We start from the raw sequence: 461,373 nt of genomic DNA, 5'->3' as shown, positions 1-461,373 counted from the left end.
CATCATCACCTACCACCGCGTCCGCAATTAGCAGACAGGACCTAGTCGGGTGTTGTCGATCGCCGCGGCGCCGACGAGGAATGCCTCGGCGTCCGCGCCGAGGGCGCAGAACTGCTTCTCCACGCTGGTCTTGGGCCGCGGGCCCCGACTCGGTGCCAGCCTTGGCCCGTCGTAGTGCTCATCGAGGATCGACGCTGAGTCTGGGGCGACCAGTTCGTGTTCGGCCACGATCATCCCGGTAGCCGGTTCGACCAGGCAGACCGCGCCGTGATCGACCACCACTGCCACGGTGGTGCCGATCAGCCGGGTGGGTACCGAGTAGCGGGCCGAGCCGTAGCGCACACAGGAGAGTCGGTCGACCTTGCGCAGCACCGTGGGCGCCCCGATCTGTAAGCGCAACGATGGAAGTGGTTGCAGTACTTGGCGTTCGGAGACCAACCGTTCGTCGGGAATCGCCTGAATCTCCGAGTGCGCCAGGGCATTGACCTCGTCGCACCACGCCGCCGCAGCGGCGTTGGCGGCCCGGATGTCGATCGGCACGCCGTCGACAGCGGACTGGGTCAGCAGCGGCACCGCCAGGTCGCGTTGGGCATAGCCGCACAGGTTCTCCACGATGCCCTTGGATTGTGGGTCGTTGGCGTGACAGAAGTCCGGGGCGAACCCGTAATGGGTGGCCAGTCGGATGTAATCCGGGGTCGGGACGACCACATTGGCGACTACCCGCCTTTGAGGCAGGCCATCCGATCAGCCAGCACCCACGCCGGGACCCCGCCGATCGCCGACAGGGTTTCGGCGATCAACGCCAGCGTGGTCGAGGCCTTCTGGTCGGCGGCGAAACGCACGAATCGCCACCGGGAGAATGCCAGCACCGCGCAGAACAGGAACAATCCCGGTGCCGCTTGGGCCCAGTCGATCACCAGGTACTGCCCTGGTGACCATACCGCTGGACGGCGCCCGCAGTGATTGGCGCTGCGCCACAACGTCTTCGCCTCGGCAACAAGACGCCGGAAGTTGCGATCCGAGCCTTGGTAGCCTGCGGTGCGGGCGATCGGCAGCAGCCGCTTGGCCGAGATCCGGCCTCCAGATTTCTCGACACGTTCGGCGACCAGCTCGGCCACCGAATCGTAGTTGTGCCCTCGTTCGGCCCGCCGTGCCGGCGGTATGCCGGCCTGGTCGGCCTCGAATTTGTCGATGATCTTCTTGACGGTGCGATGCGTGGTGCCGCACGCGTCGGCGGCGGCCCGGTACGACCCGAGCTGTTGATCGGCAGAAATGATGTCCATGCGGTCCTTCACAGACTTCAATGGAACTCCCCGGTGGTGATGGCCATTGGTTGGCGCCTTCACCGTCACCATCGGGGACCACAGTTCCTGATCGACACGACGAACACGGGGTGGATACTTTTATCTGGCCAAAACTGGATACCTCGACTTGGCCACCAGTGGCTACTTTTTCATGGCCACGGACACTAGGTCATCGCAACCAATGTCCGAGTTTGCTGCACATTTCGGATACAACAATGGCTGTGCACTGAAGTCGTCAATACGCAGTGGTAGAAGTTTACACGCGCAACCACTTCATCAGTATTCGCTGGCGCGCGGGATTTGCAGGGGGGCGATGTCGTCTCGGCGCCGGAACAGCGCGGCCGTAGTCGCGCCGCTGGCCGTGTCCCCCGATCTGGGGACACGACTTCCCCCGTACAGGGGGCGAGCATTCCGGTGCAATTGACACCCGTTCGGGGGATGTTGTGCTACCCAAAAACCGGAAAGCTTTGCATCAAAGTTGGCGAGCGCATCCGGCGATTCGTCTGTATCCACCAGAGGAGGCCAGTCGAATGGCGCACGAAATTCTGTTCTGCGAGGTTGAGGTTGCTCACAGCGCTCCTGCTTTCCACGTCGAGGGCATCACCGACTAAGACTCTCGGTAGCGTCGCCAATCACTTCGTGTGGTGAACTAGGCGACCGTCAGGTCACCAGCAGCCCCGGGGCTTGCCATCCGCCGAATATCGCCTCGAGGTGGCTCGCTACCGCCAGTGCCGTGCCGTCGTGCCATGGCCGGGCCGCGACTTGAACGCCGATGGGCAAGCCGCCTGGCGATGTTCCGCACCGGACCACCGCAGCGGGCCATCCGGTGAGGTTATGCACCATCAAATGCGAAAAATCGCTGATCTCGACCAGGCCGTGGTGGTGCGGCTTTGCCGGGGTGGGCATGGCCGGGCCGATGATTACGTCGTAGTCGGCCATAAATGCCAGCATCTGGATGCGGTAGTGGTCGATATCGACCAGGCGGCGTCGGGCTTCGGTGAGCGAGAAGTCGACTTGGCGGGCCTGCGCCGTGAACTCGGCCAGCTCTTCGGACGGCGCTGTGGTGCCGATGGCCCCCAGGTCCTCTTCAAATCCCCGGCCCCGGTCGCCCCCTAGGAATATCGACGTCCACAGCAGGTCTGTGGTGCGATTCAGGCAGGGCGGCACGGCGTGATCGATGACGGCGACCACCTCCCGTAACGCTTCGACCGCCACCGTGACGACCGCCGCAACCTCTTCGGAGGGTGGCGAAATGCCGTCATCGAGATAGGCGGCCACTCGCAGAGTGCCCAGTTCGACATCGTCCGGGCTGCCCAGCGGAGCCGGCGCCGTATACGGGTCCGCGAGATCTGGGCCATTCATGATCGACAGGCCCAGAAACAGATCTCTAACCGATCGGGCCAGCGGCCCGTAGCACACGAACGGGCTGAAAACTCCTAGAGCATCGCCGAATACGCTCCCGGTGCGTGGGATCCGGCCGTGCGTGGGCTTCAGCCCGGCTATGCCGGTGTTGTGGTATGGCTGCCGGATGCTGCCACCGCCATCGGACCCCACGCTCAACGCGGCCCCGCCGGCGGCGACGAGCGCGGCCGAACCTCCACTGCTGCCGCCGGGAGTCCTGGTGAGGTCGTAGGGATTGTTGGTCCGCCCATACAGGTTGTTGTTCGATTCCCGGCCACGGCTCATCTCCGGGACGTTGGTCATCCCCAACACGATCGCCCCTTGGGCCCGCAGCCGCGACACCACGGTAGCGTCGGTGTCCGCCACGGCGCGCAAGCCTGGACTGCCACCGGAGCACGCCAGCCCGGCCACTTGCATGACGTCCTTGATCACCACCGGCAGACCGTGGGCCGCGCCCAGCGGGGCGCCTCGCGCGGCGCACTCGTCGGCGTGGTCGGCTTGCCGCAAGCTGCGCTCCGGATGGTCGGCTTCAACCAGCGCGTTGAGTGCCGGATTGACGGCCCGAATCCGTGCCAGATGCTGCTGGATGACTTCTCGACACGATACCGAGCCGGTGCTCATCAGGCCGACCAACTCGTGGGCGCTCAGGTTGCACAACTCGGTCATGAATTCTCGCTCATCGTTTGATTGGCCTTCTGGTCAAGTCGGTATATGCGGGCCGCATTGCCGCGCCCTATGAGGTCGACGACGCGGATCGCGTCGGCTTCGGCCCAGTCGCCGCTTTGCACAAAGCCGTGTAGAACGCGGTGAATGCCTCTGCGCCACAAAGCCGCTCCCAGGTAGTGGAGTTCGGCGGGGCCGAAACCGTCCGAGGAGTACACGATTTTTCGCAACGGCGCCAATTCCATTAGCCGGCCGATGAACTCCGGCGCTCGCGCCCCAAGGTAGTTGACGGTCAGGCCGCCATCAACGAAGACGTTGTTGAAAGCCTGTGCAAGATATCCGGCTTCGCGCTCGTAAGGGTAGCAATGCAGCAGCACGATCTGGGTTTCGCCGGACTGGCGCAGGAAATCAAGCAGATACAGCGGATTGGTGTTGTGCAGATCGCAGTCCCGGTCGCCGAAGCCGACGTGCAGCTGCAGCGGTTTACCCAGTCGCAGCGCCTGATGGAGCCCGAATCGCAACAGAACACGGTCACTCAACCGGGTTCCACCGCAGTCCCGCCACCGCCTGGCGGCTTGGGCAACCTGGGCCGGTGAGGGCTCGGCCAAGTCGCCGACGAATCCGCCCCGGTACGCCAGGATTGACTTGGTGCCAACGGCCGTTGCCATACGTTGGTGTAAGAGTTCTTGGAATGCCAAGGCATAGTCGCCCGGCGCCTGCGCGGCCTGTTCGGCCACCTGCTCGAGTCGGACCACCTCGTGAGCACGGCCCCGTGACAGCGCACTCAACTCCGCCGGACCGGCTACATCGCCGTTGATGCCGGTATCTACCAGCCAGTCGGTTACCCCGGCGGCCGCCAAGAACCGCTCAGCGAGTTCGGCTTCGCTGAACTGGCTGCGATGTTCCCAATATGTTTGCGGGTCAACGTGTTCAGGCAGGCCCAGGATGGGGCCGCAGTGCTTGCGCAGCGCAAACCCCAGCTGCGAGTCGAACGCCGAGTCAAAGTGGGCAAGTGGTTGTGTGTTCGCCTCGTTGAGGGCGTTTTCGAACCGCGATCTCTCCCCCGCGGTCAACCAGCAGCCGTGCACATGTTGATCGATCAACGCCACATCGCGGATATGTCGGGCCAGCTCCGAAGTAGCGGACTCCGTCACTTGTCACAGGCTCCAGGCCATGCGGAACTTGTTGGCCAGCTGTTCGGGGTTCAGGTCGGTGTAGCGTTCCTGCATCAGTTTGCGGACCGCAACGACAGCGTCGATTGAGGCATCCCCGAGCACGCGCCGCATCGTCTCCGAATTGTCCAGCGCGGTAATAACCTCGCGCGGATCGTCGGGCAGCCGCAAGATGCCGGCGCGGTCGCGATCGGCATCGGAGAGTTTTGCTGGATCAACCACCGTCTCTTGCGGCAGGCTCACTTTCCGCTGGATGCCGTCGAGGGCCAGTCCAAGAATCGCGGCCGATGCGAGGTACGGGTTGGCAGAGGGATCGACGATTTTCACTTCAACGTTGCCGCCATAGGCGGCGCCGGGGACGTGTTTGACGAATCGAACTGCCGCCTCCCGGTTTTCGGTGCCCCAACAGGCATAGGCGCCAGCCCAGTTACCGGGGCGCATGCGCAAGCCGGAGACGATCGATCCGCACAGAATCCCCTGGGCCTCCCGCAGGCCGCGCAGTACACCGGCGACCGCGCCTTCGCCCGCCGTCGTCATAGCGGCCGCGCCGGCGCCCTCTGAGAACATCGGGCCCTCGGCGGTGCTTAGCGAAAAGTGCTGATGCGCGCCGCAACCAACATTGTCGGCAAAGGGTGTTGGGGACAGGCTGACGCGTAGTCCGTGCCGACGGGCGGCGCGGCCGATGATGATCCGTGCCAACACCAGCTGGTCGGCGGCGGTAACCGGGGAATGCGGTGTTAGGGAGATTTCGAATTGGTTGGCGTAGTACTCCGGGTGAAACTGCTCGATCCCGACACCGGCGGCAGTTGCCGAAGCGTTGACGTCCCGCACGAAATGCTCATACTCGAGCACCCCGGCAAGACCATACTGCGCCCACATTGTCGACGGCCGCTGAGTACCGTCCGGGTTGACCACGAGGAATTCGATTTCGTGGCCCACCATCGCCTCGATGCCCGCTTCCTCGAGCGCGGTCTCGATCCGCGCGAGCGTGCCGCGGGTGCACGCGGCAACGGGGGCGCCATCTTGCTCGAAGAAAGCGGCAGGCGCCCAAGCTAATCCGTCTACTATTGCCCGTAGGGCGGACAGGTCGATACGCAGGCGCTGGTCGCCGATGACGCCCACTTCATCACTGAACGCGATACCGCTTTGGTCCACGGCGAAGCCGTGCCACGTCGGACTGGCACCGAGGCCGGGATAGGCGAATGTGTTGGTCCGACGCACCGGCACGGTCTTGGCCAGCGCGAGGCCGGCGGGGTTGATCACGGTGCCGATGACCGTGTCGACGCCCTCGGCCTCCAGCTGAGCGATCGCCGCGGCGGCAAGCGCTGTTGCTGTCATGGCAGTCATTGTGCAGCGCCTTGCCGCCCGGACCGCGTGGACGCGCGGCTAGGGCGTGTCTGCTTAATGTGAATGGTGTTTTTGCTGATGCTGTTTGGGTGATGCGGACGCATGCGATTTCTGATGATTTGTGGTCGCTGATCGTGGCGGTGTTGCCTGCGGGGCGGCGGCGTGGCCGGCCGTGGAACGATCATCGACGTACTCTGGAGGGCATTATCTGGCGTTACCGTACGTGATCTCCGTGGCGTGACCTGCCCGAGCACTTCGGTCCCTGGCAATCGGTGGCCGAGAGGCATCTACGCTGGTCGGTCGATGGCATCTACGCGCGGATCTTCGCGGCGATCGCCTCTGACCTCGACGCCGAGGACGCCGACCTGGGCGCACTGTTGTCGGTCGATTCGACCAGTGTGCGCGCCCACCAACACGCAGCCGGAGCGCGCCCCGGGCGCCGCACAGGGGGATCTGTCGAATTACAAGAAATATCTCCATGAGCCCGATGACCACGCCATTGGGCATTCCCGCGGCGGGCTGACTACCAAGATCCACGCCTTGACCGACCAGCTGTGCAGTCCGGTCACCCTGGCACTGTCGGCCGGTCAAGCCGGTGATAATCCGATGCTTTGGCCATTGCTGGCCGCCCGGTGCAGCAACTCATACGCCCCGTTTCGCCTGCTGGCGGACAAGGCGTACTCCCATGACTCGACGCGGGCACAGCTGCGCCGGCTCAAGATCGCCCATACCATCCCCGAGCGCAGCGACCAGATCACCCGCCGCAAAGCCAAAGGCCGCAACAGAGGACGGCCTCCGGGGTTCTCAGGCCGAATCTACAAGCACCGCAACACCGTCGAGCGAAGCTTCAACCGGCTCAAACACTGGCGCGCGGTCGCCACCTGCTACGACAAATACGCCCTGACCTACCTCGGCGGTGTCACCCTGGCCGCCATCATCACCTACCACCGCGTCCGCAATTAGCAGACAGGACCTAGGCGCGGCTGGGGAGGGTGAGCATGCACGCCTGGCCGATGTCCAAGGTGCGTAGGACCCGCCCCATGCCCACCCACAGCGCACACGACAAGGCCAGGTCGGCAAGCAGTTCTTCGGAGAAATGTTCGGTGGCGCGGCTCCAGAAGTCTTCGTCATCGCGCAATACCGTGTGCTCGGTGGCAAACCGGTAAGCGAATTCGGCTGCCAGCCGCTCCTGTTCGCTGTAGCCGGGCCAGGTACGCCATTCGGCGACATGATCATAGAGTTCCTCGTCGACTCCGGCCGCCGGGCCGTCGGCATCGCGGGTATTGGCGCATACGACGCATTCGTTGTTGTCGGCAATCACAGCACGCGCGAGTTCCCGAGTTCGCAGTGGCAATCGGTTGCTGGTGTACACGGCGCGGCTGAAGGCAGCAAGCGCACCACCGAGCTCGGGTGATTTCTGAATCCAGCCGGCGACGTCATCGTCGGCGAATGTTCCGATGCGGCTCATGGCGCGATGCTACGCCCGCGCTGGCCGGTTTGGTCAGTGCGTTCCGGGCTCAGGGTCCCGTCTTTAGAGATGGCCGTCGATGGCGCAGCCGTTGCCTAAACGCGCTGATCCAGAACTCGACAAGCCCCACGTACGCCGGTGGCCTCGCCGTTCAGACGTATTACCCACCGGGATGCCATCGGCGGTGCGCGCAGTATCCTGGCGCGGCAGCGCCCAACTGCGGCTGCGACGAAATCGCCTCGGCCAAAGGGCTTTCGCATTCACGTCGGGCGGTGGCCGGGCGCACCGGTACGGGGCGATGAACAGGCGAATCGCCGCGACCCGGTTCCGGCAGATGAGGCGGTCAAGCTGGCCGAGAGGTCAGCCAGCCGCACGGGCATGTCATCGGATGGATGTTCGACTAGCCCCGAGCTGCGCCTGGGGACGGACCCACGGCCGGGATCAACTCGGCGGGCGCGAGACGCACTGTGCGGAGTACAGCTCCTCGCCGAGCTTGTTCATCAGCTCCAGCTGGGTCTCCAGGTAGTCGATGTGCTTTTCCTCGTCGGCCACGATGCTCTCGAAAAGCACCGCGCTGGTGCTGTCCTGCTTTTCGCGGCACATGATGATTCCGGGCTTGAGCCGGTTCACCACTTCGTATTCAATCGCAAGATCGGCTTCGAACTGCTCGCGCAGCGTTTGGCCGACTCGCAAGGAGCCGATGCGCTGGTAGTTGGGCAATCCGTCCAGCAACAAGATTCGATCGGTGATCGCCTCGGCGTGGCGCATCTCGTCGAAGGACTCGTCGCGGGTGTGGGCCGCCAACTCGGTAAACCCCCAGTTCTCCTGCATCTTCGAGTGCAAGAAGTACTGGTTGATAGCGGTGAGCTCGCTGGTCAATTGCTCATTGAGCAGGCGCAAAACATCGGGATCACCTTGCATGATCACTCCTAGGGGGTAGCAGGCTGTCATGTCTTACCGCAGCAGGTGAGCTGGGCTGGAGCGTCACCATGCTGTGTTCTGGCTGTGCCTTTCGGGTGCCAAACTCAAATCTAGTTCAGCAGGCGAGGCTAGCAGCGGATTTTTTGGACGCGGTCGGCGCGTCGTCCGCCTTGAGCTTCAGAACTCTTAGGTCGTGATGCATCAAGTCAAGATGCCTGCGAAACCTGGTTCATGCATCAGGTAAGGAATGCCCGCGAAATCGGGGTCAGGTGGTGGTCTTGCTTTTGATGCGGATGCCGGCTTTGAGGGCGGGTAGAGCGGCGGGTATGGCGGCGAGGTAGAGCTGTTCGGTCTTGTCTTTGGCGAGTCTGAGCAGGGCGGCTTGCAGGTCGGCGTTCTGGTGGGCGATCGCGGCGGGGTTGAGGCTGTTGCGGTAGGTGAGCAGCTCTGTTTGTTGGGCCGCTGAGAGGACTCCGGCGGCCAGCAGCCGGTCCAGGGGGGTCTGGGGCTTGTCGTAGAGCCGGCGGCGGTGACCGTCGCGGCTGCAGCCGTAGCTGATGGGTTTGATGGTGGGGGTCAGGTAGTTGAGCCGGTCGTTGACCAGGTGCCACAGCCGGTTGAGCACGGCGCGTTCTTCGTCGGTGTCGTAGCGGTAGTAGAACCCGTAGCGACGCACGAGGTGGTTGTTTTTGGACTCGATGGTGGCCTGGTCGTTCTTCTTGTAGGGTCGTGAGCGGGTGAAGAAGATCTCCATGTCCGCGGCCCACTTGATGACCGCCTTATTGAGGAATTCGGTGCCGTTGTCGAAGTCCAAACCCGTTACCTTATAGGGATTTTAGTAATTCCGGTTTTGAGGGCGCCCAGGATGTGGGGGTGGGCGTTGTTGCGCACCGTGCGGGTGAACACCCAGCCGATGTGCATGTCGGTGAGGTTGACCGTGCGGGCGAACTCACCTTTCAGTGTCGGGCCGCAGTGCGCCACGGTGTCGCCTTCGAAGAACCCCGGAGATTCTTCGGCCTCATCGCCTGCTTTGCAGATGGTGATCGAGGACCGCAGCAGCGGGAGGGTTTCGTCGTCGACACACCCGAGATCTGGTCGCGGGCCTTGGCGCCGCGCAGGTAGCGGTCGATCGTGGCGCTGCTCATCGCCAACAGCTCGGCACGCACCGCCGGGCCGTAACGGTCACGGCCGTCCACCAGTTCGCCGTGGCGTTCTAGAGCATCCAACTGAAGTGCCATGGAAGCGGCCAGATACCGGCCGCACTGCCCGCCTGAGGCCGCCCACACCTTCTGCAACACCTTGAGCGCATCCTAGGAGTACTTCGGATTGCGTTGCCGGCGAGTCCGTTTGGCGACCTGCCGACCCGCTCCCGGCGGCGCGGCCGCCGCCCTCAACCGCCGCCTGGCGTTGTCACGCGACCAGCCGGTGACCGCCACCACCTGATCCAGAATCTGCCCCTTGCCCGCCTTCGGCGCCCCCACATACCCCCTGGCGAACTTCGCGGTGATCTCGGCCCGAGACGACATCGACAGCCCACTTCCCATGCCTGCCAAGGATCGACCGTTTCGCGGGCATTTTTACGTGATCCACCGAGGACGCTTCACGGGCATTTCTCGTGATGCTTGCCGTAGGTTAGACTCCACTAACCTAGTTAGGTTAGACTCCACTAATATGCGGTGCGTTCGTCGGGCAGCTTGTGCAGACACGTCATTCGGTGGCGTGAGCGAGCATCTGATGGGGGTTTACTGATGTACGTGTGCCTTTGCGTCGGCGCCACCAATCAGACCGTCTGTGATGCCGTCGCCCGCGGTGCGGCAACCTCCAAGGAGATCGCCGCCGCATGCGGTGCCGGCAGTGACTGCGGGCGTTGCCGCCGCACGCTGCGGGCCATTATCGCGGCCGCAGCCCAACCCGCGGCAGTCTGAGCGTGCCCCGATAGTGGGTTTTTCGTCGGTTTACGGTCGCCGGCGATCGGTGAAATCGGCAAGGGCAGCGGCGTTGGCTTAAGCGCCCATCAGCTCCGCGAAGTGCGCGTTCTCTCGTGCGCTGGCCGCCGCGATCTGGGCACGGGTGGGTTCGACCATCGTGTGCTTGACCGCCATCAAGCTGGAAATCGGCTTGGCAGCAAGTATTTCGGCATGACGACGCGCCTCTGGTAGCAGTTCCTCAGGACTGCAGATTCGCCAGACTAGGCCCATCCGCAGTGCCTCTTCGGCGTCAATCCATTCCGAGGACATCAGCAACCAAGCCGCGTTCTGGCGGCCCACCAGTTGCGGCAGAAGATAGGACGAGGCCGCTTCGGGAGCCACGCCGAGGCTGGTGAATGGGCACTTCAGGCGAGCTGTCGAGGACATGAAAGCCAGATCGGCATAGCCCAGAATGGTGGCGCCGATCCCGACGCCAAGCCCGTTGATGGCGCAAATCAGGGGCTTTGGGAACCCGGCGAGTGCTTCGATGAGACCGCGGAAGCCAAATTTCCCCTCGGAGAAATTTAGATCGGTGATGCGAGCCTGCATTTCGGCAAGATCGGTGCCAGCGCTGAAGCCGCGACCCGAGCCGGTCAGCAAGACCACGGCAACCTGCGGATCGTCGGCCGCGTCCAAGAGGGCCTGGGCGGTCGCGTCGTAGACGGCTTCGTTAAATGCGTTGAGCGCCTCGGGACGGTTCAGCGTGAGCGTGCGTACGCGGTTGTCATCATCGATCTGCAGCGTCACGGCTGCAGCTTAGCCGTTGCCGTAAATGCGGGTCGGCTCGATGAGCACCACGGTTCGTCGTTCCTCGGCCATCACCCGGTCGTATTCGTCCCAGTTGTCGTGGGTGCCACCGGCCGAAATGAAGACATCGCGAAGCAGCAGTCGCAGCTGTTCGCGGTCGGCCAGCCATGGCTAGGAGTCGTCCGGACCGGCCAGCTCCGCGCCGCCCTCCACCGTCGCCCACCGCCATCCGTTGCGAAATGTGACGGCCAATTGAGGTCGAGCCCGCAGGTTGGCGAGTTTGACCTTGCCGTAGGTGGCAAAGCCCAGGGCCGGTCTGCCGTGGTCGGGGTGCATCAGCAGCCCGACATTGACCAACGAAGCCTGAACGGTGCCGTCAGCGCGAACGGTGGTGACAACGGCGAGGCCGCGATCCGCGGGCGCCAGGCCGACTGCGTCGTTGAGTGTTGTCATTGACGCTCCTCGCATGTAAACGGTGTCTTGAACACATAGCGGCTGGTGGGAACGGTGTCGATATTCTCGTTGGCGCCGAATGCGGCTGTGCTGGCCACCATCCTGCCGAGCCGGTGCTGCAGGTCGCCGTCATCGCTGGCGCCGAAGAATGCCTTCAGATCGGTGATTGCCGCCATCGGGAACAGTTCCTCGACGATGGCCGTGACCTCTGGTGCCCCTGGGGTGAGGGTCCGTACCACCCAGTTCTGCGTGTAGCCAAAGGTCGACTGGGTCTCAATCGCCACCGGCGTGTGGTCATGCTGCCAGCGGGCCAGCCAGGTTGGTTCATCTAGCGCGGCGGGCCGACGCAGCAACGCGATGTTGGCTAATCCAGGTGTGCGACTGTCGGGTTGGACTCTCGGCGCGACCAGTGGCACCGACTCGGTCACCAGGTAGGCACCCAGCGATTGGCATTCGGCACCGAGCAATCGCAGCGCTTCGGCTACCTGGTCGCCGTAGCACTGCTGGGTCCACACGCTCACTACCGCGGCGACCGGTGGGTCCAGTGTGGTCAGAGTCATCAGCGACTCGCATACCGCGCCGTCGCGGACATTGACCGACAGTCCGGGCAGGCCCAGCGCCAACAACGACTCGGCAACGGGACCGCGTTGGCGAGCGCACCACTGCTCGCTGGGGTCCGTGTGCATGAGGACGGCGATTATCTTCTCCATAGGTCCTCCATAGGCCGAACCTACCCCCGCAGGCTCAGTTGACCAGGCGCACCTGCTGTTCGTTGCCGATCGATTCGCCCATGATTGCCGCAAGCTGCCGATAGGCCTCGTCGCGACCGCTGGACGCGCGGTAGACCAGACCTATGCGTCGCCCCGGAGTGGGCGCGGCAAAGTGCGCGAGGCCGACGCGGCTACGCGCAGCCTCGACGGACACCGCGCTCTGTGGGATCAGTGTTACGCCCAGGCCGCCGTTTACGCATTGGACGGCGGTCGCCAGCGAAGCTGCCCGGGTATCGGCAAGCTCAGCCCGGACGCCGGCGTTCTGGCAGACATCCAGAGCCTGGTCGCGCAGGCAGTGCCCCTCATCGAGCAACAGCAGCGGCAACTCGGACAGTGCCGCGACAGGGACTCCGTGCCGGTCCGCCATCGGATGCCCAGGCGGTAGCGCCAGCACGAAATCCTCTTCATAGATCGGCATTTCCGTGAGACCGCGATAGTCGGCGGGCAGCGCGATCAGGGCCGTATCGAGTGAACCTTCGCGCAGGGCGGTCAGCAGACGCTCGGTCTGGTCTTCAATCACTCGTACAGTCAGGGTGGGCATACGCCGGGTCAGCCCGGCTAGCACCGTGGGCAGCACATACGGAGCAACGGTGGGGATGATGCCGAACCGGATGCTGCCGTTGAGCCGATCCGCCTCTCCCGCAGCGGCTGTGGTGAAGGCTTCCACGGCTTCCACCGCGGCCTGGGCGTGAGGTAGCAGCGATCTGCCCTCGGTCGTCAAGAAAACCCGCCTGGTCGATCGTTCGACGAGGTGAAGGTCGAGTCCGGCCTCCAGTGCCGCCAACGCCTGCGACAACGTCGACTGACTGACGCCGAGAGCATTTGCCGCGCTACCGAAATGCTGCTTTTCCGCTACCGCGACGAACGCGCGCAACCCGGCCAAGGTGGGCTGATAGCTCGTATCGGTCATACCGATCAATATAGTGGCAATCATCATCTTTACCTAACAGTCTTCTGCAGGCAACATGGTGTGGGCTCCAAAAGCCATGTGCGGAATACCGAAAAGCGGAAAATCGAAAATGAGGAGAGTTATGTCCCTGCTGACCATCGGCCAACAGTTTCCCTCCTACAGCCTGACTGCGTTGATCGGTGGCGATCTGTCCAAGGTCGACGCCAAGCAGCCCGGTGACTACTTCAAGACCGTGACCAGTGACGACCACGCGGGTAAGTGGCGGGTCGTGTTCTTCTGGCCCAAGGACTTCACCTTCGTGTGCCCGACCGAGATTGCCGCCTTCGGCAAGCTCAACGACGAGTTCGAGGACCGCGACGCGCAGGTCCTGGGTGTCTCGATCGACAGCGAGTTCGTGCACTTCCAGTGGCGTGCGCAGCACGACGACCTCAAGAACCTGCCCTCCCCGATGCTTGCCGACATCAAGCGGGAGCTGGTGGCGGCGACTGGTGTGCTCAACGCCGATGGTGTCGCGGACCGGGTGACCTTCATCGTCGACCCCAACAACGAGATTCAGTTCGTCTCGGCCACCGCTGGATCTGTCGGCCGCAACGTCGACGAGGTGCTCCGTGTGCTCGACGCCCTGCAGTCCGACGAGCTGTGTGCCTGCAACTGGCGCAAGGGTGACCCGACGCTGGACGCCGGCGAGCTGCTGAAGGCTTCGGCGTAGTCGGGGCTTGGTCAGAGACTGAGGACCGGACGGAGAAGACATGAGTATCGAAAACCTCAAGGCAGCGTTGCCTGAGTACGCCAAAGATCTCAAGCTGAACCTGGGCTCGATCAGCCGCACTACGGTGCTGGACGAAGAGCAGCTCTGGGGCACGCTTTTGGCGAGCGCCGCAGCGACTCGCAATGCGCAGGTGCTGGCCGAGATCGGTGCGGAGGCGGCTGACAATCTGTCTGCGCAGGCGTACCAGGCGGCGCTGGGAGCCGTGTCGATCATGGGCATGAACAACGTGTTCTATCGGGGGCGCGACTTCCTCGAGGGCCAGTACGACGATCTGCGTGCCGGATTGCGGATGAACATCATCGCCAATCCGGGCGTGGACAAGGCGAATTTCGAGCTCTGGTCCTTTGCCGTGTCGTCGGTCAATGGGTGCTCCCATTGCGTCGTGGCCCACGAGCACACGCTGCGTGAGGCGGGTGTGGGCCGCGAGGCGGTGTTGGAGGCGCTGAAGGCGGCGGCTATCGTCTGCGGTGTGGCACAAGCGCTCACCGCTGCACAGACGCTGGCGGCCGTCGGCTGATCGTTGCGCCGTGAGTAAGCCCACCTGGGTGCAGCACGCGATCTGGTGGCAGGTCTATCCCCTGGGCTTCGTCGGTGCTTTTCCCGCCCATCAGCCACCTGATCCGAGAGAGCACCGACTACGGCGCTTCGTTGGCTGGTTTGATCACGCCGTCGAGTTGGGCGCATCCGGGGTTGCCCTGGGGCCGATTTTCGACTCGCGTACCCATGGTTACGACACCACCGACCATTTCCGCATCGATCCTCGCCTCGGCGACGAGGGTGATTTCGACCACCTCGTCGCCGAGGCGCATCGGCGTGGACTGCGGGTGCTGCTCGACGGCGTTTTCAACCACGTCGGTGTGGATTTCCAACGCTATCGCCACGTCGCTGACGACCCGTCCTCCGCAGGCTGGTTTCGTGGCCGAGCAGGCAATTTCCGTACCTTCGAGGGACATTCGGAGCTCATCACACTCAACCATGCCAACCCGGAGGTGGCCGACTACGTCGTCGATGTCATGGCGCACTGGCTGCAACGCGGTGCCGATGGCTGGCGCCTGGATGCGGCCTACGCGGTGCCGCAACAGTTCTGGGCGAAGGTCCTGCCCCGAGTGCGGGACCGATATCCGCAGGCCTGGTTTGTCGGCGAGATAATTCACGGAGACTATGCCGCCGCGGTGCAGGGCGCCGGTTTCGACTCGGTGACTCAGTACGAACTTTGGAAGGCGATCTGGAGCGGTCTCAACGACGGCAACTTCTTCGAGCTGGACTGGGCGCTACAGCGGCACAACGAGTTTGTCGCCAGCTTTGCCCCGCTGACCTTCATCGGCAATCACGACGTCACCCGGATCGCCAGCCGCCTCGAACGTCCCGAGCACCTAGGGCGTGTCTGCTTAATGTGAATGGTGTTTTGGCTGATGCTGTTTGGGTGATGCGGACGCATGCGATTTCTGATGATTTGTGGTCGCTGATCGTGGCGGTGTTGCCTGCGGGGCGGCGGCGTGGCCGGCCGTGGAACGATCATCGACGTACTCTGGAGGGCATTATCTGGCGTTACCGTACGGGATCTCCGTGGTGTGACCTGCCCGAGCACTTCGGTCCCTGGCAATCGGTGGCCGAGAGGCATCTACGCTGGTCGGTCGATGGCATCTACGCGCGGATCTTCGCGGCGATCGCCTCTGACCTCGACGCCGAGGACGCCGACCTGGGCGCACTGTTGTCGGTCGATTCGACCAGTGTGCGCGCCCACCAACACGCAGCCGGAGCGCCCCGGGCGCCGCACAGGGGGATCTGTCGAATTACAAGAAATATCTCGATGAGCCCGATGACCACGCCATTGGGCGTTCCCGCGGCGGGCTGACTACCAAGATCCACGCCTTGACCGACCAGCTGTGCAGTCCGGTCACCCTGGCACTGTCGGCCGGTCAAGCCGGTGATAATCCGATGCTTTGGCCATTGCTGGCCGCCCGGTGCAGCAACTCATACGCCCCGTTTCGCCTGCTGGCGGACAAGGCGTACTCCCATGACTCGACGCGGGCACAGCTGCGCCGGCTCAAGATCGCCCATACCATCCCCGAGCGCAGCGACCAGATCACCCGCCGCAAAGCCAAAGGCCGCAACAGAGGACGGCCTCCGGGGTTCTCAGGCCGAATCTACAAGCACCGCAACACCGTCGAGCGAAGCTTCAACCGGCTCAAACACTGGCGCGCGGTCGCCACCTGCTACGACAAATACGCCCTGACCTACCTCGGCGGTGTCACCCTGGCCGCCATCATCACCTACCACCGCGTCCGCAATTAGCAGACAGGACCTAGCCCATGCGCTGGTGATTCTGATGACTGTCGGTGGAATTCCGAGCATCTACGCCGGTGACGAATTCGGCTGGCGTGCCGTCAAGGAAGAGCGCTACGGCGGTGACGACGCGATATGCCCGGAATTCGGCTCTCCCCCAATCTAATTGACTCACGACCAGGCGTCGGTCTGGGCGTTGCACCAGTACCTGGTCGGGCTACGCCGCCGCTATCCAATCCGTGATGCATCAAGTCAAGATGCCTGCGAAACCTGGTTCATGCATCAGGTAAGGAATGCCCGCGAAATCGGGGTCAGGTGGTGGTCTTGCTTTTGATGCGGATGCCGGCTTTGAGGGCGGGTAGAGCGGCGGGTATGGCGGCGAGGTAGAGCTGTTCGGTCTTGTCTTTGGCGAGTCTGAGCAGGGCGGCTTGCAGGTCGGCGATCTGGTGGGCGATCGCGGCGGGGTTGAGGCTGTTGCGGTAGGTGAGCAGCTCTGTTTGTTGGGCCGCTGAGAGGACTCCGGCGGCCAGCAGCCGGTCCAGGGGGGTCTGGGGCTTGTCGTAGAGCCGGCGGCGGTGACCGTCGCGGCTGCAGCCGTAGCTGATGGGTTTGATGGTGGGGGTCAGGTAGTTGAGCCGGTCGTTGACCAGGTGCCACAGCCGGTTGAGCACGGCGCGTTCTTCGTCGGTGTCGTAGCGGTAGTAGAACCCGTAGCGACGCACGAGGTGGTTGTTTTTGGACTCGATGGTGGCCTGGTCGTTCTTCTTGTAGGGTCGTGAGCGGGTGAAGAAGATCTCCATGTCCGCGGCCCACTTGATGACCGCCTTATTGAGGAATTCGGTGCCGTTGTCGAAGTCCAAACCCATTACCTTATAGGGATTTTAGTAATTCCGGTTTTGAGGGCGCCCAGGATGTGGGGGTGGGCGTTGTTGCGCACCGTGCGGGTGAACACCCAGCCGATGTGCATGTCGGTGAGGTTGACCGTGCGGGCGAACTCACCTTTCAGTGTCGGGCCGCAGTGCGCCACGGTGTCGCCTTCGAAGAACCCCGGAGATTCTTCGGCCTCATCGCCTGCTTTGCAGATGGTGATCGAGGACCGCAGCAGCGGGAGGGTTTCGTCGTCGACACACCCGAGATCTGGTCGCGGGCCTTGGCGCCGCGCAGGTAGCGGTCGATCGTGGCGCTGCTCATCGCCAACAGCTCGGCACGCACCGCCGGGCCGTAACGGTCACGGCCGTCCACCAGTTCGCCGTGGCGTTCTAGAGCATCCAACTGAAGTGCCATGGAAGCGGCCAGATACCGGCCGCACTGCCCGCCTGAGGCCGCCCACACCTTCTGCAACACCTTGAGCGCATCCTAGGAGTACTTCGGATTGCGTTGCCGGCGAGTCCGTTTGGCGACCTGCCGACCCGCTCCCGCCGGCGCGGCCGCCGCCCTCAACCGCCGCCTGGCGTTGTCACGCGACCAGCCGGTGACCGCCACCACCTGATCCAGAATCTGCCCCTTGTCCGCCTTCGGCGCCCCCACATACCCCCTGGCGAACTTCGCGGTGATCTCGGCCCGAGACGACATCGACAGCCCACTTCCCATGCCTGCCGAGGATCGACCGTTTCGCGGGCATTTTTACGTGATCCACCGAGGACGCTTCACGGGCATTTCTCGTGATGCTTGCCGATGGCTACACACGGCCTCCACCAGCGCACTACGATTGCGCAACCGCCAGTACGTCTACCAGACCCGCAGCGCCGACAACGCACTAGTGGTCATACTCAACGCAGACGATGAGCCGCTTCGGATGAGTCTGCCGGAACTTGGCATCCCTCGCGCTGAGCTGCTTGCCGGATCTGCCGCGCCGCCCCAGGCGGTCACCGACGAGGTGCTCGTCGAGGGGCACGGCTGGCGGATCCTGCAACCCGCCTAGCGATTCAGCTGCGCCAGCGTCAGCGGGTCGAGCCGGCGGGCGTAGCAGCGAGAGCCTCGACGAATCGCTTCAGGTCAAAGGGATGTCTTGTCGAGTCCATCCGACCACGTTGACACACTGGTTAGATGACGCGAATGAGCACGGATGAGCGCAGGCGCTGATGGCTGTTGATCGCAGGCTTCCGAGGGTGGGTGACCTGGCACCCCTGATGCAGTTCAAGAGGCCCCAGTTCAACCGCACCAAGCGCCGTCTGGAAGCCGCCCTAACCATCGAGGACCTGCGCCGTGTCGCGAAACGGCGTACCCCCAGAGCGGCGTTCGACTACACCGACGGTGCAGCCGAGGACGAACTGTCGATCGAGCGTGCCCGGCAGGCTTTCCGCGATATCGAATTTCACCCGACGATCCTGCGCGATGTCACGAGTGTGCGTACCGGCTGGGACGTCTTTGGCAAGCCGGTCGCGTTGCCCTTCGGTATCGCGCCGACCGGGTTCACTCGATTGATGCACACCGAGGGCGAGATCGCCGGTGCGAGGGCGGCCGCCGAGGCCGGGATCCCGTTTTCCATGTCGACTCTGGCCACCTGCGCAATAGAGGATCTGCAGGCGGCTGTTCCCCAGGGTCGCAAATGGTTTCAGCTGTACATGTGGCGGGACCGGGACCGTTCGATGGCGTTGGTCAAACGCGCAGCGGACGCGGGATTCGACACCATGCTGGTCACCGTGGACGTTCCGGTTGCGGGTGCGCGGCTACGCGATGTCCGCAACGGCATGTCGATACCGCCGGCCTTGACGCTACGAACGGTGCTTGACGCACTGCCGCACCCACATTGGTGGTTCGACCTGCTGACCACCGAGCCGCTGGCCTTCGCATCGCTGGATCGCTGGTCGGGCACCGTCGGCGAGTATCTGAACACCATGTTCGATCCCAGCGTCACCTTCGACGACCTGGAGTGGATGAAGGCCCAATGGCCAGGCAAGCTGGTCGTCAAGGGGATCCAGACCCTCGACGATGCCCGCGGGGTGGTGGAACGCGGGGCCGACGGCATCGTGTTGTCCAATCATGGCGGTCGCCAACTCGATCGTGCGCCGGTGCCGTTCCACCTGTTGCCCCTGGTTGCCCGTGAGCTGGGCAAGGACACCGAGATCGTGGTGGACACCGGCATCATGTCCGGTGCCGATATCGTCGCCGCGATCGCGCTCGGTGCGCGGTGCACGCTGATTGGGCGGGCGTACCTGTATGGGCTGATGGCTGGTGGCGAAGCGGGGGTCAAACGCGCGATCGAGATCCTGTCCGCCGGCGTCTCCCGGACCATGCGGCTGCTGGGGGTGACCTGCCTGGAAGAACTCTCGGCCAAGCATGTGACGCAGTTGCAGCGACTGGGTCCCATACCTCTGCCGACGTGAGGTTGTGCGCTCGAGTTCGGCGGAATCAGCCATCGGCCTGCACCGGGGAACAAAACGCCCGACAGCTGGGTTAAGCGCAATAGACCTAGCCATTGGAGGATTAATGCCCCAAGCCATATCAGTGCCGGTGCTGTTCGTCAGTGACACCATCGTGCTACCCGGAATGGTCGCGCCGATCACGCTCGAGGATGCCGCACAAGCGGCGATCGACGCCGCGCGGGCCAGCGAGTCTGGGCAGTTGCTGATCGCTCCTCGGCTCGATGACCGATACCCCACCTACGGCGTCTTGGCAAAGATTCTGCAGGTTGGGCGGATCGCTGGCGGTGGCGCCGCCGCTGTCGTCCGAGGTGAGCGCAGGGCCCAGATCGGTGCTGGAGCCAGCGGGCCAGGCGCGGCGCTGTGGGTCGAGGTGACAGAAGTCCCGGAGCCGGAGGCGACCGAGGAAGCCAAGACGCTTGCCGCCGAGTACAAGAAGCTGTTAGGGCGTGTCTGCTTAATGTGAATGGTGTTTTGGCTGATGCTGTTTGGGTGATGCGGACGCATGCGATTTCTGATGATTTGTGGTCGCTGATCGTGGCGGTGTTGCCTGCGGGGCGGCGGCGTGGCCGGCCGTGGAACGATCATCGACATACTCTGGAGGGCATTATCTGGCGTTACCGTACGGGATCTCCGTGGTGTGACCTGCCCGAGCACTTCGGTCCCTGGCAATCGGTGGCCGAGAGGCATCTACGCTGGTCGGTCGATGGCATCTACGCGCGGATCTTCGCGGCGATCGCCTCTGACCTCGACGCCGAGGACGCCGACCTGGGCGCACTGTTGTCGGTCGATTCGACCAGTGTGCGCGCCCACCAACACGCAGCCGGAGCGCGCCCCGGGCGCCGCACAGGGGGATCTGTCGAATTACAAGAAATATCTCGATGAGCCCGATGACCACGCCATTGGGCGTTCCCGCGGCGGGCTGACTACCAAGATCCACGCCTTGACCGACCAGCTGTGCAGTCCGGTCACCCTGGCACTGTCGGCCGGTCAAGCCGGTGATAATCCGATGCTTTGGCCACTGCTGGCCGCCCGGTGCAGCAACTCATACGCCCCGTATCGCCTGCTGGCGGACAAGGCGTACTCCCATGACTCGACGCGGGCACAGCTGCGCCGGCTCAAGATCGCCCATACCATCCCCGAGCGCAGCGACCAGATCACCCGCCGCAAAGCCAAAGGCCGCAACAGAGGACGGCCTCCGGGGTTCTCAGGCCGAATCTACAAGCACCGCAACACCGTCGAGCGAAGCTTCAACCGGCTCAAACACTGGCGCGCGGTCGCCACCTGCTACGACAAATACGCCCTGACCTACCTCGGCGGTGTCACCCTGGCCGCCATCATCACCTACCACCGCGTCCGCAATTAGCAGACAGGACCTAGTGGCCATGCTGCAACGACGCGAGGCCTGGCAGATCATCGACCACGTCAATAGCCTCACCGATCCGTCTGCGCTCGCGGACACCGCCGGGTACGCGTCGTATCTGACGGATATGCAGAAGCGCCAGTTGCTCGAGACGGCCGACGTTTCCCAGCGTCTGCGGTTGCTGATCGATTGGACCGGCGACCATCTCGCCGAAGTCGAGGTCAACGACAAGATCGCCGACGATGTGCGGGCCGGCATGGAAAAGACGCAGAAGGAGTTCCTGCTGCGCCAACAGCTGGCTGCGATTCGTAAGGAACTGGGTGAGGGTGATCCCGACGGCGCCGGAGATCCAGACGACTACCGGGCCCGTATCGAGGCCGCTGAACTGCCCGACAAGGTGCGCGAAGCGGCGCTGCGTGAGGTTGGCAAGCTGGAACGGGCCAGCGACCAAAGCCCGGACAGCGGCTGGATTCGCACCTGGCTGGACACCGTGCTCGAGCTGCCGTGGAATATCACGACCGAGGACTCGGCCGACTTGAGCGCGGCCCGCGAGACCCTCGATGCCGATCACCACGGCCTCGACGATGTCAAAGACCGCATCATCGAGTATCTGGCGGTGCGTGCCCGACGCGCGCAGCGTGGACTGCAGGTCGTCGGCGGGCGTGGTTCGGGCGCGGTGATGGTGCTGGCTGGTCCTCCCGGGGTCGGCAAGACGTCCTTGGGCGAAAGCGTGGCCCGAGCCCTGGGGCGCCGCTTCGTGCGCGTCGCCCTGGGTGGTGTCCGCGACGAGGCCGAGATCCGCGGCCACCGGCGTACCTATGTGGGCGCGCTGCCGGGCCGGATCGTCCGTGCGATCAGCGAGGCGGGATCGATGAATCCCGTTGTGCTGCTGGATGAAATCGACAAGGTCGGTTCCGACTATCGGGGCGACCCAAGCGCTGCCCTGCTGGAGGTGCTTGACCCTGCCCAGAACCACACCTTCCGCGATCACTACCTGGATCTGGACTTGGACCTGTCCGATGTGGTGTTTCTGGCTACGGCCAACGTGATCGAGAACATTCCCTCGGCCCTGCTGGACCGGATGGAGCTGGTCGAGATCGACGGCTAAACCGAGGACGACAAGGTTGCCATCGCCCGCGACTACCTGCTGCCCCGGCAGCGAGACCGGGCAGCGCTGAGCGACGACGAGGTCATGATCACCGAGGCCGCGTTGCGCAAGATCGCTGCCGACTACACCCGTGAACCGGGTGTGCGGCAGTTCGAAAGGCTGCTGGCCAAAGTGCTGCGCAAGGTGACCACAAAGTTGGCCGCAGATCCCGGACCCGCGACGATTGACGAGCCCGATCTGGTTGGCTACCTGGGCCGCCCGCGGTTTACCCCCGAGGCCGCTGAACGTACCGCGGTGCCGGGTGTGGCCACCGGACTGGCTGTTACGGGCCTGGGCGGTGACGTGCTCTACATCGAGGCCGGTGCCGCTGGACCGCCACGGCCGGGCGAAGGTTCGCTGCAACTGACCGGGCAGTTGGGTGATGTGATGAAGGAGTCGGCGCAGATCGCTCTGTCCTACGTGCGCTCTCACGCTGGGCAGTTCGGTGTGGATCCCACGACGCTGGATCGGAGCATCCACGTGCATGTGCCCGCAGGCGCGGTACCCAAAGACGGCCCGTCCGCCGGTGTCACCATGGTGACCGCGCTGGTCTAGATGGCCACCGGGCGTCAGGTCCGCGCCGATGTCGGCATGACCGGGGAAGTCACGCTCAACGGCCGAGTGCTGCCGATCGGCGGCGTCAAACAGAAGCTGCTCGCAGCGCAACGTGACCGGCTATCAACGGTTTTCATTCCGGCTCGCAATGAACCCGACCTCGACGACGTTCCTGCCGAGGAGCTGGGCGCACTAGTGGTCAAACCGATGACCGATGTCGCCGAGATCGTTGCGCAAGCGCTGGAACCGGCGGCTGAGACCGCTGGGGTCGCCGCCTGACACCGTCGCCAATGCCACGCTGGGGTGACCGTCGACACTGAGCGTCACCCCAGCGCGGCGCTCGGTGCCGTGATGCATCAAGTCAAGATGCCTGCGAAACCTGGTTCATGCATCACGTAAGGAATGCCCGCGAAATCGGGGTCAGGTGGTGGTCTTGCTTTTGATGCGGATGCCGGCTTTGAGGGCGGGTAGAGCGGCGGGTATGGCGGCGAGGTAGAGCTGTTCGGTCTTGTCTTTGGCGAGTCTGAGCAGGGCGGCTTGCAGGTCGGCGATCTGGCGGGCGATCGCGGCGGGGTTGAGGCTGTTGCGGTAGGTGAGCAGCTCTGTTTGTTGGGCCGCTGAGAGGACTCCGGCGGCCAGCAGCCGGTCCAGGGGGGTCTGGGGCTTGTCGTAGAGCCGGCGGCGGTGACCGTCGCGGCTGCAGCCGTAGCTGATGGGTTTGATGGTGGGGTCAGGTAGTTGAGCCGGTCGTTGACCAGGTGCCACAGCCGGTTGAGCACGGCGCGTTCTTCGTCGGTGTCGTAGCGGTAGTAGAACCCGTAGCGACGCACGAGGTGGTTGTTTTTGGACTCGATGGTGGCCTGGTCGTTCTTCTTGTAGGGCCGTGAGCGGGTGAAGAAGATCTCCATGTCCGCGGCCCACTTGATGACCGCCTTATTGAGGAATTCGGTGCCGTTGTCGAAGTCCAAACCCGTTACCTTATAGGGATTTTAGTAATTCCGGTTTTGAGGGCGCCCAGGATGTGGGGGTGGGCGTTGTTGCGCACCGTGCGGGTGAACACCCAGCCGATGTGCATGTCGGTGAGGTTGACCGTGCGGGCGAACTCACCTTTCAGTGTCGGGCCGCAGTGCGCCACGGTGTCGCCTTCGAAGAACCCCGGAGATTCTTCGGCCTCATCGCCTGCTTTGCAGATGGTGATCGAGGACCGCAGCAGCGGGGAGGGTTTCGTCGTCGACACACCCGAGATCTGGTCGCGGGCCTTGGCGCCGCGCAGGTAGCGGTCGATCGTGGCGCTGCTCATCGCCAACAGCTCGGCACGCACCGCCGGGCCGTAACGGTCACGGCCGTCCACCAGTTCGCCGTGGCGTTCTAGAGCATCCAACTGAAGTGCCATGGAAGCGGCCAGATACCGGCCGCACTGCCCGCCTGAGGCCGCCCACACCTTCTGCAACACCTTGAGCGCATCCTAGGAGTACTTCGGATTGCGTTGCCGGCGAGTCCGTTTGGCGACCTGCCGACCCGCTCCCGGCGGCGCGGCCGCCGCCCTCAACCGCCGCCGGGCGTTGTCACGCGACCAGCCGGTGACCGCCACCACCTGATCCAGAATCTGCCCCTTGCCCGCCTTCGGCGCCCCCACATACCCCCTGGCGAACTTCGCGGTGATCTCGGCCCGAGACGACATCGACAGCCCACTTCCCATGCCTGCTGAGGATCGACCGTTTCGCGGGCATTTTTACGTGATCCACCGAGGACGCTTCACGGGCATTTCTCGTGATGCTTGCCGGGTGCTAGCGGTGCCGTGCGGTCTCCTGCACAATCAGGGACATGGCCGAGCTTCGGGATCTCAAACGCCGAGTAGTCCATCGCATGCAAAAACTTGTGGTCAATCCGATCGGCAGACAATTGCCGGTGACCATGCTGGAAACCATCGGTCGCAAGAGCGGACAACCCCGCCACACCGCGGTGGGCGGCAAGTTGGTGGACAACCAGTTCTGGATGGTCTCCGAACACGGCGAGCATTCGGATTACGTTCGCAATATCAAGGCCAACCCAGCGGTTCGGGTGCGCCTTGACGGCGAGTGGCGAAGCGGAACCGCTCACCTATTGCCCGACGACGACCCGCTACGGCGGCTGGCCAACCTGCCCCGGCTCAACACCGCGGTCGTTCGGGCGATCGGTAGCGAGTTGCTGAGCATCCGGGTGGATTTGGACTGACCATGGCCTATGACACCGGCCTGGCCGACCGGATCCGTGAGTTGCTGGCTCGACAGCCCGGCGTGGATGAAATGCGCATGTTCGGCGGGCTTGCATTTCTCATCAGCGGGCACATGGCCGTTGCCGTCAGCGGGCAGGGCGGACTATTGGTCAGAGTGCCGCCGGAAGACGCCGACAAGCTGCTCGAGCGCGATCACGTCAGCCCCATGGTCATGGCCGGACGCGAAACCCGCCGCTGGCTGCAAGTGGCCAGCCAAGGCGTCAAAACCAAACGTCAGCTTCAGAGTTGGGTGGACCGCGCCGTGGGCTACGTGTTCACGATGCCGCCCAAGTAACGAGCGCGGAACCCACGCCCTGGCCTCCGTTGCCGCGAAGCGCCGCCGGCGGTGAGCCCCTAGTGTTGCCGTGAGGAATCATACGACCGAGGGCAGCCGAGTAGTGCAGTGGTTAGGAGAGTTATGAGTGCAGGCTGGATTATCCCGTTCATCATCCTGGGCGGAGCTCTACAGACATGTGGAGCTGCGATGAATGGGCAACTGTACAAACACATGATCAACCCATGGCTGGCATCAGCGATTTCGTTTGCGCTGATCACGATATTTTTCGTGGGCGCATTCCTCATCATGCCCAACCCGCTACCCACCACCAAGGACATCGCCTCGATGCCGTGGTGGGCCGTGGTCGGCGGCCTCGTCGGAGCGGTGCAGGTGTATGCGGGCCTGACATTGGTCAACAAGGTGGGCGCGGGCACGTTCATTGGGGTCAGAGTCACAGCAGCACTCATCATGTCGTTACTGATCGATCATTTCGGCTGGCTCCGGGTGGACGCTCATCCGCTCACCCTGTGGCGGGCCCTCGGCGGTGCGTTCCTGGTTTGCGGGGTGGTATTGGTTGCCAAGTTCTAGCGGGCGACCGTCCTGGTGGCCGTGGGCGCGCCAAGGGCCCACCGTTGCGATCGCCGGATTGATGGATCACCCGGGCGGTGTCTGGAATGTCCGCGACGATGTCAAAGCGCGGGATTCCAGTTGCCGTCAATCACTTCGGGTGGGTGCTGAGCCTGTAACCGTTCCCGCTCGGTGCGTCGGCGCTTGATTCGTAGCCGCGCATCGGCCGGCATGGTTACCAACTCGTCGGCGGTCAAGTAGTAGACATCATCGATGGTGTCCATCAGATCGGCTGTTACCCGACGAGATGCCAGTTCGCGCAAAGTCATCCGGAGGTCGTGGGTGAACCGGATGGTGGTGTCATGGGCGAGTTCGCGCGAACCGCGGGCACTGGCGGCCAAGCGCTGGGACAAGGTCGGCGCCGCCGCCGGTGTCGCGGGTGCTGCTGCGGCTTTGGCCGCCGCTGTCAGCAGCAGCGCCGGATCGTCACCGAAAGACGGGTTGGCCAGCTCCGCTTCGCCGCAACCCCGATGCGCGAGCCGGGCAACCGTAGCGTCAAGTGCGGCGGCCGCTGATGCCGATAGGGCTCGGATGCTGTCGACGTTGCCGTCGCGGGCCAGCGCACACAACGGAGCATCGGCGCGCAGGATTTCGGTCAGCGCCGCGGTCTCCGCGGCGATACGGCCGCTTTCCATGATCACGCCGACACCGGAGACGCTGGTTCCGGCCCGGGTGTGCTCGAGCGTTGCGGCGGTAACACCTGTATCGATGACCCATAGCGCCGTGAGGATCCAGCCTTGGTGAATCCGGTCCCTTAACAATCTAATCCGAACTTCCAGGCTGGCGTCGGGCAGCGTAGAGAGCTGCTCTGCGCCAACGTGTTCGTTAGCCGCCGCGGTCACGTAAGCCTGCGTATCAGCACGGATATGACGTAACAGGGAAAGCGACCGCGCCGTCACCAGCACCTTGGCCGCCGACCGCAGGGGTCCATCGGTCAGCTGGGGCCGGCCGAACGGCAGCAGCTCGGTGACCTGGGTGTTGCCCCCCAATGCTTCCTGGGTGACTGCTCGCTCATTCCAGCCGGGCAATTGGGTCGCGGCGACGAGATTGGCCGACACCCCAACATAGGGGCGATGTCCGAACACCGCGATAGCCCGGCTCCCCGACTCCTCGGCGACGACGTGGCCAAGGGCGAGCACTTGGCCCATCGCTCGCCCCGCCGCGCGCAACCCGCTCATCTGGACGTCCAGGGTCATCGGGGTCAGCGGCCCGGGCAGCGCCTCGGCGAGACTGGCCGCGCTGAAGACTGGGAACCGCGGGTCGATCCGGTCGTCGAACTCGCCCTCCAGCCCGTCTGGTGCCGCGGAATCCAGGGCGGTCCCGTCGGCGGGCGTCAGTCGCGGTGTCGGCTCCACCGGTAGCGCCAACTGGGCCGAACCGATGGTCGCACCGGCGGGATCTAGTCTGCGCCCGACCAGGCCACGGCCGGTATCGACGATCGCATCGGTGGCCTGCCACCCGTACTGAAAGTTCCAATCTTCCTGTGCTGCAGCGATATCCATCTCAGGGATCAACTGTGACCAGCCTTGAACCCGGTGTGGCCGCAACCGCGGGTCGACTGATCCGAGCAGCCGCCACGCGGTGACCACATTTGTGGTGTCGGGCGTGGCCAGGTCGACGACACCATTGCGGTCGGTGTCCAGCGCCAGAACCAGGAACCGGACCAGATCGTCGAGGTGCAGTACCCGCATCGGCCGGGCGGAGACCTTGGAGCGCATCAGGGTCGCGACCGTGCGACACACCATCCAGTCGAGCTGGCGGCCGACCGGCGGTGCAATGCGGATGACCAAACTCGGTGCCCAACCGGTCGACACCAGTGTCTCGGCTTGTTGATAAAGCTCCGGCGAGCCCGCGGCCTGGGACACGAACAGCAACCGCGCGCCGGCGCGGGCCGCAGCGTTGCTCACGTGTGCCAAGCCAGTGATGCCCGCGGCACCCGGCGCGCCCTTCTCGACAGGGGCGAGGTGAATCACCGCGTCCGCTTCGCTGGCTAACTCCAATAACACTGGGTTGCGTAGCGATGCGCAAACAAAATCGACGTTGGGATCCAGGTAGTCGTGTGGGTGGGAAGATATACCGCTTACGGTGTGTCCCGCAGCGATCAGCTGACGTGTGACCAGCCGCCCGATCGCTCCCGCGGCGTCGGTAACCAGGACGTGCACCCTACTCACCTCCCCCAACGCTTTCCATGACAATAGGCATGTTGGCCCCATTTGCGCGACACTTGAGTCTCGACCGTGACACTTCGGTGCTCGATGCACCCGCTATTACCGGTGCGGCCGGTTACCGCAATGTCGCGTTGCCATCGGCAGCGATGGCAACCTTTGCCCCGGCGATGTCCTCATGCACGGTGGCATTGGCCGATGTGGGATCGGTGATCACGCCTAAGGTACGCGCCCCGGTGGGTGTGCGCACGGCGACGAAGGCCTTCTCGGGCTGCCCGTCTCTGGTGAAGGGCGTTGTCCAGGCCTCGACGGCGCCGACGCCGTACCATCCGACCAGGGCGGCCCGGGTGGGCTCGCGGTCCACCAGCGGTTGCACGTCTTCCCAGCGGAACTCCGCGGGTGGCTCGGTGCCGTACACGCCGATGCTGTGCTTGGTCAGGTAGCCGCCGTTGGCGGTGATGAGCCCGCGCCGGCCGGGGTTGGCCGCCAATAACTCGGCCATGGTGGCAATCGAATGTGTGACGTAGTTGTTCCACGGGCCCCCGGCAAAGGTCAGTCCGCCGGTGACGGTCAACGGCCGGTCGGCATCGTCGACGGGCAGCCCGAGTTCGTGTGCGGCAACCTGCACCGCGGACGGGAAACACGAGTACAGGTCGACGTAGTCGGCATCGTCGATGCCCAGACCGGCGAGTTCCAACGCGCGTGCCCCGGCAATTCGGATGGCCGGCGACTGGTGCAGCTCGGCGCGCTCGGCAATCGAGAAGGTGTCGTGCGCCTCGGTCCCGGTCTGCGGGTAGACCCAGCGTTCGGTGGGCACCCGCAGTCGTGTCGCCTGTTTGACCGACGTGAGGATCAGGGCGGCGCCCTGGTCAACCATGTTGTTGGAGTTCATCAGCTTGGTGTAGGGCCAGCTGATCATCCGGTTCTGCGGGCCGGGCCGACAAATCTGTTCGGCGGTCATCGGGGTGCGGATCCAGGCGTGCGGGTTATCCACCGCGACCGCGTTGAACCCCGCCCACAGTCGGCCGACTCTGCTGCGGTGGTCCTCGATTGACTCGCCGTTGGCGATGCGTAGCGCCTGCTCGAACATCGGATAGACGTAGGCAGGCCGATCCAGCTTGATTCTGATTTCGCTCTCGCCGGCCATCGGCACATCCTGGCCGGCGACCCGTGGCAGCGGAACGGATTCGTCCTGAAGCGTCCAGGTCAGTCGGGCGCCCTTGGACTTCAGACCGGTCCTGGTCCGCCACGTCTCGGCGCCGGCGATCAACACCACCCCGGCTCGACCCCGCTGTACGTCCAGGCACGCCTGGCTGACCAGAGACTGCGGTGTGTTGCCGCCGACGCTGCTGTAGCTGGTGGTGAAACCACTGGCCTGCAGCCGCTCGCCGAGCAACTGGCCGGGATTGCGGTAGTGCGCCGAGAGCACGCGGACCACGCGAATGGAGTCAACGGCCGCGAGCACCCGGGAATCGGCCGCCTGCTGCGCCGCGGCGAGCATCAGATCGACAGGCTCGACCGACGGCATGGTGGGGTCGATTTCATCGCGGTAGTTGACCTGGCCGTAGCCGATCAGCACCGGCGTGCGGGGGTCTACGGCCATGAATCGAACCTAGCGCCGACCCTCGCCGGCCACCGCACGTCGCGCTCGACCTCGGGCCGGCGGCGCAATCGAGCGGGCGAAGGCGTCACCGGCTTTCCCCGGAGCGCTGCTGTTCGGTGGCCAGCTGCTCGGAGTTAGCCGACGGGGCGAACAGCACGCCTTCGGTGATCAGGAACTCGATTTCTTCCGGGCTCATGTCCAGCAGCTCAGCGCAGATCTCTCGGGTGTCCTGACCCGGGTGCGGCGCGGGGCGTTGTGGTGACTGCGGGATATGGCGAAACGGCGCCGGGCCGGTCTCCGCGGGCAGCGGGCGCGCGATGAGCGGATGGGTCATGTCGCGGAACAGGTTTCGCGCGATTAGTTGCGGGTCTTCCAGAAGGTCCGGCGGGCGGTTCATCGGGCCCGCTGCAATCCCTGCCGCCTGCAGCGCCTGGGCCGCCTCGAATGGGGTGTGGTCGGCGGTCCAGGCCGACACGACTGCGACCAATTCGGCGCGATTGGCCATGCGCGACTCGGCCGAGGCGAAGCGCGGGTCATCGGCCAGTTCGGGTTGGTCGATCAGCTTCGCCGCACAGCGCCATTCGTTGTCCGAGCAGATGGTGACGACGCACCACTCGTCGTCACCGCCGCAGGGGCATACCGCGTGCACACTGAGGTCATTGCGGACTTCGGCGATGCCGGCGGCCAGTGCGGCCTCGGTGACGAACAGGGTGTCGAGCTGATTGACCACAACTTCGGCTTGCGAGATGTGTACGTGGGCTCCGGCACCGGTGCGGTGACGGTGGATCAGCGCGGCCAGCGCCAGGACGGCGACGATTCGCCCGACAACGTGGTCGGGGAAAATTGTCGTGGCGTCGTAGAAGGCATGCCGGGAACCGTCGGTAGCGGCGTCTTCGGATGTCCACACCCGGGTCACGCCGGTGGTGGCTCGCACCAACGGGCCGTATCCCAGCCGGGTACTCCAGGGGCCGCGATTACCGAACGCGCTGCTGCCGGCGAGCACGATGTGCGGGTTGAGGGCATGGAGGTTGGCGTAATTGAAGCCCAGCGAGGTCAGGGTGCCCGGCTTGAAGTTGGCGAACACGGCGTCGGCCGCGGCGACCAGGCGACCGAAAATTTGCTTGCCCTCGGGGCTGCGCAGGTCGAGGCCGAGCGCACGATGATTACGGTGCGTCCAGGCAAACGACTCACTCATCGCGTCACCGGCACGGGCCTGTCGTAGCCCGTCGGGGTAGTCGGCGCTTTCGACCTTGATGGCCTCGGCGCCCAGGTCTCCGAACAGCCGGCTCAGCTCGCCCCCCGCGACGATGATGCCCAGATCGAGAATCCGCAGCCCTTCGAGCGGGTAGCCCCCCACGCTGGCCGTGCTCGCAAGCTCAGGAGCTGGGTCGGCCAGCCAGCGCGGCTGGTCTTGGCCCACGGCGGGTGCGGGAGTGTGAAACCCCGCCCGCTGCTCGTTGACCACGAAGTATCCGGTGGGGACCTTGGTATGCACCCCGGGGACCAGTTCGGCCTCGGTGATGGCTCCCACCGCCTGGAAGTGTTCGGAGGCCAGAATCCGCGACGGTGTGAGGACGGCCGCAATCGGGACCCCGTGGGCTTGGCCGGCAGCCACCAGCTCCTTCATCGTGTGGGGGGCAAACAGCGCCGCAACCAACTCACTGATCTGCGGCCAGGCCGCGAAACGAGCACCGATCACGTCGTACTTGGGATCCTGAAACTCTGGTGGTTCCCCCAGCCAGCGGCGTAGGCCGCGCCACTGGCGCGGCGCCATCACGCACAATCGCACGTACCCGTCCTGGCACGGGTAGGTCGGGTAGGCGTCCTGGTTTTTCGGGCGTCCCCGCCACCGCGCACTGCTTCGGATGCCGGCCGCGACCTGCCTGTGTGCCCCGAATGCCGGGTCAAGAGCCATCACCACCGCATCGAAGCGCGAGAAGTCGATGTAATCGCCGGTACCGCAACGCAATTTGTTGTAGTAGGCGGCGAGCACCGACCAGGTCGCCTGGACCGCGGCTGTCGCCGAAGCGATGCCATCTGGCGGCAATACCGGGGTGCCGGTGGTGGGCCCTGACCGTGATAGCGATCCCGACATCGCGTAGAGCACCGCGTCGGTTGCCCGCCACGACGATCGCGGACCCGATGCACCGAAGTCGGTGAACGACAGCGCCACCAGATGGGGGCAGCGATCGGCTAGCTCCACACACGATGTGCCGTAGCTGCCGGCCTGCCCCGGCAGACCGCTGTCGACGAGGATGTCGGCGCCGGCGGCCAGCTCGAGCAGCCGTGCCCGGTCGGCTGCGTCGTTGGGGTCCAGCACCACGCTGCGCTTGTTGGCGTTGTGCACGGCGAACGGAATGCTGGCGCCCGCCAGCGTGGGCGCCTGGTTACGTCCGGGGCTCCCGCCGGGCGGCTCCACCTTGAGGACGTCGGCGCCGAGGGCGGCGAGCAGGCGCGTGACCGTGTCGGCGGTACCGCCGGACAAGTCCAGGACGCGCACCGCGGCGAGCAGCTGGTCGGCCATTTGCATACCGTAGCCGCCCGGTGGCAGCGGGCTCCGCACCAAACGGACCGCCGACCGGCCAAGCGCATCGGTGCGGCCTCGGCCAGTCGATGATCCCGCGCCGGGCGGCTAGGTCAGTGAGCAGCGGTAGCGCATTTGATCGACCGGGGTGTCGCCGATGATCTCGGTGCGACGCGTGCCGTCGAAATTCCATCCATCGCGTTCATAGAAGCGCCGAGCGCGGGCATTGCCATCCAGGCCCCATAACACGGCTGCGGTGACGCCAACCCGCCGCAGCCGTTCTCGGGCGGCAGTCATGAGCAACCGTCCGACGCCGGTGCAGACATGCTCGGGATCGACATAGATCGCCCGGAGCTCACCGAAGTTCGACAGCTCCGTGTCGCGGGATAGACCGTTGGTGGCCAGGCCGCGGATCGCCGAACCGTCGAACGCCACCTGGGTGGAGGGTAGCCGCAACCCCATCCGGCCAACGGTGTAGCGGTCGACCCAGTCTTGCGGGCTGAGATTGTCGAGGTAATCCTGGGAAATCAGTCCCCGGAATGCCCACTGCCACGAACGCACATGCACCCGGGCCACGTCATAGGCACCCTCCGGGGTGGCTGCGCGGACCTCGATCATGGTTGCAGTATCGAGACTGTCTGCCGCTATGGCCATTCAATCGGCGTGCGCGCCCATCACCAGGGCCATTTGCGCAGCGGAGCCGTCAGTGCTGTGCTTGGCGGGTCGACTAGTTGACACCCGTCAAAGTCGGGGAGGGCGAAATGGCATATTCGACAACTATCGGCGTCAGGGTCCGGGACAAAGTCATCGTGATCACCGGCGGTGCACGGGGAATCGGGCTGGCAACCGCGACCGCGCTGCACAAGCTGGGTGCCAAAGTCGCGATCGGCGACGTTGACGAACCCGCTGTGAAGGAAGCCGGCGCCGACCTCGGCCTCGAGGTGTACGGCAAACTCGATGTCACCGACCCAAATTCCTCCTCGGACTTCCTCGATCAAGTCGAGCGCCAACTCGGCCCACTCGACGTGCTGGTGAACAATGCCGGCATCATGCCGGTCGGGCGGATTGTCGACGAGCCGGATTCGGTGACCCGGCGCATTCTGGACATCAATGTCTACGGCGTCATGGTGGGCAGCAAGCTTGCGGCTCAGCGAATGGTTCCCCGCGGGCGGGGCCACGTCATCAACGTTGCATCGCTGGCCGGCGAGATCTACGTGGTGGGCCTGGCCACCTATTGCGCAAGCAAGCACGCGGTGATCGCATTCACCGATGCCGCCAGGATCGAATACCGCACCACCGGGGTGAAGTTCTCCATGGTGTTGCCGACCTTCGTCAACACCGAACTCGCGTCGGGGACGCCGGGGATGAAAGGGTTCAAAAACGCTGAGCCCTCTGACATCGCCGACGCAATCGTCGCGCTGGTGGCCAATCCCAAGCCTCGCGTGCGGGTCACCAAAGCGGCCGGCGCCATGATCGCCTCGCAGAAGTACCTTCCCCGCTGGCTGTCCGAAGGTCTCAACCGACTCCTCGGGGGTGAGCATGTCTTCACCGACGACGTCGACGCCGCCAAGCGCGAGGCCTACGAGGCCCGGGCCCGCGGCGAAACCGGAGAAAGCTGAGCGCCGTCAACGGGTTGTTCATCGACGGCACGCACAATCGATGAGATGAGCCCAGAAAATCGTGCCACCAGCGAACCCGCTCCCCTGTCCGACGACGACCTGGCCCTCATTGACGCCTATTGGCGCGCCGCCAACTACCTGTCGGTCGGCCAGATCTATCTGCTGGACAATCCACTGTTGGCCGAACCGCTGGTGCCCGCGCACGTCAAACCCCGGCTGCTGGGTCACTGGGGCACCACCCCCGGCCTCAATCTGATTTACGCGCACCTGAACCGGATAATTCGCGAGCGCGACGCCAACGTCATCTACGTCACCGGGCCCGGCCACGGGGGGCCCGGACAGGTGGCCAATGCGTACTTGGAAGGCACCTACAGCGAGGTGTACAGCGCCATCGCGGAGAACACCGACGGAATGCGGCGGCTGTTTCGCCAGTTTTCCTTTCCGGGCGGGATTCCCAGCCATGTCGCGGCGCAGACGCCCGGGTCCATTCATGAGGGCGGCGAGCTCGGCTACGCGCTGGTGCATGCCTACGGCGCGGCCTTCGACAACCCCGACCTGATGGTCGCCTGCGTGGTCGGTGACGGTGAAGCCGAGACCGGTCCACTGGCGACAAGCTGGCATTCGAACAAGTTCCTCAACCCCGCCATCGACGGGGCGGTGCTGCTGATCTTGCATCTCAACGGCTACAAGATAGCCAATCCGACCGTGCTGGCCCGCATTCCGCATGACGAGCTCGAATCGCTGTTGCGCGGCTACGGCTACCGGCCCATAACGGTGGCCGGCGATGATCCGCCCCGCGTGCACCAGCAGCTGGCCGGCGCGCTCGACGAGGCGTTCGACGAGATCGCCGCGATTCAGCTCGCCGCCCGCACCGGCGGCGATATCAAGCGCCCGGTATGGCCAATGATCGTGCTACGCACCCCCAAGGGCTGGACGGGGCCAAAAGTCGTCGACGGCAAGAAGGTCGAGGGCACCTGGCGATCCCATCAGGTTCCGCTAGCTGACACCCACGACAACGCGCAGCACCGTGACCAACTTGAAGAATGGCTGCGCAGTTACCGGCCCCACGAGCTGTTCGAGGATCACGGCAAGTTGCGAGCGCAGCTGCGGGCGATGGCTCCCAGCGGCAATCGACGGATGAGCCCCAACCCGCACGCCAACGGCGGGCTCTTGTTGCGTGACCTCGATCTGCCCGACTTCCGCGACTACGCGGTGCAGGTCAATAGCCCGGGCACCGAAATCCACGAAGCCACTCGGGTACTCGGGACATTTCTGCGCGATGTGATCAGGCGAAATCCGGATCGATTCCGTCTGGTGGGTCCGGATGAGACGGCGTCGAATCGCCTCAGCGCCGTATTCGAGGCAACCGGCCGAACCTGGCTGTCGGAGACCACGGGCGATGACGACCACCTCTCGGCCGAAGGCCGCGTGATGGAGGTGCTGTCAGAACATCTGTGCCAGGGCTGGCTGGAAGGTTATCTACTGACCGGCCGCCACGGCATGTTCGATTGCTACGAGGCCTTCGTGCATATCGTCGACTCGATGTTCAATCAGCACACGAAATGGCTTTCCACCAGCCGGGAGCTGCCGTGGCGGCGGCCGATCGCATCGCTGAACTACCTGCTGAGTTCCCACGTGTGGCGGCAGGACCACAACGGCGCTTCCCATCAGGATCCCGGGTTCATCGACCTGGTCGCCAACAAGCGTCCGGAGGTGGTCCGGGTCTACTTGCCGCCGGACGGGAACACCTTGCTTTCGGTTGCCGACCACTGCCTGCGTAGCCGCAACTACGTCAACGTCATCGTCGCCGGCAAGCAGCCCGCGCTGGCTTATCTGGATATGGACGAGGCCATCGCGCACTGCACCCGGGGACTGGGCATCTGGCAGTGGGCGAGTACGGCCAGCGGCGAGCCCGACGTGGTGCTGGCCTGCGCGGGAGACATTCCGACGTTAGAGACACTGGCGGCCGCCGATATCCTGCGTCGCGAACTGCCCGACCTGGGTGTCCGGGTGGTCAACGTCGTCGACATCATGCGTTTGCAGCCGGAGTCCGAGCACCCCCACGGCTTGCCGGACCGCGAGTTCGATGCGCTGTTCACCCGCGACAAGGCGGTCATTTTCGCCTACCACGGCTATCCATGGCTGATCCACCGCCTTGCTTACCGTCGTGCCAACCATGCCCGCATCCATGTGCGCGGGTTCAAGGAGCGAGGCACCACGACTACGCCGTTCGACATGGTGATGCTCAATAACCTGGATCGCTTCCACCTGGTGATCGACGTCATCGACCGGGTGGAGGGCCTGTCCAGCCGGGCTGCGGTGCTGCGGCAGCGGATGGCCGATGCGCGCCTGGCAGCGCGCCAGTACACGCGTGAGCATGGTGAGGACGACCCGCGAATTGCGGGTTGGGCCTGGGAGCCGAGCGAGCAGAATGAGCTTGGCGAGTGATGGGAGCGAGGCGACCCATGCTTCGGCGCTAGCCTGTGTGGGTGGCGCATGTGTTGACAGTCAACTTGGCTCGTACCCGGGCGAATCCCGACGTGCGTTCGACGTCGGAAATGACGGGTATCGACAAAGTGGCGGCGGATGAGGCGGTAATGGTCCGTGCCCCCGGGCCCATGCAGGGGGGCCTGGGGAGCGGTCTGGTCGGGGACACCATCGGCAATCACAACTTCCATGGGGGTGACGATCAGGCGGTGTACGCCCACTCGCGAGAAGACCTTGACGCGTGGGAGGCGCAACTGCAGCGCACCCTCACCAACGGAATCTTCGGCGAAAATCTGACGACCTCGGGTCTCGACGTCACTGGCGCGCGGATCGGGGAACACTGGCGTATCGGCGCCGACGGCTTGGTGCTGGAAGTCTCCGCGCCGCGGGTCCCGTGCCGCACGTTCGCGGCGTTCTTGAATCTGAAGCAATGGATCAAGACCTTCACCCAGGCCGGCAAGCCCGGCGCCTACCTACGGGTGATCTCGCCCGGAACGGTGCGCGCCGGCGACACGATCACCGTCGACCACCGGCCTGATCACGACGTGACCATTGGGCTGGTATTTCGTGCTCGGATGGCTGAACCCGACCTGCTTCCCAAGCTGCTGGCGGCAGATGCGCTGCCGGCCGAAATCAAGGCGGATGTGCGCCGTCGGCTGGCATCCAACACTGGCTGAGCGCGTCGGCCTCGGCGACTGTGAGCAAGTAGACACTCGACGTGCGTCGGTGCGCATACGACAGCAAGGAATCACCGGTGAGCACGGCGCCACGGGGCGGCCCGATCCTTTCGAGCTACTGTTGGCCCCGCCGAGTTTGTAAGGGTTGTCTGCCCTTTCGGTGATGTGGGCCGAGGAGACGAGCGGGCGGCCGCATCTCGCGGCCGCCCCGGTTGCCCTTGCCTGCAGTTGGCCGGTACCGCTGGCACCGACGAAAAACGGAGGTGGACGACCGCCCCGCAGGTAGAATCGGTCGGCATGCGTGACCATGCGACGACGGCCCCTCACCCGGATGCGCTAATGACGCAGCTTTCCGCGCTGCACAGGTTGCGTATCCACCTTGATGTCGCGGTTGTTGTGGTGGTGTTGGTGCTGACAAATCTTATTGCGCACTTCACCACGCCGTGGGCGAGCATCGCGACCGTCCCGGCGGCCGCGGTCGGGCTGGTCATCCTGGTGCGTAGCAGAGGTCTGGGCTGGGCCGAGTTGGGGTTGGGGCGGGAGCACTGGAGATCTGGGATGTTCTACGCGCTGGCCGCGGTTGGCCTGGTGGTCCTGGTGATCTCGGTAGGTGTGCTGTTGCCGATGACTCGGCCGATGTTCATGAACAACCACTACGCGACGGTTTCTGGCGCCGTGATTTCCTCTATGGTGATCATCCCGCTGCAAACGGTCATCCCCGAGGAGCTCGCCTTCCGCGGGGTGCTGCATGGGGCGCTGAATCGGGCTTGGGGATTTCGCGGGGTGGCGCTGGCGGGATCATTGTTGTTCGGACTTTGGCACGTCGCGACGTCGCTGGGACTGACCAGTAGCAACGTCGGTTTCACCCGGTTGTTCGGTGGCGGGATAGTCGGGATGGTCGCCGGCGTCGTCTTGGCGGTCCTGGCCACCGGGGCCGCCGGCTTCGTCTTCAGCTGGTTGCGCCGCCGCAGCGGAAGCTTGATCGCGCCGATCGCCCTGCATTGGTCGCTGAACGGCGTGGGTGCCCTGGCGGCCGCTGTGGTCTGGCACCTGTCGAGCTGAACCTCGTTACACGATCAACACCGCGGCGCCGGCGATGCGGCCCGCGCTGAGGTCGCTGAGCGCGCGGTCAGCCTGCCCGAGCGGGTATTCGGGCGTGGTGACCTCGATATGATACTGGCCCGCAAAGTTGAGTAAAGCCCGGGCATCACCGCGGGTGTTGGACGTCACCGACCTGATCTGACGTTCCTGGAACAAGTGACGCTGATAGTTCAGCGGCGGGATGTCGCTGAGATGAATCCCGGCGACCGCCAGGGTGCCACCACGGTCGAGGCCCGCCAGAGCCGGCAACACCAGCTCCCCTACCGGGGCGAACAGGATCGCGGCATCCAACGGTACCGGTGGTGGGTCGGCCGCCCCCTGAGCCGATGCGGCGCCAAGCTCGAGTGCCAACTCACGCGCCTCGGCTCCACGGGTCATCACATGCACCTCGGCTCCCTGGGCCAGCGCGACCTGTGCGGTGATGTGCGCGCTGCCGCCGAACCCATACAGGCCCAACCTGCCGCCGGGTGGTAGTTCGGCCCGCAGCAGGGAGCGGTAACCGATGATGCCGGCGCACAGCAGTGGGGCCAGCTCGCTATCGCTGTAGCCGCTGGGCAGATGGTGGGCAAACGCCGCGGGAACGGTGGTGAATTCTGCGTATCCCCCGTCAGCGTCCCATCCGGTGTAGAGGGACTTCGGGCACAGGTTCTCATCGCCACGGCGGCAGTACTTGCACACCCCGCAGGTGTGGCGCAGCCAGGCGATGCCCACCCGGTCGCCGACGGCGAACTCGTCGCCGGCCTCGGCCCCTACTTCTACGACCTCTCCGACCACCTCATGTCCCGGCGTCACCCGCTCCCGGTGCACCGCCAGATCGCCCTCGGTGACGTGGAGGTCGGTGCGGCACACGCCGCATGCTCGCACCGCCACGAGCAGTTCGGAGGCCGCCGGTCTTGGTACTTCGACGTTCACCCGCTCCAGCGGGCCGGTGTCGATGGGACCGGGCCGGCGCACCTGCCATGCGCTCATCGTCGGGGTACTCGCGGGTGCGGCCATCAGTCCATGATGACGCTGCCGCTAGGGAAGGCTCGACCCGCCACCGTCACCAGGGATCCAACGCGCTAGTGGCGGGCCTTGCCCACGATCCAGAGCAGGATCACCGAGCCCAGGATCGCGGTGAACAAGGTGAACCACCAGCCGCCGGCGGCGGTGTCGACAAAGAAGCTCAGCAAGAAGCCACCGATCAGCGCGCCGACGACGCCGATCACGATATTCATCACAATGCCGGATCCGCCGCCTTTGACGATCTTGCCGGCAATCCAACCGGCGAGCGCTCCGATGATGATGTAGCCGAGCCAGCCGACACTGGTCAAGGTGGTGGAGCGAGCCAGGAATTCGGTAGCTGCCATAACGTCCATCGGGATCTCCTTGCAATCACTGGCAAGGTCCAACTGCGGTGTCGGACCGTGACCTCGGTATACCCCGTTCGGGTAACGATGGGGATGCGATTCTGCGAAGCCAAGAATATCCCCGCCTAGGGCGTGTCTGCTTAATGTGAATGGTGTTTTGGCTGATGCTGTTTGGGTGATGCGGACGCATGCGATTTCTGATGATTTGTGGTCGCTGATCGTGGCGGTGTTGCCTGCGGGGCGGCGGCGTGGCCGGCCGTGGAACGATCATCGACGTACTCTGGAGGGCATTATCTGGCGTTACCGTACGGGATCTCCGTGGCGTGACCTGCCCGAGCACTTCGGTCCCTGGCAATCGGTGGCCGAGAGGCATCTACGCTGGTCGGTCGATGGCATCTACGCGCGGATCTTCGCGGCGATCGCCTCTGACCTCGACGCCGAGGACGCCGACCTGGGCGCACTGTTGTCGGTCGATTCGACCAGTGTGCGCGCCCACCAACACGCAGCCGGAGCGCCCCGGGCGCCGCACAGGGGGATCTGTCGAATTACAAGAAATATCTCGATGAGCCCGATGACCACGCCATTGGGCGTTCCCGCGGCGGGCTGACTACCAAGATCCACGCCTTGACCGACCAGCTGTGCAGTCCGGTCACCCTGGCACTGTCGGCCGGTCAAGCCGGTGATAATCCGATGCTTTGGCCACTGCTGGCCGCCCGGTGCAGCAACTCATACGCCCCGTTTCACCTGCTGGCGGACAAGGCGTACTCCCATGACTCGACGCGGGCACAGCTGCGCCGGCTCAAGATCGCCCATACCATCCCCGAGCGCAGCGACCAGATCACCCGCCGCAAAGCCAAAGGCCGCAACAGAGGACGGCCTCCGGGGTTCTCAGGCCGAATCTACAAGCACCGCAACACCGTCGAGCGAAGCTTCAACCGGCTCAAACACTGGCGCGCGGTCGCCACCTGCTACGACAAATACGCCCTGACCTACCTCGGCGGTGTCACCCTGGCCGCCATCATCACCTACCACCGCGTCCGCAATTAGCAGACAGGACCTAGTTGGCGGGGACATTCTTGTCAGGGGCAGTACGGCCTCAGGTCGGTTGTGTTCGCGGTGCTGGGGCGACGGTCGGAGCCACCCCAGCGGCCGGCGCGGGAGCCGGTGCGGGGACGGGTTCCGGCGCGCCCGGTTGGGGCGCGGGCTCACCCGGCGCAGGTGCCGGTGCCGGTGGTGGCATCCACGGCCGGATCGACTCCGCCAGTACCTTCGCCGCACCCTTGTCGACGGGGTCATTCGAGGTTCCCAGCCAGACCACAAACCAGCGCTGCGGCGGTCCTTCGTTGGGCGTGCTGCCCGCGGGAGTGCCGACTACGCCCGTCCAGATCTGTCCGTTGGGCTTGGACTCATCGCTGAACTTCACTTCGTAGTACGACGCGCTTCCGGTTATCCCGTTGGCGTTGAGCGGAATGGTTTCCTGATTGATCCGGGTGCCGGGATAAGGCATGAAGAACTCACCCATATCCGATCCCAGCCGGACGGCGGCCTTGGGATTGGTGGCCTCAGCGCTGGCGTAGAGCTTCTGGTCCAACCGCCCCAACACGACTCGCGTGTCGTTGGCAATTGGCGGGGCCTGTCCTGGCATGGGTGGCTCGCCCGTCATCTTGCTCAGCAGCGCCGACCCGTAGTCCAGGTGCGAAGCGTCGGATTCGACCCAGCCCGCCGGAACGACGAAGCTGAAACCACCGACCGCATTGTTGACCCGCCCGGGCTCCGGTGCATTCGGGTCAACCACCGGTGGCGGTGGGGCGTTGGGGTCAGCTGGTGGTGGGGGTGGCGCGTTGGGGTCTGCAGGTGGTGGGGGTGGCGCGTTGGGGTCTGCCGGTGGAGGCGGCGAAGCGTTGGGGTCCGCTGGTGGCGGTGCGGCATTGGGATCCGCCGGTGGCGCCGCGGTGGTCGACGGTGCCGGCGCAGGCGCCGGGTCGGCGCTGGCGGTCGCCGGAAGGGCAATGGAGACAACGCTGGCACTGCTCACCGCTGCGAGCGCTAGCGTTGTCCAGAGTCCGTGGCGACGTCGCTTGTTGGGGTCCACCTCATGCATGGCGACGAACCTACCGTGTTATGGCCGCGAAGCAAGGATGGCCTGCCCATGTCTTCGCTGATCGTGGCGGACCCGGTGGCAATCGCCTAGGTCCTGTCTGCTAATTGCGGACGCGGTGGTAGGTGATGATGGCGGCCAGGGTGGCACCGCTGAGGTAGGTCAGGGCGTATTTGTCGTAGCAGGTGGCGACCGCGCGCCAGTGTTTGAGCCGGTTGAAGCTTCGCTCGACGGTGTTGCGGTGCTTGTAGATTCGGCCTGAGAACCCCGGAGGCCGTCCTCTGTTGCGGCCTTTGGCTTTGCGGCGGGTGATCTGGTCGCTGCGCTCGGGGATGGTATGGGCGATCTTGAGCCGGCGCAGCTGTGCCCGCGTCGAGTCATGGGAGTACGCCTTGTCCGCCAGCAGGTGAAACGGGGCGTATGAGTTGCTGCACCGGGCGGCCAGCAGTGGCCAAAGCATCGGATTATCACCGGCTTGACCGGCCGACAGTGCCAGGGTGACCGGACTGCACAGCTGGTCGGTCAAGGCGTGGATCTTGGTAGTCAGCCCGCCGCGGGAACGCCCAATGGCGTGGTCATCGGGCTCATCGAGATATTTCTTGTAATTCGACAGATCCCCCCTGTGCGGCGCCCGGGGCGCGCTCCGGCTGCGTGTCGGTGGGCGCGCACACTGGTCGAATCGACCGACAACAGTGCGCCCAGGTCGGCGTCCTCGGCGTCGAGGTCAGAGGCGATCGCCGCGAAGATCCGCGCGTAGATGCCATCGACCGACCAGCGTAGATGCCTCTCGGCCACCGATTGCCAGGGACCGAAGTGCTCGGGCAGGTCACGCCACGGAGATCCCGTACGGTAACGCCAGATAATGCCCTCCAGAGTACGTCGATGATCGTTCCACGGCCGGCCACGCCGCCGCCCCGCAGGCAACACCGCCACGATCAGCGACCACAAATCATCAGAAATCGCATGCGTCCGCATCACCCAAACAGCATCAGCCAAAACACCATTCACATTAAGCAGACACGCCCTAGGTCCTGTCTGCTAATTGCGGACGCGGTGGTAGGTGATGATGGCGGCCAGGGTGACACCGCCGAGGTAGGTCAGGGCGTATTTGTCGTAGCAGGTGGCGACCGCGCGCCAGTGTTTGAGCCGGTTGAAGCTTCGCTCGACGGTGTTGCGGTGCTTGTAGATTCGGCCTGAGAACCCCGGAGGCCGTCCTCTGTTGCGGCCTTTGGCTTTGCGGCGGGTGATCTGGTCGCTGCGCTCGGGGATGGTATGGGCGATCTTGAGCCGGCGCAGCTGTGCCCGCGTCGAGTCATGGGAGTACGCCTTGTCCGCCAGCAGGTGAAACGGGGCGTATGAGTTGCTGCACCGGGCGGCCAGCAGTGGCCAAAGCATCGGATTATCACCGGCTTGACCGGCCGACAGTGCCAGGGTGACCGGACTGCACAGCTGGTCGGTCAAGGCGTGGATCTTGGTAGTCAGCCCGCCGCGGGAACGCCCAATGGCGTGGTCATCGGGCTCATCGAGATATTTCTTGTAATTCGACAGATCCCCCTGTGCGGCGCCCGGGGCGCGCTCCGGCTGCGTGTCGGTGGGCGCGCACACTGGTCGAATCGACCGACAACAGTGCGCCCAGGTCGGCGTCCTCGGCGTCGAGGTCAGAGGCGATCGCCGCGAAGATCCGCGCGTAGATGCCATCGACCGACCAGCGTAGATGCCTCTCGGCCACCGATTGCCAGGGACCGAAGTGCTCGGGCAGGTCACGCCACGGAGATCCCGTACGGTAACGCCAGATAATGCCCTCCAGAGTACGTCGATGATCGTTCCACGGCCGGCCACGCCGCCGCCCCGCAGGCAACACCGCCACGATCAGCGACCACAAATCATCAGAAATCGCATGCGTCCGCATCACCCAAACAGCATCAGCCAAAACACCATTCACATTAAGCAGACACGCCCTAGCGGGCTACCTGGCGGCGCAATGCTTGATGTAACGCCACCTCATGAGCCTTGACGCTGAACCACACTCGCGCCCCGGGCGTCAGCTTCAACTCGGCGGCAGCGTCGACGGTGATGCTCGCGGCCAGGCCGGGCAAGCCGTCGGGCTGGTCCTCACTGCGCACCAACACGGCCGGCCCACGAGTCTGTAGGTCTGCCACGGTCACCTCGGCTGTATTGCGTGGGCTGCCGTGCGGCGGTTCGAGGTGCACTGCCACCGCGGTCGGCGGGAACACGGCGATGGCGTCTTGCCCAAAGTCGAGCGCTTCATTGAGGTCTCGGGCCGGTGTTCCCCTCCATTGGCTACCGAAGCGGGTGTGCAGGGACCCGTCACGGCCGATGGTGCCGCTGACTAGGTTGACCCCCGCGATGCGAGCTCCGAAATTGCTGCGCGGCGCGGCCAGTACGTCGGCGGCCGCGCCGATTTCGGAGATCCGGCCGGCCTCGAGAATCAGCACCCGATCGGCCAGTGTGCATACATCGAGCAGGTCATGAGATATCAGAATTACGGCGCATCCGCTGTCGACCACCACGGCGCGCAGCACCGCCCGGATGGCCGCGGCCGCGGCGACATCGAGTCCGGTCAGCGGCTCATCGAGCAGCAGCACATCTGGTTCGGCCGCCAGCGCCCGGGCGATGGCGACGCGCTGGACTTGGCCGCCGGACAGCTGTCGCGGCCGGCGATCTACCAACTGCTCGGCGCCCACCTTGGCTAGCCACCGCAGTGCCGGTTCGCGTTGTTGGCGGCGACCGGAGCGCAACGTGCCGCGACGGTGATGTGGACCGAACGCCACGTTGGCGCCCACGCTCATGTGCGGGAACAGCAGCGGGTCCTGCAGCAGCAAACCGACTTTGCGGTCGTGGGTTGCCACGTCGATGCCCGCGGCGGTATCGGTCAGCACCCGCTCGCCTAGACGAACCACTCCGTTGTCAGGGCGAACCAGCCCGGCGATGACGTGTAAGACGGAAGACTTTCCGGCGCCGTTGGGCCCCAGGATCGCCAGCACCTCGCCCGCCGCCACCGAGAACTCGACGTCTAGACGACGGTCCGCAACGACCGCGCGAAGCTCGAGCGCGCTCACACCGCGCCGTCCCGCGTCGGCGGCACCGTGCACGCCTGAATTCTGCGAATTGCGCCTGACGTCACGACCCGCGAAATCCGCGCCATACCGTCGGCACTGGGCACCCGATTTGCCCACCACTACGACGCATGCTCACACCCTAAGTGACGGCGAGCATGACCGATGGCCGGTCGCCGCGAGCGGCTAGTGGTGTCCGCTGAAGATGATTAGCATCATCTTCAGATTGATGCGGACGAATCGCCATATCTGGACCGGAAGATTCTGCCGCATGCGCAGTTTGGCTCCGGTGGGTAGTGAGGCGTCGGCAATGCGTTCGGCGGTCCGGACATCCACGTCTGAGCCGCTTTTGTCCGCGTCCGTAAGGTCCATGGAAGCGCCTTTCATTCAGGGATCAACCACCAGAACGGCCTGGCCTTGGCCTTGTAGATGAACAGGTAGTGCAGCAGCACCTTGATCCAGTGCCCCGCCAGGCCAAGCTCACCGGATGTGCCGCTGATGTCGCGGCCGGTCTGCGGGTAGCGCACCGGGTCGGGCACGACCGGAAACATGGTCATCGCGGCCGCCGAACCCTCACGCAGTCCGGTTCCGGCCGAGGCGATGCATGCGGCGCCCATGGTCGCCATCGAGGCTTGGTGGGCCGGACTCGCGGCGTTGTTGGTGATGCGATCGCGAATGGTCTCGGCCACGGTCTTGGCCATGATGCCCGACGGCATGCCGGTTCGGGGTGGGCTGGGGGTGATCACCGTCCCGGTAACGCTCTTGCGCGGTTTGGAGATTGGGTGCGGCGGCGCGAACGCGATGCCGGGCGCGAAGATGTTCGGATAGGCCACGGATTCGTAGGTGTGTGGCCAGTCCTCGGCGGTCCACTCGTCGTAGGGCTTGCCCGAATAGTCGGCGTCGACCTTGAGGAAGCCCGATGGCGCGAACAACGTGGACGTGATGTCGTTGCCGTCCCGGTCGTAGGCGGCCAGGCTGGCGCCCCTAAATGGTGGCAGCAGCATCGCAAAGTCAAAGTCCAGATCGTGTTCTTTGCCGTCGAGCTGTTCGTAGCGCAGCTTGCCGTCCATCACCTCGTGCACGTGGGCCTGCGTGATCGCCTTGACGCCACGTTCGCGGAATAGCGATTCGGTCCACAGCCGGCTGGACTGCATGAATCCCTTGTCGACGAATCTCCTGCCGTCGACCCCGAAATCACCCAGCTCGTACTCATTGGTCAGATAGATGACCTCGGCCAAGTCGCGCACACCGGCGGCGCGCAGTCGATGTTCGACGTTGAAGGTGTACTCGAACGCTGCCCCTTCGCAGGTGCAGGTGCCATGCCCGACACCGATAACGAGGCGCTGCCGCTGGCCGGCCCGCAACTTGGCGATGACCCCGTCGAGCGCCTTGGCGGCCTCGGTGGCGTGGTCGGCAGTACACACCGAATACGAGTGCCCCTCGGGACCGAGGCCCGGCGTCGCCGCGAAATTCAGCTGAGGGCCCGTCGCATTGATCAAATAGTCGTAGCTAAGGCTGCCGGTCTCGCCGCGTCGCCCTTCCTCGGTGTACGTGAAGTCCACCGACGGTGTCTGCTGTTCACCGGTGCCCTCGGGCCGGATAGCGGTTGCCAGCGCCTGGTGAAAGACGATGCCTTTGCGCCGGTAGATCGGTTTGAGGGGAATCAACACCTTCGCCGGTTCCATCCGCCCCACGCCGACCCAGATATTGGATGGAATCCAGTTCCAGTCGGCGTTCGGAGAGATAACGACGATCTCGTGTGCGCGGGGAAGCCATCGGCGCAGGTGCAACGCGGCGGTATGGCCCGCGATGCCCGCGCCGAGGATAACGACTCGTGCCATTGGTCGCTCCTTGATCGAACTCAACTACAGCTGAGGTAGCTAGCCGATCATCATTCTATACCCCCTAGGGTATTTTGTTAAGTGGCATCGACGATCGGATGTCCAGTGCGGCCACCGACGCAATCTGGGGCCACCCGCATTGCGCGCGCGGCATGGAGTCCTCCGGCGCGGCTTGGATAAGTTGTGTAGGTGGGTCACTCAGATAACAACGTGAACGCCGGAATGCTGGGCGGTGTCTCTGAAACCGCATTGCTGACCCTCAACGGCAGGGCTCACCAAGCCGCCAAGCCGAACCCGATCATCGATGACCCGATGGCGATTAAACTTGTTGAATCCATCGATTTCGACTTCGAGAAGTTTGGACGCCGCGGCCAAGAGATGGCGTTGCGATCGCTGGCCGTTGATCGGTGTGAGATCGCATACCTCACCAAGCATCCGGGGGCTACCGTGGTGGCGCTCGCGGAGGGCTTTCAGACCGGGTTCTGGCGGGTGAGCAATGCGCTACCAGATACGCAATTTCGTTGGGTATCGCTGGATCTGGAGCCCGTAATGGAACTGCGGCGGCGCCTGCTGCCGGATTCTGCGCGCGTCACCAACCTCGCACAGTCCGCCTTGGACTACACGTGGATGGACAAGGTCGACTCGCGCGCCGGCGTCTTCATCACCGCCGAAGGTCTACTGATGTACCTGCAGCCCAATCAGGCAATGGAGCTGATCAGTCAGTGCGCCAAGCGCTTTGCCGGTGGACAGATGTTCTTCGACCTGCCACCCACCATCGTCAAGCGGGTTGCCCCCAAGGGTATGCGCGCCTCCAGGCGCTACCGCGTTCCGCCGATGCCATTCAGCCTGTCGGTGAACCAGCTCGCGAGGCTGGTCGACACCGTGCCCGGAATCCGCGCGGTGCACGATATGCCGATGCCCGAAGGCCGCGGGCTGTTCTTCAAGACCCTCTACCCCGCCCTGTGGCGTTTCCCGCCGATCAAGCCATTCCGCGGCGCCAACGTCCTGCTCGAGTTCGGCTGACCCACCCCGAAGCTACCCCGCCTGGCCGCCGGTCAATCGGCGCGCCCCCAGGCTCAGAACCACCAGCGTGGCCACCGCGACCAGCAGCAGTGACAATGCGATCGCCGCGTCGGGATCATTCACCCGCTGCAGGTAGATCTCGAGCGGCAGCGTGCGGGTGACACCTTGGCGGGATCCGGCGAAAGTCAAGGTTGCGCCGAACTCCCCCAGCGACCGGGCGAAGGCGAGCACAGCACCGGACACCAGACCCGGCATCAGTAGCGGCAGCGTGACCTTCCACCAGACCACGCTGGGCCGCGCTCCCAGCGTCGCCGCGACAACTTCATAGTCCGCGCCCGCGGTGCGCGCCGCTCCCTCGAGCGATACCACCAGGAATGGCAGCGAGACGAACGTCTGCGCCAGCACCACGGCCGTCGTGCTGAACGCGATCGTGATACCGCCCGCCTCTAGGTAACGCCCGATCAGGCCATGTCGGCCGAATGCGTAGAGCAGCGCGATACCCCCCACTACCGGTGGCAGCACCAGCGGCAGCAGGATCAGCGGCCGCATCAGCCGCATGAGCCGCGCCCGGCTACGGGCCAGGACCAGCGCCATCGGCACGCCCAGGAGTACGCATAGCGCGGTGCTCGCCGAGGCGGTCTTCAAGCTCAGCACGAGTGCCGTCCGAGACGACGTGCTGGTGATCAGGGACCAGAAATTCGGCCAATCGACCTTGGCCGCCATCGCGACCAGCGGCAGAATCACCAAACCCATCCCCGCGGTAGCGGGCAGGTAAACCCAGCGGGGCAGCTCCGTTGGTCCGTGCATGTCGGCTCGTCAGGGCTTGGCGAAACCAGACCGATCCAGGATGCGGCGTCCTGTCTCGGCCGTGACCATGTCGACGAATTTACGTGCCAGCCCCGGTTGGGGGGCGTTGCTGAGCACCGCGATGGGATAGACGTTCACCGCGGGTGCGGCCTGGGGAAACTTGATAGTGCTCACCGTGCTTCCCGCGCTCATCGCATCGGTGAGGTAGACCAGCGCGGCGTCGGACTGTCCGGTCGTGACCTTGTTGAGGACATCGGTAACGCTGAGTTCTTCACTAACCGGGTTGAGGTGGACCCCGGTGCCGTCTTCGATGCGCTGCGTGGCCGCGCCACAGGGCACCTGCTGCTGGCAGACCACAACGGTTAGATCCGATCGAGAGAGGTCGGCGAACGATCCGACGTGCTTCGGATTGCCCGGCGCGGTGGCGATGACCAGTGTGTTGGAGGCGAAGTTCGTCGGATCCGCGGCGAGCAGACCGGCTTTGGCGACCGTGTCCATCTGAGCGGTGTCCGCTGAGGCGAAGACGTCCGCGGTGGCGCCCTGGGTGAGTTGGGTGGCCAACTCGGAGGAACCGGCGAAATCGAGCTCGACACCGACGCCCGGGTTGGCGGTCTTGAACCGTTCACCTATCTGGGTGAAGGCGGTCTTCAGCGATGCCGCGGCAAAAATCGTGATTGAGCGAGCACCTTCGGCCGGCCGTGACGGCGAACCGCAGCCCACCACCCAGACCAGCAGCGCCGACACCATACCGGCCAGCATCCCGACCCGAGTCACCGGTCAAACCTAGCAGCGACCTCGGAGGTTTATGCCAGCGAGAACGGGCGGGTCCGTTGCTGACGAATCGTTACCCAAATCATCTGCTCGGCGCGACCGCGCGGAGTTTCGTCAAATTGCTACTGTCCAGTAACATGGGTGCGGATTGATGCCATAACATGCTGAGATCCCAGGCAACAATCCTGTGGTGTGTGACCATCGGGACGATGTTTTCAACGCGCCGAGTGAAAAAATAAACGCTGGTGAAGTGCCAGGGTCTGGGTTCAACGGTGAACACGAGGAGGTCATGGCAGTGGAGGTGCTGGTCACCGGCGGCGACACCGATCTGGGACGCACAGTAGCCGAGGGCTTTCGCGACGACGGTCACAAAGTGACTCTTGTCGGCGCCCGGCGCGACGATCTCGAGGTGGTCGCCAAGGAACTCGACGCAGATGCGATCGCCTGCGACATCACCAATCCGGCCAGCCTGGCAGAGGTGCGCGGGTTGTTCCCCCACCATCTGGACACCATCGTCAACGTGCCGGCGCCGACCTGGGATGCCGGCGATCCGCGCACCTACTCGCTGGCGGACACCGCCACGGCGTGGCGCAATGCACTGGACACCACCGTGCTCTCGGCGGTGTTGACCGTGCAGACTGGACACCACCGTGCTCTCGGCGGTGTTGACCGTGTATTGTGTCGGCGACCATCTGTGATCTGGCGGTTCGATCATCAGCGTGGTGGCGGAGAACCCACCAGCGGGCAGCGTCGACGCGGCGATCAAGGGTGCCCTGTCGAATTGGGTCGCCGGGCAAGCCGAGATCTAGGCACCGCGGCATCACGGTCAACGCCGTGGCTTGCGGACGCAGTGTGCAGGCGGGTTATGAAGGGTTGTCGCGCACGCCGGCTCCGGTGGCCGCGGAGATCGCCCGGCTGGCGCTGTTTCTCACCACCCCGGCGGCTCGGCACATCACCGGCCAGACGCTTCATGTGAGCCACGGCGCGCTCGCTCACTTCGCCTGAGGCAATTCGGTTCTCTTGGCTTTTCGGAGCCGGTCGCTACGGTAGAGCCCGTGGCTATCCGGCTTGGTTTCCAGATCCCGAGTTTCTCCTACGGTACCGGCGTCGACAAGCTCTTTCCGTCAGTCATCGCGCAGGCGCGCGAGGCCGAGGCGGCCGGCTTCGACTCGCTTTTCTTGATGGACCATTTCTATCGACTGCCGATGTTGGGGACACCGGACCAGCCCATGCTGGAGGCCTACACCGCCCTGGGCGCGCTGGCCACCGCTACCGAGCGGCTGCAACTGGGCACCCTGGTGACCGGCAATACGTACCGTAACACCGCGTTGTTGGCAAAGATCATCACGACGCTGGATGTGGTCAGTGCCGGACGTGCGGTCCTCGGCATCGGCGCTGGATGGTTTGAACTCGAACACCGCCAGCTCGGCTACGAGTTCGGCACCTTCACCGACCGATTCAATCGGCTCGAGGAGGCGTTGCAGATTCTTGATCCGATGATCAAGGGTGAGCGTCCGACCTTCTCCGGGAGTTGGTACCAAGCCGAATCGGCGATGGCCTAATCCCGTTACCGTGACCGCATCCCGATCTTGATCGGCAGCGGGGGTGAGAAGAAGATCTTCCGCATCGCCGCCCACTGGGCCGATCATCTCAACATCGTCGCGGCGCTGGGTGAATTGCCTCGCAAGATGGATGCCGTCGCCGCCCGATGCGAGGAAGCGGGGCGGGATCCATCAACACTGGAAACCAGTGTGATGCTCACGGTGGTGGTCGACGAGAAGGCCAAGGTGGAGCGCCCTCCCGCGGAGACGAGCAGGCGCATGGTGACCGGCAGCCCGGCACAGATCGCCGATCAGGTGCAAACCAAAGTGCTCGACACCGGCATTGACGGCGTGATCATGAACCTCTCCGCGCACGGCCACTCCCCCGGCCTGATCACCACCGTTGCCGAGGCACTGCGCCCGCTATTGACCGGGTAGGCCGCTCAGGGTTTGTGCGATGAGCCGCCGGTGGGAGGGCGGATCCGGTTGCGCCGGTGTGGCTAATTACACATGCTCACGAGTTGGGCTCGCGGGCCTGGTTTGACTAGCGTGTAGCTAACTGCAGTGCGCCCGTCAGGAGATCCGTCAGGAGCAGCGTCACATGAGCCCCCAGCCAGAAACCACAGCACAAGCACGTCCGCGCCATCGTGTTGTCATCATCGGATCTGGCTTCGGCGGACTCAACGCGGCAAAGAAGCTCAAGCGTGCCGACGTCGATATCAAGCTGATTGCTCGCACCACCCACCACCTGTTCCAGCCGCTGCTCTACCAAGTGGCTACCGGAATCATCTCCGAAGGTGACATCGCGCCGCCGACACGCGTGGTCCTGCGCCGGCAACGCAACGCGCAGGTGCTGCTGGGCAACGTGACCCACATCGACCTGGCCAAGCAATCCGTCGTGTCGGACTTGCTCGGTCACACCTACGAAACCCCATACGACACCCTGATCGTCGCCGCGGGCGCGGGCCAGTCCTACTTCGGCAACGACCACTTCGCCGAGTTCGCACCTGGCATGAAGTCGATCGATGACGCGCTGGAACTACGCGGACGGATCCTGAGCGCCTTCGAACAGGCCGAACGGTCGCGTGATGCGGAACGACGGGCCAAACTGCTGACGTTCACAGTCGTGGGGGCCGGACCCACCGGTGTCGAAATGGCCGGGCAGATCGCCGAATTGGCCGAGCACACGTTGAAGGGCGCGTTCCGCCACATCGACTCCACCCGGGCGCGGGTGATTCTGCTCGATGCCGCTCCGGCGGTGCTGCCGCCGTTTGGCGACAAGTTGGGTGAGCGGGCGGCAGCACGGCTGCAGAAGCTGGGGGTAGAAATCCAGCTCGGCGCGATGGTCACCGACGTCGACCGCAACGGCATTACCGTGAAGGATTCCGACGGCACCATCCGGCGCATCGAATCCGCGTGCAAAGTGTGGTCCGCCGGTGTCCAGGCCAGCCGGTTGGGCCGGGACCTTGCCGAGCAGTTCGAGGTTGAGCTCGATCGAGCCGGCCGGGTCCAGGTGCTGCCCGACTTGTCGGTCCCGGGACACCCCAACGTGTTCGTCATCGGCGACATGGCTGCGGTCGAGGGCGTGCCCGGGGTAGCCCAGGGCGCCATCCAGGGCGCGAAGTACGTCGCCACCACGATAAAGTCCGAGCTGGCCGGTGCCAACGCTGCGGAACGCGAGCCGTTCCAGTACTTCGACAAGGGCTCCATGGCCACGGTGTCGCGTTTTTCCGCGGTGGCCAAGATCGGTCCAGTGGAGATCAGCGGCTTCATCGCTTGGCTGGCCTGGCTGGTCCTGCACCTGGTGTACCTGGTCGGGTTCAAGACCAAGGTCAGCACGCTGTTGTCGTGGACGGTGACCTTCCTGAGCACCCGGCGTGGTCAACTGACCATCACCGAACAGCAGGCTTTCGCGCGGACGCGGCTGGAGCAGCTGGCCGAGTTGGCTTCCGAGGCGCAGAGCACCGAGGCGCGACAAGCCAGCTAGGCCGGTATGGTCGCGGCCGACTCGCAGCGTGACTATCCGACTCCGCGGCGCCCGGTGACCGCAATGACCGCAATGACCGCTAGCCGATCAACCGTTCCGCTTGCCACGTACTAAGAGTTCCGCCCTCGGCGAGCTGCAGCACTGTCGAACCGGCCTCGATTGCATCAGTGAACTCCCCTGTCGGGTAGCGTAATTCGCTGACCGTCGCGCGGGGAGCGCAAATCACGTCATCGGCCAGTGATCCAGCGCCCAGTTCCATCCGGTGTCGCAGAATCGGACGACCGTCCAGGTCCGCATGCAGCGATCCCGACCAGAATCCTTCCCGCTCACCGCATCTGCCGATCTGGATGCGTTCGCGCAGACGGACCCGGCTAGCGCCATCCAACTGCACCGTGACAGACGACAGATGCCGGGCGGCAGCGGCGACGATTGTCGGCTCGAGGTCCACATCCAGCTCCCCGGCGACCTCGATTTTCCAGCGGGCTCGGGAAGTCATGGTCTGTGCGCCGGGCAACACCACGGCCGCGGCCGCACTTCGCAATCGCAGCGACGCCCCCTCCTCAACGATGATCTGGAGGTCGAAGCTGTCGCCCCCTAGCGGCGTTGCCGCAGCCGACACCAGAAACACGGTGTCGGCCGCGGTGGAACGGGCCGCAATGCCGCCCCGGCATCGGATGCGCGGCAGCCGGTTTCGCGATGCAACCAGCAGAACCTCGGAGTGCATCAGCCTGCGGCGGCCAACTGACTACGCACCCAGTCCAGTACCTTCGTCGCGGCGGGGTCCTCGGTCAACGACTGCAACACGGTCGGACGTCCGTCGCGTACCGCTTCGGCGTCGCGAGCCATCACCTTCAGATCGGCGCCCACCAACGGGGCCAGATCGGTCTTGTTGACCACCAACAAGTCTGAAAAGGTCACACCGGGCCCGCCCTTGCGGGGAACCTTGTCGCCGCCGGCTACATCGATGACGAAGATCTGCACATCCACCAGGCCCGACGAGAAGGTGGCGGTGAGGTTGTCACCACCGGATTCGACCAAGATCAAGTCCAGCGCGTCGTGTGCGGCGATCAAGTCGTCGATCGCATCCAGGTTGGCGGTGATGTCGTCGCGGATCGCGGTGTGCGGACAGCCACCGGTTTGCACCGCGGTTATCCGGCTGTCCGCCAATACCGCATGCTTGCGCAGAAAGTCGGCGTCCTCGGTGGTGTAGATGTCATTGGTCAGCACCGCGAGGGACAGCTCGTCTCGCAACTGCCGACATATCGCCGCCACCAGTGCGGTCTTGCCGGATCCAACTGGGCCCCCGACCCCGATCCGCAACGGCTCCCCCGGCTTTCGAACCCGCCGTGGCCGGTCGTGATGGTTGTGGGTGTGATCATGGGAATGCTTGGCCATGCAATACCTTTCATGAGGCGAACAAGGGCCGCTCGCGTTCGGCGTGATGTTGCGCCAGCGTATCGAGCAGTGGGTCGGACAAATCGGCCAGTCCGATTGCCGCTTCAGCGGCGGTAGTCGTGCACAGCTCAGAGAGCTGGAACGTGAGCACGGCCACGTCGGTGGGATCCAGCGCGAGCAGCCGCTGGGCGGCGGTAGCCGAGCCGGTCATCGTGGTGTAGACAAGTTGCAGGGCAAGGTGTTCGGGGGTTAGCCCCGCCAGCGCTCCCACTGGGCCTGCAGCCACCGCCAGATGGGGTTTTGCGCCGAGGGCGTCCCAGTCCGCTTCCGGCCAGATCGCCCGAGCCAGACGCACGAGCCCTCGTCCCTGGCTACGTGAGGCATCCCGCGCCGCGGGCGAAGGTGTGCGGGCGTCGGTTTCCCGATCTGCGCCATCGGGGGCCAGATCGCCTCGCTGCACAGCGGCAGCGATGGACGCGGTGACCAGGCCGTGGCTGCGGATGCGTCGCTTGAGAAACGCCTCCAGGCTTGACAGGTTGGTCACTAAGCGGGCGGTGATGGCCTCCTCGACGCCGCCGGAGTGCACGTGGGCACCGGTGGGTAGCCGAGAATCGGCCAGGGTGAGGAGCATCGCGAGCGTGGTCACTAGAACAAGAAATACCGTTGCGCCATGGGGAGTTCGGTGGCCGGCTGCTGCTCCCATACCTCGCCATCGATACGCACGGTGAACGTATCGGGGTCGACCTCGATGCGCGGCTGTGCGTCGTTGAGTGGCATGTCGGCCTTACCGACGGCCCGGACATCGGCCACCGGAACTAGTCGGCGGTCGACGGCGATCTGATCTGCCAGACCGGCCTCGATGGACTGTGCTGCGACGAAATGCACGGAGGTCGCCGCTGCCACGGCCGGCGACGCGCCGAACATCGGGCGCGGAAGCACCGGCTGAGGCGTGGGTATCGAGGCGTTCGCATCGCCCATCGCGGCCCAGGCGATGGCGCCACCCTTGACCACCGCGTGCGGGCGTACCCCGAAAAAGGCCGGCTCCCACAACACCAGATCCGCGAGCTTTCCCACCTCCACCGAGCCGACCTCGTGGTCGAGACCGTGCGCGACGGCCGGGCAGATGGTGTATTTGGCGACATAGCGCCGTGCTCGATTGTTATCGGCCGAATAGCGGCCCGACGGGTCGCCCTCCAAGGCGCCGCGGCGCTGCTTCATGACGTGCGCGGTCTGCCAGGTCCGCATCACCACCTCGCCGACCCGGCCCATCGCCTGGGAGTCACTGCCGATCATCGAGATCGCTCCGATGTCGTGCAGCAGGTCTTCGGCGGCGATGGTGGATGGCCGAATCCGACTCTCCGCAAATGCCAGATCTTCAGGAATCCGTGGGTTGAGGTGATGGCACACCATCAACATGTCGAGGTGCTCGTCGAGGGTGTTGACGGTGTGCGGGCGAGTCGGATTGGTGGAGCTGGGCAGCACGTTGGGATGTGCCGCAACGGTGATGATGTCGGGTGCGTGCCCGCCTCCGGCTCCCTCGGTGTGGTAGGTGTGAATGGATCGCCCGGCGATCGCGGCCAGCGTGTCCTCGACGAAGCCCATCTCGTTGAGAGTGTCGGAGTGTAACGCGACTTGAACACCGGCGGCATCGGCGACGGTCAGGCACGCATCGATCGCCGCCGGTGACGAACCCCAGTCTTCGTGAAGCTTGAAACCTGATGCCCCACCACGCAATTGCTCCCACAACGCGTCGGGATTGACGGTGTTGCCCTTGCCCAGCAACGCGATGTTGACCGGCCAGGAATCGAGGGCTTCCAGCATCCTGGCCAGATGCCATCCCCCGGGCGTGACGGTGGTGGCCTTGCTGCCTTCCGCTGGGCCGGTGCCGCCGCCGATGATGGTCGTGATACCCGAACCGAGGGCCTCGGCGATGACCTGAGGACAGATCAAGTGCACATGGCAGTCGATCGCACCCGCGGTGACGATGCGCCCGTTTCCGCCAATGATCTCGGTGGACGGTCCGACCACTAAGTCGGGATGAATACCCGACATGATGTTGGGGTTGCCGGCCTTGCCGATTGCGACGATGCGCCCGTCACGAATGCCGATATCCGCCTTGATGATTCCCCAGTAGTCAATGATTACCGCGCCGGTGATCACGGTGTCGGGCGCGCCCTCGGCCCGCGTGACCCGCCCCTGGCCCATGGACTCGCGCAGCACCTTGCCGCCGCCGAACACCGCCTCGTCCCCCGCCAGTCCGGGCCCCCCGCAACGGTCTTCGGTGATTTCGACCAGCAGATCGGTATCTGCGAGCCGGATCCTATCGCCAGTGGTCGGACCGTACAGCTGTGCGTAGCGCTCCCTGGACAGCCGCGCCATCAGTCGTCCAACCTTCCGGGTGGATTCAGCGTCAGCCCGTACACCGCGCGTCTGCCCTCCAGCGGCACCAGGCTGACGGTGTGGGCAACGCCCGGCTCGAAGCGGACCGCGGTGGCGGCCGGAATGTCGAGACGGTAGCCGTGGGCGGCAGCGCGGTCGAACGACAGCGCCGCATTGGCCTGCGGAAAATGGACGTGACTTCCGACCTGTACCGGGCGGTCGCCGGTGTTGACGACATGCATCTCGATGCGCTGAGCGGCCGTGTTGATTTCGATATCGACTCTGCCGTAGTGGATTTCACCGGGGATCATCGGATCGGATGATGGACGGTGACCAATTTGGTGCCGTCCGGGAAGGTCGCCTCAACCTGTACGTCCGCGATCATCTCGGGCACTCCTTCCATCACATCGTCTCGACCCAGGACCTCACAACCGCTGGCCATCAGCTCGGCCACCGTGCGGCCGTCGCGTGCACCTTCAAGGACGTGGTCGGTGATGAGCGCTACGGCCTCGGGGTGATTGAGACGCAAGCCGCGAGCCTGTCGGCGGCGGGCCACCTCGGCGGCGTAAGACAGCAGCAATCGCTCCTGTTCGTGCGGCGTCAAGCGCATGCTTTGGGATCCTGCCACGCCGTGACGGTTCTGGCCTTTCGAGGCGAGAGTGACCGAGGTCACCCGTCGATGGGCGGCGCCTCGAGATTCTGCAGCCGCACTTGCCCGCGAGCGATCACATGATCGGCGTCGTCGGTGATCACGACCAGCCACAGCTGCTGGCGTCGGCCGCGGTGTAGTGGCTCGGCGGTGCCGTAGACGGTTCCCGAGCTGATCGCACGCAAAAAGTCGGTGTTGTTGTTGACGCCCACCACACCGCCGCCGCCGCGGGTGCTCAGCCAGGTGAACGCGGCCATGCTGGCCATGCTTTCGACCATCGAGCAGTAGACACCCCCGTGGACTAGGCCCATTGGCTGCAGGTGCTTGGGCTTGACCTCGAGCTGCGCACGAGCGCCATCGGCGGTGAGTTCGGTGAACTCCAGGCCCAGTTCAACATCGAAAGGTGCAGAAACTGTGGGCGGGATGGCTACGGCGGGGTCCGCCTCCGGCGACGATGGCACGTTCTTGTGTCTACACCATCGGCGTCTGACCAGCGTTGCGGATCAGCCAGACGCCTGCGGACCGATCCGGGCGCGGCTATTCCGGCCGCAAAACGGGCGAGCCCCGTGCACTAGGCACAGGGCTCGCCGATCGAGTAGACCGGGGGTCACTGCAGCCCTCAGGACTCCGGCACGGTCATTGTTGCTCGACCAGAACTACAATAGGCAAGGCTGCCCTAATTTTGCAAGCATCCGGCAAGCATCACGAAAAATGCCCGTGAAGCGTCCTCGGTGCATCACGTAAAAATGCCCGCGAAACGGTCGATCCTTGGCAGGCATGGGAAGTGGGCTGTCGATGTCGTCTCGGGCCGAGATCACCGCGAAGTTCGCCAGGGCGTATGTGGGGGCGCCGAAGGCGGACAAGGGGCAGATTCTGGATCAGGTGGTGGCGGTCACCGGCTGGTCGCGTGACAACGCCCGGCGGCGGTTGAGGGCGGCGGCCGCGCCGCCGGGAGCGGGTCGGCAGGTCGCCAAACGGACTCGCCGGCAACGCAATCCGAAGTACTCCTAGGATGCGCTCAAGGTGTTGCAGAAGGTGTGGGCGGCCTCAGGCGGGCAGTGCGGCCGGTACCTGGCCGCTTCCATGGCACTTCAGTTGGATGCTCTAGGTCCTGTCTGCTAATTGCGGACGCGGTGGTAGGTGATGATGGCGGCCAGGGTGACACCGCCGAGGTAGGTCAGGGCGTATTTGTCGTAGCAGGTGGCGACCGCGCGCCAGTGTTTGAGCCGGTTGAAGCTTCGCTCGACGGTGTTACGGTGCTTGTAAATTCGGCCTGAGAACCCCGGAGGCCGTCCTCTGTTGCGGCCTTTGGCTTTGCGGCGGGTGATCTGGTCGCTGCGCTCGGGGATGGTATGGGCGATCTTGAGCCGGCGCAGCTGTGCCCGCGTCGAGTCATGGGAGTACGCCTTGTCCGCCAGCAGGCGAAACGGGGCGTATGAGTTGCTGCACCGGGCGGCCAGCAATGGCCAAAGCATCGGATTATCACCGGCTTGACCGGCCGACAGTGCCAGGGTGACCGGACTGCACAGCTGGTCGGTCAAGGCGTGGATCTTGGTAGTCAGCCCGCCGCGGGAACGCCCAATGGCGTGGTCATCGGGCTCATCGAGATATTTCTTGTAATTCGACAGATCCCCTGTGCGGCGCCCGGGCGCGCTCCGGCTGCGTGTCGGTGGGCGCGCACACTGGTCGAATCGACCGACAACAGTGCGCCCAGGTCGGCGTCCTCGGCGTCGAGGTCAGAGGCGATCGCCGCGAAGATCCGCGCGTAGATGCCATCGACCGACCAGCGTAGATGCCTCTCGGCCACCGATTGCCAGGGACCGAAGTGCTCGGGCAGGTCACACCACGGAGATCCCGTACGGTAACGCCAGATAATGCCCTCCAGAGTACGTCGATGATCGTTCCACGGCCGGCCACGCCGCCGCCCCGCAGGCAACACCGCCACGATCAGCGACCACAAATCATCAGAAATCGCATGCGTCCGCATCACCCAAACAGCATCAGCCAAAACACCATTCACATTAAGCAGACACGCCCTAGAACGCCACGGCGAACTGGTGGACGGCCGTGACCGTTACGGCCCGGCGGTGCGTGCCGAGCTGTTGGCGATGAGCAGCGCCACGATCGACCGCTACCTGCGCGGCGCCAAGGCCCGCGACCAGATCTCGGGTGTGTCGACGACGAAACCCTCCCGCTGCTGCGGTCCTCGATCACCATCTGCAAAGCAGGCGATGAGGCCGAAGAATCTCCGGGGTTCTTCGAAGGCGACACCGTGGCGCACTGCGGCCCGACACTGAAAGGTGAGTTCGCCCGCACGGTCAACCTCACCGACATGCACATCGGCTGGGTGTTCACCCGCACGGTGCGCAACAACGCCCACCCCACATCCTGGGCGCCCTCAAAACCGGAATTACTAAAATCCCTATAAGGTAACGGGTTTGGACTTCGACAACGGCACCGAATTCCTCAATAAGGCGGTCATCAAGTGGGCCGCGGACATGGAGATCTTCTTCACCCGCTCACGACCCTACAAGAAGAACGACCAGGCCACCATCGAGTCCAAAAACAACCACCTCGTGCGTCGCTACGGGTTCTACTACCGCTACGACACCGACGAAGAACGCGCCGTGCTCAACCGGCTGTGGCACCTGGTCAACGACCGGCTCAACTACCTGACCCCCACCATCAAACCCATCAGCTACGGCTGCAGCCGCGACGGTCACCGCCGCCGGCTCTACGACAAGCCCCAGACCCCCCTGGACCGGCTGCTGGCCGCCGGAGTCCTCTCAGCGGCCCAACAAACAGAGCTGCTCACCTACCGCAACAGCCTCAACCCCGCCGCGATCGCCCACCAGATCGCCGACCTGCAAGCCGCCCTGCTCAGACTCGCCAAAGACAAGACCGAACAGCTCTACCCCGCCGCCATACCCGCCGCTCTACCCGCCCTCAAAGCCGGCATCCGCATCAAAAGCAAGACCACCACCTGACCCCGATTTCGCGGGCATTCCTTACGTGATGCATGAACCAGGTTTCGCGGGCATCTTGACTTGATGCATCACGGCATCGACTGCGTAACATTGTCGACGTGTCGTCCCTACGCATCCCGGGTACCTGTCCTGGGTCGGCTGTCTCCCGATTGCTCGGACCGCGGATGTCTCCGGATTTGCCCGGAACTAATCGCCGTTGGTTACGACAGCCGGTAGTAAGCCGGAGTACTCTGGATTCAAAGCTGATGGAGCCGATGGAGCTAAACGAACTATGGCCAAGCTGACGCGCCTGGGGGATCTGGAACGCGCGGTCATGGATCACCTGTGGTCCACCCCCGAACCCCAGACAGTTCGACAGGTCCACCAAGCGCTCTCGGCGCGGCGAGACCTCGCCTACACAACCGTGATGACGGTGCTGCAGCGGTTGGCCAAAAAGAACCTGGTTTCTCAGATCCGCGACGACCGGGCGCATCGGTATGCACCGGTGCACGGGCGTGACGAGCTGGTCGCCGGGCTGATGGTGGATGCGCTGGCCCAAGCCGAGGACTCGGGTGGCCGGCAGGCCGCGCTGGTGCACTTCGTCGAGCGTGTCGGAGCCGACGAGGCGGACGCGCTTCGCCGAGCGCTCGCCGAATTGGAAGCAAGTCATCGCATTTCGCCATCTGCTGGCGCTCCGGTGGACAGCTGAGGGAGACTAGCAGCGTGTCCGCGCTGGCCTTCACCATCCTCGCGGTGCTGCTGGCCGGCCCGACACCGGCCTTGCTGGCACGCGCCACGTGGCCGTTGCGCGCACCTCGCGCCGCAATGGTGCTCTGGCAAGCGATCTCCCTGGCCGCCGTACTTTCCGCCTTCAGCGCCGGAATCGCGATTGCGACCCGATTGCTCATGCCCGGTCCCGACGGGCGGCCCACGGCCGGCATCATCGACGCCGAAGGCCGGCTCGGTTGGCCGCTGTGGGCGGCCTACGTTTCCGTCTTCGCGCTCACCGTCCTCGTGGGGGTACGGCTGGTGGTCGCGGTGGTGCGTGGTGCCATCGCCACCCGGCGACGGCGGGCCCGTCACCGCATGGTCGTCGACCTGGTCGGAGTGGGGCACGAAGCGACCTTGGCCCAGCCTTGCGCGCGGACTCGCGATCTGCGCGTCTTACACGTCGCGCAACCACTCGCCTACTGCCTGCCCGGGGTACGTAGCCGGGTGGTGGTCAGCGAGGGGGCGCTCACCACGCTCAGCGACAAAGAAGTCGCGGCAATACTTACCCACGAACGGGCTCATCTACGGGCCCGCCATGACCTTGTTCTGGAGGCGTTCACCGCCTTCCACGAGGCCTTTCCGCGGCTGGTTCGCAGCGCCAACGCATTGCGCGCGGCGCAGCTACTGGTTGAACTGTTGGCCGACGACGCGGCAGTGCGCGCCGCGGGACGAACCCCACTGGCTCGGGCCCTGGTCGCCTGCGCGTCCGGGCGGGCACCGTTGGGCGCCCTAGCCGCGGGCGGTCCCAGCACGCTGGTGCGGGTGCAGCGGTTGTCGGGGCGAGGCAACAGCTTGGCGCTGGCCGCGGCCGCCTACGCGGCCGCTGCGGTGGTGCTGGTGGTCCCCACCGTGGCGCTGGCCGTACCGTGGCTCACGGAATTGCAGCGGTTGTTCGACCTCTGACGCGCCGCGACACGCCTCGGAGTTTCTATGCCACAGTGGGTCGGACTAGCGTTCGGAAAAGCTTTGGCATGAGTTCTCTAATCTGAGTGGCCTCACCGAAAGGCAAGATATGAGTTCGTCGGAATCGAGCACCGCTACCGCCCAGATCGGTGTTACCGGCCTGGCCGTGATGGGTTCGAACATCGCCCGCAACTTTGCCCGACATGGCTACACCGTGGCCTTGCACAACCGCTCGATCGCCAAGACCGACGCGTTGCTCAAAGAGCATGGAGCTGAAGGCAAGTTCGTCCGCAGCGAGACGATCAGCGAGTTCCTCGCCGCGCTCGAGACGCCGCGCCGGGTGCTGATCATGGTCAAGGCGGGCGAGCCCACCGATGCCGTGATCAACGAACTCGCAGATGCCATGGAGCCCGGCGACATCATCATCGATGGCGGCAATGCGCTCTACACCGACACCATTCGCCGTGAGAAGGCGGTGCGTGAGCGCGGACTGCATTTCGTCGGCGCGGGGATCTCCGGCGGCGAGGAGGGCGCGCTCAACGGGCCATCGATCATGCCCGGCGGCCCCGCCGAGTCGTACACCTCGCTAGGCCCGCTGCTGGAGGAGATCTCGGCACACGTCGACGGCGTTCCGTGCTGCACTCACATCGGGCCGGACGGGTCGGGGCATTTCGTGAAGATGGTGCACAACGGCATCGAGTACTCCGACATGCAGCTCATCGGCGAGGCTTACCAGCTGCTCCGTGACGGGCTGGGGATGAGCGCCCCGCAGATCGCCGACGTGTTCAGCGAGTGGAACAAGGGCGATCTGGACAGCTATCTGGTGGAAATCACTGCCGAGGTGCTGCGCCAAACCGATGCGAAGACCGGAAAACCCCTCGTCGACGTCATTCTGGACCAGGCCGAGCAGAAGGGCACCGGTCGCTGGACCGTGAAATCCGCCCTCGACCTCGGGGTGCCGGTGACCGGCATCGCCGAAGCCGTCTTCGCGCGAGCGCTGTCGGGGTCGGTGCAGCAGCGCGCGGCCGCGGTTGGGCTGCCTTCGGGGCGGCTGGGCGACAAGCCCGCCGATCCGGACACCTTCACCGAGAACGTCCGGCGGGCCCTGTATGCCTCGAAGATCGTGGCCTACGCGCAGGGGTTCAACCAGATCCAGGCCGGCAGTGCCGAATTTGGCTGGGACATCACTCCGGGCGACTTGGCCACCATTTGGCGTGGCGGCTGCATCATTCGGGCCAAGTTCCTCAACCGGATCAAAGAGGCGTTCGACGCGGAGCCGGCCCTAGCCAGCTTGCTGGTCGCGCCCTATTTCCGCAGCGCCATCGAATCGGCCGTCGACAGCTGGCGCCGCGTGGTGTCCACGGCGGCTCAATTGGGTATACCGACCCCCGGGTTCTCGTCGGCCCTCGCCTACTATGACGCGCTGCGCACCGAACGGTTACCCGCCGCACTCACCCAGGCCCAGCGCGACTTCTTCGGCGCGCACACCTACGGCCGGATCGACGCGGCGGGCAAGTTTCACACGCTGTGGAGCGCAGATCGCAGCGAGGTGCCGGCCTAGCCCGGCGAGAACGGCTCAGCGAAGGGCAACCATGAGGTTCTTGGACGGGCATCGGCCCGGGTACGACCTGACGTACAACGACGTATTCATCATGCCGAATCGCTCCCTGGTGGCGTCCCGGTTCGACGTGGATCTGTCGACCGCCGACGGTTCGGGTACCACCATTCCCGTGGTGGTGGCCAACATGACCGCGGTGGCCGGGCGGCGGATGGCCGAGACCGTGGCCCGCCGCGGTGGCATCGTGGTTCTGCCGCAGGATCTGCCCATCCCGGCGGTGCACCAAACCGTGGAGTTCATCAAGAGCCGCGACCTGGTGCTAGACACACCGGTGACGCTGGCGCCCGAGGATTCGGTATCCGATGCGATCGCGTTGATCCACAAACGTGCCCATGGGGTCGCCGTTGTGGTCTCCGAGGGCCGCCCAATCGGCTTGGTGACCGAAGCGTCCTGCGTGGGCGTGGACCGCTTCTCCAGGGTGCGCGATATCGCGGCCCTGGACTTTGTCAGCGCTCCGGTGGGCACCGAGCCGCGAAAGGTCTTCGAGCTGCTAGAGCACTCGCCCATCGAGGTCGCGGTGCTGACCCGGCCCGATGGCACGCTAGCCGGCGTGCTGAGCCTGACCGGGGCGATCCGCGCCGGGATCTACACGCCGGCCACCGACGCGGCCGGCCGGCTGCGCATCGCGGCGGCCGTCGGTATCAATGGCGACGTGGCCGCCAAAGCGGGCGCCCTGGCCGAGTCAGGGGTGGACCTGCTGGTCATCGACACCGCCCACGGGCACCAGGTCAAGACACTGGACGCGATCAGTGCGGTCGCATCGCTCGATCTGGGCCTTCCGTTGGCGGCGGGCAACGTGGTGTCGGCCGAGGGCACGCGGGACCTTCTGGGCGCCGGTGCCGACATCGTCAAGGTGGGCGTTGGTCCCGGCGCCATGTGCACGACCCGGATGATGACCGGTGTCGGACGGCCGCAGTTTTCCGCCGTGCTCGAATGCTCCGCTGCGGCAAGGGAGCTTGGCGGGCACGTATGGGCCGACGGCGGGATCCGTCATCCTCGCGATGTCGCACTGGCGCTGGCAGCAGGCGCGTCCAACGTGATGATCGGATCCTGGTTCGCGGGCACCTATGAGTCCCCCGGCGACCTGATGCGCGACCGCGAAGACCAGCCCTACAAGGAGAGCTACGGCATGGCTTCCAAGCGTGCGGTAGTCGCTCGGACCACCACCGACAGCGCGTTCGATCGGGCCCGAAAGTCGCTGTTCGAGGAAGGCATTTCGACGTCGCGGATGGGGCTCGACCCCGATCGCGGCGGAGTGGAGGACTTGATCGACCACATCACATCCGGCGTGCGCAGCACTTGCACCTACGTTGGCACGTCGAATCTGGCCGAACTTCATGAACAGGTGGTCATCGGCGTGCAGTCAGCGGCCGGCTTTGCCGAGGGGCATCCCCTACCCGCCGGCTGGTGAGCAGCGCCACACGGCGAGGGCTGATCTGTGCGGGATGGTTTCGTTACCATATGGACTTCAATCCTGCGATGCCCTACCGCGGGGTCTAGCGAAAGGGATGACGTGCCGCAGGCACCCGCCGAGGCCGCTGGCTTCCAGGGCGGGCGGTCCCCCGCATCCGCGCGGGGCGCTGCGGCCGCGCCACTGAGCCGCACATGATGTTCACCGCCACCACCGTGAGCATCGTGGCCATCCTGGTGCTCACCCTAGGTACCGCGGTTTTCGTCGGCGCCGAATTCTCGCTGACCGCGCTGGACCGCAGCACCGTCGAAGGCAACGCCCGCGGCGGAGACAGCCGTGACCGCTTCATCCGGCGCGCCCAGCACCGGCTGTCGTTCCACCTCTCGGGTGCGCAACTGGGCATCTCCATCACCACCCTGGCCACTGGGTATCTGACCGAACCCCTGGTCGACGCGTTGCCGCATCCGGCGCTGACCGCAATCGGAATATCCGACCAAATGTCGGACGCCATCACGGTGTTCTTGGCGCTGGTGGTCGTGACGTCGGTATCGATGGTGTTTGGCGAGCTGGTCCCCAAATATCTTGCGGTGGCCCGTCCCCTGCCGACCGCTCGAGCGGTGGTCCTTCCCCAGTGGCTGTTTTCGGTGCTCCTCACCCCGGCGATCCGACTGACCAACGGCGCCGCGAACTGGATCGTGCGCCAGCTCGGCATCGAGCCGGCCGAGGAGCTGCGCTCCGCCCGTACCCCGCAGGAGCTGGTGTCGTTGGTGCGCAGCTCCGCCCGAAGCGGCTCACTCGATGATGTCACCGCGTCGCTGATGCGCAGGTCGCTGCAGTTCGGGACCCTGACCGCCGAGGAGCTGATGACGCCGCGCTCAAAAGTCGTGGCGTTGCAGACCGATGACACTATCGCCGACCTGGTCGCCGCGGTGGCTGCGTCGGGATACTCGCGATTCCCGGTTGTCCAGGGAGATCTGGACGAGACCTTCGGCATCGTCCACGTCAAACAGGTGTTCCAGGTTCCGGCCGCCAACCGCGCGCACACGTTGCTGAGCAGCATCGCCAAGCCGGTTCCGGTGGTGCCCTCGACGTTGGACGGCGATGCGCTGATGGCCCAGATCAGGGCCAATTCGCTGCAGACCGCCATGGTGGTGGATGAATACGGTGGCACCGCGGGCATGGTCACCGTCGAGGACCTGGTCGAAGAGATCGTGGGCGATGTCCGAGATGAACACGATGACGCGACGCCGGACGTGGTGGCGGCCGGCAACGGATGGCGGGTATCGGGGCTGCTTCGCATCGACGAGGTGGCCATCGCCATCGGCTATCAGGCCCCGGAGGGACCCTACGAAACGATCGGCGGCCTGGTGCTGCGCCAGCTCGGACATATTCCGGTGGCCGGCGAAACGGTCGAACTTCCGGCGCTGGACGAAGACCGGGTGCCCGATCAATCGGTACGCTGGCGCGCCACCGTCGTACAGATGGATGGTCGCCGGATCGACCTGCTGGAGCTCACCGAGCTGGCCGCTGCCGAGGACGGTCAGGATGATTCCGACCCGGAGCGGGGCGGCCGATGAACCCGGTGCTGGCTGTGGCCCTTGCGGTGTTGCTGATTGCCGCCAACGCGTTCTTCGTCGGCGCGGAGTTCGCCCTGATCTCGGCCCGGCGCGATCGCCTCGAAGCGCTGGCCGAACAGGGCAGGAACAGTGCGGTCACCGTGATCCGGGCGGCCGAGCAACTTCCGTCGATGTTGGCGGGGGCGCAGTTTGGGGTCACGGTGTCTTCGATCCTTCTCGGACGGATCGCGGAGCCGGCAGCGGCCCAGACCCTGCAGAGATGGTTCGGCTTGGCCGGTTTGGATCCGAGGTTGCTGCACACGTTGTCGTTCGTGGTCGCGCTGGCCATCGTGGTGACGCTGCACGTGCTGCTCGGCGAGATGGTGCCGAAGAACATCGCACTTGCTGGTCCGGAACGCACCGCGATGCTGCTGGTCCCGGCATACCTGCCGTATGTGCGCGCCGCCCGCCCGATCATCTTCTTGTACAACAAGTGCGCCAACGCGATCCTGCGCATCTTTGGGGTGCAGCCCAAAGACGAACTCGACATCACCGTCTCCACGGTGGAGCTCTCCGAGATGATCGCCGAATCGGTATCGGAGGGTCTGCTCGATCCTGAGGAACACACCCGATTGACGCGGGCACTACGGATTCGTACCCGGGTGGTGGACGATGTCGCGGTCCCCTTGCCCAATATTCGAGCGGTGCCCGTTGCTGCCGCGGGGTCCGGACCCACGATCGGTGCGGTGGAGCAAGCCTTGGCCGAGACCGGGTATTCGCGCTTCCCGGTGCTCGGTCTCGACCAGCATTTCATCGGGTACCTGCACATCAAGGACGTGTTGGCACTTGGTGACGACCCAGCAACGGTTATCGACCTGGCCTTGGTCCGCCCGCTGCCCCAGCTGGCGAAGTCACTGCCGCTACCCGATGCGCTGTCCCGGATGCGTCGCAGCAACAGCCATCTGGCACTGGTCACCTCCGACGACGGCGCTGTGGCCGGCATGGTCGCGCTAGAGGACCTGGTGGAAGACCTGGTCGGCACCCTCAGCGATGCGAAACACCGGAACTGACGGGCGGGACGCCCTATGGCTGCGGCTGTCCCTGATCACCATTTCTGAACCAGTTGGCCAAACGGCGCAAGCCGCAGTCGGATGACGATACGTTGTGGCTGCGAGGACATTGTCACTTTTCGCGATGGTGTGGCGCGCACATCGGGTCGTCCGGGAGAAGTGGGTCGTTAGCGGTGGTGTGAGGAGCACGTGATGTCGTTTGTGGTGGCGGCCCCGGACGCGGTGACCGTGGCGGTGCAGGACTTGGCCAGCATCGGCTCGGCGATCACCGTGGCCAACGCGGCGGCCGCGACGCCCACGACGGGGGCGCTGGCCGCGGCCGCTGATGAGGTGTCGGCGGCGGTTGCGGCATTGTTCGACGGACACGCCCAGGCCTATCAGCTGCTCGGTGCGCAGGCGGCGGAATTTCATGAGCGGTTTGTGCGGGCCATGGCTGCGGGTGCGGCGTCCTACGCCACCGCGGAGGCCGCGAATGCTTCGCCGCTGCAGGCCGCGCTCGACGCGGTGAATGCGCCCGCCCAGGCGCTATTGGGACGCCCCCTGATCGGCGACGGTGCCGACGGAGCCCCGGGGCAGCCCGGCGGCGCCGGCGGATTGCTCTACGGCAACGGTGGTAGCGGCGGCAACGGTGGGATCGGCCAGGCCGGCGCGGTCGGCGGGGACGCGGGTTTGATCGGTAACGGCGGTAGCGGCGGCATCGGCGGGCCCGATTCCACCGGTCTGCCCGGTGGCGCCGGTGGGGCCGGCGGATGGCTGTTGGGTGACGGTGGCAACGGCGGCATCGGCGGGGCTGGGACTGGCGTCGGCGGCGCGGGTGGCTCCGGCGGTCAGGGCGGCGCCGCCGGGCTGTTCGGCAGCGGTGGCACCGGTGGGGCAGGTGGGTTCGGCAATTCCGGGACCGGCGGGCCTGGCGGTGCCGGCGGCACCGGTGGGCTGCTGATCGGCAACGGCGGAAACGGCGGCTACGACATCCAGGGCGGTGCTTTCGGCGGAGACGGGGGCAACGCTCGGCTGATCGGCAACGGCGGGGACGGCGGCGTGGAAGCCGGTGGCCCCGGAACTACCGGCGGCGATGGCGGCAATGGCGGGTGGTTGCTGGGCAATGGCGGCAACGGTGCCGCTGACGGTGGCGGCGCCGGAAGCGCTGCCGGGGCCGGAGGCAACGCCGGGCTGATTGGCAACGGCGGTCACGGCGGCCTGGAACACATTGACGGCAACGGCGGCGCCGGCGGCAATGGTGGGCTGCTGTTCGGCAACGGCGGACACGGCGGCGCCGTCGCATTCGGCGGCGCCGGCAGTATCGCCGGGGCCGGTGGTGATGCCGGACTGTTCGGCAGCGGCGGCAACGGCGGCTTCAACGGGTACCAGGGCGTCGGCGGCGCCGGCGGCGCAGGCGGGAAGCTGTTCGGCGACGGCGACGGCGGCGACGGTGGCGACTGCGCCGAGAGCAACGGCGGCATCGGCAGTGCCGGTCGCGGCGGCAGCGCCGTCGGGCTGATCGGCAACGGTGGCGCCGGCGGCGTCGGCGGGGTGGGCGGCAATGCCAATGCCGGGGGCAGCGGCGGGAGCGGCGGCAACGCCGCCTGGCTGTTCGGTGATGGTGGGGCGGGCGGTTCGGGTGGATCCAGCGATACCGCTGCCAGCGGCGCCGGCGGCAACGGCGGCACGGCCGCTCTGATCGGCAACGGCGGCGACGGCGGGGACGCCGGCGTCAGCTTTGCCGGTATGGCGGGACCAGGTGGAAACGGCGGTGACGCCAGGTTGATCGGCGACGGCGGCGACGGCGGGCGCGGCGCCCCGGGCGGCGCCGGCGGGATGAGTGGGTCGCTATTCGGGCAGGACGGATCCAACGGGGCTTAGTCGGAAGCGCGGCCCGGCCCGTATGATCTCAGCGGCTACGGCAACACACACGGATCGCCAATTGAGCTCAACGAGTTGCCAGAGCGCGATCGTGCAGCGCCATGCGCCGCGGTGGGCAACTTGGCTAGGCCATTGTGACCTGGTGCTGCGCGCCGCCGGATGCGGCAGTCGCGCTGTCGGCCGGTAGTCTGACCTAATTGCCAGTAAGGGAGGAAGCAATGACGGATCGCGTGTCGGCGGGGAATTTGCGCGTCGCTCGGGTGCTCTACGACTTCGTAAACAACGAGGCCCTGCCCGGCACCGACATCGACCAGGACAGCTTCTGGGCGGGCGTGGACAAGGTGGTCACCGACCTCACCCCGCAGAACCAGGATTTGCTGAAAACTCGCGATGATCTGCAGGCCCAGATCGACAAGTGGCATCGCCACCGGGTGATCGAGCCGTTGGACCCGCAGGCCTACCGCGAGTTCCTCACCGAGATCGGGTACCTGCTGCCGGCACCCGAGGACTTCACCATCACCACCTCCGGGGTTGACGACGAGATCACCACGACCGCCGGCCCGCAGCTGGTGGTGCCGATCCTCAACGCGCGGTTCGCCCTCAACGCTGCCAACGCCCGCTGGGGCTCGCTCTACGACGCCTTGTACGGCACCGACGTCATCTCCGAAAGCGACGGCGCCGAAAAGGGCCGGGGCTACAACAAGGTCCGTGGTGACAAGGTAATCGCCTACGCGCGCCAGTTCCTCGACGACAGCGTGCCGCTGGCGGGGGCCTCCTACACCGATGCCACCGGCTTCAAGGTGGAAGACGGACAGCTGGTGGTGTCGCTGGCGGACACGTCCGCAGCGCTGGCCGATCCCGGCCAGTTCGCCGGCTACACCGGCGCCGCCGAGAACCCAAAGTCGATCCTGCTGGCCAATCACGGGCTGCACATCGAGATCCTGATCGACCCCGAGTCGCAGATCGGTGCCACCGACGGCGCCGGCGTCAAGGACGTGATCCTGGAGTCCGCGATCACCACCATCATGGACTTCGAGGACTCGGTGGCCGCGGTCGACGCTGACGACAAGGTGCTGGGCTATCGGAACTGGCTCGGACTGAACCGGGGCGATCTGTCCGAGGACGTCACCAAGGACGACAAGACCTTCACCCGCGTGCTCAACACCGACCGCACCTACACCGCCCCGCACGGTGGTGAGCTGACCTTGCCCGGCCGCAGCCTGTTGTTCGTTCGCAACGTGGGCCATCTGATGACCAACGACGCCATCGTTTCGGACGCTGAAGGCGCCGAGGGCGCCCCGGTGTTCGAGGGCATCATGGATGCGCTGTTCACCGGCCTGATCGCCATCCACGGTCTGCGAAGCACCGATGCCAACGGGCTGCTGACCAACAGCCGCACGGGCTCCATCTACATCGTCAAGCCCAAGATGCACGGTCCCGCCGAGGTGGCGTTCACCTGTGAATTGTTCAGCCGCGTCGAGGACGTGCTGGGGTTGCCGCAGGGGACCATGAAGGTCGGCATCATGGACGAAGAGCGACGTACCACGCTCAACTTGAAGGCATGCATCAAGGCGGCCGCCGACCGGGTGGTGTTTATCAACACCGGCTTCCTGGACCGCACCGGTGATGAGATCCACACCTCGATGGAAGCCGGCCCGATGATCCGCAAGGGCGCGATGAAGAACACGGCGTGGATCAAGGCCTACGAGGACGCCAACGTCGACACCGGGCTCGCCGCCGGCTTCTCCGGTAAGGCGCAGATCGGCAAGGGCATGTGGGCGATGACCGAACTGATGGCCGACATGGTGGAGCAGAAGATCGCCCAGCCGAAGGCCGGCGCGACCACCGCGTGGGTGCCATCACCCACCGCGGCCACCCTGCACGCGATGCACTATCACAAGGCGGATGTGTTTGCGGTGCAGAAGGAGCTGCAGGGCAAGACCCGCACCAGCGTTGACGAATTGCTGACCATTCCGCTGGCCAAGGAACTGGCCTGGGCGCCCGAGGAGATCCGCGAAGAGGTCGACAACAACTGCCAGTCCATCCTCGGTTACGTGGTGCGCTGGATCGACCAGGGCGTCGGCTGTTCGAAGGTTCCCGACATCCACAACGTGGCCCTCATGGAGGACCGCGCCACCCTGCGGATTTCCAGCCAGTTGCTGGCCAACTGGCTACGGCATGGCGTGATCACCAGCGAGGATGTGCGGGCTAGCCTCGAGCGCATGGCACCGCTGGTGGACAAGCAGAACGCCGGAGATCCCGAATACCACGCGATGGCACCCAATTTCGACGACAGCATCGCATTCCTGGCGGCCCAGGATCTGATCTTGTCGGGGGCACAGCAGCCCAACGGATACACGGAGCCGATCCTGCACCGCCGTCGTCGTGAATTGAAGGCACGCGCTGGTGCCTGATTCTCGCTGGCCATCGGTCAATCTTCGACGGGGAGGACGCTGATACCGGTATGGGTAGGCACAGTTTGCCCGACCCCGAGGACTCCGCCGACGAACCGTCCGATGATCACGATGCGGAGAATCAGGATTGGGACGATGAGCTAACCGGCCAGCCTGGTGGGGGTGCGGGCTCGGCGGCCGCTGATCCGGGTGCCTTCGCGCATCCCCAGGCTGCCGATTCGGCCGGCGGCTACCCCTACCCCGGGTGGGAGCAGTCGGGTGACACCGCTGGCCATTTCGGTGATCAGGAGGCTGACGAAGACTCCGCAGACGAGGACGGCTACTGGGCCGACGAACAGGTCTTCGACGAGAGCCAGTACCTCGAACAGGACCCCTACGGCGCCGACGATCGGCATCTGGAGCTGGGGGCCGAGGAATACCCGGACTTCGGGACGCACCCGGATGGCCCCGAGCCCAGTGACCCCAAACCGGCGGCAACTCCCCCGCCGCCGCTATTTCGTGTTGCCGGCCATCGTGGATTGCGCGGCTGGCAGGGCGGCCACCGCAGCGCCGACGGGCGGCGCGGAGTCAGCGTCGGCGTGATCGTGGCCTTGGTGGCCGTCGTGGTGGTGGTCGTCGGAGTGATCGGGTGGCGCTTCTTCGGTGACGTGTTGTCCAACCGCTCGCAGACCGCCGCGGCTCGTTGTGTGGGTGGAAACGACACCGTCGCCGTCATCGCCGACCCGTCGATCGCCGATCAGGTCAACGATTTCGCCGACAGCTACAACGCATCGTCGGGACCCATTGGTGACCGGTGCGTGTCGGTGGCTGTCAAGGCCGCCGACGCCGACGCCGTCATCACCGGCTTCATTGGGAAGTGGCCATCCGAGCTGGGTACTCAGCCCGGATTATGGATTCCTGGCAGCTCCGTCTCGGCGGCGCGGCTGCTCCAAGCCGCGGGTAAGGAAGCCATCAGCGACAGTCGATCGTTGGTGACCTCGCCGGTGTTGTTGGCGATCCGGCCCGAGCTGCAGCAGGCGCTAGGCAACCAGAACTGGGCCGCGTTGCCCGGTCTGCAGTCGGATCCCAACTCTATGGCCGGCCTGAAATTGCCGTCTTGGGGTTCGCTGCGCCTGGCGCTGCCGGTCGGGGGTAACGGGGACGCCACCTTCCTGGCCGGTGAAGCCGTGGCGGCGGCGGCGGCCCCCGTTGATGCGCCGCCGACCGCCGGCATCGGTGCGATGCGCACGCTGATGGCCACCCAACCCAAGTTGGCGGACGGGTCGCTCAGCGAAGCGATGGACGCCCTGCTCAAGGCAGACGACGTGGCCGCGGCGCCGGTGCACGCGGTGATCACCACCGAGCAACAGCTGTTCTTGCGCGCACAATCGTTGTCCGACGCGAAGAAGAAGTTGAGTTCATGGTTGCCGCCCGGCCCGGTCGCGGTCGCCGACTACCCGGCGGTCCTGCTCAATGGGTCGTGGTTGTCGCAGGAGCAGACCACGGCGGCCAGCGCCTTTGCCCGGTACGTGCACAAGCCGGAACAACTCGCGAAGTTGGCGAAAGCGGGATTTCGGGTCGACGATGTCAAGCCGCCCAGCAGCCCCGTCACGAGCTTTCCGGCCTTGCCCGCTCCCCTTTCCGTTGGTGACGAGGGAATTCGCGCCACACTGGCCGATGCCGTGGCCGCACCGTCGATGGGAGTTGCCGCGACCATCATGCTTGACCAGTCGTTGTCCACCGACGACGGCGGCAAGACTCGCCTAGCCAATATCGTTGCGGCGCTGCAGAACCGAATCAAGACGCTGCCGCCCACCTCGGCTTTTGGGTTGTGGACGTTTGACGGGCGCGAGGGCCGAACCGAGGTGCCCACCGGGACACTCGCCGACCCGGTAAACGGGCAGCCCCGCTCGGCGGCGCTCAACGCCGCGCTGGACAAGCAATATTCGTCAAACGGTGGCGCGGTGTCGTTCACCACGCTGCGGATGATCTATGAGGACGTGCAGGCGCATTTCCGTGCCGACCAGGCCAACTCGATCTTGGTGATCACCGGGGGACCCCACACCGACCAAAGCCTCGATAGCCCTGGCCTGGAGAATTTCATCCGGACCAGCGCGGACCCGGCCAAGCCAATCGCGGTCAACGTCATCGACTTTGGTGCCGATCCGGACCGCAAGACGTGGGAAGCCGTTGCTCAGCTCAGCGGTGGTAGCTACCAGAACCTGGCGACCTCGACGGGCCCGAACCTGGCCGCCGCGGTCGACACCTTCTTGAGCTGACCCGGCTACCCGCGCGGATCGATACGGGCCTAGCCGACCAGCAGATCGAGTGCGGCTTGCGTATACGCTTTGGGATCCTCCACCTGCGGGTAGTGGCCCAGACCGGGTAATTCGATGACCCCGGCGTTCGGGCGCAGTTCACGCAACCCATTGAGCACGTTCGTTGTGGCCACCGGGTCATCGAGGCCCCAGACGAACCCCAGCGGTTTGGGCCAGTCCCGTACCGCGTTGTGCCAGCGCTGCGCGTACCGCTCCCGCTCTTCGAGGTAGCTGATCAGAAGATGCGCGATGCGATGACCGTTGTGGTGCGTCAACAGTTCCCACTGCGCCTCAGCTTCTTGGGCAGACAACGGGTGCTGCGCCGAAAACAGTTTGCCGAAACCCCGCGTGAACCCACCCCGGTTGACCAGACGAGCCGCGATCGGCCCCAGCGGACCACGCAACACCTTCTGAATGGGACGTAGGCTGGCGCGTTCGAGGATCACGCTGCCGTTGCTGAGGACCACGCGTTGCAGCTCGAATGGGAGCCGGCGCTCGAGGTCGCGGGCAAGCAACTCGGTCGTCACCTAGGTACCCATGTCATGAGCCAGCACCACCACCGGTCCGGTGACGTTCTGGGCTACTACGTTTTGCACCAAATCGGCCTGTTCCAGCAGGTTGTAGCGGTGCGGACGGGGCTTGGACGTGTCTGCTTAATGTGAATGGTGTTTTGGCTGATGCTGTTTGGGTGATGCGGATGCATGCGATTTCTGATGATTTGTGGTCGCTGATCGTGGCGGTGTTGCCTGCGGGGCGGCGGCGTGGCCGGCCGTGGAACGATCATCGACGTACTCTGGAGGGCATTATCTGGCGTTACCGTGCGGGATCTCCGTGGTGTGACCTGCCCGAGCACTTCGGTCCCTGGCAATCGGTGGCCGAGAGGCATCTACGCTGGTCGGTCGATGGCATCTACGCGCGGATCTTCGCGGCGATCGCCTCTGACCTCGACGCCGAGGACGCTGACCTGGGCGTACTGTTGTCGGTCGATTCGACCAGTGTGCGCGCCCACCGACACGCAGCCGGAGCGCGCTCCGGGCGCCGCACAGGGGGATCTGTCGAATTACAAGAAATATCTCGATGAGCCCGATGACCACGCTATTGGGCGTTCCCGCGGCGGGCTGACTACCAAGATCCACGCCTTGACCGACCAGCTGTGCAGTCTGGTCACCCTGGCACTGTCGGCCGGTCAAGCCGGTGATAATCCGATGCTTTGGCCATTGCTGGCCGCCCGGTGCAGCAACTCATACGCCCCGTTTCGCCTGCTGGCGGACAAGGCGTACTCCTATGACTCGACGCGGGCACAGCTGCGCCGGCTCAAGATCGCCCATACCATCCCCGAGCGCAGCGACCAGATCACCCGCCGCAAAGCTAAAGGCCGCAACGGAGGACGGCCTCCGGGGTTCTCAGGCCGAATCTACAAGCACCGTAACACCGTCGAGCGAAGCTTCAACCGGCTCAAACACTGGCGCGCGGTCGCCACCTGCTACGACGAATACGCCCTGACCTACCTCGGCGGTGTCACCCTGGCCGCCATCATCACCTACCACCGCGTCCGCAATTAGCAGACAGGACCTTGTCCGACAGAAAGTCCATGGTCAGCCAGGCCTGACCCGCCAGGTACGGAATCACCGACCGGAAGTCGAACGAACTGGATGGGAATCCGTGCAGGAGCAGGACCGTGGGCGCAATGCCCTCACCAGATCGCACGAACACTTTCCCCGCAGCCGTGTTTATCCAGCCGCCACCCGCACGCCAGTCGCTAACACTCGGTGATGTCACCCTTCGGGCATACCATCGTGAGCACCACGACAGGAGGGTAACGAGGGTAATGGGCCGGCAATTCACTCCGGATTTCACTCCGGATCCGAAGTTGTACCCATTCGCATCGCGCTGGTTCGACAGCTCCCGGGGGCGCCTGCATTACATCGACGAGGGCGACGGCCCGCCAATCCTGCTATGTCACGGCAACCCGACCTGGAGTTTCCTGTACCGCCACATCATCGTGGCGCTGCGGGATCACTTCCGCTGTATCGCTCCGGACTACCTCGGTTTCGGCCTGTCCGAGCATCCCGGCACGTTCGGGTACAAGGTCGACGAGCATGCGCAGGTGGTTGGCGAGTTCGTCGACCACCTGGGTCTGGACAACTACTTGACCATGGGCCAGGACTGGGGCGGACCGATCAGCATGGCGGTCGCGGTCGAGCGCGCCGAACGGGTGCGCGGAATCGTGTTGGGCAATACCTGGTCCTGGCCGGCCGACACGCTGACGATGAAGGCGTTCAGCACAGTGATGTCCAGCCTTCCCATGCAGTACGCGATCTTGCACCACAATTTCTTCGTGGAACGGCTGATTCCGGCCGGAACGACCCATCGCCCGAGTAGCGCGGTCATGGAGCACTACCGTGGCGTGCAACCAACCGCGTCAGCACGTGTGGGTGTCGCGGAGATGCCCAAGCAGATCCTGGCCGCGCGTCCATTGCTGGCCAGGCTTGCCAGCGAGGTGCCGGCACAGCTGGGCACCAAACCCGCCCTGCTGGTGTGGGGTATGAAGGACTTCGCATTCCGGCCCGAGCCGATGCTTGCGCGGATGCGCGCGGTGTTCGCCGATCATGTCCTGGTCGAACTGCCCCAGGCCAAGCATTTCATCCAGGAGGATGCCCCCGACGAGATCGCCGCGGCAATCATCGCGCGGTTCGGCTGACCTGTGGGCCCAAACCCCGGCGGTGCGCCGGGGCTGCCCCGAGGCGTGCCTCCAATTGTTCCGGACATGATGAATTCCACCTGCAATTTTATGGCTATTGTGGTGAATTAAATGTGTCAAGTGTAAATGTTCTCTAATATCGTCAATTCATCACAGCGCGAATTGCTAATGTTGCGATAAGTCGAATCAGTTACGGTGAATTGCGCACCCTGAACAGGGTGTTTGCCCTACTGAAATGCGACATTGTTCCGTCGAATCGATGTTTGAGAGGAAAGCATAATGTCGTTTGTGGTGGCCGCTCCCGAAATGGTGCAAGCGGCGGCGTCAGATATAGCAAGCATCGGCTCGACGATCAACATGGCGAATGTGGCGGCAACCGCGCCCACCACTGCGGTGTTAGCGGCCGGTGCGGATGAGGTGTCCGCGGTCATCGCCGCCTTGTTCGCCGCGCACGGCCAGGCCTACCAAATCTTGAGCGCTCAGGCGGCCCAATTTCATGACCAGTTCGTTGCGGCGATGACCTCGGCCGCGGGGGCCTACTCGGGCGCCGAAGCCGCCAACGTCTCGCCGCTGCAATCGCTGCTTGACGCGGCCAACGGGGAGACGATGGCGATGTTGGGGCGCCCGCTGATCGGCAATGGAGCCGACGGGGCACCGGGCCAGGCCGGTGCGGACGGTGGCTTGTTGTTTGGTAACGGCGGCAACGGCGGCAGCGGGCTGGCCGGCCAGGCGGGTGGGGTCGGTGGGGCCGCCGGCCTGATCGGCAACGGCGGCAATGGCGGCGCCGGCGGTTCGGGGTCGAACGGATTGGCCGGCGGCACCGGTGGGTGGCTGATCGGCAACGGCGGCAATGGCGGCGTCGGTGGGATCGGCTCGGCGGCCGTCGGTAACGGCGGGTCCGGGGGTGCCGGCGGGGCGGCCGTCGGGCTGTTCGGAAACGGGGGCATCGGCGGGGCCGGCGGGGGCGCCGAAGGACTCAACGGCGGCGCCGGCGGCGTGGGCGGCATCGGTGGAAAACTATGCGGCGACGGCGGGGCCGGCGGGATCGGCGGGATGGGCGCCGCCGACCCGAGCGCGGCAGGCGGCGCCGGCGGCGCCGGTTGATCCGCTGTCGGGTGGTTCGGCGATGGCGGGGCGGGCGGCGCCGGCGGCCCTGTGGTGCCCACGGCGGCCCTGGGCGGATTGGGCGGGGCCGGTGGTGCCGGCGGTAATGGCGGACAACTGTGGGGCGACGGCGGGGCCGGCGGGCTCGGTGCGTTCGGTCAGCACGGCGGCGGGGCCGGCGGTGCCGGGGGCAATGCCGGAATGGTCGGCAACGGTGGCGACGGCGGCACCGCTCTCGGTCTCGCCCACGGCGGCGACGGGGGCACCGGCGGGACGCTGATCGGTAACGGCGGTGCAGGCGGCGGCGCGACGATGTCAGACGCCGGGGACGGCGGTGATGCGGTCGGCCTGATCGGCAGCGGCGGGGCCGGTGGCATCGGTGGGGCCGCCCTGGCTGGCGGCACCGGTGGGACTGGCGGGGATGGCGGCCATGGCGCCAAGCTGCTGAACAACGGCGGGGCCGGCGGAGCGGCCGGGGGCGGACTCGGCAACAGCGGCAACGGTGGAAACGGCGGCGAGGCCGCGCTCATCGGCAACGGTGGTGCTGGTGGTGACGCGGGCACGTCCGGGAGCAGTCGCAACTTCGGGGACGGCGGCAACGGCGGCGATGCACAGTTGATCGGCAACGGCGGCAACGGCGGGCGCGGCGGTGTCAATGGAACCGGGGGCACCGGCGGCACCGGCGGGACGGTGGCCGGAGCAAACGGGACCGACGGGCCCTAGCCGGAAACCCGCGGCCGACCGGGTCGGCCCTAGGCGAAAGCCTCCACCGGCGGGCAGGAGCAGACCAGGTTGCGGTCGCCATAGGCGCCGTCGATACGGCGCGCCGCCGGCCAGACTTTCGGCCGAAACGCGGTGCCGAGCGGGTAGGCCGCTTCCTCGCGGGTGTACGGGTGGTCCCACTCGCCCACCAGCAAACACTGCGCCGTGTGTGGCGCGCCCCGTAGCGGATTATCGTCAACGGGCCACTGTCCGGACCCGACCCGGTCGATTTCGGCGCGGATGCTGATCATCGCGTCGCAGAACGCGTCGACCTCGGCCAGGCTCTCGCTTTCGGTCGGCTCCACCATGAGCGTGCCGGCCACCGGGAAGCTCATGGTAGGTGCGTGAAATCCATAGTCTGCCAACCGCTTTGCGACATCGTCGACAGTCACTCCGGTTGCCTTGGTGATGCCGCGCAGGTCCAGGATGCACTCGTGGGCGACCATGCCGTTCTCGCCGGTGTAGAGCACCGGGAAATACTCGTCCAGACGCCGCGCGATGTAGTTGGCCGAGGCGATCGCGGTCAGCGACGCCGCGCGCAGACCGTCGGCGCCTATCATGCGGATGTAGGCCCAGGTGATGGGCAGGATCGAGGCAGACCCGTAGGGCGCCGCCGACACCGGATCCCCTTGGGGTAGTTCCGGCGCGAACGGATGGCCCGGCAGAAACGGAGCCAGATGCGACCGCACCGCCACCGGACCCACTCCCGGACCACCGCCCCCGTGCGGGATGCAGAAGGTCTTGTGCAGGTTCAGGTGGCTGACATCGCCGCCGAATTTGCCCGGTCGGGCCAGGCCCACCAGCGCGTTGAGGTTGGCGCCGTCGACGTACACCTGGCCGCCGGCGTCGTGCACCGCCGCACAGATGTCGGCAATGTCGTGCTCGTAAACGCCGTGCGTGGAGGGGTAGGTGATCATCAGCGCCGCCAACCGGTCGGCGTGGTCGCCGACCTTGGCACGCAGATCGTCGAGGTCGACATCGCCGTTGTCGTGGCAACCCACCACGACAACCCGCATCCCGGCCAGGGCGGCCGAAGCCGCATTGGTGCCGTGTGCGCTGGACGGGATCAGGCAGATATCGCGGTGCGGCTCCCCCCGGCTGGCGTGGTATTCGTGGATGGCCAATAGGCCGGAGTACTCCCCCTGTGAGCCCGCGTTGGGCTGCAAGGAGACCTCGTCGTAGCCGGTGATGGCCGCCAACCAGCCCTGCAGCTCAGTGATGAGCCGACGCAGGCCCGGGGTATCCGAGGCCGGGGCAAACGGATGCTGACGTCCGAGCTCAGGCCAGGTAATCGACTCCATCTCGGTTGCGGCATTGAGCTTCATCGTGCATGAGCCGAGCGGAATCATGCTGCGGTCCAGCGCAATATCTTTGTCCGCGAGTTCGCGCAGGTAGCGCATCATCGAAGTCTCGGTGCGGTAATTGGTGAATGCGGGATGAGTCAAGAACTCTGAGGTGCGCGTCGCGATCTCGGCGCGCGCTGCCTTGGCGGCCGACACCCCGAACGCGTCCAGGACCGCGGTCACGTGCGCGGCGGTGGTTACCTCGTCGCAGGCCACCGACACGTGGTCAGCGTCGACGCGCCATAGGTTGACTCCGCTCGCCTTGGCCGCGGCCACCACCTCATCGGCACGGTCGGGTACCCGCGCCAGCACGGTGTCGAAGAACGTGTCGTGCACCAGCGCGTCGCCCAGCGCACCGGCGATGGTCTCGGCATGCCCGTGCACCCGCCGGGCGATGCCGGTCAGCCCATCGGCGCCGTGATAGCTCGCATACATTGCGGCCATCACCGCCAGCAGCACCTGAGCGGTACAGATATTGCTGGTCGCCTTGTCGCGGCGAATGTGCTGCTCGCGGGTCTGCAGCGCGAGACGATAGGCCGGGTTGCCGTCACTATCGACCGATACGCCGACCAACCGGCCGGGCAACTGCCGGGCGTGCTTGGCGTGCACCGACAGATATCCGGCGTGCGGGCCGCCGAATCCCATTGGAACCCCGAAACGTTGGGTGGTGCCGAACGCGATGTCAGCACCGATCTCGCCGGGCGGCGTGAGAAGTGTCAGCGCCAACAGATCGGCGCCGATGGACACCAGCGCGCCGCGGTCATGGGCCTGCTGGATCAGGGCGGTCCAGTCGGTGATGCGCCCACTCGCCCCGGGCAGCTGGGCGATCACCCCGAAGAATTCGCCGTCGGGCAACCCGTCGCGCAGGTCGGTGGTGACGATCTCGATACCCAACGGCTTGGCGCGCGTGGCCAGCACTGCGGCGGTTTGGGTGAACAGGTCGGCGTCCACCGCGAGACGCTTGGTGGAACTGCGCGTTGCACGGTGCATGAGCGTCATGGCTTCCGCCGCCGCGGTGCCCTCGTCGAGCATCGAAGCATTCGCGATCTCGAGGCCGGTGAGATCGGTGACCATCGTCTGAAAGTTGAGCAACGCCTCGAGCCGCCCCTGGCTGATCTCGGGCTGGTACGGCGTGTAGGCGGTGTACCAGGCCGGGTTCTCCATGATGTTGCGCAACAGAACCTGCGGCGTGAATGTGTCGTAGTAGCCCTGTCCGATCATCGACACGGCCGTGGTGTTGGTGTCAGCCAGCGCACGTAGCTCGGCCAGGGCCTCGGCCTCGCTGGCGGCCGGCGGCAGCTGATCTAGGCCCGGCGCGCGGCCGCTGGCGGTGGGCGTATCGAAAATCCGCGTCGGCACCGCCTTGGCGGCCAAGTCGTCGAGCGAGTCGACGCCGATCACCGCAAGCATGGTCGCGATGGCCTGGTTGTCCAGCCCGATGTGGCGGTCTGCGAAGGTCGACTCGAACATGGAGTGGTCGGACACGGTGACTCCTGACTGGGCAGCGGACGGGCCTTACCCAAGGCCACGTGCGGGCAGAGGACTAGCGGGCCCTCTCCCTCTGTCTTCACCCGTGCACCAGGCGCCTGAGAGATTCAGCGCCCAGCCCAAGCGGGCGCCTTTCCCCATCGGCGGGTGAGGACCGCTACGGGTCACCACCGCTTTCCAGAGGCATCGTCATCCAGCGCGGTCCGGGGGCCTGAGAGATTGACGGAGAGGTGTTGCTCCTTCGGCGTCCGTAGCTGGCGGCCACAGAACTCTCCCGCACGAGAACGATGCGCCGCCCAGTTTACTCGGCCAGCCGCAGCGACGGCGCGGTGCACGCCGATGCGTGGTGCCGAAGGCGGTCAGCCGATCTTGCGGTCTCGATGCTTGCGGCGGGACGCCAACTCGTCTTCAGGGGCGGCAATGGATTCTCCGCCGTCGGCCCGCTCGCCGTGGAAGTCGGCGATGACTCCGGTCAGCTCCCGCATCGCGCCCGAAACCGCGATGCCGAACACACCCTGGCCGCCTTGCAGCAGGTCTACGACCTCCTCGGCCGACGTGCACTCATAGACGGTTGTCCCGTCGGAGAACAGGGTGATGTTGGCCAGATCCTGGACCCCGCGCTGACGCAGGTGATCGACCGCAACCCGGATGTTGTGCAGCGAGATGCCGGTGTCGAGCAATCGCTTGACGATCTTGAGCACCAGAATGTCTTTGAAGGAGTACAGGCGCTGACTGCCCGATCCTGCCGCGCCGCGGATCGAGGGCACAACCAACGAGGTGCGTGCCCAGTAGTCGAGTTGGCGGTAGGTGATACCCGCAATCTGACAAGCGCTTGGTCCGCGGTAGCCGACCAGCTCGTCGGGTACCGAATCGTCGGGGAACAGTCCCTGCTGCACGGGTTTGCCTGCTGCAGAGCCATCGTAAGAACCGTTGGTCCCAGCGGTTGGGTTGGCTGCAAGATCCAGCTGTTCTTGACGTGGCTGGTCGCTCACGGTGTTTCCTCTCGCCGATCGCGCTGTTGTGTCACTAGCTGCGTCACTGGCTGCCTCGGCAACCACGTTTGCTCAGGGCCGAGTGCTGAAGAGCATACGCTGTTGGACCGTTACGGTCCGCGGGTTGATCATCAAGTCGCCTTCAAAGTATGGACGCTGCGTGGGCCCGTGAGCGCCATCCCCTAGGCGTGTCGAGATGGCATGTTGCGAGATGAGACGGATCCGTGACGTTGTTGATCCTCCCTCACGATTGCTTTTTTCCTGCACCTTTGTTGGGTCAGGTGGCCTTGAAGTCGTCGGGCGAAACGCTGTCGAGAAACTCTTTGAATTTCTCGACCTCGTCCTCTCGAACGGCGCTTCCGGCCTCCTCGTCACCCTCGTCGGGTATCAACAGGCCGGCCTGGGCCAGCACCGCCTCCTCGACATAAATCGGAACACCGACGCGCAGCGCAATCGCCACCGAGTCGGAGGGGCGAGCCGAGACCGTGATGTTGCGGTCGAAGATCAAATCCGCATAGAACGTGCCCTCTTGCAGATCGACGATGCGCACTTCCTTGAGGGAATGCCCGAGCGCGGCAATGAGATCCCTGATCAAGTGGTGCGTCAACGGCCGGGGCGGCTCCACGCCTTGTTGCTCAAGCGCGATGGCAGCGGCCTCGGACTGGCCGATCCAAATCGGTAGGTACCGGTCACCGTCGGCTTCGCGCAGCAACAGCACCGGCTGGTTCTGCGGTTGCTCGACGCGAATACCGACAACACGAACTTCACCCATCTGTGTCTGCCCTCCACACTTCCCGCCGTGACCGACCATTGCTCAGCGTGACGACACGGTGAACACCCATCCCATTGCCACTGTCTGCCATTGTCGGGCCTTTGTCGCCGAACACCGAGCTGTCGAGGAAAGTCTAATCCTCAGCGGTGCAGAACGTCGCGTACAGCGGATTTGATTAACGAGGTGTGCAAGGTGATCGCCAGTGCGGCCACCTCACGCGCCAAGTCGTCGGCACGGTCGCGCGCGCCGGCCTTGTCTGCCTTGACCAACGGCCCGGCGATCTGTGCGATCAGGTCCGACTGCCGGTCGGCCGCCGAGCGGAAAGCGCGCAGGTGCCGTGGCTCCACGCCGTATTCCGACAGCGCGCGGGCGCACTGCAGGATTACCACGGCGTGTTCGTCGAAGAACCCACCCGGCCCGGTTGTGATCACGCCGGCCTTCAACACCGCACTGAGCAGTTCGTCGTCGACGCCCGAGCGCTCGATCAGGTCTTCGCGACTGAGCCGAACTCGCGCCGGCGCCACTGCCCCGGTGTCAGATCCCCCGTCAGGTCCGGCGGTGCCGGCACTGTTACCCGCCACCGACACCAATCTCGGTACCCCGTAAGGGGATCCAATCGCCGGCAACTGGCCGTCGGGCTGGGCGTCCAGCTCCGACCTGATTACTTTGAGCGGTAGGTAATGATCACGCTGAGCGGTGAGTATGAAGCGCAGCCGCGCACAGTCGTAAGCGGTGAACCTCCGATACCCCGATGCCGCGCGCTGCGGCGTCACCAGCCCTTCGGCCTCCAGGAAACGGAGCTTGGAGATGGTGACATCTGGGAAGTCCGGTCGGAGCAGTTCCAACACCGCCCCGATGGACATCCCGGCGAGCGCGGGGCTATCGGGCGCGCTCACTGGCCTCCGGTGCCCCCGTCGTCGTCACCTTGCTTGGGGCCGGTCAGGAAGACCAGGCGGAACTTGCCGATTTGAACCTCGTCGCCGTTTGCCAACACGGCCGAATCAACCGGCTCCCGGTTGACGTAGGTGCCGTTGAGGCTCCCGACGTCCACGACGCTGAACTCGTTGCCTTCCAAGCGGAATTCGGCGTGACGACGGCTCACCGTTACGTCATCGAGGAAGATGTCGCTGTCGGGATGCCGACCAGCCGAGGTGATGGGTTGATCGAGCAGGAATCGCGACCCGGCGTTGGGCCCCCGCTTCACGACCAGCAACGCCGAGCCGGCCGGCAGTCCCTCTACCCCTGAAACTGAGCTTTCGGTGCCCGACTGGGTGGGGGCGTCCAGTTCGTTGAGGAAGTCAGCGCGGAAGACCGATGTCGTCTCCACGGTAACTTCGTCAGAAGTCTGGTCGCTATCTCTTGCTGCGTCCATGTCCGTCACCCGCTGCTCCTCACTGGCCGCTATCGCCTTGACCGCCGAGCCGGTCGACCGGCTTCTCCCTCGGATATACCGCTTGAACTACCTTTTACTGCCTTCAAACGCTTCCAACGCTGATCTATCGACCGTACCGCGCGAGGGTCCGCCCCGCGGCGGCGACGTGCCCGCCACTGCGGATCGTATGCCCGAAAGGCTGGTTCCTCATAGGTCAGTCACGGGTCCAACGCACCCCCAACGCTGGCAGGGACCTTAGCAACCGATCATTCGGTCACCGTGTCGCGGTAGGTCTGGGCGTCAAGCAAAGCCGCCAACGCCGATTCCAGCGCGGCGACGTCGGAACCCTCGACCTGCACGTCCAGCAACCAGCCGGCGCCATACGGATCGGTGTTCACCAGCTGTGGCGTCGCTTCCAGATCAGCGTTCACCGCGGCCACCTTGCCCGAGATCGGGGCAAACAGATCAGACACCGACTTGGTCGATTCGACCTCGCCGAAGGTCTCCCCGGCGGTCACTTCGGCACCCACGTCGGGCAGCTGCACGAAGACCACATCACCGAGCGCAGACTGCGCGAAGTCGGTGATCCCGACCCGCACGGTGTCCTCCGCGGTCCGGCGAATCCACTCGTGCTCGGCGGTGTAGTGCAGGTCGGCGGGGATATCGCTCACGGTAATCCTGTTCTGGTCGGTTTTCGGTGTTAGTTCATTTGACGGGCTGAGCGTATTGGTGAGGTTTTGGTTGCCGCAAGGCGGCGGCAAGCATCACGAGAAATGCCCGTGAAGCGTCCTCGGTGCATCACGTAAAAATGCCCGCGAAACGGTCGATCCTCGGCAGGCATGGGAAGTGGGCTGTCGATGTCGTCTCGGGCCGAGATCACCGCGAAGTTCGCCAGGGCGTATGTGGGGGCGCCGAAGGCGGACAAGGGGCAGATTCTGGATCAGGTGGTGGCGGTCACCGGCTGGTCGCGTGACAACGCCCGGCGGCGGTTGAGGGCGGCGGCCGCGCCGCCGGGAGCGGGTCGGCAGGTCGCCAAACGGACTCGCCGGCAACGCAATCCGAAGTACTCCTAGGATGCGCTCAAGGTGTTGCAGAAGGTGTGGGCGGCCTCAGGCGGGCAGTGCGGCCGGTACCTGGCCGCTTCCATGGCACTTCAGTTGGATGCTCTAGGTCCTGTCTGCTAATTGCGGACGCGGTGGTAGGTGATGATGGCGGCCAGGGTGACACCGCCGAGGTAGGTCAGGGCGTATTTGTCGTAGCGGGTGGCGACCGCGCGCCAGTGTTTGAGCCGGTTGAAGCTTCGCTCGACGGTGTTACGGTGCTTGTAAATTCGGCCTGAGAACCCCGGAGGCCGTCCTCTGTTGCGGCCTTTGGCTTTGCGGCGGGTGATCTGGTCGCTGCGCTCGGGGATGGTATGGGCGATCTTGAGCCGGCGCAGCTGTGCCCGCGTCGAGTCATGGGAGTACGCCTTGTCCGCCAGCAGGCGAAACGGGGCGTATGAGTTGCTGCACCGGGCGGCCAGCAATGGCCAAAGCATCGGATTATCACCGGCTTGACCGGCCGACAGTGCCAGGGTGACCGGACTGCACAGCTGGTCGGTCAAGGCGTGGATCTTGGTAGTCAGCCCGCCGCGGGAACGCCCAATGGCGTGGTCATCGGGCTCATCGAGATATTTCTTGTAATTCGACAGATCCCCCTGTGCGGCGCCCGGAGCGCGCTCCGGCTGCGTGTCGGTGGGCGCGCACACTGGTCGAATCGACCGACAACAGTGCGCCCAGGTCGGCGTCCTCGGCGTCGAGGTCAGAGGCGATCGCCGCGAAGATCCGCGCGTAGATGCCATCGACCGACCAGCGTAGATGCCTCTCGGCCACCGATTGCCAGGGACCGAAGTGCTCGGGCAGGTCACACCACGGAGATCCCGTACGGTAACGCCAGATAATGCCCTCCAGAGTACGTCGATGATCGTTCCACGGCCGGCCACGCCGCCGCCCCGCAGGCAACACCGCCACGATCAGCGACCACAAATCATCAGAAATCGCATGCGTCCGCATCACCCAAACAGCATCAGCCAAAACACCATTCACATTAAGCAGACACGCCCTAGAACGCCACGGCGAACTGGTGGACGGCCGTGACCGTTACGGCCCGGCGGTGCGTGCCGAGCTGTTGGCGATGAGCAGCGCCACGATCGACCGCTACCTGCGCGGCGCCAAGGCCCGCGACCAGATCTCGGGTGTGTCGACGACGAAACCCTCCCGCTGCTGCGGTCCTCGATCACCATCTGCAAAGCAGGCGATGAGGCCGAAGAATCTCCGGGGTTCTTCGAAGGCGACACCGTGGCGCACTGCGGCCCGACACTGAAAGGTGAGTTCGCCCGCACGGTCAACCTCACCGACATGCACATCGGCTGGGTGTTCACCCGCACGGTGCGCAACAACGCCCACCCCACATCCTGGGCGCCCTCAAAACCGGAATTACTAAAATCCCTATAAGGTAACGGGTTTGGACTTCGACAACGGCACCGAATTCCTCAATAAGGCGGTCATCAAGTGGGCCGCGGACATGGAGATCTTCTTCACCCGCTCACGACCCTACAAGAAGAACGACCAGGCCACCATCGAGTCCAAAAACAACCACCTCGTGCGTCGCTACGGGTTCTACTACCGCTACGACACCGACGAAGAACGCGCCGTGCTCAACCGGCTGTGGCACCTGGTCAACGACCGGCTCAACTACCTGACCCCCACCATCAAACCCATCAGCTACGGCTGCAGCCGCGACGGTCACCGCCGCCGGCTCTACGACAAGCCCCAGACCCCCCTGGACCGGCTGCTGGCCGCCGGAGTCCTCTCAGCGGCCCAACAAACAGAGCTGCTCACCTACCGCAACAGCCTCAACCCCGCCGCGATCGCCCACCAGATCGCCGACCTGCAAGCCGCCCTGCTCAGACTCGCCAAAGACAAGACCGAACAGCTCTACCCCGCCGCCATACCCGCCGCTCTACCCGCCCTCAAAGCCGGCATCCGCATCAAAAGCAAGACCACCACCTGACCCCGATTTCGCGGGCATTCCTTACCTGATGCATGAACCAGGTTTCGCGGGCATCTTGACTTGATGCATCACGGGCGGTCACGTCTACGCGGTCGGACTGCTGTACCGACATCCGCCCGCCGACACGTTTGATGCTGTCCTCTGCGGCACCCGGAATATTCATCGCCGCGGCCAGTGTAGGTGGATCACCAATCGCCAGAATCGAATACGGCGGTGAGAGGTTCTTGTTGTCGATTGTCAACGCACCGGGAGCACCAACGACCCAGGTATCCACACCGACCCGAACCGACTGCTGAGCGTCACTGACTTGGATCGCCTCGGCTCCGGCGGCACGCAATTCGTTGATCACATCGAGCATCGCTTCCGGCGCCACCCCCGGCCCCGGATCGTCGATTCGCACCGTGACCCCGGGCCCGGTGGCGCCCACCGCACCGACCAGGATGGACAACGCGGCCAGCCTGGCCTGAGCGCTCTCGATCGCGGTCTGGTCGTTGTTACCGGAAGCCTCCAGCGCGTTGAGAGTGTTCTGCAGGTCGGTCACTTCGGCATTGAGCGTTCCCTCGCGTTGCCGCAGCGAGTCCAGCAACACCAATAGGTCCGCGGGCCGGGCCGTTTCCAGCGAGTCGCCGGACTCGGTCTGGCGCACCTGGGTCACGATGGCCACCCCCAAAACCAGGCACAACAGGATCGCCAGCGCCCCAAACAACAACCGGGAACGGCCGCGGCGCGCGCCGGTGGAATCTTGAGTCTCGCGCGGTCCACGGTCGGGCCGGGAACGGTCGGCAGGCATCTCGTGACGACCGTGCTTGGCGGTTGCGTGACTTTTCGGGTTCGTCTTGGAGTGACCGTGTTGGGTTGCCGTGCCACGGTTTTCGTCACGGCTTTCTTCGCCGCCGGCGGCGCAACGATCCTGACTCACAGTGACCTCATCTCCGTATCTCCGTCATGCTCCGAACAGCCGGCGCCGCAGCGCCGCCGCGTTGCCGAAGATGCGAATTCCCAGCACGACGATGATCGCGGTGGACAACTGCGTCCCAACGCCCAATTGATGGCCCACATAGACGATCAGGGCGGCTACCAAGACGTTGAACACGAACGACACCACGAAGACCTTTGGGTCGAAGATTCGCTCGAGATAGGCGCGAAGTCCGCCGAACACCGCGTCGAGCGCGGCCACCACCGCGATCGGCAGATACGGCTGGATGGCCTCGGGCACGCTGGGGTGGAAAACCAGGCCCAGCACGATGCCCACGGCAAGTGCCTCAATTCCGATCATGCTGGCTGATTTCCCGTCGGCTTCTCTCCCCCCGCAAACCACTAATACCAGAGCTTCTCTCACTAGGGCCCAATCTGCCTGGCGAACTTGACATCTCGAATGGATCCGGCGGGCAGTGCCAGACCGTCGCCGACGTTGACGCTAACGCCGACACCGTAGGAGATCTCCAGCAGCTTAAGACGGCGCATGCCGGGACTTCGGTCGAAGGCGTCTCGCATCGCGTGAGGCGGTCCGACAGCGAGGATGGTGTACGGGCTACTGGTGGGATTGTTGTCGACCAGAATCGCTCCACCGGCCTGGCGGATGGTGACATTCGGTCCGATCCGGACACCGTCGACCGAGACAGCCTCGGCCCCACTTGCCCACAGCGAGTTGAGCACGAGCTGCAGATCGCGGTCCAAGATGATTTGCTGGCTGCCGCTGACGCGCTGCTTGGATGCGTCGGAAAGATTGGGCCCGACACCGGGGTCGGTCACCGTCACCGTCAAGCCAGGGCCGATGACCGGTGTGCTGGCAGCCGCCAGATTGAGGGCGTCGAGCTGGGTCAGCAGCCGTTGTCCTTCGACGTCGTCGGCCAAGGCCAGCCGCTGCACGTCGTCGACCTTCGCCGAGAGTGCGCTGCGCCGCTGGGCCAGTTCGGCGGCAGCGGCCTGAGTGGAACGCACACTGGTCACCAGCAGCTGCTGTGCCGCGTGCACGCCGGGGGCAACCAGGCGCGCTTGCGCGACCGCGGCAGCGAAAACCGCGGCGACCAACGTGGCCGCCAGGGCCTGCCACAGCCAGCCGAAAGCGCGGGCTCGAACAGTTCGCTGGGCGCCGGAACTCTCGCGTTTGGCGGCTGCCGCGGCGTAACCGGGATCGAGGTGGTCGGACAGCAGGGCACGAAGCAGCGACGGCACCGGGTTCCGTTTAGGCCGCGCGGCGTGGGCACTGTAGCCGGCGTTGGGGTCATAGCCACCGAGCAGCCGGCCCGCCTCAGCCATCCTCGCCCGCATTTCGGCCGACCGGCTGGAAAGTCCGGTGCTTGATCTTGGGAATCCGGCGCACCACCATCGTCATCTGCACGATGTAGAGCACAAATGCCCAGAGGTATGCATACAGACCCCAGATCAGAAACGCCCAGCCGCATGCCTTGAGCGCTCGGCTCCACAACGCATCCCACTGGCCCAGCAACAGCACCGGAAACCCGGCCATCAAAGCAAACGTGGCGGCCTTGCCGACGTAGGTGACCGGCAGCGCCGACACCCCCCGGCTCCACAGCGCCGGCAGAGTCAGGGCCAGCGCCGCGTCGCGGGCCAGCAGTGCCGCGATGAACCACCACGGCACGATCCCGCTCAGCCCCAGCACGATGGGCACCGTGATCATATAGAGCCGATCAACGGCGGGGTCCAGCAGCACGCCCAGCCGGGACGACTGGTTGAGGAGCCGGGCGATCTTGCCGTCGGCCCAATCCGAGGCCCCGCTGAACATCAGAATCGCCACCGCCCAGCCATGGGCGGGCGCGATCAGCATTACGTAGACGAACACTGGGATCAGGGCCAGGCGGATGGCGCTCAGCAAGTTCGGTACCGTCAGCACCCGATTCTGTGCGAGCACTGGCTTCATGAGCGGTGACCTTAGCTGGGTGACGAGGGAGCCCGCATCACGGGCGCCGAACGCCCGAACGGGAACCTGGCCCCACGGTAGGGCACGAACATGAATCCGGCTGCACGGTTGCGGCCCCGGCTCACCGGAAGACGCCGGGCAGGCTCAGCGTAGAGAGAGTGTCGTCGGACAGTGGGTTGTCGTTGACCATGTAGGTCCATGTCGACGTGGGCCTGGCCAATTTGGACAGATCCAGCCCGGGCTCGTCTTCGAGAACGTTGGCGGTTTCGAAGGTCTGCTGTGCCGCCTCGATCGCGTCCGCGGCCAGCGAGGCAAACGCGTCCACCGCCATCCGGTGAAACTCGTCAAGCGGATTCTGCCGGCCGAGCGCCCGCAGGTGAATGCTTTCCCGGATGTCGGCCAGGTATGCCAGGTGATCTGCCCAGCCCCGGTCGAGGTGATAGAGCATGATCATCCGACAGATCTTCTCGAGGCGGTCCTCGGACACTGTCTCGGATAGCTCCTGGTACCGCTTGGGCGCCAAGTCCGCGAGTTCCTCACGTGCGGTTGCGGTGCGCAGCAACGTGTTGCGCCGGTCGACGATGATGGTGCGCTGCTGGGCGATCAGTTGGTTGTAGCGCCAGGTGTTTGCGTGCACGTCGAGCATGCGGCCCTCCGCAACTCGCTGGGCGTGGTCGAGCAGCCCGGCCGCTTTGGCGCTGACGATCTGGCCGTCTTCGTCGGTTTCCATCGGAAGCTTGTTGCCGTCCAGGTTGGCCGCGACAACGTCGTCTTCCCAGCTCGAGAAGAACACCGATGATCCGGGATCGCCCTGGCGCCCGGCGCGGCCGCGCAGCTGGTTGTCCAGCCGTTGGGTGTGGTGGCGGCCGGTGCCCACCACGTGCAGCCCGCCCAGTTCGGCGACCTGGTCGTGGTCGGCTTCATCGGATCCGCCCAACCGGATATCGGTGCCACGCCCGGCCACCTGGGTCGAGACGGTGACCCTGCTCAGGGTGCCGGCCTCGGCGATGACCGCAGCCTCTTCGGCATCGTTTTTGGCGTTGAGCACCACCGCGGGAATGTCGCGGCGCAACAGCCGCTCGTGCAGATCTTCGGACTCGGCAACGTCGCGGGTGCCGACCAGGACCGGCTGTCCCGTGTCATGTACCTCGGCGATGTGTTCAACGATCGCGTCGTTCTTGGCCGCCGCGGTGATGTACACCCGGTCGGATTCGTCCTCACGAATGTTGGGGGTGTTCGGCGGTGTCGGCGACACGCCCAACTTGTAGAACTGGCGCAGCTGCTCACCGGCCGCCAACGCGGTTCCGGTCATGCCGCACACGGTCACGTACCGATTGATCAGTGCCTGCACCGTGATGGTGTCGAGCACCTCTCCGGTCTCGGTGGTTTCGATACCTTCCTTCGCCTCCACCGCCGCCTGCAGCCCGTCGGGCCAGCGCTGCAGTTGTGCGATGCGACCGCGCGACGCGTTGATCAGGTGAACCGCGTCGTCTCGCACGATGTAGTGCACGTCGCGCTGCAGCAGCACATGGGCGTGCAGGGCCACATTGACTTCGGTCAGCGTGGTCCCGACATGCTCTTCGGAGTACAGATCGATGCCGCCCAGCGCCTTTTCGACCTTGCGCGCTCCGGCCTCGGTCAGGTGGACGTTGCGGCTGTCGGCGTCGGTGGCGAAGTACTCGTCGGCGTCCTTGTCTTTGACGAGTTGGCCCACCAGCTTGATGATCTCCAGCCGCGGTGTCTCGCGGTGAGTCGTCCCGGCCAGCACCAGCGGGACCAGTGCCTCGTCGACCAGCACCGAGTCGGCCTCGTCAATGAGCGCAACATCCGGATTGGGTGAGACCAGGTCGGCGACATCGGTGACCAACTGGTCGCGCAACACATCGAAGCCGATCTCGTTGACCGAGGCATATGTCACGTCGCATTCGTATGCGGCTCTGCGGTCTGCTCCGGTTGATTCGGCGGTGATCCAGCCGACCGTCAGGTCCATCGCTTCCAGCAGTGGCGCCATCCACTCCGCGTCGCGGCGGGCCAGGTAGTCGTTGATGGTCACGACGTGGACATGGCGACCGCCCAACGCGTAGCCAGCGGCCGCGATCGCGCCGGCCAAAGTCTTGCCCTCACCGGTAGCCATCTCGATCACGTCGCCGGCGAGCATGCGCAGGGCGCCAAGCAACTGCACGTCGAACGGTCGCAGCCCGGTCGCCCGCTCGCCCGCTTCCCGCGCGATCGCGAGGAACTGGGGAATGTCGGCGGAGTCGGCGAGGTCTTCCAGATTGAGCAGCCCGGCCGCCTTGCGCAGCTTTTCGTCGTTGAGGTCGGCGGCTTCTTTGTCGAAGTCAGCTGAAGCGGTCACCTGGGCGAGCGACCGGTTTTGATTCTTTTCCGTTGTGGCGCCGAGCAACCGCCAGAATCGGCTGCTCAGGCGGCCCGACTGGGCGCGCGTGGTCTTGGACACAGCCCAACGGTACGCGACGCCCAAACCGCGGCGAGCGTGCGTGTTAGTGCGCGACACGCCGGGCGCCGCTGTACAACTGCGCACGCTCGCTGCCCGCGACGCGCGGCGAGCCGCCTAGGTCCTGTCTGCTAATTGCGGACGCGGTGGTAGGTGATGATGGCGGCCAGGGTGACACCGCCGAGGTAGGTCAGGGCGTATTTGTCGTAGCAGGTGGCGACCGCGCGCCAGTGTTTGAGCCGGTTGAAGCTTCGCTCGACGGTGTTGCGGTGCTTGTAGATTCGGCCTGAGAACCCCGGAGGCCGTCCTCTGTTGCGGCCTTTGGCTTTGCGGCGGGTGATCTGGTCGCTGCGCTCGGGGATGGTATGGGCGATCTTGAGCCGGCGCAGCTGTGCCCGCGTCGAGTCATGGGAGTACGCCTTGTCCGCCAGCAGGCGAAACGGGGCGTATGAGTTGCTGCACCGGGCGGCCAGCAGTGGCCAAAGCATCGGATTATCACCGGCTTGACCGGCCGACAGTGCCAGGGTGACCGGACTGCACAGCTGGTCGGTCAAGGCGTGGATCTTGGTAGTCAGCCCGCCGCGGGAACGCCCAATGGCGTGGTCATCGGGCTCATCGAGATATTTCTTGTAATTCGACAGATCCCCTGTGCGGCGCCCGGGCGCGCTCCGGCTGCGTGTTGGTGGGCGCGCACACTGGTCGAATCGACCGACAACAGTGCGCCCAGGTCGGCGTCCTCGGCGTCGAGGTCAGAGGCGATCGCCGCGAAGATCCGCGCGTAGATGCCATCGACCGACCAGCGTAGATGCCTCTCGGCCACCGATTGCCAGGGACCGAAGTGCTCGGGCAGGTCACACCACGGAGATCCCGTACGGTAACGCCAGATAATGCCCTCCAGAGTACGTCGATGATCGTTCCACGGCCGGCCACGCCGCCGCCCCGCAGGCAACACCGCCACGATCAGCGACCACAAATCATCAGAAATCGCATGCGTCCGCATCACCCAAACAGCATCAGCCAAAACACCATTCACATTAAGCAGACACGCCCTAGGCCAGGTTTGATCGGCGCGGGTAGGCGACGCTCGGGTCGGTGAGAACGTTGACGACGGCCGGAAGCCCGCTGGCGAAGGCGCGTTCCAGCGCGGGACGAAGTTCAGCGGGCGCGGCCACCAGCTCTCCGTGGCCGCCTAGGGCGCGTACCACTTCGTCGTAGCGGGTTCCCGGGCGCAGCTCGGCCACCACCGAATAGCCATAGAGCGCTTCCATCGGGTGCTTCTCCAGACCCCAGATGCCGTTGTTGCCGACCACCGACACGACCGGCACGTTGTGGCGGACCAACGTGTCCCATTCCATTCCGCTGAACCCGAATGCGCCATCGCCTTGCAGCAGCACCACCTGACGCTCCGGCCGGGCCAGCTTGGCGGCCAGGGCGTAGCCGGGCCCCGATCCCAGGCAGCCGAACGGGCCGCTGTCGAGCCAGCAGCCCGGCTGGTAGCTGTCGATGACACGCCCGGCATAGGACCCGAAATCGCCCGCGTCGATGACCACGATCGCATCGCGATCCAGCAGCGGCGCCAATTCCGCGTACACCCGCATGGGGTGCAGCGGGATCCGAGCTTCAGCGAGTTCGGTCTTCTCCCGTTCGCGTGCCTCGGTCTCGGTGTCGCGCAGTTCGCGGATCCAGCTCTGATGGTCGCCAGCATCAGGTCCGGTCAGCGCCGCCAGGATCTGACTCAAGTCCCCGTAGAGGCCGGCGGCAATGGGTCGTGGATGCTGGCGTTCGGGCTCGGCGCGGTCCACCACGATGAGCTGGGTCTGCGGCCCGAAGACTCCGCCGAAGCCCAGACGAAAGTCCATCGGCACGCCGACAATCAGCGCGACGTCGGCCTCGCCCAGCGCTTTTGATCGGGCCCGCGAAAAGGCAAGTGGATGGTCGGCGGGCACGACGCCACGCGCCATCCCGTTCATCAGCACCGGAATCTGCCGTTCTTCGGCAAGGCGCAGCAGCGCGCGCTCCCCGTGGCCCCACCAGACATTCGTTCCGGCCATGATGACCGGGCGCTGGGCCCGCGAGAGCAACTCGGCGGCCCGATCGATTTCCCGGCCGTTCGGGGCCGGGTGTTGTGCGGCTGCCGGTTGCTCGGTCAGAACGCCCGGCCGACCGTCATCTTCTGCCATGGAAAACACGTGGTCCATCGGGAAATCGACGAAGGCGACCCCGGAGTGGGAGCCCACCGCGGCCCGCAGCGCTTGGTCGACCAGGAGACCGGCATCCTCGGCGGACTGGGCGGTGGCGGCAAAGCGGGTCAACGGCGCCACAAACGGCACGTGGTCGATTTCCTGCAGCGAGCCCATCCCCCATCGCCCTGCCGGTGCCCGGCCCCCCAGGACCACCAGTGGCGACTGGTTCTGTTGGGCGGCGGCCATTGCGCTCATGCCATTGGTGACCCCGGGGCCGGCCGTCAGCGCCGCCACGCCCGGCACCCTGGTGACCTTCGACCAGCCTTCGGCGGCGAACGCCGCGGTCTGTTCGTGGCGGGTATCGACCAACCGGACGCCCTCGTCGCGGCAGCCGTCATAGAGCGAAAACAGATGGCCGCCCGATAGGGTGAACACGGTGTCGACACCGCTGGCGCGCAGCCTGCGGGCGACAAGCCGGCCGGCATGAACGGTTTGGACTGGGGCGGCGGCGGTGCTCATGTCCGTCATATTTGGGAAGCCTAGCCACCTCCTTCGGGTACCTTCGCCGAAGGATTTGTATTGAGCAATCACCTCAACACCTCGACCGTGAGGAGTACCGATCTTGGGCCCGAAGCCGTTTACGCCCTCCATCGACTGGTCCAGCGCATTCGTAGATTCGGTGTTTTGGGTGGCTAAAGCGTGGGCGATCAGCGCCGTCTGCGTGATCGCCGCGTTGGCCCTCTTCGAGTTCTTCACGCCGTGGGGCCGGCAGTTCTGGCGAATCACCTCCGAGTACTTCATCGGCCCCAAAAGCATTCGCGTGTGGTTGATGCTCGGTGTGCTGTTGTTTTCGGTAGTGCTGGCGGTGCGACTGAATGTGCTGTTCAGCTACCAGGGCAATGACATGTACACCGCATTGCAGAAGGCCTTCCAGGGCACCGCCGCCAGTGACGAAGCGGTGAAACGCTCAGGCGTACGAGGATTCTGGATGTCCATCGGGGTCTTCAGCGTCATGGCAGTAATACACGTGGCCCGCGTCATGGCCGACATATACCTGACCCAGCGCTTCATCATCGCGTGGCGGGTGTGGCTCACCGACCATCTCACCAAGGACTGGCTCAAAGGTCGGGCTTACTACCGGGATCTGTTCATCGACGAAACGATCGACAACCCCGACCAGCGTATTCAGCAAGACATTGACGTCTTCACCGCGGGCGCCGGGGGAACACCTAATCAGCCGTCCAATGGGACCGCCAGCACGCTGCTGTTCGGGGCCGTGCAGTCGATCATCTCGGTGATTTCCTTTACCGCGATTCTGTGGAACCTGTCCGGCACGCTGAATATCTTCGGCTTGTCATTCCCGCGGGCGATGTTCTGGACCGTGCTGATTTACGTCTTGGTGGCAACGATCATCTCGTTCGTCATCGGGCGGCCGCTGATCTGGCTCAGCTTCCGTAACGAAAAGCTCAATGCCGCTTTCCGTTACGCGCTGGTGCGATTGCGGGATGCGGCCGAGGCCGTGGGCTTCTACCGCGGCGAGCGGGTGGAAGGCGCACAGTTGGAGCGCCGCTTTCTACCGGTCATCCGCAACTATCGCCGATATGTCCGCCGCAGCATCGCGTTCAACGGCTGGAACTTGTCCGTGAGCCAGACCATCGTGCCGTTGCCCTGGGTGATCCAGGCGCCGCGATTGTTTGCCGGGCAGATCGACTTCGGCGACGTCGGCCAGACGGCCACGGCCTTCGGCAACATTCACGACTCGCTGTCGTTCTTCCGTAACAACTATGACGCATTTGCCTCTTTCCGGGCGGCGATCATCCGTCTGCACGGCTTGGTCGATGCCAACGAGATGGGGCGCGCACTGCCTGCGGTATTGACCAAGCCAAGCAGCGACGAGTCCGTCGAACTCACCGATGTTGAGGTTCGCACCCCCGCTGGAGATCGATTGATCGACCCGTTGGATGTCCGGCTCGACCGCGGCGACTCACTGGTGATCACCGGCCGGTCGGGCTCTGGCAAAACGACGTTGCTGCGCAGCCTGGCCGAGCTGTGGCCGTTCGCCTCGGGAACTCTGAGCCGCCCAGACGGTGCCAACGACACGATGTTCTTGTCGCAGCTGCCCTATGTGCCGTTGGGCTCGCTGCGAGTCGTGGTGTGCTACCCGAATTCCCCTTACGACATCCCGGACGAGGCGGTGCGCGACACGCTGACCAAGGTCGCCCTGGCTCCGCTGTGCGACCGCCTCGACGAAGAACGCGACTGGGCGAAAGTCCTCTCTCCCGGTGAGCAACAGCGGGTGGCGTTTGCCCGGATTCTGCTGACCAAACCCAAAGCCGTCTTCCTTGACGAAAGCACGTCGGCGCTGGACACCGGTCTCGAGTTCGCGCTCTACGAGTTACTGCGCAACGAGCTACCGGACTGCATTGTGGTCAGCGTCAGCCATCGACCCGCCCTGGAGCGACTGCATAACCAGCAGCTCGAACTGCTCGGCGGCGGCCCTTGGCGGCTGGGTCCGGTGAACCAGGAGCCGGCACCGGCCTAACGACGCCCCGCTCCCGGCGGAAGCGGCAGCCTTTTCGCCAGAGCCGACGAGCGGTCCCGTTCATCAGAGCTATTGCATGGCGAATTCATGGCCCGCCACCCACCTCGGCGTCAATTGCGGATACCAGCCAGCAATAAATCTACGGCTCACCATCCGGTGAATTAATCGACATCTTCGGGATGCTAATTCAACCGGTCAGGAATTGTTTATCTTCTCGTCATCGCCCACCATGGCAGGCCGCCGCGATACTACTGGAACCCACTCTCCCGCAGTCTGACTGGACCACCCGCGGCTGGGCACATGGCGCACCGACACTGACCTGGGCGATATTCCGAGTGTGATGAATATTCGGGCATCAACTTGCTTCGATCGATCCGCCTATTGCGCTATCTCGCTGAAAGTCATTCGTGTCTCAACAATTCATCGAACCCGGAATTAAAATGGTTTCTAATTAGGACATTTTTGGCATGCCGTCGCGTAATGTCCCGACCCAACCTCGTTAGCGGCAGGTTTTTCTGGCCGATCCAGCGAGATTCGTTGGTATTTGGTTCTGGGAGGAGAACGTGATGGCGTTTGTGCTGGCGGTGCCGGACATGGTGGCGGAGGCTGCGGCCGATCTGGCTGGTGTCGGGTCGGTGATCGATGCCGCGAATACGGCCGCGGCCGGGTCGACGACGGGGATCGTGGCTGCCGCTGAGGATGAGGTTTCGGCGGCGATCGCGGCGTTGTTTTCCGGCCACGGTCAGGCGTATCAACAGATCAGCGCTCGAGTCGCGGAGTTTCACGCCCAGTTCGAGCGGGTCTTGGCCGCCGGTGCGCAAGCCTATTCCGGCGCCGAAGCGGCCAACGCATCGTTCCTGCAAGACCCGCTGCAAACTGCGCTCAACGCCATCAACACACCAGTGCAGGACTTGACCGGGCGGCCGTTGGTTGGCAACGGCGCCAACGGTGTGCCCGGGACCGGCGCAAACGGGGCGGCCGGCGGCTGGTTACTCGGCAACGGTGGTGCGGGCGGCTCGGGTGCGGCCGGCCAGGCCGGCGGCGACGGCGGGGCGGCCGGGCTGATTGGCGCTGGGGGCGCTGGCGGAGCCGGCGGAAACTCGCCGTTAGGCAATACCGCAAACGGCGGGAACGGCGGCACCGGCGGGGCCGGTGGGCTGTTGTTCGGCCCCGGCGGGGTGGGCGGAGCCGGTGGGGCGAGCTTCCTGACCGGTGGAACCGGTGGTGACGGTGGGGCCGGCGGCCTATTCGGGGCCGGCGGACTCGGCGGGGTCGGCGGGTCCGGCAACGGTGGGGCCGGCGGAGATGGTGGCAACGGCGGAAGGGCCGGCCTGTTTGGCGGCGCGGGTGGTGCCGGCGGCATGGGCGCAACCGTCGGTCACTCGGGTGGTGACGGCGGCGCCGGCGGTGACGAGGGCCTACTTTTCGGCACCGGGGGCGCCGGTGGGGCAGGCGGTCACGCCTTTGACGGTGACGGGGGCGCCGGAGGGGCCGGGGACAACGCGGGGCTGATGTTCTCCAGCGGCGGGTCCGGCGGGGTCGGTGGTGCTGGCTCGATCGACGGCGGAGCGGGCGGCGCCGGCGGGGACGCGGGCTGGCTGGTCGGCGGCGGGGCCGGCGGCGCCGGTGGCTTCGGCACGATCAGCGATGGAGGCGCCGGCGGCCGGGGCGGCGTCGGTGGACAGCTATTGGGTAACGGCGGAGCAGGCGGTGCCGGCGGGCAGGGCGGCAACGATGGTAGCGCCGGTGGCCTCGGGGGCAATGGCGTCCTGATCGGCAATGGCGGCAACGGCGGAGTCGGCGGAGTAGGAGAAACGCCGGGTGGTGATGGCGGCGGCGGAATCAGCGGGCTACTGCTGGGCGCAGACGGATTCAACGCCCCGGCGAGTAGTTCCCCCGTGCACGCCCTGCAACAGCAGGCGCTGGCTGCAATCAACGCACCCGTGCAGGAGCTGACCGGGCGCCCGCTGATCGGCAACGGCCTGCCCGGTTCCGCGGGTAGCGGGGCGGCTGGCGCGCCGGGCGGTTGGCTGCTCGGCGACGGCGGAGCTGGGGGTCTGCCGCTGCGACCCCGGGAGCCGCCGGCGGTGCCGACGGTGCGGCCGGGCTGGTGGGTGCCGGCGGTGCGGGCGGTGCCGGCGCGAATACGGGGATCAGCAACCCCGGATTCGGCGGGGCCGGGGGTGCCGGCGGGGCGGGCGGGAATGCCGGCCTGCTGGGCGGCCCGGGCGGATCGGGCGGCAGCGGCGGCGACGGGATTGCGAAACTGGGACTCAACGCCGACGGAGGCGCGGGCGGTGCCGGCGGCAACGGCGGGTTCTTGTTCGGCAGCGGCGGGACCGGCGGGTTCGGCGGGGTGGGCGGAGTCGGCACCAGCACGGGTATTGGTGGTGCCGGCGGACGCGGCGGCAATGCCGGTTTGCTGTTCTCCGACGCCGGGTTCGGCGGCTTCGGCGGCACCGGCGGCGGAACCGGCGGCACCGGTGGGAATGCCGGGTGGCTCGGGTCGGGCGGGTCCGGTGGCGCCGGCGGCGGTTCCAACGGCGATGGTGGCGCCGGCGGAACCGGTGGCTCCGGCGGACAAATAGTCGGTGATGGCGGCGCGGGCGGCGCCGGCGGGCAGGGCGACCTTCTTGAGGCCGGCGGCAGCGGCGGAGACGGCGGCCAGGGGGGCGACGCCGTGTTGATCGGCACCGGCGGCAACGGCGGCAACGGCGCTTCCGGAGTGCTCGCGGGTATCGGCGGTGACGCGGGCAGCCGTGGATTGCTGCTCGGCGAAGACGGCATCAACGGCGAAGCCGCCCCTCCGATGACGCACATCGTGTTGCTCGGCGGGGATTTCCCGGCGGCGGCTAGCTAGCGGTGCCGGACGGCCGCGGCGATCGACACGACGTGCCGTGATAACTCAGGGGGCCACGCGGGCGCCCGCGTGCGCCGCGGCATGGGCTCCGGCACGGCACCCGAAGAATGATCCCTCCCCCAGCTGCGTACCGCTCGCGTAGCCCTTGCTATCCTGGTCGATGTTGGAGGCGCACGCGCCGGCCGCATATAGGCCCGCCACCACCGACCCGTCGCTTCGCAGCACCTCGCCGTCGACCGATGTGGCCAGTCCACCGAGGGTGAAGCCGGCATACATCGCCTTGCCCAGCGACATGTCGAATGCTCCCCATGGCCCCTTGTCCTGGGGTGCAAGGAATTCCGGCTGTTTGTGAAAGTCGGGATCCTCGCCGCGCGCGGCACAGGTGTTGTAGCGATCCAGCGTCGCAACCAAATTGCCGTCCGGAATGCCAAGTGCGGCTTCCATTTCGGCGACGCTCTCCCACCCGTCGATCAACGGAACCAGCGGCATCTTGGGATGCTGCAGGTGTGCCTCGTCGACGATCAGATAGGCCGCGCTGTCGGGTTGATCCATGATGAACCCCGCCGTGCGGGAATGATATGAGTCCTCGGCGACGAAACGCCGTCCGAGCTTGTTGACGATGACGCCGGTCAGCAGGATCGATGGCGGGTACGGCGGAGCGGTAACGAAGATCTGATCCATGTGTTCGGTGGCGCCGCCGGCCGACACTCCCATCCGAATGCCCAGCCCGTCGTCGTAGGTGTTGCCGAGCACGAACGGCTTCTCGGCCAGTTTCGGGGTGTACTTGGCGACCATCTCGGGGTTCATCACAAATCCCCCGGCAGCAATAATCACCGACTTCGCCTTGATCGCGCCGGTTTCGGTGAACCGCTTCCACATCACTCCGGCTACCCGGGCCGCCGTTCCCGAGCCGTCCACGATGAGTTCGGTGGCGCCCGTCTCGTAGCGGATCTGCACCCCCAGGCTCGCGGCTCGTTTGAGCAGCAGGTCGATCACCATCGACGCGACGCCGGTGTCACCCGGAACCGGCACCTTGTGGCCGCGTGGCGCCGGCACCGCCTTTTCGAAGAAGGGCCAAACCTTCTCATTGCCGGTGAACATCAATCCCTCGGTGTTGGGCTGGATCACTGCCTTCCCGGGAAAGTAACTACGCTCGAACTGAAAGCCGAGGTCTTCGAGCCAGTTGAAGTGCTCGACGCTACCGTCGCAGTAAGCGCGAATCTTGGCGTGATCGGGCTGGCGCGACACCGCAGCCAAGTACTTGTATATCTCATCGGGTGTGTCCGAGTGACCGGTCGCCTGCTGGACCGCCGTTCCGCCGCCCAGATAGAAATGCCCTCCGGCCAGCGATGTGGTTCCGCCCGCCGCGGCTGCACGTTCGAGCACCAGCACCCGGGCGCCGGCGGTGGCCGCCGCGACTGCTGCGCATCCCCCGGCGATACCGAAGCCGATTACCACCACATCGACGTCATCCGTCCATGAGGTCACCGTGTCTGAGCTAACCGTCGCTGGTATCTCGGTGTTCAACGCTGCTCCCGTTTGATGTAGTCATAAAAAGCCTTGATTTCCGGCGAGAAGTACGCAATTTCCACAAACGGCACCCCCGCCTGTGGTGCCGCGACGTAGGCGAACTGAATTCCCCCCGGCATCGAGCCGCGCTGGACCACGCTGGCGCCGTGGTCAGCGGCCTCGGCCAGTGCGATCTCAAGCTGCTCGGGGCCCTCGACCTCCAGACAGATGTGATGCAGGCCCGGCCCGCAATCGCGCAGAAAGTCACTATAGATATTCTCTCCGCAGACCGGAGAGATCAGCTCCAGCTGCATGTCGCCGAGATAGCTCAGGGAGATACTCGCGACAAAGTCGGCGGGCTTGCCTCGATAGCTGCAGCTGTCCGGAGCAAAGTGCACATCGGGTATCCGCACCCACTTGCAAGCGCCCAATAAGCCTGTGAGCGCTGCTTCTGTAGCATCCAGATCCGGGGTGACCCACGCAATCTGTGTCGGCGACCGGACAGAAAGGTTCATCGTCTCGCAGGATAGCTCAGCCCGCTGAGCCCAGAAAGAGCGCAGAGGAACTTTGCCATCGTCACTAGTGGCGGTAACGCCGGGCCCAGGTGAACACGTTCTAATTCGGCGAGCGGCGCGGGTAGGTGGTCGGTCGGACGCAGCGGTGTCAGCGACTCTGGGATTCCGGCCGAATCGCGACCGCGGGCGTTTTAGCCGGCAAACGGCACTCCGAGATCCTGGCGCATCTCGTCAGAGGTGCGCTGCCAGGAGACCGCGGCGGGAAAATCGCCCCAGATGCTGTTGAAGATCCCCACCAGCTGCCCTGGCCCTGCGCCGGCAAGGTAGACGGGTCCGCCGGAGTCACCCCGCTGACTTTCGACGCCACCGGTCATGGTGAACCACCCATTGTTGACGCTCTCGACGGTCCCGCACGTTTCCCCGGTGGTGATGCCGAAATGGCAGACCGCTTGGCCAGGCTGCAGCGCGAGACCCGGGTTTGAGGTCAAGGGGCGTCCCCCCGGCATGATGTTGCTGATCCGCACCCCATCAACCAGCATGATCGCTTCGTAGTCTTCGATCGTCTGATCGGTGGCCACCGTGGTACCGCTGGGTGTGTTGTCGCGGAAGGCCCGCAGCTGCCCGATGATGGCGTTGCCCCGGTCGGTGACCGGTCCGTCGCCTCGGCAGTGCCCCGCGGTAAAGGCCATGTGCATCGCGGGATCGACCCAGGCCAGGGTGCAGACGTGGTTGTCCTGGTGGATCTCCATGCCGGGGAACACCAGCGGCGGTTCGGCACGTGCGGCCGGCGCCCACGCGAACGCGAGGGCCGCGGTCGTGGCTGATACGGCGAAAGCACGCAATGCCAGGCGGCGAACCATGGAATCTACCCTTCGGGGCCGGCGCAATGCCGACCACAGTTAGACGTTACGGCGTATCTCGACTTGACGAATAATTTTTCGTCAACGGCCCCCCGGCCGTTACATCGGCTAAGTAGGACGCTAGCCAGACGTGGTCACGGCGGCTGCATCCTCGGCCCGAGGTGTTGCCGTCGTCGACGGTTGCCACCCCGGCGGCCCAAACGCGTAGCCTAGCCGGTCACGCAGCCTTGTCGCCGATCGCCAATCGCGAGCAATCGCCACATACTCACGCGTCTGCAGCTTCCAGATGTTGAACGTGTCGACCGGTTTGGTCAGTCCGTAGTGCGGCCGAGCGGTCTCCGCCTGGAAGCTGCGGAACAGCCGGTCCCAGATGATCAGGATGCCCCCGTAGTTCTTGTCCAGGTACATCTGGTCCATCCCATGGTGCACCCGGTGATGCGACGGAGTGTTGAAAATGAACTCGAACCAGCGTGGCAGCTTGTTGATTCGCTCGGTGTGCACCCAGAACTGGTAGATCAAGCTCACCGAAAACCCGAAGAACACCATCCAGGGCGGTAACCCCAACAGCGGCAACGGAACCCACATGAGCACCTCGCCGCTGTTGTTCCATTTCTGCCGCAACGCGGTGGCAAAGTTGAAATATTCGCTGGAGTGATGTGCCTGGTGAGTGGCCCAGATCAACCGGACTCGGTGAGCGATGCGGTGATAGGTATAATACAGCAGGTCGACGCCCACGATCGCAATGACCCAGGTGTACCAGCGCCCCGGCGAAAGATGCCACGGGGCGACATCGGTGTAGATGGCCGCGTAACCCAGCAAGGCCAGCGTCTTCCAGAAAGCGATGGTGACCAGTGATACCAGGCCCATCGAGATGCTCGCGACGGAATCGCGGGTGTGGTAGGAGCCCGATACCGGCCGCGGTGTTTCGGTGGCGCCTGCCTCGAGTTTTTCCAGCTTGCGAGCGGCCTCCCATTCGACCGTCAACAGGAACAGAAAAAATGGGATGGCGAACAACACCGGATCGCGCATTTCGCCGGGCAAGACGGCGAGGAAGCCGGGTAGAGCACTCACGTTAGACAGACTACTGATATCCGGTTTGCCGTCCCAGGGCCAAAAGGCCCGGAAATCGTGGAGGTAGCGCCATGGACCGCCCGCCGCGCAAGCCCAGCATGCCCTACCGGCTGTTACGCGCCTCCGGTCGGCGCTACCGACTGTTTCCCGTTGCCAAGCTGGACCGCTGGGCCGCCCACCCACGGTCTATGAGGTCAGCCCGCGACTGTCCGGGGACACGGGATTGAACCTCACCTGCTATGCCTGCACGGCGGCGGGTACGTGCTGGATCTGTTGCCGCATTTCCACTGGCCCGCGATTGCAAGACTCGCCAACCCCCTGCGCCGCACCATGACGGTGCCGATCTACCCCATCGCCCCCGAACACACCTACCGCGAGGTGTTCCCGTTCCTCTTGCGGCTCTATCGCCGGATTTTGCAGACCCGCAACCCGAATTATGTTGCTTTCACAGGTGATTCGGCCGGGGGCGGGATCGCGTTCGCGCTGTGCCATGCGCTGCGCGACGCGGGACTGCGGTACGCGGGCGGAGATCCGCTGGGCGCTCCCCTGCTGAGCCCGAGCGTCGCCCCGGCTGACGATATTCACTGGGACTCATGACGTGCTCAATCCCGATGCGCGCGCGTTGCGGGAGCGCGCCGCTGACGAAGGGCTCGGCATCGGATGGTATGAACGCGACAGAGGTTTACAAGTGTGGCTGCTGATGCCGGGCCGCGATGCGGCCGCGGCGCTAGCCCGGATGAGCGAGGGGCTGAGCGGTTGAGCCGGGTACTGGTGATTGGTTCTGGTTTCGCGGGACTGTGGGCGGCCCTGGGCGCCGCGCGGCGAGTCGAGGAGCTCGCCGTACCGCCCGGGTCCGTCGACATTACGGTGTTGAGTACCAAACCGTTTCACGATATCCAGGTTCGCAACTACGAAACCGATCTGAGTACCTGCCGGATCCCGCTCGCCGACCTCCTCGATCCAGCCGGGGTCTCACATATTCCCGCGGTGGTGGTCGGGATCGACGCCGCGGCACGCCGAGTGCGCACCGCCGACGGCCAGACGTACGAATACGACCGCTTGGTGCTCGCCTCGGGCAGTCAGGTGGCCAAGCCCGACCTTCCTGGCCTGCAGGAGTTCGGATTCGATGTCGACACCTACGAGGGTGCCGTCCGGCTGCAATGTCACCTGCAACAACTTGCCGATGGGCCGCCAGCGGCCGCCGCGGCCACGGTCGTGGTGGTGGGAGCCGGGTTGACCGGCATCGAAACCGCTTGCGAGCTGCCCGCTCGGCTCGCAAAGCTGTTCGCCCACAGTGCCGTCGTCCCCCGAGTGGTACTGGTGGACCACAACCCCGTGGTCGGCTCGGATATGGGTGCCTCAGCACGGCCGGTGATCGAGGAAGCGTTGTCCGAGGTCCGTGTTGAGACCAGGACCGCGGTCGGTGTTACCGCGGTCACCGAGGCTGGCGTGGCGCTGTCATCGGGTGAGCTGCTCGAGGCGGCCACCGTGGTGTGGTGCGCCGGCATGCGCGCAAATTCGCTGGCCGAACAATTGCCGGTACACCGTGATCGGCTGGGGCGTGTCGAGGTGGACGACTACCTGCGGGTGGTTGGGGTTCCCGAGATATTCGCTGCGGGCGATGTGGCCGCCGCCCAGATGGACGACGACCACGTGTCGGTGATGTCGTGTCAGCACGGGTGGCCGATGGGACGGTATGCGGGCTACAACGTGATCAGCGACCTGTTCGGCGAGCCGCTGCTGGCCCTGCGGATTCCTTGGTACGTAACGGTTCTCGATCTGGGACCGGCCGGCGCTGTCTACACCGAGGGGTGGGACCGGATGGTGGTGTCGCGTGGCGCGAAGGCCAAGGCCACTAAGCAGACCATCAACACTGAGCGGATCTACCCGCCGCTGACCCGAGATCGCGCGGATCTGTTGGCAGCCGCCGCTCCGGACCTGCAGGACCGGCCGTAGGTCAGTCCGGCTCGGTGCCGGGCAGCACGGGATTGGACTGCTCACCTGCGTACCAATGCACTGCGTAGATGCCTGGCTGCAGGGACAGCTCGGCCACCAGCCGCTCTAGCTTGGCGGGCGTGTGACCGTCCAACAGGATGTGGGCGGTCAACGCGATGTTGTCGTCGTTGGCCTGGCGAGTGTGAATGCCACGCAGAATGATGTCGTTTCTGGCGATGTGTTGGACGATCTGGGCGCGCGCGTACTTCGCCGTCTTGGGGCGGCAGAGAACCTGTAGGCGATAGGGCTGCAGGCCTTCATCCTCCTCGACCCCGTTGTCGTGGTCGATCAGTCGGCCCAGTGGGCGTCCCAGCAAGTGAACGCTGACGATGGTGCCGGTAGCGATCAGCGCAAAGATCAAGTGTCCGGAGGCCGCCAGCACACCCACCGCTGCCGAGCACCACAGGGTGGCGGCGGTGTTGAGGCCGCGGACGTTGGATCCCTCCCGCAGGATTACTCCACCGCCGAGAAACCCGATACCGGACACGACGTAGGACGCGACCCTGGTGGGGCTGCTGTCCTCGGTCGCGACCGCGTACAAGACGAATAGAGTGGCTCCGGTTGCCACCAGGGCATTGGTGCGCAACCCGGCCATGCGCGCGCGCCATTGCCGCTCGATGCCGATGAGGGCGCCACAGCCGAGTCCGACCGCCAGTCGAAGTGTGAACTCAGCAACGCTCAGGTTCTGCACTGGCGTCGCACTCCCTTCCTGACCGGCACGATGGCGACGGCAGCTAAGCACGCCTGGGTTAACGACAGGTGGAGTCAAGGCGAACCGGCCGCATCGTGGTGGTACTCAGCGACGGCCTACCGGCGGCTCAGGGGCGATCCATTCGGTGCGATTTGGGCAATGTCGTTTCGGCCGCATGGTTGAGCCGAAAGCCGCGGCCTGCTAGATCAGGCGTGGCTGAGGTGATGCGGACAGTAGTAGGTCGCCGCCAGCACAGCGAACTGCGATGCCGCCTCCATATTGAATCCGGGATTGTGGGTCTTCACATCATGAACCAGTTCCAGGCCGGACTCGCCGCGGTCCAGACACCAGCACACCGCCTTGGCCGATCCGATGGCTTGGTCCGGGTTGGAATAAGTGATACCGGCATTTTGCAGTGCGGCAAGAAAGCCGACACCCCCCCCGCCTTCGTCAGGGTGTGCGTGCGCGGGCGCGGCCAGCCAAATCATGGCAGACAGCCCGAGGAGAGCAAATAGCGCTTTCATTGTTAGCCATTCTCCGATCCCACAGCAGTTGCCTATTTCCAATTATTCCAGCTCGAGCTGGGGCATAGCTGTTAAATGTGTGTGGTCTAGCCACTGCCGCAGCGGAATGCGGCACTGGCATCGATGATGCCCACCGTTGCGAGTCGAAATTCCCCGAATGCTGTTCCAATCTTCTTGGCGCGCAGGTTATTTGGCGCTCTAGTGACGCGATTGTGGCAGCGCAGCGCGGGTAAGACGCTTCGAGATCCCGGCATCGGGGCCCATCATCGGGTAGCTCCAACATTGAACTGCACTTCCCCTCTAGCCTGGCTGCGCATCGGTGGGAACGACTTTCGCTTTGTCGCCTTTGGACAGGTGCACAGCATGGATACCGGGTTTCTTCGCCAGCTGCTCCAAGAGGCTGTCAAGACCTTCCTGATCGACAGTATGGTGCTGGACACTTTCGGGCTTCTCCGATATTTACGCGACCAGACGTTTCAAATTTTCCGGTGAAGTGGCGTCTTTGAGGTCTTTGAGCGGAGTGAGGCGACTGCGGACGCCGGCGCGTTTGTACGCGTCCGGGGCCCCGGCACCAAAGGCACTTCCGAGCATGCCCGCCACTGCCATGGAGCTGAGCAGCCCTCCCTCGCCGAGTGCCGCTGCCGGGACGGCCTCGGGTCCGGCGGCCGCCAGCGCGGCGGCTACGGTCCTGATGGTCGGCGTGGCCGCGGCCCAGCTCGGTGGAACCGTCAATTTTCCGATCAGGGTGCCGCGCCCCCAGTGCGGCGTCATCGCCTCCGGCTGTATCGCGCTGAACAGCGTGCCCTGGTTCCAGTGCGGAGCCAGCCCGAGGCCGCCTCCCAACGCGTCCTTGGGAAGCGGGCCGAGCCCGGGGTGCGGGGCGAACTTGAGGAACTGCGAGGCGGGGAAGTTGATCAGCAGGCCGATGTCGTTAAACCCGGTGGTGAAGTTCAGCGGAGTCTTGATGGCGTTGTACAGCGTTAAATAGGTCGTCGCGCCGGATGGCCCGAAAAGGCCGTTCAGCAGCGCGGTGACCGCTGCGGTATAGCCGGTGCTGAGGTCGGCACCCAACTGCAGTAACCAGGAGATGGGGCCAGTTGCCAGCAGGTCCTGCACGGTGGCGGCCGGGGAGGCAGCGGCAGCTTGGCCCACCACTGCGGCTTGACTGGCCAACCCGGCAGCATTGACGACTTGCGGTGGTTCGGCAAATGGCGTGACTTCGCTGGCGGCCGCCGACGAGCTGGCGTAGCCGTCCATCGCGGTGGCGTCTTGTGCCCACATTTCAGCGTATTGCGACTCGGCCGCGGCGATGGCCGCCGTGTTCTGGCCGAACAGGTTGGTGGCCACCAGCATTGCCAATTGCGCGCGATTGGCCGCGATCTCGACCGGCGGCACGTGTGCGGCAAACGCGGTCTCGTAGGCGGTCGCCGCGGCGGTGGCCTGTGTCGCCGCCTGCGCGGCTTGTGCGGCTGTGGCGCCCATCCACGTCACGTAGGGTGCAACCGCGGCCGCCATCGCCAGCGAGGACGGACCTATCCATGGCCCGCTGGTCAGGCTTGCGATCACCGAGGAAAACGCGGCGGCCTTGGACTGCAATTCCGCGGCAACCGCGTCCCAGGCTGCCGCGGCGGCCAGCAACGGCCCCGATCCAGGACCGGTGTACATCCGGCCCGAGTTGATCTCCGGCGGAAACGCTGCATAGAACATGCGGTACCCCTTACCTGGACTTCTGTGCCTGGATCGCCCGGGCCGGGCTGCTGTAGGAGTTCTCGTGATTCATGGCAGTCGGCGTCCTATTCGTCGAGCGCCGGGATCACGATGATGGTGGCGGCGGCTGGGTCGGCCTCGGCAACAACCCCGCCGAGCGAGTTCGCCACGGCACCCCCACTGGACGAACCAAACGTGCTGGCCCCCATGGCGCGTCCGGCGAGGCTGGACAACGCCATCTGGCCGAAGACCCCCGCCTCGCCCGGTAGCCCAGCGGTCGGCGCGGCCGCCAGGTTGGTGGATAGCACTGATGAGACCAGTCGCATCGCGGGTGCGGCCTGAGTCCAGCCTTGCGGCACCGACATGCTGCCCACCAGGGCGGCGCGCCCCATCGTGCCCGATACCGAGTTCGATACCGACGCCGAAGTCAATCCGACGCCGCCGGGACAGATCTCCAGAACCAGCGGCGCCAGCGTCCCGGTGATCGCTTTCGGACTGTAGAAGGCGTTGAGCCCCTGAGCGTTTTGCACGTAGGCGTAGACCTGCCCGAAAGACAGGAACGGGCCACCCGGTATCGAACTGATCCCCTGCAGTGAGAATGGCCCGGTCAGGGTTGCCATGATGGTATTCCAGTTCGCCAGGTTGGTGGCGAGCCATGGAGGCAGGGACACCTCGGGCAGGATGGACGCCGCGGTCGGTGCGGCGCTCGTTGTCGCGAGGGTTTGCAGCGCATTCGGTACCGAGGTGATCAGTCCGGCCAGCTGGGACACTACGTCTGAGCTGGCGGCGGTGCTGCTGGCCTGGGCCACGGCGGCGGATTGAGCGGCCCCCGCCACCGGATTCGTGGTTTGCGGCGGCTCGGTAAATGGCGTCAGCGCCGAGGCCGCGGCCGCAGTGCCGGCATAGGCGTACATTGCCGCCGCGTCTTGGGCCCACATCTTCAGGTATTGGGCTTCGGCGGCCACGATAGCGGGAGTGTTTTGTCCGAAAATGTTGGTCGCGATCAGCGCCATCAGTAACGCGCGATTGGCCGCGATCACCGGCGGTGGCACCGTGGCCGCAAATGCCGTCTCATACGCGCCGGCGGCCAGCTTCGCCTGGGTGGCGGCCTGCTCGGCTTGAACGCCCGTGGTATTGATCCAGGTCACGTAGGGCGCGGCCGCTGCCGCCATCGTGATCGACGACGCACCGGTCCACGGTGCCACGGTCAAGCCTTGGACCGTTGAGCCATACGAAGCTGCCATGGATTGCAGCTCGGCGGCCAGCTCGTCCCACGCCGCGGCCGCAGCTATCAGCGGCGCCGCGCCTGGCCCCGCATACATCCGCCCCGAGTTGATCTCCGGCGGAAGCGCCCCAAAGTCAATCATCTGCTACCTCCGGTTCTTAGCTGAACGCCAGGGTAATCACGAAGCTGTAGTCCCGCACGATGCTGGCCTCGGCTCTTATCGAACTCATTAACCACCCCCTGAACTCTCCAATGATTGATCCACCGAGCCACAACAAAAACTATCTCATATCCCCGCGAAAAAAATCCCAAATCGTCCTTTGTCTAGCCACTATTCGTACCCCCATTGCTGCATATGACGTTGATCTTGGATGAGGCATATTTGCACCGCTTTCCCGCCGCGTGATCTCGATGTTAAAAATCGATCTCACCGCCCCAGCGGCGCTTGTGAAGCTTCTGCTCAGCGATGCACAGCAGCCACTATATATACACGTAGACACGATTATATCCCAACTCAAGGCAAACCACCGCCCAGGCGGAGCCGCGTTCACCATCAACGCAGAGGACAAACACGATCGATGGGCGATTATTGACGCACAAGTCCATATTTGCATTTTGCAGGCGAAATCACGCGGCGCGATTCTCGAACGAGCGGAAATGTCCCACTAAGACCAACATTACGGTTTCACTAATATGAATTCATATAGTAACTTCACGCTACCCACCGTAATGACCGACGGTGTGACGCTACCAACGGATAAGGCTGCCGCATGGCCTCCCGGATTTGATGCGTGATGGCGAGCAGTTTGGTTGCTGAACACGTGGGTGCGAACGTCGCCAACGGCCAGGGGGAACGATGTCCACTCCCGTGGCGCAGGCAGTTACCGGCGCCGTACCGGATCAGCCGGAGCCGGGGCTCCAGACGACCGGGTAAGCATCGACTTCACCGAACTGACGGCTGCTCGTCATGGGGCGTTCTCCTTGCGTTGGAGGAAGGTTACGCACCTCACCGGGCAACCAGGTTCACAATCGGCTGTTACTCGGCTAGCTGGTTGCTGCAGGTTTGCTGGCAGGCCATCGTTCGGCATGCCATGACGGTCCCGCGGCCGGGCGTGAAGCTTGTGCGCTGCAAATACCGCAGCCCACGGAGCAACATGACTACCGGACGTGGTCGACGATGTCCTTTGCGTGATCCGACTTCGCCTCGGCCGCAGATTTTCCCCGCAGCTATCCCGCCGCGGGAGGGCGGGCGACAAAGGTGGGGCGGAAGCCGTATTGGGGTAAAGCCCGCCCAAACGGCTGCCCAGCCATATTCCCGAACGGCATGCCGGGCATGCCGGCCGCCGCCGTCGGCGGAGGCGCGACCATCGGTGTGCCGCCCAGGGCTGAACCCAGCGGGCTGGCCAGTGGAGCTGCCCCCGTCCAACTCGGCGGCACCGACAACTTGCCGACGATGGCGGCGTTGCCCGCAGCCGCCAGCCCGGCCTGGCCACCGACGGACCCGAGCGGCGCGGAAAGCGCACCGCCGAGCGCGCCAGAACCCGTGGTTCCGAGCGCGTCCTCGGCCGCATCCGCCACCGCTGCGGTGCCCAGCATGCCGAGAAAGGGGGTGACCATATTGCTCGGCAGCAGAAAGCCGGTCGAGGCGATGGTGTTCCAGATATTGGCGTTGGGCCCGAACTCCGACCACAGCGTGGCTAGCCAGGACTGGCCATTGCCGGACAGCAACGTGCTCAGCAGCCCGGACGGCGCGGATGCCGAAGTGTTGGAAGACGCCAGTCCCTGCAACACGTTGGGAACTGCCGACATCAGCTGGGCCAGCGTTGACTGCTGTGCCAGCAGCCCAGCCGGATTGGTGTTGTGCTGCGGCTCGAGGAACTGGCTTAGCCGCGTGGCGGCGGCCGACGAGCCGGCATAGCCGTACATGGCCATGGCGTCCTGGGCCCACATCTCGCAGTATTGGGCCTCTACGGCTGCGATTGCCGGAGTATTCTGCCCCAGCACATTGGTCGCGACCAGCACCATCAATTGAGCCCGATTAGCTGTAATCACCGCGGGCGCCACGGTGGCCGAGAAGGCAGCTTCGTAGGCTGCCGCAGCGGCTGCCGCCTGTACCGCACTCTCCTCAGCCTGCGCGGCGGTGGTGCTCATCCATGCCAGGTACGGCGCTGCCGCAGCCGCCATCGAGGCCGACGCCGGGCCGTACCATTCCTCGCCGGTCAACGCCCTGAGCACTGAGTCGTAGGACAACACGGTGACGCGAAGCTCCGCAGCCAGGCCCTTCCAGGCTGAGGCAGCGGCAAGCATCGGGGCGGAGCCTGGCCCCGAATACATACGTGCGGAATTGATTTCGGGTGGCAGTGTGGCGAAATCCAGACTGACAGTCATCGCTGGCTTCTTTCTCTACCTGGCCGTGATGGCATTGGCGGCCGTTACGGCCGAGTGGGACGCGGGGCGGGCATGGGTTGCGTAGCCCTAGCGCCCGATTGCGCTCCAGTGCACGCTCGGTGCCCTATACATGGGCGCTATCCACCGAATTATGTTGTGGCCCAGCTTTATATCGGTTCAGGGGCGACATGGTATCGGGCTTCTCCTGACGCACAACGACACAGCGCCGATACCGCAACTTCGCGCGCTTCAGCTGCACGTCCGCAGCACAGGCTAAGGCGTGCCGATCAAACAAACGTGGATGAAACCGTGTCAGATAACGAAAAGGGCGCCGGGATCGGATCGAAACGAAATGGCCGTTGGTCTCGAATACGGTCTATCACCGGGACTCACTTCGCACTCACCTCCTCGGGGCCGGGGCACGCGGGGGTGCCAGTCACACAGCACATAGAGGCGAGTGCCCAGCACGACGACTGAGCGCGGCACCCCTCTCGTCAGAGCTTTGGCACCACACGGCGTATCCGACGCTTTCAAGCCGGAAGCCACTTGGGCTCAACCCTTAAGCCGGGAAGAGCTGTCCTGACCCGGGGCGTCTTTCGACGTTCGAGGTCAGTGGCCTGTATCCGTGCAGACGCCTCACCTAGCGAAGTGCTTGCAAAGGTCATAGTTTCACTCGAAGCGGTGACCGTCAACCCAACGGCAAGCATCACGAAAAATGCCCGTGAAGCGTCCTCGGTGCATCACGTAAAAATGCCCGCGAAACGGTCGATCCTCGGCAGGCATGGGAAGTGGGCTGTCGATGTCGTCTCGGGCCGAGATCACCGCGAAGTTCGCCAGGGCGTATGTGGGGGCACCGAAGGCGGACAAGGGGCAGATTCTGGATCAGGTGGTGGCGGTCACCGGCTGGTCGCGTGACAACGCCCGGCGGCGGTTGAGGGCGGCGGCCGCGCCGCCGGGAGCGGGTCGGCAGGTCGCCAAACGGACTCGCCGGCAACGCAATCCGAAGTACTCCTAGGATGCGCTCAAGGTGTTGCAGAAGGTGTGGGCGGCCTCAGGCGGGCAGTGCGGCCGGTATCTGGCCGCTTCCATGGCACTTCAGTTGGATGCTCTAGAACGCCACGGCGAACTGGTGGACGGCCGTGACCGTTACGGCCCGGCGGTGCGTGCCGAGCTGTTGGCGATGAGCAGCGCCACGATCGACCGCTACCTGCGCGGCGCCAAGGCCCGCGACCAGATCTCGGGTGTGTCGACGACGAAACCCTCCCGCTGCTGCGGTCCTCGATCACCATCTGCAAAGCAGGCGATGAGGCCGAAGAATCTCCGGGGTTCTTCGAAGGCGACACCGTGGCGCACTGCGGCCCGACACTGAAAGGTGAGTTCGCCCGCACGGTCAACCTCACCGACATGCACATCGGCTGGGTGTTCACCCGCACGGTGCGCAACAACGCCCACCCCCACATCCTGGGCGCCCTCAAAACCGGAATTACTAAAATCCCTATAAGGTAACGGGTTTGGACTTCGACAACGGCACCGAATTCCTCAATAAGGCGGTCATCAAGTGGGCCGCGGACATGGAGATCTTCTTCACCCGCTCACGACCCTACAAGAAGAACGACCAGGCCACCATCGAGTCCAAAAACAACCACCTCGTGCGTCGCTACGGGTTCTACTACCGCTACGACACCGACGAAGAACGCGCCGTGCTCAACCGGCTGTGGCACCTGGTCAACGACCGGCTCAACTACCTGACCCCCACCATCAAACCCATCAGCTACGGCTGCAGCCGCGACGGTCACCGCCGCCGGCTCTACGACAAGCCCCAGACCCCCCTGGACCGGCTGCTGGCCGCCGGAGTCCTCTCAGCGGCCCAACAAACAGAGCTGCTCACCTACCGCAACAGCCTCAACCCCGCCGCGATCGCCCACCAGATCGCCGACCTGCAAGCCGCCCTGCTCAGACTCGCCAAAGACAAGACCGAACAGCTCTACCTCACCGCCATACCCGCCGCTCTACCCGCCCTCAAAGCCGGCATCCGCATCAAAAGCAAGACCACCACCTGACCCCGATTTCGCGGGCATTCCTTACCTGATGCATGAACCAGGTTTCGCAGGCATCTTGACTTGATGCATCACGCCCAACGCGCCCGTGGCTGCCCGATCATGCCGGTAAAGCGATGGGCCATCGTGTGCCGGGTTTTGTTTCATCGCAGCGCTTTTCGCTGTCTTCAGGTCACTGACGCGGAGCGGCGCAACTCCACCGGCTTCGGTGCAAGCGCGTTGTTCAGCCGCCCGAGAGCGGGCGCGGCATTATCGTCAGCCGGAATCCGTACCGAGGTCCGGTGCCGTAGCTGCGCGCGTAGGCGCCCGGAGCAGGTACCCCGGGTACGCCAGGCATCGCCGCACTCGCCTCCGGGGCGGTAGCGGTGCCAGCGCCCGGGAGCGCGGTGGCGACATGATCTATTACTTCGGTGGTCCCCGCCCAGCTCGGCGGGACCGACAGTCGACCCACCATAGTCGCCTGGTTGGTTCCCGCGGCGACTCCCCCCAGGCCCGATTGCGGAACTGTCATTCTTGTCCAAACGGCATCGCCGGAATCGGATCCCGTAATTGGCAACGCAATCCCTGGTAAGCCGTCTAGGGCCAACGCATTGACGTCGGCCATTGCCGATGTCACGGCGGGCACGACGATCCCCGGAGCCGTGTATCCGGCCGAGATGACTCCATTTGCCAATCAGGAGTTCAAGAAGATCCCGAAGGCGTTTCCATCGTTGCCGTCCAGAAAGTTCAGGATGTCAGCAAGCAGACCCGACCCTGCAATGGTGTCCAGCGGTGCCGCCGCGGGTGCGGCGAGTCCTTGCAGACTTGCCGGTACCGTGGACATGAGTTGGGGCACTTCGGTCTGCGTGAGGCCGCCCATAGCGGTACTCGCCGCGGTCTGACCCGCCAGCCCGGAGCGGCTGGCGGTGTGTGCTGGTTCCGAAAATGGTTCCAACGTGGACGCCACCGCGGAACCGGCCGCATACCCGTACATGGCTGTCGCATCCTGCGCCCACATCGCGGCGTATTCGGCCTCGGTAGCCGCGATCGCCGGTGTGTTGATGCCCAGAAAATTGGTAGCCACCAGCGTCAGCAACTGCACCCGGTTCGCCGCAACCACACTCGGCGGCACCGTCATGGCGAACGCGGCCTCGAACGCCGCCGCGGCCGCCGCCGCCTGACCGGCCGTCTGCGCGGCCTGTAGCCCGGTGGCGCTCAGCCACGTCACATACGGGGCCGCCGCTGCCGCCATAGCCGCCGAAGCTGGCCCTAGCCAGCCGTCGCTGAGCAAAGCCGAGAGCACCGACTCGTATGCCGCTGCCGTCAAAAGCATTTCCGCGGAAACGTCATCCCACGCCGCCATAGCGGCAAGCATGGGCGCTGACCCTGGGCCCGAATACATGCGCAGGGAGTTGACTTCCGGTGGCAGGGCCCCGAAATCCATTGCCGGCAACGCCATTACCCGAGCCTCAACCCGAGGGAGTCATGCTGGCAGATTCGGTAGCCGCGGCAGTCCCGGAACCGATCGTCGATGTCACGGTGACTTCCGTCTCGTCATCCAGCAGCTGGCGGGCGCCCCATGATCGTTGGGCGTAATCCGTACCGGGGGGATTGCCGAGGTTGTGCCCGTAAATGCCCGCGGGCATACCTGGAATGCCGGGCATCCCGACTGCCGCTTCGGGGACAACGGCCGTACTGGTCCAGCCGCCGCCCGGGGCTGCCGCACCGGCGTGATTGGCCACCGCTGTTGCTACGCCCCAGCTTTGGGGAACAGACATTCGCCCGACCAGCTCAGCCTGGTTCATACCCGCCGAGATTCCTCCAGTCCCCAGCGTGGCTGCCGTCTCCTCACACAGAACCGGCAAACTTTCCGGGCTTGCCGGTGATGCCGCGGGTATCCACGACGGATTTCCTTCGCCGGACCCCATGGGCGGTACCGCGGCCGATTCCTGGGCACCCAGTGCCACCGCATTGATATCGGCCATTGCGGCCCAGATTGCGGGTCCGACGACGGCAGGGCTGACGTATCCGGCTGAGACGAACCCGTTCACCAATGACGAGTTCAAAAAGACCCCGTGCGGGTTCCCGTCGTTGCCATCCAGGAAGTTCAGCAGCGCGGCTAGCAGCCCGGATCCGGGAATGGCGTCGATCGGCGATGCGGCCGCTGGTGAGGCCAGCCCCTGCAGGCTCGCCGGCACCGCGGACATCAGTTGTGGCAGCTCCGTCTGAGTGAGGTTGCCGACTGTGCTGCCTACTGCCTGAGTGACCGCCGCCGACTGACTGGCCAGCCCGCTTGGATCGGTGGTCTGCGCCGGCTGGGTGAACTGTGTCAGCGTCGATGCGGCTGCAGAGCCGACCGCGTAGCCATACATCGCCGCCGCGTCCTGAGCCCACATCTCGCCGTACGCGGCTTCGGTAGCGGCGATGGCGGGTGTGTTCTGCCCCAGAAGATTGGTGGCAACCAGCGTCTGCAGCTGAGTGCGGTTGGCGGCCACCTGCGCCGGGGGCACCGTCATCGCGAACGCGGCCTCAAACGCGCCCGCCGCCGCTGCCGCTTGGCGGGCGGTTTGCTCAGCCTGCATTCCGGTGATGTTCATCCACGCCAGGTACGGAAACACGGCGGCTTCCATCGACTCCGAGGCCGGTCCCAGCCAGCCGTCACCGGTTAGCACGGCGATCACCGTCTCGTATGCGGCGGCCGTCGAGCGCAGCTCGGCAGCGAGCCCATCCCAGGCTGTTACCGCAGCGAGCATCGGAGCTGAGCCCGGCCCCGAATACATGCGTATCGAATTGATCTCTGGTGGCAGTGCTGCGAAATCCATCTCCAACGCCCCCTACCCGGCCGCACTCGACGCGGCCATCATGGGCGCAAGCGATCCAAGCCCGCGCGCCGAGAGGGTGTCGGTACGCCGTCGATGATCAGGTTCGGGCTGCCGCCGCGCGCTTCCAAAACCCGGCGCGGGAAGGGCTACTTCTATTGCAGCCAAAGACAATTCGCCCCGGACAGGGGCAGGGCCTTGGTTGGCTAGCCCGCCGGCCGGCAGTGCCGGGGCTGGCGGTCTCGTCATGACAAGAGACATCGGACTTTCTCCTCTTTGGGAAGCCCGACCCGGCTATTGGCTCGGCCGCTGTGGTGGTGTCGGGATGTTGCCGATGGCACGTGCGCAATCAGTTCGCGCGTGCCTTCGGGCACTCGGCGCCAGTCGATTCCGACGGCGGAATTTCTGCCCGGACCGGATCGGATGGAAACGGTCACCAACTTCGCACAACCACTGTCAACTGGTTCAGTCCCGCCCACCTCCCGTCGCAATCCGGCGCCCACGGGAGTGCGCGGTGGTTGCGCAACTCGGGTTCAAGCCGCCAGCAGTGTTTGCTGGACCGGGCGGCCGGTGTTGCGCAAGCTTTGGCATGACATAGCGTATCCGCCCAACGGTGCGCAATGAGCCGAGTTGATCTCAATCCATCCACGGGGCGAACCAGCGCGCCCCGGAGCATCCCCCGACCATTGATGCCAATTCCGATTTCGAGGCCCCGTTTTCGTGCAAAGACTTCGGCTGGTGAGGCAGAACCAGCGTCATGGTGTCACCGGGGTCATCCCAGCGTCAACGCGACTCGCGGTGGTTGCGCCGGGCGAATACGGCGCCCCGCGTCTGGACCCGTGCAGGTTCGTCCTCCCGGGCGACTGCGAGTTAGCTGGGCTTGGTGCTTGCCGCGCCGAGGCCTAGTTCGTCTTCTTCTCTGCCACCGCGGCACTGAGACCTTCGGCCAGGTCTTCTTTGGTCAGCTCTCTGAACCTACGCATCTGCAGCTCGCTGAATTCCGTCAGATCACTGTTGAGCACCGCATCGAGATCTTCATCGTCGAGGCGGAAACTGCGGTGGTCACGGGCCTTCTCCACGACATTGCGCACGAAGCCGGCGTTGCCGAGCATGTCGATGCCGCGGATCAGGTCGCCGTCCTCGGAGTAGTTCTGGTCGTTGTAGAACCTGGTGTACGACGGCAACAACACCTGAGCTTCTTCCTCAGTGATGACGTCTTCGTTCTCCTGGCCCATCAGTTTGGTGAGCGCAATCAGCTCTTCGGGCGTGTAGCTGAAAAACTCGATCACGGTCGAAAAGCGCCGTCGCAGACCCTGGTTCACCTCGAGCATCTTTTCCATGGCCTTGGCATAGCCCGCACCGAATACGACCAACTCGTCGCGGTGGTTCTCCATGTACAGCAGCAGGGTGTTGATGATCGCGTTGCCGTAGGGGTCGCCCTGCGAGTAGCCCTTCTCATGAAGGGTATGCATCTCGTCGAAGAAGACTGCGCCGCCCAGTGAACCCTCGAGCATCTCCTCGGTGTTCTTCTCCGCGTCGGCCATGTAGCGACCCAACAGCTTGGTGCGGCTGGTCTCTACCACCAGCGGCTTGCGCAGCACCGTCAACCCGCACAGCTGTTTGGTGAATGCCCTTGCCACCGAGGTCTTTCCAGTACCAGGAGGACCGAGTAACAGGGTGTGGCGTGAGGTCACCGGGACGGGAAGCCCCATCTTGGCGCGCGCCAGATTCACCTTGGTGGTCGACTTGATGAGCTTGATTTCTTTCTTGGCCTGCTCCATGCCGAGCATCGCGTTGAGCTCGGCGTTCCCCTCAGCGAGATACTTGGCAGCCATCTCGGCATGCCGGGCGGCTTCGGTTTGGGCACGGGTAGGCGCACTGTCCGGATCCCATGGATCCTTGCGCGCCTCAATCGTTTCGGGGTCGGTCAATACCAGTCGGTAGTTGGGGTTATCCAAGGCCTCGCGGGCAGGGCTGAACTTTGCGTCGCGCGAATACACGCGACGCAACAGCTCGACGGCTTCCTCCTCGCGCCCCACGTGGCGCAGGCACATGCCCTGGGTGTAGAGGGCGATATTGGCCGCGCCGGGAACCCGGTCCCCTTCGATGGCCTCCTGCGCACGCCGGAAGGCCTCCTCGAAGACCCCCAGTGATGCCAAGGCCGTTGTCGCCATCGCCGCACCGGCCGCCTTCAGCTCCGGGTGCCGCCAGGGCGTTGCCTCGGGGAACTGGGCCAGCACGTCGGGCCAGCGTTTGGTGCGAAAGTACAAGACACCTCGCACATAGCTCACCAACTCGGCATCGAAGGGATGCTTGGGGTCGGTGGTGTCGAGCAGGTCCGAGGCCTCCTGGTAAAGCTTGTTCTCGGCCAGAACGGCAGCGTAGGCGCAGGCCAACGAATCGACACTGGTAACAGCCAGCCGCAGGAACAGCCCGTCGGACACCTCGGGGCGGAACTGCAAGTCGGTGACGCCGAGACGGCGGGTTTCCCAACCGAAGGTTCTTACCGCCGCCCATGCGCCGGCGAGAACGTCCATGGTCTGGTCGCCGGCGAGCAACCGTGCCAGCCAGGCGTCACACATCGCTGGATCGAGCTTGGTTGCGGTGGTGAACATCTGAGCCGCGACCTGCGGGTTATGGCTTGGCTGTAGCCCGTTGACCGAGATGCCCGACGCCAGAAGACCGGCGACCATGGCGTTGCGGGCATCGTCTGCAGCTGATTGTGGGCGGGTCATTGCCCTGTGGTCGCGCTTGTCGCGTGCTCCTGTGTTTGCCCCACAGGCAGTTCCAGCTCGTCGTGGTCTAGCAACTCGCGACTGGAAACAACCAGCTGAGCCCGGGTGGACGGCACCGGCAGGCTCGCTCGCACTGCCGCCAGTTGGCGGCCGGTCAACCGGTTGAGGCCCACCGATAGCTCCTTGGGCAGGCGTTCATCGCTGTGGTAGCGGACCCACGCCGACAACTGAGGTTCTCCCGCGCGCATCACCAGACGAAGCGTGAGCACCGTGGCGCCTACCTCGGGGGCATCCGAGAGCCAGACCTCATCGAGGGTCTCGGCGTTGATGTCGGCCGGCGTTACCCAGAAACTAGTCGTATAGCCGTTGAAGTGCTTGAGATGACGCCAGCCCGGACGGCTCCAGGTCGGCTCCAGCTCGGCCAATATCGCGCTGTCAACCTCGGCCAGCTCGTCGGCCGCCAATGGGCGCGCGGCACAACTCTGGCCATCGAGCACCTGGGCAAGCCGCTCGGTGGCTGTCACCAACGTCGAGGCCAGCGAATCACGACTCGCTATCGCGGCAACGTTGCGCTGGGGATTCATCCGCAAGATCAACCACGTACGGCGACGGTTCGCGGCGGGACTCTCCCCCACCATTCCCCACTCTTCCGGGCCCCACTCATCCAATGAAGCCGACGCCCGGGCCGCCTCGGCACCACCGCGGACCTCAACGGTCACGATGTCGACGCCATCGAGCTGAACATCGAACTGTCGCAAGTTCTCGGCTACGGTCGCCACCGGTACCACCGCCGACTGCGTGGTGCGATGCCGATGCCGACCCGCGGCATCTCCCTCGCCATCGTCGACGGTGATCACGGTGACCAATCGGCCATGATGCTCGCGCACTCCGACCGTGTCGCGCCCGAAACGACGCTGGTGATCCACGGCAGGTGTGCAGCCGGCACCCAGTGCCGTGCCCGGGTCAGCGGACCAATCCCAAAGCCAGGCAGTGATACCCGAGGTGACCGTGATCCCGCGATAGGTGACGACCGACAACAAGGTGACCAGCACGGCAATGCCGACGCCAACCCACCACGCGATGCGGTTCTCGCCCTGCCACGAGTCTGGGCAATGGCTGGCCACGATTAGAATGAGCAGGTCGATCACGAACACTGTCGTCAACCGCGCCCACGACAAAGCTAAACCGAACCTGCGCTGAGCCTTCATCGCCGCTTCCGTGATCGCCGCATTAACGTCGCCGTACCGAACACCGCACCGCCTATCAGTAATGCACCGGTCAATCCGCCGGCAGCCACCCATACTGGCACCATATTGCGCTCTGCGGGCGGCTTCGGCAGCTCCAGCGGTGCCGATAGTTGCTTAGGCGGCTTGACCGGCCCTTCGGGCACGTCCCAGGTGAGGGCAGCCACCGGATCCACCACACCGTAGCCGACCTGGTTGTCCACTCCACGAGCGGGCGGGCGGGCGGTGTGAATGAGCCGATTCCTGATTTGGTACGCCGACAGCTCCGGATACTTCGCCCGGACCAGGGCAACCACGCCAGACACGATCGCCGTCGCAAAACTCGTGCCAGCCGGAACCAGCAACGAGTTGTCCGGACCGTCGATCGCGTTGATCAAGCCGTCGTCACGGGGCGAGAGTCCGATGACATCGGTCCCGGGCGCCGCGATCGACACCCATGGTCCGGCGATGCTCATCTTTGTCATCGGCTGACCGTTGGTGTCGACTGCGCCAACCGTCAAGACATAGTCACTGAACCACGAGGGCGTCACCACCGTGGTGACCGCGTTCCAGTCACGTGGGTCGTCTGGCTGCAACGGATCAAAGATCGGGTTCTGCTTGCAGTCCTTCTTGCTGCCGTCGCCGGCCGCGGCCACTATGACCACGTTCTTGTCGACGGCCGCGTAGTGGACCGCGGCCCCCAGCGCGTTCTGATCGATGACGTTGCGGGCGCTCATGCAGGTCACATCGGAGATGTTGATCACCGACGCTCCCATGTTGGCGGCATGGACGATCGCTCGCGCCATTGTCTCAACGTCGTCAATCTTCTGTTGCGTCTGCGGATCCTCATCCCCGGTGTAGGGGTCCTTGAGGCCGAACGCCTGGCTCGATTGGCGGATCGAGATCAGCTCGACCTCCGGCGCAATCCCGCTGAATGCATCCGGTGCCGGCGGCGGCGGGTCGGGCGGACGCGGGCCGCCCGCGTGGTCGACCCCCGTCACCCGCGCACCACCTGAGTAGCTGGGGATCGTCACCGTTCCGCCACCATGGTTGCTTGCCGGCGGTTGGCCGGGAGCTGGCGGGGGCACCGGCCCGGGTCCGGGCTCGCCCTGGGGAGCCCCTTCCTCCGGCGGCGGCCCCGGAATCACTGTCACCGTTTGCGGAGGCACAGGTGACAACGTCACGGTCTGCGGCGGTGGCGGCTTCTCGGTGGTGGGGATAGTGACCGGCCGGCGTGGGACGGCCGGAGGCGGTAGCGCCCCGTTGGCCGGCGCCGCACCGATCATCGACGCCACGATGATGCCGTGCGCGTCGCAATCCTGCAGCCCGTCACCGCCCATCACGTAGTCCCCGCCCGGGATCAAGTGGGGAAACCGCGGGTGCGGTGTCACACCGGTGTCGATGACAGCGACCTTTACCCCGGCGCCACGGCCGAATTGCCATGCCTCGTTGATGTTCAGCATCTCCATGTACTTCGGCTGCAACTTGAAGTCGGTGCCAGGCAGCACCCCAACCTCAGTGCAGTAGGAGTTCTGTTTCATCGGGGCCGGCGGTCCCGGCGTACCGTCGGGCGGCAAAGCTCCCAGATCAATTGTCGGAGGATTGATTGCGTACGCCGGCGGCAGGCCGGCCAACGCACCCGAGGCAAGCAGAAGTGCGGCGATGGTCGCGGTCGATCCGCGACCAGGCCGCAACCTGCCGCTAACGGTACCGAATCGCTGCATAGACATTCATCAACCAGAATGCCAGCGGGAAGATTGGCATCAGGCAGAGGTACTCCGTCCATTCCACGAACTTGCGGAACAACGGACTGTAGATGGTGTTGGGGACAACGGCCGCGGCCGTCATTCCGGCTGCGGGCAGCAACACCAACAGCGACGCCACGATCGACACAGACAACGGCGAAGACAAGACCAGCGCGTATCGGACCGACACCGCAGCAACCACGATCACGGCGGTGACGGCCAGGGTGATCGACTGCCAGCGGTCGACGTAGGAGCGCCCGCGCAGCATCAGGAAGCCCGAGGTGAATCCGGCGAGCATCAGTGGCAGCCAACGCTCCGAGGTGTGCGGATTGCACAGCGAGGTCAGCGACACCACCATCAGCACGCCCAACCCGACCAGCAGACCGCTCAGGAACGACCGGGCCCGTTCGGCCTGCAACACCACGTCGCGCACCGAGGCGGGGCCCTCCAACACGGGGGGACCGCCAGCGGCGACCGCCACGGTGGTGGGCAGATCGGGACGTGCCTCAAATACCCATCGGCTGGTTGCGGACGGGAAGACCGGCAGCCGGATCCCCGACAGTCTCCGCGACAGCGCGGGCGAGGCGTGGTACATCACCACGCAGATCAACAACATGGTCGCGAACAGCGTCACCGCGCTGGTCGCGGCGACCATCCGCGACAAGCTCGCCAATGTCGTCAGGCCACAGATCGTGACGATGGCGGTATAGATCGCCAGTCGTCGACCAGTGAATCGCAGGGCCAGCGCCGCGGCGATGGACAGGACTCCGAAGCCGAGCACGGCCTGCGGAGAACCGACGGAACCAGGCGGTGCCGAAGCCGCCGCCACGGTCAGCGGCGCAAGACCGCTGACCAGCATGATGTCTGCAACGCGCCGATCCGCATCAGTGGTGGCACGCATCAGCAGCATCATGGCGACCATCAGCACAAGCACGGCAATCACCGAGGCGAAGATTGTGGTCAGCCAGGTGTTGTGGTGCCAGCGCCACCAGCCCAAGACGCCCGAGGCAAGGATCACACCGGTCCCCAACATCCCCGCGCCGACCTGCACCGCGACAACTGGGTCGATCGAGGCGAATCGCTTGCTGAGATTCGACGCAACTGCAGTGGAGATGTGCTCGATGACCTGCGACCGGTGATCGGTGTCCGGGATGAACCGGATCCACAGCCGGTCGCCGTCATAGACGTCTTGTTCGGTCAGCGACTGGGTAGCACGCAACGGCGAGCCGTCGATCAGGCACAACGCCCATCTACCGCGCCCAGCGGCCTCCAACGTCGACTCGCCTAGCTCCCGCAGCCGACTGTTGACCACCTTCAGCAACGGGTCGGTCATCACCGAAACGGGAGCATTGGCGTCGAGCAGAACCCCGATCTGGACGCCCTCGCCGGCCATGATGCCAACTACGACCGCCCGCGGCGAAGATACGCCCTCAAGTTCGGCCTGTGGAGCATCAGCTACTGCGGTCATCGTTCTGTACCCCCTGCTGTGGCGAACGTGTTACTCCGTGACTTCAGCCGCGCCCGGGGCTCTGTCGGTAAATACACCGTCGGTACATACACCGTCGGTACATACACCGTCGGTACATACACCGAAGCGCCGTAGCCCTCTTTCATTTGCGGCTCGACTAACTCCAATTTCATTTGCCTCGCCTTGCGACTAATAGTTGTTATTGCCGTTGCTTTTCAGTTTTACTGCGGATTCTAGAGCAGTATGCCGTGTTGCCGTCTCAATCGCATTTTATTCTCAAAAAGCTTGCCGCACGCGCAATTTCGTCGCTTCCTATCAAACTCTGCTATGCGTTTTCCACTCGCTGTATGGCAGCGTGTCGAGCACCGTCTTCACGCCGACTTGCACCAGCTGAGGGGTGGCGGGACAGATAGCCAACCAGGCCTCACCGGAACCGGCGGTCCGCGCTTGCTGATACAGCGCGATACGCCCACCGGATCCGTCTTTGAGAGACAGCACCGAGGCACTCGGGCCTTTGGCGTCATCCCGGTACTGCCGCGCGTAGACCGCCACTTCGGCCGCGGGGTCCGATAGCGCTTGCCCCAATGCCGCAACCGTGGACGCGCTGATGCCCATCCGGCGCAGATCCCCCCCGGAAAAGACGTTGAAGCCGGACTCCTGCCAGGATTTGGTGGCTTCCAGCATTTCCTCTAGCGGCACGTTAACCGCGTTGATCGCGGCCGGGTCCGCGTGGTGGATGGACTCCAGGCCGTCAATCACCAACGCGGCGATCGACGCGCTGTCGGAAACGGATACGTCGTCGACGGTGATGTCGTTGCCAACGCGAACGGCCGACACCCAGTGCTGGCCACGACGGGCCAATACCACCCGAAACTCGTTGTCGGGAATGTCGCGCGAACCGGGCGGCTGGTCCTCGTTGTCCACGACTCCATACAGCAGTTTGCCCCGCGAAAGCAGGGCGACAACTTCGAGGTCAGGTGCGGCTAGCACCCTCATCCGGGCGGCTACCTGTTCGTTCACCGTGTCCCCGACGACGATGCCCTGCTCGCGCATGACCGCCATGCCCGGGTGTTCGTTGAGCCAATCGTTCGAGTCGGTGGATACGTACGGCCGGCACCGTAGTTCAGGCGCAACGTGCCGGATATCCAGCAACGCCTGAAGCATCCAGAAGCCGTCCACGTTGACGGTGATATCGGTGCGCGTACTTTGTTGATCCATCCCTACCTCAGATATCGACGTGGCTGTTGACTACAGGACACGGCAGCACACCGGTTGGTTGGTGTGCTGCCGCGCCTGAAGTTAGGTTTTAGGCCCAGCTAGAGCTGACGGCGCTGTCGGTCTGCGCCATGTTGTTGCCGGCGGCCTGAACCTTCTGGCCGTGCGAGTTGGCCTGCTCGTAGATCACCTGGAAGTTGCGACCCAACTGGGTGATGAACTCCTGGCAAGCCACCGAACCGGCGCCACCCCAGAAGTCACCGGCAGCCAGCACATCGCGAACGATGGCCTGGTGCTCGGCCTCCAACGAGGCGGCCTGCGCGCGGATGAGGGCGCCGTGGGCGTCAACATCCCCGAACTGGTAATTAATGGTCATATTGGTGTTCTCCTAACCTGAGAAAAGCGTACGCAGCTGTGGCTTTGCGCGCTAGCCGCGGAGGACCTGCTGGGAAGCCTGCTCTTGCTGCTCGTAGTTGTTCGCGTCGCGAACGAGACCGTCGCGCACGCCGTGCAGCATGTTGACGATGTTGCGGAAAGCGGTGTTCATCTGGCCCATGGTGTCCAGCGAGGTTGCCGAGGCCATACCGCTCCAGCCCGCGCCGGCGATGTTCTGCGAGGACGCCCACATTTTGCGGGCCTCGTCCTCGACGGTCTGGGCGTGCATTTCGAAACGGCCCGCCATGTCCCGCATAGCGTGCGGGTCGGTCATAAAGCGTGCAGTCACCTGAATTTCTCCTTGTGTATTGGCTGGTTGGTTGTCAGTTAGATCGTGTATTCGGTTGTGGTGAGCGCGATGGCCGATCAGCTACGCGCTCACGCAACCGCCGGCCCAAAAGTTACGGATGCCCCCCCTCCTTTCGGTCAGCCAGCGGTCACCGAGCATTTCAGCGCGGTGCGACATACATCGCCCCCGAACCTCGATGTCCGATTCGACGAAGCACTTCACAATTGCCGGGAGCGTCGTCGCAGCCGAGCGATCAGAACCAGAGTTCACCCACCGATGGGAGGTTTGTGTTGCGCTCACCGCAGCGCCTGATCCCTCCCCCCGGTCTGAGACCGACAGTGCGGTCAGCCGGCAGCGGCCGCGTTGGCGGCTTCGGTGGCCGCATACGAACCGGAGCTTGTTGCAAGCGTGTTAACGAACATTTCGTGAATGGCCGCGGCTTGGGCGCTAACGGCTTGGTACATCTGCGCGTGGGCGGCGAATTGAGCGGCGGTCAGCGCTGACACCTCGTCGGCGGCCGCGGGTACCACTCCGGTCGTCGGCGCCGCCGCTGCCGCGTTCTGCGCGCTCATCGTGGTGCCTATACCCTGCAGGTTTGCGGCTGCAGCAGCCAGCGCCTCCGGCTGTGTGGTCACAAATGACATGCTGAATTCCTCCCTCGATTATCCCCGGCGCCCATCTAGTGCAGAGACTAGATGACAGTGTGACGCCAGGTTGCCTTCTACGGGGCCTGTTTGCATTTGTTCACGCGATAGCACCGTGAATTCACCTGTAGTAACGACACAGTAACAGCGCTCGATGCACCTAGCTTCCCACTCAGCAAACTCACAGTCAAGAATGTGCGGCTGCTGGCCGAAGAGCGCGCGACGGGGCATTTTGCGGCTTCTAGCTGCCAGCGCGACAGCCATCCGGTCGGCCGCGAGGCCCGTTCCGCGCTGCCGTGACAGTGCTACAGCAATACGGTGGGGCAGTTTCGGTGGGTCGGCTCGATGAGCGCCGGCCGTCTTGATCCACCGCGTGTGCGCGCAACTAGTTAACGACTCTGGGTCCGAAAGTCGCGACCACGGTCGGTCATGGGCGCTCGGGGCCCGGACAGCCCCGTACGAAGACGTTGTCGTCATACTCACTTCCCCCCTCATCACCTGGCATATCCAATCAGTCCCGCCGCCCTATTACTAGGTTCGCCATCCGGCGGGTGCACCGTGGCCCTAGAGCGATCCCTCCTCGGGCCGATACTGCGGGCAATACGCGTCAATAGCCGCGCCGACAAAGTAGCCGGAGTGATATCCGGGCATGGAACTGCTGTTGAGCACGTCGTAAGCGACCTCTGTTGGCGTCATGCCGCTGTCAAGCTTCTGGCACACAATGTGGGCGGCCAAGATCGCGTGTGAGGGCGAAATGTGGTCTGTGATGCCCTCGGACTGCAATTCTGAGAGAAATCTGTCGTCATTATTGTCCGCGTGAGCGGTTGCCACAGTTCCCAATGGTCCAAGTAACGCGATTGCGACAACTAGAAGGCGTTTTAACATTTTCGGTGCTCCCTTTGAGCTGAGGCTCCTTGCTGACGATGTGGTCCGGCAGGCGGCGATCTGCGTTACCTGGCTAGCCAGCGGGAAGTGGGCGCGCCATGACCGTCGGTTTGAACCCGTATCGGGGACCTGAACCGACCCCACGTCCGGCACCCGTGGCGCCTACGGGCATGCCGCCGATCACGTTCGCCGCCTCGGGCGAGGTGATTGGCTCACTGACCGCCTGGACCGTTGGGCGCACAGCCTCTGCAACCGATGCACCCGGCCAGGATGCCGGGACCGCCAAGTGTCCGACGTGGGCGCCGCTGCCCAATCCGGCCGCCACCTGGCTGCCTGCACTGCCGATCGCGCCGAGCGCGCCACCCAGCCCCGGGACCTTCGGCAGGGCTGCTGCCGCGGCGGCAGCCGGCTGAGTTATCAACCCCAGCGTCTTGGCCATCTGAACACCGAAGTTGCCCATACCAACGCTGAAGTACGGAAGACCTTCGGTGTTGTAGAAGAAGCTGGCGTAGTTGGAGTAGCCCTGCATGAACGTTCCCAGGTTGTTGGGCAGCACGGTCTGCCCGGTCAACAGGAACCAAATCTCGGTCAGGATCGGATTACTCGCCCCCAGCTGCGACACGAAGCTCTGCGTTCCGCTCGGCGAGGCGAGCTGTCCAAGCTGGCTGGTGATCTGGCTGAGGAAACTCTGGACCGTGCTTTGGGTGGAGGCCGCGGACGTCGCTTGCGCGGCACTGACCGCGGCACCCTGAGTGGTACTGGCCGCCGGATTGGCTATCGTCGGAGCCTCGGTAAACGACTCGATCTTCGTGGCAAGTGCAGATGAGGCGGCATAATTGTACATCGCCGACGCATCTTGAGCCCACATTTCCGCATACTGGGCTTCCAATTGGGCGATCACACCGTTGTTCAAGCCGAACATGTTGGTCTGCAGCGCCTGAGTCAGTTCGGCACGGTTGGTGGCGATCAATGGCGGAGGCACCACGGCGGCGAACGCCGTCTCGAAGGCCGCCGCGGCCGATTGAGCCTGCGTGGCCGCGTGCTCGGCCTGGCCGGCGGTGACCGACATCCAGGTCATGTAGGGCTCGACGGCCTGTGCCATCGTTGCGGAGGCGGGCCCCATCCACTCTTCGCTGGACAGCTGGGTGATCACCGTGAGGTAGCCCTGGGCTGTCGAATTCAGTTCGGCAGCCAGCGCGTTCCAGGCTGAGGCCGCCGCAACCATAGATGATGATCCCGGCCCCGCATACATCAGCGCCGAGGTGACCTCGGGCGGAAGCATCCCATAATCCATCGCCATTTCCGGACCCCCTAGCCGGCCGCGGCCGCGTTGGCCGCTTCGGTCGCCGCGTACGACCCTGAGCTGATGCCCAGGGTATTGACGAACATTTCGTGAATCGCCGAGGCTTGAGCGCTCACGGCTTGATACATCTGGGCATGTGCGGCGAACTGAGCCGCGGTCAGCGCCGAAACCTCATCGGCTGCCGCGGGCACCACACCCGTAGTGGGTGCTGCCGCTGCGGCATTCTGGGAGCTCAGCGTCGAGCCGATGCCCTGCAAGGTGCTGGCTGCCGCCGCCAGGGCCTCCAGCTGTGTGGTCACGTATGACATAGGAGTTCCTCCTCATCACCCGCGGGCCCGAAGACCGTCGGGATTTGATTGCTATCAACGCTAATTGGAACCGGCTTCGCGGCGCCCCTTCGCTGCGAAATACTCATCGTCGAACAGTCACTCTTCATCCGCTCTTCATTTACTGGCAACCCTTGAATCCGATGACGGTCACACGCAGTGGTTGTTGAGGCCATGACATCAACCTGCCGACGGCGGTCTGGTCAGGACGGGGTAGCGGAATCCGTAGCGCACGCCCAGGTTGCCGGTGCGCTGGGCGCCGCGCGATTCAACCGGGAATCCGCGCAGCGCGGCGTTCAATCCGTTCGCAGGGTTCGCTTCGCCCGGTGAGGTAGTGAAATTGGTGCTCACGAGCTTCGTGGATGCTTGTTCCACCGAACCGGGGGCGGTGCCCCAGCTGGCCGGAACCGATAGGCCGCCGACCTTGCTGGACGACGCAAAGCTCGCCATCGGGTGCCAATGCCAGGTATCAGCGCCCAAGGCGGCGAATTCGGGTGTCGGGTACCAGGCACCACCGGCACCGGCCGTTGTTCCTCCGGGACCGAAGGTCAACTGCTGGGCTATCGACCAGCCGGAGTTGCCTATTCCCACGCCGAAGTAGGCCTGCAGTGTCTGCCTCAGCGCGTTGTACATGCCGGGATAGAGGCCGGCATAGTTGTTGTCCGGCGTCGGCAGCCCGTAGGTCAGGAAGTTCTGTACTTACGTCTGAATGATCTGCCACACGGTTGGCGATGACGCCGCCGACGGCGACATCGACGACACTGAAGACAATGAAAGCTGCTGCAGTCCGGGCACTCCGGCGGACGACAGCAGCTGCGGGATGGTGGCCGTGATGGTCTGCGCGGAGTCTCCGGCCGGCGTGGCAGCGGCTTGGGCAACGACAGCGGACTGACCCCCGGCTGCGTTCACGGAGGTGGTATCCGGTGGTGGCGCGAACCGCGGCAACTCCGTGGCCAGCGCCGACGAGCCGGCGTAGCTGTACATGGCTGCGGCGTCTTGCGCCCACATCTCCATGTATTGAGCTTCTGTGGCCGCGATAGCCGGGGTGTTCTGGCCAAAGAAATTGGTCGCCACCAATGTCATCAACAAGACCCGGTTGGCCGCAATCACAGGCGGCGGCACCGTCATCACAAATGCGGTCTCGTAGGCCGCCGCCGCCGCGCGGGCCTGGCTGGCCGCGGTCTCGGTCTGGGCGGCCGCCGCGCTGAGCCAAGTCACATAAGGAGCAACGGCCGACATCATCGAGCGCGATGCCGGACCGAGCCATGGTGAGCTAGTCAGCTCTGCAATCACTGAACTGTAACCAGACGCCGCAGAGCTCAATTCGGCCGCCAGAGCATCCCATGCCGACGCAGCAGCCATCATTGGCCCCGATCCAGGGCCGGTATACATTCGGCCTGAATTTATCTCGGGAGGCAACGCCCCGAAATCAAACACCCACCCCTCCTAAAGCCGCCCACGATCGCAATCGTGATCCGGACACAGCAATGCCACCCCTGCATCGGCCAGCGAGGCCGCCACCGTTCGTGTAATCACCACCTTCTGCTCCCCGGCCCAGCTGGTTGAAGCCGTCTCGCCAAACGTCCTCAGCACTGCGAACGGGCGTTACTCGTTGACCCGGCATGGTCTTCGAGACACGTCGCGGTACGAAAGATGCGCGCCAGGAATTTTTCGGGGGAGGCGTTGTCGAGAGCATCTACAGCTACCGCCACGGCCAACTTGTGGTCATCAGCGCATGAACTTTCAGCCTCGAGCAGACCGCATCATAGCACCATCATGCAAAAGCTGCCACGTTGCAGAACTATTGCGTATGGAACACATTAGATGCCCCAACCGGCCTCCGGCGCCGAAGACGCCAACTATTCATTCCCCGTAAACCATAGTTAAACTGCTGTTAACCTAAATACAAATATTCGTTACCGTTTAGTTTAGAAAGACAGCACTCGCCCGAGGTCCGTCAGGCGGCCACTTTTGTCACTCCTCGTCGAGGATGAGCGCCATTTCGGGGCAGCTAGCCACACCATCGCGGGCCACTTGTTCGTCCTCGGGTCGCACCTCGTGCTCTTCTAGAATGGAGTAGCCGGATTCGTCGATCGGAAACAGGTCTGGATCCACCGCGTAGCACTGGGCGTGGCCAACACACTTGGAGCTTTCGAGGCGAATCTTCACCGGACTTCCTCTCTCGAGTCTCAACCCAGCTTGGAGCAGGTCAGCTCGGACCAGACCGATCAATAGGTAGATTAGCTTGTCGATTGATGGTCACGAGTCCCTCGTGGCCTCGGCTCCGCGGCCAATCCGTCGGATATGAACTCGGATGTGATCGATGTCGGATTGTTGGGTGTTTGCCGACCGTGCGATATTGACCGTGTCATCAAGAGTTTGGCGGCCCCGATGACCTCCGACTAGAACGGAAAACGGAAGACTTGAGCGAATGAGTACCCCCGGCGAAGGTTCGGCCAGCTCGTTTTATCTACCGCGCCTTGAATATTCGACATTGCCGCTAGCCGCCGACCGCGCGGTCGGGTGGAATACACTGCGGGACGCCGGGCCCGTGGTCTTCATGAATGGCCACTACTACCTGACCCGGCGCGAGGACGTGCTCGCGGCGCTGCGAAATCCCAAGATCTTCTCGTCTCGGATCCTGCAGCCACCGGGCAATCCGCTGCCCGTAGTGCCCCTGGCGTTCGACCCGCCCGAGCACACCCGCTACCGCAAGGCGCTGCAGCCTTACTTCAGCCCGCATGCCCTGGGCAAGTCGCGGCGGGTACTGGAGCGCCACGCGGCAGAGATGATCGCGGGCTTCGCCAGGCGCGGTGAATGCGATGCGATGGCAGAGTTCGCACGGCTGTACCCATTCCAGGTATTCCTGGACCTCTATGGCCTGCCGCTGCAGGATCGCGACCGAGTGATCGCGTGGAAAGACGCAATTATCGGCGACAAGCTCTATTTCACCCGCGAAGAGCTCGAAGTCGGCCAACTAGAGCTGCTCGAGTACCTCAACAACGCGATCCAACAACGTCGCCAGAACCCAGGCTCAGACATGTTGTCACAGGTGATGACCGGCCCCGGCGAGTTCACTGATCTCGAACTTCTGGGCATGAGCCACCTGTTGATCCTTGCCGGTCTGGATACCGTGACCGCCGCGATCGGATTCTCGTTGCTCGAATTGGCACGCCGGCCGCAGCTACGCACCCAGCTTCGCGATAACCCAAAGGAAATAAGGGTTTTCATCGAGGAGATCGTTCGGCTGGAGCCGTCAGCGCCGGTTGCTCCACGAATCACCACGGATTTTGTCAACGTGGGCGGCATGACGCTACCACCAGGCTCACAAGTGCGGCTGTGCATGGCCGCCGTCAACCGCGACGTTAGCGACGCCATGTCCACCAATGAACTGGTCATGGACGGAAAGGTGCACCGGCACTGGGGATTCGGAGGCGGACCACACCGTTGCCTGGGCTCACACTTGGCGCGGATAGAACTGACCGTGATCGTTGCCGAATGGCTCAAGCAACTGCCCGACTTCGAACTGGCGCCCGACTACAGTCCCGAGATCGCTTTCCCGTCAAAGACGTTCGCGCTCAAGTCGTTGCCGCTGCGCTGGGCCTGACACGGTCAGGCCCAGCGCAGCGGGCCCCATCTTACTTTCGCACCTCGGTCAGGGCAACCTGAACGAATACGCCGGTGTCCTCGGCCATCAGCAGGCCTCGGCCGCGAGGCAGCGGGCCACCCTTCATCTTGCCGCGAATGAAGCCCTCGTCCGGATCGGCATCCATCACCAGCAACGGCGCATTCGCCTGATGCAACGCCCGCAACATCGGGTCGCTACCTGCCGACGACCAACCACCGAAGGACCTCGTCACGATGACGTGCAAACCGACGTCAGCGGCCCGGTTGACCCAGGGAGCGGCCTTGTGCAGCGGTGAATCGAAGCCCGGTGGCAGCTGCTGGATGTCGTCGACGATCAGGAAGATCTCCGGACCACTCCACCACGACCGGGACAGCAACTCCTCGGCTGACAGCCCAGGTGGTGGCTCCCGGCCGGCCAACACGGCGGCCAACTCGCCCATCATCGCCTGGACGCCATCGAGGTTGTAGGCGAACCGCTCCACATAGTTGGAGCCCAGCGCGGTCAGCAGCTGACGACGCGGGTCGATCAGCCAAACCTGCGCCGACGGTTGCCCGGGTGGCGGAGCGGGAACGCTGGTAGCACCCGGTGCATACAACCGCCCGATCTCGGACATGATCGTGGCCAACGTTGTGGTACGCCCACATTCGCGCCGGCCCGTCACCATCAAGTGCGAGTTCTCGGCGAAGTTGAGGTACACCGGCTGCAGATCCAATTCCGATATCGCCCAGGCAATTCCGCCGACACCAACACCTTGACGGGTATCCCGGGCGGCGAGCTGGCGCACCTGATCCACACCGAAACTCGCCGGCAGGCGACGCACCGGCGGCGCCTGGGAGGTCGTGAGCCGACTGACCGCCGCAACGACACTGTCGCACTCGAAGACGTTGGTCGGGGTGCTGCCCATCGCCGGCCTCGCCACCAATGTGTGCAGGCCCGCCTGGGGATCGCTGTCCAGCCGGACGTAGTTGACCGCGACCATGCTGCGACCGGGCTTGACCGGGACATCTTTGGCGAACCGAGAACGCACCAGCTTGGCGTCCTCCACCGCGGCCAAGCGCAGCTCAACGCGGGAACCGAACCCGCTGCGCACCGGGGGCCGCAGCTCAGATTCACGATCGGCAGTGACCACCACGTGCACGCCGAACGAGGGTCCCTGGTTGATGATCAGGTTCACCTGCTCGATCAGCACCTCGTTTTCCTCGGCGAGAGCGCGGTAGTTGTCGATCACCAGGTACACATCGCCGAAGCCATCGTTGGGCACCGGACCGGCTTCCCCACCGAATTTGCGCCGACGGAACATCTCCATCGAGGCAATTCCGTATTCCAGGAAGCTGCGCTTGCGCTCACGCACCAAGGCCAGCAGCTCGGCCACCGTCCGACGCACGCCATACGGGTCCGTCGGGCCAGCCACCTCACCCACGTGAGGCAGCTTGGAAACCGTGGTCAACGCGGTGCTGCTGTACGCCAGGCAGTAGAACTGAACTTGATCGGGCGTGTGAGTCAGCGCCGCCGAGGAAATCAGTGTCTGCAGCGCGGTCGTTTTGCCCGATCCACCCGCGCCCAAAATCAGCACGTTGGACCCGGGACCAGAGGTGTCCACGGTCCACGGCGGCTGGTCATGCTTGAACGGGCGGTCAATGACTCCGATCGGGAACACCAGGTTCCGAGCGGACCCATACTCCTTCTGCCACGGATGCCCGAGGAACCGGTTGACCAGGTCGTCGATCGCGACAGGCTGGGTCAGCGGCGGTTGCCACAGCCGGTAGGGCTCGAAGTTGATCCTGCGCAACTGATCGATGATCACGGTGCCCACCTTGGGCACCCGGATGCCTTCTTCCTCGGCTTCGGCCTCGGCCTCTTCGACCACTTCGCCGTTGGCGTGCGCGACCACCTTGTCGATCTCGGGTCCGCCCACCGTCACCTCGAGTGGGGTGAATGAGTTGGTGAACAACTGCGGGCGAATGTAGTCGATGCTGTGCACCAACACCGGCGCTTCCTCGCCGTCGACGGTGATGCCGGGCTGAAAGTAGTCCCGCCAAAGGAACTCGGCCTGGAACCGGATGATGTCTTCGAGACTCTTCCGGAAGTAGCCCAGACCTGCCTGCGCCGGCAGATTCACCGCGTTGGGCACACCCGCCGCCTGGGCGGCCCCGGCAGTACGTGCCTTCAGCACCAGGCGGTAACCCATGTTCTCCATGAGCTTTTCGGCACGGCTCTCAATGGTCTGCGAGGCCATCATCAAATGGATCCAATAGGCACGACCCTGCCGGCCGATCGAGTCGAGCACGTCGACCGCCGTCGGCATGATGCGGAACCACTCGTAGAACTCGTCGATGACCACCACGAGCATCGGCAGCGGCGCCATGTCCTGGCCGCGTGCACGCATCCTGCCGCGAACCGAGTTGTACTCCTTGGCGTCGTCCACACCCGCGCTGTCACAGATCGCCTTGCGCCGGGCGATCTCACCCCACAAGGCGTCTAGGAAGCGTTCCATCAGCGCCTGGTCTTCTTCCAGGTCGGTGATGATTCGCGAGACGTGTGGCACGCCGGCGAACGGCTTGACCGCGGAACCACCCTTGAGGTCGGCCAGCACGAACTGCAGCTCCTCGGGCGGATGTCCGAGCATCAGCGATTCGATCACGGTTCGCACCAGCGTCGACTTACCGGAACCCGTGGTACCCGACATGACCCCGTGCGGGCCGTCACCACCTTCGTCGAGGGACTTCATGTCCAAGAACAGCAGCTCACCGTTGTCGGATCGGTTGCCGAACGGCGCCCGCAACCGCGACCGGCCCATGCTGTCAGTGCGGCTCCCCCACAAATAGTCGAAGTCGATGTTGCCCGGGTCGTCGATGCCGTAGTAGGCCAAGATGTCCCGAGCGCCAATGTGGGCAACCCGCTGACCGATCTCTTCGTATGCCTCGGCCAGCCGCCACTGGGCCAACTTCTGACCGAACTCCTCCGCCTCCGCGATGCTCACGTGGTCGGTCAGGGCGAAGAACCAGGCGTTGTCGTCGATCACCATCCAGGTGTCGCGGTCGCGGGGCAGCGCCTCGATCACACCAGTCTTGTCGAACTCCAACTTCCGCTCCGGGACGTTCGTCCACATCGGGGAGCCGGTCAGGTCGAAGAACGTCACCCCGTCGACGCCCTCTGCGCTGATCACGTACTCCCACTGCGGGTCATCGAAATCACAGATGATCACGGTGTGCGGGGTCGGCGTCTGTGCCGACGAACTGGCGTGCCGTGGCGTGAAGGACCCGCGTCCGGCGAACAGCTCGGCTTGCTCGGCGGCGAACTCACGCACCGAGCTGTAAACCATCCGCGCGTTGCCCGCTGCGTCGTAGCGCCGTGAGTCACCGAAGTGCGGAAGCCACTTCACCCATTCCCACTCGTCCAGATCGGAACTGACGACGATGAACTGCACGTGGTCAGGCCCGTGCGAAAAGGTGAGCTGGCAGATGATCGCACGCATCAGTCCCAACGCCTGCTCGCGCTCTCCGGCCAGGGCATACCAGGGTTCAACGAGCAGCGAAATCATCTTGGGCAGGTTGTAGACGACGCTTTGATAGCGCCCAAATTCCTGCAACGCCTTACCGGTCACCGGCTCGAGTTCGATGTCGGTCGGCATGTTCTGCGGCTCACCCCAGGTCACCTCGGGGCGGGTCATGCCGACACCGACGCGCACGACCCCGAAGTTGAGGTCTTTGCCGTCGGGTTTGCGTTCCCACATTCGCGGCGAACCGACAGCCGCTGCCAGGGTGCTAGGCGCCGGATGGAACCAGCGATAGTTGGAGTCCATGCTGTCCGCAGACTCCTGAGCCGTCTCGCGCAGCATGTCCAGCATCAGCATGAACTGGGCCCGCATCGCGTCGAGCTTGGGGCGGCTCATCTGCTGCTGTCCGCCTGCGCCGACGCTGCGGAACATCATCATCATGATTCCGACCATCATGAAGATGGGGAAAATCGAGCCGACGCCGCCGAAAACGTGCGAACCGCTGGCAAACACCATGGCCACCATGCCGCCAAGCAGGCCGACCACGACGACACCAACTACGATCAACCACCAGGGCTTCCCCTCTGGCGGGGGGATGCTTAACGGTGTTGGCAGAACGATGTTTTCGGGCTTGATTACCGGCGCCTTCTCGGGCGTCGGCCGGGCGAATCCACGTTTCACTTCGGTACCACCAACTCTGCTGGGCTCATATCCATCGGTAGCGTGTCGTGCTCCACCAACGCATCCGCAAGTGACAACGTCGGGCCTTGCGGCAATAGCCGTAACACCACCCAGGGTGCCGGGCTGGGCGTCAATCCCAATCCCAACGCTTCACGCGCTTCTTTGGTGTCCTCAACCCCGAATCGCGCACCGGCTTCGGTGAGCCACCACAGCGATTCGGTCGTCTGGGCGGCCGGGTTGTTTCCGGTAACGGCGACGAAGTTCGCAAAGTTGGGGCCGAAATAGACCTGGTCAGCCTCGCGGCCGGACATGTCGGCCTTCACCAAGTCGACCACTTTGTTCATCTCGTGTGGCGCGACTGGAATGTTGCGTCCGGAAATCACCTGAACCCGCGACCGGTTCTCGCCGGCGGTCCGTTCCCACCACCAGCAGGTTGAGGGATTGTCCCGAATGTCCATCACATTCAGCGGGTCGTCGGGGTAGGCGGACAGATCCAGCCTGTTGACCACCGGCATCTTGGCCAGCGAGGAGGGCTGCACCGTGACTGGCTTGGTGTTGCCCGGGCGTCCCGCGTTTTGCAGGATCTGGGCCACCAGTGGCGGGAGAGTCTGCACACCGTCGGTCAAGACCAGCGAATACTGCTGCGGTCCACTGATCTGAGGCGTGACGATCACCGTCCCGACGGGCCCGGGCGCACCCGGGAACGTCGCCGCCGCACCGTCATCGGGTACCTCCGGAACCACCAACTCCGGCCCAACCGGCAGCGCGTCGTAGAGCGCATGGCTCATCGGACGTGCCTGAGTGACTTGTTCGGGCGTCAGCCCCAACGGCAGCAGTACCGACCGGTCTGTGGCGTCGATGCGGGAGCGACGTCCTTCGCGGATCACCCAGGCATCACCCCCGTAGCGCAAGACCACCGCGTCGGAGCCCTTCAGGACCCGCCGGTGACCAGTTAGGTCGGGTGTGCCGTCGATGACGGTCACCGTTACGCCGTGCGGCGACTGCGGCATGGTCGACGGACCCACCACGGTGTCGCACACCAGCCAGGAAGACGTGGCAGGACTTGCTGGATCGAAGTCCGACGGCGCGCCGGGGATACCCACCAGCGGCCCATGTGGCATCGAGTCGATCTGGCTTCCCCGAACCAGATGCGGGTTGGAAGCCCGCCCGGTGATCAGTCGTGCCGACGCCAGGTTGAGCGCTGGGTACAGCCGGTCCCCTACCCGAACATATAGAGCGCCGGAATCGCGGTCGGCGATGATCGGGGAATCGTTGATTTGGCCAGAGGGGCTGATGAACGACCAGAGCAGCGCTCCCAGGCAGATCACCAACGCCGCCGACACCGATGCAACGACGGCAAGCGTCTGACGACGGCCTGGCTCGATTTCCATCCGCACGCGCCAGCGGGTTAATGCCATCGCGGTTCGACGGGCCAGGAACTGATAACCCGTTACCTGCGTCCGCGTCGACAACCCGAGGCCGTAGCCTGACCCCCGCTGTCCACGGCCTTGTTCAGCCACGTTAGATCACCTTTCGGTCTGTTTCAGAACGCCTGGATGCTGGCCTGGATACCCGGCGTAACGCTGATCACGTTGACAACCGTAGGGCACCGGGCCAGAAGTCGCCATGCGACGCTGACCGTGCTGGACCCCCCAAGGATTCGCTGTGTCTCGTGTGCATGTTAGCGGCGAATCGCCGGCGTGGCGCGCCAAGTGGCAAACACCCGGCCGCAGGTCGCTGACCTGCGGCGCAGTGCGACGATGCGGTCGATGTCGGGTGGGTGGGCCCGGTCAAGGTCGCCCTGCGCGCGGCGCGTCCTCAGGGTTGGACGCAAGATGGGCGACATGACGGAGCTTGCGCCCTCGCTGGTCGAACTCGCCCGCCGGTACGGCATCGCCACCGAATTCCAGGACTGGAGCGGCCAGTGCATACCCGTCTCTCAGGACACTTTGGTGGCTGTGCTGGCTGCCCTCGGCGTTCGGGCGGACACCGAGCAGCGGCGCAACGCCGCCCTGACCGAGAACCTGCGGTCGTATTGGACGCGCTCGTTGCCGGCGACCATCGTCTCGCGTGCTGGCGCGCAGACACGTTTTTGGGTGCATGTCACTCACGGCGCTCCGGCTGACGTCTGGCTGCAACTCGAGGATGGCACGCTGCGTGGCGAGGTGGCACAGATCGACAACTTCGCTGCGCCGCTCGAGCTGGACGGTCGCTGGATCGGCGAAGCCAGCTTCGTGCTGCCCACCGATCTGCCGATCGGCTACCACCGGGTGTATCTGCGATCCCACGACTACGAGACCAGCACGGCCCTCATCATCACCCCGGATTGGCTGGGGCTGCCGGAAAAGCTCGGATACCGTCGAGCCTGGGGCCTGGCCACGCAGCTCTATAGCGTCCGATCGCGGCGGTCCTGGGGTATCGGTGACCTGACGGACCTGACTGACTTGTCGCTCTGGTCGGCCTACCGCCACGGTGCCGACTATGTATTGGTCAACCCGCTGCATGCGGCGGCGCCGACCGCGCCCATGGAGCCCTCGCCCTATCTGCCGACATCCCGGCGGTTCTTCAATCCGATCTACCTTCGTGTCGAGGCGATTCCGGAATACGCCGAACTACCCAAGCGAGGGCGGGTACGCCAACTACGTGAGAACGTGCAACGGGGGGCGGACCAGGTCGCCGTCATCGACCGCGACGGGATATGGGCGGCCAAGTGCGCAGCCCTCGCCCTGGTCCACCGGGTACCCCGCTCGGCGGGGCGTGAGCTGGCCTATACCGCGTTCTGCGACCGGCAGGGCCGAGCGTTGGACGACTTCGCCACCTGGTGCGCGCTGGCCGAGCGGTACGGCGATGACTGGCACCGTTGGCCGAAGCCGCTGCAGCATCCTGACGCCTCTGGCATCGCGGCTTTCGCGGCCAAGCACGCGGATGCGATCGACTTCCACCGGTGGTTGCAGTGGCAGCTCGACGAGCAGCTCGCCGCGGCGCAGTCGGAGGCGACCGGTGCCGGCATGTCGCTGGGGATCATGCATGACCTCGCTGTGGGCGTTCACCCCAACGGAGCCGACGCGTGGGCCCTACAGGACGTGCTGGCCTTGGGCGTCACCGCGGGCGCACCCCCGGATGAGTTCAATCAGCTCGGGCAGGACTGGTCGCAGCCGCCATGGCGGCCGGACCGACTCGAGCGGCAGGAGTACCAGCCGTTTCGCGCGCTCATCCAGGCTGTGCTGCGGCACTCAGGCGGGGTCCGGATCGACCACATCATCGGGCTGTTCCGGCTCTGGTGGATTCCCGAGGGAGCCGCCCCGACCGAGGGCACTTATGTGCGCTATGACCACGAGGCCATGATTGGCATCGTCGCGCTGGAAGCGCATCGCGCCGGAGCCGTGGTCGTCGGCGAGGATCTCGGCACCGTCGAACCCTGGGTGCGTGACTACCTACTCCTGCGCGGCTTGCTCGGCACCTCGATCTTGTGGTTTGAGCTCGACCGGGACGGAAACGGTGACCCGCTTCCGGCCGAACGCTGGCGGGAGTACTGCTTGTCGTCGGTAACCACGCACGATCTTCCGCCGACAGCCGGGTACCTGGCCGGCGACCACGTGCGATTGCGCGAAACGCTGGGGCTGTTGACCCGACCGGTGGAGGTCGAATTGGAGGCATACCGGGCGGAGCGAGCCGCCTGGCTAGCGGAATTGCGCCGCGTTGGCCTACTCAACCAAGCGGCCGGAGCCGGCGTGACAGCCGAGCCGGAAGACGACCCCGAACAGGTCGTGCTCGCGCTGTATCGCTACCTGGGGAGGACACCGTCACGGCTGCTGGGGGTGGCACTGACCGACGCGGTTGGCGATCGGCAGACCCAAAATCAGCCGGGAACCACAGACGAGTATCCGAACTGGCGAGTTCCCCTGGCCGGCCCCGACGGCCGCCAGGTGCTGCTGGAAGACATCTTCAGCAATGCCAGGGTCGCCAGGCTGGCCAACGCCGTTCGCGATCAGACGACGCCAGAAAGTATCCGGTAGTCCGGTCGGCTTCGGCCGCCACGGGCGTGGCGCCAAGTTGGCCGCTCCCAGCTGTCTCACTAAAACCGTTGCGTGACTGCAGATTCAAGCCAGGCCATCGCTCTGGGCTACCGCAACTGCGCCAGGTTGCGCACCGAGGTGTGCACCTCGGATCGGAGGATTCTGGCTACCAGTCGCCCAATCGGCCCACCTAGCAGACCCCCCATCATATCGGCGGTCAGGTGAAATACCGATCCCGGGTGACCCGCCGCGACGGTCATTGCCACCGCGAGCCGCACTCCGCCCCGCCCACGCCCCCGCAGCTCTATGTACTTGGGCTGGTCGTATTCGGTGACCGTTCAGCCGATGACGTTGCGGAAGCCCTTCAGTCTGATCAGCGACGAGATTCGGACGCCCTTGTCGATCGTCGACGGGACTTCGCTGCGCCAGCCGCCGAAGATCGTCATCCGCTCATCGAACCGGTCTAGATCCGAAGCGATCGTCCAGGCGGTAGCCGGCTCGAGATCCGATGACGTCGAAACCTCCACGCGAGCCATGAGCCAGCCCCACTCCCCCTGTTGCCCCTCTTGCCGGCGACACCCGCTCGTACCCAAACAGGACCGGGGGCGTCGTTCCGGTTCGCATACCCAGCCCCGGCCGGCAGCTAAACGAGAACGACCCCAGCGGGGCGGCGCCCTAAGTAGTTGTCAGCGGTTGCCGCATCAGGCCAGCAGCCCCGCGACGTCCCGAGCTGCCCGGCGATAGCTACTGATCGCACTGTCGGACAACGGAATTGACGACGATCGGCTAGCCGGGCCAAGGGGATCTGGCTAGATTCCGGTCCAGGCGTCGTCCAACTGGGTCGCCACATCGATGACCTGCGCGGCTTGTGAATGCGGTGCGTCGATCTCGTCCGCGACGTACTGGGCGATGAAACGCCGGATCTCACCGTCAACGCCCGCAAGAATGCGCAGGACCTCTCCCCTGATGGATTTCGAGGACACATTGACCGTGATGTCCGACGGACGCGGTTTCGATACGTCGACTATCAGCAATAGCGGCTCGGCGGCGCGCGCGGTCGCGCGCAACGCGATGTCACCGGTCACCGAGAATCGTTGCTTGTCGAGGCGCAGATCCAACAGAAGATCGATCGACAAGGGAATGTGGATGACGAAGGTGATCAGATCACCCACCTTTCGGGTCACCCGCGGATCCTGGATTTTGACTTTCGCACTGACTTTGGCGATGCCTCCGGGGCCCTGAGCGATCGGTTCCATCGCGAACTCGCTGCCCGCGATGTCAGCGAACGCCGCCGCGACGCGGTCCGGGGTGACGGCCACCTCAAAAAACCTGCGGCCGAAGTCCTCGTAGGAGACGTAGTCGTGATTTTGCATAGGTTTATACCGTCTCATGTCGCCTGCTGAAATGGACACTGATCCGCTCGCGTCGCACAAATATGCCACTTGTATGCCACTTGGGCGCAGCGCAGCGAGTGCCTGTGGGGTATCGACCTGTGTGATCTGCAACATGAGCTGGTGACTTGTGAACAACCCCACATGCGGCCGCCTCGATTCGGTGTGTCGGGCGCCGGCCTGCCACCCTTGAACTAATTGGAGGTGTTTGGAGTCTGATGTGCGCCCAGAAATATCCTGAGCAGCGCTCGACCACCTCGCGGATCGAGGGGCTGCTCACCTGGCTTGGTGGCGGGCACTGGCGTGAACTCGGTGAGCGCCATGAGAGGTCCACGCACGCCGTCGCGGGCGCTGTTGTGGCCTTCGGAGCCGTGTTGGCCTGGCTCGTCGCCGGGCTGGCGGTGCGCGAATCGACGAGCTGGCCCGGCTGGGCCGTGGTTGGCGTGACACTGGTGTTCGGCTTGCTGATTGGAGCGGTTACCCGCGGCACCGCTAGTGCTCTCACTCGACGCTGGCCCAGCATCGTGGGACGCGCCGCGGTCGCGGTCGCCGTCGGCGTGGTGGTCGGCGAGCTCGCCGCGCTTGTCGCATTCTCCGGTTCGATTGAGCGATACCTCGACGAACATGCCCTGCGCAACGCACAGACAGCCCCGGCCGTGGCAGCGGCTTCGCAGTCGCTACGGCAGTCGCGCACGGCGCGCCGCTCGCTGGATAACGCGGTGGAAGAAGCTCGTGTCCATCTGGATAGCGCCCTGGTGGTTGCCCGGTGCGAGTACCACCCAACGGCGGACTGCCCACAGACCAGGATCACCGGCATTCCCGGTCGCGGACCCGAAACACGAACGGCCAATCAGCTTCTCGCGGACTCGCAACGCGAGTTGGACAACGCGCTGGCGGCCCGGGATCGCCAAGCATCCGACCTGGATGCCAAGGTGGCTCGCGATGAGCAAGCGCTCGCCGAAGCCCAACGCGCGGTGGTCGCCAATGCTGGTGGCGGGCTGGGCACGCACTGGGTGGCGATGAACGCGCTGACGTTCGCCAGCAAGGGCGCGTTGGCGTTGCGGCTGCTGACGATCGCGTTCTTTGCGCTTGTGTACTTGTTGCCGCTGATCCTGTGGCTCTGGCGGGGCGAGACGACTCACGACCGCCATGCGGCGGCGCGCGCGCAGCGCGACCGTGCCGAGCTCGACGCGGACACCGCTATCGCGGTCAAACGGGCCGAAGTGCGCAAGGCCGCCGAAATCATGCGGGCCGAGCACCAACTCAATCAGACCCGTATGGCAATCGAGGCCCAGGCCGAAATCGACCGTGAGCAACAACGCCGCCGCGTCATCGAAGCACTGGAGCTTCCGGTGCGCGCTTCGTCGCAACGTACCGACGAGCCAGTGGAGGAAGACATGTATCTGCCGATCGCAGCCGAAGCAGAAGCCGCCGCCAGCCGTGCAGTCGCAGAATTGCCGGCCGGGGCAGCGAAAGCCAACACTGACACGAGGCATCACCTTCCGGCGCAGGTCGAGTCGAGCCCGACGGTAGAGCGGCACGAGCAGGACCGCGCGGCGCCGCTGATCCCGTCGATTCCTGACGCCACAAAAGCCGCGGCGCGCTGGATTCGCCCGTTGGTGCCCCCATTCGTCGCGCGTGTCATCGACAACACCACGCAGCCGATCCGCAGCGCGCGTCAGGTGTTCGAAGAAGTTGAGGAGATCGCTTTTTCGTTCAAGCGCACGCGCAAGGTAACGGTCAGCACCGAGAGTTCCGACGACCATCGCGAGCAGCCCGCACCCCAATCCGCCGGTGCCGATGCTCCAGCCCCCGTCAATCGCATCGCTTCGTCACGCGGCGACACCGAATCCGGCAGTTGGGCCGAAGCCGGCGAAGGACTGGAAACCCACGTGGGGCAGCCCTCGCTGGGGCAGGTGCCTGCCGCAGATGCGGTGGGACTGCCGGTCGGGACGACAAAGCAGCACGGCCGGCGCGAATTGGCCGAACGGGAGGGCCCACGCGAGCTGCGGTCGCCCGACGGTCCGCGCCAGCTCCCGCCCGGCAAATAGTCGTGCGGCTTGCGACAGCGGTCGCACCACAGCCGCGGCGTATTATCCTGCCGACGCGTGGAATCGGTGCCGACAGCAGTGACACCCACCGTTGTATCTGGCCGGATTTCATATGGATTGGGAGCAGGACAGAATCTCGTGGATCTCATCACGGCGGTAAACGCAGGGTCCAGCCCAAAGGAGTTCCCCGCACGAGCGGTCGGGATGCGGGTCCGCGCATGAAGGTCAGCGTCTTTCTTGCCGATGCCGCCCATGCCGACGTTCAGTCCGGAAAGATCCACACCCTCGGCCTTGGTTGGCGACAGTGCCAAACACCCACGCCCCCTTTTGCTTTGGTGCTTTTCGTAGACATTGACTGGAATGAGACCAACAAGCAGCACAAGCTGAAGTGCCAGCTGTTGACTACCGATGGTGACTTGGTCGTGGTGCCGGGGCCGAACGGGCCGCAGCGTGTGCTCTTCGAAGCCTCCGCCGAGGCAGGGCGACCGCCCGGCGCTATCCACGGTACGTCGGTTCGTATGCCGCTCACCCTCAACATTCCTGCCGGCATTCCCCTGGAACCGGGCATATATGAGTGGCGGGTGGCGGTCGAAGGCTATGCCAGAGCCACGGCGGTCGAGTCGTTCGTGGTGACCGGCCCCGGTGTCCCACCGGCGCCTTCGGAGTGATGGCTTGCGCCGGAATGCGCACCGCGGAAGACACTTTCATGGTGGCGTTGCAGCGGACGGCGTGATATCGATTGCAGCAGGAGAGCGGTTGAATAAGCACTGAGGATCAAGTCACCGTCGATGCCGACCCGTACATCTGGCCTTTCGACGGCGACATTGCCATCGGGCGGACAGCGCTGGTCAACATCGACTGGCAGGTCGACTTCGCCGGTCAAGGCGGCTATGTCGACACCATGGGCTACGACCTGTCTTTGGTACGTACCCCCCTGGGCCCGGCGCAGACCGTGCTCGAAGCCGCGCGGAAGCTGGGCCTGTTGATTGTGCACACCCGCGAGGGGCAGCGGCCTGACCTCAGTGATCTCCCGGCCAACAAGCGGTGGAGATCTGCGCGAATCGGGGCGGAGATAGGTGTGGCCGGGCCATGCGGACGCATCCTCACCCGAGGTGAGCCGGGATGGGAGATCATCCCGGAGATGGCGCCGTTGCCAGGAGAAATAGTCGTGGACAAGCCTGGCAAGGGAAGCTTCTACGCCACCGATCTGGAGTTGATCCTCACGACCCGCCGCATCACCCATCTGATCTTCACCGGCATCGCCACTGATGTCTGTGTCCATACCACGATGCGCGAGGCCAACGACCGAGGGTACGAGTGCCTACTGCTCTCCGACTGCACCGGCGCCACCGACTACACCAATCACCTTGCCGCCCTGAAGATGATCACCATGCAGGGCGGTGTGTTCGGCGCCCATGCGACCAACGGAGCGCTTCTCGAGGCTTTCAACAAAGTGCGGGACAGGCGCGGCTAGCGGTCCGAAAGAGGTCAGTTGGAGGGGTCGCCGACCGCACCCCCCGCGCCCCCGGCTCCGCCGGAACCGCCTTCCCCGGTTTGGCTGTTGGGCGGATTGCCCCCGAAGCCAGCGTCGCCGATCTTGCCGCCCTCCCCGATACCACCAATGACGCCGCTGCCACCGGTACCGCCCTGACCGCCGGTACCTCCGTAGGCACCCCCGCTACCGAACGGTGCGGGCGCTCCGCTGCCGCCGGCGCCGCCGTCACCACCGGCCCCGCCGGCGCCGTTAAAGCCCTTGCCCCCGTCTCCACCGTCACCGCCCTCGCCACCCGCCGTTGCCTCGCCGGCAAGGCTCGCATCGTATCCGGGGCCGCCCGTGCCGCCGTTCCCGCCGTTCCCGCCGATGGTGCCGTCGCCACCGTTACCGCCATCAGCGCCCTCGTAGCCAGGCGAACTGGAACTTACGCGTTGCTGGTTCGGGGCGTCCCCGCCGTCCCCGCCATCGCCGCCAGGCCCGATCGCACCGTTGCCCCCATTACCACCTCTGCCTTCCCAGATTTCGACGCGACCGTTACCGCCGTCACCACCGTCCCCACCGGTGCCCCCGTCTCCGCCGGAACCGCCTCGACCGCCCTCCCCTGGGTTCCAGAGACCGAAGCCGTCGCCGCCGTCGCCACCCGAGCCGCCGTCGCCGCCGGCTCTCCAGGCGCCGGTGGTGCCGGCGCTGCCCTAAGTGGACCCAGTCCCGCCAGCGCCGCCGGCCCCGCCGGCAAAGGCCTGGCCGCCCCCACCACCGTCCCCGCCGTCGCCTGCGCGATTCGTCAAGGTGGCGTCGAGTCCGTCCATCCCAAGACCGCCGTTACCGGCGAATCCCCCGTTGCCGCCGTCACCACCGTCACCACCGGCTCCTCGAGTGCCACCCCCACCAGCGCCCGCGGCACCGCCGTTTCCTCCAGCCCCGCCGGCGCCGCCAGCCCCGCCGTCGCCACCACCCTGGCCGTCGCCACCGTCCCGGTCGGTCCCGCCGCTCGGAACGCTGCCGTTGTTGCCGTCGTAGCCGTTGCCGCCGTTGCCGCCGTCACCAGCAGCACCGCCATTGCCCCCGGCCCCTTGGCTGCCGTTCTGGCCCACACCGGACACGGCCTTGCCACCGGCACCGCCAGCGCCTCCGGCACCGCCATCACCACCCTTACCGCCGTCACCACCGTCCTTGCCGGCTTCTCCTGACGCCGTACCCGATGAGCCTATGGTGCCGGCGGCGCCGTCGCCGCCCTTACCGCCCACCCCTCCGTCGCCGACTATGCCGCCGTTGCCGCCCGCACCACCGGCGGCTCCGTCTTGTCCGGGAGCAGTCGCGTTCGCCCCAGCACCGCCGGTGCCGCCGTCGCCGCCGTCACCCAAGTGGCCGGTACTGCCGTGGTTGCCAATTTGGGAGCCGGTGCCGAAGGACCCTCCGGTCCCGCCGGTGCCGGCGTTTCCGCCATTGCCGCCCTTGCCGCCGATCCCGTTGTTGACTGCCCAGGTGCCGGCGCCGCCCTTGCCGCCGTTGCCGGCCGTACCACCAGTTCCGCCGGCACCGCCGTCGCCGCCGACACCCTGGCTGCCGTCGCTGTAGCCGGCCGCCTGCGCGGTACCGCCGGCGCCACCATTACCGCCGCGCCCGCCGGTACCGCCTTTGCCGCCGTCACCGCCCTCGCCGCCCGCGCCACCTGCCGGACCCGTGGTCCCGACCTTGCCGGCCCCGCCAGTTCCGCCGACGCCGCCGTCGCCACCGTTACCACCATTACCGGCGTTCGCCCCGCCGTTGCCGCCGGCACCGCCCACGCCGCCAGCTCCGGCCTGCCCGCCGGCTTCACCGTTGCTGCCGGCTGAGACACCTGCGGCGCCGGCTTTGCCCGCGCCACCGTTGCCGCCGCTGCCGCCGTCGCCCCCGTCGCCGTAGAGCCCGCCGTCGCCGCCGGCTCCCCCCGCCCCGCCGGCGACACCGATTGCACCGCTGCCGCCGTTGCCGCCGGGCCCACCGACGCCGCCAGCGCCCCTGTCGCCCGCGTCACCACCGTTAAGGCCGGCCTTGGTGGAGCCGTTGAACCCGTTTCCGCCTCGGCCGCCGGTTCCGCCATCGCCACCTGCCCAACCGGAACCACCGGCACCACCGTTGGCACCCATCACATCGCTCGACCCGGCCGTGCCGGTCGATCCGGTACCTCCGGTGCCGCCATTGCCGTAGCGCCCGCCGTCACCACCAGCGCCGCCAGCACCACCTTTGCTACCGGTGGTACCCGTCGTACCGCTGCCGCCGTTACCGCCGTCACCGCCGTTGCCGCCAGTGGTCTGGGTCAGCCCGTCCGTGCCGTGGGCACCGGTAACCGAGCCGGTTCCACCGGCTCCACCAGCCCCACCGACACCGGGATCGCCACCGTGCCCACCGCTGCCCCCAGCTAGCCCCGAGGCGGCGGCCGCGTTTGCGCCATCGCCGCCATGACCGGCGGCTCCACCGGCCCCACCATCACCACCGGCTCCACCGACCCCTCGGATGCCGTCGGAGAATCCCACGGCCTGCGCCAACCCACCGGCACCACCGTCGCCCCCGGCTCCACCAACACCACCCATACCGCCACTGCCACCATCGGTGCCATCCAGACTCAGCTCGGTACCGTCAAAACCACGGCCACCGTCCCCACCGATACCCCCGGTACCACCGGCCCCGCCAGCACTACCGGCCCCGCCAGCACCACCGGCACCACCATCCCCACCGACAGTGCCGTCACCGCCAACCACCGACATCCCGTCGTAGCCGCGGTAACCACCACCACCAGCACCACCAACACCACCGTTGCCGTACCGGCCACCATCATCACCAACCCCACCAGCACCTGCTGTGGTAGCTGGGTCGATCGCGTCCGCGCCGCGACCACCATTTCCGCCGTCACCACCGCTGGTCGGGCTCTGACCGGTGACGCCGTGTGAACCCAGGACCGAGCCGCGACCGCCGGCTCCGCCAGCACCACCCAAACCGGGATCACCGCCTTGCCCGCCGGCACCACCGACGCCAGTTCCGGTCAGGAATGAACCCACGGCCCCATCACCGCCATCCCCCGCGGCGCCGCCGGCCCCGCCCTCACCACCAGACCCGCCGGCACCCCGACCGCCCAAGAATCTGATCGGGCCGCCCTTGCCGCCATCACCGCCAACCCCGCCGGCTCCGCCGCTGCCACCGTTTCCACCACCGTCGCCAGCACTAGCCGCGGCAATCCCGTTGGCGCCTGCACCGCCCGCTCCGCCAAGTCCCCCGACGCCGCCGAAGCCTCCCGCGCCGCCGGCACCGATCAACCTTCCACCCCGCCCGCCGGCACCACCGTTCCCCGCGTTGCCGCCGGACTCACCAATCCCGCCCGATATTCCGTCTGCGCCGTTTCCGCCAGCACCCCCACTGCCCCCGGCACCCCACAACCCGGCAGCGGCGCCACCGGAGCCGCCGTCACCGCCAGTTCCGAGCACGCCGCCGGCTCCGCCAGACCCACCGGCCCCACCGCTGCCAAACAAGCCCCCACCGACGCCGCCGTCACCGCCGGCCCCACCGTTGCCGGAGCCGTCGCTGGCACCGCCCACACCACCCGTGCCGCCGCGCCCCAGCAGCGGGGCATTGCCGCCGTCGCCGCCGGCCCCGCCGTCTTGGCCGCCAACACCACCAGCGCCACCCAGACCGCCGGTGCCGATCAGACCCGCATTTCCACCGGCACCACCGCCACCACCAGCACTAGCGAGGCCCTCACCACCGGATCCACCGGCTCCGCCGGCACCCCACAACCAGGCCCCTCCGCCGGCACCCCCGGCTCCGCCACTCAACGCACCCTGTCCGCCAGCACCGCCGGCGCCGCCGTTGCCGTACACCAACCCGCCACGCCCGCCGACACCGCCACTACCGCCGTTGCCCGCCGCGCTGATTCCACCCGCTCCGCCGGCGCCGCCGTTGCCAAACAACCCGACCGACCCGCCGGCACCACCGGACTGACCAGCCGCTCCAGAGCCGCCGGCACCACCGTTACCCCACAGCAAGCCCCCGGCTCCACCAGCCTGGCCGGACCCTGGCGTTGCATCCACGCCGTTGCCGATCAACGGACGTCTCAACCATGACTGTGTGGGCGCATTAATCGCGTTCAGCGCATTCTGTTCCGCGAGTTGCAAGGCCGATATGAGCGATGCATTAGCCGTCTCCTTGCTGACATAAATTCCGGCGCCGGAAGTCAGCGTCTGCACAAATTGTTCGTGAAACGCCGCCATCCGGGTGCTGAGCGACTGATATTCGGCCGCGTGAGTACCGAACAACGTCGCAATCGCCACCGACACCTCAGCGGCAGCAGCGGACAGCACCGTCGTGGTCGGTCCCGCTGCCGCGGCATTGGCCGCCCCGATCGAAGACCCAATCCGCGCCAAGTCCGACGCGGCTCCGGCAACCAGCTCCGGAGACACAGTGACAAGCGACATTCTCACCCCCAGGTTTGAAAGAAGTGGCCCTCACGATAGGGCCATCCTGAGGCAATATCCGCAGCTCAGATACATCGCGCGAAACTTGAAAGGCGCCCGGCAACCACCGTCGGCGGTGTCGTCTCAATGCTGGACCGCCACCTGCGGTTACCCGGAGATTTATTACTGCGGCCGTCTCAACTCCGCGAATCGCGAGAAGAGCTGAAAAAAGCCGAATATGGTTCTGTTTCAAACCGGGCCGTGGTCCCGCCATGGCCGGAACCGGCACCCCACCCTGCTGACACGTCTCGCCCGCACCCATCAATTGCGAGAAAGCTACCCGCACTGATGAAAGGGCTGAGTCGCGGATGCCTTCTCGCGACGAGAACAAACCTAAAAACCGGTGGTTCGACAGAAAGGACGCCCACTCAAATGCCTGGTAAGAATTGGATTGTCGGAGACCGCAGTGCCGTCGCCGCCGAACTGATCTACGACGCAGCCGCCGAGTTGATCGCAAGCGACGGACTCAGCGCATTCGACATCGACAAGCTAGCCGCCCGAGTGCACTGCTCGCGAGCGACCATCTATCGCTACGCCGGGGGCAAAGCCAAGATCCGCGATGTTGTCATCGCGCGGGCCGCGGCGCGCATCGTCGAATCCGTTCGCGCACAGGCCGAAAGCCTCACTGGCGCTGAGCGAGTGGTCGCCTCGGTCGAGTTTGCGCTTGCCGGTGTCCGTTCCGACCCATTGGGCCGGCATCTTGTCGGATCGTTCCCCAAGAGCGCAGACGGGGCCGAGTGGTTCGTGGGTTCCCAGCTGGTAGCCAACTTCGCGGCTGATCTTGCCGGAATCACCGGCGGTGATCACCAGGCCGGGGGGTGGCTGGTTCGAGTGGTGCTGTCGCTGATCCTTTGGCCCGCCGAGGACGAGGAGACCGAACACCAACTCGTGCACCGGTTTATCGGCCCGGCGTTTGGCCACGAATCGGGACTTGACGCAAACAACTCACGCGTCGCCGAACCCGTCTCATAGCTTTGGCCCAAACCCGTATGGGTTATCAATGGTGTTGCACCGCTGTAGAGCGGCCTTACCTCACGGCCAGTTCGAGATTTTCCAGCCGGCGAACCAGCATGCTGGGCAACCATCGCCCGACATCGGCGGCCTCGATCACTGTGGTTCGTTCCAGCAGCAGCCGCAGCACGATCTGTGCCTCCAGGCGTTCCAGCGCGGCCCCGACGCAGAAGTGAGCCCCTTTGCCGAAACTGATGTGGCCCTTGCCGCCCCGCCGATCGAGGCGGAACTCCTCGGGCGCATCGAACTGGACCGGGTCTCGATTGGCCGCCCCCCACATCAACAGCAGGTGCGAGTCAGCAGGCAGATCCAGGCCGCCCAGCATGGTGTCATTTCGTACGTGCCGGTAGTGGCCCCGGAAGGGGGCTTCGTAACGCAGCGTTTCTTCAACGAACGCGCCGAGCAGCTGCGGATTGTCGCGCTCCTGCTGCTGGATGTCGGGGCGGGTGGCCAGTATCCACGCCGCGCTCCCCAGCAGTGATGCCGTGGACTCACCCCCGGCGGCGAACAGCATCACCATCATCAGGTTGGCGGTCAGGCTGTCCAGCTCCCCGGTCGCACACGCGGTAGCCAGCTCGCCCTAGAGATTCTCCTGCGGGTCGGCTGCGGCCCGGGCGAATTGCTCGGTGATATAGCCACTGAACTGCATCACAGCGATGCCTGCGTCGGCGAGCTGGTCTTGGTCGACGAGCCCCTCTAGCAGCTGGGTTGCGCCGTAGCCCCACTGGACCAACTGGGCGATGTCCGCGTCAGGCAGGCCGATGAGTTCGGCGACGACCATCATCGGCAAACGGTTGGCGATGGCGTCCATCCATTCGATACGCCCGCCCTGCAATTCATCGAACCAAAGCCGTTCCGCAGTCTCGGAGATGAACCGTTCCAAGCTGTGGATGCGCCTGGCCGCCAGATGGCGCACCAACAGCTTGCGGTGTACCGCGTGGGCGGGATCGTCCGCGGTGGCCAACACATGGGTGGGCCCGCCCAGCTGATCCATCTGGAACGCCGCGATTTTTCCGTACGGCGAATACGTCATGGTCGCGGTCAGGTTGGACGAGAAGTCTTCGGGGCGGCTGATGGCGTCGTTGACCGCGTCCCAGCCGCACACGGCGTAGAAATCCGAGTCCGCAATGCGATGCACCGGCCCCTCCGCGCGCATACGCTCGTACAGCGGGTACGGATTCTGCAGAGATTCGGTGCCAAAAAATGTCATGGCATCGCTCGCGACTTTCATTGCTCCAGCCTGGGGGGGCAGAAAACGGCACGTCAACGGCGCGGCAACAAGTCTAGAACGGCCCCCCAGCACCATGACCTCTGTCAATCTCAGCGCGGGCGTCATACCTGCGCATACTGAGGCCAACATGGCGAGGTTTGTCTCACGCTGAGAGATCCAGGCCCACCCGTTCCAACCGGTTCTCACCCGCGCCAGCCGCACACCGACTCGATAGCGCTGGCCGGCGCCCGGCCCCTAGCCTCCGCCACCGAAGCCTCCCTGACCGCCGTTACCGCCAGAGCCGCCATTGATGCCTGAGGGTGCCCCGCCGGTGGCTCCGCCGGAGCCGTTTTGGCCGGGGTAGGCGCTCCCATCGACTACTCCCATCCCACCGGTGCCGCCGGCCCCGCCGTTTCCGCCCGCGCCCCCGGGTTCGGTCACGCTGAAGGGTGGGACTCCCGTATCGGTGCCCAGGCCCCCCGCTCCGCCGGCCCCGCCATGGCCGCCGTCACCGCCTGAACCGTTGAGCCCGATACCGCCGAATCCGCCGGCTCCACCGCTCACTCCATCACCTGCACTGCTTAGCCCGCCCGATGTATCGCCTCCGTCGCCGCCGTCACCGCCCGAGCCACCATCTCCGCCTTGCGAGGTACCAGTGCCGCCGGTGCCGCCGGTGCCGCCATTGGAGCCAAAGTAGGAATCGCCGCCGTCCCCTCCGCTACCCCCGGTGCCGCCAGTCGCGCCGGTGCCGCCCGCGCCTCCCAAGCCGCCCCGACCGCCTTTGCCGCTGTTCGAGTCGCCGCCGTCACCGCCGACGCCGCCCGTACCACCGGTTCCGGCGCTGCCCGATGCCCCCGTTTCGCCGGTGCTCGATCCGTCGCCGCTGAGGCCGCCACCGCCCCCACTGCCGCCCTGGCCGGCCGAACCCCCGGTTCCCCCGGTACCAAACCCCGTGGCATAGCTACCGCTGCCGCCAGCACCGCCGGTTCCGCCGGTACCACCGATTCCGCCTTGGCCACCGGCGCCCCCGGCGCCGTCGGCGCCGTCCTGGAACCCGCCTGCCTGGACCTGGCCACCGAGTCCTCACGTCCCGCCGGTTCCGCCGGTGCCGCCCAAACCACCGGTAGACCCGCCACCACCTGGCACGCCCGAGCCCGTGGGCATCGACAAAGCGGTGGCGCCGGTGCCGCCCTGGCCGCCGACTCCGCCGGTTCCTCCGGCACCGCCAGCGCCACCGTTGCCGGCTTGGGCTCCTCCGAGACCCCCAGCCCCTCCGTCACCACCGGTTCCTCCGGTAGCACCGGTGTCACCGGGGAGACCCAGCGTCGTGCCGCTGGCACCGGTAGCGCCTTTGCCGCCGGCGCCGCCCGTGCCACCATCGCCGCCGTTGCCGTAGAGCCCACCGTCGCCACCGGCCCCACCGGTACCCCCTTTAGCTCCGGTAGCGCCGCTGCCACCGGTCCCCCCGTCGCCGCCGCCACCACCACTGGTGGGACTGGTCCCGGCCTTGCCGGTGCTACCCGTGGTCAAACCGGTCCCGCCTTTGCCGCCAGCCCCTCCAGCACCGGGATCACCGCCGTCCCCGCTATTTCCACCGGTCGCACCGGAACCCGCCACCGCATTAGCGCCGTCGCCGCCATCGCCCGGATTCCCTCCCGCGCCACCGTTGCCGCCGTCACCACCGGAGCCCTGGGTGCCGTCGGCGTATCCAGCCGCCTGAGCCTGACCGGCGTCGCCACCGTTACCGCCGGTGCCGCCCGTCCCACCATCGCCGCCGTCTCCGCCGTCCCCAGCGTTGAGGTTGCCCCCGGCCACTCCGTTGGCACCGTTGCTGGCGGCACCCCCCTTACCTCCGGCGCCGCCGTTGCAGCCATCGCCGCCTTCGCCACCGTGGCCTGCCAAGGATCCTCCGCTGCCGCCGGCTCCGCCGATTCCGCCCGCCCCGCCGTCGCCGCCGTCCCCGCCGTCCTGTCCGGGGGTGAGGCCTCCGAAGCTGTTTGTGCCGGAGGCTCCGTTGCCGCCGTCGCCCCCATCGCCGCCATTGCCGTAGAGCCCACCGTCGCCACCCGATCCGCCGGCACCACCACTGGCGCCGTTGAGGGTGGCATTGGCGCCATCGCCACCGTTGCCGCCGTTGCCGCCGCTGGTTGGGCTGAAGCCGTCGGCGCCTTCGGCACCCATCGTGGAGCCGCTACCGCCGCTACCGCCGGCCCCACCGACTCCGGGGTCGCCGCCGTGACCACCATCGCCGCCGGCCTGACCAGAACCCGCGGCCGCGTTTGCTCCGTCACCGCCGCTACCGGCGCCGCCCCCAGCCCCGCCGGTGCCGCCGTCAACTCCGACACCCTGCGTGCCATCGGCAAAGCCGGCGGCCTGGGCCTGGCCAGCCACTCCGCCATTGCCACCGGAGCCGCCGGCACCGCCGGCACCGCCGTCGCTGCCGTCGCTGCCGTCGAGCGACAAACTGGTGCCGTCGAATCCTCGACCACCGTCTCCGCCCTGGCCACCAGCGCCGCCGATGCCGCCGGCACCACCACTGCCACCGGACCCACCGGTGCCGCCGCCGGTGCCATTACCGCCTACGACCGACGAAATTCCCCCAAAGCCGGTGTATCCGTCCCCACCGGCACCACCGTCACCGCCGTCGCCATATAATCCACCGTCACCGCCGGCGCCGCCGGCGCCGCCGTTGCCGCCAGTCGTGGGCGCGGCCCCGTCGGCCCCGTGTGCGCCCGTCGTGGAACCGCTTCCACCGACTCCACCGATTCCGCCGGCACCGTTATTCCCGCCGTTACCGCCGTCACCCCCGGCCATGCCAGAACCCGCCACCGCGTCAGCGCCATTGCCACCGTCACCGGCAGTCCCGCCCGCGCCGCCACCGCCGCCGGCCCCACCCATTCCCTGGACGCCGTCAGAGAACCCCGCGGCCTGGGCCTGGCCAGCCGCGCCACCCGCACCGCCGGCCCCACCGACACCACCATCGCCACCGTCGGTGCCATCGAGGCTGGCGCCAGTAACACCATCAACCCCACCCGCGCCAAGCCCACCGGCTCCACCGGTAGCCCCAGCCCCACCTACACCGCCGTCACCACCATGGCCTGCCAGCGCACCGCCCATGCCCCCGGCACCACCGCCCATGCCCCCGGCACCACCGGCGCCCCCGGCACCACCGGCTTCACCGACATCACCGGAGGCACCCGACACGGTGGCATCTTGACCGTTAGCACCGACATACTCGTCCCCACCGGCACCGCCGTTGCCATACAACCCGCCATCACCACCGACGCCGCCGATACCACCGTCGCCACCGGCGCTCACGGCGTCGGCTCCACGGCCACCGTTGCCGCCAGACGTGGAAATGGCCCCGTCCGCGCCACGGTCGCCCGTAGTCGATCCGGACCCGCCGGCGCCACCAGCGCCACCCAGGCCCGAGTCGCCGCCGCGCCCACCGGCACCGCCCTGACCACCGGTCCCACCGGCACCCTGGCCGCCCAGGAAGCGGATCAAGCCGCCCTTGCCTCCAGCACCGCCGATGCCACCGGCGCCGCCATTGCCGCCGTTGCCACCCATGCCACCGGCGCTAGCCGGCACGAGCCCGTCAGCTCCGGTACCACCGGCGCCACCGGTGCCCCCGATACCGCCCGAGCCGCCCGCCCCACCGGCACCAATCAACCAGCCACCGCTACCACCGGCGCCGCCGCTACCTGCGTCACCGCCGACTCCACCGGACTCACCGGCGCCGACCGCCAATCCGGTGCCGCCATCCCCGCCGGCACCACCGCGCCCGCCGTTACCCCAAAATCCGGAGTCGCCCCCCACACCGCCGTTGCCACCGGTACCGACAGCTGCACCGCTTCCGCCGACACCACCGACCCCGCCATTGCCATACCACCGGCCGCCATCGCCGCCAGCGCCACCGACCCCGCCGTCGCCCGAACCAGCACCACCACCGGCGCCACCGGTACCACCGCTACCCAGCAACCCGGCGTTTCCGCCAGCACCACCGACCCCGCCGTCGAGGGCGCCGCTGCCCCCGGCCCCACCGGCACCACCGGCGCCCCAGAGCCCGGACCAACCACCGGAGCCTCCCGCACCTCCGACCATTCCCTGTCCACCGGCGCCGCCAATTCCGCTGTTGCCGTAGTGAATCCCGCCGCTGCCACCGGCCCCGCCAGCAGCACCGGTGCCCGACGCGCCGGCAGCGCCGCCCGCGCCCCCGGCACCGCCATTACCGAATAATCCCGCCGCCCCACCAGCGCCGCCGGTCTGGCCGGTGCCTCCCGAGCCGCCATTGCCGCCATTGCCCCACAAAATGCCGCCGGCCCCGCCTGCTTGCCCGGTGCCGGCAGCTCCATCGGCACCGTTGCCGATCAACGAACGCCCGAACCAGGATTGCGTGGGAGCATTGATCAGTTGCAGCGCAGCCGGTTCCACGGCCTGCAGGGGTGCAGCATTGCCCACCTCTGCGGCCGCGTAGGACCCCACTCCCGCGCGCATTGTCTGCACGAAATCGTCGTGAAAGGCCGCCATCCGCGTACTGATGGACTGATACTCGACAGCGTGTGCGCCGAACAGCGCCGCAATCGCCTCCGACACCTCATCGCCAACAGCGGCGAGCACGCTGGTAGTGGCCCCCGCGGCCTGTGCATTGGCGGTGCCGACCAAAGACCCGATCCGCGCTAGGTCTGACGCAGCCGCGGCCACATACTCCGGCAACACATTCACAAACGACATTCCCACCCCTACCCACTCGTTGACGAGAGCTCCGTGGGCCAGCCTTGCCAGCCCAGATTTCGAGGTTGTCCGTGGCCATGAAAAAGTAGCCACTGGTGGCCAAGTCGAGGTATCCAGTTTTGGCCAGATAAAAGTATCCACCCGTGTTCGTCGTGTCGATCAGGAACTGTGGGCCCCGATGGTGACGGTGAAGGCGCCAACCAATGGCCATCACCACCGGGGAGTTCCATTGAAGTCTGTGAAGGACCGCATGGACATCATTTCTGCCGATCAACAGCTCGGGTCGTACCGGGCCGCCGCCGACGCGTGCGGCACCACGCATCGCACCGTCAAGAAGATCATCGACAAATTCGAGGCCGACCAGGCCGGCATACCGCCGGCACGGCGGGCCGAACGAGGGCACAACTACGATTCGGTGGCCGAGCTGGTCGCCGAACGTGTCGAGAAATCTGGAGGCCGGATCTCGGCCAAGCGGCTGCTGCCGATCGCCCGCACCGCAGGCTACCAAGGCTCGGATCGCAACTTCCGGCGTCTTGTTGCCGAGGCGAAGACGTTGTGGCGCAGCGCCAATCACTGCGGGCGCCGTCCAGCGGTATGGTCACCAGGGCAGTACCTGGTGATCGACTGGGCCCAAGCGGCACCGGGATTGTTCCTGTTCTGCGCGGTGCTGGCATTCTCCCGGTGGCGATTCGTGCGTTTCGCCGCCGACCAGAAGGCCTCGACCACGCTGGCGTTGATCGCCGAAACCCTGTCGGCGATCGGCGGGGTCCCGGCGTGGGTGCTGGCTGATCGGATGGCCTGCCTCAAAGGCGGGTAGTCGCCAATGTGGTCGTCCCGACCCCGGATTACATCCGACTGGCCACCCATTACGGGTTCGCCCCGGACTTCTGTCACGCCAACGACCCACAATCCAAGGGCATCGTGGAGAACCTGTGCGGCTATGCCCAACGCGACCTGGCGGTGCCGCTGCTGACCCAGTCCGCTGTCGACGGCGTGCCGATCGACATCCGGGCCGCCAACGCCGCTGCGGCGGCGTGGTGCGACGAGGTCAATGCCCTGGCGCACTCGGAGATTCAGGCGATTCCCGACGAACGGTTGGTCTCCGAACGCCAAGTACTGCAACCACTTCCATCGTTGCGCTTACAGATCGGGGCGCCCACGGTGCTGCACAAGGTCGACCGACTCTCCTGTGTGCGCTACGGCTCGGCCCGCTACTCGGTACCCACCCGGCTGATCGGCACCACCGTGGCAGTGGTGGTCGATCACGGCGCGGTCTGCCTAGGGCGTGTCTGCTTAATGTGAATGGTGTTTTGGCTGATGCTGTTTGGGTGATGCGGACGCATGCGATTTCTGATGATTTGTGGTCGCTGATCGTGGCGGTGTTGCCTGCGGGGCGGCGGCGTGGCCGGCCGTGGAACGATCATCGACATACTCTGGAGGGCATTATCTGGCGTTACCGTACGGGATCTCCGTGGCGTGACCTGCCCGAGCACTTCGGTCCCTGGCAATCAGTGGCCGAGAGGCATCTACGCTGGTCGGTCGATGGCATCTACGCGCGGATCTTCGCGGCGATCGCCTCTGACCTCGACGCCGAGGACGCCGACCTGGGCGCACTGTTGTCGGTCGATTCGACCAGTGTGCGCGCCCACCAACACGCAGCCGGAGCGCCCCGGGCGCCGCACAGGGGGATCTGTCGAATTACAAGAAATATCTCGATGAGCCCGATGACCACGCCATTGGGCGTTCCCGCGGCGGGCTGACTACCAAGATCCACGCCTTGACCGACCAGCTGTGCAGTCCGGTCACCCTGGCACTGTCGGCCGGTCAAGCCGGTGATAATCCGATGCTTTGGCCACTGCTGGCCGCCCGGTGCAGCAACTCATACGCCCCGTATCACCTGCTGGCGGACAAGGCGTACTCCCATGACTCGACGCGGGCACAGCTGCGCCGGCTCAAGATCGCCCATACCATCCCCGAGCGCAGCGACCAGATCACCCGCCGCAAAGCCAAAGGCCGCAACAGAGGACGGCCTCCGGGGTTCTCAGGCCGAATCTACAAGCACCGCAACACCGTCGAGCGAAGCTTCAACCGGCTCAAACACTGGCGCGCGGTCGCCACCTGCTACGACAAATACGCCCTGACCTACCTCGGCGATGTCACCCTGGCCGCCATCATCACCTACCACCGCGTCCGCAATTAGCAGACAGGACCTAGCCGCAGAGCTGGAGATCCTGCTCGCCCTGGGGGCCGCCCACGGCACCGACGCGCTGATCGCGGCGCTGCACCGGGCGGTAGCGTTTCGCCGGTTCCGGGCCGCCGACGTGCGCTCCATCCTGGCCGCCGGCACCGGAACCCCACAACCCCGCCCTGCCAGGGATGCGCTGATTCTGGACCTACCGGTCGCCCCGATGCGTTCCCTGGACGCCTACAAGATCGGACCCGTCGGAGCCGATGACGAGGTGATCTCATGACCACGACATCACCAACGACTGCCGTCGAACCCGTGGCGCCGCCGTCGGTGCCGCCGCTGGCCGCTGATCTGGATGCCGGGCTGCGGCGGTTGAAGTTGGCCGCGGTGCGGCGCAGCGCACCCGAGGTCTTGCTGACCGCCAAGACCCAACGCTGGACTCCTGAGGAAGTGCTGCGCACGCTCGTCGAGACCGAACTGGCCGCCCGGGATGCCTCCAACATCGTCAACCGACTCAAGGCCGCCGCGTTCCCCGTCTCGAAAACGTTGGAGTCCTTCGACGTGGCCGCCTCGTCGATCCCGCCGAAGGTTTTCGACTACCTGTCAAGTCTGGAATGGATACGGGCCCAACAGAACCTGGCGATCATCGGCCCGGCCGGCACCGGCAAATCCCACACCCTGATCGGGTTGGGGACCGCGGCGATCCACGCCGGGCTCAGGGTCCGCTACTTCACCGCCGCTGATCTCGTCGAGACCCTCTACCGCGGCCTGGCCGACAACACCGTCGGCAAGATCATCGAATCGCTGCTGCGGGTCGACCTGATCATCTTGGACGAACTCGGCTTCGCCCCACTCGATGACACCGGTACCCAACTGCTGTTCCGCTTGGTCGCCGGCGCCTACGAACGCCGCAGCCTGGCCATCGGGTCACACTGGCCCTTCGAACAATGGGGCCGGTTCCTGCCCGAGCAGACCACCGCAGTCAGCATCCTCAACCGCCTGCTACACCACGCCAGCCTCGTCATCACCGACGGCGACTCCTACCGCATGAAGGACGCCCAGCACCGGAAGGAGCAACCCACACCAACCTAGGAACTACCGCCCGGGGTGGATACTTCTATCTGGCCACCAGCGGATACTTCAACTTGGCCACGTGATGCATCAAGTCAAGATGCCTGCGAAACCTGGTTCATGCATCACGTAAGGAATGCCCGCGAAATCGGGGTCAGCTGGTGGTCTTGCTTTTGATGCGGATGCCGGCTTTGAGGGCGGGTAGAGCGGCGGGTATGGCGGCGAGGTAGAGCTGTTCGGTCTTGTCTTTGGCGAGTCTGAGCAGGGCGGCTTGCAGGTCGGCGATCTGGCGGGCGATCGCGGCGGGGTTGAGGCTGTTGCGGTAGGTGAGCAGCTCTGTTTGTTGGGCCGCTGAGAGGACTCCGGCGGCCAGCAGCCGGTCCAGGGGGGTCTGGGGCTTGTCGTAGAGCCGGCGGCGGTGACCGTCGCGGCTGCAGCCGTAGCTGATGGGTTTGATGGTGGGGGTCAGGTAGTTGAGCCGGTCGTTGACCAGGTGCCACAGCCGGTTGAGCACGGCGCGTTCTTCGTCGGTGTCGTAGCGGTAGTAGAACCCGTAGCGACGCACGAGGTGGTTGTTTTTGGACTCGATGGTGGCCTGGTCGTTCTTCTTGTAGGGCCGTGAGCGGGTGAAGAAGATCTCCATGTCCGCGGCCCACTTGATGACCGCCTTATTGAGGAATTCGGTGCCGTTGTCGAAGTCCAAACCCGTTACCTTATAGGGATTTTAGTAATTCCGGTTTTGAGGGCGCCCAGGATGTGGGGGTGGGCGTTGTTGCGCACCGTGCGGGTGAACACCCAGCCGATGTGCATGTCGGTGAGGTTGACCGTGCGGGCGAACTCACCTTTCAGTGTCGGGCCGCAGTGCGCCACGGTGTCGCCTTCGAAGAACCCCGGAGATTCTTCGGCCTCATCGCCTGCTTTGCAGATGGTGATCGAGGACCGCAGCAGCGGGGAGGGTTTCGTCGTCGACACACCCGAGATCTGGTCGCGGGCCTTGGCGCCGCGCAGGTAGCGGTCGATCGTGGCGCTGCTCATCGCCAACAGCTCGGCACGCACCGCCGGGCCGTAACGGTCACGGCCGTCCACCAGTTCGCCGTGGCGTTCTAGAGCATCCAACTGAAGTGCCATGGAAGCGGCCAGGTACCGGCCGCACTGCCCGCCTGAGGCCGCCCACACCTTCTGCAACACCTTGAGCGCATCCTAGGAGTACTTCGGATTACGTTGCCGGCAAATCCGTTTGGCGACCTGCCGACCCGCTCCCGGCGGCGCGGCCGCCGCCCTCAACCGCCGCCGGGCGTTGTCACGCGACCAGCCGGTGACCGCCACCACCTGATCCAGAATCTGCCCCTTGCCCGCCTTCGGCGCCCCCACATACCCCCTGTCGAACTTCGCGGTGATCTCGGCCCGAGACGACATCGACAGCCCACTTCCCATGCCTGCCAAGGATCGACCGTTTCGCGGGCATTTTTACGTGATCCACCGAGGACGCTTCACGGGCATTTCTCGTGATGCTTGCCGTCGTCAGGTGTAGGTCACCAACGCCGACACCGTGTTTCTCATGATAAAGGCGTAGTCCACCGGCCACTCCGGCCACGAATGCGTCGTTGAGTGCACCCCCGCATCGGTGGGCGGCCTCGCGCAACTGCAGCCGAGGCACCTCGAGGACGCCGAGATGCCGGATCAAACTGCGTTCCTTGATCAGCGGAGAACCGGTGTGGTTCAGTGGCCGAACGGTTCGGTAAACCGAGGCGGCGTTGGCTGCGGCCGATCGCGCTGTCACTACAGGCCGCCGCAGGCTGTTGTACAGCAACAGCGGCCCCCCTTGATCGCTCCGGTTAACGCTCTGGCCAGCATGGACACACCGTAGCGCCAGGAGTCGCGGTACCCGTCGAGCCACGAATGCCGGGGCAGTTCCGCAACCGCCGGCAGCGACGGGTGTGCACCGACCTCTGCGGACAGGTCAAACAGGTGCATGGCGATCTGGACGCCACCGACACCATCGGTGAGCGCGTGGTGGAACTTGCAGATCACGGCGGCACCACCATCTTAGAGGCCCTCGATCAGCGTCGTCTCCCACAGCGCCCTGGCCCGGTCGAAGTCTTGCATCTCGGCCAACCAGGCCATCTCGAGCACATCCTCGAACGTCCCGGCTCCGGACACCGTCACCCGCCGCATGTGGTAGTCCAACTCGAAGTCGGCGTCGGGCTCCCATCGAGGCGGAGCGGGTGGCGGGGATTCCACCACCCGCTGCCGAAACATCGGCATCTCACGGCTGATCAGGTCGAACCGCTGGCGAACCTCATCCCAATCCGGAGATCGATCCAGAAACAAGACCGTGACGACGGTGGATCGAAGGCGCGGATCGCTTTCCATCGACCAGGTAAACGCGTCAATATTGCGCATGAATTCGGTCATGTTGACTCCACGCACAAAACGTACGCCAGTCCATGACCGGGGTCACTAGCGTGTTGGCCGCCAATGACTTTGGTCCCCATGAATTGGGGCCGTTAGTCGACCCCCGGGTCAGGCGCCCAGCACCCGCCGGGTGTAGTCATTGAGAAAGACGCGGTTGGGATCCAGCCGGTCGCGGACCGCGGTGAAGCGGTCCCAGGCCGGATAGCGCTCCCGCAGGCTGGCAGCCCGTTGATAGTGACGCTTGCCCCAGTGTGGCCGGCCGCCGTACTCATCCATGATCGCTTCGACCGCCCGGAAGTAGGTCTCGAATTCCATCCCGGTGTACTGATGCACCGCGATATAGCAGGTGTCCCGCTCGTAGGCGGTGGACAGAAACGCATCGTCGGGAGCGCTGAAGCGGACCTCGAGGGGGTACATGATCGGCAAGTCGCGACGGCGCACGACCTCGATGACGCGGCGAACCGCCTCCCGCGCATTCTCACGCGGAATCGCGTACTCCATCTCGGTGAATTTGACGTTGCGCGGACTCGGGTAGACCTTCCAACCACGATCTTGCACGCTCGAGGGCGACATCAAACTCGTCAATAGACGATTCAGTTTCGGTGCTGTGCTGGGGAACTGCCGACCGGTCCGGCAGACAAGGCCTAATCCAACGTTTTCGAATTGGTCCCCCACCCGACGCCTCCACTCGGGTACGGGCATGGGGGGCTCTTCGCTGCGGCGCGTGGTCCTTGTCAGCGCCGTCTCGGCATAGGGAAACACGAAAAACTCGAAGTGGTCGTTGTTGTCGACATGCTCATCGAGCCGCTCGAGCGTTTCAGCGAGGGGCTTGAGCTCGTCGTCACGATGCAACGTGAACAGCGGCACTACCTTGAGGGTGAGCTGCGAAATCACCCCGAGAGCGCCGATAGACACCCGTGCTGCCAGATAGTCATCACCCTCGGATAGCTCTAGGACCTCACCGCTGGCGGTGACCAGTCGTAGCGCAACGATTTGCGCCGACACGTTGGCGAAGCGGGCTCCGGTCCCATGCGTCGCGGTCGCGGTCGCACCGGTGATGGACTGCTTGTCGATGTCGCCCTGGTTTTCCAGCGCCAGACCGTGCTCTGCGAGCTGCGAAAAGAGTGGACGCAGTTTGGCCCCGCCCTCGACAGTGGCCAGCCCGGCCTCGGGATCCACGTTGACGATCCGCTGCATCCCGGCCATGTCGACCATCACTCCGTCAGTGCATGCGCAGTCGGTGAACGAGTGCCCGCTGCCGACCGCGCACACTCGCTCGCCGCGCTGGCCGGCTTTTGCGACAAGCTCTGCCAATTCGGCTTCCGAAGCTGGCCGGACAATCTCCGACGGCGCACAGTACTGCTCGCCGGCCCAATTTCTCCACACAGTTTTCACCGCGCCAACTCCCTCACTACCGACTCGGCCACGGTGACCGCGTGTGCCACCGTCTCATAATTGACGTTGTCCGGCGTATCGGACATCTGATGGTAATTCGACAGCGCTTTGTGGCGGTCGATCGACGAGAAGCACGCCGTCGGGTAACCCGCCCGGCTCATGATCACGGCGTCGGTGCTGTTGCGAGAGCGCATGCCGCGCCGCAGCGGCGCCTCGGCCCGGTCGGCGGCACGCGCCACCAGGTCACGGAATGGCCGATGGTAGTAATCCTCCATAACCGTGGTGCCTTCACCTTCGAGCATGATGAGTTCGGGCGAGCCGATGGTGTCGAAATTGAGGAAATACGTGTGGTCCCGGTCCAGTTCGGGCTTGTGGCGGGCGACAAATCCGTAAACGCCACCCTGCAGTTGTTCTTCGGCGCCGAGTGACACCAGTAGCACCCGCACGCCCGGCACCGGTCGCTCGCGTAGCCGCTCGGCGAGTGCAACAAGCAACGCGACGGCCGAGAGGTTGTCGTTGGCCCCGGGCACGATTGGACTGCGAGCGATGTCGGTGAACGCCGCTACTCCGATCGCGCTCATGGCTGCGCCCGCGATCATCGTTTTCCGGCTACCGCGCCAAGCACCGACACCGGCGACGATCGGCGCCAAGATTGACGGCCACCAGTTCGGTAGCGAGGTGTCAATGCGCTCGACAATCCCCGGGAACCGCTCGACAAAGAAGCGTTGATAGCCCGGCTCAAAGAACTTTCCGCTGTGGGCGGCGTCATGGTGGGCGCACACCACAACCGTCTCCTGCCCGTCAAGGTCTCCGGCCTCGGCCACAACATTCCACGTCGTTCGCCGCTGTTGGAGCGACTTGCGTGCGATGCGCACCCCGTTCGAGCAGTCATCGGCGATCGCCAGTCCGGCTCCCACGCCGGCGAGCACGGCAACGCCGCGCAGCCGCCGACTGATCAGCCCGGCGGCGGCCGCGCCGACCCCGACCGCCGACAATCTGGCGTGTAGCTGCGGATAGCCGTCGTAGAACTGCTCCTCTTCGATACGTGCATGTTGCGCCCCAGCCGCATCAAGCCAGTCCACGATCCGCAGTGCCGCCTCGTGCTCACCCAGGTCACCGGCCGATCGCTCGATCGGTGCCAGCGTCTCGATGATCGTGCGCATCGTGGCAAGCTCGGTAGGCAGTACCGTGATCGGACTCATTGCAGCTCCTTATCGCGCAATTCGTAAGCGAGGCAAACCTTTTCCGGCGCCGAAGGCTATTGGCTCGTTAGAGAAATGTGCGTCCCTCACCCCGGTAGGTCGGGACGACGTCGACGACCTGCGCGCCACGAACCAGATACAAGCGATCGAATCGCTCACAGAGTTCGCCGGCCTTGGTGTGGCGGAAGTAGACCTTGTCGCCAACCTTGAGCCGTCGCGCCGCGCGGCCCGACAGCGGTGTCTGCACCTCGCCGGTGCCCTCCATCGGGTCGAGCTTCAACCCGCTGGGCAGATAGGGGCTGGGCATCCGGTCTTTTGCTCCGACTCCGCTGGCCAGGTAGCCGCCGCCGAGCGCGGTGACGGTCTTGGCTCCGGGTCGGCGGCATATCGGCAACGCAAACATCGCCGCTGGCTGCAGGGAGAACGCCGAGTAGGAGTCAAACAATGTCGGCGCGTAGAACCCGGAGCCGGCGGTCGCTTCGGTGACCGCGGACTCGTGGGCGACCAGTTGAAGGTCTCCGGTGCCGCCGGCATTGACGATCTCGAGTTCAGCGACCTCGCTGACCAGTTCAACGGCGCGAGCGCGGCGTTCGCGCAGCTCTGCGAAGGATTCGCGCTGCATCCAGCGCACGATCGCGTTTTGGGCGAATTTGCCTGCCACCTGGTCCCCGAACCCGGCGATGTGGCCTTCGTAGGACATGAGTGCGACCAGTCTCAGCCGTGGCCGCCGGGCGATCTCCAGCGCAAGCTCGCGTGCTTGTTCGGGGGTGTGCAACGGTGAGCGCTTCGGGCCGACCTTGACCCGTCCTCCCGCTCGCCAATAGCCGGCGTCGAGGTCCAGGCACAGCCGAACCGGCCTGTCGGTTGCTCGGTCGATCAGGTCGAGGTGTTCGACGCTATCGACCATGACGATCGGCGCCCGCGCGGGGTTTTCGGCGGTTAGCTCGCCCAGCTCACGCAGCCCGGTGCGATCGGTTGTCGGATAGGCAATCAACAGGTTGTCGAAGCCCTGTCCGGCCAGCCAGAGGGTCTCGGCCAGCGTGAAGGTCATCAGACCTTCGAATCGTGGGTTCGAGTCCAGGATTTCGCGCTGCAGCGGCCTGCATCGCAATGACTTGGACGCCACCCTGATCGGCTTGTCGCCCGCGCGCGAAAGCATTTGGCCGGCATTGCTCCACATCGCGTCGAGGTCCACGAACGCAAACGGTGCATCTTGGTCGGCAAACGCTTCCTCGTACCGCTGTAACCGATTCTGCTCATCTAGCCTGGCCATCTCGTCCGAGCGTTGCTCGCGACCCACCTCGTGCACGCCGCCACCCTACTGAACGTGGCCCACGCAGTGACAGAGGATCGGAAATGTTGCGCCCAGGGATCACCGGATATGCCACATTGTGTGCGGATCGCCTGCGAATTTGCGCAGGGATGTGCAGATTTCCCTTGAACTGCTGCCGGCGGGGTCCGTGCGCGCTAGGGAAGTCCGTTCGACCCGTTCTGGCCGAAGATGAATCCGCCGCTACCGCCGGCGCCACCGGCCGCGCCTCCGGTACCGTCGCCGCCGTCGCCCCCGTTGCCGATGAGCACCGCACTGCCGCCGGTACCACCGACGCCCGTGCCCCCTGGCGCACCGTTGCCCCCGGCACCGCCGTTGCCGAAGAACCGCGCACCCGAGCCGCCGGCACCGCCCGCTCCCTTGCCGCCCGCGCCGCCATCGCCGCCGGCTCCGCCATTGCCGAAGAACGCCGAGGCCGCGCCACCCTGGCCGCCCGCGCCGACGCTGGTGCCCCCGCCCGCGCCACCGTTTCCGCCTGTACCGCCGTTGCCGAAGATCAGGCCGCCGTCACCGCCGTTGCCGCCGGTGGCATACAGCGCCCCGTTGGTGCTGGTGGCCCCACCGTTGCCCCCGGTCCCGCCGACCCCGAAGAACAGCCCGGCTCGCCCACCATTGCCGCCAGTCCCGCCCACCGGCTGGGTTGTCAACGGCACCGCTGCGGTTTCACCGGCACCGATACCGCCACCGCTGCCGCCGGTGCCGCCGAAACCAAGGAACTGGGCGTCACCGCCGGCCCCACCAAAGCCCCCTGAGCCGGCAAAACCGTTGGTGACGACGCCCGTGCCTCCGGAACCACCGAGGCCACCGTTACCGCCGGCCCCGCCCGTGCCGAAGATCCAGCCGCCCGGGCCGCCAACGTCACCGAGGCCACCCACCCCGCCGTTGCCCCCGTCATTGCCACCGCTGGCGCCATCGCCCCCGATACCGCCGTCGCCGCCGGCCGCGCCGTTGCCGAACAAACCAATTGCGCCGGCATCGCCGCCGGAGCCGCCATGTCCACCGGGGCTCGCGAACGTCCCGACGCCGGCACCTCCGGCGCCACCGGCCCCACCCGCACCGGGCGTGCCGAACAGGACCCCGCTCTGACCACCGAGCCCGCCCATGCCGCCATATCCGCCGATGGTCTCGGTCGTCGTGTCGCTGAGCCCACCGGTGCCACCGGTGCCGCCGGCACCACCGAAGCCGATCAGAGCCGCACCACCGCCGCCGGCACCCCCGGTCCCGCCAACGCCGCCCGCCGACAGAATGGTCTGCCCGACGCCGGTGGGCAGCGCCACCCCGCCGGTCCCGCCGGCGCCACCGGCACCTCCGTAGCCGTAGAGCAGTCCTGCCCCTCCACCGTTGCCGCCGTTTCCGCCGCTGGTACCCACAAACCCGGCTAGCGGAGCGCCGCCGCCGTTGCCCCACAGCAGCCCGCCGCTGCCCCCGGCACCCCCGTTGAATCCGTTGCCACCCGCTACGGTGGAGTCTCCCCCGGCTCCGCCGCTGCCGCCGTTACCCCAGAGCCCGACACTGCCGCCGTTGCCCCCACCCTGATTGTTGGCGCCGGACCCGCCGTTGCCGCCGTTGCCGTACAGAAACCCGCCATTACCACCGCTTTGCCCGGTTCCCGGCGCCCCGTCTGCGCCATTGCCGATCAGCGGCCGGCCGAAGAGCGCCTGGGTCGGTGCATTGATCAGGTTCAGCGTGTCCTGCAGGGGTGAGACGCTGGCCGCCTCGGCCAGAGCGTAGGAACCCGCACCCGCGTTGAGCGCCTGCACGAACTGCTCATGAAACAGCGCGGCCTGCGCACTCAGGGACTGATAGGCCTGGGCATGTGCGTCGAACAACGCCGCGACCACAGCCGATACCTCGTCAGCGCCAGCGGCAAGCACCGACATCGTTGGGGCAGCGGCGGCGGCATTGGCCGCGCTTATCGATGAGCCAACGCTCGCCAGATCGGTAGCCGCCGCAGCCACCATCTCTGGCGCTGCGATGAGATACGACATCAGTGACCTCCCACCAAGTCACACAGACCCGGCAGCCGCCCGGTCGCCATCGAACCCTCGGCAAGGGTATCGCTATCAAGTCAGCACACCCCGCATTTGCGGGTGACCTATCAAGCGTTTCGCTCGATAGCGCCGGAACGTTTCAGCCGGCCGCACTTCCGACGCTTCCGGGAACGCCGCGCAGCAGCTGAGACCATCAGGTGGCGTTGGTTTGGGCCTCCGCGAATTCGCAAAACGCGGTGTAGGCCCGCGCACCGTAAATCGTGGCCGGTCCGCCGTGCATCAAGATGGTGACGCCGATGGCCTCAGCGGCTTCCTCCGGAGTGGCCCCCGCACGTGCGGCAGCCTGGGCATGGGAGGCAATGCAGCCGTCACACCCTTCCACGACACCGATCGCCATCGCCATGAGCTCCTTGACCTTGCGGCTGAGGGAGCCGTCGGCGAAGGCGGCACCGCTGAGCGCCGCGAATCCCTTGTAGACCTCCGGGATCTGCTGACGAAGCGCCCGGTGTTGGGGCCGCAATTCCTCGAGAACCTCGTGATGGTGCTGGTCTGACATATCTGACATAGCTGTATTACCCCCCTTGGGTGTTAGGCGGAATGGGTGGACTCGGATCGACGGTCACACTTGCGACGGATTGGCGACGCTGGAATTCTCCAATTCGCCGATGACCGCCTTCAGCTTGCCCGAAACCTCTTCGGCGATCGGCACCAGCATCGGTTCGCCGGTCACGTCCGCCATCATCTGGGGATTCATCGCCTCGATGATGATGGTCCCGTCCCGCTCGGGGTCCGCCCGCACCACGACGTTGCACGGCAACAGCGTGCCGATCTGACGATTGACCCCGATAGCGCGGTGGGCCAGGGGTGGGTTGCAGGCGCCGAGGATCAGGTAGTCCTCCATGTCTTCGCCGAGTTTGGCTTTCAGCGTTTCCTTCACATTGATCTCGGTCAGACACATTGATCTCGGTCAGAACGCCGAAGCCTTGCCCGGCCAGCGCCCCGCGGGTGAGTTTGACTGCCTCGTCAAAGCTCGTGTGCAGCGTGGTCGACAACGCAAGATTCATTACCAGTGCCTCCCTATCCTTCGTTAACGCTGTTCAGGCCAGCGCCAGAAACAGCTTTTCCAATTCGGCTTCAGTCAGTGGCGGTGCGCCGTCGGCCGTGGCGCCCAGCGCACATTCCCGCAGCCCGGTCGCGACGATCTTGAACCCGGCGCGGTCCAGGGCGCGTGATACCGCGGCAAGCTGGGTAACCACGTCTTTGCAGTCGCGGCCCTGTTCGATCATTGAGATCACTCCGGCAAGCTGCCCCTGGGCACGGCGCAACCTGTTCAGCACGGCAGCCATGCTGTCCTGATCACCAATCACGATGAGTCCTCTCTCGTTGAGCGTTACCGCATAGTACCCCGGGGGGTATAAAACGGCCAGTGGCTCGATACAGAGAATATACCCCTATGGGTATCAGTTGTCCGAGTGGGTATCCCCGAAAGAAAGGACACACAATGCCTACCGTCAGCCTCAACCACGACACCTTCGAGTCGACCGTCACCGATAATTCTCTTGTTCTGGTTGACTTTTGGGCTTCCTACTGCCGCCCCTGCCACACTTTCGCGCCAACCTATGAACGATCGGCGCAGGCCCACCCCGACGTCCTGCACGCCAAGGTTGATACACAAGCGGAGCCAGAGCTGGCGGCCGCGGCGGGCGTGCGCTCAATTCCGACGGTAATGGCGTTTCGGGACGGCGTGCTGTTCTACAACCAGCCCGGTGCCATGCCCTCGGCCGTCCTCGAAGACCTGATCGGCCAGATGAAGTCACTGGACATGGACAAGGTGCACGCCACGATCGCCGCCCGCAAAGCCGCCACGGCGGGGTAGCCGATTCTGCCGGGACCATAGACCATGTACGCCCGGGGCGGTCGCGGGCTTGCCGGTCGGCGCGCGTTACGCGCGCGCCAGCAGCCAAGCCCGCCCGTCACCTTCACCCGCGGCGATCGGGTCGAGTTCGGCAAACGCGGCGGACAACTCACCGGCGGCGGCCCGGTACGTTCCCGCAGCGGCGCCGACCTCGCTCAAAGCGACGAGGGCGACCAGCCCGCCCGGCGCCAGCCGCTCGATAATGGCCGCGTCGAGGCGGCGGTCCCGAAAGTTGTGACACACGATCACGTCGACAGGCGGTCCATCCGGCAGGCCGTCGTCGAGGTCGACAACGTCGAAGCGGCATCGCGCGCTAACCCCACTGCGCTCAGCCAAATCTCGCGCCTGGGCGATTGCCACAGGGGAAATGTCGAGCCCCAAGACATCCAGACCCCGGCGGGCCAACCAGACCGCGCCGAGCCCTTGTCCACACCCCAGATCGAGAGCCCTGCCCGCGGGGGGAACCAACTTCAGGTGAGCCTGTAGTAGGGCCGGCGGACGCGCCGCGCTCACCGCTGCGGGCCCTAGGCTCGCGTAGCGCCGGTCCCAGCGACGGCGGTCGGACTCGGCCACACGCGCCACCATACGACGACCGCGACAACACCGGCGAACCTGAGCGGTGGGAGAACACCCCGGGTAACGAATACTCGGGCGGTCCACCCGCTCCACAGTTCTGGACATATGTCTACTTATGGACTGGGCGCTGGCGCCCCTGTCGCCACGGATCAGGACCGGAACGTCCAATTAATCACTTGGCAATAGCCTTAATAGCCGATCCGCTCGAGTTTCGGGGTGACGTTGTCGGGCGAGCCCGGGTATTCCTACACTGGACTCGTGTCTAGCGATAACGCCGATCCACCCGATGTCGACACCGGCGCACCCGTGGCGGCGGGGCGCCGATCGGATCGGCGGCCGGCGCAGAACATCCGCAAGGTGCTTGAAGCCGGATTGGACGAACTCCGCGCAACATCATTCGCCAACCTGACTATGCGCGCGGTTGCGGCTCGCGCCGGGGTATCGCCGGCCAGTGCCTACACCTACTTTCCTTCGAAGAGCGCTCTGGTCGCGGCGGTCTACCTCCGGCTGCTGCGCGACCTGCCACTGCATACGGATGTCAACGACACCACCAAGACCCGGGTGAGCGCGACCATGCGGGATATGGCGATGGTGGTGGCCGACGAACCCGAACTGACCGCCGCCTGCGGCACCGCGTTGATGGCCGACGATCCGGCAGTGCAACCGCTGCGCGCGCAGATCGGCGAGGAAGTAGCGAGGCGGATCGGCGCCGCGCTGGGACCGGGTTGGCCACGCTCGGTCAAGTCGACACTGCAGATGACGTTTTCCGGCGCCCTGATGACCGCGAGATTCCTCAGTTACGAGGAGATAGCCGGACAACTTGACGAGGCGGTGAACCTCATCCTCGGCGCGGCCGTCGCCTGAAAACTAATCGGGCGCAGCGCAATCCGATCGCGGCTTCCGATCACAGATGTGGCAGCGGATCGTGCCGTCGACGGGCATTGGCAACCCGGCCTCCGCGGGCAAGAATGAAAACCTCAGCGGGCGCCGGAGTTCTCCAGATAGGCGACAATGGCGTTGGTCAGCCCGCGGCGCGCCTCATCGAGGTCTGAGTATGTCCCCAGTTGCTTCTCGGAGGTGATCCCACGCATCGCACCCGGGATGAACGCGGCCACTTCTCGTACCCGATTGGGGTCGACCTCCAAGCCGGCGAACGCCTTCTGGCAGGCCAAGGCCCAGCTGCGCTGCCACGATGACAGTTCGGCGGCCGTAAGCGGATAGTTTCGTTCGAGTTCCTCACGATTGTTGGGCAGTGCCCTGCGCAATGTCTCGATGGCCCGGGAGTGAGTGGACGTCAGTCCCTCGTACAAGGTGTCGATGATGGCGGCAACTCGCTCCGGTAGTGGGCCGCCGGAGACGGCATTCGACGGCAACTCCCCACGCCGCTCAGCCGTGCGATGCAGCACCGCTGCCCAGAACCCGTCGATGTCGCCAAACTGGTACTTCACCGCGCCCCACGTGGCTCCGCATTCCTTGGCGATGCGATTCGCCGAAGCCGCGCCCGGGTCACCAGAGGCCAGCGAGCGTAGCGCCGCCTCCAACATGCTCTCGCGCGTCGCATGTCCGCGCCGGTTCGTACGCCGTCCCTGCACGCCCAGATCTGTCATTCCCGGCATGCTAGTGCTCGCATTCCGCCGCCACGCGGGCACCACACAGCAGCCACGAAATCCAGCCAACAGATTCGCTCAGCGGCCTCCGTGTGCCAGGATCCGCACGGATACCCGAAATTCGCCGAACACCGGTTTGCCAATGACTACGACGAAATCCCCACCAAACCGTGCCTAGCCGTATCCGGGCACTAGCAGCACGAACCCGGCTTATTTGCGCTAACGGTTTGATCGATCGGCCGAGTTCGGAGATCCGCTACGAGCTGAGGTTGAGCACCACGCTGATGAGGAGTCGCTATGGTGGGTCTGGCGGAGATTGCGCTGAACACGGCGCCCATATTCGGTGGCGCACTGCTTGCCGTTTCGGCTGGTCAATTCAAGCGACCCGACTATCGGGCGACGATCAAGCAGGACATGGACCTGCTGGATCGGCTTCCACCGGATGCCACCGAGCGGCGCGCGGATCTGCAGCGCACGATCGATTCACGCATCGATGACCTGGTCAGCGCCACCGATAGGAGCCGCGCGCTGCGCCAGGCGGCCGCCTCCTACCAGGGCAACTGGAGAGATGTTGTGCTCCTGTTGTGTGTGGTGCTCTTCACCTTCGTCTGGTGGGGCGTTAGTCATAGTCGAGCCAATTGGCTACCGACATTCATCGCGCTGATCGTGCTTTCTTGTGTAGCGGCGGTCTACGCGGGACGCGGTGTGTTTCGGGCCATAACCTCGCTGACGGCACGTGGGCAAGACCAAACCTGACGTGCGGGCGGATCGCCATCGGTCACCGCGATGGTGCCTTCAGTACCCGCGGCTGCCAAAGGTTTCCAGCATCTCGAGCGCCGCGTCGATCCCGGGCTGGATCGTCGGCCCGTAGTGGCTGACCAGTTGTGCGAGCGCGCGGGCGATGTGCGGACCGACCGCCCCCGCGGCCAGCACCTGCTCGGCCAATACGATGCCGTTGACCAGATGAGATGCGCTCAGCCGGCCATCCGAGGTGACCTCGTAGCGCCAGTCACCGATCAAGATTCGTTCCGGTTCCGATCGAAAGAATCCGCGCCGGGCCGGGGTGAGAACGACCCCCGGAACTGCGCAAAAGACCTTGACCAACATCCCGACTCCCCCCGGGCCGGCCAACGCTGCCCCCACGGCATCGCTGACCCGTTGCTGGTCGTACCCGGTCATCAACCACTCATCGGCAGAACGAATGACGGCGTGATGCTCTGCGGTTCGCCGCTGCGACGCACTGCCGTTCCGGCCACATAGAACTCCACCGTGTGATGTCCCCACGCATAGTTGGAGATGGCGAAGTGCACACCCACGACTCCGGAGGCGCCGTCCCGTTCCGCCTCGGCCTGCATCCGAGACATCGCAAGTTCGCGGGCCTGGTAGCTGCCCTGAGTCCATTGCGGCATCTCGACGTTGCGCCCAACCTGACTCAGCGTCTTCAAGAATCCTTGGACCGCAATGTGGAACACGCAATTGCCCATCACGAATGCCACGGGCGCGAATCCCGAACGCAGCAGGGTCGTCAGGTCCTGGCCGGATAGATGGCTGGTAAACGCTTGTCCGTTGGGACGCCGAAAGGCCCCGGGCTTGGCGGTGTAGCGGACAGCGGTGCCGACGGCGATGAAATCGAGATGTTGTCCTTCACCCTGATGGCGCCAGTCCAGTCGGACCCCGACAATTCCGTCCGCGCCCAACGCATCGGCTTCGGCCTGCATCCGCGACATCGCGTTCCAGCGGGCGCGATAGGTCGCGTCGGTCAGCACCGGCAGCTCCGATTGCTGTCTGATGCCGGTGAACTGGTAGCCAACGTGGTAGACCGAAACGCCCATCACGAGTTCGATCGGTTCAAACCCCGCCCCGTGCAGGAGGGCGAACTCGTTGATCGACAAGTCAGAGGTGAAGACCTTTGCAGCGTGGGACAGCCGCTCCTTGGCGACTGGGTCGAGCTGGTTGGGTTGCATCGTCAAATACCCTCCTGCGGTCCGGGACAGCGTAGCCGCAGCGGCGCATCGCAGACGCGTTATCTGCGACTTGGACGAGGGGGTCGGTGAGTGCTTACCGCCACCGGCCGGATGCAGGCCGGTCAGTTATCGAATCGGCGACCGATCAGACGTCGACAAGGTCGCTGTCTGCGCACCGGACGTCGCGACATTCGAGCAGTTCTTTCAACGCATCCGGGAATCCGTCGGCAAGTCCCCACAGGTCAGGGACCAGGTCCGGGCAGGAGATGAGGCCAATTCCCAGTTCACCGTTGAGCGACATGACGGTGATGTTGAGTCAAGCACCCCCCAGGATCGGGCCGAGCGGACACATCGCGTCAACCCTGCAACCCAAGAAGTACAACTGAGTCTGCGGGCCTGGCACATTCGACAGGATCAAGTTGTAGGCGGGACTGCGGGATATCGGAATGCGAGGCAGGCTCGAGAACATGGTCGGGCCGCCGAACTGAGTCCAATCATGCAAGAGGGTAGGGCCCACCGCTGCGGTGTGATCTTTGGCGGCGGCATTCCCTTTGGCGATGGCACGAATGCGTTCCGCAGGATCGCCAATCTGACTTGCCACCCGGCAGAACATCCAAGTGGTTTGGTTACGTCCGGGCCGGTCGGACTTCTCGTGCACTGATACCGGCACGGTCGCGACCAGTGGCGTATCGGGCAGTTCACCGCGCTCCAGCAGGAACCGGCGCAAGACCCCCGCACATAGCGCCACCACCACGTCGTTGACGGTCACGCCGAAACGCTGCTTTACCCGCTTCACGTCGCGCATGTCGAGCTGAGTGAACGCGACGTTGCGATGCCGAGTGACGTTGCCGTTGAACGGCGTCGGTGGGGCCGAGAACGGTGCGGCCATGGTGCGGCCTTCGCGAGCGCGTAGCACCGTCTGAGCCAGCGTCCGGATCGTTGCCGGCACCACCGTGGCCAGCCGTAGCGGCCGCAGCGCAAACCCCATCAGTCCGCTCGTGGCGATCTGCAATGGATGCCCAGGGCCGGCACCGCGGGCCGGCAGGGGTACCGGCCCATCGGCCTGAAAGCTGCACAAGTGGGCGAGCAGGTTGGCTCCGCCAACCCCATCGACCACTGCGTGGTGAACCTTGAGCATCACCGTCACCGAGTCATTCCGGGCTCCGCCTTCGATCACCCACATCTCCCAAAGGGGACGATCCCGGTCCAGCGCAAGTCCCGCGATATGGCCACACATCTCGGCTAGTTCGTGACGGCCTCCGGGCGCTGGCAGCCCGACCCTGTGTACATGGCGGCGCAGCTCAAAGCCTTCGTCGTCCACCCACACCGGGTGATCGAGGTTGAGCTGGGTATCGGCGAGCTTCATCCGAAACTCCGGCACCGCTTGTAGGTGTCTGGCCAGGGCCGCATGAAACCGCTTGTACCGGTATCCGCCCGGCATGGTCGAAGTGTCCAGCTCCAGCACGCAACACACGTTCATTGGTTGCGCTGGAGTCTCCAGATAAAGGAAAAACGCATCAAGTCCGCTCAATCGTTCCATGGCCGCCCCGCCCGACTAGAGTGATTCACATCTTCCGCCCCGGATATGCTTGTACGCGCAGACGCTGGGAAGCGTGCAACTACGCTCCCGTACAAGACATTTGGAGTTGATTTCGTATCGGTGCGCGCCACATTGCGCGCCCCGTTTGGTGAGCACGACATGACGATCTTGCGCATTTTCCGTGTCTTCGTGGTCCGCCGCGCCGGCGATACCGGTGGCGCTACCGCCCGCGGAGATAACCGCCTCGGTTGCGTCATGTACGGCGTCCGGCTCGCGTCCGCTGATCACCACGCCGGCACCGCGTCGGGCCAGCAGTTCGGCGACGGCGCGTCCGATGCCGCGGCTGCCTCCGACCACGACAACGCCCCGTCCGGCCAGGAGGTCTCGGTCGCTCATCGGTTCCCCGCAATCCGCTCAGTCCAGCGCCGGGCTGTCCATCCTCGAGGTGACGACTCGAGGAGTCGCCTGCTTCGCGTCGTGACTCGCGCTGAACCGGCAACGCCGGTTCTTGGCCACGTAGCAGGAATACTAAGAGCCCGACGGAAGCGCCTTGCCCGGGCTAGCTTGGGCAAGGCGCGGCACGCTGCCGTCGTCTCACACTTGAGCCTGGCGAACGGAGCTTGCCTTGAAGAACACCTCCACGTTGGCCGTCACCTTGACTGCGACGGTGACGCTTGCCGCAACCGCGCTGGTCGGCTGTAGCAGCAATACGGGGTCATCGCCGTCATCGTCGAGCCAGTCGAGCCCCTCGAATGCGAGCAGCGCAAGTTCGGCGGCCACCGCCGCGCCGACGGATCCGGCCGATTATGCCCGGCTGCTGATCCAGGCTTCAGAGATCGACGCGCCCGAGGCATTCACCGCTAGCCCGCCCGTGCGGAACCCGGATGGGCGCCCCGGCGTTTCCACGAGCTTCAGCAACGACGACCGTAGCCACGTCATCAATGACACCATCTGGATCCTGCCGGATCCCGCCGCCGCGACCAGTGCGCTCGATCAGCGCAAGAACGCCCTGGACGGCATCGTCACAGGAACCCCCGATCCGTTCGACGTCGGTGTTGGCGGGATCGCAATCACCGGGCTCTCACCGGACGGGACAAAGGGGGTGACGGTGCTGCTGTTCACCCAAGGTCGGGCGTTGGCCGAGCTGGAATTCGATGGGCCGGCCGAAATCCCGGCGCCACCCGAGTTCGTCACCGACGTGGGCCGCAAGCAAGATGCGGCGATCAAGAAGGGCCTCACCGGCTGAGCGGTCCCGATACCGCTCAGCGCGGGGTGGACACGGACCACCGGGCGCGCCCACCAACACCGCCGCCGTGCTCCCCCGCTCCCGATGGCGCGCTTTCGGCGTCGGCCCGAAAATCGTGAATTGCACTATCAAGGCGGCTATCCCGGGATGAAGATATCCCTATGAGCGCACCGCGCGACGAACGGGACATCCCACACTTTGTCTACGCGGAGCTGCCGATGGCTACCGACCGGGGGCGCGGATGGGCGGCCTTGCGCGACGCAGGCCCGGTGGTGATCGGGGATGGCTTCTATTACCTGACCAGACGCGCCGATGTGCTCGATGCGCTGCGCCATCCCGAGGTCTTCTCCTCCAAGCGTGCCTTCGACATATTGGGCAGTCCATTGCCGCTGGTACCACTTGCGTTCGATCCACCCGAGCACACTCGATTCCGGAAAGTCCTGCAACCGTTCTTCAGTCCACATGCGCTGGCCACCATGCTGCCGTCACTGCAAGCCCAGGCGATCGAGATCATCGACGCGATCGCCGCCGGAAGCCAGTGCGAGGTGATCGCGGAGCTGGCGATCCCGTATCCATCACAGGTGTTCCTGACGCTGTTCGGCCTTTCGCTGGCAGATCGGGACCGCTTGGTCCGCTGGAAAGACGCCATCATCGCCCTGGGCCTGCTCGCCAGCCTGGACGACGCTGACCTGACTCCCGCACTCGAGCTCACGAGCTACCTTGTCGACGCCATTGCCGCCCACCGCCGGCATCCGGGTACCGACATTCTGTCTCAGGTGCTCCTCGGCGATGACCCACTCGATGACAGCGAGGCACTCGGGCTCAGTTACGTCTTCGTCCTTGCCGGCCTGGACACCGTGACCTCCGCGATCGGGCCAGCGCTGCTAGAGCTGGCTCGGCGCCCGCAATTGTGCCGGCTACTTCGCGACAACCCCAGCCAAATAGCAGTTTTCGTTGATGAAATCGTCCGACTCGAACCTCCCGCGCCGGTTGTTCCGCGCGTCACGACCCAAGAAGTCAACATCGCCGGCGCGAAGATTCCGGCGGGTTCGAGGGTGTGGTTGTGCCTGGGTGCGATCAATCGCGATGGCAGCGACGCCACCTCGGTCAATGATGTCGTCATGGACGGCAAGGTGCACAAGCACTGGGGCTTCGGTGGCGGCACCCACCGCTGTCTGGGCTCACACCTGGCGCGGATGGAGCTGAGCCTGGTGATAAGTGAATGGCTGCGCCGGATACCCCAGTTTGAATTGGCGTGCGGGTACACGCCCGAGATCGATTGGCTATCGGCAACTCTCGGCCTGTCGACGCTGCCGCTGCAGTTCACCTCATAGCTGAATCCGCCGATGACGACCCAGCGGGTGGTGTCGAAGAAGGAGAGCATCGATGAGTAGGCTGCTCACTGCCATGGCTGCGATCGCCGCCCTGCTCCTGTCGGCCGGCTGCGGCGGATCCAACTCACCATCGGCTGACGATGCATCCTCGACCGGGTCCGAGAGCCAGGCTGCGACGCCGGCCAGTTCCACCGAAGCCGCCTCAGCGGGCAAGGTGAATACCCGCTACGACGACGCCCAGACACCGGATGCGGAGCAAGGTCGAGGGCTCATGATGGACGCAAAGCTCTTGGAAGCGGTGGCGGCACAGGTCAACGACACCTTGAACCTGCCCTACGACATCACCGTGGTCGGCAAGCAATGCGGTGAACCCAACGACTATTGGGATCCCATTGTCAATGAGATACAACTCTGCTACGAAGACATCCAGCAAAGCGAGCAGCGGTTCGCCGGAAGCGGCAACCCGGACTCGACGACCGCCGCGGTGGACGCGACGACTTCGGGTTTCTATCACGAGCTGGGCCACGCCACGCTCTCAATCTACGAGCTGGCATTCACCGGTCGTGAGGAGGATGTCGCCGACCAGCTCTCGGCTTTCATGTTGCTGGCCCCCGGGGCAGACGGAACGCCCTATCCCAATGGCGTCCGGATCGCGGCCAACACGGCGCAGGACTGGAGGCTGAGCGCAAAAGAGGACGGCGATGCCAACGATCTCCCGTTCTGGGACAGGCATTCGATGGACATCACGCGGATGTACAACTGGGAGTGCTGGATCTACGGCTCGGATACGACAGCCAATGCCGGCATCGTTACTTCCGGCGATTTGCCGGAAGACCGCGCCGGCAATTGCGAGGACGAGTTCCAGAACATGTCGAAAGCGTGGCATCAGATGCTGGGCCCGCACTTGAAGAAGCCCAGCTGATCCGTCGTCCCCGGCACGACCCGAGTAGATTTCACGGACAATTCAGATGGCCGTCGGCTCCGCATCGTTGATCGCACACAAGGGCCGGTTTTTCTCACGGGTATGCGTGTGGTTCAGGTCGCCAACTTCTACGGACCACGTTCGGGTGGCCTGCGAACGGCGGTCGATCGGCTGGGCGCCGAATACTGCGCCAGCGGGCACGAGGTGTTTCTAATCGTGCCGGGGGCGCAGGCCGGGCGACGTCGCTTGGACACCGGTGTCGTACGAATCGGCTTGCCCGCCAGGCTGATTCCGCTCACCGGAGGCTACCGCGCGGTGATGCCGGGACGGGTGCGGGAACTGTTGGGCGCGCTTGATCCCGACGCCGTGGAGGTCTCCGACCGGCTCACGCTGCGATCGCTGGGGTGCTGGGGTCGCGAGTGTGGGATCACGACGGTCATGATTTCCCATGAGCGCCTAGGTCCTGTCTGCTAATTGCGGACGCGGTGGTAGGTGATGATGGCGGCCAGGGTGACACCGCCGAGGTAGGTCAGGGCGTATTTGTCGTAGCAGGTGGCGACCGCGCGCCAGTGTTTGAGCCGGTTGAAGCTTCGCTCGACGGTGTTGCGGTGCTTGTAGATTCGGCCTGAGAACCCCGGAGGCCGTCCTCTGTTGCGGCCTTTGGCTTTGCGGCGGGTGATCTGGTCGCTGCGCTCGGGGATGGTATGGGCGATCTTGAGCCGGCGCAGCTGTGCCCGCGTCGAGTCATGGGAGTACGCCTTGTCCGCCAGCAGGCGAAACGGGCGTATGAGTTGCTGCGCCGGGCGGCCAGCAGTGGCCAAAGCATCGGATTATCACCGGCTTGACCGGCCGACAGTGCCAGGGTGACCGGACTGCACAGCTGGTCGGTCAAGGCGTGGATCTTGGTAGTCAGCCCGCCGCGGGAACGCCCAATGGCGTGGTCATCGGGCTCATCGAGATATTTCTTGTAATTCGACAGATCCCCTGTGCGGCGCGGGGCGCTCCGGCTGCGTGTTGGTGGGCGCGCACACTGGTCGAATCGACCGACAACAGTGCGCCCAGGTCGGCGTCCTCGGCGTCGAGGTCAGAGGCGATCGCCGCGAAGATCCGCGCGTAGATGCCATCGACCGACCAGCGTAGATGCCTCTCGGCCACCGATTGCCAGGGACCGAAGTGCTCGGGCAGGTCACACCACGGAGATCCCGTACGGTAACGCCAGATAATGCCCTCCAGAGTACGTCGATGATCGTTCCACGGCCGGCCACGCCGCCGCCCCGCAGGCAACACCGCCACGATCAGCGACCACAAATCATCAGAAATCGCATGCGTCCGCATCACCCAAACAGCATCAGCCAAAACGCCATTCACATTAAGCAGACACGCCCTAGCCCGTTGCTAGGCGCCCATTTGCGAAATTTGAAGCGTTGGTTGATCAGGTGCAGGGAATGCCGTGCGGTCCCCCAACCCAGTGGCCAGGAGGTGACTGCCACGGGCACACCTTCTTGATCTGGCCGGGCGGTACCTGGTGCCAGTTCGCCCAGTCGTCAACGTGCGGTCCCGGCGGGCCGGGTATCCGCGGTCCCGGGTTGGCCGATGCCATACCCGCGCCCAACCCGAGCGTGGTGGCGCCGAGCGCACCCGCAAGCGCAACTGTTCCAGCAAACTTCTTCACGTTCATTTCATAGCCTCCTTCCGGCCGGAATGTCGTGAATCATCCGATCGATCCACTCACGCGTCTGGTATCCAGCAGCTGCGTGTCTATTGGATCCGGCCTCAGAACCTGCGCAAGTACGAATATACCCGCGGTTTTGGGGCTCAACCCCACCGTTTCACCGGGACCGGGGTTTGTGGGGTCAGTCACAAACCACAGCAGTCCCAGCAATCGCAGATACCACATGACCGGGCGCAAGATCCGTGCTGCGACCGCGCCCCAGGTTCAGCTCGGATTGCGCAGCGGAAGGCCTGCGGCGCGGTAGATGGCATCGATGACCGTCATGTTCTGCACCGCGTCCTGCGGTGTCGTCTTGACCGCTTCGCCGCGCAGTATTGCCCCGGTAAAGGCGTCGAGTTGATACGCATACGAGGCCCGGCGGGGAAAGCGTTCCACCCTCCTGCCAATGGCCGACTGGACGGTGAGCCGATGGAAGAGCTGGGGCACAACGGGGTTCAGCACCCGGAGCTCGCCGCGGTCGCCAACCACCCGCGCGCTCATGTTCAACAGGTGCGACGACCACATCGAGCACTGGATTCGACCGGAATGGCCTGCCGGAAAACGCAACTCGGCTGTCATCGCACGGTCCACTTCCGAGTCGCGCCGTTTTGCTTGCCCTGAAACCACTTCCGGAGTGCCGCCGCCGAAGGTACGAGCCATGTGCACCGCGTAGCAGCCGGCGTCCATCGTCGCGCCTCCGGCCAGGGCGTAGTTGTAACGGATGTCGGAGAACTTTGGCAGCGGAAAACACATCGACGTCTCCACCCGCTGCAGCGTGCCCAGCTCCCCGGAGGCGATGATCTGCTCGATCCGCAGAGTCAGCGGATGGTAGCGGTAGTGGAAAGCCTCCATCACCACGCGATCGGTGGTCGCGGCCAACTGGGCGATCTCGCCGGCCTCGGCGGCATTGGCGGTGAACGGCTTCTCACACAGCACATGCTTTCCGGCGGTCAGCGCGGCTTGGGTCCACCTGCCATGCAGGCCGTTGGGCAGGGGGATGTAGACGGCATCGAGGGTTGGATCGGCGATGAGCGCCTCTTAGCTGCTGTGCACCCGGCTGATGCCGTGTTTGGCGGCACAGGCCTGTGCGCGTACGCCATCACGTGCGGCGACCGCGGCCACCACGGCTTCGACGTTGCCCTGAGCTGGTTTGACGAGCGCCTGCGGCGCTATCCGCGCCGCGCCCACGATGCCGATCCGCAGTGGGCTCCCGTGTCCGGTCACGGACCGACGCTAGCACTTGCGCCGGCACCGCCGGTGTCACCTGATCAGTCGGTGCGGCCGCCCCGGCGAGCAAAGGCGGGTGCATGCTCGGGCCGGACCCCGACCCCGACAAAGTAGGCCGGGATCACCGACAGCCACGGCACCCGCTCGACCAGGCCGAGCAGGGCCGCCGGCGGGGTCGCGTCCTGGCCGCGGAGCAGCGGTCCCAGCAGCCGCCGGTGCAGTAACCGTTGCACGGCCTGGGTTATCACGGTCGGGATGACGCGGCGGCGGTGCACTGCCGCCAGGTCCCGACCGGTGACTCGGTGTACTAGGTCCTGTCTGCTAATTGCGGACGCGGTGGTAGGTGATGATGGCGGCCAGGGTGGCACCGCCGAGGTAGGTCAGGGCGTATTTGTCGTAGCAGGTGGCGACCGCGCGCCAGTGTTTGAGCCGGTTGAAGCTTCGCTCGACGGTGTTACGGTGCTTGTAGATTCGGCCTGAGAACCCCGGAGGCCGTCCTCTGTTGCGGCCTTTGGCTTTGCGGCGGGTGATCTGGTCGCTGCGCTCGGGGATGGTATGGGCGATCTTGAGCCGGCGCAGCTGTGCCCGCGTCGAGTCATGGGAGTACGCCTTGTCCGCCAGCAGGCGAAACGGGGCGTATGAGTTGCTGCACCGGGCGGCCAGCAATGGCCAAAGCATCGGATTATCACCGGCTTGACCGGCCGACAGTGCCAGGGTGACCGGACTGCACAGCTGGTCGGTCAAGGCGTGGATCTTGGTAGTCAGCCCGCCGCGGGAACGCCCAATGGCGTGGTCATCGGGCTCATCGAGATATTTCTTGTAATTCGACAGATCCCCCTGTGCGGCGCCCGGGGCGCGCTCCGGCTGCGTGTTGGTGGGCGCGCACACTGGTCGAATCGACCGACAACAGTGCGCCCAGGTCGGCGTCCTCGGCGTCGAGGTCAGAGGCGATCGCCGCGAAGATCCGCGCGTAGATGCCATCGACCGACCAGCGTAGATGCCTCTCGGCCACCGATTGCCAGGGACCGAAGTGCTCGGGCAGGTCACACCACGGAGATCACGTACGGTAACGCCAGATAATGCCCTCCAGAGTACGTCGATGATCGTTCCACGGCCGGCCACGCCGCCGCCCCGCAGGCAACACCGCCACGATCAGCGACCACAAATCATCAGAAATCGCATGCGTCCGCATCACCCAAACAGCATCAGCCAAAACACCATTCACATTAAGCAGACACGCCCTAGCAGTGGTTCGGCCAAGATGGTCGCTGCCGCGACCGCGTCCTGAACGGCAAGATTGATACCCACCCCACCCAGCGGCGACATCGCATGCGCGGCATCACCAATACACAGCAGCCCATCGATGTGCCAGCGTCGCAGCCTGTTCACCTTCACGTTGAGATGCTTGACATCGTCCATGGAGGCCAGCCCGGCCACGGACTCGGCCGCTTCGGGTAGCAGTGCGCCGATGTCGTGCCGGAATTCCTCGATCCCGCGCTCACGCAGCTTGGCGTCTGTCCCCTTGGGCCCGATGTAGGCGATCTGGAAATAGCCCTCACGTGGGATGACACCCAGCCCCTTGCCCGGCCCGAAACGCGGCAGGAACGAAAAGTCCGCATCACCTTCGCGCGGCAGCTTGAACCACCACACGTCGAAGTTCACCGGGTAGTCGCGCGTCTTGAGCCCGGCCGCCTGGCGGGCAATGGACCACCGCCCATCGCACGCCACGGTCAGCTCCGCCCGCAATTCACCGGGTCCCTCGGCGCCCTGATAGCGCACTCCGGTGACGCGGCCGCCTTCCTGCAGCAAACCGGTCAACTCGGTATTCATCCGAAGTGTGAAGCTCGACTCGGCTTGGGCGGCCTCGGCCAGCAGGTTCAACAGGTCCCACTGCGGCACCATCGCGACGTAGGGGTGCGGTTGGTTCAGCCGCCCGAAGTCGATATAGGTGACCGAACGCCCGTTCGTATCCAGCGTCGCTTTGCGAACTTCGCTGAAGGGCAGCTCAGCAAAGCGTTCCCACAAGCCCAACTCGTCGAACAGCCGCATCGTGGTCGGATGCACCGTGTCACCGCGAAAGTCGCGCAGAAAGTCGCCGTGCTTTTCCAGCAACGTGACTTCTACACCCGCCCGGGCCAGCAGAAGCCCGAGAACCATCCCGGCTGGGCCGCCGCCGATTATCGCGCACGTGGTTTTCTCACCCATTTGCGGACAAGCATAAGGGGCGTCCAATGGCACGCCGGACCGGGCGGAGTTCATCGGCGCACAGCGGCCGAAACAATGCTCGAGTCCAAGACACCGTGCACGCCCGCAGCGGCAACATCCTCGATACCGCGCAACGCGAAATCATCCTGGCAGCAAGCGATCTGGCCGCTGGGCGGCAAAAGGCCGACACGCTGGGAACGCCCGCCACCCCGGCGACACGGTCAAGCCGATCACCGCCGAGCTCGAACACACCTGCCCCACAAGCCAACCGCAACAGACCCGCGCACAGCCCCGCAAGGAGAGGTCGGCGCCCACGATCACCAACAGCACCCGCACCCAATTCCGGTGCTGGGCCGGCGCTGGGGAGCAAGCACCTGACCAGGCCCCAGGTTCGCCGCAGGTGAAGTCCTAGTTGTTGTGACCTGACACGTTGTTGTCAGACAGCGAGTCGGCTGATTGGTGGTCGTCCGCCGAGGGCGGAGTGGCCTCGTCGAGTGTTGTAGCGGCGAAGGAATTGGTCAAGGGCGCGGCTACGTAGGGTGTTGTTGGTCCAGGGGCGGGCGTAGGCCCATTCGTTGATCAAGGTCCGGTTGAAACGTTCTGCTTTGCCGTTGGTCCAGGGACAGCCGGGCTTACTGAATCGGCGTTTAAGCTGCCAGGCCGAACAAACCCAGCCCCAGTCGGTGCCGTGTCGGTAGACCAACGCGTTGTCGGTCAGTAGCCGACGCACACGCACACTGTGGGCGGCGAACCAGGCCAGTGCCCGGTGAAGAAACCCAGCGCACGTCGGGTCCTTCTCGTCGGGGAGCACTTCGCTGTAGGCCAGCCGAGTGTAGTCATCGATGGCGGTGTGCACGTAGTCGTAGCCGATCTTGGTCTTCTTGTGCCGGTGGGCAACTGAGACTGCGGCGTCGCGGCCGTGCAGGCGCCATCCACCGCCTGGGGGAATGGCGCCAAGCTTCTTGACGTCGACATGAACCCCGGCTCCCGGGGTGGGGTATTCGTAGCGGTTGGGGCTGCGCCGCGATGAGCGCACCACCTCGCCGGTGATCGGGTCGATTGCACTCAGATGTGGCACCTGGTGGCGTGCCAGGATCCGTCCGACTGTCGAGGGATTCAGTTCGAGTTCGGCGGCGAGCACAACAGCGCCGCGCTTACGGCGTTGGCGGGCGGCGAGTACCTTCTGTTCGACCCGATGGCTCGTACGGTTGGGCATCCGGATCGGCCGCGACGAGCGGTCGGCCAGCGCGGCATCACCGCCCTCGGCATACCGGCGCAGCCACTTGTACACCGTTGCCCGCGAAATCCCCAGTTGCTCAGCCACATGCGCGGCCGGCCACCCGGCGGCGACGCGCTCAACGATCAACTGACGAGCGAACACATTGGTACGGGCGTTAGCGTGAGACACAAGGACCTCCTACGGGTGAATGCCAGACACATCCACTCCGTCAGGAGGTCCTCCCACTTTCAAGCAGGCACGCCGTTAACAACCTCCCAGGTCACGACACCTAGTCGGCGGGTAGCTCAAGGCCGGCAGGCGGTAACCTGCCCGAGACGAAGAAATCGTTGACGATTGTGCCTAGTGGCTCACCGGCGCGGCCGTAGGCGACGTGGCCGGCGCCAGCCCATTGCAAATATTGGCCGTGTTCGAGCGTCGCAGCCAGATCGCGGCCCCAATGCGGCGGTGTCGCTGGGTCACCAGCGACACCGATCACCAGCGTCGGCCCGGAGCCCGCAGCCGTCATCCGGTGCGGCGGCGCGGCGGCCCGCGTAGGCCAGACGGTGCAGGGCAGCACGGACCACGCGCGGCTGGCCCCGGTCAATGGGGCTTCACGTGACCAGGCGCGGGCTAACGCCGCAACGTCACCAACCTGGGTGGGCGTGGACAGGTCATGACACGCTACCGAGAGATAGGGCAGATCAGCGGGGTTAACCAGAAGTGCCGGTCCGTGCACGGCGGCGATGACCGGAGCCCAGTTCCCCCGACTGGCCTCGGCGAGCACTTCTCGCAGTACCGGCACCGACGTCTCCGGTTCGTAGGCCGCTGATTCGACGTAGTTGAGCAACCGCAAACCCGACAGCACACGTCCGTCTTCGCCCACGACGGGGCTTTCATCCAGTCTCTCGATCAACGCCTGGATGCGTTGAATTTCTGGGGCGTCGAACTGAGCCCGGATAGCGTGGTCAAAAGCAACAGCCTGATCGTGGCGCAGTGTGGCGTAGTCGTTGGCGGGATTCATGGCCGAATCGAGCACGATGCGGTGAGTGCGGCCGGGGAACATGTCGGCATACACCACCCCCAGGTAGGTGCCGTAGGAAAATCCGAAGTAGTCGATGCTCTCCACGTTCATCGCGACCCGCAGCGCCTCAAGGTCGCGTGCAACCTCTCGGGTCCCAACTAAACCCAGAACGCCTCCCCGCTGCGCGGCATCCACCAGCCGAGTTGTCCCCTCCAGACGACTCCGGCGCTGAGCCTCGGTGCGCGGAATGCTGGGTTGATTGCGGACGGCGGCGACGAGCTCATCGCCGGCCAACGCGATGGCCGGCCGGCTCGCGCCTACCCCGCGCGGATCGAAGGTGACGATGTCGAAATCTTGTCGTAGCCGGTCCCAAAAATTGCCGCTGTAAGCCATATCGTCGATGCCCGATATGCCGGGACCGCCCGGGTTGGTGACGATTACCCCCAGCTTGTGCGCTCCGGTTGCGGGCAGCCGAGCCACGGCGACCTGTGCCGTGGCAGATTCAGCAAGGTTCCAATCCAGCGGCACGTTGAGGATGGCGCATTGCATTCCGGCAGCGCCGTTGGCAGCGGCGCATGGAGACCATTCCGACAGTGCGGACGACTGGTCAGATCCGCCCGCCCAAGCGGCGGCCCAGCAGGTGCCCGCGGCAACAGACAGAACCGTCGCCGCCAGACCAAACCAGCGGTGCCATGTTGCTCTGCGTGGGCCAGCTTGGAGGCGGCACCAGAAAACCCATCGCGGCCGGGAACTGCCGGGGACTGCCGTCCCCGCGGCCTGCGGCTGGCCGGTGCCCTGCTCGCTAGCGCAATCGATGCCAGCGCCTTCGATACCGCCGCTCATCGCGATCGACGCGCCCCCCGCACCGCGCCCTCCATCGTTCTTGTTACCGCCGCCGGTGGCAGCAATTGCGTAGGTCCCTGCGGTGCCCTGCACGGTCGAGCCGCACCCGCCGGCCACGCCCTGATCACGGTCGCCGCACATCGCTTGAGCTGTGCGACCGCCGTTGCCACAATATAGGCCTCGGTCCACGCGTGTCCGGCATCCAAGACGCCGTTGCCGACCAACAGGTCAGGGCTTGCTCGATTGGCCGCCGGCACCTCGGTACTCCAATTTCAGGGCGCCTGTCCGCGGTCGCGACCATGTGGCAAGCTGGTCTCGGTTCGACTGGTCACCACGAAGCGAAGTGTCGTGCGTTGCCCGAATAGGTGCGCCATGGGAAATCTACCGGGACCATCCTGGCGATGGAGAAGAAGCGTCTGTGCCCGCTGCAGATCCGTTCGATTCACAGCACTGCCATCGGCGAACACCTGCTGACCGCCCTGCGCGGGATGATTGCAGCCCAGCTGATCGTCGATAAGCGACACGCCCGCCAGTTGCCCCAACCCACAACGAATACGGATCCTGATCAATGACAGAGACGATTCAGGCCCTGCTGCAACAGCGCATGTCCGACTCCAGCATTGCCGTGAAATATCATGATCTGCAATGGACTTGGCGCGAGTATCTGGCGGAGGCCGCCGCGCGCGCGGCCGGATTGATCGCCGCCGCCGACCCGGACCGCCCGCTACATATCGGGTCCTTGCTGGGCAACACGCCCGAAATGCTGACCCAGATGGCCGCGGCCGGGCTGGGTGGCTATGTGCTCTGCGGTCTGAACACCACCAGGCGCGGCGAGGCACTGGCCGCCGACATCAGGCGCGCCGAATGCCAGATCATCGTGACCGATGCCGAGAATCGCTCGCTGCTGGATGGTTTGGACCTCGCGGATGTAGAGATCTTCGATACCTCGACACCTCGGTGGGCAGAGCTGGTTGGCGGTGCCGGTTCGCTGGTCACCCACCGCAAAGTCGAAATGATGGATCCGTTCATGATGATCTTCACGTCGGGTACCAGCGGCAACCCTAAGGCGGTACAGGTTTCACACCTGATGCCCACATTCGCCGGCCGCAGCCTGACCGAACGGTTCGGGCTGTCGGCTCACGACACCTGCTATGTGTCCATGCCCCTTTTTCATTCCAATGCGGTGGTCGCTGGATGGGCACCCGCGGTGGTCTCGGGCGCGGCGATCGCACCGGCTAAGTTCTCGGCGACCGGCTTCCTGGACGACATTCGCCGCTATCAGGCAACCTATATGAACTACGTCGGCAAGCCACTGGCCTACATCCTTGCCACGCCCGAACGCGACGACGACGCCGAGAATCCGCTGCGCGTGGCTTTTGGCAACGAGGCCAATGAGAAAGACATCGAAGAGTTCTCGCGACGTTTCGCAGTCCAGGTCGAGGACGGCTTCGGCTCGACCGAGAATGCCGTCATCGTGATCCGTGAACCGGGCACGCCGCCGGGCTCGATCGGCAAGGGTGTCGACGGTGTCGCCGTGTACAACAGCGACTCCGTCACCGAGTGCGCCGTGGCACGCTTCGATGAGTACGGAGCGCTGGCCAACGCCGACGAAGCGGTGGGCGAATTGGTCAACACCATGGGATCGGGCTTTTTCACCGGTTATTACAACGATCCCGGCGCCAACGCCGAGCGTATGCGCCATGGCATGTACTGGTCCGGAGACCTCGCCTACCGAGACTCACAGGGCTGGATCTATCTCGCCGGCCGCACCGCCGACTGGATGCGGGTAGACGGCGAAAACCTTGCGGCAGCCCCGATTGAACGAATTCTGTTGCGGCACAATGCGGTAAACCGAGTCTCGGTATATGCGGTCCCAGATGCCCGGGTTGGCGATCAGGTGATGGCCGCCTTCGTGCCGCACCGGGACCAGCAGTTCACCCCCGAATCGCTTGAAGCGTTTCTGCGCGCGCAACCCGACCTGTCCGCCAAAGCCTGGCCGCGATACGTCCGGATCGCCGCAGATCTGCCCAGCACCGCCACCCACAAGGTGCTCAAGCGACAGCTGATCGCCGAAGTGACAGCCATCGGCCCGGACGAGGCGCTGTGGGTGCGGGAGCAGCGCGGCACCCGGTACCGAATAGCCTCCGACGAGAGCCGCTAGCGCGGCGCCCGGGCCGGCCGGTAGCTATCCATCTATCTCCCCGGCGATGCCGCGTTCGATGCTGGCTCTGGTAGTGCCAGGCAAGACCATGAGACCGTCGAGTTCATTGCAGGCCAAGTCGTATGCCCGCGAGCGTTCTTGGGCGGTGGCAGAGCTATCCGCGGCCACCCGCAGCAGGCTCTGGGCACGAGCCAGCCGCTGTTGACCTTCTCGGGAGAAATCACTTCTACGCCGGCGCATCGCCTCGGCTTCGGCGGCGTTGAACGCGGTGACGTAGTTCTGCACCGCATCGAAATACTCTTTGGCCGCATCGCGGTCGTCCAGCAGATCTTCGGCCCGCATTGGGCGGTGAAAGTCCGCCGCCAACTTCGCCTTGTGAAAACGGGTCGTGATCGGGTCCCGCATGTCGGTCATCACCGGGAAATCAAGGAGCTTGGCCACGTCGAGTTCATAGTCCAACCAGCGCGTGTTCGTTTCGTCGTGAGCGTCGATCGCGCGTCGTATCGCCCGCCATTGGGCCGGTTTGCTTCCGGGCAGGGCGTCGTCGGGCTGGCCAACCGCGCGATCCTGAGGGGCGTGATCGACCGCTCCATCCCCCGACCTCCTGTTGAGCGACGAGATCGCCCGGATGCCCGCATAGATCAGCCCGACGATGGGCGCAATCAGCACCAGCAACTCGACCAACCGAAACAGCAGCCCCACCCAAGCCAGGATGCCATCACCGGCGGGGATAGTCAGCGCCGCCGCGCGCCCCCTTCGGGCTAGCGCTTGTGCAGCTGGCCGGCGGCGATCTCGTCGGCCGCCTTGGCCGCGATCCCCCCGGCCAGCCGCGAGGCGATCTCGGGGGCATTGGCGGCAAAGCGCGCCAGCGCCCGCTGGCGTAGCGGCGCCACGGTGACCTCGCCGCGATTGCGCTCGATCGCGGTGACCACGGCGGCACCGACCTGATCGGGCGTGCCGGTACCGATCAGCGGCGGAGCGGTCGCACCGGAGTCCGCGAACATGCCCGCGCCACTGATCGCCCCGGGACTCACCACCGAGACGCCGACCCCAGCCGGGCGCAGATCGTCACGCAGGCACAGCGCGAAACCGCGGATGCCGAATTTCGTCGCCGCGTACAGCGACGCACGCGCGGTGGCCGTCTTGCCGGAAATGGACGAGACGAAGACGAAATGCCCGGACCCTCGTTGGGTGAACGCCGGGATCAGTTCGCGGGTCATCTGGACCGGTATCTCTAGGTTGACCCGCAACGCGCGATCCACCTGCTCGGCGGTGAAGGTTTCCAGTTTCCCGGACGCGGGCAGGGCTGCGTTGGCGACCAGAACGTCGATCTCCCCCGCCTCGGCGAGCAGGGCCAGCGCGGCACCCGGTTCGGCGAGGTCGCTGACGATCGAGCGATGATTCCGTCCCGGAAGCGATGCCGCGAGCTGGTCGAGCTCCGCGGGCTTGCGCGAGCTCAGGATCAGCTCCGCACCGCGGTCGGCCAGTGACGAGGCGATCGCCCGTCCGAGACCGCCCGTGGCGCCGGTAACCAGAACAGTCTTGCCGGATAGTTCCATGGGGACGACGGTAGCCGACGCTGCCCGTTGCCTTCGATCCGACGTGACACCGCCGCACCGGTGCCCGAGGTCGGCCGCCGCGCACCGAGGCATCCACCGGCGCTTTGAGACCGGCCGAGAACCACACTGCGGGAGTAGGTTTGGGGCGTGCGGGGGCGCCGGCGCGCGCACTCACCGAGCGGGCATTGGACCGCACCCCCGCCCCGGGCTGGCCATGGATGACTGGCCGTACGTATCTTGATGTCAATGGCCTTCTTCGATTGTGGCCACGCACCGTCCGCCGTACCCGCGGGGCCCGCGCGGTTGACCGGCATGCCGTTCCACGATTCCGACGATGTCATTCGGGCCGCCCTCGCCGAGGCCAGCGCTACGGCGCTGCTGATGTCGATGGTGCACATGACCGGCAATTTGGGCTTGCTCGACGAACTTCCGGGCCCGTCGATGCTGATCGCCATGGACATCCAGGGCGGCATGAGCGAAGAGTACAAACAGACCGTCCGCGAGCGTGCCTTCGAGGTGGTGCGCGACCACCGTGACCGTGGCTGCCCGGCGCCGTTCCTCCCGAACCGGGTCCAGCTGCAGACCATGCTCGACGTGGCGTCGGCCGGTCAGGTTACCGACGAATTCATCGACTACATTGCCGCGGATCTACGGATCTCAGACGCGGACCAGGATGGCCCGCCGCTGCGGTCCAGTCCAAGTCAACGCAGTGGTTTCCCAGTCTTGGTCATCGGTTGTGGCGAAGCGGGGCTACTGGCCGGAATCAAACTCAAGCAAGCCGGTCTGCCGTTTGTGATCATCGAGAAGCAGGCCGGGGTCGGGGGCACGTGGCGGGCCAACCGATATCCGGGCTGCCGCGTGGACATCGCGAACCATTACTACGCGTACTCGTTCGAGCCTAACGACCATTGGTCGCATTCCTACTCCGAGCAGCCCGAGATCCTGCACTACCTCAATGACGTGGTCCAGCGCTACGAGATCACCCCGCATGTCAGATTCAACACCGAAGTTGTCAGCGCCGCTTGGCAAGACGAATCGGATAGCTGGGCGGTGCGGATCCGCGGCCACGACGGCAGCGCCGAGGTGCTCAGCGCACGCGCGGTCATCTGCGCGGTCGGCCAGTTCAGCAATCCGGTGATCCCGGACATCAAGGGCGGCAAGGATTTCGCGGGTCCGTCGTTTCACACCGCCGATTGGGAGGAGGGCGTTGAGCTCGCCAGCAAGCGGGTCGCGGTGATCGGAGCCGGCGCCAGCGGCTTTCAGCTGGTACCCGCCATCGCCGACATCACCGAACGGGTCGACGTCTACCAGCGCACCGCGCAATGGATGGCGCCCAACATCAACTACCACGCGGCCGTCAGCGATCCGGTCAAATGGGCGGTGCGCCATCTCCCCTGCTACGACAGGTGGCTGCGATTCGTGACCTGGTGGCCGATCGCCGACGGTGCAGCGCACCTGACGGTTATCGACCCGGACTGGGAGAACGGCGGCTTGTCTGTCAGTACCGCCAATCACCAAGTCCGCGAGCTGTTTATCGCCTGGATGCGGACCTTCACCGATGATGAACAGCTGCTGGCAAAGGTTACGCCGAACTATCCGCCGATGGGCAAACGTACCCTGCAGGACAACGGAACATGGCTCAAAACCTTGCAGCGTGACGATGTCGAGCTCATCCGCGAGGGCGTTGCCGAGATCACCGCCCACGGGGTGATCACCCGCGACGGTGTGCACCGGCCGGCCGACGTCTTGATCTGGGCCACCGGATTCGACGTCAACTATCAGCTGGGGCCCATCCGCGTTCGGGGCTTGGACGGCATTGAGCTCAACGACCTGTGGGGCGACGCCGCCTACGCCTATCTCGGCATCAGCGTGCCCGGTTTCCCCAACTTCTATTGCATGTACGGCCCGGGTACCAACGCCGTCAACGGCGCCAGCATCATCTACAACTCCGAGTGCCAGATGCGCTACATCCTGGGCTGTATCGACATGGTGCTGTCCGAGGAGGCTCGCTACGCGGTGCTGCGAGACGGGGTGTGTAGTGACTACAACCAGCGCAGCCAGCGGCAGCTCAAGACCATGGTCTATAATCACCCTGCGGTGTGCAGCAGCTACTACAAGAACGCGGCGGGTGATGCGCCCACCCTGTTCGCTTGGCGCATCCTGGACTATTGGAACTGGACCAACCGCCCCGACCGCAACCACTACGAGTTTCGGCGCTAGGGGGCCTGAGGCTGGTCGCTGACGCTGGCGTGCAGGTGCGTTCGCAGGAACTGGCACTGACTGGCGAAGAACCCCAATGACACCGGCGCATTCGGCGCCAACAGATCGAATGCGTGGAAGGCACCGTCGGCGATCTGCTCATGGACCTCGACACCCGCGTCGCGCAGGCGCGCGGCATAGTCGAGGCATTCCTGATGAAACAGGTCCAGCGTTCCGACGCCGATCCAGGCCGGCGGCAGATTCGACAGGTCGGCACGTCGCGCCGGTGCGGCCGTGCTGGGGTCTGCCCCGGCCAGATACAACTGCCACGCCTGTTGGTTGTCCCGCTCGCTCCAAATGATGCGCTTGTGGCCGTTCGGACCGGAGCCGGTGCGGTCGTCGAGCATGGGGTACACCAACATCTGCAGCACCGGTTCCACATGACCGCGGTCGCAGGCCAGCTGAACCAGCGTGGCCGCGAAAAGAACGCCGGCACTGGCACCGGCCACCGCGATCCGCGACGGATCGACCCACGGCTGCTGGCGCAGCCACAGTAACGCCGCATAACAGTCCTCGACGGGGGTCGGATAGGGGTGCTCGGGCGCCAACCGGTAGTCCACCGCGGCCACCGCGACGCCCGCCAGATGAGACAACTTGCGGCAGTACTGATCCTCCTGAGCGGCGCTGCCCATGACCGTTCCGCCGCCATGGATCCAGAGCAGGGCCGGGCCCGGATCCGGCAATCCGGCTGGCCGGTGCAATCGCACGCTGACCTCGTCGTTGACGGCCACCACCGGCACATCGCGCAGACGTCCGGTAATCCCAGCCAGCTTCATCAGCGCACGTGGCAGCTTGAGGCCGCGATGCAACCCATAGCCTCGCGGCAGGATCCGGGAGATCGCCCGCAAGGCGGGGTCGATTGCGTCGGGCTTGGTGAAGGCCGGCGGACCATCGGAACGGGCTTGCATGCACCATACGATCGCACATCGAGGTGTCCGCATGGGCCTACACCGGTACCGGCGGCGGCCCGGGCGACCCTAGCGGCCGTCGGCGGACATGCCCGCTACCCAAGGCCATCTGAATTAATGACTCAAGTCACTTGAGTGTGCACACGAGGCTAGGTGAGCATAGGTGGGTGACTACCCTTCCTAGTGCCGGATCGCTGTCGATCTCCACCGTTACCGGCGACCCCGTCGCGCGAGTTGTCGCTGACGCCACGGTCGCCGACGTCGCCAACGCGATGATCGCCGACAACGTCGGAGCGATCGTGATCGGGGACGACGACCGGCCTGCCGCCCTGGTGAGCGAACGCGATGTGGTTCGCGTAGTAGCGACCGGAAAGGATCCGAATACGGTGCCCGCCCTCGACGTTGCCAGCACCAAACTGGTGTGGTGCGACTCCGACGCCACCGTCGATCAGGTAGCGAACCAGATGATGGAACACTACATTCGCCACGTTCTGGTGGAACACGATGGCATACCGGCGGGGATCGTCTCGGCTCGTGACCTGCTCGGCGTCTACTGCTCCGATGCCGTTTTGGACTCGGACTAGGGCGTGTCTGCTTAATGTGAATGGTGTTTTGGCTGATGCTGTTTGGGTGATGCGGACGCATGCGATTTCTGATGATTTGTGGTCGCTGATCGTGGCGGTGTTGCCTGCGGGGCGGCGGCGTGGCCGGCCGTGGAACGATCATCGACGTACTCTGGAGGGCATTATCTGGCGTTACCGTACGGGATCTCCGTGGTGTGACCTGCCCGAGCACTTCGGTCCCTGGCAATCGGTGGCCGAGAGGCATCTACGCTGGTCGGTCGATGGCATCTACGCGCGGATCTTCGCGGCGATCGCCTCTGACCTCGACGCCGAGGACGCCGACCTGGGCGCACTGTTGTCGGTCGATTCGACCAGTGTGCGCGCCCACCAACACGCAGCCGGAGCGCCCCGGGCGCCGCACAGGGGGATCTGTCGAATTACAAGAAATATCTCGATGAGCCCGATGACCACGCCATTGGGCGTTCCCGCGGCGGGCTGACTACCAAGATCCACGCCTTGACCGACCAGCTGTGCAGTCCGGTCACCCTGGCACTGTCGGCCGGTCAAGCCGGTGATAATCCGATGCTTTGGCCATTGCTGGCCGCCCGGTGCAGCAACTCATACGCCCCGTTTCACCTGCTGGCGGACAAGGCGTACTCCCATGACTCGACGCGGGCACAGCTGCGCCGGCTCAAGATCGCCCACACCATCCCCGAGCGCAGCGACCAGATCACCCGCCGCAAAGCCAAAGGCCGCAACAGAGGACGGCCTCCGGGGTTCTCAGGCCGAATCTACAAGCACCGCAACACCGTCGAGCGAAGCTTCAACCGGCTCAAACACTGGCGCGCGGTCGCCACCCGCTACGACAAATACGCCCTGACCTACCTCGGCGGTGCCACCCTGGCCGCCATCATCACCTACCACCGCGTCCGCAATTAGCAGACAGGACCTAGGGCGGTGCGCGGCGGCTCTGCGTCGTTCTCGGCCGGCCCGGATCGGCCGTGACAATCCTCAGAATGCCTCTGGATTCTGCGCGATGGCGACCGGTACCGGGTGCTGGTAGAGCCGCGCCGCATTCTCCCAAGTGATCTTGCGAATCACGTCCGCGGGCAGTCCGTCGAGTTGTTCATGCATGGTCTGCTGGGTGTGCGGCCAGGTCGAATCGCAGTGCGGATAGTCGGATTCCACCATGATGTTTTCCGTACCGATTCGATGATGCTGCACGAACGAGGACTTATCCTCCACCGCGCAGAACCAGAAGTTTCGCGTGAAAACCTCTGCTGGCGTCAAACTTTCGCCCATGGCTCGCCAAGTGCCATACATCTCGTGATAGCTGCGCATGTGGTCGAGACGATCGAGCAGTCCGGCAACCCAACCGATTCCCCCCTCGGACAGGCAGATCTTGAGATCCGGAAATCTGCTGGGCAGGCCGGAATACAGCCAGTCCACGGCCGCGGAGATGGCGTAGGCGAAGAACAGCGCGCCCGGGACATCCGCAGGTGCGTCATCGGTGGTCGACGGGGACGAACCCGACGATCCGATATGTAGGTTCACCACCGTGCCGGTCTCGGCGCACGCCGCCATCATCGGGTCCCAGTGGCCCGAGTGAATGCTCGGCAGTCCGAGCATCGCGGGATTCTCGCTGAAGCTGACGGCGCGAAATCCGCGCTCGGCGTTCTCATGGATCAGCTGTGCGCCCGCACTGGGATCCAGCAGCCAGGGCAGCTGGCAGGGAATGATCCGCTCCGGATATGGTCCAGCCCAAGCTTCCAGGTGCCAGTCATTCCAGGCCCGCACCGCGGCCCAGGCGAGTTCGGGATCCTTGGTCACCTGCTGCAGCCGCTGGCCGGCAAACCCCGGCAGAAACGACGGGAAGTTCAGCGATGCGTAGACACCATTGAGATCCATGTCCTTGATACGCTCATGAATATCCCATGCGCCCCATCGCATTTCGTCAAAGCGAACCGGCTCGAAGCCATATTCCGAGACGGGTCGCCCTACCACCGCGTTGAACCCGACGTTGGGCAGTACCTGTCCGTCGTAGACCCACACCTGTCCGCCGTCGTCGGTCTCGACGACTCGTGGTGCGCGGTCGGCGAACCTCTGCGGCAGACGTCCGGTGAAGGTGTCGGGCGGTTCGACGATGTGATCGTCCACCGAAATCACCGTGTAGCAGCGCCGCGCCCTGGGCGGATCCGGCAAGAAAGTGACGCTGCGATCTGCGCCGGTCTTCACCGTGGTGAAGCTGAGGTCGCTGGCCAGTTCGTCGATCGATTTCATCGTCGGCAATCTCTCTGCAGTGCTGGGTGATTCGCGGTCATCGGGGCTCAGCTCAGTACGGCCGGGTCGGCCTTGATGGTCATCCGTGCCGCCCCCGCCCAATAGACGTCGGCAGCCCGTTCGATCAGCGATGACCGCATGCCGGCCATATCGGACCATTTCATCTGTGTGGGTTCTGCACCGGTGAGCATCACGTCGTGGGCCAGCTTGCATACTCGTTCGATCGACGCGGCGCGATAGACGGCTTGGGCGAGATTGCGGCCGGTGGCGATGACGCCGTGGTTGGCCAGAATCGTCAGGTTCGCGCTTCCGATATGTGCCGCGAGGTCGGCCGCACTTGCGGCGCTGTCGATTTCGCCGTCATAGCTTTCGACCAGGCACATGTCGTCGAGGAAGAGCGATCCGGTCTGGTGCACCAGGTCCGGCAGCCGGCCCAGGGCCGCCAGGACACACACGTAGTACGGGTGGTTGTGGATGACCACGCGAGCATCGTCGCGAACTCGGTGCAACTGAGTGTGGATATGGATCGCGGGGGTGACGTCCCACCGGCCCTTGACCACCCGCGCGTCGGCGTCCACCGTGCAGATATCCGAGGCGGTGAGTTCCTGCCACCACAGCCCCCATGGATTGACCAGCATGTCGGTTTGGCCGTCGGGCTGCCAGGTGATGTGACCGGCATGTTCTCTGCGAACCCGATGCCCGCGAGGTGGCGGAAGGCAACGGCGAGCGCCTGCGCATCGGATAGCTCCACACCGATCGGAGGAATCACCGATGGCGCCCATATCTGCAGGCCACCTTGGCGTGCGTCAGGAGCGTTCATGCTCGGTCTCCATCCTGGCTCGAATATCGTCTCGAAGCTGCCCTTTGGCAATCTTGCCGCCGGAGGATCGGGGCAGTTCGTCGACCACGACGAGTCGTTCGGGCAGTAGTTCTTTGGAATACCCCAGCGCCAAGAGGTGCTCGACGAGTTCGGTTCGATCGAGGCGCTGCGAGTCGGCGAGCTCGACGTAGAGGCAGACCTTCTCCCCGAAAACCGGATCGGGCATCGACACCGCCGCAGCGATCGCGACGGCCGGGTGGGTCAGCGCCGCATCCTCGACCTGACCGGCGCTGATGTTCTTTCCGCCGCGCAAGATGAAGTCCGAGGTCCGGCCGGTGACGGTCAGATAGCCGTCCGGATCGATCTCGCAGATATCACCCATGCGCATCCACCCGTCCCGGGTGAACAACTTCTCGTGATCGGTTCCGCCCAGATAGCCGAGGCTGGTCGCCGGTCCGCGGCACGCGGGCTGGCCCCGGCCCGACGCGGTGACGTCACGGTCCCCGTCGAAAAGCCGCACCGACATTTCCGGAACAACCCGCCCACCCGTCCTGAGGCGACGCTCCCGCGAGTCGCGCAAGGTGGTCGCACTGAGCAATCCGGTCTCGTTGGAGCCATAGAACTGCAGAATGGTTGCGCCGGTGAGATCCTCGAACTCAGTGGCGCGCCGGTACGGCAACGCCTCGCCGCCGGCGAAGACGACCCGCAGCGAGCTCAGATCATAGGCCCGGCACCAGTGGTCGGCCATGAGCATCGTCAATTGGGTACTGACACAGCACAACACCGTGACCCGGCGCCGAGCGATTGCCTCACATGCGGCCAGCGTCGTGAACCGATCGAGAATCACCGCGCTGGCCCCCAGGTAAATGGGTGTGGTGTGGCTGGTCCAGATGCCGAATCCGAAGGGCATGGGAATCACCGGCAGGACTACGTCCTGCGGCGTCAACATGCCATTGGCGACCGCGTGCTGATGAAAGTAGTGCCAACGGTTCTGGGTATGCACCACAAATTTGGGTGCCCCCGTGGTGCCCGAGGTGGAGTTGATCAGGAACACATCATCGGGACCGAGGCGTCGCTCGTTTCCGAGCTCGCTTTCGAGCCCATTTTCGGGCGCCACCGGCACCGGCTTACCGTCGAAGCGCAGCGTTTTACCCTCGCGCACTAAGACACCCGAGGGCACCGGAAGCTGTGCGCTCAACTCGGTCGCGGCGGCGCTGCGCGGGGCGTCGCTGACCAGGAGCTTGACCTGCGCGGCGCGCAATATCTGGGTGGCTTCCCGGACACCGGCGCGTGCACCGATGCCCACCACCACGGCGCCACAGCGCTCGATGGCGATGAACAACGCATGTAGCGCGGCGCAGTCGCCGTGCCATACCGCCACCCGGTCGCCGGGCAGCACGCCAGTTCCGGCCAGCTGTTCGGCTAGACTGGTTGCCGCACAGTCGAATTCACTCCACGTTAGCAGTGACGCCGGGTAGTCGATATAGGCGGCATGATGCGGCGAGCATTCGGCGTTTCGTCTTACCGCGTCCGATAGCGTCGAGTCGGACCACCAGCCTGCGGCGTGGTAGCGGATCGCCTCCTGGGTGCTGAATGCCAGAGATCCCGCCACATCGCGCCGACCGACAGCCATAACCAAATGATAGGAAAATAACGTGCCGCTCCACACCGACCCGCGACGGTTGGTGTCGGCCCCGCACCCAGGAGACAACCGAGATACCCCGTTCGCCAGGTGTCCCTCGGATGCTGCGCTACTCTCCCCCAAACCCGTAATCGTGCAACTGCGCGCGAAAGTCGGGTCGAAGACGGTAGCGGGCAGTATTGTCCGTGGCTCAGACAAACCATGGGAGCAAGCGCGACGGAGATGCCCGACGGTATCTCGATCCGGCAAGCTGAACCGGCGGACTACCACAACGTCGCGCAGATGCACTACCCGAGCTGGCGGCTTTCCTACCGCGGCATCATGACGCCCGAGACCCTCGATCTGTTCGATTGGCAGGAGTGGATCGACGAGGAGTACCCGCGCAGGCTCGCCAGAGCCGGCTGGTCCATGTGGCTAGCCGAGTCGGGCGGCCAGATCGTCGGGATGAGCATTTTCGGGCCGGAGCCCGACAATCCGGATCAGCTGGAGATCGACTCGCTCTACGTCGCCGCCGGCAATGATCGCCGGGGCATCGGCGGCCTGCTGCTTGCCAATGCGCTCAACTCGGCGCCGTTACATGACGCGGTCTTGTGGTGTGCCGAGAAGAACTATCGAGCACGACGGTTCTATCAGAAGAACGGCTTCCAGCTCGATGGCCGTTCATTCGCCTGGACGCTGGTACCCGGGGTCCTGGTCATACCGCAGATTGGCTTCACGCTGCACCACTCGAGATCCCAGAGCTGAATCCTGACCTCACCGCGGCGGTCGCCCGGTGGCTGATCTGCGGTTTCGTGTCACCAAGGAGTTACCAAGAATCCTCCAAGGACCGAGCGGCAAGGTGCAGTCGACCAGAACCGATCGACCACAGCGAGGAGCCCGAGACCACCCATGGCCATTGTGGAATCGCCGCCAGGCCACCCCTACCCGCACTTGCCCGCCTCGTTCTACGGCACCCCATCGGGATCGCCCCCGGGTCCCACCGGGTACCTGGGGCACCCCAGACGCCACCCGTGGGAAATCGGGCTGCTGGTGCTGGTCATCGTGTCCAGCGTGCTGCTCTACCTGGTCGCGGCCGCCGTGGTGCTGTCGGGCAAGTCCAGCCTGCTCTGGATTTCCATCGTGGCCACGCCGATCGTGCTGTTCGCGCTGCGCGGGCTGACCTACGGCAAGCAGCGCGCCAACGGTGTCAAGATGTCACCGACCCAGTTCGCCGAAGGCTACTGGCTCGTCGTCGAGGCGGCCCGCCGGTTCGGGCTCAGCGAGGTTCCCGACGCCTACGTGGTGCTGGGCAACGGGCTGATCAACGCCTTCTCCAGCGGGCACGGCTTTCGCCGCTACGTCGTGGTGTACAGCGACCTGTTCGAAATCGGCGGTCAAGCCCGCGACCCCGAGGCGCTCGCCTTCATCATCGGCCATGAGGTCGGCCATATCGCGGCCGGGCATGCCTCGTACTGGCGCCAGCTGATGCAACTTGCGATGCGCGTTCCGCTGTTGGGGCCGACCCTGTCGCGGTCGATGGAGTACACCGCCGACAACTACGGCTACGCGTTCCGTCCCGCAGGTGCCCGCAAGGCCATCGGTGTGCTCAGTGCCGGAAAGTATCTGCTCCGGTCGGTGGATTTCGACGGCATGGCCGACCGGGCCGGGTCCGAGACCGGGTTCTTCGTCTGGCTGGCCAACATGGTGTCCTCGCATCCGGTGAACACCTGGCGCGCAGCCGCGCTGCGCAACCGCATGGTTGCGGGTTCGCTGTTCTTCCGGCCCAAACAGCCGGCCCCGGTGCCGCCGACGGCCTGGGCGGTCCCCGGCGACGGCGGATGGGCCAGGTAGTCCCCCCAGCCTCGCGTTCAATAGCCTGGGCACGGGAATCATCCGGTCCGGCAACGCAGGAGGCAGCGGCAGTGCGATCCATATCGATGGGCCAGTTGGGGGCGGGACTGGCCAGCGGAGCGATCGCCGGCGCCGCCGGCACCACCGCGCTCAATGTGATCGCCTACCTGGACATCGCGGTGCGGGGCCGCTCCACCAGTACGACCCCGGAAGACACCGTCAATGCCATGGCGCGATTGCTGCACCTGACGGTTCCGGGTACCGGGGACGTGCTGGCCAACCGCGTCGCCGGTCTCGGCGCGCTGACCGGCGACGCGGCCGGGATTGGGATGGGCCTGGTTCTTGGGCTTGCCTACGGCCTGGGTTGGCGGCCGCGGTTGCTGGTGGCCATGCTGGTCGCAACGGCCCTCGCCCTGGTGGGTACCAACGGACCGATGACCCTGCTCGGGGTGACCGACCCCAGGACCTGGGGCCTCGTCGGCTGGATCAGTGATCTGGTCCCGCACCTCGGATATGGCTTGGTCACCGCGCTGGTCTTGCATTACACGGCCTTGCGCAAGCGCCACCAACCACTGGATCCACGCTAGGCCGGTTCGCCAGGAACCCGACCCCGCGGCCGATCACCCGCCCTTGAGGCGAATCTTCCACCGCACGAAGCTGACGTAGCACAAGCTGATGAACGCGAGCATGGCCATGTCAAACCACCAGGCACCAGCCGTGTGATGCCAGTGCGAATCCTTCGGAGTCAGCGGACCGGGCACGAGTTTGATCAGGTCGACGGTCGAGGCCGAGGTGGCAAATCCCCATCGTGCCGGTGTGGCCCAGGACATCTGGTCCAACCCCAGGCGGTCGGTGACGGGAATCATGCCGCCGGAGAACACCAACTGCGACATCACCGCGACCACCAGCAGCGGCATGATCTGTTCGTTCGACTTGGCCACCGCCGATAGCGCCAGTCCGAGCATCGCTGAAGCGACGCAGGTGGCGGCGACGTCGGCGAACAGTTCGAGCCCAGGTTTGCCCAGCGCCACGGCGCCCTGGGTGGGACCGCCCTTGCCGATCAGCACGATGATGGTGACAATCGCCGATTGAACGACCGCAAACACCGTGTAGACGCAGATCTTCGCCAGCAGGTACGCGGTGGTGGACAGGCCGACCGCCTGTTCGCGCCGGAAGATGGCCCGCTCGCCGATGAGATCTCGGATTGTCAGCGCGGTCCCCATGAAGACCGCACCGACATTGAGCAACACCAGAATCTGACCCGGCTCGTTGGGTGCGGTCCCCATCGGATTGGGCATGCCGAAGCTGACGTCCCCGGGTACCGACATCGACAGCGAGCCCATGATGAACGGCAATATCGCCAGGAAGATGAAATAGCCTCGGTCCGAGATGATCAGCCGCATCTGGCGTCTGGCGATGGTGGAGAACTGGCGGAACAAGCTGGTGTGCGACGGGTCGCCGCCCAGCTCCCCAGGGCGCTCCACCGGCGGCGCTGGCGGGGGTGGCCCCGTCTGCGCCAAGTAGCGCGCCTGTGCCCCCTCCGGGTCGTCGGCGACCGTGCTGAAGATGTCGGCCCAGTTTGTCGTCCCCATGGCCGGACCGATCTGGCTGGGCGGCCCGCAGAACGCCGTCTTGCCGCCCGGTGCCAGCAACAGAACCTGATCGCAGACATCGAGGTAGGTCAGTGAGTGAGTGACAACCAGCACCACACGACCGGCGTCGGCCAACTGCCGCAGCATGGTCATGACCTGCCGGTCCAACGCCGGATCCAGACCGGATGTGGGCTCATCCAGGATCAGCAGCGACGGTCCCGTCAGCAGTTCGAGGGCCACCGATGCACGTTTGCGCTGACCTCCCGACAGTTTGTCGACCCGCGTCTCGAGGTGCTTGGACATCTCCAGCTCTTCGAGGACCCGGACGACCACCTGTTCGCGGTCCTCCTTGGTGGTGTCCGGCGGCAGCCGCAGTTCGGCCGCATACATCAACGCCTGCCGGACCGTCAGTTGACCGTGGACCACGTCGTCTTGCGGCACCATGCCGATCCTGCTGCGCAGGGAGGCGTATTCGGCATGAATGTTGTGGCCTTCAAAAGTCACCGTGCCGTTGGTCGGGTGCGTGTACCCGGCGACCAGCCTGGCGAAAGTTGATTTGCCGGCACCGGACGGGCCGATGACCGCGGTGAGCATCCCCGGGCGTGCCGCCAACGAGATGTTGTCCAGCAGCGTCTTGTTGCCCTCGATCGTCCACGTCACCCCGTGCACGTCAAGGCCCCCGGTGCGCGTCTCGAGCAGGCTCTCTTCGCGGCGGGCCAGCGCACCATTGGCGAAAATGAGGTCGATGTTGCCGATCGTGACGACGTCGCCGTCATGCAGCAGTGCCGCCTCGACCCTGGCACCGTTAACGAATGTGCCGTTGATGCTGCGGTTGTCCCGGATCTCGGTGCCCTGCGGTGTCGGGATCAGGGTGGCGTGGTGACGCGACGCCAGCACCTCGGGAATGACGATGTCGTTGTCGTCGGCGCGGCCGATCGTCACCGCTCCCGGCGGCAATTCGCCCGCCGCCCTGCCCGGACGCAGAATCTTCATCATCGAGGTGGCTATGTTGCCGGTTTCGCCGGGCGCGCGCCCGACCACGAGGGGGGCCGGGGGCGCCGGGCTGGCCCCCGGCGGCCGGTATATCTGCGGGGCCGGCTGAGCGCCGGTTTGCGACCGCGACGTCTGCGGGCCGCTGGGGTATTGCGGTTGCTGGGCCGACGGCTGCACGTGCTGCGGTCCGCTGGGAGGTTGAGCCGGCATCCGCGTGGTCGGCGGGGCCGGCTGCGGCGGAACGGGCCGGTGCGACCCGGTTTGCGGGGGCGCCTGGCTGGGCCATGCCCCGCTGGGCATGGGCGGGGGCACCTGCATGACCGCGGTTGGCGGTGGGCGCCCGACCGAACCTTGCTGACGGCGGCCGACTCCGAAGTCCAGCGCCGGACCATCCGGGTTGCCGATGTTGACCCGCTGGCCATCTTGGATGTCGACAACCGGTACTCGCCGGTTGTTGATGTAGAGCCCATTGAGACTGCCATTGTCAATGGCGATCCATCGGCCTTGATCGAAGCGCAGCAGCAGATGCACCCGTGAGATCAGCGGGTCCGCGACGCGGACGTCTGCCCGCAAATCACGGCCAATGACTACGTCGTGGCCTGCGGCGAAGGTGCGCTCAGCTCCGTTGTACCGCACGGTCAGCACCGGCGGGGCGGCTGTTTGGGTCATCGGTACCAACTGTAATGGCACCGGCGCTCCGGGCAGAACAGGGCGCGGATATGTGTTAGCCGCGCCGATCCGCCGCGGCCACTGACATTTCACGCGGCACGTCATATGGTCGGTCTACGGAGCCTCCCGGAGGAGAGATCGTGAGCACCTTGTCCAGTGGCCTGCGAACGCTCAGCTACGAAGCATTCATCTACTTCTATTAATTCTATCCGTTGGTCATGATGGATGTGACGCGACTGCAGGCCCTCAACGCGGCACCCGGCACCGGCCCCGGCGCCGGCCCGCCCAATCACTTCTCGCACATGCGGGCGTTCCCGTCGGCCGACTTCCGCGCGGTGGTGCGGCCCAACTTCGACACGCTGTACTCCTCGGCCTGGCTGGACCTGCGCAACGGTCCGGTCCGCCTGCAGTCGGCGGACACCGACGATCGCTACTACATGCTGCCGATGCTGGACATGTGGACAGACGTTTTCGCCAATCCCGGCAAGCGCACCAGCGGGACGGGTCCACTTGATCTCGTGATCGCCGGCCCTGGCTACCACGGCGAAAGCGGCGAACAACCGCGCCCAACCACGGTCGTGGCCGCGCCGACACCGTTTGTCTGGATCATCGGCCGCACCCAGACCAACGGGCCAGCCGACTACCCGGCCGTTCACCGGGTACAGGACGGCTACTCCCTCACTGAGCTCGGCAGCGGGGCGCAGGCCAGTGCGGGAGACAAGCGACCAGACTTTGACCCGACTACCGAGCCGCCCAGAATCGTCAACGGCATGGCAGCGCTGGACTACCTCTCGTATGCGGCCGATCTGCTGGGCGTCAATCCACCACACCCGACCGACTACTCCGTGCTTGCCCGGCTGGCCAACCTCGGCATCGAAGCGGGAAGCCCGTTCGATGCGAGCCGGTTCAACGCGGACCAAGTCGCAGAGTTCGAGCGCGGCAGAAGCGATGCGCTCAACGACATCCTCAAGAGCGCCACCAAGCTTGGGGCCAACGTCGACGGCTGGATCAGCCTGACCGAGAGCATGGGCGTCTACGGCAACAACTACCTACGACGCGCGGTGGTGGCCCTCATCGGTCTGGGAGCCAACCCCGCCGAGGACGCCGTATACCCGTTCCTCGCCACCGATGAGCACGGAGATCCGCTGGCCGGCGAACACGACTACGTCATCCACTTCGACGCGGACAAGCTACCCCCGGTGGACGCATTCTGGTCGGTCACGATGTATGACGCCGAAGGCTTTCAAGTGGCCAACGAGCTGAACCGATTCGCCATCGGCGACCGTGACGAGCTGCGCTACAACGACGACGGCTCATTGGACCTCTATCTCGCGCACACCGACCCCGGTCCCGAGCGCCAGTCGAACTGGCTCCCGGCCCCGTTGGGCCCGCTGGGCGTGACCATGCGGTTGTACGCGCCGAGGCCCGAGGTGGTCGCCGGCGAATGGTCGCTACCCCCGGTGCGCAAGGCCTGACTCAAACATCGGCCGTGGCCTTGGCGCCCAGAGGTGCCGCCGCGGCTGCGGCGGTGTCTAGCCCTCGAATCCGTGATAGTGCATCACGTGCTTGATCCGGGTGTAGTCCTCGAACCCGTACATGGACAGGTCCTTGCCGTAGCCGGAGTGCTTGAAACCGCCGTGCGGCATCTCGGCAACCAGCGGAATGTGGGTGTTGATCCACACACACCCGAAGTCCAGCCGTGCTCCCATGCGTGCGGCGGTGTCGACGTCCTTGGTCCACACCGAGGATGCGAGACCGTATTCGGTGCCGTTGGCGAAAAACAGGGCCTGCTGCTCGTCGCTGAAACGCTGCGCGGTGACGACCGGGCCGAAGATCTCGGTCTGAATCAATTCGTCGTCCTGTTGCAGGTCGACAATCAACGTGGGCTCGTAGAAGAAGCCCGCGCAGTCTTTCTGCTTGCCGCCGGCAAGAATTCGGGCGTGCGCCGGTGCACGGGACACCAAGCCATCGATGTGGCGCATCTGGTTGCTGTTGTTGATGGGACCAAACAAGATGTCCTCATCCGCGGGGTCATAGCCTGTCCTGGTGCCGGCCACCGACTCGGCCATCGCCGACAGGAACTCGTCGTAGATGCCGTCCTGGATGATCAGCCGAGTGGCGGCGGTGCAATCCTGGCCCGCGTTGAAATAGCCTGCCGCGGTAAGTCCCTCCACCGCCGCCGCGATGTCGGCGTCATTGAAGATGACTACCGGCGCCTTGCCTCCCAGCTCGAGATGCGCACGTTTGAGGTCGTTGGCCGCGCTGGCCGCCACCGCCATACCTGCCCTGGTGGAGCCGGTGATCGACACCAGCTGTGGCACCGGGTGCGCCACCAGTGCCGCACCGGTGTCGCGGTCGCCGCACACCAGGTTGCACACCCCGGGCGGGAAGATCTCCTGCATCTTCTCGACCATCCAGTAGGACGACGCGGGCGTGCTGTCCGAAGGCTTGAGTACCACGGTGCAGCCGGCGGCCAGCGCCGGGGCAAACTTCCACACCGCCATCATCATCGGGTAATTCCAGGGCGCTACCTGGGCAACCGGGCCCACCGGCTCCCGTCGAATCGACGACGTGTGCCCACGCATGTATTCGCCCTGTGAGCGGCCTTCCAGAACCCGCGCCGCGCCGGCGAAGAACCGGATCTGATCAACCATCGGCGGAATTTCCTCCGACATGGTCAACGACATTGGCTTGCCCGTGTTCTCGCACTCGAGCGCGACAAGTTCCTCGGCGTTGTCCTCGATGAGGTCGGCGAGCCGCAGCAGCGCACGCTGCCGTTCGCTGGGGGTGGACCAACGCCACGACTCGAACGCCTTGGCCGCCGCGGTGAACGCGTCATCGACATCTTTGCCAGAGGAATTCGGCGCCGATGCATAGACTTCGCCCGTCGACGGGTTGACGATATCCATCGTGTTTCCGTCCGGCGTTGCCTGGATTTCTCCGCCAATGATGTTGTGAAAAACTTTCTTTTCCACCATGGTGTCCCGTTCTACGAGTAGCGCTCTATGATGTTGGTCCGGACCGGCGTCCGGATGGCTAGCGGTGGCGATGGCGGCGTCGTCGGTGAGGGCAGGGGTTGACGGCGTCAGCGTGTGACCCAAAAAGAAGCCGGGTTGGCGCACTCGCATGACCACCATCAGCACCGCGCCGAGCGACAGGATGCCGAAGCCAAGGTAGAAGACTAGCCCGACGCCTGCGATCGACGCGCCGCTGCCATGTCGCGGCTCCATGCTTTCGCGGACCGAAACAACAAAGACCAGCAACAGCATCATCCCGCCGAGCAGCGGACAAAGGAATTTGAAAACGACGTTGCGCAAAGAAGTGAAGAGTTCCTTGCGGAAATACTACATGCAGGCGAAGGCGGTAATTCCGTAATACCAGCAAACCAGCATGCCGAGGGCCGCAATGGTGTCCAACAGGGTTCGCTCCGATAGCAACCTGGCGAGGGTGTAGAAGGCACCCGAAGCAATGGCTGCCGCGATGGTGCTGAACAGCGGCACCTGGAAACGTGAGCTCACCGCCGAGAACCGCTGGGGAAATGCCCGATAGGCGCCCATGGCGAGCATGCAACGCGACGCCGGGAGGAACGTCGTCTGCAAACTCGACAGGGTGGACGCCAGGATGCCCAGAAACAGCAACTGGCTACCCCACGGACCGAGCACCGGTCGCGCCAGTGCGCCGAACACGTTCTCGGAATTAACCGGGTTGCCCAACCCCAGTCCCTGCGAACCGACACCTGCGTACATCATCATCGCCACACTCACCAGCAGGTATGTCAGCAGAATGCTGACCACACACAGCACACCGGCGCGTCCGGGAACCTTCTTTGGGTCGGTGCATTCCTCACCCAGGGTCAGGCACGTATCCCAGCCCCAGAACGAGAAAATCGAACCGGTCACCCCAATGACGAACGCACCCATCGCGAGCCCGCTGAACGGGTCGAACCAATTGAAATCGAAGCTCAGATTCGCGGGGCCATGGCCCCGCACCGCGCCGATGATGGCCACCACCCCGAAACCCAAGATTACCGTCATCTGGAAGATGACCAATAGTCCCTGCACCCGCTCGCTGGTTTGGATGCCACGACTGGAAACCCAAGTCGCCCCGGCGATAAACACCAGTGTGGAAGCGATATCGACCCATCGGTTTGCGGCCAGGGACGCGATCCCTGGGCTATCGAACAGGCCGGCGATCAGCAGATAGAAAAACTGCACCGCGACCGCAGCCAGGTTCGACAACACAATGACCGTCGCGATCACCATGCCCCAGCCGCACATCCAGCCCACGCAGGGTCCGAAGGCTTTGGTGGACCAGGTGAACGACGCTCCACAGTCCGGAGTGTCGGCGTTCAATTCGCGATAGGCGAACGCGGTCAAAAACATCGGAATAAATCCGAATACAAATATCGCCGGCATCTTGAGCCCGACCGCGGCAACGATCAAGCCGATGCTGGCCGTCAACGTGTAGCCGGGTGCCACACACGCGATACCGAGGATTGCCCCCGAGACGGTGCCAACGGCCCCTTGGCCAGGCCCTTGGATACCACCCCCTCAGCCGCGGTGTTGCTGAGCTGAGGCACGATCGGCTGCACCTTCAGCTTGTTGCCTTTGGGACCACGGGCGAAGAGCGGCGGCGCCGGGGTGTCTGTCATTCAGCAACCACCTTCGCCATGACACGTTGCGGCTGCCGTGGGCGCGACATCCAACGACGGGTTGCGGTCGAAAAATCCAACAGGCTTGAGCCAGAAAGACACGGTGTCGGCCGGCATCACCGGCCAGTCCTCCGGTCGCGTTATGTGGTGGATGCCGAACGTGTACCACACCACCACGTCGGTGTTCTCGATCGACCGGTTGGCCGCAGTCCAAGCGGGCAACCCCAGTCCCGGACCGCTCTGGTTCACGAACTCCCCCGCTGGCCAACGCTCGTCGGGATGATTGGGCGTAACCCATACGGTATGGGTGATGGCCTCCGCCCGGCGTAGTACCGGCGACCTGAGATCAAACATCGGCGGAATGGCCGCACCCCCGACGAGCTTGTACGACGGGTGGGTGCCCAGCCCATTGGTGACGTTCTCGTTGACCACCCGCCACGCCCGCTGGGTCTCCCAGCAGTAGTCCTGCTTGCCCTCTTCCTCGGTGCGCAGCGGGATGTTCCTCTGGCGCAACGACAAACCGTAGGGGTTATCCGGTCCCGTAGGCACCATCTCCGTCTCGCTCGTGTACACGGTGTTGTCCGTGCCGTCGATGTCCAGATCCAGCCGCGCGGTAAGAAAATGTTGGTGATACGGGGCATAAGTTCGTTCGTCGACCAACGTGCCCGATGCGTGCGCCTGACCATTGTCGAAGTTCGTGGTCACCATCAAACCGGTTGCACGAATTTCGCATTCGATGTTGCCATCCTGGTAGAAGCGCCAGTAAACCAAGTACTCGTAGTTGGCCACCGTCACGTGGAAAGAGACGGTGAGCCGGCGCATGCGCCGCACCTCGGCGCTGCCATCGCATACGACGTGCTTCCAGAGCACCGCGTTGTCTTCTTCATGGATGCAGATGGCATTCTTGATCGTGTATGGCTCCCTTGATCGTGTATGGCTCCCCCTTGCTGTTGTGTAAGACCGCATCGAGATATCGGATCTCGCCCAGACAGTCGCACCCCCTCTCCAGCGAGGTTGTCATGAATCCGAGCCCCCATTCGCCGATGTCGAAGGCCGTCCGACGATAGTGATCAGCGCAATGATCGCGGTAGGGCACCGCCATCTCGGCGAAAGACATCCGGTAGGCAATCGGGCGAACCCGACCGTGGTCGTTGTAGGTAACGGTGTGCAGTGTCATGCCTTCGCGATAGTTGAAACCGACGCGCAGCGACCAGTTTTGCCATTCCAGATGATTGCCCCGCAGGGTGAACGACGGACCGTCGGGTTGAATGATCTCCAATGGCCGCAGGGCGCCCCGCACGCTGGAATCACGCAGATTCTCCGGGATGTGCCGAGGCACATATTCGGCCATGACGGCCGGGAACTCGAGCGGACTGCCTTCCTCGATGTCGAGCAATTCCATGGTGTTCAAGTCGATAACGCAATGAAATCCCTTGATGTGTCGCGCATAGAGGTTCCCGCCACCTGGCGACGTCAGCCAGCTGTCCGACCATGCGAGCCGTCGGCCGCGATACGCTTCCGGAATCAGGGCGTCGCCGTAGGCCCACACATCGACCAGCATGTTCTCCAAGTCGGTAATGCCGCGTCGGCACAAGGCCGCGATAACGGCCGGATGGCTGCGGAGCACCTCGCCCGCCTCTAGCCATTCATCATGGGTGATATTGGGCTGCACCCCCGGCAGGCAAGTCCACGAGAGAATGCGGTCGCCCGAGAGGGAAACGAGCGCCTTGTAGGTGCCGTTTGTGTCACGGTCGAAGCACACGATGACAGCCCGTCGATCCGGCACCACTGCGTTGTTTTCGAAATCAGCGATTTCTCGTTTGCCCGGTTCCGCGAGCTCCATCGAGGCGAATCGCCAACGTTCAGTGACATTCCGGTCACGGCGCACAACGGAGACGGCCTGCTGGAACTCGCTCTCGGTCAGCGGATCGAGCGGATGGAAAGTCTGGACGATCGTCTCGGTCATGGCTTCTCCTGTGTCAAACCCGGCCCCAAAACGTACCTGTGGTTCGCGGACATCTTCACAAAGACGGCAACAATTTCCCGCAAGTTAACACTGGGCCTGCCGAGTCTGTGTGGCCTGACCCCGATCGGTTGATCCACGGCTTGTGAGAGTCTTGTGGCCCACGTTGTGGGCAGGAAGGCTCGACAAGATCATGGCGACGAGGAAACGGCACAGTCCGGAGCAGATTGTGCGCAAGCTGATGACCGCGGACGGGCTGTTGGCCGAGTGCAAGGACACCGCGGCGGTCTGCCGCGAGCTGGGGGTCTCTGAGGCTACCTACCACCGGTGGCGCAACCAGTTCGGCGGCCTGAAGGCCGAGGACGCTAAACGGCTCAAGGACCTCGAACGCGAGAACGCCGCACTCAAAAGGTTGTTGGCCGATGCCGAGTTGGAGAAGGACGCGCTGTGGGAGATCGCCCGGGGAAACTTTTAGGCCCGGAGCGCCGGCGGGCGGCCGTTCGTCATCTCCAGCGCGTGCTGGGGGTCAGCGAGCGGTTTGCCTGCCGCGTCACCGGACAGCACCGCGCCACCCAACGCCACGAACCGGTTGCGGGCACGCCGGCCGATCCGGACGCCGCTCTGAGGGAGTGGCTACGCGACTACGCCAACAAGCATCCTCGTCGCGGGTTCCGACCGGCCTACCACGATGCCCGCGGCGAAGGCTGGGAAGTGAACCATAAGAAGGTGCAACGGCTTTGGCGTGAGGAAGGACTGCGGGTCCCGCAGCGTCGCAAGTGCAAACGGCACGGCACCTCCACCGCCCCGCCAGAGGTAGTCGCCGATGCACCCGATCGGGTGTGGGCGGTGGACTTCCAGTTCGACGTGACCACCGATGGGCGGCCGATCAAGATCGTGTCGATCATCGACGAGCACACCCGCCAATGCCTCGGCGGTATGGTCGAGCGCAGCATCACCGGTGATCACCTCACCGAGGAGTTGGGCCGCATAGCCGCCGGGCGCGGGGCCTTACCCGCGGTGCTGCGGTGTGACAACGGACCCGAATTGGCTTGCAGCGCAATGGCAGACTGGGCCGAGGGCCAGGTCGGACTCCACTTCATCCCGCCCGGCGAGCCATGGCGCAACGGCTATGTTGAGTCGTTCAACTCCCGCATCCGCGACGAGTGCCTCAACATCAATAGCTTCTGGTCGCTGGCCCAGGCCCGTGTCGTCATCGGCGACTGGAAGCACGAGTACAACCATCATCGGCGGCATTCATCGCTGGGCTACCTACCGCCTGCCCGCTATGCTGCCGCCTGTACCCACCGATGAATGACTCTCGTTCGCCGCGGACCAGTTCACGGGGTCAGGCCATGTGGAACAAGGGTTGTCGGCATGGCTCGAAACGAAGTACCGCGCGAAATTCAGCGCAAATTCACCACTTACAAGTGCCGCGGATAGCCGGTAATTGGCGCCGCACGCAATACACCGAGCGCCCCGTGTGTCGGTAAGCTCCGCCGGCGCGATTCCGATGTTGTCTGAGCCACAACCGCACCGGAGCCCGCAGCCGGGTCATTAGAGTGGGCAGCGAATGTAACGAGGCATTGGCGAAGGAGATCTCGATGAGTCCCTGGAAGCGGCCGTCGGCCACGGCAGCGATCGCGGCGCTGGCCTTTACCGCCCTTCCACAGGTGTTCGTCGTCCTGGCTCCGTCCGGCGCGGCACAGGCCGACGTGTGCGTCAACGCCGGCCGGCGGGTATCGGTCAGCGGGTGCGCCAACATTGCAGACGCGATCGCCCCCTACGTTCCGCCGCCCGCCGAATATGCCCCGCTGCCCGAGGACTACCCGCCGCCCCCGCCGCCGCCCCCCAACGTGAATGTGTGCGCCAATGTCGGCAGGCGAATCAGCGTCAGCGGCTGCGTATAGGCCGGGTGGCCGCGGCGGACCAGCCCGCTCAGTAGCCGTTGCTGCGGCGAATGTCCTCTCGGCATTCGTGGCGGGTCTGGCCGGTCTGCTGCATGCAGATGCGTATCGGCGAATCCTGATCGATGGGTAACGGCGGCTCGGTCGGATCGGGCGTGGCGCTCACCGTCGGACTTGCCACCGTGCCTTCGGTGAGCGACCAGATTGTCGTGTTGGTGCCCTGCAGGGTCGAACAGTAGGCGGTGGCGCGTGTTTTTGTGGTTCCGGTGCTGCCGAGCGGGGAACACATGGCGCCAATGACGACCACCGGCGCGGGAGTCACCGATTCCGTTGTCGCGGCCGCCGTACTGGTAGACGTGCTCGTCGGCGCGGTCGTGGTGGCCGTGGTTGTCGAGGTCTTGGCGGCGGTGGGGCTGGGCCGGCTGGAACTGGTCGCCGCAGGCGGTGCGACACGTTCATCGTCGGCGCGCTCGAACTCGCGCAGCGCCACGGCGATCGCTACGACCAGCAGGATCGCCAGCACGGCGGGGACGATGACCGAGGCTCGCGCCAGAGAATTCTTGGCCGCAGGCACCGCCACCGCCACCGGCCGGGAGATGCGCGTGTCGTCGGGATCGCCGACTCCGCCCAGCCGATGGCTCAATGCCCGCGCGAAATCGATGCAGCGTTGGTAACGGTCCTTGGGGTCTTTGGCCAGCGCCTTGGCGAAAACCGGGTCCAGCTCTGCCAATGCCGGCAGGCGCTGGCCGATCGCCGGGGGTGCGGCGCTGAGATGCTGGCTGATCACTACGGCAGGATTGGAGTGCTGAAACGGCGGCGAGCCCATCAGCAGGTGGTATGCCGTCGCCGCCAGGGCGTACTGATCGGCCTTTCCGTCCAGGTCGTGGCCCATCAGCTGCTCGGGCGGCGCATAGGACACGGTGCCGACGGTCATGTTCGTCGCTGTCAGCCCACTGGCTTCGCCGACCCACCCGGCGATCCCGAAGTCGGCCAACATGATCCGCTTGGCCTGCGAGGCCGGCGCCGCGATGAGAATGTTGGCGGGCTTGACGTCGCGGTGCAGCAGCTTGTGGTCGTGCGCGTAGTCGAGCGCCTCGGCCACCGCGGTGATGATCTCGCTGACCTCCGAGCCGGGCATCCCGTTGGGGTACCGATCGCGAAGCAGCGTCACAGCATCGGTGCCGTCGACGTAGTCCATGTCGATCCACAGCTGGCCGTCGGTTTCCCCGCGATCATGCACGGCAACGATGTGCGGATGCCACAGGGCTGCGGCGGCATCGGCCTCGCGGTGGAAGCGTTGGCGGTACTCGTGGTCTGCGGACACCTCCGGCCGAAGGACTTTGAGCGCGTCTTGCCGGGGCCATCGGGGATGCTGGGCCCGATAGACCTCGCCCATCCCGCCGGTACCCAGCTGTCGGACGATGGTGTAGCCGGCGAACGTCGAACCTGCGGCGAGCGGCATGGCCGCATCGTAGCCCGCCCGGGCGCAGCAGGTCGAAGAGCGGGTTGGCCGCTCAGCCCGACGCGACTGTCGGTTGGGTCTGCACCGGGCGAGCCGCTTTGCCCATCTGGCGGGCCTTGCCGACGAGGTCGGGGCGTCAGCTCACGGTCACCGGGATGCCGTTGAGGACACCGTTGCCAGAGGGCTCGTCGAGCAAGGTGGGCGGGGACAGCACGTTGGTGTTGACTCCAGGTGCGCTGTTGGCCACCGCCAGCCGGGTGCCCGGTTTGCCGTGCCCCCAACCGTGGGGCATCGAGACCACGCCCGGTTTGATCGCCGAGGTGAGTTCGACGGGCACCGTGATCTCGCCGGCCGACGATCTCACCGTCACGGTGTCGTTGTCGGTGATGCCGTTGCGGGCTGCGTCGTCCGGATGCATCAGCAGCGTGCAGCGATCCTTGCCCTTCATCAGCGCCGGCACGTTGTGCAGCCAGGAGTTGTTCGATCGCAGGTGTCTGCGATTGACCAGGACCAACTGCTCGGCCGGCCGATCCATTCTGGGTGCCAGCCGGGGCAGATCGTCCAGGAGGTATTGCGGGGCCAGCCGGATCTTTTTCTCCGGGGTCCCCAAAATGTCCGGTAACTGCGACACCATGGGTCCGAAGTCGATGCCGTTCGGATTGGCCTTGAGCATGTCCAGCGTCAGTCCGCCGGGCTTCTGGCCGTAGCGATCGCCGAACGGACCGGTCCGCAATGTCAGATCCAAAATCCGCTCTGGCCCGCCCGCCCAGCCGTCATGCTCGTAGCGTTTACGGATCGCCGCACCGTCAAATCCCTTGGTAAAAGCCAGATAATCAAAGAATCCGTCATCGATCGCGGCGACGTCGACGTCCTCGTCCGGCGTGCCGGTGCACAGCCCGGTCAGCCGAATCAGGATCTCCCACTCGTGCGGGCGATCGCCCGGATCGAAGACCGGCGCGGAGTACTTCGCAAAGCTGCGGATCGCGAATTGCAGCACCAGATAATCGTGATGGGGCTGTTCGAGCGGCGACAGCCCGGGCGGAATCACATCCGCGTGCCGCGTCGTCTCATTGAGCCAAAGGTCAACGGATATCATCGCTTCCAGCGAAGACAGCGCTTCGTCGAGCTTGTCACCTCCGGGTGTGGACAGCACCGGGTTGCCGGCGATCGTGATGAGCGCCCGGAGCTGCCCATCCCCCCGGGGTGGCGATCTCTTCGGCTAGACAGGACACCGGCGCCTGGCCCAGGACTTCCTTCGCACCGCGCACCCGGGTATGCCAGCGACCGAATTCGGCGACGCCACCTTCTAGGTCCTGTCTGCTAATTGCGGACGCGGTGGTAGGTTATGATGGCGGCCAGGGTGACACCGCCGAGGTAGGTCAGGGCGTATTTGTCGTAGCAGGTGGCGACCGCGCGCCAGTGTTTGAGCCGGTTGAAGCTTCGCTCGACGGTGTTGCGGTGCTTGTAGATTCGGCCTGAGAACCCCGGAGGCCGTCCTCCGTTGCGGCCTTTGGCTTTGCGGCGGGTGATCTGGTCGCTGCGCTCGGGGATGGTATGGGCGATCTTGAGCCGGCGCAGCTGTGCCCGCGTCGAGTCATGGGAGTACGCCTTGTCCGCCAGCAGGTGAAACGGGGCGTATGAGTTGCTGCACCGGGCGGCCAGCAGTGGCCAAAGCATCGGATTATCACCGGCTTGACCGGCCGACAGTGCCAGGGTGACCGGACTGCACAGCTGGTCGGTCAAGGCGTGGATCTTGGTAGTCAGCCCGCCGCGGGAACGCCCAATGGCGTGGTCATCGGGCTCATCGAGATATTTCTTGTAATTCGACAGATCCCCTGTGCGGCGCCCGGGCGCGCTCCGGCTGCGTGTTGGTGGGCGCGCACACTGGTCGAATCGACCGACAACAGTGCGCCCAGGTCGGCGTCCTCGGCGTCGAGGTCAGAGGCGATCGCCGCGAAGATCCGCGCGTAGATGCCATCGACCGACCAGCGTAGATGCCTCTCGGCCACCGATTGCCAGGGACCGAAGTGCTCGGGCAGGTCACGCCACGGAGATCCCGTACGGTAACGCCAGATAATGCCCTCCAGAGTATGTCGATGATCGTTCCACGGCCGGCCACGCCGCCGCCCCGCAGGCAACACCGCCACGATCAGCGACCACAAATCATCAGAAATCGCATGCGTCCGCATCACCCAAACAGCATCAGCCAAAACACCATTCACATTAAGCAGACACGCCCTAGACCCGGCAATGGTTGCGTGGTGATAGACCAGGCAGCGGGCCGGGGGAACATGGCGCCGCCGGGGGTGTCGAAGTGGCCAGTCAAGATGTTGATCACGTCGACCAGCCAGCTCGCTAGACTGCCGAACTCCTGATTGCACAGGCCGATTCGGCCGTACACCACCGACTTGTGGGTACCGGCGAGCTCGCGAGCCAGCCGCCGGATGCGCTCCTCCTCGATGCCCGTGACCGCGCTCACCCGGGCCGGCGGCCAGTCCGCGGCAACCCGGCGCATCGTGTCGACGCCGTCGACATGGGGCCCGGGGTTGACCAGGTCCTCGTCAAACAGCGTGTGTGCGACCGCCAGTAGCAGCGCCGCATCGGTGCAGGGCACGATGGGCAGCCACTCATCGGCACGCGCGGCGGTGACCGTGCGGACCGGGTCGATCACGATGACCTTGCCTCGTTGACGAATCGCGTCGATCAGGACCATTACGTCGGGCGCGGCCAGCAGCGAGCCCTGGGATGCGGCGGGGTTGGCGCCCATGATGACCAGGAGGTCGGTGCGTTCGATGTCGGGTACCGGAAACGTCCACCAGCCCCCGTACATCAGGTGCGACGAGAGGTTTTTCGGCCACTGGTCGACCGTGCCCGGCGAATAGGTGACCGGCATGCCGGACATGCCCAGCAGCACACCGGCATAGCGAGCCAGGGAGAAAGAGTGCGCCAATGGATTACCGGTGTAGGCGGTGACCGCGCCGATGCCGTAGGTGTCGATCACCGGGGCCAGCAATTCGGTGCAGCGGCGAAATGCCGCGTCCCAGCTCACCTCGTGCCATTGTCCGTCGACCTTGATCATCGGGTGCCGGATGCGGTCCGGGTCGTCATGCAAGGCGCCCAACGACGCGCCTTTGGGGCAGATGTGTCCGCGGCTCCACACGTCGTCGCGGTTGCCCCGGATGCCGACCACCCGACCGCCGGACGGGCCGTTGGCTACCCGAATCTCCAAGCCGCACATGGCTTCACAAAGCGGGCACGTGTGCAGGTGCCTGTCATCATCGACCGTGGCCATGCACCCACCTTATTCCGCTACGCGCAGTCGCGGAAGTGGCTCCGGCCGATCGGCGGGGTCGAGCACCGCGGCCTTAGCGCCCCGCTGCGAGCGCCGATGCCGCTCGGTAGCCTCCTCGGAGGCCAGCGCGGTAGCCACGTCACGCGGGTAGCTGCGCCGGGCCACCGTCAGGATCAGGGTGCCCGCCAGGAACAGCGCGGTGAGCATGATCAGAAAGGTCTGCGTCAGCCCGGTCGATGCGGTTGCCACCTGGCCGGGCGCGCGCCGCTGCGGCGCCAACTGCATGGATACCAGGGCGAAAACCAGCGGGGCTGCCGCCGTGAAGCCGGACCTTAGGGTGGTGCGGATCGGCTCGGCCCTCCCCCACAACCTGGAGTGCATGATGTCCAGTCGCGCCGCGTCCATTGGCGGATTGACCCCGCCCAGCCCGATCGCCGCGAGGAAGGCCGCCACCACGGCGATGACGACGTTGTCGGTGAGCAGCGCGGGTACGAAGAACCCGCCCGCAACCAGAAATGCCGAGCCGGCGACGCCCAACCGGGCGCCGAGGTAACCGCGGCCGATCAACCAATCCGCGAGGCGCCCGGCACACAGCGTTCCGATCAGCGCGCCCACTCCGATGATCGCGATCAACGAAATCGCCAGTGTCTGGCTGATCCGGAATCGGCTGCGCAGCAGCGCGACCGCGAAGGTGCCCAGCCCCGTGTAGAAGAAGTATCCGAACGCCGACGCGACTATCAGGGCCACGTTGGTCCGAATTTTCAGTACATAGCCCACCGCCCAGCGCAGGGACCGGCCTTCGGGGCTCTCCTGCAGAACGAGGTGTGGGTGCGCGCTGAGGCGTTGGGCGATCACCGCTGCCGCCAGGGTGTCGTTCGCGCAGTCCCGACGATCGCTGCCCGCACTCGCGCCGAATGTGTCGCCGCCACACGCGGGTTCGGGCACCGTCCTGGCCAAGGCGAGCGTGAGCAGCAATCCGGCCACCGCCAGCCACAGGAAACTCAACCGCCATGTGATGGCGGCCAACCAGCCCGAAACCAGCACCCCCAGCGCGGTGCAGATTCCCTCACCCGCCAAGACGAAGCCGTAGATTCGCCCCCGCTCATGCTGAGCGAAGAAATCGCCCATCAGGGACGCGACAACCGGGCCGCCAACCGCCACGACCACCCCGAGTGCGACCCGGCTGGCCAGCAGCCAGCCGTACCCGGCGCTGATACCGCCGAGGGCCATGGCCACCGACCAGATCAAGACGGTGATCCACAGCAGGCGGGTGCGGTTGACCCGGTCGGCCAGCGTCCCCGACACCAGCATGACGACGATCCCGATCGCGGTCGACGCCGTTACCAGCAGGCCGACCTGCAAGTTGGTGATCCCGAAGGCCTGTTTCAAGGCCACGGCGAGGGCGCCGATGGTGCCGTTGCTGGCGCCTTCCAACCCGACCACCAAGGCCAGCAGCACGATCACCCGCATCCGGGCCGGACCGTCGACTGCATCGGCAAGCCCGCCCCTGATGGCGCGACCGTTGGTGGTCATCTCAGCACATTCGCCCCGAGTCCCTCCGGCCCGGGAGCCACGCCCTGGCGATGGTGAGCCCTCACTACACCAGGATGCCCCGATAGTCGCGCGAGAAACAGCTGCGGTCACGAGCCGGTCGGCAATGTGGCCAGGGCCCGCCGGGCGGCCTTCCGGTCAGATTTGCATCCACGGGTCGGTGGCCACCAGATGCGTGCTCTGCAATGCCGCCGCGCGGTGCACGTGCGCGTTCTCGTGATAGCCCGGGTTGGTCACCATGGACACGAACGCCGCCCGCGACGGGTAGCGCACCACGACGATGGCGTCCCAGAAGGGGCGGTCGATATCGCCGGCGACAACGTGGCTGGCTTCGCCCGCGTACTCGATGGTGGCGCCCACCGCTTCCAGAAACGGCATGACCTCTTTGGCGTAGCGCTGATAGTTGGCTACCCCGTCCGGTTTGAACTGCAGCAGGTTGATCATGACCACGGGGGTGTCGAGATCGGCGGCTGCCGCCATCATGGTGGCTAGCTGGTTCTCGTTGGGTTCGATGGCGGTCATGGGTCACCCACCCCAGCTGGTCAGATCACGCGAGGCGATCCCGTTGGCGGCGCAGTAGCTGGTGTACCGCTCGATGGAGGTCTTGTGGTTTTCCTGCCACAGGATCTTGTTGTCTGCGTCGAGAAAAAGCAGCTCGCCGACCAGGAAGAAGAACACCTCGGTGTCTTCCAGGCTTTCCGGGGTGTGCGATGAGCCGGCCACCTCGTAGACGGTGTCGCCCGCGCGGGAAATCCAGTTGTTCTCCTGGTACCGCCACGCCACGCTCACGGTGTGGCCTACCACGATGCCGGTGTGGTAGTGCGGTGGAAGTTCTAGTCCGGCAGGAAATTTCATCGACACGATGATTTCGGCGCGGACCGGATCGACCTTCCAGTACTTCAGGAAGACCTGTTCGGTGAGCGGGGTGAACGGAATCCATGGGTTGTCGATGCCGCTCATGTAGTTGACGTCGAGTTCTTGCAGGGTCTGCATTTCTCGTGCTCCTTCATGGTGCCTGTTTGCCGCCGCGATGCGGCTGAGGCAAAACGTAGGAGCAAGAGCCAGCCCCGCGCTCGGTGCGCTGCGACAACCACGCCGACCCCGATTGTGCTCAGATCACAATTCCCCGGAGCGGCCCTGCGCCAGCCCGGGCAGCACCGGCAACAACGCCAGCGCCACCGACAGCTCGAAGACGTCGGCGTCCACGGCACGGCCCAGGATCGCTTCGGCTTGATTCACCCGGTAGCTGACGGTGTTGGGGTGCACGTTGAGTCGCTTGGCCGCCCGCGTTCGGCTGCGATTTTCGGCCAGAAAAACCGCCAGGGTCGTGGCGATCCGATAGGTGTCTTCGTCGGCGGCCGCCAGCCCGCCCAGGACCCGGGTGGCGAAAAAGACGGCGTGGTCGCGATCCGCACTGGCCAGGGCGGCAACCGCGACGCTGCGGTACAGCGTCACGGCGTCAGCGCGTCGCCCCATCAGCGACGCGACGCGATGCGCATACGTCGCCTCGAGATAGCTGCGCCTAAACCCCTTGAGTCCCCGCGCCGGATCGCCAAGGGCTAGCCGTACGCCTGCCGGGGACCCGGCGACACCGACTTGGGCGTCACGCACGGTCAGGGAGCCTCGACCGCTCATCCATCCGGCGACCGCCAGCGATCCCAGCGTGTGCACCAGCGTGCTCTGCGCGGCGGTGGCGCGCGCCAGGTCGGCGAACACCCGGCCCAGCAGCGGCTGAGCATCGCCGTCCTCGGGCAACCTATCGATCCAGGCGATGACCGCGAGGTGCTGGGTGCTGACGTCATAGCGCAACCGCTTTGATGCCCGTTGCGGGTCGCGCTCGCGCGCGGCGACGATGTCGTCGATCGCGCTGGCGCGCGCGACGGTCGCCCCCCGCAGCCAGGCCTCTCGCTCGACGTCATAGGCCCGCTCGGCGCGCATCAACGCCGCGTCGACGTAGCCGAATATCCATCCCGTAGCCAGCTCCACCGCTTTCGCCTGCTCGGCAGCGTCTCGGGAATCGGCGGTAATGCGGCCGAACATCCACTGCCACAACAGCTCCTGAGCCAGCCGGTAAAACCGCAACAAGTCCGCCAGCGCAACTTGGCGCGGCACCGCCGCGCGCGCGATGGCCTGGGTCGACGGCGGCAACTCCACTTGGCGCGGGTCGGCGCCGGCCTCGATCACCTGGGCCAGCTGGCGAAGGCTGGCTTCGGTGCTGACCAGGTTCTCTTTGACGGTCTGTTCGTCGGGGAACAATTGCGGCACTTCGGCTTGCATCCGGGCGACCGCGCGCTGGGCCAAGTCGGCGGCCTGAGTACCCATCTCGGCCGCGAGCGGCACCAGAACCCGCCGCCAGACCCGCTGCGCCTCGGCATCGCACGCCGGCGGCCACTGTAGCTCCATGGCCGGAATCTAGTCCCGCTGTCGCGACGTCATAATCACCCCGGCCAAAGTTGGCATTTGCGTACGAGACGGCCGCATCGGGCCGACCGTACTTTGCTCACCATGTTCAAACTCAACTCAGGAACCAACACCTCAGATCTCGCTGGCCGAGTGGTGGCGATAACCGGTGCCGGCAGCGGCATCGGCCGCGAACTGGCCCTGCTGTGCGCGCAACGCGGAGCCGATCTCGCGCTCTGCGACATCAACGACACCGCGGTGGCCGATACCGCACAAACCGCCCGCGGGTTCGGACATGACGTCATCACCCGCCGGGTGGACGTGTCCGATCCCGAGCAGATGACCGCCTTCGCCGACGCCACCCTCGGCCACTTCGGCGGGGTGGACCTCCTGGTCAACAATGCCGGAGTTGGCCTCATCGGGGGGTTCCTGGACACCAGCCGTAAAGACTGGGACTGGCTGGTATCGATCAACGTGATGGGTGTCGTCCATGGCTGTGAGGCCTTTCTCCCGGCCATGATCGAGTCCGGTCGGGGCGGACACGTCGTCAACCTTTCCTCGGCCGCGGGTCTGCCGTGATGCATCAAGTCAAGATGCCTGCGAAACCTGGTTCATGCATCAGGTAAGGAATGCCCGCGAAATCGGGGTCAGGTGGTGGTCTTGCTTTTGATGCGGATGCCGGCTTTGAGGGCGGGTAGAGCGGCGGGTATGGCGGCGAGGTAGAGCTGTTCGGTCTTGTCTTTGGCGAGTCTGAGCAGGGCGGCTTGCAGGTCGGCGATCTGGTGGGCGATCGCGGCGGGGTTGAGGCTGTTGCGGTAGGTGAGCAGCTCTGTTTGTTGGGCCGCTGAGAGGACTCCGGCGGCCAGCAGCCGGTCCAGGGGGGTCTGGGGCTTGTCGTAGAGCCGGCGGCGGTGACCGTCGCGGCTGCAGCCGTAGCTGATGGGTTTGATGGTGGGGGTCAGGTAGTTGAGCCGGTCGTTGACCAGGTGCCACAGCCGGTTGAGCACGGCGCGTTCTTCGTCGGTGTCGTAGCGGTAGTAGAACCCGTAGCGACGCACGAGGTGGTTGTTTTTGGACTCGATGGTGGCCTGGTCGTTCTTCTTGTAGGGCCGTGAGCGGGTGAAGAAGATCTCCATGTCCGCGGCCCACTTGATGACCGCCTTATTGAGGAATTCGGTGCCGTTGTCGAAGTCCAAACCCGTTACCTTATAGGGATTTTAGTAATTCCGGTTTTGAGGGCGCCCAGGATGTGGGGTGGGCGTTGTTGCGCACCGTGCGGGTGAACACCCAGCCGATGTGCATGTCGGTGAGGTTGACCGTGCGGGCGAACTCACCTTTCAGTGTCGGGCCGCAGTGCGCCACGGTGTCGCCTTCGAAGAACCCCGGAGATTCTTCGGCCTCATCGCCTGCTTTGCAGATGGTGATCGAGGACCGCAGCAGCGGGAGGGTTTCGTCGTCGACACACCCGAGATCTGGTCGCGGGCCTTGGCGCCGCGCAGGTAGCGGTCGATCGTGGCGCTGCTCATCGCCAACAGCTCGGCACGCACCGCCGGGCCGTAACGGTCACGGCCGTCCACCAGTTCGCCGTGGCGTTCTAGGGCGTGTCTGCTTAATGTGAATGGTGTTTTGGCTGATGCTGTTTGGGTGATGCGGACGCATGCGATTTCTGATGATTTGTGGTCGCTGATCGTGGCGGTGTTGCCTGCGGGGCGGCGGCGTGGCCGGCCGTGGAACGATCATCGACGTACTCTGGAGGGCATTATCTGGCGTTACCGTACGGGATCTCCGTGGTGTGACCTGCCCGAGCACTTCGGTCCCTGGCAATCGGTGGCCGAGAGGCATCTACGCTGGTCGGTCGATGGCATCTACGCGCGGATCTTCGCGGCGATCGCCTCTGACCTCGACGCCGAGGACGCCGACCTGGGCGCACTGTTGTCGGTCGATTCGACCAGTGTGCGCGCCCACCAACACGCAGCCGGAGCGCGCCCGGGCGCCGCACAGGGGATCTGTCGAATTACAAGAAATATCTCGATGAGCCCGATGACCACGCCATTGGGCGTTCCCGCGGCGGGCTGACTACCAAGATCCACGCCTTGACCGACCAGCTGTGCAGTCCGGTCACCCTGGCACTGTCGGCCGGTCAAGCCGGTGATAATCCGATGCTTTGGCCATTGCTGGCCGCCCGGTGCAGCAACTCATACGCCCCGTTTCACCTGCTGGCGGACAAGGCGTACTCCCATGACTCGACGCGGGCACAGCTGCGCCGGCTCAAGATCGCCCACACCATCCCCGAGCGCAGCGACCAGATCACCCGCCGCAAAGCCAAAGGCCGCAACAGAGGACGGCCTCCGGGGTTCTCAGGCCGAATCTACAAGCACCGCAACACCGTCGAGCGAAGCTTCAACCGGCTCAAACACTGGCGCGCGGTCGCCACCTGCTACGACAAATACGCCCTGACCTACCTCGGCGGTGTCACCCTGGCCGCCATCATCACCTACCACCGCGTCCGCAATTAGCAGACAGGACCTAGAGCATCCAACTGAAGTGCCATGGAAGCGGCCAGATACCGGCCGCACTGCCCGCCTGAGGCCGCCCACACCTTCTGCAACACCTTGAGCGCATCCTAGAGTACTTCGGATTGCGTTGCCGGCGAGTCCGTTTGGCGACCTGCCGACCCGCTCCCGGCGGCGCGGCCGCCGCCCTCAACCGCCGCCGGGCGTTGTCACGCGACCAGCCGGTGACCGCCACCACCTGATCCAGAATCTGCCCCTTGCCCGCCTTCGGCGCCCCCACATACGCCCTGGCGAACTTCGCGGTGATCTCGGCCCGAGACGACATCGACAGCCCACTTCCCATGCCTGCCAAGGATCGACCGTTTCGCGGGCATTTTTACGTGATGCACCGAGGACGCTTCACGGGCATTTTTCGTGATGCTTGCCGCCGAACAACACCGTCGCCACGTCCGCGATGTTGCCCGCACCCAGCCCACTGGCCGAAGCCGTGTTGTTGTCACCGAACAACACCGTGGCCACCTGAGCGATATTCGCCCCACCAGCACCGGCCTGAGCGCTCACCGTGTTGTCCTGACCACCCAACGCCGTGGCCACCGTGGCGATATTGCCACCCAGCCCCAACGAGTTGGTCGCCGTCACATTGTTGCCATAACCGTAGGAGGTCGCCACAGCGGCGATGTTCTCCACCCCAAACGAACTGGCATTAGACGTGTTGTTATCGCTGAACAACACCGTGGCCACGTTGGCGATATTGCCCGCACCAATCGCACTGGCCGAAGCCGTGTTGTTCTCACCAAACAACACCGTCGACACCGACGCGATATTGCCGCCTCCGGTGCCGGTTTCGGCGCTGACGGTATTGTTCTGGCCGCCCAAGGCGGTGGCGACGGTGGCGATGTTGCCGCCCAGACCCAACCCGTTGGTGGCCGAAACCGTGTTGTTGTCACCGATCGAGGTGGCCACGGTGCCAATGTTTTCCACGCCGATCGAGCTGGCGGAGATCGTGTTGTTGTTGCTGAACAACGCGCTGGAAACGTTGCCGATATTGCCCGCACCGAAGGCGCTCGCCGTGACGTTGTTTTCGTTGCCGAACGCGGTGGCGACGGTGCCGAGGTTGCCGCCCGCGCCAACACCGCTGGCTCCGACTCCATTGTCGTTGCCACCCGCGGTCGCCACGGTGGCGATGTTTTCCAAGCCGACTACGTTGGCATTGATGGTGTTGTTGTTGCCCAACGCGGTGGCCGCAGTCGCGAGGTTGCCCGCACCCAAGACGTTCGCCGTGACCGTGGGGTTGTTGTTGCCGAACGCGGTGGCCAAGACGGCGACGTTCTCGGCGCCGCTGGCTTCGGCCGCAACCGTGGTGTTGCCGCTGCCGCCCGCGGTGGCCACCGTCGCGATGTTGTTCAAGCCGAAGGAAGTGGCTTTGACTCCATTGTTGTCGCCGAACAACGCGCTGGCGACGGTGCCGATGTGACCGGCGCCGGTGGCGTCGGCATAAAGCGTATTGTTGTTCCCGATCAACGAAATGGCGCCGGTACCGAGAGTGCCGCCCACGCCGGTGGCGTTGGCTATGGCCGAGTTGTTGTTGCCGAGTGCCGCTGCCACCAGGATTTCATTGGCGCCCACACCGCCGGCGTTGGCCATCACATTGCTGTTGCCAGAGCCGGCGGCGGTGGCAACTATGGCGTTGTTTTCCACACCGAACGCGTTGGCAGAAACTCCGGAGTTGTCGCTGCCGAACACGGCCGACACCACACCGGTGTTTTCCACACCATTGACGATCGCCGAGACGTCGGTGTTGTTATTGCCGAACGCGGCCGCAACGGTGGCGTTGTTCTCCACCCCGTTGGCGATCGCGGTCACCGAGTTGTTGTTGCCGAACGCCGCGGCCACCGTGCCGATATTGGCGACGCCGATGGAGCTGGCGTTGACCGTGTTGCCGTCGCCGAACGCGAGCGCACCGGTGCCGATGTTGATTCCGCCGGTCGCGCTGGCCGAGCTATTGGCGCCGCCGACCCCGGCAATGTTGAGCACGCCACCGGTGGCGGAGGCGCTGCTACCGCTTCCGAAGGCGAAGGCGATATCGGCCACGCCGGCATCGGCCGAGCTGTTCGCACCCGAGGCGATCGCCACCCCGCCGAACGTCGTGGTCGCATTCGCGGTACCGGTCTTCACCAGTTGCAGACCAAAGATAGAGAGGCTGAAGTCGGCATCCGCGGCGGGCAGGGCCAGCGCCTGCTGCCACGGAGCCAACTGCTGCGCTATCGCCGAGACTCCTGCGTGATAGCCCGCCATCACGGCCACGTCCTGGGCCCACAGCTGTTCGTAGACGGCCTCGGTCGCCGCGATCGCTGGTGCGTTCTGACCGAAGAGGTTGGAGATCACCAGCGCCACCAGCTCGTTGCGGTTGGCTGCCACCATTGCTGGATGCACGATCGCGGCCTGTGCGGCCTCGAACACCGCCGCCGCCGCCGTCGCCCGCCCGGCCGTGCCCGCGGCTTGGGCCGCCGCCGCGCTCAACCAGCTCGCATAGGGTGCGGCTACGGCTGACATCGCTGCCGAAGCCGGCCCCTGCCATGCTCCACTCGCCAGGCCGGCCGTGACCGACGAGAACGAAGACGCCGCGACCTGCAGCTCGTCAGCCAGGCTCCCCCACGCTGCTGCCGCCTCCAGCATCGATGTGGGCCCGGCGCCGGCAAACAGTCGTAGTGAGTTGATCTCTGGCGGCAACACTGAAAAATTCATTGCATCCGTCCGTTCCCGTTCACAGCACCTGCGCTGTCGCCCACCACCACGTACCTACGACCGCTATCGCCTGACCCGCCCGGCCAACCGTGCACACCTAGCCGGAGCCCGCCTCGCGTGCCAACTCACGGCTTCACCCACACCGGCGCCACATCGCCGATGGGCCGCTGAGCGTGACCCCGCATCATTGCGTGCCTCCGCCCGCGACAGGCAGGCCGCTGATCCGGTCGAATCAAGCAACTTGGCAGCAAAAACATATCTGGCAACGGCGGAAAAATATCCCTGTTTGGAAGAAATCCCCGCATGAATTCTGAATGCCGAGAGAACTCCGCATACCGCAGTCCGGATGGCATCGGCCCGGGAAATGCACTTCACCGCCGCCCCGAAACGCGAAAATAACTCGCATTCAGCATCTTTCGATACGGTCAGAGGCCTCCCGAAGCCCTGTTGAGAGTTTGTGCCGGCAATATTTGTCTCAATCGGCCTGGACCATCCCTGTCGAGGTCGTCGAAACCGCGATCCGGCGACTGCCAGCTTGATGGCGTCGCACTTCGAGGGGCACGATAGCCGGATGGTTGCAAAACTCTCAGCAGCAGACTTGCCCGAGTCACAGACGACGACGCCGGCTAGATGACCGAAACCAGCGCATCTCGCGTCGCGGTCTATTTCGACTTCGACAACATCGTGATCTCGCGCTACGAGCAAGTCCACGGCCGAAACACGTTCCACCGGGACAAGTCCAAGGGCCTGGAACAAGAACGATTGCAGCTGGCGACCGTCGATTTGGGTGCGATCATCGACTTCGCCTCCTCGTTCGGCACCCTGGTCCTCACCCGTGCGTACGCGGACTGGTCCGCCGACGTCAATGCTGGCTATCACGGCCAGTTGGTGGGCCGCGCGGTTGACCTGGTCCAACTGTTCCCAGCCGCCTCCTATGGCAAGAACGGGGCCGACATTCGACTAGGGCGTGTCTGCTTAATGTGAATGGTGTTTTGGCTGATGCTGTTTGGGTGATGCGGACGCATGCGATTTCTGATGATTTGTGGTCGCTGATCGTGGCGGTGTTGCCTGCGGGGCGGCGGCGTGGCCGGCCGTGGAACGATCATCGACGTACTCTGGAGGGCATTATCTGGCGTTACCGTACGGGATCTCCGTGGCGTGACCTGCCCGAGCACTTCGGTCCCTGGCAATCGGTGGCCGAGAGGCATCTACGCTGGTCGGTCGATGGCATCTACGCGCGGATCTTCGCGGCGATCGCCTCTGACCTCGACGCCGAGGACGCCGACCTGGGCGCACTGTTGTCGGTCGATTCGACCAGTGTGCGCGCCCACCAACACGCAGCCGGAGCGCCCCGGGCGCCACACAGGGGGATCTGTCGAATTACAAGAAATATCTCGATGAGCCCGATGACCACGCCATTGGGCGTTCCCGCGGCGGGCTGACTACCAAGATCCACGCCTTGACCGACCAGCTGTGCAGTCCGGTCACCCTGGCACTGTCGGCCGGTCAAGCCGGTGATAATCCGATGCTTTGGCCACTGCTGGCCGCCCGGCGCAGCAACTCATACGCCCCGTATCGCCTGCTGGCGGACAAGGCGTACTCCCATGACTCGACGCGGGCACAGCTGCGCCGGCTCAAGATCGCCCACACCATCCCCGAGCGCAGCGACCAGATCACCCGCCGCAAAGCCAAAGGCCGCAACAGAGGACGGCCTCCGGGGTTCTCAGGCCGAATCTACAAGCACCGCAACACCGTCGAGCGAAGCTTCAACCGGCTCAAACACTGGCGCGCGGTCGCCACCCGCTACGACAAATACGCCCTGACCTACCTCGGCGGTGTCACCCTGGCCGCCATCATCACCTACCACCGCGTCCGCAATTAGCAGACAGGACCTAGCCGTCGATGCGGTCGAGGACATGTTTCGGCTACCCGATCTGACGCACGTGGTGATCGTTGGCGGCGACTCGGATTACATCGCTCTTGCCCAGCGCTGCAAGCGCTTAGGACGCTACGTCGTGGGGATCGGCGTGGCGGGCGCCAGCAGCGGGTCGCTGGCCGCCGCCTGCGACGAGTTCGTCACCTACGACGCCCTTCCCGGGATACCTACCCTGCCCGCACCCGCGGCCAAGAAGCGCAGCCGTCGGTCGAACGCCGCCGATCGCGACGAGCCGACACCACTGGACGCACAAACCGCCGCCACCGGGCTGCTCGAGCGCGCCCTTCGCATCGGGCAGGAGAAGGACGATGCCGAATGGCTGCACAATTCTGCGGTCAAGGCGCAGATGAAGCGAATGGATCCATCGTTCAGCGAAAAATCTCTCGGCTTCAAGTCATTCAGCGATTTCCTGCGCTCCCGCAGCGACCTGGTGGATCTCGACGAAAGCAGCACCACGCGACTGGTTCGACTCCACATCGAGGCCGATTCCTAAAGGGTGCCCAGCGCGTACGCCTCGCGCGGAGTTCCGGGTGCAAAACCGCTCCGCCGCGGGCCATGTTGTGGCCGGACAAGTCGCGGGGCAACAATGCCGGCGAAGAAGGGCCGAGATTGCGAACGAGAGCATTCCCACGCCTCCGTCAAATCGCAGCGCACACCGAGGTGAATAGGATCAATGCGATGATCGCGACACATTCGGTCATCGCCAGGACGACCCGAATAACGCCAGGTAGACGGGGACTCGGCGAGACGTTGACGCCCGCGGATCTGGACCGGCGATCGCCCATGCGGGCCGAACTCCAGCGCACAATCTCAGCGATACAACGCTGCGACCGCATGCTGGAACTAGAACCGAATACCGCCGCGATGCCGGCTGCTGCGTCGGATATTATCGGCCACAATCGATCACTTGCTTCGCATGCAATTGTCGGATCCACAGACCGGCATTCATGCAGATACCAAGGACCGCTCGGATGTGACAGCTAGACGATTTCCGCTCAATGTGGCTGTGTGTCCCACGGTAACGGACGTTGGGCAGCCAAGCGCCTCCGCGATGCCTGCGAACTGGGTCTCACGCAGTTCTCGCTCTACGGTGGCCTACCGCACAACGTGCTTGACGCTATCGATCGCGCCGAGGCCGCAACAGCCCACAACGACCGCATGACGCTGTTCGCCGCGCTCAACTATTGCGGCCGCCAGGAGGTGCTAGATGCCGCAGAGCGCTAGACCGGCGGTGGCGTGGAGGCGTTCCACCGGCTGCTCTACGCGCCCGAGATGCAAGATCCGGACCTCGTCATCCGTACCGGGGGCGACCGGCGCCTGTCCAACGGCTTTCTCTGGCAATCGGCCTACTCCGAACTGTTGTTCCTCGATGAACTGTGGCCGGACTTCACTCGCGAGCACCTGGAGAACGCGCTCATCGAGTTCGGACAGCGCGTCCGCACCCTAGGAACCTCCCACCGCGAGCAGAGCGCCTCAACGCCCGACGCTCAAACGGAGCCCGGCCCGTAGCCGCCTGCCGCCACACCAACGGCCGGCGCAGGCTTCTCACCCGCACGCGGGCAGAAACCGCCCCGACACCGATTGCTACTCCACCGAGGTGCGACTCACCGGGGCATCAATAGAACGTGTTACAGTTCGCCCGGCGGTGACGCGACACCGGCTGGCCGGGGCAGTCCGTCACACGCCGGCAGGCGGTCGGTGAAAAGTGGAGCAGCCGAAGTGAATTGCCCATCATGCAGGCGCGCGTTGATGCGTGCCAACGGCTTCGCCCGCCAATGACCACCTCCAAACGACGATCATTGACGATCATCAGCGGCGCCTACGTCGTCGCAGGCGGGGTGGGCGCCGCCTGGCTGGCGTGGGGGCCGACCACCGGACGGCTATGGCTGGACACGTTGGCGGCCGACGTGCTCGCCACCCTGGTGGTGTTCGCCTTCAGCCGCGCCTACCGCAACTCGAGCTTCTATGACGCGTACAGGAGTGTCGTCCCACCGCTGCTGGCACTGTATTGGTGGGCTCACGCTGGATCGTCGGCTGATCGATTGCGCTGCTGGCTGATCACCATCGTGATCTGGGTGTGGGCGGTGCGCCTGACGGCGAACTGGGTCCGCGGATTTGCGGGGCTACCCCACGAGGATTGGCGCTACCCCCTGCTGCGGCAGCGTGCTGGCCGCTGGGAATTCGTCGGCGATCTGGTGGCGATACACCTCATACCCACCGTGCAAGTATTCGCGGGCATGTTGCCCGCCTATGTCAGCATCACCCGCGCCGGCCCCGGCGTTCGCTGGCTGACAATCGTCGCCTTCGCGGTGGGTCTGGCAGCGGTGGCCTTCGAATTCCTGGCGGACCGTCAACTGCACGCATTCGTCCGCGACCGGCGCCCCGGTGCGGTCATGGACCATGGGTTGTGGAGTTGGTCGAGGCATCCCAACTACTTCGGGGAATTCGGCTTTTGGTTTGCTTTGGCCTTGTTCGGCGTGTCCGCTTCCCCATCGGACGCGTGGTGGTTGTTCGCCGGTGCGGGCGCGATGCTTGCCATGTTCCTGGGCGCCAGCATTCCGATGATGGAAACGCGCAATCTGCAACGGCGCCCGCAGTATCGCGACGTAGTCGATCGAGTGCCGCGCTTTGTGCCCCGACCGCCCCGGCGATCGATGAGATGAACCGCAAGCGCATTGTCGTCGCCGGGCTCGGTGATGTGGGAGTGCTGATCGCCATCCGGCTGTCCCGCCATTATGACGTGGTGGGGATCTCGGCCAAACCCGCCCTGGTGAGCGGCCAGGAGCTCGGCGTGCGGCTCACCCGCCCGCAGGATTGGGCCCGCGACTACTGGATTGCGTTCGACAAGTTCCGGCGTCTGGACCGGGTACACACGATCCAGGCCGAACTGACCGGCGTCGACCTTGCCGCCAGATCCGTATTGGTCCGCTGCGATGATGGCACGACATTCGCCGAAGCCTATGACGCCCTGGTGATCTCGACCGGGGTCAGCAACGGCTTCTGGCGTCGGCCGACATTGCAGTCGCCGGCCGACATCGGCGCCGAGCTGCAGGCCGCACACCACAGGTTGGCCGCCGCCGCATCGGTGATCGTCATCGGCGGCGGCGCGGCGGCGGTGAGCAGCGCCGTCAACATGGCAACCACCTGGCCAGACAAGAGGATTGACCTCTTTTTCCCGGGAGAACGCCCGTTGACGGCCTATCATCCCCGGGCCTGGCAGCGCATCCGCGGCCGGCTGACCGGACTGGGCGTGGGTCTTCATCCCGGCCACCGCGCGGTGACCCCCGACGGGTTCACCGGCGATGAGATCACCAATGCACCGGTGCGGTGGACCACCGGACAACCCGAGGCCCACGCCGATGCCGTGCTGTGGGCGATCGGGAAGGTACGACCCAACACCGGCTGGCTGCCCGCGCAGCTACTCGATGATCATGGTTTCGTCCGCGTGACCCCGCAGTTGCGGGTCCCCGGCCGGCGCGACGTATTCGCGGTCGGCGACGTGGCTGCCAGCGATCCGCTGCGCAGCTCGGCACGAAATCGCGGCGATACCTTGGTGGCGAACAACATTCGCGCCGAGTTCACCGGAAAACCGCTGCGCTCGTATCGGGCGCCGCGGCGGCGCTGGGGTTCGCTATTGGGCATCCAGCCCGACGGGCTGGAAGTCTCTCTGCCCAGCGGCCATTCGCTGCGCCTTCCGTCCTGGTCGGTGCACCGGGTGGTGATGCCGGTTGTGGTCCGTTGGGGCATGTACCGGGTAGTGCGCAAGAACCGCCCGTTGACCTGATCCCCCTGCTATGCCAGTTCCGTGTGCATCAACATCACGTTGTATGCCGACCACAACGACAGGTTGAAGTACACATCCTTGCCGGTGGACCACGGGTGCATCATCGGTGCGTAGATGCCGCCGGGCATCTGCCACGACGAGACTAGCATCTGCTCCGGGCTCCAGGGGCCTTGCGGAGTCGGGGCGGTGCGAGCCACCACGTCGTTGCCACCGTTGGTGTACATCACCAGGTACTGCTTGAGGTAGGTGTTGTATTGAGCCGACATTTCACCCACCGGGCCCGGGATGACCGGTGTGGCCGCACCCGGCTTTCCCGCCACCCACGAATTCGAATCACCTTTCCAATATTGGTATTTGGTGAGATCGGGCACGAAACGCTGCGGGACGCGCGCCAGGTAGGCCGAACCGCCACGCCCCGGTGGGGTGCCAAACGAGTAGAGGTAGCCATCGTTGGCCTTGACGAATGCCCCCATCTGGAAGTTCTCATTGCCCGGGACGAACCGCACTCGTCCGCTATCGGGCCCGGACGCGCGGATGGTCCCCGGGAAAACTCCCCAGTTCTGGCCATTGTCTTTGGAAACCGCGATGCCCGAGTAGTTCGTCGTCCACTCACCGTCGCGGCCCCAGTCCCGGATGGACATGAAGCTGACATATTGGGTCTTGCCCACGGCGATGCCTGACGTCGGAATGATCCCCGTCTCGTCTGGCGCCCACTTGATGCTGCTGATGATCTGCTTGGAAAAGCCCGGCTGGCTGATCGGCGAACCGGAGTACCGGTTGACTGGATCGCCGGGAGTCACGTGCAGTCCGTCGGCCAGGTTACGGTCCTGACTGCGGAACAGCGTGTTGTATCGCCATTGATGCTCGCGGACAGCGCAATAGCCAAACGTGTCACCGAAGGCCATCAGCACCTGATGGTTGGCGGGATCGCCGTTATCCCACAGGATGCCCAGATCGGTGCCAGAGATGCCGAATCGCTCGAGGGTCTTGTTGGGGCTGTCCGGTCCGGTCACCCATTCCGCCAGCGACGTCGTCGCACCGCCAAGTGCCCCACCGGCATCCGACCCATCAGGAGGTGGCGGCGGGGCCGGGGCCGGGATGGGCGCCGCATCGGGAGCGATCTGGGTGGCATTGGGAGCCTGGTTGGCCGGGTTGGGCGGCGCCGGCGCCGGTACCGCAGCCTGCTGTTGCACCGGTGCGGAGCGCCGAGCACCCGGATTGAGCAGTCGTGACAAGGGGCCCAGCTTGGGCAGGGGCGCACGCTCGTTGGCGCCCCGCGGCCGCAGCCCCCGCGTCATTGGGCCGAGGGTCTTCGATGACGGCGCGGTCACCACCGCGTTCGCCGGTGGCGGCGCATTCGCTGCATCGCCGCTGCAGGGCACGGCGGAAGCCATGGGCGCGAGACCCACCCCACCGATGAACCCGAATGCGGCCGCCGACGCCACCGATAACGACACGAGTCGATGAATCGTCGACATGTAACACCTTCCAGCGCCCGAACATCACGTTGACGTCCGCAGTAGGCTGAAGTGACGATAGTGATCTATGGGGCTTTTGTGATCATCGATCCCCCGATAGGTACCCGTCTGTAACCGTGTCGCAACGCATTTGCTCCACTCCCCGACACCGGCCCTGGTCGGATGCGATCACGACCGGCCCGGCCCATCTGGTCGCGGTGGCGCCGCCGTCGCGGCTACTTCCCGAAGCCGGCGTCGCGCAATGCCTGGGCCATGGAGCTTCCGGATGAGCTGCTATCCCGGCGACCAGCCCCCTTGACATGGTGCGGATTTCGCTGGTCACGCCGGAGTTTGCTGTCAGCGCCGCCACTGGGCTTCGGGGCGCGGTCGGCGCGGTTGGCCCGGTCACGCTGGGGCTCGTCGTTCAGCCGCAGGCTCAGCCCGATGCGCTGGCGCTCCACGTCCACGTCGACGACCTTGACCCGCACCACCTGTCCAGACCGCACGACCTCGTGCGGATCGGACACGAAGCGCTCAGCCATCGCCGAGACATGCACCAAGCCATCCTGGTGCACACCGACGTCCACAAAAGCCCCGAACGCGGCGACGTTGGTCACCACACCCTCGAGAACCATGCCCACCTTGAGATCGGCCACCTTCTCGACACCGGCGGCAAATGTGGCGGTGATGAAGGCCGGTCGCGGATCGCGCCCCGGCTTTTCGAGTTCGGCGAGGATGTCGGTCACGGTCGGGACGCCAAATCGGTCATCGGCGAAATCCGCTGGCCGCAGTGATCGCAACGACCGTTCGTCGCCGATGATCTCGGCCAGCGCAACCCCGGTGCGGTCCAGAATGCGCCGGACGACGGGGTAAGCCTCGGGATGAACCCCCGAAGCATCGAGGGGATCTTCGCCGTCGCGGATCCGAAGAAAGCCGGCGCATTGCTCGAAGGCTTTCGGGCCCAGCCGCGGAACCTCCAGCAGCGCGCGGCGGTTATGGAACGGACCGGTGTTGTCGCGATAGGCCACGATGGCCTCGGCCAAGGATTCGGAGACCCCGGACACCCGCGCCAGCAGCGGCACCGACGCCGTGTTGAGGTCGACGCCCACCGCATTGACCGCGTCCTCGACCACGGCGTCAAGGCTGCGCGCGAGAATCCCCGGCGTCACGTCATGTTGATACTGGCCCACCCCGATCGACTTCGGCTCGATCTTCACCAATTCGGCCAGCGGGTCCTGCAGCCGCCGGGCGATCGACACCGCACCCCGCAGGGTGACATCCAGTTCGGGTAGCTCGTGAGCCGCATAGGCCGACGCCGAATACACCGACGCCCCGGCCTCACTCACCACGGCCTTGGCCGGTGGTGTCGCCCCGGCACCACGGATGTCGCTGATCAGTTCGGTCGCCAGGGCATCCGTCTCGCGCGAGGCGGTGCCGTTGCCGATGGCGATCAGGTCGACCCGGTGCCGGGCGATCAGCGCGGCCAGGGTCGCCTTGGCCGTGTCCCACTGCCGCTGCGGCTGGTGCGGATAAATGGCACAGGTGTCCACCACTTTGCCGGTCCCGTCGACGACGGCCACTTTCACGCCCGTCCGGAAGCCGGGATCAAGGCCGAGGGTCGTTCGTGCGCCAGCCGGGGCGGCGAGCAGCAGGTCCTTGAGGTTCTTCGCGAAGACCGAGACGGCGTCCACCTCGGCGCGCTGTCGCAGTCGGACCCGCGCGTCGATGGTCGCCGACGAGATCAGCCGGATGCGCCACGCGAAACTCACCGTGGCGGCCAGCCACGGGGTCGCCGCGGCCTTTGCGGATAGGTCGATGTCCAGGGTTGCCGCGACCATCGCCTCATACGGGCTGTCCTCGCCACAGTCGAAATTGAGTGAAAGGACCTTTTCCTTTTCGCCGCGTAGCACCGCGAGCACCCGATGTGACGGCATGGTGTGTAGCGGCTCGGAAAACTCGAAGTAATCCCGAAATTTCTGGGCCGCAGCGGTCGTGACGACGTCGGCGGACCAGGGAGCCGTCTGCAGCGAAGCGTCCGACCAAAACTTCTCGCGAATCGCGCCGACCAGCTCGGCGTCCTCGGCGGCCCGCTCGACCAGAATGTGCCGCGCCCCCTCCAGGGCCGCCGCGGCGTCGGCGACGTCGTCGCTGATGAACTCCGCGGCCGCGGACTCCGGGGCCAGCGTCGGGTCCGACAGCAGCCGGTCCGCCAGGGGCTCCAGACCGGCCTCACGAGCGATCTGGGCCTTGGTCCGGCGCTTGGGCTTGTAAGGCAGGTAGATGTCCTCGACCCGCGCCTTGGTGTCGGCGGCCATCAGGGTGGCCCGCAGCTCGTCGGTCAGCTTGCCTTGTTCCTCGATGGAGGCCAGCACCGCGGCGCGGCGCTCGTCAAGCTCCCGCAGGTAGCGCAGGCGCTCCTCGAGGGTGCGCAGTTGCCCATCATCGAGGCTGCCGGTCGCCTCCTTGCGATAGCGGGCGATGAACGGGACGGTTGCGCCGTCATCGAGCAACCTGACGGCGGCGACCACCTGGGCCTCCGCGATGGCCAGTTCCTCAGCGAGACGGGCGTTTACAGACTTGGTTGCGACGCTTGGATTCACGCGGATGGACCCTACCGAAGCCGTGCGACACCGCCCGGCAACCGGGCATGGCGCGCCGCGCACCGACCCTCAACCGCGCCGATTGCGCAGTCCCGACGGCCGCCCCGCAAGCCCGAGCGGCGCGCGCGATGGCATCGTGCTGTACACGGCGGCCCATACCGAGCGCTCCAGAAAGCTGTCGGCAATGAATAGCAGCTCATCGCCGGGTTCGAGCGTGTCATCGGGCTGCGGCACCCGCACCGCATCACCGCGCAGCACGCTGACCAGCGCCGTGTTGCTGGGCAGTTCCAACTCCGATACCCGCTTACCGACCAGCGGATTGTCGCTGGGCAGGGTCAGTTTGGTCAGCGCCGCCAGGCCCTCACGCAGCCCCATCATGCGAACCAGGTGGCCCACATCGATGGCCCCCTCGATCCCGGCGACCATGGCACCCGGGGTCGACACCGCCACGTCGATGCCCCAGGCCTGGCCGAACAACCACTCGTTGCGGAGGTCGTTGATCCGCGCCACTACTCTGGGCACTCCGAATTCGGTCTTGGCCAGCAAACCCACCACCAGATTGGCCTTGTCGTCTCCGGTGGCGGCGATCACCACGTCGCAGGTCTGCGCACCCGCCTCCTGCAAGGTCGACAACTCACACGCATCACCGTGTAGCCAATCCGCCGCGGGAACCGAATTCGGCTCGAAGTCGTCGCGTTCGCGTTCTATCAACAGCACCTTGTGGCCGCCGTCGAGCAGCTCCTGGGCAACCGAACGACCGACTTTTCCCGCACCCGCAATCCCGACCCGCATCCTTACAACCGGCACCTAGCCATCTTGTCGTATCCGGGCCTAGACCTTCACCCGGTACACACCGAGCGGCCTGCGGCTTCGACTAGCTGGTATGTATGTACTGGTAACACACCTGTGTCGCTGCTAGGTCGCCGCCTGCTCGCAACCCCAACCGGGCGTAGCGCGCTCAGCGAGGCATAACCATGCAAAACGACGAAATCCGACGCAGAACCAACACGCCGCCGAGACACATCGGGACGGGAACAATGAGCTTGCAGCAGCTGTACCTGGCCATGCTGATCGGCGGCTTCGTGCTGCTGGCCAGCATCGCCGGTACCCGGCTGGCAACGCGGGTGGGTTTTCCCAGCATGCTGCTGTTCCTGCTGGTCGGCGTCATCGTGGGCGAGGATGGGTTCGGACTGCGGTTCGACGATGTGGAACTCGCCCGAAACATGGGCACGGCCGCGCTGGCACTGATCCTGGTCGAGGGCGGTTTGACCACCCGATTCAGCGATATCCGCAAAGTTCTGGCGCCGGCGGCCACGCTGGCCACCGTCGGGGTGATGGTCAGCATGGTCGTGACCGCGCTCGGGGTGCACCTGGTACTGGGCGTCAGCTGGCAGGCCGCGCTGTTATTGGGGGCCATCGTTTCCTCGACCGACGCCGCGGCGGTGTTCTCGGTCTTGCGAGTCCTGCCCCTGCCCCGGCGAGTGGCCGGACTGCTCGAGGCCGAATCCGGCTTCAACGACGCGCCCGCGGTGATTTTGGTGCTCATGTTCAGTGAGGTGCCCTTCGCGTTCAAGCCAGCAGCCGCCCTCGAAGCCCTGGTCTTCGAATTGGTCGTCGGGGCGGCGATCGGACTGGCAATCGGATATCTCGGCGCGTTCACGTTGCGGCGCATCGCGCTGCCCGCCTCGGGCCTGTACCCGATTGCCACGTTTGGGCTGGGGCTGGTCGCGTTCGCAGCCGCCGGCGAGAGCCATGCCAGCGGATTCATCGCCGCATACCTGGCCGCGGTGGTGTTGGCCAACACCGGACTGCCGCACCGCTCGGCCACCCGGTCGTTCGCCGAAGGAGTCGGCTGGCTGGCGCAGATCGGCCTGTTCGTGCTGCTCGGGCTACTGGTCGAACCGATCGAGGTGATCCACGACCTGATCGCGGCGATCGTCGTCGGTCTGCTGTTGTTGCTGGTCGCCCGACCACTGTCGGTCGTGCTCTCGCTGTCCGGCTTTCGCATCCCGTGGCGCGACCAGGTCTTTTTATCCTGGGCCGGGCTGCGTGGAGCGGTTCCTATCGTGTTGGCCACCTTTCCGATCGTCGCGGGCGTTCCCGACAGCTACCGCCTGCTCAACATCGTGTTCATGCTGGTCGTGGTGTTCACCCTGGTACAGGGCCCGAGCCTGCGCCCGATCGCTCATCTGCTAGGGCTGATATCGCGCGAAGCCACCCGGGAGATCCAGGTCGAAGCGGCGCCGTTGGACGTGCTCGACGCGGAGCTGGTGACGATGACCGTGCAACCGCCGTCGCGGCTGCACAACGTCACCGTGCTCGAACTGCGGCTCCCCGATCCAGCCGTGATCACCCTGATCATCCGGAAAGGGCACACGTTCGTGCCAATGCCCGACACACGGATCCAGCGTGGCGACGAACTGCTCATCGTGACGACCAGCAAGACCCGCGCCGCAGCCGAATCCCGGCTTCGTGCCGTGAGCCGGCGGGGCAAACTCGCGTACTGGTTCGACGAGTACGGCGAGCCGGACTGACCGCGCGGCCTAGCCTACCCGATGCGGCACCGCCGCCGGTGCACGCTCAGCCTCGCCCGCCCCGGACGGCGGGCCCGTGATGGCCCGCGCCGCCACCAACGCCACCAGGAAACACCCCAGCGATGCCCACCCGGGCGCGCCGCTGAGCCCGTTCTTGGCCACCAACAGCAGGGCGACACCGGCGCCACACACCAGCAAACCGGCGGCGCTGGCACGGGCACCGACGGCACGCACTGGTTCGTCCCACCAAGGCAGCCGGCGATGTTCGAGCGGAGACAGCAGCCAAAACGTCGCCGCCATGACGAGGGTGAACACCACGGCGCGCAGCGCCAGCAGGCCCCAGAACCAGAGTGTGTGCTCGTCGAAAGCGTCCAGCCCGACCGCATGCAACACAAAGGCGGCCACAGCGATGGCCGGGATATGCCACAAGTACAGCGTCATGGCTCCCCCATTGCCCATCGCGACCAGCTGCCAGACTCGCGGCCGTGCCGCCCAGCGCCGGATGACTGCCGCGGCCGCAACGAACGCGCAGGACATCCAGGTGCAGTGCAGCGCGAGCAGCAGTGTCGGTGGCGCCACGTTCGACATCCGGTCGGCTCCGGTCACGACCAGCGACACGTCGTAGACGCCGGTGCCTGCCAGGCGCAGCTGTGCGGCGAACGCGGCGACGGCGGCGACCAGGGCTGCGCGCGGGCCGATCAGCCGGCGCGCGTAGCCCACACCGAGCGCCACGGGGATCAGCCACACGATCAAGAAATTTGCGGCCCCCGATTCGACGGTGCCCACCGCCAAACGAATCTGATCTACCGCGGCGGCCAGCACCAGCAGGGTCACCGAGACGGCGGCGATCCCATACCCCGTCCGCAGTCGCGTCAAGGCGGGCACGAAGGCAAGGACCACCAGATAGGCACCGAGGAACCACAACAGCGCGACGCATTCTCGCCCGAGTCCGGCCGCGGACTGCGCACCCAGCGTCGCGCGCACCACAACCAGGGCACCCGTCCACGCCGCGAGATACCAGAACACCGGCCGACACAGCCGCTGCGCCCGAGTCAATAGCCAGGCGCCCCAGGGCACGGCGGGCTCGGTCGGATGCCAACCGTATGCGCCCGCCGCGCCGCCGGCCAGGAAGAACAACGGCATGACTTGAACCAGCCAGGTCAACGGGGTCAACGCTGGAAGCTCGCCGAGCAGGTTGCCGATGCGCACCCCATGGGAGTCGATGGTGGCCAGCAGCAGCGCGCAGTGCCCGAACATCACCACCACCAGGGCGCTCAGTCGTACGACGTCGACAGCACGGTCCCGCCCGGGCGGGGTGGACCCGGCGAGCGCGGCGGGGTCAGGGGTAAGCGACTTTTTTCGCATGCAACCAAGCATGCGTAGCCGCGGGCCGGGGCGAATGAGTAGGACTACGCGTTTCCCGAGCTGCTGGAACTATCCGATCAGCTTGCTCAGCCAGCTCGGATTCTGCAGATCGATGGACTTGCTCCCGTCCCAGACGAAGGGCGTCCCGCTGGCGTTCAGTTCGGACAACGTCGCATCAGCGGCCGCCGCCTTGGTTCGGGCGGTACCCATGTCGTTTCCCGCTTTGATGCAGCTGGTCGCGGTGCCGTTGGCGCCGACGGTTTGCGCCAGATGGGCCAGTTCGGCGTCGGTGCGATCTGATGCGGCGCCCTCCTGGGGCTGAAAGTCGCTGGCGAACAGGGCGGCATAGAAGTCGGTGTAGACCTTGGGATCGTCCTGAGCCGCGACGCAGTAGCTGGCCGCCACCGCTCGAGTCGAGTACGTCTTGGTGTGCGACTGTTCGTCGAGGAAGTTGAGCAGGTGATAACGCACCGCCAGCTTCTTGTTGGCCACCGCCGCGTCGATGTCGCTGGCATATGACCTGATGAACGCACCGCAGGGCGGGCAGATGGGCTCATTGAAGATGTCGATGGTGGTTGTCGCCGCGGAGCTGCCGATGAACACGCCGTCATTGAGCACCCGAAGCTGCACCTCATCTGGCGGCGGCGGAGGCGGGCCGCTTGCCGTCGGCGGCCCCGGCGAGCGCCAAGGGTGCGCAATGACTACACCCAGCACACCCGCGATGACCACCACCACGGCGACGGCCGCGGCGATCCAGGGCCAGGTCTTGGCCGCACCGGTGGGCTGCGGCGGCGGTTGCCCCCAGGGCGGCGCACCGGTGGTTCCGGTGTGTCCCACGCCCCAGCCTGGAACGCCGGCCCACGGCGTCGGCACGGGTGCGCTGGGTGCAACCGGCGTGCCGGGAACCGACGGCGCCGGCCATCCGGTGCTTGGCGCGGACCCGGGAACCGGCACCGCCGGCGAGCTGGGCGCAAAACCGCCGGGCGGGGTACTCGCGAATCCGGCTGGCAGCTGTGCCACCTGGCTGCGCTGCAAGATGTCGGTGGCCCGATCCTGGTCGGGTGTGGCCAGCGCCGCGTAGGCGGCCTCGGACAGGTCCCCGCAGGTGGCATACCGGTCCGCCGGGTCCTTGGCCATGCCACGGGCGATCACGTTGTCGATACCCGCCGGCATGCCCGGTCGCGCGGCGCTCGGCCGCGGAATCGGCTGGCTGAGGTGCGCGCCCATCACGCTGAGCTGGTCACCTTGATAGGGCGGAGAGCCCGTCAAACACTCGTACAGCACACACGCCAGCGCATAGATGTCGGCCCGGTAGGTCACATCCCCGCTGCTGAATCGTTCGGGGGCCATGTAGTAGAGCGTTCCCACGGTGCTGCCCAGTTGGGTCAGCTTCTCGTCCGAGGTAGCGCTGGCGATGCCGAAATCAACCAGATAGGCGAAGTCGTCGCGGCTGACCAGGATGTTTTCCGGCTTGACGTCACGGTGGGTCACCCCGGCGGCGTGCGCGGCGTCGAGGGCGGAACCGATCTGGCGCGTGATGGCCACCGCCCGCGGCGGGGGCAGCGGGCCGTACCGCTTCAGCATGGCCGCCAGGTCCTTGCCGTCGATCAGACGCATGTCCACGTACAGCTGGCCATCGATCTCGCCATAGTCGTGGATCGGCACCACGTGCGGTTCCTGCAGCCGCCCCGCGGTACGAGCCTCGCGCTGCATACGGGTACGGAATACCGGGTCGTTCGACAGCGTCTGAGACATGGGTTTGAGCGCCACAACCCGCTCACGCACGGTGTCCTCGGCCTCGTAGACGTCGCCCATGGCACCGCGGCCGACTATCCGCCGCAACCGATACGGACCGAATTGCGAACCCTCCCGCGAATCCGCGGTCGCGTCACTCATCGCCGACTCCTCACCCCGCCTTCCGCACGCCGCAAACCGATTCGAAGCGTCCTCTCGCCCCTGGGCATTGACCGCGCCGGATACGAGTACGCGGTGGTGTGTAGGCATAAGGCTAATCGTTTCGGCATTGCCGGGGCGCGGTGAATGGCGAGAAGACCGACCCCTCCGATGACCCCTGGCACCCGCACCCACACGTCTGCGTGCTAACCGCGGTGCCCGACGCCCGAACTACTCGGTGTCGACGTGCACATCAGCCAATTGGATCGAGACCAGCGTCGGGAAGGGTAGCGAGCGATTTCCGGGGCCGATCGGGTGGACCCACCGACGTGTCGGGAACACCAGCCCGTCGGCCTCGATCGGTTCGGCGCAATAGTGGGCGGCCCGTGCCCAGTGTCCGATTACCTCGGGTACATAGTCATGGCGGCGCAGCTGACCGTCACCATCGAAGTAGTAGGTCTGCCGGGGCGAGTGGGTATCGATGGTAGCCGGGAAGCTGACCCTGAGCCGGCGCCACGTCTGGCCCCCTTGCTGCCACGGTTGCACCTCGCTGACCTCGACGCCTTCGCGCGTCAAAAGGTAAGGGGTGGTGAGGTAGTTCCACATGGCGTAGCCGGCGAAGTAGACCGAATCCAGCGGATCCCAACGGATGTTCCGCCGCAGGCCCGGGCGACCGAAGAACGCCGCGCGCGCGTTCGTTCGTGAACTCAGGACCTGGCCGTCGTCGCTTTCGATCCGCACCTGCGGGCGCTCGAAGACACCGCGTTGCCCGGCGCGCGGGAATGGGTCCAAGACCACCCGCTGCCGCGCAACGGTGACCGTGATGCGGTAGTCGGCTAACCGATTTCCGGGGACGCGGGTCCGCAGCAGCAGGCCTCCCGTGCGCACCCGAGCGTGGATGGTTGCGGCGTTGCGCCATCGGGTAAGACCCCCATGCGCGTCTAGCACCTCGTCCAACAGGGCGCTCATCGCACGCGGCTCCGCGCTGGGGTCAAGTCGATGCTCATCGGTGTAATCGAACACCATTTCCGGCGGCCACGGATCGGGTCGGCAATAGACGATCAGTGTTCGGGTCGCATCGGCGGATTACTCACATGCCGCCCGCGCAATCGAACCAGGCCTTCCACGACAATCGCACCGACCAAGAACCCGCCCAGCACGCAAAGGTGAGCGGGCGTCGTCGCGGCCGCATAGGCCGTCATTGCCGCGAAAGACGCGACACAGGCCACCGCACCCGTGACGGCCAGCACGCGGGTCAGGCGCGTGATGCGCAGTCGCAGCACCGCCAGGTTGACTGCAGCGAAGATGAGCAGAAATCCGGCCGATCCCATCAGGCTGATGCCTTCGATGTCAACGGCATTCACCACAACCAGGGTGCCGGCGGTCGTGGCCAGCAGGCCGCCGATGGGCCGATCCCACACCGGCTTTCCCAGGGCGGCCGGAAGTTCCCCATTGCGGGCCATCAGGTAGGTGAATTTTCCTGTGCCGTAGAGGGTTGCGTTGATCGCGCTGGCCGTGGAAATCACCGCGGCAATCCCGATCAGTTCAAAGCCGGCCGAGCCGAGGAACGGGCGTGCCGCGGCGGCCAGCGCGTAGTCGCGGTCGTGATCGATTTGCGCGACATCGAGATTGCCGACGGCGACGAACGCCACGAGCACGTACAGAACGATCACCACGCCGATCGAGATGAGGTATGCCAACGGCAGGCTGCGACGCGGATTCCGGGCGTCCTCGGCGGCGTTTGCGATCAGCTCAAAACCCTCGTACCCCAGGAAGATCAATGCTCCGGCGTAGACAATCACCCCGAAGGAGGGATAGTGGGCGGGCGAGACACGGCTGCCGTCGACGAAGGCCAGCCCCGCCACACAGAACAGCAGCAGGATCGCGAGTTTGCCGTACACCAGAAACGACTCGGCCCGGCCCACGATCTGCGCGCCCGCGAGGTTCAACACGGCGAACGCCACCACCACCCCACTGGCCAGGACGCGGCGCCAGGGCCCGTCCGGGTCGGCTCCCAGCAATACCGCGCCGTAGCTGCCGAAGGCCACCGCGTACAGCCCCAACATGACGAAATAGCTCAGCCACAGCAGCACGTTCAGTGGCCCACCGATCGCGGTGCCGAAGCACTTGTCCAGGAAGAACGCGGTGCCACCGCGGCTGCGAATCCGCACCGACAACAACGCGTAGGACCGTCCGGTCAGTGCCGCGATCACGCCGCCGGCAACAAAAGAAAGGTAGGCGCCCGCGTCGGCGATCTGCACGGTCAACCCCAGAACGGAGAAGATCCCGCCACCAACCATGCCGCCGATACCGATCGACACCAGCGCGCTGACCCCAAGCTCACCCCCGTCGGGTTGTCCGCTCGCGCGTTGGCGCCCCGCCGGGGCAGGTCTGCTGCCCTTGGCCGGGGGCGACGCCGGCGCCGTCACTTGTCAGCGTTTCGAACAAGATTCGGGCGCCCGGGGGTTCGGTCGGGACGCACGTGGCGGTCGAGCCAGTAGTGGGTGGCCAGCTTGAACCGGTCTTCGATGAGGAACCAGAACAGCGCGTATGCCCACACCAGTGCGGCCCAACGCCAGCCCAGCGATGTCATGAGCGCACCATAGACGGCGATCAGGTTGGCGACGGTCTGAGTGCCGATGACCGCGACCAACAGTATGGGTGCCGGCGCGGGCTTGGACCAGAACGCATGCCGGGTACGGGTGACGAACACGGTCAGATGGCCCGATACCGATAGCTTGAGGAAGATCAGCGTGCGGATCAGGTCCTGATCCAGCCCAAAGACCTGCTTGGCCAGCGCCAGGAGCAGGAAGGTTTCGGCGACCCCCATGATGCCCAGCGCGGTAGCGATGGTGAGCACGCTGCGCATGTCCCAGGCGGCGGGCCGGTTCGCCTCCCGGACGTGGTCGTAGGCGATGGCCAAGATCGCGCCGTCGTTGAGCAGCGCCAGGAACACGATCATGACCGCGGTGACCGGGAAGAAGTTCATGAAGACGATCGACAGGGTGATCAACAGCAGCACCCGGATCGTCTCGGCGATTCGGTAGGTGGCGTAGTTGGTCATCCGGGCGAAGATCTCGCGGGCTTGGCGGATCGCGTGCACGATCACCGACAGCCCTTCGGCCAGCAACACGACGTCGGCGGCGGCGCGGGCGGCGTCGGTGGCCCCGGCAACGGCGATGCCGGCGTCGGCCTGTTTGAGCGCGGGGGCGTCGTTGACACCGTCACCGGTCATGCCCACGATGTGCCCGCGCCCCTGAAGCAGACGCACGATGCGGTACTTGTGTTCGGGAAACACCTGGGCGAACCCGTCGGCGGCTTCCACCCGAACTGTCAACTCGTCGTCGTCAACGGCGCTGTCGAGCGTGCCCGCGTCCAGGATCTTCTCCCCCAGCCCCACCTGACCGGCGATTTCGCGGCCGATCGCCACCTGGTCACCGGTGACCATTTTGACTTCGACACCCAGTTCCCTTGCCGCAGCGATGGTCTCGGCGGAGTCAGCACGCGGGGGGGTCGGCCAGCGCCAGCACTCCCAGCAGCCTCCAGGTCTGGTCGCCATCGGTGCGGGCCACGCCAAGAGAGCGGTACCCGCGGCTGGCGAATCCGTCAACCACATCGCTGACCTGGCTGCTGGCCCCGTCTTGCCCGCACAACGCGGCGATGATCTGCGGTGCTCCTTTGCTCACCCGGAATCGCCGCCCGTCTGAGTCCTCGATGGCGGCTTCGGTGCGCTTGCTCACCGGGTCGAACGGGGTGAACCCCTGCACGTGCACTTCGGGCGGCGCACCCGCGGCGGCCAGCACGGCCAGATCGATGGCGTCGTTGTTCTCGGAGCGCGAAGCCATGGCGGCAACCCCGAGTAGATCGTGGTTGTCGACACCTGGTGCCGTCCACTGGGCCGTCAACGCCAGCCGGTTCTGGGTAAGAGTGCCGGTCTTGTCCGAGCACAGCAGGTCGACACCGCCGAGTTCCTCGACCGCGGGCAGATGGCTGACCACCGCCTGGTGCCGGGCCGACTTGCGGGCACCGACCGCCATGGTCACCGACAGCACCGCCGGCAATGCCACCGGCACCGAGGCGATGGTCACCACGAGCGCGAACTCCAGTGTCTCGAGCACCGCGTTGCCGCGGATCAGCGAGACCGCCACCGTCAACGCCACCAGCGCCGCGGCCAGCACGATCAGATAGTTGCCGATACGCAGCACCGCCCGCTGAAAGTGGCTGACCGTACCCGCCTCACCGACCAGCGCGGTGGTGCGCCCGAAATATGAGGCGGCGCCGGTCGCATAGACCACCGCGTCGGCTTCGCCGCGCACCAGTACCGAGCCCGAATACAAGACCTGCCCCTGCCCGCGCGACACGGCGAGCGATTCACCGGTCAGGGCCGATTGGTCCACCTCGAGCGTCACGTCATCGAGTACCCGCACGTCGGCGGGCACCACATCGCCAAGCCGGACCCGCACCACGTCGCCCGGTACCAGCTCCCGCAACGCAACGGTCACCCACGCGCGGTCCCGCAGCACCCGAGCCGAAGCGGCGAGTCGTTGCTTGAGCGCGGCGATTGCGTTGGCCGCCTGATGTTCTTCGACGAAGGCCACCCCGCCGTTCATCATCAGCAGCCCCGCGATGATCGCGGCATCGGTCCAGTGCCGAGCCGCCAGCGACAGCACCAGCGCCGCCTCGATCATCCATGGGATCGCGGCCCAGAAATATCCGAGGAAAACCAGCACCGGGTTGCGCCGCTGCTCGGCTATCTCGTTGGCGCCGTAACGCTGCAATCGCTGCGACGCCTCGGTCGCGGTCAAACCTTGTGCAGAGCTGTCCAATTCATCGAGCAGCTGTCCCAATGACAGTGTCGTCAGTTCGTCGGTGGCCTCCGTCACCCCTCGCACCTCCCACCTCGGTTTTCACACCGCCCCACGACCGCACAATCTGTTGAACCCACGCTCGCATCGCCGTTGCGCGCCGCAACAGGGCCGAATGACTCCATTCCACACCGATGTCGGCCATCCGTCACGCCGAGCCGCGCCCGCCTGGGCTTCGACACACCAAACAGCCGACCGTTGTGCCGGTTTGGCGGGATTCGAAGTCGGCCTGGAGGAAGAAGACCTCATCAAGTCGGGACTATTTGCTCCTGACTCGGCTACCACGCACCGGATAGCGTCGACATTGCATCCACCGGCGCGCCCGGCCGGACGGGTGCGAGTCACTCGACGAGGAGGACAGCATGATTGAGGTATTGACGGATTTTCCTGACGAGGTAGCGGCATTCGTGTGTCACGGGCATGTCACCAAGGACGACTACGAGACGGTGGTCATCCCCGATATCGAGAAGCGGCTACTCAACCACGACAAGGTGCGCATCTACTACGAAATCGGTTCGGATTTCGGCGGCTTTGACCCTGGAGCCATGTGGGAGGACACCAAGCTGGGATTCAGCCACTTCCTCCGCTGGGAGCGGTTTGCCGTGGTCACCGACATCGAATGGATCAAGCAGACAGTGAAATTCGTCGGGTTCCTGATGCCCGGCGAGCTGCGCACCTTCACGCCGACGCAAGCCGAGGAAGCCCGCGCCTGGGTCAGCGCAGAATCCGCCTAGGGCGTGTCTGCTTAATGTGAATGGCGTTTTGGCTGATGCTGTTTGGGTGATGCGGACGCATGCGATTTCTGATGATTTGTGGTCGCTGATCGTGGCGGTGTTGCCTGCGGGGCGGCGGCGTGGCCGGCCGTGGAACGATCATCGACGTACTCTGGAGGGCATTATCTGGCGTTACCGTACGGGATCTCCGTGGTGTGACCTGCCCGAGCACTTCGGTCCCTGGCAATCGGTGGCCGAGAGGCATCTACGCTGGTCGGTCGATGGCATCTACGCGCGGATCTTCGCGGCGATCGCCTCTGACCTCGACGCCGAGGACGCCGACCTGGGCGCACTGTTGTCGGTCGATTCGACCAGTGTGCGCGCCCACCAACACGCAGCCGGAGCGCGCCCCGGGCGCCGCACAGGGGGATCTGTCGAATTACAAGAAATATCTCGATGAGCCCGATGACCACGCCATTGGGCGTTCCCGCGGCGGGCTGACTACCAAGATCCACGCCTTGACCGACCAGCTGTGCAGTCCGGTCACCCTGGCACTGTCGGCCGGTCAAGCCGGTGATAATCCGATGCTTTGGCCATTGCTGGCCGCCCGGTGCAGCAACTCATACGCCCCGTATCACCTGCTGGCGGACAAGGCGTACTCCTATGACTCGACGCGGGCACAGCTGCGCCGGCTCAAGATCGCCCATACCATCCCCGAGCGCAGCGACCAGATCACCCGCCGCAAAGCCAAAGGCCGCAACGGAGGACGGCCTCCGGGGTTCTCAGGCCGAATCTACAAGCACCGCAACACCGTCGAGCGAAGCTTCAACCGGCTCAAACACTGGCGCGCGGTCGCCACCTGCTACGACAAATACGCCCTGACCTACCTCGGCGGTGTCACCCTGGCCGCCATCATCACCTACCACCGCGTCCGCAATTAGCAGACAGGACCTAGCTGGTGCTGACTACCCTTGAGCTAAGTCGTGGTCGCGACACAGGCCAGAATGGATCGTGATGCATCAAGTCAAGATGCCTGCGAAACCTGGTTCATGCATCAGGTAAGGAATGCCCGCGAAATCGGGGTCAGGTGGTGGTCTTGCTTTTGATGCGGATGCCGGCTTTGAGGGCGGGTAGAGCGGCGGGTATGGCGGCGGGGTAGAGCTGTTCGGTCTTGTCTTTGGCGAGTCTGAGCAGGGCGGCTTGCAGGTCGGCGATCTGGTGGGCGATCGCGGCGGGTTGAGGCTGTTGCGGTAGGTGAGCAGCTCTGTTTGTTGGGCCGCTGAGAGGACTCCGGCGGCCAGCAGCCGGTCCAGGGGGGTCTGGGGCTTGTCGTAGAGCCGGCGGCGGTGACCGTCGCGGCTGCAGCCGTAGCTGATGGGTTTGATGGTGGGGGTCAGGTAGTTGAGCCGGTCGTTGACCAGGTGCCACAGCCGGTTGAGCACGGCGCGTTCTTCGTCGGTGTCGTAGCGGTAGTAGAACCCGTAGCGACGCACGAGGTGGTTGTTTTTGGACTCGATGGTGGCCTGGTCGTTCTTCTTGTAGGGCCGTGAGCGGGTGAAGAAGATCTCCATGTCCGCGGCCCACTTGATGACCGCCTTATTGAGGAATTCGGTGCCGTTGTCGAAGTCCAAACCCGTTACCTTATAGGGATTTTAGTAATTCCGGTTTTGAGGGCGCCCAGGATGTGGGGGTGGGCGTTGTTGCGCACCGTGCGGGTGAACACCCAGCCGATGTGCATGTCGGTGAGGTTGACCGTGCGGGCGAACTCACCTTTCAGTGTCGGGCCGCAGTGCGCCACGGTGTCGCCTTCGAAGAACCCCGGAGATTCTTCGGCCTCATCGCCTGCTTTGCAGATGGTGATCGAGGACCGCAGCAGCGGGGAGGGTTTCGTCGTCGACACACCCGAGATCTGGTCGCGGGCCTTGGCGCCGCGCAGGTAGCGGTCGATCGTGGCGCTGCTCATCGCCAACAGCTCGGCACGCACCGCCGGGCCGTAACGGTCACGGCCGTCCACCAGTTCGCCGTGGCGTTCTAGAGCATCCAACTGAAGTGCCATGGAAGCGGCCAGATACCGGCCGCACTGCCCGCCTGAGGCCGCCCACACCTTCTGCAACACCTTGAGCGCATCCTAGGAGTACTTCGGATTGCGTTGCCGGCGAGTCCGTTTGGCGACCTGCCGACCCGCTCCCGGCGGCGCGGCCGCCGCCCTCAACCGCCGCCTGGCGTTGTCACGCGACCAGCCGGTGACCGCCACCACCTGATCCAGAATCTGCCCCTTGTCCGCCTTCGGCGCCCCCACATACGCCCTGGCGAACTTCGCGGTGATCTCGGCCCGAGACGACATCGACAGCCCACTTCCCATGCCTGCCAAGGATCGACCGTTTCGCGGGCATTTTTACGTGATGCACCGAGGACGCTTCACGGGCATTTCTCGTGATGCTTGCCGGGGCCTGTGCACCCGAGCGACTGGGCGTTACGGTGGTGTTTCAGCGAGGGATGGTGACCATCGATGGCTGAGGATGCTCCGTACACAACGCAGGCACACCCTGCCCAGCGGGGTGGCATTTCGGGTATCCCCGGCGAGCTCATCGATGCCGGATTCGAGAACGTCGCCGAAGTCGGACGCGGTGGCTTCGGCATCGTCTATCGCGCCTCCCAGCCGTCCCTGGATCGCACCGTCGCGGTCAAGGTCTTGACCGCTGACCTCGATCCGGACAACCTCGATCGGTTCCTGCGTGAACAACGCGCGATGGGCCGATTGTCCGGGCACCCGCACATCGTCACCATCCTCGAAGTCGGTACCACCGGGACCGGCCGTCCGTTCCTGGTAATGCCGTATCACCAGAACGACTCGCTGGAAGCGCTGGTCCGGCGCAACGGGCCGCTGGACTGGGGCGAGGTGGTACGGCTCGGGGTCAAGGTGGCCGGCGCCTTGGAAGCCGCGCACCGGGTAGGCACGCTGCATCGTGACGTCAAACCGGGAAACATCCTGATCTCCGATTACGGCGAGCCGCAACTCACCGACTTCGGCATCGCCCGGATCGCCGGAGGTTTCCAGACCTCGACGGGGGTGATCACGGGTTCCCCGGCTTTCACCGCCCCCGAGGTGCTCGAGGGTGCACCGCCGACGCCGCAGTCGGATGTGTATTCACTTGGTGCGACACTGTTTTCCGCCATCACCGGTCATGCCGCCTTCGAGCGCCGCCGCGGTGAAAAGGTGGTGGCCCAGTTTCTGCGGATCACCTCGCAACCGATCCCGAATCTGCGTGAGGAAGGCCTGCCGGCCGACGTGGCCTCGGTGATCGAAAAGGCGATGGCGCGCGATCCCGCGGATCGTCCCGACAGTGCCGCCGCGTTTGGTGAGCAACTTCGCCGAGTTCAGCGTGAGCATGGCGTCGCCGTCGACGATATGGCGCACCCAGTCGAGTTGGGGGCGCCCCGCAGCGATCTGGCGACCGCCCGGTCGACGTACGGACACGACACCCATGCCACCCCGGCACCGCCCACCCCAGCGACCAAGTATCGTCCCCAGGTTCCCGCCCGGTCGCGGGTCAGCCGTCGGCGGTTGACCGACGCGCTCAGCGCGGCCGGCCGGCGTCGGCTCATTCTGATCTACGCGCCCTCGGGGTACGGCAAGAGCACGCTGGCCGCCCAGTGGCGCGAAGAACTGGTGCGCGCGGGCGTCGCGGTCGCGTGGCTGACGATCGACGATGACGACAACAACCCCGTCTGGTTTCTGGCGCATCTGCTGGAGTCGATCCGGCGGGTGCATCCGAAGGTAGCCGAGTCACTGGACCACGTACTCGAGGAGCACGGCGATGACGGGAGCCGCTACCTACTGACGTCGATCATCGACGCCCTGCACGACGCCGACGAGCCGACCACCCTGATCGTCGACGATTGGCAGCGCGTGTCCGACAGCCAAACCATCGCCGCCCTGAGTTTTCTGCTCGAACACGGGTGCCATCACCTGCAGATCATCGTCACCAGCTGGTCCCGGACGGGACTGCCGTTGAGCAGACTGCGACTGGCCGATGAGCTGGTCGAGGTCGACTCGGCGGCTTTGCGTTTCGACTCCGGCGAGGCGACGTCATTCTTCGACAGCCTCGGTGGGTTATCGCTGACCGGCAACGATGTGGCCGCGCTTACCGAGTCAACCGATGGCTGGGCCGCCGGGCTGCAGCTGGCCGGGCTGTCCGTGCGAGGCGGCGCCGACGCGTCGACGCTGGTCGGCAAGCTCTGCGGCACCAGCGAGGTGATCGGTGAGTTCCTCGCCGAGAATGTCTTGGCCTCACTGGAACCCGAGATCGTCGATTTCGTCCTGGCCACCTCGATCCCCGAGCGAATATGCGCGGATCTGGCTTCGGCCCTGGCGCAGGTGCCCCGGGGCCAAGCGTTGCTGGAGCAGGTCGCCCAGCGTGGCCTGTTTCTGCAGCCGGTCGACGGCGAACCGGGCTGGTTTCACTACCACCAGATGTTCGCCGAGTTTCTGCGCCGCCGGCTCGAGCGCGACGATCCGCAGCGGGTCGCGCAGCTGCACCGCACCGCGGCGCTGTGGCTCAAAGAACACGACAGGCTCCACGATGCCGTCAAGCACGCGTTGGCCGCCGGCGATCCCGCTCTTGCCGTCGACTTCGTCGAGGATGACGAAAACAACCTGCTCGAACAGTCCAAGATGACGACCTTGCTCGAGATCGTCAAGAAGCTGCCGCCACGGCTGATCGTCTCCCGGGAGCGGCTGCAACTGGCCATCGCTTGGGCGAACATCCTGCTGCAACGCAAGGTGCCCGCCGACGCCGCGCTCAATCTGTTCATGAAGGCGCTCGATCACGCGGGCCCGGCCACCCAAGCCGACCTGCGGGTGGAAGCCGATGTGCTACAGGCGGTCGCGGACACGTTCGCCGACCGCGTCGACCGGGTGGATACACTTGTCGCGGAGGCACTCTCGAGGCCGCAAAAGTTTCATCCGCGGGTGCCCGCGGTCGCCGGAAACGTATCGGCGTTCGCCGCGCTCTACCGGTTCCAGTTCGACCAAGTGCGCCGCCTCTTCGCGTGGGCGACACCCTACCGAGAGATGATGGGCCCGTTCGTCAGCGTCTACGCGCAGTGCTATCTGGGCTTGGCCGCCAAGTTTGCGCTCGATATTGCGACCGCGGTCGCCGAGTTCCGGCGAGCTGTGGAGATCGCGCAGAGTTGCGGAACGAACTCCAACGCGACGCGGATCGCCGGCGCCTTCCTCGGTGAGATGCTGCACGATGTCGGCGAATTGACCGAAGCCAAGCTCCTACTCGACGAGAGCTATCGGCTGGGCCCGGAGGGCGGCGGAGTGGACTACCTGGTAGCGCGGTTTGTGGCCGGCGCCAGGGTCAATGCGGCGCAAGGGGATTGCGCCGCAGCGTCCGAGCGGCTGGAGGCTGGGATGGCGGTCGCCGACCAGCTGCACCTACCGCGACTGTCAGCGGCGATCAACCACGAGCGGGTCAGGCTGGGCATCGGCCTCTCGCCGCCGGTTTCTGCCCGGCTGCGCGATACCCGCCACAACTCGAGTGACGACGGAATCGTCACGCTCACCTACGAACTCGACGAAGCGTCCGCCATTCGGTTGCTGTCGGCCAGCGGTTCGGAGCAGGACCGCGTTGACGCCCACCGACGCGCTCACGATCTGTTGACCGGTATTGATGCCACGCTACGACCGTGGGCGGCGTTGCGCGCTCAGCTATTGCTGGCCGAAACGCTGCGCGCGGCGGGACTGCAGCCCGATCCGGAATCGGCCGGCCTCGCACAACGCTGCAACGAGCTGGGGCTGGTGCGCCTGGCCGTCGACGCCGGCCTCACCTAGTTTCGGGACCTAGTTTCGGGCACCGAAGCCGTCCAGGTTGCTGCTCACCAGAAGAACGGCGGTTGGATATCGACGATGCCGTTGCCGCCGGTCGCGTCGGCCACCGCCTTGTACGCGCGAGCGAGCGCGAGATTGAAGTTCCCGGCACCGGCGCTGGCCTGGGCATCGGTGACCAGTGCCCAGGCATTATTTCCGGCACCGATGGCCACACCGCCGTTGGCGGCGTTGACTTCGGCCAAGGTCGATGAGCCGATCGCCGCGGCCGTGTTGAAAACGCCGCCGCTGACGGCGGCGGTGCCCGCGGTTACCGCCGTGGCGCCATTGGCAATAGCGCTGCCACCACCGATGCCGAATACGGCGTTGAAGTCGCCGTGGGAGACGGCGGTGCCGCCGTCCATCGCCAGCGCGGGGTTGGCGGTGGCCACGTCGGCGTTCTGGATGTCGCTGATGGCCCAGGCCGAGTTGAAATTGCCGGTCACGACGCCGCTGGTGGTGTCGCCGGTGGCGGCGGAATCGGCGAAGTTGACGGTGCCCAAGCTGTTGCCGACCGCCCCGGCCACATTGAAGTCGCCCACGATGCTGGCGGTGGCGGTGCCGTTCAGGTTGGCGTTGGCGATGGCTTGGTTGACCTCGGCGTCGCTGTACTGGTCAAAGGCCCAGGCCCGGTTGAAGCTGCCGGTGGCGTCGGCGTTGGCAGCGCCGGTGAACGTCTGGGCGGTCACATCGTTGACCAGCGCGGCGCCGCCGCCGAAGGCTCCGACCGTGTTGAAGCTGCCGGTGGCTCCCGCGACGGCGTCCATACCGTCCGCGCGGGCGGTGTTGACTTCGGCGGCGCTGCCGTCGAAGGCCCAGGCGTTGTTGAAGCTGCCGTCCGCGCTCGCGGTGGCCCCGTTGTCGGCGCCCGCGGTGTTCACCGACGCGACACTGGCGCCGAAGGCTCCGGCCATGTTGAAGCCGCCGGAGGCGGCAGCGCCCCCAGTGACGTCGTTGACCGCCGCGAAACTGTCGGCCCCCATGGCGCAGGCACCGTTGAATACGCCGCCGCCGACCCGGGCGGTGCTGTTCTCGCAGACGGCGACCGCCAGCGAGCCAAAACTCGCGGTGGTGGCATTGGCACTGCCCCGCTGCAGCAGCTGCACCCCGCTGAACGACACGGCCAGATCCAGGTTCTGCGCGGCCGCAGCGTTGACGGCCTCGGCGGCGGTGTAGGCGGCCGCGCCCGAGTGCAAGCCCTCCACCAGCTGGCGATGAAACGCCGCCACCTGGGCGCTGAGGGTCTGATAGGTCTGGGCATGCGTGCCCAACAGCGACGCGATGGCCGTCGACACCTCATCGGCAGCCGCGGCCAGCAGATCGGTTGTCGGGACGGCGGCGAGGGCATTGGCCGCCGCGATCGTTGAACCGATGCCGGCCAGATCGGTGGCCGCAGCCGACACCGCCTCGGGCACCGCGCTCACGTACGACATCACGCGCCTCTCGTCGGCCCCGGTCAAGGCCTGGCTTCGCCCCCGGAAAGCACCCTGATGCTGAAGGCAGATCAGACGCCGATCGTAACGTCCCCCGGCCGGCCACCCGCGGCTTTTCGGCGGCGCCGCCTCAGCTCCCGGGGTGCTGCGCACCCCGCGCGCCCGCCCCATCGACCGGTTCGTCGTCGTCCTCGGCATCGGCCACGGTCAGCGGCAGCGCCAACTCCTCCAGCGGGCGCTGTTCGGCGGCGATGCCGAGCCAGAGTTCGACCAGGCCCGCCACGGCCATCACCGCGGCACCGATGATGAACGACCAGAACACCTGGCTACGCTGCCCGGACTCGATCAACTGACCGAACAGCAGCGGACCGCTGATACCGCCGATCGCGGTGCCCACCGCGTAGAAGAAGGCGATCGCCAGGGCTCGGGTCTCCATCGGGAAGATCTCGCTGACCGTCAGGTAGGCCGCGCTCGCACCCGCCGATGCCAGGAAGAACGCCGCCGCCAACACGATGATGAATGTCCAGACACCGCTGGTCTGGTTCACAAATATCACCGCGAGCACCACGGCAACCACCGCGGATCCGATGTAGGACATCGTGATCATGGGCTTGCGGCCGACGGTATCGAAGAGTCGCCCCAGCACCAGGGGCCCGACAAAGTTGCTCAGCGCCCACACGATGAAAAACAGCGGCACGTGTCCGGATTCGACACCGTAGAAACCACTTAGCAACGTGCCGAGATTGAACGTGACCCCGTTGTAGAGGAACGCCTGACCGATGAACAGCGCCAGCCCAAGAAAGGCCCGCCGCGGATAGCGGGTAAACGCGACCCGGGCGATCTCCCACAAGGAAATCCTTTGACGCTGACGTATCTTGAGCGGACGCCCCGGCGGGTCAGGTAACCGCTGGCCGGTGTCGCGTTCTACTTCCTCCTCGATCTCCCGAACGATCTGCTCGGCTTCCTGCTCACGCCCATGAATGAACAGCCAGCGTGGGCTTTCCGGGACGTTGCGCCGGACCAGCAACACAAAGATGCCGAAGATGGCACCCAAGCCGAAGGCGAGCCGCCACCCCATGTTGGGCGCGAAGTTCGAGGTGTCCAACAGGACCAGCGCTCCGGCTGCTCCAGCGGCCGAACCCAGCCAATAGGTGCCGTTGATGATCAGGTCAACACGGCCGCGCACGCGGGCGGGTATCAGTTCGTCGATCGCCGAGTTGATCGCGGCGTACTCTCCCCCGATGCCGGAGCCGGTGAAGAAACGCGCAATGAAGAAATACCAAGGTGCGAAGGCAAATGCGGTGGCCACGGTGGCCGTCAGGTACACCGCGAGGGTCAGCAGAAACAGGTTGCGCCGCCCGAAGCGGTCGGTGAGGTGGCCGAAGAACAGTGCCCCCAGGCAGGCCCCGGCGATGTAGAACGATGCCGCCACGCCGATCTGTGCGGGCGTCAGGTTGATGCCGCTGCCGTGCTCGGTCAGCCGCGCCGAAACGTTGCCGACCATGGTGACTTCGAGCCCGTCGAGGACCCACACGCCGCCAAGCCCGATCACGACGCGCCAGTGGAATCGTCCCCACGGCAACCGGTCCAGCCGTGCGGGTACGTGCGTCGAGATGGTCCCGGTTTGCGCGCGTGCGCTCATCGCTGACTCCGTTTCTGGGTGGGCAGTCGGGTACGCACCGGCGCGTATCGACAGGCCTCGAGCGCGACGTCTTCGGTGCCGGGACATACCGCGGGCTCACCGGAAACCAAAGGCGCCGTCCAGCGACATTAGCCAATCAATCGGCAAAACTCGTAGGCGACCTTCCGACCCGAGTCCGGGCGATCACGGTGCTGGCGGCCGCCGCGGGGCCCATCGGGGCGGGTGCGCTCCCGCGGGGCGCCACCAAGTGGTTAGCTTCGGGAATGCAACGCACACCCGAGTTGGCGCGGCGTTTATACGATCGCTTCGAACCCATCCACGCCGTCACCTATTTTGCTCCGGAGGCCCGGGCAGCCCTGGCCAACCTTGGGTACCGCGGATTTTGGATGGGCTATTTCGCCGCCCGATCGGCCCCGCTGGGCCAGGTCGCGCCGGAGGTCGTGACAGCCACCTTCTACAACTTCGCACCCACACGGGTGGCCAAGGCCCTACCCGCGGCCTGGGACATCTCCGAGCCGCGGCTGGCGCTGCAGGCTCGCCAAGATTCGGCGGTGGCTGCCCTAGGGCGTTACGGGCTCACCGACGACGACAACGCGCGCAGCGCTGCCCGGCTGGCCGGCAGCGCCGCCCGCCAGGCTTCGCTGGAGGGGCGCGCATTGTTTGCCGCCAATCGCGCCCTGCCGTGGCCAGAGGATCCGGTCGCGGCGTTGTGGCACGCAACGACCCTGCTGCGCGAGCATCGCGGGGACAGCCACGTAGCGGTGCTGGTGGCTGCCGGCGTCTCCGGACGCAAGTCAAATGTGTTCCACTGCGCGGCCGACGGGGTCCCCAACGACTACATGAAACTAACCCGCCACTATGACGACGCCGAGTGGCAAGCCTGTGTCAACAGCCTGGTCGGCCGCGGCCTGCTCACCGAAGAAGGATCGTTGGCGCCCGCCGGGCGCGAATTGCATGAGCACCTGGAGAACACCACCGATGCGCTGGCGCTGCGCGCCTTTGACGGTCTCGACGACGCCGAGCTGGACGCGTTGTTCCAGGCATTGACGCGGGTCGCAAAGACCGTGATTTCAGCGGGTGACCTGACCTCGGTGACGCCGATGAGTATACGGCGCAACTTCTAGCGACTGCTCGGATCGCATGGTCGATAGGTGACCTCGCGCCGGCGAATCGCCGGACCGCGACAAGGCCCCTGTCCTCGTTGAACTTTCGCGCCCGATGCCGAAACCCGCTGCCACGCGGCCTCGTCGGGAATCCGTTCCCGCGACAGAACTCCGTTGTACAGCAGATGATTTCGGCTCGCCTTTCAACGCTAGTTCCAAACACCGACGCGCGCAACGGCGGTGCGGCCGAAGCACCCACCGATGACGCCCGCGCCGCTGTTCGCCGCATGCGCAGTCGCCGGGAACCTATAAGGTGGAATACATGGCCTGGCGTCGCTCAGCCGCCCCGATAGTGGCATACCTTGTGGTACTGATGGTGGCGGCCTGCAGTCCAGCGGCCGATTCGGGCTCACCGCCGTCAAGCAAGCGCTCCACCGCCAACACTGGAACCTCGATGCCGGCGCTCTTCTATGCCAAGGCGGGTTCGCTGTATGTGAGCGACCCCGCCGGAACCCCCGGACGCAAGCTCACCGACGGACCGGCCGACACGCAGCCGGCGCCGTCCCCCGACGGCACGCGGGTGGCGTATGTCCACAAGAACAGCGCCTCCGACTACGGCGGTGAGCTGTGGGTGCTCGATCTGACCGAGGATGCGCCGGCGGCGGCGCCCCACCGACTCGTGGACCCCGCCGCCCTACCGCCGACCCCCGGGCATCGGCTCGGGCAGATCGTCAACCCGCGCTGGTCACCAACCGGCAAGCAGATCGCGTTCCTGCAGAACGACAGCAACGGCACCATGGCCGGCGGTCTACTGATCGTCGCGACCGCCGACACCGGCTCGGTGCTCTCGCCGCCGCAGCGCCCGGCCGCCGCCGATCAATACGCGTGGGCGCCGGGCGGCAACTACATCGCGTGGGCGAACGCGCGCAGCGACGTGTCCCCTATTGACGTCAATGCCCTCGAGGTCGGCGCGGCCTCGGCTCCGGTCGTGATGGACACCAACGCGTATTCGGTGACCTACGGCAGCGACGGTCGGTCGATCCTGTTCACCAACGGGGATGCCTCCGTTCCGAACTTCACCGAGATCCCGTTTGCGCTTCGCGACGGTGGCATCTATTCCGCCACCGCACCCGGCGGCACTGGCACCGATCCGGCTGGAGCTCCCAGGACGGTGTTCGCCAGAGCCGGCTCCTACTACTCCGATCTCGCGGCGCTGTCCTCCGGCGAGCTGGCTTTCACCGAAACCCGGAGCGGCGAAGGCGAATCCTCGAAAAGCCTGCAGGTTCTCGACGTCTCGGGCGGCGCGCCGCAAACGATTGCGGCCAACGTCGCAGCCGAGGTCCAGGGCCCCCGGTGGGGAGCCGGCGACGTGGTCGCCTACCTGGAGAGCTCACCGGGCAAGCCGCTGGTCATCACCGATCTGGACAAGCGCACGCGCCAACAGATCGACACCGGGGTGGATGCATTCGCCTGGCCACCCCAGGCCGCGACGGCAACCCGCGGCGGCTAGCGGTCACTTCCGCCCGGGCAGCTTCATCACCGTGCGCACGATCGGCAAGAGCGACTTCTGCCAGAGGGTGGGCGGGACGCCCATCGGCGGATCGAGGTTGAATACGCGAGCGGTGGCTATCGTCTGCGATTCGGTGTACTTGAGCAGCCCCTCGGGACCGTACCTGCGGCCGACCCCGGAGATCCCCATGCCGCCCATCGGTGCGCTCAGGCTTCCCCAGGCGAAGGCATAGCCCTCGTTGACGTTCACCGTTCCCGACCGCAACCGGGAGGCGATCTTCTCCCCCTCGGCGGTCGAGCCCGCCCATACGCTGGCGTTGAGCCCGTATTCGGTGTCGTTGGCCCTCTCAACGGCCTCCTCGACGTCGGCAACCGGGTAGATCGAGACGAGCGGCCCAAACGTTTCGTTGTCCGCGCATTCCATTTCGTGGGTGACATCGGTCAGCACGGTCGGCTCGTAGAACAGCGGCCCGACATCGGGTCGAGCCTTGCCGCCCGCAATCACCTTGGCGCCCTTGGCCGTTGCGTCATCCACGTGGCCGGACACGGTCTTGAGCTGTCCCTCGGAGATCAAGCTGCCCATGTCGACCGAGAAGTCGTAGGCGGTACCGAGCTTCATGCCTCGCACCGCATCGCCGAACTTGCGGGTGAAATCGTCGGCGATGTCTTTCTCGACGTAGATCCGCTCGATGGAGATGCACAATTGGCTCGCGTTGGAGAAGCAGGCGCGGGTGGCCGCCTTGGCCACCTTGTCGAGGTTGACGCCGCGCGTCACGATCATCGCGTTCTTGCCGCCGAGTTCGGCCGAGAAACCGATGAGCCGACGGCCGGCGTGCTCGGCAAGCCGGCCGCCCGTCGCCGACGAACCGGTGAACATCGGGTAGTCGCAGTTATCGGCGATCGCGGTACCCACCACCGAGCCCGGCCCCCGCACAACCGCATACAACGCGCGCGGCAGGCCGGCCCGGTACAGCAGCTCGGCGCACGCCAGTGCGCATTACGGCGTCTGGCTGTCCGGCTTGAGCACCACCGCATTACCCGCGATCAGCGCGGGAACCGAGTCCGACGCCGTGAGCGTCATGGGGTAAGTCCATGGCGAAATCACCCCGACCACGCCTTTGGGCTGGTAGCCGACTGTGGTCTTGCCGATCCCGGGCAGCAGCGCCTGTACCGTGCGGGGCTTCAGCAGGCCCGCGGACACACGTGCGTAGTAGTTGGCGTTGGCTACCAGGTCGACGACTTCCTCCTGCGCCGCCCAGCGCGCCTTGCCAGCCTCGGCCTGCAGCAGGTCCATCAGAAACTCGCGGTTCTCGATGACCAGGTCGCGGTAGCGGCGGATGACCTCCGCGCGTTCGCTGACCGGACGCTTCGCCCAGTTGGCTTGTGCCGCGCGAGCTTCGGCAAACGCTGCCTCGACGTCTTCGGCGGTGCCGACCGGGATGGTGGTCAACGGTTTTGCCAGTAAAGACCTCGTCGATGGTCCGGGTCGGACGAGCATCGACGTCCTTGATCGCGGCAAGGCCCAGTAGACGCTCGAAGACCGCGGATGACGGAACAGGCATATCGCTACCTCTCGAAGACGCACAGATTCGTTGGACATTTATAGGGCAAATGTAAGCCAGTTGTAAGGCAACAGACTAGCCGCCGATGAATTTGCTCAACCCAATGGCGACGAGTAGCCCGAATCCGGCCAGGCACCGCCGCCGAGTCGCCGCGAGGCAGCTCAGCGCGGAGTCGGTGCCAGGAAGTGGAACGGCGCGGCCGGCTCGAACTTCTGCGACACATCGCCGCCCTGATCGTCGGGGACACCGACGGTGAGCTTCATCGGTTGCGCGCCGGGCGTCAGATCGACCTTGTCGAGATCGACCCAGATCACCGACGGGTTGATCACCGAGTCGAAGTAGTAGCGCCGGGCGTCGTGGTCGACCACCGATCGCCACAACGTGGACGCGATGTTGGGCTTGTCGGGGTCACTCATACCCAGCGGCACGCCGATCGAGCGCATCTGCGAGAACACCGCCGCCACCGCTTGGCGCCGGTCACTGAATTGCGGTGACGCCTTCAGGGCGTAGCTGGCGCGCACGAAGCGGTCCGCGGAGGTGATGGTTCCCGGCAGCATGTTGTGCCCGCCGATCAGGTCCCAGTAGGTATTGATGGCAAGTTGCTGCTCGAATACCGGCGAATTCGTCAACACAGTGTGGTCACGACTGTGGTGGATGACCAGCTTGGCGTCGAGGTACTCGAAGATCGCCGAATCGCCACCGGCGTCGGACAACGCGACATGCACCGAGGCGGCACGTCCGTTCGGCGCGTCGGCCGAGACCACCATCATCGGATCGGCGCTCATCGCCTCGACCGCCTCAGCGACGGTGCCGAAATTGTCGAGCAGGTATTGCAGCCAGGCCCCCACCGAGACCGTCGGCTTGGACCGGGCGCCCTGGTCGCCGTAATCGGACTCGGTCAGGTAGAGCAGGTTGCCCACCATCCCCGCTTCGTTGACGCCGTCGGAGGTCGCCAGTTCGTAGACGCTCAGGATGACCGAGCCGTACTTCGAGGTCCACGTGATCGACCCCGCCCCCACCCCGCCGTCGCGGCGCATGCCGCGGGGAAACACCCAGCAGTCCGTCTGCATGTCCAGGTCGTTCCAGTCCATGCCGCGTCCGGTGACGTAGGTCCCCGTGCCGGTCTTGTAGAGAATGCGGGTACACATGCGACTCCCGTTCCTGAAGCGACTGACCACGAAACCGGTTCTGGGTCAAGCTGATCCCGAACAAGCCGTCGTCATCGACCAACCAGTGCCGATGCTTTGGCGTCGAACCCAATTATGGACCTTCGCAGTTCTGACCCGACCGCGGGCGGCACCGCCCCGATCCCGTCGAGCATCCGCCGGCGCACAAAGCCAGAAACCCAACGGCCAAAACACTGTCCCACCCGTCTCACCCGACACTAGAGTGCTGTTTCGTGGGCATTAACGTCTTCGGCAATGGCCGGGGCCGGTGGTTGGCATTCGCGGCCTCGCTGGCCTTGTCGGCCGCCATGATCTACGCCCAGAACGCCAAGCCTCCCTGTTGTGTCGAGCCGCCGGCGGCCGCTCCGGTGTCCCCCGCATCCCCGGCACCCGCACCGGTCAGCGCGCCGCACACCGCCAGTCCGGTGGAGGCCCAATCGCTGGCGGCGAACGCGCCGGTGGCAGCTCAGGAATTCCAGTTCTCGCTGCCCTCCGGTGTCGCGCCGGAAAGTGGGTTGCAGGTCAAGACCATCTGGGCGGCCCGCGCCATCAGCGTCTTGTTTCCTCAGATCACCACCATCGGCGGGTTCCGGCAGGATCCGTTGAAGTGGCATCCCAACGGGTTGGCCATCGACGTGATGATCCCCGACCACGGCAGCCCCGCGGGAATCGAGCTGGGCAACCAGATCGCCGGCTACGCGTTGGCCAACGCCAAGCGCTGGGGTGTGCTTCACGTGATCTGGCGGCAGAAGATCTACCCGGGCATCGGGGCGCCGAGCTGGACGGCGGACTACGGCTCCGAAACGCTCAACCACTACGACCACGTGCATATCGCCACCGACGGCGGCGGATACCCGACCGGCCAAGAGACCTACTTCATCGGGTCGATGAAGCCGACGCCGCGGGAATGATCGATTCGGCGCTGCCCGCCGTCGCCGTGCTGCCGCGGCGGTGTCGCGGCAGCAGATATTCATGAAGCGATTCACTCTCCGGTGCGATACTCGCAGGCATCAGGACGGCTGGAAACCAATGGGGGAAGCGCGACCATGAGTGATGTCATTCTGCCCGCGGCCCAGGCGGCCACCGCAGCCACGAATGTCGGCGATGTGCGCACCGGAATGAGATCCGATGCGCTGCGTCAGGCGATCGAAGACCACCTGCGCTATTCGCTCGGGCGTCCCGCGGCCCTGCTGGAGCCCAAGCACTACTACCGGGCGCTCGCGCTGGCCGTGCGCGATCGGATGCAGCAGCGCTGGATCGAGACCACCCAGACCTATCTAGATCTCTCGCGCAAAGTGGCCTGTTACCTGTCGGCGGAGTTTCTGCTCGGGCCGCACTTGGGCAACAACTTGCTCAACCTGCAGATCGAGGAGGAGGCGCGCGCCGCGCTGACCGCGCTGGGGCAAGACTTTGACGAGGTACTGGCCTGCGAGGAGGAGCCCGGCCTGGGCAATGGAGGGTTGGGCCGGCTCGCGGCCTGCTATTTGGACTCGCTGGCCACCCTGCAGCGCCCGGCGGTCGGCTACGGGATCCGCTACGAGTTCGGCATCTTCGACCAGGAGATCCGCGACGGCTGGCAGGTGGAGAAGACCGACAACTGGCTGGCCGACGGCAATACCTGGGAGATCGTCAAACCCGAACTGAACTACCGGGTCGGCTGGGGCGGCCGCACCGAGTCCTACATCGATGAGCGGGGCAGATACCGGGTGCGCTGGATTCCCCAGCGTGCGGTCAAGGGCGTCTACTACGGCACGCCATTCAGGGCTATGGAGTCAACACCTGCAACACCCTCACGCTGTGGAGCGCCCGGGCCATCCAGTCACTGGCGCTGGACGCGTTCAACGCCGGCGACTACTACCTGGCGGTCGATGACCAGGTGGTGTCCGAAACCGTCACCAAGGTGCTCTACCCCAACGATGAGCCGGAAGTCGGCAAACAACTGCGGCTGGCCCAGCAGTATTTCTTTGTGTCCTGTTCGCTGCAGGACATCCTGCATCTGCTCGAGGACTTCGCCAGCTTGCCCGTGCAGGAGCTGCCCAACCGCGTGGCGATTCAACTCAACGACACCCACCTCTCGATCGCCGTGGCCGAGCTGATGCGGCTGCTGGTCGATGAACGTGACCTGGACTGGGAGGAGGCCTGGCGGATCACCGTGGCGTCGCTGGCCTACACCAATCACACCCTGCTGCCGGAAGCTCTCGAAACCTGGCCCCTGTCGATGTTCGAGCGGTTCCTGCCGCGACATCTGGAGATCATCTACGAGATCAACCGGCGTTTCCTCGACGAGGTACGGGCACGGTTTCCCGGCGACGAGAACCGGGTCCGGCGGATGTCGCTGATCGGTGAGGACGGCGACCGGAGTATCCGAATGGCGCATCTGGCGACCGTGGGCAGCCACGCGGTCAACGGTGTCGCGGCGCTGCACTCCGAGCTATTGAAAACCACTGTGCTCAAAGACTTCTACGAGATGTGGCCGGAGCGGTTCAGCAACAAGACCAACGGGGTGACCCCGCGCCGGTTCGTTGCCCTGGCCAATCCCGGCCTGCGCAAACTGCTCGATGAGACAGTCGGCCCGGGGTGGTTGCGTAACCTGGACCGATTGAGCGAGCTGGCGCCCTTGGCCGGTGATGCGGCATTTCAGCAGCGGTGGCGGGCCGTCAAACGGACCAACAAGGCCCGGCTATCGGATTATGTGCGGTCCTGCACCGGTATCGCACTTGACCCGGACTGGCTTTTCGACATCCAGGTCAAGCGCATCCACGAATACAAACGCCAGCACCTCAACGTGCTGCACATCATCACCGCCTACCACCGGCTCAAGCAGCATCCGAATCTGGAAATCGCCTCGCGCGCATACATTTTCGGCGGCAAGGCGGCCCCCGGCTACACCATGGCCAAACTCATCATCAAACTGATCAACTCCGTCGCGGAAACCGTCAACTCCGATCCCGACGTCAACGACCGGATGAAGGTCGCGTTCATCCCGAACTTCAATGTGCAAAGCGGCCAGCTGATCTATCCGGCGGCCGACCTCTCCGAGCAGATCTCCACGGCCGGCAAGGAAGCATCCGGCACGGGCAACATGAAGTTCATGATGAACGGAGCCCTGACCATCGGCACCCTCGACGGGGCTAACGTCGAGATCCGTGAGCAGGTCGGCGCGCAGAACTTCTTCCTGTTCGGCCTGACGGTCCAGGACGTGCAGCGCGTTCTTGCCAAGGGCTATCGTCCCCGCGACTACATCCGCGAAAACACCGAACTGGCCGCGGCGCTGGAGCTGATCGGCGCGGGAACGTTTTCCGGCGCTGACCCGGAGGTGTTTACGCCGCTGGTCGCCAACCTGACCGAGCGGGATCCGTTCTTGGTCAATGCCGACTACGCCGACAACCTGCGCGCCCAGCAGGAAGTCAGCACCACCTGGCAAGACACCGAAAGCTGGACCCGCAAGTCCATTCTCAACTCCGCCTACAGCGGGAAGTTCTCCTCGGATCGCGCGATTGCCGAGTATTGCGATGATATCTGGAACATCACTGCGGTGACGATCGGTGCCCCCAGTGGCTGATCATGACGGGTACTGCAACAGCACGGCGGGCCGCCTCCCATCCAGCTCGGCACACGGACCTCGCACCCAGCCCCTTCGACGCGACGTGACACCGTCAAGCACGGCCCGCTGGTCAGTGGGTCTGGTCACGCTTGTGACTCGCGAGGTGCGCCGTCATCTCGGTAACGACGGAACGGCCTTGCCCGCGAGGAGATTCCTGTGCGGCCGCCACCAGCAGTTCGACGGCGTGTGAGATCCCGGCTGCGATCTCCGCAACATCAGGCACATTGTCCGGACACGCGCATACGCTGACATCCAACTGCTTGCCACGGGAGGTCAGCGCAATGTTTAGACCACTTCCCTCTGCCAGTGGACCCACAGTATGCACACCCACGACTTTGCCGCCGGCACAGTACGTTAGCGCTGGATCCAGAGGAATATAGGACACGCTGCCATGGCAGATCGGCGTGAGCCGCCGTCGCAGGCCCGAATACGTGTAGAGCCCCATGCCGGCGTGAGCCGCAGGCGGCGGGATCAGCGACGCAACTAGTTCTAAATCAATTGCGGCAACGCGCCTCCCGCCCCCTTTTCCCCGGACCGCGCTCAGTCTCTCGGTCGCAGTATGCAGGTTGGCGAGAATCTGCACAGGATCATCGAGGTGGACGGGGATGCGAAGCCTGCCGGCAGCCAGTACTTTGCCGATACCACTGTGAGCCTTAGCTGGCAACGAAAAGGGCATTCGCATCAGCAGCGGATGGTCCGGCACCTTTGCGTGCCGCTGCAACCACGTACGCAATGACATGGTGCAGGCAGCCAAAACGACGTTGATGACGCTGCCCCCGAACGCTTCGCTGACAGCCTTCACGTCTGCCAGCAGGATCGTGTCGAACGCCACCGAACGCCGCCTGGTCAACGGCGCATTGAGCACGGTATTCGGCACTGGCCCACTTATCGAGGGCAGCTGCGAGTCCGTGCGAGTCGGCGTACGGCCTTCGAGCAGTCGACCATGGACAGACTGCAGGACACCGGACACTGCCGCGGTGATCAGGCGCATACCAATGAGGTGGTTCTCGAGAACCTCGGTCACCACGTCGGTCACCAACCCGACGACCGACGGCGCCGAGCCCAAACTCGGCTCGGCTGACACTCTCATCGCCGGATCAGCATCCGGCCCCGCACTCAACAATCGAGGCCACAAGGACGCCGCTCCCCCAACCCCATCGTTGAGAACGGGCGACATCCTCACCGCGAGCGCCCACCGGTCTCCTTCGAGACCGTCGATACTCCACGCTTCCCAGAGTCCGCTACGGCAATCCGGGCGCTCGGCGCTCAGATCCGCGATCAGGTCGGCTAACTCACGGCGGGTGCCGGGAGCGCGAACCGTAGCGCTGTGAATCTGCGAAGAAGGGTCGAAGTCGTCGATCTCGACCCAAATGGGCTGGCCCACGTTGAGCGGCTTGGTCACCAGCCGGCTGCGAAATCGTGCCAACTGCGGCAACGCCGTGGCTACATGTTGTTGTAGCCGTTGATGGCTGAGGTTCGCCGAGGCATCAATGACGACCACGGTGACCGTATGCGCGGGCGCCTTCCAGCTCTGTGTGTGTAGAGACAGCCCATCGGCTCTCGACAATCGTGTAACCACCAGCACACCCTCCAATGGGGATAAGCTGTGCCGTCTTATTCCCTTTCACATCAAGGCCTTCGATCCTGGCGCGCGGCACGGGCCGAAGCACAATAGGCTGAACCGCACGCGGCCCGTCACGAACTCTGGAAGCGTTGTTCTCCATCTTCGGTCGCGCGGACGCTGGCACATGACCCAATCCGCAATCCGGCACGAAACAACGCCGATGCGTTTCACCATACTCCGATCACTGGCGCGAAACACGCCGAACTTCCAGGGCGAAGCATTGCCGGCGCATCCCTGTCGAGGATCAGCTCAGTCGTGTCGCGCAACATGGGCCTGGACGCCCCACTGGGTGCGTTGCCCGACGCACCTCGACGAGCGTCAAGGCCTACCGGCCGCGGTGCGCAGATACGCCTGCCCATCCTCGCCTACGCCACGGCAAGCGGTCGGAGGTTGCGCTGAATGACGGCGTCATACGCTCCGACGACCGGAGCCCATTTGGGCGGCAACCATCAAGCTGCGCAGTAGTTTTCAAGGCTCCACCTAGGGGGTCGACGCGCGCACCGCAGCTGTGGACGTATCAAGACTCTGCAAGTCATAGGCGTGGAAACCAACCGGATCCATAAGTTCGACGCCACCGCGGTGATACTCGCAACCATTGTGATCCTGGCTGAGGTGGCGCCCATTAGTGAATGCGACCCGCCAACTTGTCCGGCCCAGCTGCCACGTCGAGACTGGCAATCCCCCCGGCTTCGCCGCAACCGAAACTCAATCTCCTCCCAGTGGATTTCCGTGTGATAGCAGCGGCTTTCGCAGTAGGAACAACGACACTCGGCAGACGCGGTCCTGCCATACCGCGGCAAACACCGATGCGCACAGCCACCGGCTGCGATAGCTATGACACCGTGTTGCCTGCTAGAAGCTCCAGCGGGATTACGCTGAACTGGTTAGTTGTGGCAGCCGCAACTCATGGCGATCCGTCTGCAGAGTCGATCGACCAACTGCCCGCCATACGCTGGAGGTGTGTCGGTCGTACCAACCGGCGGGTAGTCATTGGTGCTGGACCACCCGAGTAGTGTTAGAAGCATCGTCGATAGACCGCACCTGGCTAGTCAAGCCACGTCGTCGCCGATTCGAATAATTTGGCCGGTTTCGCGGTCGAGACAGGAGCGTCGATATGACGCTGAAGAAGGATCAACACGAGGTCGGCAGCCGGCACACCCCTCCGGAAAGCACCCCGCGCTTGAGGCTCAAGCCCAAGGCTCCACAGAGCGGGTATGTCGACGGCGCATGGTGGCCGCACAGCGCGGACCTCACGACAGAACTGCCCGATCTGCTTTCGGTGCTGTCGGTCCGCCTTGGACCAATCAGCCGCGTGATCTACAACCTGAACGAATGGTCCTTGCCGCCAAGTAAATTTGCGACCGGTGGACGAACGGTACGACTGGATGGATATCGCCTCCAGCCGGTCAACACCGTCGAAGTCCTCGGACTCAATCGCAACAAGATCGTCCTGCTGGTGGTTTCCCCTCAGGCCGGCTCCGACCAGGCGCACACCATCATGATGACCGCAGCGGAGGCCGACAACGCTGCGCCGGTCGACAGCCTCCTTGGGGCTGGCGCGCAAGAGAGCAAACCCCATATCTAGCGCTCCGATACGCACCTCCATCAGGCAAGAACACGGAAAATCAACAGAACTCGATCGAATGCGAACAGCGTCGTGACTGTGCTCGCCTTGCCGGCTCGGGAGTTGACCCAGGTGCCTGGTAGACAGACGGAACATCGTGGGGTGCGGGGCGCATCGAAAAGTTGCCTGCCCCAACGCCCAGTGGGGGCACCACGCTCCGTTGCTGCAGGGAACCCCACCAGGCGGCTCTTGACAGCGCTCGATACTTCACGGTCCGCCCACAACAATTCCCATGTACTGCCAGGTCAGCGAGTCTTCAGCCGCAAGCCACCGTGATGCATCAAGTCAAGATGCCTGCGAAACCTGGTTCATGCATCAGGTAAGGAATGCCCGCGAAATCGGGGTCAGGTGGTGGTCTTGCTTTTGATGCGGATGCCGGCTTTGAGGGCGGGTAGAGCGGCGGGTATGGCGGCGAGGTAGAGCTGTTCGGTCTTGTCTTTGGCGAGTCTGAGCAGGGCGGCTTGCAGGTCGGCGATCTGGTGGGCGATCGCGGCGGGGTTGAGGCTGTTGCGGTAGGTGAGCAGCTCTGTTTGTTGGGCCGCTGAGAGGACTCCGGCGGCCAGCAGCCGGTCCAGGGGGGTCTGGGGCTTGTCGTAGAGCCGGCGGCGGTGACCGTCGCGGCTGCAGCCGTAGCTGATGGGTTTGATGGTGGGGGTCAGGTAGTTGAGCCGGTCGTTGACCAGGTGCCACAGCCGGTTGAGCACGGCGCGTTCTTCGTCGGTGTCGTAGCGGTAGTAGAACCCGTAGCGACGCACGAGGTGGTTGTTTTTGGACTCGATGGTGGCCTGGTCGTTCTTCTTGTAGGGTCGTGAGCGGGTGAAGAAGATCTCCATGTCCGCGGCCCACTTGATGACCGCCTTATTGAGGAATTCGGTGCCGTTGTCGAAGTCCAAACCCGTTACCTTATAGGGATTTTAGTAATTCCGGTTTTGAGGGCGCCCAGGATGTGGGGTGGGCGTTGTTGCGCACCGTGCGGGTGAACACCCAGCCGATGTGCATGTCGGTGAGGTTGACCGTGCGGGCGAACTCACCTTTCAGTGTCGGGCCGCAGTGCGCCACGGTGTCGCCTTCGAAGAACCCCGGAGATTCTTCGGCCTCATCGCCTGCTTTGCAGATGGTGATCGAGGACCGCAGCAGCGGGAGGGTTTCGTCGTCGACACACCCGAGATCTGGTCGCGGGCCTTGGCGCCGCGCAGGTAGCGGTCGATCGTGGCGCTGCTCATCGCCAACAGCTCGGCACGCACCGCCGGGCCGTAACGGTCACGGCCGTCCACCAGTTCGCCGTGGCGTTCTAGAGCATCCAACTGAAGTGCCATGGAAGCGGCCAGATACCGGCCGCACTGCCCGCCTGAGGCCGCCCACACCTTCTGCAACACCTTGAGCGCATCCTAGGAGTACTTCGGATTACGTTGCCGGCGAGTCCGTTTGGCGACCTGCCGACCCGCTCCCGGCGGCGCGGCCGCCGCCCTCAACCGCCGCCTGGCGTTGTCACGCGACCAGCCGGTGACCGCCACCACCTGATCCAGAATCTGCCCCTTGTCCGCCTTCGGCGCCCCCACATACGCCCTGGCGAACTTCGCGGTGATCTCGGCCCGAGACGACATCGACAGCCCACTTCCCATGCCTGCTGAGGATCGACCGTTTCGCGGGCATTTTTACGTGATGCACCGAGGACGCTTCACGGGCATTTCTCGTGATGCTTGCCGGCCACTGGCGGTGTGTCAGCGATTCAGGTACGTTACGAGTAAGTCGGTGGTCCTCGCACGTGGCATTAAGCTTCACGTCATCGCCGGTACCAACTTATCTGGCCGGTTTCGTGGCCGAGAGAGGAGCGTCGTAATGGCGCTGACGCACACCCATTTTCAGGCCTATCGGCCGCATCGCTCAATTGGACTCACTGTCGCGAAGACCCCTGTAGCCGGTGCCGCGCCCCGTGCAGGAGGAGTCGAACGCCTGAACCTGGACGAGCCGGTCATAGCCCCTGATCGAGCCTTCTCGGGTACATGCGGCGGCAGAGTTGCCAACACTACTTACCCGATCGACTAGCACCCACCTAGACACCCAACGCGACGTCGAACCCGTGAGATTGCCGGCCCCTCGGACATCTCATTGCTATTTACACTCCAAATCTTCGAAAGTTGTTTTATGGCGATTGACAATGAAGAACTCGCCGCCTTTATCAAATTTAGTACACGTGATATTCCACCGCACCCCGATATCGGCCGCCGCATACTCAGACGGATCTCCGAGATCGAGCGTAGCTATATTGTGAAAGCGGACAAGAGCACCCTCGCCTCGGGCAAAAAAGCTGTGCCGTGTCGAAATGTGAAATGGGTGCCGCCTGAACGGTAAAGGCCGTCGGCCATCGTGACTGCGGTCGAATGATCAACTTTCCGATCATCAACGTTTCCCATATTTGCATTTGACGATCATGCCCATATGGCCGCAGAAATAGGAGATCCTTGGCGCTTCGAGGCCATCAACTCGGATTTGAACTTCGCGTCGCAAGATCTATTGCCGTCGCTGGGTGAACTGAACATACAGTCCAACGTTGCACCTTGACAGGAGTCTCAGCCAAGATCACCGCCCCCAAAGTCCGCGCAACACCACGCCTCAACCATGGGACGGTCTGCGTAATGGCCTGGCCAAACATCTCGACGGGAAGCCATCTTGACAAACCCACCGGAATTCGCGCAGATGGCGCTACGCCGTTTTTCGGATGTCAATATGGCGTCGACCAGCGATTTTTGCAGATCTCGACTTGATCGGCCGAAAATGAACCCGTCAAACACCTCGTAGCGAACCGAATTCGACGCACCACCGCACCGGTACGGTCGAATACAAAGGTTGACAACGAGCGGACATGGAGCAGTCGAACAATCTTGCAACATCTTGACGCAGAGCGGCTATCTTTTCCGTCCACTTCATGCTACCGTTGGCCACGGGTGTGGCTAACTTACACCCATTTGAAAATAGGAAGAAGTAAGTATGACACAGGGAACCGTAAAATGGTTCAACAGCGACAAGGGCTTTGGCTTTATCGCTCCTGATGGCGGCGCAAAAGATGTGTTCGTCCACCATTCAGAGATCCAAGGGGACGGCTACCGCTCCCTTGATGAGAATCAACGGGTAGAGTTCGAGATCACTCAAGGCCCGAAAGGCCCTCAGGCAGTGGGAGTGACCACCGTCTAAGGATGCGCCATGAAAACCCCCGGGGTCGCTCGGACATCGTCATGATTCCGTCCGAAGGATTGCCTTGTTGGGCGCCCCCGGGTTTTTCGGTATGAGAATGAGAATGGGTGGGCCGACGAGCTAGCGGCCGCTCAGGACCGCCTCGCCAGCTCTGAGCAAGCCAACTGCACACGGGCAGAAGCGACTTGAGGGCTCCCGAGAACGCCGTGCGCCACTGAACTAACAGTCGCCTAGGTTTCCGTCTTTCTTCGTCGCGCGGTCGAGGTCATGGCATGACTGGGCACCTGCGTCGATACCGCGAACGCGAAGTCGATCCCAAAGCTCGAGATTTTGGCGACCGCCGCCCCGTGCCGTCAGCAGTGTTTGCGCCCCGTCTCCTAGGTCAGCGGGATGTCCCTGGCTCTCGAACAGACTGCAAGCAGCGGGATGTCGCGGACCACCGAGCGCGACAGGGCCATTTCCCAAGTCACCGCGGTATCATCTTTCGTGGTTGACTCCGCAGCCACCCGGAATCGTCCGGCGGCGATCTTCAGAGGTCCCTGCCGCAGCGCACCCGCCATACCCGGCTGATTCGACAGTTACGGGGTCGCCGCATTCCTATTGCACTTCGGGACAGTCCCGTGCGCAGCACTTTGGGCGCCGTATCGGTCCGCGCGCCGCGGCCGTTGTTTGCAGGTGAGTGTGTATTGTCAAAGCATCTGAAGTGCTCGACACCTCGCTTCGACCGAAGCGGCGGGCCCTCTTTGGCGGCCCGTGAAGGGGCACGCTCTGTCATCGCAGTTTCACACCGCAATTGTTCGCGCGCCGGCGATCTCGAACCCAGCATCGCGGATCGGTTCCCACGCATTCGTCACATCAGCCATGGATGCGCGGCGGCATTGAACGCTGCGACTCACGATCGGTTGTTAACCGCGGGACCGCCGCGCCAGAGCTAAGGAATAGCCTTGAGCAGATTCACCGAAACGATGTATGACACCGCCCAGTCCAGCTTTAAGGGCATGGTCACCGGCGAGCCGGACCGTCCAGTCCGGCACACCTGGGGTGAGGTGCACGAACGCGCGCGTCGGATCGCGGCCGGTTTGGCCAAGGCCGGTGTCGGCCGCGGTGACGCCGTCCCGGTGCTGGCCGGGGCGCCCGTTGAGATCGCGCCGGCCGCGCAGGGCATCTGGATGCGCGGCGCCAGCCTGACCATGCTTCACCAGCCCACACCGCGAACCGATCTACAGCGCTGGGCGGAGGAAACCGCCGCGGTAATCAAGATCATCGGCGCCAAAGTTGTTGTCATCTCCAACCCCTTCATGGCCGCAGCCCCCTTGTTGTCTGCGCTGGACATGCGGGTACTCATCGTTGGCCAACTCCTCGACAGTGCCCCGATCGATCCCGTCGATACCGACGACGACGATCTCGCGCTGCTCCAATTGACCTCCGGGTCCACCGGATCACCCAAGGCCGTACAGATCACACACCGCAACTTCGTCGCCAACGCCGAGGCGATGCTCATTGGCGCGCAGGTCGACACCGAAACCGACGTGATCGTCAGCTGGCTGCCACTGTTCCACGACATGGGAATGACCGGCTTCTTAACCGTGCCAATGTTTTTCGGCGCCGAGTTAATCAAAGTCACCCCGATGGACTTTCTGCGCGACACCCTGCTGTGGGCAAGGCTCATCGACAAATACCAGGGCACGATGACCGCGGCACCAAATTTCGCCTACAAGCTGCTGGCCAGGCGCCTTCGCAAGCTGGCCAGGCCCGGCCAGTTCGATCTGTCGACGCTGCGCTGGGCGCTGTCGGGTGCTGAACAGGTCGAACCCGCTGACGTCGAAGACCTCTGCGAAGCCGGCAAGCCCTTCGGATTACGTCCGGAGGCAATCCTGCCTGCGTACGGCATGGCCGAGACGACGGTGGCCGTGTCGTTCACCGAATGCAACACCGGCCTCGTAGTCGATGAAGTCGATGCCGACTTGCTCGCCGTACTGCACCGAGCCGTCCCAGCGAACAGGGGCAATACCCGGCGACTGGCCACCCTCGGCAGGCTGCTGAACGGGCTGGAGGCCCGCGTCGTCGACGAAGACGGGGCCGTCCTGCCCGCCCGAGGCGTCGGGGTCATCCACCTGCGAGGTGAACCAGTGACACGGGGCTATGCCACGATGGGCGGTTTCGTTGCGGCACAGGACGACCGCGGTTGGTACGACACCGGCGACCTCGGCTACCTCACCGAGACCGGCCACGTCGTGGTGTGCGGCCGCGTCAAGGACGTGATCATCATGGCCGGTCGCAACATCTACCCCACCGACATCGAACGTGCCGCCGCGCGTGTCGCCAGTGTCCGTCCCGGCTCCGCGGTCGCGGTTCGCCTGGACGCCGGACACCCGCGCGAAACATTCGCTGTCGCAGTGGAATCCAAAAGTTGGGAGGATGCCGCGGAGGTGCGCCGTATCGAGCGTGAAGTAGCCCACGAGGTGGTGGCCGAGGTCGACGTCCGACCCCGCAACGTGGTTGTGCTGGCGCCAGGGAGCGTTCCCAAGACACCGTCGGGCAAGCTACGGCGCGCCCATACATTGGCGCTCATCGACTGAATTCTGGCCAAGCCGAAGAAGAGTAGATTCATCACTCACAAAGGGCGCATGGAGGGAGTGTGTTGTTGACCGACTTCGACGCCCAGCCCGGCCGCGAGGCCCCAGCGCAGGCGTCGGTCTCCCCTAGCCAACTGCAAGCAGACGAAGCCGAATTGTATGCCGGTCTCAACGGGGTGGCCGGGATTGTGGCCGGCGCCCAAGGGGTGATCGACCTTCTCCGGGATGTGGCGGAGTTCGCGGCTCAGGCGATTCCCGGCGCCGATGGCGCGGGTGTGGCATTGATCGACCCACGACGTGGCATCTCCAGCGTCCAAAACTGGGCAGCCACCGAACTGCTCGTGAATGATATCGATACCATTCAGTACCACGAGCTGAGCGAGGGGCCGTGCATCACCTGTATGCAGTCGCGGCGCCCCATTGTGAGTGGGTCGCTCGGAAGTGACAGTCGTTGGCCACACTTCGGCGGCCGAGTAGCCCGGATGCAGGTGCATTCCGCGCTGGCACTACCGCTGATCGTGGGTGACGAGTTGATCGGCTCGATCAATGCCTATGCCAAGAAGCGCGACGCGTTCGCCGAGCACGCCGTCCGATTGGGGTCGCGGTTCGCCAAACCAGCCGCGGTTTCGGTGTACAACGCACAGCTATTGGCCATCGCGCATGAACGTACGACGCGACTGCAACGCGCATTGGATAGCCGAGCGGTCATCGATCAGGCGATCGGCATCATCCGCAGCCGTTCGGGTGACAGCACAGACGGCGCCTTTCAACGACTCATCCGCATCAGCCAAACCGACAACATCAAGCTAAACGTGGTCGCCGAGCAGTTGGTGGAGGAGGCCGTGCGGCGCGCCCGCGCCCGGCACCGCTGAGCCCGCCATCATAGCGGCGCGCCAAGAAGCTCGGCGAATTCCCCCACGAGTGCCGGGCGGGAATCCCGATCGGTCATCAACCTGCGCGCGACGTTGCTCAGGTGTTCGCCGTTGGCCCGTGCGTAGGTGCGCAGCAGATTGAACGCTTCCTCGATGGACACACCCAGCTGCTCTCGCAGCAGCCCTTTAGCCTGCTCGACGATGACGTGGTTGGTCAAGGCCGTACGAAGTCGCGGCAGGACGGTGGCGGGTGTCGGTGTGTGCTCCTGCAGGATCGCTACGCATGCAACGTGTGTCAGCGTTTGACCGACGAGGAGATCCGCTTGGTTGAGCTCACCGACGCGAGTGCCGAACAAGCCGAGGGCACCCAAGACAATGCCGGCGGCACGCATCGGAATGGCGTGCACGGACGCGTATCCCGCTTCGACCGCGGCCGGAACGAAGCTCGGCCACCTCTCGACGGCCGCCCCGAGGTCGGCGACCGAAACGGGATTGCCGCTGAGATAACAGTCCACACATGGGCCTTCGTCAGCCTGCAACTGGAACAGCTCGAGTTCGCGGGCCCGTTGCGATGTCGCGGCAAGCAGCCGAAGTTGCTGCAACGGATCCGCGAGCAGAAATCCCGCGGCCGCGATATCCAGCAACTCCGTGCATCGTTCCGTCAGTGCGGTCAGCAGGTCGACGATGTCGAAGTCATCGAGCAGGCTGTCGACGAGCGAAACGATGGCGTCCAACACGCGGGGTTCACGAGGGATGTCAGTCACGTTGCCCTTCTTCCTGGACTGTTGGTGTGGCCGCGCGCATCAGTCGGCCTCGAGTTTCAGACGGCGGTCGAGGATGTCGCGGGCCACGTCGGTCGCGCTGCGGCCGGTGCTGTAGGCGTGAGCGCGCAGCCGGACCAGGGCCTCCGCAGGTTCAACGTCCAACTGCGCGACAGGCATTCCGGTGGCTTGGCTGACTTCTGCACGACACAGCGTGTTGAGTTCGCCCCAGGCACCGCCGCTGGGATCGCTGACGGCGGCCTGCAGATCGGCATCCATCAGGTCCAGCAGCGGGACAACTGCGAGTTCAGCGGCTGCCACCGCGCTGGTCAGATCATTGCTCGACAGGTGGCCGGGCTGCGCGCGGAAGAGGTCGAGAGCTCCGACATACTCGCCGGCCACAACGACGGGTATTGCGTAGACGCTTCTGATCTGGTGGGCCAACATGGCAGGTCCGTATGCGGGCCAGCGAAACTCCCCTGGATCGGCGAGGTCGACAACCGCAATCGGGATCCGCCGTGCAACAGAATCCAGACACGGCCCCTCCCCGAGAGTGAACTGCAGCTCGTCGTAGTTGCGCGCCGCCATATCACTGGATCCCAGCGTGCCGCTGCTCGTGCCATCGAAAACGATCGAAATTGCGGCTGCATCAACGTCAATAAGGATCACGCAGGCCTCGCACAGACGGTCGGCCGCCGCTACCCCCCGCAGGCCCTTGACGGCGGCAAGGAGCTGCTCCCGGATCGTCACATGTAGCCGAACGCGGTTCGGGCAACCGCACAAGTGCCCGGGAGTCGAGGCGACAACGTCATCCCTCCACCTTTCACTAGTTGGCAGCATTTGACGAGTGCACCACGAATCTCGAACGCGGCTCTGTTGGTGATGGCTCAGAGCTTCTGCCATTACGCCGCGCTTCAGCGTCAGCAGCCACAGCAAACTACACGGCGCCACAGGAACTGCCCGGAGCGACGGTCCGAAAGGCTGGATCCTAGATCTGACGGCTCCCGCCCGGACCAAAGTCATTGCACAGTGCCAAGTGCCGCGCATGCTGCAAAGTCGAGATCAATGCCAAGGTCGACGTCGCGCCCTGGTTTCGGCTCACCCCGTCGGCGTGCAACTCGTCGTACCCGCCGCCTGTGTCCGGGTCCCACATCGGCTCTCTCAGATCGTTGTCGCCCTTGAACCACGCAGCGGCGGCCCTGACTCCGGCGAACCAGATCGGGTTGGTATCGACCGCGGCGGCACGCGCACACGCATCGGCGAGCGTGGATACCTCCAAAGGCTGTTGGTCAAAACCAGGCCTGGCGTCATCGGCTCCTCGGCCCCCGACCGGGGTGGGAGACAGATGGCCGTCAGCTGATTCGAATGCGACCAGCCACGCCAACAGATCCAGGCCGTTGCGGCGCAACGTCGCGTCGGCGAGCACCGCACCCGCAGCGATCATGGCCTCGGGCAGAACAGCGTTCACGTATGTCAGCCGCGGCTCAGGCCACGGCCACACCGGGTCGTTGCTCGGCGCCGACAGCGTAGCGGCAAAGTCAGTGAGCAGTGCGAGAGCCGCCTGGTGCTCGGGGTTGAAAGCGAGGAGTTCGGCGGCACCCAGTGCCGCATAGGCCATCGCCCGCGGTCGTCTCGACCGCGCTCGAGCGGCGCGCTCGAACTGCACGATGGCCGACTCACGGGTCCAGGCGACATTGCTGTGCCCGACCGCTGTGCCCAGGCCCCAGAGGCACCGCCCCCAAGCATCCTCGAGTGCGGGCTCATCGCTCCAACCTCCGGTGTCGTCCATCCGATTCCTGCATGCACCAGTACTGGACTGCGCGTCGTTCAAGAACCGCAACGCAACTCCGGCGAGTCCGTTCAGTGTTCGGTCCGGGCCATGATCGCGGGTGGCAACAACAAGCACTCCGGCCGCATCCTCGGTGCGGTAACCGCCTTCCGGTAGTGGCTCTGCCAGCCGTGCCCGCTCCAGCGTTCCGCGACTATCGGTCAACCGCAGGAGTTGTTCAAAACTTGGCGCTGGCGCAGTGCTGCTCATAGCCGTGCCCGTCGGCGCGCCAGGATCCGCCGCGCCAACGCTTGATACGTGCGTGCGACCAGCGGCCAGGCCATCTCGGGTGCCAGTCGACGCGCCTCGGCTGCCATCGCTCCGGCCAGACGCGGCTCCGTCAACACCTGGCGCAGCGCCGATGACAGCGCATCCGGACGGTCATGCGCCACGACAAGGCCGGCCCCGCCGGAGAGCACTTCGACGGCGTGCGGGAACGCGGTGGCCACCACGGGCCGACCACTGGCGATGGCGCCAATCAGCACGCCGGAGCTGACCTGGTCGGTCGAATCGTAGGGCAGCACCACCGCCGCCGCAGACTGGACCAGGGCGCTCAACATTGGACCGCTGCGGTAACCGGCATCAAAAAGAACCGACCCCGACAAACCGCTGCGCCGCGCCTGTTCTACCAGCGCATCGCGGTACGCCTCGCCGTCGGCGGCCAGCACCTTCGGGTGCGTCGGGCCCGCAACCACGTAACGCGGATTGCCGGGCAGGTCACGAAGCGAACTCATCGCCTCGATCACCCGCTCGATACCCTTACCCGGGCCGAGCAAGCCCCAGGTCAACAGGGTGGGTCGACCGCCTCGTACGTGGGAGGGGTTCACCGAGATGGTTGCACCCTGCCGGATGATGGCAACCCTGCTCCGGTCGATATCGAAGGCACGGTATAGGCGTTGGCCGGCCGCCTCGGACATGGCGACCACTTGGTCGGCCCGCGCCGCCATCTCCTGGGTAATCAAAATCTGTTGTGGTGTAGGGCTTTTAGGAAGATCCTGAACAACTACGATCGACGGCACAGTCAGCCCGTCGATGATACCCAAGGTCCCATCACCATCCACACCGCCGTAGCTCCCGTAGTCGTGCTGGATGACCGCAACGTTGCTGTGGTTCAACAGCTCAACGCAAGCCGCCGCCGATGGCGCTGACCCGTTCACCAGCTCTCCGACGACATCGGAGCTCGATGACGCTTGCCCATCGGACACTCGAACGATACTGACCTCAGAGCCGTTGGCGTTCAACCCACGGGCCAGCGCCGCGCTGAATGTCGCCAGGCCACAACGCGTCGGCGGATACATACCGAGGATGCCAAAACTGGGGCAGCTCGAAACTTCCTGGTCCACAATAGGAACCGTTGATGGCCTAAGGGTAGAGAAAGCGCTCAAAGTGATCCCAACTGCGCTCGTCACCTGCGTGTCCTGCGTAAGTGGTTGCTTGGTGCGGTCAGCGGGAACGCGGCTGACTCATCCCGGACTAGCTGGGTTTTTCAACTTCTTTTAGGATACACGCCCCAATACTGGTCGTGAACGCTGCGGCAAGCATCACGAAAATGCCCGTGAAGCGTCCTCGGTGCATCACGTAAAAATGCCCGCGAAACGGTCGATCCTCAGCAGGCATGGGAAGTGGGCTGTCGATGTCGTCTCGGGCCGAGATCACCGCGAAGTTCGCCAGGGGGTATGTGGGGGCGCCGAAGGCGGGCAAGGGGCAGATTCTGGATCAGGTGGTGGCGGTCACCGGCTGGTCGCGTGACAACGCCCGGCGGCGGTTGAGGGCGGCGGCCGCGCCGCCGGGAGCGGGTCGGCAGGTCGCCAAACGGATTTGCCGGCAACGCAATCCGAAGTACTCCTAGGATGCGCTCAAGGTGTTGCAGAAGGTGTGGGCGGCCTCAGGCGGGCAGTGCGGCCGGTATCTGGCCGCTTCCATGGCACTTCAGTTGGATGCTCTAGAACGCCACGGCGAACTGGTGGACGGCCGTGACCGTTACGGCCCGGCGGTGCGTGCCGAGCTGTTGGCGATGAGCAGCGCCACGATCGACCGCTACCTGCGCGGCGCCAAGGCCCGCGACCAGATCTCGGGTGTGTCGACGACGAAACCCTCCCGCTGCTGCGGTCCTCGATCACCATCTGCAAAGCAGGCGATGAGGCCGAAGAATCTCCGGGGTTCTTCGAAGGCGACACCGTGGCGCACTGCGGCCCGACACTGAAAGGTGAGTTCGCCCGCACGGTCAACCTCACCGACATGCACATCGGCTGGGTGTTCACCCGCACGGTGCGCAACAACGCCCACCCCCACATCCTGGGCGCCCTCAAAACCGGAATTACTAAAATCCCTATAAGGTAACGGGTTTGGACTTCGACAACGGCACCGAATTCCTCAATAAGGCGGTCATCAAGTGGGCCGCGGACATGGAGATCTTCTTCACCCGCTCACGGCCCTACAAGAAGAACGACCAGGCCACCATCGAGTCCAAAAACAACCACCTCGTGCGTCGCTACGGGTTCTACTACCGCTACGACACCGACGAAGAACGCGCCGTGCTCAACCGGCTGTGGCACCTGGTCAACGACCGGCTCAACTACCTGACCCCCACCATCAAACCCATCAGCTACGGCTGCAGCCGCGACGGTCACCGCCGCCGGCTCTACGACAAGCCCCAGACCCCTGGACCGGCTGCTCGCCGCCGGAGTCCTCTCAGCGGCCCAACAAACAGAGCTGCTCACCTACCGCAACAGCCTCAACCCCGCCGCGATCGCCCACCAGATCGCCGACCTGCAAGCCGCCCTGCTCAGACTCGCCAAAGACAAGACCGAACAGCTCTACCTCGCCGCCATACCCGCCGCTCTACCCGCCCTCAAAGCCGGCATCCGCATCAAAAGCAAGACCACCAGCTGACCCCGATTTCGCGGGCATTCCTTACCTGATGCATGAACCAGGTTTCGCAGGCATCTTGACTTGATGCATCACGAACCCCAAGCCAGTCGGGGAGCCGTTTCGGTGGTGCGAACGACAGTTAGCCCAGGTTGGGAACCGCGTCGGATAGCTCACGCAACAGCGCCGCTTTGCCCTTGGCCCCAACGATGCGTTTCACCGGCTCGCCGTCTTTGAACAGGATCATCGTCGGGATGGAGACGACCTGAAAATTGCGGGCCGTTTCCGGGTTGGCGTCCACGTCGAGCTTGGCCACGGTCAAATTGTCCGCACGCTCGGTAGCGATCTCTTCGAGCACCGGCGCCACCATCTTGCACGGCCCGCACCACGTTGCCCAAAAGTCCACCAGCACAGGCTTGTTGCTGGAAAGCACCTCGGTGGAGAAGGAGGCGTCTGACACCTCGATGGTGGCGCTGGACTTTTCGGAATCGGTCATTGCTGTGCTCCAATCAGCGTGTCGGTACTGTCGGCGTCTCCAGTTGCTTCATGTTCGGCCAGCCAACGCTCGGCGTCTATGGCCGCGGCGCACCCGCTGCCGGCGGCGGTGACCGCCTGCCGGTAGGTGCGGTCCACCAGGTCGCCGGCGGCGAAAACACCTTCCAGCGAGGTGCCGGTGGTGCGCCCGTTCACCAGCACGTAGCCATCGGGGTCGACGTCGACGGCGTCGCGCACCAGGCTCGATCGCGGTTCGTGCCCGATCGCGACGAACACGCCGGTTACCGGCAGGGTGGTTTCTTCCCCGGTGACGGTGTCGCGCAACTGCAGTCCGGTGACGGTCGTCTCCCCGTCCACTGCGTGGACGATCTTGTTGGTCAGGATGCGGATCTTGTCGTTGGCCTGGGCCCGATTGATCATGATCTTGGAGGCCCGGAACTCGTCACGACGGTGCACCAGGGTCACGCTGCGGGCGAACCGAGTGAGGAAGGTTGCCTCCTCCATCGCGGAGTCGCCGCCGCCGATCACCGCGATGTCCTGGTCTCGGAAGAAAAATCCGTCACAGGTGGCACAGGAACTCACTCCGCGCCCCAGCAGCTCCTGTTCGCCGGGCACGTGCAGGTAACGCGCGGCCGCGCCCATCGCCAAGATCACCGCGCGCGCCCGATGGGTCTCTCCGTCAGAGGTGACAACAGATTTGATCGGTCCATCCAGCGACACCGACTCGACGTCTTCCATGCGGAGGTCGGCGCCGAAACGGAGCGCCTGCTCGCGCATCTCGTCCATCAACTCCGGGCCGGTGATCCCTTCGCGAAAACCGGGATAGTTCTCCACTTCCGTCGTGGTCATCAGCGCGCCACCGAACGAGGTGCCCTCGAATACCAGCGGAGCCAGCTGAGCACGGGCGGTGTAGAGCGCCGCGGTGTATCCGGCGGGACCGGAGCCGATGACGATCACGTCGTGGATGGTGGCGTCAGCAGAAGAGTCGGTAGTCATACGGGCCTTTCGGGTACGGAGGCGATCACGACTATGAACGCAAGCGTAAGCACTGCTGTTCCCGCCCGCTGCGTCGCACCGGCATGCCGCTAGGAGTCGGGGAGTCGGGGCAGCGTGGTGCTGGCGAGCAGACCGGTGTCAGCCGCGCTGCAATTGAGCGCGACCGCATAGACCGCCAGATCGGCGGGGGCATCGCCGGCCAGCACCAGTAATACGCCTGGACGGGCATTGATGTCGACGGGCTGCGCGCCCAGGATCGGAGTGGATGCCGGGTAGCCGAGGCCGCTGAGGCAGGAGGCGCGTCGCGAGGGATCGGCAAACGGACCGTAGTCGGGGGCGCGCTGGAGCAGGTCGAGGACCTGGTCGTGTGAGAGCGGAATCACTGGAGGAGGCGTGGAAACTGTGATGTGCATCGCGGTGGGCGGGCCGCTTGAGGTCGGCTCGGGTGCGGTGATCAGTGCGGCGGTACCGAGTCCAATTGCGGCGATGAGCGCGATCAGCCCGGCGATGCCGGCCAGGATCTTGTTCGAGTTGGGGCGGGGGCGCGCGGCGTGGGCGGCGGTGGGGCCACCCGACGTCGCGGACCGGACCGCATCGGTGATCCTGGTGGGGAGGCGCGGGGGAGGATCGCCCAACCCGGACGTGTCGGTGCCCGCCTGGGCGACGTCGCGGCGCACGCGTTGTAACGCTTCCAGGGTTGCCGCCGCCTGCGGGTCGGTGCGGATTCGGCGCCGGACTTGGGCGGCGGTTTCATCGTCGAGCAGACCGGCCTGCAGGTCGGCGAGGAGCTCGACGGCCAGCGCCGGGTCCGTGTCCGTTTCGTCCTCGGCCTCATTCATCCGCCCCAGTGTCCGCCATGGCGGGCTCGCTGGCTACGGGCCGGCAAGCATCACGAGAAATGCCCGTGAAGCGTCCTCGGTGGATCACGTAAAAATGCCCGCGAAACGGTCGATCCTCAGCAGGCATGGGAAGTGGGCTGTCGATGTCGTCTCGGGCCGAGATCACCGCGAAGTTCGCCAGGGCGTATGTGGGGGCGCCGAAGGCGGACAAGGGGCAGATTCTGGATCAGGTGGTGGCGGTCACCGGCTGGTCGCGTGACAACGCCAGGCGGCGGTTGAGGGCGGCGGCCGCGCCGCCGGGAGCGGGTCGGCAGGTCGCCAAACGGACTCGCCGGCAACGCAATCCGAAGTACTCTAGGATGCGCTCAAGGTGTTGCAGAAGGTGTGGGCGGCCTCAGGCGGGCAGTGCGGCCGGTACCTGGCCGCTTCCATGGCACTTCAGTTGGATGCTCTAGAACGCCACGGCGAACTGGTGGACGGCCGTGACCGTTACGGCCCGGCGGTGCGTGCCGAGCTGTTGGCGATGAGCAGCGCCACGATCGACCGCTACCTGCGCGGCGCCAAGGCCCGCGACCAGATCTCGGGTGTGTCGACGACGAAACCCTCCCGCTGCTGCGGTCCTCGATCACCATCTGCAAAGCAGGCGATGAGGCCGAAGAATCTCCGGGGTTCTTCGAAGGCGACACCGTGGCGCACTGCGGCCCGACACTGAAAGGTGAGTTCGCCCGCACGGTCAACCTCACCGACATGCACATCGGCTGGGTGTTCACCCGCACGGTGCGCAACAACGCCCACCCCACATCCTGGGCGCCCTCAAAACCGGAATTACTAAAATCCCTATAAGGTAACGGGTTTGGACTTCGACAACGGCACCGAATTCCTCAATAAGGCGGTCATCAAGTGGGCCGCGGACATGGAGATCTTCTTCACCCGCTCACGGCCCTACAAGAAGAACGACCAGGCCACCATCGAGTCCAAAAACAACCACCTCGTGCGTCGCTACGGGTTCTACTACCGCTACGACACCGACGAAGAACGCGCCGTGCTCAACCGGCTGTGGCACCTGGTCAACGACCGGCTCAACTACCTGACCCCCACCATCAAACCCATCAGCTACGGCTGCAGCCGCGACGGTCACCGCCGCCGGCTCTACGACAAGCCCCAGACCCCCCTGGACCGGCTGCTGGCCGCCGGAGTCCTCTCAGCGGCCCAACAAACAGAGCTGCTCACCTACCGCAACAGCCTCAACCCCGCCGCGATCGCCCACCAGATCGCCGACCTGCAAGCCGCCCTGCTCAGACTCGCCAAAGACAAGACCGAACAGCTCTACCCCGCCGCTCTACCCGCCCTCAAAGCCGGCATCCGCATCAAAAGCAAGACCACCACCTGACCCAGATTTCGCGGGCATTCCTTACCTGATGCATGAACCAGGTTTCGCAGGCATCTTGACTTGATGCATCACGGACACCCGCGCAAGTGCTTCTGGCCTGGGGTATTCAACGCGGCACCGCGGTTCTGACCGGATCAGTTGCGCCGTCCCGCATCAGCGAGAACTTCGACGTCACCGCGCTTCCCGAGACCGCGATCCAGGACATCAACGAGCGGCTCATCACCCGGTACCGATTCAATTCCGTTGTCGACACGGGTGAACCGGGCTTCGCCGAGGTGCCACGAGGCAGTTGACAGATACAGGCAAGCGTTGGCCGATAGAGATTGGTGGGTCCTGGCGATGGCTGCGGCGTTCATTCTTGGTGGGGTACGCACACCGTTCGCGCGATACGGGGGATCGCTGTCGCATCTGCGGCTCGACGATCTGCTGGGGATGACGATGCGAGGTGCCTGTGAGCGCATCGGGGTACCGCTCGAGCAGGTCGAAGACATCATCGCCGGGTGCGTGAACACAGCTCATGAGGGAATGGGCGATGTCGCGCGATGGGCTGCACTGGCCGCCGGCTTCCCGGACAGTGTCGCCGCCGCTACGATCAACCGGTTCTGCGGCTCCTCGGTGAGCGCGACGGTCTCCATCAGCCATGCAATCATAGCCGGCGACTTGGATGTTGGTATCGCCTGCGGTGTTGAATCGATGTCCCGATCGGGCTGGGCCTGGATGAAGGGCGACGCATCGTTATCCCCCCGCGGTCCCGTTTTTCTGCTCGACACGATGTGGGCCGGGGCGGGCGGGCCCCCGAACCCAGTCTTGTTGGCCCGCAATGCGTACATCTCGATGATCGAGACAGCACAGAACGTGGCGGATCGTTATGGACTGACACGTACGGAAATTGATGCCTTCGCCGTGCGGTCCCAGCACCGTGCCGCAGCGGCTCGCGACTCCGGCCGGCTGGCCAAAGAGATCATGCCCGTGTCGATCCCGGCAACCAAGACCACTGAAGCGCGAGTATTCGAGCACGACGAGTTCATTCGCGATGACACCACCGCCGAACGGCTGGCCGCTCTGCCGGCTCAATCCGGCACCACCCAGATGACCGCCGGCAACTCATCCCCACTCACCGATGGTGCCAGCTCCATCGTGATCGCCTCACAAGCGAAGGCAGCCGAACTCGGCATCGATCCGATGGCCAGGGTGGTGTCTTCGGCGGTCTACGCGCTCGACCCATTGATCATGGGACTCGCACCGGCGTGGGCGATTCCATTGGCGCTCAGACGCGCCGGACTCAACCCCGGCCAGGTCGACGTCTGGGAAGTGCACGAAGCATTCAGCGCACAAGCGCTGGGAGTGCTACGCGAACTATCGACCCAGCTGGACGGGTTTACCATCCCCGATGACAACCTCAACCCCAATGGAGGAGCGGTCGCTACCGGCCATCCATTCGGCGCGTCCGGCAGCCGGTACGTGCTGACCCTGGCCACCGAACTGCGGGAACGCAACGCCCGATACGGGGTGATCGGTGTGTGCATCGGCTCCGGGCAGGGTATCGCGCTGGTCCTGGAGAATCCTCAGGCTGATGACGAAAGTCCTACGCAAGCAGTTTAATAAGGCCGTTGGGACGACTTGATGAAGGCGATGGCCGGTGTCGATATGCGACCAGATCTGGCTACCGTGGTATCCGCTGCTGACGGCGTCACCCGCTGCCGTTGGGCCACCGAGACGGGTCGCGACCTGACCGCATACCACGATCAGGAATGGGGAACGCCGACATACAACGAGGCCATGCTGTTCGAAGCGCTGGTGCTGACCTACTTCGAGAACGGCCTGTCCTGGGTCACCGTCTTCGACAAGCGAGACAACCTGCGCGCGGCTTTTCACCGGTTCGACCCGTTGGCCGTGGCCGCGATGACCCCCGACGATGTCGAACGACTGATGGTCGATGCCTCCATCATCCGCAATCGGCAAAAAATCGAAGCCACGTTGCACAACGCCCGTCTGCTGTCGAAATACTCGTTGTCACAGCTGGTGTGGCGACATCAACCCAGTCAGCACTATCGGCTACGGAGCTGGGCCGATGGCCGGATGGTGAGCCCGGAGTCCCGCCGGCTTTCCGTCGAGTTGCGGGAAGCGGGGTTTCGACTAGGTCCTGTCTGCTAATTGCGGACGCGGTGGTAGGTGATGATGGCGGCCAGGGTGACACCGCCGAGGTAGGTCAGGGCGTATTTGTCGTAGCAGGTGGCGACCGCGCGCCAGTGTTTGAGCCGGTTGAAGCTTCGCTCGACGGTGTTGCGGTGCTTGTAGATTCGGCCTGAGAACCCCGGAGGCCGTCCTCTGTTGCGGCCTTTGGCTTTGCGGCGGGTGATCTGGTCGCTGCGCTCGGGGATGGTATGGGCGATCTTGAGCCGGCGCAGCTGTGCCCGCGTCGAGTCATGGGAGTACGCCTTGTCCGCCAGCAGGCGAAACGGGCGTATGAGTTGCTGCGCCGGGCGGCCAGCAATGGCCAAAGCATCGGATTATCACCGGCTTGACCGGCCGACAGTGCCAGGGTGACCGGACTGCACAGCTGGTCGGTCAAGGCGTGGATCTTGGTAGTCAGCCCGCCGCGGGAACGCCCAATGGCGTGGTCATCGGGCTCATCGAGATATTTCTTGTAATTCGACAGATCCCCCTGTGCGGCGCCCGGGCGCGCTCCGGCTGCGTGTTGGTGGGCGCGCACACTGGTCGAATCGACCGACAACAGTGCGCCCAGGTCGGCGTCCTCGGCGTCGAGGTCAGAGGCGATCGCCGCGAAGATCCGCGCGTAGATGCCATCGACCGACCAGCGTAGATGCCTCTCGGCCACCGATTGCCAGGGACCGAAGTGCTCGGGCAGGTCACGCCACGGAGATCCCGTACGGTAACGCCAGATAATGCCCTCCAGAGTACGTCGATGATCGTTCCACGGCCGGCCACGCCGCCGCCCCGCAGGCAACACCGCCACGATCAGCGACCACAAATCATCAGAAATCGCATGCGTCCGCATCACCCAAACAGCATCAGCCAAAACACCATTCACATTAAGCAGACACGCCCTAGCTGCTGAGGACTTGCGGGGAGGCCTGCTCTTGCTGTTCGTAGTTGTTGGCATCGCGAACCAGACCGTCACGCACTCCGTGCAACATGTTCACGATGTTGCGCAACGCCTGATTCATCTGACCCATCGTGTCCAACGAGGTCGCCTCGGCGTCACCACTGCAGCCCGCGCCGGAAATGTTCTGCGCGGACGCGTACATCCTGCGGACCTCGTCCTCTACCGTCTGAGCGTGCACGGTAAAGCGGCCCGCCCATGCCTCGCATCTGGTCCGGGTCCGTCACAAACCGGGTAGACATCACGCTGCCCCTTTCCTTCATGGTCCGTACATGGTTTGTCTGTATTGAAAATTCGTATCGCTTGAGCCGGGGCACCTACTCGTTGAGCGCGCCGCGGTTGCCGGACTGTCAGCTTCGACCGATAACCCCCGCCCTTAGACCCCGGTCCGTGGCACCACGCTGGGCCGAGATTGCTCGACGTGGATGCCACTGCCGCCGCGCTTCATCCGCGCGGGAATGCCACCGCCAGCTCCGCTCGGTGCCATCGGCATGCTCGGCATGCCACCGGTACCGCCCACGGCGGCGGCACCGCAGCGTTCACGCTGGCCATGTTGCTGACTTCCCAGATGTGATTGCCGCACAGCATCGGCGGATCAGCCTGCACGTTAGGGAACTTCAGCGCCCCGTTGGTGGTCTCCGCCTGCCTCAGAACGTTGATCGTGGTGAGGTTGGCGGCGAACGCCGAATTTCATTGGGACCGCGGCAGGCGCACCGACTGGAGCGCGTTGGGGTCGGCGGCCACGACCGCGTCGCTGACAGTGCCCGGCACAACGACCTCAGATGTACCCGTCAAAGCGGAGATGAACCCGGTCGGCTGACCGGTACCGGTGCCGTTCACATGGGCTGTCACCTTAAATTGGTGAATCGCATCGACCAGCGGCGCCCGCACCTGATCGACAAAGCCGGCCCCGTCCCGACCAACCTCGAACGAGAAGCGGAACCCACGCACTCCCGTGATAATTCGGCACCGAGGGTTTACCCAGCTTCGGCGAATCGTCCGAACTTCCTCAGCCTCGGAGTACCAGTTCGCCGTCACACCAGCGGACGAGACACCGTGCCACACATCGCCGATCGTCTGCACCACCCTCGCCATCTCCGGCAGCGGATCCGTATATCCAACCCGCACGCGATTGTCGCCGCAGTTCTCAAGGCCGCTAAGTCGTTGCGCTACTACCCGGCGCCGGCGCTCATCGCGGTCACTGGCCTGCATCGTGGCGAAGCGTTGGCGTTGTGGTGGGACCGCAGCGTTGTAAACCTTGACGAAGGCTGATTAAGGTCCGCAGGACGCTAGGTCGGGTCGGCAATCGGCTGGACAGCTCTGAGCCAAAAAACCGAGCCTTCACGGCATGGTGCCGCTCTCCCCCGCCGTAGTTGCGGTGCTGCGCAGGCCCAAGGCCGCCCAGGCAGCCGAGAAGCTACGGGCCGGGGAACCGATGGCGCGACAGCGGCCTGGTGTCCCCCAACGAGTTCGGCGGGCCGGTCGACCCCAGGAATCTGCTGGGGCCGTTGAGGTGCCGCGAAGGCTGCCGATGTCAAGGATGTCAGGGTGCATACCCTGCGCCACAGTATGACGGTCGCACGGCTAGAGTCCGGCGTTCACATCAAGACCGTGGCCGACTTGGTTGGCCATTCCTCCAGCGCGATCACTGGCGATATTTGCCGGCACCCGTCAGACGAAGCCGCCCGTAGCGCAGTCGACTGGGATGGAGCAGAAGTGAACACTCTTTCGTGTCAAGTTTCGGTACCCGCTTGACGGATGAGTTCCGGTAGGTGCGTTACAGGGCGTGGGCCTTGGTGGTTAAGGGCGTTTCCCGCGTCGGTGTGGTGGGTGCCGGTCAAGGGGCCGGGGTCAAGGCTCGGCCCTCGGGCCGACCGCGCAGCGGCGTGGCCTTGACCCCGGGACCCTCCGGTGCATCCTGGCGCGGCTTGCGGGGACGGCCATGCGGGGTGGCGAAGGCGCCGTGTTCCTTGGCCCGGTCATGGCGGATGGCATGGGTCCGCACGATCGCTCCCGCGCACGCGATCTGCACTGACTCCGCCACGATCGACACCTCGACTTGCTTTCCCCGCCACACCCTTCCGGCCCGATACATCGTCCCCGCGAACGAGACATCACCGTTGCTGTCGACCACCCGGGTCACCACGATCCCGCTGGTGACCGGCCGCGCCGTCCGCCGGCCCTGCCGGACCACTCCCGTCGTGTTGTCGGTCTTGCGGTGCTGCACGTGCGAGGCCACCAGCACGTCATGGTGATAGATCGACACCAGGTTGTCGGCCACCACCACCGACACCGGCTCTCCGGCCAGCACGATTGGTACCCGGTACCGAAAACCCGCCACACTGATCGACCCATGCCGATTCACCCAGCGGCGCACGCCGGCATCGCGCAGATCCACCGGCGCCCCCGGGTGCTGCCCCTCGGCTGGGACTGCCGCGACCGGCTCGACGACGCTGAGATCCGGACCGGCCGCCAACGCGAACCGGGCCGCCGGCGCCACCATCCCCAACGATTGATGCGGGCGCGCGGTGTTGTAGTACTGCACCCACCGGTCTATCGCGGCCTGCAAATCGGCGATGGCGTCGAACACCCCGTCCACCTCGGCGAAAATCTCCGCCCGCATCGTCTTGTGAAGGCGCTCAACCTTTCCCGTCGTCGTGGGTGAGCGCGGAGCGGTCAACAAATGCCCGATGCCGTTCTCCACACACCCGGTCAAAGAGCACCTCCGCACTGGAGCCACCCGGGCCGAACCGGCCGGTGAACACCTTGCCGTTGTCAGTCAGGATCTGCTCGGGCACCCCGTGGCGGCGCAGCGCCTCCAACAGCGCCGCACAGACCGGCCGTGCCGTCGCCCGCGCGACCACCTTCGCCGACACCACGAACCGGGAATTGTCGTCGATGCCGGTCACCACCTTGACCTCGATGCCATCGCGCAGATGCAGCCCGCCGACCACGTCCATCTGCCACAACTCCATCGGCTGGCCCCGCTCCCAGCGCTTGTAATCGCTGCGCCGCCGGCGACGCTTGGCCGGATCGATACGACCGTTGCGCACCAAAGCCCGATACACACTGGAACGACCCGGCACCACCGGCACACCGTCGCGCTGCAGCTCGTAGACGATGCGGGTCGGGCCCCACCGCGGATGGGCATCACGCAACGTCAACACCCGCGCCTCCACCTCGACTGGCATCTGATGCGGACACCGATGTGGACGCGAAGACCGGTCCTCAAATTCAGCGCCGCACCCTCCTCGGCGTACCGGCGCAACCAGGCATGCACCGTCTGGCGCGACACCCCGAACCGACGGGCAACCGCGGTCACCGGCGCTCCGTCCAACACCTCCAGCACCGCCCGATACCGCATTTCGGACATCCGCAGCTCCTGCAACATGCCGGCCCCTTCCGCAGTCCACCCACGACCACGAAAGAACTCACCGCCACCAGCGGCAACACGCCGGGTGTAAACCACCTACCGGAACTACTGTCGCACACCTACCGAAACCGCGTCCCCAAACCGTCAAACAGCAACCGCAACCCAAACGTCAAGCATGAACCGGAATCGCACAGTGAACACTCTTTCGAGCCCGTTGCGCTACCGGTCCTCAAATGATCCCCAGCGACCCGCGTAACGTTCTACAGAACGCGGCATCACAGCAGATCACCGCCTATTGCCTTCAGTCGGGCTGACAGGATTTGAACCTGCGACCACTTGACCCCCAGTCAAGTGCGCTACCAAACTGCGCCACAGCCCGTTGCCGCCGATGTCTGCATCGGCAGCAGGTCGAAAGCCTACCTCAGACCAACCACGCCTCCGCGCAAGGCCCGAGTGACCTGCGCGACACCCGGGCCCGAGCCCAGGTCCGCGGGCCTAGCGCCTGCCGGGGCGCCTGGCCCCCCGCTTTTCGCGGACCCGAACATTGATCCGGATGGGGCTGCCCTCGAACCCGAACGTCTCGCGCAGCCGCCGCTCCAAGAACCGCCGGTAGCCGGCTTCCAGGAAGCCGCTGGTGAACAGCACGAACGTCGGCGGGCGGGCGGTGGCCTGGGTGGCGAATAGGATCCGCGGCTGCTTGCCGCCGCGTACCGGCGGCGGGGTGGCCGCCACCACCTCTTTGATCCAGCTATTCAACGGGCCGGTCGGGATCCTGGTGTCCCAGGATGCCAGTGCGGTCTCCATCGCCGGCACCAGTTTGTGCACGGCGCGTCCGGTCTTGGCGGAGATGTTGACCCGTTGCGCCCAGCGGATCTGCACCAGCTCGCGATCGATCTCGCGGTCGAGCAGGTCGCGCCGGTCCTCGTCGACCAGATCCCACTTGTTGTAGGCCAGCACCACGGCCCGGCCCGCTTCGATCACCATCGACAGCACCCGCAGGTCCTGTTCGGTGAGCGGTTGGGAGGCATCGATCAGCAGCACCACCACCTCGGCGGCGTCGATGGCCCCGCGCGTGCGCACCGAGGCATAGAACTCGTGTCCGCTGGCCTGGCCGACCTTGCGGCGCAAGCCCGCGGTGTCGACGAACCGCCACACCTTGCCGCCCAGTTCGATCAGCGAGTCCACCGGATCGACGGTTGTGCCCGCGACGTCGTGCACCACCGAGCGCTCGTCGCCGGCCAGCTTGTTCAGCAGCGAGCTCTTACCCATGTTGGGCTTGCCGACCAGCGCCACCCTCCGCGGCCCGCCGCCCGCGGAGACCGACTCGGCCACCTCGGGCAGCTTTTTCAACACCGTGTCGAGCAGATCGGCCACGCCGCGGCCGTGCATGGCGCTGATGGCGTGGGGCTCGCCGAGGCCCATCGACCACAAGGTCGCCGCGTCGGCTTCGGCCTTGTCGCTGTCGACCTTGTTGGCCGCCAGGAACACCGGTTTGCCGGAGCGCAGCAGGATGCGGGCCGCCGCCTCGTCGGCGGTGGTGGCACCGACGGTGGCATCGACCACCAGGACCACCGCGTCGGCGGTGCGCATCGCCACCGACGCCTGCTCGGCCACCAGCTGCTGTAGCCCCTTGGCGTCGGGCTCCCATCCCCCGGTGTCTTGGACGACAAACCGGCGCCCATTCCACAAGGCGTCGTAGGAGACGCGGTCACGCGTCACGCCCGGGATGTCCTGCACCACGGCTTCGCGCCGGCCCAGGATCCTGTTGACCAGGGTTGACTTTCCGACGTTGGGCCGGCCCACGATCGCTAACACCGGGGCAGGCGCGGCCTCGGCCAGGTCGGCCAGATCGGCGTCGTCGAGCTCCCAATCGCTTTCGTCGGACCAGGTGCCGTCTTGCGTCACCGCGCCGCACCGCTTCGCTGCGTCACCAACTCGGTCAGGTGAGCGATCACCTCGGCCTCGGTCATCTCGCTGGTGTCGACGACGATCGCGTCCGCCGCCGCGCGCAACGGCGACACCGCCCGGGTCGAGTCGAGGTGGTCGCGCCGACGCACATCGGCCAGCACCGCCTCGTAGTTGTCGGCCAGCCCGGACGCGACGTTTTGGTCGTTGCGCCGCCGTGCCCGCGCCTCGGCCGACGCGGTCAGGAAGATCTTCACCCGCGCATCGGGGAACACCACGGTGCCGATGTCGCGGCCCTCCACGACGATGCTGCCCGTCCCCTCGGCCACCGCGCGCTGCAGATTGACCAGCCGCTGGCGCACCGACGACACGGCCGAGACCGCCGAGACCGCCCGTGTCACGTCGTCACCGCGGATCTCGGCAGAAACGTCTTCTCCCGAAAGGAAAAACTTGCTGGAGTCGGGGTCGTATCCCACCGACAACTGCGCGCTCGCCGCGCAGTCGGCCACCGCCTGCTCGTCGGCCGGGTCCATTCCGGCGCGCAGCACCGCCAGGGTGACCATCCGGTACATCGCCCCGGTGTCCAGGAACCGTGATCCCAGACCGCGAGCCAATCCCCTTGACACCGAGGATTTTCCGGTGCCGGCCGGGCCGTCGATCGCGACGACTAACCCGACCGGCGCGGGCTCATTCGTTCCGCTCGTTCCGCTCGTTCCGGCACTCACTACGCTCGTTCCGCTCGTTCCAACACTCACTACGCTCGTCCGCTCGTTTCACTCAATACGCTCATGCCGCTCACAGCCCAACCGCCTTGTACAGCTGGCCGATTTCGTCGCGGCGTAACGCCCGGACACTGCCCGGGCGCTGTTCGCCCAGCGACACCCCGCCGATATCGATGCGCACCAGCGCCTGCACCGGAAATCCCACCGCGGCCAGCATCCGGCGCACGATTCGATTCCGGCCCTCGTGCAGCGTCACCCGCACCAATGTCTTGCCGGGTATCGCATCCACCACGGCGAACCCGTAGACGCGGACCGGCCCGTCCTCCAATTCGATTCCCGCCCTGAGCTTTTTACCCAGACCCCGCGGTACCGTTCCGGCCACGGTGGCCAGATACGTCTTGGGCACCTCGTGGGAGGGATGCATCAGCCGGTGCGCCAGCTCACCGTCGTTGGTCAGCAGGATCAGCCCTTCGGTGTCGGCGTCCAACCGCCCGACGTGAAAGAGGTTCTTGTTGCCCCGGACCTTGCGCTCGATCAGGTCACCGATACACGGCCGGCCGCGGTCGTCGGACATGGTCGAGTGCATGCCGCGCGGCTTGTTGAGGGCCAGGTACACCAGCGAATCATCGAGAATGACCCGGACTCCATCGACCCGGATCAGCGAGGTGTCCGGGTCGACCCGGGTCCCCAGTTCGGTGACCACCTGGCCATCCACCTCGACGCGCCCATCGATGATCAGCTTCTCCGCGGCCCGCCGCGAGGCAATCCCCGCCTGGGACAACACCTTTTGCAGGCGGATACCGCGTTCCTGTTCGAAATCCTCAGTGTCTGTCATCAGTCTCGGTCCACATCGAAAGTCACCGACTGATCGGAGGGCTGGCCGCCGGCGAGTTTCATGAATCGCGGGTCGGTGTCCAGCGAGGCGCTCAGGTCCTCGATGCTGTCGATGGCGGGCAGCAGCGGCGCGATATCGGGCAGTTCGGTCAGCGACGCCAACCCCAACCGCTCCAGGAACAACTCGGTGGTCGCAAACGTCACCGCACCGCTGTCCTCATCGTTGCCCACCTCGGTGATCAGGCCGCGCGCCAGCAGGGTTCGCATCACGGCGTCCACGTTGACCCCGCGCACCGCGCTCACCCGCGCCCGCGTGACCGGCTGACGGTAGGCCACCACCGCCAGCGTCTCCAAAGCCGCCCTGGTCAGCTTGGTTCGGGCGCCATCGAGCAACAGCTTCTCCACATAGGGCGCGAATCGGGAGCGGGTGTACAACCGCCAGCCCTCGCTGTTGTGCCGCAGGTCGATGCCGCTGTCGCGTTCGATGAGTTCGTCGGCCATCAGCCGCAGCTTGGCCGCCACCCGGTAGACCGGTTGGTCGATCAACGTCGCCAGCGTCTCGGCGGTCACTGGGGTGTCGATCACCAGCAGCAGCGCCTCCAGCACCGAGCCGAGTTCTTCGGGGTCCATCTCCGCGGGCTCGGCGATGTCCGGAATGCCCGAGGACAGTTCCGAGCCCAGCTCGGGATCGGGTACTTGTTCGGTCATTATTGATCTCGCACTTCTACCAAGGCTTCGCTGGTCGGCCGTTCCCCGGTCCACGAAACCTGGAGCACGCCAAGGGGCTCTGACTGGTCGAATGCTACCGCCCTGCTCCGATACAGTTCGAGCAGCGCCAGGAAGCGGCCGACGATCTCCATGGGCGCCGTGCAGTCGGCCACCAGCTCCGAAAACGATGCCCACTGGCCGGTGCCGCGCGACTCCAGCATGGTCAGCAGGTGCTTGGCCTGCTCGGGAACCGACACCGTCTGTTTATGCAGGTGCCCGATGGCCACCGTGGGCACCGGCCGCGGAGTCAGCGCGACCGCGGCGATCTGGGCGAAACGCTCGGCGTCAACGCCGAGCATCACCTCGGGAAGCAGCGTGGCGTAGCGATCCTCGAGCGACACACCGCGCGGGTAGCTGCGCAGCGCCGTGGCCTCCAGCTCGGCGAACATCTCGGCGACCTGCTTGAACGCGCGGTACTGCAGCAACCGGGCAAAGAGCAGGTCACGAACCTCGAGCAGGGCGAGGTCCTCTTCATCGTCCATCCGGCCGGCCGGCAGTAGCCGCGCCGCCTTGAGGTCCAGCAAGGTCGCGGCCACCACCAAGAACGCGGTGGTCTCCTCCAGGTCCAGCTGGGCACCGATGGCTTTGGTGTAGGCGATGAAGTCGTCGGTGACCTGGTGCAACGCCACCTCGGTGACGTCGAGTCGGTGCGCGAAGATCAGCTGCAGCAGCAGGTCGAACGGCCCCTCAAAGTTGGTCAGCCGTACTCGGAAACCGTCCGGGTAGCGGTTCTGAGGTTCCGCCGCTGAGCTCTCGGTGTCGTTCACACGCCGAATCGGTCGATGAATTCGCGGGCCAACGCGCGATAGGCCAAGGCGCCCGTGGACTTCGGGGCCCACGTAGTGATGGGTTCGCCGGCGACGCTGGTCTCCGGGAAACGAACCGTGCGGGTGATCACGGTATCGAACACTAGGTCACCGAATCGTTCGACGACGCGGGCCATGACCTCCCGGGAGTTGACCGTGCGCGGGTCATAGCGGGTGAGCAGGATGCCGCTGATGTCCAGCCTGGGGTTCAGCCGGTCGCGCACCTTCTCCACGGTGTCGGTCAGCAGCGCCAGACCACGCAGCGAGAAGTACTCGCATTCGGTCGGGATGACGACACCGTCGGCGCAGGCCAGCCCATTGACGGTAAGCAGCCCCAGGGACGGCTGGCAGTCGATCAGCACATAGTCGTAGCGATCCAGCACCGGGTAGAGCGCCCGCCCCAGCGTCTGTTCTCGGCCCACCTCGTTGACCAGCTGAATCTCGGCGGCCGACAGGTCGATGTTGCTGGGCACCAGGTCCAGGTTCTTCACCCGGGTATGGATCAGCACGTCATCGACCGACACCCGGGGCTCCACCAGCACGTTGTGGATGGTCTTTTCCAGCTCGTAGTGAGCCACTCCCAGGCCTGCCGACAGCGCGCCCTGGGGATCCATGTCCACCAGCAGCACTCGGCGGTCGTACTCGGCCAGCGCAGCGCCCAGGTTGATGGTCGACGTGGTCTTGCCCACCCCGCCCTTCTGGTTGCACATCGCAACGACCTTGGCGGGCCCGTGTGAGTTCAGCGGTTTGGGGTCTGGGATAGCCCGCGGTGGCCTACCGGTCAAGCCGACCGAGACACCGCTGTCTGGCTGGTCGTTCATGCCCGGTCGCGATGCGTTGTGAAGAAGGTCAGGGTGGACATCGCAGGAAAGTCTAACGGCTGCGTCCGCCTGCGCCGGGAGACCCGCAGGCAACCATCAATGCCCGATCGCGCTCGCGGGCGGTGGGGGGCGTTATCGATGCCCTGTCAGGCCGCGATCACCGGCACAGCGGCTAGACCGTCGACGCCTCCAGGATGTCGTCGAACATCTGCGAGTAGAAATGAATGGTCATACGACGGCCTTGAACAATTGAGTCGAAGTCGGAATCTCGGACCAGGTTGTTCACCGCCTTCTTCACATCTTCGAGGTGTTTGACATCGAATCCCGAATGAGCCCGCAGAAACGTCGTCTGTTTCGGTTCAAAGCCATACTGTTCGACCAGTGCCCGCGCCACGGTTCCGGTGAGGGTCGCACCTACCGCCTCGGTGACGCTGGCGACACCGAGTATCCCCAAGGGGTTGCCATATGTGGCCAGGTAGTAGCCCTGCGAGATGATGCCCCACGCCCCAGCCATCGGAGGCTCCGCCAGAACGCGCTCGGGATCCTCGCCATAGGCCCGCAGATCGTTGACGGCCATCAGGTCGTGGTTGTTCTCTTCGTGCGATTCCTCAAAGAACCAATCCCGGAGTTTCCGATCTTCGTTTCCCAGCCGGGCGCCCGAAAGTGAATAAATTCGGGTTGTATGGCAAACGACATGATATATTTCGCGAAGGTAACGAATGTAATGTTCCCGTTTCATTCGCCCCTCCAGCACCAGCGCCAGTCCCGGATGATTATCGATCCGCTTATCATAAACCTCTGTGGTGCTCGCAACCAACCGATCGAACCTACTCATTGTTTACAACCCTCGGGGCGCTCGCCGAACATCAAAGGAGATCGTCTAGAACTCGCCAATATCGGTCACAAAGACAACCTGCGTCACGGCGTCTGATTAAACCACGTCCGTCGATAACTGGACAAGGTCTTGCGTTAACTCTTCAAGAATTCCAGGTGCACCCCTCTTGCCCGGCCGGAATGCGCTTAGCGCCAGTGGGCATGTGCCAATTGCCAACACGGCTTGACGAGCCGGCGGATCGACTTGCACAACGGCGGCGGCAATCAGCGGCCGGTTCTCATCCCCGAAAATCGACGGCCATGCCCAACCGCCCCGCGGCATCAGCGCCGCGACCGAGGCGCCCGATCGCGGTCGTGAAGCGTCGCGCCAGCGTGCCCAACGCGGCGCATAAATCGCTCTTACCTATTGTTACAGCGCGGCACCCAGGAGACACCTACGCAGTGAGACAGACCGTCCAGGGGGCGACCCAGGTGCGCCGCAACCAGCCGGACTACAACGATTTATGAGACGCCGCCGCGTCGACCCCACGGTGCGACAGATGGCGATGATCCCCCCCGGGCGCATCAAGATCGGGATAATTCGGAAGGCAATCACCAGTCATCGCTATTGGCGTTGTAATTCACCAAGTCACGAATTATCCCGATGCAAATAATTCATCGAGTTCTGAATTAGTCGCCGCCCCAGCGCGCCGACCGGTTCTCGTAGCTAAATCCGAATCACATATGTGGTTTTTCAATAAAACTCCACCATTGCCCCGGCGCCTCGGATACGGTGATCATCGACGAACGCGGTACCCGCCAATCGGTGCGATAGTAGGTAGCTTCTGATGGTCCACAAAATTAGCGACGACCATTTGCGGCTTCGGGCGAGCCTGGGTCGCCCAGAGCGGTATGTAACGCCGCACGGGGATACGATCAATCACCCTGCTGGACTGGTGCGGCCAATGGCACTGGCTACCGTTGCGGTATTGAGTTCGACGGAGCCGCGAGCGGGTTTGACACTGCTCCCCTTTCCGCCTTCAAGACATGCCGGCGGCGGCAAGCAGCTCGCTGCGCATCATGCGGCAACGGCACCCATGAGTTCCGAAGTCACGGTGCCCACGGCAAGCGACCACGGCACCCTGACCAGCACCACAGCTCACGCGTTCCCCCTCATCGACGCCGGTGTGTTCGAGCGTTCAGTCGATGAGAAGCGTGAATGCAGTACCCATGACGCGCCCCCGCGTGCGGGCGAAAACCAAGGAGGTTGAAGTCAAGTGGAGTGGCTGGCCGAGTACGAACAAATCAGAGATCAGTATCACGCCATCGGGGTGCGACATCGTGCCGCGCTGGCAGAACGCTGGGCACAGCGGCAATTCCCGCACGATCTATGGTGCGATGTTGCTGACGCCGGCTTGTTCCGCGCCGCGCTCGGCGGACAGATGAAGCGGCAGGTATTGACCTACGCGGCGGCGACACATGGCCTGACGAGCGGATCGTGCCACCTGGGGTTCAACATCTCCACGGGCGTCCAAGCGATCTTGACGATTCCCATCCTCGATCAATACGCCAGCCAGGAGGTGCGGGAGGCATACTTGACGCCCGCGGTTTCAGGGAAGATCATCCTGGCATTCGCGACAACAGAGCCCCACGGCGGTAGCGACGCCTTTCATCCCGAGACTCGCCTGCGCCGAGGTCCTGGCGGTCTCTACCTCGACGGCGCCAAATGGCACATCACCAACGCACCGATCGCCGACGTAATCCTCGTCTGGTGCGCCGACGAGGCCGCGGGCGGTATGTCCGCGGTGCTGGTGGAATCGTCGTGGCCTGGTGTGAACCGCTCGCCTCCGCTGGCCGCCGCCGGCATGCGCACCTCGCCGGTGGGTTCGATCACATTCGATAACGTCGCAATACCCAAGACTCATGTGCTCGGCGCTGGCCGTGGTAACGAAATTCTTCATGGGGTCATCGGCCCCGAACGTCTGCTCAGCGGTTTCGGCACGATCGGCATCTTGGACCAGTTACTCGACCAGATGCTCGCCTTCTCGATCAACCGTCAGGTTCGCGGCAAGCCGATAGCGACCCACCAGCACATCCAGCGCCGTATCTCCGATGTGGCGGTGAGCAGGCAGATGACCATCGCGTTGGCTCATTCGACTCTTGACCGCTACCTGCGCGACGAAACCATCGATCTCGAGTCCGCGGCGCTCAAGCTGTACGGGATGCAGGCGGGCTTGGACGGCTGCATTGACGCGATGAAGTTGTGCGGTAGTTACGGGCTTCAGGAAGAAGCACGCCTTTACCAATGTGCGCTCGACTTTCTGTGCGGCTCCGTGGCCGGCGGTACCGAGGAGGCGATGCGGCTCGTGATTGCGCGTGAACTAGCCAAGAGCCATCACGAGCGATCGTCGAACCCGTTGCAGGACAACCGCGCCGACGAGGGATCAAGCAATGTCGCGTCCCTGCGGCAGTGGGAACGCGTCCGCGGCGTAGGGGCCTAGCGTCAAATCAATGAGAGGGAATGCAGGTGAGTATCAATCCGTTCGACGATGAGGCTGGGACCTTCTTGGTTTTGGTCAACCACGAAGAGCAGCACAGCTTGTGGCCGACCTTCGCTGATGTGCCAGCAGGCTGGCGGGTGGTCCATGGCGAGGGCACGCGTGCCGAGTGCCTGGACTACATCGAGCAGAACTGGCCCGACATCCGACCAAAGAGCCTGCGGGACAGACTGGCCCGGGACCAGCCGGCGTAATGGCGGACATTTCGACCCGGACAGGCCTTCGGTAGGCACGACGTAGAGATGACCGTGGATCACCACCAAATACTTCGCGATTCGGGGCGCGCTCTCGAGCCAGCCGAGTCGGGGTTTGCGCTGACGCGGGGACAGCTTGATATCTGGTTCTCCCAGGAGATCGGCCGTTCGCCGCAGGAGTGGTACAACAGCGGATTCGCAGTCATTGCCGGATCGGTGACGCCCGATCTGCTGAGCCAGGCGATTCGGCAGGTGGTGGGTGAAGCCGAACCGCTAAGGGCCGCCATCATGGAGGCTGACGGGCATGTCGTTCAGAAGGTGGTCGACTACCCGGTTCTCGAGGTTCCATTCCACGACCTGAGAAGCTGTGCTGATCCCGTTGCGGAAGCCAATCGGTGCGGGTTGGCGATGCATCGAGAGCCGATGCCGTGGAACGGCCCGCTGTTCAAGTTCGCGCTTTTTCAGGTGGCCTCCGAAGAGTTCTATCTTTTCGTGTCCATCCACCATGTGGTCGTCGACGGATTCGGCTATGCCCTTCTTGTCAATCGGATCGCCCTGGTCTATTCCGAGTTGAGTTCTGGCGCAACGGTTTCACCAACGTTCTTCGGATCGTTGCAGACCCTGGTTGCCGCCGAGGCGGAATACGAACAGTCCGATGACTACCGAGCGGACCTGGCCTACTGGAAAGAGACTCTGGAAGGCGTAACGGATCACAGCCTGGCTCACGCCGACGGTGACCGCGGCCCCTCGGCGACCTCGGTGTCGGTCGAGATCGACCCTGCGGTCGTGGACCGAGCCGAGCAGCTTGCCCAGCTGGCCGGTGTTCGTCGATCGTCGGTGATCACCGCGGCATGTGCACTGATGGTGCGTCAAAGGCAAGGCGGCCCGAAGGTAGTCCTCGATTTCCCGGTCAGCAGGCGGGCAAGCCCACAACTGATGACGATTCCGGGGATGCTTTCCGGCACTGTGCCGTTGGTGTTGGCGGTGCCACCCGATGCCGAGGTCAACGACTTCTGCCAGCATGTGGAGTCCCAGATCAAGCAAGCCGTGCGGCATCAACGCGTCCCCATGCACATCCTGGAAAGCGGCGCCTACCAGCAGTTTAATGAGAAATCGGCCGGCGCGGTCAGTGTCAATTTCATGCCGTCGGTAACCCTGGCGCCGTTCGGCGGTGCTCCCAGCACAGTAACGATCCTCAGCTTTGCCCAAGGCGAGCAGTTCGGCATGGTCTTCACCAAAGACGGTGGCCGGCTCTTCCTGCATACCGTGGGAAGCGGCGGGCCATTTGCTGATTTTGACGTCTCAGACCTCGCTGCCCGGTTGCAGGCCGTGTTGACGGTGATGGCTGCCGAGCCGGGGCGGCGGTTGTCGTTGATTGATCTGCTCGATCCCAACGAGCACGAGCGTCTTGATGACTGGGGCAACCGGGCCGCCCTCACCAAGCCGGTCCCGCCCCCCGGGTCACTGCCGGCGTTGTTTACCGCCCAAGTCGCACGCACACCAGAGGCAACCGCCATAACCGACGGCGACGTGTCCCTAACCTATGCCCAACTCGACGCCCAAAGCACCCAGCTGGCACAGTCTTTAACCGCACTCGGAGCACGCCCCGGCGAACTGATCGCACTGCTACTACCACGAACACACCGCGGGATCATCGCCATCCTGGCCGTCCTCAAAACCGGAGCCGGCTACCTACCCATCGACCCGATGCACCCCGACACCCGCATCGCATTCATGCTCAACGACTCAACACCAATCGCCGCGATCACCACCGGCGCACTACACCCCCGCCTCAACGACTACGACCTACCCGTCATCGACATCGAAAACCCCCCGACCGACACCACACCCGCCACCAACCCACCCACCCCCACACCCCACGACCTCGCCTACATCATCTACACCTCCGGCAGCACACGGCACCCCCAAAGGCGTCGGCATCACCCACCACAACGTCACCCAACTACTGAACTCCTTCGACCCCCAATCAACCGCAATCCTGTTCTTCCCCAACCGAGTATGGACCCAATGGCACTCCTACTCCTTCGACGTCTCGGTCTGGGAAATCTGGGGAGCACTGCTATCCGGCGCACGACTGGTCGTCGTACCCGAACACACCGCAAAATCCCCCGACGAACTGCACGCCCTGCTGGTAGCCGAGCATGTCGAGGTGTTGACCCAGACTCCCTCGGCGGCGGCGGCATTGTCGCCGCAGGGATTGGAGTCGGTCACGCTGGTGGTCGGTGGTGAGGCATGCCCGGCGGGCCTGGTGGACCAGTGGGCGCCCGAGCGGACGATGATCAATGCCTACGGCCCCACCGAAGCCACGATCTACGCGGCGATGAGCTCACCGCTGGTGCCGGGGCCTGGAGCCACACCGATCGGCTCGCCGGTAGCCGGTGCCTCGCTATTCGTCTTGGATGGGTGGTTGCGGCCGGTGCCCGTCGGGGTGGTCGGCGAGTTGTATGTCGCCGGTGGCGGTGTCGGCCTTGGGTATTGGCGTCGGGCAGATCTGACCTGCTCACGATTTGTGGCCTGCCCATTCGGCCAGACACCGGGCACCCGGATGTATCGCACCGGAGACCTGGTGTGGTGGGGCACCGACGGACAACTGCGCTACCTCGGTCGCGCCGACAACCAAGTCAAAATCCGCGGATTCCGCATCGAGCCCGGCGAAGTCGGCGCGACCCTGAGCCGAATGGCCGGAGTCGACCAAGCCGTGGTCATCGCCCGCCACGACCACCCCGGAGACCCCCGCCTGGTCGGCTACTTCACCGGCAACGCCGACCCCACCGAACTACGCGCCGCACTAGCCACCCAACTGCCCCACTACATGGTGCCCACAGCCCTGATCCCCATCGCCGAACTGCCACTGACCGTCAACGGCAAACTCGACACACGCGCCCTACCCGCCGTCCAATACGGCCACACCCAACGCTACCGAGCCCCCGACACCCCCGCAGAACAAACCCTGGCCGCAATATATGCCCAGGTCCTAGGACTCGACCGGGTAAGCGTCGACGACTCCTTCTTCGACCTCGGCGGCGACTCCCTATCCGCCATGCGAGTGGTCGCGGCGATCAACACCACGCTGAACACCGATGTGGCGGTGCGAGTCTTATTTGAGGCACCCACCGTCTGCGCCCTGGCCCAAAAGCTAAGCGCACCCGAGAGTTCGGTTGAGATCGTGCCCGTGGAGGTGCTCCAAGACGGTTGCGGTCTGCCGCTTTTCTGCTTGCCTCCCGGCGGCGGCATCAGCTGGGCCTACCGGAACCTCGGCCCTTACCTGGATTGCCCGATCGTCGGTCTGCAGCAGATCCACGACGGCCCGGAATCGGTTCGTGAACTCGCGAGTGCCTACGCCGACGCCATCCAAACTCACGATCCCGAAGGCCCCTATCAGCTTCTCGTCTGGTCGTTCGGCGGGGTCACTGCCCACCAGGTTGCCGTTGAGCTGCAACAGCGCGGCGCCGTTGTGGTGTGCCTGATAGCGCTCGACCCGATCCTCATCCGGGATGCATCCACCGCCACGGCGGTCAGCGAATCCGACGTCTTGGAGGCAATCCTGCAAGCGGTCGGAGTGGCTGCCGAACAGTACTGCCGCCCGCTGACGTACTCCCAAGCACAGACGTTGATTCAGCAGGAGGTAGACGCGGAATTCGCGCTGCCGTCGCGCCGACTTGTGCAGATCATGGTTGCCAACGCGAACACCAACCTACAACTCAATGCCCAACACCAGCCCGGCATCTTTGCCGGCCGCATGGTCCTGTTCTCGGCACAACCGGCCAGCAGCGGCGCCGACCTTCAGCAATGCTGGCGACAATATGTTGCCGGCGAAGTCACCGAGTACCGCGTCAACTGCACACACGAAGAGCTGCTCAACCCCGCTGCACTCAAAACGTTCGGCGACCTGATCCGAGCGGCACTGGACTAACCGTGAAGGTCTACCAGTCGATCGAGCCAGCCATTTTCATTGAACAGCGACGTCCTCATCGACGGCCGCTCCCGCGCCACGCGGGCGCCAATCCATAACAAAACCGAATCACATTCTAGAATCCCGGGGGCGACACGGTACTGCCCGCAGATCCCGATCCGGAGCCAGACCACCGTCGTTAACATCGCCGACATCTACGTGTCCCCCGTTCGGGGGACGCGTCCTCGCCATCCGGTGGACACGACATGAACATTCGGTGGGCAAAGCGCTTATTTTTGAGTCTAATTAACATACTTGTTACATGGCGGAAATTCTTTAATAACATGATGACGGGCATATTAGTTGCAGTAGGGCATAGTTTTACTCGTTAACTGCTTAGCGACGACGATGTCGCGTCTGAGCACCCAGCCCAAGCGCTAGGCGGTTTTGGATGACCCTAGGCCTCTCCATTGGGTTAAATGCCCCATGGGGTAGCGCTGCGCTGCCGCAGCTCGAGACCGGCGCCGACGAGTTGCTGCTCGCCGCCGACCGGGCGGTCGAGGTCGGGGAGCTGCGGGAGTTGGCTGCGGCGCCCGCCACCGCCGGTGTTGTCGGCGACATCGCCCCACCAGTCGTGCTGGACTATGGCGCACTGCCTCCCGAGGTCAATTCAGGTCGCATGTACGCCGGTCCGGGTGCCGGGTCGTTGCTGGCCGCCGCGTGCGCATGGGACAGCCTCGCCGCCGAGTTGCACGTCACCGCGGCTGGCTACGATTCGGCGATCTCGGAGCTGACCGGCATCTGGTGGTTTGGTCCGGCCGCGGAGTCGATGGTGACCGCCGTCCTGCCGTTTGCCAGCTGGCTCAGTGCGACCGCATCGGTGGCCGAGCACGCGGGGATTCAAGCCCGTGCCGCTGCCGCGGCCTATGAGATGGCCTTTGCGCTGACGGTGCCGCCGCCGGTGATCGCGAGCAATCGGGCATTGCTGGCCGCACTGATCGCAACGAACTGGTTCGGGCAAAATTCGGCGGCGATCGCCGCCACCGAACTTCACTACGCCGAGATGTGGGCGCAAGACGCCGGGGCGATGTACGAATACGCAGTTAGTTCCGCTGCTGCCTCGGTTTTGGCGCCATTCTCACTGCCGCCGCAGACCAGCGATCCAAGCGGGCTGGCCAGGCAAGCCGCGGCGGCAGCAAACAATTCCGGAACGACGGTATCGAGGTCTAGCGCCAGCCTGGCCGGCAGGTCCAGCGCGGCCGCGCGACTCGGGCAACAGGCTTCCAGTGCCGCAGCGACGACGACACCGACGTGGCAGGAACTCTGGATCGAACTGATGAGCTCGTTCACCACCGCCGAGGGGTTCGTCTACGACAGCGGCGGCTTCACTCTGATTGCCCTGTCGATATTCGGATCGTTGGCGTGGAAGAGCGGAGAAACTGCGGCTGAGGGCGTAGCCGGTGCCGCCGGCATGGGTGGATTTGCCGCCTTCTCGGGTGGGTTGGCCCAATTTGGCGGGGCCCCGCCGATTGCCACCGCCGCTTTGGCCTCCAAGGTCGGGCCGATGTCGGTGCCGCCGACGTGGCCCGGTTCGTCGGCGGCGTCGACGGCGTTTTCGGCTGCCAATTCGGAGGTCGAGACGATCGGGCTATCGGGCCTGATCACCGGCGTACCACCGCGCAACCAAGGTCAGGCGGGTCGCAATTTCGGCCGCCGCTACGGGGCCCGGCTCCGGGTGATGTGCCGCCCCCCGAACGCCGGATAGCACACAGAGGGCACAGAGCGCGCACACACAATTGAAAAACGACTCAGGCTTGACTGCCAGATAATTCAAATAGCGGTCGAAAGATTTTTGAAAGCAGCAAAGAGGAAGTGATATGGCGACAATAATAGGTGAATCAGAGTTGCGATCGGCATCCTTGATTTATTGGCGCGATATCAGTTCGGACATGAGCGCCTCGACGGCGGGCCGCGATAAGGCAAGGAGTTCGTAGCGATGGATTTTGGGGCTTTGCCACCGGAGGTGAACTCCGGGCGCATGTACACCGGGCCGGGCTCGTCGCCGATGGTCTCCGCCGCCTCCGCCTGGAACCGGTTGGCTTCCGAACTCTCGTTCACCGCCGACGGCTACGAGCGAGTGATCAAGGCGCTATCCGGCGAAGAGTGGTTCGGACCGGCCTCCGCGATGATGCTGGAAGCGATCACGCCCTATGTGACGTGGATGCGCACCACCGCCGTGCAAGCTGAACAGGCGGCCAAGCAGGCGGAAGCAGCGGTCGCCGCGTTTGAGGCCGCGTTCACCGGCATGGTGCCCCCGCCCCTGATCGCGTCCAATCGCATGCAGCTGATGACCCTGATGGCGCGGAACATCTACGGCCAGTACACCGCCGAGATCGCATCCCTGGAAGCGCAGTACGCCGAGATGTGGGCGCAGGACGCCAGGGCGATGTACACCTACGCGGGCTCCTCCGCGAGCGCGACAAAGATCACCGCGTTCACCCCGCCGCCGGAAACCGCCAATCCCGCCGCCTCGGCGCTGCAGTCCAATGCCACCTCCACCGCCGCGGCCACCGAGGCTGGCGCGGCGCAGAGCACGCTGGCCGGAGTCATTTCGCAGCTGCCGAACGCACTGACAAGCCTGACGTCGCCAATCGCCTCGGCGCTGACGTCGGCCGCCTCACCGGCGACGTGGATCGACTGGTTGGTCAACTGGTATCTACCGATTTCCCAGCTGGTCTACAACACGGTGGGTCTGCCGTACTTCGCGATTGGTATTGGTAGCAGCCTCATCACCTCCGAGGGGGCGCTCGGGTTGATCGGCCCCGAAGCCGAAGCCGCCGCCGCCGGTGCCGGTGCAGCGGAGGCCGCCGCCGGCGCCGCACCCGCAGCCGTTGGTGGTGGCGCGGGGCCAATCGCCGCCGGGCTGGGCAACGCGTCGGCCCTGGGCAAGTTGTCGGTGCCGCCCTCCTGGGCGGGATCGGGCCTCGACGTGCCCCCAAGCGTGAGCGCGGGCGGCCCCCTGGCCAGCGACATCGTCAACCCGCCGGAGGCCTCCGCGCCCGGAAGCCTGCTCGGCGAAATTCCGCTGGCCGGCGGCCCCGGCGGTGCCGCGGCCGGAGCCGGTCCCCGCTACGGGTTCCGGGTCACCGTGATGGCACGGCCACCGTTCGCGGGCTGACACTTTCCGCGCCATGCCATCGGTACCAGCTCGTCGTCGCTTCGGCGGCGTTGGCCGGCGCCCACCGATGACCGCGAGTTCGAGGCGGCATCGAGGCGACGGGCCTTGTCCGCCGATGGCGAGTTGCTAGGAGCCACAACCGTGCCAGACACCGGCCAGCAGGGCAGTTCCGACCAGCTCGACGCCAGGCTGCTGAAGATCGCCGGAGTCTGTGTGCTTGGCTCGATGATGGCGATCGTAGACACCACGGTCGTCACCGTCGCGCAGCGCACTTTCGTCTCCACCTTCGACTCCCCGCAGGCCATCGTCGCCTGGACGATGACCGGCTACACGCTGGCGTTGGCCGCGGTGATCCCACTGGCCGGCTGGATAGCCGATCGGTTCGGCACCAAGCGCCCCTTCATCGCCTCGCTGCTGGCATTCAGCGCCGGGGCCCTGCTGTGTGCGTTGGCCCCAAACATCTCCGCTCTCATCGCTTTTCGAGTGATACAGGGTCTCGGCGGCGGGATGCTGATGCCGCTGGTTTTGACCATGCTGACCCGGGAAGCCGGTCCGGCGCGGCTCGACCGGGTATTGGCCGTGCTCGGAATTCCCATGTTGCTGGGACCGGTCTTCGGTCCGGTGCTGGGCGGCTGGCTGATCGATCGTTTCGGCTGGGAGTGGATCTTCTGGATCAACCTCCCGATCGGCCTGATCACGGTGGGTCTTGCCGCCGTCGTCTTGCCCAAGGACCGCCCTGAAACTTCGGAATCTTTCGATGTCATCGGGATGCTGCTGCTATCATCGGGGTTGGCAACCTTCCTCTATGGTGTCTCGGCCCTGCCCGCAAGCGGCACCATTGCCGATCGCCATGTCTGGCTCCCCGCAGCCGTCGGCCTGGTGCTCATCGGTGGATTCGTGTTGCATGCCCTCTACCGGGCCGACCAACCGCTGATCGATCTACGCCTGTTCGACAATCGCGTGGTCACGCTGGCCAACGTGGCGATGTTTCTGTTCGCGGCGTCGTTCTTCGGCGCGGGGCTGCTATTCCCGAGCTACTTCCAGGAGCTGCTGGGCCAGACGCCGATGCAGGCCGGAATGAGCATGGTCCCGCGCGGACTGGGGGCGATGGTGACGATGCCGATCGCCGGCGCATTGATGGACAAGCGTGGGGCCGGAAAGATCCTGATGGTCGGCGTGGGGCTGATCGCGGCGGGGGTGGGCCTCTTCGCCATCGGGGTCTCCCTCAATGCCGCCTATCTGCCGACCCTGGTCACCGGGCTGACGATCATGGGCCTGGGCATGGGCGCCACGATGATGCCCCTATCGGCGGTGGCGGTGCAGACGCTGACACCGCATCAGATCGCTCGGGGTTCAACCCTGATCAACGTCAATCAGCAAGTGGCCGCATCCATTGGAACGGCCCTCATGTCGGTGATCCTCACCAGCCAGTTCAACCGCAGCGCAAACATCTCCGCGGCGCACCGGATCGACAGCCTGCGCGCCGACGCTGCCCGCAGCGGCGTCCCGGTCGACCAGTCGCTGATGCCCGAACGGGCCAGCACCCCCGACTTCCCCCTCGTCCTGATGCACGACCTTTCGCACGCCTACGCGGTGGTGTTCATGGTGGCCGTCGGACTAGGGCGTGTCTGCTTAATGTGAATGGTGTTTTGGCTGATGCTGTTTGGGTGATGCGGACGCATGCGATTTCTGATGATTTGTGGTCGCTGATCGTGGCGGTGTTGCCTGCGGGGCGGCGGCGTGGCCGGCCGTGGAACGATCATCGACGTACTCTGGAGGGCATTATCTGGCGTTACCGTACGGGATCTCCGTGGCGTGACCTGCCCGAGCACTTCGGTCCCTGGCAATCAGTGGCCGAGAGGCATCTACGCTGGTCGGTCGATGGCATCTACGCGCGGATCTTCGCGGCGATCGCCTCTGACCTCGACGCCGAGGACGCCGACCTGGGCGCACTGTTGTCGGTCGATTCGACCAGTGTGCGCGCCCACCAACACGCAGCCGGAGCGCCCCGGGCGCCGCACAGGGGGATCCGTCGAATTACAAGAAATATCTCGATGAGCCCGATGACCACGCCATTGGGCGTTCCCGCGGCGGGCTGACTACCAAGATCCACGCCTTGACCGACCAGCTGTGCAGCCCGGTCACCCTGGCACTGTCGGCCGGTCAAGCCGGTGATAATCCGATGCTTTGGCCATTGCTGGCCGCCCGGTGCAGCAACTCATACGCCCCGTTTCACCTGCTGGCGGACAAGGCGTACTCCCATGACTCGACGCGGGCACAGCTGCGCCGGCTCAAGATCGCCCATACCATCCCCGAGCGCAGCGACCAGATCACCCGCCGCAAAGCCAAAGGCCGCAACAGAGGACGGCCTCCGGGGTTCTCAGGCCGAATCTACAAGCACCGTAACACCGTCGAGCGAAGCTTCAACCGGCTCAAACACTGGCGCGCGGTCGCCACCTGCTACGACAAATACGCCCTGACCTACCTCGGCGGTGTCACCCTGGCCGCCATCATCACCTACCACCGCGTCCGCAATTAGCAGACAGGACCTAGTCGCGCTGATGTTCATCCCGGTGGCATTCCTGCCGAAAAAGCCGCCAGCCGGCCGACGAAAGCCGCCGCCGCAACCTGCCACCAACTCCGACACCGAAGTCAATCGGTAGCGCGACTGGCCCAGCGGCCTTCACAACACTTCGGTATAGGTGCCGCCTTGCACGGCGGGTGCCGCTTGCGGCGGAATCGTCAACTTCTCGCGAATCTCTGCCACCGCTTCCTCGGAATAGAGTCGCCAATCCCAACTACCGAATGTGAGATCTGTATTGCATTCCAGACCACGGCGAAAAGCATCCATATAGCCAGCAGGATCGAGTTGTGAAATCGTCATTTCCGAGCGGAAGTCAATCTTTATTCCGGCCTGAAACTGCAGGAGAACCAGAAGTAGCGGCGCAAAGGGGTTTCGGGCTTTGTATCCCGCCGAGAACGCTCCGGCAAGGATCTCACCGAGCGGCTCGGTCGAATAGGCCGACAGCACGTGTGCGACGTCATGGGGAACGATGAATTCTCCCGTCGTTCCCTTCTCCCCCGGAAATCTCAGACCATTGCGCACATAGTGTGCCCACAGCTCGCGTCCGAGCGACTTGGATTCGAGCAGGCCCAGTTTCTGATAGGACGCAGCCAGCACGGGGTCGGTCGAAATCCCGAGATAGCCGGACATGTTGTCCCAGAAGCCCTTCGCAACCTGGATAGGCGACGTGCCATGGCTGCCCATCAGCTTTGCCTTGATTCGGGTGCCGCCGATGAATTCGCGGCCACGGGCAATGTAGTGCAGATCGTCCAGGAAGCCGTCATGGCAGCCCAGCGCTGTCGCGATGCTCAGGGTCGCCTCGACCCTAGGTAGCTGAACCTTTCCCTTCGCGAAGATCGCCGCGGTCATCAAAAACAATGCGCAGCGTCTAGCCACCTCGGATCCCAGCGGCAGCAATTTCTGGTCGGCCGGATGATCGGCGACTTTCTTCCAATCGAATTCGGAATCGGCGAGATACCTACTTGCCGCCTCCAAGAGACTCTCGTCCATCTCCGAGAGGCCATCAGACTTGGCGACGGTAACCATTGCATGAATGCCCATTTCAAGGTCGTGTTTTTGCGGCAAAACCAACGGTTTTATTGTGGCGCCACCGGACAGACCCTTTCGAGAAATCATCGCATAATAATACCCATTAATGGCACCTTCAGCCGCTGGAGTTCATATCGGCCACCCGCGCGAAGGTGGCGTCAAATACGCGTTGGGCACGGCCGATTATCTACGAATCATGGGCGTTGAGAACGAGGTCGCGGATGGCGGTTACCAGCAGCCGCCCCGACGTTGCCGCCAACAGTTCCGGGGCAGACGTGATGATCACCGGCCGTTCCTCATCAGAGTCGGGAAGTCTTCCGTGGGTGCCTCCCACCGCGGCACCGTTGAGGGCGATGACGTTCATGGTGTAGCGAAGCCCCAGCCACTTTTTGGCGAGTGCGGCGGCAGCCTTGGCCTTGGCGGCCCGATCATCGGGGTTCATCAACAGCTCGGCGGGGTCATAGCCGGGCTTGCGGTGAATGTCCACGCAGGGCGCGAACTCCGGGGCCCGACCATCGTCGAGCCAGTAGTAGTAGGTAAACCACGCCGCAGGTTCGGCGACGGCCACCAACTCTCCGGCCCGGGGGTGATCAATCGACCACGCCTGCTGCTTGCTTCGATCCAGCACGTCGTCCACCCCGTCCAGCCGTTTGATCAGGCTGGCCACTGTGGTGATATCGGACTCGTCGCGCACATACACATGCGCCGCTTGATGGTCGGCCACCGCAAAAGCTCGCGAGGTCCAAGGATCCAGGTACTCGCGGCCCTGCTGGGTGTAGACCCTCAGATACCCTTCGGTCCTGAGCATCCGATTGATGTCCACCGGCCGTTGCGCCGGAGAGATCCCGTACTCGGAGACGACGATGGTCGTCAGGTCATGCTCCGCGGCGTAGCCCAGCAATGGCCCCAACGCCGCGTCGACATCGGCTGCCGCTGTGCTCGCGGCGGCCGAGTGCGGGCCGTAGCGTTGAAAGTCGTAGTCCAGATGCGGAATGTAGGCGGTGAGCAAGGTGGGTGAATAGCGCTGCAGAATCTCTATCGGCGCATCCACCAGCCAGCGTGACGACGTGATGTTGGCGGTCGGACCCCAATACTGGAACAGCGGAAACGTCCCCAGCTTGTCGGTCAAGATGTCGTGCAGATCCGACGGGACGACATAGCAATCCGGGGACTTGCGTCCATCCTGGTGATACACCGGCCGCGGCGTCACGATCACATCGTTGCTGGCATTCATCGCATACCACCACCCGACGTTCGCCGAAGTGTATCCCGGGAAACGACTTGCCGCGGTCTCCCAAACCTTCTCCCCCGCAACCAGCTTATTGCTCTGGCGCCACAGCAGAACTTCGCCGAGTTCACGGAAGTACCAGCCGTTGGCGACAATTCCATGCTGATTGGGCATCAAGCCGGTGACCATCGATGACTGCACCGAACAGGTGACCGCCGGAAACACCGGGGCCAGATGGCGCATCGCACCCCGAGCCGCCAACGCGGCGAGATTGGGCATGTTCGGCAGCAGCGGCTCGGTGAGCCCCACCACGTTGATCAGCAGCACCCGTTGAGTCACGCCGGATCCCCTACCCGCAAAAGCTGGTCAAGCCAGCCGATCTCGCCGGCGATGTCTTCGGCCAGGCTGGCTTTGCGAAGCGACGCCGGAAGCACCTCCCAGGTATAGGTCTCGACCTCCAGGTCGGCCCTGTCTGACAGCGTCCCGTTACCGAACATGGTCATCACCTCGGCCAGGATGTGTGAGGTGGTGCGCAGCGGCGCGGGCGGGTCGAGATGAAGCGGAACGTGGTAGTGCACCTGGCACTACCCGATCTTGGTATCGACGGGTCCGCGAACGAAAGGTCATCCCGAAACCACGGTTGCCCATCACCGGTGACACCGTTGACCTGGTGCAGATACGGCGACCCCGACAACTCGGCAAAGGCTTGCCCCACACGCTCGTCTGCGAGTTCATCAATCTGGATTGCGTTGGATGCCTGGTTCTTTACCACCTCGACTCCGATTCCAGCCAGCCCGCTCACTACCTCGCCCAGGGTCTCGTGCATCACGGCCAGGTGGCAGGTGTCCAAGCACAGACCCAGGTATCGGGGGTCCAGGTTGGCCCGACCAAACCACTCGATTGCGTCCCGACAAGATCCGATGACGCAGCCCGGCTCTGGTTCGATCGCCAACCGGATCCGGCGCCCGGTGCGCTCTTCGATTTGCCGCAGCTCATCGCCGAGCGCCGACAAGTTGCGCAGCGCCGCCGCTTCGGACTCATCGCTCCACTGCTCAGCCCAGCCCAACGGCAGCGTCGAAATGGTGCCATGGTCCGTGTCGCCGAGTAGCTCGCCGAGCACCTCGGCACAGCAGCGCGTGTAGGCAATGCGTTCTGGCGTCGTCCAATCCGGCCGATACACGGCGTGCTTCACCGAGGTTCCGTGGAAGGAGCCATAGGGAAAGGCATTCATGGTCACCACAGCGAGCCCATGGTGCGCCAGAATCGCCGCCAGCCGACGGCGCGCGGCGGGGTCATCGGCTAGGCCGGCCATGGTGCGGGCGGGTAACCATAGCCCCACGCCCAGCGTTTCGACGCCGGCGAGCTCGCGTGCCGGCGCAAACACCGTTGCCAACCGCTGCTCTAGTGCTGACATGTTCTCCGCTGCAACAACATTGCTGCAGTATGACAACATCACGGCTTTTCCCCACGATTGATGGTGTTGCCGGCAAACGCCGCCTCCTGCTCATCACTGAGCAAGCGAAGCTGTCCGCTATGGCTGTAGAACTCGACGGGATTGCGCCACAGCACCCGATCGACGTCGTCGTCGGTGAAGCCCGCCGTCAGCATGGCCCGCGCGGTCTTCGCCGTCTTGAGCGGATCGGATCGCCCCCAATCCGCGGCCGAGTTGACGATTATGCGGTCCAGCCCAAACCGCTGCATCAGCACGACCATCCGTGCTTCGTCCATCTTGGTATCCGGATAGATGGAGAAGCCCATCCAACAGCCGCTGTCGCGCGCAGGCTCAATAGTCACCTCATTGAGGTGGTCCAGCAGCACCAGGCCAGGATCGATCCCTACCCGATCGGCCACTTCGATGCTGGCCAAGGTGCCGCCGAGTTTATCGCGGTGGGGAGTGTGAACGAGCGCAGGAAGACCACGTTCGGCCGCCATCTCCAACTGTGTCTCGAATACCGCCGTTTCCTCCGGGGTCATCGAGTCGTAGCCGATCTCACCGACGGCAACGACCCCACTCTTCGACAGATACCGCGGGATCTGATCAAGCACCTCCCGACATCGACTGTCGTTGGCTTCCTTGGGATTGAGCGCGATGGTGCAGTTGTGGGCAATCCAGAACTGTGATGCCCGGTAGCGTTCCCAGCCGATGAGGCTGTCGAAATAGTCGATGAATGAGGACGGGCCGGTGCGAGGTTGCCCCAGCCAGAAGGCCGGTTCGACGACCGCGCGCACACCCGCTCGATGCATCGCTTCATAGTCGTCTGTGGTGCGTGATGTCATGTGGATGTGCGGGTCGAAGATCCTCACTTCAAAGCCTCCACTTCGGTAGCACACAATCGTTGCAGCAGCTGCGCATCGGCCGGGATCATTCGGCCGACCGCAGCGCGTTCACTTGCGTAATCCGTAGCCATGCGACCCAACTCGGTGTCAGCGCGACTGCGCAAGCCCGATACGCCGCGCAGTGGGACACCCATGAAGACCAACTTCATCACTCCGTCACGCCAACTGTGCTGGGCCAGGAATCGGGCGCCGAAGCCGCCGAGCGCCGCGGCGACCAGGCGCGGATCGTTGCACCGCAGGGCATCTTCGGCGAGGCCCACACCGACCCTGGTCGCGTCGGGCCCCAGCGTCTCGTCCGACGCCGCGGTCTCGAGACCGCAGAAGACGCCGAGGCGCTCGTCGCTATCGCCCCATCGGTACAACTTGTCGATCAGCTGACCTGCGGTGACGTCCGGGGTTTCGGCCACCAGAGTGGCAACCAGCCGCCCGCGCACCAAGACAGTAGCCTCATCCGAGGAGGTCGGCATCTGGCGCTGCGCGCCGGAGAAGAGCTCCAGAACCTTCTCGGGGTCCCGCCGTAGCACCGCGGCGGCCTCCGCGAGCCACGTGCGAACCTGCAGGGGCAGCTGGGCAAGCTTGATCGAATTCATGCTGCGGCGCGCCACCTTGGGTGCGTCATGGGCGTGTCGGGGCAGCTCGACAGAAGCCACCCCGGCGAAGCCCGCCACCTGCAGCGCGTCCATCACCGCACCCAGATCCAACGCGCCGTAACCGAACTCAAGGTGTTCATGTTTGAGCGGTGTCATGTCGTCCAGGTGAACGTTGACCAGCTTGTCCCCCAGTTCCACGATTGCCGCCTCGGCCCCGGCGGGCTCGGTCATCACGCAGTGTCCGACGTCGAGCGTGATGCCAAGTCGCGCAGGATCACCCAACTCGCTGCACAGCCCCAGCGCTTGTTGGACGGTTTCCACAAACATGCCCGGTTCGGGCTCGAAGCCCAGCATGACCGACTTGCGGTCTGCGTACTCCACCAGGCGAGAGAGCCTACCGAGCAAGAGGTCACGCGTGGTGGCGGCGTCACTGTAGCTGACCGAATATCCTGACCATAGCGATACGCAGGTTGCCCCCAGTTCGGCACCGATATCGATTGCCCGCTGCAAGAACTCGATGCGCGGCTGCGCGGCGACATCAACCAGTGACGGTTTGTGTTTGTTGTGCGGATCCAGCAGATAGCGGGCGCCCGTCTCGATTGCCACCGTCAACCCGTATGTGTCCAGCAGGCAACCCAGTGCATCGAGTTGCGCACCGAGATCGGAGTCCATGGGCCGCACATGCGGATAGCCAACGGTCAAGGCGACGGCGCTGTAACCCTCTTCGGCGATCAAAGCCAGCGCTTCAGCAATCGGATGATCAGCCAAACTATTGGTGTTGTAGCCAACGTGCATCAGGTCACCTCGGTGGGTTTCGGCGCAGAAACTTTCAGCCGCAAAAAAATAGCAAGACCGCACAGCGCAAGCATGGTGCGCGACCGCGGTGAGCGCGCGGCCAGCATGGCCTGTGCCGCGATCATCGAGGCGATTCCGCTACGTACCGCGCTGCGAATCGCCTCAGCGGTGGGTTGCTGCCACGCGTTCCACAAACTGGGCCCAAATGCCCAGGAGTAGACCGCAACCGGCAGCGCCACGCGGTATCCGGCTGGCCCACCGGCTGCGGCGGCAACGGCCGACGTCGCCACCGCCGCAGCGGCACCTCCTACCAGAGCCAGCATGCGGCGGTCGGATCCCGTTACCTCGCTGCGGGACAGTACCGTGATCGCGGTGGTGTGCAGGCCGATGACCGAGGCAGGAATCAGGGCGCGGCGATAATGTGGCGCGGCGCCAAGCATCACATCGAAGAACCGGCAGCCCGACATCACCAGGGGCCCGGCCGCGGTGTCCTTGGCGGCCACGTCGTAGGCCACCACACACAGCGTGATGCGGCCCGCAGCGGCGAGGCCCTGGCGGCCTCCCGCCGCCGTCGCTGCGGCGACTCCGGCGGCGGCCAAGACGGTGGCCGCCGCGGGTGACACGTCGCCGGAGGGAATCGGACGCTCGGGACGCTCAACGGCGTCACGCTTGCGGTCGGCCCAGTCGTTGAGCACCATCCCGCTCCAATACAACAGGGCGGATGCCAGCGGTAGCGCCAGGCGCCGTCCTCCCAACGGGCGTCCTGACCACATCGCGCCAACGACGCTGTCACCGAGAACGGTAAGTGCAGCAGGCGCCCTCATCAGGTCGAGGTACGCCTTGGGTTTCACAGCTCAGCTGAATCCGGTGTCGACAAGGAGTTGGCCCACTGGTGCAGTGCTTCGTACTGCGCCGCCAGGGAGCGCGTCGAGGATCCCCACGGCTCCTTGAAAAAGAAACCGAGCTCCCCCACCACGCCGTGCGCACCGCGCATTCGGGCCATCGACAGAAGTCGTGCCACGTCGAGAACCAGCGGCGCAGCCAGCGCGGAATCCGGTGCAGACCAGGTAGTTTGCAGCGTGATCTGGCCGCCCAGAAATCCCGTTGCATGGATCAAGTCCCACGCAACCTTGGTTTCCCCCAGATCGGGCACATAGTCGATGTGCAGCGGAGCGGTGACGTGGCCGCCGAGCATCTGCTGGATGCCACGCTGCTTGCTGGCGAGCTTGGACTGCACCGCGACCGGGTCAGCCAAGGTGGCGCCGTCACCGCCCCCCAGCAAGTTCGACCCGGCCCATGAGTGAACGTTCATCGCGCGGCTGGCAAACATTGGCGCCAACACCGTGCGCAGCAAGGTCTGGCCTGTCTTGGCATCCTGACCCGCGTAGCTGATGTCGGCCTCGGCAGCGAGTTGGCGCAGCGCGGGGATACCCAAAGACGGCGACGGCGTGAAACAGGCATAGCCGGCGCCGGTGCGTATTGCGGCCAGCGTCGTCAGCGCACTCGCCGGCAGCAGCGCTCGGTTCTTCTCGCCCAGCGCGAGACGCAACAGTTGCGGGTCGCGGTACTCCGGTAGATCGGCAACCGGCGGTTCGGTCGACGCGACGTCGATGACAACCAAACCATCCAGCCCATGACGCGATATGAACGAGGCCATCGCATCGCAGAGCCGGTCGACCAGTTCGGCTTGGGTGCTCGCACCGGCACTGCAGGGATCCGGCGTGGCCACACAAGAAGGACCGACGATCTCGTCGTCGGTGGCTGCCAGCCGATCGGAGAGTGTGGCCACCACCTGGTGCGGCAGAAGTCCGGCTTCCACCAGGGTCTCCGCGCGCTTGACCAACGAGGTGGTGGTGAGGTCTCGTCCGCCCACCACAAAATCGGAGTAATTCGGCAGCGGCACGTTGGCAAAGTCGGCATTCGAAGTCACACAACCGGTTTCAGATACCAGACCCGCGCTCAGCGCATACAAACCGACGATCGACGTGGTCGCCACCGACTCCCGGGCGCCGCTGAGCCACAGACCGCAGCGCTGGCCTGCGGTTGCCTCGGATCTGGCGCGATCGCGGTTCATAGCCGTGCTCACTTGTTCGACAATTTCTTGAAAATTCGGCGTGTCAAACTAGCTTTTCCAAACAATTGATGCGCGTGCCGCGCGGGTCGAACGTGCCTGGTCAAATGGCGCGCGATGTGACGAAATCAACTGACCCGCGAAAGCGGTAGCGTGGACTCGATGAGGGTCAACGCACGCTTCGCTCCGTTGCGGTGGTCGGTATTGCGGCTGGCACTGGCATTTCGCACCCTGCTCAGCACGGGCCAGGTCGGCGACGGCCGCGAGGCAGCGGCTGTCGACTATGTGCTTGAGCACGCCCGCGCCGGCGATATCGACGACGTGCTGGCCGCCATCGACAAGTTCGCCTACGAAAAGTCCATCCTGGTCAACGTCGGCGACGAGAAGGGGCTGCTACTCGATGCCGCGGTGCGGCGCGCCGATCCGGCGCTGGCGCTGGAACTGGGCACCTACTGCGGGTATGGCGCTCTGCGGATCGCCCGGGCCGCACCGCAGGCCAAGGTCTACTCCGTCGAACTTGCCGAAGCCAACGCCGCCAACGCCCGACAGATCTGGGCTCATGCGGGCGTTGCCGATCGCGTGACATGTGTCGTGGGCACCATTGGCGACGGCGGACGCACCCTGGATGCACTCGCGACCGAGCACGGATTCGCCCCCGGTGCGCTCGATTTCGTCTTTGTCGATCACGACAAGAAGGCCTACCTCGACGACCTGCAAAGCATCCTGGACCGGGAGTGGCTGCATCGGGGCTCGATCGTGGTGGCCGACAACGTCAAGGTGCCCGGCGCTCCCGAGTACCACGAATACATGCGGCACCATCAAGGCACGCTGTGGGACACCACCGAGCACAAGACCCACCTCGAGTACCAAAACCTGGTATCGGATCTGGTGCTCGAATCCGACTACTTGGGGTGACCCGCGCTAGGTGGCCCGGGGGTGCGCGCCGGCCCACACTTCGCGCAGCGCGTGCACGGTGACCAGCGTGTAGATCTGCGTCGTTGTCACCGAGGCATGCCCCAGAAGCTCCTGCACCACCCGGACATCCGCGCCGCCCTCCAGCAGATGAGTCGCAAACGAATGGCGCAGCATGTGCGGCGATACCCCCGAGGTGATAACGGCGCGTTCGGCCGCATCCTGCAACACCTGCCAAGCGCTTTGGCGCGACAGGCGACCGCCGCGCGCGTTGAGGAAAATCGCCGGGGTGCCGCGGCCGCGGCGGGCGAGCTCCGGACGTCCGCGCACCAGATAGGCGTCCAAGGCTTGTACCGCGGGACGCCCCACCGGCACCAGCCGCTGCTTACCGCCCTTGCCCTGTAACAACACCGTCCTGGCCTGCGTATCGATATCGTCGACATCGAGTCCGACCGCCTCGGAGATCCGAGATCCGGTGGAATACAACAGCTCCAGCAATGCCCGGTTGCGCAGCGTCAGCGGGCCGTCCGCCGGATTGTCACCACCGGCACCCTCGAGCAGGGCCAGCACCTCATCGATGGTCAGACTCTTGGGCAGCCTCCGGCCCGGTGTGGGCGGACGCACGGCGCGCGCCACATCCAGCGCGGCCAGTCCCTCGGCGGCCGCGAACCGATGCAACCCTCGCACCGCAATCAGCGCCCGGGCTGCTGACACCGCCGACAGCCCGAGCACTCCGGATTCGGGATCTCCCCGTCGCAGGGCGACCAGGAACTCGCTCACATCGTCCTCGCCCACCTTGGCTAAATCGGTGATCCCCCGGTCTTCGAGGTGCTTGGAGTAGCGGCGCAGGTCCCGCCGATAGGAGCTCAACGTGTTGGCGGCAACGCCACGTTCGATCGCTAAATGGTCGAGATAACCCTGCAACTGCGTGTCCAGGGTCAGCGTGCTCACCGCGAATTCTTCCGCGCCATGAATGCCGTCGGTCTGTCGATCCAGGGACTGTCCAGCGGGCGCGGCTGGGCCAGCCCGGTGGAGATGGAGTGGGCGGCCAAGACGCCGGCCACCGCGATGGCGTTGACGATCTCGCCGGTGAACACCTTGCGCACCGCCTCGGTGAGGGGAAACCACCGCACTGTCATATCGGCTTCTTCGTGATGCCCCTCGGGCTGCTCGACTTCACTGAGCCCGGTGGCCAGATAGACCCGCACCGACTCGTCGCTGAATCTGGGCGCGGAGTCCAGGTCGATGAGCACCTGCCAGTGCTCAGCCTGCAGACCCGCCTCCTCATGCAGTTCGCGCGCCGCGGTGACATGGGAGGGTTCTCCCGCGGCATCGCGCAGCCCGGCGGGAAGTTCCAGCAGCCGCCGCCCGAACGCGTGGCGGTACTGGTAGACCATCGGGATATTGCCGTCGTCATCCATCGCGACGATGGCAACCGCTCCGTAGTGCTCGATGACTTCGCGCACCGCAGTGGTGTCACCGGGCATCCGCACCCGATCTCCACGCAGCGCGAAAATGGCCCCGGTATATAAGGTTTCGGACGAGATCGTCTCGAAGTCCTGCTCAGCCACGGTTTGCGGGCTCAGGTATCGACTGCCCGACCTGATCGCGCCGCTCAGCGCCGTTGGAAACCCGCTCGGGCATCTCCACCGGAAGCAGCTCGCCCTCTTTGTAGTCGATAGCCGCCTTGACGAACGCGGCGAACAGCGGATGCGGCCGGGTAGGCCGGCTCTTCAGCTCGGGGTGAGCCTGGGTGCCCACCACGAACGGGTGTTGCTCGGGCGGATATTCGACGAACTCAACCAAGTGGCCGTCGGGTGAGATCCCCGAGAAGCGCAGCCCACTTTCGGCAATCCGCTCCCGGTAGGCATTGTTGACCTCGTAGCGGTGCCGGTGCCGTTCGGACACCTTGGTCGATTGATATGCCTCGGCCACAATGGAACCCGATTCCAATACGGCGGGATAGGCACCGAGCCGCATGGTGCCACCCAGATCGGCCTGGCCGGACACGATGTGTTCCTGATCGGCCATCGTGGAGATCACCGGGTCAGGTGTACCGGGCTCGAACTCGGCCGAATTGGCCTCGGTCAGCCCCACCGAGCGGGCGGCTTCGATCACAATGCACTGCAGCCCCAGGCAGAGCCCGAACACCGGCAGACCGCGCGACCGCGCGTAGCTGATGGCGCTGATCTTGCCCTCGATGCCCCGGATACCGAACCCGCCGGGAATCAGCACCCCGTGGACATCGCCCAAGGCGCTGGCGACGCCTCCGTCGGTCTGGCAGTCGTCGGAGCCCACCCAGCTGATTTCGACCTTGGCCCGATGTTTGAATCCGCCGGCCCGTATTGCCTCGATCACCGACAGGTAAGCGTCGGAAAGCTCAACGTATTTACCCACCAGAGCAATTCGAACCGTTTCCTTCGGTTCGTGCACCCGGCGCAGCAAATCGTCCCACTCGGTCCAGTCGACGTCGCGGAAGGGCAGGTTGAGCCGGCGTACCACGAACGCGTCGAGCTCCTCGCGATGCAACACCTTGGGGATGTCGTAGATCGAGGGCGCGTCCGGGGTGGAGATGATGCCGTCAATGTCCACGTCACACATCAGGGCGATCTTGTTCTTCAGCGCTTCGGGAACATCACGGTCACAGCGCAGGATGAGTGCGTCCGCAGTGATACCGATGCTGCGCAGTGCGGCCACCGAGTGCTGGGTCGGTTTGGTCTTGAGCTCCCCCGAGGGGGCCAGGTATGGGACCAGCGACACATGGAGAAAGAAGACGTTCTCGCGCCCCAGGTCGTGGCGCACCTGGCGGGCGGCCTCGAGGAATGGCTGAGATTCGATATCGCCTACCGTGCCGCCGATTTCGGTGATGACGACATCGGGGCGGCGGCCGTCCGCGTTGGGCTCGGCCATCGCCATGATGCGCCGCTTGATCTCGTCGGTGATGTGTGGGATCACCTGAACCGTGTCGCCGAGGTACTCGCCACGGCGCTCCTTGGCGATCACCGTCGAATAGACCTGCCCGGTGGTGACATTCGCCGACCCGGATAGGCCGCGATCCAGGAATCGCTCATAGTGGCCGACGTCGAGGTCGGTTTCGGCGCCGTCTTCGGTGACGAAGACTTCACCGTGCTGGAACGGATTCATGGTGCCCGGATCGACATTGAGATACGGGTCGAGCTTCTGCATGGTCACCCGCAGACCGCGGGCGGTCAACAATTGACCGAGGCTGCTTGCCGTCAGTCCTTTGCCGAGTGAAGAAGCGACACCACCGCTGACGAAGAGGTGCTTAGTAGCGGTTTGCGGATGCCTACGCAAGTGAGAGACCTCCGTGAAGACGGGCAGGGTTTGAATTCTTCGGACATTCCTAGCCGCAACCAGCTAGGCCTGCCGACCCACGGAAACCCACCCTAACATCCGCAGCGCTAGCCCGCGGATAACACGCCCGAGTGGAGTTACTGAGCGACCGTGACCGACGTCGCACCGTGGCCGGTGCCGTACTGCCCCGGATGACCGCCGTTGATGAGATCGTGCAGGGCAAGGATCGTGGTGATCCGCCCGGGGGCAACGTCAACATCGTCGACCGTGCTGATGGTGGCCGCCATCCCGGGATCGGCCCGGGCCACCGCGACGGCCGCGGCGCCGGTCGAGGAACCGTCCCGACTGGCCAGCACGGTGCCGGACCCGTGCGGCGCCAGCGCCGCGGCGAATCGCGCCACGCTGGCACCCTGGTTGCCGGCATCGGCGGGCAGCGCGCCGCCGGTGATGACGATGGCGGCGTTTGCTGCGCCGATGTGATCGCTGGGCTGATAGGTGATGAACCCGGTTTCCCGCAGGGCACCCAGCACGGTGTCGCGCTGTGCGTCATCCACGCCCGGGCCCGCCGCCGGGTCCGGTTTGGCACTGGTCAGCAGGGCGATCCCGAGCAAGTCCCCGGCCTGCGATCCCTGGTCGACGAGCTTGGTGCTCAGTTGCGCGCCGGGCGGCAGGACGGTCGAGTCCACCACCGAACGCAGCTTCTCCGCGGAGTTGGCTTCCACGAACTCCTGGGTCAACGACACGGTTCCGGGCACCGAGCCCCCGGCCTGCGCGACGATCTTTGTCACCGCGGCGACGTCGTCGTCACTGGCATCCGGAGTCCGGAAGATGATCACCGATTTCCCGGCGAGAGCGTCATGGACGATGCGGCCCAGCATCTGATTATTGAAATCGTTTGCTGCGCTAAGTTTCTCGTTGAGAGCGTTGCGCTGATCATTGAGAGTGCCGATCTGCGTATAGAGATCGCGCTTCTCGTTACGCAGACTCGACAGCAAGGTGTCCGAGAAGAAGCCCGAACCCAGCACCACGCCGATCGCCAGTGCCAGAAAGACAGCCGCCAGCGAGATCGCGTGTTGGCGTAACGAGATCATAGAAGCACCGTCCTCGAAAAGTTAGGTGACCAGGTGCTGCACCCAAAGGGAGAAGCGGTTCCAGTAGTCGACGATCCAGTGCACCACCACCCCATCGGTGCGTGACACCCACAAGACAACGATGATGGCGATCAGCATCGTCAGGGCCAACAACGCAATCGCCCCGGCCGAAATGTGGTTGCGGTACAGCGTTGCGACGGCTTTGGCGTCAACCAGCTTCTCCCCCACCCGCAGCCGGGTCAGGAAGGTCGACGGGTTGCTCTGCACCCGGGTGCGGTCGAAGAACGTCTCGATGTTGGCGTTGTGACCGGCGGTGACCAGCAGCGCCGCGCCGTGGTGATCGGCTAGCAGCAGCGCCAGATCGGTGGCCGAGCCGGCGGCGGGAAATGTCATCGCACCGACCCCGAGATCCTGGATCCGCTCGAGCCCCGGGGCGTGGCCGTCCGCATCGGCGGGCAACACCACCTGGGCACCGCACTTGAGCACCTCGGTGCTGATCTGGTCGGGGTCGCCGACGATGAGCTGCGGCCGGTAGCCCGCCTTGCGCAACACGTCAGCGCCGGTGCCGACACCGACGAGAACAGGCTGGTACTCCTTGATGAACGGCTTCAAAGACTTCAGATCATCGGCGGCGCTCGGCTCTTCGGCGACGATCACCACGTGCCGGCGGCGCATGTCGACGCCGATATCGGGAATGCCGATTCCGTCGATCAACAAAGGGCTTTCGCTGCGGATGAACTCAATTGTGTTGCCGGCGAACGCCTCCAGGTGGGCAGCCAGTCCGCTCTTGGCCTCCCGCATCAGATCGGCGATGTCATGATCGGTGCGCTCGGTGCCGCGGATCAGCCGCCGGTCACCCGAGTACACCCCGCCCTCGTAGAGGCGCACCTTGGACCCGTCCTTGACCTTCTTGAAGATCTCCAGCCCGGTCTCGTCGATGAGGGTGACGCCGTTGTTGACCAACACCTCGGGGCCCAGGTTGGGATAGCGACCCGAGACCGACGACGAAGCGTTGACGACGGCGGCGACACCGGATTCCACCAGCGCGTCTGCGGTAATGCGGTCCAGGTCCAGCACATCGAGGACCGCGATGTCGCCGGGACACACCCTGCGCAGCAGTCGGTCGATATTCCGATCAACCCGGGCGGTGCCGATCAAGCCGGGCCGAGCGGTGTTACGGGACAGAAGCGCAGACATCTTCATGGGGGGGATTCTGTCGGTGAAGCGCGGCCTAGGCGGGGAGGCGCGCCGTAACATCAGCCCCATAAGTTATATGTCGTCACACCTGTCACAACCCCATTGCGGGGTTGTTCGCCGATTTGTTGCCGTATTTCAACAAGACAGCGACGCGCGCTGACTAATCGCTGGCTAATCCTTGTCGTTCCGCGCGGTATCGAGCAGCTCACGGGCATGCGCACGACCGCTGTCGGACTCCCCGAGCCCGGCCAGCATCCGGGCCAGCTCGCCGACGCGCTCATCGTCGGAGAGCCGCCGCACCTCGCTGGTACCGCCCTTGGTGCTGTGCACCATCAGATGCACGTCGGCGTACGCGGCGACCTGCGGCAGGTGCGTGACGACGATGACCTGATGAGTGCGCGCCAGCCGCGCCAGGCGGCGCCCGATCTGGACTGCCGCCCAGCCTCCCACGCCGGCGTCGACCTCGTCGAAAACCATCGTGGTGCCGGCCGCCGATGCCGCCAGCACGACCTCGAGCGCCAGCATCACCCGGGACAGCTCGCCGCCGGACGCGCTCTTGGCCAGCGGCAGCACCGTCATTCCACGGTGCGCCGCGAAGCCGAATTCAACCAGGTCGACACCGTCACCACCGGCGCGGACCCGCTCGCCGGTCGGCAAGGTCAACGCGGCGGCATCGTCCTCGTCAGCCACCTCGACGCCGACGGCGATGGTGAATTCGGCATCGGCCATCGCCAAAGCGGACAACTCGGCGGTGACCTCCTTGGCCAGCCGCTTGGCCGCCTTGGCCCGCGTCCTGCTGAGCTCGGCCGCCGCCTGCGCGACTTCATGCTCCAGCTCGCCGGCACGGCGTTGCAGCGCTGCCAGACCTTCCTCGGACACGTCGAGTGCGGCCAGCCGGGCACGTGAGTCCTGGGCCCACGCCAAGACCCCGTCGATGTCGGCGGCATACTTGCGGGTCAGCGTGCGCAATTGCGCTTGGCGAGCCAGCTTGGTGTCCAAAGCGCTGGCGTCGGCCGGCAGGGCATCCACATAGGAGCCGAGTTCCCCGGCCGCATCGGAGACCACCGCCAGCGCGTCGCTGACCTGCTTGGCCAGGGCCTGCAGGGTGGCGTCGTCGCTGGATTCCAGGGCCGCTCGGGCCCGGCCCAGACACTCGGCGGCACCGGTCCCGAATGCTTCTTCCGATGCGCCCGACAACGCGGCGCGCGCCGCCGACGCGGCCTCGCGCAGCGTGTCCAGCTCGGAGAGCCGCGCGATGTCGGCCACCAACGCGTCGTCCTCCCCGGGCTGCGGGTCGACGGCGTCGATCTCGTTGAGCGCAAACTGCAGCCGATCCGCCTCCTGGGCCAGCTCTCGAGCCCGGTTGCGGCGGTCCAGCAGATCACGTCGTGCCGACAGCCAGGTGTCACGCAGCTTGCGGTAGCGCTGTAGTGCGCTGGCGCTGGTAGCAAAGCGGTCCAACGCCCCGCGCTGTTCCTCGGGCCTCATCAGCCTCAGCTGGTCGTTCTGCCCATGCAGGGCGAGGAGTTCGTTGGTGAAATTGCTCAACGACTTGGCCGGCACACTGCGCCCGCCCAGATACGCCCGCGACGGACCGGAGCTGCTGACCGACCGCAGCGCGATCAAACTGCCGTCCTCGTCACGATCTGCCCCCGACGCGTCGAGCATGTGATCCAGGTGTGCGGTCGCGCTCTGGTCCAGATCGACGGTGGTGAAACGGCCCTCGACGATCGCGCGGTCAGCACCCGAACGAACCCGGTTGGCGTCGGCGCGGGCACCACCGAGCAGGTGCAGTCCGGTGACCACCATCGTCTTGCCGGTGCCCGTCTCGCCGGTCAGCACGGTCAGGCCACGATCGAACTCCGCGGTCGCGGCGCTGATGGCGCCAAGCGATTCAATTCGTATCTCGGTCAGCACAGGTGCGAGCCGCTACTTCCCGCGCCAGCCGGTCACCGGCAGGCGGAACTTGTGGACCAGGCGATCGGTGAACGGCGCGCTGTCCAGGCGGGCCCACTTCACCGGGGTGTCACAACGGGTCACCTCCAGCCGGCTGCCGGCCGGCATCAACATCTCGCGGCGACCGTCGCAGAACACCATGGCATCGTGCCCGTCCGGCTCGATCTCGACGGCGATCGTGGCCTCGGGGCTGGTCACCATCGGCCTCCCGAACAGGGCGTGGGCATTGTTGGGCACCACCAGAATCGCTTCCAGATCCGGCCAGAGCACCGGACCACCCGCCGAGAAGGCATAGGCGGTGGATCCGGTAGGAGTCGACACCAACACCCCGTCACATCCGAACGCCGACACGGGTCGCCCGTCTATTTCGACGACCACCCCCAGCACCCCCAGCCGGGGTCTCTTTTCCAGGCTGACCTCGTTGAGCGCCCATCCCTTTTCGAGGTCGCAGCCGGCCTTGCGCACGACGACGTCCAGCGTCAGGCGTTCCTCTACCCGGTAGTCGCGCGCCACCACGTGGTCGAGCACCCGGTCGATGGCCTCAGCCTCGGCTTCGGCGAGGAAGCCGATCCGCCCCAGGTTGACGCCGAGCACCGGAATCTGCGCGTTGCGGGCCAGCTCAGCGGCCCGCAGGAAGGTGCCATCGCCGCCGAGCACCAAGACCAACTCGCAGCCGTCGGCGGCGCGCGGATCCGCGTCAACCACTTCGATATCGACGCCCAAGGCCCGCATGTCGTCGGGCGCCAGATGCAGCGACCCCCGGTCTACCGCCTCCGCCGAGAGCACCCGAAGGGCAATACCGTTGTCACCCAGGACCTTCTCAACCCGTCGTGCGGTTTCAGTGGCTTCGTCGCGCCCGGTGTGGACCACCAGCAGGACGGTACGGGTGGCGGTCACTGCGGGCCTCGTTCCGCGTGCCCGGCCGGTTGTCGGCCCGGACCTTCGGCCACGGCAGTTTGGATCGCATCCGAAAGCGCGTCATCGGACAACGGCCGATCGGTCTGGGCGCGCAGCCACAGGAAGTATTCGACGTTTCCCGATGGACCGGGCAGGGGGCTTGCCGTGACACCGACGGTGTGCCAGCCTAGCTCCCCGGCGCGCCGCGCGACCGACAGCACCGACCCGGCGCGCAGGCCGGGATCTTGCACCACTCCGCCAGCACCGACCTGGCCCTTGCCGACCTCAAACTGTGGCTTCACCATCGGAACGATATCGGCGTGCGGCAAAGCACACGCAGCCAGCGCGGGCAACACCGTGGTCAGCGAGATGAACGACAAATCGGCCACCACCAGGTCGACCTGCCCGCCTATGGCCGCCGGGGAGAGGTCGCGAACGTTGGTCCGCTCGATGACAATCACCCGCGGATCACTGCGCAGCGACCACGCAAGCTGGCCGTACCCGACGTCGGCGGCGACCACCTCGGCCGCGCCGCGGTCAAACAGCACCTCGGTGAACCCCCCGGTCGACGCGCCCGCATCAAGACAGCGACGGCCGTGCACGTCAATGCCGAAAACTTCCAAGGCACCGATCAGCTTGTGGGCTCCGCGTGATACCCAGCCGCGTTCGCTGTCGGCAGCGACCGTCAGCGCGGCCGTAGCCGCCACCGCGGTGGCTGGCTTCACCGCCGGCAGGCCATCGATGCGCACTTTGCCGGCGCTGATCAATTCCGCGGCCTGCTGGCGGGAACGTGCCAATCCCCTGCGCACCAGCTCGGCGTCAACGCGGGTACGCCGTGCCACGCCGCACTCAACCTTTCTCCGCCGACTCCAAGGCCTGCAACAACACGTCGTGTGCCTCCGAAAGGCGACGGGCAATGTCTTCCAGCTCAGCCAGAGACGGCCCGTTTGCACCATCCGCGACCTCGGGCAATTGAGCGAGTAGCGATTCGATTTCTGTGCGAATTTGGTCAGGATCAATAGTCATCGGACTCCCTACGCTAGTTGGCCGCTACTCGCTGTGCACCAGGGACCAGCGGTGCAGGGCCTTCCACGCGTGGTCGTCACCGCCGTTCACGGTGAACGGCCGGCCGCCGAACTGGGCATCCCACACCGCGCACGCGACGGCACGCACGATCGACAGATCGTCGCCCGCCTGCTCGCCGTTGGCACAGACCGTCACCGCCGCGCCGTCGATCTGCACTCGCCAGCCGGCCTGCGGTGCTACCACCAACGCGGCGCAGTCCTGGCGCAGCGAGCGCAGGTCATGGCCGATATATGTGGGCCGGCAAACGGGATCGGCATGCACCGCATCCCGTGCGCTGTTGACCCCGGTGAGAACCATGAGACTGGGCAACCCGGCGGCGTTGGCCCCCTCGATATCGGTGTCCAGCCGGTCGCCGATCACCAGCGGGGCACGGAAGTCGCCACGCCCCACGGCGTCTTTCATCAGTTGTGGCCCGGGCTTGCCCGCCACCTGGGGCTGCGCGCCGGTGGCGGTTCGCAGCGCGGCCACCAACGATCCGTTGCCCGGCAGCAGACCGCGCTCGGTGGGCAGCGTTTTGTCGACATTGGCGGCCACCCACAACGCGCCGGCCCGGATAGCCAGCGCCGCCTCGGCAAGCTCGGGCCACCCGATGGTCAGGGAAAGCCCCTGGACGACGGCATCGGGTTGGTCCTCGAAACGGCGCACCGGACGCAGACCGGCCGCGCTGATTTCGTCGGCCAGCGCGTCGGTGCCCACGATCAGTACCTTAGAACCCGGCGGCAGGGCGGCGGCCAGCAGATGAGCGGCACTCTGAGCGCTGGTGACAACGTCTTCGCTGGTGGCCGTGAAGCCGAGCTCGCGCAAGTGCACCGCGACCTCGCCGGCGCTGCGCGACGCATTGTTGGTGACAAACAGCTTGCGCGCCGTGACCTCATCCAGCGACTCGACCGCGCCTTCGGTGGGCTGGCTGCCGCGGAACACCGTCCCGTCCAGGTCGATCAGCAGGCAGTCATATTCCTGCGCAATGTTTTTCACCGCTACTCGGCCAGTTCGTCGACTCGGTCCTCGGCGTCGGTGACGCCTTCGCTATCGGCGGCCGCCGATAGCAGAAACCAATGCAGCGCCTCGTCGCGACGGCCGAGCGCCAGCAACGTGTCGGCGTAGGCGTAGAAAAGCCGAGCCGCGGTCGAGCCGGTCCGGTCCGGATCCAGCTGCGGTGTGGACAACAGGGTCAGCGCCTGCTCCAGCTGTCCCAGATCTGCCCGGGCCCCCGCGGCGACAATCCGCAACTCGTCGGCGTCGTCACCGCTGAGCTGCGTCGCTTCGGGACCGCGGGCCAGGTCGATGGCCCGCTGCGGGCGCCCGAGGCCACGCTCACAGTCAGCCATCAGCGCTAGCAACGCGGACTTGCTGCCCATCCTGCGCGCCGCTCGCAACTCGGCCAGGGCCTGACCGCAATCACCGCAGTGATAGGCCGCGATGCCAACGGCTTCACGAACCACGGCGATCCTGCTGGAGCGCGCCCGAGCCGCGCGCGCGTGCGCCAACGCGGCCTGCGGGTCCTCATCGAGCAGCTCACCGGCTGCCACCAGGTGGCGGGCGACGGCGTCGGCGGTCGCCCGGTCCAGGGTGCTCAATTCACGCCGGATCTCGGGTGCCAGTTGCTTGGCGTCCACGCCGGGCGGCACCGCCGGACCTTCCGGCCGCGCGCGGGTCCCGTCACCGGATGCGTTTTGCGGCTGAGCCGGACGCGCTCGGCCCGGGCCCGACCACGAACCGTCACGATCCCGCCGTGGACCGCGACGTGCTGCGTCGCCCGACGCCGATCGCAGTCGTCGCTGCCCACCGCGACCGTGCCTGTCGTCGACCACTCGCTAGAGGTTACGGGCACGCCGGGCAGGCTCACAATCAGCCCGGATGGGCCCAGTGGGTCAGGCCTGCAGCCGGTTGGGCAGCAGGGGGTAGATCACCGCCGGGCAATAGGTCGCTATCGCGACCACGGTGAACGCGGCCGCGGTCTCGCGGGGCATCCCGTTCTTGTCGACCATCCTGGCCACCACGGACTCGAACGTGCCGTTCGGCTCCACCGCCATCGGGCACACCGACCTGCCCATTGCCATGGCTGCGGCGGGCTGACTGTAGGAGATGCCGGCGTTGTTCAAGGCCGTCAGGAAGGCATTGCCCATCATGTCCGCGTGTATCGGAGCCGCCGCGGCCGCCGACACCCCGAACACCCCGGCGGTCAACGCCAGGAATCGAAGGGCCAGCGCCGGTCCGCCCGCGCGGCAAGTCCGTGGTGCACCGTCTGACTGCTGTGTCATCACCCGTTTTCACCTGTCAGTCGTGGAGCTCCGGACGCACAAATCACCGTGTGACAACAGTGCTCAACGACAGTCACATTCACGCCTCGGTGGGGTAAAGGTTTGCACACTAACGCGTTTTGCCGCAGGTGGTGAGGGGGCCAGGCGCTCGGACAGCCGCTTCTTGTCCCCCAATCGGGGGACAAGAAGTATCGGGCGGTTGGGGGAGCTGAATTTCCCCTTCCAATCAGCTGGTTGTGGGATAGCGACGGGGTCGCGCCCCCCGCAGAATTGTTTTCAGCGCGGGAACGAAACAAGAAAACGAACCCGCTACCAGCACCGCAACTAAATAGACCAATCGGCGGGGGCCTCTTTCGCCCCCATCCCCCCCAAGTATTGAGGCCCCCGCCGACCCCCCTTCACCCGAAGGGCAGCAACTAAATAGACCATCGGCGGGGATCGCATACGCCCCCATCCCCCCCAAGTACTGAGATCCCCGCCGAACACCACTTCGCACAGCAGACAGAGAGAGCTCAGCGCTCATCTGATCCCCGACTGGCAGCTGGGTCTCATCGCCCCCCCGCGATGAGACCCCGCTGGATCTTTTTCAGCGACTTTTCATGGCCCCTGTGCCGGCTCGAACTGAGTAGCGTGAAGTAATGTCCAAACCTCCCCGGCTTGGTACGCGACAGTTGCCCCAAAAGCCGAACGGTCCGGATTGGTCGCACTGGCCGGTTCGATTCCTCGGGCACGCCGACCCCACCACGATCGGGCACCGAGCCGGTACTCACCGGACCATTTCTCCCGATCAAACCTGGCAGGCGGTCCAACCGCTGCTGGCGCAAGCCGGAATCACCCGCGTCGCCGACCTGACCTGGCTCGACGATCTCGGGATTCCCACCGTGCAGGCGGTGCGCCCCGCCTCCCTGACCTTGTCGGTGAGCCAGGGAAAAGCCACCACTTACCGGGCCGCTCAGGTGTCGGCCGTGATGGAGTCCCTGGAAAACTGGCACGCTGAAAACGTCACGCCCACCATGTTGGCAACGCCGGCAAGGGATCTCACGGCGGAGCTGACCTACGACCCAGACGACCTCAACCGGCCGGCAGGCAGTCTGTATCACCCTTCGGCCAAGCTCGACTGGATGGTCGCGACAACTTTGTTGAGCGGCCGACGGACCTTCGTGCCGTGGCTGTCCACCGTGGTGAATGTCGCTGTCAACGATTCCTGGGGACCTCCGATGTTCAGCATGGACACCACCGGATTGGCTTCGGGCAACAGCTACCACGAAGCGACAGTGCACGCGCTCTACGAGATCATGGAGCGCCACGGCATGGCCACCGCCGAGCCCGGATCGACCCTTTTCCATGTCCCCCTCGAGGACGTCGCCCGCTCCGACTGCGCCGAATTGGTCCAAATGATCCACCAAGCTGGAAGCGAAGTGCAGGTCGCTCGCATCGACACGTGGGACGGCTTCTATTGCTTAGCCGCCGAGCTGACGTCGCCGATGTTGGAAGTTCCGTTCAGCGGCAGCGGACTTCACCATGACCCCAATGTCGCCCTGTCCAGGGCGATCACCGAAGCCGCACAATCGCGCTTGACCGCCATCAGCGGAGCCCGCGAGGACCTGCCCTCAGCGATCTACCACCGGTTCGCCCGGGTTCACAGTTATGCGGCGGTGCACCGATCCATGCAATCGATGCCCGACGCCGAACCCACCGCGTGGCACATCGACTACACCAACTCGCTGGGCGAGCTGCTGGCCACCGCAGCGACCGCGGTGACCAAACGTTCTGGCACCGAGCCGCTCGCGGTCGTCTGCGAATTCGCCGACGCCTGCGTTCCGGTGGTGAAGGTGATAGCCCCCGGTTTGTCCGCTTCGATAGTCTCGCCGATGCGAACCCCGCTGCAGGAGCAACAGTGACATTCACGACAACCGGCGGACGGATCGTCGTCACGGCCGGGCCCACGATCAGCGCCGACGACGTGCACGCCGTGGTGCCCCACGCTGAGGTGGTGCCGCCGATCGCGTTCGGCCACGCTCTTGGCTACGAGCTGCGGCCCGGCGATGCGCTGCTCATTGTCGACGGCTTGTTCTTCCAGCAGGCATCGGTGCGTCACAAGGAACTGCTGACCCTGATCTCCGACGGCATTCGGGTCGTCGGTTCGTCCAGCATGGGAGCATTGCGAGCCGCCGAGCTGCACCCGTTCCGCATAGAGGGTTACGGCTGGGTTTTCGAAGGCTATCGGGACGGGCTGCTGGAAGCAGACGACGAGGTGGGGATGGTGCACGGCGATCCCCAAGACGGTTACCCCGTCTTCGTCGATGCGCTGGTCAACATTCGGCAAACCTTGGCGCACGCCGTCGAATCCGGTTTGCTACCAGCAGCTTTAGCGGATCAGCTGATCGACACGGCCCGCAGTACACCGTTTACCCAGCGGACCTGGAATCGCCTGCTGGACACCGTTGGCGCCGGCGAGAGCCAGAATCTGGCAAAGCAGTTGAGGTCTTTGCGAGTGGACATCAAACACGCCGATGCGATGCTCGCGCTTCAAGAAGTGCTCCGCGGTCAAGCCAGTACCGCCGTGCGGCCCGGCCCACCCCCGACCGTGTGGTCGGAGCGCTGGCGGCAACGCTGGTCACCGCCGACGCCGGTGGCTTTGGACACCGCGGAGAGCGCCGAGCCCGCGATCGACGCCATCGACGCCATTGACGTTGCCGATATCGACGTACTTTCGCTGCTGAGCTTGTGCGCCAGCGATCGGTGGGCCTACCTGGCCCGCATTGGAGCAGGTGGCCGCCTGGCACTGGAGTTTGAACCACCCCGACGCCAGCGGCAACGTCGGTGACCGGGCCGCGCTAGCTGCCGCCGAAGTCCCCTGCGATAGTTACCAACTCTCGCTGGAGACGGTCGCCCACCACTACGAATTGGCAACCGGCATCATCGACGACGCAGGTTTTCCCGAGGACGTCAGGGCGCAGTGGCTGACTGCCGAAGAAAATTCCGCCCTTGGCGACGACGCGGTTGCGGTGTCCGCGCGGCTGACTACCCGCACCTTGTTTTTCGCCCGGTCCCTGCCTGCCGTCGCGCATTTCCTGGACCTGCTGCGCGGCGACCCCCGGCTGCCGGAATGGCGCCTCATGGCCGCACGCGCGGTGGCCCGCCGCGATGAGCTGGCTAGGTCCTGTCTGCTAATTGCGGACGCGGTGGTAGGTGATGATGGCGGCCAGGGTGACACCGCCGAGGTAGGTCAGGGCGTATTTGTCGTAGCAGGTGGCGACCGCGCGCCAGTGTTTGAGCCGGTTGAAGCTTCGCTCGACGGTGTTGCGGTGCTTGTAGATTCGGCCTGAGAACCCCGGAGGCCGTCCTCTGTTGCGGCCTTTAGCTTTGCGGCGGGTGATCTGGTCGCTGCGCTCGGGGATGGTATGGGCGATCTTGAGCCGGCGCAGCTGTGCCCGCGTCGAATCATGGGAGTACGCCTTGTCCGCCAGCAGGCGATACGGGGCGTATGAGTTGCTGCACCGGGCGGCCAGCAATGGCCAAAGCATCGGATTATCACCGGCTTGACCGGCCGACAGTGCCAGGGTGACCAGACTGCACAGCTGGTCGGTCAAGGCGTGGATCTTGGTAGTCAGCCCGCCGCGGGAACGCCCAATAGCGTGGTCATCGGGCTCATCGAGATATTTCTTGTAATTCGACAGATCCCCCTGTGCGGCGCCCGGAGCGCGCTCCGGCTGCGTGTCGGTGGGCGCGCACACTGGTCGAATCGACCGACAACAGTGCGCCCAGGTCGGCGTCCTCGGCGTCGAGGTCAGAGGCGATCGCCGCGAAGATCCGCGCGTAGATGCCATCGACCGACCAGCGTAGATGCCTCTCGGCCACCGATTGCCAGGGACCGAAGTGCTCGGGCAGGTCACACCACGGAGATCCCGTACGGTAACGCCAGATAATGCCCTCCAGAGTACGTCGATGATCGTTCCACGGCCGGCCACGCCGCCGCCCCGCAGGCAACACCGCCACGATCAGCGACCACAAATCATCAGAAATCGCATGCGTCCGCATCACCCAAACAGCATCAGCCAAAACACCATTCACATTAAGCAGACACGCCCTAGTCAAAAACCACATTTGAACCTGCGTCGCCCGGATCCCGCACTGCTCAAGCAGCTGTTCGGCACGATATGGGGCACCCCGGTGGATCGGGTCGAGTTGGCCCAACGTGGCTTGATGACCGAGGACGCCTTCTACACCGCCGCCACTGTCTACGCGGTAGCCGCTGCCGACGGTCAGTTGCCAGCCATCGAGGTCGGCAGTCTGGGGCCCGTTCAGTCACGCCAGTCGCCTCCGGCCCACTAGCGACTCTCGGGCGGAATCTGCTACCGAATTGGAGTCCAGCGGGACGCCGATCCGTATTCGAAAAATCCAGATATCCCACGAAGTCTCGCTATACAATCATTCACTTCCGATAATTCGGATTGCGTGAAAATCGGCGCGAAATATTCACCGAGTAGTGAATTGATGGGAGTAAAGCGTGTCATTTTTGATCGCGGCCCCGGACATGGTGGCAGCGGCGGCAACGGATCTTGCCAGCATCGGCTCGACTATCAATACCGCCAATGCCGCCGCGTCCGCCCTGACTACCTCGGTGGCGGCGGCGGCCGCAGACGAAATATCCACCGCCGTCGCACACGTATTTGACACCTACGCGCAGGAATACCAAACCTTCGGTGCCGACATGGCGGCATTTCACGACCAGTTCGTCCAGACCCTCAAAACCGGCGCACTCGCGTATACCGGCGCCGAGGCCGCGAACGCATCACCGCTGCAGGAACTACTCAACGCGGTCAACGCCCCCACCCAGGCACTCCTGGGCCGCCCATTGATCGGCAACGGCACCGATGGTGCTCCCGGAACCGGCGCCGACGGCGGGGCCGGCGGATTGCTGTGGGGCAACGGCGGCAACGGCGGCTCGGGAGCCGCCGGCCAAACCGGCGGCGACGGTGGTGTCGCCGGTCTCATCGGCACCGGCGGCAACGGTGGCGCCGGCGGCATCGGCGTGGCGGGTGGCATGGGAGGCGCCGCCGGGCTGTTCGGCGGCGGTGGCGTGGGAGGCGTGGGCGGAGCGGGCGCGGCCGGAGGCAGCGGCGGCACCGGCGGCCTGCTATTGGGCGATGGTGGTGCCGGCGGGATGGGCGGCGTGGGAATGGCTGGCGTCAACGGCGGTGTCGCGGGGCAGGGCGGCAGCGGCGGCCACGCGGTGCTGTTGGGCAATGGCGGCGCCGGCGGGCAGGGCGGCACCGGCATGGCCGGAACCGACGGGACCAACCCCACCCCGACCGGACCGCGGGAACCGGGGCCTCGGGTAGTCCTTTCTCCGGAGACGGTCACGCCGGTTCCGGCCACACGGGCGATAGCGGCGCACCAGGCGAGAACGGCGGCACCGGAGGGACCGGCGGCGAAGCGACCGGCGCCGGAGGAATCGGCGGCACCGGGGGTAACGGCGGTGCCGCCGGCTCCGGAGGTGCCAACGGCGGCAATGGTGGGGTCGGCGGAGCGGCGACGGACACATTTGGCTTCGACAACAACCAAGGCGGCAACGGCGGCAACGGAGCCAACGGCAGTGGCCCCGGCGGCGCGGGTGGCGCTGGCGGGGACGGAGGCGCCTCGACCGCGGGCGGAGCGGCCACCGGCGGCAAGGGCGGCCATGGCGGCAACGGCGCCGCCAGCGACCTATCCGGCGGGAATGGCGGCGCGGTCGGCGCCGGTGGCAACGGCGGGAACACCGGGCTGCTCGTCGGCAACGGCGGCGCAGGGGGAACCGGGGGTGTTGGCGGCTCCGGTGGCACGGGTGCCGCGGGCGGCGCCGGAGGCGCTGGCGGAGACGGCGGCACCGCGACTGGAAACTTCGACCCCACCGGTACCGCCGCCCAGGGACAAGAAGGTGGGGACTGCGGCTCCGGCGCCGACTCGACGGGAATCGGCGGCAACGGCGGCAACGGCGGCGTGGGCGGTAACGGCGGCAACGGCGGGCGGCTACTCGGCCTGGGCGGTGCCGGCGGCGACGCCGGCAATGGCGGTGTCGGGGGTACCGGCGGCGCCGGTGGCCATGGCGGCAACGCGACCAGCGGTCGGCTGAGCCAGGGCAGCAACGGCGGCAACGGCGGCGGCGGCAACGGCGCGGACGGCGGCGATGGCGGCGCTGCCGGGCTCAGCGGCGGAAATGGCGGCCAGGGCGGGTTGATCGGGGTTTCGGGAGTGGACGGCGCGGCCGGAATCGGTGGCAGAGGCGGTGCCGGTGGGGCCGGTGGCGCCCTCGGGGCCGGTGGCGCCGGTGGCATCGCCGAGGGCCTGATCCACTTCTACGGTGACGCTGGGCTCAACGGTGTGGCAGGCACCGCCGGCAACGCCGGCCAACACGGCTAGACCCAACGGCGCACCCGCGACCACCACCGAGGGCCGCCATCTCGGACGTGCGGGATCGCAGCTAGAACCGGATCGACGCGTCACTGCACGACACCGCGCCCGGCGCGACCAAGATCGCCGAGAACCGGCGGGTAACGCGGCCGCCCGCCGCTAGGGGCTTCCGCCCCTATCCGTTACCTCGGCTAACTGGTTCGATGGTTGAGGTGGGTCCAGCAATCGGGCTTGATCACGGCATAAGGACGGATGCCGCGGCCCCCGGTAGGCCGCGGTGGCCGCCCAACTCGGCGGTCAAAGTTGACGCAACGGATTTTCTCGAGTCGCCGCAAAACATTGAGCCCCCCTGCGCACCTTCGCTGCTCTCAGCGCTGCGGGGACCGGGTCAGCTGACGCCAGCGCCGCCTCGACCCAACTAGTCGCTGGATGGCCGGGAGGAGAGACATGGACTGCCCGAATTGCTCGACACCACACCCTGAGGCGGCACGCTTCTGCTCTCGTTGTGGCACCCCTTTGCATCCCGCCATTCAGAGATCCCGGCACTTCGCTGCCCACCCCGAAGAACCGGTGCGTTCACTGGCGGTGGTGAGCACCCTGATGCCGCACCTGGCCGGGGGACGCCACCACATCTACCGGGGTGCTATCGGGCTGGCGCTGGTGACGGCGTTGATCGCCGCCGCATTCGGAATGCTCTCAGTCGCGCTGATCCTGGCCGCGATTGCGCTGCCCGCGGTGGTACTGACCTATATGCACGACCACGACGTGTTGCGTGGCGAGCCGATCAGCGTTCTCGGCTTGGCCCTGCTGGCGTCTCTGGCACTCGGTGTCGGGGTCGGGATGCTCGAACACCACCTCACCAAGCCGGTGCTGCTGGCCGCGCCGCGACATCGGATGCCGACCATGGCCCAGATCCTGGAATTGGGCATCCTCGTCCCGACGGTGACCTTTGTCGCGGTGCTGATTCCGCTTGTGCTGGTGACCGCCCGCAGCGCCTTCCGGCACTCGGTCTATGCCGTAGTCATCTGCTCGCTAAGCGGGGCCGCGTTCTCTTTAGGCCTGAGCGTGGTCATACAACGCGGCGCCTTCACCCACCTCGGGGCTAACGCCGGGGATCCAGCTCACGTCGCGTTCATCGCCCTGACACTCGGCTTTTGCAGCCGATCATCTTCGCTACCGCCGCCGCGATGGCGCTGGCGCCGCTGCGCGGGGTCGGCGTCAATACCGTCTCGGGACTGGCCAACGGTTTGGCGCTGCTGGTGCTTTACGGCTTGGCCACCGTCCTGCTGGCCCCCTATGGCACCCGTGGCGTCGTGCTGACCACCTTGGCAGCGCTGGTGCTGGGCGCGGCCGGACTGCTCGGCGTGCGTTACGCGCTGCATGTCTCGCTGTTGGCCGAAGCCCAAGCGGCCCTCACTGGGGCCGCCACGTTGGCGCGTGCCCCTGGCACCCACCAGGTCTGTGCCCACTGCGGCGCAATGATCGAGGCCGAGGCCGCCTTCTGCCAGGTCTGCGGGACAGCCACGGCCTCGCTGGCCCGCCACCCCGCCCCCAACGGTGGCAACACCACTCTCGATGTGGGGGCAACAACCGCTGCCGAACCAGGAGCCGTGATGCCCGCGACCCCGCCGCGCACTCCCCGCCGCTGCAGTTCCCCGGCAACGGAGTGCAGGTGGGGCACCGGCTGCGACCGGCCACGGTCGCGGCCGTCATCGTGGTGATCATCCTGGTCGCCGCGGCGGTGACCGCGTTGATCGTCTCGAGCGGCACCACCGGCCGGACCAAACTGCCGCCGATGCTGCCCGGTGGCCATGCTGGGGCGACAGCGCCGGCGGGGGCCGGCGTCTCCCAACCCGTCAACCCGCCAACGGCTCTCCCGCCTGCGGTGCGGGGTGCACGACTCGGGCTGACCGCGGCGAATGCGATCACCATCGCGGACGGTATCTCCATCACACCCGCGCCGGGCTGGACGCTGACCGACCGGGGTCCGAACTGGGTGACACTGTTCGACCCCAACAACACGGCGGCGATACACGTTACGGTCAAACCAGCCGAGGGCACCGATGTCGCCGCGGTATTGCAGGGCGATGTCAATCAGTTGATCAGCGCGCAGCCGACCGGTTTGACCAACGTCAACGTGATGGGGGCACCCACAACGAAGACCCTGCAGAGTGAGAAATTCCAACAGGCAGCGTCGATGAACTACACCGCGGATTCCCCGCACAGCTGGGCATTACCCACCTCATCGGAGTGTTCATGGAGTTGTTGAACACATCGAACCATCAGTCGGCGTTCATCGACTACCGGGAGACCAGCGACGTGAGCGCCGGCTATGTGGGTGCGGCCCAGATGATGATTGATTCCATGCTCTGAGGACGCGCGAAGGCAACCCAGCCTGTCGAAGTGCGGCGCAGTGCCAATAACCGGCCATGCCCGGAGACACGCCGCGATGTGCGCGCGATAACCAAAAAAGCAAATTCATCCGATGGCGGATTTAGAAAATGCGTGCGCATGAACACAAGAAAAGGCCGTGAGTAATTCATCAAAGGGTGAATTCGAGAGACCCGCCCGGTTCGTCTAAATTGACCATTGCGCTGAAATCGCAGCAATAGTGCGCGAATCTTTATATCCTGTTGCAGTCGGCTGTCGTGGCCATTCTCGAAGGCGCTGTCAGCAATTTTTTTCCTCGGGCGTCATGAACCGATGGGAGCGCACTGTGTCGTTTGTCATCACAGCGCCGGAGCTGATTTCGGCGGCAGCAACCGATCTGGCCGGGATCGGTTCGACGATCAGCGCCGCCGATGAAGTGTCGACCGCCGTGGCCACGTTGTTCGGGACACACGCCCAGCAATACCAATCGCTGGGTTCCCAGATGGCCGCATTTCACGACCACTTCGTGCGGATTCTGGCCAACGGCTCAAACCTGTACGCGACGGCCGAAGCCACCAACGCCTCACCACTGCAACCACTGCTCGACCTCATCAATGCGCCCACCCAGGCCATCCTTGGGCGTCCGCTGATCGGCAACGGCTCCAACGGCACCTACCCCGGACAAGACGGAAGGGACGGCGGACTCTTGATCGGCAACGGCGGCAACGGCGCGGCCGGCGATTTCGGCCAAGCCGGCGGCGGCGGTGGATCCGCGGGGCTATTCGGCGATGGCGGTAATGGCGGAACCGGCGGCGCCGGTTCGACCGGGGGCAATGGCGGCACCGGTGGGCTGTTGTTCGGCAACGGCGGCACCGGCGGAATGGGCGGCACCGCCACACTCGGCTTCAACGGCGGCATGGCCGGAGCTGGAGGCAACGGAGGTAGCGCCTTGCTGTTCGGCAGCGGCGGCGCCGGCGGACAAGGCGGCACCGGCGTGGCCGGAACGAACGGCTCCAACCCCCTGGTCTTCGACACCGCAAACCCGGGCACAGCCGGCCAAGATGTGACCACCACCGACGATCCAGCCGCCAACCCCCTCACCGGCGGCAACGGGTCGGAAGGCGCCGCGGGCAGCACCATCCAAAACGGCGGCGTTGGCGGGCAGGGCGGCAGCACAACCTCATCCAACCAGAACAGCGCCCTGGGCGGCGATGGCGGCAAGGGCGGCGACGGCGCCAATGGCGGCATGGGCGGCAACGGCGGCAGCGGAGACACATCCGGTCAGACCGATGCACCGCAGCCGTCGGCCACCGGCGGAAATGGTGGCAACGGGGGCGATGCCCAGGTTGCCGGTGGTGCCGGCGGCGCGGGCGGCTGGGGTGGCGACGGACATGCCAACCAGGGTGAAGCCGTCAGCGGGGTCGGCGGGCGCGGCGGCGCCGGCTTCGCCAGCAGCGTGGCCGGCGGCGACGGCGGCACGGGAGGGACCGGCGGCCAGGGCGGCAATGCCGACCTACTGTTCGGCAACGGTGGTACCGGAGGCGTCGGGGGCACCGGAGGCATGGGTGGCGCCGGCGCCGCCGGCGGAACCGGAGGCGACGGAGGTAACGCCGGATTCGCCATCGGCGGTAGCGATGGCACCGCCACCGGACAACAAGGCGGCGATGGCGGCTATGGAGCAGACTCGACCGCGATCGGCGGAACGGGCGGGGCCGGCGGCACTGGCGGTAACGGCGGAAACGGCGGGTGGTTGATCGGTTCCGGTGGCGCGGGTGGAGTCTCGGGCACCGGCGGGGTCGGCGGCGCCGGCGGCGCCGGCGGGATTGGCGGGATTGGCGGCAACACCTCATCGTCCTCGACGGCATCCGTTGCCGGCGAGGGCGGTCACGGCGGCGACGGCGGCGACGGCGGTAATGGCGGCGCGGCCGGCGCGGTTGCCGGTGCGGGCGGTCGCGGTGGCTTGATCGGTGCGGCCGGCGGGACCGGCTCGATCGGGGCCGGCGGCGCAGCCGGGGCGGGAGGCGCAGGCGGCGCGGGCAGCGCCGGAGGTGCCGGAGGTACCGCCCAGGGATCCGGGGCCAGCGGGGGTGCGGGCGCAAACGGACACACCGGACTCGATGGGGCGCCGGGCCAGCCGGGCTGATTCCGGCCCGCCCCGCTCCCCCGTCCGGCCCGGCCTCGTGCGGCTTTCCGGGCCCCGAAGACTACTGCACTGTTACCGGCCACTCATCGGACACTTCCTTGACGGCCAAATGCATTGGGCCCCTGCGCCTTCAGGGTAGACGGCCGCGACGGCCGAGGCGTGGATGGCTATGCAAAGTCAATGGAATTACATTGATAGGGCCACCGAATCACGTCCCACAATCGGGGGACAACGACTTCCCACAACCGGCGGATTAATTTCATATATCACAAATATTGTTTTAAACTATCCGCGTCCATAAAGATATCTGGAACAGAATACGAAAATTCCATTCTGTTTTAGGAAATTCACACCGAAGATTGGGAACTTTGACGTGGCCATTGAACTGCTTTTCCGCGAGACCGAAACCACCTACTCGGCCTTCTATGCCGGCCTGAGCGCCGACGAGGTCGTTGAGTGAGCTGATCGCTCGAGACGCACTGTCACGGTGGGGATCGGTTGATCGAGGGGTATTGATCCCCACCAAGGCACGGCCCACCGCCCCTCGGAAATGGCTGCCAGCCAACACTATTGCCGCGCGCCATGAGGTACGGACCCGGGCGGGCGGCAACGAAGTTCTATCCGCTGGACACACCGGCGCCGTTGCGCGGCGCCGACGCGACAGCCGGGCTTCGAATTACCATGAGGCGAGCTGCACGGCTATCAGTCAATTATCGGGTGTCCACCGCGCTTGGCGACCCCCGGCTTGGCCCCCACCAAGCCGTTCTCCAATCAATTCCAGTTTTCATTCGCGGTAAGCCGCGAATAGCCGCCCGGCAGCGCCCAGTGCTTTGAAAATGCTCGACTATGCATTTCGCTCACCGGGAAAGAGCCGCTCAGCCGACGCGTTCCACTCCGGCGATGTTCCGCTTGCCACGGCGCAGCACCAGCCAGCGCCCGTGCAGGAAGTCCGAAGTCTGCGGTACCCACTCATCGGTCTCGACCCGAATGTTGTTGACCGACACCCCTCCTTCGCCGATGGTGCGCCGCGCCGCGCCCTTGCTGGCCGAAAGCCCGGTGGCTACCAGCAGATCCACGATGCCGTCCGGAGTGTCCGGCTCGAGTTCGGCGATGCTCGTCTCGCGCAGTGCAGCACCCAGAGTCGCCTCGTCGAGCCGGCTCAACTCGTCATGGCCGAAAAGCGCTCGGCTGGCGTGCTCGACGGCCTCGGTAGCCGCCTCCCCATGCACCAGGGTGGTGAGTTCGACCGCCAGCCGGCGTTGGGCGGCGCGCTGGTGGGGCCGCTCGGCGGTGGCCTGCTCCAGCTCGGCCAGTTCCTCGGCAGCCAGGAAGGTGAACCACCGCAGGTAGCGGATCACATCCGCGTCGGCGGTGTTGACGAAGTACTGATACCAGGCGTACGGGCTGGTCATCTCGGGGTCCAGCCAAAGGCTGCCGCCGCCGGTCGACTTGCCGAACTTGGTGCCATCGGCGGCGGTCACCAGCGGGACCGTAAGGGCGTGCACCGCCGCACCCGACTTCTGGCGCACCAGGCGGACGCCAGCGATGATGTTGCCCCACTGATCCGATCCGCCGATCTGCAGCGTGCAGCCGTGGCGCCGGTGCAGTTCGACGTAGTCGTTGGCCTGCAGCAGCATGTAGCTGAACTCGGTGTAGGAGATCCCCTCCCCCTCCAGCCGCCGCCGGATGGTATCCCGATCCAGCATCACGTTCACCGAGAAGTGTTTGCCGACGTCACGCAGAAACTCGACGGTCGACATGGCGGCGGTCCATTCGAGGTTGTTCTCGACGATCGCGCCGGTGGGAGATCCGTCGAAGTCGACGAAGCGTTCCAGCTGGCCGCGGATCCGCTCGGTCCAGTTGGCCACGGTATCGGCGTCGTTGAGACTGCGCTCACCGATGTCGCGAGGGTCGCCAATCATCCCGGTGGCCCCACCAGCCAACACGATGGGACGATGGCCCGCTCGCTGAAATCGCCGCAACGCCAATAGCGGCACCAGGTGTCCGGCATGAAGACTTGCCGCGGTGGGGTCGAAACCGGCATAAACCGTCAGCGGCGGGCGCTGTGCGTCGGCGGCCAGCGCGTCAAGGTCGGTGGACTGGGCGATCAAGCCGCGCCAGCCCAGCTCGTCGAGGATCCCAGCTGACCCAGAAGAGTTTGAAGACATCGCGCAAGACTCTAGTCGCTGGCCCCGAGAGCGGGTGCTCGTGGACTTCGTCGATACGCCGACACCTCCGGACGGTCGGCCAACCACAACCGCCAGTGCCGGTCGGCGGCGCGGCTGATCCCCACCCGCGGCCCTGAGGCCGCCGCAACCGGTTCGTGCAGCTGCAGCGTGACCGGACTGGCCGGGTCAAATAAATCAATCCCGTTGTCATCCATGGTGATCCCTAGCGCCGAACACAGGTTTCCCGGACCACGCCCGAGCGCGGCGGTGGCAACCAGCTCACCCCGGCGGGACCGGGCGACATCGGTACCGCAGCCAATGGCGCACGCCCTGAGCAGCACCGCCGCGGCCGTACCGTCGGGACCACACGCGACGTTGGCGCATACGTGAATTCCGTGGCTGCGGTAGGTGTAGAGCCGACCGGGTGGACCGAACATGACGCAGTTGCGCGCACTGGGTCCGCGATAGGAATGGGCCGCCGCGTCGGGCCACGGGCCGTCGGGAACCCCGCCGTAGGCCTCGACCTCGACGATGACGCCGCACACCCCCCGCGCGGCGATGTTCGCCCCGAGCAGTCGATGTGCGGCAGATACCGGGTCGACCAGCAGTTGCTCAGCGCTCATCGCAGCGATTGTGCCCTTCCTCTTGACAAACCCCACTTCTAGGTTGCCTATTCATCGCATGGTGACTTCAACAAGCGTTGAATTGCTAACAGGTGGGTCACAGCCGGCTGTCAGCATCAAGCACCTACGAGTAATCCGCGGCAAACACTCCGCGCTGCACGACCTCTCGGTCGACATTGCGCGCGGCACCATCACCGGGCTGCTCGGGCCATCCGGGTGCGGCAAGACCACCCTGATGCGCAGCATCGTCGGCACCCAGATCGTGACGTCGGGAACCGTCACCGTGCTAGGTCATCCGGCCGGTTCTGCCGTGCTGCGCCGCCAGGTCGGATATCTACCACAAGATCCAGCGATCTACCACGACCTGCGAATCATCGACAACGTCCGTTACTTCGCCGCCCTCTACGGCTACAACAGGCAAGCCGCCGATGATGCGATCGCGCGAGTGGGCCTGACCGATCACCGCACCGACTACTGCGCCAACTTGTCCGGCGGACAGCGAACCCGGGTGTCGCTGGCGTGCGCGCTGGTGTGTCACCCCACGTTGCTTGTCCTCGACGAACCTACGGTGGGCCTGGATCCCGTTTTGCGCGTGGATCTTTGGCAGCAGTTCACCGAGCTAGCCCGCGCCCGAACGACATTGCTGATTTCCAGTCACGTCATGGATGAAGCCGAGCACTGCGGCGATCTGCTGCTGATGCGTGCTGGCCGCCTAGTGGCGCACACCACCCCGTCCCAACTACGGAAGGACACCGGATGCATGTCGCTGGAGGAGGCGTTTCTCTCCATGATCCGCCGCCACACCACCACGCAACAGGCCGAATAGGCCCGCGCGCGTACACCGCTACCACGACGCGAATCCTGCGTCAGCTCGCCGCCGATCACCGCAGCGTTGCGATGATCCTGCTGGTGCCGGTGCTGGTGATCACGCTGATGTATTTCATGTTCGAAAATGCCCCCCACCGCCCCGGCACGCAAACGCCGTTCAACAACGCATGTTTGATCCTGCTGGGTCTGTTCCCGCTTTTCGTGATGTTCATCATCACCTCGATCACGATGCAGCGAGAGCGGGCATCTGGGACGTTGGAGCGCGTACTGACCACGCCGCTGGGGCGGCTGGACATGCTGGCCGGTTACGGCACAGCATTTTCGCTCGCGGCGGCCGCACAAGCCACGGTGGCTTGCATCGTGTCGTTTTGGCTTCTGGGATTCGACACCGCGGGCAGTCCCGTGTGGGTCTTCGTAATCGCTGTCGTCAACGCCATTCTGGGAGTGGGTTTGGGATTGTTGTTCAACGCCTTCGCCCGCACGGAGTTTCAGGCCGTGCAGTTCATCCCCTTGGTGATGGTGCCGCAGTTGCTGCTGGCCGGCATCATCGTCCCTCGTGCGGTCATGCCCACCTGGCTCGAGTGGGTCAGCAACGCCATGCCCGCAAGCTACGCTCTGGAAACCTTGCAGCAAGTGGGAGCTCATCCCGAGCTCACCTACATCGCTCTTCGCGACATCGTCGTCGTGGTGGTTTCGCGGTCGCATCCCTTTGCCTGGCCGCCGCAACCCTACGCCGACGGACGTCCTAGCGTGGAAACGACAAACACCGGACGCCGGCGACCTGGACGCCCCACCGGCACCTCAAACACCAGGGAACACATCCTGAGCTGTGCGCGAGAACTCTTTGCGCGCAATGGTCTTGACCGAACCTCGGTCCGGTCGGTGGCTGCGGCCGCCGGCGTGGATGCCTCTCTTGTGCATCACTACTACGGCACCAAACAACAGCTGTTCGCTGCCGCAATCCAAATCCCCATCGATCCGACCGTGGTGCTCGAGCAGATTGTCGAAACCCCCGTTGACGAACTCGGGCTCAAGATACCGTCCGTGTTGCTGCCACTGTGGGATTCCGAGCTGGGCACCGGGCTCATCGCGACCCTGCGGGCGTTGATGGCAGGCACCGAATCGAATCTGGCACGCTCTTTCCTGCAGGAGGTGGTGACGAGCGAAGTAGGTTCGCGAGTCGACTCCCCCACGGGAACCGGCAGGATCCGGGCCCAGTTCGTGACCTCCCAACTGCTGGGAGTGGTGATGGCTCGCCACATCGTCAAGATCGAGCCCTTCGCCTCACTGCCGGCCGACCAGGTCGCACAGGCCATCGCTCCCACCCTGCAGCGCTACCTCACCGGTGAACTGCCAGAGGAGATTGCATCATGAAACGAGCGCGCTCGTCAGCGATGACGTCGATGAGGCGGTGGGGCCGATCGACCAACAACACCAGGCCCTCGCCCGCGCTGCGGTAGACACGGCTCAGCCATGGGGGGCCAGGCAAACCTACCGCCACCCAGATATGACAGCCGACGCCGGCCAGCCCGGCACACCAAGACTCTCAGCACTCTCTGAGCGTTCGGTGTGCCGGGCCGAGGCTGGACTCGAGAGCCTGCTCGATGCCGTCGACCGAGAAGGCAACCCGATGCATTCCAATCTCGTTGGGCACCGTGGGCTTCGACTCCATCGCCGTTGGGTGGATGTACTCGAAGAGCTCGAGACGACCGTGCCCGTCTGGCGTCCGGAGCAACGCAACGTTGGCGTGATTGCCATCAAGGCCGACGGCAGTGTCGGTCCATTCACCACTGACCGTGTCACGCCCGACGACCGTGAGACCGAGGTCGGTGAGACGTGAGACCGAGGTCGGTGAGAAAGGAGATCGTTGCTTCGAGGTCGCGAACGGCGATGCCGACATTCTCGAGTTTAGTGGCCATGCGTCGCACGCTACCGAACCGGACCCAGGCACGAATCCTCGTCGCGTTCGTTGTGGCCGTAGGGACGTCCTCCGGTAGTCACGCCCCGCCGCATTGTCGGGTTGCGCCGTCAGCCCGCGGGCGAATCCGTCGGTAAGCCAGGTGCCGTGAAGCGAGCGTGCTCATCGTCGGTGACGTCGCGGGCCTGATCGATCAGCAAGACCGGAATGTCGTCGTCGATCCGATATGCGCGCCGTAGCCGCGGGTTGTAGAGCAGCCGGCCCCGTTCGCCGTCCTCTACGAGCAGCAGCGGACCCCGGTCGGCCGGGCACACCAGGATCTTGAGCAGCTTTTCGTCAAGCATCGGCGGGCGCCTCGCCGCTGAGTTCGGCACGTACCGCCGGCGTCAACCGTCGGAACTCGCTGGTGTCGGCATCGAAATACCATGCCTGGCGTCCTGGCTTGGGAAGCCCGGCCGCCCGCAGGGCGCTGACCGTCGGACGGTAGGTCGCGCTGAGCGAGAGCGTCGGCACCACGTGCACGAGGTCGGGGCCCAGGCCGATCGGCATGCCGGCCACGGCATCGGTTAGGTCGGCCCCCGTGATGGTCGCGCCCGGGCGCAGTGTCACTGCCGATACCGCGAGCTGATGCTCGCCGACCGAGACTTCGTAGGTGACCGCAAGGTCAACGGCGTCGATGATGCCGAGCGCGTCGGTGACGGGTTCGACATAGATCATCCCGCGCGCGGTGCGCGCCACCGAGCCGCGCCGGCCCACCAGCCAGAAGTCTCCGTCCTCGTCGCGGCGGAACAGGTATTCGGTGGATATCCAGGTGTCCGCGGGGGCAAAAACCCCGCGTTTGACCGAGGCCGTCGGATCGATGGGGCCTCTGGATTGGGCCAGCAGCACCCCGACCTGGTTTGCCTCGGCGATCTGCACGAAGCCACGCTCGTTCTCCAGAATCAGGTCGTGTTCGGCATCGTAGGCACCGAGCTCAACACGTCCAGCCCCGGGCAACGGCCGACCTTTGCTGCCGATCTTGGCGCCAGACACATTGGCCAGCACCGCCTGTCCGTCGGTGGTAGCGAAGAACTCGACGACGTGAGCGAGTGCGAACGTCTCAACGACGCGCTCCCAGAGTCCGGTCGGCATCCCAGAGCCGATGAACAGCCGCACCGGGTGGTTACCGTGCAACGCAAACTCGGGATTGTCGACCACGTCACGCAGCATCGCCCAGGTGTAGGAAACCACCGTCACGCCGTATCGCCGCACTTCGTTGAGGAACCGGTCTGGCCGCAATCCGCGGGACAGCGCAATGCGGGCGCCTCCAACAACCGCACCGCCCAAGCTGACCAGCAGCGCGGACTCGTGGTGCAGCGGAGTCAAGGCGTAGACCGTGTCCTTGCGGTCCAGGGAGGCCGTTGAGGCGGTTCCAAAAGCCGACACCGCCCAGCGATAGTTGGTGATCTGTTTCGCCACCAGTTCACCGCCGATTCCGCTGAACGCGATGAAGGCCAGATCCCTTGCTAGACCGGGGTTCTGCCGATACCAGGCGGGCAGTTCGACGGCGTCCGGGTCGATCTGTTCCATGTCGATGACGTCGGCGTCCTCGGGCAGGTCCAGATCGCGCGCCTCGCCACCGCCCAGCACCAATATCTGCCCCGGGAGTTGCCGTGCAGCACCGAGATTGGTTGGGTCAGCCAAGATCTCGGTCGCTCCCCCAAGCCGAACCTGGGCAGCAAGGTCGACGTCCTGGCGCATCAGCACCGCCACCGCCCCCAACCGGGACAGCGCCGCGATCGCGACCAGGGCGCTGGGCCGTGTCTCCATCAGCACGCCCACCCGGTCACCTTGTCGCACACCGACTTCGATCAGACCCCGAACGACGTTGTTGATGCGCCGGTTGACGGCCTCGTAGGTGTGCACGCGATCGTCGAACAACAGGAATTCGCCCTGCGGCGCGTCACGTGCTTGCTCGTCGATGATGCGGCCCAGCGAAATTCGGGTATGGTCATTGAGCTGGCCCAGTCGAGCCAGGCGCGGCAGCGTGCGGACCGTTTCAACGGCCAGGGTGCGCACCGATCTATTGGCCGCAAAGACCGCCTCAGCCGCACCGCGAGCCACGGCCAGCGCCGCCTCCGAGACCTCCCCGAGGCCGTGCGCGACACGGGAGCTGAACGCGACACCGCTGTCGGTGTGTTCGGCCGGCTGCTCGACCATCAGGCCGATGTTGGCCGGCTTGTCTGCGTCGCGAGACAGCCAATTCACCCAGTCCGCGACGGTCGGCCAGCTCTGCTGGGCAGCCCTGGATCCCACGACGAGGCCGAAATGACCGGTCCGGATCAGGCATTCGTAGACATCGGTGTTGGGTGCCGCGCGCCGGATACCGCGCACCGACGCCGGCTGCCCGATGTCGTCGACTTCGCCGACGAACGCCAGTACAGGGCAGGTGATATCGGTGAGTGTCACCATCTGCCCGTTGATGGCGAAACCACCGGTCATCATTCGGTTGTGCGCAATGAACTGCTTGAGCAGCTCCGAGATCGCCGGACCCGACCAGGCGATCCACCCTTCGCGCTCAAGGAATCTGCGCTGCTGCTCGCGCGGCAGCAACGCTTCACGGTCGTGCAGCTGACGCACGAAATCCACCCGGGCCTTGGCGGTCTTGAGCGGGTCCATCATCTGAAAGCCGGCGCGCGCCATCCAACTTGGGATATCCAGCCGGTTGAAGACATGATCGGCCATGAAGTCTGCGATGGCGGCCCCATAGTTGGCCGGAATGCCCATCGGCAGAGCCGCCAAGGTGTCCACCGGGGAGCCGAACGCCACGATGCTGGCGATGTTCTTGGAACGCCGATACGCGGCGGCCTGATAGCAGAACATGCCCCCTTGCGAATACCCGACGATGTGCACGTCGCTGCCGGTGGTGTCCTTGACCGTGTCGATGACTTCACTGAGCGCCACGATGTGGTCGGCGAGGTTGCGGCGCATGCCGCCCTCGACTTTGTCGGGTGAGCCGAAGTCGATGACCCAGGGGTCCAGTCCCCGGGCATGCAGGATTCCGACGGCGCCTTCTTCTCGGGTGACGTCCCACATGTCGGCCGACATCATCATCGGGTGCACCATCAACACCGGTGGTCCGACCGGCGGCTGACCCGGCCGGTTGTCCGGCGGAAAGTATCGTCGCAGCTTGTACATGGGTACGCTCTCGACGATCTGCGAAGGCGATGGGACGCTGCCCGTTTCCAGGCCTCCCAGCCGTAGCACTTCCAAACCATTCTGGGCGGTGGCCACCAGACGCTCGACCGGGCGTGTGACCATCGACAAATTGAGATCCACCACTGCTCCCTGATTGTGCCTTGACAGCGTGGACATCATGGCACATGTACAAGCAGAGCGGTTCCAGTCACGCTGTTTGCGGGTGCGAAAGACCCTGATCCGAGCAGGGCGACGATTCGTCGCGGTCGACAAGAGGAGGTGCCGCGTCGGCCGCTCGGTCGGCCAATTGGCAGCCGGCGGCATCCGTGTGGGTTTTCTGGACCCTTGACCATGGCATGGCGGCACGGTGACACATGGTTGCCCCACCCGGTGGCAGCCCTCCAATGATTCGTCGCACAGCGGGTGGTCCTGCCAGCCGTGGAACGTCTCCGCGTGTGCCGAGTTAGCCAGAGACGGTTCTTCTTGTCCTCTTGCGAGACGAACGCCAGTCGTCGGTACCGGATTTGCTGGCCTTTGCCCGCGGCTCAGCGCGCGGTGAAATCGCACATTTAGCCGAATGCGACCCGCACGTGCCTGGATGCGTACGCCGGCGCCGTGTACTCTCGATAACATCGGGGCAGGATCGAACAGGGATCGGTAGTCGTTCTTACCTGCGTTTTCTGCCAGCAGCCTACAGCACGCGGCAAACATGAACGGCGGGTTCGATTGCCCAGAAGGTGCCTCGCGTGACGTACTGTATTGGTGTAATGCTCGAAAGGGGAATGATTTTCGCCTCGGACTCCCGTACGAATGCCGGCGTGGACAACTTCTCCAAGATGACAATACGTGATGCATCAAGTCAAGATGCCTGCGAAACCTGGTTCATGCATCAGGTAAGGAATGCCCGCGAAATCGGGGTCAGGTGGTGGTCTTGCTTTTGATGCGGATGCCGGCTTTGAGGGCGGGTAGAGCGGCGGGTATGGCGGCGAGGTAGAGCTGTTCGGTCTTGTCTTTGGCGAGTCTGAGCAGGGCGGCTTGCAGGTCGGCGATCTGGTGGGCGATCGCGGCGGGGTTGAGGCTGTTGCGGTAGGTGAGCAGCTCTGTTTGTTGGGCCGCTGAGAGGACTCCGGCGGCCAGCAGCCGGTCCAGGGGGGTCTGGGGCTTGTCGTAGAGCCGGCGGCGGTGACCGTCGCGGCTGCAGCCGTAGCTGATGGGTTTGATGGTGGGGGTCAGGTAGTTGAGCCGGTCGTTGACCAGGTGCCACAGCCGGTTGAGCACGGCGCGTTCTTCGTCGGTGTCGTAGCGGTAGTAGACCCGTAGCGACGCACGAGGTGGTTGTTTTTGGACTCGATGGTGGCCTGGTCGTTCTTCTTGTAGGGCCGTGAGCGGGTGAAGAAGATCTCCATGTCCGCGGCCCACTTGATGACCGCCTTATTGAGGAATTCGGTGCCGTTGTCGAAGTCCAAACCCGTTACCTTATAGGGATTTTAGTAATTCCGGTTTTGAGGGCGCCCAGGATGTGGGGGTGGGCGTTGTTGCGCACCGTGCGGGTGAACACCCAGCCGATGTGCATGTCGGTGAGGTTGACCGTGCGGGCGAACTCACCTTTCAGTGTCGGGCCGCAGTGCGCCACGGTGTCGCCTTCGAAGAACCCCGGAGATTCTTCGGCCTCATCGCCTGCTTTGCAGATGGTGATCGAGGACCGCAGCAGCGGGGAGGGTTTCGTCGTCGACACACCGAGATCTGGTCGCGGGCCTTGGCGCCGCGCAGGTAGCGGTCGATCGTGGCGCTGCTCATCGCCAACAGCTCGGCACGCACCGCCGGGCCGTAACGGTCACGGCCGTCCACCAGTTCGCCGTGGCGTTCTAGAGCATCCAACTGAAGTGCCATGGAAGCGGCCAGATACCGGCCGCACTGCCCGCCTGAGGCCGCCCACACCTTCTGCAACACCTTGAGCGCATCCTAGGAGTACTTCGGATTGCGTTGCCGGCGAGTCCGTTTGGCGACCTGCCGACCCGCTCCCGGCGGCGCGGCCGCCGCCCTCAACCGCCGCCGGGCGTTGTCACGCGACCAGCCGGTGACCGCCACCACCTGATCCAGAATCTGCCCCTTGTCCGCCTTCGGCGCCCCCACATACGCCCTGGCGAACTTCGCGGTGATCTCGGCCCGAGACGACATCGACAGCCCACTTCCCATGCCTGCCAAGGATCGACCGTTTCGCGGGCATTTTTACGTGATCCACCGAGGACGCTTCACGGGCATTTCTCGTGATGCTTGCCGCGGTATTTGAGCGTCGCGGCAACCGCGTTATAGTTCTGCTGAGTTCAGGAAACCTAGCCGGAACGCAGGCCGTCATCAGCGTACTGACACAGCGCTGCGCAGACAGTGGCGGGGCTGCCAATATCCTGGACGCTCGAACTATGTTCGACGTCGTGAGGCTGGTCTCGGATGCAACGCGCGATATCGAAAAGCGAGACGGTAAGTACCTGGAAGAGAACAGCATTCGTTTCAATGCTTCGTTCATCGTCGGCGGGCAGATCAGAGAAGAGCCGATGCGGCTGTTCCGGACCTATGCCGAGGGCAATTTCATCGAAGCAGGAGCCGAGACACCCTTCCTGCAGACCGGTGAAACCAAGTACGGCAAGCCGATCCTCGACCGCGTGCTTATACGACAAACGACAATCGCAGATGCTGCGAAGTCTGTACTCGTGTCTTTCGATTCGACCATGCGCAGCAATTTGTCGGTTGGCATGCCGATCGACTTGATTTGCTATGAACGGGACAGCCTAGAAGTACAGGGGCGGCGGAGATTCGACGAGGGCGACGCATATTTCACCGCGCTCGGCCACTCCTGGGGCGAAGGTGTGCGGCAAGCGTTTCGCCATTTGCCCGAGTTGCACTGGTGAGGCGGTCGTCACGGTGGATACCTTCATCATCACCTGCGAACACGGCGGCGATCGGATACCCCCGCCCTACCGGCTGCTGTTTCGGGGAAAACGGCCACTCCTGGATTCCCACCGTGGCTACGATCCCGGGTCGCTGATCATGGTGGATGCACTCGCCGGCGAGTTTGCAGCGCCACCGGTGGCGTCAACTGTCAGCCGTCTGTTCATCGATCTCAATCGCTCGATCGGCCATCCACAACTCTTTTCGGCGGTAACCCGCGTCCTATCAGACCAGATCCGGGCGCAGATCATCGAACAGCAGTACCGGTCCTACCGCATCCAGGTCGAGCGTCTCGTCACTCAGGCGGTGGCGCGCGGCCATCACGTGATCCACATCTCGTCGCACAGCTAGATGGCAAAGTGCGCCGCACCGATGTGGGCTTGCTCCACCACCCCAGCCGGCAAGGGAAGGCGGATCTGTGTGCCCACTGGAAAGAGTCGCTCGCGGAATCCGCTCCCGATCTTCGCGTACGGCGCAATTACCCCTATGCCGGAAAAGGCGAAGGGTTGACTTCGCACTTGCGTGTGCGATTCGCTCCGAGCGACTACGTCTGTATCGAACTCGAGGTCAATCATGGCATCACCTTGACCGGAGGCCGACGCTGGGCAGCGTTGCGGCGCAAGTTGATCGATTCGCTACGCACGACATGTACGGCCTGACCGCGCCATGATTCACGCCCTGGGCCAAGTGGCTCGAGAAAGTGCCTATCGCGCTACCCACGCGGTAAGCCATAAACGCCTTCACCTGCTGGATACCGGAGAAAAATAATGCAGATTCACGTCGGCTTCGAAATGATCTACGAATGCCCGCAGCCCACACCGATGATCTTGAACCTCAACGTTCACTTCACCCGCGTGTGCGATCTCGTCGGCCGCGACGACCTGACCATCGGCCCGCCCGTCCCGATGGCAGCCTATCGTGACAGCTTCGGCAACTGGTGCACCCGCATCGTTGCGCCCAAGGGGAGCACCCGGGTCTCGGCCGACGCGCTCGTCAACGACACCGGACTCCCCGACCCCATTGTTCCTCAGGTACAACAGATTCCCGTTCAGGACCTACCAGAGGAGACCCTTGTCTTTCTGCTCGGGAGCCGGTACTGCGAAACCGATCGGCTTTCGGAGACTGCATGGAAGCTCTTCGGGAAGACGCCACCGGGATGGGGCCGCGTTCAGGCCATCTGCGACTACGTTCAGCAGCATGTCACTTTCGGCTACGAACACGCCCGCATGACACGGACGGCGCTGGAAACGTATTAGGACCGGACCGGCGTCTGCCGCGATTTCACACATCTCGCCGTTGCGTTTTGCCGCTGCATGAACATCCCCGCGCGCTACTGCACCGGCTACCTAGGCGACATCGGCGTACCCCCAGTCGACGATCCGATGGACTTCTCCGCCTGGTTCGAGGTCTTCCTCGGCGGGCATTGGCATACCTTCGACGCGCGCCACAACACCCCGCGCATCGGCAGAGTGTTGATCGCACGTGGCCGCGACGCGGCTGACGTCGCACTCAACAACACGTTCGGCCCCAACACATTGACAAGCTTCAGGGTATGGACCGATGAGGTACCCGCTGGTCCGGTTCAAGCGCGCAAGCCGCCGACGGCATGAGGACTGCCCGTGCCGGCGCAACATCCGTCGACACCACCAGAGAGCGGGAACACTAACGCCATACCAACTTGCACATAGCACCCGGTTGAGTGCAGCCAGTGGGTCTCAGCCGGTCTTCGCTTATGCTCCCATGCTTCCCAGTATCGGTGCGCTCGTGCGCAGGGCGTCGGTCACCCATAACCAAGCCTGTGCCACAGCTGCGTGCTGCATCCAGGAGCGCCTCCGGTGCCACGCGGACGGGCCGCGGTGGCCGGCAGGGGCGCGTTGTACGCGGCCGGCAACCGGCTCGCATTACAGAAGGACCGGGTTGGACATGGCACCATCTAAATGATGGACATCGGCTAGCGAAGGAGCGGCGATGAAAAGGGACCGGGCAGAACAAATCGAGCAGGAATTGCTGCAGCCGCTCGCAGAGGCCCTGCGCGCTCAGCTTGGTGATGTGGGGGAAGTCCACGTCCGCAATGAGCCGCGCCTGATGTCTAGTGAACGGGTCGAGTACACGACCTAGCTCGAAGTCGCGCTTCACGGTGCACGAACCGAAGTTATCTTTCGGCCGCTGAACCGCGAGGATTTCTCTGCGATCTGGCAATGGGGAAAGGCCGGCAGATTCATCTTCCCGATTCCACAAGGAGACGGTGGTGCCGACGACAGCGCCCCAACGTCCATTGATGCGGTAGCCGAACGCATCTGCCAAACCGCAAGCATGTGGCATGAGGAACCGCCCGAATCGTTTGGTTGGTCAGTCACCTGACGGCAAGGTGCTCCGGGTCGAAATGCCAAGCCAGCGCTGAAAGCGTTGAACGCCTTGGAATTTGAATCCTCGTCCACCGACCGGGTCCTGCCCCCCCCCGGTGAGGCGCCCAGTGCTTCTAGGTCCTGTCTGCTAATTGCGGACGCGGTGGTAGGTGATGATGGCGGCCAGGGTGACACCGCCGAGGTAGGTCAGGGCGTATTTGTCGTAGCGGGTGGCGACCGCGCGCCAGTGTTTGAGCCGGTTGAAGCTTCGCTCGACGGTGTTGCGGTGCTTGTAGATTCGGCCTGAGAACCCCGGAGGCCGTCCTCTGTTGCGGCCTTTGGCTTTGCGGCGGGTGATCTGGTCGCTGCGCTCGGGGATGGTATGGGCGATCTTGAGCCGGCGCAGCTGTGCCCGCGTCGAGTCATAGGAGTACGCCTTGTCCGCCAGCAGGCGAAACGGGGCGTATGAGTTGCTGCACCGGGCGGCCAGCAATGGCCAAAGCATCGGATTATCACCGGCTTGACCGGCCGACAGTGCCAGGGTGACCGGACTGCACAGCTGGTCGGTCAAGGCGTGGATCTTGGTAGTCAGCCCGCCGCGGGAACGCCCAATGACGTGGTCATCGGGCTCATCGAGATATTTCTTGTAATTCGACAGATCCCCCTGTGCGGCGCCCGGGGCGCGCTCCGGCTGCGTGTCGGTGGGCGCGCACACTGGTCGAATCGACCGACAACAGTGCGCCCAGGTCGGCGTCCTCGGCGTCGAGGTCAGAGGCGATCGCCGCGAAGATCCGCGCGTAGATGCCATCGACCGACCAGCGTAGATGCCTCTCGGCCACCGATTGCCAGGGACCGAAGTGCTCGGGCAGGTCACACCACGGAGATCACGTACGGTAACGCCAGATAATGCCCTCCAGAGTACGTCGATGATCGTTCCACGGCCGGCCACGCCGCCGCCCCGCAGGCAACACCGCCACGATCAGCGACCACAAATCATCAGAAATCGCATGCGTCCGCATCACCCAAACAGCATCAGCCAAAACACCATTCACATTAAGCAGACACGCCCTAGTGCGCCCGCGGCATCAGAGGACCATTCCTGGCCCCTACTTGGGTCGTTCGCGGATCGGCCGCACCACCTTCGGAATCCCAGGTCGACTTCGCCTCCGCCAACTCTTTGTGCCCGTCGGCGCGATCAATGCCCGCGCCGAGCACTTCCCTGGCGGTTGGGTACGTCCTATCGGTACCCGCTGAGGTGGGCCGCCCCATAGCGGCATGGTTGGTGATAGCTCGCGATTCGGTGATGTGCGTCATCCTGCTCCGTCTGGCCGCGGGTGCTAGCTGTCGTTTGGGCCCGAGGGAATCCGGATGGGGCGATCTCTTATGGCGTGGTGCTATGCGGATGCCGCACCGTCGTCTTCCTCAGCCGGCGATTGTTCATCGGCTCTCGCCCCGCCTTCTGGTGTTCAATCTGCCGAATCAGCTCGTGCTTTGCTTCGCCAAGGGCGTGGGTTATGTCCGGGCTATCAGCAACCGCCACCAGAGGCGGAAAGCCGGGCAGACTCGCGCGCAATGTGACGCGCTGCTCCTTGCCGCCGCGGTCCTGCAAGGAGACATCCACGACAACCTGATGGGAATCCCACCTTCCCAGGTGGGGCCAGAGCGTCGCCAGTTCCTCCACCACGTGGCGGCGCTCCTTCTCTTTGAAACCCGCACCCAAACGAAGCACATATCCCCCGACATGCCCTCGCTTGCGCTCAGAATTGCTCATTGTGGCCTCATTTCGGGCGTTCCGGTCGCCGATGGCCGCATAGGCGGCGACATTGCCGTGGCGTTGATCGCGCCGGATAGGCACCCGAGCGCGGTTGTTCTTGTCTCTCGTGGTGGTTCTGCGTTGGCTGCAAGGCGCGGCCACACAGTTCGGAATTGTCGCGATGAGTCGGCTTCGTGGAATGACCGCACCCGTTTTACGGGACTGACGCAAAACATCGACAATGACAGCAAACCTGCCTGAGCACTTGCCATCAGTTGCCGTCGGAGCCGGACTTTTGGTCAAAACGCTTGCTAGATGGCCCATCTACAACGTATGACTATAACGCAGTCTACGCGCTCGGATGCTGCTTGGCGAAGCTTCGGCGACAATGGGTCAAGATTCAGTCGCCAGTAACATCGCTGACGGCGTCGGGGTGGTCGTGGTGTCTGGTCCAGACATGACAACACCGGCGCCACCGATGACGTGCGCGACGGCGTGTCGAGGGATCTACTCTCGCGATGCTGCGTGCGATCGTTCTCCAGGTCCGCGGCCACCGGCACGGCCAGTCGACTTGGTACGGGCTCCGAACGGAGCGGGTATGGATACGCTCCTGCCTAATTCACGTTCAGGCAACACCCTGTCTGGCGAATATTCGGTAGGCCAAATTGGCAACCTCCTGAGCACATCCCCAGGAGAGGCTGATGCCGGCGCCACCATGACCGTAGTTGTGCACGATCCGAGTGCCGGGCTGGGCTTCCAGCCGCACTCCGTCGCGGCGGAAGGGCCGCAACCCGACCCGTACCGGATGAATCACGTCCGGTGCAGCGCTGCGCAATGCCGGCAAGAACTCGACGCAGCGATCGAACATCATGCGCAACGGCGGATAGTCAGCCAGATTCAATTCGGTGTCGTATCGGTCCGGCTCGACAAGCCCGCCCAGCACCAGCTGATCCGATCCGCGAGGCACGATCGAGATCAGGTTCTGCTGGTCGGTAGCGGCATCGTTGGCCACCACGTGAGCTGCGGTTACCCGCGAGGTCGCGGTACGTTCCTGCAGCACCCGCAGCAACGCGCCGCGGTGCGGAACCACGGTCGTGTCCTCGGCCAGCTCCCGCGCGCCCAGTCCCGCGCAGTTGATGATCAATTCGGCACGGTATGCGGTCAGCAGCCGATTTTCCTGATTGACGAGCGGGCCGAAGATGCGACGACGGTCGACGCAGACGCCCGCATTCTTGGCCTCGCGAGCAAGCCAGGCCAGATACCAGTCGGTATCAATGGTGGGTGCCAGGTAGGAATAGGCGTCGATCACACCCGAGTCCCGGTTGACGCCGTGCTTATCGATCAGCGCCGGGTCGTGGAGGAACCCCGGCACAAATCGCTTCACCTCAGACATCTTCGCGAACTCGATCGGGTCGTCCTCGATGCGGCGACCGAAGTAGTACACCGCCGGCCTCAGGCCCACCCCGGTACCCGGATCCGAGGCGAGCTGGGCGAAGCGGAGGTAGGAACGCATCGCCCAACCCGCGTATCGAGCCAATACAGCCTGGTCTTGGTAGCGGCCGCACCGCGACGGCGGCCACTCCCACATCGCCCCGGCCGCCGAGGACACCGCGTCAATGCCGAACCCGTCGGCCGAGACGACGACCTGCCAACCCCGCTTGGCCAGCACCATCGCGGTGGTCCATCCGCTCACACCGGCCCCGATGACCACGACCCGTGGCCGGTCCCCGAGCGTCATGACCGCACCCGCTCCGCGTTGGCGCAACGCACCGACCCAGTGGGGCCGGCATTTGTCTGGTGGCACCTTCGGTCCACAACACGATTCACGACATTCTCTTTCCTGCATCAAGTGCCGCGAACACGCGGCATAGGACCTGGACAGCGGCGAACGCTGACCGGTCAGCGGCGAGATATACAGTTCCGGGCCAGGATGCTCCGGCCCGTAGCGGCCATGACAAGGCGAATAGGCCCAAGCGATCCCGGCGGCCCTCGGGTGGCCGAGAACACCGTTACAGCCAGCCAAGCGACCAGCGCGACCTCTGTCGCCAGGACGCCCGGTCCAACCGCGCCGGTTATCCAGCCGTGCTGTATCGCGTCGGGGCAAGCTTGGGTCTGCCGCACGCAGTGGCAATCGTGGGCGGCCCGCACGCCGGGCGATCCAGCAAACACTTGACCGGACGCGGCGATCAGGTTTGACAGTGCCCGACCAGCAGCACTCTCGGCCTTTCGCCCGTGGCACGCAATGAGGCTCCCGAGCAACCAAACGACAGCGACCGCGGCGATCAGGTAACGCGGCCACGGTTTCAGGAGAGTCCTCTCGAAGCACATGGCAGCGATCATACTAGCACCCCTAGGGGGTATATCCCAGCGCGAAACCGGCGAGCCCGCACCAGCGCGGCAGCATGCCCCGAATACGAGCTGTTGACGTGGTTCTTTCGAGCGAAAACCGGAGGCGTCACGGCGCGGCGCCACAACTCGGCTATACCAGATACCTGTACTGGGTATAATGGGAAGGTGCCCGCTCCCCCGTCGCCACCGCCGAGGATCCCTTCGACCAGTCACCCAACCACGCTGACGTAACAGGTTGCCGTCTCGGCGAAGAAGCGACGTTCACTCACCCACCCAGACCCATCGGCCGACGTGTCGCGCAAGACCTACCCAGCAAATCCCCGACGGGCACCTTCTCGGCGAGCACATCCCCCGGTCGGCGGGGTGACCGATGTTGGGTAGGCGACCGAACGCAAGCCGCCGGCATCCTCGCCGGTAGTTTTGGGCCGGTGGCACACCTACTCGGGGCCGAGTCCATACACCTGGCATATCCGACTCAGGTGATATTCGACTCGGTGACATTGGGCGTCAACGATGGCGCACGCATCGGGATCGTCGGTCGAAATGGGGACGGCAAGTCCAGTCTGCTGGGGCTGCTCACCGGAGGACTGCAACCGGACTCCGGCCGGGTGACCCGACGCAGTGGCTTGCGTATCGGCGCGGGCAGCCAAAGCGACAACCTGGACCCGAGCCATACCGTCGGTTGGACACTTGTCGGGGACCAGCCCGAACACCAGTGGGCCGGCAACGCGCGCATCCGCGACGTGGTCAGCGGCCTGGTATCCGACATTGGCTGGCACGCCAAGGTTGGCACGCTCAGCGGCGGCCAGCGCCGGCGTGTGCAGCTGGCCCGCCTCCTGATCGGCGACTGGGATGTGATCGCCCTAGACGAGCCCACCAACCACCTCGACATCGAAGGAATCACCTGGCTGGCCAGCCACCTCCAACAACGCTGGGCGCGCAACACCGGCGGACTGCTGCTGGTCACCCACGACCGCTGGTTTCTCGACGAGATCGCCACCACCACCTGGGAAGTTCACGACGGAATCGTGGAGCCCTTTGAAGGCGGTTACGCGGCCTACGTGCTGCAGCGAGTAGAACGCGACCGGCTGGCGGCCACGGCCGAAGCCAAGCGGCAGAACCTGATGCGCAAAGAATTGGCCTGGTTGCGGCGCGGCCCGCCAGCGCGAACCTCTAAACCGAAGTTCCGGATCGAGGCCGCAAATCAACTGATCGCCGACGTGCCGCCGCTGCGCAACACCGTCGAACTGGCCAAGCTCGCCACCGCCGGGCTGGGCAAGGACGTCATCGATCTACTCGACGTGTCGGTGTCCTACGGTGACCGCCCGGTGCTGCGTGAGGTCGAGTGGCGGATCGGCCCGGGTGAGCGCACCGGCATCGTCGGCGCCAACGGCGCCGGAAAGTCCACCCTGCTGGGGCTGATCGCCGGGACCATCCAACCCGACTCGGGTCGCGTCAAGCGCGGCAAGACCGTCCGGATCGCCGTGCTTGATCAGCAGGGCGACGCGCTGGCCTCGGCCGCCGAAGACCGGATCGCCGATGTGTTGGGCCGGCTGCGCGCCGACTACCAGGTCGACGGGCGCGAAGTCACCCCGACACAGTTGCTGGAACGCCTGGGCTTCGCCAAGGGGCAACTGTCCGCGCGAGTCAGCGAACTCTCCGGCGGGCAGCGGCGGCGGTTGCAGCTGATGCTCACCCTGCTGTCGGAACCCAACGTGCTACTTCTCGACGAGCCGACCAACGACGTCGATACCGACATGCTGACCGCCGCCGAGGACCTACTCGACTCCTGGGCCGGCACCCTGATCGTCGTCTCGCACGACCGCTATCTGCTCGAACGAGTCACCGATCAGCAGTACGCGATCCTGGACGGCCAGCTGCGCCACCTGCCGGGCGGCATCGACGAATACCTGCAAATGGCGGCACGTCCGGCGGCCAAGGCCAGCCAAGAACCGGCCGCGCCAGCACAGGCGATGTCGGGCGCTCAGCGCCGGGCCGCCGAGAAAGAGTTGACCGCACTCGACCGCCAACTCGCCCGTCTGGCCGAACGCATCGCGGCAAAGCACACCGAACTCGCCGAATACGACCAGTCCGATCACGTCGGGATCACCGAGCTGACCCAGCAGCTGCGGGCGCTAGAAGACGAGGTTGTCGCGACCGAGGAGCGTTGGCTCAAACTCTCCGAGACACTTGAATGAGCACCTACCGGACGGTGCCCTACCGTCCCGGGGAGGCACTGCTGGCGCTGTATCGGCGCCGTGGTGCATTCATCGACGCGGGAGTCGGGCGCCAAGGTTTCGTCTATCTGCTGGGCCCCGAGGCGAACAGGTTCGTGTTCGCCAATGCCGACGCGTTCAGCTGGCGCGAGACGTTCGAGAGCCTGGTGCCCGTCGATGGACCGACCGCACTGATCGTCAGCGACGGCGAGGATCACCGCCGTCGCCGCAGCATCGTGGCGCCCGGATTGCGACACCGAAGCGTGCAGGACTATGGCGCCACCATGGTGTCCACCATCGACAACGTCATCGACAGCTGGCGGCCAGGGCAACCACTGGACATTTACCAGGAGTTTCGTTGCGCGGTGTGCCGCAGCACGACCGAGAGCCTGTTCGGCCCACGGCTGGCCTCCCATTCGGACTATCTGGGCCGACAACTGCAGCCTCTGATCGACCTGACCCACCGGCTGCCCCAGGTGATGCAACTACAGCAGCGGCTCAACTCACCGGGTTGGCGGCGGGCGATGGCCGCGCGCACCCGCATCGACGAACTGATCGATGCTGAAATCGCCAACGCTCGCGCGGGGCCCAGCCCCGACGACCGCATGCTGACCGCACTGATCAACGGCCGTTCCGAAGAAGGCTGCGCGTTGAGCGACAACGAGATTCGCGACTCCATCGTTTCGCTCATCGCGGCCGGCTACGAGACCACCAGCGGTGCGCTGGCGTGGGCCACCTACACCTTGCTCACGTTGCCCGGCGCCTGGGAGACGGCGGCCCGCGAGGTTGCCCGGGTGCTCGGCGGCACCGCGCCCAGCGCCGAGACCCTCGGCGCTCTCACCTACCTCAATGGCGTTGTGCACGAAACGCTTCGGCTCTACTCACCGGGAGTCGTCTCGGCGCGCCGGCTGATCCGCGACCTCTGGTTCGACGGGCACCGGATCAACTCGGGACGACTGCTGATCTTCAGCGCATACGTGACCCATCGAATCCCCGAAGTATGGCCGAATCCCACACAGTTTCTCCCGCAACGCTGGGATCCCGCCGCACCGGACTACGGCAAGCCCGCGCCTCATGAGTTCATCCCGTTCAGCGGCGGACTGCACCGCTGTATCGGGGCGGCCATGGCCACCACCGAGCTGGTGGTGGTGCTCGCCCGGCTAGTCGCGCGCACCAGGCTTAGGTTGCCCGCTCAGCGCATCCGCGCGGCCAATTTTGCGGCACTGGCCCCCAAACCGGGGTTGAAAGTCGAATTCGTCGACTCAGTGCCAGCGCAGTAACACCAGCTCCGCGCAGAATCCGGGACCCATGGCCAGCATCAGACCCGGGCTGCCGCTGGGCGGAACTTTGGCGATGGTGTCACGCAGAATGTGCAACACCGACGCCGAGGAAAGGTTGCCGATTTCGCCCAATGAGCGCCACGTCAGCTCGAGGGCATCCGAGGGCAACCCGAGGCTGTTGGTGATCGCGTCGAGGACCTTGGGTCCGCCCGGGTGACTCACCCATGCACCGATGTCGTTCTTGGTCAGATCGTGCATGGCCAAGAAGGCGTCAACGTCGTCTGGCAGGTATTCCTCGATCAGATTCGTCAGTTCCGGAGCCAGCCTCAGCTGCAGCCCGTGAGACCCAACATCCCAGCCCATGATGTCCAGCGACTCCGGGTACAGGCGGCTGCGCGAGTCGAGGATGTCAGGGCCGCCGGCACGAATCTGTTCCGCGCGCCGGTCGCCGACAGCGACCACGGCCGCTGCGCCGTCGCCAAACAACGCGGTCCCCACGATGCCCGACACGGTGGGTGTGACGGCGGGATAAGTGAGCGAGCACAACTCGACAGCGATCAGCACCGCGACGCCGTCGGGCGCACCCCGCAGGTAGTCATGCAGGCGCGCCACCCCGGCCGCACCCGCCACGCACCCCAGGCCGAAAAGCGGCATACGGCGTACGTCGGGGCGCAGTCCGAGGCGGCCGGCAATCCGGGCATCCAGCGACGGGACCGCGACTCCGGTGACCGTCGTGGTGATGATCAGGTCGATGTCCTGAGGCGTCAATCCCGCCTCGTCAAGCGCGCCCATCAGGGCCTCAACGCCAAGATCCACGGCTTTTTCGATGAAGATCTCGTTTGCATCGCCGAAGTCGGTCAGCGCCGGGTATTGCTCGAGTGGCAAAACAAATTGGCGGCTGTTGACCTTCGCCGCGGCATGCATGCGCCGAACAATCTCTTCATGTTCCTTCAGGCCGGGGAACTCGAGAAACGACTCGGTGATCTCACTTTGGCTATAACGATGCGGTGGTAACGCACCAAACACACCTGCGATAACACTCATTGCTCTGCCCTCAATTACTTATCGGCCAGCCCACCCGTAGCGATACTGAAGTTTAGGCGGATCTGCGGGGTCTCGCAAAGTCGCACGTATTCAACACATGTCGTATATGCGACCAGCAATGCCGCGTAATTTGTGCTGTGCGGTGCAAATTCGTCAGTCAGGGTCGTCGTCTTCGGAGTCGAGCGCCATCGCAACGAGCGCCTCGGGACTCAGCGAGTCGATGACATCGTCGCTGACAGCTGCATCGGGTGCCGGGCTTTCGTCCTGGCCGGCCAACAGCAATAACTTGTCCAGCATGCCGCTTCGCCTGAGCTCACGAACGGGAATGGTTCGCAGGACCGACCAGATCTTGTCGTCGTCTGATTCTTCGTGATTGCCACCGGACAGCTGTTCATAAAGGTGCCGGGCCAGCGCCATTGGCGTCGGATAGTCAAAAATGATGGTTCGAGACAGCGCTAAGCCGGTTGCGGCACGCAACCGATTGCGCAGTTCCACCCCGGTCATCGACTCAAACCCAAGATCTTGGAAGGCACGTTCCGCGTCGATCTGGTGGCTGTTCGAGTGGCCGGTGACGATCGCCGCGTGTAGGCACACCAGATCAACCAGCTGACAAAAGCGCTCCTTGGAATCCACGCTGTCCAAACGCGGCCGCAGCCCTGACTCGTCGCTGCTATCGGCCTTCCCGCCAGCGCCTTCACCCAACCAAAACCGCTGCCGCGCGAAGCTATATGTGGGCAGAGTAACCGTCCGGGCGCGCAGACCGGAGAACGCCGCCCGCCAGTCCAGGTCCGCACCGTCGACGTACAACTGGCCCATCGCGGTGAGTAGGGATTCGACTTCCGGACGGCCCTTGGCCAGCAACGCAACCGATGTACCCAGGCCTGCGCTCGGCCCGGTTTCGAGGAATGTCGCGGCGCCCAATGATTCGGCCAAGGCCACGCCGTCGGCGAACCGGACGGGTTTGCGCACATGCTCGACCCAGTAGCTGGCGGTTCCGTACCCCGCCGCAGCCAGCTGCCCAGTCATGTTGGACACCAGGGCAATCCGGGGCTCGTGGGCGACGATACCGCTGATCGTGGCGCCGAACTGCGCCATCATCGGCTCCATCAACGCCGAATGGAATGCATGTGAGACCGCCAACCGGTGCTCCCGACAACCCTAGCCCGTCAGCCGATCCGCTACCACGGCTGTCGCGGCCTCCGGGCCCGAAATCACCACCGAATCCGGCCCGTTGACCGCGGCGATACTGACGCCTTCCTCCAGCATCGGCGCCACCTGTGCCGCGCTGGCCGTTACCGCCACCATCACCCCGCCGGGCGGCAGCTGCGCCATCAACCGACCCCGCGCCAACACCAGTCGCGCCGCGTCCGTCAGCGATAGCACCCCGGCCACGTGAGCCGCAGAGATCTCTCCGACCGAATGGCCCATGACGAGATCGGCGACCACGCCCCAGGCCTGCAACAACGCCGCCAACGCGACTTCCAGGGCGAATAGCGCGGGTTGAGCGAACTCGGTGCCCTCGAGCAGCGACGCATCCGCACCCCAGATCACTTCTCGCAACGGAAAGCGAAGGTGTTCGTCCAACGCGTCAGCCACCGCGTCAAAAGCCTTGGCGAACGCGGAGAACCGGCCATAGAGATCCCGGCCCATGCCCAACCACTGCGACCCCTGTCCCGGAAAGACCAGAACGGTCTTGCCCCCCGAGCCGCCACGTCCGGCGACCAGGTTGACCCCCGGTTCGCCTGAGGCTAAAGCCGCCAACCCCGCCATGAACCCGCCGCGATCACCGCCCACCAGCACCGCCCGATGCTCGAACACGGACCGCGTCGACAGCAGCGACCAGCCGACATCGGCCACATCGATCGAGGGCCGCTCGGCCACCCACGCAGCCAACCGCTGCGCCTGCCCCGCCAACGCCGCCCGAGAACGCGCCAAAACCAACCACGGCACGGTAGCTTCCGTACCGTCGGGGTCCGCCACGGCCTCTTGCGGGATCGGAGCCTGTTGCACGATCACATGCGCATTGGTGCCGCCCATGCCGAACGACGACACCCCGGCCCGGCGGGGCCCGGCTCCGCGCGGCCAGGGTGTGAGTGTGGTACTGACACGCAGGCCATGGCTTTCCATGTCTGTCCCGGCGCTGCCGCCAACGTAGTTGAGACTGGCCGGTATTGCGCCATTCTCCAGCGAGAGCACCGTCTTGATCAGGCCCGCGACTCCGGCAGCGGCGCCGGTGTGGCCGATATTGGACTTCACCGACCCCAGCCACACCGGGGTCTCGCGTGTGGCAAAGACCTCGCTCAGCGCCCGGGCCTCTGTGGTGTCGCCGATTCGCGTGCCGGTTCCATGTGCCTCGACGTAGTCGATCTGGTTGGGATCTACGCCGGCGCTGGCCATCGCCCGCCGCATCACGTCAGCTTCCGCGACGGCCGAGGGGGCTGCCAGTCCACCCGCCGTGTGCCCAGCGCTGCCCACGGCGGCGCCCAGAATTACTGCGCGAATTCTGTTTCCGTCCTCGAGCGCGGCGCGCAATGGCTTGAGCAGCACCAGCCCGCCGCCCTCGCTGCGCACGTAGCCGTCGGCTCGTGCGTCGAATGCGTAGGTGCGGCCAGAGGCCGACACAGCCCCGAACTCTGTTTCCAGCCGGCCGGTTTCGCTCGCCAGGTTGAGGTGAGTGCCGCCCGCGATCGCCATCGTGGCACCACCTGCGCCGCGCAGGTATTCGCGGGCCAGGTGCACCGCGACCAGCGAGGAAGACTGCCCACAATCGACGGTCATGCTGGGACCGTGCAGGGCGAAACCGTAGGAAACCCGGTTGGCGATCATCCCCCGACTGGCCCCGGCGAACGAGTAGTGATCGAGCTTGTCCGGGGCCTGGTCCAGAGTCAGCAACGCATAGTCGTCGTTCATTGCCCCGAGGTAGACGGCGATGGGCTCGCCGCGCACTGATTCCGCAACGATGCGGGCGTCTTCGAATAGTTCCCATGCCAGTTCCAGGGCGAGTCGCTGCCGTGGGTCCATCGCCGCCGCCTCGCGCGGTGAGACATTGAAAAATTCGGCATCGAAGTCGCCGACATGGTCAATGGGTTTGGCGACTTCGTGCCCCTCAGACACCAGTTCCCAGAACTCACCGGGGTTGGCCGCACCGGGAAACCTGCATGCCACTCCGATAATCGCCACAGCCGATGCGAACTCTTGATCGCCGTCGCCATGCTGCCGGCGCAGACTCGTCGCCCGCGACATCACGCCTACGGTCCTAGTTCCTCGTCCAGGATGGCAAAGAGTTCGCTTTCGCTGGCGGAGCTGATGCCATCATCGTGGCTGTGGTCTTCCCCCCTCGACTGCGGGGATGTCAAGTCGGCCAGCAGGCCGTGGAGCCGATTCGACACCCGTTCCCTGTCTTCGGCAGTCCAGTCGGGCTCGTTGATCATGCTGTCGAGTTCGCGGGCCACCGCATCGAACCGAGCCAGCCGGTTCGGCTGTTCATCGGCGGCGGCGGGTGAGAGCGAGCTGAGTTGGGTGCTGAGGTGTTCGGCCAGTGCCGCCGGGGTTGGGTAGTCGAAGATCAACGTGGGCGAAAGTGTCAGTCCGGTCGAGCTTTTGAGGCGGTTCCGTAGCTCCACGGCAGTCAGGGAGTCGAAGCCAACGTCCTGGAACGGCTTGTTGGCATCGATATCGACGCTGGCGTTCCCGAGAAGGGTGGCGGCGTTGGTGCAGATCATGTCGACAAGTTCGCGGCTACGTTGTTCGGGGCTCAGGGTGTGCAGGCGGCTGATCAGAGCCGTCATCGAGGCACTCTTGTCGTTGGCGTCGACGGCGCGGCGCACCGAGCGAGTGACCAAGTCACGCCAGATCGGGGGAACCTCCGGGTTGGCGCTCAGCGCAGCGACATTGAGCTGGGCAGCCACCACCCCGGGGCGCTCGCCGAGCAGCGCGGCATCCAGCAGGTGCAAGGCATGTTCGGTGCTAAGCGGATCGAGTCCGACCTGCCTCATCCGGGCCAGGTCCCGATCCCCCAGGTGTTGTGTCATGGTGCTGGGTTGTTCCCACAGTCCCCAAGCGATCGAGACAGCGGGTAGGTCCTGGCCGCGCCGGTAGGCGGCGAGACCGTCCAAGAACGCGTTGGCAGCGGCGTAGTTGCCCTGACCGGGGGCCCCTGCGATGCCGGCTAGCGACGAGAACATGACAAATGCCGCCAGATCCATGCCGTGGGTCAGTTCATGCAGATTCCAGGCTCCGGCTGCCTTGGCCCGCAGCACCGGCTCCACCCGATCCGGTGTCAAGGAGGCGAGCACCGCGTCGTCGAGCACACCGGCCGCATGGAATATCCCCTTGAGCGGGTAGCGGTCCGGCAGCTGCTCCAGCAGCGCCGCGACCGCATCGCGGTCAGCCACATCGCAGGCGGTCACCGACACCTGGGCGCCGCCCTGCTGCAGTTCGGCAACCAGATCCGCGATTCCCGGCGCCTGCGTTCCAGCCCGGCTGACTAGCACGACGTGGCCCACACCATAGCGCTGCACCAGATGCCGGGCCACTGCTGCCCCGGCCATCCCGGTGCCGCCGGTGATCAACACGGTCCCTCCGGACAACACCGATTGCGCGGCCGGTCCCTGCGGCAGGGTCAAGACCACCTTTCCGATGTGGCGGGCCTGACTGACGTAGCGGTAGGCCTGCTGGGCCGACCGAACATCAAACAGCTTGAGCGGCGGTGCTTTTAGAATTCCTTCCTGAAGCAGTCCGACGACCTCGGAAAGCATCCGCGCGATCGCGTCCGGGCCCGCCTCCATCAGGTCGAACGCCCGGTAGCTCACCCCCGGGTACTCGTCGGCAACGGCTTGTGGGTCGCGCAGGTCGGTCTTGCCCATCTCGATGAATCGTCCGCCGGAAACCAACAATCGCAGTGACGCGTCGGTGAACTCACCGGCCAGCGAGTTGAGCACCACATCCACCCCGGCGCCGCCGCTGGTCTTGCGGAACTTCTCCTCGAACTCCAGCGAGCGTGAATCACCAATGTGCTCGTCATCAAAGCCCATTGCCCGCAACGTATCCCATTTGCGACGGCTAGCGGTCACGAAAATCTCGGCGCCCCAATACTTTGCCAGCGCCACCGCGGCCATACCGACTCCGCTGGCGCCTGCGTGTATCAGTACCCGCTCGCCGGCTTTGAGACCGGCCAACACCGACAACCCGTAGAACGCCGTGAGGAACACCACCGGTACACCTGCGGCCTGGGCCAACGACCATCCAGCAGGAACCGTCGTCACCAACCGCTCATCCACCACCGCTTCAGAGCCCACGACACCCACCAAACCCATCACCGCATCGCCAACGGCCAGGCCCTCCACTCCGGGGCCAACCTCGACGACCACGCCGGCGCCCTCGGCACCCAACGCCCCACCGCCGGGATACATCCCCAACGCCACCAGCACGTCCCGGAAATTCACCCCGGCCGCACCGACCGCGACCCGCACCTGGCCGGCGGCCAGGTCCACTCGAGGACACGGCTGCACCAGCACATCCTCGAGCGTTCCCCCACCGCCAACGGCCAACCGCCACGGCCCTTCCGGCAGTTCCAGCCCTGATCCGGAATCGATGAATCTCAACCGGCCCCATGTACGACACCGGAGCGCACCACCAATTGCGGCTCCCCGCAAGCGACGGCATCGGCAATGTCCACCGAATCATCGGTGTCCACCAGTACGACGCGCCCCGGATGCTCCGCGTGCGCAGAGCGCGTCAGACCCCACACCGCCGCGCCCGCCAAATCGGTAACACCTTCGCCGGCCAGGCCCACCGCGCCCCGGGTCAGCACAACCAGAACGCCGGGATCATCGCCTGCCAACCACGACTGCAGCTTCGCCAGCGCCTCGTTCACCCGCTGGCCGACGGCGACGTCACCGTCGGCAGAGCCGGACTCCCACACCACCACGTCCCGAGCCGAGTCGCTCGCGCTGAGTTCCGGTGATGTCGGAGACCACGCAACCTCGAGCAGCCGGCCGCTGATGGTGCCTCCGGCCGCAATCACGGCCGCCGACAACGCCTCACCAGAAACGGCGCGAACTACCAACTGTTTGACCGATAGCACCGGCAGTCCGCGCGGGTCGGCCAGCTACAACGACACCGACCCCGCATCCGCCGGGGTGATGCGTACCCGCAGCCGCGCCGCCCCCGCCGCATGCAGCGACACCCCCTGCCAGGAGAACGGCAGCATCAATTGATCGGTCGCGGTGGCGAACCCCCAGGCATGCAGGGCGGCATCCAGGACCGCCGGATGGATCCCGAAGCCCTGCACCGTCGCATCCTCGGGAGCGACCACCTCCGCATAGATTTCGCGCCCCCGCCGCCACACCGAGCGCAACCCGCGAAATGCCGGTCCGTAGCCATAACCACGGGCGGCGAATCGGTCGTAGACGTCACTCACATCCACAGCGGATGCGCCCACCGGCGGCCACACCGACAGGTCGGCACCATGGCCGACGCCGCTGGCGCGCAGCACGCCTTCGGCATGCAGCACCCACGAATCGCCATCCGCAGTCGACGAAAACACCGACACGGTCCGCCGGCCCGATTCATCGGCGCCGCCGACGACCAACTGTATCCGCACCGTGCCGGTCTGCGGCAGCGCCAGCGGTGCCAGCAAGGTCAACTCCTGTACCAGCGGGCAGCCGACCTCATCGCCCGCCCGCAGCGCCAGCTCCACAAATCCGGCGCCCGGAAACAGCACCACCCCGTCCACCGTGTGATCGCGTAGCCACGGGTGCAGTTCTGGTGACAACACGCCAGTCAGCACCAGTCCACCCACATCGGGACGCTCCACCACCGCCCCCAGTAGCGGGTGACCGACACCTGTCAGACCAGCGCCGGTGAGCTTGGTCTGGTCAACGCCCAGCTCCTTGAGCCAGTAGCGACGCCGCACAAAGCCATAGGTGGGTAGGTCCGTGCGCTGTGCGCCCAAGCCCGCAAACGCCTCACGCCAGTCCAAAGCTCTACCATCGGCGAACAATTGACCTAGCCCGAGGAGCAGCGCGTCGTTCTCGGGGCGGTCCTTGATCAGCAGCGGGACCGCCGGCGTCTCACGAGTCAACGACTGCTCGACCAACGCCGTCAAGCCGCCGCTGGGCCCCACCTCGACGAAGGCGGCGGCGCCCAATGACTCGGCCAACGCCACACTGTCTGCGAAGCGCACCGGCTTGCGTACATGCTCTACCCAGTACGCTGCCGATCCGTAGCCTGCGTCGGCCAGCTGGCCGGTAACGTTGGATACCAGGCTGATCCGCGGCTGGCTCGCCGAGACACCCTTCAACACCTCGGCGAAGTCCAGCAGCATCGGGTCCATCAACTCCGAGTGAAACGCGTGCGAGACGGCCAGCCGATGCGTCCGTCGTCCCAGTGCCGCAATCCGATCCACCACCTCGCCGACGGCGGCTTCCGGGCCTGAAATCACCACCGATTCAGGCCCATTGACCGCCGCCACCGCAACCCCGGACCCCAGCAGCGGCGTCACCTCCTGTTCGGACGCGGCAACCGCGACCATCGCCCCACCCGCCGCTAGCCCAGCCATCAGCCGGCCCCTGGCCGCCACCAGCCGTGCCGCATCGGATAGGGACAGGACACCCGCAATATGGGCCGCCGAGATCTCGCCAACCGAATGCCCGAGCACTAGATCGGGCACGACTCCCAGCTGTGACAGCAAGGCAGCGAGCGCGACCTCCACCGCGAACAGCGCAGGCTGCGCGAACTCTGTACTTTCCAGCAACCCCTCATCGGTGCCCCACATGACCTGCCGTAGCGGTAGCCGCAGGTGCGCATCCAACTCCGCCGCGGCCGCGTCGAATGCCGTGCTGAACGCCGAAAACCGCTCATACAGAACGCGTCCCATGCCCAGGTATTGGGCGCCTTGGCCGGGGAACACGAACACCGTCTTGCCGGTCGATCGCGCGCGGCCCACCACGACGCCCGCGCCGTGCTCGCCGGCGACCACACCGGCAAGCCCGTCCATCAACTGCACGCGGTCGGTGCCCACCACCACCGCCCGATGCTCGAACAGCGAGCGGGTTGCGGCCAGCGACCAGCCCACATCCACCGGGTCGAGATCTGGATGCTCTTCGGCCCAGGACAACAACCGTTGCGCTTGGTTCGCCAACGCCGGTGCTGAACGCGCCGACAACACCCACGGCACGGTTGAGGCGCCGCGATCAGGCTCGGCGAGATCGTGTTCGGCGGTGGGGGCTTGTTCGAGGATCACATGCGCATTGGTTCCGCTGATCCCGAAGGAGGAAACCCCCGCGCGCCTGGGGCGCCCCACATCCGGCCATGGCCGTGACTCGGTCAGAAGTGAAACCGCCCCCGCCGACCAATCCACTTGCGGCGTCGGCACATCCACGTGCAGCGTCTGGGGCAGCACACCATGTTGCATCGCCAACACCATCTTGATCAGCCCGGCCACGCCCGCCGCCGCGGAGGTGTGTCCGATATTGGATTTGATCGAGCCCAGCCACAGGGGCTCGGCGCGGTCCTGTCCATAGGTGGCCAAAATCGCCTGGGCCTCAATCGGATCCCCCAGTACGGTTCCGGTGCCGTGGCCTTCGACCACGTCCACGTCGGCCACCCCCAGCCGAGCGCTGGCCAGTGCCGCCCTAATCACCCGTTGCGGTGACGGCCCATTCGGTGCTGTCAAACCGTTGGAGGCGCCGTCCTGATTGACCGCCGAGCCCCGCACGACTGCCAGCACCGGGTGACCCAACCGCTGTGCGTCGGCCAGTCGCTCCACCACCAGCACCCCGGCCCCCTCCGACCAGGTGGTGCCGTCGGCGGCACCCGCATACGCCTTACACAACCCGTCGGCGGCCAGCGCTCGCTGCCGGCTGAACTCCACAAATGCCGCGGGGGTCGCCATCACTGTCACCCCGCCGACCAGCTCGAGATCGCACTCTCGCGAACGCAATGACTGCGCCGCCAGATGAAGCGCCACCAAGGACGAGGAACACGCGGTATCCACCGACACCGCCGGCCCCTCCAACCCCAGCACATACGCCACCCGACCCGAGGCGACACTCAATGTCGAACCGGTGAGCCCGTATCATTCCAGCTAGCCTTTGACTTCGCCGCCATAACCGGCGTGAATCACTCCGACGAATACCCCGGTCGCGGAGCCGCGCAACGTGGTCGGATCAATCCCGCTGCGCTCCAAAGCCTCCCACGAGACTTCCAGCATCAGCCGCTGCTGCGGATCCATCGCCAAGGCCTCGTTGGGACCAACGCCGAAAAAGCCGGCGTCGAAGTCTCCGGCATCCGCCAGGAATCCGCCCCGCCGTGTGTAGGTCTTGCCGCGCGCGTCCGGGTCCGGATCGAACATTGCGTCGATATCCCAGCCCCGATCGGTGGGAAACTCCGAGACGGCATCGCGGCCTTGAGTCAGCATCTCCCACAACGATTCCGGAGAATCCGCTCCCCCGGGATACCGGCAGCCCATGCCAACCAGCGCCACCGGCTCGGAGAGCTTGTCTTCCAACTCCGCGACCCGCCGGCGGGTGCGCCGCAGATCCGCGGTCAGGCGTTTGAGGTAATCAACATGCTTGGTGGTTTCCGTCAAGATTGCTCCTCGTAGAGGCTTCAGGAGCCGAGTTCTTCGTCGAGAATGGCGAAGAGCTGGCTTTCGCTGGCAGTGGTGATGTCGTCATCGGCGGACAGGTCGGCCAGGATGTCGTGTAGGCGGCCGGACAACTTGCCCTTGTCCTCGTGGGTCCAGTCGGGTCGGTTGATCAGCTTGTCGAGTTCGCGGGCGAGGTCGTCGAATCGGCGCATCAGATCGGGTTGCGCCGTGGCGGTGGCCAAACGGATGCCGAGATGTTCGGCCAGGGCTGCGGGGCTTGGGTAGTCGAAGATCAGCGTGGGCGAAAGAGTCAGCCAGGTGGCGGTTTTGAGCCGGTTGCGCAGCTCGACGGCCGTCAGTGAGTCAAATCCCAACTCCTGGAAGGCGCGATGGGCGTTAATGTCGGCGGTGCTGGAGCGCCCCAGCACGGTAGCGGCGTTGCTGCGCACGACATCGACGAGTTCGCGTTGACGCTGCTCGGCACTGAGCCCGTGCAGTCTGGCCACCAGGCCCGTTGCCGCCGCTATGTTATCGCCGGCATCGGCGTCGCTGATCACTCGTCTCTTGGGGCGAGCGGCCAACTCGCCCAACAGCGGCGGTAGCGCAGCGCTGTTGGACGTGAGCGCGTTGGCGTCCAGCCGGGTGGCCACCACAACGGCGCGGTCGGCCACCACCGCGGCGTCGAATAGCTCGAGGGCATGTTCGGTTGACAACGTTGCCAGCCCCACCCGGCTCATGCGCGCTTTGTCGCGCTCACCAAGATGGCGAGTCATCGCGCTGGCTTGTTCCCAAAGGCCCCAAGCCACCGACACACCCGGCAGGCCGAGCGCGCGCCGGTGAACGGCCAGCCCGTCCAGGAAGCTGTTGGCCGCCGCATAGTTGCCTTGTCCGGCGGTGCCGATGATCCCGGCCATCGAGGAGAACAACACAAAGGTCGACAAGTTGAGGCCGCGGGTCAGCTCATGCAGATTCCAGGCGCCGTCGATCTTGGCCCGCAGCACCGTATCGACCCGCTGCGGGGTCAGTGAAGCGATCAACCCGTCGTCGAGCACTCCCGCCGCGTGAATCACGCCCCGCAGCGGATAGCGTGCCGGCACTTGCGCTAGGTCCTGTCTGCTAATTGCGGACGCGGTGGTAGGTTATGATGGCGGCCAGGGTGACACCGCCGAGGTAGGTCAGGGCGTATTTGTCGTAGCAGGTGGCGACCGCGCGCCAGTGTTTGAGCCGGTTGAAGCTTCGCTCGACGGTGTTACGGTGCTTGTAGATTCGGCCTGAGAACCCCGGAGGCCGTCCTCTGTTGCGGCCTTTGGCTTTGCGGCGGGTGATCTGGTCGCTGCGCTCGGGGATGGTATGGGCGATCTTGAGCCGGCGCAGCTGTGCCCGCGTCGAGTCATGGGAGTACGCCTTGTCCGCCAGCAGGCGAAACGGGGCGTATGAGTTGCTGCACCGGGCGGCCAGCAATGGCCAAAGCATCGGATTATCACCGGCTTGACCGGCCGACAGTGCCAGGGTGACCGGACTGCACAGCTGGTCGGTCAAGGCGTGGATCTTGGTAGTCAGCCCGCCGCGGGAACGCCCAATGGCGTGGTCATCGGGCTCATCGAGATATTTGTTGTAATTCGACAGATCCCCTGTGCGGCGCCCGGGCGCGCTCCGGCTGCGTGTCGGTGGGCGCGCACACTGGTCGAATCGACCGACAACAGTGCGCCCAGGTCGGCGTCCTCGGCGTCGAGGTCAGAGGCGATCGCCGCGAAGATCCGCGCGTAGATGCCATCGACCGACCAGCGTAGATGCCTCTCGGCCACCGATTGCCAGGGACCGAAGTGCTCGGGCAGGTCACACCACGGAGATCCCGTACGGTAACGCCAGATAATGCCCTCCAGAGTACGTCGATGATCGTTCCACGGCCGGCCACGCCGCCGCCCCGCAGGCAACACCGCCACGATCAGCGACCACAAATCATCAGAAATCGCATGCGTCCGCATCACCCAAACAGCATCAGCCAAAACACCATTCACATTAAGCAGACACGCCCTAGTAGCTCCGCGACCGCGTCCCGATCGGAGACATCGCAAGCCACCACCGCCGCCTCTGCTCCGGCATCCTGCAATTGGCCGAGCAGCTCGCTGGTCCCTTCGGCCTGCGCGCCGGACCGACTGACCAGGATGACGTTGGCCACCCTTTGACGGGACACCACATGGCGGGCCAAGGCCGTCCCGGCCATGCCCGTCCCGCCGGTGATGATCACCGTGCCTCCGGCCAGGGCACCAGCGGGTACCGCACCGGTTTCGTCGGGAAGTGTCAACACCACCTTGCCGATGAGACGAGCCTGGCTGACAAAGCGATACGCCTGCCGAGCCAGCCGCACGTCGAAAGTCTTGATCGGCAACGGTGTCAGGGTTTCGGCGCAAAGCAGTCGGCTCAGCTCGGCCAGCATCTGCGCGATCAGGTCCGGGCCGGCCTCGATGAGATCAAATGCCCGATACCCAACGCCGCGATGCTGTTCGGCCATCGCCTGTGGGTCACGAAGATCAGTCTTACCCATCTCGATGAAGCGACCGCCGGGGACCAACAGCCGAAGCGATGCGTCGACAAATTCGCCGGCCAGCGAGTTGAGCACCGCGTCCACTCCGGCTCCACCGGTGCCGGCACGGAACTTCTCTTCGAACTCCAGAGTGCGCGAGTTGGCGATGTGGTCATCATCAAAACCCATTGCCCGAAACGTATCCCATTTTCCTGGGCTGGCCGTTGCGAACACTTCCAGACCCCAAAGCCGAGCCAGCTGCACCGCGGCCATGCCCACCCCACCGGTGGCCGCGTGCACCAACAGCTTCTGCCCGGACCGCACCTCGGCCAGGACACGCAAGCCGTAGAAAGCCGTCAAGAACACCACCGGGACACTGGCGGCCGTCTGCAGCGACCAGCCCTGCGGAACTGCGGTCACCAAGCGGTGATCCACCACCGCCTCGGGCCCCACCACGCCGAGCAGCCCCATGACCGCGTCGCCGACGGCCACCCCGGAAACGCCGGGCCCGACCTCGGTGACAATCCCGGCGCCCTCAACCCCTAGCTCGCCTCCACCGGGATACATGCCCAACGCCACCACCACATCCCGGAAATTGACGCCTACGGCGGCCACCGCCACCCGCAGCTGCCCGGTCATCAGCCCCGACGGCGCACAGCCGCCCACCTTCACGTCATCCAACGTGCCGCCGCCGGTGACCAATCGCCAAGTCTCGCCCGGTTGCGGCAACCGCAGCAGTGACTCGGCCGGCTTCAACCGCGCCTGGTAGGCCACGCCCGCACGCACCACCAGCTGCGGCTCACCGGAATTCAGCACCGCGCCCAGTTCGACCGAACCATCGGTATCGACCAGTACGACGCGACCGGGATGCTCGGCCTGCGCCGAACGCACCAGCCCCCACACCGCCGAACCCGCCAGATCGGTCACGTCTTCGTCCGCCAGTCCTACCGCGCCGTGCGTCACCACCGCCAAGACCCCGGGTTGGTCGCTGGTCAGCCACGACTGCAATGCGCCCAGCGCGCCATGAGTGGCCACATATGTCGACTCCACCGCACCCGCGGGCAGTTCGACCTGGGAGGCCAAGTCCCACAACGTCACCGGTATATCGGCGGTGTCGGCGCCGGGCCTGGCCAGCGGTGACCACACGACCTCTAACAAGCCACCGCCACCGGCCGTGCCCGCCGATGACTTCTGGTCGGACACCGGACGAAACGCTATGTCCCGCAGCGTCAAAACCGGCAGACCTGCCGAGTCGGCGAGTTCCATGGCCACCGAGCCGGACCGAGATTGCGCTATCCGGACTCGACAGCGCGAGGCTCCGGCGGCGTGCAACGACACCCATTGCCACGCGAACGGCAACACCGTTTGGTCCTGCTCCGCGGTCAGCACCAACGCATGCAGTGCCGCATCGAGAAGCGCTGGGTGGATGCCGAATCCGCCGATCTGCGCGCCGGTGTCTTCGGGGAGGGCCACCTCAGCGAAGATTTCGTCCCCCGACTGCCACACGGCCTGCAGACCGCGAAACGCCGGACCGTATTCGTAGCCCCGGGCTGCCAGCCGGTCGTACACACCGCCGAGGTCCAGCGCCGTCGCGCCCTCCGGTGGCCATGCCGTCAACTGCCCCACTGAAGCAACCGCCGCCGGCGCCAATACACCTTCGGCATGTAATGACCATTCCGAAAATGACTGTTCGCCGCGCGAATACACTTCGACTGTCCGGCGATCCGACTGGTCGACGGGGCCCACCACCACCTGTAACCGCACTCCGCCGACGGTCGGCAGAACCAACGGCGCCGACAGGGTCAGTTCTTCCACTGCCGCGCATCCGACCTCATCGCCGGCGCGGATCGCCAACTCGACAAAGCCCGCCCCCGGGAACAACACCGTGCCGGCCACCGCATGACCCGCCAACCATGGCTGCGCGGCCACCGATAGCTGACCAGTCAAGACCACCCCACGCGAATCGGGCCGCTCCACCACCGCGCCCAGCAGGCCATGCGCGGCCCCGGCCTGCCCCAGACCGCCTACGTCGGTGCGACCGGCATCGAGCTGCCCCAGCCAGAAGCGGCGATGCTGGAACCCGTAGGTGGGCAGGGCCACCCGCCGGCCGGCGCCGATGGTCGAGGCCCAGTCCACCCGCACCCACGCGACATGGGCTTGAGCGACCGATAGCCAGAGTCTTTGCAGCCCGCCGTCGTCGCGCCCCAGCGATGGAATGACGATCGCTTCGCCGGAGTCTTGCTGGCCGGCCAGGGTTTCTTCGATTCCGGCCATCAAAACCGGGTGCGGGCTGGACTCGATGAAGACTTGGCACCCGCTGTTGAAGGCGGTACGGATAGCCCGTTCGAACTGCACCGTCTGGCGGATGCTGCGATACCAGTAGTCGGCGTCCAGGCCCGCGGTATCGGTGAATTCGCCGGTGACTGTGGAGATGAAGACCGTCGATGTCGATTGGGGCGCGATACCGTCCAGTGCCTCGGTCAACTCGGCACGGATCGCCTCCACCTGACCGTAATGGGACGCGTAGTCGACGTCGATTCTGCGGGCCCGAATGTCGTCCGCCTCACAGCGCCCGATCAGGGCATCGAGAGCATCCACCTCGCCGGACAGCACGATCGCTGAAACGCCTTTTACCGCGGCAATACTCAAGCGGTCGCTCCAAGGAGCCACTAGCTGCCGGGAGCGTTCCAGTCCGCACGCGAGCGACACCATCCCGCCGGCACCGGAGAGCTGCACCAGCAGCTGGCTGCGCCGCGCGACCACCCGCGCCGCATCCTCGAGGGACAGTGCCCCCGCCACGTAGGCGGCCGCAATCTCGCCTTGCGAATGGCCGATCACCGCGTCGGGAAGCACCCCTGCGGAACGCCATAATTCGGCGAGCGACACCATGATCGCCCACAACACCGGCTGCACGACGTCCACCCGATTCAGCCCCGGAGCACCCGGCACCGCCCGCACGACATCGAGCAGCGACCAGGACACGTGCTCGGCAAGAGCCTTCTCGCACCGATGCATCTGATCGGCGAACACCGTCGAGGTGTCCAGCAGATCGACGCCCATCCCGACCCATTGCGACCCCTGGCCGGGAAACACGAACACCGTCTTGCCTACTGGCTGGGCACGACCCACGACAACACCGGCGCCTGGCTCACCGTCGACAAAGCCCGCGAGCCCCTGAATCAGCTGCGTCCGGTCGGCGCCCACCACCACCGCCCGATGTTCGAACACCGACCTGGTGGTAGCCAGCGACCAGACCACAACGGCTACATCGAGATCCGGGCGATCACTCACCCACTGCGCCAGGCGCCGTGCCTGGTTGACTAGCGCCGGAGCTGACCGCGCAGCCAGTAACCACGGGGTGACATCGGTTCTGTGCTGTGCGGCAACCTCTTCTGCTGCCGGCGCCTGCTCGAGAATGACGTGAGCGTTGGTGCCGCTGATCCCGAACGAAGATATCCCTGCCCTACGCGCACGCCCGGTTTCCGGCCACGGGCGCGCCTCGGTCAGCAACGACACCGACCCCGCTGACCAGTCCACATGCGGCGTCGGCACATCCACATGCAGCGTCTGGGGCAGCACCCCATGCTGCATCGCCAGCGTCATCTTGATGACTCCGGCTACCCCGGCCGCGGCAGAGGTATGCCCCATGTTCGATTTGATCGAGCCCAGCCACAGGGGCTCTTTGCCGGGCCCGGTACGGTCCTGCCCATAGGTGGCCAAAATCGCCTGGGCCTCAATGGGATCGCCCAAGGTGGTCCCGGTACCGTGGCCTTCGACCACATCCACATCGGCCACGCCCAGCCGTGCACTGGCCAGCGCCGCGCGAATCACTCGCTGCTGTGAGGGCCCATTCGGGGTCGCGAGCCCGTTGGAGGCACCATCCTGGTTGACCGCCGAACCCCGCACCACGGCCAACACCGGATGTCCCAACCGCTGTGCATCGGTCAGCCGCTCCAGCACCAGCGCCCCGGCGCCCTCGGAGAACGCGGTCCCGTCGGCGGCACCCGCGTACGCCTTGCACCGCCCGTCGGCGGATAGCGCCCGTTGCCGGCTGAATTCGATGAACATCGCCGGCGTGGCCATCACGGTTACCCCACCCACCAGGGCCAAATCGCACTCTCGCGACCGCAGTGACTGCACCGCCAGGTGCAAGGCGACCAGTGAGGACGAACACGCGGTATCCACCGACACCGCCGGGCCCTCCAACCCCAGCACATAGGCCACTCGGCCCGACGCCACACTCAACGTCGACCCGCGCAGCCCATATCTCTCGAGGTCGCCGGGCACCCGGCCCTGTCCCCCATACGAGCCGTGGAAGACCCCGACGAACACACCGGTCGGCGATCCGCGCAACGTGGTCGGGTCGATTCCGGTGCGCTCCAACGCCTCCCAGGACACTTCCAGCAACAGTCGCTGCTGGGGATCCATCGCCATCACTTCGCTGGGCGCTATCCCGAAGAATTCGGCGTCAAAACCAGCGACGTCGGTCAGAAATCCACCGCTGCGGGTGTATGACTCGCCCACCGCGTCCGGATCGGGGTCGAACAGACTCGCTCCATCCCAGCCGCGATCCGTCGGGAAATCCGACACCACGTCACGTCCGGCGGCCACCATCTCCCACAAGCCCTCGGGAGTCTCGATGCCACCCGGGTAACGACATCCCATGCCGACCACCGCGACGGGCTCTGTGGCTTGGGCAAGGTGGTCACGGTTTTCCCGCTTGAGCCGCTCGTTCTCTTTGAGTGTCTTGCGCAGTGCCGTGATGAGTTCGTCTGGGGTGCTGTCCATACAACGCGCCTTTCCAGCTACTCAGCGAATCGGCGCGAGGGGCGCGCGGCGGCTGGCGTTGTTCCTTTCCGGCTCCTGGCCAAGCACCGGTAGCCCCGTCCTAGATCCCCGATCGAGCAGAAATTCACGTGTGTTCAGTGCCAACGCGGCAGTACTAGTTCAGAACAGAACCCAGGGCCCATCGCCATCATCAGGCCGGGACTCCCGCTGGGCGGCGGTTTGGCAATGGTGTCCCGCAGCACATGCAACACAGATGCCGAGGAAAGGTTGCCGATCTCGCCGAGCGAACGCCAGGTCAGCTCAGGCGCCTCCGGAGGCAGGTTGAGGCTCTCGGTGATAGCGTTGATGATCTTGGGGCCACCGGGATGGGTGACCCAGGCGCCGACATCGGTGACGCTGAGGCCGTGGCCGGCCAGGAAGGTGGTGACGTCCTCGGCCACATATTCCTCGACCACATCCGCGATGTCCTTGGACAGCACCAGCTCGAACCCGGCGGAGCCCACGTCGTAGCCCATGGTGCTCAACGAATCGGGATACAGGTGGCTGCACGAATCCAGGATGTCGGGTCCGCTGGCGCCAACCTCTTCGGCACGTCCGTCTCCGACCGCCACCACCGCGGCGGCACCGTCTGCAAACAGTGCGCTGCCGACCAGACCGGCCGCCGAAGGCTTGTATCCCGGGAAAGTCAGTGAACACAGCTCGACGGAGATCAAGGCGGCGATGCCGTTGGGAGCACCGCGCAGATAGTCGTGGAGACGGGCCACACCGGCGGCGCCGGCCACACATCCCAGCCCGAACAGCGGTACCCGTCGCACGTCCGGTCGCAGTCCAACGCGTCCGGCGATGCGGGCATCCAACGATGGCACCGCCAGACCGGTGACCGTGGTGGTGATGAGGACATCGAGGTCTTCGGGCTGCAGGCCGGCCTCGTCGAGTGCCCCCATCAAGGCTTCGACGCCGAGGTCCACGGCTTTTTCGATGAAGATCCCATTGGCCTCGCCGAAGTCATTCAACTTGGGGTACGTCTCCAGCGGAAGCACCAAATGGCGGCTGTTGACCTTTGCGTTTGCGTGTAGCTGCCGGACGAGTTCTTCGTAGCCCTCAAAGTCCGGGATGTTGACGAACGTCTCGGTGAGTTCGCGCTGACTGTAGCGATGCGGGGGCAACGCACCAAACACACCCGCGATGACGCTCATCGGTCCCACCCCTTCAACACGAACATCAACGCCGAAACGTTCAATGCATTCCCTAGGACACGAAGTTTAGTTCGCGATCGAGGGCCGCAGCGGCAAAATCCGCTCAGCGCATCAGCTCATCGCCCAGCCGAGCAGTGATTTCCCGCACAATTTGAAGCTGCTCGGCGACCCGCTTGGGCGCCGTGCCTCCGCGGGAATCACGCGCGGACACCGATCCCTCAATCGTCAATACGTCGCGTACCTGCGGTGTCAGCTCCGGGCTGATGGCGGCAAGTTCGTCGTCGGTCAACTCCTCGAGGCCGACGCTGCGTTCCTCGGCGGTGCGCACGGCGGCACCGGCGGCCTCATGCGCGGACCTAAAGGGGACGCCTTGTCGTACCAACCACTCTGCGACATCGGTGGCCAACGTGTAGCCCGCAGGCGCCAGCGCGGCCAGCCGCTCGACATCGAAGGTCAGGCTCCCCACCAGGCCCGCCATCGCCGGCAGCAGGAGCTCGAGCTGAACCACCGAGTCAAACACCGGCTCCTTGTCTTCCTGCAGGTCGCGGTTGTAGGCCAGGGGCTGGGCCTTCAGGGTCGCCAGCAACCCGGTGAGGTTGCCGATCAGCCGCCCGGACTTGCCGCGGGCCAGCTCCGCGATATCCGGGTTTTTCTTCTGCGGCATGATCGAGCTGCCGGTGGACCACGAGTCGTGCAGGGTCACATAGCCGAACTCGGTCGAGCTCCAGATGATGATGTCCTCGGCCAGCCGGGACAGGTCCACGGCGATCATGGCGAATACGAACGCCGCCTCGGCCGCGAAATCGCGCGAGGCGGTCGCATCGACAGAGTTGTCGGCGGCGGTGGTGAAACCCAGATCCGCCGCGATCGCATCGGGGTCCAAGCCCAGCGAGGATCCGGCCAGCGCACCCGAGCCGTATGGGGAAACCGCCGCTCGTTTGTCGAAGTCCACGATCCGCTCCACGTCGCGCAGCAGCGGATGGGCGTGGGCGAGCAAATGGTGCGCCAGCAAGATGGGTTGGGCGGACTGCAGGTGCGTCTTGCCGGGCATGATGGCCGTCGGGTGCGCGGCCGCCTGATCGCCGAGCGCCGCCACCACCTCGAGTACACCCGTAGCCACCCGGCGCACCGCGTCGCGCAGCCACATCCGGAACAGGGTGGCGACTTGATCGTTGCGGGATCGGCCGGCCCGCAGGCGGCCGCCGAGGTCGGGGCCGACCCGCTCGATCAATCCGCGTTCCAGCGCGGCATGCACGTCCTCATCGGAGACCAGGGGGCCGAAGCTGCCGTCGGCGACGTCGCTGGCCAGGCTGTCCAGGCCAGCCAATAGACCGTCGCGCTGCTCCTCGGTGAGCAGCCCAGCGCGGAAGAGCACCACAGCGTGGGCCCGCGATGCGGTGACGTCGTAGGGGGCCAGGGCCCAGTCGAAATGGGTGGATTTGCTCAACGCCGCCAGCGCGTCGGAAGGCCCGCCGGCGAACCGCCCACCCCACAGCGATCCCTGATTGGTACTCACTTTTCCTCCGCGAGCTTTTCCTCCGCGAGCAGACACAGAATCGCACCAACGCGCCGGTGCATCTGCGATTTCGCGTCTGCTCGGCAGTAGCGGCTCACTGCAGATCCCGGCGGGCGGAGAGTTTGGACGACAAGCCGTGCACGTAGACGAACCCCTTGGCAGCCGATTGGTCGAAGGTGTCGCCCTCGTCGTAGGTGGCCAGGTTGAAGTCGTAGAGCGACTCCGCGCTGCGCCGGCCGTTGACGGCGATGTGACCGCCGTGCAGCACCAGCCGGATCTCACCAGACACGTGCTCCTGGGTCTTGGCGACAAAGCTCTCCAGCGCGGTCTTCAACGGCGAATACCACAGTCCGTCGTACACCAGCTCGGCCCAGCGCTGATCGGTGTGCCGCTTGAATCGGGCCAGCTCACGCTCGAGGGTGACGTGCTCGAGCTCGGCGTGGGCCGTGATGAGCACCATGGCCCCGGGCGCCTCGTAGATCTCCCGGCTCTTGATGCCCACCAAGCGGTCCTCGACGACATCGAGGCGCCCGACACCCTGGGCCCCGGCCCGGCGGTTGAGCTCCTCGATGGCCTGCAGCATCGTGACCGCGTTGCCGTCGATCGACACCGGCATGCCGCGTTCGAAGCCGACGATCACCTCATCGGGGGTGTTCCAGTTGACGGTCGGATCTTCGGTGTAGGAGTAGACGTCCTTGGTGGGCGCGTTCCACAGGTGCTCGAGGAAGCCGGTTTCGACAGCTCGGCCCCACACGTTTTGGTCGATCGAGAACGGCGAGCGCTTGGTGACGTTGATTGGGATCGCGTTCTCTTCGGCGAATGCGATCGCCTTCTCCCGGGTCCAGGCGTAGTCGCGAACCGGTGCCAACACCTCCAGGTCGGGAGCCAGCGACGCGAACCCGACCTCAAATCGCACCTGGTCGTTGCCCTTGCCCGTGCACCCGTGCGCGACGATCCCACCGTCGTGCTCGCGTGCCGCCTCCACCAGATACTTGACGATCAGCGGCCGGCTGATGGCCGACACCAGCGGATAGCGGTCCATGTAGAGGGCATTGTTCAAGATGGTGGGCAGGCAGTAGCCCTCCGCGAACTCGTCGCGAGCATCGACCACGACCGCCTCGACGGCACCGCAATCGAGCGCTCGCTGACGCACGACCTCCATGTCCTCGCCACCCTGGCCGAGGTCAATCGCAACAGCCACGACCTCACGGCCGGTCTCCTTGCCTATCCAGCTGATGGCCACCGAGGTGTCCAGACCGCCGGAATACGCCAGGATGACGCGTTCTGACATGAACCAACTCCTTCATTTCGCCGAACCGGCAGCAGTGTATTTCAGGTCCTACTTCAATTTTTCCAAGGCGATTGCCAACTCGGCCCCGGTCATCGGCTCACGAGCAGCCAAGAACACAGTGTCATCGCCGGCAATGGTGCCGACCACGTACGGTAGCGCCGCACGATCGATTGCGCTGGCCAAGTAGTGCGCCCCGCCGGGCGGGGTGCGCAGCACCGCGAGGTTGGCGCTGGCATCGGAGGACACCAGCAGCTCACCCAGCAGCCGCGCCAGCCGTCCGGTGCCCCCGGTCACCCCGCGCACCGGGCTACCGTCTTCTGGCACCACGTAGACACCCACCCCACCATCGGCGCCGCGCAGCTTCACCGCGCCGAGCTCTTCGAGATCACGAGACAACGTCGCCTGGGTCGCCTCGATCCCCTGGACCGCTAGCAACGCGGCCAATTCACTTTGACTACTCACCGACTCCGTGGACAAAATCGCCACGATTCGGGCCTGCCGACCAGCACGATTGACACTGATCTCGGGTGCTTGTTTGGAGCCGTTCATTGCCCCCGCTCCAACAACCACACCAGCAGCGCCTTCTGCGCATGCAGCCGATTCTCCGCCTCGTCCCACACCGCGCTGGCCGGACCGTCCATCACCTGGTCGGTGATCTCGTCGCCTCGATGCGCCGGAAGACAGTGCAGCACAACGGCTTCGGAATCAGCCGCCGCCAGCAGCTGCTCGTTCACCTGGAATGGGCGGAAGGGCTTGACGCGGTCGAGCCCGTCATCTTCCTGGCCCATCGACGTCCAGGTATCGGTGACCAGGACATCGGCGCCGGCCGCTGCCACGTGGGCGTCAGCGGTGAGCCGCACCGAGGCACCGGTCGTCTCGGCACGCTGCTCCGCGGCGCCAACGACCGACGGGTCGGGGTGAAATCCGTCGGGAGCGGCAACTGTCACATGCATGCCCGCGGTGACCCCGCCCAACATCAGTGAATGCGCCATGTTGTTGGCGCCGTCACCAAAGTAGGACAACCGCAAGCCTTTCAAGGAGCCCCGACGTTCCGTGATGCTCTGCAGATCGGCCAGCACCTGGCAGGGATGGAACTCGTCGGACAGCGCATTGACGACGGGCACCGTCGCGGTGGAAGCCATGGCCTGCAGGCGATCCTGGCCGAAGGTGCGCCAAACAATGGCATCAACAAAGCGAGACAATACTTTTGCGGTGTCCGGCATGGTCTCCTCGCGGCCCAGCTGGGTGCTGCGACCGTCGACAACCACTGCATGCCCACCCAACTGGGCGATACCCATCTCAAAGGAGAAGCGGGTGCGGGTGGAATTCTTGTCGAAGATCACCGCCACTCCCCGCGGCCCGTCCAGGGGACGGCGGCTGAACGGTTCCCGCTTCAATTCGGCCGCCAGCTGCAAAACTTCGGCCTGCTCGGCAGGCGACAAGTCGTCATCACGCAGAAAGTGTCGGATCATGCTGATGCTCCCGCGGTGTCCAAGATTCCCGGCAGCGCGGCGACAAAGCCTTCGAGCTGGGGTTCGGTAATGACCAATGGTGGCGCGAGCCGGACAACGTTGGGCGCAGCGCCATTTACCAGGTAGCCGGCGTCGCGCGCGGCCACCTCCGCCGCCTTGGCGTGCGGGCCTGCCAGCACAATGCCCAAGAGCAATCCGCGCCCGCGCACATGGTCGATCAACGGATGGCTCAACGACTCGACGCCCTGTTTGAAGGTTTTGCCTAACGTTTCGGCGCGGCGCACCAGACCTTCGGAGGCCACTACCCGCAGCACCGCCAACGCCGCCGCGGCACAAACCGGGTTGCCGCCGAACGTACTGCCGTGCAACCCCGGTGTCAGCAACTCCGCCGCTGGGCCAATGGCCAGACACGCCCCAATGGGCAATCCTCCCCCTAACCCCTTGGCCAGTGTCACAACATCGGGAGTAATGCCGTCATGCTGGTGCGCGTAGAAAGCTCCGGTGCGGCCAATTCCGGTCTGCACCTCGTCGAGCACCAACAGCGCGCCGTGGCGTGCGGTGATCTCGCGAGCCGCCAGCAGGTAGCCCTCCGGCGGCACGACGACACCACTCTCCCCCATGATGGGCTCGAGGAACACGGCGGCAGTCTCGTCGTCGACGGCGGCGGCCAACGCGTCGATATCCCCATCGGGAACGTGGGTAACGTAGCCGGGCAACGGCTCGAACGGCGCTTGCTTGGCCGGCTGTCCGGTGAGCGCCAACGATCCCATCGTCCTGCCGTGAAAACCCTCTTGCGCAGCAACAAGTTTCGTACGACCGGTAAGCCGAGACAGCTTGAACGCAGCCTCGTTGGCCTCGGTCCCGGAGTTGCAGAAGAACACCCGCGCCGGCGCTTCAGCGCCCAGCAGCGTGATCAATTCTTCGGCGAGCGCGATGGTGGGCTCGGTGGCATACAAGTTGGAGGTGTGGCCCAACGTCGACATCTGCTGAGTCACCGCCTCAATGACGGCGGGGTGGCGATGGCCGAGTATGTTGACCGCGATGCCGCCCAGCAGGTCGACGTAGTTCTTACCGTCGACGTCGGTAACTACCGCGCCTTCGCCACTGGCCAATGCCACGGGCGGGGTGCCGTAGTTGTTCATCATCACGGCTTCCCATCGGGCCCGCGTGTCCTCGGTATGCGTCATGCGGACACCACCTTGGTGCCGGTCCCCGCATTGGTGAACAGCTCGACCAGCACGCAATGTTCAACACGCCCGTCGATGACGTGCGCGCTGGGCACCCCACCTGTGACCGCCCGCAGGCATGCTTCGACCTTGGGGATCATGCCCGCCTCCAGCCTGGGCAACAACTGTTCCAAAGCCGCCGTGTCGATTTCTCTGACCAATGAATCCCGGTTGGGCCAGCTGGTGTAAAGGCCTTCCACATCGGTAAGCATCAGCAGTTTCTCGGCTCCAAGGGCATCCGCGAGGGCGGCGGCGGCGGTGTCCGCGTTGATGTTGTGCACCACGCCTTCGGCATCCGGAGCCAGTGTTGAAATGACCGGAATCCTATGTGCGGCGATGAGATCCATCAGCGCCGCGGCATTGACATGATCGACGTCACCGACCAGGCCGATGTCGGTAGCGACGCCGTCGACGTTCACACTGCGCCGCACTGCGGTGAACAGCTGTGCGTCTTCACCGGTGACCCCCACCGCATAGGGCCCGTGCGCGTTGATCAAGTTGACCAATTCGCGACCGACCTGTCCGAACAACACCATCCGCGCCACGTCGAGGACTTCCGGTGTGGTGACCCGGAATCCGCCTTTGAAGTCACCCTCGATGCCGAGCTTGCCAAGCATGGCGGTGATCTGTGGCCCACCACCGTGCACCACCACTGGATGAATTCCGCAGTTTCGCAGGAAAGCCATGTCGGCAGCGAAGGCTTGCCGCAATGTGTCGTCGGTCATCGCGTTGCCGCCGTACTTGATAACGACAACCCTGCCGTGCAACTGCTTGAGCCAGGGCAACGCTTCGGCCAGCACTTGGGCCTTGGACTGGGTGGACAACGTTTCAATCGTCATGAGCTGTATGCCGAATTCTCTTCGACGTAGGCGTGGGACAGATCGGTGGTCCGGATGGCCGCGTGAGCATCGCCGACGCCAAGTTCGACGGTGACATAGGTATCGGTGGCCGAGAGGTCCACCTCACGCGCGCCCGGGGCACCAACGCCGTCGATACAGACGGCAGAGCCATTGAATAGCACGCTGATTCGATTGGGGTCGAGGGTGATGGGGGCCATCCCGACCGCTGCCAGAACTCTCCCCCAGTTCGGGTCGGATCCGAACAGCGCGGTCTTGACCAAGCTGTCACGAGCGATCACCCGCGCGGCGATCAGTGCGTCTTCTTCTGTGGCGGCGCCCTTCACGGTGACGGTGACGCGCTTGGTGACGCCTTCGGCATCAGCCTGCAGTTGAGCACAGAGGTCATCGCAAACTCGCAGTACCGCCTCGTCGAGATCCGCTTGCGACGGCGCTATTTCGCTGGCACCCGATGCCAGCAAGAGCACCGTGTCATTGGTCGAGCAGCTGCCGTCGATGTCGAGCCGGTCGAACGTACGCGCGGTTGCCCTACGCAGCGCCTGCTCGAGTGCCGCCGAACTCGCGACCGCGTCGGTGGTGAGCACACAAAGCATGGTCGCAAGCGAGGGGGCCAGCATGCCCGCGCCTTTGACCATCCCACCGACAGTCCATTTGCTCTGATGATGTAGCGTAACTTGTTTGGCGACGGTGTCAGTGGTCATGATGGCGTGGGCAGCGTCGTCGCCGCCGTGCAGGCCGCCATGCAGCTCATGCACGATGTGTTCGACACCGGCAAGCACCTTGTCCATCGGCAGGCGGTCGCCGATCAGCCCGGTCGAGCAGACCGCGACCTCCACTGCGCCGGTCTCTGTTCCCCAGTCCGACAACGCTGCCGCGACGGCCTCGGCCGTGGCGTGCGTGTCCTGGAAGCCGCCGGGACCAGTACAGGCGTTTGCACCACCGGAATTGAGGATCACCGCACGTAGCTGCCCGGTCGTTAGCGCCTGCTGCGTCCACAACACCGGTGCGGCCTTGACCTGGTTCCGGGTGAACACGCCGGCGGCTGAGTAGTCGGGGCCTTCATTGAATACCAGCGCGAGGTCGCGAGCACCCGACGCCTTGATCCCAGCCGCGATGCCTGCAGCCCGGAAACCTGCCGGGGCAGTAATGCCTTGACTACGCAACAGCCGCCCGGCGCTGAGAACTTCAGTCATGTGTGTCACTCACCCCGCTGCCAGGCGGTAGTCCTTGCTCCCGGTCACTCGGCAACTGGTCGTCGAAGCCGTTCATGGCGCCACCCCGACCACTGAGAGCCCTTCTGTCTCCGGCCAGCCCAGCGCCAGGTTCATCGACTGCACGGCGGCCCCGGCAGTGCCCTTGACCAGGTTGTCGATTGCGGCAATCGCAACAAAGGTCTCGGCTTCTTCATCCACAGCGACCGCAATGTGCGCCGCGTTGCTGCCAATCACGGCACCAGTGCGGGGCAACTGACCCTCCGGCATCAGATGAATGAAAGGTTCTGCTTCATAGGCCTTTTCGTAGGCTGACCGTAACCGAGCGATCGGCGAGCGGGTACGTGCGGTACAGGTTGCCAGAATTCCACGTGAGGTCGGGATAAGAACCGGTGTAAACGAAACGGTGACGTCTCGGTCGGTGACCGCGCGCAAGCCTTGTGCGATCTCGGGAGTATGCCGGTGCGCACCCGCGATGTTGTAGGCCCGGGCCGACCCGATGACTTCCGAGCCGAGCAGGTCGGTCTTGGCGGCCCGGCCAGCCCCCGAGGTACCGCTAACGGCGACCACCGTCACGGCCGGATCGATGAGGTCCTCGGCCACCGCGGGCAGCAGTGCGAGCAGCGCCGCGGTCGGGTAGCAACCCGGAACCGCTACGCGGCGGGTGTCACGCAACCGCTCCCGAGCACCCGGCAATTCGGGTAGTCCGTAGGGCCAGCTGCCGGAATGCGCTGACCCATAGAACCGCTCCCAAGCCGCCGCATCGGTGAGCCGAAAATCGGCCCCACAGTCGATGATCAGAGTTTCTGGGCCGAGTTGATCGGCCAGCGCCGCCGAATGCCCGTGCGGCAAAGCGAGGAATACCACGTCATGTCCGCGGAGCACCTCGAGCTCGATGGGCTCGAGGATCCGCTGAGCCAGCGGCAACAGATGCGGATGGTGCTCCGCGAGGACGCTTCCCGCGCTGGCCGCTGCGGTCACCGCCCCGATCGTCAGCCATCCCGAGGTGTAGGCGGGATGCCCCAGGAGAAGGCGAAGGATCTCACCGCCTGCATAGCCGCTGGCACCCGCTACGGCCACCCTGATTGCATCGGTCGCGTGGGCCATTTCGAGGATTTTGCATGGTTATGCAGTATTTCGCAAATCCACGGCAAGCATCACGAGAAATGCCCGTGAAGCGTCCTCGGTGGATCACGTAAAAATGCCCGCGAAACGGTCGATCCTTGGCAGGCATGGGAAGTGGGCTGTCGATGTCGTCTCGGGCCGAGATCACCGCGAAGTTCGCCAGGGCGTATGTGGGGGCGCCGAAGGCGGACAAGGGGCAGATTCTGGATCAGGTGGTGGCGGTCACCGGCTGGTCGCGTGACAACGCCCGGCGGCGGTTGAGGGCGGCGGCCGCGCCGCCGGGAGCGGGTCGGCAGGTCGCCAAACGGATTCGCCGGCAACGTAATCCGAAGTACTCCTAGGATGCGCTCAAGGTGTTGCAGAAGGTGTGGGCGGCCTCAGGCGGGCAGTGCGGCCGGTATCTGGCCGCTTCCATGGCACTTCAGTTGGATGCTCTAGAACGCCACGGCGAACTGGTGGACGGCCGTGACCGTTACGGCCCGGCGGTGCGTGCCGAGCTGTTGGCGATGAGCAGCGCCACGATCGACCGCTACCTGCGCGGCGCCAAGGCCCGCGACCAGATCTCGGGTGTGTCGACGACGAAACCCTCCCGCTGCTGCGGTCCTCGATCACCATCTGCAAAGCAGGCGATGAGGCCGAAGAATCTCCGGGGTTCTTCGAAGGCGACACCGTGGCGCACTGCGGCCCGACACTGAAAGGTGAGTTCGCCCGCACGGTCAACCTCACCGACATGCACATCGGCTGGGTGTTCACCCGCACGGTGCGCAACAACGCCCACCCCCACATCCTGGGCGCCCTCAAAACCGGAATTACTAAAATCCCTATAAGGTAACGGGTTTGGACTTCGACAACGGCACCGAATTCCTCAATAAGGCGGTCATCAAGTGGGCCGCGGACATGGAGATCTTCTTCACCCGCTCACGACCCTACAAGAAGAACGACCAGGCCACCATCGAGTCCAAAAACAACCACCTCGTGCGTCGCTACGGGTCTACTACCGCTACGACACCGACGAAGAACGCGCCGTGCTCAACCGGCTGTGGCACCTGGTCAACGACCGGCTCAACTACCTGACCCCCACCATCAAACCCATCAGCTACGGCTGCAGCCGCGACGGTCACCGCCGCCGGCTCTACGACAAGCCCCAGACCCCCCTGGACCGGCTGCTGGCCGCCGGAGTCCTCTCAGCGGCCCAACAAACAGAGCTGCTCACCTACCGCAACAGCCTCAACCCCGCCGCGATCGCCCACCAGATCGCCGACCTGCAAGCCGCCCTGCTCAGACTCGCCAAAGACAAGACCGAACAGCTCTACCTCGCCGCCATACCCGCCGCTCTACCCGCCCTCAAAGCCGGCATCCGCATCAAAAGCAAGACCACCACCTGACCCCGATTTCGCGGGCATTCCTTACCTGATGCATGAACCAGGTTTCGCAGGCATCTTGACTTGATGCATCACGATCCATTCTGGCCTGTGTCGCGACCACGACTTAGCTCAAGGGTAGTCAGCACCAGCTAGGTCCTGTCTGCTAATTGCGGACGCGGTGGTAGGTGATGATGGCGGCCAGGGTGACACCGCCGAGGTAGGTCAGGGCGTATTTGTCGTAGCAGGTGGCGACCGCGCGCCAGTGTTTAAGCCGGTTGAAGCTTCGCTCGACGGTGTTACGGTGCTTGTAAATTCGGCCTGAGAACCCCGGAGGCCGTCCTCCGTTGCGGCCTTTGGCTTTGCGGCGGGTGATCTGGTCGCTGCGCTCGGGGATGGTATGGGCGATCTTGAGCCGGCGCAGCTGTGCCCGCGTCGAGTCATAGGAGTACGCCTTGTCCGCCAGCAGGCGAAACGGGGCGTATGAGTTGCTGCACCGGGCGGCCAGCAATGGCCAAAGCATCGGATTATCACCGGCTTGACCGGCCGACAGTGCCAGGGTGACCGGACTGCACAGCTGGTCGGTCAAGGCGTGGATCTTGGTAGTCAGCCCGCCGCGGGAACGCCCAATGGCGTGTTCATCGGGCTCATCGAGATATTTCTTGTAATTCGACAGATCCCCCTGTGCGGCGCCCGGAGCGCGCTCCGGCTGCGTGTCGGTGGGCGCGCACACTGGTCGAATCGACCGACAACAGTGCGCCCAGGTCGGCGTCCTCGGCGTCGAGGTCAGAGGCGATCGCCGCGAAGATCCGCGCGTAGATGCCATCGACCGACCAGCGTAGATGCCTCTCGGCCACCGATTGCCAGGGACCGAAGTGCTCGGGCAGGTCACACCACGGAGATCCCGTACGGTAACGCCAGATAATGCCCTCCAGAGTACGTCGATGATCGTTCCACGGCCGGCCACGCCGCCGCCCCGCAGGCAACACCGCCACGATCAGCGACCACAAATCATCAGAAATCGCATGCGTCCGCATCACCCAAACAGCATCAGCCAAAACACCATTCACATTAAGCAGACACGCCCTAGGCAGCGACCTGAACTCCGAAACTCGCGTTCAACGCCGCCTGGATGGCGAGTTGAAGATTGGCCAATGCTGCACTGATGTCTCCGGTGATTCCAAGAGCTGCGTTATCCAGGGCACTCACCCGGTCTGGGTCAGGCCAACGCTGGCGTTGGCGATGCCTGTCGACAGGGTGACCGCGGCCTGTGACAGCCCGGGCAGACCAACGCCGATGCTGGCAACAACAGCATCGCTGAGCGCACCGGTCACCTCTGCCGTGGCGTTTTGCCAGATCATCAGCAGCGATTCGCCCTTGCTCAGCAAGCCGGAAACACCTCCTGCGAGGCTGCTCGCCAGGGTTTCGCCGGTGCCAATCAGACCTAACAGTCCTCCCCCAATCCCCCCCTGCCAGGGTTGCACCGGTCTGTGCCAGGCCTGACAACAGCCCCGACGCCGTGTTTGCAAGGCTCGCCGTCAGCGCGGCGCTCAACTCCGCCGACAGGTCACCGCTTAGGCTGGCCGACAACACAGCCGACAGCTGGGTAGCAAGGTCCGGCAGGCCTGCACCAAAGGCTCCCGCCAGGTTCCCAGCCAGCGACGCGCCGGTCTGGACTAGGGCGTGTCTGCTTAATGTGAATGGTGTTTTGGCTGATGCTGTTTGGGTGATGCGGACGCATGCGATTTCTGATGATTTGTGGTCGCTGATCGTGGCGGTGTTGCCTGCGGGGCGGCGGCGTGGCCGGCCGTGGAACGATCATCGACGTACTCTGGAGGGCATTATCTGGCGTTACCGTACGGGATCTCCGTGGTGTGACCTGCCCGAGCACTTCGGTCCCTGGCAATCGGTGGCCGAGAGGCATCTACGCTGGTCGGTCGATGGCATCTACGCGCGGATCTTCGCGGCGATCGCCTCTGACCTCGACGCCGAGGACGCCGACCTGGGCGCACTGTTGTCGGTCGATTCGACCAGTGTGCGCGCCCACCGACACGCAGCCGGAGCGCGCTCCGGGCGCCGCACAGGGGGATCTGTCGAATTACAAGAAATATCTCGATGAGCCCGATGAACACGCCATTGGGCGTTCCCGCGGCGGGCTGACTACCAAGATCCACGCCTTGACCGACCAGCTGTGCAGTCCGGTCACCCTGGCACTGTCGGCCGGTCAAGCCGGTGATAATCCGATGCTTTGGCCATTGCTGGCCGCCCGGTGCAGCAACTCATACGCCCCGTTTCGCCTGCTGGCGGACAAGGCGTACTCCTATGACTCGACGCGGGCACAGCTGCGCCGGCTCAAGATCGCCCATACCATCCCCGAGCGCAGCGACCAGATCACCCGCCGCAAAGCCAAAGGCCGCAACGGAGGACGGCCTCCGGGGTTCTCAGGCCGAATTTACAAGCACCGTAACACCGTCGAGCGAAGCTTCAACCGGCTTAAACACTGGCGCGCGGTCGCCACCTGCTACGACAAATACGCCCTGACCTACCTCGGCGGTGTCACCCTGGCCGCCATCATCACCTACCACCGCGTCCGCAATTAGCAGACAGGACCTAGTGAGGGCGCCCGTGATGCCGCCGATCTGATCAGACAGCAGCGCGGCGCCGTCGCCGCCGATCAAGGCGGATGTGACGACGCCGATCTCCCCTCCGACACCGTTGCAGAACGGGCCCAAAGGTCCGGAGCCGACGAGCGAAGTCAGCGCGCCATTGCCCCCCACCAGCGGGCCAAGGAGCCCGCCAGTGCCCCCGAACAGGATCGGGTCCAACAGCCCCCCGCTTCCACCGAGGATCCCACCAACGCTTCCGCTACCACCTGAGCTAGTGCCGAGGATCGATCCCAGAAGCCCGCTGAGAGGATCGGCGGCAGCGGCCGCACCGCCGTTCAGCGATTGGCCGAGCAATGCTTCGACGTTGACGACCTCGGCACTGAGATAGCTTGCAGCGCCACCGTTCAACAAGCGCACGAGCTCGGCATGAAACACTGCCGCTCGGCCGTTGAGAGCCTGAAATTCCTGCCCATACGCACCGAAGAGGTGCGCGATGGCCGCCGATACCTCATCGGCGGCCGCAGCCGCCACGCCGGTTGTTGGCCCTGCGGCCGCCTCTGCCGCCGCCCCGAGCGTCGAACGGATGCCCGCCAAATCTGCCGCCGCTGCCGTCACCATCTCCGGATCAGCGATCACGAACGACATAGTCAGCTCCCCTCGTTGCCCAACGCGTAACGCACGGCGCAGGGCGCGGCTACCCAGAGGGTCTCAGCCCCAAACCTGTTAGGCGAAGAATTGGCCGCAGGAGATTTGGAGCCACGAATCTGTTCGAGGCATGCCGAGACAACCGGATGGCCGTGGCTGCGACTCTCAGTCAACGCGACACCTTCACCGCCGGAGCCGACCACCACGTCGCACCTGACCGTGCATCGAGACCCGCACGGACAGGTCCGCGCCATCTACTAGCTGAGCTTGATCGCATCCGCTAGCTGCGCGGACGCGCTCTGCAGGCCAGGGATGAGACCACCAAACTCCGTACCACCGAGGGTTATTTGTTGAGTGATCGGAGGCGTATGCGGGAGCACCCGGAACACCACGGTCGACTCCACAGGCTGCATCGGAGTCAAAATCCCACCAATCGGGATCGCTGACGTCAACGACTCTGTTCCAGAAATGGGCGACAGGTAGGTCGGCAGATCCAGCGTTATCGTCCCTTCGCCATTGAGGAACCCGTTGGCGATGACGGCAGGCGCATCAACAATGGCACCGAATGCCCCCGCGACATCGCCAGCCTGGACCGCATCAATAAAGGTCGTCGCACTTTGCAAAGCTGCCTGACCGGTGACGATCGGCGCCCCCAGCGCATCAAGAGCAAGCGTCAGAGGAAAACCAGTGGTGAACGATGGATTCAACAAGGAGATGTTGGCCATGATCGATGTGTCGGTAACCGTCTGCAGCACGTTGGTCATGTTCTGCGAAATCTGACCGGGGATGGTGGTTATGGGCAGGAGATCACCCAAGGCGCCCTGCACGGTAACAACTGGCACATTGGTGTAATCGAAGCCGTTAAAGACCAAACCGAGGTAGCCCTTCCCCAGGATCTCGACCGCTCCACTGACATTGCCGGTCATGAGTGCTTGGAAGGCCCCCTGGTAGGCCGCCGGCAACGCCACCAATCCCGCCCCGAAGTCTTGGACCGAGTTCGACAAGGACGTAAACACCGTATTGGCGTAGGTCTGTTGGTTGGCGATGAATTGACTCAGGAAGGGCGCCGGATCGGCATTCCAGGTAGCGCCGATGGCTTGCAGGTTGGTCCACGTGTTGTCGAATAGGGTCTGGTAGGCGCCGCCAACTGCAGCGGGGCTGCTCGCCGCCGCCGACAGAGCCATCGGGGCCGCTAGCGCGGTAGGCACCTCACCGCCCCAGGCGCCCGCAACTCCCGGCAGGCCACCGAACATTCCCGGCAAGCCGCCCGCGCCGCCAGTACCGGCTTCAGCAAGCAAATAGTCCACGGCGTCATACACCGGAGCACCGCCATCGCCGCCCTTGCCCATCAAGATTCCACCGTGCCTGCCATCGCCGCCGGCCACCGTCGCGTTGGCCCCGTCGGCGATCAGCGACCGTCCCAGCAGCATTTGCGTCGGCGCATTGACCACCTGGAGCAATTCCTGCATCGGCGGCCCGAAGACCGAAGAGTTCAACGCCTCGGCGCTGACATATGCCGCAGCGCCGCCACTCAGCAAACCCTCGAACTCGGCTTGAAACGCCGCCGCTTGGGCATTGAGCGCTTGAAATTCCTGCCCATAGGCACCGAACACTTGAGAGATCGCCGCCGACACCTCGTCACCGGCGGCGGCCACCACCGCGGTCGTGGGACCCGCGACTGCCGCACTGACTTCGCCTAACGCGGAGCGGATTGCCGTAAGGCTTTCCGTGGCCGCGCTGACCATCTCCGGCTGCACAAGTAGAAACGACATCCGTGGCTCCTCTCGCCCCGCCGTGGCGACCTCCCGATAATCACCAAGGCAGGTCGAGACTAATAGGGCACTGTATTAACCCGCTGGAAAACTGATGAATTTGTTCTCGCGCCCTAAGATATGACCCCTCCGCTCCGGGCCAGATCCTGTGGGAGTCCGATACCCACGAAATGGGGCGAGGTGAACCCCACTCATGTCACAGCAAACGGCGAACACCTCAACGGCTGGTCGGCGCGCCCGCGACGGCGAAGGACAGATTGGCGGCACCGCCGATGATCGGGCGTCGCGGCAAGCTCAGTCAGTGGCTGGGCTTGCGCCGATCGCCTCGGCAAGCTGTTCGGGCAGCAAGGTCAGGAGCCCCGGTGCAACGCCGCCAAGCGGTGTGCCATTGACGGTGGCCGTGACGCCAAGATCTGGAATGGTCGCGGTGTAGGGGCCGGCCGGCACAAGAATTCCGTCCATCGGCAGATTCAGCGTCGTTGGGATGCCCAATGCGTCGATCGTCAACGGGAATGTGGACTGACCGTTGAGCAAGCCATTCGCAACGACAGCAGGAGCATCCAGCACCGCCGCGGTCGCCGCCAAGACGTTTCCGCTTTGCGCCGCCGTGACGAACGCTGTCGCGCTGTTACCAAACGCATCAAGCGCATCGACAGGTCCGCCGAGGGCTTCAACTCCTAACGCCAACGGCAAACCCATAGTGGCGTCGATGGCCACCCCGATACCGGTGGGGCTGCTCGGATCTACAACGAGGGTCAGCGTTGAGGTAACGGCCGTGTTTGTGGCGGCGTTGACGATGTTGGTAAAGTTCTGCGATACCAGTTCCGGTACCGATCCGGCTGGCAGCAGGTTGGTGAAGTTCTGCGCCATCTGCCCAGGAATGCCCAAGATCGGCAAGAGGTCTCCAACTGTCCCCGTCGGAGTGATGCTCAGGACGGCATCCGAACCGGCAGTCACGTCAAAGCCCGTGATGAACAGGTTTGCCAAACCCGACTCGAGATGGTCGGCCGCGCCGCTGACATTGCCGGCCATGAAGTCTTGGAAGGCCGCCTGGTAAGCCGCCGGCAATGCCGCCGCTCCGGTACCAAAGTCATGGGCGGCGCTTTGCAGTGCCGTGCTGATCGTCTGGGCGTAGCCGAGCTGATTGGTGACCAGCGAGTGTAGGAACGCGCCCGGGTCAGCGGCCATTAGGGAGTGGGCACCGAGCTGGATATCGGCCGGCAAGTGCGCCAAAGCCGCGGGCAGATTGCTGACTGAGCTTTGCAGCGCAGTCGCGGCAGTCTGCGCGTAGCCCATCTGGTTGGCGATGAGCTGATGCAGGAACGGCGCCGGATTGGCCGCCCAGGCGCCGTCGAGACTTTGCAGGTTGGTGACCGTATTGGAGATCAGCGTCTGATACGGCGCGGCGACGACGTCACCGAATGTGTTCGGGGTGACAGGAGCCGGCGCGGATGTCCCTGGCGTGTCTGTGCCGCCCACCGCAACGCCGCTGCCGGAACCAGACCCACTCACCGCGACACCGCCATCCGAACCGGGGTCACTCACCGCGACACCACCATCGGAGCCGGGGTCACTCACCGCGACACCACCATCGGAGCCGGGGTCACTCACCGCGACACCACCATCGGAGCCGGGGTCAGTCGCAGCGACGCCACCCGCGGACACAGTCGTCCCGTCGGACGACGAGGTGGTAGTGCCGGAGGTAACCGCACCATCCGTCGCACCGGCCGAGACAGTGCCAGCGGTCGCACCCGAGGCAACCGAACCATCCGTCGCACCGGCCGAGACGGTGCCAGCGGTCGCGCCGGACGAAACAGAACCGGTCGTCGAGCCGGACGCGACCGAACCGCTCGTCACGCCCGAGTTCGATGTTCCCGTGGTCGCGGACTGACTGCCGGATCCGCCGGTGCCGATTATCGGGTGCCCCAACAGCGCCTGGGCAGGCGCGTTGACCGCGTTCACCAGCCCCTGCTCGGCCATGGACAAGTCTTGTTGCGCGGTGGCCTCGACGCTGGCATAGGCAGCCGCACCAGCCCGCATCAACCTCACCAGCTGGTCGTGAAATCCCCTCAGTTGGGCGCTCACGACCTGGAATTCCTGGCCGTGGGCGCCAAATAGCTGCGAGATCGCCGTCGATACCTCGTCGCCGCCGGCAGCCAGCACGTCGGTCGTCGGCCCCGCCGCCGCCGCAGTGGCCTCACTGAGCGCCAAGCGAATGCTCGCCAAATCGCCCGCCGCGGCCGCCACCGTGTTTGGCACCACATTCACAAACGACATATCGCTCGCCTCTCGCTCCGCTGCGACGATGACCGCTGGTCACCAGGCAGGAACAAAACTAGTGCGGCAACGGCGACGTGCGCGAAAGTCGAAGCGAACTGACAGCATTCACTACGGTACCGGACAGGAGCGTGCGGAATCAGAAGGCACCGGTGCGGGGGCCGTGGCAAATCGGCACGAAAGTGCCCCCGTGTCGGGTCGATGTGCCCGGGCCACCCGACGCCTGGTCAATCGTTCAGCTGCGCAAGACGGCGCCGACTCGCTGGGCAGCGCATTGCACCGCGGCGTCGCGTGCCGCGCTCGCGTCGTCTTCGGTCAGCGTGCGATCCGGTGCGCGGAACCGCAGCGCGAAGGTCAACGATTTTCGATTGTCCCCGATTTGTGGGCCGGTAAAGACGTCGAACAGCTGCAGATCCTCCAGCAGATCTCCGGCACCGTCTCGGACGGCATCGGCGACCATCTGTGCCGAGACGTCGGCGGCCACCACCAGGCTGAGATCCTGGAACACAGCGGGAAAGGGTGAAACCCGCGGTGCTGGCAGCGTTTCGACAATGGGTATCGCGTCGAGATTTAGCTCGAGCGCGCAGGTGCCCTTCGGCAGGCCGGCCCGTTCGATCACCGCGGGATGCAGCTGGCCGGCGTGACCGACGACGGCTTCACCGACGAGCACCTCCGCGCATCGCCCCGGATGCCACGGCAGGTGTTGCGTGGCCCGCAGCATCACGTCGACGGCGCTGGCGCGCGCGATGATACGCACCGCTTCGAAGGCGTCGGCGGCCTCGACGGCGCGACCCGGGCCCCACGGTCCCCGCGGTTCACGTAGGCCAGTCAGCACCGCGGCGACGTGCTGTGGTTGGCGGGGCAGGGACGCATCCAGCGCGGCAATCTCCCCGTCGGTGGGCCGGCGGTGCACGGGAATTAGCTCGATGCCGCGAGTCTGATCAGTTGGCTGGACCACCTGCGCCACGGCGTAGAGCGCGACATCTGCCAGACCCCGGGAGACGTTGCGCCCCAGTGCCTCAAGCAGCGCGGGAAGCAATGTCGTGGCCAGCTGGGGACGGTCGGCCTCCAATGGATTGACAACATTTGTCGTCGCCCGTCGCGGATCGTCGGCGGCCAGCCCCCACAGGTCAAATACGCCGGCGGGCAGAAAAGGCGTCGGCAGGATCTCGGTGAATCCGGACAGTGCCAGCGACTTTCCGATCGCGCGGCGGCGCCGCTGGCCAGCGGTCAGCCCGCGACCCGCTGGCGCGGAGGGCAGCACCGAGGGAATAGCCTCGAGCCCCTCCAACCGCATCACTTCCTCAACGAGGTCAGCAGGCTGCTGAAGGTCCGGTCGCCAACTTGGCGGTGTCACGGTCAACGCCGCCTGGTCATCGACAAGCACCTCGGCACCGATCTGGGCCAGCCGCCGGGCCGTTGTGCCCGGGCCGTAGACCACTCCCGCAAACCGATCCGGCAGGTCAGCGTCGATCCGGATCGGTGGTGGCGACCAGTCATCGCGCGGCGGGTCACCCCGCCAGTCAGTCAGCGTCGGCGACACCGCTCCCCCGGCGATGTCGGCGAGCAGCGCCGCACACCGATCCAGAGCGGCCACCGAAACTGCGGGGTCAACCGACCGTTCGTACCGGCGCGCCGCCTCACTGGGCAAGTGCAGTCGCCGCTGCGTGCGTGATACCGCGGCGGCGTCCCATATCGCCGCCTCGAGCAGCACATCGGTGGAATCGCCGCGCACCTCGGTGCTGGCCGCGCCCATGACGCCCCCGATCGCGGTGGTCGCGACCTCGTCGACGATCAGCACGTCGGTGGGATCGAGCCGGCGTTCCACATCGTCGAGAGTGACCACGGTTTCCCCGGGCCGGGCAAAGCGCACACTGAACGCCCCGCTGATCCGGTTGCGGTCGTGCGCATGCATCGGGTGACCCAGTTCCAGCATCACGTAGTTGGTCACATCCACTGCCGGCGAGGTCACGCGCATACCGCACATCAACAGCCGGCGTTGCAGCCACCATGGCGACACAGCACCCGGGTCGATGCCGGTGACGGGACGCAGCGCAAACCGGCGCACGCCGGTCTCGGGGTGCACGTTCAACGGCCATGCTTCGCCCTCGGCCGGTAACGGTGCTACATCGGCGGGATCGACAAAGTCCAGGTCGAATGCGCACGCGATCTCACGGGCCAAACCGCGGATCGACATGCAATAACCACGGTCGGGGGTGATGGCCAGATGGAAGACCACGTCATCAAAACCCAGGATGTCGGCGGCCGCGGCCCCAGGCTGGGCGGTTCCGGGCGGCAACACCAGGATCCCGGAATGCTCAGCCCCCAGACCGAGTTCGGCCGCCGAGCACATCATCCCCTTTGATTTGCGGCCATAGGTCTTGCGGACGACGATCTCGAATCCACTGGGCAAGATGGTGCCTGGCAGGGCCCCTACGACCAGGTCACCAACCGCAAAGTTGGTTGCGCCACAAACAATCTCGCGGCCCTCGCCCTCACCGAAGTCGACGCTACAGGCACGGATCGGCTTCTTGAACCCGGAGAGCTCTTCAATCTCGATCACGCGGCCAACGGTCAACGGCCCGGTCACAGGTCCCACCGGAGTCACCGCTTCGACTTCGTGGCCGATGCGCACCAGCGCCTGCTCGAGCTCCTCCGGCGAGACATCCCACCCCGGCGCACCGGCCGCAACAACCTCACGCAGCCAGCTATAAGGGACACGCATCAGGCACCAACCCCGAACGGCAACGAGAACCGGACGTCGCCTTCAACCATGTCCCTCATGTCTGGAATTCCATTGCGGAACTGCAGCGTTCGCTCAAGACCCATACCGAATGCAAATCCTGAATACACTTCTGGATCAATTCCCGCGGCCCGCAACACGTTTGGATGCACCATTCCGCAGCCGCCCCATTCCACCCAGTCAGCTCCGCCCTTCTTGTTGGCAAACCATACATCGACCTCGGCGGAGGGTTCGGTGAATGGGAAAAAGTGCGGCCGAATTCGGGTGCGCGCCAGTGGCCCGAATTCCGAGCGGGCAAAGGCATCCAGCGTTCCGCGTAGGTGCGCCATGGTCAACCCACGGTCCACGGCAAGACCCTCTACCTGATGGAACACCGGCGTGTGGGTGGCATCGAGCTCGTCGGTTCGGAATGTCCGGCCGATTGAAATGATGTAGACCGGCAACTCGCGCTCCAGCAAGGTCCGTACCTGCACCGGCGAGGTATGGGTCCGCAGCAACTGCCGAGAATCCTCCGGCGCGATGTAGAAGGTGTCTTGTTCGCTGCGCGCGGGGTGATCAGGCGGAAAGTTCAGAGCATCGAAGTTGAACTGCTCGGTCTCGACCTCCGGCCCTTCCGCCAGCTCCCATCCCATCGCGATGAAGGTGTCGGCGATGTGCTCGGCCAATATCGTGATCGGGTGCCGCGCGCCGGTCGGCTGCCGGGTCGACGGCAATGTGACGTCAATGCGCTCGGCCACCAACACGGCCGCGTCACGTTCGGCCCGCAGGACCGCCAACCGTTCGTCATAGCTGCACTGCGCGTCACCGCGAGCGAGGTTCACCGCCTTACCGGCGTCCGCGCGCTGTTCTTTGGGAAGCGTGCCCAAGGATTGGCGGGCCAGCGCCAGCGGCGAGCGGTCGCCGAGGTGCTCGGTCTTGGCGCGTGCCAATGCCTCCAGGTTGTCGGCCGAAGCAAAGGCCTGATGGGCAAGTTTGACTACGTGCGCCAATCCTTGCGGCGAAAGGTCGACGGGTTGATCACCCACGCGGCGACACTCTCCTTGCTGACGAGGTTGGGTATAGCTACCTGGCTTCCCCCCGCACGGGAGTGGTGCTTGTACCCCGCAGGGGGCCACCCACCTCAGTCCGTCCCCCGTCCAACAAGTAGGTCCTCAAAGGACCCACGTCATCGCGGGGTGGGGTCACGGCACGGGTACGACGCAGATGCCGATCATAAGTCATGATCGGTTCGCTTCAGCGAACCCCACTCTACCCAGACATTCACTACCGGTCGGCGCTGCGTCTAAGCCGGCGCGACCCGCATCGTTGTCCAGCGCGCCAAGCCGTATGCGACCAACGCACCCACCGCCCCCAGCGCCACCCCACTCGCCGATGTCCAGCGGGTATGTGCCAATAGCAGGAAACCGAACCCCGACGAGACCATCAGTAACGCGTAGCGCGCGGGAGTCCAGCGAATCGGGTGCCTGAAGCGCGCGGTCACCAGCATGCCCAGCAACAACGAAACGGCATGACCCGAGTCGGTGAAATCGCCGCCGGCGACCGCAGCCGCCAAGCCCAGGGCAACCCACCAGCCAATCCACGCCGGCCGCCACCGTCGCGAAATTGCCGCGGTAAGCGCCCCCAACACCGCCAGCGCGCCGTAGCTCATACCGACGTCGCTGACGTGGGCGATCGAAACGGGCAACCAACCGAACTCGACCGCACCGGCAAGCGTCGCCGCTACTAGTAGCGTCGCCCCTAGATGGCCGACGAAAAACGCGACGGTAAGCCGCGCGGTGCGCAAGTGGAGCTCGGCAAGGGCGAGCAGACAGGCCAGGCACGGGAGCCAGAAGTAGAGCGGACCCTCGTCGATGACGAAGGCGCTGTTCCACAGGGTTGCCAAGCGGCCATGCGCCAGATTGTGCAGGTTGGTGCTGGCATGGCGAATCACTCGCTCGTGAGCCTGCGGACCAAGCATCAGCATTGCGATGCTCACCGAGGCGAGCGCCGCTAGGTAGCTGACCGTGAAGCGGACCCGCGCGAGCCGGCACACGATGGCGAAAATCCACTGAATCGCGTAAGTCATTGCCTTCTACTATGCCTGCAAATCTGTGTCCGCGGTGTCACCAATAGTTGCCAGGTCTTTACGAGTGGTGAGGCGATAAATCGCCAAGTCCGGCGGAATCCCGGTTAGCTTGCTGGCAAACATCGGCCTGCGTGCCCGCTTGGCGACGACGCGCATGGCATCCAACTCGCTTTGTGGGATCAAGTCCAGGGTGGGGCTCGAGATCATGACGCCGCCCTTGGTAGCGCGTTCCATAACCCGAGCTGCGATGTTGACATCGACTCCGAGCCAGTCAGCCGCCAGCCGCTGCGGTCGGCCGGTGTGGATACCGACTCGCATTCGCGGCGTATAGCCCTCCACTTCAACAGCTTTCACGGCATCTTGAGCAATCAGGACGGCACGCACCGCGACGGTGGGGTTGCGGAACACCGCCATGATCCCGTCACCCAAGCGCTTGACGATATGTCCACCGGCATCCAATAACGGCGGCTCGACGGCCCGCGCCACCTGCCGCAGCAATTTCAGGGCCGCGTCGTCGCCGGCTTGCAGCGACCACGTCGAGAAACCCACCAAATCGGTGAAGACCAGCGTCACCTCCGCATTCGCCGGCCGGCGCGAAACCGCCTCGGTGAACGCCTGCCACAACTGAAGCACACTCAGGCTGACCTCCCGCGATGCGGCATCGCGATCCCCCAGCAGCCGGTCGGCGGCCCGCGCCGCGGCACGGGGACCGCCGTCACCGGCGGTGGATAGCGGATCACCGAACTCAGGATCGCCGGGCAATAATCGCCGCGCTCGTCGGACGAAAGCCACCACACCAGGACTGTGGTTCGTGGACCTCAGCCACTCGACCGGAGAGCGTCGACGCGGGGCAGTCGCAGCCAGCGTGATCGCCGTCTCATCGGGCACGCCGGGATCCCCGTTGTCAGCGCCAACTTCCACCTCGCAAGGGTAGGTGGTGGTGGCTGACCCAGGCAACGACGGCCAAGCGGGTGTGTCACACCCTCCGAACAAACGCCCAGATCACCGTGGATCTGAGGCGTTGGACACGTCTAGAAACCGGGCACGAAGTCATCCAAGAGGCCCGTGATCAGGCCACCAAACTTGCTTCCGTCCAAGAGAATGGCGGTCGGCGCACCACTAGTCGGTGTCAACGTGAGCATAGCGACGCTGGTGGGAGCCAGCAGACCCCCAACCGGCACACTGACATCCACCGACGTGTATCCAGACCCGTCCGGCGCGGGAACCATCTGCGATATTGCGGTTTGGCCGAACAGGAAGCCGTTCACCGCGCTGCCGGGAGCTGTCAGCAGGGCACCGGCCGCCCCTAGCAGGTCCCCACTTTGCACCGCGCCCGAAAATGCCGTGCCGCTGGCCTGCAGCGCAGCCGCCGTGGTGATCGCCGGGCCGAGCGCGTTCACCCCGAGCCGGAGCGGGAGGGGGACGTTGAGCGATCCCGAGTCGATGACGACTTCTCCCAGTGGCGAGGCTGTCCCGTTCAGCGTCAGGGCCACCGGACCGAATGGAGTATCGAAGCTGTAGGGAGCGCTGAACGGCACGCCCAACAGTGGGTCACCGAGCAACGCGCCGACAACGCCACCGCTGGTCCCGTCGGCCGCGGCGGCGGTGTAGCCGCCTGCGGTCGGCCCAACCAATGAGTGCCCCAGTAGCGCCTGGGCTGGCCCATTGACCACACCGAGTAACGCCTGCTTGGCAGTGGCTTCGGCGCCGGCATACGCGGCTGCGGCGGTGTTCAACAGGGCGACGATCTGCTCATGAAACGCGGCTGCCTGGGCGCCCAGCTCCTGGAACTCCTCGGCGGCCGACCCAAATGCAGCGGTGACGGCTATCGAAACTCCACCGGCCGCGGGTGCGACAAGCTCGATCGTCGGTGCCGCGGCAGCAGCCTGGGCCGCAGTTAGGGCCGAGCCAATGCTTTCCACATTGTCGGCCGCTGCGGCCACCATTTCGGGCGCCACGTTCAGAAACGACATAGCTCTGTCTCCCTTGATTGACCAAAAGATTCACCAGCTAAACACCGCGAAAGTTAGTGTACAGCCGAGCAAACGTCCTGTTTATAACAATTTCTTGGGAGCTCTCCCCGAGGCCGGATTTCCGCTACCCGCGATGTCGGCCAGCCACGGTTCAGGTGCCGCCCCAACCGCCAGTCAGCGGCCCTTACGGGAGCGGCCGGGACCGAATTTCTGGACAACAAACAGGCTGATCACGCCGTTGCTACACCACTGTGGACACTCGGTAACACCATCGCCGGATATCCGCCGAAACCGTAGACAACGTGCGTTGTCACCGCCTATCGTGAGCGCAAATTGAACGCATGGAGGCCGTGATGACAGCCACCTCTCCGCCAACGGCCAACCCGCTCGGGCCAGACTCGCTGACCTGGAAGTACTTCGGCGACCTGCGCACCGGGATGATGGGCGTGTGGATCGGCGCGATCCAAAACATGTATCCCGAGCTGGGCGCTGGCGTCACGAAACACTCGATCCTGCTCCGCGAGCCACTGCAGCGGGTGGCCCGGTCGGTCTACCCAATCATGGGTGTGGTCTACGACGGCGACCGCGCCGCTCAGACCGGGCAGCAGATCAAGGGTTATCACCGAACCATCAAGGGCGTGGACGCCGATGGACGTCGCTACCACGCACTCAATCCGGAAACCTTCTACTGGGCACATGCCACGTTCTTCATGCTGGTGGTCAAGGTGGCCGAATACTTCTGCGGTGGCTTGACCGAGGCCGAGAAGCGCCAGTTGTTCGACGAGCACGTGCAGTGGTACCGGATGTACGGGATGAGCATGCGCCCGGTACCCGAGACGTGGGAAGACTTTCAGGATTTCTGGGAGCGGGTGGGCCGCGACGAACTCGAGATCAATCAGGCCACCCTCGACATTTTCAATATGCGCATCCCCAAGCCGAAGTTCGTAATCATGCCCACAGGCATCTGGGACCAGCTGTTCCGACCGCTGGTGGCCGGTCAGCGCTGGATTGCCGCCGGCCTGTTCGAGCCGGCCGTCCGTGAGAAGGCGGGAATGCGCTGGACCCAGGGCGACGAGGTGTTGTTGCGATTGTTCGGCAAGGCCGTCGAGCTGGCGTTTCTGGCGGTGCCCGATGAGATCCGGCTACACCCCCGGGCGCTGGCCGCCTACCGACGGGCTGAGGGACGAGTCAAACGTGACGCTCCACTGGTCGAGGCGCCCAGTTTCATGGCGCCTCCATCGGATCGCCGTGGCCTGCCCATGCATTACTTCCCGCCACGCGCCCACCCGGCCAAGGTATTGCTCGAACGGGCGGGATCGCTGGTCAACAGCACCCTCTCGATCGCCGGGCTGCGGCCCGCTCGCGGTCGGAGTCGCACCACGACCGCGGCCTAGGAATCAGCGATCGCTGCTCAATGCCCGGGCGCTCTGATACAGACAAATGGCCGCGGCCGCGGCCACGTTGAGGCTCTCCGCTCCCCCAGACATCGGAATGCGGACGCGGTGATGCGCCGCAGCAGCGACCTCGGCCGACAATCCGTGTGCTTCCGGGCCGAACAGCCACGCGGTGGGAGCTTCGAGCAGTTGGTCGATGTCGTCGAGGGACTTCTCACCGTCTACCACGCTGGCCAGCACCTGTAGACCGGCCCCACGTAACGCACCAAGCGCTGCGCTGGTGTCAGGCGCGACGATGACGGGAATCGCAAAGATGCTGCCGGCCGATGCGCGCAAACACTTCCCGTTATAGGGATCGACACTGTTGCCGGCCAGAACCACCGCGTTGGCCCCCATGGCATCGGCAATGCGGATGAGTGTGCCCGCGTTGCCCGGCTCGCCGATCTCGACGGCCACCGCAACCAGCCGCGGCGCACCGCTGAGTACCTCCGCCAACCCGGTCGTCGGCATTTCGCAGACGGCAACGAGGCCGCTTGGGGTAACGGTGTCGGACAAAGCCTTTGCGGCACGCTCTGTCACCACATAGACTGGCGCATCCTGCCGGGCTAGCAGCGGCTCGTGCCGTTGCTCAGCGGCCTCGGTGACATACAGCTCGCGGATCAGCCCGCACGCCGCCGCGGCCTCGACGAGGTTAGGCCCTTCGGCAAGAAAGCGGCTCGTGCGGCGACGCCCCACGTGGCGCTGCAATTTTGCCGCTGCCGAAACCCTGGCCGAGAGCTCGGTGAGAATCTGAGCGGGGCCGGTGGGCCGGCTCCGCTCAGATTCGTGCACGGCATACGCGGTCGCCGGATAGCGACGAAAGTGCCCGGCTCCCCGTCGGGCCGGGCACAGCCCGCATCGTCGCCAGGTTAAGCAGCCTCTCCGGAGGGGGCGTTGACATCCTCCGGCAACGCAGCGCGGGCAACATCTACCAGCGCGGTGAACGCCGCCGGATCGGTGATCGCGATGTCAGCCAGGTTCTTGCGGTCCACCTCGACGCCAGCGGCCTTGAGCCCCTGAATCAGCCGGTTGTAGGTGATGTCGTTGGCACGCGCGGCCGCATTGATGCGCGAGATCCACAATTTCCGGAACTCGCCCTTGCGCGCGCGACGGTCACGGTAGGCGTAGTTCAGTGAATGCAGCTGCTGCTCTTTGGCTTTGCGGTAGAGCCGCGACCGCTGGCCGCGATAGCCTTTCGAGGCCTTTAGGACTGAGCGCCGCTTCTTGTGGGCATTAACTGCCCGCTTAACGCGTGCCATGGGTTGTTCCTACTCTCATTCGGACGTGGTTGGTCAGGTGCTGGCGCCGGCCGGTCTTTGAGACGGCGGGTTAGCCATTCAGCAGCGATTTGACTCGCTTGGTGTCGTTGGCGGCCACCGTGGTGCGGCCATCCAGACGCCGGGTTCGCTTGCTCGACTTGTGTTCGAGCAGGTGCCGACGGTTGGCCTTCTGCCGGACAATCTTTCCGGTACCGGTACGCCGGAAGCGCTTCGAGGCCCCGCTGTGGGTCTTAGCCTTGGGCATTTTTCCTCAGTTCTGGTGTTCGCTAACGAGTTAGTTCGGTTGGGTGTCACCGTCGGCCGAATGGGCCGCGGGGTCGTCAGGATGCCGGGCCCTGGCACGTGTCTTTGCGCCGCGGTGCGGTGCCAGCACCATCGTCATGTTGCGCCCGTCCTGCTTGGCGGAGGTCTCGACGAACCCGTACTCGGCGACATCGGCGCCCAGCCGCTGCAGCAGTCGGTAGCCCAACTCCGGCCTGGACTGCTCGCGCCCGCGGAACATGATGGTGACCTTGACCTTCGATCCCGCCTCCAGGAAGCGGATCACGTGGCCCTTTTTGGTCTCGTAATCATGGTCGTCGATCTTCGGCCGCAGCTTCTGTTCTTTGACAACGGTCTGCTGCTGGTTGCGGCGGGATTCACGCGCCTTTTGCGCCGCCTCGTACTTGTACTTGCCGTTGTCCATGATCTTGCAGACCGGTGGTCTGGCGTTCGGGGCAACTTCGACAAGGTCGAGGTCGGCATCCGCGGCAACGCGGAGTGCGTCTTCGATACGCACTATGCCTACCTGCTCCCCTCCTGGGCCGATCAATCGGACTTCAGGTACGCGAATGCGCTCGTTGACGCGGGTCTCAGTGCTGATGGGGCCTCCCTGGTTGGTCTTATTCCACGGCGGTCAGAGCCCGGACGGGCGGGAATCAGCGCGGTGGAATGCCAAGCCATCAGCAAAAAAGCCCTGCGCTAGCAGGGCCCAATGCCGACCGATCGCGGGCCCAGTAGTGACTACTGCAGCCGCCTGCGTCACACACAGAACAGGCAATATAGTGCTGCCTGTGACCGGACCGCACAACCTTGAAAACCGATAAAGTTCTCGTGGCTAGCGGTGGGAGTGGGACTCCACTTAACTGTCCCTGGCCTTCGCCGGGATGGTCGCGACCGTCAGTCTAGCAGCCATGACGCTCTACCCGGACAATGTGCTCACCCAGCCGCCGACCCGCGCGCACCAGGGCGGTAGGACTCGGCTGCCACTTCGCCGGGATTTTCCGGTTCATAAGGAATATCCTCGCGGTCTGTGACCGTCACAAAGCCTCGCTCGGTGCAGGGTAGGCACATCTCTCGGTATGACTGGGTTCCGGCCGCCGCTGGCTGGGCCGTCGGGGTCATCGCGACCCTGTCACTGCTGGCCAGCATTTCGCCGCTGGTTCGGTGGATCATCAAGGTTCCCCGAGAATTCATCAACAGCTATCTGTTCAATTTTCCCGACACCAGCTTCGCCTGGTCTTTTGTGCTGGCACTGCTGGCGGCGGCCCTGGCCGCGCGTAAACGGATCGCCTGGCTACTGCTGCTGACCAACGTCGTCTTGGCGGCTTTCCTCAACGCCGCCGACATCGCCGCGGGCGGCAACACCGCGGCCCAGAACTTCGGCGAAAACCTCGGGTTCGCAGTACACGTGGTGGCTATCGTCGTGCTGGTGCTGGGATATCGGCAGTTCTGGGCCAAGGTCCGCAGGGGTGCACTGTTCAAGGCGGCCGCGGTGCTGGTGGCCGGTGGTGCTATCGGAATCCTGGTGTCCTGGGGCCTGGTCGAGCTGTTTCCGGGATCCCTCGCGCCGCACTACCGTTTGCCCTACGTGGCCAACCGGGTGATCGGCTTCGCCCTGGCCGATCCCGACCTGTTCACCGGCCGGCCGCACGTCTTCCTCAACGCCATGTTCGGCTTGTTCGGCGCTCTCGCCCTAATTGCCGCCACCATCGTGCTGTTTCAGTCCCAGCGTGCCGATAACGCGTTGACCGGAGAGGACGAGTCGGCCATCCGGGGGCTGCTCGAGCTGTACGGCAACAGCGACTCGCTGGGCTACTTCGCGACCCGTCGCGACAAGTCGGTGATATTCGCCTCCAGCGGCCGTGCCGCCATCACCTATCGGGTCGAAATCGGTGTCTGCCTGGCCAGTGGCGATCCGGTAGGCGACCCGCGGTCGTGGCCGCAAGCGATCGACGCATGGCTACGGCTGTGCCAGACCTATGGTTGGTCGCCCGGTGTGATGGGGGCCAGTTCACAAGGGGCCAAGGCATATCGCGAGGCGGGTTTGAACGCGCTTGAACTCGGCGACGAGGCGATCTTGGTGCCCGCCGATTTCACGATGTCCGGCCCCGACATGCGCGGCGTGCGCCAAGCCGTGACCAGGGCACGTCGCGCCGGTCTGACGGTGCGCATCCGGCGTCACCGGGATATCTCCGACGCCGAAATGGAACAGACGATCGATCGCGCCGACGGCTGGCGCGACACCGAATCCGAGCGCGGCTTCTCGATGGCGCTCGGCCGCCTCGGCGACCCGGCCGACACCGACTGCTTGTTGGTCGAGGCGCTTGACCCCGACGACCTGGTAGTGGCGATGTTGTCGCTGGTGCCTTGGGGTACCAGCGGGGTCTCCCTGGACCTGATGAGACGTTCTCCGCAATCGCCCAACGGCACCATCGAGCTGATGGTCAGCGAACTGGCGCTGCGCGCCGAAGGCCTCGGCATCAGCCGCATTTCGCTGAACTTCGCGATGTTCCGGTCGGCTTTCGAGCAAGGCGCCCAATTGGGCGCCGGGCCGGTGGCCCGCTTGTGGCGTTGGCTGCTGGTCTTCTTTTCCCGGTGGTGGCAGATCGAGACGCTGTACCGATCCAACCAGAAGTATCAGCCGCAATGGGTGCCCCGCTACGCCTGCTATGAGGACACGCGGGTGATCCCCAAGGTGGGTGTCGCCTCCGTGATCGCCGAGGGGTTCCTGGTATTGCCATTCAGCCGGCGCAACAAGGTGCACACCGGTCACCATCCCGCGGTCCCCGAACGGCTGGCGGCCACCGGTTTGTTGCACCATGACGGATCGGCGCCCGACGTCAGCGGGCTGCGGCAATCGGCAATTGCTGACGGCGACGACCCCCAACGTCGGCTGCCCGAGCAAGTCCGGGTGCGGCTGAACAAGTTGAAGAAATTGCGCAGCAGCGGCATTGACGCCTATCCGGTGGGCGAACCGCCCACTCATACAGTCGCGCAAGCGATGGACGCCGACGACCAGGCGAGCGTGTCGGTATCCGGGCGGATCTTGCGGGTACGCAACTACGGTGGAGTGCTGTTCGCGCACTTGCGCGACTGGAGCGGCGAGATTCAGGTGCTGCTGGACAACTCGCGACTCGAGCAGGGCCGCGCCGCGGATTTCAACGCGGCCATAGACCTTGGTGACCTGGTCGAGATGACCGGGCAGATGGGTTCGAGCAAGACCGGAACGCGATCACTGATCGTGCGCCGCTGGCGTCTGATCGGTAAGTGCCTGCGCCCCTTGCCTAACAAGTGGAAGGGGTTGACCGATCCCGAAGCCCGAGTGCGGACCCGCTACTTAGACCTCGCTGTCAACGCCGAGTCGCGCGCCCTCATCACGGCCCGCAGCGCGGTGCTGCGCTCCGTCCGAGAAACCCTGTCCGCCAAGGGGTTCATCGAGGTCGAGACACCCATCCTGCAACAGGTACACGGCGGCGCAACGGCCCGCCCGTTCATCACCCACATCAACACCTACTCCATGGACCTGTTCTTGCGCATCGCGCCGGAGCTGTATCTCAAGCGGCTGTGCGTCGGCGGGGTGGAACGGGTCTTCGAACTCGGCCGGGCCTTTCGGAATGAGGGCGTCGACTTCAGCCACAACCCGGAGTTCACCCTGTTGGAGGCCTATCAAGCGCACGCCGACTACCGGGTATGGATCGACAGCTGCCGCGAGCTGATCCAAAACGCCGCCCAGGCCGCCAACGGTGCACCCGTCGCGATGCGCCCGGCCGGCGGCGGCCGCCTCGAACCGGTGGACATCTCGGGGGTCTGGGCGGTCAAGACCGTGCACGACGCGGTGTCAGAGGCCCTCGGTGAGCAGATCGACGCCGATACCGACTTGGCCACCCTGCGCAGGCTGGCCGACGCCGCACGCATCCCCTATCGGGCGCAGTGGAATGCCGGCGCGGTGGTGCTGGAGCTCTACGAACACCTGGTGGAGAGCCGCACCGAGCAGCCGACGTTCTACCTCGACTTCCCAACCTCGGTGTCCCCGCTGACCCGGCCGCATCGCAGCAAGCCCGGAATCGCCGAACGTTGGGACCTGGTGGCCTGGGGCGTCGAGCTTGGTACCGCCTATAGCGAGCTCACCGACCCCGTCGAACAGCGGCTCCGTTTGGAGGAGCAGTCTCTGCTCGCCGCCTGCGGGGATCCCGAAGCGATGCAGCTCGACGAAGACTTCCTGCAGGCCATGGAATACGCGATGCCACCCACCGGGGGCCTCGGCATGGGCGTCGACCGGGTCGTCATGCTGATCACCGGGCGCAGCATTCGTGAAACGCTCCCGTTCCCGCTGGCCAAGCCGCACTAATCCCAGCCAGCTCACAGCTATTCCCCGTGGTTGGGGGCCGGTGATGTTTGACAATGAGACCGTGACAACGTCGCCGCCTGCCCTGGCGCGCGTGTTGGCCAATACTCACACCTCTTTGATGCATGGTTGGGTGCCGGTCACCGTGCAGGTCGTGACCGCGATCGTGCTGCTGCTTGCCATCGGTTGGCGATCTCGGCGGCGACTACCCGCGGCCGTGATTTTTGGCGCCATAGCGGCCTGGGCAACCCGTTGGTACCTGGGCACACTGGCCAATGAGCCCGTCCCGGCGGCGTTGTGGGTGTGGGTCGGGTTGACCGCGCGGTGGCCGCGGCGATGCTGGTCGTGGGCTGGCGCGGGGCCCGCTGGCGACGCCGCACCGCCTCCCTGGTCGCAGTTCCACTCTGTGCGCTTTGCGCGGCGCTGGGGCTCAACATCTGGGTCGGCTACTTCCCGACCGTGCAGGCCGCGTGGAATCAGCTGAGCTCTGGCCCGTTGCCGGATCAGGCGGACCCGGCCGCGGTTGTCGCGATGGCCGGCAAGAGAGTGCGCCCAGCGCACGGCAGCATGGTGCCGGTGGCGATCCCGTCCAACGCGCCGCACTTCAAACACCGGGGTGAACTCGTCTACCTGCCGCCCGCCTGGTTCGCCAGCTATCCGCCGCCGCGGCTGCCGGCCGTGATGATGATCGGCGGCCAGTTCAACACACCCGCCGACTGGGCGCGCGCCGGTAACGCCGTGCGCACGATCGACGATTTTGCGCTCGCCCACAACGGCAATGCGCCGGTGCTGGTGTTCGTGGATTCCGGGGGCGCCTTCAACAACGACACCGAACGCGTCAACGGGCGGCGCGGCAACGCAGCCGACCATCTAACTAAAGATGTTGTGCCCTATATGATATCGGCGTTTGGCGTCAGCCCCGAACCATCAAACTGGGGCATTGTGGGCTGGTCGATGGGCGGGACCTGTGCGGTAGATCTGACCGTCATGCACCCTTCCCTATTCAGCGCCTTTGTTGATGTTGCGGGCGACTTCTACCCAAACGCGGGAAACAAGGCGGAAACCATCACCAGGCTTTTCGGCGGCAATGCTGACGCCTGGGCCGCGTTCGACCCGACAACGGTGATCAACCGACATGGGCAGTACACCGGAATTTCGGGCTGGTTCAGCATTTCGGTACCAGCGGGGCCGGGTACCCCGCGTGACGTCGCTATCACCGAACCCGCCGTGATGCGGCTGGCCGGACGCGAAGCCGCAGCCAATCCGAGCAACCAGACCGCCGCAGCCAACTCCTTGTGCGCACTGGGCCGCGCCAACGGCATCGACTGCGCGGTGGTCCCCCAGCCGGGACGGCACGACTGGCCCTTCGCCGACCAGGTGTTCGCCCGGGCGCTGCCGTGGCTGGCCGGTCAGCTGGGGACCCCGGGAGTGCCTCGTATTCCGCTGCCAGGCAAGGCGTCTCCGGCGACTCAGGTGGTTCCTGCCGGCCGGTGATTTCGTTGTCCCCCTCGAACGGCTGAAGCAACCCGCGGCCCAACGTCGCCACAGCTGTTGCTGATGGCGTTGGTTCGGGCGCTGGTCGTGGAGCAGACGGCACTAGTTCGATCGCCGCCCGCAGTAACGTGGCGGCATGCCCGACCAACCAGAGCCTCCCGCCGAGACGCCGTCTGCACCCCCCGACCCGGGGTACGACGACGCCGGCACGCCGACCTTCGAGTCGGTCCGCGAAAAGATCGAGTCCCGCTACGCGACGGCGCTGGGGGCGGCGGAACTCGACGCGGAGACATCCGAAGGACGCACCGTCGAGGAACAGTACGAGCAACGCCAGCGGGCCGCGGCTGAGCGGTTGGCACAGATCCGCGAGTCGATGCGCGAGCATGAGTGACACTGTCCCCACCTCGCGGGTAGGCACCCAATTCGGGCCCTACCGGCTACGGCGATTGCTCGGCCGCGGCGGGATGGGCGAAGTCTACGAAGCCCACGACACCGTCCAAGACCGCACCGTGGCGCTCAAACTCATGTCCCAACAGTTCAACTCAGACAGCACATTTCGCCGTCGCATGCAGCGGGAGGCCCATACCGCCGGCCGCCTGCAAGAACCGCACATCGTGCCCATTCACGACTTCGGTGAGATCGACGGCCAACTGTTCATCGACATGCGCTTCATCGAAGGCACTGACCTGGGTTCGGTGCTCAAGCACGGCGCGCTACCCGCACCACGCGCCGTGGCCATCGTCAGCCAGGTGGCCGATGAACTCGACGCCGCGCACCGGGGCGGAGTCGTGCACCGCGACATCAAACCCGAAAACATCCTGATGACCGGCAACGACTTCGCCTACCTGGTCGACTTCGGGATCGCGGCGGCAGCCACCGACCAACACCTCACCAAGACCGGAACCGCGGTGGGCAGCTGGAGCTACATGGCGCCAGAACGATTCGGCGACGACGAAGTCACCTACCGTTCAGACATCTACGCGCTGGCCTGTGTGCTCTACGAATGCCTCACTGGCACAACGCTTTACCAGACCCAGAACCTGAGCACGCTGATGGGCGCACACCTGATGCAGCCCATCCCCCGCCCCAGCCGGCACCGCCCCGACATCCCGACCGCCTTTGACGAGGTGATCGCCCGGGGCATGGCCAAAGACCCCGCTTTGCGCTACCCCACCGCCGGTGAGCTGGCGCGTGCCGCCCGGCAGGCATTGAGCGCTGGGGACCAAAACGCGCGGCGACCCTGATCGCCGGTACCCACCAGCTCGCCGCGCCACCTAGCGGTCCGATCCCGTGGGCCCCGCCACCGTGTACCTCACCGGCGCGGCGCACCCGCACACCGTGGCTCCTGGCGGTCGCAGTCCTGGTTGTTGTCATCGTGGTCGTCGGCACCGGCATCTTCTTGGCCCGCAAGGAGCCCGCTAGCGGCCCCACCGGTGGCGTCAGCACGACTGCTGGGGCCCCGTCGGGCACCACTGCGACAGCCGGCCCGACCGTGGCGCCCACGCAATTGTAATCGTTTCTGCTCAGTCCCGAACAGATCAACACCATTGTCGGCACGACGGGCATCGTCATTGACCACAACGCGACCGAGATGACCGATCCCGGTCCGGAAAACTCGCTGTCAACCGAGCAATGCCTTGGCGCACTCATCGGCTACCAGACCCGGACGTACAAGAGCAGCGGGTACACCGGCATGCTTGCCCAGCTGATGCAAAAGCCGCGCAGCACACCCGGATACGTTGTGGTTCAGGGCGCCGTGATCTTCGCATCCGCAGACCAGGCCGTCGGATTTGTGGCGACTCAGGCCGATCAGTGACGCAGCTGCGCCGGGAAAGACGTGACCCAAGTCAACAATGGCAAGACATCCCGATGGACCTTCCGGGACGTCAGCGGCACCCCACCCAAGATCTCGCTGCAGCGCGATTTGGCCGACAGCGTCGTGGTCTGCCAACACGTGCTCAGCGCGGTGTCCAACATCGTCCTGGACGTCAACGTGTGCGCGCCCAATGTCGCCGACCAAGCCAGCGAGATCGCCGACACCATGGCCGCCAAGGTACCGACGTGACGGCACCCAGTCGGTCCGCCGTGTCCAACCGACGCGGCGGACTCAGGCGCTGACTTTTCGCCGCCGGTTCGTCCGGCGCGCACTAGTCGATGGGCGCCGGGCGGCCAAGACTTCGGCCAGAAACTTCCCGGTGTAGCTTTCCGGCACCGCGGCGATATCCTCCGGCGCGCCCTGAGCGACGACGGTGCCGCCGCCGGCACCCCCCTCCGGTCCCATGTCGATGATCCAATCCGAGGTCTTGATGACGTCGAGGTTGTGTTCGATCACGACCACGGTGTTGCCCTTGTCCACCAGGCCGCTGATGACGTTCAACAGCTTTCGGATGTCATCGAAATGCAAACCGGTGGTGGGCTCGTCGAGGATGTAGATCGTGCGGCCGGTCGAGCGCTTTTGCAGCTCGGATGCCAGCTTGACCCGTTGCGCCTCACCCCCGGACAGTGTCGGCGCGGGCTGGCCGAGCCGCACGTAGCCCAGGCCGACGTCGACCAGGGTGCGCAGATAGCGGTGAATGCTGGAGATGGGCTCGAAGAACTCCGCGGCTTCCTCGATCGACATGTCCAGCACCTCGGAGATGGTTTTGCCCTTGTAGTGCACTTCGAGGGTTTCCCGGTTGTAGCGCGCGCCCTGGCAGACCTCGCACGGCACGTACACGTCGGGCAGGAAGTTCATCTCGATCTTGATGGTGCCGTCGCCGGTGCAGGCCTCACACCGGCCGCCCTTGACGTTGAACGAGAAACGTCCCGGCTGATAGCCGCGGACCTTGGCCTCGGTGGTGGCTGCGAACAAGGTGCGGATCTTGTCGAACACCCCCGTATAGGTGGCCGGGTTGGATCGCGGCGTACGGCCAATCGGCGATTGGTCCACACGCACCAGCTTGTCCAGGTGGTCAAGCCCGGTGACGCGGGTGTGCCGGCCCGGCACCTGGCGGGCGCCGTTGAGCCGATTCGCCAACACCGCTGCCAGGATGTCGTTGACCAGTGTTGACTTTCCCGAACCCGAAACTCCCGTCACCGAGGTCAGCACCCCGAGCGGAAACGCCACATCGATACCGCGCAGGTTGTGCTCGCGGGCACCAACCACGGTGAGTTGTCGGCGGGAGTCGACGGACCGACGGCTGGTCGGAATTTCTATTCCTTCCCGCCCGGACAGGAAGGCACCGGTGATCGAACTCTGGTTACGGAGCAAGTCCTGATACGGCCCGCTGTGCACGATGCTGCCGCCGTGCTCGCCGGCCCCCGGCCCGATGTCGACGACCCAGTCGGCATGCTCGATGGTGTCCTCGTCGTGCTCGACCACGATCAGCGTGTTGCCCAAATCCCGCAGGCGGGTGAGTGTTTCAATCAGCCGACGGTTGTCGCGCTGGTGTAGCCCGATCGACGGCTCGTCAAGCACGTACAGGACGCCGACCAGACCAGACCCGATCTGCGTGGCCAGCCGGATGCGCTGTGCCTCGCCTCCGGACAGCGTGGCCGCCGCACGCGACAAAGACAGGTACTCCAGCCCGACATCGAGCAGGAAGCCGAGTCGCGACTGGATCTCCTTGAGCACCTGACCGGCGATCGCCTGCTCGCGCGTACCCAGGGTGAGCGCGTTCAGAAAATCTGCGCAGTCTGAGATGGACAGCTCGCAGAACTCGGCGATCGACTTTGCATCCTGTTCCCCCGCGGCCAGGGTGACCGACAGGATTTCCGGCTTGAGCCGGGCCCCGTCACACACCGGGCAGGGCACGTCGCGCATGAAGCCCTCGTAGCGTTCCTTCATCTGCTCGGAATCGGTCTGCGCCATCTTGCGTTGCAGAAATGCCAGAACGCCTTCGAAGTCGGCGTAGTAGGACCGGGTGCGTCCGTACCGGTTGCGATAGCGCACGTGTACCTGCTCGTCGGCACCTTCCAGAATTGCCTTGCGAGCCTTGGCGGGCAGCTTGCGCCAGGGGGTGTCGACATCGAAGCCGAGTGCGTCCCCCAGCCCGGCGAGCATGCGCGTGAAGTATTCGGCGGTGTGGCCGGTAGACCACGGCGCTACCGCGCCCTCGGCCAGTGTGCGATCCGGGTCGGGCACCACCAGGTCGGGATCGACCTCCTTGCGAATCCCCAGACCGCTGCATTCGGGGCAGGCGCCGTAAGGCGAGTTGAACGAAAACGACCGTGGTTCCAGGTCGTCGACGGCCAGCGGATGCCCGTTGGGACAGGCCAGTTTCTCGGAGAATCGCTGTTCGCGAGGATGATCGTGCTCATCGTGATCGTCGGGGAATTCCAGCACGACGATGCCATCGGCCAGATTCAACGCCGTCTCCACCGAGTCGGTCAGCCGCTGCTTGGCGGCCGCTTTGACGGTGAGCCGGTCCACCACCACTTCGATGTCGTGCTTTTCCTGCTTCTTCAGCTTCGGCGGATCCGTCAACGGGTGAACCACCCCGTCGACCCGTACCCGGCTGTAGCCCTGGGCGTTGAGCTTGTCGAACAGGTCCGCAAACTCACCCTTGCGGGTGCGGACCACCGGGGCCAGCACCAGGAATCGCGTGCCCTCCGCCATGCCCAGTACCTGATCGACGATTTGCTGCGGGGTCTGACGCGCGATCCGTTCACCGCAGGTCGGACAGTGCGGAGTGCCCGCCCGTGCGTACAACAGGCGCAGGTAGTCGTACACCTCGGTGATGGTGCCAACGGTCGAACGCGGGTTGCGGTTGGTCGACTTTTGGTCAATGGACACGGCCGGAGAAAGTCCCTCGATGAAATCGACGTCCGGCTTGTCCATCTGTCCCAGGAACTGGCGGGCATAGGCCGACAGTGATTCCACATAGCGGCGCTGGCCTTCAGCGAAGATCGTGTCGAAGGCCAGCGAGGACTTGCCCGACCCGGATAAACCGGTGAACACGATCAGCGCATCACGGGGCAAGTCGAGGTCGACACCGCGGAGGTTATGCTCGCGCGCACCCTTGACGATCAGGCGGTCAGCCACGCTGTCCCTTTCACAGAAGTTCGTTTGCCGGAATGCCCGTCGGGCTTCCGACTTGTGACCCCATTTCAGCCAATACGAACGCGGCACGGAATGGGCCGCATTCCATGCTAGGTGGCCCCTATGACAAGGGCTGAACAAGGCGGGACGGTTGGGGTTTGGTCAGGCCGGCTCGGGCGCCGCAGTAACCTGGCGCCTATGACCGTCGTCGATGACAACTACACCGGACACGTCGACCCCGGGACCGTGGCTCGGCGCACTTTGCCTGGTACCACCATCCTCAAGGCGTCGGTCGGCCCCATGGACAACAACGCCTACCTGGTGACCTGTTCGGCGAGCGGGCAGACGCTGCTGATCGACGCCGCCAATGACGCCGAGGTGCTGATCGACCTGATCCGGCGGTACGCTCCCAAGATCGCGCTGATCGTCACCAGCCATCAACACTTTGACCATTGGCAGGCGCTGCAGGCGGTGGCCGAAGCCACCGGCGCCCCAACGGCCGCACACGAGATCGACGCCGAACCACTACCAGTCAAACCGGACAGATTGTTGGCCAACGGGGACCGAGTACAAATCGGCGAGCTCAGCTTCGACGTGATCCACCTGCGCGGACACACCCCCGGATCCATCGCGCTGGCCCTGGACGGGGCTGCCACGGGCGGGGTCACCCAACTGTTCACCGGTGACTGTCTATTCCCGGGTGGTCCTGGCCGTACAACACGCCCGGAAGATTTCGACTCGTTGATGAGCGGCCTCGAAACCGAGGTGTTCGACCGCTTCGACGACGCGACGGTCGTCTATCCCGGCCACGGCGACGACACGACACTCGGCGCCGAGCGACCACACCTGTCGCAGTGGCGCGAGCGCGGCTGGTAGCCACACCGCGCCGGATACGAACCGCGCCGACATATGCTCGCCCACCGACATATGCCCAATTTCCGACATTTGCGCTGGTAGCGACATATGTACGACTTCCATTGCAGCCCTTGGCAATTCCAGTTTTATGCGGTTAGCTTCGGCGCATGACACACACCGCGGCGGTCCTCGCCGACCTCAACGCAGAACTCGACGCCGCCGGCGTCTTCACCGGCCTGGCGGCTGACGACGCCGAGCTTCTGGTCGCGACGCTCAGCTTCGACGTCTGTCTGCGGGGCGATCCGGCCCACTCGATGCGCACCCACGCGGCGGCGGTCCGGGCCGGCGAGTGGCCGTGCGCAGACCGCGCAGGCGTGGCTTGCGCGCTCGACCTAGCGGCGACGATGATCGAGTCGCTGTGACCGGGCCTGCGCCGCGACCGCTGCCGCCCGCCTGGTCCGGGCTGGTCGCGGCCTACCTCGCGGCCGAGACAGGGGCGGGCCGGTCACCGGCCACCATCGCGACCCGCCGCGGGCACCTTGCGTTCATGGCCTGCGGGCTGCGCTGCGCTCCGGCGCGAGTCACCGCCGACCGGATCCTCGCCTGGTTCGGCCGACAGGCGTGGAGCATCGAGACGCGGCGCAGCTACCGCAACACGGCCGTCTCGTTCTTCGGGTGGGCCTGCCGTGCCGGCCACCTGCCGACGGACCCGGCTGCCGACTTGCCGGTGATGCGTGCGGCTGCGCCGCCGCCACGGCCGGCGCCCGATACCGTGTGGTCCGCCGCGATGGCCGGCGCAGAACCGCGGGTGCGTCTGATGTTGCGGCTCGCGGCCGAGGCCGGTCTACGCCGAGTGGAGATTGCGCGGGTGCATCGCCGTGACCTGACGCGCGGGCCGGCCGGCGCCGAGCTCCTGATCCACGGCAAGGGCGGGAAGCTGCGTGTCGTGCCGCTCAGCGACGAACTGGCCGCGGCGATAGCCGCTGGTGTGGACGGCTACCTATTTTCCGGCGACGACGACGGCCACCTGTCGCCCCAATACGTCGGCAAGCTCATGGCGTCGGCGCTGCCTGAGCACTGGACAGCGCACACCTGCGTCACCGCTTCGCGACGAGGGCGTACCGCGGATCCCCTAACCTGCGCGCGGTGCAAACCCTGCTCGGACACTCATCCGTCGCGACCACGGAGCGATACACCGCGGTCGACTCCGACGAAATACGGGCCGCGATGATGGCGGCGAGCGTGCTCTAGTTTCGCGGATGTGAATTTGCTGCATTCGCATCACCATGTGTCCTAGAGTCAGAGGGCGATGGGGGTAACGAGGGCGGACATCGAGCGTGCTCTAGACCCATGTCAAGAGGCTGAGCGTGTCGGCTCGCCGAGCGGCATAGGGGAATGCTGGCGGATCGTCCGGAACGGGGCGGTCACGGCCTGCAAGGTCATTACGCGCGCATATGAGCCTGAGCGGTTCGAACGCGAAGTCGAAGCTATGCAGCGCATCGATTCGCCGCGGGTAGTGCGGGTGTTCGGTCGTGGGAAGCTGACCACGGCTGACGACGGGAAAGAGCACCCGTACTTTCTCAGCGAGTTCCTGGAAGGGGGCGACGTACGTCAGCACATCGACGCTGGCAACCAGCCCGACGACGGGCAGCTGCGTGCATTCACGCTCGCCGTTCTCGAAGGCGTCGATGAACTGCACCGCGCGCACGTGCTTCACCGCGACCTCAAGCCCGAGAACATACTGCTGCTCAACGGCGACTGGACACAGCCAGTCATCATCGACTTGGGGTTGGCTCGGTTAATTGACATGACGACCGTGACTGTCTATCCGTGGGCCGGCGGCACCTGGCCCTACATGGCGCCCGAACAGTTAGCGGCCGAGCGTGCCTTCGACCGCACCGACATCTGGGCGGTTGCCGTCATCGTCGCCGAACTCGCGTCAGGACAGCACCCCTTCTGGCGGGGTGAGCAGACCTTGCCCGCTGACTGGGATAGCCGATTACGAGGAGGCATGACTGTTCCAGGCAGTCGCCCCGCGGGCCTGCGCGACTGGTTGCTCTTGGCCGGTGCGTACCAGAGTTATAAGCGCCCGACCGCCGACGCTGCCAGACAGAAACTCGAATCGATGTGGCCATGAGCTTCTGGTTGGAGTACGGCAGCAACGAGGCCCGGCCGTTGGTCGCGTTCGCAGACGAACTCGCGAATACTCCTGCCGGACGGTCTGGCATCTGCTTCGGACCGCTCAACGCGCCGGCGACGACGCTTGAACCGCTGTACCGCCAAGCGCGGGCCAGCGGTGAGGCTATCGTCGATCCGCACGGCTATCTGCTCGATCGCGACCACACCAAGAGGTCACGTACGCATTTTCCATGGTTAGCGCAGACACCACGACCGACGGCGCAACCGCAGTGGGAACAGTGGATGCAGCAGGGCCTTGACCACCAACTCTCGGCACGTCTGTGCGGGGACGCCGGGCCCCCTTCGTTCGTGATCACCCCGTGTCCGACCATGGATGCCACACGTCCAGCCGAACTCAACACTGTGCTCGACGCCGCCACGCAGGTCCGTAGCCGCGTATCCGGCCATGACTGCTGGCTGGGGATAACCGTGGACCGCGCGTACCTTCGGGAAGAGCGACACCGAACCCGTTTGCTCAACGCAGTCGTACAGACCAGGGCTGACGGGATCGTGTTCCGTTCCCCGCACTTAGAGTTGGCGCCGGTCCAGGATCGCCAGCACCTCGATGGGCTACGAGAGGTCGTCGAAGCATGTGGCGCGAACGGCATCCACATTTTCTTGCCGTCGTCAGGTTGGCTCGGTTGGCTCGCCATGGGTTGGGGGGCGTGGGGTTTCAGCGGAGGCATGGCCGCGGGCTCGTGGAATGATCGACTCCCTGGGCCCATGACTCGGCCCCAACAACCCAGTCTCCCGTATTTCGAGCCACAGCTTCTCCGCGCCGTGCCGTGGCGCATCCACGAACAGCTTGTGAACGAAGCCGGGTATCAGCCGTGTAGCTGCGCCGACTGTCTCCAGATGGGCAACGCGCACGATCCCGCGCTCGCCAAACGCCACCAAATCCGCCACGCATCCCAAGAGACTGCCGCGTTGACTGCCGTGCCCGTGGCGCAGCGCCGCCGACTCGTCGCTGATCGCCTCGACGACGCGATCAGGTTCCGCGACAGCCTCTCGGCGATTGTCGCCGCGCGTATTCCTACGGCCGACCACCTCAATCGCTGGCGGGCGCGCCTGTAGCCGCGGGCCCTCGGCGATTACAGAGGCGACCTCGCTCTCGGCGGACGCCCAAACCTGCTCGGCCATCAGCGTGCGCAACCATCGCTCGGGACGCCGGCCGCGGGGAGGCGCAACCACCCGAAGTTCGCCCGTCGACTTGATCACTGCTAGACCAACGCCGAAGGTAGCGATGAATGCGCTCTCGCGTACTGCGGCGGCGGATCGGGCCGCGTCGAGAACCAGCCACGAACGATCTGCGCTCGTCGCGAAATTGTCCGCTTGGCGAAGCGCGTCCCGCCATTTACTCAGTTTCAATTCGACAGCGGTGATGTGGGCCGGCACTGGTCGCCAGGCGCCGCTGGACCTCACGGTGTCGGCGTGCAGTTCAACGAGCCCAAGGTCGGCGAGCGGCCCGAGAGTCGAACGCGTTAAGGCTGTGGCGTTGGTGCCGAGGCGGGTAGCAAGTGTCGAGGTTCGAACGGGCCGATCGCTCCGAAGCAGATTCAATACCCGAACTCGCAGTGGTGATGTGATCGGACCGACGCCGCTTTCGAATCGCTGGTGGAGTGCGTCAATGTCGAATCGGACGGCAACCACATCGGCGATGCCCTGCGCTGCCGGCACTTCACCAACGACCACATGCGCGCCACCCGGCGGCATGAGTCGACCAACCTGAGAAGCAACCAGTTGCGTCATCTCGGCTTCCCAACGGAAGCGGACACGTTCGCGCTCAGAACCGGCGGTCGTCACAACTGGGGGCGGCTTGAGTAGTCCGACGGGTCCCTTGTCGACCGTCCGTGAAGCCATATACGCAAACTAGCACTGTACTTGCGGGTAACACCTCACCCCAGGTCAGACGCCGCGGCACGCTTCGAGGTAGCGCGCCCTCGCCGGCCCGGTGTCGATCCGTACACGAAGCATCCGCATGCACCTGCGCCTCCACGGCTTCGAGAGCACCAGCGATCGGCCGGCGAATGGGTTGCGATCGCCGGGCTCGGCCAGCGACCCTTCGTAGAGCGCCATCGTGTATTCCGCGCGCTTCGTCACCCACGAAGCATGCGGACACGCGCGCCCAGAACGTCGGACCCACGCCAACGACGACGCCTAGAGCCAGGAACGAACCGTACCGGTGCGCCGGCCCGGTGGTGCACGTAGCGCGTTTGTTGGCGGTTGGCGGTACTGCGCCATCACGAGGTTGCTCTGGGCGGCTTCGAAGGCGATTGGCTCCCCCTCATGAACGCGCGATCATGAGTCGCTTCCGACCAAGCGGTACGCGGTGGTGCGCCCGATTCCAAACTCCGCAGCAAGCTCAAGAATTGGTTCGCCGCTTGCTGCACGCCGACGGAACTCCCTCTTCTCGTCGTCACTGAGTCTCTTTGACCTGGCGCCAGCCTTGAACCTGCTCCAGCGCCAATCGGGCAGTGCTTCCAGACGCTTAATCTGCTCACTACTGAGTTTCCCTGCGGCAAAGTTGTTCCGCTGTTTCTGCACCCAGCGTCCTAAGACGCCTTCGTCAGCATCGCCCGATTGGGGCGCGCGGGAAGTGCCGCATCTAGTGACATAGTCGGCAAGCTGGGCATAGCGCGCTTCCCAGGCGTCAGCGAGTGGGTCCCACGACCACCCTGGCAGCATCTCCAGGCGGCGCTGCCGATCCGCGCGGAGGGCCCCTCTGCCATAGGCAACGCGCTGTGTAGTGATCCACGACCCGAGTGGGTAACCGTCTGCATCTTTGTACGTTTGAGAAACCTGTGCCTTGCCGTATTGGTCCGCATGGTTCTGGAGCCGTCGGAAACCCTCCTCCCACTGGGCATCGCGACTGTTCCACGACCAGCAAGGCATCTCTTTGAGCCTGTGGGCACGGTCCGGCTCCAAGCGCCCTTGCGCGAAGTTCTGCCGCTGTGTGGTGACCCATGAACCGAGCCTGTAGTCCATCCTTGTCGGAGTAGGTCTGCGCGGGCGGCGTGCCGTGATGGCCGACGTAGTCCTGCAGGCGGCGGAAGCCCTCCTCCCAGAGATCGGTCTTCACATCCCAGGTCCAGCCCGTCAGCGCTTCCAACTTGTTCTTGCGGTCTTCTGGCTGACTACCCTTGGCGAAGGTCACTCGCTGGACCGAAACCCATTGCCCGAGCTTGAACTCATCGTCTACGTATGACGTCGGCACTCGGCTGTTGCCATGTGCGGCAACGTAATTACCAAGCCGGAGGAATCCTTCCTCCCATGTTTCATCGCGGGCATCCCACGTCCACTCGGGCACTTCCTCAAGACGCTGGACACGGTGTTGTTCCAGGCTGCCTTCCATGTAGCGGGTCCGCTGCGAGTTGACCCATGTCCCTAATCGGTAGCCATCTGTGACGTACTTGGCAGGAACCATGGCGTCGCCGTGTTCGGCGATATACGCCAGCAGTCGCTGGAAGCCCGACTCCCACTGTGTCTCCCGTATGCCCCAGGTCCATTCGGGTAGGGCCGTAAGGCGAGCAGCCAGCGCAGGAGAAAGTCGACCGCTCTGGTACTTGTTTCGTTGCTGGCTGGCCCACGTGCCGAGGGGGAACCCGTCTATGGTTCCCGATCCAGGGACTGCGGCGGTCCCATGGTCACGGACATAGCGCATGAGATGTCGGAATCCCTTCTCCCAGGCTTCGGCTATCAGGTTGCGGTCCCATCGCCATCCAGGCAAAGCTGCAAGACGTTCGGCTCGGTCGGGATTGAGGGAGCCTGCTATGTAGAGAGCACGCTGGGCCTGAGCCCACGCCCCGAGGTTGATGCCATCTATGACGAGCTTGGCTGGCACTTCGGCGGTTCCTGCGTTCGCCACGTAGTCGGCGAGGGCCTGAAAGCTCATTTCCCACCGATCGATATGGGGCGTCCAAGTCCATTCGTGTAGCGCCTCCAAAAGGCTTCTACGGTCCTGGCTCAGGCCCGCGCGACGGGCGCGTTGGTTCGCTACCCACCTTCCGAGCTTGAAGCCATCAAGGACCTCGCCCGGCTTCAGTCGTGAAGTGCCGTGCTCGGCGACATATTTCTCCAGCAGTCCGTACCAGAATTGCCACGGCGCGGTGGTCGCGTCCACCAGGCGGGCCTCGACGGCGTTAGCGAAGCTCTTGCCCACCGTGGCCGGCACATCGACATGAATTTTTTTGCGCAGGCGCGGTTTGCCGCCCTTGCGGCCCATCTCTCGGCGGAGGGCGTCCAACTCCTCGCCGAGCTCGGTGTCGTGCGCCCGCAGCGCCTTGATGACATCCCAGACCGGTTTGAACACCGAGGAGTCGAGCGCGACCTCGGGGTCCTCTTCGGAGTCGATGAACACCGGGATGATGACGGTACCGACTTTCTTATTGTCTGACTTGCGGATCGCACGTCCGACGGCTTGCACGATATCCACTTCGGAGCGGCGCGGGTCGATGAACGCGACACCGTCGAGCGCAGGCACATCGACCCCTTCGGCCAGGCAGCGGGCGTTGGCGAGCAGACCGCGTTCCCCAGCATCGAGTCTCTTGAGCTGCCGGATGAGCATGCCGCGTTCGCCCGCCGGCATCTCACCCGAGGCGTAGTCCGACCACAGCCGTCCGTTGGGCCGTTGCCGGGGAGGCATCCAGGCCAGCACCGTTGGCATGGAGGCCGCGAACTCCCGCGCGGTCTTGACTCGGCTGTGGAAGCTGATCGTTCGGCGAAGGTCGAACTTTTTCATCGCCTTCGCGAGACCGATTTGACCTGCCAGCAAGCGGGCGTCGGTGATCTTCTTCCCATCCAGAGTGACGAGAGCACCGCGCTCCGCCCACGCCCGGTAGGTTGCGTCGTCCACGCCAAGAATCGCTACCTGGTAGTCGGTGAGTAGCTTGCGGTCGATGGCCTCACTGAAACTCAACCGGTGGAACACCTCTCCGAAGCGGATCGGATCGTCCATCGAGGCGATCTCGTAGTCGGCATTTTTGGCCTCGAGGAGTACCCGCCCTGTGAAGTAGCGCGGCGTCGCCGTCATGAACAACCGGCGCTTGCCCCTGATCGCGGTCGCGTTCAGCACGGTGCTGAAGTCGCCGGACACCGGCCCGGCGACCCGGTGCGCCTCATCGGCGATCACCAGGTCGAACTGCGGCACCCGTCCAAGTGTGAAGGCTGCGGCGATCTGCGGGGAGGACTGGTAGGTGGAAAAAACCACACGCGGGCCCGACCGCTTCCGCAGGAACTCCGCAATGATTCTGGGGTCGGTAGTGACCGGCACACCCAGGTCGCTCGTATGCGACACCGTCGCGTCCTCCATAAGGCTGCCGACGGTCTCGTCACTGCACACCGGCAACGTGGCGAATGGCTTTCTGGGGTTGGCGGTCTGCCACTCCCGCATAGTCTGCTTGAGCAGCGACAGCGAGGGCACCAAGACCAGTACGCGTTCAGCCTGCAGTATGTCGGTGATGAACCAGGCGGTGAGAGTCTTGCCGGTGCCGCGGGCCATGATGAGTTGCCCGCGATCATTGGTAGTGAAGCCCTTCACAACGTCGTTGATGGCGGTGTGCTGGTAGTCCCAGGGCTTTTTCGGTTTCCGCGGCTTCGCAGGCCTCAAGGCAGCCGGTGTGCTGGGCCAGTCGAGATAGTCATCGGCCTCGCGCAATTGGGTTAGACCGACGAAGGGAATTCCGAGGTCATCCATCAGGCGTTTGGCTATGTGATGGCGCTTGTCGGTGGTGGCGATAAGCAATCCGTGCGTGAACTTCGACCGGCTGGACTCGGCGACGAACTTGTCCACGTCACGCTTGCTGATGCTGTGCGACGGTGCGTAGGCCTTGGCCTGGATCGCCCATAACTTGCCGTCGTTGTCCTCAGCGACGAGGTCGATGCCGGCGTCTATGCCCCTCCGGCCCGGCCAATCGTCCCACAGCCACACCCGCCGCAGCAGCGGCCGGTACGTCGGATCGTTCTCTAGGAACCACTGGGAGACGTACTCGAACTGCTGTCCCCGCCGTCGATCATCGTCAGGGTCGAATTTCGCCCTCAGTTCGCTGAACGTCCCCACGGCACCGAGACTACGGGTCACGGATTTGCCTTCTGCCTCGAATTGGGCAAGCCAACTGCGCAGGCACTGGATCCGCTATGGCAGGTCCGACGGCGAAGACCAGGATCAAGCCGGCGCGCCGGCTGCAGGCGTATTGGGGTTGTTGATCCCCCGACCAACCCGGTTTGCAGCGATTCGCATGTGGCTGATGTGACCCTCGTTGGTGTACTGATCAGCGGAATTCCGTCGTTGATCGTGGCGCTCGTCGGTGTCGGCGGTGTCGTCTACACACAGCGACGAGCCGATGCGCGCCAAGACCGGATCGCTGCGGCGAACCGTGAATTCGAGCGCCAGGCGAGGACCCTGGACCGGCAGCGGGAGCTTGGCGCAGAGTTCGTTTCGGCCGTGTGGCTATTGGCGAGCGAGAGTCGCGACATTGTGGACGATGGCGCCGACTACTAAGACCTGCAGCCGTCGGAGACCGCTGAGGTTCGACGCACACTTTCGACTGTGTGCATGGTGCTCGACCAGGACGTCCGAAGGGCGGCTGAGCGGGTGTTCGATGCGCTTCTCGGGTATGTCGGGACTTTCACCCAGGCCGCTTGGGACGCGATCAGCACAGCTGAGGATGCGCTGATTGAGGTCATCAAAACACAGAATTTCCCAGGCCGCGACAGTATTTCTGATATGATGCGCCGCCGCGCGCAATCTTCGATGGCCGCAGGCATGAAACAACGGTGCGAGCGGCCGTCATCACCTCGACGGCGGCAGACCCAGCTACGACGAGCCGTCATCAGATGGACCGGACGTCCATCACGTCAACGAATGACGTAAGCGAAGCCGGAAACCCGGCAGCAAAGTTCGACCGCTAGGTGGTGTGCACGATCAGCACGTCGACCTTGGCCCGCCGCGAGACGTTGGCCGGCACCGATCCCAGCAACCGGCCCGCGATCGTGCTGAGCCCGACATTGCCGACAACCAGCAGGTCGGCCTTCGCCTCCTCGGCCAGGTTCACCAGCGCATCGACGGGAGCGCCGACCACCGGGCGCTCCTCGACGTTCTTGGCACCGGCGTTGTGCGCCCGCTCCTTGGCATCGTGCAGGATCTCGTAGATCGGGGCGGTTCCCGTGACCTTGTAGCTTTCTTCCCTGAGCACGTCAGCCGCCCGCGCGTCTTCGTGCTGAGGCAGGTACGCCGACGCGATGATCAACTTGGCATCGGCACCGGCGATCTGCGCGGCGCGGTCCACCGCACGCAACGACGAGTCCGAACCGTCGGTTCCTACCACCACGGTCCCATAGGCGCCCATTAAACCTCCCAGTGTCGGTTGCTACGCCAACCCCAGACAGTATCTCTTTGCCTGATGTAGGTGGCTCAGATTAACCACAACGGAACGGCGTGGCGCAAGCATCTATTTGCCTGGCCAGCGGGGTTCATCGGACACTATTGCCAACGACAACGCCCCCAAACCTCAACGCCGTCTTTGGAATTCCAAGCAGCACAACACTTTTCGCGATTACAGGCCGCCCAGCGGGGCGGGCCCCCCAAACCTCGCGGTCAAACCCCGCCCAACCCCCGAAAGATGACGCGTGACCAGGATCATCGCAGGGCCCTTACAGTGACAAGCATCATGTCCACACCGACGCTCGAGCAGGGCGCGACGGCTACCGACAAGGCCGATCGCGTACGCCCACGTGGCCGGCGGCTCGACCCGTGGTTGATGGCTTTGCTGGCAACGCTGATCAGCGTCGCCTGGGCCGGTAGGCCCTCTCTGTGGTTCGACGAGGGCGCAACGATTTCGGCCGCCGCGAACCGGACGTTGCCGGAGCTGTGGAAACTGCTGGGCCACATCGATGCCGTGCATGGCTTCTACTACCTGCTGATGCACGGCTGGTATGCGATCTTTCCGCCGACGGAATTCTGGTCGCGGGTGCCCAGCAGCTTGGCCATCGGCGGTGCCGCCGCGGGTGTAGTCGTGTTCACCCAGCGGTTCTCCGGACGCTCCACCGCGCTGTGCGCGGGTGCCGTCTTTGCCATCCTGCCGCGGGTGACGTGGGCGGGAATCGAGGCCCGCTCATCGGCCTTGTCGGTGGCGGCCGCGGTCTGGCTGACCGTGCTGCTGGTCGCCGCGGTGCGGCGTAACCGGCCATGGCTATGGCTGCTCTACGCGCTGGTGTTGATGGTGTCGATCCTGATCAACATCAACCTGGGGTTGTTGGTGCCCGTCTATGCCGCGCTGCTACCGCTGCTGTCCCCTAAGAAATCTCGAAAATCTCCCGGCATCTGGTGGGCCATCACCTCGGTGGTCGCGATTGGGGCAATGACGCCGTTCGTGCTGTTCGCGCACGGGCAGGTTTGGCAGGTCGGATGGATCTCGAGGCTGAACCGCAATCTGTTCCTGGACGTGGTGCATCGCCAATACTTCGACCACAGTGTCGCGTTCGCCACCCTGGCCGGCGTGCTTGTCGTCGCCGCTATCGCCGTGCGGCTGACCGGGATAGCGAGGCCGGGCGAGGGGACGCGCCCGCTACTGCTGGCCAGCATCGCTTGGGTCGTCATACCCACTGGCATCGTCCTGCTGTACTCGGCGATCGTCGAACCGATCTACTACCCCCGCTACCTGATCCTCACCGCCCCGGCGGCCGCCGTCATCCTGGCGGTCTGCATCGTCACGCTCGCCCGCAAACCCTGGCTCATCACCGGTGTCGTGGTGCTTCTGGCCGTCGCGGCGTTCCCGAACTACTTCTTCACCCAACGCGGCCCGTACGCCAAGGAGGGTTGGGACTATAGCCAAGTCGCCGATGTCATCAGCGCCCATGCGGCACCGGGAGACTGTCTGCTGGTGGACAACACCGTGCCCTGGAAGCCGGGGCCGGTCCGCGCGCTACTGGCCGCCCGGCCGGCCGCGTTCCGGTCGCTGATCGACGTGGAGCGCGGCTCCTACGGGCCCAAGGTCGGCACCTTGTGGGACGGCCATGTTGCCGTGTGGCTGACCACGGAGAAGATCAACAAGTGCGCGACGTTGTGGACGATATCCAATCGCGACAACGCACTTCCTGACCATGAAGTCGGGCCGGCGTTGTCGCCGGGGACGGCGTTCGGCAAAACCCCCGTCTACCTATTCCCCCACTACCTGGGATTCCACATCGTCGAGCGATGGCAGTTCCACTACTCGCAGGTCATCAAGTCAACCCGGTGAGCGACGATCGCGGTGGGTCGCCTGGTAGGACGCGATGAAGCCGACCGCGGCCAGCACAGTGAAGACGGTATAGAGCCACCGGGCAGCGCCCACCTCTCCGCCGGTCGCGGTATTGACCACCACCCCGGCCAGTCCGGCGCCAAACGCCGCCGAGACCAACTGCACAATGTTGATCGCCGCGGCCGCCGAGCTGCTCTCGGCCGGGTCGTCGACGCAATCCATTGCGCGCACCGTGAGATGCGGCCACGCGATACCGATACCGGCCCCGGTGATCAGCAGCGCAAGCGCCCAAAGCGCCACGGTCGGCAGCGACGCATCCGCGCGCTGCGTGACGGCACTCAGCGCCAGACCCGACGCCATTACCAGCGGCGCTGCCGCGATGATGTACCCAATGAGTCTGGGGTTGGTCAGTGAAGCGCTGACGATCTCCCCAGCCGTCCAACCGAATGCCAAAGCCGCACCGAGGAATCCGGCAGCCACCGGCGTCAGGTGTCCTAACCCCTGACCAAACAGCGGCACATACGTCGTGACCATCGCGGCGACCATCTGCACCGACATGGTCAGGTAGATCCATTTCAATGGTCCGCTGCCAAACACGCTGTGCGGCAGGACCGCGACATGCATGCGCCAGTCGACAATCACGAAGATGCCCACTAGCAAGGCGCCGGCGACAAGCAGCCCGGCGGTCGCCACCAGATACTGCGGGATTTCGGCGACGCTGACGGCCAGCGCGGCCGCGCCCATCAGTAACAACGACCACACCGGCACCTTGTGCGCCGGGGCCACCGGTTTCTCGCCGCCCACTCCCACCCCGTTGGACAGCACGACCAGGACCAAGAGCGTCATCAACCCGGACATCGTCGCCATCACGCCAAACGCCCACCGCCACAATCCGAACTGCGCGAACAATCCGCCCGTGGCGGGCCCGATCAAGGTCGCGACGCCCCACATCGCCGAGACCAGCGCCGACCCGCGAGTCCATAGGTTGTGCGGCAAAGCCGCATTGATGAGCGCATAACCCAGCCCTGCCAGCAATCCACCGGCCACTCCCTGCAAGGTCCGCCCGGCAACCAGCATTTCCATGTTCGGCGCGGCCGCACAGACCAGGCTGGCGAAGCCGAACACGGTCAGCCCCATCAGATACGACATGCGAGCGCCGACCTTCAGCAGCATCGCGTTGACCGTGGTGGCCGAGACGACCGAGCCAATCAGATACAGGGTCGTCACCCAGGCATAAAGCCGGCTGCCCCCGATTTCGGCGATGGTGCTTGGCAGCAGGCTGACGGTGAGGAATTCGTTGGTCGCGTACATCGCGACACCGCCGGCCAGCAGGGTGGCTGTCCCCAGATGCCCGCTCAGCAGCTCTCGCCAGCTACCGGTCTCCCTCGCGGTCTCGGTCACCTCTACACCGTAGGAGGTGAGGAATCGCCACTTGCGCTATTTCAACCCGGCGGCATCCATGCCGCGCAATTCCTTCTTGAGATCGGCGATCTCGTCGCGGAACCGGGCGGCCAGCTCGAATTGGAGGTCGCGCGCGGCGACCATCATCTGCGAGGTGAGGTCTTTGATCAGGTCGGCCAGCTCGGCGCGGGGCATAGCCGAGGTATCGCGACCCTCGAATACCCCGGCGCTGACGGCCCGGCCGGGTTCACCCTGGGCCCGCCGGCCCCGGGATGAGTTGCGACCCGACCCACCGATCGGAACTGACTCCGCGGCTTCGGTGTCGTCCGCCTCGCGGTAGACCTGGTCGAGGATGTCGGCGATCTTCTTGCGCAGTGGCTGCGGGTCGATCCCGTTGGCCTCGTTGTAGGCGACCTGCTTTGCCCGCCGCCGCTCGGTTTCGTCGATCGCTTCCTTCATCGAGTCGGTGATCTTGTCGGCGTACATGTGCACTTCACCGGATACGTTGCGCGCGGCGCGGCCGATCGTCTGGATCAGGCTGCGCGCCGACCGCAGGAAGCCCTCCTTGTCGGCGTCCAAGATGGCCACCAACGACACTTCCGGCAGGTCCAGGCCCTCACGAAGCAGGTTGATGCCGACCAGCACGTCATACTCACCAAGTCGCAGCTGGCGCAGCAGCTCGACCCGGCGCAACGTGTCGACCTCGGAGTGCAGGTAGCGAACCCGGATACCCATCTCGAGCAGGTAATCGGTGAGGTCTTCGGCCATCTTCTTGGTCAGCGTCGTCACCAGCACCCGCTGGTCGGCCTCGGCCCGCTGCCGGATCTCGCCGATGAGATCGTCAATCTGTCCCTTGGTCGGTTTGACCACCACCTTGGGATCCACCAAGCCGGTCGGACGAATCACCTGCTCGACAAATTCACCGCCGGACTGGCTCAGTTCGTAGGGCCCCGGCGTGGCCGACAGGTACACCGTCTGCCCAATCCGATCGGCGAACTCCTCCCACTGCAACGGACGATTGTCCACCGCCGAGGGCAACCGGAATCCGAACTCCACCAAGTTACGCTTGCGCGAAATGTCGCCCTCATACATGCCGCCGATCTGCGGAACGGTGACGTGTGACTCGTCGATGACCAGCAGGAAATCCTCCGGGAAGTAGTCCAACAGCGTTGCAGGAGCTGAGCCGGCGGGCCGTCCGTCGATGTGGCGCGAGTAGTTCTCGATGCCCGAGCAGAACCCGACCTGCCGCATCATCTCGATGTCGTAGTTGGTGCGCATCCGCAGCCGCTGCGCCTCCAGCAGCTTGCCGTGGCCCTCGAGTTCGGCGAGGCGCTCGGCAAGCTCCTCCTCGATCGTGGAGATCGCCTGTGCCATCCGCTCCGGCCCGGCCACATAGTGGGTGGCCGGGAAGATGCGTAGCGAATCGACCTGCCGGACCACGTCGCCGGTCAGCGGGTGAAGGTAATAGAGCGCCTCGATTTCGTCGCCGAAGAACTCGATGCGGACCGCCAGCTCCTCATAGGACGGGATGATTTCCACGGTGTCACCGCGCACCCGGAAGGAACCGCGAGTGAAAGACAGGTCGTTGCGGGTGTACTGCACGTCCACCAGCAGCCGCAGCAGGCCGTCGCGTGGGACGTCGGTGCCGACCTGCAGTTCGACCGAACGATCCAGGTAGGACTGTGGGGTGCCCAGACCATAGATACAGGACACCGAGGCCACCACCACCACGTCACGCCGCGACAGCAGCGCGGAGGTCGCGGAGTGCCGCAGCCGCTCCACGTCATCGTTGATGGAGCTGTCCTTTTCGATGTAGGTGTCGGTCTGGGCGATATACGCCTCGGGCTGGTAGTAGTCGTAGTACGACACGAAGTACTCGACAGCGTTGTGCGGCAGCATCTCTCGCAGCTCATTGGCCAGCTGCGCAGCCAGGGTCTTGTTCGGCGCCATCACCAGGGTGGGCCGCTGCAATCGTTCGATCAGCCACGCCGTGGTAGCCGACTTTCCGGTTCCGGTGGCGCCGAGCAGCACCACGTCACGCTCGCCGGCTCGGATTCTGCGTTCCAGTTCGTTGATCGCGGCCGGCTGATCGCCGGCTGGATCGTGCGGGCTGATTACCTCGAAACTGGCGCCGGTACGCACCACGTCATCGACGGCACGGTATTCCGAATGCGCGACCGGCACGTGGTCGGCAGGATGCTCAGTGGCAAAAGCCATGCCACCAGGGTAAAGGCAGACACCGACAAGAAGCCCGGCGAGCGTACCCGCAATGCCCGCCGGCACCCTGATGCCGGAGGGAGACAACCACGGGTCTGAGCGGTCGGTAGGGTGTCATCATTCATCCGCCCAAGCACGAATCCTTCGACGTGGCCTCCCGCACCAATACCGATCCCAAAGGCATCGTGCGGGCGGTCGATGACTATGCGGTGCACCCGTGGGGGCTCTACCTGGCCCGGCCCACTCCGGGCCGCGCCCAGTTCCACTACCTCGAGTCGTGGCTGTTGCCGTCGTTGGGGTTGCGCGCCACGGTCTTCCACTTCAATCCGGGGCATGAGCGCGATTTCGACTATTACCTCGACGTCGGCGAATACACCGCGGGTCCCGCGAAATGGCACTCCGAGGACCACTACATCGACATCGAAGTTCGCACTGGTCAGGGGGCGAAACTGGCTGACGTCGACGAGTTGCTGGGCGCCTTCCACCACGGCCTGCTGACCCCCGAGGCGGCCGAGCAAGCGGTGCACAGGGCGGTGTCCGCGGTCGATGGGCTGGCCCACCACGATTACGACCTGGTGCGGTGGCTGGCATCCAAGGGCATGGCGCTCACATGGCGGCCCACGTGAGCGCATCACCCGACGCCCTTTCTGGGTCGTTTCCAGAATTGGCTAGTGGGTAATGCTGTCGTATGCCCCTCCGCGACAACCGCCACAACTGGCAATCCGACCAAGGCGTCCGACATCGGGGACGGCGCCGCTGGAAGAAGCGCAAACCCGACGAAGGGCCGCGTTTTGTCGTCCAGCATCACGCGGCAGGCAGCGGTCACTATGATTTCCGCCTCGAGATCGGCGGTGTCCTCGTATCCTGGGCGATCCCCAGCGGTCCGTCGACCAACCCCGAGTACAAGCGGATGGCCCGTCGCACCGAGAATCACCCCGTCAAATGGGCCTCATCCAAGGGAGTGATTCCCGACGCCGCATGCGGTGCCGGCGCCGTCGTCGTCTGGGACCAGGGCACCTACGCCAACAGAACCCAACATGAAATGACCAAAGGGCTCGATCGAGGTCATCTTTCGTTTCACTTGCACGGCCAGAAGTTGAGGGGCGGCTACGCCCTCACCCGGATTCGGGAGGGCAGCGAAGAGGCCTGGCTACTGGTCAAACGCAGCGACGATCATGCCGTTGCACCCAGCCAAGCGATGGGAAACGAACCCGAATCGCCGTGACGTTACTCGCGCCCACCGACCGATCGGCACCACATGGGGATGGGCCGCCAACCGGTGGCATGGAATCGCAACAGCGCATCCCAAACTGCGAAACCGCGCGGCGCACCACCGGACCGGCTACGGCCGCCATCCGGTCGAGTCGGCCCACTCCCATGCCCGCCGGTAGGCGTCGAGAAACCAGGGCTCCTTTGTGGTGACGTAATGCTCCACGCCGCCGCCGCCAGCGAGCGCCGCCTGCTTTTCTGCGTCGCGCTTGATGGCCAGATAATCGGCGCGGGCACCGGGATTGGCCCGCAGCCAGTCCACGAACAGCAGGGCGAACTGCTGATTGGGCCAGCCATCCACCCGAATGTGCACATTCGTCGGTCGGCCTGGGTCCGCGGAGGCATGAAAACGCTTATGCCACAACGCAGGGTCACGACCGTGGTCGTAGTGGTCGATGAGGCTGCGCGGGTCTTCCTTGGGGTTGTCCTGGGTGACGTGCTCGAGGCGCGGATAACCGGCCGAGCGCAGCCCCTCGGCCAGTTCGTCTGCTACCGCAAGTGATTCGACGGTGACCTGGATGTCGATGACGTCCTTGGCATCGAATCCCGCGACAGCGGTCGAGCCGATGTGGTCGACCCGCGACGCCTTGTGACCGCATGTGGTCTTGAGGCGCGCAACGATGCGCTGCGCCTGCTCTGGCCAACTCGGGTCTGCCGCCACCACACGGGCAGGAAACCGCGCAATCTGACCCACGCTCAGGTTGTGGGCGAAAGGCAGGATCCTGTTGTTCCACACGTCACGCGCACGCTCGACCAACGCATCGAGGCTGCCGGAATTGTCTAGCCAGACATCGGCGATGGCACGACGCTGCTCATCGCTAGCCTGTGCGGCAATCCTGGCGCGGGCATCGTCTTCGGACATGCCGCGCTGGTGGACCAGTCGTCGTAGCCGTACCTCCATGTCGGCATGCACGACAACCACGAGCGGGAACAGCGGAGCAATCCCCGATTCCACCAGCAGCGGAATGTCCTCTACCACAACCGCGTCATCGGATACTGCCGCGATGATCTCGGCGCGACGGCGGGCCACCAGCGGGTGCACGATGCCGTTGAGCTTCGAGCGTGACGCCTCATCCCGAAACGCCTTGGCAGCCAGCCCCGGCCGATCCAGTGCCCCATCGGGCAGCAGGATGTCATGGCCGAAGGCATCGACCAGCGCGGCCAGTCCTTCGGTACCCGGCTCAACTACTTCGCGAGCCAGCACATCGCCGTCGACGATGATGCCGCCACATTCTGCGAATGTCGCAGACAGCGCCGACTTTCCGGCACCGATGCCACCGGTAAGCCCGATGCGCAGCATCCGTGAGCGCGACTACCCGTTACCGGCGAGCTTTTCGCGCAGCGCGGCCAGTTGGGCATCGCTAGCCAGCGATCCACCCGCGGACTTCTCCGAGGAGCTGCTGCTCGACGAGCCACCACCATTGTCGCCATGTCCGACCGCCTCCGCAGCAGCGAACTTCTCCATCTGCGTGGTGTGCATCTTGTGCCGGCGCTCGGCCTCGGCGTAGCGGGCTTCCCATTCGGCACGCTGGGTGTCGAATCCTTCCATCCATTCGTTGGTTTCGGGATCGAAGCCCTCGGGGAAGATGTAGTTGCCCTGGTCGTCGTAGCTGTCGGCCATGCCGTACTTGGCCGGGTCGAACTCGTCGGTGTAGTCCTCGTTGGCCTGTTTGAGCGACAACGAGATCCGGCGACGCTCCAGGTCGATGTCGATGACCTTGACCATCGCGTCGTCGCCGACGGCGACCACCTGGTCGGGCACCTCGACGTGGCGCTCAGCCAGCTCGGAGATGTGCACCAGGCCCTCGATGCCCTCCTCGACTCGGACGAACGCACCGAAGGGCACCAGCTTGGTGACCTTGCCCGGCACGATCTGGCCGATGGCGTGGGTGCGGGCGAAGTGGCGCCACGGGTCTTCCTGAGTCGCCTTCAGCGACAACGAAACCCGCTCGCGGTCCATGTCGACGTCGAGCACCTCGACGGTGACCTCGTCGCCCACCTGAACCACCTCGGACGGGTGGTCGATGTGCTTCCAGGACAGCTCGGAGACGTGCACCAGACCGTCAACACCGCCGAGATCGACGAACGCGCCGAAGTTGACGATGGAGGAAACCACACCCTTGCGGATGGTGCCCTTCTGCAGCTGGTTGAGGAATTCGCTGCGCACCTCGGACTGGGTCTGCTCCAGCCAGGCCCGCCGCGACAAGACGACGTTGTTGCGGTTCTTGTCCAGCTCGATGATCTTGGCTTCGATCTCCTTGCCGATGTACGGCTGCAGATCACGAACCCGGCGCATCTCGACCAGCGAGGCAGGCAGGAAGCCACGAAGCCCGATGTCGAGGATCAGACCACCCTTGACCACCTCGATGACGGTGCCCTTGACGGCCTCGTCCTTCTCCTTGAGCGCCTCGATGGTGCCCCAGGCGCGCTCGTACTGTGCGCGCTTCTTGGAGAGGATGAGCCGGCCGTCTTTGTCCTCTTTGGTGAGAACCAGGGCCTCGACCTCGTCGCCCACAGTAACGACCTCATTGGGGTCGACGTCGTGTTTGATCGAGAGCTCGCGGGCGGGGATTACCCCTTCGGTCTTGTAGCCGATGTCGAGGAGCACCTCGTCCCGGTCCACTTTGACGATGGTGCCTTCGACGATGTCACCATCGTTGAAGTACTTGATCGTTTGGTCTATTGCGGCGAGAAAGTCCTCGGCGGAGCCAATGTCGTTGACGGCTACTTGCGGCGAGGTGACGGTGGGACTCGGCATATTGTTGGGTTGCTCCGGACAGGGTCGATCGTAGGGACTTAGGACAATTGTTTTTGGTGTAACCCGCCATCGAGCACCAGCGGGTATGCGTCGAGGCTACTCGACGGCGTGCATGCTGGACAAACTCGGCCTGCCCAGCCGGTGAATCGTGATCAGCCTACCCTGCGGTGCCCCGCCGGCCCAGGACGGGTGTCCGCCAAAGCAGCGCAACCGCTTCCAGCAGCATCAGCGGCACCTGTACCAGCGGCGCAACCGGGTAGCCAGGCCCCGAGCGTCGGTTGAAATGAACACATCGTTGGCGATGACGATGCTCGACAGTGGGGCCAAATGAGCGACAAGCAGTGCGGTGTTGCAGAGCCAGCTCGGGCCGCGCGGCACCGATCAGTGCGCGGCCGAGTCCCAGCTGCGGCCGAAGCCGACCGACACTTCCAGGGGCACATCGAGCGGATAGGCGCTGCCCATCTTGTCGCGTACCAGTGCCTCGATCTGTTCGCGCTCGCCGGCCGCTACTTCGAATAGCAATTCGTCGTGTACCTGCAACAACATGCGCGACTTGAGGGCGTGTTCTTTCAGCGCCTTGTCGACCTCGATCATCGCCACCTTGATGATGTCGGCGGCGCTGCCCTGCATCGGTGCGTTGAGCGCGGCGCGCTCCGCTGCCTCCCGTACCTGTCGATTACTGCTGTCCAGCTCGGGAAGGTAGCGCCGACGCCCCAACACCGTGGAGGTGTAGCCGTCTTTGCGGGCCTGTTCGACGACGGCCATCAGGTAGTCGCGCACCCCACCGAACCGAGAGAAGTACTGATCCATCTGGACCTTGGCGTCCTCGGTGGAGATCTTGAGCTGGCTGGACAGCCCGTATGCGCTCAGCCCGTATGCCAACCCGTAGGACATCGCCTTCACCCGGCGGCGCAACTCACCGCTTACTTCGTCGATGGGCACACCGAAGGCCCTCGAGGCCACAAACGAGTGCAGATCCTCGCCGGTGTTGAAGGCTTCGATAAGACCCTCATCGCGCGACAGGTGAGCCATGATCCGCATCTCGATCTGGCTGTAGTCGGCGGTCATCAGCTCGCTGTATCCGTCGCCGACCACGAAAGCGTCGCGGATCTGGCGGCCGGCGTCGGTACGGATCGGGATGTTCTGCAGGTTGGGCTCCGTCGACGACAACCGGCCCGTTGCAGCGATGGTCTGATTGAAGGTGGTGTGAATCCGGCCGTCGTCGGCGACCGAGTTCAACAACCCGTCCACGGTCACCTTCAGGCGGGTGACATCGCGGTGCGCCAACAAATGCTGCAGAAAAGGATGTCCGGTCTTGTCGAACAACGACTGCAGCGCGTCCGCGTCGGTGGTGTAACCCGTCTTGGTCCGCTTGGTCTTCGGCATTCCCAGCTCGTCGAACAGCACGACCTGCAGTTGCTTGGGTGAGCCCAGGTTGATCTGCTTGCCGATCACGGCGTAGGCGGCTTCAGCGGCATCGCAGATCTGGTCGGCGAACTGGCTTTGCAGCCCGCCGAGCATCGTCAGATCGACCGCGATGCCGGCCGTTTCCATTTCCGCGAGCACGTGTTGCACCGGCAACTCCATGTCGGCCAGCAACCCGGTGGAGTCGATCCTGTCCAGCTCGGCGTCAAGCGCATCGGCGAGGTCTATGACGGCGCGCGCCCGCAGGATTGCGGTCTGGGCGGCCGCGACGTCGGTGTCGTCATCATCGAGCAGCGAAAGTTGCTGCTGCTCAGGTGTTTCTGCCCGCAATTCGCGGCGCAGGTAGCGCAGTGAGAGATCGTCGAGAGTGAAGCTGCGCTGGCCCGGACGAACCAGATAGGCGGCCAGCGCGGTGTCGGAAGTGACACCGTTGAGCGTCCAGCCTCCGCCCCGCAGATCGTGGATAGCCAGCTTCGCCTCATGCAGTGCCTTGGGTTTGGCAGGGTCGGCCAGCCACTCACCCAGCGCCGCGTCGTCATCGGGGGTCAGCGTCGCGGTGTCGATGTAGCCGCCCTCGCCGTCGGCGGCGGCGAGGGCCAGTGCGGTGGCGTCGCCACCATGGGGCAGATGGGTACCCACGACCGTCAGGCCGCAGCGACGCCCGTCCACGACATGCTCGGCCAGCCACTGCGCCACTGCGCCGGGCGACACCGCACCTCCGCGAACGTCAAATCCCTGGTCGACCTCGGGTTCGACGGCGGCCAGCGTATCGAAGAGCCGGTCGCGCAACACCCGGAACTCGAGGTCGTCGAACAGCCGGTGAATCTGGTCGCGGTCCCAGGGCTGCAGCCGCAAGGCCTCTGGGGTCTGCGCCAACGGCACGTCGCGCACCAGATCAGTGAGTTCCCGGTTGCGCACCACGCTGGCCAGATTCGCCCGCAGCGAGTCGCCAACCTTGCCGCGCACCGAGTCAACCTGGTCGACCAGCCCCTGCAACGAACCGTATTCGACAATCCACTTGGACGCGGTCTTCTCCCCCACTCCGGGAATGCCGGGCAGGTTGTCGCTGGGATCACCGCGCAAGGCGGCGAAGTCGGGATACTGCACTGGGGTGAGCCCGTACTTCTCCACGACGGCCTCCGGGGTGAAGCGGGTGAGTTCGCTGACGCCCTTGCGCGGGTAGAGCACGGTCACGTCATCGCTGACCAGTTGCAGGGAGTCTCGGTCGCCGGTGACGACCAGCACCCGGTACCCCTCCCCTTCAGCCTGGGTGGCCAACGTCGCGATGATGTCGTCGGCCTCAAATCCCGGTGCGGCTAGCACCGTGATCCCCAGCGCGTTGAGAACTTCCTTGGTGATGTCGATCTGACCGTGGAACTCGTCGGGGGTCGAGCTTCGATTGGCCTTGTACTCCGGATAGCGCTCGGAGCGGAATGTCTGCCGTGAGACGTCAAATGCCGCCGCGATATGCGTGGGCGCTTCGTCGCGCAGGAGATTGATCAACATGGCGGTGAAGCCGTAGACGGCATTGGTGGTTAGCCCGCCGCGGGTCTTGAAGTTCTCCGCGGGCAGCGCATAGAACGCGCGAAAGGCTAGCGAATTGCCGTCTAGCAACATCAGCGTCGGCTTTGTGGATTGCTCGGTCGCGACACTCACGGCTCACACTCTAGGCATCCGGTGCGACGCGCCGACCGAGCCCAACCACCGGCAGAACTGCAACACGTTTCAGTTTTGTGCTCGTGCTGGGTAGGCTGGCCCGGTGCCAGAGGTCACCAGTCAACAACCGGCGGTCGCGGGTTGGTTCACCACCGATGAAGCCGGAAGCCCCCATCTGATCGGCAGTAAGTGCCCCCAGTGCGGTACTTATGTTTTCCCCCCGCGCGAGAACAACTGCCCCAATCCGGCTTGCGCCAACGACAAACTAGAGTCCGTTGCTTTATCCCGTCGGGGAAAGCTGTGGAGCTACACCGAGAACCGTTACGCTCCGCCCCCGCCCTACCCGTCCCCCGACCCCTTTGAGCCGTTCGCCGTCGCCGCGGTGGAGCTCGCCGACGAGGGGCTGATCGTGCTGGGCAAAGTTGTCGAAGGCACGCTGGCCGCCGACTTGAAGATCGGCATGGAGATGGAGCTGACGACCATGCCGCTGTTCACCGACGAGGACGGCGTCGAACGCATCGTGTACGCCTGGAGGATCGCCTGATGAGTGCCCCCGAACCCCTTTACATCCTTGGCGCGGGAATGCACCCGTGGGGCAAGTGGGGCAACGACTTCACCGAGTACGGGGTCGCTGCCGCCCGCGCCGCCCTGCGCGAAGCCGGTTTGGAATGGCGCCAGATCCAGCTGGTGGCCGGCGCGGACACCATCCGCAACGGATACCCGGGCTTTGTGGCCGGCGCCACCTTCGCGCAGAAGCTCGGCTGGAACGGCGTGCCGGTCAGTTCGAGCTACGCCGCGTGCGCCAGCGGCTCCCAGGCGCTGCAAAGCGCGCGGGCCCAGATTCTGGCCGGATTCTGCGATGTTGCGTTGGTGGTCGGCGCCGACACCACCCCGAAAGGGTTTTTCGCCCCGGTCGGCGGTGAGCGCAAAAACGATCCCGATTGGCAGCGATTCCACCTGATCGGGGCTACCAACCCGGTCTACTTCGCCTTGCTCGCGCGGCGCCGGATGGACCTGTACGGGGCCACCCTCGAGGATTTCGCCCAGGTGAAAGTCAAGAACTCCCGGCACGGCCTGCAAAACCCCAACGCCCGCTACCGCAAGGAAGTCTCGGTCGAGGACGTGCTGGCCAGCCAGGTAGTGGCTGAACCGTTGCGGTTGCTGGATATCTGCGCCACCTCCGACGGCGCGGCGGCCTTGATCGTGGCCAGCGCAAAGTTCGCTCGCGAACACCTGGGCTCGCTCGACGGGGTGCCATCGGTGTGCGCGGTCAGCACCGTGACCCCGCGCTACCCACAACATCTGCCCGAATTGCCGGACATCGCAACGGATTCCACGGCGGTAGTCCCCGCACCGGAGCGAGTGTTCAAGGATCAGATCCTCGATGCGGCCTATACCGAAGCCGGCATAGGCCCCGAGGACCTGAGCCTGGCTGAGGTGTACGACCTGTCCACCGCGCTAGAACTTGACTGGTACGAGCACCTGGGTCTGTGCCCGAAAGGTGAAGCCGAGGCGCTGCTGCGCAGCGGAGCGACGACCATCGGCGGCAGGGTGCCGGTCAACCCGTCCGGTGGGCTGGCCTGCTTCGGCGAGGCAATCCCCGCTCAGGCCATTGCCCAAGTCTGCGAGTTGAACTGGCAGCTGCGCGGTCAGGCCACCGGCCGGCAAGTGGAGAACGCCAGGGTGGGCGTGACGGCGAACCAGGGCCTGTTCGGGCACGGTTCCTCGGTGATCGTGGCGCGCTAGCGGCGACGCGCTGTGTCTGGCGTGACGGGTCGGCGCGCCCGGGACTAGGCCTCGTCGGGGGTATCCAGGGTTTCCAGGACCACCTCAGCCACCCGCTTCATGGTGGTCCGCCGGTCCATGGCGGCCCGCTGGATCCACTTGAAGGCCTCTGGCTCGGTCATCCCTCGTTTGGCCTGCAGCAAGCCTTTGGCGCGCTCAACGAGCTTGCGCGTTTCCAGACGGTCCGACAGTGTGGCGACTTCGTTTTCCAGCGCACTGATCTCGCTGAACCGGCTCACCGCCAGTTCAATCGCCGGAACCAGGTCACTGACGGTGAAAGGCTTCACCAGGTACGCCATCGCCCCGGCATCGCGAGCGCGTTCGACCAGATCGCGCTGACTGAACGCGGTCAGCACCACGATCGGCGCAATGCGTTTACTGGCGATCTCCGACGCGGCGTCGATGCCGTCGCGGCGCGGCATCTTCACATCCATGATCACCAGATCGGGCTTGTGCAGCTCGGCAAGCTCGACGGCTTCCTGGCCGTCGCCGGCCTCGCCGACGATGTCGTAACCCTCCTCTCGCAGCATTTCGGCCAAGTCCATGCGGATGAGCGCTTCGTCTTCCGCGATCAGGACTCGGCGTGTCTTCGCGGCATCGGCATCGGTGGTGGGGCCGGTCATGACGGACATTGTGACGTGAGCGGCTGGAATCAGGAACCTTGGGGGGCGGTGAGTCGGGACGAGGAGTCAAATCCACTATGGTTTGAGGCTCATCTAAGGTAGTAAGCCGCAACGGACAAGCGACAGGCCCTCGTATCCCAACTGGCAGAGGAAACGGATTCAAAACCCGTCCAGTGTGAGTTCGAATCTCACCGAGGGCACCAGCTCAGCAGCGAACTACCGGCGCAGCAAGCAGCCAAAACGCGCCGGGAGGTGGTCGTTCGACTGGGTAGACAACGAGCGCACCGGTAGGCTTTGAGCCGTGCCGGCCAAGAAATCGGCTAAGAAGTGTCGTACCGCACGGCGATCGTCTGAGGGCTTGCCCCGCCCGGACTCGGTCGCGGCCGTCCGCGAGCAAACCCGTGACCTCAATCAGCACTACGCCCACAGTGCGGCGCGCCGTGCCCGGGTCCTGAGCATCGCCGCCTTGTTGGCGGTGCTGATCAGCAGCAGCTTCATCCTGGTGCAATTCCTCACACAGGCGTGGATCTGGCAGATCAACCTGATCAACATCGCCGCAACGTTGGTCTTTGCGACCGTCCCGATGCTGCACCGCTTCGGGGAGCTGGTGGCGCCGCTGACGTTTGTCGGCGCAGCCTATGTCTCGGTTTTCGCCAGCTGCTGGAATGTGGGCACCGGGTCGGGAGCTCAGATGTTCTTCCTGGTGGGTGCCTGCCTGGTCGTGCTGGTGCTGGGCATTGAACACGTGGTGCTGGCGAGCGGCCTCGCGGCGCTCGCCGCCGCCCTGATCATCACCGTGGAATTCGTGGTTCCGCGTAACACCGGCGCCCAGTCGGCATGGCTCCAATCCCTCGGCTTCATCATCACCACCGTCTCCGCGTGCCTCCTGGTGTTCTTCACGGTGTGGTTTGCCCTCCGAGACACCGCGCGCGCCGAGGCCGTCATGGAGGCGCAGTACGACCGTTCAGAGGCGCTGTTGGCCAACATGCTGCCGGTGAGTGTGGCGGACCGGCTCAAGGAGCCCGAGCGAAACATCATCGCCGACAAATACGAAGAGGCCTACGTGCTGTTCGCCGACATCGTCGGCTTCACCGAGCGCGCGAGCTCGACCGCGCCGGCCGATCTGGTTCGATTCCTAGACCGTCTCTACAGCGCTTTCGACGCCCTGGTGGACAAATACGGGCTGGAAAAGATCAAGGTCAGCGGCGACTCCTACATGGTGGTCAGCGGAGTGCCACGGCCACGGCCCGATCATGTGCAGGCGTTGGCAGATTTTGCGCTCGATATGGTTGATGTCGCCGCCGGCATGAAAGATCCGCACAACCGCTCAGTGCCGCTACGGGTCGGCCTGGCCACCGGCCCCGTCGTCGCGGGTGTGGTGGGCTCACGCAGGTTCTTCTATGACGTTTGGGGCGACGCCGTCAACGTTGCGTCCCGGATGGAATCCACCGACTCGGTGGGCAAGATCCAGGTGCCGGATGAGGTCTACGAGCGGCTCAACAAAGACTTTGTGCTCCAGGAGCGCGGACACATCAATGTCAAAGGAAAAGGTGTGATGCGCACCTGGTATCTGATCGGCCACAAGCCGATCGACGAACCCACCGCCGTGCCCGCCGATGAGCCGAACGCCGCGCGCGTCTAGTTTTCGACACGTCCGGTCGGCCCACTAGACACAACCCTTTGCCCCTTTGCCAGGACCGTCACATGTGTCACACTGCGGCCATGGAAACCTCACCTGTCCCAAGCTTGTTACCGCATCTGTGGAAGTCAACGCTGACATCGGGAATCCTGTCGCTGATCCTTGGCGCGTTAATCCTGGCCTGGCCAGGAATTTCGGTCTTGGTTGCTGCCGTCGCCTTCGGCGTCTACCTCATCCTGACCGGGATCGCGCAGGTCATGTTCGCGTTCAGCCTGCATGTGTCGGCGGGCAGTCGAATCCTGCTGTTCATCAGCGGCGCGGCTTCGCTGATCCTGGCCGTGCTGGCCTTCCGCCACTTCGGCAATGCGGTCTTGCTGCTGGCCATCTGGATCGGCATCGGATTCATCTTCCGCGGCGTCGCCACCACGGTGTCGGCAATCAGCGACCCCACCCTGCCGGGTCGCGGATGGTCGATTTTCATCGGTGTCATTAGCCTGATCGCCGGCGTGGTGGTGATGGGCGCGCCGTTCGAGTCGATCATCACCCTGGCCATCGTCGTGGGCGTGTGGCTGGTGGTCATCGGCGCGTTCGAAGTCGTGTCGTCCTTCGGTATCCGCAAGGCATCTAAGTCGCTAGGGCTCTGACCCTCGGGCCGGGTGGCTCAATTGACGCCGTGATGCATCGAGTCAAGATGCCTGCGAAACCTGGTTCATGCATCAGGTAAGGAATGCCCGCGAAATCGGGGTCAGGTGGTGGTCTTGCTTTTGATGCGGATGCCGGCTTTGAGGGCGGGTAGAGCGGCGGGTATGGCGGCGAGGTAGAGCTGTTCGGTCTTGTCTTTGGCGAGTCTGAGCAGGGCGGCTTGCAGGTCGGCGATCTGGTGGGCGATCGCGGCGGGGTTGAGGCTGTTGCGGTAGGTGAGCAGCTCTGTTTGTTGGGCCGCTGAGAGGACTCCGGCGGCCAGCAGCCGGTCCAGGGGGGTCTGGGGCTTGTCGTAGAGCCGGCGGCGGTGACCGTCGCGGCTGCAGCCGTAGCTGATGGGTTTGATGGTGGGGTCAGGTAGTTGAGCCGGTCGTTGACCAGGTGCCACAGCCGGTTGAGCACGGCGCGTTCTTCGTCGGTGTCGTAGCGGTAGTAGAACCCGTAGCGACGCACGAGGTGGTTGTTTTTGGACTCGATGGTGGCCTGGTCGTTCTTCTTGTAGGGTCGTGAGCGGGTGAAGAAGATCTCCATGTCCGCGGCCCACTTGATGACCGCCTTATTGAGGAATTCGGTGCCGTTGTCGAAGTCCAAACCCGTTACCTTATAGGGATTTTAGTAATTCCGGTTTTGAGGGCGCCCAGGATGTGGGGGTGGGCGTTGTTGCGCACCGTGCGGGTGAACACCCAGCCGATGTGCATGTCGGTGAGGTTGACCGTGCGGGCGAACTCACCTTTCAGTGTCGGGCCGCAGTGCGCCACGGTGTCGCCTTCGAAGAACCCCGGAGATTCTTCGGCCTCATCGCCTGCTTTGCAGATGGTGATCGAGGACCGCAGCAGCGGGAGGGTTTCGTCGTCGACACACCCGAGATCTGGTCGCGGGCCTTGGCGCCGCGCAGGTAGCGGTCGATCGTGGCGCTGCTCATCGCCAACAGCTCGGCACGCACCGCCGGGCCGTAACGGTCACGGCCGTCCACCAGTTCGCCGTGGCGTTCTAGGTCCTGTCTGCTAATTGCGGACGCGGTGGTAGGTGATGATGGCGGCCAGGGTGACACCGCCGAGGTAGGTCAGGGCGTATTTGTCGTAGCAGGTGGCGACCGCGCGCCAGTGTTTGAGCCCGTTGAAGCTTCGCTCGACGGTGTTACGGTGCTTGTAGATTCGGCCTGAGAACCCCGGAGGCCGTCCTCCGTTGCGGCCTTTGGCTTTGCGGCGGGTGATCTGGTCGCTGCGCTCGGGGATGGTATGGGCGATCTTGAGCCGGCGCAGCTGTGCCCGCGTCGAGTCATGGGAGTACGCCTTGTCCGCCAGCAGGCGAAACGGGGCGTATGAGTTGCTGCACCGGGCGGCCAGCAATGGCCAAAGCATCGGATTATCACCGGCTTGACCGGCCGACAGTGCCAGGGTGACCGGACTGCACAGCTGGTCGGTCAAGGCGTGGATCTTGGTAGTCAGCCCGCCGCGGGAACGCCCAATGGCGTGGTCATCGGGCTCATCGAGATATTTCTTGTAATTCGACAGATCCCCCTGTGCGGCGCCCGGGGCGCTCCGGCTGCGTGTTGGTGGGCGCGCACACTGGTCGAATCGACCGACAACAGTGCGCCCAGGTCGGCGTCCTCGGCGTCGAGGTCAGAGGCGATCGCCGCGAAGATCCGCGCGTAGATGCCATCGACCGACCAGCGTAGATGCCTCTCGGCCACCGATTGCCAGGGACCGAAGTGCTCGGGCAGGTCACACCACGGAGATCCCGTACGGTAACGCCAGATAATGCCCTCCAGAGTACGTCGATGATCGTTCCACGGCCGGCCACGCCGCCGCCCCGCAGGCAACACCGCCACGATCAGCGACCACAAATCATCAGAAATCGCATGCGTCCGCATCACCCAAACAGCATCAGCCAAAACACCATTCACATTAAGCAGACACGCCCTAGAGCATCCAACTGAAGTGCCATGGAAGCGGCCAGGTACCGGCCCCACTGCCCGCCTGAGGCCGCCCACACCTTCTGCAACACCTTGAGCGCATCCTAGGAGTACTTCGGATTGCGTTGCCGGCGAGTCCGTTTGGCGACCTGCCGACCCGCTCCCGGCGGCGCGGCCGCCGCCCTCAACCGCCGCCGGGCGTTGTCACGCGACCAGCCGGTGACCGCCACCACCTGATCCAGAATCTGCCCCTTGCCCGCCTTCGGCGCCCCCACATACGCCCTGGCGAACTTCGCGGTGATCTCGGCCCGAGACGACATCGACAGCCCACTTCCCATGCCTGCCGAGGATCGACCGTTTCGCGGGCATTTTTACGTGATGCACCGAGGACGCTTCACGGGCATTTTTCGTGATGCTTGCCGGACGCTAGCGTCGGAGCCGCCCGGCCTACTACACTTCGTCGTAGCACGGTAAGACCACCCGCAGGCCCGGGAGATGGCACATGAATGTCGTCGATGTTTCGCGTTGGCAGTTCGGTATCACCACCGTCTAACACTTTATTTTCGTACCGCTCACGATCGGCCTTGCTCCCCTGCTGGCCATCATGCAGACAGCCTGGGTAATCACCGACGACCCCGCGTGGTACCGACTGACCAAGTTCTTCGGGAAGTTGTTCCTGATCAACTTCGCCATCGGCGTGGCGACGGGGATCGTCCAGGAATTCCAGTTCGGAATGAACTGGAGCGAGTACTCACGGTTCGTCGGCGACATCTTCGGCGCCCCCCTGGCCATGGAGGGCCTGATGGCCTTCTTCTTCGAATCCACCTTCATCGGATTGTGGATCTTCGGCTGGAGCAGGTTGCCCCGCCTTGTCCACCTGGCCTGCATCTGGATAGTCGCGATCAGCGTGAACGTGTCCGCGTTCTTCATCATCACGGCGAATTCGTTCATGCAACACCCGGTCGGTGCGCACTACAACCCCGAAACCCACCGCGCCGAACTGAACAGCATCGTGGCCTTGCTCACCAACAACACCGGACGAACCGCATTTGCCCACACGGTCACGGGCGCATTCCTCACCGCCGGGACGTTCGTCGCCGCCGTGAGCGCCTGGTGGCTGGTGCGTTCCAAGAATTCCCCCGTACCGCGTGGTACCCGGGCCATGTACCGTCCGGCGACCATCTTGGGGTGTTGGGTGGCGTTGATCGCCACGGTCGGCCTGTTCTTCAGCGGCGACTACCAAGGCAAGCTGATGTTTCAGCAGCAGCCGATGAAGATGGCTTCGGCAGAGTCATTGTGCGACACCCAAACCGATCCGAACTTCTCCATCCTCACGGTGGGTCGGCAGAACAACTGCGATGGCCTCACCCGAGTCATCGAGGTGCCCTACGTATTACCGATCCTGGCGCAGGGCAGGCCGACCAACGTCACCCTGCAAGGCGTGCGTGACCTGCAACGGGACTACCAACAGCGATTCGGTCCAAATGACTACCGCCCCAATCTCTTCGTCACCTACTGGTCGTTTCGCGCCATGATCGGATTCCTGGCAATCCCAGTCCTGTTCGCGTTGCTTGCGCTGTGGCTGACTCGCGGTGGACGCATCCCGGACAAGCGTTGGTTCGGATGGCTTGCGCTGCTGACGATTCCGACTCCGTTCCTGGCCAACATCTCCGGGTGGGTGTTCACCGAGATGGGCCGCCAGCCCTGGATCGTGGCTCCGAACCCAACCGGTGACCCCAACGTTCGGCTCACCGTCGCAACCGCGGTGTCCAACCTGACCACCGCCACGGTCGTCACCTCCCTGGTGACATTCACGCTTGTCTACGCGGTGCTCGCGGTCATCTGGTTTTGGCTGCTCAAACGCTACATAGTCGAGGGCCCGCTGGAACACGACGCCGAGCCTGCTCCGCCACGCGCACCCGACGACGACGAGGTAGCACCTCTGTCGTTCGCCTATTGAGACCGGGCAAGGCCCAAGCCACCAACTCAAGAGAAGGGAGCTGACCGTTGGGACTCCAAGAGTTGTGGTTCGCTGTCATCGCGGTGCTGTTCCTTGGATTCTTCATCCTCGAGGGATTCGACTTCGGCGTAGGCATGCTGATGGCACCCTTCGCACATTTCGGCACGGGTGATCCGGAGATCCACCGGCGCACCGCTCTCAACACCATTGGACCGGTTTGGGACGGCAACGAGGTGTGGCTGATCACCGGCGTCGCGGCCATGTTCGCCGCATTTCCCGGCTGGTACGCCACGGTGTTCTCCACGCTGTACTTGCCGCTGCTGGCCATCGTGTTCGGCATGATCGTGCGCTCGGTGGCCATCGAGTGGCGCGGCAAGGTCGATGACCCAAAGTGGCGGGCGCTGGCCGACTTCGGCATTGCAGCCGGGTCCTGGTTGCCGGCCATACTCTGGGGCGTCGCATTCGCCATCCTGGTGCGAGGCCTGCCCGTCGATGCCAACGGTCACGTGGCCCTGTCAATCGGCGATGTGCTCAACGCGTACACCCTGTTGGGCGGATTGGCCACCGCCGGCCTGTTTCTGTTCTACGGGGCGGTGTTTGTCGCCTTGAAGACGGCGGGCCCGATTCACGACGACGCATACCGGTTTGCCGTCTTGTTGTCGCTTCCCGTCACGGTCCTGGTCGCCGGATTTGGGGTTTGGACCCAGTTGGCTTATGGCAAGCAGTGGACCTGGGCCTTGCTGGGGGTGGCCGTGATTGCGCAGCTGGCGGCGGTGCTGCTGGTCTGGCGACGCGTATCCGATGGCTGGGCGTTCCTCTGCATCGCGCTGGTAGTGGCAGCCGTGGTGCTCCTGCTGTTCGGTGCCCTATACCCGAATCTGGTGCCGTCGACGCTCAACGAGCGATGGAACGTAACGATCTACAACGCCTCCTCGACGCCCTACACGCTCAAGATCATGACCTGGGTTACCGCGTTGTTCGCCCCGCTGACGGTGGTCTACCAGGCCTGGACGTACTGGGTCTTCCGGCAGCGGATTTCGGCCGAGCGGATACCGCCGTCGGTAGGTCTGGCTAGGCGCCCCTCCTGACCGCAAGGGCCTCGACCACCCGCGCGCCACTGGACCCGCGGCTGTGGCGGGCGTCGGCCGCGTTGCGGTGCTATCTGATCGCCTCGGTGACCTGCGTAGTGGTCATCTCGGGCTGTGCCATTGCCTCGGCGATCGTGCTGGCGAGCATGGTCGCGCGCGTCGCCAGCGACCCCTCGGCACGGTGTTTACGCTGCTGGCTGGGCTCGCTGTTGATGTTGTCGGCGCTGTGGGCGTTGCGCGCGGTGACGCACTGGCTGCAGGCGCGCCTGGGCCAGCGAGGGGCCAGCGCGGTGATCGCCGAGCTCAGTGGGCAGGTGCTGGAGTCGGTGACGGCCCGCCAGCCCAACGAATTGGCGGCACAACGCGATGCCGCCGCGGTGGTGGTAACCCGCGGACTGGACGGTTTGCGACCCTATTTCACCGGCTACCTGCCCACGCTGTTTCTTGCGGCGATCCTGACCCCGGCCACCGTGGTGATGATCGCGGTCTACGACGTGAAGTCGGCGCTGATCGCGGTGATCACCCTTCCACTGATCCCGGTCTTCATGGTCTTGATCGGGTTGGCTACCGCTGAGCGGTCAGCGGCGGCTCTGGCCGCAATGGCCACCTTGCAGGCCCGATTGCTGGATCTGATCGCCGGAATCCCCACCCTGCGGGCGCTGGGCCGAGCCTCCGGCCCTGAACAACGCATCGCCGAGCTCAGCGCCGCGCATCGGCGCTCGGCCCTGGCGACACTGCGAATTGCCTTCTTGTCAGCTCTGGTGCTCGAACTGCTGGCGATTCTGGGCGTGGCTGTGATTGCCGTCAGCATCGGACTGCGCCTGGTGTTCGGTGAAATGACACTGACCGCCGGTCTCACGGTGTTACTGCTGGCCCCGGACGTGTACTGGCCGCTGCGCCGCATTGGCGTGGAGTTTCACGCCGCCCAGGACGGGAAATCCGCGGCCGAACAGGCATTCACGCTCATCGGCGAAACGGCTTGCACCCCACCGGCTCGACGAGCGGTAACCGCCCGTGGGGCGACGATCCACCTCCAAAATCTCAGCGTCACCGGACGCGACGGCCGATCACCACACAACTTGACCGCCACCATCGAACCCGGCCAGGTGACGGTGCTTACCGGACAAAACGGCGCGGGCAAGAGCACCACACTGCAGCTGATCGCGGGGCTCACCACGCCGTCAAACGGGCGGCTTACCGTCGCTGGAATCGACATCAGCGAGCTGGATCCCGTCGACTGGTGGCGCCAGTTGTCCTGGTTGCCGCAGCGTTCGGTGCTGGTCCCCGGAACGGTCCGTGACAACCTGGTGCTACTTGGTGAGCTGGCCGATTTGGACAGCGCCTGCGCGGCGTCGGGCTTCGACGCGGTCCTGGCTGAGCTCCCGGACGGATTGGACACGGTGCTGGGCCGAGACGGCGTCGGTTTGTCGCTCGGGCAGCGACAACGTTTGACCCTGGCCCGCGTCCTGGGATCGCCTTCCCCGGTGCTGCTACTCGACGAGCCCACCGCACACCTGGACTCGCACACCGAGGAGCAAGTGCTGCAGGCCATCGCCGAACGGGCTCGCACCGGTGCGACCGTGATGGTGGTCGGACATCGCGAACCGGTGGTTGCCATCGGCGACCAGGTAATCGAGGTAACCCGCGACGGACTCGATACTCAGGCCGGCTATGTCCCGGTCTGATTCCCTATCGGCCGCATGCGACCTGTTGCGTCCGAGGCTGCCCCGGGTGCTCGCCGCGATCGCCCTGGGGGTGTTGTCCCTGGGCAGCGCCCTGGCACTGGCCGGCGTGTCGGCCTGGCTGATAACCCGGGCATCGCAGATGCCGCCGGTGCTTGACCTATCGATCGCCGTCGTCGCGGTGCGGACGTTAGCGATCTCGCGGGGCGTTCTGCACTATTGCGAGCGACTGGCCACCCACGACATCGCGCTACGCGCGGCAGGCACCGCGCGTGCCCGGATCTATCAGCGACTAGCCGAAGGACCGGTAGCAGCGGCATTCCGGTTATCCAGCGGCGACCTGGTGGCGCGCGTCGGTAGCGACGTTGACACCTTGGCTGACGTGCTGGTGCGCGCCCTGGTTCCGGTGGGCGTGGCGGCGGTGCTGGCACCGGCTGCGATCGGGGTGGTCGCGGTCATATCACTGCCGGCAGCTGCCGTATTGACGATGTGCTTGATCGTGGCCGGGATAGTTGCGCCGTCGCTTGCCCGCAGAGCGGCGCAATCACAGGAAGCGCTGGCCCGCCAGCATCATGCCGGCCGGGATGAGTCGGCGATGGTCGCCCTCGAACATGCCCCCGAACTCCGGGTCGGCGGCGTGCTACCTGCAGTGATCACGAAATCACAACGGCAACAACATGCCTGGGGCGAGGCCATGGATGCGGCGGCGCGTCCCGCCGCGATCGCCGAAGCCGTACCGACAGCGGCAATCGGAACAAGCGTGCTCGGAGCGGTGGTGGCCGGAATCCTCATGGCCCCCACCGTCGCGCCCACCACCCTGGCGGTCCTGATGTTGCTGCCCCTGTCTGCCTTCGAGGCCACGAACGCTCTCCCGGCCGCTGCGTTTCAGCTGACCCGGTCCCGAATCGCGTTGCACCGGTTGATCGAACTCGCTGGGCGCGACGTCAACCCGCCGACCGATACCGCGATCGCAACGCTGGAATCCCCCACGCTCGGCCAGCTGTCAGCGGATATCTATTCCGGCCATTGGCGGGCCCACGCCACCCGGACCACGATCGAGCTGTCACCGGGGGCTCGGCTGGCCGTCACGGGCCCCAGCGGCTCCGGAAAGACGACCCTACTAATGACCCTGGCCGGGCTGCTATCGCCGCTGCAGGGGCAGGTGCTATTGAACGGAATCAGTCTGACCCGGTTCGATGACGCCGAATTACGCAGCACCATTGGGTTTTTCGCTGAAGACGCGCACATCTTCGCGACTACCGTGCGCGACAACTTGCTGGTTGTCCGCGGAGATTGCACCGATGACGAGCTGGTGACCACCCTGGATAGGGTCGGCCTCGGCGCGTGGCTCGCCGGTCTTCCCCACAGCCTGTCGACGGTCTTGATCGGTGGCGCGCAGGCGGTCTCCGCGGGCCAGCGCCGACGGCTCCTGCTCGCCCGCGCAGCGCTTTCGCCCGCCCAGATCGTGTTGCTCGACGAACCCACCGAGCACCTCGACGCAACCGACGCCGATCGCATTCTTCGTGACCTCCTGTCCTCGGAGACCGGTCTGCTACCCGTCGCCAAGACCGTCGTGGTGGCCACCCACCACCTCTCCGAAAACATTCGGTGTGACCGGATGAACATCCCTTCCCGGCAAGAGGTCTCACCGAAGGTGACGCCGACGCGGCATGAACTCCAGTGAGAGCAGTACGACCAGCAGCGGAATGACCTGAGTCACGGTGATCAACGCATACCGCCGCTGGTCGAGCGCGTGGAACTTGCACAGGTAGCGGTATAGCGACTCGAGGGAGATCAAGGGGTCAAGCAAGTGGATCAACAGGTAGAACAGGCGCTGCGGCCGGCTACGGTGACACTCGTCGAAGATTTCCGGAAACGCCGCGAATGCCAGTGACAGTCGCTGCGCCCCCGCGTCTTTGGCAGCAATGATCATGTCGACGCTGAGCCGTTCGTCGATCCCGTTCGGGGCCCCACTCCGACGCCACGGCACATCCAGGGAATAGTCGCTACCGCGCCCGGCCGTCGTGAACCGGTCAAATTCCTGTACCCGCCCGGAAACATCGCGAGCAATGATCAGCTGCACCCCGGGGTATGTACCTTCGAGCACGCCGTCCAGACTCATGCAGAAGCCACGGTCGTTTCGGGCCCCTTTGGGTGATGCCAGCAGCATCTCGGCCAGCTCTGCCCGCCGTGTGTCGTCGAGCTCCTGCTCGGCCACGATTTCGGTGGTGATGCCCGCGTTGCGGGTGCGCTTGACGGCCTGACGCAGGTTGCGGAACTTTCGGCCCACCATGGCGAAGCTCCGCACGTCGATGACGACATCGCAACCGATGGGAACCGCGCGCAGGGATTGGCCGACCAGCGCACGGTCAGCCCATAGGTCGAGCCACCGCTCGCTGCAAGCCAAGACCGCGATCCGCCAGCCGTGGGTGTGACACATGGCGGCGAAGTCGGCGATCAGTTGCGGAAACTGCGATTCCGCACCAATCGGGTCGCCGGCGACGACCGCAAAACCCATCCGCGTCCGATATGCCAGCGCCGCGGTACCGGCCGCGCTGAAGTGATAGCACTTGCCCGCCTGCATCGCGAACGGCGCCAACGGATCCGCACTGGTGGCGTTGATCAAGGCCCACACTCGCGGTAGGTCCCCGGGCCGCGGATGCGCCGACGTTGGCCACATCAGCACCAGTCCCGATCCGGCGATCAATAGTTCACCGGCCAGACTAAAAGACAACACATGCGCGCCCAGGCCAAGGACCAGGATCAAGGCGGCCACAATCGCATGCATCGCAGTCACCGGGCGCCCCAGGAAGATGCCTCGCGCGATCAGCGCCACCGCGGCCAGCACCGTCAACGACCAGCTCAGCCGGCCAGCGGCCTGCCAATCCTCGTGCCGGTAGTTTCGGGCCAGCAACGCAATGAGCCAGCAGGCCGCGCAGAACACCGCCAGTGCCCCAACGCAGCGGGCGGTGACAGAGTCGACGTTGACGACAACGCGTTCGCGTGCCCGAACGCGCGGCACAACCTCGACCGACGATCCGTCCACACTCACCTCCCGACAGCGCGATTCTCAGCTGGGCGGTACGCCTACTACCAGGAACGTTACGCCTGAGCAGAGCCGGACCGGCCCAGGTTCAGGTGCTTGTCGTCGCCGCTGCGCGCATCCTCGCGCGGGGTCTATCGTCGTGCGGCGGGGAAATACTTCAGCACGCCTTCCTGCACCACCGTCGCCACCGGCTGGCCGGCGCGATTGAAGAAGTGCCCAGTGCCCAGGCCGCGTGAGTCTGCCGCCACCGGTGACGATGTGGAATACAGCACCCAATCGTTGAAGTCGACCTGCCGGTGAAACCACACCGAATGGTTGGCCGAGGCGGCGAAAATGCGGTCAAACCCCCAGGACAGGCCGTGGGTGGTGATCACCGAGTCCAGCACGGTGGTATCCGAGGAATACAGCATCGTCGCGGTGTGCAGGATCGGATCGTCGGGCAGTTTACCCAAAGCCTTTACCCAGACCCGGTTGTAGTGAAGCCGCTCCCCCTTGTCACGCATCACCCAGGACGGATCGTTGGTGTAGCGCCATTCGATCGGCTGCAGCGCGTTGACGAAGTGCGGAACGGTCTCCTCGTAGCCGCGCAGCAGCTCGCCAATGGGCGGGCGAGTTTCTGGATCGGCCACCGGCGGCGGCTCGACACCATGCTCGAGCCCACGCCCGCCCGACATGTAGGAGATCATCGCCGAGGACAGCAGCGTCTCATTCTGCACCGCGTCGATCCGTCGATTGGCGAAACGACGCTCGTCGCGCAGCCGCACCACCTGGAATTCGATGTCTTTCGTCGTGTCGCCACCGTTGATGAAGTGCACCGAGAGCGCGCTGGGCAGTAGATCGTCTCGAAGCAACGTGCGGCTGCTGGCAACAAATGACTGAGCCATCAGCAGCCCACCGAATGTTCGCATCGGGTTCTTGCTGGGATGGGCCCCGATGAACCGATCATCCGCGACGCGTTTGAGGTCTAGGACCGCGAGCAGTTCCTCGAAGTCCGACTTGGCTTCGTCTCGCACGTTGGGCTCATCGCCGGCCGGCATGGGCTCGCTCTCCTCCAGATTCGGTGGCCCAGCTCAGGCGGCGCTTCGCGGTCGCGCGGATTCCTGGGTGGGACTCAATTCCCCGGCTCCTGGGCCAGGTTA

Annotated in this window: 349 protein-coding genes, 2 tRNA genes, 86 pseudogenes and 3 riboswitches (2 of these 440 only partly in view); of the genes and pseudogenes, 174 read left to right on the top strand and 263 right to left on the bottom strand. The window is 65.1% G+C overall.

The genetic code is table 11. The annotated features are described in order from the left end of the window. Positions 1 to 31, top strand: a pseudogene (locus tag G6N41_RS18590) (IS5 family transposase); it begins 843 nt to the left of the window's first position. An 11-nt stretch (positions 32 to 42) separates the two neighbouring features. Here G6N41_RS18590 and istA (G6N41_RS18585) read toward each other — a convergent pair. The 4 genes and pseudogenes from istA (G6N41_RS18585) to G6N41_RS18570 form a co-directional block, all read right to left on the bottom strand. Continuing rightward, positions 43 to 1,304, bottom strand: a pseudogene (gene istA, locus G6N41_RS18585) (IS21 family transposase); the annotation flags it as partial. Between the two features lie 660 nt (positions 1,305 to 1,964). After that, on the bottom strand, positions 1,965 to 3,371 hold the full coding sequence (locus tag G6N41_RS18580; RefSeq protein ID WP_198965342.1) for an amidase: 1,407 nt from the start codon (positions 3,369 to 3,371) through the stop codon (positions 1,965 to 1,967). Next, entirely contained in the window at positions 3,368 to 4,522 is a 1,155-nt protein-coding gene (locus G6N41_RS18575) for an amidohydrolase family protein (RefSeq protein WP_198965341.1), read from the bottom strand. The genes G6N41_RS18580 and G6N41_RS18575 overlap by 4 nt, the downstream gene beginning before the upstream one ends. Before the next feature lie 3 nt (positions 4,523 to 4,525). Continuing rightward, the gene (locus G6N41_RS18570; RefSeq protein ID WP_198967915.1) at positions 4,526 to 5,878 is read right to left on the bottom strand and encodes a type I glutamate--ammonia ligase; all 1,353 of its coding nucleotides are present in this window, start codon (positions 5,876 to 5,878) and stop codon (positions 4,526 to 4,528) included. Between the two features lie 98 nt (positions 5,879 to 5,976). Here G6N41_RS18570 and G6N41_RS18565 point away from each other — a divergent pair. Next, positions 5,977 to 6,850: pseudogene (locus tag G6N41_RS18565) on the top strand (IS5 family transposase). Positions 6,851 to 6,860: 10 nt separating this feature from the next. On the opposite strand, the gene G6N41_RS18560 reads toward G6N41_RS18565, so the two are convergent. The 6 genes from G6N41_RS18560 to G6N41_RS18535 form a co-directional block, all read right to left on the bottom strand. Beyond that, positions 6,861 to 7,355: a carboxymuconolactone decarboxylase family protein gene (locus G6N41_RS18560; RefSeq protein WP_012394469.1), complete on the bottom strand. Its 495-nt coding sequence runs from the start codon at positions 7,353 to 7,355 to the stop codon at positions 6,861 to 6,863. Positions 7,356 to 7,796: 441 nt separating this feature from the next. Beyond that, on the bottom strand, positions 7,797 to 8,276 hold the full coding sequence (bfr, locus tag G6N41_RS18555) for a bacterioferritin (protein ID WP_012394468.1): 480 nt from the start codon (positions 8,274 to 8,276) through the stop codon (positions 7,797 to 7,799). Positions 8,277 to 8,541: 265 nt separating this feature from the next. Beyond that, positions 8,542 to 9,090 carry a hypothetical protein gene (locus G6N41_RS18550; protein ID WP_231608579.1) on the bottom strand — a complete coding sequence of 183 codons (549 nt, stop codon included), beginning with the start codon at positions 9,088 to 9,090 and terminating at the stop codon, positions 8,542 to 8,544. A gap of 5 nt (positions 9,091 to 9,095) precedes the next feature. Continuing rightward, entirely contained in the window at positions 9,096 to 9,257 is a 162-nt protein-coding gene (locus G6N41_RS18545; RefSeq protein WP_198913342.1) for a hypothetical protein, read from the bottom strand. Then, entirely contained in the window at positions 9,233 to 9,514 is a 282-nt protein-coding gene (locus G6N41_RS18540) for a hypothetical protein (protein ID WP_198965176.1), read from the bottom strand. The genes G6N41_RS18545 and G6N41_RS18540 overlap by 25 nt, the downstream gene beginning before the upstream one ends. A 72-nt stretch (positions 9,515 to 9,586) precedes the next feature. Beyond that, positions 9,587 to 9,802 carry a hypothetical protein gene (locus G6N41_RS18535; RefSeq protein ID WP_198968066.1) on the bottom strand — a complete coding sequence of 72 codons (216 nt, stop codon included), beginning with the start codon at positions 9,800 to 9,802 and terminating at the stop codon, positions 9,587 to 9,589. Positions 9,803 to 10,024: 222 nt separating this feature from the next. Between G6N41_RS18535 and G6N41_RS18530 the strand changes: the two genes are divergently transcribed. Continuing rightward, positions 10,025 to 10,201: a (2Fe-2S)-binding protein gene (locus G6N41_RS18530; RefSeq protein ID WP_012394467.1), complete on the top strand. Its 177-nt coding sequence runs from the start codon at positions 10,025 to 10,027 to the stop codon at positions 10,199 to 10,201. A gap of 78 nt (positions 10,202 to 10,279) precedes the next feature. On the opposite strand, the gene G6N41_RS18525 is transcribed toward G6N41_RS18530, so the two are convergent. The 4 genes and pseudogenes from G6N41_RS18525 to G6N41_RS18510 all read right to left on the bottom strand — a co-directional run bounded on the left by G6N41_RS18525 (position 10,280) and on the right by G6N41_RS18510 (position 13,123). After that, the gene (locus tag G6N41_RS18525) at positions 10,280 to 10,990 is read right to left on the bottom strand and encodes an enoyl-CoA hydratase/isomerase family protein (RefSeq protein ID WP_198965340.1); all 711 of its coding nucleotides are present in this window, start codon (positions 10,988 to 10,990) and stop codon (positions 10,280 to 10,282) included. Positions 10,991 to 10,999: 9 nt separating this feature from the next. After that, a pseudogene (locus G6N41_RS18520) lies at positions 11,000 to 11,443 on the bottom strand (TIGR03618 family F420-dependent PPOX class oxidoreductase). Next, a complete protein-coding gene (locus G6N41_RS18515) occupies positions 11,440 to 12,153 on the bottom strand; it encodes an EthD domain-containing protein (RefSeq protein ID WP_198965339.1) in 714 nt (237 codons plus the stop codon). Before G6N41_RS18515 ends, G6N41_RS18520 begins: the two are co-directional and overlap by 4 nt. Positions 12,154 to 12,187: 34 nt before the next feature. Next, complete coding sequence (locus G6N41_RS18510; RefSeq protein WP_198967914.1) at positions 12,188 to 13,123, bottom strand: hydrogen peroxide-inducible genes activator; 936 nt, start codon at positions 13,121 to 13,123, stop codon at positions 12,188 to 12,190. A gap of 121 nt (positions 13,124 to 13,244) precedes the next feature. On the opposite strand from G6N41_RS18510, the gene G6N41_RS18505 reads away from it, so the two are divergent. The 5 genes and pseudogenes from G6N41_RS18505 to G6N41_RS18485 all read left to right on the top strand — a co-directional run. Beyond that, a complete protein-coding gene (locus G6N41_RS18505) occupies positions 13,245 to 13,832 on the top strand; it encodes a peroxiredoxin (protein ID WP_198965338.1) in 588 nt (195 codons plus the stop codon). A gap of 40 nt (positions 13,833 to 13,872) precedes the next feature. Further along, positions 13,873 to 14,409 (top strand): alkyl hydroperoxide reductase, encoded by a 537-nt coding sequence (locus G6N41_RS18500; protein ID WP_198965337.1) that lies wholly within the window; start codon positions 13,873 to 13,875, stop codon positions 14,407 to 14,409. A 10-nt stretch (positions 14,410 to 14,419) separates the two neighbouring features. Further along, positions 14,420 to 15,286 (top strand): annotated as a pseudogene (locus G6N41_RS18495) (alpha-amylase family glycosyl hydrolase); the annotation flags it as partial. 29 nt (positions 15,287 to 15,315) lie between these two features. Beyond that, a pseudogene (locus G6N41_RS18490) lies at positions 15,316 to 16,187 on the top strand (IS5 family transposase). Positions 16,188 to 16,191: 4 nt separating this feature from the next. Then, positions 16,192 to 16,417: pseudogene (locus tag G6N41_RS18485) on the top strand (alpha-amylase); the annotation flags it as partial. Between the two features lie 72 nt (positions 16,418 to 16,489). Here the strand turns inward: G6N41_RS18485 and G6N41_RS18480 are convergent. From G6N41_RS18480 to G6N41_RS18465, 4 genes are all read right to left on the bottom strand, one after another. Continuing rightward, positions 16,490 to 17,038: a hypothetical protein gene (locus tag G6N41_RS18480; protein ID WP_231608476.1), complete on the bottom strand. Its 549-nt coding sequence runs from the start codon at positions 17,036 to 17,038 to the stop codon at positions 16,490 to 16,492. Between the two features lie 5 nt (positions 17,039 to 17,043). Next, the gene (locus G6N41_RS18475; protein WP_198913342.1) at positions 17,044 to 17,205 is read right to left on the bottom strand and encodes a hypothetical protein; all 162 of its coding nucleotides are present in this window, start codon (positions 17,203 to 17,205) and stop codon (positions 17,044 to 17,046) included. Further along, complete coding sequence (locus G6N41_RS18470) at positions 17,181 to 17,462, bottom strand: hypothetical protein (RefSeq protein ID WP_198965176.1); 282 nt, start codon at positions 17,460 to 17,462, stop codon at positions 17,181 to 17,183. Before G6N41_RS18470 ends, G6N41_RS18475 begins: the two co-directional genes overlap by 25 nt. A gap of 72 nt (positions 17,463 to 17,534) precedes the next feature. Beyond that, positions 17,535 to 17,750 (bottom strand): hypothetical protein, encoded by a 216-nt coding sequence (locus G6N41_RS18465; RefSeq protein ID WP_198968067.1) that lies wholly within the window; start codon positions 17,748 to 17,750, stop codon positions 17,535 to 17,537. A 103-nt stretch (positions 17,751 to 17,853) separates the two neighbouring features. Between G6N41_RS18465 and G6N41_RS18460 the strand changes: the two are divergent. The 5 genes and pseudogenes from G6N41_RS18460 to lon all read left to right on the top strand — a co-directional run. Next, a pseudogene (locus tag G6N41_RS18460) lies at positions 17,854 to 18,099 on the top strand (alpha-amylase); the annotation flags it as partial. Positions 18,100 to 18,259: 160 nt separating this feature from the next. Next, positions 18,260 to 19,504 carry an alpha-hydroxy acid oxidase gene (locus G6N41_RS18455; RefSeq protein WP_198965336.1) on the top strand — a complete coding sequence of 415 codons (1,245 nt, stop codon included), beginning with the start codon at positions 18,260 to 18,262 and terminating at the stop codon, positions 19,502 to 19,504. 103 nt (positions 19,505 to 19,607) lie between these two features. After that, positions 19,608 to 19,985 (top strand): annotated as a pseudogene (locus G6N41_RS18450) (LON peptidase substrate-binding domain-containing protein); the annotation flags it as partial. A gap of 47 nt (positions 19,986 to 20,032) precedes the next feature. After that, a pseudogene (locus tag G6N41_RS18445) lies at positions 20,033 to 20,906 on the top strand (IS5 family transposase). Between the two features lie 10 nt (positions 20,907 to 20,916). Further along, positions 20,917 to 22,884 (top strand): annotated as a pseudogene (gene lon / locus G6N41_RS18440) (endopeptidase La); the annotation flags it as partial. 141 nt (positions 22,885 to 23,025) lie between these two features. On the opposite strand, the gene G6N41_RS18435 reads toward lon, so the two are convergent. From G6N41_RS18435 to G6N41_RS18425, 3 genes are all read right to left on the bottom strand, one after another. After that, positions 23,026 to 23,370, bottom strand: coding sequence for a transposase (locus G6N41_RS18435; RefSeq protein ID WP_231608578.1), 345 nt, complete (start codon positions 23,368 to 23,370; stop codon positions 23,026 to 23,028). Between the two features lie 208 nt (positions 23,371 to 23,578). Beyond that, positions 23,579 to 23,998 (bottom strand): hypothetical protein, encoded by a 420-nt coding sequence (locus tag G6N41_RS18430; RefSeq protein ID WP_198913147.1) that lies wholly within the window; start codon positions 23,996 to 23,998, stop codon positions 23,579 to 23,581. A gap of 72 nt (positions 23,999 to 24,070) precedes the next feature. Continuing rightward, positions 24,071 to 24,286 carry a hypothetical protein gene (locus G6N41_RS18425; RefSeq protein WP_198968066.1) on the bottom strand — a complete coding sequence of 72 codons (216 nt, stop codon included), beginning with the start codon at positions 24,284 to 24,286 and terminating at the stop codon, positions 24,071 to 24,073. Positions 24,287 to 24,429: 143 nt separating this feature from the next. Here G6N41_RS18425 and G6N41_RS18420 point away from each other — a divergent pair, with 143 nt between their 5' ends. From G6N41_RS18420 to G6N41_RS18410, 3 genes are all read left to right on the top strand, one after another. Beyond that, the gene (locus tag G6N41_RS18420; RefSeq protein ID WP_198965335.1) at positions 24,430 to 24,819 is read left to right on the top strand and encodes a nitroreductase/quinone reductase family protein; all 390 of its coding nucleotides are present in this window, start codon (positions 24,430 to 24,432) and stop codon (positions 24,817 to 24,819) included. Between the two features lie 2 nt (positions 24,820 to 24,821). Then, positions 24,822 to 25,154, top strand: coding sequence for a TfoX/Sxy family protein (locus G6N41_RS18415; RefSeq protein ID WP_198965334.1), 333 nt, complete (start codon positions 24,822 to 24,824; stop codon positions 25,152 to 25,154). A gap of 123 nt (positions 25,155 to 25,277) precedes the next feature. Next, positions 25,278 to 25,724, top strand: a complete 447-nt coding sequence (locus G6N41_RS18410) for a DMT family transporter (RefSeq protein ID WP_198965333.1) — start codon at positions 25,278 to 25,280, stop codon at positions 25,722 to 25,724. 101 nt (positions 25,725 to 25,825) lie between these two features. Here the strand turns inward: G6N41_RS18410 and G6N41_RS18405 are convergent, their stop codons facing one another. The 4 genes from G6N41_RS18405 to G6N41_RS18390 all read right to left on the bottom strand — a co-directional run bounded on the left by G6N41_RS18405 (position 25,826) and on the right by G6N41_RS18390 (position 32,673). After that, positions 25,826 to 27,925 (bottom strand): NAD(P)H-binding protein, encoded by a 2,100-nt coding sequence (locus G6N41_RS18405; protein WP_198965332.1) that lies wholly within the window; start codon positions 27,923 to 27,925, stop codon positions 25,826 to 25,828. 121 nt (positions 27,926 to 28,046) lie between these two features. Beyond that, positions 28,047 to 29,531, bottom strand: a complete 1,485-nt coding sequence (locus G6N41_RS18400) for an acetyl-CoA acetyltransferase (protein ID WP_198965331.1) — start codon at positions 29,529 to 29,531, stop codon at positions 28,047 to 28,049. Positions 29,532 to 29,616: 85 nt separating this feature from the next. After that, on the bottom strand, positions 29,617 to 32,061 hold the full coding sequence (locus G6N41_RS18395) for a CaiB/BaiF CoA transferase family protein (protein WP_198967913.1): 2,445 nt from the start codon (positions 32,059 to 32,061) through the stop codon (positions 29,617 to 29,619). Positions 32,062 to 32,163: 102 nt separating this feature from the next. Continuing rightward, positions 32,164 to 32,673 (bottom strand): GNAT family N-acetyltransferase, encoded by a 510-nt coding sequence (locus tag G6N41_RS18390; RefSeq protein WP_198965330.1) that lies wholly within the window; start codon positions 32,671 to 32,673, stop codon positions 32,164 to 32,166. Between the two features lie 143 nt (positions 32,674 to 32,816). Here G6N41_RS18390 and G6N41_RS18385 point away from each other — a divergent pair, with 143 nt between their 5' ends. From G6N41_RS18385 to G6N41_RS18370, 4 genes are all read left to right on the top strand, one after another. After that, positions 32,817 to 33,674, top strand: coding sequence for an SDR family oxidoreductase (locus G6N41_RS18385; protein WP_198965329.1), 858 nt, complete (start codon positions 32,817 to 32,819; stop codon positions 33,672 to 33,674). 45 nt (positions 33,675 to 33,719) lie between these two features. Then, a complete protein-coding gene (locus tag G6N41_RS18380) occupies positions 33,720 to 36,122 on the top strand; it encodes a phosphoketolase family protein (protein WP_198965328.1) in 2,403 nt (800 codons plus the stop codon). 50 nt (positions 36,123 to 36,172) lie between these two features. Beyond that, entirely contained in the window at positions 36,173 to 36,838 is a 666-nt protein-coding gene (locus tag G6N41_RS18375; protein ID WP_198967912.1) for an MOSC domain-containing protein, read from the top strand. A 339-nt stretch (positions 36,839 to 37,177) separates the two neighbouring features. Further along, entirely contained in the window at positions 37,178 to 37,900 is a 723-nt protein-coding gene (locus G6N41_RS18370; RefSeq protein WP_198965327.1) for a CPBP family intramembrane glutamic endopeptidase, read from the top strand. Between the two features lie 6 nt (positions 37,901 to 37,906). Here G6N41_RS18370 and G6N41_RS18365 read toward each other — a convergent pair whose 3' ends face one another. Both G6N41_RS18365 and G6N41_RS18360 read right to left on the bottom strand, forming a co-directional pair. Further along, the gene (locus G6N41_RS18365) at positions 37,907 to 38,935 is read right to left on the bottom strand and encodes a zinc-binding alcohol dehydrogenase family protein (RefSeq protein ID WP_198965326.1); all 1,029 of its coding nucleotides are present in this window, start codon (positions 38,933 to 38,935) and stop codon (positions 37,907 to 37,909) included. A 65-nt stretch (positions 38,936 to 39,000) separates the two neighbouring features. Further along, positions 39,001 to 39,297: a GlsB/YeaQ/YmgE family stress response membrane protein gene (locus G6N41_RS18360; protein ID WP_020728987.1), complete on the bottom strand. Its 297-nt coding sequence runs from the start codon at positions 39,295 to 39,297 to the stop codon at positions 39,001 to 39,003. Between the two features lie 166 nt (positions 39,298 to 39,463). On the opposite strand from G6N41_RS18360, the pseudogene G6N41_RS18355 reads away from it, so the two are divergent. Then, positions 39,464 to 40,335: pseudogene (locus tag G6N41_RS18355) on the top strand (IS5 family transposase). Between the two features lie 49 nt (positions 40,336 to 40,384). Here the strand turns inward: G6N41_RS18355 and G6N41_RS18350 are convergent. The 6 genes and pseudogenes from G6N41_RS18350 to G6N41_RS18325 all read right to left on the bottom strand — a co-directional run bounded on the left by G6N41_RS18350 (position 40,385) and on the right by G6N41_RS18325 (position 46,304). Beyond that, entirely contained in the window at positions 40,385 to 41,389 is a 1,005-nt protein-coding gene (locus G6N41_RS18350; protein WP_117423383.1) for an alanine and proline-rich secreted protein Apa, read from the bottom strand. 100 nt (positions 41,390 to 41,489) lie between these two features. After that, positions 41,490 to 42,364 (bottom strand): annotated as a pseudogene (locus G6N41_RS18345) (IS5 family transposase). A gap of 60 nt (positions 42,365 to 42,424) precedes the next feature. Next, a pseudogene (locus tag G6N41_RS18340) lies at positions 42,425 to 43,298 on the bottom strand (IS5 family transposase). Between the two features lie 46 nt (positions 43,299 to 43,344). Further along, positions 43,345 to 44,466, bottom strand: coding sequence for a sulfate/molybdate ABC transporter ATP-binding protein (locus G6N41_RS18335; RefSeq protein ID WP_036455911.1), 1,122 nt, complete (start codon positions 44,464 to 44,466; stop codon positions 43,345 to 43,347). A gap of 183 nt (positions 44,467 to 44,649) precedes the next feature. Beyond that, on the bottom strand, positions 44,650 to 44,835 hold the full coding sequence (locus G6N41_RS18330) for a hypothetical protein (protein ID WP_231608576.1): 186 nt from the start codon (positions 44,833 to 44,835) through the stop codon (positions 44,650 to 44,652). Between the two features lie 11 nt (positions 44,836 to 44,846). Further along, the gene (locus tag G6N41_RS18325; RefSeq protein ID WP_198965324.1) at positions 44,847 to 46,304 is read right to left on the bottom strand and encodes an NAD(P)/FAD-dependent oxidoreductase; all 1,458 of its coding nucleotides are present in this window, start codon (positions 46,302 to 46,304) and stop codon (positions 44,847 to 44,849) included. Positions 46,305 to 46,493: 189 nt separating this feature from the next. Here G6N41_RS18325 and G6N41_RS18320 point away from each other — a divergent pair, with 189 nt between their 5' ends. Continuing rightward, positions 46,494 to 47,327: a class I SAM-dependent methyltransferase gene (locus G6N41_RS18320; protein WP_198965323.1), complete on the top strand. Its 834-nt coding sequence runs from the start codon at positions 46,494 to 46,496 to the stop codon at positions 47,325 to 47,327. Positions 47,328 to 47,339: 12 nt separating this feature from the next. On the opposite strand, the gene G6N41_RS18315 is transcribed toward G6N41_RS18320, so the two are convergent. Beyond that, positions 47,340 to 48,134, bottom strand: a complete 795-nt coding sequence (locus tag G6N41_RS18315; protein WP_198965322.1) for an ABC transporter permease — start codon at positions 48,132 to 48,134, stop codon at positions 47,340 to 47,342. A gap of 9 nt (positions 48,135 to 48,143) precedes the next feature. After that, positions 48,144 to 48,908 (bottom strand): molybdate ABC transporter substrate-binding protein, encoded by a 765-nt coding sequence (modA, locus tag G6N41_RS18310; RefSeq protein ID WP_198965321.1) that lies wholly within the window; start codon positions 48,906 to 48,908, stop codon positions 48,144 to 48,146. 286 nt (positions 48,909 to 49,194) lie between these two features. Between modA and G6N41_RS18305 the strand changes: the two are divergent. The 3 genes and pseudogenes from G6N41_RS18305 to G6N41_RS18295 all read left to right on the top strand — a co-directional run bounded on the left by G6N41_RS18305 (position 49,195) and on the right by G6N41_RS18295 (position 52,433). After that, positions 49,195 to 49,910, top strand: a pseudogene (locus tag G6N41_RS18305) (SDR family oxidoreductase). Positions 49,911 to 49,960: 50 nt separating this feature from the next. Continuing rightward, positions 49,961 to 50,884 (top strand): annotated as a pseudogene (locus G6N41_RS18300) (LLM class F420-dependent oxidoreductase). A gap of 163 nt (positions 50,885 to 51,047) precedes the next feature. Next, positions 51,048 to 52,433, top strand: coding sequence for an NAD(P)/FAD-dependent oxidoreductase (locus G6N41_RS18295; RefSeq protein ID WP_198965320.1), 1,386 nt, complete (start codon positions 51,048 to 51,050; stop codon positions 52,431 to 52,433). Positions 52,434 to 52,512: 79 nt separating this feature from the next. On the opposite strand, the gene G6N41_RS18290 is transcribed toward G6N41_RS18295, so the two are convergent. From G6N41_RS18290 to G6N41_RS18260, 7 genes are read right to left on the bottom strand one after another with little or no spacing between them, the layout of a single operon-like run. Then, positions 52,513 to 53,157, bottom strand: coding sequence for an urease accessory protein UreD (locus G6N41_RS18290; RefSeq protein WP_198965319.1), 645 nt, complete (start codon positions 53,155 to 53,157; stop codon positions 52,513 to 52,515). Further along, positions 53,157 to 53,828, bottom strand: a complete 672-nt coding sequence (ureG, locus tag G6N41_RS18285; protein WP_198965318.1) for an urease accessory protein UreG — start codon at positions 53,826 to 53,828, stop codon at positions 53,157 to 53,159. Before ureG ends, G6N41_RS18290 begins: the two co-directional genes overlap by 1 nt. Positions 53,829 to 53,838: 10 nt before the next feature. Continuing rightward, entirely contained in the window at positions 53,839 to 54,474 is a 636-nt protein-coding gene (locus G6N41_RS18280; protein WP_198965317.1) for an urease accessory protein UreF, read from the bottom strand. Continuing rightward, on the bottom strand, positions 54,474 to 56,207 hold the full coding sequence (locus G6N41_RS18275) for an urease subunit alpha (RefSeq protein ID WP_198965316.1): 1,734 nt from the start codon (positions 56,205 to 56,207) through the stop codon (positions 54,474 to 54,476). Before G6N41_RS18275 ends, G6N41_RS18280 begins: the two co-directional genes overlap by 1 nt. Then, the gene (locus G6N41_RS18270; RefSeq protein ID WP_198965315.1) at positions 56,207 to 56,518 is read right to left on the bottom strand and encodes an urease subunit beta; all 312 of its coding nucleotides are present in this window, start codon (positions 56,516 to 56,518) and stop codon (positions 56,207 to 56,209) included. The genes G6N41_RS18275 and G6N41_RS18270 overlap by 1 nt, the downstream gene beginning before the upstream one ends. Then, positions 56,515 to 56,817, bottom strand: coding sequence for an urease subunit gamma (locus G6N41_RS18265; RefSeq protein WP_011740895.1), 303 nt, complete (start codon positions 56,815 to 56,817; stop codon positions 56,515 to 56,517). Before G6N41_RS18265 ends, G6N41_RS18270 begins: the two co-directional genes overlap by 4 nt. A 59-nt stretch (positions 56,818 to 56,876) precedes the next feature. After that, positions 56,877 to 57,281, bottom strand: coding sequence for a PaaI family thioesterase (locus G6N41_RS18260; RefSeq protein ID WP_373138499.1), 405 nt, complete (start codon positions 57,279 to 57,281; stop codon positions 56,877 to 56,879). Between the two features lie 370 nt (positions 57,282 to 57,651). On the opposite strand from G6N41_RS18260, the gene G6N41_RS18255 reads away from it, so the two are divergent. Then, positions 57,652 to 57,867 (top strand): hypothetical protein, encoded by a 216-nt coding sequence (locus G6N41_RS18255; protein ID WP_198968062.1) that lies wholly within the window; start codon positions 57,652 to 57,654, stop codon positions 57,865 to 57,867. A gap of 107 nt (positions 57,868 to 57,974) precedes the next feature. Here G6N41_RS18255 and G6N41_RS18250 read toward each other — a convergent pair. Next, a pseudogene (locus tag G6N41_RS18250) lies at positions 57,975 to 58,846 on the bottom strand (IS5 family transposase). A gap of 67 nt (positions 58,847 to 58,913) precedes the next feature. On the opposite strand from G6N41_RS18250, the gene G6N41_RS18245 reads away from it, so the two are divergent. From G6N41_RS18245 to G6N41_RS18190, 12 genes are all read left to right on the top strand, one after another. Further along, a complete protein-coding gene (locus G6N41_RS18245; protein WP_198913343.1) occupies positions 58,914 to 59,153 on the top strand; it encodes a hypothetical protein in 240 nt (79 codons plus the stop codon). Further along, positions 59,129 to 59,284, top strand: a complete 156-nt coding sequence (locus tag G6N41_RS18240; RefSeq protein ID WP_198965232.1) for a hypothetical protein — start codon at positions 59,129 to 59,131, stop codon at positions 59,282 to 59,284. Before G6N41_RS18245 ends, G6N41_RS18240 begins: the two co-directional genes overlap by 25 nt. A 10-nt stretch (positions 59,285 to 59,294) precedes the next feature. Next, the gene (locus G6N41_RS18235; RefSeq protein ID WP_231608575.1) at positions 59,295 to 59,843 is read left to right on the top strand and encodes a hypothetical protein; all 549 of its coding nucleotides are present in this window, start codon (positions 59,295 to 59,297) and stop codon (positions 59,841 to 59,843) included. A 271-nt stretch (positions 59,844 to 60,114) separates the two neighbouring features. Continuing rightward, entirely contained in the window at positions 60,115 to 60,531 is a 417-nt protein-coding gene (locus G6N41_RS18230; RefSeq protein WP_198965314.1) for a BlaI/MecI/CopY family transcriptional regulator, read from the top strand. Positions 60,532 to 60,545: 14 nt separating this feature from the next. Continuing rightward, on the top strand, positions 60,546 to 61,496 hold the full coding sequence (locus G6N41_RS18225; RefSeq protein ID WP_198965313.1) for a M56 family metallopeptidase: 951 nt from the start codon (positions 60,546 to 60,548) through the stop codon (positions 61,494 to 61,496). A gap of 109 nt (positions 61,497 to 61,605) precedes the next feature. After that, entirely contained in the window at positions 61,606 to 63,057 is a 1,452-nt protein-coding gene (gene gndA / locus G6N41_RS18220) for an NADP-dependent phosphogluconate dehydrogenase (protein ID WP_012394431.1), read from the top strand. 31 nt (positions 63,058 to 63,088) lie between these two features. Further along, positions 63,089 to 64,525, top strand: a complete 1,437-nt coding sequence (locus G6N41_RS18215; RefSeq protein WP_198965312.1) for a GuaB1 family IMP dehydrogenase-related protein — start codon at positions 63,089 to 63,091, stop codon at positions 64,523 to 64,525. A 194-nt stretch (positions 64,526 to 64,719) separates the two neighbouring features. Then, the gene (locus G6N41_RS18210; protein ID WP_198965311.1) at positions 64,720 to 66,102 is read left to right on the top strand and encodes a hemolysin family protein; all 1,383 of its coding nucleotides are present in this window, start codon (positions 64,720 to 64,722) and stop codon (positions 66,100 to 66,102) included. Next, complete coding sequence (locus tag G6N41_RS18205; protein WP_198965310.1) at positions 66,099 to 67,151, top strand: hemolysin family protein; 1,053 nt, start codon at positions 66,099 to 66,101, stop codon at positions 67,149 to 67,151. Before G6N41_RS18210 ends, G6N41_RS18205 begins: the two co-directional genes overlap by 4 nt. 192 nt (positions 67,152 to 67,343) lie before the next feature. Beyond that, positions 67,344 to 69,011: a PE family protein gene (locus tag G6N41_RS18200; RefSeq protein ID WP_198965309.1), complete on the top strand. Its 1,668-nt coding sequence runs from the start codon at positions 67,344 to 67,346 to the stop codon at positions 69,009 to 69,011. 218 nt (positions 69,012 to 69,229) lie between these two features. Further along, complete coding sequence (locus tag G6N41_RS18195) at positions 69,230 to 71,425, top strand: malate synthase G (protein ID WP_198965308.1); 2,196 nt, start codon at positions 69,230 to 69,232, stop codon at positions 71,423 to 71,425. 50 nt (positions 71,426 to 71,475) lie between these two features. Continuing rightward, positions 71,476 to 73,683, top strand: a complete 2,208-nt coding sequence (locus G6N41_RS18190; RefSeq protein WP_198965307.1) for a substrate-binding domain-containing protein — start codon at positions 71,476 to 71,478, stop codon at positions 73,681 to 73,683. 29 nt (positions 73,684 to 73,712) lie between these two features. Here G6N41_RS18190 and G6N41_RS18185 read toward each other — a convergent pair. Then, positions 73,713 to 74,369 (bottom strand): annotated as a pseudogene (locus tag G6N41_RS18185) (alpha/beta fold hydrolase); the annotation flags it as partial. 41 nt (positions 74,370 to 74,410) lie between these two features. On the opposite strand from G6N41_RS18185, the pseudogene G6N41_RS18180 reads away from it, so the two are divergent. Further along, a pseudogene (locus G6N41_RS18180) lies at positions 74,411 to 75,284 on the top strand (IS5 family transposase). A 19-nt stretch (positions 75,285 to 75,303) separates the two neighbouring features. Here the strand turns inward: G6N41_RS18180 and G6N41_RS18175 are convergent. Next, positions 75,304 to 75,501 (bottom strand): annotated as a pseudogene (locus G6N41_RS18175) (alpha/beta hydrolase); the annotation flags it as partial. Between the two features lie 49 nt (positions 75,502 to 75,550). Between G6N41_RS18175 and G6N41_RS18170 the strand changes: the two are divergent. Both G6N41_RS18170 and G6N41_RS29800 read left to right on the top strand, forming a co-directional pair. Next, positions 75,551 to 76,423, top strand: a complete 873-nt coding sequence (locus G6N41_RS18170; protein WP_198965306.1) for a haloalkane dehalogenase — start codon at positions 75,551 to 75,553, stop codon at positions 76,421 to 76,423. A gap of 279 nt (positions 76,424 to 76,702) precedes the next feature. Further along, a pseudogene (locus tag G6N41_RS29800) lies at positions 76,703 to 78,250 on the top strand (PE family protein). Between the two features lie 29 nt (positions 78,251 to 78,279). On the opposite strand, the gene gcvP reads toward G6N41_RS29800, so the two are convergent. The 6 genes from gcvP to gcvH form a co-directional block, all read right to left on the bottom strand. Continuing rightward, positions 78,280 to 81,117, bottom strand: coding sequence for an aminomethyl-transferring glycine dehydrogenase (gene gcvP, locus G6N41_RS18160; protein ID WP_198965305.1), 2,838 nt, complete (start codon positions 81,115 to 81,117; stop codon positions 78,280 to 78,282). Between the two features lie 66 nt (positions 81,118 to 81,183). Then, positions 81,184 to 81,309: riboswitch (glycine riboswitch) on the bottom strand. Next, a riboswitch (glycine riboswitch) is annotated at positions 81,310 to 81,407 on the bottom strand. 72 nt (positions 81,408 to 81,479) lie between these two features. Continuing rightward, entirely contained in the window at positions 81,480 to 82,112 is a 633-nt protein-coding gene (locus G6N41_RS18155; protein WP_198965304.1) for a MerR family transcriptional regulator, read from the bottom strand. Positions 82,113 to 82,389: 277 nt separating this feature from the next. Beyond that, positions 82,390 to 82,884: a bifunctional nuclease family protein gene (locus G6N41_RS18150; protein WP_198965303.1), complete on the bottom strand. Its 495-nt coding sequence runs from the start codon at positions 82,882 to 82,884 to the stop codon at positions 82,390 to 82,392. A 140-nt stretch (positions 82,885 to 83,024) separates the two neighbouring features. Further along, positions 83,025 to 83,780 carry a transcriptional regulator FtsR gene (gene ftsR / locus G6N41_RS18145; protein WP_198965302.1) on the bottom strand — a complete coding sequence of 252 codons (756 nt, stop codon included), beginning with the start codon at positions 83,778 to 83,780 and terminating at the stop codon, positions 83,025 to 83,027. Next, complete coding sequence (gene garA / locus G6N41_RS18140; protein ID WP_407663641.1) at positions 83,777 to 84,256, bottom strand: glycogen accumulation regulator GarA; 480 nt, start codon at positions 84,254 to 84,256, stop codon at positions 83,777 to 83,779. Before garA ends, ftsR begins: the two co-directional genes overlap by 4 nt. 266 nt (positions 84,257 to 84,522) lie before the next feature. Continuing rightward, the gene (gene gcvH / locus G6N41_RS18135) at positions 84,523 to 84,927 is read right to left on the bottom strand and encodes a glycine cleavage system protein GcvH (RefSeq protein ID WP_012394417.1); all 405 of its coding nucleotides are present in this window, start codon (positions 84,925 to 84,927) and stop codon (positions 84,523 to 84,525) included. A 186-nt stretch (positions 84,928 to 85,113) separates the two neighbouring features. Between gcvH and G6N41_RS18130 the strand changes: the two genes are divergently transcribed. Further along, positions 85,114 to 85,329 carry a hypothetical protein gene (locus tag G6N41_RS18130; RefSeq protein ID WP_198968062.1) on the top strand — a complete coding sequence of 72 codons (216 nt, stop codon included), beginning with the start codon at positions 85,114 to 85,116 and terminating at the stop codon, positions 85,327 to 85,329. A gap of 107 nt (positions 85,330 to 85,436) precedes the next feature. Here G6N41_RS18130 and G6N41_RS18125 read toward each other — a convergent pair. Further along, positions 85,437 to 86,310 (bottom strand): annotated as a pseudogene (locus G6N41_RS18125) (IS5 family transposase). A gap of 67 nt (positions 86,311 to 86,377) precedes the next feature. On the opposite strand from G6N41_RS18125, the gene G6N41_RS18120 reads away from it, so the two are divergent. From G6N41_RS18120 to G6N41_RS18110, 3 genes are read left to right on the top strand one after another with little or no spacing between them, the layout of a single operon-like run. Beyond that, complete coding sequence (locus G6N41_RS18120) at positions 86,378 to 86,617, top strand: hypothetical protein (RefSeq protein ID WP_198913343.1); 240 nt, start codon at positions 86,378 to 86,380, stop codon at positions 86,615 to 86,617. Continuing rightward, positions 86,593 to 86,748 (top strand): hypothetical protein, encoded by a 156-nt coding sequence (locus G6N41_RS18115; RefSeq protein WP_198965232.1) that lies wholly within the window; start codon positions 86,593 to 86,595, stop codon positions 86,746 to 86,748. The genes G6N41_RS18120 and G6N41_RS18115 overlap by 25 nt, the downstream gene beginning before the upstream one ends. A 10-nt stretch (positions 86,749 to 86,758) precedes the next feature. Then, complete coding sequence (locus G6N41_RS18110) at positions 86,759 to 87,307, top strand: hypothetical protein (protein ID WP_231608575.1); 549 nt, start codon at positions 86,759 to 86,761, stop codon at positions 87,305 to 87,307. Here the strand turns inward: G6N41_RS18110 and G6N41_RS18105 are convergent. The 7 genes and pseudogenes from G6N41_RS18105 to G6N41_RS18075 form a co-directional block, all read right to left on the bottom strand. Then, entirely contained in the window at positions 87,285 to 88,226 is a 942-nt protein-coding gene (locus tag G6N41_RS18105) for a DUF881 domain-containing protein (RefSeq protein ID WP_407663640.1), read from the bottom strand. The genes G6N41_RS18110 and G6N41_RS18105 overlap by 23 nt on opposite strands. Positions 88,227 to 88,250: 24 nt before the next feature. Continuing rightward, positions 88,251 to 88,583, bottom strand: a complete 333-nt coding sequence (locus tag G6N41_RS18100; protein WP_198965300.1) for a small basic family protein — start codon at positions 88,581 to 88,583, stop codon at positions 88,251 to 88,253. Positions 88,584 to 88,645: 62 nt separating this feature from the next. After that, positions 88,646 to 89,566 carry a DUF881 domain-containing protein gene (locus tag G6N41_RS18095; protein ID WP_198965299.1) on the bottom strand — a complete coding sequence of 307 codons (921 nt, stop codon included), beginning with the start codon at positions 89,564 to 89,566 and terminating at the stop codon, positions 88,646 to 88,648. Further along, entirely contained in the window at positions 89,559 to 90,188 is a 630-nt protein-coding gene (locus G6N41_RS18090; RefSeq protein ID WP_198965298.1) for a CDP-alcohol phosphatidyltransferase family protein, read from the bottom strand. The genes G6N41_RS18095 and G6N41_RS18090 overlap by 8 nt, the downstream gene beginning before the upstream one ends. 121 nt (positions 90,189 to 90,309) lie before the next feature. Further along, the gene (secA2, locus tag G6N41_RS18085; protein ID WP_198965297.1) at positions 90,310 to 92,646 is read right to left on the bottom strand and encodes an accessory Sec system translocase SecA2; all 2,337 of its coding nucleotides are present in this window, start codon (positions 92,644 to 92,646) and stop codon (positions 90,310 to 90,312) included. Positions 92,647 to 92,774: 128 nt separating this feature from the next. Beyond that, positions 92,775 to 93,646: pseudogene (locus tag G6N41_RS18080) on the bottom strand (IS5 family transposase). A 46-nt stretch (positions 93,647 to 93,692) separates the two neighbouring features. Then, positions 93,693 to 95,345: an acetolactate synthase gene (locus G6N41_RS18075; RefSeq protein ID WP_198967911.1), complete on the bottom strand. Its 1,653-nt coding sequence runs from the start codon at positions 95,343 to 95,345 to the stop codon at positions 93,693 to 93,695. A 103-nt stretch (positions 95,346 to 95,448) separates the two neighbouring features. Here G6N41_RS18075 and G6N41_RS18070 point away from each other — a divergent pair, with 103 nt between their 5' ends. From G6N41_RS18070 to G6N41_RS30090, 3 genes are all read left to right on the top strand, one after another. Continuing rightward, the gene (locus G6N41_RS18070; RefSeq protein WP_198965296.1) at positions 95,449 to 97,368 is read left to right on the top strand and encodes an ABC transporter ATP-binding protein/permease; all 1,920 of its coding nucleotides are present in this window, start codon (positions 95,449 to 95,451) and stop codon (positions 97,366 to 97,368) included. Positions 97,369 to 97,934: 566 nt separating this feature from the next. Continuing rightward, on the top strand, positions 97,935 to 99,956 hold the full coding sequence (locus G6N41_RS18065) for a PE family protein (protein ID WP_407663639.1): 2,022 nt from the start codon (positions 97,935 to 97,937) through the stop codon (positions 99,954 to 99,956). A gap of 92 nt (positions 99,957 to 100,048) precedes the next feature. Further along, positions 100,049 to 100,228, top strand: coding sequence for a hypothetical protein (locus tag G6N41_RS30090; protein ID WP_231609060.1), 180 nt, complete (start codon positions 100,049 to 100,051; stop codon positions 100,226 to 100,228). A 45-nt stretch (positions 100,229 to 100,273) separates the two neighbouring features. Here G6N41_RS30090 and G6N41_RS18060 read toward each other — a convergent pair whose 3' ends face one another. From G6N41_RS18060 to G6N41_RS18045, 4 genes are all read right to left on the bottom strand, one after another. Next, the gene (locus G6N41_RS18060) at positions 100,274 to 101,755 is read right to left on the bottom strand and encodes an FAD-binding protein (protein ID WP_198965295.1); all 1,482 of its coding nucleotides are present in this window, start codon (positions 101,753 to 101,755) and stop codon (positions 100,274 to 100,276) included. Then, complete coding sequence (locus G6N41_RS18055; protein ID WP_198965294.1) at positions 101,752 to 102,252, bottom strand: VOC family protein; 501 nt, start codon at positions 102,250 to 102,252, stop codon at positions 101,752 to 101,754. The genes G6N41_RS18060 and G6N41_RS18055 overlap by 4 nt, the downstream gene beginning before the upstream one ends. A gap of 191 nt (positions 102,253 to 102,443) precedes the next feature. Beyond that, positions 102,444 to 103,112 (bottom strand): Rv1815 family serine proteinase, encoded by a 669-nt coding sequence (locus tag G6N41_RS18050; protein WP_015355483.1) that lies wholly within the window; start codon positions 103,110 to 103,112, stop codon positions 102,444 to 102,446. Positions 103,113 to 103,232: 120 nt separating this feature from the next. Further along, positions 103,233 to 104,183, bottom strand: coding sequence for a sterol desaturase family protein (locus G6N41_RS18045; protein ID WP_198965293.1), 951 nt, complete (start codon positions 104,181 to 104,183; stop codon positions 103,233 to 103,235). A gap of 261 nt (positions 104,184 to 104,444) precedes the next feature. On the opposite strand from G6N41_RS18045, the gene G6N41_RS28805 reads away from it, so the two are divergent. From G6N41_RS28805 to G6N41_RS18035, 3 genes are read left to right on the top strand one after another with little or no spacing between them, the layout of a single operon-like run. Beyond that, entirely contained in the window at positions 104,445 to 104,780 is a 336-nt protein-coding gene (locus G6N41_RS28805; protein WP_231608574.1) for an alpha/beta hydrolase fold domain-containing protein, read from the top strand. Position 104,781: 1 nt separating this feature from the next. Next, positions 104,782 to 104,943 (top strand): hypothetical protein, encoded by a 162-nt coding sequence (locus G6N41_RS28800; protein ID WP_231608573.1) that lies wholly within the window; start codon positions 104,782 to 104,784, stop codon positions 104,941 to 104,943. Beyond that, on the top strand, positions 104,940 to 106,139 hold the full coding sequence (locus tag G6N41_RS18035; protein WP_198965292.1) for an NAD(P)/FAD-dependent oxidoreductase: 1,200 nt from the start codon (positions 104,940 to 104,942) through the stop codon (positions 106,137 to 106,139). The genes G6N41_RS28800 and G6N41_RS18035 overlap by 4 nt, the downstream gene beginning before the upstream one ends. A 1-nt stretch (position 106,140) precedes the next feature. Here the strand turns inward: G6N41_RS18035 and G6N41_RS18030 are convergent, their stop codons facing one another. The 5 genes and pseudogenes from G6N41_RS18030 to G6N41_RS18010 form a co-directional block, all read right to left on the bottom strand. Continuing rightward, on the bottom strand, positions 106,141 to 106,869 hold the full coding sequence (locus tag G6N41_RS18030; protein WP_198965291.1) for an MgtC/SapB family protein: 729 nt from the start codon (positions 106,867 to 106,869) through the stop codon (positions 106,141 to 106,143). 206 nt (positions 106,870 to 107,075) lie between these two features. After that, a complete protein-coding gene (locus G6N41_RS18025) occupies positions 107,076 to 107,393 on the bottom strand; it encodes a DUF732 domain-containing protein (protein ID WP_198965290.1) in 318 nt (105 codons plus the stop codon). A gap of 300 nt (positions 107,394 to 107,693) precedes the next feature. Then, a pseudogene (locus G6N41_RS18020) lies at positions 107,694 to 109,100 on the bottom strand (PPE family protein). Positions 109,101 to 109,186: 86 nt separating this feature from the next. Next, a complete protein-coding gene (locus tag G6N41_RS18015; protein ID WP_198965289.1) occupies positions 109,187 to 110,467 on the bottom strand; it encodes a PPE family protein in 1,281 nt (426 codons plus the stop codon). 1,085 nt (positions 110,468 to 111,552) lie between these two features. Further along, the gene (locus G6N41_RS18010; protein WP_198965288.1) at positions 111,553 to 112,713 is read right to left on the bottom strand and encodes a PPE family protein; all 1,161 of its coding nucleotides are present in this window, start codon (positions 112,711 to 112,713) and stop codon (positions 111,553 to 111,555) included. 479 nt (positions 112,714 to 113,192) lie between these two features. Then, positions 113,193 to 113,368: riboswitch (M-box (ykoK) riboswitch) on the bottom strand. A 144-nt stretch (positions 113,369 to 113,512) separates the two neighbouring features. On the opposite strand from G6N41_RS18010, the gene G6N41_RS18005 reads away from it, so the two are divergent. The 4 genes from G6N41_RS18005 to G6N41_RS17990 all read left to right on the top strand — a co-directional run bounded on the left by G6N41_RS18005 (position 113,513) and on the right by G6N41_RS17990 (position 114,773). Beyond that, positions 113,513 to 113,728 carry a hypothetical protein gene (locus tag G6N41_RS18005; protein ID WP_198968062.1) on the top strand — a complete coding sequence of 72 codons (216 nt, stop codon included), beginning with the start codon at positions 113,513 to 113,515 and terminating at the stop codon, positions 113,726 to 113,728. 72 nt (positions 113,729 to 113,800) lie between these two features. Next, positions 113,801 to 114,082 (top strand): hypothetical protein, encoded by a 282-nt coding sequence (locus G6N41_RS18000; protein WP_198965176.1) that lies wholly within the window; start codon positions 113,801 to 113,803, stop codon positions 114,080 to 114,082. Beyond that, positions 114,058 to 114,219 carry a hypothetical protein gene (locus G6N41_RS17995; RefSeq protein WP_198913342.1) on the top strand — a complete coding sequence of 54 codons (162 nt, stop codon included), beginning with the start codon at positions 114,058 to 114,060 and terminating at the stop codon, positions 114,217 to 114,219. Before G6N41_RS18000 ends, G6N41_RS17995 begins: the two co-directional genes overlap by 25 nt. Before the next feature lie 5 nt (positions 114,220 to 114,224). Next, entirely contained in the window at positions 114,225 to 114,773 is a 549-nt protein-coding gene (locus G6N41_RS17990; RefSeq protein WP_231608572.1) for a hypothetical protein, read from the top strand. Between the two features lie 220 nt (positions 114,774 to 114,993). On the opposite strand, the pseudogene G6N41_RS29795 reads toward G6N41_RS17990, so the two are convergent. The 15 genes and pseudogenes from G6N41_RS29795 to G6N41_RS17915 form a co-directional block, all read right to left on the bottom strand. Beyond that, a pseudogene (locus G6N41_RS29795) lies at positions 114,994 to 116,208 on the bottom strand (PPE family protein). 10 nt (positions 116,209 to 116,218) lie between these two features. Next, the gene (locus G6N41_RS17980; protein ID WP_231608570.1) at positions 116,219 to 117,571 is read right to left on the bottom strand and encodes a PPE family protein; all 1,353 of its coding nucleotides are present in this window, start codon (positions 117,569 to 117,571) and stop codon (positions 116,219 to 116,221) included. Between the two features lie 899 nt (positions 117,572 to 118,470). Next, positions 118,471 to 120,303, bottom strand: a complete 1,833-nt coding sequence (eccA5, locus tag G6N41_RS17975; protein ID WP_198965287.1) for a type VII secretion system ESX-5 AAA family ATPase EccA5 — start codon at positions 120,301 to 120,303, stop codon at positions 118,471 to 118,473. Continuing rightward, positions 120,300 to 121,511 (bottom strand): type VII secretion protein EccE, encoded by a 1,212-nt coding sequence (eccE, locus tag G6N41_RS17970; RefSeq protein ID WP_198965286.1) that lies wholly within the window; start codon positions 121,509 to 121,511, stop codon positions 120,300 to 120,302. The genes eccA5 and eccE overlap by 4 nt, the downstream gene beginning before the upstream one ends. Then, complete coding sequence (gene mycP5 / locus G6N41_RS17965) at positions 121,508 to 123,250, bottom strand: type VII secretion system ESX-5 serine protease mycosin MycP5 (protein ID WP_198967910.1); 1,743 nt, start codon at positions 123,248 to 123,250, stop codon at positions 121,508 to 121,510. Before mycP5 ends, eccE begins: the two co-directional genes overlap by 4 nt. After that, positions 123,228 to 124,739 carry a type VII secretion integral membrane protein EccD gene (eccD, locus tag G6N41_RS17960; RefSeq protein WP_198965285.1) on the bottom strand — a complete coding sequence of 504 codons (1,512 nt, stop codon included), beginning with the start codon at positions 124,737 to 124,739 and terminating at the stop codon, positions 123,228 to 123,230. The genes mycP5 and eccD overlap by 23 nt, the downstream gene beginning before the upstream one ends. Before the next feature lie 315 nt (positions 124,740 to 125,054). Then, positions 125,055 to 125,957, bottom strand: coding sequence for an ESX secretion-associated protein EspG (locus G6N41_RS17955; RefSeq protein ID WP_198965284.1), 903 nt, complete (start codon positions 125,955 to 125,957; stop codon positions 125,055 to 125,057). 88 nt (positions 125,958 to 126,045) lie between these two features. Beyond that, positions 126,046 to 126,330 carry a WXG100 family type VII secretion target gene (locus tag G6N41_RS17950; RefSeq protein ID WP_020728942.1) on the bottom strand — a complete coding sequence of 95 codons (285 nt, stop codon included), beginning with the start codon at positions 126,328 to 126,330 and terminating at the stop codon, positions 126,046 to 126,048. Positions 126,331 to 126,381: 51 nt separating this feature from the next. Further along, positions 126,382 to 126,678, bottom strand: coding sequence for a type VII secretion system effector EsxM (gene esxM, locus G6N41_RS17945; RefSeq protein WP_096370641.1), 297 nt, complete (start codon positions 126,676 to 126,678; stop codon positions 126,382 to 126,384). Between the two features lie 344 nt (positions 126,679 to 127,022). Next, positions 127,023 to 127,322 (bottom strand): type VII secretion system ESX-5 target PE19, encoded by a 300-nt coding sequence (locus tag G6N41_RS17940; RefSeq protein ID WP_012394388.1) that lies wholly within the window; start codon positions 127,320 to 127,322, stop codon positions 127,023 to 127,025. A 564-nt stretch (positions 127,323 to 127,886) separates the two neighbouring features. Further along, positions 127,887 to 128,207: a DUF732 domain-containing protein gene (locus G6N41_RS17935; protein WP_011740942.1), complete on the bottom strand. Its 321-nt coding sequence runs from the start codon at positions 128,205 to 128,207 to the stop codon at positions 127,887 to 127,889. A 73-nt stretch (positions 128,208 to 128,280) separates the two neighbouring features. After that, a complete protein-coding gene (locus G6N41_RS17930) occupies positions 128,281 to 129,501 on the bottom strand; it encodes a PPE family protein (protein ID WP_020728941.1) in 1,221 nt (406 codons plus the stop codon). A gap of 17 nt (positions 129,502 to 129,518) precedes the next feature. Next, positions 129,519 to 129,818: a PE family protein gene (locus tag G6N41_RS17925; protein ID WP_198965283.1), complete on the bottom strand. Its 300-nt coding sequence runs from the start codon at positions 129,816 to 129,818 to the stop codon at positions 129,519 to 129,521. Positions 129,819 to 130,016: 198 nt separating this feature from the next. Next, positions 130,017 to 131,273: pseudogene (locus tag G6N41_RS17920) on the bottom strand (PPE family protein). A 537-nt stretch (positions 131,274 to 131,810) separates the two neighbouring features. Beyond that, on the bottom strand, positions 131,811 to 132,005 hold the full coding sequence (locus tag G6N41_RS17915) for a ferredoxin (RefSeq protein WP_011740946.1): 195 nt from the start codon (positions 132,003 to 132,005) through the stop codon (positions 131,811 to 131,813). A gap of 262 nt (positions 132,006 to 132,267) precedes the next feature. On the opposite strand from G6N41_RS17915, the gene G6N41_RS17910 reads away from it, so the two are divergent. Beyond that, positions 132,268 to 133,443 (top strand): cytochrome P450, encoded by a 1,176-nt coding sequence (locus G6N41_RS17910; protein WP_198965282.1) that lies wholly within the window; start codon positions 132,268 to 132,270, stop codon positions 133,441 to 133,443. A 31-nt stretch (positions 133,444 to 133,474) separates the two neighbouring features. Here G6N41_RS17910 and eccCa read toward each other — a convergent pair whose 3' ends face one another. Together eccCa and eccB are read right to left on the bottom strand one after the other, a co-directional pair. Next, positions 133,475 to 137,641, bottom strand: a complete 4,167-nt coding sequence (eccCa, locus tag G6N41_RS17905; RefSeq protein WP_198965281.1) for a type VII secretion protein EccCa — start codon at positions 137,639 to 137,641, stop codon at positions 133,475 to 133,477. Further along, positions 137,638 to 139,161, bottom strand: coding sequence for a type VII secretion protein EccB (gene eccB / locus G6N41_RS17900; RefSeq protein WP_198965280.1), 1,524 nt, complete (start codon positions 139,159 to 139,161; stop codon positions 137,638 to 137,640). Before eccB ends, eccCa begins: the two co-directional genes overlap by 4 nt. Positions 139,162 to 139,485: 324 nt before the next feature. Here eccB and malQ point away from each other — a divergent pair, with 324 nt between their 5' ends. After that, entirely contained in the window at positions 139,486 to 141,657 is a 2,172-nt protein-coding gene (gene malQ / locus G6N41_RS17895; protein WP_198965279.1) for a 4-alpha-glucanotransferase, read from the top strand. Between the two features lie 107 nt (positions 141,658 to 141,764). Here the strand turns inward: malQ and G6N41_RS17890 are convergent. Together G6N41_RS17890 and G6N41_RS17885 are read right to left on the bottom strand one after the other, a co-directional pair. Further along, a pseudogene (locus G6N41_RS17890) lies at positions 141,765 to 142,193 on the bottom strand (type II toxin-antitoxin system Rv0910 family toxin). A 273-nt stretch (positions 142,194 to 142,466) separates the two neighbouring features. After that, positions 142,467 to 143,030, bottom strand: coding sequence for a hypothetical protein (locus tag G6N41_RS17885; RefSeq protein ID WP_020728935.1), 564 nt, complete (start codon positions 143,028 to 143,030; stop codon positions 142,467 to 142,469). A 236-nt stretch (positions 143,031 to 143,266) separates the two neighbouring features. Between G6N41_RS17885 and G6N41_RS17880 the strand changes: the two genes are divergently transcribed. From G6N41_RS17880 to biuH, 3 genes are all read left to right on the top strand, one after another. Further along, positions 143,267 to 145,099, top strand: a complete 1,833-nt coding sequence (locus G6N41_RS17880) for a DUF4407 domain-containing protein (protein WP_198965278.1) — start codon at positions 143,267 to 143,269, stop codon at positions 145,097 to 145,099. A gap of 218 nt (positions 145,100 to 145,317) precedes the next feature. Beyond that, complete coding sequence (locus G6N41_RS17875) at positions 145,318 to 145,767, top strand: DUF6941 family protein (RefSeq protein WP_198965277.1); 450 nt, start codon at positions 145,318 to 145,320, stop codon at positions 145,765 to 145,767. A 92-nt stretch (positions 145,768 to 145,859) separates the two neighbouring features. Next, a complete protein-coding gene (gene biuH / locus G6N41_RS17870; protein WP_198967909.1) occupies positions 145,860 to 146,573 on the top strand; it encodes a biuret amidohydrolase in 714 nt (237 codons plus the stop codon). A gap of 713 nt (positions 146,574 to 147,286) precedes the next feature. Here the strand turns inward: biuH and G6N41_RS17865 are convergent. Next, positions 147,287 to 151,042 (bottom strand): PE family protein, encoded by a 3,756-nt coding sequence (locus G6N41_RS17865; RefSeq protein WP_231608569.1) that lies wholly within the window; start codon positions 151,040 to 151,042, stop codon positions 147,287 to 147,289. A 411-nt stretch (positions 151,043 to 151,453) separates the two neighbouring features. Between G6N41_RS17865 and G6N41_RS17860 the strand changes: the two genes are divergently transcribed. After that, the gene (locus tag G6N41_RS17860) at positions 151,454 to 152,053 is read left to right on the top strand and encodes a TetR/AcrR family transcriptional regulator (protein WP_198965276.1); all 600 of its coding nucleotides are present in this window, start codon (positions 151,454 to 151,456) and stop codon (positions 152,051 to 152,053) included. Positions 152,054 to 152,108: 55 nt separating this feature from the next. Here the strand turns inward: G6N41_RS17860 and G6N41_RS17855 are convergent. The 3 genes and pseudogenes from G6N41_RS17855 to G6N41_RS17850 all read right to left on the bottom strand — a co-directional run bounded on the left by G6N41_RS17855 (position 152,109) and on the right by G6N41_RS17850 (position 158,036). Next, positions 152,109 to 153,323: pseudogene (locus G6N41_RS17855) on the bottom strand (cytochrome P450). A 234-nt stretch (positions 153,324 to 153,557) separates the two neighbouring features. Beyond that, positions 153,558 to 154,067: a hypothetical protein gene (locus G6N41_RS30085; RefSeq protein ID WP_231609059.1), complete on the bottom strand. Its 510-nt coding sequence runs from the start codon at positions 154,065 to 154,067 to the stop codon at positions 153,558 to 153,560. A 318-nt stretch (positions 154,068 to 154,385) separates the two neighbouring features. Next, positions 154,386 to 158,036, bottom strand: a complete 3,651-nt coding sequence (locus tag G6N41_RS17850) for a PE family protein (RefSeq protein ID WP_231608568.1) — start codon at positions 158,034 to 158,036, stop codon at positions 154,386 to 154,388. A gap of 229 nt (positions 158,037 to 158,265) precedes the next feature. Between G6N41_RS17850 and istA (G6N41_RS17845) the strand changes: the two are divergent. The 4 genes and pseudogenes from istA (G6N41_RS17845) to istB all read left to right on the top strand — a co-directional run. After that, positions 158,266 to 159,317, top strand: a pseudogene (istA, locus tag G6N41_RS17845) (IS21 family transposase); the annotation flags it as partial. A gap of 47 nt (positions 159,318 to 159,364) precedes the next feature. Beyond that, positions 159,365 to 160,236 (top strand): annotated as a pseudogene (locus tag G6N41_RS17840) (IS5 family transposase). 10 nt (positions 160,237 to 160,246) lie between these two features. Further along, a pseudogene (locus tag G6N41_RS17835) lies at positions 160,247 to 160,507 on the top strand (IS21 family transposase); the annotation flags it as partial. Next, positions 160,504 to 161,316 carry an IS21-like element helper ATPase IstB gene (gene istB / locus G6N41_RS17830; RefSeq protein ID WP_198965275.1) on the top strand — a complete coding sequence of 271 codons (813 nt, stop codon included), beginning with the start codon at positions 160,504 to 160,506 and terminating at the stop codon, positions 161,314 to 161,316. The pseudogene G6N41_RS17835 and the gene istB, both read left to right, overlap by 4 nt. A 133-nt stretch (positions 161,317 to 161,449) precedes the next feature. Here the strand turns inward: istB and G6N41_RS17825 are convergent, their stop codons facing one another. The 11 genes and pseudogenes from G6N41_RS17825 to G6N41_RS17775 form a co-directional block, all read right to left on the bottom strand. Further along, the gene (locus tag G6N41_RS17825) at positions 161,450 to 161,998 is read right to left on the bottom strand and encodes a hypothetical protein (RefSeq protein WP_231608567.1); all 549 of its coding nucleotides are present in this window, start codon (positions 161,996 to 161,998) and stop codon (positions 161,450 to 161,452) included. A gap of 5 nt (positions 161,999 to 162,003) precedes the next feature. Beyond that, entirely contained in the window at positions 162,004 to 162,423 is a 420-nt protein-coding gene (locus tag G6N41_RS17820) for a hypothetical protein (protein WP_198913147.1), read from the bottom strand. A 72-nt stretch (positions 162,424 to 162,495) separates the two neighbouring features. Further along, positions 162,496 to 162,711, bottom strand: a complete 216-nt coding sequence (locus G6N41_RS17815) for a hypothetical protein (protein WP_198968065.1) — start codon at positions 162,709 to 162,711, stop codon at positions 162,496 to 162,498. Between the two features lie 103 nt (positions 162,712 to 162,814). Next, positions 162,815 to 163,710, bottom strand: a pseudogene (locus tag G6N41_RS17810) (wax ester/triacylglycerol synthase domain-containing protein); the annotation flags it as partial. A gap of 108 nt (positions 163,711 to 163,818) precedes the next feature. Then, complete coding sequence (locus G6N41_RS17805; RefSeq protein WP_198965274.1) at positions 163,819 to 165,105, bottom strand: D-arabinono-1,4-lactone oxidase; 1,287 nt, start codon at positions 165,103 to 165,105, stop codon at positions 163,819 to 163,821. After that, entirely contained in the window at positions 165,102 to 166,307 is a 1,206-nt protein-coding gene (locus G6N41_RS17800; RefSeq protein ID WP_198965273.1) for a M28 family metallopeptidase, read from the bottom strand. Before G6N41_RS17800 ends, G6N41_RS17805 begins: the two co-directional genes overlap by 4 nt. A 67-nt stretch (positions 166,308 to 166,374) precedes the next feature. Continuing rightward, entirely contained in the window at positions 166,375 to 167,616 is a 1,242-nt protein-coding gene (locus G6N41_RS17795) for an amino acid deaminase/aldolase (protein ID WP_198965272.1), read from the bottom strand. A gap of 158 nt (positions 167,617 to 167,774) precedes the next feature. Then, positions 167,775 to 169,625, bottom strand: a complete 1,851-nt coding sequence (locus G6N41_RS17790) for a PE family protein (protein WP_198965271.1) — start codon at positions 169,623 to 169,625, stop codon at positions 167,775 to 167,777. Positions 169,626 to 169,821: 196 nt separating this feature from the next. After that, positions 169,822 to 170,184 (bottom strand): carboxymuconolactone decarboxylase family protein, encoded by a 363-nt coding sequence (locus G6N41_RS17785; RefSeq protein WP_011740968.1) that lies wholly within the window; start codon positions 170,182 to 170,184, stop codon positions 169,822 to 169,824. Positions 170,185 to 170,247: 63 nt separating this feature from the next. Continuing rightward, positions 170,248 to 170,692 (bottom strand): annotated as a pseudogene (locus G6N41_RS17780) (DUF302 domain-containing protein). Positions 170,693 to 170,725: 33 nt separating this feature from the next. Beyond that, positions 170,726 to 170,995 carry a metal-sensitive transcriptional regulator gene (locus G6N41_RS17775; RefSeq protein ID WP_011740966.1) on the bottom strand — a complete coding sequence of 90 codons (270 nt, stop codon included), beginning with the start codon at positions 170,993 to 170,995 and terminating at the stop codon, positions 170,726 to 170,728. A 134-nt stretch (positions 170,996 to 171,129) separates the two neighbouring features. Between G6N41_RS17775 and G6N41_RS17770 the strand changes: the two genes are divergently transcribed. Next, entirely contained in the window at positions 171,130 to 171,504 is a 375-nt protein-coding gene (locus tag G6N41_RS17770; protein WP_198965270.1) for a thioredoxin family protein, read from the top strand. A gap of 66 nt (positions 171,505 to 171,570) precedes the next feature. On the opposite strand, the gene G6N41_RS17765 is transcribed toward G6N41_RS17770, so the two are convergent. Beyond that, positions 171,571 to 172,116, bottom strand: coding sequence for an SAM-dependent methyltransferase (locus tag G6N41_RS17765; RefSeq protein ID WP_198965269.1), 546 nt, complete (start codon positions 172,114 to 172,116; stop codon positions 171,571 to 171,573). 261 nt (positions 172,117 to 172,377) lie between these two features. Between G6N41_RS17765 and G6N41_RS17760 the strand changes: the two genes are divergently transcribed. After that, positions 172,378 to 172,983: a TetR/AcrR family transcriptional regulator gene (locus G6N41_RS17760; RefSeq protein ID WP_198965268.1), complete on the top strand. Its 606-nt coding sequence runs from the start codon at positions 172,378 to 172,380 to the stop codon at positions 172,981 to 172,983. A gap of 113 nt (positions 172,984 to 173,096) precedes the next feature. Here G6N41_RS17760 and G6N41_RS17755 read toward each other — a convergent pair whose 3' ends face one another. After that, the gene (locus tag G6N41_RS17755) at positions 173,097 to 173,726 is read right to left on the bottom strand and encodes a TetR/AcrR family transcriptional regulator (RefSeq protein WP_099052637.1); all 630 of its coding nucleotides are present in this window, start codon (positions 173,724 to 173,726) and stop codon (positions 173,097 to 173,099) included. A 297-nt stretch (positions 173,727 to 174,023) separates the two neighbouring features. Between G6N41_RS17755 and G6N41_RS17750 the strand changes: the two genes are divergently transcribed. Further along, positions 174,024 to 174,482, top strand: a complete 459-nt coding sequence (locus G6N41_RS17750; RefSeq protein ID WP_020728914.1) for a hypothetical protein — start codon at positions 174,024 to 174,026, stop codon at positions 174,480 to 174,482. A 39-nt stretch (positions 174,483 to 174,521) separates the two neighbouring features. On the opposite strand, the gene G6N41_RS17745 is transcribed toward G6N41_RS17750, so the two are convergent. From G6N41_RS17745 to G6N41_RS28775, 5 genes and pseudogenes are all read right to left on the bottom strand, one after another. Continuing rightward, entirely contained in the window at positions 174,522 to 174,905 is a 384-nt protein-coding gene (locus G6N41_RS17745; protein WP_198965267.1) for a DUF5073 family protein, read from the bottom strand. Continuing rightward, positions 174,905 to 175,690 carry a heavy metal-binding domain-containing protein gene (locus G6N41_RS17740; RefSeq protein ID WP_198965266.1) on the bottom strand — a complete coding sequence of 262 codons (786 nt, stop codon included), beginning with the start codon at positions 175,688 to 175,690 and terminating at the stop codon, positions 174,905 to 174,907. The genes G6N41_RS17745 and G6N41_RS17740 overlap by 1 nt, the downstream gene beginning before the upstream one ends. Positions 175,691 to 175,835: 145 nt before the next feature. Continuing rightward, positions 175,836 to 177,230 (bottom strand): annotated as a pseudogene (locus G6N41_RS17735) (WS/DGAT/MGAT family O-acyltransferase). A 171-nt stretch (positions 177,231 to 177,401) separates the two neighbouring features. Continuing rightward, positions 177,402 to 177,626: pseudogene (locus tag G6N41_RS17730) on the bottom strand (SDR family NAD(P)-dependent oxidoreductase); the annotation flags it as partial. A 198-nt stretch (positions 177,627 to 177,824) separates the two neighbouring features. Next, positions 177,825 to 178,010, bottom strand: a complete 186-nt coding sequence (locus G6N41_RS28775; protein ID WP_020728910.1) for a hypothetical protein — start codon at positions 178,008 to 178,010, stop codon at positions 177,825 to 177,827. Here G6N41_RS28775 and G6N41_RS17725 point away from each other — a divergent pair. The 4 genes and pseudogenes from G6N41_RS17725 to G6N41_RS17710 form a co-directional block, all read left to right on the top strand. Next, on the top strand, positions 177,919 to 178,476 hold the full coding sequence (locus G6N41_RS17725) for a hypothetical protein (RefSeq protein WP_099052714.1): 558 nt from the start codon (positions 177,919 to 177,921) through the stop codon (positions 178,474 to 178,476). The two genes, G6N41_RS28775 and G6N41_RS17725, sit on opposite strands and share 92 nt — an antisense overlap. A 161-nt stretch (positions 178,477 to 178,637) precedes the next feature. After that, entirely contained in the window at positions 178,638 to 179,810 is a 1,173-nt protein-coding gene (locus tag G6N41_RS17720; protein WP_198965265.1) for a cytochrome P450, read from the top strand. A 52-nt stretch (positions 179,811 to 179,862) separates the two neighbouring features. Beyond that, on the top strand, positions 179,863 to 180,732 hold the full coding sequence (locus G6N41_RS17715; RefSeq protein WP_198965264.1) for a DUF4344 domain-containing metallopeptidase: 870 nt from the start codon (positions 179,863 to 179,865) through the stop codon (positions 180,730 to 180,732). 102 nt (positions 180,733 to 180,834) lie between these two features. After that, a pseudogene (locus tag G6N41_RS17710) lies at positions 180,835 to 181,191 on the top strand (glycosyltransferase); the annotation flags it as partial. Between the two features lie 11 nt (positions 181,192 to 181,202). Here the strand turns inward: G6N41_RS17710 and G6N41_RS17705 are convergent. The 8 genes and pseudogenes from G6N41_RS17705 to G6N41_RS17670 form a co-directional block, all read right to left on the bottom strand. Further along, positions 181,203 to 182,070, bottom strand: a pseudogene (locus G6N41_RS17705) (IS5 family transposase). 94 nt (positions 182,071 to 182,164) lie between these two features. After that, a complete protein-coding gene (locus G6N41_RS17700; protein ID WP_020728904.1) occupies positions 182,165 to 182,410 on the bottom strand; it encodes a hypothetical protein in 246 nt (81 codons plus the stop codon). A gap of 258 nt (positions 182,411 to 182,668) precedes the next feature. Then, positions 182,669 to 183,667: pseudogene (locus G6N41_RS17695) on the bottom strand (Gfo/Idh/MocA family protein). A 44-nt stretch (positions 183,668 to 183,711) separates the two neighbouring features. Next, a pseudogene (locus G6N41_RS17690) lies at positions 183,712 to 183,975 on the bottom strand (FAD-dependent oxidoreductase); the annotation flags it as partial. Between the two features lie 16 nt (positions 183,976 to 183,991). Further along, positions 183,992 to 184,865: pseudogene (locus G6N41_RS17685) on the bottom strand (IS5 family transposase). Positions 184,866 to 184,915: 50 nt separating this feature from the next. Next, positions 184,916 to 185,875 (bottom strand): annotated as a pseudogene (locus tag G6N41_RS17680) (FAD-dependent oxidoreductase); the annotation flags it as partial. A 436-nt stretch (positions 185,876 to 186,311) separates the two neighbouring features. Then, positions 186,312 to 187,283, bottom strand: a complete 972-nt coding sequence (locus G6N41_RS17675; protein WP_198965263.1) for an IS481 family transposase — start codon at positions 187,281 to 187,283, stop codon at positions 186,312 to 186,314. Positions 187,284 to 187,383: 100 nt separating this feature from the next. Beyond that, positions 187,384 to 188,664: an alpha/beta fold hydrolase gene (locus G6N41_RS17670; RefSeq protein WP_036455898.1), complete on the bottom strand. Its 1,281-nt coding sequence runs from the start codon at positions 188,662 to 188,664 to the stop codon at positions 187,384 to 187,386. A 695-nt stretch (positions 188,665 to 189,359) separates the two neighbouring features. Between G6N41_RS17670 and G6N41_RS17665 the strand changes: the two genes are divergently transcribed. Together G6N41_RS17665 and fadD1 are read left to right on the top strand one after the other, a co-directional pair. Then, complete coding sequence (locus G6N41_RS17665; RefSeq protein WP_020728900.1) at positions 189,360 to 189,530, top strand: hypothetical protein; 171 nt, start codon at positions 189,360 to 189,362, stop codon at positions 189,528 to 189,530. After that, positions 189,527 to 191,119, top strand: coding sequence for a fatty-acid--CoA ligase FadD1 (gene fadD1, locus G6N41_RS17660; RefSeq protein ID WP_198965262.1), 1,593 nt, complete (start codon positions 189,527 to 189,529; stop codon positions 191,117 to 191,119). The genes G6N41_RS17665 and fadD1 overlap by 4 nt, the downstream gene beginning before the upstream one ends. A 24-nt stretch (positions 191,120 to 191,143) precedes the next feature. On the opposite strand, the gene G6N41_RS17655 is transcribed toward fadD1, so the two are convergent. Both G6N41_RS17655 and G6N41_RS17650 read right to left on the bottom strand, forming a co-directional pair. After that, complete coding sequence (locus G6N41_RS17655) at positions 191,144 to 191,821, bottom strand: hypothetical protein (RefSeq protein ID WP_020728898.1); 678 nt, start codon at positions 191,819 to 191,821, stop codon at positions 191,144 to 191,146. Between the two features lie 59 nt (positions 191,822 to 191,880). Continuing rightward, entirely contained in the window at positions 191,881 to 192,678 is a 798-nt protein-coding gene (locus tag G6N41_RS17650) for an SDR family NAD(P)-dependent oxidoreductase (RefSeq protein WP_012394345.1), read from the bottom strand. 246 nt (positions 192,679 to 192,924) lie between these two features. On the opposite strand from G6N41_RS17650, the gene G6N41_RS17645 reads away from it, so the two are divergent. Next, entirely contained in the window at positions 192,925 to 194,898 is a 1,974-nt protein-coding gene (locus G6N41_RS17645) for a flavin-containing monooxygenase (RefSeq protein ID WP_198965261.1), read from the top strand. Here the strand turns inward: G6N41_RS17645 and G6N41_RS17640 are convergent. Next, complete coding sequence (locus tag G6N41_RS17640; RefSeq protein WP_198965260.1) at positions 194,895 to 195,845, bottom strand: alpha/beta hydrolase; 951 nt, start codon at positions 195,843 to 195,845, stop codon at positions 194,895 to 194,897. The two genes, G6N41_RS17645 and G6N41_RS17640, sit on opposite strands and share 4 nt — an antisense overlap. 167 nt (positions 195,846 to 196,012) lie before the next feature. Here G6N41_RS17640 and G6N41_RS17635 point away from each other — a divergent pair, with 167 nt between their 5' ends. Beyond that, positions 196,013 to 196,429: a CBS domain-containing protein gene (locus G6N41_RS17635; RefSeq protein WP_012394342.1), complete on the top strand. Its 417-nt coding sequence runs from the start codon at positions 196,013 to 196,015 to the stop codon at positions 196,427 to 196,429. Between the two features lie 46 nt (positions 196,430 to 196,475). After that, positions 196,476 to 197,347: pseudogene (locus tag G6N41_RS17630) on the top strand (IS5 family transposase). A gap of 72 nt (positions 197,348 to 197,419) precedes the next feature. Here the strand turns inward: G6N41_RS17630 and G6N41_RS17625 are convergent. The 3 genes and pseudogenes from G6N41_RS17625 to G6N41_RS17615 form a co-directional block, all read right to left on the bottom strand. Further along, positions 197,420 to 198,688: an amidohydrolase family protein gene (locus G6N41_RS17625; RefSeq protein WP_198965259.1), complete on the bottom strand. Its 1,269-nt coding sequence runs from the start codon at positions 198,686 to 198,688 to the stop codon at positions 197,420 to 197,422. Between the two features lie 47 nt (positions 198,689 to 198,735). Then, positions 198,736 to 199,508, bottom strand: a pseudogene (locus tag G6N41_RS17620) (class II aldolase/adducin family protein). Continuing rightward, complete coding sequence (locus tag G6N41_RS17615; protein ID WP_198965258.1) at positions 199,495 to 201,141, bottom strand: class I adenylate-forming enzyme family protein; 1,647 nt, start codon at positions 201,139 to 201,141, stop codon at positions 199,495 to 199,497. Before G6N41_RS17615 ends, G6N41_RS17620 begins: the two are co-directional and overlap by 14 nt. Positions 201,142 to 201,372: 231 nt before the next feature. Between G6N41_RS17615 and G6N41_RS17610 the strand changes: the two genes are divergently transcribed. The 3 genes from G6N41_RS17610 to G6N41_RS17600 all read left to right on the top strand — a co-directional run bounded on the left by G6N41_RS17610 (position 201,373) and on the right by G6N41_RS17600 (position 203,567). Next, on the top strand, positions 201,373 to 201,894 hold the full coding sequence (locus tag G6N41_RS17610) for a GNAT family N-acetyltransferase (RefSeq protein ID WP_198965257.1): 522 nt from the start codon (positions 201,373 to 201,375) through the stop codon (positions 201,892 to 201,894). A gap of 144 nt (positions 201,895 to 202,038) precedes the next feature. Then, entirely contained in the window at positions 202,039 to 202,980 is a 942-nt protein-coding gene (locus tag G6N41_RS17605; RefSeq protein ID WP_231608566.1) for a M48 family metallopeptidase, read from the top strand. A gap of 71 nt (positions 202,981 to 203,051) precedes the next feature. Next, positions 203,052 to 203,567, top strand: coding sequence for a hypothetical protein (locus G6N41_RS17600; RefSeq protein WP_198965256.1), 516 nt, complete (start codon positions 203,052 to 203,054; stop codon positions 203,565 to 203,567). Positions 203,568 to 203,600: 33 nt separating this feature from the next. Here G6N41_RS17600 and G6N41_RS17595 read toward each other — a convergent pair whose 3' ends face one another. Beyond that, complete coding sequence (locus G6N41_RS17595; RefSeq protein ID WP_198965255.1) at positions 203,601 to 206,234, bottom strand: FHA domain-containing protein; 2,634 nt, start codon at positions 206,232 to 206,234, stop codon at positions 203,601 to 203,603. A gap of 140 nt (positions 206,235 to 206,374) precedes the next feature. Here G6N41_RS17595 and G6N41_RS17590 point away from each other — a divergent pair. After that, positions 206,375 to 207,709, top strand: a pseudogene (locus G6N41_RS17590) (DUF1254 domain-containing protein). A gap of 57 nt (positions 207,710 to 207,766) precedes the next feature. Here the strand turns inward: G6N41_RS17590 and G6N41_RS17585 are convergent. The 3 genes and pseudogenes from G6N41_RS17585 to G6N41_RS17575 all read right to left on the bottom strand — a co-directional run bounded on the left by G6N41_RS17585 (position 207,767) and on the right by G6N41_RS17575 (position 212,851). Further along, the gene (locus G6N41_RS17585; RefSeq protein WP_198967906.1) at positions 207,767 to 209,212 is read right to left on the bottom strand and encodes a gamma-aminobutyraldehyde dehydrogenase; all 1,446 of its coding nucleotides are present in this window, start codon (positions 209,210 to 209,212) and stop codon (positions 207,767 to 207,769) included. 51 nt (positions 209,213 to 209,263) lie between these two features. Next, positions 209,264 to 210,885, bottom strand: a pseudogene (locus G6N41_RS17580) (APC family permease); the annotation flags it as partial. Then, a pseudogene (locus tag G6N41_RS17575) lies at positions 210,886 to 212,851 on the bottom strand (primary-amine oxidase). It lies immediately after the preceding pseudogene. A 190-nt stretch (positions 212,852 to 213,041) separates the two neighbouring features. Here G6N41_RS17575 and G6N41_RS17570 point away from each other — a divergent pair. Together G6N41_RS17570 and G6N41_RS17565 are read left to right on the top strand one after the other, a co-directional pair. Further along, a protein-coding gene (locus G6N41_RS17570; RefSeq protein WP_198967905.1) for an IS3-like element ISMyma1 family transposase occupies positions 213,042 to 214,159 on the top strand; the annotation gives its coding sequence in 2 pieces (ribosomal slippage) (positions 213,042 to 213,309 and positions 213,309 to 214,159; 1,119 coding nt in all). A gap of 290 nt (positions 214,160 to 214,449) precedes the next feature. Continuing rightward, the gene (locus G6N41_RS17565) at positions 214,450 to 214,755 is read left to right on the top strand and encodes a hypothetical protein (protein WP_231608564.1); all 306 of its coding nucleotides are present in this window, start codon (positions 214,450 to 214,452) and stop codon (positions 214,753 to 214,755) included. A 28-nt stretch (positions 214,756 to 214,783) separates the two neighbouring features. Here G6N41_RS17565 and G6N41_RS17560 read toward each other — a convergent pair whose 3' ends face one another. The 8 genes and pseudogenes from G6N41_RS17560 to G6N41_RS17525 form a co-directional block, all read right to left on the bottom strand. Further along, the gene (locus G6N41_RS17560) at positions 214,784 to 216,214 is read right to left on the bottom strand and encodes a serine/threonine-protein kinase (protein ID WP_198965253.1); all 1,431 of its coding nucleotides are present in this window, start codon (positions 216,212 to 216,214) and stop codon (positions 214,784 to 214,786) included. A 136-nt stretch (positions 216,215 to 216,350) separates the two neighbouring features. Next, positions 216,351 to 217,524: pseudogene (locus G6N41_RS17555) on the bottom strand (molybdopterin dinucleotide binding domain-containing protein); the annotation flags it as partial. 10 nt (positions 217,525 to 217,534) lie between these two features. Beyond that, positions 217,535 to 218,406: pseudogene (locus tag G6N41_RS17550) on the bottom strand (IS5 family transposase). A gap of 47 nt (positions 218,407 to 218,453) precedes the next feature. After that, a pseudogene (locus tag G6N41_RS17545) lies at positions 218,454 to 219,506 on the bottom strand (molybdopterin-dependent oxidoreductase); the annotation flags it as partial. 9 nt (positions 219,507 to 219,515) lie between these two features. After that, positions 219,516 to 221,039: an MFS transporter gene (locus G6N41_RS17540; RefSeq protein WP_198965252.1), complete on the bottom strand. Its 1,524-nt coding sequence runs from the start codon at positions 221,037 to 221,039 to the stop codon at positions 219,516 to 219,518. A gap of 156 nt (positions 221,040 to 221,195) precedes the next feature. After that, positions 221,196 to 221,579: a DUF1330 domain-containing protein gene (locus G6N41_RS17535; protein ID WP_198965251.1), complete on the bottom strand. Its 384-nt coding sequence runs from the start codon at positions 221,577 to 221,579 to the stop codon at positions 221,196 to 221,198. 3 nt (positions 221,580 to 221,582) lie between these two features. After that, the gene (locus G6N41_RS17530) at positions 221,583 to 222,050 is read right to left on the bottom strand and encodes a 2,4'-dihydroxyacetophenone dioxygenase family protein (protein ID WP_198965250.1); all 468 of its coding nucleotides are present in this window, start codon (positions 222,048 to 222,050) and stop codon (positions 221,583 to 221,585) included. A gap of 123 nt (positions 222,051 to 222,173) precedes the next feature. Beyond that, positions 222,174 to 223,460, bottom strand: coding sequence for a PucR family transcriptional regulator (locus G6N41_RS17525; protein WP_198965249.1), 1,287 nt, complete (start codon positions 223,458 to 223,460; stop codon positions 222,174 to 222,176). A 102-nt stretch (positions 223,461 to 223,562) separates the two neighbouring features. Between G6N41_RS17525 and G6N41_RS17520 the strand changes: the two genes are divergently transcribed. Beyond that, the gene (locus G6N41_RS17520; RefSeq protein WP_231608563.1) at positions 223,563 to 224,036 is read left to right on the top strand and encodes an SDR family NAD(P)-dependent oxidoreductase; all 474 of its coding nucleotides are present in this window, start codon (positions 223,563 to 223,565) and stop codon (positions 224,034 to 224,036) included. Positions 224,037 to 224,104: 68 nt separating this feature from the next. Here G6N41_RS17520 and G6N41_RS17515 read toward each other — a convergent pair whose 3' ends face one another. The 3 genes from G6N41_RS17515 to G6N41_RS17505 are packed head-to-tail and all read right to left on the bottom strand — an operon-like array spanning position 224,105 to position 225,034. After that, entirely contained in the window at positions 224,105 to 224,653 is a 549-nt protein-coding gene (locus G6N41_RS17515; RefSeq protein WP_231608476.1) for a hypothetical protein, read from the bottom strand. 10 nt (positions 224,654 to 224,663) lie between these two features. Beyond that, positions 224,664 to 224,819, bottom strand: coding sequence for a hypothetical protein (locus tag G6N41_RS17510; protein WP_198965232.1), 156 nt, complete (start codon positions 224,817 to 224,819; stop codon positions 224,664 to 224,666). Next, entirely contained in the window at positions 224,795 to 225,034 is a 240-nt protein-coding gene (locus G6N41_RS17505) for a hypothetical protein (RefSeq protein WP_198913343.1), read from the bottom strand. Before G6N41_RS17505 ends, G6N41_RS17510 begins: the two co-directional genes overlap by 25 nt. 67 nt (positions 225,035 to 225,101) lie before the next feature. On the opposite strand from G6N41_RS17505, the pseudogene G6N41_RS17500 reads away from it, so the two are divergent. Next, positions 225,102 to 225,973, top strand: a pseudogene (locus tag G6N41_RS17500) (IS5 family transposase). 10 nt (positions 225,974 to 225,983) lie between these two features. Here the strand turns inward: G6N41_RS17500 and G6N41_RS17495 are convergent. Continuing rightward, complete coding sequence (locus G6N41_RS17495; protein ID WP_198968064.1) at positions 225,984 to 226,295, bottom strand: hypothetical protein; 312 nt, start codon at positions 226,293 to 226,295, stop codon at positions 225,984 to 225,986. 74 nt (positions 226,296 to 226,369) lie between these two features. Then, positions 226,370 to 228,715 carry a PPE family protein gene (locus tag G6N41_RS17490; protein ID WP_231608562.1) on the bottom strand — a complete coding sequence of 782 codons (2,346 nt, stop codon included), beginning with the start codon at positions 228,713 to 228,715 and terminating at the stop codon, positions 226,370 to 226,372. 630 nt (positions 228,716 to 229,345) lie between these two features. On the opposite strand from G6N41_RS17490, the pseudogene G6N41_RS17485 reads away from it, so the two are divergent. The 6 genes and pseudogenes from G6N41_RS17485 to G6N41_RS17460 form a co-directional block, all read left to right on the top strand. Beyond that, positions 229,346 to 229,678 (top strand): annotated as a pseudogene (locus G6N41_RS17485) (NYN domain-containing protein); the annotation flags it as partial. Positions 229,679 to 229,725: 47 nt separating this feature from the next. After that, a pseudogene (locus tag G6N41_RS17480) lies at positions 229,726 to 230,597 on the top strand (IS5 family transposase). A 10-nt stretch (positions 230,598 to 230,607) separates the two neighbouring features. Continuing rightward, a pseudogene (locus tag G6N41_RS17475) lies at positions 230,608 to 231,144 on the top strand (NYN domain-containing protein); the annotation flags it as partial. Between the two features lie 515 nt (positions 231,145 to 231,659). Continuing rightward, positions 231,660 to 232,160, top strand: a pseudogene (locus tag G6N41_RS17470) (undecaprenyl diphosphate synthase family protein). A 266-nt stretch (positions 232,161 to 232,426) separates the two neighbouring features. Continuing rightward, positions 232,427 to 233,314: a DUF1295 domain-containing protein gene (locus G6N41_RS17465; protein ID WP_198965248.1), complete on the top strand. Its 888-nt coding sequence runs from the start codon at positions 232,427 to 232,429 to the stop codon at positions 233,312 to 233,314. Beyond that, a complete protein-coding gene (locus G6N41_RS17460) occupies positions 233,311 to 234,435 on the top strand; it encodes an FAD-dependent oxidoreductase (protein WP_198965247.1) in 1,125 nt (374 codons plus the stop codon). The genes G6N41_RS17465 and G6N41_RS17460 overlap by 4 nt, the downstream gene beginning before the upstream one ends. Positions 234,436 to 234,443: 8 nt before the next feature. Here G6N41_RS17460 and G6N41_RS17455 read toward each other — a convergent pair whose 3' ends face one another. The 3 genes from G6N41_RS17455 to G6N41_RS17445 form a co-directional block, all read right to left on the bottom strand. Then, positions 234,444 to 235,913, bottom strand: a complete 1,470-nt coding sequence (locus tag G6N41_RS17455) for a DUF4185 domain-containing protein (protein WP_198965246.1) — start codon at positions 235,911 to 235,913, stop codon at positions 234,444 to 234,446. Positions 235,914 to 236,128: 215 nt separating this feature from the next. After that, positions 236,129 to 238,492, bottom strand: a complete 2,364-nt coding sequence (locus G6N41_RS17450; protein WP_198965245.1) for a Tex family protein — start codon at positions 238,490 to 238,492, stop codon at positions 236,129 to 236,131. Positions 238,493 to 238,561: 69 nt separating this feature from the next. Then, positions 238,562 to 239,284 carry a potassium channel family protein gene (locus tag G6N41_RS17445; protein WP_020728860.1) on the bottom strand — a complete coding sequence of 241 codons (723 nt, stop codon included), beginning with the start codon at positions 239,282 to 239,284 and terminating at the stop codon, positions 238,562 to 238,564. A 245-nt stretch (positions 239,285 to 239,529) separates the two neighbouring features. On the opposite strand from G6N41_RS17445, the gene G6N41_RS17440 reads away from it, so the two are divergent. Further along, entirely contained in the window at positions 239,530 to 241,026 is a 1,497-nt protein-coding gene (locus G6N41_RS17440; protein WP_036455645.1) for a potassium/proton antiporter, read from the top strand. 9 nt (positions 241,027 to 241,035) lie between these two features. Here G6N41_RS17440 and G6N41_RS17435 read toward each other — a convergent pair whose 3' ends face one another. The 5 genes and pseudogenes from G6N41_RS17435 to G6N41_RS17415 form a co-directional block, all read right to left on the bottom strand. After that, the gene (locus tag G6N41_RS17435) at positions 241,036 to 242,391 is read right to left on the bottom strand and encodes an acyltransferase family protein (protein WP_198965244.1); all 1,356 of its coding nucleotides are present in this window, start codon (positions 242,389 to 242,391) and stop codon (positions 241,036 to 241,038) included. A gap of 69 nt (positions 242,392 to 242,460) precedes the next feature. Next, positions 242,461 to 244,287: a serine/threonine protein kinase PknE gene (locus G6N41_RS17430; RefSeq protein ID WP_198965243.1), complete on the bottom strand. Its 1,827-nt coding sequence runs from the start codon at positions 244,285 to 244,287 to the stop codon at positions 242,461 to 242,463. Between the two features lie 228 nt (positions 244,288 to 244,515). Further along, on the bottom strand, positions 244,516 to 245,253 hold the full coding sequence (locus G6N41_RS17425; RefSeq protein WP_038581537.1) for a hypothetical protein: 738 nt from the start codon (positions 245,251 to 245,253) through the stop codon (positions 244,516 to 244,518). 92 nt (positions 245,254 to 245,345) lie between these two features. Then, the gene (locus G6N41_RS17420) at positions 245,346 to 246,713 is read right to left on the bottom strand and encodes an APC family permease (protein ID WP_231608561.1); all 1,368 of its coding nucleotides are present in this window, start codon (positions 246,711 to 246,713) and stop codon (positions 245,346 to 245,348) included. Then, a pseudogene (locus G6N41_RS17415) lies at positions 246,710 to 249,167 on the bottom strand (plasma-membrane proton-efflux P-type ATPase). Before G6N41_RS17415 ends, G6N41_RS17420 begins: the two are co-directional and overlap by 4 nt. A 344-nt stretch (positions 249,168 to 249,511) precedes the next feature. Here G6N41_RS17415 and G6N41_RS17410 point away from each other — a divergent pair. Together G6N41_RS17410 and G6N41_RS17405 are read left to right on the top strand one after the other, a co-directional pair. Then, positions 249,512 to 249,883, top strand: coding sequence for a SpoIIAA family protein (locus G6N41_RS17410; protein WP_020728852.1), 372 nt, complete (start codon positions 249,512 to 249,514; stop codon positions 249,881 to 249,883). Between the two features lie 46 nt (positions 249,884 to 249,929). Next, positions 249,930 to 250,803 (top strand): annotated as a pseudogene (locus G6N41_RS17405) (IS5 family transposase). A 78-nt stretch (positions 250,804 to 250,881) separates the two neighbouring features. On the opposite strand, the gene G6N41_RS28770 reads toward G6N41_RS17405, so the two are convergent. The 3 genes from G6N41_RS28770 to G6N41_RS17390 all read right to left on the bottom strand — a co-directional run bounded on the left by G6N41_RS28770 (position 250,882) and on the right by G6N41_RS17390 (position 252,206). Beyond that, positions 250,882 to 251,493 carry a hypothetical protein gene (locus G6N41_RS28770; RefSeq protein WP_231608560.1) on the bottom strand — a complete coding sequence of 204 codons (612 nt, stop codon included), beginning with the start codon at positions 251,491 to 251,493 and terminating at the stop codon, positions 250,882 to 250,884. Positions 251,494 to 251,498: 5 nt separating this feature from the next. Further along, complete coding sequence (locus tag G6N41_RS17395) at positions 251,499 to 251,918, bottom strand: hypothetical protein (protein ID WP_198913147.1); 420 nt, start codon at positions 251,916 to 251,918, stop codon at positions 251,499 to 251,501. Positions 251,919 to 251,990: 72 nt separating this feature from the next. Beyond that, positions 251,991 to 252,206: a hypothetical protein gene (locus G6N41_RS17390; protein WP_198968062.1), complete on the bottom strand. Its 216-nt coding sequence runs from the start codon at positions 252,204 to 252,206 to the stop codon at positions 251,991 to 251,993. A gap of 165 nt (positions 252,207 to 252,371) precedes the next feature. On the opposite strand from G6N41_RS17390, the gene G6N41_RS17385 reads away from it, so the two are divergent. Next, entirely contained in the window at positions 252,372 to 255,701 is a 3,330-nt protein-coding gene (locus G6N41_RS17385; RefSeq protein ID WP_231608559.1) for a serine/threonine-protein kinase, read from the top strand. 44 nt (positions 255,702 to 255,745) lie between these two features. Here G6N41_RS17385 and G6N41_RS17380 read toward each other — a convergent pair whose 3' ends face one another. After that, positions 255,746 to 257,167 carry a PE family protein gene (locus G6N41_RS17380; protein WP_198965242.1) on the bottom strand — a complete coding sequence of 474 codons (1,422 nt, stop codon included), beginning with the start codon at positions 257,165 to 257,167 and terminating at the stop codon, positions 255,746 to 255,748. A gap of 130 nt (positions 257,168 to 257,297) precedes the next feature. Beyond that, the gene (locus G6N41_RS17375) at positions 257,298 to 258,809 is read right to left on the bottom strand and encodes an MFS transporter (protein ID WP_198965241.1); all 1,512 of its coding nucleotides are present in this window, start codon (positions 258,807 to 258,809) and stop codon (positions 257,298 to 257,300) included. 263 nt (positions 258,810 to 259,072) lie between these two features. Here G6N41_RS17375 and G6N41_RS17370 point away from each other — a divergent pair, with 263 nt between their 5' ends. After that, positions 259,073 to 259,933: an SCO6745 family protein gene (locus tag G6N41_RS17370; RefSeq protein ID WP_198965240.1), complete on the top strand. Its 861-nt coding sequence runs from the start codon at positions 259,073 to 259,075 to the stop codon at positions 259,931 to 259,933. Between the two features lie 301 nt (positions 259,934 to 260,234). Then, positions 260,235 to 261,422, top strand: a complete 1,188-nt coding sequence (locus tag G6N41_RS17365) for a TolB-like translocation protein (protein ID WP_198965239.1) — start codon at positions 260,235 to 260,237, stop codon at positions 261,420 to 261,422. Positions 261,423 to 261,425: 3 nt separating this feature from the next. On the opposite strand, the pseudogene G6N41_RS17360 reads toward G6N41_RS17365, so the two are convergent. Together G6N41_RS17360 and G6N41_RS17355 are read right to left on the bottom strand one after the other, a co-directional pair. Then, positions 261,426 to 262,983: pseudogene (locus G6N41_RS17360) on the bottom strand (succinic semialdehyde dehydrogenase). Between the two features lie 161 nt (positions 262,984 to 263,144). Beyond that, entirely contained in the window at positions 263,145 to 264,131 is a 987-nt protein-coding gene (locus G6N41_RS17355; RefSeq protein ID WP_038579598.1) for a linear amide C-N hydrolase, read from the bottom strand. A gap of 159 nt (positions 264,132 to 264,290) precedes the next feature. Here G6N41_RS17355 and G6N41_RS17350 point away from each other — a divergent pair. Continuing rightward, positions 264,291 to 265,060: pseudogene (locus G6N41_RS17350) on the top strand (glycoside hydrolase). 207 nt (positions 265,061 to 265,267) lie between these two features. Then, positions 265,268 to 267,711, top strand: a pseudogene (locus G6N41_RS17345) (glycogen/starch/alpha-glucan phosphorylase). A 112-nt stretch (positions 267,712 to 267,823) separates the two neighbouring features. Here G6N41_RS17345 and G6N41_RS17340 read toward each other — a convergent pair. Continuing rightward, the gene (locus tag G6N41_RS17340) at positions 267,824 to 269,338 is read right to left on the bottom strand and encodes a wax ester/triacylglycerol synthase domain-containing protein (RefSeq protein WP_231609024.1); all 1,515 of its coding nucleotides are present in this window, start codon (positions 269,336 to 269,338) and stop codon (positions 267,824 to 267,826) included. A 1,153-nt stretch (positions 269,339 to 270,491) separates the two neighbouring features. Between G6N41_RS17340 and G6N41_RS17335 the strand changes: the two genes are divergently transcribed. Then, positions 270,492 to 270,962 carry a DUF5994 family protein gene (locus G6N41_RS17335; protein WP_198965238.1) on the top strand — a complete coding sequence of 157 codons (471 nt, stop codon included), beginning with the start codon at positions 270,492 to 270,494 and terminating at the stop codon, positions 270,960 to 270,962. A 383-nt stretch (positions 270,963 to 271,345) separates the two neighbouring features. On the opposite strand, the gene G6N41_RS17330 is transcribed toward G6N41_RS17335, so the two are convergent. From G6N41_RS17330 to G6N41_RS17315, 4 genes are all read right to left on the bottom strand, one after another. Continuing rightward, a complete protein-coding gene (locus tag G6N41_RS17330; RefSeq protein WP_231608476.1) occupies positions 271,346 to 271,894 on the bottom strand; it encodes a hypothetical protein in 549 nt (182 codons plus the stop codon). 10 nt (positions 271,895 to 271,904) lie between these two features. Next, positions 271,905 to 272,060 (bottom strand): hypothetical protein, encoded by a 156-nt coding sequence (locus G6N41_RS17325; RefSeq protein ID WP_198965232.1) that lies wholly within the window; start codon positions 272,058 to 272,060, stop codon positions 271,905 to 271,907. Then, positions 272,036 to 272,317: a hypothetical protein gene (locus tag G6N41_RS17320; RefSeq protein ID WP_198965176.1), complete on the bottom strand. Its 282-nt coding sequence runs from the start codon at positions 272,315 to 272,317 to the stop codon at positions 272,036 to 272,038. Before G6N41_RS17320 ends, G6N41_RS17325 begins: the two co-directional genes overlap by 25 nt. 72 nt (positions 272,318 to 272,389) lie before the next feature. Then, positions 272,390 to 272,605, bottom strand: coding sequence for a hypothetical protein (locus tag G6N41_RS17315; protein WP_198968062.1), 216 nt, complete (start codon positions 272,603 to 272,605; stop codon positions 272,390 to 272,392). 541 nt (positions 272,606 to 273,146) lie between these two features. Between G6N41_RS17315 and G6N41_RS17310 the strand changes: the two genes are divergently transcribed. Both G6N41_RS17310 and G6N41_RS17305 read left to right on the top strand, forming a co-directional pair. Then, positions 273,147 to 273,353: a hypothetical protein gene (locus tag G6N41_RS17310; RefSeq protein WP_198965237.1), complete on the top strand. Its 207-nt coding sequence runs from the start codon at positions 273,147 to 273,149 to the stop codon at positions 273,351 to 273,353. 636 nt (positions 273,354 to 273,989) lie between these two features. Continuing rightward, complete coding sequence (locus G6N41_RS17305) at positions 273,990 to 274,193, top strand: cold-shock protein (protein ID WP_036455643.1); 204 nt, start codon at positions 273,990 to 273,992, stop codon at positions 274,191 to 274,193. A gap of 377 nt (positions 274,194 to 274,570) precedes the next feature. Here the strand turns inward: G6N41_RS17305 and G6N41_RS17300 are convergent, their stop codons facing one another. Further along, on the bottom strand, positions 274,571 to 274,753 hold the full coding sequence (locus G6N41_RS17300) for a hypothetical protein (protein WP_020728837.1): 183 nt from the start codon (positions 274,751 to 274,753) through the stop codon (positions 274,571 to 274,573). A 384-nt stretch (positions 274,754 to 275,137) separates the two neighbouring features. Between G6N41_RS17300 and G6N41_RS17295 the strand changes: the two genes are divergently transcribed. Together G6N41_RS17295 and G6N41_RS17290 are read left to right on the top strand one after the other, a co-directional pair. Beyond that, positions 275,138 to 276,772: a fatty acyl-AMP ligase gene (locus G6N41_RS17295; protein ID WP_198965236.1), complete on the top strand. Its 1,635-nt coding sequence runs from the start codon at positions 275,138 to 275,140 to the stop codon at positions 276,770 to 276,772. A gap of 65 nt (positions 276,773 to 276,837) precedes the next feature. Further along, a complete protein-coding gene (locus G6N41_RS17290) occupies positions 276,838 to 277,641 on the top strand; it encodes a GAF and ANTAR domain-containing protein (protein ID WP_036455888.1) in 804 nt (267 codons plus the stop codon). A gap of 8 nt (positions 277,642 to 277,649) precedes the next feature. Here G6N41_RS17290 and G6N41_RS17285 read toward each other — a convergent pair whose 3' ends face one another. The 4 genes from G6N41_RS17285 to G6N41_RS17270 all read right to left on the bottom strand — a co-directional run bounded on the left by G6N41_RS17285 (position 277,650) and on the right by G6N41_RS17270 (position 281,528). After that, positions 277,650 to 278,405, bottom strand: coding sequence for a GAF and ANTAR domain-containing protein (locus tag G6N41_RS17285; protein ID WP_198965235.1), 756 nt, complete (start codon positions 278,403 to 278,405; stop codon positions 277,650 to 277,652). Between the two features lie 39 nt (positions 278,406 to 278,444). Continuing rightward, on the bottom strand, positions 278,445 to 279,152 hold the full coding sequence (locus G6N41_RS17280; RefSeq protein WP_198965234.1) for a GAF and ANTAR domain-containing protein: 708 nt from the start codon (positions 279,150 to 279,152) through the stop codon (positions 278,445 to 278,447). A gap of 238 nt (positions 279,153 to 279,390) precedes the next feature. Next, positions 279,391 to 280,440 carry a glycosyltransferase gene (locus tag G6N41_RS17275; RefSeq protein ID WP_117406112.1) on the bottom strand — a complete coding sequence of 350 codons (1,050 nt, stop codon included), beginning with the start codon at positions 280,438 to 280,440 and terminating at the stop codon, positions 279,391 to 279,393. Continuing rightward, entirely contained in the window at positions 280,437 to 281,528 is a 1,092-nt protein-coding gene (locus G6N41_RS17270) for a glycosyltransferase (protein WP_198967901.1), read from the bottom strand. Before G6N41_RS17270 ends, G6N41_RS17275 begins: the two co-directional genes overlap by 4 nt. A 335-nt stretch (positions 281,529 to 281,863) precedes the next feature. Here G6N41_RS17270 and G6N41_RS17265 point away from each other — a divergent pair, with 335 nt between their 5' ends. The 4 genes from G6N41_RS17265 (at position 281,864) to G6N41_RS28765 (ending at position 283,151) form a co-directional block, all read left to right on the top strand. Further along, positions 281,864 to 282,079 carry a hypothetical protein gene (locus G6N41_RS17265; RefSeq protein ID WP_198968057.1) on the top strand — a complete coding sequence of 72 codons (216 nt, stop codon included), beginning with the start codon at positions 281,864 to 281,866 and terminating at the stop codon, positions 282,077 to 282,079. 72 nt (positions 282,080 to 282,151) lie between these two features. Beyond that, positions 282,152 to 282,433 (top strand): hypothetical protein, encoded by a 282-nt coding sequence (locus G6N41_RS17260; RefSeq protein ID WP_198965176.1) that lies wholly within the window; start codon positions 282,152 to 282,154, stop codon positions 282,431 to 282,433. After that, positions 282,409 to 282,570, top strand: coding sequence for a hypothetical protein (locus G6N41_RS17255; RefSeq protein WP_198913342.1), 162 nt, complete (start codon positions 282,409 to 282,411; stop codon positions 282,568 to 282,570). Before G6N41_RS17260 ends, G6N41_RS17255 begins: the two co-directional genes overlap by 25 nt. Before the next feature lie 5 nt (positions 282,571 to 282,575). Continuing rightward, positions 282,576 to 283,151 carry a hypothetical protein gene (locus tag G6N41_RS28765; RefSeq protein ID WP_231608558.1) on the top strand — a complete coding sequence of 192 codons (576 nt, stop codon included), beginning with the start codon at positions 282,576 to 282,578 and terminating at the stop codon, positions 283,149 to 283,151. 89 nt (positions 283,152 to 283,240) lie between these two features. Here G6N41_RS28765 and trxA read toward each other — a convergent pair whose 3' ends face one another. The 3 genes from trxA to G6N41_RS17235 form a co-directional block, all read right to left on the bottom strand. Beyond that, positions 283,241 to 283,594, bottom strand: a complete 354-nt coding sequence (gene trxA / locus G6N41_RS17245; protein ID WP_015357726.1) for a thioredoxin — start codon at positions 283,592 to 283,594, stop codon at positions 283,241 to 283,243. Next, positions 283,591 to 284,589, bottom strand: a complete 999-nt coding sequence (gene trxB, locus G6N41_RS17240; RefSeq protein WP_020731169.1) for a thioredoxin-disulfide reductase — start codon at positions 284,587 to 284,589, stop codon at positions 283,591 to 283,593. The genes trxA and trxB overlap by 4 nt, the downstream gene beginning before the upstream one ends. A gap of 89 nt (positions 284,590 to 284,678) precedes the next feature. Continuing rightward, complete coding sequence (locus G6N41_RS17235; RefSeq protein WP_198965233.1) at positions 284,679 to 285,428, bottom strand: hypothetical protein; 750 nt, start codon at positions 285,426 to 285,428, stop codon at positions 284,679 to 284,681. A gap of 143 nt (positions 285,429 to 285,571) precedes the next feature. Here G6N41_RS17235 and G6N41_RS17230 point away from each other — a divergent pair, with 143 nt between their 5' ends. From G6N41_RS17230 to G6N41_RS17200, 7 genes are all read left to right on the top strand, one after another. Next, entirely contained in the window at positions 285,572 to 285,883 is a 312-nt protein-coding gene (locus G6N41_RS17230) for a hypothetical protein (RefSeq protein WP_198968063.1), read from the top strand. After that, a complete protein-coding gene (locus tag G6N41_RS17225) occupies positions 285,859 to 286,140 on the top strand; it encodes a hypothetical protein (RefSeq protein WP_198965176.1) in 282 nt (93 codons plus the stop codon). The genes G6N41_RS17230 and G6N41_RS17225 overlap by 25 nt, the downstream gene beginning before the upstream one ends. Then, positions 286,116 to 286,271, top strand: a complete 156-nt coding sequence (locus tag G6N41_RS17220; RefSeq protein ID WP_198965232.1) for a hypothetical protein — start codon at positions 286,116 to 286,118, stop codon at positions 286,269 to 286,271. The genes G6N41_RS17225 and G6N41_RS17220 overlap by 25 nt, the downstream gene beginning before the upstream one ends. Before the next feature lie 10 nt (positions 286,272 to 286,281). After that, positions 286,282 to 286,818: a hypothetical protein gene (locus G6N41_RS28760; protein WP_231608557.1), complete on the top strand. Its 537-nt coding sequence runs from the start codon at positions 286,282 to 286,284 to the stop codon at positions 286,816 to 286,818. An 86-nt stretch (positions 286,819 to 286,904) separates the two neighbouring features. Continuing rightward, positions 286,905 to 287,111: an aldo-keto reductase family protein gene (locus G6N41_RS17210; protein WP_198965231.1), complete on the top strand. Its 207-nt coding sequence runs from the start codon at positions 286,905 to 286,907 to the stop codon at positions 287,109 to 287,111. A gap of 46 nt (positions 287,112 to 287,157) precedes the next feature. Then, a complete protein-coding gene (locus tag G6N41_RS17205) occupies positions 287,158 to 288,420 on the top strand; it encodes a thiolase family protein (RefSeq protein ID WP_198965230.1) in 1,263 nt (420 codons plus the stop codon). A gap of 30 nt (positions 288,421 to 288,450) precedes the next feature. Then, positions 288,451 to 288,972 (top strand): DNA-3-methyladenine glycosylase I, encoded by a 522-nt coding sequence (locus tag G6N41_RS17200; protein WP_198965229.1) that lies wholly within the window; start codon positions 288,451 to 288,453, stop codon positions 288,970 to 288,972. Here the strand turns inward: G6N41_RS17200 and G6N41_RS17195 are convergent. The 4 genes and pseudogenes from G6N41_RS17195 to G6N41_RS17185 form a co-directional block, all read right to left on the bottom strand. Continuing rightward, positions 288,969 to 289,840: pseudogene (locus G6N41_RS17195) on the bottom strand (IS5 family transposase). The gene G6N41_RS17200 and the pseudogene G6N41_RS17195 overlap by 4 nt on opposite strands. A gap of 46 nt (positions 289,841 to 289,886) precedes the next feature. Further along, positions 289,887 to 290,184 (bottom strand): annotated as a pseudogene (locus tag G6N41_RS17190) (WXG100 family type VII secretion target). 202 nt (positions 290,185 to 290,386) lie between these two features. Continuing rightward, positions 290,387 to 290,617, bottom strand: a pseudogene (locus tag G6N41_RS30080) (hypothetical protein); the annotation flags it as partial. 15 nt (positions 290,618 to 290,632) lie between these two features. After that, the gene (locus G6N41_RS17185; protein ID WP_198965228.1) at positions 290,633 to 291,154 is read right to left on the bottom strand and encodes a phage major capsid protein; all 522 of its coding nucleotides are present in this window, start codon (positions 291,152 to 291,154) and stop codon (positions 290,633 to 290,635) included. Between the two features lie 315 nt (positions 291,155 to 291,469). Here G6N41_RS17185 and G6N41_RS30075 point away from each other — a divergent pair. Further along, positions 291,470 to 291,697, top strand: a pseudogene (locus G6N41_RS30075) (tyrosine-type recombinase/integrase); the annotation flags it as partial. An 82-nt stretch (positions 291,698 to 291,779) separates the two neighbouring features. Here G6N41_RS30075 and G6N41_RS17175 read toward each other — a convergent pair. From G6N41_RS17175 to G6N41_RS17135, 9 genes and pseudogenes are all read right to left on the bottom strand, one after another. Further along, positions 291,780 to 293,333, bottom strand: a pseudogene (locus G6N41_RS17175) (IS481-like element ISMyma5 family transposase). A 287-nt stretch (positions 293,334 to 293,620) separates the two neighbouring features. After that, a tRNA-Pro gene (locus G6N41_RS17170) sits at positions 293,621 to 293,694 on the bottom strand. 116 nt (positions 293,695 to 293,810) lie between these two features. Beyond that, complete coding sequence (gene der / locus G6N41_RS17165; RefSeq protein WP_198965226.1) at positions 293,811 to 295,220, bottom strand: ribosome biogenesis GTPase Der; 1,410 nt, start codon at positions 295,218 to 295,220, stop codon at positions 293,811 to 293,813. Then, positions 295,217 to 295,945 carry a (d)CMP kinase gene (cmk, locus tag G6N41_RS17160; RefSeq protein WP_198965225.1) on the bottom strand — a complete coding sequence of 243 codons (729 nt, stop codon included), beginning with the start codon at positions 295,943 to 295,945 and terminating at the stop codon, positions 295,217 to 295,219. The genes der and cmk overlap by 4 nt, the downstream gene beginning before the upstream one ends. Positions 295,946 to 296,015: 70 nt before the next feature. Beyond that, a complete protein-coding gene (locus G6N41_RS17155; protein WP_407663636.1) occupies positions 296,016 to 296,777 on the bottom strand; it encodes a pseudouridine synthase in 762 nt (253 codons plus the stop codon). Further along, positions 296,777 to 297,484, bottom strand: coding sequence for an SMC-Scp complex subunit ScpB (gene scpB, locus G6N41_RS17150; protein ID WP_198965224.1), 708 nt, complete (start codon positions 297,482 to 297,484; stop codon positions 296,777 to 296,779). The genes G6N41_RS17155 and scpB overlap by 1 nt, the downstream gene beginning before the upstream one ends. Beyond that, complete coding sequence (locus tag G6N41_RS17145) at positions 297,484 to 298,311, bottom strand: segregation/condensation protein A (protein WP_198965223.1); 828 nt, start codon at positions 298,309 to 298,311, stop codon at positions 297,484 to 297,486. Before G6N41_RS17145 ends, scpB begins: the two co-directional genes overlap by 1 nt. After that, the gene (locus G6N41_RS17140) at positions 298,308 to 299,171 is read right to left on the bottom strand and encodes a ParA family protein (protein ID WP_036455638.1); all 864 of its coding nucleotides are present in this window, start codon (positions 299,169 to 299,171) and stop codon (positions 298,308 to 298,310) included. Before G6N41_RS17140 ends, G6N41_RS17145 begins: the two co-directional genes overlap by 4 nt. 172 nt (positions 299,172 to 299,343) lie before the next feature. Further along, positions 299,344 to 300,006: a TenA family transcriptional regulator gene (locus tag G6N41_RS17135; RefSeq protein WP_198965222.1), complete on the bottom strand. Its 663-nt coding sequence runs from the start codon at positions 300,004 to 300,006 to the stop codon at positions 299,344 to 299,346. Between the two features lie 1,255 nt (positions 300,007 to 301,261). Here G6N41_RS17135 and G6N41_RS17130 point away from each other — a divergent pair. The 8 genes and pseudogenes from G6N41_RS17130 to G6N41_RS17095 all read left to right on the top strand — a co-directional run bounded on the left by G6N41_RS17130 (position 301,262) and on the right by G6N41_RS17095 (position 312,490). Beyond that, complete coding sequence (locus tag G6N41_RS17130; protein ID WP_198965221.1) at positions 301,262 to 302,485, top strand: acyl-CoA dehydrogenase family protein; 1,224 nt, start codon at positions 301,262 to 301,264, stop codon at positions 302,483 to 302,485. Between the two features lie 26 nt (positions 302,486 to 302,511). Continuing rightward, positions 302,512 to 302,736, top strand: a complete 225-nt coding sequence (locus G6N41_RS17125) for an MbtH family protein (RefSeq protein ID WP_011739810.1) — start codon at positions 302,512 to 302,514, stop codon at positions 302,734 to 302,736. A 48-nt stretch (positions 302,737 to 302,784) separates the two neighbouring features. Further along, a pseudogene (locus G6N41_RS30070) lies at positions 302,785 to 306,670 on the top strand (amino acid adenylation domain-containing protein). A 616-nt stretch (positions 306,671 to 307,286) separates the two neighbouring features. Further along, positions 307,287 to 308,414 (top strand): PPE family protein, encoded by a 1,128-nt coding sequence (locus tag G6N41_RS17115; protein WP_407663828.1) that lies wholly within the window; start codon positions 307,287 to 307,289, stop codon positions 308,412 to 308,414. 231 nt (positions 308,415 to 308,645) lie between these two features. Next, positions 308,646 to 309,827, top strand: coding sequence for a PPE family protein (locus G6N41_RS17110; protein ID WP_198965220.1), 1,182 nt, complete (start codon positions 308,646 to 308,648; stop codon positions 309,825 to 309,827). 141 nt (positions 309,828 to 309,968) lie between these two features. Then, entirely contained in the window at positions 309,969 to 311,468 is a 1,500-nt protein-coding gene (locus tag G6N41_RS17105) for a DHA2 family efflux MFS transporter permease subunit (protein ID WP_231608555.1), read from the top strand. Between the two features lie 26 nt (positions 311,469 to 311,494). After that, positions 311,495 to 312,366, top strand: a pseudogene (locus G6N41_RS17100) (IS5 family transposase). Continuing rightward, entirely contained in the window at positions 312,320 to 312,490 is a 171-nt protein-coding gene (locus tag G6N41_RS17095; protein WP_198965219.1) for a hypothetical protein, read from the top strand. Before G6N41_RS17100 ends, G6N41_RS17095 begins: the two are co-directional and overlap by 47 nt. 20 nt (positions 312,491 to 312,510) lie before the next feature. Here G6N41_RS17095 and G6N41_RS17090 read toward each other — a convergent pair whose 3' ends face one another. The 8 genes from G6N41_RS17090 to G6N41_RS17060 form a co-directional block, all read right to left on the bottom strand. Then, the gene (locus tag G6N41_RS17090; RefSeq protein WP_198965218.1) at positions 312,511 to 313,527 is read right to left on the bottom strand and encodes a hypothetical protein; all 1,017 of its coding nucleotides are present in this window, start codon (positions 313,525 to 313,527) and stop codon (positions 312,511 to 312,513) included. A gap of 100 nt (positions 313,528 to 313,627) precedes the next feature. Next, positions 313,628 to 315,007, bottom strand: coding sequence for an alkaline phosphatase family protein (locus tag G6N41_RS17085; RefSeq protein WP_198965217.1), 1,380 nt, complete (start codon positions 315,005 to 315,007; stop codon positions 313,628 to 313,630). Beyond that, a complete protein-coding gene (locus tag G6N41_RS28740; protein WP_231608554.1) occupies positions 315,004 to 315,171 on the bottom strand; it encodes a hypothetical protein in 168 nt (55 codons plus the stop codon). Before G6N41_RS28740 ends, G6N41_RS17085 begins: the two co-directional genes overlap by 4 nt. After that, complete coding sequence (gene eboE, locus G6N41_RS17080; RefSeq protein ID WP_231609022.1) at positions 315,171 to 316,082, bottom strand: metabolite traffic protein EboE; 912 nt, start codon at positions 316,080 to 316,082, stop codon at positions 315,171 to 315,173. Before eboE ends, G6N41_RS28740 begins: the two co-directional genes overlap by 1 nt. A gap of 38 nt (positions 316,083 to 316,120) precedes the next feature. Beyond that, a complete protein-coding gene (locus G6N41_RS17075; protein ID WP_198965216.1) occupies positions 316,121 to 316,972 on the bottom strand; it encodes a TatD family hydrolase in 852 nt (283 codons plus the stop codon). Further along, complete coding sequence (locus G6N41_RS17070) at positions 316,969 to 318,390, bottom strand: EboA domain-containing protein (protein ID WP_198965215.1); 1,422 nt, start codon at positions 318,388 to 318,390, stop codon at positions 316,969 to 316,971. The genes G6N41_RS17075 and G6N41_RS17070 overlap by 4 nt, the downstream gene beginning before the upstream one ends. Next, complete coding sequence (locus G6N41_RS17065) at positions 318,390 to 319,214, bottom strand: UbiA family prenyltransferase (RefSeq protein ID WP_231608553.1); 825 nt, start codon at positions 319,212 to 319,214, stop codon at positions 318,390 to 318,392. Before G6N41_RS17065 ends, G6N41_RS17070 begins: the two co-directional genes overlap by 1 nt. A 23-nt stretch (positions 319,215 to 319,237) precedes the next feature. Further along, positions 319,238 to 320,464 carry an inositol-3-phosphate synthase gene (locus tag G6N41_RS17060; protein ID WP_198965213.1) on the bottom strand — a complete coding sequence of 409 codons (1,227 nt, stop codon included), beginning with the start codon at positions 320,462 to 320,464 and terminating at the stop codon, positions 319,238 to 319,240. Between the two features lie 159 nt (positions 320,465 to 320,623). Between G6N41_RS17060 and G6N41_RS17055 the strand changes: the two genes are divergently transcribed. Then, positions 320,624 to 321,376: an O-methyltransferase gene (locus G6N41_RS17055; RefSeq protein ID WP_198965212.1), complete on the top strand. Its 753-nt coding sequence runs from the start codon at positions 320,624 to 320,626 to the stop codon at positions 321,374 to 321,376. Positions 321,377 to 321,382: 6 nt separating this feature from the next. Here the strand turns inward: G6N41_RS17055 and xerD are convergent, their stop codons facing one another. The 12 genes from xerD to G6N41_RS16995 form a co-directional block, all read right to left on the bottom strand. After that, on the bottom strand, positions 321,383 to 322,324 hold the full coding sequence (gene xerD / locus G6N41_RS17050; RefSeq protein WP_198965211.1) for a site-specific tyrosine recombinase XerD: 942 nt from the start codon (positions 322,322 to 322,324) through the stop codon (positions 321,383 to 321,385). Further along, the gene (locus G6N41_RS17045; RefSeq protein ID WP_198965210.1) at positions 322,321 to 322,944 is read right to left on the bottom strand and encodes an NUDIX domain-containing protein; all 624 of its coding nucleotides are present in this window, start codon (positions 322,942 to 322,944) and stop codon (positions 322,321 to 322,323) included. Before G6N41_RS17045 ends, xerD begins: the two co-directional genes overlap by 4 nt. Further along, positions 322,937 to 324,688: a CTP synthase gene (locus tag G6N41_RS17040; RefSeq protein WP_198965209.1), complete on the bottom strand. Its 1,752-nt coding sequence runs from the start codon at positions 324,686 to 324,688 to the stop codon at positions 322,937 to 322,939. The genes G6N41_RS17045 and G6N41_RS17040 overlap by 8 nt, the downstream gene beginning before the upstream one ends. Positions 324,689 to 324,825: 137 nt before the next feature. After that, complete coding sequence (locus G6N41_RS17035) at positions 324,826 to 325,779, bottom strand: copper transporter (RefSeq protein ID WP_198965208.1); 954 nt, start codon at positions 325,777 to 325,779, stop codon at positions 324,826 to 324,828. Between the two features lie 21 nt (positions 325,780 to 325,800). Continuing rightward, positions 325,801 to 326,982 carry a putative cytokinetic ring protein SteA gene (steA, locus tag G6N41_RS17030; protein WP_198965207.1) on the bottom strand — a complete coding sequence of 394 codons (1,182 nt, stop codon included), beginning with the start codon at positions 326,980 to 326,982 and terminating at the stop codon, positions 325,801 to 325,803. A 165-nt stretch (positions 326,983 to 327,147) separates the two neighbouring features. Continuing rightward, positions 327,148 to 328,893, bottom strand: coding sequence for a DNA repair protein RecN (gene recN, locus G6N41_RS17025; RefSeq protein ID WP_198965206.1), 1,746 nt, complete (start codon positions 328,891 to 328,893; stop codon positions 327,148 to 327,150). A gap of 12 nt (positions 328,894 to 328,905) precedes the next feature. Next, the gene (locus G6N41_RS17020; RefSeq protein WP_198965205.1) at positions 328,906 to 329,829 is read right to left on the bottom strand and encodes an NAD kinase; all 924 of its coding nucleotides are present in this window, start codon (positions 329,827 to 329,829) and stop codon (positions 328,906 to 328,908) included. Then, positions 329,826 to 330,671 carry a TlyA family RNA methyltransferase gene (locus G6N41_RS17015; RefSeq protein WP_198965204.1) on the bottom strand — a complete coding sequence of 282 codons (846 nt, stop codon included), beginning with the start codon at positions 330,669 to 330,671 and terminating at the stop codon, positions 329,826 to 329,828. Before G6N41_RS17015 ends, G6N41_RS17020 begins: the two co-directional genes overlap by 4 nt. 7 nt (positions 330,672 to 330,678) lie before the next feature. Then, positions 330,679 to 330,855: a hypothetical protein gene (locus G6N41_RS17010; protein WP_012394238.1), complete on the bottom strand. Its 177-nt coding sequence runs from the start codon at positions 330,853 to 330,855 to the stop codon at positions 330,679 to 330,681. A gap of 24 nt (positions 330,856 to 330,879) precedes the next feature. Then, positions 330,880 to 331,890 carry an HAD-IIA family hydrolase gene (locus G6N41_RS17005; protein ID WP_198965203.1) on the bottom strand — a complete coding sequence of 337 codons (1,011 nt, stop codon included), beginning with the start codon at positions 331,888 to 331,890 and terminating at the stop codon, positions 330,880 to 330,882. A 2-nt stretch (positions 331,891 to 331,892) separates the two neighbouring features. Further along, positions 331,893 to 332,726, bottom strand: coding sequence for a tetratricopeptide repeat protein (locus tag G6N41_RS17000; protein ID WP_198965202.1), 834 nt, complete (start codon positions 332,724 to 332,726; stop codon positions 331,893 to 331,895). Between the two features lie 60 nt (positions 332,727 to 332,786). After that, positions 332,787 to 333,176 carry a DUF732 domain-containing protein gene (locus G6N41_RS16995; RefSeq protein ID WP_198965201.1) on the bottom strand — a complete coding sequence of 130 codons (390 nt, stop codon included), beginning with the start codon at positions 333,174 to 333,176 and terminating at the stop codon, positions 332,787 to 332,789. A 638-nt stretch (positions 333,177 to 333,814) separates the two neighbouring features. On the opposite strand from G6N41_RS16995, the gene G6N41_RS16990 reads away from it, so the two are divergent. Both G6N41_RS16990 and G6N41_RS16985 read left to right on the top strand, forming a co-directional pair. Then, positions 333,815 to 335,077, top strand: a complete 1,263-nt coding sequence (locus G6N41_RS16990; protein ID WP_198965200.1) for a YcaO-like family protein — start codon at positions 333,815 to 333,817, stop codon at positions 335,075 to 335,077. After that, a pseudogene (locus tag G6N41_RS16985) lies at positions 335,074 to 336,337 on the top strand (TfuA-like protein); the annotation flags it as partial. The gene G6N41_RS16990 and the pseudogene G6N41_RS16985, both read left to right, overlap by 4 nt. Before the next feature lie 9 nt (positions 336,338 to 336,346). Here G6N41_RS16985 and G6N41_RS16980 read toward each other — a convergent pair. Next, a pseudogene (locus G6N41_RS16980) lies at positions 336,347 to 337,220 on the bottom strand (IS5 family transposase). Positions 337,221 to 337,271: 51 nt separating this feature from the next. On the opposite strand from G6N41_RS16980, the pseudogene G6N41_RS16975 reads away from it, so the two are divergent. From G6N41_RS16975 to G6N41_RS16960, 7 genes and pseudogenes are all read left to right on the top strand, one after another. Next, positions 337,272 to 337,511: pseudogene (locus G6N41_RS16975) on the top strand (TfuA-like protein); the annotation flags it as partial. 175 nt (positions 337,512 to 337,686) lie between these two features. Beyond that, on the top strand, positions 337,687 to 339,291 hold the full coding sequence (locus G6N41_RS16970; protein WP_418936422.1) for a PE family protein: 1,605 nt from the start codon (positions 337,687 to 337,689) through the stop codon (positions 339,289 to 339,291). 707 nt (positions 339,292 to 339,998) lie between these two features. Next, a pseudogene (locus G6N41_RS29790) lies at positions 339,999 to 340,058 on the top strand (hypothetical protein); the annotation flags it as partial. An 81-nt stretch (positions 340,059 to 340,139) separates the two neighbouring features. Then, on the top strand, positions 340,140 to 340,889 hold the full coding sequence (locus G6N41_RS28730; protein WP_231609058.1) for a hypothetical protein: 750 nt from the start codon (positions 340,140 to 340,142) through the stop codon (positions 340,887 to 340,889). Next, complete coding sequence (locus tag G6N41_RS28725; RefSeq protein WP_231608552.1) at positions 340,817 to 341,290, top strand: zinc-ribbon domain-containing protein; 474 nt, start codon at positions 340,817 to 340,819, stop codon at positions 341,288 to 341,290. The genes G6N41_RS28730 and G6N41_RS28725 overlap by 73 nt, the downstream gene beginning before the upstream one ends. Next, positions 341,242 to 341,838 (top strand): hypothetical protein, encoded by a 597-nt coding sequence (locus G6N41_RS28720; protein ID WP_231608551.1) that lies wholly within the window; start codon positions 341,242 to 341,244, stop codon positions 341,836 to 341,838. The genes G6N41_RS28725 and G6N41_RS28720 overlap by 49 nt, the downstream gene beginning before the upstream one ends. A 447-nt stretch (positions 341,839 to 342,285) precedes the next feature. Continuing rightward, positions 342,286 to 344,082: a PE family protein gene (locus G6N41_RS16960; RefSeq protein WP_198965199.1), complete on the top strand. Its 1,797-nt coding sequence runs from the start codon at positions 342,286 to 342,288 to the stop codon at positions 344,080 to 344,082. Positions 344,083 to 344,957: 875 nt separating this feature from the next. Here G6N41_RS16960 and tyrS read toward each other — a convergent pair. Continuing rightward, positions 344,958 to 346,250, bottom strand: a complete 1,293-nt coding sequence (gene tyrS, locus G6N41_RS16955) for a tyrosine--tRNA ligase (RefSeq protein ID WP_198965198.1) — start codon at positions 346,248 to 346,250, stop codon at positions 344,958 to 344,960. 11 nt (positions 346,251 to 346,261) lie between these two features. Further along, positions 346,262 to 346,873 carry a DNA-3-methyladenine glycosylase gene (locus G6N41_RS16950; RefSeq protein WP_198965197.1) on the bottom strand — a complete coding sequence of 204 codons (612 nt, stop codon included), beginning with the start codon at positions 346,871 to 346,873 and terminating at the stop codon, positions 346,262 to 346,264. A gap of 58 nt (positions 346,874 to 346,931) precedes the next feature. Here G6N41_RS16950 and G6N41_RS16945 point away from each other — a divergent pair, with 58 nt between their 5' ends. From G6N41_RS16945 to G6N41_RS16935, 3 genes and pseudogenes are all read left to right on the top strand, one after another. Further along, a complete protein-coding gene (locus tag G6N41_RS16945; protein WP_198965196.1) occupies positions 346,932 to 347,699 on the top strand; it encodes an ABC transporter ATP-binding protein in 768 nt (255 codons plus the stop codon). Beyond that, positions 347,696 to 348,450: pseudogene (locus G6N41_RS16940) on the top strand (ABC transporter permease). Before G6N41_RS16945 ends, G6N41_RS16940 begins: the two are co-directional and overlap by 4 nt. A gap of 1 nt (position 348,451) precedes the next feature. Further along, entirely contained in the window at positions 348,452 to 349,075 is a 624-nt protein-coding gene (locus G6N41_RS16935; protein ID WP_198965195.1) for a TetR/AcrR family transcriptional regulator, read from the top strand. Positions 349,076 to 349,289: 214 nt separating this feature from the next. Here the strand turns inward: G6N41_RS16935 and G6N41_RS28715 are convergent. From G6N41_RS28715 to G6N41_RS16895, 8 genes and pseudogenes are all read right to left on the bottom strand, one after another. Continuing rightward, positions 349,290 to 349,620 (bottom strand): annotated as a pseudogene (locus G6N41_RS28715) (VOC family protein); the annotation flags it as partial. Positions 349,621 to 349,729: 109 nt separating this feature from the next. Continuing rightward, positions 349,730 to 349,963 (bottom strand): Trm112 family protein, encoded by a 234-nt coding sequence (locus G6N41_RS16925; protein WP_038579549.1) that lies wholly within the window; start codon positions 349,961 to 349,963, stop codon positions 349,730 to 349,732. After that, positions 349,956 to 352,940 (bottom strand): acyl-CoA synthetase, encoded by a 2,985-nt coding sequence (locus G6N41_RS16920; RefSeq protein WP_198965193.1) that lies wholly within the window; start codon positions 352,938 to 352,940, stop codon positions 349,956 to 349,958. The genes G6N41_RS16925 and G6N41_RS16920 overlap by 8 nt, the downstream gene beginning before the upstream one ends. Before the next feature lie 774 nt (positions 352,941 to 353,714). Beyond that, positions 353,715 to 354,074 carry a transposase gene (locus G6N41_RS16915; protein ID WP_198965174.1) on the bottom strand — a complete coding sequence of 120 codons (360 nt, stop codon included), beginning with the start codon at positions 354,072 to 354,074 and terminating at the stop codon, positions 353,715 to 353,717. Next, positions 354,026 to 354,262, bottom strand: coding sequence for a hypothetical protein (locus G6N41_RS16910; protein ID WP_198965175.1), 237 nt, complete (start codon positions 354,260 to 354,262; stop codon positions 354,026 to 354,028). The genes G6N41_RS16915 and G6N41_RS16910 overlap by 49 nt, the downstream gene beginning before the upstream one ends. A 5-nt stretch (positions 354,263 to 354,267) precedes the next feature. Continuing rightward, positions 354,268 to 354,429 (bottom strand): hypothetical protein, encoded by a 162-nt coding sequence (locus tag G6N41_RS16905; RefSeq protein WP_198913342.1) that lies wholly within the window; start codon positions 354,427 to 354,429, stop codon positions 354,268 to 354,270. Further along, entirely contained in the window at positions 354,405 to 354,686 is a 282-nt protein-coding gene (locus tag G6N41_RS16900; RefSeq protein ID WP_198965192.1) for a hypothetical protein, read from the bottom strand. Before G6N41_RS16900 ends, G6N41_RS16905 begins: the two co-directional genes overlap by 25 nt. A gap of 72 nt (positions 354,687 to 354,758) precedes the next feature. Beyond that, on the bottom strand, positions 354,759 to 354,974 hold the full coding sequence (locus tag G6N41_RS16895; RefSeq protein ID WP_198968062.1) for a hypothetical protein: 216 nt from the start codon (positions 354,972 to 354,974) through the stop codon (positions 354,759 to 354,761). 92 nt (positions 354,975 to 355,066) lie between these two features. Here G6N41_RS16895 and G6N41_RS16890 point away from each other — a divergent pair, with 92 nt between their 5' ends. The 5 genes and pseudogenes from G6N41_RS16890 (at position 355,067) to G6N41_RS16875 (ending at position 357,860) form a co-directional block, all read left to right on the top strand. Next, a complete protein-coding gene (locus tag G6N41_RS16890) occupies positions 355,067 to 355,702 on the top strand; it encodes a peptidase (RefSeq protein WP_231609021.1) in 636 nt (211 codons plus the stop codon). Beyond that, entirely contained in the window at positions 355,659 to 356,093 is a 435-nt protein-coding gene (locus G6N41_RS28710; protein WP_321573794.1) for an N-formylglutamate amidohydrolase, read from the top strand. Before G6N41_RS16890 ends, G6N41_RS28710 begins: the two co-directional genes overlap by 44 nt. A gap of 416 nt (positions 356,094 to 356,509) precedes the next feature. Next, positions 356,510 to 356,998 carry a hypothetical protein gene (locus G6N41_RS28705; RefSeq protein ID WP_231608549.1) on the top strand — a complete coding sequence of 163 codons (489 nt, stop codon included), beginning with the start codon at positions 356,510 to 356,512 and terminating at the stop codon, positions 356,996 to 356,998. A gap of 15 nt (positions 356,999 to 357,013) precedes the next feature. After that, a pseudogene (locus tag G6N41_RS28700) lies at positions 357,014 to 357,352 on the top strand (transglutaminase-like domain-containing protein); the annotation flags it as partial. 358 nt (positions 357,353 to 357,710) lie between these two features. After that, complete coding sequence (locus tag G6N41_RS16875) at positions 357,711 to 357,860, top strand: hypothetical protein (protein ID WP_198965190.1); 150 nt, start codon at positions 357,711 to 357,713, stop codon at positions 357,858 to 357,860. A 375-nt stretch (positions 357,861 to 358,235) separates the two neighbouring features. Here the strand turns inward: G6N41_RS16875 and G6N41_RS16870 are convergent. Beyond that, positions 358,236 to 359,109, bottom strand: a pseudogene (locus G6N41_RS16870) (IS5 family transposase). 374 nt (positions 359,110 to 359,483) lie between these two features. Here G6N41_RS16870 and G6N41_RS16865 point away from each other — a divergent pair. Further along, the gene (locus tag G6N41_RS16865) at positions 359,484 to 360,101 is read left to right on the top strand and encodes a hypothetical protein (protein WP_198965189.1); all 618 of its coding nucleotides are present in this window, start codon (positions 359,484 to 359,486) and stop codon (positions 360,099 to 360,101) included. Positions 360,102 to 360,465: 364 nt separating this feature from the next. Here G6N41_RS16865 and G6N41_RS16860 read toward each other — a convergent pair whose 3' ends face one another. After that, positions 360,466 to 361,578, bottom strand: a complete 1,113-nt coding sequence (locus G6N41_RS16860) for an FAD-dependent oxidoreductase (RefSeq protein ID WP_198965188.1) — start codon at positions 361,576 to 361,578, stop codon at positions 360,466 to 360,468. Positions 361,579 to 361,739: 161 nt separating this feature from the next. Then, a complete protein-coding gene (gene lpqS, locus G6N41_RS30350; protein ID WP_456320225.1) occupies positions 361,740 to 362,168 on the bottom strand; it encodes a putative copper homeostasis (lipo)protein LpqS in 429 nt (142 codons plus the stop codon). A gap of 449 nt (positions 362,169 to 362,617) precedes the next feature. On the opposite strand from lpqS, the gene G6N41_RS16855 reads away from it, so the two are divergent. Beyond that, on the top strand, positions 362,618 to 364,387 hold the full coding sequence (locus G6N41_RS16855) for an ABC-F family ATP-binding cassette domain-containing protein (protein ID WP_198965187.1): 1,770 nt from the start codon (positions 362,618 to 362,620) through the stop codon (positions 364,385 to 364,387). Between the two features lie 14 nt (positions 364,388 to 364,401). Next, positions 364,402 to 365,685 carry a cytochrome P450 gene (locus G6N41_RS16850; protein ID WP_198967897.1) on the top strand — a complete coding sequence of 428 codons (1,284 nt, stop codon included), beginning with the start codon at positions 364,402 to 364,404 and terminating at the stop codon, positions 365,683 to 365,685. Here G6N41_RS16850 and G6N41_RS16845 read toward each other — a convergent pair. The 15 genes and pseudogenes from G6N41_RS16845 to argC all read right to left on the bottom strand — a co-directional run bounded on the left by G6N41_RS16845 (position 365,668) and on the right by argC (position 393,509). Further along, the gene (locus G6N41_RS16845; protein WP_198965186.1) at positions 365,668 to 366,729 is read right to left on the bottom strand and encodes a type III polyketide synthase; all 1,062 of its coding nucleotides are present in this window, start codon (positions 366,727 to 366,729) and stop codon (positions 365,668 to 365,670) included. The genes G6N41_RS16850 and G6N41_RS16845 overlap by 18 nt on opposite strands. A 153-nt stretch (positions 366,730 to 366,882) precedes the next feature. Further along, positions 366,883 to 369,972: pseudogene (locus tag G6N41_RS16840) on the bottom strand (type I polyketide synthase). A gap of 5 nt (positions 369,973 to 369,977) precedes the next feature. Next, positions 369,978 to 376,321, bottom strand: a pseudogene (locus G6N41_RS16835) (SDR family NAD(P)-dependent oxidoreductase). Between the two features lie 20 nt (positions 376,322 to 376,341). Further along, positions 376,342 to 377,427, bottom strand: a pseudogene (locus G6N41_RS16830) (beta-ketoacyl reductase); the annotation flags it as partial. Between the two features lie 10 nt (positions 377,428 to 377,437). Further along, positions 377,438 to 378,309 (bottom strand): annotated as a pseudogene (locus tag G6N41_RS16825) (IS5 family transposase). A gap of 47 nt (positions 378,310 to 378,356) precedes the next feature. After that, a pseudogene (locus G6N41_RS16820) lies at positions 378,357 to 383,633 on the bottom strand (acyltransferase domain-containing protein); the annotation flags it as partial. 134 nt (positions 383,634 to 383,767) lie between these two features. Then, positions 383,768 to 384,829 (bottom strand): type III polyketide synthase, encoded by a 1,062-nt coding sequence (locus G6N41_RS16815; RefSeq protein ID WP_198965185.1) that lies wholly within the window; start codon positions 384,827 to 384,829, stop codon positions 383,768 to 383,770. Positions 384,830 to 384,932: 103 nt separating this feature from the next. Beyond that, positions 384,933 to 386,345, bottom strand: a complete 1,413-nt coding sequence (gene argH / locus G6N41_RS16810; protein ID WP_198965184.1) for an argininosuccinate lyase — start codon at positions 386,343 to 386,345, stop codon at positions 384,933 to 384,935. A 94-nt stretch (positions 386,346 to 386,439) separates the two neighbouring features. After that, the gene (locus G6N41_RS16805; RefSeq protein ID WP_198965183.1) at positions 386,440 to 387,636 is read right to left on the bottom strand and encodes an argininosuccinate synthase; all 1,197 of its coding nucleotides are present in this window, start codon (positions 387,634 to 387,636) and stop codon (positions 386,440 to 386,442) included. Between the two features lie 48 nt (positions 387,637 to 387,684). Continuing rightward, positions 387,685 to 388,185 carry an arginine repressor gene (locus G6N41_RS16800; RefSeq protein WP_198965182.1) on the bottom strand — a complete coding sequence of 167 codons (501 nt, stop codon included), beginning with the start codon at positions 388,183 to 388,185 and terminating at the stop codon, positions 387,685 to 387,687. Then, positions 388,182 to 389,108 (bottom strand): ornithine carbamoyltransferase, encoded by a 927-nt coding sequence (gene argF, locus G6N41_RS16795; protein ID WP_198965181.1) that lies wholly within the window; start codon positions 389,106 to 389,108, stop codon positions 388,182 to 388,184. The genes G6N41_RS16800 and argF overlap by 4 nt, the downstream gene beginning before the upstream one ends. Next, a complete protein-coding gene (locus tag G6N41_RS16790; protein ID WP_198965180.1) occupies positions 389,105 to 390,295 on the bottom strand; it encodes an acetylornithine transaminase in 1,191 nt (396 codons plus the stop codon). Before G6N41_RS16790 ends, argF begins: the two co-directional genes overlap by 4 nt. After that, positions 390,292 to 391,173, bottom strand: a complete 882-nt coding sequence (argB, locus tag G6N41_RS16785; RefSeq protein WP_198965179.1) for an acetylglutamate kinase — start codon at positions 391,171 to 391,173, stop codon at positions 390,292 to 390,294. The genes G6N41_RS16790 and argB overlap by 4 nt, the downstream gene beginning before the upstream one ends. Then, positions 391,170 to 392,384 (bottom strand): bifunctional glutamate N-acetyltransferase/amino-acid acetyltransferase ArgJ, encoded by a 1,215-nt coding sequence (argJ, locus tag G6N41_RS16780; protein WP_198965178.1) that lies wholly within the window; start codon positions 392,382 to 392,384, stop codon positions 391,170 to 391,172. Before argJ ends, argB begins: the two co-directional genes overlap by 4 nt. A 72-nt stretch (positions 392,385 to 392,456) precedes the next feature. After that, positions 392,457 to 393,509 carry an N-acetyl-gamma-glutamyl-phosphate reductase gene (gene argC / locus G6N41_RS16775; protein ID WP_198965177.1) on the bottom strand — a complete coding sequence of 351 codons (1,053 nt, stop codon included), beginning with the start codon at positions 393,507 to 393,509 and terminating at the stop codon, positions 392,457 to 392,459. A 143-nt stretch (positions 393,510 to 393,652) separates the two neighbouring features. Here argC and G6N41_RS16770 point away from each other — a divergent pair, with 143 nt between their 5' ends. The 5 genes from G6N41_RS16770 (at position 393,653) to G6N41_RS16750 (ending at position 394,912) form a co-directional block, all read left to right on the top strand. After that, positions 393,653 to 393,868, top strand: coding sequence for a hypothetical protein (locus G6N41_RS16770; protein ID WP_198968061.1), 216 nt, complete (start codon positions 393,653 to 393,655; stop codon positions 393,866 to 393,868). A gap of 72 nt (positions 393,869 to 393,940) precedes the next feature. Beyond that, positions 393,941 to 394,222 (top strand): hypothetical protein, encoded by a 282-nt coding sequence (locus G6N41_RS16765; RefSeq protein ID WP_198965176.1) that lies wholly within the window; start codon positions 393,941 to 393,943, stop codon positions 394,220 to 394,222. Beyond that, positions 394,198 to 394,359, top strand: coding sequence for a hypothetical protein (locus tag G6N41_RS16760; RefSeq protein ID WP_198913342.1), 162 nt, complete (start codon positions 394,198 to 394,200; stop codon positions 394,357 to 394,359). Before G6N41_RS16765 ends, G6N41_RS16760 begins: the two co-directional genes overlap by 25 nt. Positions 394,360 to 394,364: 5 nt before the next feature. Then, positions 394,365 to 394,601 (top strand): hypothetical protein, encoded by a 237-nt coding sequence (locus tag G6N41_RS16755; protein WP_198965175.1) that lies wholly within the window; start codon positions 394,365 to 394,367, stop codon positions 394,599 to 394,601. Next, entirely contained in the window at positions 394,553 to 394,912 is a 360-nt protein-coding gene (locus tag G6N41_RS16750) for a transposase (protein WP_198965174.1), read from the top strand. Before G6N41_RS16755 ends, G6N41_RS16750 begins: the two co-directional genes overlap by 49 nt. 142 nt (positions 394,913 to 395,054) lie before the next feature. Here the strand turns inward: G6N41_RS16750 and G6N41_RS16745 are convergent. Together G6N41_RS16745 and G6N41_RS28695 are read right to left on the bottom strand one after the other, a co-directional pair. Beyond that, positions 395,055 to 395,928: pseudogene (locus G6N41_RS16745) on the bottom strand (IS5 family transposase). 165 nt (positions 395,929 to 396,093) lie between these two features. After that, positions 396,094 to 396,372 (bottom strand): hypothetical protein, encoded by a 279-nt coding sequence (locus G6N41_RS28695; RefSeq protein WP_231608547.1) that lies wholly within the window; start codon positions 396,370 to 396,372, stop codon positions 396,094 to 396,096. 242 nt (positions 396,373 to 396,614) lie between these two features. On the opposite strand from G6N41_RS28695, the pseudogene G6N41_RS16735 reads away from it, so the two are divergent. Further along, positions 396,615 to 397,488: pseudogene (locus G6N41_RS16735) on the top strand (IS5 family transposase). A 12-nt stretch (positions 397,489 to 397,500) separates the two neighbouring features. Here the strand turns inward: G6N41_RS16735 and G6N41_RS30345 are convergent. The 8 genes and pseudogenes from G6N41_RS30345 to G6N41_RS16695 all read right to left on the bottom strand — a co-directional run. Then, positions 397,501 to 398,139: pseudogene (locus G6N41_RS30345) on the bottom strand (PE family protein); the annotation flags it as partial. A gap of 257 nt (positions 398,140 to 398,396) precedes the next feature. Then, a complete protein-coding gene (locus G6N41_RS16725; protein WP_220075324.1) occupies positions 398,397 to 399,911 on the bottom strand; it encodes a PE family protein in 1,515 nt (504 codons plus the stop codon). A 294-nt stretch (positions 399,912 to 400,205) separates the two neighbouring features. Next, positions 400,206 to 402,188 (bottom strand): PE family protein, encoded by a 1,983-nt coding sequence (locus tag G6N41_RS16720; RefSeq protein ID WP_198965172.1) that lies wholly within the window; start codon positions 402,186 to 402,188, stop codon positions 400,206 to 400,208. 235 nt (positions 402,189 to 402,423) lie between these two features. Then, positions 402,424 to 404,913 carry a phenylalanine--tRNA ligase subunit beta gene (gene pheT / locus G6N41_RS16715; protein ID WP_012394199.1) on the bottom strand — a complete coding sequence of 830 codons (2,490 nt, stop codon included), beginning with the start codon at positions 404,911 to 404,913 and terminating at the stop codon, positions 402,424 to 402,426. Then, a complete protein-coding gene (pheS, locus tag G6N41_RS16710; RefSeq protein WP_198965171.1) occupies positions 404,913 to 405,956 on the bottom strand; it encodes a phenylalanine--tRNA ligase subunit alpha in 1,044 nt (347 codons plus the stop codon). Before pheS ends, pheT begins: the two co-directional genes overlap by 1 nt. A gap of 257 nt (positions 405,957 to 406,213) precedes the next feature. Next, complete coding sequence (locus G6N41_RS16705) at positions 406,214 to 406,996, bottom strand: rhomboid-like protein (protein ID WP_012394197.1); 783 nt, start codon at positions 406,994 to 406,996, stop codon at positions 406,214 to 406,216. Positions 406,997 to 407,005: 9 nt separating this feature from the next. Then, positions 407,006 to 407,917, bottom strand: coding sequence for an adenylate/guanylate cyclase domain-containing protein (locus G6N41_RS16700; protein WP_198965170.1), 912 nt, complete (start codon positions 407,915 to 407,917; stop codon positions 407,006 to 407,008). A 110-nt stretch (positions 407,918 to 408,027) separates the two neighbouring features. Next, positions 408,028 to 408,969: a PE family protein gene (locus G6N41_RS16695; protein ID WP_198965169.1), complete on the bottom strand. Its 942-nt coding sequence runs from the start codon at positions 408,967 to 408,969 to the stop codon at positions 408,028 to 408,030. A 353-nt stretch (positions 408,970 to 409,322) separates the two neighbouring features. On the opposite strand from G6N41_RS16695, the gene G6N41_RS16690 reads away from it, so the two are divergent. Then, positions 409,323 to 410,363: an oxygenase MpaB family protein gene (locus G6N41_RS16690; RefSeq protein ID WP_198965168.1), complete on the top strand. Its 1,041-nt coding sequence runs from the start codon at positions 409,323 to 409,325 to the stop codon at positions 410,361 to 410,363. A 3-nt stretch (positions 410,364 to 410,366) separates the two neighbouring features. On the opposite strand, the gene G6N41_RS16685 is transcribed toward G6N41_RS16690, so the two are convergent. The 4 genes from G6N41_RS16685 to infC form a co-directional block, all read right to left on the bottom strand. Beyond that, a complete protein-coding gene (locus tag G6N41_RS16685; RefSeq protein WP_198967896.1) occupies positions 410,367 to 411,152 on the bottom strand; it encodes a TrmH family RNA methyltransferase in 786 nt (261 codons plus the stop codon). 119 nt (positions 411,153 to 411,271) lie between these two features. After that, on the bottom strand, positions 411,272 to 411,661 hold the full coding sequence (gene rplT, locus G6N41_RS16680; RefSeq protein WP_012394192.1) for a 50S ribosomal protein L20: 390 nt from the start codon (positions 411,659 to 411,661) through the stop codon (positions 411,272 to 411,274). Between the two features lie 70 nt (positions 411,662 to 411,731). Further along, positions 411,732 to 411,926, bottom strand: coding sequence for a 50S ribosomal protein L35 (gene rpmI / locus G6N41_RS16675; protein WP_011739748.1), 195 nt, complete (start codon positions 411,924 to 411,926; stop codon positions 411,732 to 411,734). A gap of 30 nt (positions 411,927 to 411,956) precedes the next feature. Next, positions 411,957 to 412,544, bottom strand: a complete 588-nt coding sequence (infC, locus tag G6N41_RS16670) for a translation initiation factor IF-3 (protein ID WP_198967895.1) — start codon at positions 412,542 to 412,544, stop codon at positions 411,957 to 411,959. A 429-nt stretch (positions 412,545 to 412,973) separates the two neighbouring features. On the opposite strand from infC, the gene lysX reads away from it, so the two are divergent. From lysX to G6N41_RS30060, 4 genes and pseudogenes are all read left to right on the top strand, one after another. Then, positions 412,974 to 416,291, top strand: a complete 3,318-nt coding sequence (lysX, locus tag G6N41_RS16665) for a bifunctional lysylphosphatidylglycerol synthetase/lysine--tRNA ligase LysX (RefSeq protein WP_198965167.1) — start codon at positions 412,974 to 412,976, stop codon at positions 416,289 to 416,291. Between the two features lie 43 nt (positions 416,292 to 416,334). Then, positions 416,335 to 417,782: pseudogene (locus G6N41_RS16660) on the top strand (alpha/beta hydrolase). 136 nt (positions 417,783 to 417,918) lie between these two features. Continuing rightward, a complete protein-coding gene (locus tag G6N41_RS16655; RefSeq protein WP_012394188.1) occupies positions 417,919 to 418,173 on the top strand; it encodes a hypothetical protein in 255 nt (84 codons plus the stop codon). Beyond that, a pseudogene (locus tag G6N41_RS30060) lies at positions 418,166 to 419,847 on the top strand (sensor domain-containing protein). The gene G6N41_RS16655 and the pseudogene G6N41_RS30060 overlap by 8 nt, the downstream one beginning before the upstream one ends. Before the next feature lie 42 nt (positions 419,848 to 419,889). On the opposite strand, the gene uvrA reads toward G6N41_RS30060, so the two are convergent. After that, entirely contained in the window at positions 419,890 to 422,805 is a 2,916-nt protein-coding gene (uvrA, locus tag G6N41_RS16645) for an excinuclease ABC subunit UvrA (RefSeq protein WP_198965166.1), read from the bottom strand. Between the two features lie 195 nt (positions 422,806 to 423,000). Between uvrA and G6N41_RS16640 the strand changes: the two genes are divergently transcribed. From G6N41_RS16640 to G6N41_RS16625, 4 genes are all read left to right on the top strand, one after another. Then, positions 423,001 to 423,678, top strand: a complete 678-nt coding sequence (locus G6N41_RS16640; RefSeq protein WP_198965165.1) for an MBL fold metallo-hydrolase — start codon at positions 423,001 to 423,003, stop codon at positions 423,676 to 423,678. A 146-nt stretch (positions 423,679 to 423,824) separates the two neighbouring features. Continuing rightward, positions 423,825 to 424,079, top strand: coding sequence for a hypothetical protein (locus tag G6N41_RS16635; RefSeq protein WP_198965164.1), 255 nt, complete (start codon positions 423,825 to 423,827; stop codon positions 424,077 to 424,079). A gap of 655 nt (positions 424,080 to 424,734) precedes the next feature. After that, complete coding sequence (locus tag G6N41_RS30055; protein WP_407663827.1) at positions 424,735 to 424,908, top strand: tyrosine-type recombinase/integrase; 174 nt, start codon at positions 424,735 to 424,737, stop codon at positions 424,906 to 424,908. Between the two features lie 58 nt (positions 424,909 to 424,966). Next, positions 424,967 to 425,794: a serine/threonine-protein kinase gene (locus G6N41_RS16625; RefSeq protein ID WP_198965163.1), complete on the top strand. Its 828-nt coding sequence runs from the start codon at positions 424,967 to 424,969 to the stop codon at positions 425,792 to 425,794. Positions 425,795 to 426,462: 668 nt separating this feature from the next. On the opposite strand, the gene G6N41_RS16620 is transcribed toward G6N41_RS16625, so the two are convergent. The 3 genes and pseudogenes from G6N41_RS16620 to G6N41_RS16610 form a co-directional block, all read right to left on the bottom strand. Continuing rightward, entirely contained in the window at positions 426,463 to 427,584 is a 1,122-nt protein-coding gene (locus G6N41_RS16620) for a hypothetical protein (RefSeq protein ID WP_198965162.1), read from the bottom strand. A 549-nt stretch (positions 427,585 to 428,133) separates the two neighbouring features. After that, entirely contained in the window at positions 428,134 to 428,820 is a 687-nt protein-coding gene (locus tag G6N41_RS28675) for a Helicase associated domain protein (protein WP_231608545.1), read from the bottom strand. A 253-nt stretch (positions 428,821 to 429,073) separates the two neighbouring features. After that, positions 429,074 to 431,761, bottom strand: a pseudogene (locus tag G6N41_RS16610) (Helicase associated domain protein); the annotation flags it as partial. Positions 431,762 to 432,070: 309 nt separating this feature from the next. On the opposite strand from G6N41_RS16610, the gene G6N41_RS16605 reads away from it, so the two are divergent. Continuing rightward, positions 432,071 to 432,331 (top strand): hypothetical protein, encoded by a 261-nt coding sequence (locus tag G6N41_RS16605; RefSeq protein ID WP_198965159.1) that lies wholly within the window; start codon positions 432,071 to 432,073, stop codon positions 432,329 to 432,331. Positions 432,332 to 432,388: 57 nt separating this feature from the next. Next, positions 432,389 to 432,703 carry a hypothetical protein gene (locus G6N41_RS16600; RefSeq protein ID WP_198965158.1) on the top strand — a complete coding sequence of 105 codons (315 nt, stop codon included), beginning with the start codon at positions 432,389 to 432,391 and terminating at the stop codon, positions 432,701 to 432,703. Between the two features lie 34 nt (positions 432,704 to 432,737). Here G6N41_RS16600 and G6N41_RS16595 read toward each other — a convergent pair whose 3' ends face one another. Continuing rightward, positions 432,738 to 433,178, bottom strand: coding sequence for a universal stress protein (locus G6N41_RS16595; protein ID WP_198965157.1), 441 nt, complete (start codon positions 433,176 to 433,178; stop codon positions 432,738 to 432,740). A 273-nt stretch (positions 433,179 to 433,451) separates the two neighbouring features. Here G6N41_RS16595 and G6N41_RS16590 point away from each other — a divergent pair, with 273 nt between their 5' ends. Then, a complete protein-coding gene (locus G6N41_RS16590; RefSeq protein WP_231608544.1) occupies positions 433,452 to 435,068 on the top strand; it encodes a mannosyltransferase in 1,617 nt (538 codons plus the stop codon). On the opposite strand, the gene G6N41_RS16585 is transcribed toward G6N41_RS16590, so the two are convergent. Both G6N41_RS16585 and uvrB read right to left on the bottom strand, forming a co-directional pair. Then, positions 435,057 to 436,469 (bottom strand): MFS transporter, encoded by a 1,413-nt coding sequence (locus tag G6N41_RS16585; protein ID WP_198965156.1) that lies wholly within the window; start codon positions 436,467 to 436,469, stop codon positions 435,057 to 435,059. The two genes, G6N41_RS16590 and G6N41_RS16585, sit on opposite strands and share 12 nt — an antisense overlap. A 36-nt stretch (positions 436,470 to 436,505) precedes the next feature. After that, positions 436,506 to 438,686 (bottom strand): excinuclease ABC subunit UvrB, encoded by a 2,181-nt coding sequence (gene uvrB / locus G6N41_RS16580; RefSeq protein ID WP_012394180.1) that lies wholly within the window; start codon positions 438,684 to 438,686, stop codon positions 436,506 to 436,508. A gap of 185 nt (positions 438,687 to 438,871) precedes the next feature. On the opposite strand from uvrB, the gene G6N41_RS16575 reads away from it, so the two are divergent. Both G6N41_RS16575 and G6N41_RS16570 read left to right on the top strand, forming a co-directional pair. Then, the gene (locus G6N41_RS16575) at positions 438,872 to 439,312 is read left to right on the top strand and encodes a DUF402 domain-containing protein (protein ID WP_198967893.1); all 441 of its coding nucleotides are present in this window, start codon (positions 438,872 to 438,874) and stop codon (positions 439,310 to 439,312) included. A 62-nt stretch (positions 439,313 to 439,374) separates the two neighbouring features. Next, the gene (locus tag G6N41_RS16570) at positions 439,375 to 439,911 is read left to right on the top strand and encodes a DNA polymerase ligase N-terminal domain-containing protein (protein ID WP_012394178.1); all 537 of its coding nucleotides are present in this window, start codon (positions 439,375 to 439,377) and stop codon (positions 439,909 to 439,911) included. A 117-nt stretch (positions 439,912 to 440,028) separates the two neighbouring features. Here G6N41_RS16570 and coaE read toward each other — a convergent pair whose 3' ends face one another. The 3 genes from coaE to polA all read right to left on the bottom strand — a co-directional run bounded on the left by coaE (position 440,029) and on the right by polA (position 445,755). Continuing rightward, on the bottom strand, positions 440,029 to 441,255 hold the full coding sequence (gene coaE / locus G6N41_RS16565; RefSeq protein ID WP_198965155.1) for a dephospho-CoA kinase: 1,227 nt from the start codon (positions 441,253 to 441,255) through the stop codon (positions 440,029 to 440,031). Between the two features lie 12 nt (positions 441,256 to 441,267). Continuing rightward, positions 441,268 to 442,713: a 30S ribosomal protein S1 gene (gene rpsA / locus G6N41_RS16560; protein ID WP_198965154.1), complete on the bottom strand. Its 1,446-nt coding sequence runs from the start codon at positions 442,711 to 442,713 to the stop codon at positions 441,268 to 441,270. A gap of 381 nt (positions 442,714 to 443,094) precedes the next feature. Then, a complete protein-coding gene (gene polA, locus G6N41_RS16555; protein WP_198967892.1) occupies positions 443,095 to 445,755 on the bottom strand; it encodes a DNA polymerase I in 2,661 nt (886 codons plus the stop codon). 142 nt (positions 445,756 to 445,897) lie between these two features. Between polA and G6N41_RS16550 the strand changes: the two genes are divergently transcribed. Both G6N41_RS16550 and G6N41_RS16545 read left to right on the top strand, forming a co-directional pair. Continuing rightward, complete coding sequence (locus tag G6N41_RS16550) at positions 445,898 to 446,338, top strand: Zn-ribbon domain-containing OB-fold protein (protein ID WP_198965153.1); 441 nt, start codon at positions 445,898 to 445,900, stop codon at positions 446,336 to 446,338. Further along, positions 446,338 to 447,540, top strand: a complete 1,203-nt coding sequence (locus G6N41_RS16545) for a lipid-transfer protein (protein ID WP_198965152.1) — start codon at positions 446,338 to 446,340, stop codon at positions 447,538 to 447,540. The genes G6N41_RS16550 and G6N41_RS16545 overlap by 1 nt, the downstream gene beginning before the upstream one ends. Positions 447,541 to 447,584: 44 nt before the next feature. Here G6N41_RS16545 and G6N41_RS16540 read toward each other — a convergent pair whose 3' ends face one another. Beyond that, positions 447,585 to 448,202, bottom strand: a complete 618-nt coding sequence (locus tag G6N41_RS16540; protein WP_198965151.1) for an ANTAR domain-containing response regulator — start codon at positions 448,200 to 448,202, stop codon at positions 447,585 to 447,587. Between the two features lie 126 nt (positions 448,203 to 448,328). Between G6N41_RS16540 and G6N41_RS16535 the strand changes: the two genes are divergently transcribed. The 3 genes from G6N41_RS16535 (at position 448,329) to G6N41_RS16525 (ending at position 450,485) form a co-directional block, all read left to right on the top strand. Beyond that, a tRNA-Leu gene (locus tag G6N41_RS16535) sits at positions 448,329 to 448,405 on the top strand. 98 nt (positions 448,406 to 448,503) lie between these two features. Further along, a complete protein-coding gene (locus G6N41_RS16530; RefSeq protein ID WP_198965150.1) occupies positions 448,504 to 449,844 on the top strand; it encodes an adenylate/guanylate cyclase domain-containing protein in 1,341 nt (446 codons plus the stop codon). A gap of 62 nt (positions 449,845 to 449,906) precedes the next feature. After that, positions 449,907 to 450,485 carry an HdeD family acid-resistance protein gene (locus G6N41_RS16525; RefSeq protein ID WP_011739729.1) on the top strand — a complete coding sequence of 193 codons (579 nt, stop codon included), beginning with the start codon at positions 449,907 to 449,909 and terminating at the stop codon, positions 450,483 to 450,485. Positions 450,486 to 450,586: 101 nt separating this feature from the next. On the opposite strand, the gene G6N41_RS16520 is transcribed toward G6N41_RS16525, so the two are convergent. From G6N41_RS16520 to G6N41_RS16500, 5 genes and pseudogenes are all read right to left on the bottom strand, one after another. Next, entirely contained in the window at positions 450,587 to 450,931 is a 345-nt protein-coding gene (locus G6N41_RS16520; RefSeq protein ID WP_231608542.1) for a transposase, read from the bottom strand. 208 nt (positions 450,932 to 451,139) lie between these two features. Then, positions 451,140 to 451,301, bottom strand: coding sequence for a hypothetical protein (locus G6N41_RS16515; protein WP_198913342.1), 162 nt, complete (start codon positions 451,299 to 451,301; stop codon positions 451,140 to 451,142). Then, positions 451,277 to 451,594 (bottom strand): hypothetical protein, encoded by a 318-nt coding sequence (locus tag G6N41_RS16510; RefSeq protein WP_198965149.1) that lies wholly within the window; start codon positions 451,592 to 451,594, stop codon positions 451,277 to 451,279. Before G6N41_RS16510 ends, G6N41_RS16515 begins: the two co-directional genes overlap by 25 nt. Beyond that, positions 451,548 to 452,419: pseudogene (locus G6N41_RS16505) on the bottom strand (IS5 family transposase). Before G6N41_RS16505 ends, G6N41_RS16510 begins: the two are co-directional and overlap by 47 nt. Before the next feature lie 143 nt (positions 452,420 to 452,562). Further along, entirely contained in the window at positions 452,563 to 452,778 is a 216-nt protein-coding gene (locus tag G6N41_RS16500) for a hypothetical protein (RefSeq protein ID WP_198968060.1), read from the bottom strand. Between the two features lie 239 nt (positions 452,779 to 453,017). Between G6N41_RS16500 and G6N41_RS16495 the strand changes: the two genes are divergently transcribed. The 4 genes from G6N41_RS16495 (at position 453,018) to cydC (ending at position 458,872) form a co-directional block, all read left to right on the top strand. Beyond that, positions 453,018 to 454,418: a cytochrome ubiquinol oxidase subunit I gene (locus G6N41_RS16495; RefSeq protein ID WP_231609020.1), complete on the top strand. Its 1,401-nt coding sequence runs from the start codon at positions 453,018 to 453,020 to the stop codon at positions 454,416 to 454,418. 47 nt (positions 454,419 to 454,465) lie between these two features. Next, positions 454,466 to 455,506, top strand: coding sequence for a cytochrome d ubiquinol oxidase subunit II (cydB, locus tag G6N41_RS16490; protein WP_198965148.1), 1,041 nt, complete (start codon positions 454,466 to 454,468; stop codon positions 455,504 to 455,506). A 62-nt stretch (positions 455,507 to 455,568) separates the two neighbouring features. Next, a complete protein-coding gene (gene cydD, locus G6N41_RS16485; protein ID WP_198965147.1) occupies positions 455,569 to 457,191 on the top strand; it encodes a thiol reductant ABC exporter subunit CydD in 1,623 nt (540 codons plus the stop codon). Beyond that, on the top strand, positions 457,178 to 458,872 hold the full coding sequence (cydC, locus tag G6N41_RS16480) for a thiol reductant ABC exporter subunit CydC (RefSeq protein ID WP_198965146.1): 1,695 nt from the start codon (positions 457,178 to 457,180) through the stop codon (positions 458,870 to 458,872). The genes cydD and cydC overlap by 14 nt, the downstream gene beginning before the upstream one ends. Here the strand turns inward: cydC and G6N41_RS16475 are convergent. The 3 genes from G6N41_RS16475 to pyk form a co-directional block, all read right to left on the bottom strand. Then, complete coding sequence (locus G6N41_RS16475) at positions 458,834 to 460,234, bottom strand: bifunctional lysylphosphatidylglycerol flippase/synthetase MprF (RefSeq protein WP_198967891.1); 1,401 nt, start codon at positions 460,232 to 460,234, stop codon at positions 458,834 to 458,836. The two genes, cydC and G6N41_RS16475, sit on opposite strands and share 39 nt — an antisense overlap. 131 nt (positions 460,235 to 460,365) lie before the next feature. Then, positions 460,366 to 461,271 carry an acyl-CoA thioesterase II gene (locus G6N41_RS16470; protein ID WP_198965145.1) on the bottom strand — a complete coding sequence of 302 codons (906 nt, stop codon included), beginning with the start codon at positions 461,269 to 461,271 and terminating at the stop codon, positions 460,366 to 460,368. A gap of 99 nt (positions 461,272 to 461,370) precedes the next feature. After that, positions 461,371 to 461,373, bottom strand: partial view of a pyruvate kinase gene (gene pyk, locus G6N41_RS16465; RefSeq protein ID WP_198965144.1) — the final stretch only. The gene runs 1,416 nt beyond the window's last position; the window shows 3 of its 1,419 coding nt (coding positions 1,417-1,419); its start codon lies beyond the right edge, outside the window — the gene reads right to left on this strand; the stop codon is at positions 461,371 to 461,373.

The organism is Mycobacterium shottsii, from assembly GCF_010728525.1.
GTDB lineage: Bacteria > Actinomycetota > Actinomycetes > Mycobacteriales > Mycobacteriaceae > Mycobacterium > Mycobacterium marinum.
Note: the sequence above shows the minus strand (reverse complement) of the source record. Positions and strands in the feature narration are given on the sequence as shown.

Bases quoted from the DNA above. Each gene is read 5' to 3' on its own strand.
- G6N41_RS17140 (WP_036455638.1), bottom strand. From the start codon at position 299,171: ATGAACGACCAGCCAGACAGCGGTGTCTCGGTCGGCTTGACCGGTAGG.
- mycP5 (WP_198967910.1), bottom strand. From the start codon at position 123,250: ATGCAGCGATTCGGTACCGTTAGCGGCAGGTTGCGGCCTGGTCGCGGA.
- G6N41_RS17650 (WP_012394345.1), bottom strand. From the start codon at position 192,678: ATGGAACTATCCGGCAAGACTGTTCTGGTTACCGGCGCCACGGGCGGT.
- eccD (WP_198965285.1), bottom strand. From the start codon at position 124,739: ATGACCGCAGTAGCTGATGCTCCACAGGCCGAACTTGAGGGCGTATCT.
- G6N41_RS16640 (WP_198965165.1), top strand. From the start codon at position 423,001: ATGACCGTCGTCGATGACAACTACACCGGACACGTCGACCCCGGGACC.
- G6N41_RS18510 (WP_198967914.1), bottom strand. From the start codon at position 13,123: ATGACCGATACGAGCTATCAGCCCACCTTGGCCGGGTTGCGCGCGTTC.
- G6N41_RS18370 (WP_198965327.1), top strand. From the start codon at position 37,178: ATGACGCAGCTTTCCGCGCTGCACAGGTTGCGTATCCACCTTGATGTC.
- G6N41_RS18295 (WP_198965320.1), top strand. From the start codon at position 51,048: ATGAGCCCCCAGCCAGAAACCACAGCACAAGCACGTCCGCGCCATCGT.
- G6N41_RS17460 (WP_198965247.1), top strand. From the start codon at position 233,311: ATGAACCGCAAGCGCATTGTCGTCGCCGGGCTCGGTGATGTGGGAGTG.
- G6N41_RS17665 (WP_020728900.1), top strand. From the start codon at position 189,360: ATGGAGAAGAAGCGTCTGTGCCCGCTGCAGATCCGTTCGATTCACAGC.
- argC (WP_198965177.1), bottom strand. From the start codon at position 393,509: ATGGCCCACGCGACCGATGCAATCAGGGTGGCCGTAGCGGGTGCCAGC.
- G6N41_RS17930 (WP_020728941.1), bottom strand. From the start codon at position 129,501: ATGGATTATGGGATGCTTCCGCCCGAGGTCACCTCGGCGCTGATGTAT.
- G6N41_RS17445 (WP_020728860.1), bottom strand. From the start codon at position 239,284: ATGCGGGTCGGGATTGCGGGTGCGGGAAAAGTCGGTCGTTCGGTTGCC.
- G6N41_RS16845 (WP_198965186.1), bottom strand. From the start codon at position 366,729: ATGAGTGTTATCGCAGGTGTGTTTGGTGCGTTACCACCGCATCGTTAT.
- G6N41_RS16875 (WP_198965190.1), top strand. From the start codon at position 357,711: ATGAAAAGGGACCGGGCAGAACAAATCGAGCAGGAATTGCTGCAGCCG.
- bfr (WP_012394468.1), bottom strand. From the start codon at position 8,276: ATGCAAGGTGATCCCGATGTTTTGCGCCTGCTCAATGAGCAATTGACC.
- G6N41_RS17670 (WP_036455898.1), bottom strand. From the start codon at position 188,664: ATGCAATGCGCCATCCTCAACGTGCCGCTGGATTGGAACCTTGCTGAA.
- G6N41_RS16695 (WP_198965169.1), bottom strand. From the start codon at position 408,969: ATGTCGTTTCTGAACGTGGCGCCCGAAATGGTGGCCGCAGCGGCCGAC.
- G6N41_RS18410 (WP_198965333.1), top strand. From the start codon at position 25,278: ATGAGTGCAGGCTGGATTATCCCGTTCATCATCCTGGGCGGAGCTCTA.
- G6N41_RS16720 (WP_198965172.1), bottom strand. From the start codon at position 402,188: ATGTCGTTTGTGAATGTGGTGCCAAACACGGTGGCGGCCGCGGCGGGC.
- G6N41_RS17370 (WP_198965240.1), top strand. From the start codon at position 259,073: ATGCAACGCACACCCGAGTTGGCGCGGCGTTTATACGATCGCTTCGAA.
- G6N41_RS17745 (WP_198965267.1), bottom strand. From the start codon at position 174,905: ATGACCGGGTACGACCAGCAACGGGTCAGCGATGCCGTGGGGGCAGCG.
- G6N41_RS17525 (WP_198965249.1), bottom strand. From the start codon at position 223,460: ATGGAGCTACAGTGGCCGCCGGCGTGCGATGCCGAGGCGCAGCGGGTC.
- G6N41_RS17155 (WP_407663636.1), bottom strand. From the start codon at position 296,777: ATGACAGACACTGAGGATTTCGAACAGGAACGCGGTATCCGCCTGCAA.
- G6N41_RS18360 (WP_020728987.1), bottom strand. From the start codon at position 39,297: ATGGACGTTATGGCAGCTACCGAATTCCTGGCTCGCTCCACCACCTTG.
- G6N41_RS17185 (WP_198965228.1), bottom strand. From the start codon at position 291,154: ATGCAGGCCAGTGACCGCGATGAGCGCCGGCGCCGGGTAGTAGCGCAA.
- G6N41_RS18420 (WP_198965335.1), top strand. From the start codon at position 24,430: ATGGCCGAGCTTCGGGATCTCAAACGCCGAGTAGTCCATCGCATGCAA.
- G6N41_RS18425 (WP_198968066.1), bottom strand. From the start codon at position 24,286: ATGTCGTCTCGGGCCGAGATCACCGCGAAGTTCGCCAGGGGGTATGTG.
- G6N41_RS16790 (WP_198965180.1), bottom strand. From the start codon at position 390,295: ATGACGCATACCGAGGACACGCGGGCCCGATGGGAAGCCGTGATGATG.
- G6N41_RS18210 (WP_198965311.1), top strand. From the start codon at position 64,720: ATGATGTTCACCGCCACCACCGTGAGCATCGTGGCCATCCTGGTGCTC.
- G6N41_RS16470 (WP_198965145.1), bottom strand. From the start codon at position 461,271: ATGCCGGCCGGCGATGAGCCCAACGTGCGAGACGAAGCCAAGTCGGAC.
- argJ (WP_198965178.1), bottom strand. From the start codon at position 392,384: ATGACTGAAGTTCTCAGCGCCGGGCGGCTGTTGCGTAGTCAAGGCATT.
- trxA (WP_015357726.1), bottom strand. From the start codon at position 283,594: ATGACCGATTCCGAAAAGTCCAGCGCCACCATCGAGGTGTCAGACGCC.
- G6N41_RS17625 (WP_198965259.1), bottom strand. From the start codon at position 198,688: ATGAAATCGATCGACGAACTGGCCAGCGACCTCAGCTTCACCACGGTG.
- G6N41_RS17935 (WP_011740942.1), bottom strand. From the start codon at position 128,207: ATGTTAAAACGCCTTCTAGTTGTCGCAATCGCGTTACTTGGACCATTG.
- G6N41_RS17465 (WP_198965248.1), top strand. From the start codon at position 232,427: ATGACCACCTCCAAACGACGATCATTGACGATCATCAGCGGCGCCTAC.
- G6N41_RS18530 (WP_012394467.1), top strand. From the start codon at position 10,025: ATGTACGTGTGCCTTTGCGTCGGCGCCACCAATCAGACCGTCTGTGAT.
- G6N41_RS17390 (WP_198968062.1), bottom strand. From the start codon at position 252,206: ATGTCGTCTCGGGCCGAGATCACCGCGAAGTTCGCCAGGGCGTATGTG.
- G6N41_RS17490 (WP_231608562.1), bottom strand. From the start codon at position 228,715: ATGAATTTTTCAGTGTTGCCGCCAGAGATCAACTCACTACGACTGTTT.
- G6N41_RS16725 (WP_220075324.1), bottom strand. From the start codon at position 399,911: ATGTCGTTTCTACTTGTGCAGCCGGAGATGGTCAGCGCGGCCACGGAA.
- G6N41_RS18130 (WP_198968062.1), top strand. From the start codon at position 85,114: ATGTCGTCTCGGGCCGAGATCACCGCGAAGTTCGCCAGGGCGTATGTG.
- G6N41_RS17375 (WP_198965241.1), bottom strand. From the start codon at position 258,809: ATGAGCGCACGCGCGCAAACCGGGACCATCTCGACGCACGTACCCGCA.
- G6N41_RS17010 (WP_012394238.1), bottom strand. From the start codon at position 330,855: ATGACTATTGATCCTGACCAAATTCGCACAGAAATCGAATCGCTACTC.
- G6N41_RS16705 (WP_012394197.1), bottom strand. From the start codon at position 406,996: ATGACTTACGCGATTCAGTGGATTTTCGCCATCGTGTGCCGGCTCGCG.
- G6N41_RS16950 (WP_198965197.1), bottom strand. From the start codon at position 346,873: ATGAGCGCTGAGCAACTGCTGGTCGACCCGGTATCTGCCGCACATCGA.
- G6N41_RS16540 (WP_198965151.1), bottom strand. From the start codon at position 448,202: ATGACCGGCCCCACCACCGATGCCGATGCCGCGAAGACACGCCGAGTC.
- G6N41_RS17090 (WP_198965218.1), bottom strand. From the start codon at position 313,527: ATGATTTCTCGAAAGGGTCTGTCCGGTGGCGCCACAATAAAACCGTTG.
- G6N41_RS18380 (WP_198965328.1), top strand. From the start codon at position 33,720: ATGAGCCCAGAAAATCGTGCCACCAGCGAACCCGCTCCCCTGTCCGAC.
- G6N41_RS18275 (WP_198965316.1), bottom strand. From the start codon at position 56,207: ATGGCGCGGCTGTCCAGGGAGCGCTACGCACAGCTGTACGGTCCGACC.
- G6N41_RS17110 (WP_198965220.1), top strand. From the start codon at position 308,646: ATGGATTTTGGGGCTTTGCCACCGGAGGTGAACTCCGGGCGCATGTAC.
- rplT (WP_012394192.1), bottom strand. From the start codon at position 411,661: ATGGCACGCGTTAAGCGGGCAGTTAATGCCCACAAGAAGCGGCGCTCA.
- G6N41_RS17395 (WP_198913147.1), bottom strand. From the start codon at position 251,918: ATGGCACTTCAGTTGGATGCTCTAGAACGCCACGGCGAACTGGTGGAC.
- G6N41_RS28675 (WP_231608545.1), bottom strand. From the start codon at position 428,820: ATGGACTACAGGCTCGGTTCATGGGTCACCACACAGCGGCAGAACTTC.
- G6N41_RS17700 (WP_020728904.1), bottom strand. From the start codon at position 182,410: ATGAACGTGAAGAAGTTTGCTGGAACAGTTGCGCTTGCGGGTGCGCTC.
- G6N41_RS17875 (WP_198965277.1), top strand. From the start codon at position 145,318: ATGAAGGTCAGCGTCTTTCTTGCCGATGCCGCCCATGCCGACGTTCAG.
- G6N41_RS16525 (WP_011739729.1), top strand. From the start codon at position 449,907: ATGTGTCACACTGCGGCCATGGAAACCTCACCTGTCCCAAGCTTGTTA.
- G6N41_RS18000 (WP_198965176.1), top strand. From the start codon at position 113,801: ATGGCACTTCAGTTGGATGCTCTAGAACGCCACGGCGAACTGGTGGAC.
- G6N41_RS17205 (WP_198965230.1), top strand. From the start codon at position 287,158: ATGGCTGCGGCGTTCATTCTTGGTGGGGTACGCACACCGTTCGCGCGA.
- G6N41_RS16595 (WP_198965157.1), bottom strand. From the start codon at position 433,178: ATGGGCGCCTATGGGACCGTGGTGGTAGGAACCGACGGTTCGGACTCG.
- G6N41_RS18195 (WP_198965308.1), top strand. From the start codon at position 69,230: ATGACGGATCGCGTGTCGGCGGGGAATTTGCGCGTCGCTCGGGTGCTC.
- fadD1 (WP_198965262.1), top strand. From the start codon at position 189,527: ATGACAGAGACGATTCAGGCCCTGCTGCAACAGCGCATGTCCGACTCC.
- eccA5 (WP_198965287.1), bottom strand. From the start codon at position 120,303: ATGACCCGCCCACAATCAGCTGCAGACGATGCCCGCAACGCCATGGTC.
- G6N41_RS17815 (WP_198968065.1), bottom strand. From the start codon at position 162,711: ATGTCGTCTCGGGCCGAGATCACCGCGAAGTTCGACAGGGGGTATGTG.
- G6N41_RS18265 (WP_011740895.1), bottom strand. From the start codon at position 56,817: ATGCGCTTGACGCCGCACGAACAGGAGCGATTGCTGCTGTCTTACGCC.
- G6N41_RS16900 (WP_198965192.1), bottom strand. From the start codon at position 354,686: ATGGCACTTCAGTTGGATGCTCTAGAACGCCACGGCGAACTGGTGGAC.
- G6N41_RS18290 (WP_198965319.1), bottom strand. From the start codon at position 53,157: ATGCACTCCGAGGTTCTGCTGGTTGCATCGCGAAACCGGCTGCCGCGC.
- G6N41_RS17430 (WP_198965243.1), bottom strand. From the start codon at position 244,287: ATGAGTGACGCGACCGCGGATTCGCGGGAGGGTTCGCAATTCGGTCCG.
- G6N41_RS16590 (WP_231608544.1), top strand. From the start codon at position 433,452: ATGACGCGTGACCAGGATCATCGCAGGGCCCTTACAGTGACAAGCATC.
- G6N41_RS17645 (WP_198965261.1), top strand. From the start codon at position 192,925: ATGGCCTTCTTCGATTGTGGCCACGCACCGTCCGCCGTACCCGCGGGG.
- G6N41_RS17035 (WP_198965208.1), bottom strand. From the start codon at position 325,779: ATGATCTCGTTACGCCAACACGCGATCTCGCTGGCGGCTGTCTTTCTG.
- G6N41_RS18400 (WP_198965331.1), bottom strand. From the start codon at position 29,531: ATGGCCGTAGACCCCCGCACGCCGGTGCTGATCGGCTACGGCCAGGTC.
- argB (WP_198965179.1), bottom strand. From the start codon at position 391,173: ATGACGATTGAAACGTTGTCCACCCAGTCCAAGGCCCAAGTGCTGGCC.
- G6N41_RS17950 (WP_020728942.1), bottom strand. From the start codon at position 126,330: ATGACCATTAATTACCAGTTCGGGGATGTTGACGCCCACGGCGCCCTC.
- G6N41_RS28740 (WP_231608554.1), bottom strand. From the start codon at position 315,171: ATGACCATGTTCGGTAACGGGACGCTGTCAGACAGGGCCGACCTGGAG.
- G6N41_RS28705 (WP_231608549.1), top strand. From the start codon at position 356,510: ATGCAGATTCACGTCGGCTTCGAAATGATCTACGAATGCCCGCAGCCC.
- G6N41_RS17385 (WP_231608559.1), top strand. From the start codon at position 252,372: ATGGCTGAGGATGCTCCGTACACAACGCAGGCACACCCTGCCCAGCGG.
- scpB (WP_198965224.1), bottom strand. From the start codon at position 297,484: ATGACCGAACAAGTACCCGATCCCGAGCTGGGCTCGGAACTGTCCTCG.
- gndA (WP_012394431.1), top strand. From the start codon at position 61,606: ATGAGTTCGTCGGAATCGAGCACCGCTACCGCCCAGATCGGTGTTACC.
- G6N41_RS18095 (WP_198965299.1), bottom strand. From the start codon at position 89,566: ATGGCTGAGGCGGGCCGGCTGCTCGGTGGCTATGACCCCAACGCCGGC.
- coaE (WP_198965155.1), bottom strand. From the start codon at position 441,255: ATGCTGCGCATCGGGCTTACCGGTGGCATCGGTGCCGGAAAGTCGGCG.
- G6N41_RS18100 (WP_198965300.1), bottom strand. From the start codon at position 88,583: ATGATCGGAATTGAGGCACTTGCCGTGGGCATCGTGCTGGGCCTGGTT.
- G6N41_RS17235 (WP_198965233.1), bottom strand. From the start codon at position 285,428: ATGAATGAGGCCGAGGACGAAACGGACACGGACCCGGCGCTGGCCGTC.
- G6N41_RS17275 (WP_117406112.1), bottom strand. From the start codon at position 280,440: ATGAGCAGCACTGCGCCAGCGCCAAGTTTTGAACAACTCCTGCGGTTG.
- polA (WP_198967892.1), bottom strand. From the start codon at position 445,755: ATGTTGCTAGACGGCAATTCGCTAGCCTTTCGCGCGTTCTATGCGCTG.
- G6N41_RS17880 (WP_198965278.1), top strand. From the start codon at position 143,267: ATGTGCGCCCAGAAATATCCTGAGCAGCGCTCGACCACCTCGCGGATC.
- G6N41_RS17720 (WP_198965265.1), top strand. From the start codon at position 178,638: ATGAGCGCACCGCGCGACGAACGGGACATCCCACACTTTGTCTACGCG.
- G6N41_RS18325 (WP_198965324.1), bottom strand. From the start codon at position 46,304: ATGGCACGAGTCGTTATCCTCGGCGCGGGCATCGCGGGCCATACCGCC.
- G6N41_RS18055 (WP_198965294.1), bottom strand. From the start codon at position 102,252: ATGAACCTTTCTGTCCGGTCGCCGACACAGATTGCGTGGGTCACCCCG.
- G6N41_RS16500 (WP_198968060.1), bottom strand. From the start codon at position 452,778: ATGTCGTCTCGGGCCGAGATCACCGCGAAGTTCGCCAGGGCGTATGTG.
- G6N41_RS17135 (WP_198965222.1), bottom strand. From the start codon at position 300,006: ATGAGTAGGTTCGATCGGTTGGTTGCGAGCACCACAGAGGTTTATGAT.
- G6N41_RS17310 (WP_198965237.1), top strand. From the start codon at position 273,147: ATGGCGATTGACAATGAAGAACTCGCCGCCTTTATCAAATTTAGTACA.
- ureG (WP_198965318.1), bottom strand. From the start codon at position 53,828: ATGGCCAAGCATTCCCATGATCACACCCACAACCATCACGACCGGCCA.
- G6N41_RS18540 (WP_198965176.1), bottom strand. From the start codon at position 9,514: ATGGCACTTCAGTTGGATGCTCTAGAACGCCACGGCGAACTGGTGGAC.
- G6N41_RS17800 (WP_198965273.1), bottom strand. From the start codon at position 166,307: ATGAGTCCGATCACGGTACTGCCTACCGAGCTTGCCACGATGCGCACG.
- G6N41_RS18515 (WP_198965339.1), bottom strand. From the start codon at position 12,153: ATGGAGAAGATAATCGCCGTCCTCATGCACACGGACCCCAGCGAGCAG.
- G6N41_RS18570 (WP_198967915.1), bottom strand. From the start codon at position 5,878: ATGACAGCAACAGCGCTTGCCGCCGCGGCGATCGCTCAGCTGGAGGCC.
- G6N41_RS16995 (WP_198965201.1), bottom strand. From the start codon at position 333,176: ATGACACAGCAGTCAGACGGTGCACCACGGACTTGCCGCGCGGGCGGA.
- G6N41_RS18205 (WP_198965310.1), top strand. From the start codon at position 66,099: ATGAACCCGGTGCTGGCTGTGGCCCTTGCGGTGTTGCTGATTGCCGCC.
- tyrS (WP_198965198.1), bottom strand. From the start codon at position 346,250: ATGTCTTCAAACTCTTCTGGGTCAGCTGGGATCCTCGACGAGCTGGGC.
- G6N41_RS17435 (WP_198965244.1), bottom strand. From the start codon at position 242,391: ATGCGAAAAAAGTCGCTTACCCCTGACCCCGCCGCGCTCGCCGGGTCC.
- G6N41_RS17055 (WP_198965212.1), top strand. From the start codon at position 320,624: ATGAGGGTCAACGCACGCTTCGCTCCGTTGCGGTGGTCGGTATTGCGG.
- G6N41_RS17535 (WP_198965251.1), bottom strand. From the start codon at position 221,579: ATGACCGCCATCGAACCCAACGAGAACCAGCTAGCCACCATGATGGCG.
- G6N41_RS17270 (WP_198967901.1), bottom strand. From the start codon at position 281,528: ATGTATCCGCCGACGCGTTGTGGCCTGGCGACATTCAGCGCGGCGCTG.
- rpmI (WP_011739748.1), bottom strand. From the start codon at position 411,926: ATGCCCAAGGCTAAGACCCACAGCGGGGCCTCGAAGCGCTTCCGGCGT.
- G6N41_RS17585 (WP_198967906.1), bottom strand. From the start codon at position 209,212: ATGGTGGAAAAGAAAGTTTTTCACAACATCATTGGCGGAGAAATCCAG.
- G6N41_RS17495 (WP_198968064.1), bottom strand. From the start codon at position 226,295: ATGTCGTCTCGGGCCGAGATCACCGCGAAGTTCGCCAGGGCGTATGTG.
- G6N41_RS16925 (WP_038579549.1), bottom strand. From the start codon at position 349,963: ATGCTTGACGAAAAGCTGCTCAAGATCCTGGTGTGCCCGGCCGACCGG.
- G6N41_RS16620 (WP_198965162.1), bottom strand. From the start codon at position 427,584: ATGACGCAACTGGTTGCTTCTCAGGTTGGTCGACTCATGCCGCCGGGT.
- cydC (WP_198965146.1), top strand. From the start codon at position 457,178: ATGTCCCGGTCTGATTCCCTATCGGCCGCATGCGACCTGTTGCGTCCG.
- G6N41_RS18500 (WP_198965337.1), top strand. From the start codon at position 13,873: ATGAGTATCGAAAACCTCAAGGCAGCGTTGCCTGAGTACGCCAAAGAT.
- G6N41_RS18170 (WP_198965306.1), top strand. From the start codon at position 75,551: ATGGGCCGGCAATTCACTCCGGATTTCACTCCGGATCCGAAGTTGTAC.
- G6N41_RS17265 (WP_198968057.1), top strand. From the start codon at position 281,864: ATGTCGTCTCGGGCCGAGATCACCGCGAAGTTCGCCAGGGGGTATGTG.
- G6N41_RS16770 (WP_198968061.1), top strand. From the start codon at position 393,653: ATGTCGTCTCGGGCCGAGATCACCGCGAAGTTCGCCAGGGCGTATGTG.
- steA (WP_198965207.1), bottom strand. From the start codon at position 326,982: ATGAAGATGTCTGCGCTTCTGTCCCGTAACACCGCTCGGCCCGGCTTG.
- G6N41_RS16765 (WP_198965176.1), top strand. From the start codon at position 393,941: ATGGCACTTCAGTTGGATGCTCTAGAACGCCACGGCGAACTGGTGGAC.
- G6N41_RS18505 (WP_198965338.1), top strand. From the start codon at position 13,245: ATGTCCCTGCTGACCATCGGCCAACAGTTTCCCTCCTACAGCCTGACT.
- garA (WP_407663641.1), bottom strand. From the start codon at position 84,256: ATGGACGCAGCAAGAGATAGCGACCAGACTTCTGACGAAGTTACCGTG.
- G6N41_RS17980 (WP_231608570.1), bottom strand. From the start codon at position 117,571: ATGGATTTCGCAGCACTGCCACCAGAGATCAATTCGATACGCATGTAT.
- G6N41_RS18190 (WP_198965307.1), top strand. From the start codon at position 71,476: ATGGGTAGGCACAGTTTGCCCGACCCCGAGGACTCCGCCGACGAACCG.
- G6N41_RS16800 (WP_198965182.1), bottom strand. From the start codon at position 388,185: ATGAACGGCTCCAAACAAGCACCCGAGATCAGTGTCAATCGTGCTGGT.
- G6N41_RS18390 (WP_198965330.1), bottom strand. From the start codon at position 32,673: ATGATCGAGGTCCGCGCAGCCACCCCGGAGGGTGCCTATGACGTGGCC.
- G6N41_RS16805 (WP_198965183.1), bottom strand. From the start codon at position 387,636: ATGTCAGAACGCGTCATCCTGGCGTATTCCGGCGGTCTGGACACCTCG.
- G6N41_RS17605 (WP_231608566.1), top strand. From the start codon at position 202,039: ATGGCCATTGTGGAATCGCCGCCAGGCCACCCCTACCCGCACTTGCCC.
- G6N41_RS17520 (WP_231608563.1), top strand. From the start codon at position 223,563: ATGTTCAAACTCAACTCAGGAACCAACACCTCAGATCTCGCTGGCCGA.
- G6N41_RS17410 (WP_020728852.1), top strand. From the start codon at position 249,512: ATGATTGAGGTATTGACGGATTTTCCTGACGAGGTAGCGGCATTCGTG.
- G6N41_RS16945 (WP_198965196.1), top strand. From the start codon at position 346,932: ATGGTGACTTCAACAAGCGTTGAATTGCTAACAGGTGGGTCACAGCCG.
- G6N41_RS16860 (WP_198965188.1), bottom strand. From the start codon at position 361,578: ATGACGCTCGGGGACCGGCCACGGGTCGTGGTCATCGGGGCCGGTGTG.
- G6N41_RS17865 (WP_231608569.1), bottom strand. From the start codon at position 151,042: ATGTCGCTTGTCACTGTGTCTCCGGAGCTGGTTGCCGGAGCCGCGTCG.
- G6N41_RS17595 (WP_198965255.1), bottom strand. From the start codon at position 206,234: ATGACCCAAACAGCCGCCCCGCCGGTGCTGACCGTGCGGTACAACGGA.
- G6N41_RS18200 (WP_198965309.1), top strand. From the start codon at position 67,344: ATGTCGTTTGTGGTGGCGGCCCCGGACGCGGTGACCGTGGCGGTGCAG.
- G6N41_RS17365 (WP_198965239.1), top strand. From the start codon at position 260,235: ATGGCCTGGCGTCGCTCAGCCGCCCCGATAGTGGCATACCTTGTGGTA.
- G6N41_RS18470 (WP_198965176.1), bottom strand. From the start codon at position 17,462: ATGGCACTTCAGTTGGATGCTCTAGAACGCCACGGCGAACTGGTGGAC.
- G6N41_RS17715 (WP_198965264.1), top strand. From the start codon at position 179,863: ATGAGTAGGCTGCTCACTGCCATGGCTGCGATCGCCGCCCTGCTCCTG.
- G6N41_RS18385 (WP_198965329.1), top strand. From the start codon at position 32,817: ATGGCATATTCGACAACTATCGGCGTCAGGGTCCGGGACAAAGTCATC.
- G6N41_RS16865 (WP_198965189.1), top strand. From the start codon at position 359,484: ATGCGGATGCCGCACCGTCGTCTTCCTCAGCCGGCGATTGTTCATCGG.
- G6N41_RS18025 (WP_198965290.1), bottom strand. From the start codon at position 107,393: ATGAAAGCGCTATTTGCTCTCCTCGGGCTGTCTGCCATGATTTGGCTG.
- G6N41_RS18270 (WP_198965315.1), bottom strand. From the start codon at position 56,518: ATGATCCCCGGTGAAATCCACTACGGCAGAGTCGATATCGAAATCAAC.
- G6N41_RS16895 (WP_198968062.1), bottom strand. From the start codon at position 354,974: ATGTCGTCTCGGGCCGAGATCACCGCGAAGTTCGCCAGGGCGTATGTG.
- G6N41_RS17060 (WP_198965213.1), bottom strand. From the start codon at position 320,464: ATGAACCGCGATCGCGCCAGATCCGAGGCAACCGCAGGCCAGCGCTGC.
- G6N41_RS17740 (WP_198965266.1), bottom strand. From the start codon at position 175,690: ATGCAACCCAACCAGCTCGACCCAGTCGCCAAGGAGCGGCTGTCCCAC.
- pheT (WP_012394199.1), bottom strand. From the start codon at position 404,913: ATGCGTGTCCCTTATAGCTGGCTGCGTGAGGTTGTTGCGGCCGGTGCG.
- G6N41_RS17540 (WP_198965252.1), bottom strand. From the start codon at position 221,039: ATGACCACCAACGGTCGCGCCATCAGGGGCGGGCTTGCCGATGCAGTC.
- G6N41_RS17230 (WP_198968063.1), top strand. From the start codon at position 285,572: ATGTCGTCTCGGGCCGAGATCACCGCGAAGTTCGCCAGGGCGTATGTG.
- G6N41_RS18090 (WP_198965298.1), bottom strand. From the start codon at position 90,188: ATGAAGCCAGTGCTCGCACAGAATCGGGTGCTGACGGTACCGAACTTG.
- G6N41_RS17755 (WP_099052637.1), bottom strand. From the start codon at position 173,726: ATGACAGATCTGGGCGTGCAGGGACGGCGTACGAACCGGCGCGGACAT.
- G6N41_RS17560 (WP_198965253.1), bottom strand. From the start codon at position 216,214: ATGCCGCTCGCCGCAGGTTCGACGTTCGCCGGCTACACCATCGTCCGA.
- G6N41_RS17300 (WP_020728837.1), bottom strand. From the start codon at position 274,753: ATGGCGGGTGCGCTGCGGCAGGGACCTCTGAAGATCGCCGCCGGACGA.
- G6N41_RS17320 (WP_198965176.1), bottom strand. From the start codon at position 272,317: ATGGCACTTCAGTTGGATGCTCTAGAACGCCACGGCGAACTGGTGGAC.
- G6N41_RS18075 (WP_198967911.1), bottom strand. From the start codon at position 95,345: ATGAGCACCGCCGCCGCCCCAGTCCAAACCGTTCATGCCGGCCGGCTT.
- G6N41_RS17065 (WP_231608553.1), bottom strand. From the start codon at position 319,214: ATGAGGGCGCCTGCTGCACTTACCGTTCTCGGTGACAGCGTCGTTGGC.
- G6N41_RS17610 (WP_198965257.1), top strand. From the start codon at position 201,373: ATGCCCGACGGTATCTCGATCCGGCAAGCTGAACCGGCGGACTACCAC.
- malQ (WP_198965279.1), top strand. From the start codon at position 139,486: ATGACGGAGCTTGCGCCCTCGCTGGTCGAACTCGCCCGCCGGTACGGC.
- G6N41_RS18430 (WP_198913147.1), bottom strand. From the start codon at position 23,998: ATGGCACTTCAGTTGGATGCTCTAGAACGCCACGGCGAACTGGTGGAC.
- G6N41_RS16635 (WP_198965164.1), top strand. From the start codon at position 423,825: ATGACACACACCGCGGCGGTCCTCGCCGACCTCAACGCAGAACTCGAC.
- G6N41_RS18010 (WP_198965288.1), bottom strand. From the start codon at position 112,713: ATGACTGTCAGTCTGGATTTCGCCACACTGCCACCCGAAATCAATTCC.
- G6N41_RS17200 (WP_198965229.1), top strand. From the start codon at position 288,451: ATGGCCGGTGTCGATATGCGACCAGATCTGGCTACCGTGGTATCCGCT.
- G6N41_RS16990 (WP_198965200.1), top strand. From the start codon at position 333,815: ATGTCCAAACCTCCCCGGCTTGGTACGCGACAGTTGCCCCAAAAGCCG.
- G6N41_RS18050 (WP_015355483.1), bottom strand. From the start codon at position 103,112: ATGGTTCGCCGCCTGGCATTGCGTGCTTTCGCCGTATCAGCCACGACC.
- lpqS (WP_456320225.1), bottom strand. From the start codon at position 362,168: ATGTGCTTCGAGAGGACTCTCCTGAAACCGTGGCCGCGTTACCTGATC.
- G6N41_RS16545 (WP_198965152.1), top strand. From the start codon at position 446,338: ATGAGTGCCCCCGAACCCCTTTACATCCTTGGCGCGGGAATGCACCCG.
- G6N41_RS17225 (WP_198965176.1), top strand. From the start codon at position 285,859: ATGGCACTTCAGTTGGATGCTCTAGAACGCCACGGCGAACTGGTGGAC.
- trxB (WP_020731169.1), bottom strand. From the start codon at position 284,589: ATGACTACCGACTCTTCTGCTGACGCCACCATCCACGACGTGATCGTC.
- G6N41_RS17925 (WP_198965283.1), bottom strand. From the start codon at position 129,818: ATGTCATACGTGACCACACAGCTGGAGGCCCTGGCGGCGGCAGCCAGC.
- G6N41_RS17425 (WP_038581537.1), bottom strand. From the start codon at position 245,253: ATGAGCGCCCTGTTGGACGAGGTGCTAGACGCGCATGGGGGTCTTACC.
- G6N41_RS18455 (WP_198965336.1), top strand. From the start codon at position 18,260: ATGGCTGTTGATCGCAGGCTTCCGAGGGTGGGTGACCTGGCACCCCTG.
- G6N41_RS17785 (WP_011740968.1), bottom strand. From the start codon at position 170,184: ATGTCAGACCAGCACCATCACGAGGTTCTCGAGGAATTGCGGCCCCAA.
- uvrB (WP_012394180.1), bottom strand. From the start codon at position 438,686: ATGGCTTTTGCCACTGAGCATCCTGCCGACCACGTGCCGGTCGCGCAT.
- eboE (WP_231609022.1), bottom strand. From the start codon at position 316,082: ATGTCAGCACTAGAGCAGCGGTTGGCAACGGTGTTTGCGCCGGCACGC.
- G6N41_RS17640 (WP_198965260.1), bottom strand. From the start codon at position 195,845: ATGCAAGCCCGTTCCGATGGTCCGCCGGCCTTCACCAAGCCCGACGCA.
- G6N41_RS18560 (WP_012394469.1), bottom strand. From the start codon at position 7,355: ATGAGCCGCATCGGAACATTCGCCGACGATGACGTCGCCGGCTGGATT.
- G6N41_RS18255 (WP_198968062.1), top strand. From the start codon at position 57,652: ATGTCGTCTCGGGCCGAGATCACCGCGAAGTTCGCCAGGGCGTATGTG.
- G6N41_RS17260 (WP_198965176.1), top strand. From the start codon at position 282,152: ATGGCACTTCAGTTGGATGCTCTAGAACGCCACGGCGAACTGGTGGAC.
- G6N41_RS18535 (WP_198968066.1), bottom strand. From the start codon at position 9,802: ATGTCGTCTCGGGCCGAGATCACCGCGAAGTTCGCCAGGGGGTATGTG.
- G6N41_RS17940 (WP_012394388.1), bottom strand. From the start codon at position 127,322: ATGTCATTTGTGACCACACAGCCGGAGGCGCTGGCTGCTGCAGCCGCA.
- eccE (WP_198965286.1), bottom strand. From the start codon at position 121,511: ATGAAGGCTCAGCGCAGGTTCGGTTTAGCTTTGTCGTGGGCGCGGTTG.
- G6N41_RS17910 (WP_198965282.1), top strand. From the start codon at position 132,268: ATGAGTACCCCCGGCGAAGGTTCGGCCAGCTCGTTTTATCTACCGCGC.
- istB (WP_198965275.1), top strand. From the start codon at position 160,504: ATGACCACGACATCACCAACGACTGCCGTCGAACCCGTGGCGCCGCCG.
- G6N41_RS16890 (WP_231609021.1), top strand. From the start codon at position 355,067: ATGCTTGCCGCGGTATTTGAGCGTCGCGGCAACCGCGTTATAGTTCTG.
- G6N41_RS18365 (WP_198965326.1), bottom strand. From the start codon at position 38,935: ATGGCCGCACCCGCGAGTACCCCGACGATGAGCGCATGGCAGGTGCGC.
- G6N41_RS17850 (WP_231608568.1), bottom strand. From the start codon at position 158,036: ATGTCGTTTGTGAATGTGTTGCCGGAGTATGTGGCCGCGGCTGCGTCA.
- G6N41_RS17770 (WP_198965270.1), top strand. From the start codon at position 171,130: ATGCCTACCGTCAGCCTCAACCACGACACCTTCGAGTCGACCGTCACC.
- G6N41_RS17315 (WP_198968062.1), bottom strand. From the start codon at position 272,605: ATGTCGTCTCGGGCCGAGATCACCGCGAAGTTCGCCAGGGCGTATGTG.
- G6N41_RS17305 (WP_036455643.1), top strand. From the start codon at position 273,990: ATGACACAGGGAACCGTAAAATGGTTCAACAGCGACAAGGGCTTTGGC.
- G6N41_RS18315 (WP_198965322.1), bottom strand. From the start codon at position 48,134: ATGCACGGACCAACGGAGCTGCCCCGCTGGGTTTACCTGCCCGCTACC.
- G6N41_RS18395 (WP_198967913.1), bottom strand. From the start codon at position 32,061: ATGCAAATGGCCGACCAGCTGCTCGCCGCGGTGCGCGTCCTGGACTTG.
- G6N41_RS18005 (WP_198968062.1), top strand. From the start codon at position 113,513: ATGTCGTCTCGGGCCGAGATCACCGCGAAGTTCGCCAGGGCGTATGTG.
- G6N41_RS17380 (WP_198965242.1), bottom strand. From the start codon at position 257,167: ATGTCGTACGTGAGCGCGGTGCCCGAGGCGGTGTCGGCTGCGGCCACC.
- argF (WP_198965181.1), bottom strand. From the start codon at position 389,108: ATGATCCGACACTTTCTGCGTGATGACGACTTGTCGCCTGCCGAGCAG.
- G6N41_RS17955 (WP_198965284.1), bottom strand. From the start codon at position 125,957: ATGGATCAACAAAGTACGCGCACCGATATCACCGTCAACGTGGACGGC.
- G6N41_RS17530 (WP_198965250.1), bottom strand. From the start codon at position 222,050: ATGCAGACCCTGCAAGAACTCGACGTCAACTACATGAGCGGCATCGAC.
- G6N41_RS18350 (WP_117423383.1), bottom strand. From the start codon at position 41,389: ATGCATGAGGTGGACCCCAACAAGCGACGTCGCCACGGACTCTGGACA.
- G6N41_RS18215 (WP_198965312.1), top strand. From the start codon at position 63,089: ATGAGGTTCTTGGACGGGCATCGGCCCGGGTACGACCTGACGTACAAC.
- G6N41_RS17860 (WP_198965276.1), top strand. From the start codon at position 151,454: ATGCCTGGTAAGAATTGGATTGTCGGAGACCGCAGTGCCGTCGCCGCC.
- G6N41_RS17820 (WP_198913147.1), bottom strand. From the start codon at position 162,423: ATGGCACTTCAGTTGGATGCTCTAGAACGCCACGGCGAACTGGTGGAC.
- G6N41_RS18015 (WP_198965289.1), bottom strand. From the start codon at position 110,467: ATGATTGACTTTGGGGCGCTTCCGCCGGAGATCAACTCGGGGCGGATG.
- G6N41_RS18150 (WP_198965303.1), bottom strand. From the start codon at position 82,884: ATGGGTGAAGTTCGTGTTGTCGGTATTCGCGTCGAGCAACCGCAGAAC.
- G6N41_RS17750 (WP_020728914.1), top strand. From the start codon at position 174,024: ATGGTGGGTCTGGCGGAGATTGCGCTGAACACGGCGCCCATATTCGGT.
- G6N41_RS16815 (WP_198965185.1), bottom strand. From the start codon at position 384,829: ATGAGCGTCATCGCGGGTGTGTTTGGTGCGTTGCCCCCGCATCGCTAC.
- G6N41_RS17070 (WP_198965215.1), bottom strand. From the start codon at position 318,390: ATGCACGTTGGCTACAACACCAATAGTTTGGCTGATCATCCGATTGCT.
- G6N41_RS17615 (WP_198965258.1), bottom strand. From the start codon at position 201,141: ATGGCTGTCGGTCGGCGCGATGTGGCGGGATCTCTGGCATTCAGCACC.
- G6N41_RS17355 (WP_038579598.1), bottom strand. From the start codon at position 264,131: ATGTGTACCCGCATTCTCTACAAGACCGGCACGGGGACCTACGTCACC.
- G6N41_RS18415 (WP_198965334.1), top strand. From the start codon at position 24,822: ATGGCCTATGACACCGGCCTGGCCGACCGGATCCGTGAGTTGCTGGCT.
- G6N41_RS18465 (WP_198968067.1), bottom strand. From the start codon at position 17,750: ATGTCGTCTCGGGCCGAGATCACCGCGAAGTTCGCCAGGGGGTATGTG.
- G6N41_RS17790 (WP_198965271.1), bottom strand. From the start codon at position 169,625: ATGTCGTATCTCATCGCAGCGCCAGAGATGGTGGCTGCGGCGGCTACC.
- G6N41_RS16690 (WP_198965168.1), top strand. From the start codon at position 409,323: ATGACAGCCACCTCTCCGCCAACGGCCAACCCGCTCGGGCCAGACTCG.
- G6N41_RS18330 (WP_231608576.1), bottom strand. From the start codon at position 44,835: ATGGACCTTACGGACGCGGACAAAAGCGGCTCAGACGTGGATGTCCGG.
- G6N41_RS17885 (WP_020728935.1), bottom strand. From the start codon at position 143,030: ATGCAAAATCACGACTACGTCTCCTACGAGGACTTCGGCCGCAGGTTT.
- G6N41_RS16570 (WP_012394178.1), top strand. From the start codon at position 439,375: ATGCCCCTCCGCGACAACCGCCACAACTGGCAATCCGACCAAGGCGTC.
- G6N41_RS18580 (WP_198965342.1), bottom strand. From the start codon at position 3,371: ATGACCGAGTTGTGCAACCTGAGCGCCCACGAGTTGGTCGGCCTGATG.
- G6N41_RS18065 (WP_407663639.1), top strand. From the start codon at position 97,935: ATGGCGTTTGTGCTGGCGGTGCCGGACATGGTGGCGGAGGCTGCGGCC.
- rpsA (WP_198965154.1), bottom strand. From the start codon at position 442,713: ATGCCGAGTCCCACCGTCACCTCGCCGCAAGTAGCCGTCAACGACATT.
- G6N41_RS17335 (WP_198965238.1), top strand. From the start codon at position 270,492: ATGACGCTGAAGAAGGATCAACACGAGGTCGGCAGCCGGCACACCCCT.
- G6N41_RS17440 (WP_036455645.1), top strand. From the start codon at position 239,530: ATGAGCTTGCAGCAGCTGTACCTGGCCATGCTGATCGGCGGCTTCGTG.
- G6N41_RS17565 (WP_231608564.1), top strand. From the start codon at position 214,450: ATGAGTCCCTGGAAGCGGCCGTCGGCCACGGCAGCGATCGCGGCGCTG.
- G6N41_RS17455 (WP_198965246.1), bottom strand. From the start codon at position 235,913: ATGTCGACGATTCATCGACTCGTGTCGTTATCGGTGGCGTCGGCGGCC.
- G6N41_RS18230 (WP_198965314.1), top strand. From the start codon at position 60,115: ATGGCCAAGCTGACGCGCCTGGGGGATCTGGAACGCGCGGTCATGGAT.
- G6N41_RS16625 (WP_198965163.1), top strand. From the start codon at position 424,967: ATGGGGGTAACGAGGGCGGACATCGAGCGTGCTCTAGACCCATGTCAA.
- G6N41_RS16655 (WP_012394188.1), top strand. From the start codon at position 417,919: ATGCCCGACCAACCAGAGCCTCCCGCCGAGACGCCGTCTGCACCCCCC.